Source organism: Chryseobacterium sp. C-71 (assembly GCF_020911865.1).
In the GTDB taxonomy this organism is placed as follows: Bacteria; Bacteroidota; Bacteroidia; order Flavobacteriales; family Weeksellaceae; genus Chryseobacterium.
Genome location: NZ_CP087131.1, coordinates 3575629 through 4037001, shown reverse-complemented (window position 1 = coordinate 4037001; position 461373 = coordinate 3575629). Strand labels below are relative to the sequence as shown.

The following is a 461373-nucleotide window of genomic DNA, read 5'->3' as shown; positions in this document are numbered from 1 at the left end:
ATAATATGATTAACTTCCTAAAAAGTGGATCTTATACAAGTGCAGCTGACGACGCAGCTTTAAAAGATAACTGGTATAATTTTGACCATGTTAATTTTAAAATGGGAAGCTCAACTGAATTGGAAGCAGGCTCTCAAGGTCAGCTGGAAAATTTAGTTGCTATTTTGAAAGCCTATCCAGATGCCAAAGTTAAAATCGGTGGATATACTGACAAAGTGGGTAATGAAGCTGCAAACGTAAAACTTTCAGGAGAAAGAGCGACTTACATCAAAGATTGGTTGGCTAAACAAGGCGTTGGTGCACAAGTTACAGGAGCGGACGGTTACGGAAGTAAATTCGCTACTGTTGACGCAAGTGCTTCTGATGCAGAAAGAGCTGCTGACCGAAAAATGGCTGTAAGATTTACAAAATAATCTTATTTTAAATATTAAATTGAATCCCGAAAGAATATTTTTCGGGATTTTTTATGTGAACTCGGCTTCTATTTCAATTATTTAATTAAATTTGTTAGTCATTTCTAACAATAATGAACTTCGATATGAAAAACGCTTGGCGAAAAGATAAAACATCACACTCATTACCAGAGGTATTTTCCTCAATTTCTATCCCTAAAGGTTCTGGTTTTTGGCGGAAATATTTGGCATTTGCCGGTCCAGGACTAATGGTGGCAGTAGGTTACATGGATCCCGGAAACTGGGCAACAGATATTGCGGGAGGTTCACAATTCGGATACACTTTACTTTCTGTGGTTTTAATTTCGAATATTTTTGCGATGGTTTTGCAACATTTATCTGTAAAGCTGGGTGTGGTTGCAGAAAGAGATTTGGCTCAGGCTTGTAGAGATCACTTTAAACCGACTACTAATTTTATTCTTTGGGTATTTTGTGAAATTGCGATTGCCGCCTGCGATTTGGCAGAAGTCATCGGTTCTGCAATTGCTTTAAATTTACTTTTTGGAATCCCATTGACGTGGGGAATTGTGATTACCACAATTGATGTTTTGATTATTTTAATGCTTCAGGCAAAAGGTTTCCGATGGATAGAAAGTATTGTCGCAGGATTAATGTTTATTATTTTGGTCTGTTTTGGATATGAAATTATTATTTCTAAGCCAGAAATCAATGCTATTTTAGGTGGATTAATTCCTCAAAAAGAAATCATTACCAATCCCGCAATGCTATACATTGGTATTGGAATTTTAGGAGCAACCGTGATGCCGCACAATTTATATCTCCACAGCAGCATCGTTCAAACCAGAGATTATACCCGTGACAAAGAAGGAAAAAAAGAAGCGATAAAATTCGCAACCTTAGACAGTACAGTCTCCTTGTTATTAGCGTTTTTCATTAATGCCGCCATATTAATTTTAGCCGCAGCAACATTTCACACGACAGGAAACGAACATATTGCTGATATTCATGATGCGTACAAGATGCTGACCCCGATTTTGGGAGCATCAATGGCAAGTATTGCTTTTGCGATTGCACTTTTAGCTTCAGGACAAAACTCTACATTAACAGGAACACTTGCCGGACAAATTGTAATGGAAGGTTTCTTAAATATCAGATTAAAACCTTGGCTTAGAAGACTTATTACCCGATTAATCGCCGTGATTCCGGCATTGATTGTAACCATTATTTATGGTGAAAAAGGAACAACAGACCTGCTGGTTTTGAGCCAAGTGATTTTATCAATGCAGCTGAGTTTTGCCGTAGTTCCGCTTGTTATGTTTACCAGTGACAAAGGAAAAATGGGTGATTTCGTCAACAAACCATTTCTAAAAATCTGTGTCTGGATTATTACTGCTGTTATTATTATTTTGAATTTATATCTTTTGTACCAAACGTTTTTCGGGGAATAATTTAACTTATTGGTAAATTACCACATTATCTTTTTTCAATTGATAACCCGTCTTTTTATACGGAGCCAAAATATATTTACCATTCTTCCAGACTTTCCCTTTTCCAAGTCTCGTTAAGATTAAACTTCCTGTATTTTCTTCCGGAAGGAATACTTCTGCCTTCTTCATGTCTCTGCTGAAAATTATAGCAGTCATAGAAGTTGAGCTTCCTTTTGGCTTTACTTCGGTGAGTTTAATTTTCTGTTCAAAAACTCTTACACAATCTTTTTTCACTTGTGAATATGTGTAACCGGCAGAGCCTTTACAACCATGAACATCTTTATCACCTCCAACTTTTTGGGCAAATGCTAAAGAGCTCAATAACATTGCATTGAATAAAATTGATTTTTTCATAATTAATTTAAAGTTTTTAAGTTTATCTAAGATAAAAAAAGCCACTCTTTCGAATGGCTTTGTGTGAAATTTATTTCGTCCAATTGATTTTTGAATGTTTTACATCTTCAGAATTGGTTCCGATCATGATATCAAATTCTCCGGCTTCCCAATCATATTTTAAATCTCCGTTGTAGAATTTAAGATTTTCCGGAGTGATGTCAAAGGTTACTTTTTTAGATTCTCCTTTTTTCAGCATCACTTTTTGGAAACCTTTCAACTCTTTTACGGGTCTTGTGATGGTTCCTACCAAGTCTCTGATGTATAACTGAACCACTTCTGCTCCATCATAATTTCCGGAATTGGTTACTGTAACCGAAGCCTGAACCGTTTGATTTCCTTTTGGATTAGCATTAGAAACCGTCACATCAGAATAGTTGAATTTTGTATAACTCAAACCGTATCCAAACGGATATAACGGCGTATTACACTCATCCATATAATTAGAACGGAATCTCTGATACTCACATTTATCAACTAGTTTCTGATCTAGCGGGCGGCCTGTATTTTTAGCATTATAATAAATAGGAACTTGTCCAAGACTTCTCGGGAATGTCATTGGTAGCTTTCCTGAAGGATTTACTTTTCCAAACAAAACATCTGCGATAGCATTTCCTGCTTCTGAACCCGCAAACCATGTATTCAAAATAGCATCAGGAGCGTCTTTTACATTGGTTAATGCCAAAGGACGACCTGTGAAAAGCACTACTGCGATTGGCTTGCCTGTTTTTTTCAATTCATTTAACAAATCTACCTGAGACTGAGGAATTGTAATTTCAGTTCTTGAAGAAGATTCTCCGCTCATTTCCGCAGATTCTCCAATGGCTAAAACAATTACATCAGCTTTACTTGCAACTTCAACAGCTTCTTTCAATAAAGCTTCCTTTGAACGGTTGTCTCTGTCGGTTTTTTTACCGTGAGCAGCATAAATATCTTCTAATTTAGCATCATAATCAATGTTCGCTCCTTTTGCAGAAAGGAATTTTACGTCTTTCCCATAATTAGCCTGAAGACCCTGCATCAGATTAATTGCATTAGCATGTTTTGAAGCAACGCTCCAGGTTCCGGGCATATTCATAGAATTGTTCACCAACGGGCCGATAACTGCAACTGTTCCTGATTTTTTCAGAGGTAAAACCTGGTTTTCGTTTTTCATTAAAACCATCGACTGAGCAGCTGCACTTCTTGCAATATTACGGTTTTCCATGTTGTAAACCTCTTTTGCAGCTAATTTAACATCTCCGTGTTTGTAGGGGTTATCGAATAATCCTAAATCATATTTCGCTTCAAGAATTCTTTTTGCTGCTAAATCAATTTCAGCCTGTGTTACTTTTCCTTCAGATAAAGATTTTTTTAATGTGGTTAAAAAACCTTCACCAACCATATCCATATCAACTCCTGCTTTCAAGGCCAAAGCCGAAACCTGCTGAAGATCTCCCATTCCGTGATCCACCATTTCGTTGATTCCGGTGTAATCTGTAACCACAAAACCTTTGAATTTCCATTGATCTCTTAAAACCTCTGTTTGAAGCCATCTGTTTCCAGTTGCCGGAACTCCATCAACCTCATTAAAAGAAGCCATTACAGAAGCTACACCCGCATCTACTGCTGCTTTATAAGGTGGGAAATATTCGTTAAACATTCTTACGTGGCTCATGTCAACAGTATTGTAATCTCTACCGGCTTCACCAGCTCCGTACAATGCAAAATGTTTTACACACGCTAAAATATTGGTTCCGTTTGCCAAATCCTTTCCTTGGTAACCATACACCATATTTTTTGCGACTTCACTTCCTAAATACGGATCTTCACCAGAACCTTCAGAAACCCTTCCCCATCTTGGTTCGCGTGAAATGTCTACCATCGGAGAGAACGTCCAGTTGATCCCGTCTGCTGCAGCTTCTCTTGCGGCCACTCTTGCAGATTGCTGAACTAAGTTCATATCCCAAGAAGCGGCTAATCCTAATGGAATCGGGAACGTTGTTTCATATCCATGAATAACATCCATCCCGAAAATCAAAGGAATCTTCAAACGGCTGTTTTCTACCGCAACTTTCTGAACAGCTTTAATTTTTTCAGCACCTTTTATATTGAAAAGTCCACCGACTAGTCCTTGCTCTACTTTTTTTCCAATGTCTGAACTTTTTGCCAGACCTGTAGTAAAATCTCCTGAACTTGGTAAATTCAGCTGTCCGATTTTTTCTTCTAAAGTCATTTTAGCCAAAAGCGCATCAACAAAAGCTTTTTTCTTTGCCTGATACTGCGCCGTCTGATAAGTCTGAACGGGCTTCGTGACTATTTCCTGTGCCGAAAACATCGGCGCAAGTGCCAAAGTGGCGATTACAATTAACTTTCTCATATATCTATCTTCTTAAATTATATTTTTCTTTTTGTTTTAATTTAGCTGATTATTCTTTTTAAATCTGAAATATCTTTAACGCAAAGTTCGCAAAGATTTTCTTTAACTACTAACTGCTTTTAAGGTTCGCAAAGGCGTTCTACTTAACAAAGACCACAAAGGTCTATAATAAAAAAATTAGAAAAGAATTTTGCTTAAATGATTGAATTAAAATCAATTACTTCTCTTTTCTTTTACTCAGCATCCATTCGTACAAAGCTGGATTTGAATAGGTAGAATCCCAGGAATTATGGTTGTCATTTGGGAAAATCGTTAATTCTGCTGATGGATTGATGGGATGAAGTTTTTGATAAAAATTAAAGGCATTTTCAGGTAAAACGACATCATCCATTCCGCCGTGAAAGATCTTCATGTTGAGATTTTTGTACTGATGAATGTTGGCGTACATCACTCGATCAGTCGGTGCACAAACTGAAACAACTGCCGCAAACATTTCGGGATGCTCCATTGCTAATTTTAACGTTCCCCAACCACCCATTGAGAGTCCGGTAAGGTAAATTCTGGAGTCGTCTATTTTGTATTTTGCCTGAATTTCTTTGATTAAGTGATATACCGTCACTGTGTCCCACCAAGTATCTGCCGGACATTGCGGTGCTAAAATTGCAACCGGCTCTTTGATTAAATTTTTATAGGTAAAAGGACTGTGCGCTTTTACTTTTTCCAAATCATTTCCACGTTCACCTGAACCATGCAGAAAAACAACTAAAGGAACTTTTTCTTTTGTGTTTTGAGGATAATAGAGAATGTAGGATATTTTTTCTGTTCGTTTTACGTCTTTGTTAAAAGCCGTCTTGACTTCCTGAGCGTGTAAGCTCAAAGAAAATGGAAGAAGCAAAAGTGGTAAATATTTTAATTTAAAATTCATATTTCTTTAAGTTTTGACTAAAGCCGTTTGATTTCTTTCACCGACATTTATTTAAATTGAACCCTTTCAGGGTTCTGAATTTACTTTTTCTCTTTTCCGTCGGTTTCACCGACGGCTATATAAGTTAAACCCTTCGGGGTTTATATTTAAAGACCGTAACAAAATTGATTTTTTTTTGCTTTGTCAATGTTTTAAATATTACAGGCTGCCAGCTATACTTTTGGCGGTCATTTATCACTAGCCCCGATAGGAGCGGCATCCTTTTTTGTTGCAGACGCAGCGAAGCGGAGACTGCAATAAAAAAGATACAGCGGATAGCGGGATTAAGCTCCTAAAAGGCAATTGGCTCATAGCTGTTGGCTTCTTGCTTTTTGCTGACTGGAAACAACTAAAATTTTATTTTATGTTATATTTTTCTGATTTAAAGTTTAATTTCTTTAATCCCTGCTTGATTTCCGGGGCATTCATGAATAATTTCCATAAAAATCCGGTGCGGTAATTCTCAATCATTGGTGCAATGGTTCCCTGGTCGATAGCCAAATATCGTGGTGTCGTCCAATTGTCATAATGAATCGAAGTTGCATCGTAAGGACCTGCAGAACCTATGAATTCCGGTTTTTGTGTATAAATAAATTTCAGAAAATTCATTGATTCTTTTGGTGTGTACGGAAAACTGCTCAAAGCAGCGGTTGGCGTAATTACCCCATGATCATTTTGTGGAAAATGTGCATTGTAGCCTACTCCACCATCTTTATTTCGTGAATAACTTGCTGTCAATCCCCAATAGTTCTCACCATAGCCTTTCCAGTTTTTTGGGTTTTCTACACAATATTTGTAATCAATAAGTACCTGATTTTTATTTAGGTCGAAGTAATTCTTGATTAATTTATCTGATAAATTCGTAGGATCTAAACCAATATAGGAATAATGCGCCCAAAATAAAGGACCACCATATTCTTCGGCACCGTTGTGCTTGACATACATCGGAAGTCCGTACTTTTCTTTATCTGAAAGGTAAGTTCCGTTTCTCGTCCAGCCTTTGTAGTAGGTTTCTGCATCTATGGAATACGTGGGAGACGAAGCTGCCAGAATGTAGGTAATCAAACATTCATTGTAACCTTGAAGCGGAAAATTCATTTCCCATTGGTAGTTGGGTGACCAATGCCAATATAGAACTTTTTCGCCGCCTTTGGTGTACCAGTTCCATTGAATTCCTTTCCAAAGTTCGTCACATTTTTTTGCCAATGCTTTTTCTTCGGCATTTCCGTTTTTGAAATATTCACGAACCTGAATTATTCCTGTCGTCAAAAAAGCGGTTTCTACTAAATCTCCGCCGTTATCTTTCTTTCCGAAAGGAACTGTTGTTCCTGTTTCTCCATTGATCCAATGCGACCAGGCTCCTTTGTGACGGTCTGCTTTTGCAAGGAAATCCATCATGGTATTTAGCCTTTTTACAGCATCTTTCCGTGAAATGAAGCCTCTTTCTACACCCACTAAAATAGTTGCAAGACCGAATCCTGAACCACCCGTTGTGATGACGTGTTTATCGTTATCAGGATAAATATTGTCTTCGTGGTAACGCTCTCTTCCCAACATAGAATTGGGCTCTGCATAATCCCAGAAGTATTTTAAAGCATCTTTTTGAACTTTATCCATCAACTGCTCATCTGAAATATTGCTGGCAACATTTTTGTTTTGAGAATTGTTCTGAGTGGTTGATAAAGTTGTTGTGCAGGAAATAACTGCTAAGGCAGCAATTCCTGTAAGTGCTAATTTTTTCATTATTAAATTTTATTTTTGAAAACTTTGTCAAAGATTTTAAACTCTGACAAAGCTGAAATTTAATTCTTGATTTATTTTCTATTCTACATTTTTGAACACAAAGCGCGCAAAGTTTTATTTGAAAAAGACCGGTTCAAGTTTCAAAAAGCCGCTCAAGCTCATAAAAGTAAATATTTTAATTTAGAATTACAAATATTGTCAATGCTAAAATCCGTGTTGTGTGGAATGAAATCCTAATTTTATTAAGCCTTGTTTCACATCTGGAGCGTTCATAAAAAGATTCCACAAAAATTGGTTCTTATGATTCTCAATCATCGGCGAAATTGTTCCTTGATCGATTGCTAAATATCTTGGCGTCACCCAATTGTAATGTATTGAATAGGCATCATAAGGTCCGGCAACACCAATGTATTTGCTGTAATTTTCATTATAAAGAAATCTCAACATATTCATACTTTCTGTCGGTGTATAGGGCATGCTTGAAAGTGCTGCTGTCGGTGTAATGATCCCTCTATCATCAGCATTATTAGGTTGGTGAGCGTAATAATCGTCACTTCCGTTGTTTGGATTTCTGGAATAACTTGCCGTAAGCCCCCAACTTTTAGAATTATATCCCTGCCATCCTTTCGGATTCGTTACTGAATACTGATACATAATTTTTGCGTGATTGGTGGTCGCATTTCCATAATTTACATAATCATCAGTAAGACCTCTTGGATCTAGTCCTAAGAAAGAATAGTGTGACCAAAACATTGGCCCAACGCTTCCTCCCGCACCATTATGAGCAACAACAAGAGGATTTCCATAAAGACTTCCTGATGATGCAATGTTTCCGTTGCGTGCCCAGCCTTGTGTATAAACCGGTTTATTTATCGTAAAAGTAGGTGACGCCGCCGCCATTACATAAGTAATTAAAGTTTCATCAAAACCACGAAGTTCATGATTGATTTCGAAGTTATAATTAGGTGACCAATGCCAGTGTAAAACATTTTCGCCATTGGTATACCAGTTCCATTCTATTCCTTTGAAAAGCATATCTGCTTTTTGTGACAGCGCAAGTTCTGCAGAATCGGTTGAGCTTTTGAAGTATTCTCTAACACAAATTAAGCCTTGTGCAAGAAATGCTGTTTCTACTAAATCTCCGCCATCATCCTTTTGACTGAAAGGAATTACTTGTCCGTTATTTCCGTTCATCCAGTGTGGCCATGCTCCGTGAAATCTGTTGGCATTTTGCAGAAAGTTGAGTGATGTCGTTAATCTTGAAACTGCTTCGGCTTTCGTAACATAACCATTTTTAACACCAACCAGAATTGTCATTAATCCAAAACCAGATCCTCCCGCCGAAACGACGTTAGCATCTTGTCCCGGATTATCGGTGTGGTATCTTTCTCTGGCAAGTTTTGAATTGCTTTCGGCATAATCCCAAAAATATTTTAGAGCATCTTTCTGCACCATTTCGAGGAGTTGGGTATCGGTGTAGTTGTTGACTGGTGTAGTTGGAGTTTCGACAATTGGGGGCTGCTCTTGGACACTTTCAGAAGAACAACTGCCACATAAAAATATGGCAGTTGTAATTGTTAATATTGATTTTAAATTCAAAATTATTTTTTATTTGTAAAAAGATCATTCACTTGAGCAGATGTCAAGGCAGCTGTGTACATTCTAAATTGATCTATTCCACCCGTCCAAGAATTTTTCAACCAATCATCTGCTCCTGCAGTAATTTGTGCTGCAGTAAATTCTTGTGGTCCCGCTCCGATTTTTAATCCTGTAATTTTTGAAGGTTCTAAACTTACATTTCCATGACCTGTCCATTCTGGAACAAAATTGTGAGCAACACCGTCTTTATACAATGTCATTTTAGAAGTTGTAGCATCATAAGAAAAAACTAAATGATGCCAATTACCATCGTAAAACCCAGTGACTGCGTTAGCACCAACCCACTCAAACCATTTTTCTCCTGCAGAATCTTTAACAAAAAACTTAACAACTGGACTTGCAGAACTACCTTCTGTCAACAAAAACATGGATCCTGCAGACCAATGATAATCTGCCGGAGATGGTAAACTGAAAATATGATCTGTTGCTAAGTTTCCTTTTTTTGCCCATACCGATATGCTAAAGCTTTTAGCATTTTGAGCAAAATCATTTCCACTTGAATATTTAACATATTTATATTTAGCTCCTTGTAAAGCTTTACCTTTTATTCCATCAATTGAAGATAAAGGATTATCAGAAGGAAATTTTGCACGTATGCTATCAACAGCATTCATCAATGGATTATTTGTAGTACCATCAAATGCTGCATAAAATTTTAATGTTCCACCTGGAGCATTAGCATCTTTAGGAAAATCATCACCTAGCTCTGGTCTCTCTAAATCTTGACAAGAAAACATTAACATTCCTATCGAGAATACACCTAAGATTTTAATTATATTTTTCATTTCAGTTAAATTAATAATTTGGGTTTTGAACTAAAATTCCCTGAGCTTTATCAATTGCCTGCTGAGGAATAGGAAAATGTTTGTTTTTATCTGCATAACCTTGTGTTGCTAAAACGGTTATAGCATCGCCCCATCTTACTAAGTCATAAAACCTTTCAAATTCCATTGCAAACTCAATTCTTCTTTCATGTTTGATTGCGGTTCTTAAAGTACCTTGGTTAGATGCTGAGGTTGCTCCAAGATTTGCTCTTCCTCTAATCATATTAATATATGTTACAGCCTTTCCTGTTTGACCAAGTTCATTCGCTGCTTCAGCAGCAATCAAAATCACATCAGAATAACGTAAAATCTTGATATCTTCCCAATGATTTTTGTTTTGGGCATATTGAATTCTTTCGGCTGGTAAAGTATATGCTTTACCATTCCAATACTGTTGAGCGATTGTAGGAACAGACGGCAATGTAAGTCCTGGCGAATTATAAATATCAGGTCCACCAGAAACTAAAATAGTAGTATTTTTTCTAATGTCACCAGCTTCATAAGCAGCAACTAATCCTGTTGAAGGAACATTGAATCCCCAACCTAAATCCCAAGTTCCACTTCCTCTAACACCTTGAGATTCATAAAAATTATTGGTGTATTTTGTTGGAAAATCATAAGCTTTTTGAATTTCAAAAATAGATTCTTTAGAATTATTACCAGCCTTTGTAAATTCTGCGTCATAAGAGTTATTTAACATATAAGCTCCTGAATTTATAACCAACTCAGAATATTCTAATGCCTTTGACCAATTACCTTGGTATAAATAAATTTTAGCTAGTAAAGTGTTTGCCATACCTTTGGTAACTCTACCTAGATAAGCACTAGTCCATTGCACTGGTAATGATGCTTCAGCTTCTGTAAGATCTTTGATGATTTGAGCGTCAACTTGGGCAATCGTACTTTTAGGTGCTATTTCATCTTGAGGGATGTCAATTGTTTTTAGATTAATTGGAATCTCACCAAAGTCTCTTCTAAGCTCAAAGTAACAAAAAGCTCTTATTGCTTTTGCCTCAGCAATATTTGTAAGAGTACCTGCAGAAGTATCACCAGAAGCAATAGCAGTATTTATTAATTCGTTACAATCAAAAATTATCTTATAGTGTCCATTCCAATCACTTAAAATATTTCCATTTGTAGCAACATATCCAAAGTTATTAAAAACATTTCCATCTGTTGCTCCATCAGTAACTGTACTCCCTTTTTCATTGTCATCTGCTCTTATACAGTGCGTCCAAACATAAGAAAAATCACTTACGCCACCTTCAGTTCTTAAACTAGCATACAAACCAAAAGCAAGAGATTCAAAACCACCAATTGGGACTTCTTCACCAACTGGCCTTCCTAAAGGTCTTTCATCTAACCATTCATCGCCACAGCTATTAAACGATAGCGCAGCTGCAGAAAGAAAACCTGCTAATAATATTTTTTTATAATTTAATTTCATTTTTTTAATTTTAAAAATTCGCATTAATACCAAAACTAACTATTCGCGGATTTGGATAACCACTCGTATTAACACCAAATTGCGTTGCACTACCTCCAAACTCAGGTGTAAAACCATTTACATTATCCCAAGTTTTAAGATTCTGTACGTTAAAGTATACTTTTAAGCCTTGTAGTTTATAACGAGAAACTAATTCTTTATCAAAATTATAACCTATTTGAACATTTCTGATTCTAAAAAAACTTCCATCCTCAATCATGTAGGTAGAGTTCTCTCTGTTGTAAGCAGATCCGGAATAACTTCTAGGTTCCCAATTTGATGTACCTGCACCAGTCCATCTATCTAATCTCTCTTCTCTGTAATTAAATGGCGCAAATGAATTACCATTGCCCCAATCTCTGAAAACTTCATTTCCATATACACCATAAAAATCAGCATTTAGAAAAAATCCTTTATAATCAGCACCTAAACTAAATCCATATGTAAAATCTGGTGTAGGATCACCAATCATGGTACGATCATCTGGAGTTATTTTTCCATCACCATTCACATCTTGATATTTAAAGTCACCTGGTGCAACATCCCCTATCGTTGATGCAGGAGAGCCTAAGATATCAGCATATGATTGATACAAACCATCTACAACATAACCATAAAAAGCTCCAACTGGTAATCCTGCTTTATAGATTGCTGGTCCATAAAAAGCTTGATATCCGTCTTCAAATGTGTTAAGCACTTTTGTTTCTGTAGTGGCTAAATTTCCATTTATATAGTAGCTGAAATTTTCTCCTAGATTGTCTTTCCATCCTGCTGTAAATTCAAATCCTTTAGCTTCTATTGATCCAGAATTCATGAAGAAGTTTGGATTTCCCGGTACATAATTAAGTAAATTGTCCGTTCTTTTATTATAATAAGCAGCTTCTAATGATAATTTTTTGTTAAGAAACATTGATTCAAATCCAAATTCATAAGATTTTAAATGTTCCCATGTTAAATCCGTTGCCTCCTCATATTGTTTAACAAATGCTGGATAAAGATTGCCATTAAATACTCCAGTACCTCCTTCTACATATACAGGATAACCAAAATAACTATATGGTGTAAACTGGTTTCCTAAATCTCCGTATGATCCTTTTATTTTCAAATAATCAACCACACCATTATCTTTCATAAAATTCTCTCTGGTAACCTCCCAAGCAGCACCTACAGACCAAAACCAATCAAATCTATTTCCTGGAGCTAACATTGATGAACCATCATTACGTAAAGAAGCATTTAACATATATTTGTTGTTATAACTGTATAGCATACGACCAAAATAAGATACTTGTCTTTGGCTGTATTGGCTTGTATTGACCTCTTTCGTTATTGGATCTACGTAATCAGAATTTAAATACCAAAATCTAGAATTATTCGGCATTTGACCTAAAGGGTTCGACAAACTACTTTTAGCATTGCCCGACATACTAGAATATTCACGATTGATTGTTTCAAATCCAGCCATCAAAGTTAGGTCATGATCTCCAAATCTATTTTTATAAGTCAACAATTGGTTTTGTTGGAATGAAATATCACGATTTTCAAATTGGTTAACTGTTGACAGAAGTCTTCCAGAATACGGAGAAACTGTGTTAGATTCTGGTATATAAATATTAAATACAGGTTCATATCCTCTACCCGTTCCGTTTCTGTAAGTCAAAAAGTAATTTGATCTAAATGTAAAGTGTTTAGCGAAATCAAATTCAAAATAAGCATTTGGGTTAAATTGAAAATCTTTATTTAATTGTGTATATCTGTGTCCCTCGACTAAAGCTAAAGGATTACCAATTTGTGCAGCACCAATTTGTTGTGGTAATGAATTATACAATCCGTAAAATTCACCCGAAATTAAATTAGTAGGTGACACTACAGGTGTTGCATTTAAAGAAGAACCAAAACTTCTAAGTTGTGGTAATTTACCATACGACCCCGTAAAACCAAATCCAGCACGCAGACCATTTGTTATCTTCAGATCATCATTGAATTTCATGGTTAACCTCTCGTAATTTTCATATTTTATTGATCCTTCTTCTTGTTGGTAACCAAAAGAAAAACTCACTCTATTTTTGTCACTTCCGTTTGAGATTGTCACATTGTGCTGTTGGATAATTCCTCCTTTCTGACGGATTACATCTACCCAGTTTGTGTCAGCATTGAAAATATTAAACTGGTTGTATGGAGCTAAACCTTGATTTGCTAAATCCTCATTATAAAGAGTTTTAAAACCTGCTGCATTAGTAACATTTGGTCTGTTATCTAATGATTTAATACCTATTGATGATGTTAGATTTACTGAAGTTCTACCTGTTTTCCCCCTCTTGGTGGTTACAATAATAGCACCATTTGCACCTCTACTACCAAAGATTGCCAGTGAAGATGGATCTTTTAAAATTTCCATAGATTCAATGTCAGCTGGATTTAAAAAATCTATGTTATTAGCAAATACACCATCAACGATATAAACTGGATTTACACCGTTAATTGTTACTGTACCTCTAATTCTAACATCTGCTTGTGAACCAGGTTGTCCTGAATTAACAACTGAAAGACCCGCAACTTTACCTTGCAACGAGTTCAATGGATTTGATGCGGGCTTGTCCGCAACTTCACCTCCTTCAACTCTTGATATAGATCCTGTAAGATCTCTTTTCTTCGCAGTTCCATATCCAATCATAACAACCTCCTCGATTTTTTGCTCTTTCGGAAGAGTGTCTTGAGGAGTAACCTGTCCGTTGACGTTCATACCGAAGTAGAGAACAGCAATCAGACAAGAGTACTTTAAATTAGTTTGTTTCATATAGTTTAATTTTATCTTGTATAAATCAAATGTGTAAAATCGCCTTTTGGTATTATCTTCATTTTGCATAAGATGATTTTTTCAAAAATATAAAAAATATCAAATGATGTTAAATTTAGTTAAAAAATTTATTAATTGATGCTTAAATTATGAAATATGTTAAAATAAATTAAATTTTAATATATTTTATAAAATTATATTTTAATATAAGTGAATATTTCACATTGAAGCAAAGTGATTTTTACTGCAAAAAATAACCAAAAAACGCTTTTAATGTCTCATTTTAATGCAATCTTAAATTTTTGAATTAAAAAATTATCATTTATGTAATATTCATTGTATTTGAAAACTTCGATTAAAATGTGGTAAATTTTTGTTAAACACACAATTGTCTTTACCTTTGGTGCAGTATTTGACAAGGTTAAAAAAAAATTGAAAATGAAAAAATATATTATAGCCATTGCATTGATTTTAGGAACAGGTGTAGTGATCAATACAAGTTTACAGTCTTGCTCTACATTGGCAACTTCAGATTTAGGGTTAGCAGTGATTAAAAGAGTTTTATTAGGCGGCATTAATAAAGGAATGAATATCTATGGCAACAAAGAAGCATTTCTTCAAAATAATCTGGTTGATAAAGCATTGCCAAAGCAACTCCGTGATATTAATACTACTTTAGAAAAAATCGCTCCGGCATTGGTTGCCAAAGAGAGAGAATATATTGCTGATGCGGCAGTTTACACTGTGAATATCTCAAGACCTATTCTTGAAAATGCCGTGAACAGCTTAAATGCTCAGGATGTGACAAGAATTATCCAGGGTGAGAAAGGAACAGCTACTTTAATTTTAAAGGAAAAAACTTCTCAACAGCTCGTTGCGGCAATCGCTCCAAAAGTTGAGCAGGAACTGAATAAATACGGGATTGTAAAAACCATCAATACTGCGTTATCGGGAAGCAATCTTTTAGGAAGTCTGTTGGGCGGCGGAAATAATAACAATAACGTCAATGCGGGCGGATTGAGCATGTTGGCTTCTGAGCAGATTGTGAACGGATTATTCAACATCATTGAAGATCACGAGAAGCAAAATTCTGCTTCGCTTTTAGGACCTCTTGGAAAATAAGTAAATTTTCGCTATATTTATATAAATAAGTAGAAATAATGGACATATTACAAGGAAATCAGCACGCAAATCCTGAAGAATTTTACATATCATTAAAGGAAAAACTAGAAGGTCACCACGATTTTCCTGAAGATTATCTCTTTAAATTTATTATTCCGACTGATGATGCAAAGCTTACAGAAATATATAAGGTTTTTGACGGGATCAAATTTACTTTGGGTAACCGAGAAAGCAAAAATGGTAAGTACACAGCCTGCAATATCAACGCATTTGTTTTGGATGCAGATCAGGTGGTGAGAATTTATAAAGAAGTCGCCAGAATAGAAGGTGTTATCTTATTATAAAACAAGAAAGTCAGCAATCGCTGACTTTTTTATGATAATTGTTAATAGATTTACTGCTCAATAAAAAATTTCACATTCTCCACAGGTCTTCCAAGCATAGCTATAGAACCTTTAATAAGAATCGGTCTTTGTATTAGAGATGGATTTTCTGACAAAATCTGCAGCCATTCATCTTCTGTAAAATCTTTTCCGGCGTATTTTTCTAAATACAATTTTTCTTCTTTTCTGATGATGTGAGAAACATTTTCATTCAGTTTTTTTAAAACCGTTTTCAGTTCCAGAACACTCAGAGGATCTTCTATAATGTTGATGATTTCAAACGGAACTCCGTTTTCGTCCAAATACTCGAGTACGGCATTTGATTTTGAGCAATTTCCGTTATGAAGAACTTTTACCAACATTTTTTTATTTAATTTAAATCTTTCAGGTGTAAAACAAATTTAGAACCAAAAAAGACAAGTAATTGTTATTTAATATGAATTTAAGGTTAAAACAAACCATTCAATTCTGTTTCTATTTTTTCTAAAATCAATCCGAAATCTTCAGGCTTTTCTACGAAATCAAGATCATCAACTTCTATAATGAGTAGTTTCCCTTCAGTATAGTTCGTAATCCATTTTTCATATTTCTGATTTAGTTTAGAAAGATATTCGATGCTGATTGAAGCTTCATATTCTCTTCCTCGCTTGTAAATTTTCTTTACTAAGTTGGGGACATCAGATTTCAGATAAATCAACAAATCCGGAGCTGAAACAAAGGTTTTCATCAAATCAAAAAGAGATGAATAGTTTTTATAATCTCTGTCTGACAAAAGCTTCATGTCATTCAAATTTTCCGCAAAAATATGGGCATCTTCGTAAATCGTACGATCCTGAATGATGTTTTTTCCGCTGTCTCTGATTTCTTTTACCTGACGGAATCTGCTTCCCAAAAAATAAACCTGAAGTGCAAAACTCCACTTGCTCATATCTGCGTAAAAATCTTCCAGATAAGGATTGTGATCTACATCCTCAAACTGCGCGTCCCAGCCATAATGCTTTGCCAACATCGTCGTCAGCGTGGTCTTTCCTGCTCCAATATTTCCTGTAACTGCAATGTGCATATTCCTTCTTCTATTTATTTTTAAACTTTATCTTCTTTAAAAACCCAATTCCTGAATTTCTTCTAAAAGTTTGATCATATCTGGTTGTTCAGACTGCTCTTTCATCAATTCATCCACTGTTTTCTCCGTATCGTTTTTCGGAGTTTCAGGAACTGTTTGTTTTTTAGAATCCTTTTGGTTTTCCAGGTTGTAAAGATAAAGTTTGTTACCTTTGATTTCAAAATAAGCGAGCGAATTTTTTTCCACAATTTGTACATCGGGATCTTCAAATATTTTGACTATTTCTTTTTCCGGAATATATTTAAAAACAGAATTTTGAGCCACAATTAAAACAAACTCATTTTCTCTCCTCAATCTTTTGCCATTTTCAACAGGAGCTTCATAAAGTTTTTCAAATTTTAAATTATAAATTCTGAATTGATTTTTTGTTAAAATATAGACCTTGTTTTCGTACACCAAAAGATCAATGAGATCATCAAAACTTGCATCAAAAGGATATGAATTGATGGTTGTGTCATTTCGGAAATTATATTGTAAAAGCCTTTTTGTGCTTTCATCCAAAAGCCAGATTTGCTGCAGATCTTCTGCGTAAGCATGTTTGATAAAGGTAAATTTCTGTTTGAAATCTATTTTTTGAATTTCATTTAAATTCTGATCCACAAATTTCATTTCCTGAGCATTTTCAGAAAAAAGGGCAATACTTAAAGGATTTTGTACACCCTGAACCCGGAACGGAACCGTGAACATCATTTTTCCGAGCTGCTTCCCTACCGAATCGTATTTTGTAAAACTAAAATCTTTGTTTTTGTAGAGATAAATATTTCCATAATCATCAGCAAATAAATCTCGTACTTCTTTGATTCTGAGTGTATCAAAAGGAAGAACTCTCTGTGCAGAAAATGTACAGAAAACGAAGATGAATAAGGCTGTGAATATTTTCAAAAAAACTTTTTTACCAACGATAGCGCTCCAAAGGAACGCTACCAATTTACATACTTTATTTTATTTAAAAGAAATTGAGAATAATTTAAAATTATTTAATCGCAACTTCATAAATTTTTGACCATTTTTTGCCCGTAACTACCATATTATCACCTTTGAAAGCGATTCCGTTTAATACATTTTCGCTGTCTGCTTCAGTGAATGGTTCTGCCAATTTAGTGAAATCAAACTTACCTACAACTTCGCCGTTAGCAGGATTGATTTTTAAAATAATAGGCTTATGCCAAACGTTGGCATAGATAAATCCTTTGTAAAACTCCAATTCGTTTAATTGGTCGTAAACTGAGCTGTTTCCGGCTACCGAAATGTATCTCACAATCTTTGAAGGGTCACTAGGATTCAGGAAATATAGATTTTTTGTACCGTCTGAAGCAATCAGATTTTTACCGTCATACGTTAATCCCCAACCTTCTACCATCATGTCCGGATAAGGAAATTCTGAAAGCAATTTTAATGTACTTTTATCATAAGATAATCCTTTTTTGTTTTTCCACGTCAGTTGATAGATTTTATCTCCTGCGATGGTACTTCCCTCAGAGAAAATATCTTCTGCCTGCTTGGTTTCTTTGATAGGAAGTGTATCGCCAATTTTATAAGTGATTAATCTTGATGAGCCATACTGCCCTTCACTTTCGTAAATCGTCGTTCCGTCAATTTGGAAACCCTGTACAAAATTTGCCGGATTGTGCGGATATTCTGCAACAACTTCATAGTTTAAACTCTGCTCAGGACTTTTGCTGTACACATTGATTGTAGCATCTTGGTATAAAGTTTCACCACCTTTTGTTTTGATATTAAAAGTAACCGCGTTGTCTCCGAGGGTAAAATATTTAGAATCTACCATTAGGTTTGAAGTTTCTTTGTCTCCAAAACTAATACTGATGGCTTCTGCGTTATCTAAAACTTCTTTTGGAAGATCAAGTTTATCACCAAAATGATACCCTTTTGCCTCCATCGAGTTATTATAATCTACTAATGAATTAAGTATTTTTTCGTCATTTTTACAAGATACAAACAGTAAAAGAGCTGCGAAACCTGTAATTATTTTATTTTTCATTCTAATTTCTAAAAATATTTCTCCAAAAATAGCAAAATTTATTCCTCTTTACTAATTTCGTCGACAGCTTGCCCAAATTGTAATATATATCCGTTGTTGTCAAAGATTGCAAACTCACGCATTCCCCAATCAAAAGTCTCTATTTTATAGCAAATTTTTGTGATGGTATTCAAATCTTTCCAAAGTTCATCTACATCATCAATATTAAAATAAAAAGAACCCGAAAAGCATATATTATTGGCAGTTCCATGCTCATTAGGCAAAGTGAGCATAATCTGCACCTTGTTTTTCATCAAAAAAGCCCAATGCGCTTCGATGTTGGCATCAACGAGCGAAAAACCTAAAATATGAGTGTAAAATCCGATAGATTCCTCCAAATTTTTGGTCCAGATAATGGGCATCAGAGAATGAAATTTCATATTTAAATCATTATATTTTTTTAAAGCAATGTTATCGCCTTAATTCATTTGTATTATCAATCAAAATAATTTTGGCGATTTCGCTATTAATTTTCCAGATATAATTTAAGGCTTTGTCCGATAATTTCGTTCCAGCCTTGGGTAAAACTCTCTTTAGCAAATCCTTCACCTAAATCTTTCAACTTTTCAGTTCCTTCATGAGTTAATGTCACAAAAGTTCCGTTTGCATCAGACTCCAAATTCCAAGTCACAAAAGTTTTTTCATTAGAAAAAGTGGGATAAAACCACGAGTGTTTCAATTTTTGGTTTGAAATAGCTTCAATGATCTCAATCGTATGAAGATATTTTTTTTCTTCACCCGGCTCATAAAAATTAAAAGACTTTCCGACTTCGGCTTCAAAATCTGCAACATCAAAATACCATGATGGCAATTCGTTTTTATCAGTCAATGCTTTCCAAACTCTTTCAATGGGCGCGTTGATTTTCTTTTTGATAATGATTGAATTTTCCATGTGAATGTTTTTTAATGAGTTTTTGTCCAAACTTTTATTTTAACGCAAAGTTCAATTAGATTTTTTCAAATTAAATCAATATAATTTAGCCAAATTCTGAAAACAAACAATGATTTAAGAGTGACTAAATCCTGTAATTTTAGCTTCATCAAAATCCAGCTGCATTTCAATCGTTCTCATCACATGGTCGTCGAATATTTTATCCCGCTTCATGCGGTGAAGTTCGTTTCTCTGCGCCTGAATAACCTGCCTCAAAACATCTTTATTTTCGTTCATTGCACTAGCATAATCTACTGCAGAGCCCATGCATTGTGCTTTGTCAGCAATTAATTTCATTTCATTTTCCAGCTTGTAAATTTGATGTCTCACGAGACTATTGCTTTCAGATAATTCAGAAAAATCTGTAGTCAATTTCTGAAGTGCTGTCTCTTTTAATTTTTTCAGTAAAATTGCTTCCTGTTTTTCTTCCGGCAATTCGCTTCCGGCATCATCAACTTTTAAAAATTTTAAAATTGGAGTCAACATCAAACCTTGCCCTACTAAAGTTATCAAAATTATCACGAAAGTCACGAATAAAATAATATTACGATGCGGGAACGCCTCTCCGTTTGGCAAAAATGCAGGAATAGAAAGGGCTGCAGCTAATGAAACTACTCCCCGCATTGCTGCAAAACTAATGATAAACGGTTCTCGCCAATCGGGTTTTGGATTTTCTGACCTTAATTTTTTAGATAAAAACCACGGAAAATACATAATAGAATAACTGTACAGCAATCTTGTTAAAATAATTGCCCCACCAATGACAATACTATAAAATATTCCTTCTGAAATGGTGTAGTCTTTCATTGCAGCGACTACAATCGGTAATTCAAGACCAATTAAGATGAAGATAATGGTATTCATCAGGAAAATGAGGACACTCCAGACATTGCCGGACTGAATTCTTGAGGTATGACTAAGATAGCAATGCGAATTGTATGACATCAGTAATCCGCCTGCTACAACAGCTAAGACCCCGGAAAAATGAAAATGCTCTGCACCGACATACATGATGTAAGGCACTATCAATGTAATTACTGTATCAATATTTGAGTTGGAAGGAATTAACCTAAGAAAAAATCCGAAAAGGAATCCAAACGCAATTCCAATTGCGATACCGCCCACTGCCATAATGAAGAAATCACCTATCGCATCTCTCCAGATGAACTGTCCGGAAATCACCGCAGCTAAGGCAAATTTAAATACAATTAAACTCGATGCATCATTAATCAAACTTTCACCTTCCAAAATACTGGTGATCTTCTTTGGAATTTTCATGTGCTTCAAAACAGAAGTTGCCGCAACCGCATCTGGAGGAGAGTTGACTCCACCTAACAAAAATCCCATCGCTACAGTCAAGCCAGGAATTATGGAAGATGAAAGATAAGCAACAACCACTGAGGTCAGAAATACCAATCCGAAAGCCATTGAAAAGATTTGTTTTCGCCATTTATGAAAATCTTGCCACGAGGTAAACCATGCGGCTTCAAATAAGATGGGTGGCAGGAAGATCAGAAAAACCAAATCCGGCTCGATTTCTATGTGTGGCATTCCCGGTACAAGACTGATGATCAATCCGGCAATCACCAGAAAAATAGGGTAAGCTACTTTCAGCTTCTGCCCTATCATCACGAGGATCATTACAGACAATAAGACCGCAATGGATATGGTAACGTAAGTGTGGATCATGGTTGATTTGTTTAAAATATTAATATAAACACAAATAATTCTAATTTGCGTTTTAAAGTGATTTATAAAAAAATTATTTCTTTATGTATCTAGCCTTATGATCAAACTGAAGTGATGGTAAATCATATTCTTCAAGAATTTTAATTATTCCTGTTTTATTTGAATTATAAAATTCAATGTCATTAGCTAAATATGTCTTCCCTTTTTCAAAAACGATACTGTAATATGGATCATCTGGATCATCTGGATCATCTGGTTTTGTAAATGAAGCAAATGTTTTAATGTTATATTTATCTGAAAATATTTTACTTAAATAAAACTGCCTTTCCTCGTAGTGAGTATTAGGAGTTCTATAAATTGATATATTAAAACTGAATTCTTTCACATCAAAATTTAGTTTCGTATTAAAGAAAATATGATTTGGATTATTAAAATCTATTTTTTCCGGTTCGTTATCATTGAAATCCCAATGAAAAGTCGTCAAACCTGAAAAAACCTCAGACATTGTATTGATAATCTGTCCATTATCTAAAGATTTATCTAAAAAAATATCTTCCATAATATTTTTCATTAATGAAAACCGTTATTTTTCTCAATCTTTTACTCTAAAGTACAATTTGTTTGATCGGAGTAATTGCAGGCGGAAGATCTTTTTCATCCAACATATCTCTCATATCAATTTCTATTGTACGGCTTATTTGCGTAATCGGAACGTCATTTGGGCTTCCTTCAAAAGGATTTACAGAAGCTTCTCCTACGCTGTCTAAAGTGTGAAAACACCAAGTCACCAAAAGAGAAAACGGAATATTAAACCACAAAGTGTAGTTCTCAAGAGCTGTTCCATCACCCATTTTTGCAAATTCTTTTACCAAACCGAAAGGCACAAAAACGATGAATAAAATCAGAAGATATGTCGTAATGGAAGAGAAGTTCCTCGGATACGGAAAATTCTTGATTCTTTCTGCCTTACCCTGATCATCAGTAAATTTCACCAATTGCTGATTGATTTGTGACCATTGAAAATCATTGATTTCACCATTTGCATAAGCTTCAGAAATCTCTTTACTCTGCAAAGCCATCAGTTGGGTTGCACGGTTTTTTTTGCTTAAAATATATTTCAGCTCGTCTTCTGCAAGATATTTTTTCAGTTCATCTTCAATTTTAAAAGTTCTTTCCTGAATTTCATATTTTTTCGCATATTCTTCAAACTGAGACACATTCATCATTTCCCAGGCTCTCGGTTCTCTCAGTTGAAAACGAAGTGCTGTCAGCCAAGCATAATGACGTTCAAACATTGCTTTTACTTTAACCGGATTTTTACCCGACAATGAATCTCTCAAAATATACCCGAAGCTCCTGCTGTCATTGATAATGGCACCGTAAATCTGTCTGGCTTCCCAAAGACGGCTGTAACTCGCATTATTTTTAAATCCTACAATAAAAGCAACCGCAGTACCCATAATTGCGATTGGCTGCCATGGAAATGAAAGAAAGGTAAAGCCAAAATAATATAAAAGCGTGGGAATTATGGCCAAAATCAGTAAAACATAAATACTTCTTTTAGTCCAAACTATAAATTCGATAGCGCTAAATCTTTTTCCTGAATGCATTTGTTTAGTTTTTGTGTTTAAAGGTATTTAATTTTAGTTTCTTGTGAATGGAATATTGTTGTAAAAACCAATCTGTATTTGTCCGCGGTTTTTATTTTCCTGAATCTGATTCATGTAGCCCGCTTCGATTCTCATGTTTTTGTTGATAACAAATCCTAAAGCACCATAAACACGATTTCTATCGAAAACCGGACTGTCTAAATGCAGAAAAATCTCATTATAAGCAGAAACATACAGAGTTTTTGGAAGCATTTCTTTATTGGTAACAGGAATATTTAAACCTAATAAATAACGGAATCTCATCCTGAAATCATCCTGTAAAAAACGTTCTTCTAAACGGTAACGATGCTGAAGATTGAATCTTCCAAATTTCTGTTTAGTAATATATTGCTGGAAAATCCGGTGCTCGATATTCTCAGTTTTTTCACCTTTAACGTAAGGCTGACTCAGAATAAAACCGTAACCTAATAAAATATTGTTGTTATTTTCTGTTAAATCATACCCAATTCCGGTGCGGATGAGAAGTTGCTCTAAATCACCAATTCCATCAAAATTACGGTATTGAATTTCATTATGGAAATTTAGTTTTTTACTGATTTTATTATTTCCGAAATACATATACCATGCCCCAAGACTATTATCTTGTGCAAAAGAATATGCTGAAATACTTATAAAAAAAAATATCGTCAACTGCCTGATAACCCTCATACTTTACTTCTTTATTATTACTATCTATCAAAATACCAAATTTAATAATTTCAATCAATAATAACAAATAAAAATTTAAGTTTACAAAATTCTCAGGCAGGAGATAAGTTGAGATTAAGAAGGAACTTTTTCTACTAAAATATCTTTCCTTTTTTTGTCAAAATAAGTGCAGGTCATATCGTTCAAATTCATTTTCCAGCCTTCTACTCCATTCTCTGCACAGTCTTTACAAAAAGTCATGTAATCTGTGCCGCCTTGCTGATGAAGTTTCAACTGAATTTTAAAATTTTCAAGATTTAAGTTCTCTGAGATTTGTAAAGCGTCATATTTACTTCCGGTTTTTGCAGAATGATTTTCTGTATCAAAATATTCTGTATTTCCGTCTGAAACGTAAGCCGTGTAGTGAGAAACGCCAAGATTCTTTATTGCCTGAATATATTTAGGAAAATCTGCTCCGCTTTTTACTTTCTGGTGTTCTGCTTTGATTTCTTCAATTGTGAATTTCATTTTGTTGTTTTTTTAAATTTTAATATTAATTGTTTTTATAATGCTTATTTTAACGCAAAGGTGCGCAGAGATTTTTTTAACAGTTGGCTGTTTAAAGTTACACAAAGCCGTTCCACTTATAAAAGTTTATTAAGTTTTCAATTTGAGATATTTTTCAACATTAAGAATTTAAAGATTTTGAGAAATATTAAGTTTAGCGTTGCTTTAAGAATATAGCTAAAAAATCTGTGAAGATCTGTGCGATCCGTGGGACAAAATAAAGCTCCAAAATAATAATTTAACGAAGCAGAAACTTTTTGGTTTCTGTTTTGTTATTATCTTTTCTTAAAATATTATTTATGAAAAATATTCTCATTATCTTTTTTACCTCGTTGATGCTGATGGCGTGTCAAACGAAGGAAGACAAAGTTCAGGATTTTGTCAAAATGTACAACAACTCATCCTCGATGATGATCAACCAAATGATCAAATCAACGAAAGCAAGTTCTACCTCACCGGATTTGGTTAACATCGATGTAACAACGACTTACCAAAGTGGTGACATGGAAAGTGATCTGGTCAGCAAATCTCTTCCCGATTTGATTGCTCAGGCTATTAAAAGTGAAAAAATAGGTAAAGAACTTTTTGAGAGTGGTGTAAAATTTAACCTGAAAGTTCACAGTGCAGATTCAAAAGTGATTATTGATAAAACAATCGACGACAAAAACCTGAAAGAATCGGTTGATTTTAACGCAATTGCTAAAGGAGAAAAACCAAGCACCAATGATTTAAACCAAATTTTAGAGGCATTTAATAAAAACTTACCGATTGTTGATCCGGCAACAGGAACTAAAATTGTAAGTATAAAAGCGGATGCAGAAAAAAATCTTATTTATACCAACGAAGTTCCGGATAGTTATATTCCGATGCTGAAATTAGAAGGTTCTGATAAACTTATGAAAGAAGAAATGATCAAAACGCCTCAGGTTCAGCAGGTTTTCCAACAGACTGCAGTTTTAGGGGTAAATAATCTAAAATATGTCTACACCGATTCTAAAGGAAAAGTGATTAAAGAAATTGTGATTTCAAAAAATGATTTGAAATAAACAGTAAAATTTTTAAATTCAATATAATAATGCCGGTTCATTCCGGCATTATTATTTGTATTCATTCTTACTATTGAAGTTACCTTAACAATGTGAGCGCTTTGGATGGTAAATAAAATCTTTTTTGACCGCAAAAGATCCAAAAGAAATGATTGAGAAAAACTTTATATAGAGAGTTGCAAAAGACAGCAAAATGTAAAACCTCTAACTTATCAATTTATTAGCTTTTGAATAGCTGATAGTCTCGTAAAATCTTTTGTTTCTATTGCGGTTAAAATTTTAATGTATAATTTTTTTGCAGTAAATTGAATTACAAAACTTCAATTCAAAAACTTTCTTACCCAAAGAAATATCAGTAATTTTGTGGCAGATTTTTTTCATGAAAAAGGGGCTTATTTTTTTATTTCTGTGGATATTTGTTTTTGGTTTTTCACAATCAAAACTCACAGTAATTAACGAAGCCAAAGGAACACCTATTGCCAACGCTATCATTTCATGCAATGATAAAATTCTGGGAACAACCGACGATAATGGATTTTTGGAATTTAAATCTAAATGTAAAAATATCCAGATTAAAGCGTCTAATTATTTCAAAGAAAGTGCAATAGTTGAAGATGAAATGACCGTCACGCTCATCAACACTTCATCGAAAACACAATCCATAGAAACCGTTATTTTAGAAGATAAAAGTGATCCAAAAGCTCTTGAAATTTTAAGAAAAGTAAATCAGTTTTTTAAAAGTAATTCTCCACGCAGTTTAGATTCTTACACCTACAAATCTTACGACAAAATCTCTTTAGACATCGATCAGGATAGTATTTCTGTTTATAATGAAATTTTTAATAATAATTTTAACCTTTTCAAAAAACAGAAAACCAAAGATTCTATCAATGATGTTTCGGCTCGGAGAATATTTTCTAAAAGTAAATTATTTCTTTGGGAACGGGCTCAGGAATATTTGTACTCAAAAAAGTACGGTGAAAAAGTTAATATTTTAGACAACCGTATCTCAGGACTGAAGCAACCCATTTATGAACTGATTGCCCTACAGGGAAACAGAGATAAAATCCCGGAACAGATAAAGCCGGAAAACCGTGGTCTGTACAGGTTTTACCTCACTGATTCAATTGAAATTGAAGGCAGAAAAAACTTTGTGCTCCGATTCCGTGAAGTCAGTTATAAGAAATCGGTGAAAAGGAGAAAATTCAGCGGATATTTATATATCGATATTGATACGTATGGCATCAAAAAAATAGAAAGCATCAGTAAAGATAAAAATGAAGGCAACATCACAAGCACTTGGACATTCTTCAACAACAAATGGTTTCTGGCAGAAGAAAGCGTAAAACTGAGAATGAGCCGAATGATGATGAATAGTGGAGAATCAACTGGAAATTCTGAAAATCATTTAAAAAAACACAAAAACAGCTTTGGAACGTATGCCTATCTGAGTTCTAAGTATTTTGATTACGAATCTCCCATTGAGGAAAATCAAAAAGACTTCAAAGGCTACACTTTTACCGTAAAAAATGCTGACGGAAAAACGCTTCAGAAATACAGAACCGAACCTTTATCTGATCGTGAGAAAAACACCTATTTCGTCATCGACAGTTTAGGAAAAAAATATAATGTTGACCGCAAAGCCAGAATTTTAACAGGTTTAATTAACGGACAAATCCGAGCAGGAAGTTTTGATTTTGACATTGGCGAGGTCTTCAATTACAACTTGTACGAAGGTTTCAGATTGGGTCTGAAAGGAAAACTGAATGAGAATTTTAATCCTTATTTCTCCCCAGATTACTATTTTGCGTACGGTTTGAGTGATGAAAAATTCAAATACGGAATCGGGCTCGACATCAAAACGACACTTGATAAAAACTCTTTTTTTAGAATTGAATATTATGATGATGTAAACTCTTCAGGAGAATTTTACCGCAGACTCTGGACGTTCAGAATGCGGATGATGAATTATGGAAACAACATCAACAACGACAAATATTACCGTTACGAAGGTGCATCAGTATCGTATTTAAATGACGTTAGCAACGGTTTGACACTCGCATTTGCTGCAAGAAGAAATACGGAAGAAGCAAAGTTTGATTACAATTTCAGAAACAGCGGAACAACTTTTGAAAACTTTTATACTCTGGTAACACTGAAATATTCTCCGAATTCCACCAATATTATGACGCCGCAGGGAAAATCGCTGATTGACCAGAAATATCCTGAGCTGTATTTTAATTTTGAGCAGAGTTTCAAAGCGTTGGGTGGAGATTTTAATTACACTCGTTTTGATGCTTTGTTTGTACAGAATTTTAAAACCGGTTTGGGAACTACAGGCCTCAGATTATATGGCGGAGTGGTCTTAGGCGAAGCACCCATATGGAAACATTTTACAATGAATGGTCTGGCGTCGCCGAGCCGTGACATTAATTTCAACCTTACTTCCTATTTGGGATTTGCCACGTTGGAAGGTGGGAAATTTTACAATGACCGATTTGTAGCCTATTATTTAACCCATAAGCTTCTTTGGTATTTTAAAAGTATCGGGCAGAATGTTTCGAGTTTAGATTTTGTTTTAAGAGGAACCATCGGTGATATGAAGCATCCCGAATATCATGATTTCAGATTCAGAAAATTAGATCATTTATATCAGGAAGTTGGATTGGAATGGAATAATTTCCTTTCTTCTTACTTCAATTTGGGTATTTTTTACAGAGTCGGATATTATACAACGTACAGTTTTAAACAGAATTTTGCATTTCAGTTTAAACTTAAGTTGTTGGAATTTTAAAATGAGTAATTGGTAATTATTAATAAGTAATCTGATTCCTCGTAATCAATTATAATAAAAAGATACTTTGTTGTCTTCGCTGAGTGAAATCAAAGATTCGACGTAGTCAAACGCCTTTGCGAACTTAAAAACAGCGAGCATTTAAAAAAATCTTTGCGCACTTTGCGTTTAAAAACAAAACTTATGTTAAATTAAATATTCAAGATAAATCAATGAAAAAAATAGAAATTAAAGCAGAACAGTTTTTTGAACTATTAAGACTAAAAGACACCTCGATGTGGGCAATTTTCTCACAAATGATCGATGGTGAAGAAAAAGAAATGATTTTCTTAGACAATGAAGACAAAATTTTATTTAATTATATCTTACCCGACAATCAGGAGCAACTGGAAGAAGACAGAATAAAATTCTCTAAAGAATTTACTGAAAAACAGGCACATCTTAATTGATAAATAAATTACATTAAGAATTCTTAACTTCTACGGCACTTAATTTGCCATAGCTGATTTGATTTACATGATTTTCAACTTAAAATAAAAAGAAAAGAAAATTCATCACCAGCCAATCAAATTTAATCGTTAGAAATTCTTTATGAAAAAATTGTATTTATTGCTGTTATCACTCGGATACATCAGCATTTTCTCACAGTCGAAAATTACCGTTAAAAGTTCAGGAGATCAGTCTGTGATCTCTAATGCTTCAGTGACCTGCAATAACAAATTGCTGGGGAAAACAGATGCTTCCGGAGTTCTCAATTTCAGAACAAAATGTAAAAAAGTAGAAGTTTCTGCGAGAGGTTTTTATGAAGATGATGTCGTGGTTGATAAAGTGATGGAAGTTTTTTTATCAAAGGCTGATTCTAAAACTCAAAATATACAAACGGTAATTCTTGAAGATAAAAGTGATCCGCGAGCTTTGGAGATTCTTAGAAAAATCAATGATAATTACAAGCGGAATTCTCCGCTAAGTCTGGATTCTTATTCATTTAAATCTTACGAAAAAATTTCTTTAGATTTTGATGAAGACAGTATCAATGCTTACAATACATACATCGCCAACCGAATTGATTCGCTGAAAAGTCTTCCACAGCAGCCGATGAAAGCTCAGGAAAAAAAAGATTCTCTAGAGTCTGTGAACCTGATGAAATTGGTTGGGAAAAGCAAAATGTTTTTGTGGGAAAGAGCTTCACAAAGTTTATATTCAAAAAAATACGGCGAGAAAACCAATATTTTAGACAATAAAATAGCAGGTTTAAAAGAACCCATTTATGAATTGATGGCTTTCCGTTCCAACAGAAATGTAATTCCGAAAGAAATAAAAGAAGAAAACAGAAACCTTTATCGTTTTTTCCTGACTGATTCTATTGAGATTGACGGCAGAGAAAATTACGTGATTCGTTTTCGCCAGGTAGATTATAAAGAGGCCGTAAATAAAAGAAAATTTAACGGATACATCTATGTTGACAAAGAAACCTACGCTTTGAAAAAAATCGAAAGCAACAGCAAAATTAAAAGTGAAGGAAGCATCACCAGTATTTGGAAACCTATCGAGAACAAATGGTTTCTGGTGAAAGAAAACTACAAACTCAAAATGGGCTCTACCTCTTTTGATACCGAAGATTCATCAGATAAAAATAAAAGCAAAGAAGAGAAAGAAGCCGACAAAAATGCAAGAAAGAAATTTGGAAGTTATGCCTTTGCAACTGCAGATTATTTTGATTTTAAAACTCCCATTGAAGAAAAACCACAAGATTTTAAAGGCTATACGATTGATGTGAAAAATTCTGACGGAAATCTGATTGATCAATACAGAACTGAAAATCTGACCGATCGTGAAGTAACTACGTATTCAAAAATTGACAGTTTGAGCAGCAAATACAAACTGGACCAAAAAGCCAAAGCCCTTACCGGTTTGCTGAAAGGAAAAATAAGAGTGGGAATGGTAGATTTTGATTTGGCAAGATTAATTGGTTACAATAAATATGAGCATTTCCGTTTTGGAGCGGGTGCAAAACTGAACGAAAAATTCAATAAATACATTTCGCCTGATGCTTATTTTGCTTATGGAATTTATGACAAAGATTTTAAATACGGAGCCGGAGTTGACGTTCGTACAACGTTAGAAAAGAACTCTTTTTTCCGTGTGGAATATTTCAATGATGTAATGGCAGCAGGTCGATTTTCAGAAAATCTATGGAATTTCAGAATGAAAATCATGAACTCCGGCGTAGCACTGAACAACGGAGTTTTCTTCGGACATGAAGGTTTTAAAGTAAGTTATGAGAATGACATCACCAACGGATTAACCGTAAATGTTGCCGCAAAAAGAACGCAGGAAGAATCTAAATTTGCTTACAATTACAAAGGTTTGGGAAGTCAGTTTGATGTTACTTCATCAACGATTACCTTAAAATATTCTCCGAATTCAAAGAATATTATGACGCCAACCGGAAAATATACATACGAGCAAAGTCTTCCCGAAGTGTATTTAAATTACGAGCAAGGATTCAAGAGTTTCGACGGAGATTTTAATTTCAGCAGATTTGATGCACTTTTCGTTCACAATTTTAAAACAAAACTGGGTGTAACTGGTGTAAGAGCGTATGGAGGAATTATCGTTGGCGATGCTCCGATCTGGAAAAATTTCACCATGAATGGTTTGGGGAAAGGCAATGGCGGATTAAATTTTAACCTGACTTCATATCTTGGTTTTGCAACGATGGAAGGTGGAGAATATTACAACGATAAATTTGTGGGAGCTTATCTGACGCACAGACTTCCGTGGTATTTTAAAAGTTTTGGGAAGAATGTTTCAAGTTTCGATTTCATCTACAGAGGGACAATCGGAGATATGAAAAATCCAGAATTTCATCAATTTGAATTCAAAAAACTAGATCATTTGTACAATGAGCTGGGTCTGGAATGGAATAATTTCCTTTCTTCACAATTCAATCTTGGATTTTTCTACAGAGTCGGACATTACAACACACCGAAGTTTAAAGATAATTTTGCCATTCAGTTTAAATTGAAATTATTAGGGTTTTAAAGATGAGTAAGTGGTAATTTAGTACTGAATTATCCAAAAAAATATTTCAAAAAACCTCTCAAGATTTACGTTTTGAGAGGTTTTTTTTTGACTAAATTTTAGTTATTTAAAAATTCATCAATAGTCTTTTTTGCTTCAGAGACATCATGCACACGCAGGATTTTTGCACCTTGATGTAAAGCTTTCAGGTGTAGTTTTTGAGTTTCTTCATTAATGTCTAAAGCAGATTTACCTAATGGCTTATAAATAAATGATTTTCTTGAAATCCCGATCAGCAAAGGAAAACTTCCAAAACCGAAAAATTCCACCTCATCAATCATTTTCATCTGATCTTCCACCGTTTTTCCAAAACCAAAACCCGGATCAAGAATAATATCTTTGATCCCGATTTTTAATAATTCATCGGTTTTCTTTGAAAAATACTGATTGACCGTCAAAGTAATATCGGCGAAAGAAGTTTTTTCATGCATCGTTTGATATGACGGATTGACATGCATTAGAATGTAAGGAAGTTTTGTTTCGGCAACGGCATCAAGCATTTCCACATCAAACTGTCCGCCTGATATATCATTAACGATATCAATTCCTTCATTAAAACAAAATTTCACTGTTTCAGCATAAAAAGTATCGAGTGAAATTAGAGCCTCAGGAAATTCTTTTTTAATTAATGAAATGACGTTTCCAATTCTTTTAATTTCCTCTTCACTGCTCAAAAAATCTGCATTCGGCCGTGTAGACTGTGGACCGATATCAATCATCAATGCTCCATCTTTCAACAACTTTTCAGCCTGTTTCAATGCAGATTTTTCATCATTAAATTTACCTCCGTCCGAAAAAGAATCGGGTGTGAGATTCAGAATTCCCATCAATTGTGGTACATTTAAATCTATTAATCTTCCGTTACAGTTGATTGAATGGAAGTTCTGGGAAGTGTGGAACGGCGAAAGAATTACATTATTTGCAGGCATCCGGATACATCGAATTTATTTCCGCAAAAATAAACTAAAACTTCACAAAATTTAAATGAAATTAACTTTTAGAAATAATAAAATTAAAAACCACAAATCTTAAACTCTCGCTCGGTCATACTCAAAAACTCTATGCCATATTCCCGCTACCTAAAACCTAATTCGTATATTTGGGCTATTAAGAGAATGTATGTTAAAAACTTCAATCCAGTTCGAGAAAATTATCAGCGAATGTCGTGATCTTTTCAGTAAAAAATTACAAGATTACGGTGCAGCTTGGCGAGTTTTGAGACCGAGTTCAATTACCGACCAAATCTACATTAAAGTCAACAGAATCCGCACATTACAGATGACAGATGTGAAAATGATTGACGAAAGTGAAGAAGGAGAATTCATTGCTGTCGTCAATTACTCGATTATTGGTCTGATTCAATTAGAGAAAGGTTTTTCGAATGATTTTAATGAAAATAAAGATGAAATTTTAAGTCTTTATGACCAGTATGCTCATGAAGCTCAAGCTTTAATGGAAAGAAAAAATCACGACTATGGCGAAGCGTGGAGAGACATGAGAATTTCTTCAATTACTGATTTAATTTACCAAAAAGTTTTAAGAACAAAACAAATTGAAGATAATCAAGGCGTTACCATCGTTTCGGAAGGTCTGGATGCGAATTATTTTGATATGCTGAATTACGCAGTGTTTTGTCTGATTAAATTCTCAGAAAAAGAAAACAATATAGAACATCAAATTATATAATATGATTAAAGGTTTATTACGTTTCGTCGTCGCCATCATTTTCATCCTTTCAGGGTTTGTTAAAGCAGTAGATCTGGTAGGATTTTCATTTAAAATGGAAGAATATTTTGAACCATCGGTTTTTGACATGCCGTTTTTTGTAAAATTTGCTTTGCTTTTTTCAATCATTGTGGTGGTTTTAGAATTGTGGTTAGGTTTTATGCTTTTGCTGAAATTTAAACTGAAATTCACGCTTTCTGCACTGATCGCCTTGTGTGTTTTCTTCGGATTTCTGACGTTTTATTCAGCCTACTTCAATGTAGTAACTGATTGTGGATGTTTCGGAGATGCCATTAAATTCACACCTTGGGAAAGCTTTGTGAAAGACATTGTTCTTTTGGTTGGACTTATCATTCTGTTTTTCTTATACAGAAAAGAATGGAACAAAAAAGATGATTACTCAAGTTCATCAAAACCTCAAAACAACAAATTATTTTCAATCGCATTCGGGATTTTTTCAGGAATCATGATTTTCATTATGGCTCAAGGCATTATCAATGAACCAATCATCGATTTCCGTGATTATAAAATTGGGACAGATTTGAAAGCTGAAAAAGTAAAAATCAGCAAAAATCCTTCAGAATACAAAACTTTTTACTCGTTAAAAAATTCGAAAACTGGAGAAGTTTTGAAGGTAAATCAGGATGATTATATCAACCAGACAAAATATTGGGAAGAAGGCTCACCATGGAAAATTGAAGAAGATAAAAATGAGTCTAAACTGATGAAACAAGGATATAAATCTGAGATTGCTAAATTTAAGATTGAAGATCCTACAGGAATTGATTTAACGGATGAAATTATCAATGCTCCGAAAGCCATTTTGGTGTTTTCTTATCATCCGAAAGAAGTTTCAGCCGACTTGCTAAAGAAAGTTGAAGCCAAAGTAAATACTGACAAAACTGCAGTTGTTTATGGAATTTCTACCATTCCGACGACTTTTAAAACCATTAAAAATGCAATGATGGATGGTACTGCAATCAAAACGATAGCAAGAAGCAACCCGTTCGTTTTAACATTGCAAGACGGGAAAATTGTAGACAAACAGCCCGCTAAAAATTATATTGACTAATCAATTGTAACCTTTTAGACATTTTTTTAAATAAAAAAAATTAAAACATATTTAAATGCATAAATCAAATAAATCAATCGCTGGTTATCACTTATTAATGATTCTTTCTTCTGTAGACGGAGAATTTGCACCGGAAGAAGGAATGCTTGTACAACAATATCTGGCAGAGGAATTTCCATTTAAAATCAATTTGGATAACGAATTGGAAGCCATTGCCCTACTTCAGCCAGAAGAATGGAAAGATCATTTTGAATTTCACGGACGTTGTTTCTTAGATGATTCTACGGAAGAAGAACGTAAAAGTTTTATTCAATTTGCAAAAACTTTGATAAAGGCCGATGATGTAGTAACTGACGAAGAGCATACTTTTTATACGCTTCTGAAAAATCTTTGGAATCTGGCATAGACTTTTGAAAAAATACAGCCATGAAAAAAATTTATTTAGGATTATTAGCTATGAGTATTTCTGCAACCTATCAATCTCAAAAATTCCCAGACTTAAAAGCTCCTGTTGCAGAAAAGCAGGAACATATAAGAGAAATTCATTCCGATAAGGTAAACGATCCTTATTACTGGATGATCGATTATTTTAAAAAAGCAAAAGATTCTTCAAAGGTTGTAGATTATCTGAAGGCAGAAAATTCTTACTGGGAAGGGATGATGAAAGATACAGAGCCTTTCAGAGACCAGCTTTTCAAGGAAATGAAGGCTAGAATAAAGGAAAAAGATGAATCTGTTCCTACTTTTAAAAACGGTTATTATTACTACAGCCGTACAGAAACAGGAAAACAATACTTCAAATATTGCAGAAAAAAAGGAAGCCTTACTGCTCCCGAAGAAATTCTTCTGGATGTAGATCAAATGGCAGAAGGTCATGCATATTATTCTGCTTCGGGCTTCAGCATCAGCTCAGATAATACCAAAATGATTTTCGGAGTAGATGATGTTTCCAGAAGACAATACAAATTATTTTTAAAAGATCTTTCGACAGGAAAAACGACTGACCTGGGCATTAAAAATACAACTGGTTCTGCAACCTGGGCAAATGATAACAAAACTATTTTTTACACGTCAAAAAACCCTGAAACACTTCTGACAGAGAAAATTTTCAGACATTCTCTGGGAACAGATGTTTCTAAAGATGTTTTGGTGTATGAAGAAAAAGACAAAACCAATTACATCGGTGTAGGAAAATCTAAGAACGAAAAGTTCATCATGATCTATTCCGGAGCTACAACTTCTTCTGAAACAAGATATATTGATGCCAACAAGCCCAACGAAATTTTCAAAGTTTTTCAACCGAGAATGAAAGATGTTTTGTATGATGTAACTCCTTTGGAAGATCGATTTTTAGTCACAACCAACAAAGATGCTCTCAACTTTAAAGTGGTAGAAACCCCTTTAAACAAAACAGGAGTCGAAAACTGGAAAGATTTTGTTCCGCACAGAAAAGATGTGTTGATGGAAGGAATCAGCGAGTTTAAAAATTATCTGGTTTTCAGTGAAAGGCAAAACGGACTTTCGCAATTGGTGATCTATGATAGAAAATCAGGTAAAAAAGAATTTTTAAAATTCGATGAACCTGCGTATACCGTTTATCCATCGGGGAATCCAGAGTACAATACCGATAATTTCCGTTTTGGTTATACATCACTTGTTACTCCAAGTTCTCAGTTTGAGCAAAATTTAAAAACAGGAAAAAGAATTTTACTGAAAGAACAGGAGATTTTAGGCGGATACAATAAAACTAATTACACTACAGAAAGACTTTTTGCAACAGCAAAAGACGGCACAAAAATTCCGATTTCTATCGTTTATAAAAAAGGTTATAAAAAAGATGGGAACAGCCCGCTTCTACTCTACGCTTACGGATCTTACGGAAATTCTATTGATGCAACATTCAGCAGTACAAGATTAAGCCTTTTAGACAGAGGTTTTGCGTTTGCAATTGCGCACATCCGCGGAGGCCAAGAAATGGGAAGGCAGTGGTATGAAGACGGTAAAATGATGAAAAAGAAAAACACTTTTACAGATTTTATAGATGCCGGAGAATATCTTGTGAAAGAAAAATATACTTCACCAAAACATTTATATGCACAAGGAGGAAGTGCAGGAGGTCTATTGATGGGAGCTATCGCAAATATAAAACCTGACCTTTGGAACGGTATAATTTCCCAGGTTCCGTTTGTAGATGTTGTGAATACAATGATGGATGAAACTATTCCATTGACCACTAATGAATATGATGAATGGGGAAATCCTAATAATAAAGAAGCTTATTTTTATATGAAATCATATTCTCCTTATGAAAACATTGAGAAGAAAAACTATCCGAATATTTTGGTTACGACAGGTTTGCACGATTCTCAGGTACAGTATTTTGAGCCCGCAAAATGGGTCGCAAAATTGAGAGATCTAAAAACTGACAAAAATGTATTATTATTAAAAACAGATATGGCTTACGGTCACGGCGGTGCTTCGGGAAGATTCGATTACCTGAAAGATACTGCTTTGGTGTATGCTTTTATGTTTAAATTAGAAGGAATTAATAAATAATTTTAGATAAACTATGAGACGAAAAATAGTTGCAGGAAACTGGAAAATGAACAAAAACGTAATTGAAGCACAGCAGTTGATGATTCAATTATTAGGTTATAAAAATGAAAATAAAACCAACTGTGAAGTTTGGATTGCTCCCCCATCTTTATATTTAATGATGGCTAAAGACATCTTTGAAAAAGATGAAATCGGAGTTTTTTCTCAAGACATGAGCGAATTCGAAAATGGTGCTTACACAGGTGAACTTTCTGCAGATATGCTGGAATCGATTGATGCAACAGGTTCTTTAATCGGTCACTCTGAAAGAAGACAATATCACGGTGAAAACGACGAAAGCTGCAATAAAAAAGTAAAACTAGCTTTAGATAAAGGTTTAATCCCTGTTTACTGTAATGGTGAAACCCTTGAACAGAGAAAAGCAGGACAACACTTAGATGTTGTAAAAACTCAGACTGAAACGGCTCTTTTCACGCTTTCTGCAGAAGAAATCAAGAAAGTTGTGATCGCATACGAACCGGTTTGGGCAATCGGAACTGGCGAGACTGCAAGTCCGGAACAGGCGCAGGAAATTCACGCTCACATCAGAGGAATTATCGCTGAAAAATACGGTCAGGAAGTTGCTGACGAAGTTTCTATTCTTTATGGTGGTTCTGTAAAACCTGATAATGCAAAAGAAATTTTCTCTCAACCAGATATCGACGGTGGATTAATTGGCGGAGCAGCTTTGAAGCTGGAAGATTTTTCTAAAATTATTGAGGGGTTTAATTAATTTGAAAATTTGTCAATAAGCTAATTTGAAAATAAAAAAAGGGACGTAATTTACAATTACATCCCTTTTTTATATTCTGCCTAATTTTCAAATTAGCTTATTAGCAAATTATACTACAATTTTTCTTTCTTAGCTCTCTGTAAAACCTCATCGACCATTCCGAATTCTTTCGCTTCGGTAGAAGTCATCCAATAATCTCTGTCAGACGCTTTTTCTACCCATTCGTAAGTCTGTCCAGAATGCTCAGAAATGATGTCATACAATTCTTTTTTCAATTTCAACATTTCTCTCAAGTTGATTTCCATATCAGATGCAACACCTTGTGCACCTCCAGACGGCTGGTGAATCATCACTCTTGAATGCTTAAGCGCAGAACGTTTTCCTTTTTCACCTGCAACTAATAAAACAGCTCCCATAGAAGCGGCAATACCTGTACAGATTGTTGCAACGTCTGGCTTGATGATCTGCATTGTGTCATAAATTCCTAAACCTGCATAAACGCTTCCACCAGGAGAGTTGATATAGATCTGAATATCTTTTGCAGAATCTGAACTTTCTAAGAACAAAAGCTGCGCAGTCACAATATTAGCAACCTGGTCGTCAATTCCTGTTCCCAAAAAGATGATTCTATCCATCATCAAACGAGAGAAAACGTCCATTTGTGCAACGTTCAATCTTCTTTCTTCCATGATATAAGGAGTAAGGTTGGTTGGCCCATACATTCCCATATACTGATCGGTTACCAAACCGCTATTTCCTAAGTGTTTTACAGAGAAATCTCTGAATTCTTTTTTAATGTCCATATTTCTATTGGTATATTTTTAAATTTAATTAAGATGTAATTTACAACTTTTATTCCTAAAATTTTATAGGACTTTTTGGCAGTTTAGGTAGCAGATTATTATCTAAAAATAATTTTTTACGATTTAGTTGAATCCTAACATCTAATTTCTGCTATCTTTTTACATAAATTCCTTTAATCGGAGAATAACCTAAAATCTCTGACAGTTGCATAGATGCCTGTTTCAGCAAAGTTATTTTTTTAATTGATTCAAAATATTTAGACTCGTTATCTTTATAATTTTCAAGGCTTTCAGTAGTTTCTTTAATTAAATAATCGATGTATCTGAACTTATGAATCAGAATATCACCTTCCACCTGAGTATTGATTTTGTCACCATAATTAGGCGGAAAAATATTTCTTGAAGCCCAGTTTTCAAGATCATTTAATGGCATAATGGCATCAACAACTTTTGAGGTAATATTTTCATCCATAAATGTGACAAAGAAGTTTCCTTTCCGAAGTTCTTCATTGGCAATTCCTTCTTTAATGCTGTCAATGATGATTTTATTCAGCTCAACTTGAAATTCGTAATTTTCTTCCTCAAAATGATGAAGAATTTCTTCAATCACCGTAATGTCATACTTTTCGTTGGCTTCATTTTCTCTGTGTAATACTACATCACCAAAATTCAACATTAGATTAACCAGATTATTTTCTTGATTTAACAAGTCAAATATAATCGGATCAACCTGTTCAACGCTGTCAGGAACAATTTCCAGTTTTGGCTGAACATTTTCTTTTGGTTGACTTTTAGGCGCCTGATTTTGAGTAATCTGCTTCTGAATATCCAGTTCATTAAACAAACTCTGCTCAGAAAGTCCGAATTTAGTCGAAACTTCTTTCAGATAAACCTCTCTTTTTAAGCCATTTTGGACGAAACCAACAGATTTTACAATATTTCTGATGGCCTCGGCTTTTTTTATCGGATCATTTCCGGCTTCCTTTAAAAGAATTTCAGCTTTGAAATCGATGAAATCCATCGCCTCATTTTCGATGAACTTTTCTACGTATTCCTGCGGATGTTTTCTGGCAAAAGAATCGGGATCATCACCTTCTGGGAAAAGCAAAACACGAATGTTCATACCTTCCGTCAGCAACATATCAATGCTTCGGAAACTCGCTTTAATTCCGGCATTGTCGCCATCAAAAAGAATGGTTACATTTTCGGTAAGCCTTTTAATTAATTTGATTTGTTCGGTCGTCAGAGAAGTTCCTGAGCTCGCCACTACATTTTCAATTCCTGAAAGATGAAGCGAAATCACATCCATATAACCTTCCACCAAAAGACAGATGTTTTTTCTCGAAATCGCCTGTTTACCTTGGTTCAAACCATATAAAACATTTGATTTGTGGTAAATTTCTGTTTCGGGAGAATTGAGATATTTGGCTGTTTTAATATTGCTACGGAGAATTCTCGCTCCAAAACCTAAAACTCTTCCCGAAAAACTGTGAATCGGGAACATCACTCTTTCACGGAAACGGTCAATCCCAGCCGGAGAATTTTCAGGAAAAATTGACAGTCCTGATTTTTCTAATATTTCTTTGGAATAACCCTTATTTAAAGCAAATTCTGTAAATGCGTTTTTCTTTTCCGGAGAATATCCCAGTTGAAACTTTTTGATGATATCATCTTTCAGTTCACGCTCACGGAAGTACGATAAACCAATCGATCTGCCTTCTTCATTTTCCCACAGTATATTTTGGAAATACTCATTGGCAATTTCGTGAATTTTGTATAAAATATCTCTTTCAGACTGCGCATTTTTTGCTTCTTCAGAAAACTCACGCTGGTCTTCTTCAATCTCAATTCCGTATTTTTTGGCTGCATGCCGAAGTGCTTCAGGATACGTGAAATTTTCAATTTCCATCAAAAAAGAAATCGCAGTTCCTCCTTTTCCTGTTGAGAAATCTTTCCAAATCTGCTTGCTTGGAGAAACTACAAAACTTGGCGATTTTTCATCATGAAACGGGCTCAAACCTTTAAAGTTGGATCCCGCTCTCTTCAACTGCACATATTCGCCAACAATCTCCTCTACCCGGATTGTTGAGAATATTTTATCTATCGTCTGCTTGGAAATCATTGCGTAAAAATAAGAATTCCTAAAGTATTTTTAACAAAAAAACAGATTGATACTGTCTCAATCTGCTTAAATAATTTTTTAAAATCATTTGTATAAATAGAAAACTAAAAAAATACGTTAACTACAAAGTAGTATTCACAACACCAAAATCAATGGTAAGTACGGGTTCATAGAAATTGATGGGGCTGTTATCACCACTTCCTAAATATAATTTAATACCATTAGTAATAATTTCTTGGGTGACAATAATGGGTGAAAGCACCAATTCATCCCTGATTGTGGTAAAACCACTCGTTTTTGTCTGTTTAAAAAGTAAGTCTTTAATTTTTGTCCCTCCCGTTACCGTACCTGCTCCCGCATTATAAACAGCATTACCAGTATAAGCAACAAATCTGGAAGCTCCCGCATTCGCAGTGACCTCTTGATATTTTAAAGAAATATTGATGGACATTACGTTTCCTAAAAGCTGTTGCGGAACATTAATTTTAGAATTAGTATTATCCCAAATCACAAAATTATTCGGAGAGCCTGCCAATGGATTATTCTCAAGTATTAAATCTCCAGGACTTATATAACTGCAGTCAAACAATCTTAGTTTAGGCGAATCAGGAACAGTAAATGGTGTTGCACTAAAAGCATAGGTATTAATATCATTCAGCAAGATGTTCATCGGTTTAACAAACGCTAAAAGATTATTAATGGTCGTCGTTGTATTATCAACAGTCGCCCATAGACCGCCGTTCCAATAAAAAAAACCTTTGCCTTTAAGATTAATACCAATCCCTACCTGATTTACAACCGACGCAGCAGATGTTGCATATACCAGATTAGATTCTAATAACGTACCCGATATAGGCATGGAAAAAATTTCATCTCCAGTAAATCTGGGAATTATTAATCCTTCAACTTTCGTTAATGGGGCATTTCCGTCTATTTGGAGAGTTGTAGCTGGAGACACTGTGTTAATTCCAACCTGTGCAAATTGCCAACCGAAGATAAGCAGACCAAAAAGTAAATTTATATTTTTCATGACACTAGTTTTTATGTAGTATAAAATTAATAATACAAAATCAATAAAACCAAAAAGTAAATAATTTATTATTAAATAAATTATGCCTAAATTGTAAAAAACAACATAATTTATCTTAAATAATTATTAAATAAACAATTGTTTAACTATTAAAAAACAAATTCAAACAACATGTAAATAAGAAATTATTTTAATCAATATTATCAATACACTGAATTAGTATTAATAGTTTATATTCAATATATCGATTCTCAAATTTTCAACATCTTTTTATACAAACCTTTAATCAAAATTTCCGTCATATAAATACGTTCAATATAAATTTCAGTAATTTTGTCTTTTCAGAATTAGAGAACTATATTAAAATAGCTTTTTGATAAGAATATAGAATATTTGACATCTTTAAAAATTGCAGAAATAATTCTATGTACCTAAATCTTATCAAGAATGATCAAATCAGAAATCCTGAAATAACTATGGCAAGAACAAAAACTTTTCATGAATTATAGTTGAAAAATTTAAATAAAAAATGAATTTTAATATCACCAAATTAGAAAATTGGCAAGACGTTGTTGAAGAAATCACTCCTCAACTTCAACATCCGATTTTATTATTAAAAGGAAATTTAGGAGCCGGAAAAACTACATTTACTCAGTTTTTACTTAAAAATTTAGGTAGTGAAGACGAGGTGAATTCACCCACCTACTCTATTGTGAACGAATACAATACGTCTAAAGGAAAAGTCTATCATTTTGATCTTTACCGCTTAAAAAACATCGAGGAAGTCTTTGATATTGGCATTGAAGAATATCTTGACAATGCTTATTTATGCATTATCGAGTGGCCGGAAGTTTATGAAGAAGAACTCTACGGACTAAAGTACCATACCATGAGCATCCATAACAACGGTGAGAGCAGAGAAATCAGTTTCGACTAAATATTATGTATCTTTGTTCTAAGAAATCGATTGTATTATTAATTTTCTTTAAGTCATAATTGAATTTAAAATGAGTACCACAAATATTTTTACTCCTTTTTCCGAGGAAGAACTAATGCCAAAGGAGGAAAAGTTGGAAGTTATTAAAAAGGGCAAGCAATTCAGCATAGGAATTCCTAAAGAAACCTGTCTCAACGAAAGACGAACTTGTATAACGCCCGACGCGGTGCAGGTTTTGGTACAGCACGGCCATGAGATCATTGTAGAATCTGGTGCAGGACAAGGTTCTTTTTTTACCGACCTACAGTACTCAGAATCGGGAGCAATTATTACAAAAGATCCGAAAGAAGCGTTCAGTCAGGATTTGATTTTAAAAATCAATCCGCCTACTGATGAAGAAATTGATTATTTTAAACCAAATACTTATCTCGTTTCTGCTCTACAGATCAATCTTAGAGATAAAGACTATTTCCTAAAATTAGCAGAGAAAAAAATCAATGCCATTGCCTTTGAATTTATTGCTGATGAGTACAAACAATTGGCTTTGGTAAGATTAATCGGCGAAATTGCAGGTACAGTTTCTATTTTATATGCTTCGGAATTACTAGCCTTATCAAACGGACTGATGCTTGGTGGAATTACAGGTGTTAGACCCGCAGAAGTTGTTGTTCTAGGCGCAGGAATCGTTGGCGAATTTGCTACAAAAGCTGCCATTGGTTTGGGTGCAAGCGTGAAAGTTTTTGACAATTCGCTTTCAAAACTGAGAAGACTCCACACATTGGTTGACAGCAGAGTTCCCACCTCAATTATTGACCCGAAAGAATTAAGTAAAAGTCTTAGACGTGCCGATGTTGTCATTGGAGCCCTTCCAAGATTGAATATGCAGCCGATTGTCACCGAAGAGATGGTTTGCAAAATGAAAAAGGGCAGCGTCATCATCGATATTGCCATTGATTACGGCAAAGTAGTTGAAACGTCAGAACTGACTACAATGGAAGATCCTTACATCATCAAACATGGTGTTATCCATTGCGGACTTCCGAATCTGACCTCAAAAATGCCAAGAACAACCACGAAGGCAATCTCAAATTTTTTCCTTTCGTATATTCTAAATTACGATGTTGAGGGTGGTTTCGAAAATATGCTGATCCGCAAAAACGAAATGAAGCAAAGTCTGTATATGTATAAGGGCAGACACACCAAGAAGGTAATCTGCGACCGTTTCGGACTTACTTATCATGACATCAATCTTTTAATTTTCTAATGAAAAAAATAAAATTCTTTTTAATCGGTCTTGTTCCCGGATTGGTTATTGTATTTTTTGTTCTTAATAAAAAAGGCGTAAGCTGCAGCGGATATCTACCCAACAGCCGTGTCATCGCCGAAACTTTATCTAAAGATTTTAAATATTCCGAAAGCTTCAAGACAGAAATGGCAGCTTTAAAAGTAGATGAAAAATTCTTAAAAGACAGCATCATCACGGAAGGAAAAGTAGATTTCGACAGAAGTCACGCTCAGAAAAAACCTTGTCCGGATTACCTAATTTCTTATCCGAAAGACAATCCTCATTACGAGGTTTCATTCGAAAAATGTGCTGAAGAAGCTCAGTTATTAAGTTTAAAAAAAATAAAATAATCTACTGAGATGGACGGCAATTACTACATGATTCACGATTATCTGATTTTCGTTGGAGTTTTTGCTATTTTCTTTTTCCTCACAGTAAGTATTTATTTGTTCAGTCAAAATCAAAGTTTCAGAAAGAGAAATACCAAACTTTCAGAAACCAATAAGTTAATTGAACAACGCTTGAATGAAGTTCAATTGGAGCACATCGGTACAAAACTGAATCCACATCTTTTTAAAAATATTTTAAATTCGGTACAGTCGCACGCTTATCAGACCTACATGTCACTCGATAAACTGGCGAATGTTCTGGATTATATTTTATACGAAAGCAACAACAAATTTGTAAGCCCAAAAGAGGAATTCAGCTTTGCTTTAAGCTTAATTGAAATTAATAAAATTAAAATCAATCCGCTTTTTGATTTCAGAATTAAATCTAAAATTGACAAGTCTGATATGATATACGAAGAAAAAGTTTTTGCACCGCTGATTTCTGTAGATTTAATTGAAAACGCCTTTAAACACACAGATTTTCTGGCTCAGGATTCTTTCATCGCCATTCACCTTGAGTTGGAAAACAGAATTTTCACAATGAAAGTCAGCAACAAAGCTTCGTTAAAAAATGTTCTGGAAAAAGAGCACAGTGGTTTTGGAAGTCAGTCTTTGGATCAACGTCTGAAAATGATTTACAACAATTTTTACACGCTTCAAAAAAACTCAAAAAACGGTATCTTCACAGCAGAATTAACAATCAATTTAGGCGAATTTTATGATAAAATGCGTTATTCTTGATGATGAACTGCTTGCTATAAGTTATCTAAAACTTTTGTGCGAACAGATTGACAATGTAGAAGTTGTAAAGGCTTTTAATGATCCTAAAATTTTCCTGAGCGAAATAAATTCCATCGATTGTAACCTCTGTATTTTAGATATTGAAATGCCGGGAATGACCGGACTTCAGGTCGCAGAATTAATCTCAGATTCAAAAAAAATCATCTTTACAACGGCTTACAAAGAATATGCAGCTGAAGCATTTGATTTGAATGTCGTTGACTACGTGCGTAAACCCATAAAAAAAGAAAGACTGATTCAGGCATTTGAAAAAGCGGCAGATCTCTTCAGTCATCTCCCACAAAAAGAATCCATCGAATGGAACAGCAACATCGGAAAATCAACCATATTTACACAGCAGATTGCTTATATTAAAACCTCAGAAATCGACAGTCGCGACAAAGATATTATCCTTAAAGACGGAACAACCATCGTGCTGAAAAATCTGAATTTCAAGTCGCTTTTAGAAATGTTGCCTTCAAAAGATTTTGCGCAGGTCAACAAAAAAGAAATCATCGCTTTATCATCCGTAAAAGTTTTGTCTACCAGTGAAATTATTACAACGATTCTCACTGAAAATGATCATTTTTTAAAATTACAGATCGGCGAAACTTATAAAAATTCGTTTATGGAAAGATTTGGGAAATAAGATTTTTCAGAATTATTATCTTCTTGAAAATACTTTAAAAAAAGCACTTCTACGGCTTGAAACAAATTTCATTACATTATTCTGTGCATTTGTTACATTTCAAGAAAAACACCTTTTAACAATCATTTATTTTTAGAACTTTGCTGCCAGATAAAATGATTATTGATTATGGGGAAATACAAAAATATTATCTTTTATATCAGTACCATCGCATTCTTTTCATGCCTGATGTACTGGTTTTTTATCGAAGGAAAAACATTAGAAATAGGAGAAAATATTGCTCCAAGTAAAGCGACAGGATCTACGATGTGGGAGAATTTCACCGATTCTTTTATGACGAATCTTCATCATCCTCTAGCACTTTTACTCGCACAAATTGTGACCATCATTCTTGTCGCAAAGCTATTTGGATGGATTTGTGTTAAACTAAAACAACCTTCCGTAATCGGTGAAATGATTGCCGGAATCGTGTTGGGACCTTCACTTTTCGGACTTTATTTTCCTGAACTTTCTGCATTTATTTTTCCTACAGAATCTCTTGGAAACTTACAATTTCTGAGTCAGATTGGCTTAATACTTTTCATGTACATTGTTGGGATGGAGCTAGATTTGAGTGTTTTACGTAAAAAAGCACACGATGCAGTAGTAATCAGCCATGCGAGTATCATTTTCCCTTTTGCTTTAGGAGTAGGACTTTCTTATTTTATTTATAAAGAATTTGCTCCTGCGGGAATTCAGTTCAGCTCATTTGCTTTGTTTATTGCCATTGCGATGAGTATCACAGCGTTTCCTGTTTTAGCAAGAATTGTTCAGGAAAGAAACCTTCATAAGACAAAAATAGGAACCGTTGTCATTACCTGTGCTGCTGCAGATGATATTACGGCGTGGTGTATTTTGGCAGCTGTGATTGCTGTTGTAAAAGCGGGATCGTTTTCAGGATCAGTATTCGTTATTTTGATGGCAATTTTATATGTTTTCATCATGATAAAAGCGGTAAGACCATTCTTGATCAGAATCGCTGAATCTCAAAAAGGTAAAGGATTTATCAGCAAACCGTTGGTAGCTGTGTTTTTCTTAATCTTAATTATTTCATCATACGCAACAGAAGTTATCGGTATTCACGCGCTTTTCGGAGCATTTATGGCAGGTGCCATCATGCCGGAAAATGTGAAGTTCAGAAATCTTTTCATTGAAAAAATTGAAGACGTTGCTTTGGTTTTATTGCTTCCATTATTCTTTGTATTTACAGGATTGCGTACTCAGATTGGTTTACTAAATGATCCTCACCTTTGGAAAATCGGTGGCTTCATTATCTTAACTGCCGTTACCGGAAAATTTGTAGGAAGTGCGCTGACTTCAAAATTCCTCAAAATGAGCTGGAAAGACAGTCTCACCATCGGAGCATTGATGAATACGAGAGGGCTTACAGAATTAATTGTGTTAAATATCGGTTATGATCTTGGAGTTTTAGGCCCGGAATTGTTTGCAATGTTAGTCATCATGGCATTATTCACCACTTTCATGACCGGTCCTTGCCTTGATCTTATCAATTATCTTTTTAGAGGAAAAAAATCGACAATGGACGATGAAGAACAGGAAAATGATGATGCAAAATATAAAGTTCTCTTATCTTTTGACACTGCCGAATCCGGAAGTACATTATTAAGATTAGCCGACAATTTCACTCACAAAATGAACGGAAACAAAAGCGTAACCGCAATGAATATCGCTCCGGTAGACGAACTGCACGCTTTTGATATTGAAAATTTCGAGAAAGAACAATTTAAAAAAGTAATCCAAACCTCAGATGAACTTCAGTTGGAAGTTACTACCCTTTTCAAAGCATCAACCGATATTGAAAGTGATCTCACAAGCATTTCAAACAAAGGAAATTACGATTTACTTTTAATCATGCTCGGGAAATCGATGTATGAAGGAAGTTTACTCGGAAGACTTTTAGGCTTTACCACAAAAATCATCAACCCTGAAAAATTACTGAATACTGTAAAAGGAAAAAGCTATATTTTTAACAATTCTCCTTTTGATGATTTCACCTTGCAGATTTTAGATAAAACAAATATTCCGGTGGGAGTCTTAGTTGAAAAAGGATTTACTTCAGCCGAAAAAGTATTTGTCCCGATTTTTAATTTAAGCGATTTTTATCTGCTTGAATATGCGAAAAGACTAATCAACAATAACAATTCGCAGATTATTATTTTGGATGTTGCAGGGCAAATCAGAAGTAATATTGAGGTAAAAGAGCTTATCAGAAGTATCGAACAGGTCGCACCTAATCACATTACTTTATACAACGAGAAAAAAATTGAGAAAGAATTTTTGAATGGACAAGATCTTATGCTGATCAGCAAAAAGAGCTGGCGAGGTCTTATCGACTCAAAAAGTCTTTGGCTGTCTGATATTCCTTCAACGTTGATTATCAGTAATCCTTAATTAATAATTGGTGCATTTTTAAATCTAAATTAAAAAAAATCATTACCTTCGCTTCGTGATTAACAAAAACAGAACATATTATTATAGAATTTTCAGCTCAGATCTGGGATAGAGATTCTTGTAATATAACTTAAAACCTCGTCCTCGGACGGGGTTTTTTATTTTTAAATTGAAATAAAATGAAAATAGGTATCATTGGAGTAGGATTGATTGGAGGCTCAATCGCATTAAAATTAAAAGAAAAAAAAGCAGCCGATTTCATCTACGGAATCGATAACAATACAGATAATCTAAAAGAAGCTTTGGCTTTAAACATCATCGATGAACAGGCAGATTTTGAATATGGAATTAAAAATTCAGATTTGATCATCATTGCGATTCCCGTGGATGCAGCTAGAAAAATTTTGCCAAAAGTTTTAGATATCATTTCAGAATCACAAACCGTGATGGATGTTGGTTCTACGAAAGCAGGAATTGTCAACTCGGTAAAAAATCATCCAAACCGATCAAGATTTGTCGCTTTCCACCCGATGTGGGGAACGGAAAATCATGGACCGAAATCTGCAATTGCAGAGAGTTTTTCGGGAAAAGCCGGAGTGATTTGCGATCGTGGAGATTCTGCTGAAGATGCTTTAAAATTGGTGCAAAATATCGTTGAGAACTTAGACATGCATATGATTTACATGAATGCTGAAGCACATGATCTTCACACTGCTTACATTTCACATATTTCGCACATCACCTCTTATGCGCTTGCCAATACGGTTTTGGAGAAAGAAAAGGAAGAGGAAACTATTTTTCAATTGGCAAGTTCTGGTTTTTCGAGTACTGTTCGTCTCGCAAAGTCTCATCCGGAAATGTGGGTTCCAATCTTTAAACAAAATAAAGAGAATGTCTTGGATGTTTTGAACGAGCATATTTCTCAATTAAAAAAATTCAAATCTGCTTTGGAAAAAGAGAATTATGAATATTTGGGCGAACTCATTGAAAATGCCAATAAAATAAGAGGTATTTTAGATAAGTAAACTTCATAATAATACTTTAAACTTCTTTCGGGAAGTTTTTTCACGTCAAATTTTACAAAAATTTTTAACTTTATTAAAAAATATTTTAACTTTATTAAAATTACTATTACTTTTACAGAAATAAAACTCAATGAAGTTACCCATTATTTGTCCGAGTTGCGATCACACCCTTCAGGTAAGTGAGATGAAATGCCCTGACTGTAAAACTGAAGTCAACGGAAATTATGAGCTTCCGGTACTTCTGAAATTGGCACGAGACGAGCAGGATTTCATTCTCAATTTTTTCCTTTCCAGCGGAAGTATCAAGGAAATGGCAAAACAAGCCGAACTCTCCTATCCGACCATGAGAAACAAAATGGACGATTTGATTGAAAAAATAAAAAGATTAAACGGTTAATAATAAACATCTACAAATGAAAAATATACCTGCAAGAATTGGTTGGGAATTGATAATTCCAATTTTTCTGATTATTTTGTTGCCGATTTCTCTGGATGTGAAAAATGGAAATTGGGAAATAGTTTTAGTGCCCTGTGGAATTTTCGGAACCATTATATTATTGATGCTGACGATTCGATATAATATTGATGCTGAGTTTTTGTATGTGAAAAATTCAATTTTCGGAACTACAAAAATCAAGATAAACGACATTTACAAAATAGAAAAAACCGGAAATATGATTTCTTCCCCTGCTCCCAGCATTATCGGAAGAGTTGAAATTTATTTCAGAAACGAAAGCATCATTATATCTCCTAAAAACTTCAGTGATTTTGAAAATGATTTGCTTAAAATAAATCCCAACATTACTGTAAAAAAATAAAACATGACCTGGAAAACTATTTTTAATCCTTTTTTGAAGTTTGATGAAAAGAAACTTTTAATCGTCGGAATCCTCGCTTTCGGACTTAATATTTTAGGCTCATATTATGCAGACAGTATTAACGACAGCATCTTTCATTATTCAACTCTGACTGATGACGAAGGAATTTTGGATGTTTTAAAAACCAACTGCTTAAGCTATCTTTTAGCAATTGGAGTTATTTTTATTTTGGCTAAAATATTTAACAGCAAAACAAGATTCATTGATATTTTAAATACGGTAATCATTTCACAAATCCCATTGATGATTATGATTCCTGTCAGTGGATTGCCTTTTTACAAAGAAGCTTTAGAAAATCTATCAAAAAATTTTGACAAACCTGAAAATATTCCAATTTTTGATATGACATTGGTTAGCATTTTGGGATTTATATCATTAATTCTTTTGATATACAGCATTGTTCTTTATTACAATGGTTTCAAAACTGCAACTAATATCAAGAAATGGCAACATATTGTAATTTTCGCATTTGTTTCACTTTTAATTACAATCATTAGCCAAATTATACTTTAATATAAATTTAAAAGCATGAAAACCAAACTATTACTCGTGTTGATTTTATTAGCACAGACTTTTTACGCCCAAGAAATCACAGGCTCATGGAAAGGAGAACTTGATCTTGGCGGGATGACTCTCCCATTAATTCTCGACGTTACGAAAGAGAACAACAGCTATGTTTCGACAGCAAAAAGCCCAAAACAGGGTAATCAAATCATTAACGTTGACAAAACTGAATTCATCAATAACGAATTGGTTTTTGAAATGAGAGCATTGAATGCGTCTTATAAAGGACAATTTAAAGCCGACCATTTTGAGGGAACTTTTTCGCAAAATTCAAAATCATTTCCGTTAAGCCTTTATAAAAATGATAGCAAAGAAAAACCTGCACCAAAAGTTTTAATATCAAAAGACATAAAAAAAGCAGGAATTAACACCGCCAAAATTGATGATTTTCTAAACTATATTACCCAAAACAAAGAAGGAATCGGAAGCATCACTCTCTTCAAAGACGGAAAAGAAATCTACCAGAAAAACTTCGGGCAAGACCAATTACCCAATGTAAAATGGGATTCTAATACAGGTTACCAAATAGGCTCAGTCAGTAAACTTTTTACTGCAATTATGCTGATGCAATTGGAGGAAAAAGGAAAGCTAAGCCTTAAGGATAAACTTTCAAAATATTATCCTGATGCCCCTAATGCCAATAAAATTACTTTAGAACATATCATGAATCACACTAGCGGATTGGGAGATTATGTCAGCTCATGGTTATTTGGAAAATCTGTTGGTGACAAAGCAATTCTTGACACAATAAGAAAACACGGAGTTGAGTTTCAACCGGGAGAGAAAGAAAGATACTCAAATTCGGGTTACTATCTATTAAGCAGAATCCTAGAGGATGTTTCTAAGAAACCGTACAATGTTTTATTGAAAGAAAATATCACTAGTAAGGCCAATATGAAAAACACTTTTTCGGTTTTAGATAAGCAAAAAAACATCTTCAAATCGTACGAAAACACCACCGGAAAATGGATGGAGATAGAAGATTTTGATTTCCGTAACTGTATTGGTTTGGGAGACATTACTTCTACAACCCATGATTTGAGCTTATTCATTAATGCTTTATTTGATTATAAATTTATCAAAAAAGAAACATTAGACAGAATGCTTCCGAAAGGTGAAAAACCATTTGGGTTGGGCGTAATGAGAGTGCCATTTTACAATAAAATTTCTTACGGACATGGTGGTGATACTGCCGGAACCCACACACTTGTTTCTTATAGCCCGACTGAAAACTATTCAATCGCAACAGTTATTAACGGTGAAAAATTATCGCACAGACAAATATTTTTAGGAATCGCAAATCTCATTTACGACCAGAAATATGAATATCCAAAATTCACAGAACTAAAAAAAATCTCCGAAAAAGAATTGCAAAAATATGAAGGTAATTATTATTCAAAAGAAACTAAGTTGGACTTTAAAATCTTCATAAAAGAAGAAATCCTTTTTGCCCAGTTGACAGACCAACCATCATTTCCCTTAGAATATGTTGAAGGAAATACATTTAAATATGATAATGCCGGTGTAGAAATTATTTTTTCTCCGGAAAACAAACAACTCAGCCTTATCCAAAACGGAAATACACTTGTTTTTGACAAGAAGTAAAACAACCCTATAAAAAGATGCGGACGTTTTAAGTGAAACGTCCGCATCTTTTACAACTATATCTTTATTTTAGCACTCCGGAACATTCACCGCAATTGCCAAACCGCCTTCAGAAGTTTCCTTGAAACGGTCATTCATTGACAACGCAGTTTCCCACATGGTCTGAATCACCTGATCTAAACTTACCTTTGCTTTTGTAGGATCACTTTCAAGAGCAATATTCGCTGCAGTAATTGCTTTTATTGCACCCATTGTATTTCTTTCAATACAAGGAATCTGCACCAAGCCTTTAATCGGATCACACGTTAATCCTAAATGATGTTCCATTGCAATCTCTGCTGCCATCAATACCTGGCCGACACTTCCACCTGATATTTCGGTTAAACCTGCCGCAGCCATCGCTGATGACACCCCTATCTCCGCCTGACAGCCGCCCATCGCTGCTGAGATGGTGGCATTTTTCTTAAATAAGGTTCCGATTTCTCCTGCAACCAATAAAAATCTCACAATGTCATCGTCACTTGTAAACGGTGTAAACGCCTGCGCATACATTAAAACTGCAGGAATCACTCCACTCGCCCCATTGGTTGGCGCCGTGATGATACGTCCGAAACTTGCGTTCTCTTCATTCACCGCCAATGCAAAACAGGCAATCCATTTATTAATATTGGTGAAGTTTTCTTCGGCATCAACAACCTGCTGAAACCATTCGTCTTTATTTTTGTAAATCTGTTCGCCCAATAATTTCCGGTTCATTCCTGCAGCACGGCGAGTAACATTGAGTCCACCAGGCAAAATACCTTCTTTATTGACGCCTTTATAAATACATTCTTTGATGTTTTCCCAGATATTCAGAGCTTCTTTCCTTGTCTCTTCCTGTGTTCTCCAGCTTTCTTCATTGATTAATATTAGATCTGACATTTTATCAAAACCTAATTTCTCGCAATATTTTACGATATCTGAACCGTGATGACAAGGATATATCGTACGAACACACTGTTTCTCAATCGAATTTTTTTCCTGGCTAGCGATAAATCCACCGCCTACAGAATAAAAATCCTGAACGAGCTCTGTACCGTCTTCAAAAATTGCCTTAAAAATCATTCCGTTGGGATGAAAATCTAAGGATTTAGACATATTCAGAACCAAATGATGCCCGTAAACAAAAGGAATTTCTTTTTCCCCGCCTAAATTGAGAATCTCAGACGTTTTGATATGATGAACTATTTCGTCGATCTTTGAAGTATTGATGGTTTTAAAATCTTCACCATTTAAACCCAACATTCCGGCGATATCAGTACCATGACCGATTCCCGTTTTTGCCAGTGAACCGAAGAATTCTAGAAAAACTTCTTTCACCTCAGCGATTGACCTCTCTCTTTTTATAATTCTGATAAATGCCGAAGCAGCATTCCAAGGTCCCATCGTGTGCGAGCTGGAAGGCCCAATTCCTACTTTTATAATCTCAAAAACCGATATAGATTCCATACGTGATTTTCATTTTCATGAAGAGCAAATATACACGATAAATTCTAAAGAAATGAAATGTCAGAAATGGTTTATCACTAAATCTAAAACAAACAAATCTACCATTTTATAAACGTCTCTTAAACTCTGCACAAACTACGCAGCCCGACTTGAACGGAGCTCTTTTTGCCGTAGCGAAGCGGAGGCAAAAAAGCGGGACTCCTTCGACAAGCTCAAGATAAATTACAGGCGGATAAAACTGCCCTAATAAAAATCACTATAATAAAAACTAAACTACCATTTCAGGCTTTCTTCATGCTGAGACATATCCAATCCTATATTTTCTGACTCCTCAGAAACTCTGAGCGTGATAATTCTGTTGGTTATTTTGTACAATAGTAATGACCCAAAAAATGTGAATACAGAAACCAAAACCAAAGCAATCATGTGATGGATAAAAACTCCGATTCCGCCGTGAAGAAGACTTGCATTTTCACCGTGAGCAAAGATTGCGGTCAAAATCATTCCCATAATTCCTCCTACTCCATGACAGGCAAAAACGTCTAAAGTATCGTCGATTTTCTTTAATGCTTTCCAGTTCATCATGAGATTAGAAACGATCGCAGCCGCAAATCCTATAAAAAGACTTTCTTGGATGGAAACAAAGCCACAAGCAGGAGTAATGGCCACCAAACCTACGACAGCACCGATACAGGCTCCCAAAGCAGAAACTTTCCTTCCGTTGATTCTGTCAAAAAAGATCCATGTCATCATTGCGGAAGCAGAGGCAATCGTTGTCGTTCCGAAAGCAATTGCTGCCGTCGCATTGGCACTTAAAGCCGAGCCTGCGTTAAAACCAAACCAGCCAAACCAAAGCATTCCTGTTCCTAAAATGACATATGGAATATTTGAAGGTTCATGATGCGGATTTTTTCTTCGTCCCAAAACAATCGCACCCGCCAAAGCTGCAAAACCTGCACTCATATGAACCACGGTTCCACCTGCAAAATCTTTAACTCCGAAAAATTTATTTAAAAGCCCTTCAGGATGCCAAACCATGTGACAGAGCGGCGTATAGATGAAAAGACTGAACAAAACCATGAAAACCAGGTACGAAATAAATCGAACTCTCTCCGCAAATGAACCCGTAATCAAAGCAGGTGTAATTACCGCAAATTTCATTTGAAACAATGCAAATAAGATGAAAGGAATCGTAGAAGCCATTGTTTTGTGAGGATAAACGCTCACATGATTGAAAAACGGATAAGTAAAAGGATTTCCGATGATTCCGTAATGTTCGCCTTCGATTTCAAAACCGATAGAATCTCCGAAAGACAGTGAGAAACCGACAACAATCCACAAAATAGAAATAACTCCCAATGCAATAAAGCTCTGCAGCATCGTAGAAATCATATTTTTCTTTCCCACCATTCCGCCGTAGAAAAATGAAAGCCCGGGAGTCATGAGAAGAACAAGTCCGGCAGCAGCTAAAATCCATGCTACATCTGAACCAACAATACTTTCTTCGCCTAAAAAATCTCCGGTGTTCGGAAAATCAACGCTGGGCTTCCAAAATAGTCCGCCAATGGCTACCAAAGAAATTATTATAAATGAAACTTTCCATTTTAAACCAACTTTCATAGAATTTAATTTTTAAAAGGTATTTGAAATAACTTAATTTAAGTTTCAAAAGCTATTTCATTATTTTTTCAATTCAACCCCTACAAAATTAAATATAAATTTTAATAAATCAATATTAAAACAAATTAACCCCAATAAAAATTAGGGTTAATTTTAAATTTAAATGAAAATTTCATTCAACAGCGTTGAAACTTCTTTATATTTGGTTGCGGGAAAAAGATGGGTTCCGCCTTTGATGACATAATTGGGTTTTGAATTTTTAATCGGAAAAACAATATCCCGATCTCCCAAAATCTGAATAACATTTGGGTTTTCTTCAAATTTCCACTCTGAAATTCTTTCGACAGACCATTTCAGATAATATGGATCTCTCACCTGAAAATATTCAATAACTTTCGGGTTTTTCGGATCAAAAAACTTTCTTAATCTCGTATAAAAAACAGAGGTCTGATCATTGAAAAGACGAATCGGTAAATATTTTGGAATTTTTGTAACCTCACCCATTTTTATCAATCGGGATTTTTCTTTATCAGATTTTATACTTCCCATAATGACTACTTTTTCGGCAGGCTTCAATTTATTCAACTCCTGCACCATGATTCCGCCAAATGAATATCCCAATAAGTAGAACGGTTCGGTAGTATCTATTTTCTCAGCCATTCTGTTGACGTAATCTGCAAAACTTTCATCCAACTCAGGAATCATCCAATCAATGAAGACGATTTCATGCTGTTCGGGGAATTTTAGTTTTTCTAAAACCTTAAAATCTGCACCCAAGCCACTTACTACATATATTTTCATTTGTTTTTTTAAATTTTAATTTAAATCAAACTGCCTTCTTTAAACGTAAAGCTCGCTAATTTTTTTTTAATAACTAACTGTTTTTAAGCTTTTTAAAATATTTAAAGCGAAAACCGACAAATTAATCTGCCGGTTATTTTTTAACATCAATTATTATTAAAATATTATACTAGGGGTGTTGCTGCATTTTTGCAGGGTCATCATAATTGACCATCCAATTGATGCCAAACTGATCGGTGAACATTCCAAAATAAGCACCCCAGAAAGTATCCGAAAGAGGCATGGTAACTTGTCCGCCTTGAGATAAACCGTTGAATAATTTATCTGCTTCTTCTTTAGAATCTGCATTGATCGAAACTGAAAAATTGTTTCCCACTTTCAGACTTGAAGCCCATTCTCCGCCAGTGTCGCTTCCCATCAATACTGTTTCTTTAGAAATCGGAAGGGTAACGTGCATAATTTTGTCTTTTTCTTCTTCAGGCATTTCTTTTCCTTCCTGCGGAGGCATTTCACCAAAAGTTCCGATGTATGGAAATTCACCACCGAAGACTGATTTGTAAAATTCAAATGCCTGTCTGCAATTTCCGTTAAATGTAAGATAAACGTTTACTGTTGCCATAATTTTTATTTATTTTTTTTGTGTTTATTGTTTTTGGTTGATAACTGATAGTTGATAGTGAAAATATTTATTCCATTACTTATTAATCATTACCCATTTTAACTATCTATGTTGGTCTATCAAAATCATATTTCCGTCAGGATCTTTCAGGAAAATATGTTCGGGACCGGAAGTTGTTTCGTCGGCTTCTTTTTCTAATGCAATCTGATGTTCTTTCAGATGTCTCTGAATTTCTCTTACATCATCAAAGGCCTCAAGATTTTGAGCGTTCTCGTCCCAACCCGGATTGAAGGTCAGCATATTTCCGTCAAACATTGCCTGGAAAAGTCCAATCAATGTACTTCCGTTTTTCATGATCAAATAATTGCTTTCCATACTTCCGCCCATTTGGGTGAAGCCTAGTTTTTCGTAAAAATCTTTAGACTTTGCTAAATCTTTTACGCTTAAGCTGATGGAGAATGCTCCTAATTTCATATTTTAATTTTGATGTTATTTTATAACGCTATGAGCGCAAAGGTTTTCTAATGCTTTTTGTTTATTTTTTGTTCGCAAAGGCATTTCATTCAGCTAAGGCTTAGCGTTTTTTAAACCTACTTTTTGCTTAAAGCCAATCTATATCCCACTAAAACCAATCCCCAAACCAAGATTCCTAAAACCCAAAACCAGATTGGAGTTGGCAAAACAACCATATTGTAAATTGTAAAAGAAAGGAAAATAACTCCGCAAATAATTGCTGCTGTAGGTTTTCCGTTTTTTGCAATTTTTGTAGAAATAAAACCCGAAACCAAAGCTCCCAAAGCATATCCCACAATGACCATAAACTTTCCTAAGAACGGTAAATTTTCAATATATGATTTGAAAGCTTCCATATCATTAGCCTTCATCCCGGCAGGATAAGGATGCAAAATATGATTGAGCGTTTCTACTCCCCAAACACAAACAGAACCGGCAATAATTCCCGCAATAACTCCTAAAATAGTTCTTAACATGATTATTTGTTTTTTAAATTGGTTTTAAAATCTAAAGTTCCGTCATAGCTTTTCCAGTTTCCGGTAAATTCGATGTTGGGATTTTCTATTTTCTCCGTTTTTTTGTTCCATTGAAATGTATACACAAACTTCCCTGTGAACACCCCGGAATGTTTTCCTTTATTTTCCTCAACCAATTCATAATCACCAAAAACCACTCCTCTTTTCTTACCGTCTTTGTATTTGGTGATGGTTAATTTACCTTCATATTTCGAAGTATTATTGTCAACCACAGAATATCCTGAAACAAAATATTCCTGATCATTTTTTTTATTCTGTTCAGAAATTTCTATTTTAAGTTTAATGGTTTCATTTTCATTGCCAATTGTTCCGGTGTAGGGCTTTGACTGATTCAGCCAAACATTTGAAATATTCGGCATTTGAGCAAAAACAAAATTGGATGCGAGAACGAGAATAAGTAAAAGTTTTTTCATTGTAGTTTTTATTTAAATATCACTTTGGAGATGTCGGTATGATAAAAATTAGCAAACCAAAAATCGGCTTTTTTTCCACTTTCAAAGTTTTCAAACACTCCTTTAAAGGTTGTATTGGAAGATTTATTGACGCTATTCATTTTTTTTGTTGTCTGAATTCTAAACTTACCTTTAAAAACCCCATCATCAATACCGGGCTGAGTTCCGTTTAATTGAAAATCACCGAAAACTAACATGAGATCAGATGAATCTTTTACATTAAATACATAATTAAAAGTGAGTTTCCCTGAACACGTCAAAGTTTTTCCATTCAATGTGTATACTCCTTTTACCAGATAATTTTCCGGTTTTTTGGAATCTTTTACCACTGATAAAAATTTGACATCTATTTTCCCGGCATTCATTTCACCTTCAAAACCCAATTTTTCATTAAGAATTACTCTGCTGAAATCTTCATTTTTTAAGGGAAAATCATTAGACTGAGCATAGAAAGTAAAAAATGGAAACAGTAAAAATAAAATTGTTTTCATGTTAAAATACTAAACTCCAAACTGAGATAAATGGTGATTCAAATGTTTTGCAAACATATTGTTCCACTCATCAGAAGTTAGTTTACCAAAAGAAAAAGATTCTTTCTCATGAAAAGCCGACGCTCCCAATTGTTGTGTTTTTTGGATAAAACCAATTAATCTTTTTTTCTCATCATCGAAATTTCTTCTTCCTGTGATCACAAACTGCGGTGCCGTCGGAGAATCTCTAGGGTAAGCTTTATCGCCAACCACTTTAGACTTCACAAATGTCTTTAAGATAAATTTTGCGATAGTTCCCGGTTTTTTATGCTTTTCCGGTTCATACACCATTTCGTAAGTGATGCAACAATGCGCCAGCATCTGGTCAACCGTCATTCTGCCCCACAAACCGTGTGTATCTTCCACTAAATTATTTATTCTATTGATATAATTCTGAGCGTCTTTCGCATCAAATACGTTTTCCATAGTTTATCAAATTGTATATAAACAAATATAATATTATTTCGGATGATTTTGAAAATTGTTTTTGGCCGTCTATTGTGAATTATTAAATGATTATTTTATCAAATTGCAACAAAAACTCCCCACAAAAATCTGTGAGGAGCTGATTATTTTAAGGTAATTTAGATCTATTTCTGAACTGCTTTTTTCATTGCAGCATCGGGACGCAAGATTCTGTAACGGACTTCCAAATCTTTTGGAACATAAAAAACCAAAGGCAATTTGCTGTTGTATCTCACAATTTCCGGTTGCAGAGAAACAAATTTCTTCGTCTTTTTCTGATCCGGACACCCCATTAAAGTTCCGCCCGTTTCACCGTTGGATTCCACTTCGTAATAGTTATAACCCCAACCTTGTAAATCTTGGGTAGTAACTTTTCCCATTAAAAAATGTTTGTTACAATCTAGTAATTTTTCAACCCCTACAAAAAATTCTACTTTCAAATCGCTTTCATTTTTTGCAACCGGCAATTGAATATAAACCTGCTTAAATCCTTCTTTAGCTTTTGGGAACATATCAATCTGAAGTTTTTCAAATTTTTCTGTTTTCTTTTGAGCTGAAATATTTCCGATAAAAAACATCATTAAAACGGCAGATATAGCTTTTAAAAATTTCATAATTAATGTATTTAAAAATTATCAATTCCTTACAGTCAAAAACTATTCCACAATTTCCACGTTTGTCCCTTTCGTATGGGCATTCATCTGCGGTGCATAATAGTTTTGTATGGTAGTAATTCCGTTTGAGAATTTCCCGGCTGCATTCGCAACATAATCATATTCAAAAACATATTTCCCTTTCGGCATATACTGAATATAGAAATTAGTAGACGCATCTTTTGTCGACTGGTAATATCCTAAATTATTCTTCCATTGATAACCAGAAAGTACATCTAAGGGCTCGAATCCTGCAGCTCGCATATCTTTAATGTGAATAAATTCCATTGCACGATCTGTGTTTAAAATCATTCTCACGGTAACTTTATCCCCTACTTTTAAAGGAGTTTCAGAAGAAATTTTCTGTAATTCTTCCCCATTTACCGTTTTTATTTTTTTGTATAATTCTTTAGTAACCGAAATATAATTCTCAGAAGATTTTATTTTATCTAAATTCTCATAATATTGCCAGAATAATCCACCTTGAACAATTCCTGCGCCAGGTTTTGTAACGGTAACTGTTGCTAAGTTTTTATCTAAATTATCCGTTTTGACTGTAGATTTCACATAACCTGTTGCTTGAGTTTCCGGTTTCAATTCTTTTCCACCCCAAACGATGGTTGCTTTATCGCTTTCTGCAGAAATCCATGATTTTCCTGCATTTAAAATCGTAAAGATCACTTCCGAAGTTCCTCTTGAGCTTCCCCAAGAATTAACTTCCTTCTGTGTAATCAACCAGATTTTCATGTCTTCAATGAATTTCTGATCGTTTGGTTTTAATTTATTGAAAGCCTCCAAAGCTCCTGCATGATTCACCACTTTTGAACTAAACCAGCCCCAATCATCAAGATTCTGTTTCCAATAAACACCTTGAGTTTTGGAGTCTACAGAAGTTTCTTTTAAATAGTTCAATAACTTATCTGAAACATCTTTCAAACTATAATCATTCATCAATAAAGCAGCTCTGTGCAAGCCAAAAAAAGTAAAATCTGTAATTTTTGCCGTCTTTGCTTTTTGTTTTACCAAAGATTTCAAAGTTGCACCATTTCCTTTTAACGGATATTGTTTTTCCCAATAATTTCGGGTATCAAGATAATCAAGCGTCCAATTTGTCCAAATGTTTTTTTCTTTAACATCCGAATATTTATTGATCTCATTATCTACATATTGAACCAACTTCGCCACCAATTCTTTTTGTTCTGAAGACTGATAATCTTTCACATTGTCTTTTAACCAAACATTTATTTTTCCTAAGTTTTTAAGAATATAGAGCGACGTTCCATAAGAACTCGGATAACCTTGATACCAAGAGAAACCACCATCCGGATTTTGCAATTTTTTGAAATCATTCCAATCCTGATTGATTGAATTCTTCATCGTATTTGCATCAAATAATAAAGCGAATTTCGTCATTTGTTCAACTTCATTCCTACTTTCTAAAATCCACGGAGTTTCATCCAATAATAATTGTTTCAGTTCCTGATTTTTTTCAAGATTTGAATTTAGTATTCCTGCATCCTGATATTGTTCGAAGATTGTTTTAATCTTCGGATTTGCTTTAAAAATTTCCGAAGCCAAAACATCAGCAAACCATTTATTAAAAATCACATCCGCAGAATTATTCTGATCATTTTTCAGACTTGGAAGCGCAAACATGATTTCCCATATCGGATTCGTCGTTAATTCCAAAGTATTTGAAACGTTAGAAATCGTTGTCGAAGTGGCATTTTTAAGATTTTCCAGTTCAAAAGTTTTTGTTTCACCTTCTTTCACAAAAATCGGAAGTGCATCTGTTACCAACATTCTGTTTGGCAAAATTGCAATTGCTTTTTGTTCACCATCTGAATATTGACCAGCTTTCGCAACCACTTTTAAAATGATTGATGAAACATTGTTCGGAACTTTTATCTTCCAAGTCAATGCTGAGTTTCCGTTTTCATCTAATGAAAAAGATTGTTCTTTATTATAACCGGAAACTGCAGTCAACGAACTCAAACCAAATTTCTCAGAAATATCTTCGTTTGTGAAAGCATCTAGAATTTGCAGTTGCGCAGAACCGTTTAACTTTTTGCTTGTCAAATTAGAAAGTTTTGACTGTAAATTCAGTTCGTCACCTTCTCTCAAAAATCTTGGATAATTTGGTGTAACTGAAAATTCTTTTTGGGTCACCACTTCTTTTTCCAATGTCGCTGCTCTTGCATCTTTTGTATGAGCCAAGAACATTAATTTCCATTTTGTCAAAGCTTCGGGAGAGGTAAATTCGAAGTTGACGTTTCCTTCGGAATCTGTTTTTAAATCGGGATAGAAAAATGCGGTTTCGTTGAGATTTTGACGGACTGGGACTTCATCTAATCTATTTCTTACTGATTGACCATTAATTTTAATTAAATTTCCATCTTTATCACGTTCTTCTACATCAGAATAAACCGTCGTTTCAGATGCAGTTGCATCTTTGGCTCTTGTTTGTGTTTTGTTATACCCTAAAACTACAACTTCTTCAACTCTATTTTCATGCGCAATCGCTGGAGCTGGAGCAACACTATCATTCACTGAAAGTCCTGCAGCTTCACCTTGCAAAGAATTTAGAAAACTAAAGCGATCAAACCAATTAAATTGTGGAACATCTACATATTTTCCATTAAAATATTGCATTCTTCTCTGATAATTTTTCTGAGATAAATATTCTCTGATATCATAAGAGCTAATAATTGAATACGGCATATAAAGTTTTTCCCAACCAAAAGTATTCACCGCAAACTTATCCAAAGACATATCATACATATTCGCTAAAACCTCTGCATTAACTTTCTCTTTTTCATTTCCTAAAACTTTAATTGACCATTTTTCTTTCGAATTTGGTTCAATTTTATCTCTGAAAGTAATGGTTTCAATTTTTAAAGTTTCTTCTGTGTTTTTGATTTTTAAACTAACTGTTTCAGTCTGAACATCATTAAATGCAACCAACTGAAACTGAATATTCAAACTATTTATATTTTTATCTCTCGGAACTTCAAGTTCATATTCTAAAACTCCATTTTTAAACTGATGAGTTTCAGAAATTGTTTTTCCTAAACCGTTCTGCACAAAAACATTCACCATAGCATTCGGAACTGATGAATAAGCATACATTTTAGCTTTTTCACCTCTCAAAACATCATCTTTCGGACCTAAAACTGAAAGAAAAGTTTTCTGACCATTTTGTAATAATTTTTTATCCCAAACTTTAAAATTTTGTACCGATTTTATCGTGTCTTTACCTTCAATATTGTATAATTCCAGTTTGTAGTCTCCCGAATCAAGCTTTCCAAGATCTAAAGATTCTGTGTTTCGTTTTTCACCATTGAGAATGACAGATGATACTTTCCAGTTTTCTAACTGATCATTTTTATCGTATAAATCATGTGGAAATTTGCTGATAAATTCTTCTTTTGAAAGTTTCGGTAAATTTTGAACTTCATCTTTAAAATTATCTCTGAAAATTCTTTGCGGAGCTTCCAGTTTTGATAATTTCACCTGATATGATTTTTTAAGGTTTTGTTCGTTGTAATTTTTAGTTTCAACTTTCAATTTTACATTTTCACCCGCAAAAATATTATTGAGATTATCCGTTTTGATGTAATGAGAAACCGACGCTACTTTTAAATCTGTATTGGCAGTCTGTGTTTCACCATTAATATCGGTAACCGAAGCATTGATTTGATAATTATCAATCTGAATTCCCTCTAATTTGTCATCTTTTTTCAGGTCTAATTTGATAGTGAATTCACCTTTTTCATTGGTTTTTGCTTCACCAAGAATAGAGTTTTCATTTTCGTAATTATTCGGATACCATGGAAAATATCTCCAGCGAATATTCTGTTTTCTGATTTCATAATTTACATTGGTATTGCTTAGAGCGACACCCGAAAACATCATTGCTTTACCTTTTATCTCAATGATTTCTCCATACTTATATTCATCTTTTACAGGCTCAAAAGTCACTTCAAATTTCGGACGTTTGTATTCTTCAACATTAAAATTTTTATAACCATCCGTTCCACCATCTGTTGAAAGAGTGAAATTTCCGTTCAATTTTCCTTTTGGTAAAATAAAACTTCCGTGATAAGAACCAAACTCATTGGTCGTAAAATTCTGAACAGAAACTTCCTGATTGTTGGCATCTTTTAAAGTAATTTTTTGTTTTAAACCCGAAGCAACGCCCTCAATTTCTTTATCAATTTTTGTATTGATCACCTTAAAATAAACCGTTTGTCCGGGTCTGTAAATTGCTCTGTCTGTGAAAATTTGAGCTTTGGTTCTGGTTTGTTTATTCGGATTGTACTCTTCCCGATTGTTGTAGCCATACATTTGCAAGATTTGGAAATCATTAGTTTTCGGCTGTTGCACTAAAATCGTTCGGTAATATTCTTTATTTTCAGTTGCAGGAAGTTTAAAAATACCTTTATCATCTGTTTTTCCTTCAACTTTATTTAAAGTTTCATTCTGAAGAAATTCATAAAATGAAAGATTTTCATTAAAAACAGGTTTTCCGTTTTCGGAACTGACTAATTTTAATTCATTTAAAAGCAGATTTTTTTCACTTTTATTATGATAAATAATCTTATGATTTGAGACTAAAAAATAAAAATTCTGACCGTCATTTTCATCACTTTTTACGCCGGGAACTTGGTATTCTGCAACATAAATTCCAGAAGGAAGCGGCTTTATTTCTAATGAAGTTTTATGAAACTGATAATCTTTCGGATCATTTAATTGAAAAACTTCTTTTCTCACCAAAATCTTCTTCACTTTCGAAAAAGTATTGTTATAAGAATTCTTTGAATATTGCATAAACGACAACCAATTATCTTTCACTTCATAAATATTCACAGAAAATTCGGTCACATTTTTAAATTCTGCAACCAAATGAATGGGTAAATTTGGCTGAGTCTGCTCTTCATATTTAATACTTAAAAAAGGATTTACAATCTGATTTTCCTTGTTTTTAATATTATCAATAAAAGGAGATTTTGGATATTGACTTTTTATAGAATTGGCAAACTGTATGGCTTCTTTTTCTTTATTTTTTAGAACCAATTCATCTATTATTTCTTCTGCAACCAAAACCTTGTAATCCCCTTCAACATTTGATTTCATTAAACTTTGAAGTTGCTCCAATTTGTCTTTGCATGAATTGAAATTACAGTTTTCAGATAATTTCTGATGCATAAAATACAGTTTTGAATTTCCGCTATTTTGAACAATTAATTCATCAAAAATTGTATTGATAGAATTTCTGTTTTCCGCTAATTCGTTTTTTGTAAATAAACCGTTATCAGACAGAAAACTTACTTTTTTCAGCGAATACCAATCCAGCAAACTTGGGAAATAACTGATATTTTCTGAGTTAGAAAAAACGTCTTTATATTTTACCAAAGCAACTTTCTTCATTGCCTGATTCTGCTGGTCTAATTCTTTGAAATTTTTATTCAAATAATTTTTAAAATCAAGTTTGCTCCAAGTTTCAATTTGCGCAACATCTTGAGAATTTATATTTGTTCTTCCATCAATTTCCCACGAATGATTGTTATAATAATCCATCAAAAAACCGGAAAGCAAAACTTTATAAACCAATTGATCATCACCTTTCAATTGTTTTTCTACAGATTGAAGTTTTATAAAAAATTTAGATTCAGAATCATTCTTTTCATCATCGGTTGTCTGATTCACCAGACTGAATTCTGCTCTCAGAGAACGAATCAATTGAAGTGCATTATTTTCTTTCATAGCTTGTTTTTGAATTTCTAAAACAATCGGAAGATTCGATTTGTACGTTCCTTTTTTTGAATTTTCTTGTATTTTCCCCCATTGTGTATCGTAATATTTCTGAGCAAAAACCCCTGAAAAATTGGATAGAAATAGGATGAGGAACAAAATCTTGGAAAATCTTAGCATAAGTGTTATTTTTGATAAATGAATTTCTTAAAAGTACTGAAAAAATCTGTCATAGACAGCCAACTTTACGTATCCTTAATGGGAACTCTTTTTGCGGTTTTTTTCATGCTTGAGCAAAACACATTCCGTTTTCCGACGGTTTTTCTCATCTTCATAACGTATTTCAGCGGTTATCTGTATACAAAATATCAAAAAACAAAATATTTCTACAGAATATTGATTCTGAATTTCTTTGCCGGACTCATTTCAGCAGCTTTAATTATTTTCAATCATAATGAAATACGGTTATTAAAATGGTTCATCATTGTGGTTTTAGGTTTACTTTACAACAGTTTTTTTCTTGAAACTTATATCCGGAGAATTCCTTTTCTGAAAGTTTTTTATGTGGGTTTAGTTTGGGCATTAATGAATTGCTGGTTAACATTACCCGAATTTGACTTACCCATTTTTTTAATAAGTTTTTTCTTTATCACAGCATTGGTTTTACCTTTCGACATTCGTGATATGAAAAGTGATACTGTACAGACTTTCCCAAAATTAATTGGAGTACAAAACACAAAATATCTTGCTTATTCATTGGTGTTTATAGCATGTATTTTATCTATTTTTTATTTAAAAACTGAATTTTCTGTTAGCTTTTTCTTAACCTTAATCTTTACCTTCATCTTCATTTATTTTTCGGAAAACAAAAGACAAGATGTATATTTTTCTTTTGGGATTGAAACTTGTTCGGCATTACCTTTTTTATTTTCACTAATAATGAAGTATTTTTGACAAATGATTATTAAGAAGCTTTCTTTATACAATTTCAAAAATCATTCAGAAAAAAAGTTTGAGTTTTCGCCCCAAATCAACTGTTTTGTGGGAAATAACGGTGCCGGAAAAACCAATATTCTCGATGCTCTGCACTACCTTTCTGTAGGAAAAAGCTTCCTGGGGAATACCGATACCAACAATATCAAAAAAGACGAAGATTTCTTCACTATTAATGCTGAAATTCAAAATGAGGACAGCGAGGACAGTATTAAAATCTCCCAGCCCAAAGAAGCAAAGAAAGTCATTAAAAAAAATGACAAAAGCTATGATCGAATGGCAGATCACATCGGTTATTTACCTAGTGTGATGATCTCTCCTTATGATTCAAATTTAATTTCTGATTCGGGGGAAAGTCGTAGAAAGTTTCTGGATTCTATGATTTCTCAGACAGATTCGGGATATCTTTTTGATTTGATTCAGTATCAAAAAACGATTCAGCAGCGAAATGCTTTGCTGAAATATTTTGCAAAAAACAGAACTTGGGACAGAGATTCATTGGAAATTTATGATGACCCGATTACAAAATCCGGCACCAAAATATTTGAAAAAAGAAGAGAATTTGTTGCTAAACTCAATCCTATCGTTCAGAATTTTTATCAAATCATTTCCGGTGGAAAAGAAACCGTATCCGTAATTTATGAATCTCATTTAATGGAAGGCTTCGACGCTTCTCAGCCTGACAAAAAATTCCGTGACCTTTTAACAGAAAGTTTAGAACGTGACAGAATGCTTACTTACACTTCAAAAGGAATCCACAAAGATGATTTGCTTTTTGAAATGGACGCTGTTCTCATTAAAAAAATTGGTTCGCAGGGACAACAAAAATCGTTTTTAATTTCTTTAAAACTCGCTCAAATGAGTCTGGTAAAAGAGCTAACCGGAAAAACGCCGATTCTTTTATTGGATGATATTTTTGATAAATTAGATGACACTCGTGTTGCTCAGTTGATAAAACTAGTGAATCAGGAAAGTTTCGGACAGATTTTTATTACAGATACGCATAGAGAACGTACGGAAAGTGTGGTGAAGAAGATTAACGAGGAAAGTATCATTTTTGAAATTTAATTTCCCACAGATGACACAGATTTTCACAGAATTATGAAAAAAATATTTACCCTTTTTTTACTTACTTTTTCGCTAATTTCTTTTGGACAGAAGAAATTTTCGATGAACGAGATTATGAATAGTTATCCTTTTAATAAAACAACTAAAGTTAAAATTATCTCGTACAATACTGATTTTGTGAGTGAATTCCCTACCCCTTTACCACCTATAGGAAAGGGTGGTGATTCTTCAATGATAAAAAAAATAATTGCTGAACAAACTTTTCCCATTAAATTAGAAAACATTTTAGGAAATGAAAATCTGGACGGAATTAAGGAAACCAAAACACTTAATTTAGAAGAAACTTTTGAATTATCAAAACTACTCTATAACACTTGCGGTAAATTCTTAAATGACCGACGCGAAGCTAATAAGTGTTTTTTTCCTAGAAATGCCATACTATTTTTTGACGAAAATGATAGAGTCTTTGAAATTCTCGAAATATGTTTTGATTGTTACAGAATGGAGTTTAATTCAGAAAAATCATTAGAAATAAATGGAATGTGTGATAATTTTTATCTTAAATTAGAAAACTTTTATAATTCTAAAGGATTAATAACAAAACATAAAGGCTTCAATAATGAAACGAAATAAGAAAAGAGAATTCCAATCCTCAGAACTGGTAAAATCTTTTGCCAGAATTTATGGTTTTGAAAATAAATTAGTTGCTTTTGAAATCAAAGATTTTCTTGAAGATTATCTGGATGAAAGTCTTTTTAACGAAATTGAAAGTGTGAATATTGAAGATAAGACAATTCTCATTAAGATTGATTCTCCTATCCTCAGGAATGACTTTCAAATGCGAAAAAGCTTTTATCTAAAAAAGTTTCAGGATAAATTTGGGGAAGAAAAATTTACTGATCTTCAGATTTTGTAGGAATTGTATTTTGCATCATATTAGACGTTTTATGATCAAAAGTAGAACGTAGTGGTATGAAAAACTTCAACGGATTTTTTAAAAAATATTTGAAAATTTCTTTATAAATTTCACTCACTTCACCAAAATTCAGCTTTCGTGATCTAAACGCCAAAAACATAGACAAGCTGAAACTCACCAAAAAGTTGAAGAAACCAATGATGAAAACCGTAAGTAACGCAATCCAAAAAGTGTAAGAATCTACGTTAAAATCTTTTCCGTACAAGCCTAATGCAAAGTTTCCTGCAGCAAAAGTAATGTGACGAATATCGAGATCTAATCCGAAGAACAAACCAATAGGAGCTGTAGTTCCAAGAAATACACCAAACCAGAAATTGGAAACAATTCCTGCCCAGTTTTTTGCGTAATATTTTGAAAGGCTTTTGGCAAATTTTGCCCCAAAAACTCTTTTAATCGACTGATTTTTTGCAATTCTATCCGGAATTTGAAAAAAGATTGAATTATTCCCAATGTTCCCTGAAATAATCCCTGAAATGAAAAGATAAAAACCTGCAATACTCGCATGGAGAATGGCTTTAGAATTAAATGGATCTAAATCTTTCAATAATTTTTCTGATTTTTCAACCGCCAGATTTTGAGAGAAAAACACATCTAACCCATAAATAATTGCCATCGCAACCGGAAAAGCCAATAAAACGTTCCCGACAAAAGCAATAAACTGACTTCTGAATAATTTGGAAACCAAATCAGCAAATTCAGTATTGTTTCTTTTCGAATTTCCCTGTTCAGAAAGAACTTTAGTCATCGTTGCAGCGGTCATTGCGGGCTGTTTTGTTGCCAATGTAAAACCCATAAGGTAAATCATCACAAATCCCATGGCATAATTTAACGAGTATAAAAATGCATGGAAAAAGTCGCTTCCCGGCATGAAACCGTATAACATTTTTAAAACGCACAACGCCCCAACGATGATCCCACCACCACTCGCTTTGTAAAACATTTTCATGTACTGCTTGCGGTTTGAGGTGATGTAATGACTTCCCGTTTCGGCAGTATGATTTGTAATGAGATGAGAAATCATTCTCGTGCTGTCGTTGAAAAGTTCAGAGATGTTATTTTTATGAGATTTATAACTCAAAATATTAAACATCAATTGTTTAGATCTAATAATAACATCTGCGTCATTATCAATCACCAACAATTGTACAATCTCATAAATTCTTTGGGTCTGTTGACGAATTTTTAAAAGTGCCTGATTAATTTTCCCTGAAATACCATACTTCGATGAATTTTTAAATGCGATATTGACAAAATCAAGGCATTGCTCAGTGTAAATTTTAATCTGTTTGTATCTGCTGTCTTTAGAAGTTAGTTGGATGTCCGGATTGATTTTAAACTCTTCAGCCAACGTTTCAAGTTCTTTTTGTAATGCTAAAAAAGGGTTGTCAAAATTTCTGTACTCGGGAGCCATTCTCACGACCTCAACATCCAAAGCCATCCCGGTAACACGCCATGAGAGAATATTCATCGAGAAAATAAGTTCTCTTTTGACTTTCGGTTTTTGAATGAAATCTGAAATTCCTAAAATCTCTAAAAACTCATCCATCTCATTTTCCGGAAGATTATGAAGATATTGGAGATCTTTTTTGGGTCTGAAACTGATATTGTCGACCATGTACCAAACCGTTTTTTCATTTTCTACGGGTGGCAAAACTTTATTTAGAATTCGTTTCTTAAGTTCAGGAAAAAAGGCATTTTCAGATAAAATATTAGCTTCTGTCAGTGATAAATTGAAGGGTCTGCCTTTAAAAATATTATGAATGTAGTGGCTGAAATTTTCAGTCAAGTTAGAATTTGCCTTAAAACAATTCAGAACGTCGGTAAAATCGGCTTTCTTTATACTTTCCAAAAACTCCGCAAGAGGTTCCAGAGAAAGGGTTTCATTCTTAAAAGAAAAATATTTTTTAAGAACAGATTCAAAATTTTTTGTACTAGTACTGAGAAATTTCATTAGTACAAAGATACTATTTCAAACTTACATTTCTCATTTGTCTCATGATCCAATTGTGTTTCTTTCTCAGATAGGCTGAAGGATTTTTGGGATCATATTTTTTAGGGTTGGGCAAAACCGCTGCAATCCAGGCCGCATCTGATGCAGAAAGATCTTTTGAAGATTTCCCGAAGTAATATTGCGAAGCCGCCTCTACCCCAAAAACCCCCTGTCCCATTTCAATAGAATTCAGATATCTTTCCAGAATAATATCTTTAGACCACACTTTTTCGATGATGAAAGTATACATCGCTTCCAGACCTTTCCTGATCCAGCTTCTGCCCTGCCAAAGAAAAACATTTTTTGCTGTTTGCTGAGAAATGGTGCTTCCGCCACGAATTTTTTTACCTTTTTCGTTGTTTTTCATCGCTTTTTCAATCGCTGTATAATCGAAACCATTATGATTAAAAAACTTCTGATCTTCTGATGCGATAACGGCTTTTTTCACATTACTTCCCATTTCGTCATAAGAAATATAGTCTCGGTTCAGCTTTCCGTACTCGAAAAGACCACCGATTTGTGTAATCGTGATGGGTGGATTAAAAAATCTTCCCCAAATGATAAATACAACGTTCAGAATAAGAACGATAAAAATGAATTGCTTTATTTTCTTCCACATAAGCTAAAAAACTATTGCAAAAATATAAAATTCCTGAGACCTATTGCAATTCTTTCATGTAAGTCAGCTGATAATCTGGCAAAAGCTCTGGGTGAAAGATCTTTATATAATCCTTTAAAATAAGATCAGAGCGCACCACTCCGGTTTCAAAAAAATCATTGGCTTTTTGCTTTTCTTTTGCAGTAACGCCATAAATTTTTCCCTTATTAAAAACTTCTAGTTTACCGTAAAAAGGATTGATATTCAACAACTCTTGTTTTGAAATATGGTTTCCGACATTTACCCAATATTGAGTTTGTTTTGATTTCGAATACACTTCTTCAAAGCTCATGGTTAAGGCTTTTTCTTCGGCATTTTCTTTAAGTATATAATCAGCGTTAGCATCAGCAATGTAATTTGCGGTAAAGGTTTTTCCGCCCGGCAAATACCAAATATCACCATACATTTCGTTGGCTAGAACCTTCGGTTGGGATTTTGACCTTAAAGCCAATTTCTTTAAATCATTGTAATTTTTCTCAATCTCTAAATATTTTTTTTCTGCTGATTCATTTTTTCCAAATAGTTTTCCGAAAAGTTTAAGGTAAGCAGTTTTCTCCAATGGTTTCTGTTCCATATATTCATCTAAGAATATAACCTGAATTCCGTTATTTTTTAAGAGTTGATAGGTATTGTCGAAACTTGCGATATAGTTAGTAAAAATTGCATCGGGCTTTAGAGAAATAATTTTTTCAACATCATACTTTTGTTCGTTTCCGACGTTTTGAATTTTCCCTTGAGTAACTAAATCATTAATTTTTGAAGAATAAATATATTCAGGACTGGAGACTCCAATCACCGTGTTTTCCGCTCCAATCTCAGAAATAAAACCTAGCAAACTTGAATTTAGCAGAATGACTTTTTTAAAAGGAAGCTGATTATTTCTAAAATCATATTTAAATTTTCCCGATTCTAAATGCAGATTGCCTTTATCTTCTCTAAAATTCAGTTTTGAAGATAAAGAAACAACATTCGATGATGATATTTTTGTCTCTTGTTTACAGGAGATTACCGATAAAAACGCAATAAAAAGCAAAAATTTTAGTTTCATCTTTCAAAGAAACTAAAAAAGTCTTATATTTGCAAACCTTTAAACAAGGCCTCGTGGCGCAACTGAATAGCGCATCTGATTACGGCTCAGAAGGTTACAGGTTTGAATCCTGTCGAGGTCACAAAACCGACATTTGAAGTTTTTTCACTTCTTTGTCGGTTTTTTTGTTTTCCTATTTCCTTCTTAATCAAGAAAATAGTCTCTGCAAAACTATTGATTTTAGTGGTTTGAAAATATTCTCCGTTGAAGGTTAACTTTTCAGGATATATCAAACCAATTATAGCTCTTTTGTGTAATGAATCTGCATTTTTGTATCTTTCTGAAATATTGGTGACAGCCTTCAAAGCCTCTTCCAGCTTATGTTCTATGTTGTTATCTTTCTTGGTTTCTTTAAGTGCATTGAGTTTGAATATAAGCTCGTCAAGTTCAACCTTATTTTTCCTCTTAACTTCTCTGAAATCGTCTTCATCTAATCTATCTTCCAAATATAAATCTCTAGCTTTTGCAATTTTTTGTTCAATCTTTGAGACCTTTTCGGATATAGATTTTCTCTCATCTTTCAAACCATTAGTAACAATAGAAAAGTTTTTCACTAAAATAGTTTTAAGAAGTTTTTCAAAGGTGGGTACTAATTCGAATTTTGTAAGTTCGTTTTCAAAAAGATTGTTAACAATTTCAGAATTATGACGAAATCCGCAATCTGTTGTACAGTGATAATAGTAATAATGTTTTGATCTGCCCTTTGCACTACTTCCAGTAAGATTTTTGCCACATTTTGGGCATAATAGCAGACCTCTGAGAGGATAGCGGTCTTCATTAATAATTCTACCTCCTGGTAAAAATATGTCTTTATTGCTCTTTCTTCGAAGTACTTTTTGAACTTTCATAAAAAGTTCTCCTGATATCAGAGCTTCGTGTTTACCCTTAATGATTTTTTCTTCTTCATCATCATTAGCACGTAAGATTACATTTCCACAGTAAACAATATTTCGAAGTGCATCTAAAAATGAATTTCTTGTTAATTTTCGACCTTCCCGTTTATTCATTTGTTCTCGAACTTTAGCACTCGGAAGATGACCTTTTGCCACCTGATTGAATGCCCAAACGATATTGGAAGCTTCAGGTTCTTTGATTGCTACATACTTTCGACCATCTTCTGTACATTTGTTGATATAGCCATAAGGAGCAGTACCCATCATTCGCCCTTCTTTGATTGCTCTTCGCATACCATAAGTCACATTAAGAGCTCTTCGGTCATTTTCCACTTCTGGAGTTGAAAGGTAGATTGCTAATAAAAGTTTATTCTCAGGAACCCTTAAATCTAAAGGCTGTTCTATAGCCTGAGGTAAAATGTTTAATTTATTTAGTGTTGAGATCATTTGATAAGCTTCGCTGGTGTTACGACTGAACCTATCCCACTTTGTAAATAAAACGAGTCTTTTTTCTTTTCCAGCCTTGCCTCTCCTAAAACTAAACAAGTACTTTTGCCATTGTGGCCTATCAAAAGTTTTTGCTGAGTGATCCTCGTAGATTATTCTATCAATTGTAATATTCAGTGTTCTACAGTGCTTTCTTATACGTTCTTCTTGATCACGCTGCGAATACCCTTTGTCAGCTTGTTCATCCGTAGAAACTCGGATATATAAATCGGCAATCTGCATAGTTTTTTTGTTTAGTAGAAAAAGGAAATTAAAATCAATCAAGCAATTCAAGATGCTTTAGATTCTAAATATTGGAATAACTAAAATACAAAAATTAATCTGTTGGTGAAAGAAACTCCTTCAAAGTAATTTTTACAATCGTGTGTAAGAAAATTAAAATTTCAGAAGCCTCGTCTTCAGAAACAGTAATTTTTGACTCATTTAATATTCTTAAAGCTTGGTCTAATGAGATTTCCTGAAATTTCATAATCGGTTCAAGTTCAAACTTATTTGAACTGTCTTGATGAGAATGTTTCTTTCTTTTTTGTACGGACATTGTAGACAAGCTTACATGATGGATATATCTATCTATATTTCTTCAATTAATGCTTTGAGCCTAAGAGACCGAACTTCAAGAGTACCAATGCTGAAATGACTCCACCTCCGATGACACCGACTGCGTAAAAGATGTATTTCCCTTTGAGTCCGAAGAATACAAGGGGCTTTTTCAGCCCCTTATAAAGGTAGAATCCCATCCTATGCAAAGAATGCTGTTACAAATTCCGGAACTACAATCAAGAAGATCATAGCTCCTCCATAACCAAGGATTTCTTTGTTGCCGTCCTGGTCACCATTCGTCCATTTATTATACACTCGGAGACCTCCGATAAAACCGACCAATCCTCCTACTGCTTTCAAGATCAGCTTGACCGGATCCCAATAATCAGTGATATCACTTGCTGCATTCGAGATCGCTGTTGCTCCTCCTTGCGCAAATGCGGGGGTTATTGCCATAATTGCCAAGGCTAGGGTTAGAACTTTTTTTGCTGTTACGTTTTTTGTGAAAAAAATTTTCATCATAATTCAAAAAATTTATAAGGAGTTAATAATCAATTGAGTGCTAAATTTGGGGAATAGAAGTCCCAGACAACGGATGAAAATCCGCTGTTAAGTCTAATAATCAGTACGTTAGATTTTGTTTAAGTTTACTAACTGTAATTGGGTTTTCGCAAATCACTTCGTTAGGTTTCTGATTTTCCTTTTCGGCTGATATTTTTTCCGTCTGGTCAAAATCAACTTCGATTGTTTCAGCTTTTCCAGGATGTGATTGGTTTTCGATTTCCGTGGAATCTTTTTTTAGTGCAATGCCCGGTTCATCCAGATCTTGTTCAGATTCAAACAGTTCCCTCAAATACTCAAGATCTTGTCGTTCTTCATTTCCTTCAGTGATATCAGAATGGATTGCATTTTTATTAAAGGACTTGGGAGTGTTGAGATTTTCTACATCTTCAATCCCTACATTTTTAGTAAGATCTTCGTACTGTTCAGAAATTTCGGACAATGAAAATTCCTCCGTCTCTTCTTTATAGATTTCTTTTTCTTTTTTCAGAAACAGATCGTATAAGATATTTCCGGCGTAATACGTCAGATAAACAGCCAAGATGCAAAGCGAGATTTTTATCATTTTTACTGAGGTTATAGAGATTAATACTTAGGTATATTATTTCAAAGGGTGAGCTTCAATGTTTGATTAAACCGAACTCAGGTTAATTAAGAATACTCTGGATGAGTCTAGAATCTATAAAGATTAAAAAAGAATAAATTGGATTAGTTTGGAATCTTAACTAAAATTTCACCTAAAATAAAAAACAAGTTCCGCTGTTTTTTCTCCTTTTCTCAGAAAAGGCAAGATCGTCTTTGTACTCGAAAATTTGCCAAAATTTGTGGGTACAAAGACACATCTTGCTCAAAAAAGCAGCTTTTTTTTCAGAGTTCTGAAAGATAATTTATAGTATTGATAATCAGTAAGTTTTATTCTTTTATTGTTTTTTATTGGGAAAGTGTAGAAGTGAAGCCTTTAAGTATGAAGAAAAATAATAATTGCTTGTAAAGTGAGAATTCACCTATAGTATTTTCTGCTTCCGGAACGACTAAATATACAGCCAGCATTACTGTACTTTCCGGCACAGAGAAATCTATCGGTTGATCAATAGCCATTGCCGTTGTTTTATACTTCCGAAGTTTTCCAATCATTTCGTAAGCATACTCCAAATTACGGCTGAATCGATCCTATTTGATGAATAATATGTTCTTCTCGTCTCCTATCGATTTCTTTTTAACTTCGGAGAATAATTCTTTCCACTCAAGTCGATTAAAATTTTTAGCTGAATAATCTTCCCTTTAAATTCCTTCAAATTCAATATCATTGTATTTACAATATTTTAGTAACCTATCCTCCTGCTCTGGCAGGGAATAACCTTTTCTTTTTTGTTCATCCGTACTTACACGGACATATAAGTAAGCTGATTTCATATGATTGATGTATTTATTTGATTTACAAATTAATAATATAAAATAAGAAACTGTTTACCTTATTCTGACATTGATTTTAATTGTAAATACAGACTCAAATAAATATATTTATAGAATCAAATCAACTTGATTTCAATTACAGATTTCCATAAAAATTTCATATAAAATTGATTTATTTTTGTGTAGATACTATCTCAAATTAACCCTAACTAATATTCATTATGAACACTGCGCAAAAAGTACCTACTTTAAATAAGTTTGCCGAAGAATTAGAAAACTTACTAAAAAAAAGAATTGGAGGGTCAGTAAATTTTAGAGGTATCTACTATCAAATATTATATGCATCTTTTTTAATACTTAACGAACTTAAAGAAACTTCCGAAAAATCAATAACAATGGAGGGTATTGAGGATATTGGCTTAAATACCTCTCAAAATATTCTTAATGGTCAACTATATACTCAGGTTAATCATCTGTAAATAAAATGGACACCGGAAGTTTTTGGAATTTAGGAGTATTACAAAAATTTCGCTGAAACTTTTGAAATTAATCCTAACAGCAAGTTTAAGTTAGTGTATAATATGGAAATTGCTAAAGGAAACCTTCACTCTTTAATGTATAAAAAGGATGTATCTGATTTCTGGCAGAAAAAATTCACCACATTAAAATACGGTAACAATATACTTTAGTGTACCAGTTTAATTTTTTAGTTTATTGAATATATGGAATAAGTCTGTATGGCTAAGATATAGTTTGCCTTTAGCAGGAAATAATTTATTGAAAGAAAAAATCAATAAATATTTATAGTTGGGTACACTAAAGTATATAATCCTCTTAATTCCATTATCCGGAAAGCTATCTGAGGTTTAGTCATATGAGGTTATGTTCCGATAAAGTAAATTTGAGTCCTTAATTTTTAGGAAATAATAGAAATATTTAATGATTGTACAACCTTAGTATCTCTACCAATTCAGGTATAGATCGTATATTCAGCTTCTCAAACAGTCTGTTTTTGTAAGTGCTAACCGTCGATGAGTGGAGATTCAATTGATTGGAAAGTTCTTTGAGGGGAATACCTTCTGCAAGCTTATTTGCAATTTGCAATTCGCGGTCTGAGAGAGATTCAAGAGTTGTTTTTTTGGTTGGGCCATTTAATGATTCTAAAAAAATCGCTTCTTTTACGTCTTCACTAATATATCGGCCAGTGGCAAGTATCGCATTTAAAGCGGTCTCAATTACGGCAGTAGAACTTTGCTTGCTAAGATATCCACCAGCTCCCATCTTTAGATAACGCACTGCGTACAAATCTTCATCTTGAGAAGAAAATATGAGAATTTTTAGTTGAGGTTTGTGAATTTTGATGTAATCTATCGCTTCCTGAACAGAACCATTGGGCATATTGACGTCCATGATTGCTAAGTCCAGTTCTTCTTTCAAAATTACTTTATATAGCGATTTAAAATCTTCTACTTCAGAAATTATAGCGTCAGGTCTGAGTTTTTTGATGGTTTGTATTAAACCCATTCTTACGATCCCATGATCATCTGCTACAATAATTCGCTCGTCTTTTTTTTTATTGTTCATTCTTTAAATTTTTGGTAAAAAGATAGAAACTGTAGTACCTTTATTTTCAGAGGAAATGATTTTTATGTTTCCGTACAGCAAGGATACGAAATTTTTGACAATTTTTAAACTTAACCCAGCTCCTGTTTCACCAGCAGTACCATTGAACACTGGATTGCCATAACTAAATATTCCTTCTAAATACTTTTCACCAATTCCTGTACCGAAGTCGACCACAGAAATTATATCCTCGCTATTGTCTGTAAAGAATTGGAGGTAAATATTTTGCCCCGGTAAAGAATATTTAACTGCATTATTAAAAATTTTGTCTAAAACATATTCAAGCAACAATCGGTCGGTTTGGAGAAATGAATTTGTATCTCCTTTAAAATAAAAGTTAATATTTTTCTTTTTTAATCTGACAGCATAGTTTTCTTCTAAACGTTGAAATAGATCAAGTACCATGATCTTTACAGATTTAACCTCAAAGTTCCCGTATTGCGTTTTTAACCAGGCAGTGCTGTCCTGAGCGGTTTGCAGATTCTTCTGGGCATCTTTTTTTACCTGTGGCAATAACTTAAAAAAATCTTCCTCACTTATGGTCTTTTCTTCCACCGCTTCTATAAGAAACAGAAAATTTCCGAATATTTCTTTTGAATCATGAGACAATATCGAGATTAATCCGTTCTTAAAATTGATTTCTTGTTCAAGTCTTTCTATTTTTAATTGCAGTTCGTTGATTTGGTCATTCATAAATTTATTATCAATATGCAAAGGTATCTAATTATTTCCCCTTCATTCCTATTCCTGACCATTTTTTAATCATATCAGAGAGAGTTTTTTTTAATAAAGGTTTGGTTAAAAAGTCAGACATTCCGGCTTGAAAACATTTTTCTTTTTCTCCGGGAAGACTGCCAGCCGTTAACGCAATAATAGGGATTTCAATATTGCTTTCCATTGATCTTATCTTTCGGGTGGCTTCAATGCCATTAAGTTGGGGCATTTGAATATCCATTAAAATAAGATCAGGACTTTCTTTCTGATATTTTTCTACTGCTTCAGCTCCATCTTTTGCATCGATGATCAAAGCTTGAGGAAGAATTTCCTTTAAATAAGTTTTGGTAAGAAGTAGGTTGATCGCATTATCTTCAGCAATTAAGATTTTTATATCGTGTTTACTACCTTCCGTTGCGACATTTTTTATTTTATCTAATTTTTTACTTTCAGAATTCTTTAAGGTAGACAAAACCTGATACATCTGTTTCATTCGAATCGGTTTTACAAGCCTATTTTCTATTTCCAATTCGTCACATGCATCCTGTAAATTACTATCATCGGATGAACTGTACAAAACAATGTAAGGTGCTGGATGATCAGTTTCCGGAAAAACATTTCTCATTTTTCTGATAGTTTCAATTCCATCCATAATCGGCATATGATAATCCATAATTATCACATCGAATTGTGGCTTGTCCATTATTAAAAGCAAAGCTTTCAGCCCACTATCGCATTCCTCAACTTCGATATTTTTTCTTTCCAACATTCTTTTCAGGATTTTCCGATTGTTTTCATTATCGTCCACAATCAAAACTTTCTTAATATCGGTTAAGCTTAAATCATATTCCTCTTCCTGAGTATCAAATTGAATATCAAAGAAAAAATCACTACCCTTTCCTTGTTCACTTTCTAATTTTATTGTACTTCCGGCAAGTGCCAAGATTTGGTTCGAAATTCTTAATCCTAGACCAGTGCCTCCATATCTTTTAGTAATACCGCCATCTTCCTGAGAAAATGCATCGAAAATTTCTGCCTGTTTATCCTTATCAATTCCGATACCTGTATCGCGAACCCCAAATCGGATGAGTTTTTTTCCTTCTCCTAAGTCATTTAAAACTTTAACATATAATACAATTTCGCCTTCTTCGGTAAATTTTAAAGCATTGCTCAAAAGATTAACCAAAACCCGTTTTAAGCGCATCTCATCAGTCCAGATATATCTAGGAATGGTATCGTCAATATCGATAAGCATTTCTAAGTGCTTTTTATTATTACCGTACGAAACAATATTGAAGGCTTCTGAAACCAGTTCTTCGATCTCTACTTTATCAAGGTTTAACTGAAGTTTTTGCTTCTCTAATTTTGAAAAATCAAGAATATCGTTGATTATGCTGTACAAGGACACTCCGGATTGATTGATAATTTCTAAATACTGCCTTTGTGTTTCGTCGAGATTGGTTTCTAAAGCCAGCTCTGTAAAGCCGATAATACCATTTAACGGAGTTCTAATCTCATGGCTCATATTGGCAACGAACTCCGATTTCAAAACATAAGCTTTTTCTGCTAATTCTTTTGCCGCTAAGATTTCATTCTCCATCTTTATTCTTTCGGTAATATCCACTGCATTAGCCAAATACCATTTTGACGCTTGATTCAGTATCTTATTGACAATCTCTTTCTCTGCTTTATCTAAATTTTTCTCTTTCCTGTCAAATAAATTTAAATGAACGATAAGATTGTCCTCAAGACAAGGGATGAGATAACTTCTATGAAATTTAAATTCCGAGTTTTTAAACTCATAAATCGAAGTCTGATCATCCAAAAGAAAGTGAGGATTCTGAGGATAAATCTGATTAGGGGAAGCATCACTGGAAGCGATTATATAAACTTGCTCTTCCGAGCTAATACTCATGGTACAAAGTTCCATGTTGGTCATCTTAGCAGCTGCGAACACTAAGAAATCAAAAGCATCAGCATATTTTTTTTCGAATGTCTTTAATTTATCAATATCTCGCTGATCCGACGATTGATTATTGCTATCAAAGTGATTCATAGGAAGAGTTTTTTTAGAAAGTATTGTTAAATTGCCGTAAAGCTATAATAAACATTGATTGAGTAAGTCGTATTTTCCTTGCCTACCAAACTTTGTGCACCCGCAGGTGGTATGGTGTATCTTACGTCCAGTTCCCTGTCCAAAACCGGTGTTCCGTTAAAAAGTATTTTTTGGGGAGTTTTGGATAAAGGAGCATTTACAGAACTTCCATCAACGCCAATTTGTAAGATGTTGGAATTGATATTCGTCTGGACACCTCCTTTTTTGAAATAATTTTCGTCTGATTTTACATACAGTTCAAAACTCTCATTATTAGACAATATAATTTGGTTTGGAATTATTTGTGTCTGACCATTGGTGTAATGGGCAGCTGTATTAAAATTGAAGTTTACATTTCGCCCTGAGCTGGGGATGGTGATCTCTGACCTAGGAAGCACCTTTAACTGAACAGCAGTATTTTGAAGGCTGTTAATTGAATTATCTGTACTCCTGGCATTGAGGTTCAATTCAAATGTATAAGTTCCGGCTTCAAAAAAATTGTTCTTAAAATCATCTGCAGATACGTAAAGCTCTGGGATGAAGCTGTTTCTGTTTCCTGCTACAACATTTAAATTACCAGCTGAAAAATTCTGAAAACTGGCTGATAGAGCTTTGGTCGTGAGAGCAGGTCCATTGCTGCCCAATTTAATGCTGGCTATATTTCTGGTCCCCGGAACACCTTTAGAAGATGTGAATTGAACAGTGTTGGAAGCAGCTTTCGCCCAAAAATTAAAATCGACCGTATGCGCAATTTCCGTATTTCCTAAATCCCATACCCGCGTACTTGCACTTCGATAGTCATTCAAAGAAGATATTTCTATGTATTTTGTTAAAGATGATGTGAGCCATCTGATAGATGAAGGAATGACTAAAATCGTTTTAAAATTACGTGGCGTGAAATCATTATAATTTTGACTGATATCCATGGAATAATTCCCGGCTCGGTAGGCATTGGCAGCAAACTGAGCAGCTGGTATTTTAAACGTAAAATTGATATTTCCCTTGTTGAATCCGCCTCCGAAAATAATAGACCCGGGCGGTTCAAACCATCTTAGAGCACTTGTGCTGAACGACTGAAAACCGGGTAAAGAACCTGAAAATCCGGTAGATGGAAGCTGCCCGCCCATACTTTCTAATTGCCACAGAAGAGTAGAGCTGGGTAAAGTAAATGATGATGAAGAGTGAGTGAAAGTTGGTCCGGACGTAGAGGTAAATGTTGGAGCTACTGGCGCTAATCCAAAAAAGGTATAATCCCAGTTTGTTCTATTGGCGTTTGTCATTAACCTTGTAGGTACTGATGTAAATTCTACCCTGTTAAAAATATTATTTTCAGGAACAGACAAATAAATATCCTGAGCTTTCGCGACTGTTGATCCGCAGAACACGGTAAAAATTCCTATTAAAAAAAACCTCATCGTTTTCATATCTCTAAATTTAAAACTTTTTCACCTTAATGGTTGTGTCTTTCTTCTTATATTCAAAAATAACGGTTGCTGAGTAACCTTCTTTTGTCACCTGAATAGTTTGGTTGGGTTGTGTATAGCTGTATTTGTCATTTTCAATATAAAGGTTGTATTTTCCACCTTTCAGGAAAAACTCAAACTCATTTTTTTGGTTAACCACAGCGGTATAGATCACGCCGTCTTCACCTTTTGCATACACCACTATTCCGGTTACATCCGTTTCCAAAACATCGTAGGTTTGTTTAATCTCTGTTAATTTTCCACTTACTCTGATGTTTTTTACCAGCCCCACCTTGCGGTTGATATTTTTATCTATCATAAATACAGGATCCATCATCAATCTTGCACCCGCACTTTCGTTTACCTTCAGCGTGTAAATACCTTCAGGCACATTCTGAAAAACTACTTTTCCGTTTTTATCTGTCAGTGCAACAAAATTGTCCAGTTTCACTATTTCATTTGAAAGAACAGATTCACCCGCTTCCAGAAGTCCATTGAAGTTTTTATCTTCAAATAACTGAAATGTTACTTTATGATTTCCAAGAGCTGTTGCTGCAGTAAAGTATTTTTTAATTCCCACTCTGAACTGGTAATAACTTCCACTGCTTGCATATTCCGCCGTAGATTTATATCCTGAAAGATTAAAATAACCTGTGCTAGACCAAGAAGGCGAAATCTTATATTCCAGATTACCACTTACATTGGTGTTTAAGTTTTTGTAAAGTTCTGAATAGAAAGTTCCGGCTGAAAAAGATCCAATCAGATTATTACCAAGCATCTGGAAATTATAGGCGGCATATACATTGTAGTTGGCGAAATTACGGTCTACATCGTAATAAGAATTTAAATCAAAAACAGTGATTGCGTTCCATTGGGCTGTTCCGTTGAGGGAGAAGGATTTATACCTGTAAGACAATGTTGTTTTCAGACTGTTGAACCAATCGGCTTTATTTTTATCTTTTGAATAAGAATATTCCGCCGACCAATTCAATCCATGAGCACCCAATGTGGTGCTTATGTTCGCCTCCATCCGGTAAGAGAAAAGTTCCTGCGATGTGTAAAAATTGGCTGTTTTTTGCCTCTCTACCTTTGGAGATAATAGGAAATTCCATTTCTTTGAAGAAAACTGGTAACCTGATCCCAAAGATTCTGTACTGTTGAAATAATAACGTAAATTAGCGGTATTCCCAGTTTGGATAGGTGCATTCTGAAAACTCAGGAACTCAGGATCTACCTGCGAATTCTGATATTGTATAAAAGCACGCTGTGAAGCAGAAAATTGGTGACCGATACGTTGATTTGAGAAAAAAGATCCCCTTTTGATCCCTGCATAACTACTGGTGGCAAAGGTATTAACAGATTGTATATCCCATTTGCCCATTTTGCCATCGTAGTTGGCTCCCATTGTAGCTCCTACGTTTTCATCTTTGTTCGAAAGACCTTTTTCGTGGCTCAAACCTGCCTCAGTGCGGATTGTATGTTTATCGTTAATTAAAAATGATGATACTGCATTCGTAACCTGTATATCCACATTAAACCGCGGATCATGGTCGAATAGATAGGATACTTTTCCGTTGAATGATTTAGAATTCCCAAAACCATATTTTGCACCTACCATGGTAGATCCTTGTGTTTGTTGGAAATAAGTGCCAGAAAGGTTGTAATTATTTTCCAGCGCAAGAATTTCAATCTGATTATTATCACCAAATTTGGTAGAAACTTTACCACCTCTCCCGAAAACCGGGTAATCGTAATCGTTACTATTAACATTTCCTACCCGTAATACCGTATTTTTTCTCTCTAATTCCAACCAGGTATCATATAGGTTATAGAGGCCATCTTCATGATAATAATCTGCACCTATATTAAAGCGTGATTTCAAATTTTCAGTCACTCGAAACGCTGTATTTCCTCTTAATTGAAGAAAATTGAATCCCGAACTGTTTTCGTTATAACTAAGTTCCGCAAAATTACTTCCACTCACCGCTTCGTTTCCTCGGGCAATTTGTCTGTTGTTCGATAAAATGACTAAGTGGAGCGTGTTGCTTCCCACGATTTCGTTACTAATCAGGTCTGTGGCGGTTGCATTAATATTAAATTCCGGAAAAAGCGTATTCTGTTTTCTGACCACAATTTTGATCTCAACTGTTTGTTTTTCTAAACCTTCCAGAGATACGGTTTGTTGTTTTGCCATCATTTCCAAACCATCAGGAATGGATTGCAAATCAATCTTAACGGTTCTTTTACTGTAGCCTTGGTTTTCTACAGTCAGCAGAATTGAGGAGTCAGGCGCAGAAGGATTAATGAAATTTTCGTATGCTGCCGTGTAAATTGCGATGTTTTTGTTCTCGTCTTTTTCAACAAAGAACGAGGCACTTTCAGTTCTGGTGATCGTTGTGATGGTGTATGAAACCTGAAATTTGATCTCATTGGATCTCAGTTTCATAAAATCCATATTGGCGATCAGTTTCACAGGAAGATTTTTAGACTGACCGACACCTAAAGTAAAGCCATTTTTGGGATAGAAAAGTAAACCCGGATAATTTTCCGAAGGCATGATATTCTGAATGGTAATTTCCTCAGAACCTTTATTTTCAATGACCAGGAAATTAGTAAAAGTAGAACCCTTTTCAACAGCTATACTTTCATTTTCAAAACGGATTTCGATATCCTTCTTTTCCTGCGCAAAGGCTAGCGAAAAGTGCAGAAGAACAAATGCAAAAAATAAGATTGTTCTTCTTAGGATTGATATCGATATACTTTTTTGTGGTTTCAAGACTTAATTTTAAAATTTAAAGTTTTTTTCGCCTATGCGTAAATCATTGGATCCTGCCATTTTGATAATAGCCACGCCAAGAAAGTTCCCTGAAATATTCTCTGGTAAAGAAAATTGAACTACCTGATTGGTATTGGGAAGCATGGAGATGGCAATTGCGGGTAATTTTATTTCTTTACCACTGTCTGTATTGGTCAGTTCAAACTCAACGGTGGCATCATTGATGGTATTTCCATCGTTATGGATGCTTACTGCGACTTTTCTGTTTGCTGCATTCTCATTACTCGCCTCTGATATATTGGTAATATCCAAACTTTTTGTCTGGTTTCCAGACGGTGTATAAAAGATATGAAGTCCAACCTCAAATAAGGTAATAATACCAATCCCGTTCTGAATACGAGCCTGATCTGCCTGCTGAGGAAGTTGGGTAAAAAATAACATGCTGTTTGTAACAGACTTTGATGCGTTTGCCGGAATCTGCATGGTTACTAAAATCTCCTTTGTACTTTTCGCTGGAACTGTTACAGAGTTTTCTAAGGTGGACACCCAAGAGGCATTGGAAGTTTTTGAACTGCCTGCATCAAGATAAACCTTATTTCCGTCTTCTTCTCTAACCCAATCTTTATAGTTGAGATTAAAAACATAATCTTTTTCCGAACTGTTTTGAAGCGTGACTGTCTGTGTCACTTTTTCTCCCGGATTACCAGTGAAAAACAAGCGTGTAGGCGACATAGAGATACTTTGTGCCAGAAGTGAAGAAGACCCTGTGAGGATAAAGAAAATGAAAAGGTAAATAAACTTGCGCATGGTGTAAATTGTTTAAAAATAAAAGATTCCCAAAACTACTGAAAACGTAACTAAAGGAACCTTTACAAACTAAAAAAATTTATTATAAAGCAGTTGCAGTATAAGTTACTGTCTGTGTATAAGTTCCGGCTGGCTTACCTAAAATTTTATTAGAAGATGATTGCGCTGCAGGGATTGTGTAGTCCAAATTCAAGGTTAATGCACTTCCAAGTGGAGCATTTGCAACTAAAGTTTGGTCAGTTGCAGATAAAACTACAGCGCTTTTTGTTCCGCCCATTGTTCCGGCAGCCGCAGCAGCTTTGATTGTTAAAACATCTACAGGGATTAAGTTGGTTCCATTCATGAAATTAGCACCCCCTGCTTTTACTTTAACGTTAAAGTTCTTCGTTGAAGTAACTTTCAAAGAGTTGGCTTTAGTAATTGTTTGATCAGAGTTATAGTCTGCCGCAGTAACGTAGTTGAAGTCAACCGTATTACCAATTGCAGTACTTCCGGCATCGATAGAGATCACATCGTTCAGGGTAATGTTCACGGTTGTTGTTGCGGTTGTATTTTGAGCCTGAACATTGTTAGTTCCTAATACGATTGCTCCAATAGTTAAGGCTGCGATTGCGAATTGTTTTGTCATGATAGTAATATTTAATTTTTATTTAATTGTTTCTTTTGAACACTACAAATCTACGGCGGCGATAAAAGTTTCTTTGTAGTGGAAAATGGAAGTTCATGTAGTAAAATAACTACACGTATTAGTTAATGGAAAAGCCCTCAACACTTTCTAAGTGTTGAGGGCTTTTCTATAAATTGCTGTTATTTCTATTATAAAGCTATCGTAATATTAAATACACACAAAATCAAAGGCCTCCTGTAGGAAGCCTTCGAAACACCAAATCACAAATATTAATATGAAAAAAAATATTATAAAGCTGTTGCAGTATAAGTTACTGTTTGCGTATAAGTTCCGGCTGGTTTACCTAAAATGTCGGCTGAAGATGATTTCGCTGCAGGAATCGTGTAATCCAAATTCAACGTTAATGCACTTCCTAGTGGAGCATTTGTAACTAAAGTTTGATCAGTCGCAGATAAAACTACAGCGCTTTTTGTTCCGCCCATTGTTCCCGCAGCTGCAGCTGCTTTGATGGTCAAAACATTTACAGGGATTAAGTTAACTCCATTCATGAAATTAGCACCACCTGCTTTTACTTTTACATTAAAGTTCTTCGTTGAGGTAACTTTCAAAGAGTTAGCTTTAGTAATCGTTTGATCAGAGTTATAGTCTGCCGCAGTAACATAGTTGAAGTCAACCGTATTTCCAATTGCAGTACTTCCGGCGTCGATAGAGATCACATCGTTCAGGGTAATGTTTACGGTTGTTGTTGCAGTTGTATTTTGAGCCTGAACATTGTTAGTTCCTAATACGATTGCTCCAATAGTTAAGGCTGCGATTGCAAATTGTTTTGTCATGATAGTAATATTTAATTTTTATTTAATTGTTTCTTTTGAACACTACAAATCTACGGCGGCGATAAAAGTTTCTTTGTAGTTGAAAATGGAAGTTCATGTAGTATAATAACTACACGGTTTATTCATTTGGTTTAAATATATAAGTGTTGTGTTTTTTTGTAAAGCAGTCGCAGTATACGTAACTGTTTGCGTATAATTTTTCTTTAAGTTTTCACAAAAAAAATTATAGGTTGGTAAATTTGCTATCATCGTTTTTTGAGATTTGATAACTTTAAAAAAGATATAAAACGGCTTAAGAAATTTACTGAATGTTTAGTGTGATGTATTAATTAGGTTTAAATTTCCAAAAACATAGATTCTACCTTAGCTGATAGATACTTATTCCCGGATTTTGAATTTTCTCTATATCGCTATCACTACATACAAAATCAAAGGCTTCCTGTAGGAAGCCTTCGAAACACCAAATCACAAAATATTAATATGAAAAAAATTTACTTATAAAGCTGTTGCAGTATAAGTTACTGTCTGTGTATAAGTTCCGGCCGGTTTACCTAAAATATCAGAAGATGATGATTTTGCCGCTGGAATCGTGTAGTCCAAATTCAGTGTTAATGCACTTCCTAGTGGAGCATTTGTAACTAAAGTTTGATCAGTCGCAGATAAAACTACAGCGCTTTTTGTTCCGCCCATTGTTCCCGCAGCTGCAGCTGCTTTGATTGTTAAAACATTTACAGGGATTAAGTTAACTCCATTCATGAAATTAGCACCCCCTGCTTTTACTTTTACATTAAAGTTCTTCGTTGAAGTAACTTTCAAAGAGTTGGCCTTAGTAATCGTTTGATCAGAGTTATAGTCTGCTGCAGTAGCATAGTTAAAGTCAACGGTATTTCCAATTGCAGTACTTCCGGCGTCGATGGAGATCACATCGTTCAGGGTAATGTTTACGGTTGTTGTTGCAGTTGTATTTTGAGCCTGAATATTGTTAGTTCCTAATATGATTGCTCCAATAGTTAAGGCTGCGATTGCAAATTGTTTTGTCATGATCGTAATATTTAATTTTTTTTGTTTAATTGTTATCTTTTGAACACTACAAATCTACGGCGGCGATAAAAGTTTCTTTGTAGTTGAAAATGGAAGTTCGTGTAGTAAAATAACTACACGGTTTATTTCAACGAAAAGCCCTCAACATGTAAATGTTGAGGGCTTTTATAAATAAATTATTCGTTTTAATTACAATGCAGTAGCAGTATAAGTTACTGTTTGCGTATATGTTCCTTTTGGTTTTCCTAGAAGAACCTTTGATGCTTTTTCTGCCGAAATAGAATAAGCAATATTTAAAATTTGTTTTGAACCTAAACTTGCGTTACTTACAATCACCTGATCATTTGTAGATAAAGTTACCTCATTCATAGTTCCCATTAAACTTCCACCTGATATCGCTTTTACCTGTAATACATCTACAGGAATAATATTTGCGCCACTTACAAAATTTGCGCCCTCAGATTTTATTTTTACATCGAAATTTTTGGAGGAATTTATGACTAAACTATTGGGAATCGTTACACTTTTTGAAGAATTATAATCTGTTGTATTCACATAATTAAAATCTACAGCGCCTCCTGAAGCAACACTTCCTTCGTCGATTGAAATAATATCTGCTAAATTAATATTGACTGATGTACCCACATGGTCTGAATGTTGTGCCTGAACCTGATGAGTTCCTACTGCTACCAGAGATAGCATGGCGATGAAGATTTGTTTTTTCATAATAGAATAAATTTAAAGTTGGTGTAAAATAAATGCTGTTATTCTAATTTAATAGTTCTGTGATACTTGGTTAATTCAAATCTAATACCATTATTTGAAATAACCAAATGCTTTGTTGTAATTTTTTCAGCAATAAATATTTCACCATCCGCACCAATTTTAAACAGCAAGAATTTGCTGAAATATCTGGTGTAAATTTTTCATTAGTAGGAAAATAGAACAAGAAAAGGATCGCTTAAGTTTAATATAATATAGCCCAATTAACGAAAGAGGAGATTCATTTAAAATCCTAAGGGTAATTTGTATTTGCTCCTTAAATATAGGATAACTACAAATAATTTTCTAAGAAACTCATCCTACTTAGCAGGATATTTAATTGTAGGAGAATATGTATCAATGCAACTATTTCTGCTTTTTTGGAAACTTTACTTAGAATTGACATTGAAAATTTAATTCCATCAAGAATATAATCTCCTCTTAAAGTCTTCGCTTTATCAGTTCCTTAGTCTAAAAAAAACATTGATCTACTCTGATAATCTTTGAAAGGAATAGCTTCTTTATTATGAACCAGCCATTTGTTGAAGTTTACGAACATCTTTGTTTGTAAGGATCTCATTTCTCTTCCTGTAATAAGCATCTCTGATAACTTGATCACGTTGAGTACGAAAATTAGAAATTAAAATTTTTAAAAGCAAACTTCTTCTTTTCCATTTAGGACACGCTCTCCTACAAATAGGCATTTGGTGTCAGAGGTGCAGTACGCTAAAAAACTTTCGTAATCGCCTTTTGATGCATAATCATTGGCTTTGTTTTTAGAATAAGTTCGTCGTCTTTAGCGATTAGAATTACCATAGTCTTATTATTTATTTATACTAAATCTTTTATCAATTGTAATCCTACTGTTGTTTCATGTACTAATTCTTGCTCCAAAGCAGTATAATTCATGTTTTCTTCAATGAGTTTCTCCCAATTGGAAGTTTGTTCCGTTAATTTGATTAAGCCGGCAGTTCCGGCAGTTCCTCTCAGCTTATGAAGAATTTTCTTTAGCTCTTCGGTATTTTTTTGTTTCACCGCCGATTTTATATTTTCTTTAGCTTGATCAAGCTCCTGTATCACTAAATTTAAAAATATTACTTTAAAATCATCATCGTCTCCCATCTGCTCGTTCAGAAGATTCATATCCAAATATCCTTCATGATGATGTGGTAGAACTTCCGATAATTCCTGAACACCAGTGCCAATATATTTTTTCAGCATTTCTAAAAGATCGTTTTGTCTAAGAGGTTTTGGCAGGAAATCATTCATTCCCGAACTGAGACATTTTTCTTTTTCACCTACAACGTTTCCTGCGGTAATACCAATAATCGGAACGACAGAGTATTCCGGCAACAGACGAATCTGTTTCGTAGCTTCAATCCCGTCCATTACAGGCATTTGTACATCCATTAAAACAATATCAAAAAACTGATCACGGCATTGTTCTAAAGCCTGCAAACCATCCGTTGCTTCTGTCAGTTTTGCATCCTGTATCAATGATTTCATCATTCTGTTATTCAGAACCATGTTAACAGGATTATCATCAACAAGCAAAACGTTGGGAGAAGTCATTAGTGGAAAATGCTTTTCTTTCTGCACCTGTTTAGCGGCAGCCAATTCTTTTTCTGAACTTTTAACTGCACGTCGTAATATCTTGTATAATTCTTCAGATTTAATGGGTTTTAGCAGAAAATAGGAACTTTCTTCCTTTCTGAATGAATTGATAACATCATGCTCTTCTGAAGATGTGTGAAGAATAACGAGAGGCGATGCCTCATTTTGTTCATTAAATAGCTGCTTTATTTTTTCAATTGTTTCTAAACCTGATATGACCGGCATGTGGTAATCTACCAGAATAATATCAAAACGCTCGCCGGCTAAAAGCATCTGAAGAGCTTCCATTCCGTTGGCAGCAAGCTTAGAATCAATATTCTTGTAAGCAAGCATGTGCTGAAGGATAACCCGATTTGCTTCGTTATCGTCAACAATTAGAACCTTATTGATTTTAAGTATTTCATCTTCGCTTTGATCAGAAATTTCAAAAGGAATCTCAATATCAAAATAGAAAACAGAACCTTTCTCAAGTTCACTTACCAAAGTAAGATTACTTCCCATATATTTCAAAATATTATTTGAAATGGTAAGTCCGAGCCCTGTACCGCCATAACGCTTGCTGATAGAACTGTTTTCCTGAGTGAAAGCGTTAAAGATATGCTGCTGTTTTTCTACAGGAATACCAATTCCTGTATCTCTTACTGAGAATCTCAATTTTATATTTTTATCGTCTGCATTCAGTTTTTCAACTTTAAGCTCAATCTCACCTTGTTCTGTAAATTTTACAGCATTCCCAAGAAGGTTGATCAAAATCTGCTTCAATCGTGTTTCATCAAGCCAGATTGTTTTAGGTAGCCCCGGTTCAATATTCAAAAGAAGTTCGATGTTTTTTTTCTGAGACTGATAAAGAACTGCATTGATGACCTGGCTCACCATGTCATAAACATTGGCTTTCTCTATCAAAAGTTCCATTTTTCCTGATTCAATTTTAGAGAAATCAAGGATGTCATTAATAATAGCTAGAAGGTTTTCACCCGATTCATTAATGTAATTGAGATACTGCGTTTGTATCTCATTTAAAGGAGTTTGAAGCAGAAGATCAGAAAATCCGATGACCCCGTTCAGCGGAGTTCGTATTTCATGACTCATATTTGCTAAAAATTCAGACTTAGTTTTGTTGGCAATATCTGCCATCTGTTTTGCATTCTTTAGCTCTTCATTGATTTTTACAGACTCCGTAATATTTTGTGCAGAAACAATAACTCCACCCACCACATTATCTGATAAATACCAAGGGCTTACCACAATATTATAATGTTGTATTCCTTCTTTATGAGGAACTTCTAAAGCCATGTCCCTATTTATGTAAGCCTTACCTCCGAGTGCATCTCTATATATTTTCTTTCTTTCATCGGGTACATTGGGCGAAACGATAAACATATTTTTTCCGATAAGGTCTGTATCATGCATCTGAAATTCATTTTTCCAACTGCTGCTTACTGAAAGATAGTTGAGGTCATTATCTAACATTGCTACTGCAGTAGGAACGTATGTTATAAATGACTGTAACATGGCTTCTTTCGTAGCAAGTTCGATATATATATTTTTGAAGGTATCAATATCCTGAATAATCCCAAATACTCTTGTACAAACCTCATCTTCAAATTCAGGTATTCCCTTCACCCTTACCCATATCATCACTCCATCATTACGTATGAGCTGTAATTCTTCATCATATGGTATCCCTTTTTGTACAGCTGTTTCAAATAATGATTCTACTTTTTTTCTGCTTTCTGTACTGTAAAATCCTAATGCATTTTCAAAATTAGGCTGAAACGTTTTGTCTACTTTATGTATTTCTTTAGTAGACTGTGACCAAAAAACAGTATTTGCCTTAAGATTGACTTCCCAACCTCCTACTTGAGCTACGGCACTTGTCTGTTCTAACATCTTTTTAGTGTACAGCAAATCTTTTTCGAGAGACATCCTTTCTGTAACATTCAATGCTGTACTTACCACATATGGCATTCCTTCTTTATCAGTTTCTACAAGATTATGATACATCCAAACCATTTCTTCTCCTTCCTTAGATTTTAGAATCATGGTGCCGAGATCTTCCTGATTAGTGTTGATTCTTTCAAGATATTCTGCAAGTAAAGGCCAGTTTTTTTCAGGAACTAGATCTTTTAAATTTAATTTTTTTACTTCTTCTGCCGAATATTGAAGTATTTTCCTTCCTTTTTCATTAACTGAAAGTATATTTCCCTGCATATCATGCATACTCATTAATCCGATTGCGTTTTCAAAAAAACTTCTGAAGCGGCGCTCTGAACTTTCAAGTTTTTGCTTTTCTTCGATCTGTTGGGTAATATGGATACCGAAGCAGAAAATCTCAGAATTGTTTTGGTTCTGTTTTAAAGACCACTCTACTATAATCTCTGTGCCATCACTGATTTTTGTGGAAGTAGAAAATGTAGCTTCCTCCTGAATATTAGGAAGTTTTTTTATGAGTCGATGCAATTCACTATTATCTTCACCCAATATCCTTAAAAAGTTCTGATCAGGGGCATTTATTTTAAACTCAAAAATTTTCTTGAAAGCAGGATTAGCATCCTGAAGAATAAAATTATTATCCAGTACACAAATTAAATTATTGGAAATATTGAAAGTCTTCTGAAAATATTCAGCTTGAATATTGTTCCTTTTTCCTGTCAATAAAGTCGTAACAGCGCTTCCTATTTTTTTCAAGGCAATTATTTGCTTATCTGTAAGTGTTTTAGGTTTATAGTCGATAACACATAAAGTTCCCAATGCAAATCCTTCATCATCTATAAGAGGAATTCCTGCATAAAAGCGAATGCCTCCTGCTAATATCAGTGGGTTTTCGAATGATCTTTTGTCTGCTAAGGTATCATAGATTATTACAACATCCCCACTTGCAATTGTATATTGACATAAAGTACTTTTTCTGTCTACAGAATCAAAATCAAGGCCTATACAACTTTGGATCACCTGTGCTTCACTTTCCATCATAGCGATAAGTGCAGCCGGACAATCGGCAATAAGTGCAGCTGTTTCTGCAAAAATATCTAACTGTGGATCTTTCTCCAACTGTAAAAGGTCAAAAAAATTGAGCTTATTAATTCGTCCATATTCATTATCAGGAACGGGGTATTTATCCATAGTGCAGCATCTTCTTTTAGAAATGATATTAGTTTTCTTCGGGCTTGTAAATTCAATTATTTTAACTAATAATCGATTATGTAAATAAAATCCTAAATTACAAATTATTTTACACTTAATTGTAACTCTTTATTTTTAGTAGTATAAAAAGTCTGGAGTTGTTATCTTTGTTAGGACAGAATTTTTACACTCTTTTATCTTTAAGTTATGATCTTTCTTCGGGAGTTTAATTAGCTTTTCATAAATCTTGCAGCTAATCCACTCTTCCTCTTAAATCTTCATTATCAACCAAACGGTTAAAGCCTATAACTTTTTGGTTCAAACGAAACAAAACCATCATTAAAGGTATTGGAACATATTTAAGTTGTTTTCACTAGAAAGAATTAATTATTGTAAAATTTGCTGTAAATCTTCTAGCAAATATTTGGATATTTCTTCAGTTACTGGTAAAAGACAAGCGTTGCCAACTAAAGACCTACTACTATTCCAATGCAGATTATTTTTCATTTTTAAAGCTAAATTTCAATAAAGTCTACAATATCATAAGCTAAAAAAAATTATTTCATAAAAATTAGTTGTCTCTTTTTTTACCCATGAATTCTCTTAATTCAAATTTTATAATCAAGATATTTAGTGGTTACCATTTTAAGCATAAAATGCTTAGCTTTAATAAACAGTCTGAAATTCCCTCAATAGTAATCTTTGATACAGTATAAAATTTCAAAACAAAAAATCCCGAATTAACGGGATTTTAATTTCTTATATCTAAATTTATTTTATCTCTACAGGAACTGAGATCTTGTCCCAATCCATTGTGAATCCATTGCTGTTTACTTTATAAACTAAAGTTTCCTGTGTCGCTTTCAAAGCCTTAGTTTTTACATCAACACGTAAAGCATCTTTAGATTCTTCGTATTTGTAAGCGCCCCATTGTTTTGACTCTTTGTTGAAAATTGCTGTCCAGGTTCCGCTTTTTTTAGGGATTAAGAAAAAGCTGTATTTACCAGCAGGCAATTTTTTACCCTGAACAGTAATGTCCTTATCGGTTTCGAAAGTAGTGGCTTCATTAGCACCCGCACGCCAAGCTTTATCATAAGCTACCAAATCACCCCAGATTGTACGACCCTTAACAGACGGACTGCTGTAGGCAATGGTAATATTTGCATCTTTAATTTTTCCGGTAGCAGTCATTGCAGGACTCGCCGGTTTTTTAGCTTCCTGTGCAAAGGCATTCAATGAAATTGTCATTGTAGCCAAAGCGACCGCAACAGTTTTAATCATTGTTTTCATAATATTTTTTGTTTGTATGTTTATTTTGTTCGCTTACGAATTTACTGCTTTCGTCTTATAAAACAATAACCCGATTGCAGAAAATATAATAACTGCCACTGCACCAATGACGTTAAGCCAAAGGAAAGAAATGATATCGAAATTGTAAATGGCAATCACCGTAATTTCTGATAATATTGCAGAAATAAATACATTTGCCCCGTTGATTTTTTTAAAATAAAATGCTACAAGAAAAATCCCCAATATCGGGCCGTAGAAAAGAGAGCCTAATACATTAACCGCTTCAATTAGAGAACCCATCTGAGTGGCAAACATCGCTACGCCGATGGAGAATATTCCCCACGCCAAAGTATGAAGTCGACTGTATTTCAATTCTGTTGCATCATCGGGAATTTCTTTTTTGAATATCAAATGAACATCTTTTAATGAACAGGCGGCAAGTGAATTGAGCGCTGCGGAAATGGAACCCCAGCTGGCCAGAAAAATGACCGCAAAAAGTAAACCGATCATTCCTACAGGCAAAGTATTTTTTACGAAATACAAGAAAATATAATTCGTGTCGGTTTTCTCTGCATTAAAATTTGATTGATTGATAGCTTCTTCTACCCTTCCGTGTAAATCTTTTACCTGAGTTTGTGTATTTTTAAAATCCTGAATAGTCTGTGTAAGTTGAGGAGATTGAGTTTCTTTCAGCTTTAAAATTTCTTTTGATTCTGCATTAAATTTTGCCTGCAAATCCTGATGTTCTTTTTCAAAAACCGCAGCCTGTTCAGGTTTTGTTTCCTTTAAATGTTGATAAGAGCGTTCGTTGAAATAAATCGGAGCCGGTTTTAAAGAAAAGAAAGCGAAAAGCAAAGCACCAATCAGAAGAATGGCAAACTGCATCGGAATTTTAACTAATCCATTCAACAGCAAGCCCATTTTTGCATTCGTATTGTCTTTCGCCGTAATATATCTCCCAACCTGACTTTGATCCGTTCCAAAGTAAGAAAGTGCCAGAAAAAAACCACCAATCAGTCCGCTCCAGATATTGTATTTATCCTTCCAATCGAATTCTGTGGTGATGACATTGAGTTTTCCTGATTTCCCTGCAAGATAAAGTGCATCTTTAAATCCAATTCCATTCGGCATATTTTGGATAAGCAGATAACCTGCAAAAGCCATTGTTCCCAGAATAATGAGAAACTGTAATTTTTGAGTGTGAGCAATTGCTTTTGCACCTCCAATATAGGTGTAAATCAACAGAATTCCACCTGTTAAAACATTTGTCAAATAAATATTCCAGTTTAAGACACTTGACAAAATGATACTCGGAGCGTAAATACTGATCCCTGTTGATAAACCTCTGGAAAAAAGAAAAAGCATTGAAGTAAGTACCCTTGTTTTTTTATCAAAACGGTTTTCCAGATATTCATAGGCGGTGTACACGTTTAAGCGCTGAAAAATAGGAATGAAAGTTATACAAATTACAATCATCGCCAAAGGCAAACCAAAATAATACTGAACGAAACGCATCCCGTCTGTATAAGCCTGACCCGGCGCCGAAAGAAATGTAATCGCACTTGCCTGAGTAGCCATAATCCCGATCAACACGATGTACCAGGGCATTTTGTTGTCTGCTTTCAGATAAGATTCGTTGCTTTTCTGTCCACGCCCGATGAAAACGCCGTAAATAACCACCGCAACCAGTGTGAAAATCAGGACTGTCCAATCTATCGTGCTCATCTCCAGAATTTAGTAAAAAAATAATAAAATGCGATCTGCACTACTAAAGCAATTGCTAATAGAATGTACCAGGTGTTCCAATTTTTAAGTTGATTGTTCATCAGTTTTTCTGTGCAGATAAAAAGTTTAAAAATAAACGCGCTGCACCAACATTTCCTGCAGGCAACTGTCTGAAAAATGCCAATGGTGTGTAAATAAAATTACCCTTTCCGTATTTCGCATATAAAGTTGACCCCTGCAGAGGCTCTTCACCCGTGTCGTGCATTTCAAAAAGCGGTTCGTATGCAGAATCCCATTTGTCTGGAAAGTATGCTCCTCTCTCCTGTACCCAACCTTTAAAATCATCCGCAGTGATTTTGTTGGGAAAGTTCAATAATTTATGATTCGGATTTAAAAACTTAACCTCAGCATTTTCTTCGGTAACACGTTTATTGGCAATACTGAAACTGTACATTCCCAATTGGTCAATGGTTGTGTCCTGATTGGTGTTGTATTGCATCACCAAATTACCTCCGTTTTTTACATAAGACCATAAAAAAGGCATCCAACGTCCTAGCTTTTTCTCTGTGTTATTGGCACGAACGCCAAATACTATAGCATCATACTGTGATAATTTGTTTTGACTACCATTTCCGGATTCATCTATGTTGCCGTAAAAATCTTCGTCTTTCAGGACATCTACCTGAATATCTGCAATTCGTAGGAAATCAGGAATGAAATCTCCTGCGCCTTGTACATAACCCACCTTTTTAACTTTAGACTGAATATCGCCTTTCATCACTGCGACTGTTGCAGGTGTAAAATATTGTAATGAAGGTAAATGCGGATACTGAATTAATACCTGTTTTTTATTATAAGTGATTCCATCTGCAACAAAATCAGCATCCAATTGCAACTGATTTGATTTTGTGGAGGCCAATTTAGCTTTTGGAATAACATAATCGACGGTAAAATCTTTTCCGTTAATCGATTTTAAATCACCACCGCCTAATCGCTCTCCGTTATACAGCAGATTTACTTTTCCATTGTTGAACTGTTTGTTGGAATTCACCTTAAAATTTAAACTCAAATGTAAATCTTCATTTTCTTTGACTAAATAAAGTGGTTGTGTAAATTTCAGTTCAAGCGCAGGAACAATACGCAAAGCTTCGACCACATCGCCACGAACAGGATCTAATTTTTTGAAAGATAAAGGCAATTTAACCTGAAACTTTTCTGAACCGATTCTTAAGCCAAGCACAACATTCAGTGGTGATTCCACTTCAGGCAAACCGATTAAAGTATCATTGAGTACAGAGAAAGTTGCCGCATTTACAGCTGGTTTTTCCAACCAATAAGGTTCTGTGAGTGCTGCATCTGCCGGAATCTGAATTTGATGCTGAATGGTAATTAAAGAATCTTTTGACAGCTTTCTATTCAGGTTTTCAGACTGATTCAGCCATTTTACATTCTCTAAAACAACAGAATTTTCAGCTCTTGAAATCAGATTTAACCTGAAATTATGACTTTCGCCGGCAACCGCTTCAGCCTGAGTGGTAACCATTTCGCCCATAAATCCGGCACAGCTTAGAATAATATTGTCGAGTGATTTAATTTTATCCTTCTTAAGGTCTGAATCTTTTAGCGTCATTACCTTTTTTCGCAAATCAAGCAAAGCAGGCAAGCTCTGTTCAGGATTATTGAAATTGAAATTCGCAATAATTTTATCTAAAGATTGGTCAATATCAGCGCTTCCTTCTTTTGTCCAGGTTTTATTGATTCCATCAAAAAGTGTTGACTTTGCAGACTCGCCATCAACATGGGAAAAATATTCAGTTTTAATTCCGGCTACAGACTGTGTTCCTGCACCCTGACTTTTATGTAAACTTCTGCTTAATCCAGCCAGTTCACCGTAGCCCATTCCCAATTGCGCATCGTATTGTCCAACCGTCACTTTCAGTTGATTTTCGGATGTTGTATTATTATTCCCAAATCGGAAAGTATTCCACAATATGCGTTTGGGTTGCCATACATTCACATATTTCAGTTGATTTGGAAAAGTTGTTTTATCGCCTGCCAACTTAAAAGCTTTTTCCGCAACCACAGCCGAAGCCGCATGTTGTCCGTGACCTGCCGCAGCAGTAGGAGGAAAACGGCAAATGATAATATCCGGACGGAATTTTCGGATGACCCAAACCACATCCGCAGTAATGCTGTTTTCGTCCCATTGTTTAAAAGTATCAGTCGTATTTTTAGAAAACCCGAAATCAATTGCACGGGTGAAAAACTGTTGAGCCCCATCTAACTTTCTTGCTTCTAAAAGCTCATGCGTTCTGATTAAACCCAATGCAGCTCCCTGTTCTGTGCCTAATAAATTTTGACCACCATCTCCTCTGGTTAAAGATAAGTAGCCCGTTTCTACATTTTGGTCGTTGATTAACCATGAAAGCAATCCTGTATTTTCATCATCGGGATGAGCCGCAAGATATAAAACTTTAGGTAAGTGTTTAAGCGTTTTGAGTTCGCGGTAAATTTCAGATGATTTTGAAGGACGAACCTGTTGGGCCGTACAAAAGAAAAAGATAAAAATACTGATTACTGGTTTGAACATTTGAATTTGCTTTGCGGGCAAATATAAGTAAATCGTTTTTCTTTCAAGCTTCAAAGAAAAGCAAAACGTATTTTGTTGACGATTTAAAAATCGGTTTTACTTTATAACGCATGATGTATTATAAACTTAAATAAGGACACCGTCTGAATGAATATTTCCATTGAACGAAAACGAGATCATTTTTAGTGAATCTTCTATAGTTTTAAAACAATCAAAAAGCAATTAATGTTGAGAGATTTTTATTTAAGCATAATTACTTTCATATGGCTACTTACGTTTTCCAATGATTTACTTTTAAACATCTAAGAGGAAGAAATAAAGTCATCAAAAAAATTATTATGTGCCACCATAAAATCAAAACTGTCAGCAGAAATTCTGCTGACAGTTTTTGGAAAGTAAAAAATTGTAAAATTAGTATCCTTCGTTCTGAACCAGATATCCTGGCGCACTTGACGCTCCATCAATCGCTGACTGCGGAATCGGGAACAATCTTTTTCTAGGATCAGCATTGGTCTTCGAAGCATAAACATCTTCAAAATGACCAAACCTAATCATGTCTGTTCTTCTGCTATATTCCCAATACAGTTCAAAACCTCTTTCACGGTAAAGTAAATCAAGATTAATTGAAGTTAAAGCGGGTGGAGTTACTTGTGGACGAGCGGTTCTAGAAGCTCTTACCAAATTAACGTCAGCTAAGGCCGCACCATTATTTCCTTTTCTTAATTGAGCTTCGGCTCTCATCAGATAAACATCAGCCAACCTTAGCAAAACAATATCAGCCTGACCTTTATTTCTTCCAGTATCTGAAGTACTGCTGAATTGATATTTTGCCACTCTATAACCATCTGAGTAATCTTTATTATTAGGATTTTCAAGATCAATATCAATACTGTGGTTCACATAGCTTGTAAAACCGTCTCTTTGCTCGATCATTGGGTAAATTTTATATTGTCCGTTTTCCATCTTGAAAGGTTGCCCATTAGCTGGATTTCTTAAACCCCACTGAATACCACGCAGAATACCTCTGTTAATTTGGTACGTTGCACCGTTTACCAGAAAATAATGATTGCCATCATTTGCTGGGCTCACTCCCGTAAGATTCTGTAAATTCTGTGGAATCACTAGGTTCTCTTTGTAAAATCTCGCATCAGCTTGCGCAGGATCTGTACTTCCGTAAGCTTGTACCCAAGTGTTATAGAAATATTTAGTTAAAGCAGGACCGTCTGTTCCGTTTGCTTTTGGGAAAGCTGCCAAAGGATACTGACTTCCAGACAATGACCAATATGCCAATCTATTGTGTGATGTCGTTAAATTTGAGCGTTGATCGATGGCAAAAATCAATTCTTTGTTTGAATGGTTATTATCATCGAAAATAGAAAAATACTCCGGAGATAAAACAAATAAACCTGAATTGATTACTTTGTTTGTGTACTCAATTACTTTATCCATATCTGTAGCAGCAAAAGTAGGCGTTCCGTAAGGATTTCTGTACACTCCTGCATTGAGATATAACTGAGCTAAAAACCCATTAACCGAAGCTTGAGAAATTCTTCCCGGACCTTTTGTATTGTCTAATTGATTGACAACTGCAAGAAATTCGCTTTCAATATAACTTACAGCATCCGCTTTTCTTAAAATAATTGATTGCTCACTTGCTGCATCTTTTTTAAAGGCAATTCCCCAATAATCAAGCATCAGCATATTGTAATACGCTCTCAGACCTCTCATTTCGGCCAAAGCCTTAGCGGCCTGAGGATCTGTAGCCGCAAGTGGCTGAAGTCTTTCGATTGCGGTAATCGTTCTTGAAAGCATTAGTGTAAAAGCATTCCAGGTATCTCTAACCACAACATTTGTGGTTGTAGTATTGTGTTGGTGAAGCTCTATATACTTTCCGCCATCGTACCAATCATTTCCGCTTCCTCTCGGAGGTAAAATTGCCTGATCCGAACTTACCAACTGTAACCCATAATTTTTTGTATGTGTGAAAGCATCCGGAAGCGGACCGTAAGCCGGAGCCATTACCGCAGAAATAATATTATCGGTCTGCACATCCAAAGATTCATCTATAATTTCTTCCGAAAGATCTGTACAGCCTACTGCAAACAGAGCGGTAAGACTTGCTATTCCTAGTAAAAATTTATTTTTCATTTTTTTCTTTTTTAAATTTTAATTAAAATCCTACGTTAACTCCAAACACGAAGCTTCTTGCTTTTGGATAGGTAGCGTAATCAATTCCGAATGACTGAATTCCACCCTGAGAAATACCTGTATTGATTTCAGGATCAAAACCTGAATATTTTGTAATCACAAATAAATTTTGCGCAGTAAGAGACAGTCTGATATTTCTTACATGATTACCAATTCCTAAAAATTTCGGGTTTAAATTATATCCTAGTGTTGCATTATTTAATCTAAAGAAATCTCCTTTCTCTAAATATCTTGTTGAAATCACATTGGTATTATTCACACTTTCGTTAGGAAATTGAGTTGCGGCATCGGTTGTATTTTGCGACAGTCCCAAACGACCTCTGGTAAATAAAGTGGAAGCAGTGTTGTTGTAGATCATGTTTCCTGAAACTCCATTAAAATTCAGCCCAAGGTCAAAATTTCTGTATGCCATTTTCACATACAAGTTATAAGTAAAATCTGGCAAAGCGCTTCCTGCTGCTACTCTATCATTATCTGTGATGATTCCGTCACCATCTACATCTCTGAAAATATTGGTACCGTTTTCACTTAATCCTACAAATTCACGTACATAAAAAGTTCCGATAGGCTCATTGTTTAAGTAACCGTTGATGACCGCATTCGTAGTTCCGGGACCTTGAGCTTCACCAGTAGAAATTACTTTATATGGAGAATCTTGCACTTTATTTTTAATAAAAGCGGCGTTGGCTCCAATACTGTAAGTGAAAGATTTGTTTCTATCACTGCTGTAGTCAAGCGCAAATTCCCAACCTGTGTTATGAATCGACATGTTCGGAATGTTTTTCCACATTGTTTCTGCCGGCTCGATTGGATCTTCAGGACTTATTTCTAAAAGAATATTGTTTGAAACTTTTTTAAAAAAATCTACCGTACCTGTCAATCTGTTGTTTAAAATCCCAAAATCAACACCTACATTGGTTTGAGTTGTTACTTCCCATTGAAGGTCAGGATTATTGGCTCTTACCAGATAAATTCCTACCGGATAATTTCCGCTGTCGTCCATTGGGTATGTTGCCATTCCGCTTCCGTCTGATGCAGATTTGTAACTTTTTTTGGTAATTTTATTTGGAATTTCCTGATTTCCGGTTCTACCCCAGCTTCCTCTTAATTTTAAATTACTGATCATATCAACATCCGAAAGAAAACTTTCTTTACTGATATTCCATCCTGCTGCAACAGATGGGAAAACTCCATAACGGTTATTTTCTCCAAATTTTGACGATCCGTCTGCTCTTACGGTAGCCGTTAATAAATATTTATCCTGATAGTCGTAGTTTACTCTTCCAAACCAAGACTGTAATTCGTTTCTGTTAGCAATAGAAGACGAAGTCATCGTCGTTTTGTCACCCGCAGGAATTTGATATTGTGGTTCAATACCATTGTTTGGGAAATTCAAATAATTCCAACCTCTTGCCACTAAGAAAAGCCTTTGGTAAGAATGCCCAGCCATCACATTAAAATCGTGGTTTTGAACTTTAAATTTATAGGTTAGATAATTCTCAACCAGTGTATTGTTATTTGTGAAATAGTTTAGGTTTAAACTTCCGTTTTCTAATGGCACAGCGTGTGGCATATTTTGTACAACTCTGTCTGCACTAGAATAATCTACACCTAAATTTAATTTATAAGTTAAACCTTTAATAATTTCAACTGACGGAGAAACATTGGCTAAAATCCTGTTGTTATTTGTAAAATCTGTGTAAATATCCTGACGTATCAGCGGATTGAAAGCTCCATTATTAAAAACAGTTGTTGGCAAACCATTGGTATATGCGGGATAAGTAGGGTTGAGCGTCAACATTGTGGAAACCATGCTTGTCACACTGGGTCTGTCGTTTTCAGTTTTACTTCCGTTGATGTTGAAATCAATATTTACCCTTCCGTCAAATGCTTTTTGAGAAACATTCACACGACCGGAATATCTTCTCAAAGAACTATTGTACAAAATCCCTTCCTGATCTTCATATCCTAAAGCTGCATAGTAATTAGAATTTTCTGTGGCTCCGGCTGCTGAGAAATTTACGTTTTTTGAAATTGCTGTACGAGTCAATTCGTCCTGCCAGTCTGTACTTCCGCCCATGTCATCAAGCTTTGCACCCATTCCCGTTACCTGCTTTCTGAATTCATCTGCACTGAAAATATTCATTTTATTGGCAAGATTAGAAACCGTCAGTGATGAAGAAAGATTCATTTCCGTTCTTCCTTTTTTTCCTTTTTTTGTGGTAATTACGATGACACCATTTGCTCCTCTCGCACCGTAGATCGCTGATGCAGACGCATCTTTCAGCACATCCATTGATGCAATATCGTCGGGATTGATGAAGTTCATCGGGTTGTTGGCAACTCCTGTATTGCTGTTATCGATTACAAAACCGTCTATAACATATAGAGGCGTAGTTCCAGAACGTAAACTTCCTACTCCACGAATCACAATGTTTTGATTGGCTCCAGGCTCACCGCTCACGTTTGCAACATTTACTCCGGCAACTTTCCCCTGAAGAAGCTGACCAACGTTAGCTACAAGACCTTTATTGAAATCTTCGCTCTTCACAGATCCGATTGCTCCGGTAACATCAGATTTCTTCTGAGAGCCGTAACCAACCATTACCACTTCATCAATGTCTTTCATTTTAGTCTCATCCTTTACAGTATCAGAGATTTTATTTTGCGCAAATGTAAAACCTACACAACTCATCAGAACTGTCGGTACCAAATAAATACGTTTCATTCTTTTTTTGTGCAAAATTAGGTTTGCCAAACGCCAGAATATGTTAATTAAGCTTTAATAAATGAATATTAAAAAGTTAATACAATGTGAATTTTATTGTTGAAAATTAAATTTCTATAAACTTTTACAACCAACTATTTTTTAAGAAACTAAAAATCAAAAAACTATCAGTTAATATTGGGTTTATGATTTATAGCAACACTTTTTGAAACATGATTTGTAAGTAATTTTGCACACTAATTTCATCTTAATTCAAATTATCAACAAATCAAACATTATGAAATTTATTTACACAATTACCAATTTCAATAAAGCAATATTTCCCTCTTTGCTTCTTTTCACAACATTAATTACAGCACAAACCCAAAAACCCCTTAATATTATTTTTATGATTGGTGATGGGATGGGTGTTTCTCAAGTCACTTCAGCATTCTATTTCGGAAATTCAGAACCCAACTTTCAGAAGTTTAACGTTGTCGGTCTTTCTGAAACTTCCTCAACCAGCGATTGGGTTACCGATTCTGCTGCCGGAGCAACTGCTCTATCAACTGGTGAAAAAACTTACAAACGTGCAATTGGGGTAAATAAAGATTCAATTGCATTACCCACTATATTAGAACAACTTCAGAAAAAAAAATACCAAACGGGATTGGTTAGTTTAACGAGCATTACTCATGCAACACCCGCTTCTTATTATGCTCACGTAAAAGACAGAGATCTTCACGAGGATATTGCTCTAGATTTGGTAAAAGCAAACGTAAATTTCTTAGCTGGCGGCGGTTTAAAATTCTTCAATAAAAGAAAAGATGGAAAAAATCTTTTGAATGAATTTAAAAAACTCAATTACAATATAGATACTCTGAAACTTTCAAAACCGATTCAAAATAAAAACAACTTCTACCTCCTAGCGCAGGACGAACTTCCCAATAAAGTTCAGGGAAGAGGCGATTTCCTTCCTGAAGCTACACAGACGGCTTTAGATTATTTATCAAAGAATAATAAACCATTCTTTCTTATGGTGGAAGGTTCGTTTATCGATTGGGGCGGTCATGCAAAAGATGGCGAAATGATGGTGAAAGAAGTTTTAGACTTCGACAAAACAATTGGTGTGGTGATGGAATTCATCAAAAAAAATCCAAATACATTATTAGTTGTTACAGCAGACCACGAAACAGGCGGTGCAAGCATCGGAAAATATTCGGAAAAAGATCCGGTGACAGGGAAGGAAAAAGAAATCGGAAATAAAGTGCAGGTGAATTTCATCGACAATCAACATACAGCGGCTTTGGTTCCTGTGTTTGCGATGGGAAAAAATCAAGAGCTTTTCTCTGGCGTTTACCCAAACAACACCATCTATCACAAGCTTGTTGAAGCATTGAAAAAAAACGGAATTTCTATTAAATAATTTGAATTTTACTACAATCTTATGTGCTTACATTTAAAAAAAATCACAGGCTTTATCACTCTGCTTTTTGTTGCGACTGTTTTTGGTCAAACCACAAAAGTACACTCTCATAATGATTACGAACAAAAAGTTCCTTTTTGGTATGCGTTAGGTTCGGGTTCAAATTCAATTGAGGTAGATGTTTTTCTTGAAAACAACGAGCTTTTTGTCGCCCACGACAAAAAAAATATAACCAAAGAACGGACTTTTGAAAGTTTATATCTGAATTCTATTGATAAAGCTTTAGGAATGAACATGATCACGCAGGAATCTCTACAGATTTTGATTGATATAAAGACAGATGCAAAAATAACCTTGCAACAGATCGTAAAATCGATTGAGAAATATCCTGCATTGACTGCTCAAAAAAAAGTAAGTTTTGTTATTTCAGGAAATCAGCCAAAACCCGAAGAATATGCTTCTTATCCTGAATTCATTGTCTTTGATTATCAAAAATTGGATAATTTAACAGCAGATCAATGGAAGAAAGTTGCCTTGGTAAGTTTAAGCTTTCCGCAGTATTCTAAATGGAACGGTAAAGGTGGATTAACGGAAGAAGATTTGCCGAAAATAACCGAAGTCATCAAAAAAGCGAAATCTTTTGGGAAACCATTCAGATTCTGGGCGATTCCCGACGGGAAAACTTCATGGGAATTTTTCACACACAACGGCGTTGATTTTATTAATACAGATCATCCGAAAGAATGTGTGGAATATGTAAATTCTTTGGAGAAAAGAACTTTTAAGAATAATCTGTTCTCAGAAGTTTATCAGCCTAAATTTTCCTATTTGAGGAAAAATGTTCCTGTGAAAAATATTATTTTGTTGATTGGTGACGGGAACGGTCTTTCAGAAATTTCTTCATCCGTTTTAGCAAATAAAGGTGAACTTACTTTAACACAGCTTAAAAATATTGGATTAATTAAAACTTCTTCCACAGACAATTTCACTACAGATTCTGCAGCAGGAGCAACCGCTTTTGCAACCGGAAAGAAAACAAAAAACAGATTTATCGGAGTAGATTCTGAGGGGCAAAAAACGGCAAACCTTACCGAAATTCTTTCAGAAAAAGGTTTCAGCACCGGAATTATTACGACTGACGAAATTATGGGAGCTACACCTTCTGCATTTTATGCTCATCAAAAAGACCGTGGTATGGAAAAGGAAATTGTTCAGGATTTGCCAAAATCAAAACTCAATTTTTTCGCAGCGGGTGGTAAATCTAAAGTTTCGGGTCTGCATGATTTTAAATTAGCAGAAAGCACGAAGCAGGTTGCAGAAAGTAAAGCAGATCGTCTGGCTTATTATCTTTCTGATAACGGTGTTCCACAAGTTTTGAAAGGTCGAGGCAATCTTTTGGCCGAAACTGTAGAAAGTGGGCTTCAATTTTTAAAAAGCAAGAAAAAACCATTCTTCATCATGATTGAGGCGGCGCAAATTGACAGCGGCGGTCACAGCAATAATGTAGGAACTATCGTCACTGAAGGGATTGATTTTGACAGAGCGATTACAAAAGCAATACAGTTTGCAGATCAAAACCCAGGAACTTTGGTGATCATTACTGCAGATCACGAGACAGGTGGTTTTAGTATTCCTAATGGTGATTTGAAAACGAGCACTATTGAAGGTGATTTTACGACAGACGATCACTCAGCTACATTAATTCCTGTGTTTTCCTACGGTTCAGGCTCAGAAATTTTCACAGGAGTATATGAGAATAATGAGATTTTTCATAAAATATTAAAAGTTTTGAAAGTAAATTAGTATTCTAATTATTTTTCTAAAATATACAGTTTTGAAAAAACATTTTTCTATTCATCTTTTGGTTGCTTTACTGCTTTCGCTAAACGTATTTGCACAACATCAAGCGAGTCAAATAGCATTTTTGGCAGATGTTCATTTTCAGGATCTTTACGGAGACTTTTCAGATAATACATTCAGAGGGGCAGAAAATCCAAAAACCAAAAAGAAAACCTTATTGAGAACAATGGATTCTCAGCTCCATTCGACAAGAATTTTTAATGAAAATTATTTTGCTTTTCTGGCAGCTTTGGATGATGTTGCAAAACGGGGAATTAAAATCGTCGCACTTCCCGGTGATTATACTGATGACGGACAAGCCTACAATTTAAGAGGATTAAAACGGATTTTAAATGAGTATGAGAAAAAGTATGGGATGAGGTTTTTTATTACCACAGGAAATCACGATCCGGTAAGTCCGTTTTTGAAGGATGGTGGTAAATCTGATTTTTTAGGCGAAAATGGAAGCCCTGTTAATATTTTCAGTAATAAAAATTTAGTTCAAAATAATGGTCAGGAAACCTTCATCACCAAAGATATTGCGATGTCTGGCTATCTTGAAATTATGAACGAGCTCAAAGAATTTGGGTTCTCCCCTTCTGAAAAAGATCTGTTTTGGGAAACTCCATTTAATCATAATTCTTACGAAGATTATAGTTTTAAAAAGGCTTTAAAAAATTCAGAATATTCCAACAGAATATATGAAGTCAGTCAGGGATTTTCTGTTCCTGATTTGAGTTATGTGGTAGAACCTGTAAAAGGAATTTGGCTTTTAGCAATTGACGGAAATACCTATTTACCAAAAAATAGTAATGGAAATCCAATAGATCCTAATAATTTTCATGGTGCTTCCGTTGGATACAACAATGTACTTACCAATAAAAAACATTTGATTGATTGGGTGAAAAATATTTCAAAAGAAGCAGAAAAAAACAGCAAAGTTCTCATTGCTTTTACGCATTATCCGATGCTTGATTACAATGACGGAGCTTCTGAAGATATTAAAAATTTATTAGGTAAAAATAAATGGCAGCTTGACAGAGTACCAAGTGATCAGGTTGCTCAGGTTTTTGCCGATGCAGGACTGAAACTTCATTTCGCAGGCCATATGCACATCAACGACACCGGAATCAAAAAGTTTGAAAACGGAAAAATGCTGGTCAATATTCAGGTTCCTTCGTTGGCAGCTTATCTTCCGGGATATAAAATTTTAACAGTGAATTCTCCCACAGATTTTGAAGTGGAAACGGTTTCTATTACTGATGTTCCCCATTTTGATGAGCTATTTCCTTTGTATCAGAAAGAGTTTGATGCTTTAAAAAGTCGGAATACAAAAGATATTTGGAACATTGACATTTTAAAAACAAAGAATTATCACGATTTCACATTATTTCATATAAAAGAACTGGTGCGACTGAGATTTGTTCCTTCAGATTGGCCTAAAGATTTTATTAAGAAAGCTTCCAAACTTTCAGGAGAAGATTTACTTTATTTAAGTATTGACACCGCAAATTCAAATAAAATAAATGCAGAAAAATCTAAAACATGGAATTTTGAAGATGCTTTATTAAATCTTTATCAGTTGCAGTCTGCAGACGAATTAGCAAAAAAAGACATTCCTGAAAAACGTCTTTCACAATTCAAAATTTTGCACGAAAATTTCGAAAAACTGAATACAGAAGATGAATTTCTAAATCAGCTGAAAACATTCTTCAAAATTTTAAATAAACTATCTTCGGGAGATCCCGCAGACCATTTCAAAATTGATTTTAAGAAAAGGAATTTAAAAAAAATTGATGAATAGTATAATAAACAACCTAATCAATTATTTATCCGTAAAGCCAAAAATATTTTTTTTGATGGACAGTTTGGGTGCATTTTTCACTGCATTTTTTCTATTTGCTGTAATGCGAAGTCTAAACGTCTATTTTGGAATGCCTGAAATTGTATTGACTTATCTTTCTGCAATAGCAGGTCTTTTTTGTATATATTCTTTCTCTTGTTTTTTATTTTTAAAAGAAAGGTGGGCACTTTTCATCAGGATTATTGCTGTTGCGAACTTTCTTTATTGTGTCGCAACATTAGGATTATTGATTAAATATTATTCTTTCCTGACAATATTAGGAACCACCTATTTTTTGACCGAAATAATAGTTATTACCTTACTTGGTTTTGTTGAACTTAAAGTGGCGAGATCAAGAATGTAAAACATAAACTACTTTAACAATTTCACAATATTCATCTTATAAATTTTGCCAATAGGAATTTGGTAATTCGAAATAAATATGATGTTTCCTTCAACACTTTTAATCTGCTTTGGAGCAACCGCAAATGATTTATGAACTTGCACAAAATCGTTTTTAGGCAATTGTTCTAAAAAAGTAGAGAATTTTTCACGAATGGTAATGGTTTCGGTCGTGGTTACTATTTTGATGTAGTTTCCTGTTGCTTCGATGTATAAAATATTTTCTGTTTCCAGTTGAATGTGTTTTTTATTGCTTTGGACAAAAATGCGGTTAGAAGCCTCACTTTTTTCATTAGTTACAACCTTTTGATCAACAGAACCAATCGCTTTATTTACAGCTTTTAAAAATCGTTCAAAACCAAAAGGTTTGAGCAAATAATCTGAAATATTGTGTTCGTATCCTTCCAAAGCAAATTCGTTGTAAGCAGTTGTTACAATTACTTTTGGTGGATTTTGCAATGTTTTCAGAAATTCAAAACCTTTCAAAACAGGCATGTTCAAATCTAAAAAAATTAAATCTACTTTGTTTTTGCTCAGATAATCAAATGCTTCCAAAGCATCATAACAGTTTTTCATCAACTGCATATTCGGCAATAAATCGCAATATCCTTTAATGATGTCGTGGGCAATAGGTTCGTCATCGATGATTAAATAGCTTATCATAATTGTTTCAAAATTAGTTGAGCTTTATAAATATTTTCATTTACCGAAAAAGTCAATTCGTGCTGATTGGGGTAAATTAATTCTAATCTTCTTTTCAGATTTTTTAAGCCAATTCCGGATTGATTTTCAGTTTTTTCAAAATTGTTTTCAATCGAAAAAAAGATTTCGTTTTTAGAAGTGGTCAAACTCATTTTTATATATGCATTCTCTCTCAAATTTTCGACCCCGTGTTTGAAAGCGTTTTCTAAAAGGATGATAAATAATAAAGGAACAACTTTTTGATTTTCATCAATATTACAATAAAAATCAACGCTTATCAGTTTATGGTAACGCATTTTGTGGAGTTCAACATAGTTTTTCAAAAAATCAATTTCCTCCTGAATCTTTACTGTTTCTTTTTCGCCTTCATAAATGCTATAACGCATCATATCTGAAAGTTTCAGTATCAATTCTTGTGCTTTTTTGGGATCTTTTGCCACCAAACCATATAAATTATTGAGCGTATTGAAAAAGAAATGCGGACTGACCTGGCTTTTCAAAAGCATCAATTCGGCTTTCATTTTTTCTTTTTTCAGTTTGGTGATAAAAATAATTTCCCGAACTAACCAAACTACACCCAAACAAAAAAGCAAAACGTAGTAGCAAATTACAATGATGGCAACTTTCGGGTGATAATTTCCTAAAAATACGACGGATTTGTTTTCCGTAAAGATTACTTCATAAGCCGTAATCATTACAGGAACAACTGCTATTGCCAATAATGCAATCACAATCCATTTTATATTTCTTTTAAGAGCCGTCATACTGCAATATTACGACTATAAACAAGCCTCTGCAAGCATGTTGACAAACGACAGCCAAAGCGTTTTGAAATGATGAAAATGAGTGATGAAAACACTTTGAACTTATGCAAATACTGTTTATGTATTTACAGAGGTTATTTGTCACAATTGTTTTAGAAACTGAATAAGCATTAATAGGTTTACAAAAATTAATTGAAAAATGAAAAAGAGATTTTTGAGATATGCAAAACATATCATTATCACATTTGTAGTAATAGGAGTTATTGCTGTTTCATTCGGATTGTATCACGGAGCCAGTTTTCGGTATGCGGAAAATCCTGAAATGATGAATTGGGACAAAGACGGTCCTTATGTTTTAACTAAAAATGATAGCATTGTTAGTGTAAATTACATCAGGGGAAATCAGGATGATGGGTTTTATTTAGACCAAAAAGAGTATCCTTTGGATTCAAAAATATCAACCTATTGCTATTTCCCATTAGATTCAACACGATTTGAATTTACCTTAAATAACAAAATCGAAATTCCTAAAAATACCTATAACGACAATTCTAAAATTTTAGCTATTTCTGATATTGAAAGCGGTTTTAAAACTTTTCGTGATTTTTTGATTACCAATAAAGTCGTTGACAATAAGCTAAATTGGACATTTGGAAATGGGCATCTTGTTTTGCTCGGAGATTTTGTAGATAGAGATTTTTCAACTACGCAAGTGCTTTGGTTTATTTACAAACTGGAGCAAGAAGCAAAAGAAAAAGGCGGAAATGTTCATTACATTTTGGGAAACCACGAATTGAAAAATATGCAGGGAAATTTTGAAAATACTTCGCTCAAATATTATCACGTTGCTTCTATTTTAAAAAAGCAACAAACCGAATTGTTTAGTACCAATTCATTTCTTGGAAGATGGATGTCGAGCAAAAATTCAATTGAAAAAATTAACGAAATTCTCTTTGCACATGGCGGAATACATCCAGATTTAGCAGGTTACAAAACAAATTTGGACGAAATCAATCAAATTATTCGTAGCAATTATTATAAACCTTACTATCCGAATCCGCAGAAAAATTTGGAGCAATTGTTAATTTCTTCTCACAAAGGAATTGCTTGGTACAGAGGTTATTTTAAAGATGATTTGACTCAGGAAGAAGTAGAACGAGGATTAAATAAATTCAGTGCAAAATCAATCGTTGTTGGGCATACACTACAATCAAAAGTCAATAGAAAATACAAGGAAAAAGTAATAGGAATTGATGTAAAACACCCAAAAGATTACTCTAAAAGTCTTCCCAACCAAAAATCAGAAGGTCTGTTGATTGAAGGAAATAAATATTACAGAGTTTTGCATAATGGAGAAAAGAAAGAGATATAGAATGAACCTCTTTATATTAAATCACCAAAAAGCCTTATTTAATCTAATTGTGTTTGCATTGCAGTTGTTTTGCTATTGGTATTGATTTATCTTAGACCAAGTTAAACCTTAAAATGAGTTTCCGTTGCATTCATAGCACGCAACGGAAACTAAACTACTACCCATTTTTTTATTTAATGGTTTCTAATTTCTGAATCATTGCTTTTGCCGATTCCGAATTTGGATCTAACGCTAAAGCCTTCTGATATGATTTTAATGCATTTCCTTTATCGCCGTTTATCAAGTAGGCTTCACCAAGACTATCCCAAGTATTAGATTTGTCTGGAAATAATTTTGCGTTTTCCTGAAATACTATTAATCTGCTTTGGAGCAACTGCAAATGATATATGAACTTTATAATATATCATTTACAAAATTTTCCACTTAATGATATTACAATTTTTTTTAAATGGCATTCTAAAAATCAATGCGGTAGCTTATCTCTGAAATATCCATAAACCCAAGTTCCGAAAACAGCACTCAGCAAAGTAATAATAACCGCAAAAGCTCCTGTTCCGATTTGTGCGAATAAAGGACCTGGGCAAGCACCCGTGATTGCCCAGCCAAATCCGAAGATCAAACCTCCGTAAATTTGTCCTTTGTTAAATGTTTTCGGAGCAATTGAAATTTTTTCTCCGTAAATGGTTTTTATTTTAAATTTTTTGATGATCCAAACGGAAATCATGCCAGTAACAATTGCGCTTCCAATCACGCCGTACATATGAAAAGACTGCAAACGAAACATTTCCTGAATTCTGAACCAGCTGATGATCTCAGCTTTCACAAACACGATTCCGAACAAAACACCAACTATTAAATATTTCAAATTGTGATACCATTTGTGCTGAAGATGGCTTTCGTTGGTGCAAATGGTATCTTGGTGACGTATATCTGTTTCTTTTTTCATTATTAAATAAGTTTAAAGTGAAAGAATGATGGGCAAAATCACATTTGCCATTAAAAAACCGCCGATCATAAAGCAGATTGTTGCCACCAAAGACGGCCATTGCAGATTTGACAATCCCATTATTGCGTGTCCGCTTGTACAACCTCCTGCATATCGGGTTCCGAAGCCAACCAAAAATCCGCCGACAACCATCAGAATGAATCCTTTTAACGTCAATAAACTATCAAAATTCATCAGTTGTGTCGGGACAAGATTGCTATAATCTGTGATCCCATAGGTTGCCAATTCTGCTTTAAGGTTTTGATTGACTGTAATTTCTCCTGGATTCATCAGCAAATGAGCGGCAATCATTCCTCCGAAGAAAATTCCGAGGACAAAGAATAAATTCCAGGATTCTTTTTTCCAGTCGTATTTGAAAAAACTCACATTTGCCGGAATACAGGCTGCACAAATATGTCGCAATGACGAACTGATTCCGAAAGATTTATTGCCTAAGATCAACAAAGCCGGAACGGTAAGACCAATCAGAGGACCTGCGATATACCACGGCCAGGGTTCTTTTATGATATCTAACATTAATTTACTTATTTAATTCAAAATTACTTCAAAACTTTACTTTGACAAACGAAATCGCTTTTGGGAACACCAGTTTGTGCGATTGCATTAAATCCACCTTCAATTTCGGTAAAATTTCGGTAACCTCTTGCCAGAAGAATGCTCGCCGCCATCATACTTCTATACCCGCCTGCACAATGAAGATAAAAATGTTCGGTCGGTTCAAGATGATTAATCCACTCATTGATATAAGCTAAAGGCTTATTGTAGGCTTCATCGACGTGTTCCGCTTCATACTCACTTTCTTTTCTTACATCGATAATTTTCACTTCTTTATTTTCAATTTCCTTTTCAAAATCTGTAGCAGAAATTCGATGAACTTTGTCAATTTCTTTTCCGCTGTTTTTCCAGGCTTCAAAACCACCTTTCAGAAAACCCAAAACGTTGTCAAACCCTACTCTGCTGAGTCTTGTGACCGTTTCCTCCTCATTATTTTCATCAGTAACCAATAAAATAGGTTGTTTGACATCAACAATCAAAGCGCCGACCCAAGGTGCAAAATCTCCGTCTAATCCGATATTAATCGATTGAGGAACAAATCCTTTAGCAAAATCATTATTATTTCTGACATCCAGAATCAAAGCACCTGAGTGTTCTGCGGTTTCCTCAAATTCTTCACGAGAAAGAGCGTGAAGACCTTTTGACAAAACCTCATCAAAACTGTCGTAGCCTTTTTTATTCATCGCTACATTCATCCCGAAATAAGCTGGTGGAGGAAGAAGCCCGTCTGTAACAGCTTTTATGAAGCTTTCTTTATCTTTTTGATTCAACGCATAATTGGTTTTCTTTTGATTGCCCAACGTATCAACCGTCTCTTTCTGCATATTTTTTCCGCAGGCAGAACCCGCTCCGTGCGCAGGATAAACGATAATTTCATCGTTCAAAGGCAGAATTTTTTGGTATAAACTTTCATAAAGAAGTCCTGCCAATTCTTCCTGAGTCATATTTGCCGCTTTCTGAGCCAGATCCGGACGACCGACATCGCCAAGAAACAAAGTGTCTCCACTGAAAAGTGCTTTTTCTTTTCCGTTTTCATCGATTAATAAAAAGGAAGAGCTTTCCATCGTATGTCCTGGTGTATGCAAAACTTTTATTTTGATTTTTCCGATTTCAAAGATCTGTCCGTCTTCAGCAATAATGGCTTCAAATTCGGGATTTGCAGTTGGTCCGTACACGATTGGTGCTTTTGTTTTTTTACTTAAATCAACGTGGCCACTCACAAAATCTGCGTGAAAATGGGTTTCAAAAATGTATTTAAGTTTTACATTGTCTTTTTCCAGTCTTTCGATGTAAGGCTGGGTTTCTCTTAAAGGATCAATGATCGCAGCTTCACCATTTGAAACAATGTAATAAGCTCCCTGAGCGAGACATCCTGTATAAATCTGTTCTATTTGCATTTTGATATTTTTTATTTAATTTTAATTTGATACAAATTTCAGGGTTTGAATTCTGTTGTACAGCTACTTTTGTTACATAAGAGTTTTAATTAATTATCTCCTATTTTGAAACACCGAATGATTGCAGCCCGACTTGAACGGAGCTCTTTTTGTGAGGAGGAACGACGAGCAAAAAAGCAGGAGTGGAAGGCGGATAAAGCTGCCCAAAAATTATTGATTGTTAGATATTTAAAAGAAAAGTTCTTTGATAATAATGTAAATTCCCATCACCAGAATAAACCATCCGAATACAGGTTTCAGTTTTTTACCATCAATTTTTTTGGATAATTGCGATCCAATGATAATTCCAACGATGGCAATTGCGGTGATGGTTGCTAATAAATTCCATTCGATTTTGACCTGATTCATTGATGAAAAAAATCCGATCAGAGAATTTAAAGAAATGATGACCAGAGAAGTTCCGATGGCAGTTTTCATTGGCGTTTTCAGAAGATTGACCAAGGCAGGAATGATCATAAATCCACCTCCTGCGCCTACTAAACCGGTGAAAACTCCGACTATTGAACCTTCTCCTGCAGCCAAAAGCGTTTTGTGATTTTCTGAATGATTAGTTTCATTTGTTATTTCAACTTGTTTTTGAATCATTTTATAAGAGGCAATGATCATTAGGCATGGAAAAACCAACAGCAGAAATAGATTCTTGGTGACTATGAGGTTTCCAAGACTGAAAATATCATCAGGAATCAAAGGCAAAAGGTATTTACGGGTAAGGAAAATAGAAATGATTGATGGAACGCCAAAAATAAATGCCGTTTTGAGATCGACTAATCCTTTTTTAAAGTAAGAAACCGAGCCAACCAAACTGCTGATTCCGACAATGAAAAGTGAATATTCTGTTGCCAGAAAAGCGTCAATTCCGAAGAGATAAACCAAAACAGGAACGGTAAGAATACTTCCGCCACCGCCTATTAATCCTAAAGAAATACCTATAAAAATAGATGCTACATATCCGAAAATTTCCATTTTTTAACTTTTATAGAGCAAAAATGGAAATATCTGTGAAGCTGTACAGCTACTTTTGTTACATAGGGAAAATTAAATAGAATCTGAAAGGATAATTTTGTTTCTACCCAGTTTTAGTTTACCGGAATCTTCCAATTGTTTCAGAAGTCTAGACACAACTACTCTAACTGTTCCGAGTTCATTGGCAAGCTGTTCGTGAGTGATTACGATGGTTTTAGATTGGGAGATTTCTGATTTTTTATGAAGCAGATTGAGTAATCTTTCATCCACTTTTTTGAAGGCAATCGCATTGATAATATCAAGCAATTCTTCAAAACGTTTGTGATAAAGCCTAAAAATATAATCCAGCCATTCCGGATATTCTTTGATGAATAAAGTAACTTTATCCATTGGTAAAAACAAGATCTCAGAATCTTCCTCCACCTCGGCCTTTACAATACTTTTCTCATTGTACATCCCACCAAGAAATGACATAATGCAACTTTCACCGGCTTTGATGTAATAAAGTAAGATCTCGCGACCGTCTTCTTCCGTCCGGATGACTTTTAACAATCCTTTCATCACAATAGGAATGGAACGTATGGACGCATTTTCATCCAAAATGATGTCACCTTCGTGGTAAGTTTTCAGGATACCGTTTTGATAAAGCTTATCAGTTAATTCCGGTGAAGAACTGAATTCGGAAGAAATTATATTTGGTTTCATTATGTGAAAATATGCAACGAATTTACATTAATTTGAAAGAATGTGATTGTTTAGACGCCTTGTTTTGAGCTCAAACCTATTAATTAAGTCAGCAATTCTATACACTGAAATATTTTGTCTAATAGCTTTGATTTTGCTGGATATTTATTGTTTTTAAAGAAATTCTATATTACACCCAAGATCTGTAATAAAAAAATCATTATTATTTTTTTATTTTGTGAATATTTGTAAATTTGCGTCAAAGGAAATGGTGCTCTTCCTTACCCAACCGCCTTAAAAAAGCTGATGACGCCTGATTACAACAATGTTAACACATTTAATCAGGTAAATTATGTCTAAAAATCAGCGTTCCAGATTCAGCAGCAGAAAAGCTCAGCTTCATACAAAGATCTTCTTTCGAAAATATCCGAGTCTTCCTTACGTTGTTAAATGGTTTTTAATCAGTTCCATCATTGGGATATGTGTAGGTTCTGCATCGGCAGGTTTTTTAGTGTCGCTGGATTGGGCTACCAATTTCAGAGAGAACCATTTATGGCTCATTGCCTTCTTGCCCATTGGCGGATTGCTGATTGGTCTACTCTACCATTATTTAGGAAAAGATATTGAAGCTGGGAATAATCTCCTGATCGACAGCATTCACAATCCAAAGGAAATCATCCCTTTCAGAATGGCTCCATTTGTTTATTTAGGAACTATTGCCACTCATTTTTTTGGAGGCTCAGCAGGTCGGGAAGGAACAGCATTGCAGATGGCAGGTGCGATTGCAGACCAATTCACAAAACCCTTCAGACTCAATGAATCTGAGCGTAAAATCTTACTTATTTCAGCCATAGCAGCTGGTTTTGGTTCCATCTTCGGAACGCCTCTAGCGGGAGCGTTGTTTGGTCTGGAAGTCTTTTTAATTGGAAAAATAAAATACGATGCGATATTTCCGGCTTTTGCTTCGGCAATTCTGGCCGACCTAGTTACCAACCTCTGGCAGGTAAAACACACCCATTATCATATTGACCTTATTCCAAAAATGGAATTTCTGCCTATCATTTACAGCATATTGGCAGGGATTATATTTGGTTTGTGTGCAGCTACTTTCAGTAAAGTTATTCATCATATCACTGCGATTTTTAAAGCGAAAATCTCTTTTCCTCCGCTCCGTCCATTTGTGGGAGGCATCATCGTTGCCGTTGCTGTTTTTGCGATGGGAACTACAAAATATATCGGTTTGGGGATTCCCACAATTGTTCAGTCTTTTGAGCATCATTTACCACCTTACGATTTTGCGTTGAAGATGGCTTTTACCATTATCACGCTTGCGGCAGGATTTAAGGGCGGAGAAGTAACGCCGTTGTTTTTTATCGGTGCTACTTTGGGAAGTGCTTTATCATTATTTATCCCTCTACCGACAGGACTTCTGGCAGGAATGGGATTTGTGGCGGTATTTGCAGGAGCAACCAATACGCCACTTGCCTGTATGCTGATGGGAATAGAACTTTTCGGTGCTGAAAGCGGGATTTATATGGCGATTGCTTGTGTCGTATCATATTTAATTTCGGGGCATAACAGCATTTATGGAAGACAAGTCATAGGACAGCCTAAACATATTAGATTTATAAATCAAGAAGGCAAAACTATTAATGACAAAGAAAAATAATGGAAAAGAAATGTCTCATTTCAATGATTATTTTGAATCAAGGGCAAAGGTAGAAACTAACGGATTATTGAAAAGACTGTGGCAAATCTCTTATCTTTTTAAAGAAATAATTGGTCGAATAAAATTACACTGGTCTTTGTTAAAATTTTCAATTTTAGATCATTTATTTTTTAAATTAATATTAATATCGTAATATTGCAATATTAAATCATTATGGGAGCTACAAAGACGGATCACTTTACAGATCAACAAAATAAAATAGCAGTGATAGCAAAAGCATTGGGGCACCCTGCCAGAGTTGCTATTATAGAATATCTGCTCAAGGTAAATATGTGTATCACGGGAGACATCGTCAATGAATTACCATTGGCACAACCCACCATATCCCAGCATTTGAAAGAATTGAAAAATGCGGGTTTGATAAAGGGCAGTATTGAAGGAAATTCCGTTTGCTACTGTATCGATGAAAATACTTTCGAGATCCTGAAAGATTACTTTTCAAAGATCATTAATACCGTTACTGATCAGAAATGTTGTTGATGCATTTTTTTACTTTTAAATATCGCAATATTGCATTAGTACAATATATCTTTAGATTTTCAAATCGCTACCATTAAATTAAAAACAATTAAAACAAAATAATATGACACTAGAACAAATAAAAGAGATCTTGCCAACATTGGAGAATGTAGAGTTTCAATTGGAAGACGGCTCTTTTGTTCCTGAGCATTTCCACGTGACGGAAGTAGGACAGATCAATAAAAAATTCATCGATTGTGGCGGAGTGATTCGTGAGGAATCGGTGGTTAATTTCCAGTTATGGAATGCAGACGACTACGAACACAGGTTAAAACCCGGAAAACTGCTCAGTATTATTAAACTTTCTGAAGAAAAATTAGGGATTGAAAATAATGAGATCGAAGTGGAATATCAAAGCAATACTATTGGCAAATATGACTTGGAATTCAATGGGAAAGTTTTTGTTTTGAAAAGTAAGACCACTGCTTGTCTTGCTCAGGATGCTTGCGGAATTCCTTCGGAAAAATTGAAGAAGAATTTGGCGGAATTGCATGTTAATAATGCTAATACGTGTACGCCGGGGGGAGGCTGTTGCTAAATCAATTTCTGTATGGAAGCATTCGACAAAAGATCGCATTGGAAAACATCTATCAGAACAAACCTTTGGAAACAGTAAGCTGGTATCAGCCTGATCCCGAGACCTCTTTAGAATTCATCCATCAGCTAGATCTGGCAAAGTCTGCTAAGATTATTGATGTTGGCGGAGGCGACAGTTTTCTTGTAGATCATCTGCTTGAGTTAGGGTATGAAGATATTACAGTACTTGACATTTCCCATACAGCAATAGAACGGGCAAAAGCAAGACTAGGAAGCAAAGCCCACAAATTGAAGTGGATCACTACAGATATTTTGGATTTCCTACCAACAGAGCAATACGATTTTTGGCACGACAGGGCGGCCTTTCATTTTTTGACCGAAAAAAAAGATGTGGATCATTATATAAAAACTACAACAAATGCGATCTCCAGAAACGGAATGATGGTGATCGGTACCTTTTCGAAGTTGGGACCCAGAAAATGCAGCGATATCGATATTAAACAATATTCAGAACAGACAATGACAGCTCGGTTTGAGAAATATTTTGAAGCAATCGAGTGTTTTTCTGTTGATCATAAAACACCATTTGAAACCATTCAGAATTTTGTATTCTGCAGCTTCAAAAGAAAACACACCATTTCTGATAATGCTAAAGCTTAGTATTACTAACAATAGCAAGACCACTATTTTGATCCGTATGGATCTGCTGCACTCTTACCATTAAAAAGCTGTCCATTTATCAATACTAATAAAAATAATTAAAAATGAACGAGATCATTTCAAAGATCATAGAATCAATTTCTAAAGACTCTATTACCGAGGAAAGAAAAACTGTTTTGCAGCCATTGGCAGATTACATCCAAGGCAAAGCTGAAGAAGATCAGACCAGCAGATTGAACTTTATTTGTACCCACAACAGCCGAAGAAGCCACCTATCACAGATCTGGGCGCAGACCATGGCCTTTCATTTTGGCATTAAAAACGTTTATTGTTATTCCGGCGGAACGGAGGCGACCGCAATGTTCCCAAAAGTGGCTGAAACATTGGAAAATCAAGGATTTCAGATTCAGATGCTGAATAATGATGATAATCCTGTCTATGCGGTAAAGTATGCAGAAAATGAAGCGCCCATCATTTGCTTTTCGAAGGAATACACCAATGAATTTAATCCAAAAAAAGAATTTGGTGCGATTATGACGTGTAATAATGCTGATGAAGGCTGCCCTTTGGTTATCGGAGCTGAAGCAAGATTTCCTGTCAAATATGATGATCCCAAAGCTTCAGACAACACGCCGGAACAAACAAAAGTCTATGCAGAAAGAAGCCTTCAAATCGCCACAGAGATGTTTTATGTTTTCTCACAGGTAAAAAAATAGAATGGAAATAATAAGAATAACTAAGGATCATTTTCCCGAAATAGCTGAAATATACAGACAAGGGCTTGAAACAGGCCATGCCACATTCGAAACCACTGTTCCGACTTGGGAAGATTGGGACAAAGGTAAACTAAAGCACAGCCGATTGGTTGCTATACTTGACAAAATGGTTGTTGGCTGGGCTGCACTCTCGGCAGTGAGTGACCGATGTGTCTATGGTGGTGTGGCAGAAGTAAGCATCTACATTTCCAATAATTATAAAGGGAAAGGCATAGGAAAAAACTTAATGCAAAAACTGATAGAAGAAAGTGAAAGTAACAGCATATGGACGCTGCAAAGCGGGATGTTTCCTGAGAATGAAGCAACGGTGGCTCTTCATCAAAGTTCGGGCTTCAGAATGATAGGTTATCGCGAAAAGATCGGAAAGCTAAGAGATATTTGGCGTGACACGGTCATTATGGAAAGAAGAAGAAGTAAAACCACAGGAATAAATTAAACAGCATGCAACCAAAACTAAAATTTCTCGACAGATACTTAACGCTATGGATATTTCTTGCGATGGCGTTCGGAGTAGGCTTAGGATATATATTTCCAGAAATAACAAACATCACCAATTCACTTTCTGTAGGAGCAACCAACATTCCACTGGCCATTGGATTGATCTTGATGATGTACCCTCCCCTTGCAAAAGTTGATTATTCTTTACTACCGATTGCATTTAAAGATAAAAAAGTCATCAGCATATCATTGTTGTTGAACTGGATCATCGGTCCGATATTGATGTTTGTCCTTGCCATTATTTTCTTAAGAAACGAGCCGGACTATATGATCGGATTGATCCTCATCGGTTTGGCAAGATGTATTGCAATGGTGATCGTGTGGAACGATCTGGCCAAAGGAAACAGAGAATATGCTGCCTTATTAGTCGCTTTAAACAGTATTTTTCAGATATTCACCTACAGTTTTTTTGTCTGGTTATTCATCAATGTTTTACCTGAGAAATTAGGATTGGCCAATTTTAATGTCAGTGTATCAATGAAAGATGTGACGGAGAGCGTTCTCATCTATTTGGGTATTCCGTTTCTGGCTGGTTTCCTGAGTCGCTATTTTTTAGTTAAATCAAAAGGTTTGGATTGGTACAACAGAAAATTTGTACCGACAATTTCACCAATCACGTTGTATGCCTTATTGTTTACAATTGTTCTGATGTTCAGCCTTAAGGGCGAACAAATAGTTGAACTTCCGATGGACGTTGTAAAAGTTGCGATACCACTTGTGGTGTATTTTGTACTGATGTTCTTTGTCAGCTTCTTTATCAATAGATCAATGAAAGTACCTTATGACAAAAATGCATCCATCGCGTTTACAGCCACCGGAAACAATTTTGAACTGGCAATAGCAGTGGCTATTTCTGTTTTTGGTATCAACTCTGCTCAGGCTTTTGTAGGGGTTATCGGCCCCTTGGTAGAAGTTCCGGTGCTGATACTGTTGGTAAGGGCAAGTCTATGGCTGAAGAAAAAGTATTATGTATGATAATAAAGATGGACAGAACAGAAAAACAGGCTTATATAAATGAAACTCTCAAACAAATCATTACAAAAAAAATTAAAAGAATTTAGCATCAAATATTACTAAAATTCTTTCCAAATGTTTCGATATTTCTTCGGTTGTGAGTGCAAGACATGCAAAGTCTACTAAAGGCTCAATCGAAACAAATCATATATAAAAGTGTTTGAAGATATTCCCGTCTTGGTCATAAGACGGGAATAATAGATTTTGAAATTCACGAAACACTTTCCAGATTACAATTCACCAATTCCACCGACTCATTTTGCCCGTTCACCGAAAAACCCATCATTTTCATAAGATTCCTACAGACCTTTACACAAGAATTAGAGCAATAACGCTTTGAAACTTAAAATCTCAATATTATGAAAACAAACATCGGACTTACAGAGCAAAACACAGAAGCTGTTGCAGAACAATTGGCAAAACTTTTAGCTGACGAAACTGTACTTTACATCAAAACCAGAAATGCACACTGGAACGTCACCGGCGACAACTTCCACGCCAACCACATCTTTTTCGAAGAACAGTACAGACAGTTGGACGAGTTGATTGACAGCGTTGCAGAACGTCTACGTAAAATCGGACATTACGCTCCTGCTACAATGAAAATTTATCTCGAATTAACGCATCTTACCGAATATAGCGACAGAACCAATGACGGATTGGGTTATATGAAAGATTTATTAAAAGACCACGAAAGCATCATCGATTTTCTAAGAGGAAACGTGACGCCTTTTGCTGAAAAATACAAAGATTACGGTTCAAGCGACTTCATCACAAGCCTGATAGAAACCCACGAAGAAATGGCCTGGATGATCCGTTCTTACTTCAGATAATTAAGTTGCCACGAATGCACGAATAAAAGACATTTTAATCATAAAAAAATTCGTGCATTCGTGGCATTCAAAACTTTCGTATCAGAATCAAAAAAAATTAAGCAAAAAATTCTTACTGGTTTTGAGAAAAGGAATAATTATATTTGTTTCAACCAAAATAAACTATCCCTATGAAAGCCTTGATTGTTGATGACAACGATATCGCAAGAACTACGCTCGCACACCTGGCAAAGCAAGTTCCGAATCTCACGATTGTCAACGAATATTCCAACGCCATTGAAGCTTACAATCATTTGCAGAACAATCAGGTAGATTTGATATTTTTAGATATCGAAATGCCTGAAATGACCGGAATCGAACTCACCAAAAACCTTTCAGGGAAAGACATTATCATCATTTTCACCTCATCCAACAAAGATTACGCACTCGAAGCTTTCGAACTGAATATCGCAGATTACATCCTGAAACCCGTGATGCCTGCAAGATTTTTACAGGCCGTGAGCAAAGCGCAGTCGATTCTTGATAGCAGAAAGGAAAATGTAGAAGTCACCAAAGATGAGTTCCTTTTTGTGAGAGATTCCAATATCACAAGGCGTTTGAAGCTCGACGATATTTTTTATGCGGAAGCAATGGGCGATTACGTAAAATTTTACACAAAGGAAAAAATGTTCGCCATCCACGGCAAGATGAAAACAGCGGAAGAACGTCTCCCGAAAGACCATTTCATCAGAGTTCATCGCTCTTACATCGTTTCTGTCGGCAAGATAGACACGCTTCAGGACGGCGGAATTATGATCAACGGAAAATTCATTCCCGTTGCAGATGCCTACCGAAAAGCGCTCAACACAAGGATGAATGTTTTCTAATTATTTGTAAGTGATTAGGGCAGCTTAATCCGCCTGTAGTTTATCCTGAGCTTGTCGAAGGACTTCCAATCTTTTTTGCACACGATTTCAGTTTAAATAGAACTTGAGAACAAGCAAAAAAGGATTTCCGCTCAAGTCGGGCTGCGAGAGATTCAACGTTCCAATTCAAATGTAAAAATTCCCCTCCCTTGGAGGGGTGGCGAAAATTCAAAGAATTTTTGACGGGGTGGTTTTACAATTCAAAAGCGGTTTTCAACAATTCAAAATAAGTACAGACACTTATGAAAAAAATATCCTCAGTAATGGGAAACAGACGGTTCAGTTATTTCATCATCCTCACTTTCATTGCGGGTTCTCTCCTGTTGATAGCAGTTCAAATCAATTCGGCTAAAAACACCAAAGAACTCATTAGAAATAACAACCGACTTCTCAACGAACTACGTTCGAGCAATCATTTGCGTGAAATCGACCGTGATATTTTGGGCGTTGAAAGCAGAATCCGAGCTTCTATCGCGACCAACGACACGACTCATCTCGAAGGAATTGACCAAAAAATAAATCAGATAGAAAACTTTCTCGATTCACTATCCAAGGACAATTCAGACGACGTTGAAGAACGGTGGATTCACAGACTGAGCGTTCTTGCAATGGAAAAGAAAACAACGAAGGATAAATTACTGCTCCGTTATCACACGCTTGGAAATATGGATGACCAGACTTCCATTGCCAATCCACGAGCAAGAAAAATTTCCAATGAAATAACAAGCATTACTGCTAAAATCTACGAAAGCCGAAAACTAAATATGATTGACCTCAGCAAAAAGAGCGAGGAAATGGGACAAAAAGCAAGATTATACGATATCTCTTTATTGGTTCTTTTGATTTTAAGCGGTTCAATCGTTGGGTATCACATTCTTCGTCAGTTCAACAGACAACGTTTACTCATTCAGGAATTGGATGTTACGGAGAAAAAAGCTTCAGTTGCCGCACAGACCAAAGAAAATTTCCTTGCCAATATGAGCCACGAAATCAGAACACCTTTAAGTGGAATTTTGGGCTTTACCAACCTTTTGCAGAAAAGATCTTTGGATGAAACGTCAAAAGAATTTGTCTCATCAATCCAACGTTCGGGAGAAAACCTGATGGCGATTATTAATGACATTTTAGACTTATCAAAAATTGAAGCCGGAATGATGCGCATTACAGCAGGAATATTCAGTATCAATGGTTTAATCAACTCTGTAGAGACTCTTTTTCTGGAAAGAGCCAAAGAAAAAGGAATCACAATATCCAGCAAAGTCAATGCTGCCATTCCTGATACTTTAAATGGCGACGCCACGAGACTGACCCAGATTTTGGTCAACCTCATCGGCAATGCGATCAAATTTACGCATCAGGGGAAAATAAATATCGAAGTTTTCACCCAATCCAAAACTCAAAACCAGATTACACTCGGATTTACAATTTCTGATACAGGAATAGGCATCGAAAAGGAAAAACTGGATGAAGTCTTCGAAAGATTCAACCAGGGCGAAGATTCCATTACCCGAAACTTCGGCGGAACAGGTTTGGGCCTGTCGATTGTTAAGAATTTAATCGTTTTGCAAAACGGCAATATCGAAGTCAGCAGCGAACCCGGCAAAGGCACAACCTTCAGTTTTTATATTCCGTATGAGATTTCCGAAGAGCAGATTAAAACAGTACATCCTGTAGATCCTGATTATTTTAAAGATAAATCGAATGCGCCGTTGCGGGTTTTGGTAGTGGATGATAATGCCATCAATCAAAGCCTGATGAAACATCTTCTGTCCCAGTGGAACATTAATTTTGATATCGCAAACAACGGTCTGGAAGCGGTAGAATTTCTCAGAAATAACGACTGTGATTTGGTTTTAATGGACATCCAAATGCCACAGATGGACGGCTACGCAGCAACCCAACAGATCCGTGAAGTTCTTAAGTTAGACACTCCTATCATCGCAATGACTGCACACGCTTTGGCCGGCGAACGGGAAAAATGCCTGAGCCGTGGTATGAATGAATATATTTCAAAACCCATCAACGAGGAAGAATTATTTAAGCTCATCTCCAATTTCGGTCTCACGGAAGCGAATGATCCCGGGAAGAAAGCATCAAAAACTGAAACAGATTTTCAATTTATCAAGTTGAGTTATGTGAAATCGATAAGCGGTGGAGATACTTCCTTCGAAAAAACCGTGACAGAGCAGTTTATCGCAAACGTTCCGCCACACTTGGAAGAATTAGAATCGGCGTACGAAAATCTTGATTTCACAACCGTAAAACTCAGGGCGCACGATCTCAAATCCAGCATTTCCATAATGGGATTACTTCCCCTATTGGAAGAAAATCTGAATCTTCTGGAAAAAACGACAGAGAAAAATCCGCCTACTGAACAGGCTCTCGAAAACCTGAAAGACAGCATTCATTTTGCTTTACAGGAAGCCGGGACATTTTTACAATCACTTTAACTTTAAAAATTTAACACTAATGAATTTATTCTCACCCATAACGCTCCGCAATCTGACTTTGAAAAACAGAATTGTAGTATCGCCAATGCAGCAATACAGCGCAAAAAACGGCGTTCCCGGAAACTGGCATCTGGTTCATTTGGGAAGTCGTGCCGTTGGTGGCGCAGGTTTAATCATTACCGAATGTACAGCAGTTTCGCCCGAAGGTTTAGCCACTTTAAGCGATGTCGGAATCTGGAGTGATGAACAAAAAAATGCCTGGAAAAATATTGTAGATTTCGTACACGAGCAGGATGCAAAAATAGGAATCCAGCTGTGGCATTCTGGTGGAAAGGGCAGCCTGAAACACCCCAATGAAGGTATGAAACCACTCACGAAAGAAGAAGGCGGATGGACGGTAAAATCATCCTCACCCACTGCAATGAATGGTGTGATCCCCAAGGAGTTGACGGTGGATGAGATTCAGGAACTGAAGTTAAAATTTGTTGATGCTGCAATTCGGGCGGTAGATGCAGGATTTGACACCATAGAATTGCACGCCGGTCACGGTTATCTTTTTCATCAGTTTTATTCTGCCGTCATCAACAAAAGACAGGACGAATATGGCGGAAGTCTTGAAAATAGAATCCGTTTTCTGGTAGAAACGGTGGGCGAAGTGAGAAAAGCAATCCCAAACGGAATGCCTTTGCTGGTCAGAATTTCAGCAGTCGATTATCTGGAAGCGCCCGATGCGTGGAAATTGGATGACAGCATCATCCTTTCAAAAATCCTGAAGGAAAACGGTGTCGATTTTATAACTGCATCCGGCGGCGGATTTGCCAATGTGAGCAAAGACAGAGTTTTTTCGGGTTATCAGGTTCCGTTTGCATCCATTATAAAAAAGCAGACTGTCATTGCCACAGGTGCAGTCGGGATGATTACCGAAGCTGTGCAGGCAAACGACATTATTGTGAATGATGAGGCAGATCTGGTGGTGATTGCCAGAGAACACTTGCGGGATCCTTATTTTGCCCTTCATTCAGCAAAGGAATTGGATATCGAAACCGACATTCCGTGGCAATATAAAAGAGCTTTTTAATCCGTTTAAACTTATTTCGGTATGGAAAATCCAGGCGCATCTGTAGTAATTACCCATCATATTTTGAATGGAAAACAACAGGAATATGAAAAATGGTTAGAAGAAATTGTTCCCATCACAAAACATTCGGAAGGTTTTATCGATTTGCAGATTGTACGTCCGATTCCTGATTTGACTTTTGTTTATACCGTTATTATCCGTTTTGATACCATCAATAATTTAAAAAACTGGATAGAATCTGACAGCCGGAAAAAAATGATTGAAAAAGCGAATCCTTATTTCAGAAAAAATGACAGATACCAGATAAAATCCGGTTTGGATTTCCTTTTTAATTCAGAAAATGAAGGCCGAAAAGTTCCAGTCCGCTGGAAGCAGTATCTTGTCACCTGGTCTGCGATTTATCCTCTATCAATATTGATTCCCCTTGTTTCAATTCCGTTTTTGAGATTACTGAAAATCCCTGCAAACCATTATTCCGATGGTCTTATAAACTCCGGAATCATCGTGTTTATGATGGTTTTTGTGGTAATGCCAAATTATACGAAGCTGATCAGGAAATGGCTTTATAAATAATTGAAATTTGAATTTAAATAGAATCCGTCTCAAACAAATTGGGATGGATTTTTTTATTTTAATGCATTTCTTCAAAACAACTCGTTTAGATTAAAACACAACTTGTATTTTCTCTAAACAACCCGTTTAAACCAACACACACTTTGCATTTCTTCAAAATAACCTGTTTAAGATAAAACAACTTTGCATTTTGTTTCCCGCAACTTGTTTGAAACAAAACAACTTTGGCGGAAGTCTCCCACAGTCTGCGGGAAACCAAATCACTTTTACTTTTATTTAAAACTACCCTGTTTGGAACAAAATAACATTGCAGCTTGTTTCCCGCAACTTGTTTGAAACAAAACAACTTTTACTTTTGCATAAAATAATCTGCGGAATATTACAATCTCATTTATCTTATTAAACGACAGTTTCCGCCTCTTCATCGAACACCAATTGATTTTGAATTTTGTTGAATGTAGCTTTACACCATCAAATTAACACATACAAACAATTAAACTTTAAACATTATGGAAATTATTCAAACACCAGAAAATGCATTGTCTCACTCTACAGTTACAGCGATTATCAATGCCCCAATCGAAAAAGTAAACATCGCAGATTGGTTACTTAATCTTCCCGATGCCGAATATCAAAGATGCTCAACACAGCACATAGGAGCCGCTATTTCTACCACTTTTGACGGCGCACCGGTTTCTCTAAATGTTGAAACTATCGGAGATGCGTTGATGGTTCAGCATTATGTTGCGGTAGAACACCGTCCAGATTACTGCAGAATGTTATCAATTTCAGATTCAATTACTCAAAACGGACGTACAAAAGTTCAGGTTTTATGGGAACTGAAAGCCACAAAAATTGATGATAACACGACGTTGTACACCAACGAAATTCACGCAACCGCAACACCTGAAATGTTCGAATACCTGAAAGAACACAACGTAAATCTTGCTGATGCCGCTGCTTCCAGACAAGCCGCTTCTGATGCCCACAACCACGAAGAAACGCCAAACTTTGCAAAAAGCATCGAAAACAAAGCATTGACAGGAAAATACAATCAACCTTTCTAATAAATCAACACATTATATTTTATTAAAATCATTGGAACTTTCCAGTGATTTTTTGTGTTTAGAATTTGTGTTTTATTTTCCGCAGTTTGTTTAAAACAAAGAATCTTGTTAAATTTTAAATTTAAATTTTCTAAGGCTGTCATTTTGAGCGAAACAAAGTGGAGTCGAAAAATCTCAAATATTTGGATTTTAAAAGATTCTTCATTTCATAATGCTTCGCAAAATTCCATTCAGAATGACAAAAATAACTATTCAATAAGATTTAAGTAGCTCGAAAAAATTTTCACTTTGGTTTAAAAATATTCATCATCTACTCCATCATAAAACTCAACGACTCATTTTGCCTATTCATCGAATGAGACCTAAAAAGTCCCTGATTCAGGGCTAATTTTACAGTAGAAATAAAGACAAACTATCATTAATCATAAAAAATAATACGATGAAAACTGAATCACTTAGCTTCAAATACGAATTAGAAAAAAAAGAACCAAGAACCAACGATGGCGGAACGACAAGAGGTGCTTCTGTAAAAGATTTCCCTGCTTCTATTGGTATTGCGGGAGTTTCGATGAGACTGCAACCAGGAAGTATGAGAGAATTACACTGGCACGCCAACGCTGCTGAATGGGCTTACGTGATTTCGGGAACGGTTCGCACAACGATTATCCATCCTGATGGTCACAGCTACACCGATAATTTTGAACCGGGCGATGTTTGGTATTTCCCAAAAGGTTACGGTCACTCGATTCAGGCGACTGGAACGGAAGAATGTCATTTTATTTTGATTTTTGATAACGGTAATTTTTCTGAAGACCACACGTTCAGCGTGACCGATTTTGTTTCAAGCGTACCACCTGAAATCGTTGCTCAGAATTTAAATTTAACTTTAGAAGAAGTAGCGGCCTTGCCTCAGAAAGAAGCCTACTTCGCAGCGGGAATTATTCCTGATGAAATGTCTTTCGTTGCTGAAGCTCGTCCGAATGAATCTGACATCGAATTAACGAGCTTCCACCGTTATCCTTTGCATTCCCAACAGCCGAGAATCGTTCCGGGCGGAGGTTTACAGAGATTGGTAACAAGTAAAGAATTTCCTATCAGCAGCACGATGTCTGGTTCTATTTTGGAATTGCAACCGGGAGCTTTGAGAGAAATGCACTGGCATCCCAATGCGGACGAATGGCAGTATTTTATTTCAGGACAAGCGGAAATGTCAGTTTTCTTAGCGGAATCTACTTGTGTTACAGAACAGTTCAGTGCAGGAGATGTGGGCTACGTTCCAATGGGAGCCGGACATTATATCAAAAATACAGGCGATACCATTTGCAAAATTCTGATTGGATTCAACAGCGGACATTATGAATCTATTGATTTAAGCCAATGGCTTTCAGGAAATCCGAAAGATGTTGTCATTACTAATTTCGGTTTAAAAGAAGGCGAAATTGAAAAATTCCCGACTGAGAAAGTTTTCATTCAGCCTAAGAAATAAGATTAGAATTAAATCTTTCTAAATAATGAATCATTCTGTCATCAAAACAAGCACTGTTGTTTCATCTGATTCGATTAAGATACAAGAGAGATTGGTCATATTCTTAGCTTTGATTGCAGGATATATCGATGCAACAGGGTTGATACAATGGAAAACCTACGTCTCTTTTATGAGTGGAAATACAACTTCATTGGGAGCGGCCATTTCAACGGGTAAATCTGGAATCATTATCACATCAGTTACAGTCATTAGTTGTTTTTTATTGGGAATTTACGCCGGAACCTGCCTTTCATTATGGAAGAGAATTAAGAACCAAATATTAACTTTTTATCTTGTTTCCGGAATTCTCATTTTCTATTCAATTATTGCTTATTTTTATGATATTAATAATTGGACATCCATTGCAATTGTCGGATTTTCAATGGGAATGATGAATACGATTGTGACTTCGGTCGGAAACCAAAAAGTAAATACGGATTTCGTGACAGGAACTCTGAACAGCTTGGCAAGGAACACCGCAATGCTTAGTATGACCAAAGATAAAGATAAAAAAGAAGAGTATAAATCTAATTCGATTCATCTTTTACTCTTGTGGATTGGATTTATAACAGGTGCATTTATCGCTCCTTTCCTGCTCGATTATTTTGGAAAATGGACTTTGATGATTCCTGCTTTATCACTAATAATTTGCGGATTACTGATTTCAAAAATTAACTTTAAAAACTAATATTATGTTACAGAAAAACGATGTTGCTCCAGATTTCACTTTGTATGCAACGCCCGACCAGAAAATTACACTCTCAGAATTCAAAGGAAAGAATGTCATCCTTGCTTTTTATCCCGCCGACTGGAGTCCGGTTTGCAGCGACCAGATGGCTTTGTACAATGAAACTTTAAAGTTCTTTCATAAATATGATGCCGAAATCTTCGGAATTTCTGTAGACAGCAAATGGTGTCATCTGGCATTTGCACAATCAAGAAATTTACATTTTCCTTTACTCGCAGATTTTGAGGCTAAAGGAGAAATTGCTAAAAAATACGGCGTTTACGACGAGGAAGAAGGCGAATGTAAAAGAGCACTTTTCGTCATCAACAAAGATGGTATTATCGAATGGAGTTATCTGTCACCAACGGCTATCAATCCTGGTGCAGACGGAATTTTAGAAGCTTTAGAAACCCTTAACACAAAATAAATTATGTCACTAAAACCAAACGTCAGCCAGGCTGACCACGTACAAGGCAATGCAAACGCCGAACTTGTGATTGTAGAATACGGCGATTATCAATGTCCATACTGCGGCGCCGCTTATCCGGTTCTGAAAGAATTGATGGAAGAATATGGAAGTCAAGTCAAATTTGTTTTCAGAAACTTTCCTTTGTCTGAAATGCACCAATATGCAAGACCAGCGGCCATCGCAGCAGAAGCAGCCAATCAACAAGGGAAATTCTGGGAAATGCACGATGCGATTTATGAAAATCAGAGAGATTTGAATGAAAACTTACTGATGAAGTTGGCAGAACAATTAAAACTGAACATTCCTCAATTTGAAAAGGATTTGGAAAGTACAGAATTAGCTGAAAAAGTAGATGCAGATTTTGAAAGCGGGATTATGAGCGGCGTGAACGGTACGCCTTCTTTCTTTGTGAATGGAAAGAAATTCGATGGCGGTGCGGAAGATTTGTTTGAGCTTTTGAGGGAGAATACTGAGAGTTAAACCACAAATCGAAGATTCGACGGAGTCAAAAGACATAAAAGATTTTTGACACTTAAGTAAGTTTAAGTTTCTTTCATAACGCAAAAAAGAACACTTAAGTTTTCTTTTGAGGTTGAACCTTGTTTTACACTGAATCTGCAGCCCGACTTGAGTGGATCTCTTTTTTGTCATTGCGATTGCTGAATCGTTCAACTGATTGCTTCACGTCATTCGCAATGACAAAAAAAGCGGGAACGGAAGGCGGATAAAGCTGCCCAAAACCTAACAAAGTGGTTCGACGGAGTCAAATAAAATTTAACAAGACTGAACGATTTTAACCTAGGTTAAGATGGATTGGAATTTACAGGACTACATTTGCTAAAGAATTAAGACAACAAAATATAAAATAAATTAATCACAACATTTAAAAATTAAAACAATGAGCACACTAAAATTAAAAGACGGAACAGAGATTTTTTACAAAGACCAAGGCGAAGGACCAGTTTTGATGTTTCACCACGGATGGCCTTTATCATCAGACGACTGGGATGCACAGGTGATTTTTTTCCTGCAAAAAGGTTATAGAGTGGTGACGCACGACAGAAGAGGTCACGGCCGTTCCAGCCAGGATATTTACAATCACACGATTGAGCAATACGCTTCTGATGCAGCGGAATTGGTAGAATTCTTAGATTTGAAGGATGTAGTTCACATCGGTCACTCAACTGGCGGTGGCGAAGTAATCCGTTATGTGAATAAATATGCGAATGGAAGAGCGAAAAAAGCAGTTTTAATCAGTGCTGTTCCGCCAATTATGGTAGCGAGCGACAGCAATCCGGATGGTGTTCCGATGTCGGTTTTTGATGGCATCAGAGACCAGACTTTAAACAACAGACAGCAGTTTTATATTGATTTGACTTTCCCATTTTATGGTTATAACAGAGAAGGCGCAGATGTGAAAGAAGGCGTACAGAGAAACTGGTGGAGACAAGGAATGATGGGTGGAATCGTTGCTCATTATGACGGGATCAAAGCGTTTTCTGAAACTGATTTTACAGAAGATTTGAAAAATGTTGATATTCCGGTTTTGGTTCTTCACGGTGAAGATGACCAGATTGTACCTTACCAAAATGCAGCTTTGAAATCAATCAAATTATTGAAAAACGGAACGATAAAAACGTATCTTGGTTTCCCTCACGGAATGCCGACTACGGAAGCAGCAACGATTAATAAAGACCTTTTAGAGTTTATTGAAGCTTAAAATTTAAGTTGTTTAAGTAAATATTGAAAGAGTGAGCCAATGGTTCACTCTTTATTTTGTTACAAATAAATATCATGATAACTCTTGTTTCAATCTAGCATCAGGCTGAATATGCGGCTCTATTGAGATAAACATTTTTCCCTGAAATAGAATTTTTGGGTAAGCTGTAAATAATCTCAACCGTAAAGCTAGACAATTCATACAGCATATACTTCGTGTTACTCACCGTATTTTCACTGATTATTTTTCCTTTACTCAACACCAGGTCAAATTGAGTCTTATCTGGTAAATTTGTAAAATCGTAGTAAGAAATATCCATCGTATTGTTTTTATGATTAGAGTTTATTGATCGCTTTGGTTTTTACTATACAATTTATTAACCAAAACTTAAAAACAACTAAACAAAAACCAAAATTTGATTTATTTTAAATAAAAACTTGTTAGTTTGGTCTTTACGGTGGGTAGTTTTTAATTTTTCACAAAAATATATATTTGTAAATTCCATCAGAATAAACTATTATTGCCGCAACATTCGCCTGCCGAAAATTTTATTTTGTATGATCAATATCTATCGTAAAACAGCTCTTATTGAAGGCATCTCCTACTTGATTTTACTTTTTATTGCAATGCCATTAAAATATATTTTTAATATTTCTGAAGCTGTGAAATATTTTGGATGGATACATGGAGTATTATTTCTTGTTTTTATGGTTATTCTCGTCGCAACAGCACTAAAGTACAGATGGAGTCTTGTGAGGGTTATTATCTACATAATAGGTTCTGTTTTGCCTTTCGTACCTTTTATATTAGATAAAAAATTAAAAGAAGAATATTCGCAAAGCTGAGTCAGTGGCTAAAATTCAATAACATTTTTAATATCTCGCACAAAAATAAAAGCACAGTTCAAAATACACTTAAGTGCCTCTACTGCAATTTCAAAAAAGAAAACGAGCAAGTTAAAATTTCTTTCATCTCAATATTGAGAAAACCTAAGTCAAAAAAAAAAGTTATTTTTGTGCCATAAAAAATTGTGGTTAATTGTAGAATAGCTAATTTAGCACTACCATATCACATCATATATAAAATACATAACATGAGAAAAATACTTCTACTATTCGCCTGCACGTTTGGAATATCTGCTTTTTCCCAAATTAAGGTGCTGAAAAATGAGACCTTGGTGGAAATTGGTAAAGAAAATTCGGTAGGCTTGTACAAAAAAGAAAACAGGTTCACATTCAATTACCAGGATATTAACACAAGTAATCTTAACACATTCAGATCATTTTCATTTTTAGACGTTAACGGTGACGTTAATGATCTTTACAAATTGATCACTGACGGCTTTATAGATCAACCTTCGGGCAATGTTACGTTGGAACTTCCAAATGACATCATTGAACTTCATTACGAAAAAAACTACGGTCAGCCTACCGTACAGTTTATTCAGTATATCAATAAGAACAAAAAATATGTCGGGAAATCTCAGTTTTTGAATAAAAAACAGATCGACAAAATTTTCGGAATTGGCTCGTCAAAAGCCGCTTTGTACAAAAAATCTGTAGCTAGTAAAGCAAATACAGTTTCTAATGTATCAAGTACAAACACTTACGTACCAGAAAAAGCTGCTGTTGCTAATCCTACTCCGAAAAAGAAATCAAGAAAGTAAATATTTATTTTTTTAATAATACCTGAACTCATTCGTAAAGAATGAGTTTTTTTATTTTATTTTTGTAAAAAGATTAACAATTATGTCTCTTCAAATAATCAATTTAACCAAAAAGTTTGCTGAGCAAACTGCACTCAACAATATTAACATTTCAATTGAAAAAAACGAAATCATAGGTCTTCTTGGCCCAAACGGAGCCGGAAAATCTACACTGATGAAATCTATTGTGGGTGCTTTGAAAATTGATGAAGGTGAAATTATTTTTAACGGAAAAAATATTTCTGAAAACGAAATCGAAAGCAAAAAAAACATCGGTTTCCTTCCGGAAAACAATCCTCTGTATTTGGAAATGTATGTGAAAGAGTATCTGCAATTTGTTGCCAATATTCACAAAATTTCTGAAGCGAGAGTAGATGAGGTCATTGAATTGGTAGGAATTACTCCCGAAAAATCAAAGAAAATCAGCCAGCTATCTAAAGGTTACAAACAGAGAATAGGTTTGGCTCAGGCGATTATTCACCAACCTGATTTATTGATTCTGGATGAACCTACCAACGGTCTTGACCCTAATCAAATCATCGAAATCAGAAACGTAGTAAAAGAAATCGGTAAAGAGAAAACAGTTTTGCTTTCTACACACATTATGCAGGAGGTTGAGGCACTTTGCTCTAGAGTAATTTTGATTCACAAAGGAAATATTCTGCAGGATTGCGCAATTGAAGAATTTAAAGGGAAATTTGACAGTCTGGAGGAGGCTTTTGCGAGTTATACGCAGAATCATGTAGTTGAGGTTGATGATTAAGTAAGAATATTATTTTGTAAACATGAAAACAAGATTTACTTTTAAAGCTTTTATACTGCCCATAGTATTAATTGCAATTTTATGTGCAATCATTTTTATTCTTCCTGATTTCTTTATTTCTCCATATTACAATGATAAAATTTTTGTCAAAATTTTTGTACCTACAATAATGATTTCTTCATTTTTGTTATTACTTTTTCTGGAATTTAAGACAAAATGTACAATTGTAATATTTAATACTAAAGAAATTATTGTCAAGCAATTCTTCGGACTTATAATTAAAAAATATTCACATTCAGAAATTGAAGGCTGGAAATACAGTCATCAAAGTGATAATGGTGGGACTTACGAATTTATTTTTTTATATAACAAAAAAAACAAAGTAATTAATGTATCTCAATCATATCATCGAAATTATTTGAAACTGAAAGATTATATTCAAAATAATTTTAATCATTTAGGTTATGAAAAATTTTCTTACATTAATGAATTTAAAGAAATATTTAAATAAAAAAATTGAGAACGTTTATTGGCTTTAAATTTGATAACCCTTTGGTGAATAATCTTAAATAAAACCAATACAATGATTAAGAAAATTATACTGGGCGCATGTTTACTGCCTGTTTTATCTTTTGCGAATATTAAAGATAATAATGATACCAATCCAAAAGAAAAAATTACCAATAACAGAGATAAAGATTCTCAAGAGAGAATTCCTAAAACGGTTATTATTAAAACTAAAAAGTTTAAAATAAAGATCGACAAACAGCCAAACGGAAATTACCTTTATCAATCTTGGGGCGCTAATACGAAAATCTCAGCCAAACCAAGCATGATTATCTCAGACGGAGAAGTTATCCCCGATGGATCTGGCGGCAATTATTATTTTGAATTTAATAATAATGGAACACTTTATCAGGTTTGGAGAAATTATCTGACAGCTTCCGCCAAAAAAGCGCCTTACACGTTAGTAGTAATCGATGGAAACGGTGAAACTTTAGTAAGACAAGATGCGCAGGTTGTTAAAAATTAATTTAAACAAAAAATCAAATAATAATTCCTAATTTCACGATTAGGAATTTTTTATTTTAAGAAAAACAGAATGAAATTTACAGTCAAAGCAAATTTAATTGATATCATTTCAAGAGAAACGTATCCCGCAGAAATATCTATTTTAAATAAGAAAATTGCATCAATAAAGAGAATTAAAGAAACATTAGACACTTATATTTTACCCGGGTTTATCGATGCACACGTTCATATCGAAAGCAGCATGCTCGTACCTTCAGAATTTGCCCGAATTGCCGTAAAACACGGAACTGTAGGAACAATTTCTGATCCGCACGAAATAGCCAATGTTTTAGGCGTTGCGGGTGTCGATTATATGATTGAAAATGCTCAGCATTTTCCATTTCATTTTTATTTTGGAGCTCCGTCTTGCGTACCGGCGACTCAGTTTGAAACTGCAGGAGCTATAATTGATTCTAATGATATTGACCAGCTATTGAGTAGAAAAGAAATTGTTTACTTAGCTGAAATGATGAATTTCCCGGGCGTTATTTATAATGATGAAGAGGTTTTAAAGAAAATAGCCTTTGCTAAAAAACACGGCAAACCCATCGATGGTCACGCTCCGGGATTAATGGGAGAAGGAATGAAAACCTATTTCGATGCCGGAATAACGACAGATCACGAATGTTTTGGCCATACCGAAGCTCTTGAAAAGCTGAAACACGGGGTGAAAATAATGATCCGAGAAGGAAGTGCTGCCAAAAATTTCGACACGTTAATTCCATTGTTAAAAGATTTTCCGGAGCAGATCATGTTTTGTTGTGATGACAAACATCCCGATAATTTAATTGAATCCCACATCAATGATCATGTAAAACGTGCTTTGAAAGCCGGTCACGACTTATATGATATTCTTCGTGCCGCATCTTATAATGTTGTAAAACACTATAATTTACCCATTGGTTTATTACAGCCTGGCGATAATGCAGATTTTATTGAAATTGATAGTATTGAAAACTTCAATATTTTAAAAACCTACATCAATGGTGAATTGGTTGCAGAGAACGGAAACTCTTTCATTCAATCCGTTGAAGCACCCGTTGCGAATAATTTTAACTGTAATTTAAAACAACCATCCGATTTTAAAATTAAAAGTGAAAGCGATACCATTCGTGTGATTGAAGCTCTTGACGGACAATTAATCACGCATGAAATACAATCAAAAACTTTGGTCATTAATGGTTTTGCAGAATCAAATACCGAAGAAGATATTCTAAAAATTGCTGTAGTCAACCGATATAACGACGCTCCCGTTGCCACAGCTTTTATTAAAAATATTGGTTTAAAAAACGGAGCTATCGCATCCTGTGTTGCACACGATTGCCACAATATCGTTGTCGTTGGTACCAATGACGATGATATTTGTAAAGCCGTGAACGCCATCATCAGAGCAAAAGGCGGAATATCTTTAGCCACAGAAACAGAAGAATTGGTTTTAGAACTACCAATTGCCGGAATTATGACCAATCTTCCGGCCGAAGAAGTTGCGGAATTATATATTAAATTAGATCTAAGTGCAAAAGCGCTTGGAAGCAAATTACGAGCACCCTACATGAGCTTGTCTTTCATGGCACTTTTGGTTATTCCTGAATTAAAACTGAGCGATAAGGGTCTATTTAATGGTAAAAGCTTCGAGTTTACGGATGTTTTTGTGAAAGATAAATAGAATTTTCTTTTCTAATTTTTTATTTTACTAAAGAAATCGTTTTCAACAAAACTGTTTTTGGCCGCTTCATACCCAATGTTGTAAATTTGCTCAAGACGTTCTTTTTTTCTTTCAAAATTCCCGAAAGCAGAAAGATCTTTGGAAGAAATCAGCCAGTCACAGTATTCGAATTTTACCTTTTCAACTCTGTATGAAAATAAATCAAACGAACGTGAAACAATGGATTTAATGGTTTTCAGATCACTGATTTTAATATCATGCGGTGGCGAAACAAATACACCAATCAATTTATCACAGTCAGCTCTGATAATGTCAGCCGGAAAATTATTGAGAACTCCTCCATCGCAATACATTTCTTCACCTAAAATATAAGGTGTTGTAATTCCGGGAATTGAGCAGGAAGCAATCATTGCGTCTATGACTTTGAAATCTTTATCAAATATTTTTTCGGTTCCGGACACCAATTCTGTTGCAACAATTCTTACTTCTTTATCCAGATCACCGATTTTCATATCCTGAAAAATAGGTTTAAGATAATTGGCAAAAATAATCGATGAAACCAGTCCCGGCTGATTAAAGGTAAAATGTTTCCAGTTGAAAAAGTAGATGGATTGAAAGAAATCTAAAATCTCTTCAGGCTTTTTTCCAATTGCGTAAAGACAGCCCACGATTGAACCCGCACTACAACATGAGAGAATGTCTACATCAATATTTTTTTCGCTTAAAAATTTCAAAACTCCGGCATGTGCAATACCTTTAGTACCGCCACCCGATAAAACCAATCCCGTTTTTTCAAAGTTCATTGAATAAATTTATGAAAACAAATGATGATAAAGAATTTTTTTCCATTTAATTGTTGTTGTGTAAATGTTAATATTTCTAAACCGATTATCTAAAATAATACCATTCTATCCCAAAAAGACCTTTATGTTTTTCAAAATCAATCTTATCACCTTTATTAAACTTTCGATAAATTTCAGTATTTACTTTAAACATAGTTGGCTCGACATATTCTTTCAGTGTAATGATGTAAATAAATTTTTGAGTTTTAATATTAAATAAAGACTGTGTATTAATCAACTCATAATCAACACTTTTTAAATTAACCAAATTATTTGAATGTATTTTTGCTGATTTTAACAGCATACTTTTATAATCAGTCTCAGAGAGTTCTTTTTGCAAAAATGGTTTAAAATAAATACTTTTTGGAACTACTTTTAATTCATAAAATGTATATTCAGAATATTCTGTATTGAAAGATCCAAATGAATTCTCCTGTTTATCAATAACCACAAATTCTTTTATAACAGGTTTTGAAAAGTCAAAAGAAAAATTCAAAGCCATAAAAAATGGAATAAAATAATAACATATCAAATTCAAAAATATTTTTTCGCCTGTTGAAGGATTTCTTTTAGAATAATAATAGAAACTATAAACGATGGGTATAATAAACAAGAATATTTTAATATAAAAATTAATTTGATACACCTCAAAAATCTTACTGTACAAAAAGAAATATAAGATTGGTACAACAAAAATAAGATACCAAAAAGAATGTGTTGAATTAAATGCTGTTTTTCTAAAATAATACCTTAAAAGCTGAAGACTGAATACACACAAAACCAGTATTTTGAAATATATAGACGAGATTTTAACAAATAAAAGCAAAGTGCACAAAACAATTTGTGTAAATGGAGAAAAAATGATCTTATAAATAAGCTGTGTGTATTTTTTGTTCAACTTATGTGTTTTATACTTTAAATATATAAAAAACCACAGAAAAAATCTGTGGTTCAAATGAATCTTAATTATTAATGTACTTTTCAAAAATCTTAGAAAAATCTTTTTGATTGTAGCGATCGAAACTATTCGTGTTCCATGCGAAAATATATTCGTTGATAGCCTTTAATTCCTGACTTTTTGAAACGTTTTCCTGCTTTCCGGAAGCAACACTTCCAATCGCTTTCTGTATGCTGTCATTAGAAAAATTCAACAAAGAATGATTGTGGTGAACTTCCTGCTGAATCGCCAAAAGTGCTTTGTATAAGTCTTTCAACTGATCAACCTGACCTTTTGCAACGCTAATCATCAAAGGAACATTTCCGATATTGAATGAAATTTCAACATCCAGATCGATCGTTCCCGCAGTCTGTAAAACCACATTCGAGAAAGGAAATTGATAGTATTCATATCTTCTCAGAATTCTCTTTCTATCAATTGCACTTGCTCCGTCAATATGAATCAAAGCTCTGTTGGTAAAGCAGTATTCGTCTCTTTTAGATTTAATCAAGAAGAAAATTTTCTCCTGATCTTCCGAAAGAATGTAATCGTCAGAATCTACTTTATCATAATCCTGTGAAGGAATAATTTTACCGATATCACCTAATCCTAAAGCTTCAGCAGCTAATTTTTTAAACATAATTTTATTTTAATTTGTAGTTTTATTTAGCTAATAAAATTAAGAAAATAACTGAAATAAAATATAACGTAGGAAAAATTTTAATTATCATACATAATTTGAACACAGAGCACACAGATTTTTTCCTATCTAACCGTTTTTAAGGCTCACAAAGGCGTTGACACTTTACTAAGACCACAAAGATTTTTTGATTAGGGTATATGAATATTCAGATAAAAACAAAAAACCACAGAAAAAATCTGTGGTTTTTGATATTGTTAAACTTTGTCAAAGATTTACATCTCCTAAAAAGCGAAAATTAAATATGAATCACTTCACCATATGCAGCAGCAGCAGCTTCCATAATCGCTTCAGAAACCGTTGGATGCGGGTGAATAGATTTAATGATTTCATGACCTGTAGTTTCTAGTTTTCTTGCTACAACAGCTTCAGCAACCATATCGGTAACGCCTTCACCAATCATGTGGCAACCTAACCATTCTCCATATTTAGCATCAAAAATTACTTTGATGAAACCGTCAGTATTTCCGTTTGCAGTCGCTTTCCCACTTGCAGAAAGAGGGAATTTTCCAACTTTGATTTCATAACCTTTTTCTTTAGCCTGCTTCTCTGTAAGACCAACAGAAGCAACTTCTGGGTGGCAGTACGTACATCCAGGAATATTGCCATAGTCGATTTTCTCAACGTGCAATCCTTTGATTTTTTCTACACAAGTAATTCCTTCAGCAGAAGCAACGTGCGCCAAAGCCTGAGTCGGGATGATATCTCCAATCGCATAGTAACCCGGGACTGAAGTTTCATACCATTCGTTGACCAAAACTCTTCCTTTATCTGTCTGGATACCCACTTCTTCAAGACCGATGTTCTCGATGTTTGCAGCGATTCCGACAGCAGATAATAGAATATCAGCTTCAAGAGTAATATTTCCTTTTGCTGTTTTTACGGTAGCTACTACACCGTTTCCGCTTGTATCTACGCTTTCAACAGATGCGTTGGTCATAATCTCAATACCAGTTTTTTTCAAAGATTTCTCCAAGTGTTTTGAGATTTCTTCATCTTCCACAGGAACGATGTTGGGTAAGAATTCAACAACAGTTACTTTCGTACCCATTGTGTTATAAAAGTCAGCAAACTCTACTCCTATCGCTCCAGAACCTACAACGATCATAGATTTTGGCTGCTCAGGAAGAGATAATGCCTGTCTGTATCCGATTACTTTTTTACCATCTTGTGGCAAGTTTGGCAATTCTCTAGAACGAGCTCCTGTAGCCAAGATAATGTTTGTTCCTGAATATTCAGTCACTTTACCATCTTTATCTGTTACAGAAACTTTTTTACCTTTTTGTACTTTTGCAGTTCCTAAAATCACATCGATTTTGTTCTTTTTCATCAAGAACTCAATTCCTTTGCTCATTTTAGATGCTACACCACGGCTTCTTTGGATTACGTTTGGAAACTCAAAACTCGCTTCCACTTTATTTAAACCATAATCTTCAGCATGATTAATATAATGAAAAACCTGAGCCGATTTTAACAAAGCTTTCGTTGGAATACAACCCCAGTTAAGGCAAATTCCTCCTAAATTTTCTTTCTCGATAATTGCAGTTTTAAAACCCAACTGTGCTGCTCTGATTGCTGTAACATATCCACCAGGACCACTACCGATGACAATAATATCGTAATTCATTAGCTTAAAATTTTTATGCGAATTTAAGGAAAAATATTGGATGCGGAAGAGCAGATCGATTAAAGTATTCCATTATGCAAATAGCTTTAAAGTATAATTTAAATTTCGATATGCACTTCTAATAGGGCTAATATTAAATCACGGTATTTTTTTACGAAATATCAAAAGTGAAAAATTTGTCAATTAACAAAGAAATAATTTTAAAAAAATAACTATTTCAAAATAAATTGATAAATTTATAATGTAAAAACTAAAACCATGAAAACGAAATTCTACTATTTCGCCATTATTCTTATGGCAAATTTTTCTATTTGCTTTGGGCAAACTTATACTTTGAAAGTCGAAGATAAAGAAAAGGCTACTGAAAATTTTCCGAGATACAATTTGTTTTATTTGAGTAAACTGATTGCGGACAATTCTATGTCTGTGGAAGAAAGAGATAAAACTTACTATGCATTAAAAAGCACTATTAATGATGAATCTTTAATTACTAACAGTCAATTAAAGTTTTCAGAATTAAGCGAATTTATTCAAAAATTAAAAAATGACAAAGCTGTACAAGTGAAAATTTGGATTAGCAGCAATCCAAATTTTAAAGTTGATCATAAGGATATTATTTTAGAAACAAGTAAGAAAACCAAACTCACTTTAGAAGTGATGTACAACCTAATTAAAGAAAAGAATACAAATTTAGATTCTTTAGATAAAGAGATAAAAGATTTTGAAAAATCCACTAATGAACTACAAGCAACTCACTCGTATCAAGATCTTGAAAATTATAAAAGCACACATAAGTTTGATGAACAAAAATTAAAACAAATTATAAGTGATTATTATACAAATGTAGATAAAGTAGATAAAGCATATAATATATATATAATTAAAAGTTTAGAAGACCTAAAAAATACACTTCTTCAAAATGAGCAAGATGAAGAGAGAAAACAGATAGTAAAAAATCTTAAATATTTATTTTCTAGTATAGAATTTAATCAACTCCCAGATGATATTAAGAAAAAAATTCTAAGCTCCTATTACATGGATAAAAATGGAAGTTTTTATTTTAAAAACTTAGAAACACTAAAAAAAGAAATTAGAGAAACAATCATTTCTAAACTAATATCAACTTATTCAAATGATTTTGATTTATTAACTAACGATCTTGAAATTTTTGCAAATGAGTTTGTTCAAATCTCATTAGATAAAAATTCCTCAACACTATCTACAAAACTAAAAGAAGACATAAAAAAAGTATCAAGTGTCTCTAACTTTTCAGTTTCAAAAGAACAACAAATCATCATCAACTCCCAAATACAAACCGCACAAGCTCAAACAGGTTCTTCAGGAATCAAAATACCGAGCCAGTCTCAAATGATTGAAGCCATGGCAATTTTCTTGGCAAAAAGAGCAAAACAGGAAGCTGCCATTTGGTTTATGGATCAGATTCGTTTAAAAATGAATAACCCAATGATTTTAGATGTTTTCCCAGAGACTATAAAGGTTATGGAAGGAGCTGAAAATTATAAAGTCCCAACATTTAATGCGACTTGGAAATATGCTATTGCTAAAGATTTCGTAGAAATGCCAAGAAATCTAGTTCAAAGCCCCTGGGTGGAAAAGGTAATCATTAAAGACTCCATAAATCATGCAAGACTAAGACAGTCTGTGGAGTTTGGATATGATTTGAACAGATTAATGACCGAACAATATAATTATAGAGACATCATTAAATATTTTTACATTAATCCACGATTAGAAGTAGAGAAAAATGGAAAGGATAAAGTAAATCAGGAGATTAATAGACTTATTGATAACAGCAGCACTCTTCTCTACATCGTTACCAACGAATTTTTTTCAATTGATAATATCGACGGAAAAGATGTTTACAGACTTTTGTCTTATGAAGAAATTGCAGGCTTAAACGAACAGGAATATCAAACTTTACTCGAGCTTATTGATTTGAAATATGGAGAAAGGCTGAATCAATTTAAGATTATGGAAGCTTTCAAGTCAAAAAAACAAGAATTGAACAAATGGATGGGGAATATTTTAATTTCTCTTTCACAATTCGATAAAATAAGAAACGACTACCAAACTAAGAAAGAAGAAATAAAGGACGATTTGGCTTCTAAAAACTTTTACAATGTGTGGAGCGTTCTCAATCAGCTAACAACGAATTTGTATAGTGATGAATTATTTAAATCTCCAAAAATTGATAATATAAAAATCAAACTCGATTGGATAAAAACTGGAATGTCTGTATATGAGCATTTTCAAAACAATGATTATGTAGGTGCTGCAAATCAGACTTTTGGGTTGATTAATCTCTTGAATAATGAAACGAATATAAATAGCAATTACAAAAATTTCTATTATAACTTTGGTAAAAACAAACAAATTTCAGTTGTATTTGACAAAAATTCATACACATTAAAAAGAATTCATCATATTACTAAAGATAACATTCCCATTTATAACAAAAATTTTATTAGCTTTTCTTTTTTGGATAAGGATAATTTATGCATTAAAATTAATAATTCGCCTCAATTTCCTATTCCGACGAAAGATTTAAACGAGTTTTTAATTATTTCAAATTATACAACAAAAGACAAAAATGTTAGAATGAAACTTTTAGATGAGTTACTGGAAAAAAATGAAAATGGAAACATAAAAACCTTATCAGACTCATTGGGAATTGACCAATCTGAAATGATTAGATTAATTAATTACATATATATCGCGAATAATTCTTTAATGATAGATAAAAAAAATCTTAGTGATATTTTTACAGAATTGAATTTTGATTTCGTGCGAGATGAAAGTTTAAATATATTAAATAACTATGACCATAAATACACAAAACAACTCACCAACCTACTATCCTTTTTCGGCGACGTATTAACCGTAAAAGATGAACATCAATTGGCAGGAATCATCGATTCGTATGCTTTACCGCCCACTTCGTACAAATTGAAAAGAAAAAAACCCAGTTCAATAGACTTAAACGCTTATGTAGGTGCATTTGGTGGTGGGCTGATGTCTTTAAAAAGTACAACAATTGGTTCTCAGCCCGTTTATGGTATAACGGCACCGATTGGTATTGCTTTTACTTGGTCAAGAAATGGCTGGTATGATAATTATAGCTTCACGGTTGACGTTGTGGATTTAGGAAATGTGGTTAATCATTATTTGGTAAAACCTGGTGAAGACTACGCAAGGGACGTTCATTTTTCTGAAGTCTTCAGTTTGGGTACTACGTTTCTGATGGGGATAAAAAATTCACCTTTTGTAATATCGGGAGGATTTAGATTTCAGCCATATAACACTGGAAAAGATGCTAATAATAAAGTATTTGATGCCGGAATTTATCATTTAGGTGTTAAAATAGATATCCCTTTAATTCATTTATCTGGTAAAGATTTTTAAAATAATCCATCTTTAAAAAAGAAGCTACCTCCGTTGAAATAGCTTCTTTTTTTATGTTTTTTTGCTTTTATTTTCAATTAAATAACAATTAGCCTTTATGTATATCTATCTTGAAGCCCTTAAAAGCTTCTTTTCGTTCTGGTATCTCAGATTTAAAGCCCTTAACTGTTCGTTTTTCATTCTTTTTGTTGAAACAGGATGATTCATAATCATTTTTTTTTCTTCTCTGTATCTTTTGTCCAGCTCACTTGCTTTGCTGGTTGCTAATTGGGGTTTTGACGGATGTGGTGGCGCAGGCTTTCTGTCCGTAAGCATTGAACGATAATCCTAATAATAAAACTGTTTATATCAATAATTTTTTCGTGACGTTTAACTTTAGTAATTAAAATTTTAAAATTTCAATTGGTTATAAAGTGAGTCCTACATATTTCATACCACAAAATTTGATATAATTTTTTTGGATTTAAATTGATATTAATTGTATACTTTACTTTTTAGTATGCGCCACTCTCCAGACAATTCCACTGACATCATCTGCAACGAGTAAAGATCCGTCTGCAATTTGCAAAACACCTACAGGCCTTCCGTAAACATCTCCTTTCTCTTTATCTGCAATAAAACCTGCAAGAAATGGCTCATAACTTCCCGCAGCTTTACCATTTTTAAACGGCACAAAAGCTACCTGATAACCAACCAATGAAGACCGGTTCCAAGATCCGTGCTGTCCGATGAAAGCTCCGTTTTTATATTTTTCAGGAAACTGTGAGCCGGTATAAAAAGTTAATCCCAAAGATGCGGTGTGAGCTCCCAATGGAACATCAGGAACAATTGTTTTTACCACCAAATCAGGTTTTTCTCCTTTCCTTCTCGGATCTTCGTGCTTTCCGAAATATGCATAAGGCCATCCGTAAAATGCATCTCTTTTCACACTTGTTAAATAATCTGGAACTAACTCATCACCTAATTCATCTCTTTCATTTACGACAGTCCATAATTCTCCAGTTGTAGGATTCCAGCTCATTCCCACAGGATTTCTAAGTCCTGCTGCAAATATCTTTTCTCCGCTTCCATCAGGATTTACTTCCAAAATATTGGCTCTTCGTACTTCATACTCCATTCCGTTTTCACCGACATTACTTCCCGATCCTACTGAAATATAGATTTTAGAATTGTCTTTATTTGAAATTAAATTTCTCGTCCAGTGATTGTTATAACCTCCCGCAGGAAGATTGACGATTTTCTTACCAGGTTTTGTGATTTTTGTTTCGCCTACTTTATAAGGATAAACCCAAAGTCCATCGGTATTTGCTACATAAAATTGATCTTTAATAATCAACATTCCATAAGGCTGATTTAAATTATCAAGAAAAACCGAAGAAGATTCTGCAATTCCGTCTTTATTGGCATCTCTGTAAAGAATAATTCTGTTGGCTGATTTTCCACCAACTTCAGCATCGCTTTTTCCGCTGATGTCGTTTTTTATCTTTTCTTTGGTTGTACGTTCAGAATTTGAAAGCACCACAAAAATATCTCCATTTGAAGCCTGAATCATGTTACGTGGACTTTTAATATTCTCCGCAAACCTCGTCACGGTAAATCCTTCTGGAGCAATCGGGGTTTTTCCTGAGGGCCATCCGATAACATTACTGAATTTATTTTTAGCACTTTTTTCGTCCGGAGCAGGTAACTGTAAAGTATCTGTTTCTGTTTTCACCACGTCTTTCTGCATATTTTCAGAACTTTTCTTGTCTTTGCAACTTACAACCAGCGCAAATACAATAGGTAGAATAAATTTTTTCATAAATTTTATTGAGTGATTTGATAAATTATTTAAAAAATGATTTCTTTTAATTTTTACCGTTTTACGAACAAAAACTATTCCTTTAAAGCTTCATAACAGCTTTTATAAGGTGAAACGATAAGGCATTTTTAAATTATTTTTAGCAGAACTGCGGTTTACCGTTTAATTTTAAACAAAAAAAGAGAACACAAAATGCATTCTCTTATTCAATTTATATAAAACTAAGATTTTTCTCAGTAGTAAAAATCTTAGATTTAGTAATTTACCTTGTAGTATTCAGTAATTTCCTTTCATTCTGATATCTTATATTCAAAGCTTTCAATTGCTGTTGTTTCATCTTTTTAGTCGCAACCGGATGATTCATAATCATCTTCTTCTCTGAATTATATCTTTTCTGCAATTCTCGGGATTTGCTGTTTGTGAGTTCAGTTTTTGAAGGATGCGGCGGAGCTGGCGGACGTTTTTGTCCATACATGCTCACTGATAATCCAAATAACAACACAGTTGATATCAATAACTTTTTCATAACGCTTTATTTTTGTCGAATGATTTTAAAATAATTCATTCAGATTTAAATTTAACATTACATATATCGTACCACATTACTGTTTATATTATTCAACTTCCACATTTTGCTTTAACGGCAGATTTTTAGAAGAATTTCCTACAAAAATCCTGTATGTTCCTTTTTCTACGATCCAGTTCATTTTTTCGTCTAAAAACTGTAACTCTTTCACAGGAACTTCAATTGAAATTTGTTTTGACTCTCCCGGTTTTAAATATACTTTCTGAAAACCTTTTAACTCAATAATTGGTCTTGAAACTGAAGCAAGCAAATCTTTTACATATAATTGAACCACCTCACTTCCCGCTTTTGAACCTGTATTTTTAACTTGAATTTTAGCAATAAGCGTTTCATTTTCAGAATATTTCGTTTTATTCAATTGTAAATCAGAAATTTCAAATGTCGTATAACTCATTCCAAAACCAAACGGATACAAAGGTTCACCGCTCAAATCGTGGTAATCATTACCTCTTCCCGTCGGATGGTGATTGTACGTCAAAGGCAACTGCCCTTCATCAACCGGAAACGTAATGGGCAATTTCCCCGATGGATTTTCTGCTCCGAAAAGTACTTTTGCGACAGCATTTCCGCCTTCTTCGCCAGGATACCAAACATCCAAAATAGCACCAACTTTATCTTTCCAATTGGTTGTTTTTATCGCAGAACCACCGACTAAAACAACTGTTGTCGGTTTATTTAATTTTGAAATTTCGTGAATAAATTGTTCCTGATTTCCCTGCAAACTCAACGAAGAACGATCTTGAAACTCCCCTTCATGAATTCCGGCTGTAACGATGATGTAATCTGCATTTTGAGCTAGTTTTAAAGCATCATTAAAATCTTTTTGGTAATCATTCAAACCATAATTCCAGATCAATTCGATGTTGGCTTCACCTCTGTTTTCATGAAACTCAACAATAATATCAGATTTTTGACCTTTCACAAAATCTATGTCAACAGTTTTTGTGGAATAACTCAACTTTTCCCAATTGTCGATCAACAATTTCCCATTTAAATATAATCTGAAACCATCATTTCCGCGCAATCCCAATTGATATTTTCCAGAATTTGGAGCTTCCAGTTTTCCCGTCCAGCGAACGCTGTAATTGTCGGGTTGTAATTTTTCAGGATTTGGAGAATATAAAGTCCATTTGAAATTCAACTGTTCGTCTTGTTTTTCAAACGCAGGATTTCCTTCTAAATCTGAATTGGAAAAATAATTTCCTTGTAAACCTTTTTTATTTTCTGAAGATAAAAATTCGGTCGGAACGGTGGTGAAACTCCTCAAATTCCAATCAATTCCTTTTGAATAATTGACTTCAAGATTCTTATTTTTAGTGAAATTTTTAATTCCATCCAAAATACTCACTTTCTTGTTTCCCGGGCCGGAATAACCACCTAATCTTGCATTAACCGCATCTGTTCCAACCACTAAAATCTTTTTAACATTTTCCGAAATCGGAAGCGTTTGATTATTATTCTGAAGCAAAACAAAGGATTCGATGGCTGTTTTTTCTGCTAATGGTTTGTAATTTAATTTCTTTAATTCCGAAATAGCTGCATCGGAAACGTAAGGGTTTTCAAACAAACCCAATTCAAATTTTGCTCTTAAAACTCTCGCGACTGCATCATCAATTCTTTCCTGTGAAATTCTTCCATCCAAAAACGGCGGAATAAATAATTTATAATGATTGTATTCTGTCTGGAAAATCACATCAAGACCTGCATTGATCGCCTGTGCAGAAGCGTCATCGTAATCTTTTGCTGTAAAATGGAGAACATTTGCACCACCCACCGCACTTGCATCACTGATGACGAAACCTTTGAAATTCCATTCATTTTTCAATTTTTCGGTCAATAACCAATGATTTGCCGTTGAAGGTCTCCCATCCAACAAATTATATGAAGTCATCACCGAACGGCTTTTTCCTTGCTGAAAGGCTTTTTGAAAAGGTACTAAATGCGTTTCCTCCAAATATCTTTTACTCCAATGAATTGGATATGAATCTCTTCCACCCTCGCCAACGTTCGCTAAAAAATGCTTTGGAGTCGTTATAATTCCCTGATTTTCAAATGAACTGACAAAATTTACGCCCATCACCGAAGTCAAAAACGGATCTTCACCATACGTTTCCTCAGTCCTTCCCCATCGAATATCGCTCGCCAAATTCACAACCGGCGTCAGAATCTGACGGATTCCTCTCAGTTTAGATTCTTTTGCAATCGCTGTCGAAACTTCTTTCATCAGCTCAGGATTGAAGGTCGCCGACAAACCAATCGCCTGCGGAAAAGCCGTTGCACCTTCCCGCATTAATCCATGCAAGGCCTCATCAAAAGGAATAATCGGGATTCCCAATCGGGATTCTTCCACAAAATATTTCTGAATAGCATTGATCTTTTTGGCTAATCTTTCGGCATCTTCGTTCGCATTATATTTCAATATTTGTCCCGCAACTCCGCCGCCTTGATTTCCTGCGCTCACCTGCAATCCGAAGATTCCATGAGAATATTGACCTTTCGGAACGTTATCCAAATCTCCGGGAATCATGAAACACTGCCAGAATTTTTCTTCAGGTGTCATTCTTTTCAGCAAATCCTGAACTCTGGCTTCGACAGGTTGTTTGGGATCTTTGTATAAAGGTTTTTGAGCAGAAATGAAAACAGAACTCAATAATGAAATTGCTATGATTTTAAAACGAAATTTAAAGCACATAAATAATTTAATTTAATTACTGTTCTTTTGTCTTGAAACAAAAGAACCAAAAATTCAAGACTTGGAACTCTCAGCTAAAAATTAAAATTTAATCCTAAAATTCCCAAAACTTGCGCGAATTCAATATTCGTTCTTCGAATCAATATTGGTGTCGCGCTTCAAACAATGGGAATTTCTTAACGAATTAAGTTTTAATTCTCTTAACGCTTCGATTTCCTAGGTCGTTTTAAAGATTGTTTATAGTTACTGTGTAATTTGAATTACAGTTGAATATTTTAATTGAGCTCTTTCTTTGGGTAAATTAATTTCAATTGAATTTCCTGATTTTTTCCATTGAATTTTTGAGGAAATTCCTAAAACTTTCAGCGATTTTGGTTTAAAATTTTCAGGAATTGCAAAGTTTAAAGTTGATGGAGCTTGATAATTTGTTTTTTCATCCAAGTGAAAAACATTCACCACTTTTCCATCTTTACTTTGTGTATAATAAAAATTACCGTCATGATAAGGTGTCACCGCTCTCGTTGCAAAAACAGCGGACTGATTTTTATCCATCCAACTTGAAATTTCATTTAATGTTTCATAAACAATCGGGTCATAATCTCCGTTGGGTCCAGGAGCGATATTCATCAGGTAATTTCCACCTCTGGAAACGATTTTAACTAACGTTTCAATGATTTTCTGAGACGATTTGTAATTGTCATTCGGAACATAAGAGAACGAGTCACCCATCGTGATACAGCTCTCCCAAGGAATCGAAAGTACGTGCTCTGGAACGGCTTGTTCGGGTGTTACATAATTTTCCCATTTTCCTGGAACGGTGCGATCTACAACGATAATTCCAGGCTGGTTTTTGCGAACCATTGTCCCGATTTCATCCATATCAATGTCCTGTTCGACCTTGATGGTTCTCTGCCATTCCACTTTTGGATCTATGGTGTTGAATGGGCGAACCCAACCTCCGTCTAACCAAAGAATGTCTATTTTACCGTAATTTGAAGTGATTTCATTGAGTTGATTAAAGGTAAACTTTTTGAAATTTTCCCATCTTTCGGGATATTTTTTGGGATCATAATTTACATTTCGATCTTTTGGCGGAAAATATGGCCACCAATAATCATCAGAATGCCAATCGGGTTTTGAAAAATACGCTCCGATTTTGAAGCCTTCTTTTCTAAATGTATTGAAAATCTCTTTCGTTACATCCGCTTTCGGGTTTTTGGAAAAAGGGGTTTTTGAAGAAGTTATATTATAATCAGACTGTTGGGTATCAAACATTGCAAAACCATCATGATGTTTTGTTGTGAACACCACATATTTCATTCCTGCTTTTTTTGCAGCATCTGCCCATTTTTGCGGATTAAATTGAGTCGGATTGAAAGTTTTCTGCAGATTTTCATAGTTTTCTACATATTCATTATACGATTTTCCGTGTTCGGGTTTACGTTGTGTCCATGATTCATCTTCCGGACATAAGCTCCAACTTTCGACAATTCCCCATTGACTGTAGGTTCCCCAATGCATAAACAATCCGAATTTTAAATCCTGCCAGTTTTCAAGATTTTGAACAACAAGCGGATCAGTCGGTTTTTGATAGCCTTCCGAAACATTGTGAGCCTGTGAAAAAAATGTAGATGAGAGTAAAAGTGACGAGAAAAAAAAGGTTTTCGTTTTTTTACTTAACATAAAGTTTTAGTTTTTGCTAATTTAAACTTTAACCACAAAAGTCACAAAAGTTTTTTAGTTACTGGGAATTTTTGAGTTTACAGCTTTGAAAATTTTAGAGCATATGAGTTTTGAAAATCTAAGATTTTCATTCTGGAAAATTAACTTCAATACTTTTTACTTAGCTCTTTTTAAACTAAACACTTTTTAGTCCTCACCTCAATTTCAGAGCCTTCTGCAAGCATGACTGAAATTGGTTTCTGATCATTTAAAAATTCAAAATCTTTTCCGTAAATTTTACTAAAATCAATTTCCAGATGATGACTTTTAACGACATACCAATACCATTGCGGATGACAGACGTCATATTCTGATGTTTTGTTTCCTTTTTTGGTGAAACCCCAATAATGTTCAGTGATAAACTCAAATTCTGATTCATTTTCCATCGGCAAAGCAAAATTTTCGGCAGTAATTTCCATAGAATACCAGTTTTTATCTTTCCATGAATATTTAACTGATATTTCCTTATCATTTTGCCTGAAGCTATTTTTCATCGGCATTGTTTTGTAATTTTCTTTGTAAATGGAATTGGCTACAAAACTCAAAGCAGCCTTCGGAACGATTTCTTTGATAAAAACTACTCCTCTTTTCCAGTTGTTTCCTTCTTTTTTCTTTACATAAAATCTCAAATTGACTTCTTCAAAATTTCGGTGAAAAGGAATCGGAAGTCCTAATAATTTTGTATTTAAAAACATAAATCCGACTAAGCTTACATAACATTTCTCTTGATAAAAATCGAGTTCTGTGCCCTTTGGGAGATATTTAATTAAGATTTCAGGATCAATTTCGTAGTTGATGATGGCTAATTTTTGCCATTCAGCTTTTAGGAATTTCATTGTGTTTGTTTTTGATTGTTTACTCTAGATGCTTCGACAAGCTCAGCATGACATTGCGAATACTAACTATTTTGACGCTCGCTTCGCTCGCGTTTTATCACATTTTCTAATAAATTTCAATATTTTCTGCAGTTGATTTAATTGATTTATTTCTTTCTAAAAGGAAATTTCTCATGTAATTTTTAAGAAAAAATCTGTTGAAAAGTTTTCCGATAATTCCGAAAGGAGATTCAAATTCTAAAATATCGGTCATTATTGTGTTTTTACCTTCTTGTTTAAAAATATGCTGATGTTTAAACGATTTAAATCTTCCTTTCAACATAACATCCGTGAATTTATTTGGCTTTTCCATCTCAGTAATTTTTGAAGTATGAGTTTGGTAAAATCCCAAATGCTTTGCTCTCCAAGTCACGGTTTCTCCCAATTCAATTAATCCTGATGTTTTTCCTGCAATTGCTTTTTCGCCAGTTTTGAAAGTTGATTTTTGGTGTAAATCGATATCTCTTGACAAATCGAAAACTGTGTTAATATCGGCTTTGATGATCGTTGTTAAATAAATCTTTGACATCTTAAAATGTTTGTTTTTTATTAAAGTCCGGCAGAACTTTATCAATTCTTTCTGCAAGTTCGGGTAATTTTATTGTTGGAACTGCGGGAAAAAGATGATGCTCCATGTGATAAAACATGCTGAAAGTTAATTTATTTTTCCAGAATCCACGTTGTGTTCTTGCGATATTCGGGTTTTCGTGTGTATCGTGATGAACGGTCCAGACTGCAAAAAATGCCATTAAAAATTCTCCAAAAAACATGATCAAAATGTGATATATCAAAAAATTAATATTAAAATAAAAAGCAATACATACGAAAACTGAAATTGAAATTAATTCTAAAATCATATTCCGTTTATAATTTTTATTTGCTTTTTTAAATGTGATCCAATGAATTAAAAACATATGTTTTGGACCGTACAAAATCGCTTCGTACCATTTCATTGAAGCAGATTTCCCTTCATAATCTTCTTCTGAAAGACAAAATTTGTGGTGTCTGATGTGATTAAATTTCACCGCATGAATGGATGCCATCATTGACACACTATTAAGATACATTGATAACCAAGTGAGAAATTTCCCTGTTCCCAACGAGTTGTGAAAACCGTTATGAACCTGTCTGAGCGCCGTCAAAAAATAGAATCCTGAAAACGGAAGTGCAGCCCAATAATATCCTTTATAAGCCAAAAACAAGGAAATAAAAAACCAAGGCAAACTGATGTTATTTTCAATCAACATTTCTTTGACGGAAAGTTTTTTAAGGTCTTTCCATTTTACTTTTTTTGTTAATTCAAGGTGATTCATTTTTTAGTTTTAGATAAGGTAATAAATGAATTTTCAAAAAAATTCCATGCTATTGAGATTTTAAAAAGATATTCTTTTAGACTTTCCACCAAAATAAAATATGAGAAATAAATGAACGATTAAATTTTTCATGACAATTAATTTTAAATTTAAGAATTAACTACCTCTTCATTTTGAATTTTATCTTTATTCATCGCATGTTTTCGACCTTTCAGGAAAAGCAGTAAGTTCAAAAGCATCATTACTCCCAAGTAAATTGAAAATCCACCAATCTTTTTGCTTAAAGCAACGACCAATCTTTCAACAGTTTCAATTTGAAAAAACTCAATGATACAAAGAGCAAAACCTATATTTAAAAGGTAAAATCCAATTTTGAATAGTGAATTTGTTGCCATTGCAATGTCTTGTTTCTGATGAAAAATATCGATCATAAATGTTTTTGAATTTTTAAACAAAAACTGAGAAACAAAAATCGTCAACATGATAACAATCGGTAAATAAATCATGTACGCTGAGAAGTTGTAGGTTGCTGTGGTTAAAATAGTTGCTGTCATAATTGTATTATTTTATGGTTAAATTTTTTCTTAAAAAGTAAAGAGCAAAAATGTTTGTAAAATGTAAAAAGCAAAGAATCAAAGTGATATATCCAATTTTGATTGCCGTTACAGCGAAAACTTCTTCCATTGTATTTACCTTATTCCAAGTTGACAAACTGATGGCAATGTATCCGAGATTAATCAGATAATAACATCCCAAAAGAATTCTATTAATCGTCAAACAGAGATTTTTGTCATTAAGCAGATATTCTAAATACGTTTTTCCTGTGTTGTAACATCTTCTTCCGACATCAATCGTGATATACGAACTGATGGCAAGAAAAAACAAATATGAAACAATATTAAACATCTTATAAATATTATACTTTCAGTAATTTTTGAAAATTAATTTGAAATAAAAAAGGATTATGAAGTCCTTTCTATTTCAATAAATTGGTGATCTTTCCGACCAGCCAATGGTCATCACTTTTGATGGCGAGATCCATAATATTATTGATTTTCCCCGTTACGGAACTGAAATCGTCCATTAATTTGATAAATTCTTTAGCTCCTTCAGAATCCTTGTCTTCAATATTTTTAAGTTCTTCTAAAAAAGAAATTACAGGTTCTATTTCTCTTTTTCTGCGCTCTTTTGTAATCTGTTTAAATAGATACCAAACATCTTTCTCAGCTAAAAAATATTCTTTTCTTTCACCTTTTACGAATTCTTTTTTCACAATTCCCCAATCCATCAAAGCCCGAAGATTCATATTCGCATTTCCTCTTGAAATCTCAAGCTGTTCCATCACCTCATCGGTAGAAAGTGCTTTTCCACTTGCCAAAAGTAAAGCATGAACCTGCGTCATGGTACGATTGATTCCCCAATTGGTAGCAAAAGTTCCCCAAGTCTGAATGTATTTTTCTTTAGCTTCTGAAAGTTGCATTTTTTATTTTTTCTGATTTCTATTACAAATGTAATAATAGTTTTTGAATTTTCAGTAATTTTTGAAAGTTTATTTTCAATTTATTCTTTTTTCTCCCTTAATCGAAAAATCTCAGTCCAAATGAACTGAGATTTTCTGATTTTATATTTTATTTAAGGTTCTATTACAGCTTTAATTCCTTCATTCCAAAACTTAGATTCCGGCATGTAATAAAGATAAACATTGCTTGCTTTTCCGGTATATTCTCCTGCAAATTCAACTTTTAAGTCTAAATTAATCGTTTTAGTTTCATTTGCATCAAAATGTTCCCAGTATAAAACCAGATAATTATCGAAGATTTCGTAATAAGAAACCTGTTTTTTCTCAACCATATCTTTCAATAAAGCATTTTGCAAAGTCAATCCTGCAGGAATACCGATTTTTGCAGTAGTCATCGGTAAATCTCCATTGATTTTATTTTTTACCGTCACTGTCATTCTGTTGGTCTCTCCTACTTTTGAAACCTCAGATTTCAGTTTTGTTTCTAAAGTCACTGGAATATTTTCACTTTTCGGAGCTTCTAAAGTATAATATTGATAATCTAATTTGTAGGGTAAACCTCTATCGCATAAGTATTCCACACTTAATTCATTTTCACCTTTCTTAAAAGCTGAAGAGAACATGATGTTTGGAGATACTTTTGCGGTATTGATTTTAATTTCGGGTTTATCTATTCCAAATAACTGTTCGTTTTTTGCGAAAAAATCTGATAATGCCTCTAAAGCCACAGTCGTAGCTTGTGTCGAACCAAATCCGTAATATCCGTTGTAATTAATCAATTCATCTGCAACTTTTACAATTTCCAACTGATTATTTTTTTCATTTTTTTGTAACGCCATCATGTACAAGGAAAGCGTTTCTGCATTGGCTGAAATTCCGCCTGAACCCGTAAATGTTGTCTTTGCCTTTACCTCTTTATTCCTGTATTGCTCATTTAAAATTGAAATTAGATTATCGTAGTCATTACTTTTCCCAAGATTAGAAGACGCATTCGCCATTAAAGCCAACTGATAAGAATCTTTCGTTGCCAAAGCTCTTTTTAAGCTGGTTTCGTAAGTGTCCTGAATTTCATTTTTAAAGCCTAGCTTCGACAAAGCATACAAAACATACATGTTTCTCGACCAGGAATATTCAGAATAAGCCGATTGAGATTCATAATTTCTTCTCACTTCAAAAAGTCCGTTAGAATTTTTCTTTGACAATATAAATGAAGAAAGATTCTGAACCAATTTCGCATCAACATTTACATATTTCTTCAAATCTCTGAATTGCAGTAAAGCGAATGCAGACAAAGCAACGTCAGACTCATTTCCGTTGAAATAGGAGAATCCACCGTCTTTGTTTTTATAAGAAAGCATTTTTTCAAATCCTTTTTTCATGTTTTTTACAACAGTAAACTCAGTTCCTGAATTAATTTTGTTGGTCGCTTTTAAATAATTCAAAATAAAAACGTTCGGATAAACTGTAGAAGAAAGCTGCTCGAAACAACCGTAAGGTTCGCGTTTTAATCTTTCGATATCTTCAAACATTTGTAAAGCAGAGTTTTCGTAAACATAATATGATGCTTCGAAACTTCCGTTTACATATTCAGGAATGTCGATTTTCGTATTTTCAGGTTTGTTATTTACAATCGAAAAGTGATACGGAAAGCCTTTTTCTTCAACTTTCAAGGGTAAGATCATTGTTTCCCTGAATTCATCTGATTTTACAGTAAACTGGATATTTGAACTGATTAATTTATCCGTCTGCATTTTCACAAATAGTCTTCCGGATTCTAATGGTTTTAGCGTAATCAAACTATCTGCTTTCATTAATTTAATATAATTCGGAACAATGACATTCATCGTTAACGTTTTCGTTTCTGAAGAATTATTTTTAATCACCACCGGAATCGTCATTTGGTCAGTTCGTGTTAAATATTGCGGAATCTTTGCATCAATTGAAATTAAGCTTTGTGCTGCATACGTAGTTTCATCTCTTCCAATCAATCCTGACGCAGAAATTCCTTCCGTCATAATTCTAAATGCAGAATTTGCATCAGACTGATAAAATTCTACCTGAGCTTTACCGTTTTTATCGGTTTCTATAATTGGATTCCAATATAAAGTTTCGCGGTAATCATGACGGTATGAAGTGTTTGTTGTTTTATAAATTGGATAGGAAAATTTTCTGTAGCCATCATAACGATAAGATTCATCGTAAATCGTCAGACTATCACGTGGAATATTTTTGACAGCAAAATAAGTTTCGGGGGTAATGTCAAATTTAATATTTGAAATCTTCCCATTTTTTGAATTGATAATAATCACTCCGTTCGAACCTCTGTTTCCATAAATCGAAGTTGCTGCTGCATCTTTTAAAACAGAAACAGAATTGATATCACCCGGATTTAAATTTCTGAATTGAGTAGCATTAGAAATAATACCATCAATGACATATAAAGGATCAGCATGAGTTGCTATTGAAGAAACTCCTCTAATAACAACATCTATTTTACTCGAACCAGGTGAACCGGAAGATGAACTTATTGATAATCCTGCTACTTGACCTTGTAAAGATTGTAAAAAAGATACATTTGGTCTATTTTCAAATATTTCTGAGCTAACAGTTACAGTTGCCGCAACAGATTTCGATTTTGCATGTGTTTTACTATAACCTAAAACGACTACTTCTTCAATACTTTTCTCAGCACTACTCGAATCTGATTTTCTAATTGATGGTAATTTTTTTAAAATATCTTGAACACCTTGAGAAATTGACGGCTTTTTCTCTTTAATCTCCGCATCTTTTATAACTTCTTCAACATTAACATTTTCTAAAGATTGCTTTACCAAAGGATTAATATTCAATTTATAAGAAAGCATTCTAACATTCACTTTCTGTTTTTTTTCTAAAGATTTTGCAATAATTGTATGTTGATAAACTCCATCTAAATCTGAGAAATAAAACAAACCATTTTCTGAAGTAATCTGTTTTTTTATCTTAGAATTTCCTTCAACCAAATATACTTCTGCTTTTACCGGTTTTTTATTCTCATCTTCTACAATACCATAAATCGGGTTGATTTTTTCAGGTAAATATTTATAATTTCCCGCTTTTTCAACATCAGGATTCATTTCAAAATATCGGTAACCATTGGTCAACATCACTAAGTTTAAACTTTTGGTTGCTTTTTCTTCTTTTTTATCAAAATAAAACTGTGGTCTTTCGATTTTCCCTCCCAGTTCAGAATCCAATAAAAGCCAGGAAAGGATATGGTTTTGCTTATCATCTGCATAAGTCCAGAGTTTATCATCGACTACACTCATTGAAAGATTAGCAGGAATTGGTTGATTATTTTCGTCTGTGCTTTCAACATTGACAATTACTTTTTCTCTTGGCAAATAATTTTTCTTTGTAGGAGTAATTTTCACCTTCATCTGCTTATGTTCATTCGCAAATACAATTCTTTCGGATAAAGGAATATTATTTTCAATGACCGTAAATCTAGTAATTCCAATGGGAAGTTCTTTTTCTGAAATCTCTATAAAATTTAATCCCTGTTTTAAATTTAAAGATTTAGAAAACACTTCTTTTTCTCTGAAATTTCCAATGATTAAAACATTTCTCTCAGAAATTGAGTTGATCATTAACTTAACATTCTGATTCTCTTTTTTAGCATTAAAAACAATTCCATCATCTTTTGCGGTGGGAAGTTGATAGATTTTACTGATGTTTTCAGGCTTAAGAACTTTTGCGTAATACGTTTCACCTTTTTTCGGTGTAAGAAGAAAGCTTCCCATTCCAAAATTATAGGCTGAAACTACAGTTAATTTCTGATGATTCTGATTATAAATTTCTAAAACAGCATCTACAGGCTTTTCAAATTCGTCTAAAACTTTAAAAGCAATATTCTGTTCGATTCCGTTGATAAAAGTTCCGCCTTCAGGCATAAATTTTAAATCTAAATTATTCAGAACAATTGGAATATTTCTAGAAATAGATTCAGTGAAACCATCGTAATTGACTTTTATGTTCAATAAAGCATCCGAAGATTTCAATACTTCAGGAAGTTTAAATTTTAGCAAATATTTCCCTTCTTTATCGGTAATCAATGAACCTTCTGTAATTTTTTCACCTTCATGACTCACTGTAAAGAAAGCTTCATAAAAAGGAATCGGAAGATTGCTTAAATTTCTCATTGAGAAATCAGCCAAAACCTCATCTCCTGCTCCATAGCCTTTTTTTGGAAAATCAAGTTTCATTAAAATTCTTGGAGAAACAATCTTTTGGAGCGTAATTTCTTTTTCAAAGACATTTTTTCCGGTTTCATTCTGCATCCAGGCTGTGAAAGCTCTGATTTTGTAGACCCCGCCTTTCATATTTTCCGAGAAACTAAAAGCTCCTTCTGTATGACCGTTTTTTATTGCATATTTGTTTTTTTTCACAACAGCTCCGCTCGGATCAACCAATTCTACATTCACCGTTCTGCTTTGATTGGCGGGAAGATTATTTTCAGCCTGAACAATAAATATTTTGAAAAACATTTCCTCTCCGGGTTTATAAAAAACATGGTTAGTTTGTACATAAGTTTTCTCTTTTTTAAAATCACTGAATTTAGTCTGTCCATTGAAAAACAGACATGAAAACAAGACTAAAACAAAAGCTATATTGAATAAAAATCTGAATTTCATCGTTTAAAATTTAAAAGAAACTGTGCAACCATACGTTTTAAAAGATGGCAAATTAAAAAAATCTAAACCTCGGCTGTTGTCAAAATCATAAAAATTCTGATTAGAATCTACCCCGCTGTTTGCCTGCCAAAGGAAAATATTGTTCACATAAAAGCTTATTCCTAAAGCTCTTCTGAGTTTTCCGATATCGAAATAAGCCGAAAGTGTAATATCATTAATTCTGATGTAATCTGCTTTTTCAACATAATTTTCAGCAACGCCAAGAAAACCATATCTCGTCCAACGATTTTCAGTTACCGGTTGATTCGGATTGTAAAAATCAACCGGAGTTTGGTTGACATTTCCATTATAATTAACGCCTTCAAAAACATATTTTTTTATATTTCTTTCATCTGCTGAAGTTTGGGAACGACCGTAATAATCAAGAACAGCCTGAGTCCCGTTCCATATTTGTCCGCCTTTTTTCCATTCCCAATTGATGTCTAAAGCAAACATTTTATAAGTGATATTGTGAGAAAATTTCATCACAAAATCCGGAGTTGGGTCTGCAATCAATTTCATTCCAGAAGCTTTTACAGGATAACCGTAATCATCTATAACTATTTTTCCTTCTGTATTTCTTTCATAATAACTTCCCATTATTGCTCCCAAAACCTGACCTTCAGACAATGTTTTATAAATATCATTAAAACCCGAAATCATCAGATTATTGTAACCGGAATTTACACGGTCAACAATATCTCTGTATTTAAAAAATGAAGCTCTGCTACTTAAAGAAAAATTTTGGTTAGTGATTATTCTATCGTAATTAAAATTGACTTCATATCCTTTATATGTATGATCTGCAAGATTTTTTAAAACTAAATTCTGCCCTTCAAAAACCGGAAAAATATCATCAGAAATTCTTCGGTTAAAATATTCTGCACTAAGATCTATTTTCCCATTAAGCATAAATTTAAAACCTGTTTTCCATTCTTTGATATTAATATTTGAGAGATTTTTAAATGTTTCTACTTCATTTAATGGAAAATATTGATAAAAATTCTGAGCAGAAAATTGTGTTGTCGCATAAGAGGAATATGATTTTACTATTTCCGGTTCTGCGGCTAACTGCGTGTATGCTCCAAGAAGTTGAAGTTTACTTCCATACTTATTAAATAAATTTTTAAAAGTGAAATATCCATTCGCTTTCGGAAGCCAATAAGCATTTTTTGATGAGGTATTTGAAGTGTAAAAAGAATTTCCAACGTTTACTCCAAATTCTATATCATCATAATCATCGAAATCTAAATTATAATTAAAAATATAATCCTGCGAAGTTCGCTGATAAATATAATTTCGATCTAAACTGTGATTAACAATTACTTTTCTGTCATTGAGAATATGATTTAAACTAAACTTGTTTTTCAAATCACGATCTCTTGTCTCATAAGTCATCAAAATATTTGAATTGTAAAATTCGTTTTTTTGATCTCTTCTATTGTACAATCCGTTGATAAAACCATTGGTTGACGGCTTGTAAACATCTTGATGCATAATATCCTGATTGTCATAAGCCTGGCTGATATTCAGTTTAAAATCATCCCAACTTTTATTTACATCAAAATTAAACTGACGGATATTTTCGTAATAATTGTATTTATTGGCTTGATTGAAAAGAAAATCTGGATTGTCTGCATTCAAACTGTAACTTCTCTGCAAACCATTGCTGAGATAAGCATTCTGCTGATTGGAAAAAGAAACCGGAGTTAGTAAAGAGTATTGATACGCTCTGTTAAAAAGCCCTATTCTATTGGTATTGCTTGCTTTATTTTCTTCATAATTAAATCCTGCATTGACATCAAAATTTAGAATTTTTGTACTGAATTTAGTCTTAAAAGAATCGACAATATCATATTGATCCACAAAATACATCTGATCTTTTTGCTGACCAATAGTAAAAGAAAGTCGAATATTATCATTGTAACCTCCATTCTTGATCATTGTATTCAGATTTAACTGATTGCTGTAACCAACCGTTGTTTTAAAAATATTATTATTGTAAGCTTTTGCCTGAGAAACGGCATTAGATAAATCAACCAATTGTCCGTTCACATCATATTCATAAGGTTGTCCGTTGAAACCTAAAGTTGAAATATCCGGTCCGAAACTGAACATTTCACCTGTATCCGGTCCTTTCCAAACGAGTGAACCATTTTCTGATCTTCCCTGAACATAACGACTTTGTGTCTGTGGAATTCTGTTTCTGTTTTTTATGTCTAAAGAAGTACTGAAACTTCCGTTAAAAACAAGATATTTTCCGGGCTGACTTTTAATTTTATATAAAGAATCTGACTTCAGTTTAAGTTTTCTCACCGCAGAAAACTGACGGTCTGAATTTTTACTTAAAGAATCATAGGAATGTTCTATGCTAAACTGATCATTTAGAGGTTTTTCCAGCAGTTTTTCGTAGTCTTTGGAATTGATATCTTTTACAGTTTCTCTTGAAATTTGTCTTTCTAAAAGATATTTTAACTCATAAACTCCACGAACAACTTCAATATTTTTTCCGTTATTCCAAACTAAGGTATCGTATTCTTTGGCAGCGATAATTGCATAACCTTTTTCATCAGTCAATTCATAGACTCCGCTGTTTTTGTTGAAAATTTTGAGAAAATTTTGAGGCTTTTTCTTTTCATTAAAAAACGTTCCCGAATAATAACGCTGAGAATCCTGCGCAAAGGCAAACTGCACCGCAAATATAGGCAATAACAGATAAACTTTTTTCATCTTCAATAATATTTCTAAAAATAGAGAAAAAAAAGAAATCTCCGAAGAAATTTCTTTTTTTGAAATGTTATTTTTTTGTCGACCTGTATGTTTCCACTAATCTCACAAACTCAGCCCTGTAACCTTCATCATCTTTACCTCTTCCCTTTTTCGCAAGATTTTCTATTTCTTTTAAATCTTTATTTTTGATTAAAGCAGAATTTCTTAAAACCAATCCGAACCAAGCTACAGAAGAAGCAAACTTAAAGTCATCGCTTGAAGATGAAAAAGATTGATTGGTGTTTTTAACCACCTGAACTATTTCAGAACTTGTATCACCATCCGGTTTTTTATATCTGAATTTCACGGTTGCCAACTCGTCATTAAAATTTTCATCATTTGTGTTTTTAGTATATTTTAAATCACTTTCTTTTGGTAAAAATTCAGAATTCACATCATTCGGAATGACTTCGTATAAAGCTGTTACGGTGTGTCCGCTTCCTAATTCTCCTGCATCGATTTTATCGTTGGTGAAATCTTCATTCTTTAATTTTCGGTTTTCATAACCAATCAAACGGTAAGATTTCACGTATTTCGGATTAAACTCAATCTGGATTTTTACATCTTTTGCAATCGCGTACATACTACCGGCAAACTCTTTCCCAAGAAATTTATTAGCTTCCTGAAGATTATCGATATAGGCATAATTTCCGTTGCCTTTATTCGCTAAAGTTTCCATTCGATTGTCTTTGAAATTTCCCATTCCGAAACCTAGACAAGTAAGAAAAACTCCTGATTTTCTTTTTTCTTCTACCAAAGTCTGAAGGTCGCCTGTAGAAGAAGCTCCTACATTGAAATCTCCGTCTGTTGCAATGATGACACGGTTGTTTCCATTTTTGATGAAATTTTCCTGAGCCAATTTATACGCCAGTTCAATTCCCTGTCCGCCTGCTGTACTTCCGCCTGCCTGAAGTTTATCTAAAGCTTCTATAATTTTGTTTTTTTCTTTTGCTGAAGTTGGAGGCAAAACCATTCCGGCGCTTCCGGCATAAACAACAATTCCTACTTTATCAGTTGGTCTTAACTGATCCAAAAGAACTTTAAAAGACGATTTCAACAGCGGTAGTTTATTTGGTTCATCCATCGAACCTGAAACATCAATCAGAAAAACAAAGTTAGAATTCGGAAGTTTATCTGTGGGAATTTCTTTTCCCTGTAAACCGATTTTCAATAATTTAAGCTTAGAATTCCAAGGAGAATCATTGTATTCTGTGTTAATTGAAAACGGTTGGTCATTTTTCGGTTGAGGATAATCATATTTAAAATAATTAATCATTTCCTCAATTCTCACCGTATTTTTATTCACATATTCTCCATTGTTAATCATTCTTCGAATGTTGGAATACGCCGCTTTATCCACATCAATTGAAAACGTAGAAACAGATTGATTTTTTGTTAGCTCAAAAGGATTTTCTACAAAAGCATCGTATTCTTCATTATCCTGCTTCTGAATCTGTTTTGATATAGTAATGCTATCCTGAACTTTTTGTAGTTTTTCAAAAGCTTTTCTTTCTTTTCGGGAAAGTTTTTTGGTGGTAACAATGACTACTCCATTGGCTGCAAGACTTCCATAAAGAGCGGTTAATGCTGCTTCTTTTAAAACTTCTACACTTTCAATAGAATTAGGGTTAATTTCACGAAATTCATCAGCACTTTGCGGAACTCCATTAATCACGTATAATGGTTGGTCGCTTCCGTTTAATGTACTCATACCTCTGATTACAATTTGTTTAGAAGAACCAGGAGTTCCTTGACCTGATGTTATTTGAAGACCAGAAACTGTTCCAACTAAAGCCTGTGAAATATTATTACTCTTTTTAAATTCATTTTTGATATTTGATGTAGATGAGTAATTATTATAACCACTATTTCCAAAATCATTCATTGCAATCGATTGAGATGTGTTTATATTTCCTTTCGCTTTTTTTGAACGCTTGCCTTCCAAACTTTGCGAACTTACCACAGAAACTGCACTTGACGTATAGGATTGCTTTTTCACAGGTCGTAGTCCTACTAAAACTACCTCCTCAATGCTTTGAGCTTTATCATCTTTATCTAAAACACCATCTCCATCTGTTCCTTCGTAAATTATATTTTCTTTTACAATATCTGAACTCTGTGATGGTACTTCATTATGATAAATCGGAGAAATTACAGGCTCAGGAATGATAGATTCATACGCTATCACTTCAGGCTTTTGAATTGTTTTTGGAGAAAGAATTTCCTTCTCAATATTAGATTTTACCGTACTGTCAATTGCTTGGATATCTGAATTAACTTTAGGTAAAACCGTATTTTGTGCAATTGCAGGTTTATTAACTTCAGAAACATCATTTTTATTAATAAAATAAAATGCTCCTAAACCAACGATTAAACTTACGGCAATTCCGTAAGGAAACCAAATTGGGATTACTTTCTTTTTGTCGTCTTTTTTATCTAATTTTTCTTCAACTTTAGCCCAAACTTTATCAAAACCCGGAAAAGTAGCAGGTTCTTCCAAAGATTGAGAAGCCTCATTGAATTTTTTATCTATATTGTGATTGTTTTCCATTGTGTAAAAGTTTAAATGTTGTGATTGACCAAGAGTTCCTGCAATTTTTTTCTCGCAAAATTGAGTTGAGATTTTGAAGTTCCCTCGCTGATGGAAAGCATTGTTGCAATCTCCTTATGAGGATATCCTTCAATCGCAAATAGATTAAAAATCGCTCTGCAACCTTCAGGTAAAAAATTGAGCAGCTTTAGAATATCTTTTTCAAAAGAAATATTATCTGCTGGAGAACCTGTCGATTCTACAAACTCTTCTTCTAAAGACACATCGAGCGCTTTCATACTTCTCAGCTTCTGCAAACACTCATTTACTGCAATTTTTCTTGCCCAGGCTTCGAAAATTTCATGGTTTTGAAGTTGATTAAGCTTCGTAAATATTTTATAGAAAGTATCGGCCAATACTTCTTCGATATCTTCATCATTTTTCAGATAGCGCTTGCAGACTGAATACAGTTTGCCCGCCATTTTCTCGTAAACTTTCCGCTGTGCGTTGCGGTCGTTCCGTTGGCATTCTATCAGTAATTTTTTTTCCATAGTCAGGCTTTATACTCTTATAGATGCAGGAAATTTCTCGCAGGTTGGAAACATGGTAAACTTTTTTTAAAAATAATGAAATCTTACAGATTTTAACTTAATGAAAGCAAATAAGAAGTAGTAATTTAAATGCTTGTTTTAACACAAAGTCCACAAAGTTTTCTTAATTATTATCTGTTTTAAGTTTCACAAAGCCGTTTCACTTATAAAGCTCACTAAGTTTATATGATCAAAGATTTACCAACATTTCCAAATATCACCACGCTGAAACTCTGCAACTCAAAAAACTCTCACACTCAATTTTAACCCTTTTTTAACATTAATTCATGTAACACTCGCTTAACATTGCCGACTATTCAGGTATAATTCTTTACGGTTGCAATATTTCTTAAATAGTTTTAAAGTTCTAAAAACATTGAAACACAACTGTAAAATACACATTCCTTTTCTTATGAAAAATAAAAGATTTGCATCGTTGCTTGTTGTTTTATGTGCAGGAAGTATGATGTTTGCTCAGGATGACCTGATCAATAAGTTGAAAAACAATCAGTCTCAAAATGCTAATTTCCAGTTTACCACTTTAAAAGATGTTGGTGCAACTTCTGTAAAAAACCAAGGTTCGTCAGGAACTTGCTGGAGTTATTCCGGAAATTCTTTTCTGGAATCTGAAATGCAGAGAATGGGTAAAAAACCTGTTGATCTGGCAGAAATTTTCACCGCAAGAAATTCTTATCATGATAAGGCAAAATTATATGTTTTAAACGGCGGAGCAATCAGTTGGGGCGACGGCGGAGAGTTGCATGATGTGGTGAATATGTATAAAAAATATGGTGCTGTTCCGCAGGATGTTTATACAGGATTAAAATCCGGACAGACTTTAAATAATTTCAATGAAATGCAAGGAAAACTGAAACCTGTTTTAGAAGGATTGGTTGCGGCATCTTCAAAAGGAAAACTTCCTGATAATTGGATGGATTCTGTGGATGCAATTCTTGATGAATATCTTGGAAAAGTTCCTGAGAATTTCACTTATGAAGGTAAAAATTATACTCCAAAAACCTTTGCTAAAGAAGTTGTAGGCATTAATCCTGAAGATTATGTAGAATTGTCTTCTTACAAAGATTATCCATACTATCAGAAATTTGTCGTTCCAATTCCTGATAACTGGAGCCACGATTCTGACTGGAATATTCCGATGAATGAAATGACTACCATTATCGATAATGCTGTCGCGAAAGGATATTCTGTAGGTTGGGCAACTGACGTTTCTGAACCATATTTCTCTTACAAAAACGGTGTTGCGTATGTTCCTGATGTAGATTTGGATCAAATTACTCCTGAAGTAAAAAAAGAATTGTTTACTCAGCCTAAAAAAGACAAAACCATCACTGAAGATCTTCGTCAGAAAGCCTTAAATAATCTTTCAACAACAGATGATCACGGAATGCACATCGTAGGTTTGGCAAAAGATCAAACCGGAAAAGAATATTATATGGTGAAAAATTCTTGGGGTGTAACCAACGATTTTGACGGATATCTGTATGTGACAAAACCTTATGTTGAATATAAATCAACAGCGATTTTGGTTCATAAAAATGCAATTCCAAACAACATCAGAAAACAATTGAAACCAAGCAAGAATATTGGTTTGTAGGAAATCATTATTGTCATTCACTTGACAATTTTAGATATTTTTAAACTTGTTAATAGGCCGCTTTGAGATTTTTTCTTGAAGCGGTTTTTTATCATATACAGTAAAATTACTTTGTAAATCTTCTTTTCAACCTTCTAAAAATTTCTGGTAAATCAAATTTAAAACTGCCATATTCAAATTCTTGAATTGTAACTAAACCATCTAAGGTTTTTTCTTCATTTTTCAAGTTTTGTTCAATGTAAATTTGCTTTTGAAAATTACTGAATTTAAGACTTTCAATAGTTGCATTTTTAGATTCAACTATTGAATGAGCTAAAAATAATTGTGACTTTAAATGATAAATATTTGACATCAATTGCTGAACACTTACATCATTATAATCTTTTACAGTAATTTCCAAATTTTGAATATCCGGAAGTGAAAGATAAAAACTTAATAAATCACGTATATTCGATAGTGCTTCTTTTGAATTTTTAGGTTTTATAGAAAAGAAAGTATCCTCATTCTTTGATTCTAATATAGAAGTTATCTCTATCCCATAATCTTCTAAAAACTTTGAAAAATAAATTAAATATTGTTCGCATGCTTGTCTAGTTTCTTGAGGAAAAGAAAATTTATTAATTATTGAATCTACATCAATTAAATTAGGGTTCTCAAAGATATTTTTAACTTCAATATTAATAATAGAAAGAAACCTTTCATATTCTTCATAAATATTTTTATCTAAACTAAAATTAGAAGAAATATAAAAACCTTCATTTAAAAAATTATCATCTTTAAAATCAACTAAAAATCCATATGGAATTAATACTGAACTTAATTTTTTAATAAAGTTTACAATATCATAGGGTTTATTCCATTTTACAAAATCTGGCATGACAGAAAGCAAAATTTCATTTTTCTCTTGCAACCATAACGACGTTTGATAATTATTTGCCCAATTTAAATTCTGAAATTTTTCAAAATTAATTGGTATTGTAAATGCACCAATATTTTCTTTGAAAAAATCTGAAATTTTATATTGGTTTGAAATTTCAAAAATTGTATCAGTAAATGAAATACTAAATTCACTGCCTAAGCCTCCCCAATTATCATCAGCTTCTCCTATTTCAACGTTATCTAAAAAAACAACATAGCCGTACTTTCTATTTTCAGCTTTTTCAAATTTTAAATTCATTATTTTTTTGATTTGCTTTACCAAGATAAACAAAAAACCGCTCCCAAAAAGAAAGCGGTTTTAATTTTATAAAAATTTCAATTAAAATATCGCAGGATATTTCTGAGGATTTGTTTCATTAAATAAGGCATAAATTCTTTCAACCATATCGTCAGAAGATGGCTTAGAGAAATAATCTCCGTCACTTGCATACGCAGGTCTGTGATCGTTTGCAGCAATTGTCAACGGATCAGAATCTAAATATCTAAATGCTTTTTGTTTTTCTAAAATCTGCTGAAGGATAAACGCTGAAGTTCCGCCTTCCACATCTTCGTCGATTACAACCAATCTGTTGGTTCTCTTCACAGACTCAGCAATTTCATGCGTTAGATCGAAAGGAATTAATGACTGAACATCAATAACTTCTGCAGAGATTCCTAGTTTTTCTAATTCTTCTGCTGCTTCCATGACAATTCTCCAAGTCGAACCGTACGTTACCAAAGTAACATCTTTTCCTTCTTTTGTAACCTCAATTTTTCCTACAGGAACAGTGAATTCACCTAAATTATCCGGTTGTTTTTCTTTTAATCGGTAACCGTTCAGACATTCAACAATTACAGCAGGATCGTCGCTTTGAAGCATGGTGTTGTAGAATCCGGCAGCTTTGGTTAAGTTTCTTGGCACTAAAACCAAAATTCCTTTAGAAAGATTCAGAATTCCAGCCATTGGTGAACCTGAATGCCAAACTCCTTCTAATCTGTGGCCTCTGGTTCTGATGATTACAGGAGCTTTCTGACCGCCTTTTGTTCTGTACTGAACTGTCGCCAAATCATCACTCATTCCCTGTAAACAGTACAAGATATAATCTAAATATTGAATTTCTGCGATTGGTCTTAAACCTCTCATTGCCATCCCGATTCCCTGACCAAGAATGGTCGCTTCACGGATTCCGGTATCGGCAACACGAATGTCACCGTATTTTTCCTGCATTCCTTCAAGACCTTGGTTCACGTCACCGATATTTCCGGCATCTTCACCAAAGACCAAAGTTTGAGGATATTTTTCGAATATTTTATCGAAATTATTTCTTACCACTACTCTTCCGTCCACATCCTGAGAAGCTTCTGTGAATACCGGTTTTACTTCTTTTACATTTTCAGCTTTCCATTGAGACCGCGAATATAAGTGTGAAGAATAATTATCTTTTTCAACTTCAAAAACTTCGTTGTATTTGTTCATCAACTGAGTTCTTTCAGCAGAATTGGTTCCTCTTGTTGCCAATAAAGATTTTCTGATCAAATGGAAAACATCTTTCTTCGCTTTAGAAACTAATTTATTATATTGATTAATATACTCTTCAATTTCAGCATGTTTACCTTTTAAATTTTCAACTAAAGGTAAAACTGAAAAAGCCAACTCAGTAAGCGTTTTCTGATAGTTTTCCCAAGCCGTTTTTTGTCCGGCTTTTACTTTTTTCTTCGCTTCCTCATCAATAGCATCCAACTCTTCAACAGTTGCAATGATTTCCTCTTTTCCTTCAATTTCGATTGAATAGTTTAAAATCCATTCTCTGAATTTTAACAATCCGTCAAAATCTGCTTCCCAAGACAAACGGTCTTCGTTTTTATACCTTTCGTGAGATCCTGAAGTAGAGTGACCTTGAGGCTGAGTAACTTCAATTACGTGAACAACCACAGGAACAGATTCTGTTCTTGCAAAATGTTCAGCTTTTGCATAAGCATCCAATAAAGCCGGATAATCCCAAGCTTTCACCTGAATGATTTCACAACCTTGATTTTCGCCTTCTTTTCTTTGAAAACCGCTCAACATTTCAGCAATATCAGCTTTCGCTCTCTGCTTCATGGTAGGAACCGAAATTCCATAACCGTCATCCCAAATCGAAACAATCATTGGAACTTGTAACGCACAAGCAGCGTTTAAAGTTTCCCAAAAATGACCTTCAGCAGTCGATGCATCACCAATGGTTCCGAAAGCGATTTCGTTACCTTCATTTGAGAATTTCTCAGAACCGTCAAATTTTACGGATTTATATATTTTTGAAGCTTGCGCTAAACCTAATAATCTTGGCATCTGTCCGGCAGTCGGAGAAATATCTGAAGAAATATTTTTCTGAGCCATCAAATCTTTCCAGCTTCCGTCTTCGTTTAAACTTCTGGTAGCAAAGTGACCATTCATCTGTCTTCCGGCAGATGCAGGCTCTCTTTCCACACTTGTATCTGCATATAACTGAGCAAAGAAACTTTCAACCGATAAAGCATCTATAGCCAACGCAAAAGTCTGATCTCTGTAATATCCTGAACGGAAATCTCCGTTTCTGAAAACTTTCGCCATTGCCAACTGCGGCAGCTCTTTTCCGTCTCCAAAAATTCCGAACTTCGCTTTTCCGGTAAGAACTTCTCTTCTGCCCAGATAAGACATTTCACGAGAGATTCTTCCTAATTTATAGTCTTCAAGTATCTGATTTTTAAAATCTTGAAAAGAAATCTGCTGAGTTTCAATATAGGTTGTCTGCATAGCCAAATATTAAATATTTTTTAATTCTGAAGTATTTTGCTAATATACACTTTTTATATTAATTTTAATTTTCAAGAATGTTTTTTATAAATTTGATAATGGAAAAAAAATGTGTTTACTTTGAATAAAACTCTGTAATATGGAAAAAAAGTCTACTCATATTCTCAATGCATCGTCTAATCTTTTGGGGTTTTCTATGATCATCATCACCTCATTGAAAATCACTAAAACGAGCCATCATACATTTTTAGATGAGTTTGCAGGCATCGCATGTGTACTTTTTGCGTGCAGTAGTTTATTTTCATTTATGTCAATAAGAACCAAGAAGGAAAGTCTGGGAAACAGATACGAGAGTATTGCGGATTATTTATTTTTAATCGCCTTATTTTGTATTATTCTGTCTGTGATTATTATAACAACAGCAATAATGGATTAAAATTCCAGTTTTTTTGTTGTCTTTAAATTAACATTGGAAATTCGATGAAGAATTTGTAATTAAAATTTTCTTTCAATCACATAATCCAACATCATATGCAAAGATTTTCTAACTTCAGAATCAGGAAATTCGTCAAGAATATCTTTTGCTTTCTGCTGACAATCTTTCATCACTTGAATTGCGTAATCCAAACCGCCGGAACTTTTCACAAAAGCGATCAGTTCTTTCACACGCTTCTGATCGTTGTTATAACGCTTGATCGTATTGAAATAATATTTTCTATCAGTTTCGTTGGCAATTTTTAAAGTATGAATCAAAGGCAAAGTCATTTTTTGCTCTTTAATATCAATTCCAACCGGTTTTCCGATAACGTTTGAACTTAAATAATCGAATAAATCATCCTTGATTTGAAAAGCCATTCCGGTATACGTCCCGAACTGCATCATTTTCTTGGCTAAATTTTCATCAGCATCGTTGGATAAAGCACCGATTTCACAACACGCTGCAATCAAAGTAGCAGTTTTCTGACGGATGATTTCATAATAAACATCTTCAGTAATATCCAATTTTCTGGCTTTTTCCAATTGAAGAAGTTCGCCTTCAGACATTTCTCTGATGGTTCTGGAAATAACAGAAAGCAAATCGTAATCTTTATGGTCTGTAGAAAGTAAAACCGCCTTTGAAAGTAAGAAATCACCAACTAAAACGGCAATTTTATTCTTCCATAAAGCATTAATAGAAAAGAAATTACGTCTTTTAAAACTCTCATCCACAACATCATCATGCACCAAAGTTGCGGTGTGAATCAGCTCAATCATTGAAGCACCACGATAGGTTTTTTCGTTGACGTTGCCAATTAGTTTTGCGCATAGAAAAACAAACATCGGACGCATCTGCTTCCCTTTTGTCGTAACAATAAAACGGGTAACTTTATCGAGTAAAGCGACTTTGCTTTGCATAGATTCATAAAACTTTTGTTCGAAAAGTTTCATTTCCTCATTGATCGGTCGTTTGATTTCTTCTACAATATTGGCCACTATCTGAGAATGCTGGGTGAGTATTTATTAATTCTCACAAAGATAATTTTTTTCAGCCAATTTTAACAGAAATTAAAAGCCTTTAAATTATTCGAGAAAAATATAAACATTAAGAAAATGAAAAGATTAAGAATTATTGTTTTTCTCCATTTAGTATAGAATCTTTCAAACGCTAAGGTTTGCAAATAATTTTAAATTATTTTGAAAATATTTTTCGTTCGCAATGGCGTTTCACTCAGCTAAGACATTGTTTTCATTTGCTGAACAGAGTGCCTTTGCGAACGAAAAAAATAAAAAGCATTTATCAATATTACCTTGCGAACATAGCGTTAAAATTAAGTTTGGCGAAGAACCAAAAATTAAAAACATTCTAAAGTTTAAGTTTATCTTTAGGAATAAAATAAAAAAACGGCTTAGTTTTCTTGATCGGCGAATAGAATTTTTCCCCTGAAATATAAATTCCTTTTTCATCAACGGCAATTCCTTCAATTTGCCCGATGGTCAATGCACTGCCTAAGTAAAGATGTTTTGGATTTTCTTTAAAAAATATTCCCGGTTCAGTTTCATTAAATACATTTAAAAACACTTCAGTTTTCTTGGTATAACCTACAACGTAAAGCTTTTTGTCGTAATAATAAGTATCAGTCACTACAAAACCTGTTTTGTAAGATTCTACTTTCTGGGCAGCTTGATTTTCAAAATTTTCAGAATCAATTGTGTAATGCGTTGTCGATTTTGAAGCCCATTCTTTAGTGAAAATATGGATTTTTCCATTTAAATAAATCATCGATTCCAAATCGTAATCTGTTGAAATATTATTTGATGTGAAATCGTTTTGCTCGGGATAATAAAACGAAATGGTTTTCATTACATCATTCTGCAATTCATTATTTTGAAAAGGAATTTTATATACTTTTAAATCTTTTCGGGTTCCTGCATTGTTTCCGAAGTCTCCAATAAAGAAATTTTGACCGTCATTTGTTAATGCTTCCCAGTCTTTATTTTCTGTATTCGTTTTTAAAACTTTGAGAATTTTTCCTGAGTTTTTATCAATCTCATACAATTCAGCAGGATTTCCGCTGTCGTTGAAAGTGTAGAGTTTTCCAGCAAAGAAATTCAGTCCGGAAGTCTCTTGAATGGAATCGTTTAAAACTGAAACTCTGAATTTTTTAAGCTTAAAAATTCTTGCTTGTTGAGAAAAAGCAGTTTGAAAAGTAAAAATTATCAGGAATAGAAAAACCTTCTTCATACAGCAAAATTACGGATTTTGGTGTAAATGCATTGTTAATTTCTTATTGAACCACTTCGTGGTTCTCCTGTCTTCGTTTATTATTTTCCATGGGTTTCACCCACGGCTATTGATATTGAACCACTTCGTGGTTCTGGTATATGCGATCTGATGTCCGTAGGTTTCACCTACGACTATGCAAATTGAACCACTTCGTGGTTTTGAAATTGTGGAATTGGAAATCTTTGTTTTTGGTGAGGCGTTAAGCGCATCGTAAAATTAGTTCATAGGGTTTTAGCCTATGCTTTGTTAAATCGCCACTTTGTGACTCGTAATTTGTTTAGAAAGAGAAAATTGAAAAGAAATTATTCAGCGTTTTTATTCGCCAACTGTCCGCAAGCGGCATCAATGTCACCGCCACGACTTTTTCTGACCATTACTGTAATTCCAGCTTTTTCAAGTTCACGAACGTACTTTTCTTCGGCAGCAATACTTCTATGGTCAAATTTCCCTTCACCAATCGGATTGTACTGAATTAAATTAACTTTAGAAGGTACCTGTCGGCAATATTTAATTAAAGCTTTGATGTCTTCATCTTTGTCATTAATACCTTTCCAGACACAATACTCAAACGTAATCACAGAGCCTGTTTTTTTGTACCAATGTTGAAGCGCCTCCATAATATCCGTTAAAGGAAATTTATCTGAAAACGGCATAATCTCATTACGGGTTTGTTCAACCGCAGAATGTAATGATAAGGCGAGCTTTACTTTTAACTCGTCATCAGCCAGCATTTTAATCATTTTTGGAATTCCTGATGTAGAAACAGTAATTCTTCTTGGTGACATTCCTAAACCTTCAGGTTGAGTGATTTTTCTGATGGCTTCAACTACATTTTTGTAGTTCATCATCGGCTCACCCATTCCCATAAAAACAATGTTGGTCAGCGGACGGTTATAATATTCTTTACTTTGTCTGTCAATTAAAGCAACCTGATCTACGATCTCTGCCACTTCAAGATTCCTCATTCTTTTGAGTTTTGCTGTAGCACAAAATTCACAGTTTAACGAACAACCTACCTGTGACGAAACACACGCTGTAGTTCTAGTTTCTGTAGGAATAAGAACAGATTCTACCATAAGACCGTCATGAAGCTTCACCCCATTTTTTATCGTTCCGTCTGTAGATTTTTGAAATTGATCTACTGCTGCCGGATTCATGATAAAATCACGGATAAGATGCTCTCTCAGGTCTTTTGAAAGATTCGTCATCTCTTCGAATGAATGAAGATTTTTACTCCAGATCCAGTCATAGACCTGCTTAGCACGAAAAGGTTTTTCACCAATAGTACCAAAGTAATCTTTGAGCTGGTCGAGTGATAGAGTTCTGATATCTTTCATGATTAAAGAGCCAAGGTAAAAGGTAAATGTAAAAAGTTTAAAGAGCCAAATAAAAACGAAAGGAATAAAGGTTTTATGTAATTATATTTTAGTGTTGTTTACAATCGTTGCGAGAATATTTTTTAATTCGTTACTTTCTTTCAACAAATTTTTAAACTCTTCAGAATCATAAGCGTCCAATTTTTCTAAGATTCGTAACCAAAAATTGGCTTCTCTGGCTTCACGTAATGCAATTTTAACTTTATTTCTAAAATCTGCTTTTGAAGATCCTGCTTGGGACTCTTCATAATTTGCACCAATTGAAGTTGCTGATTTTCCTAATTGAAATCTTATTAATTTACTTTCAGAATCATTTGGAAGTTTTCTTAAAAATTTAAGACAATTAACACCAAAGTCAAACGTTCTTAATAGCAAATCATTCTGTTTCATTACACTTCCTTACTTTTTCCTTTTTACTTGGCTCTTTTTACTTTATATTATATAATAAGCATTGCGTCACCGTAAGAATAGAATTTATACTTTTCTCTTACCGCTTCTTCGTATGCCTGCATTAAAAAATCTTTTCCTGCAAACGCTGCAATCATCATCATCAATGTAGATTTTGGCGTGTGGAAATTAGTAATCATCGTATTGGCAACTCCAAAATCGTGAGGCGGGTAAATAAATTTATTTGTCCAGCCATTGAACGCTGAGATTTTTCTGTTTGAAGAAACTGAAGTTTCAATCGCTCTCATCGTAGTTGTTCCTACTGCACATACTCTTCTGTTTTCCTGTACGGCCTTGTTGATGATTTCAGCATTTTTCTCATCGATGATGATTTCTTCAGATTCCATTTTATGCTTAGAAAGATCTTCTACTTCAATCGGGTTGAAAGTTCCTAATCCTACGTGAAGGGTTACTTCAGCAAAATCGATTCCTTTGATTTCCAATCTTTTCATCAAATGTCTTGAGAAATGCAGACCTGCAGTTGGCGCCGCTACAGCTCCTTCTACTTTAGCATAAATCGTCTGGTATCTTTCAGCATCTTCCGGTTCAACATCTCTTTTGATATATTTCGGAAGAGGAGTTTCTCCTAGCTCGTTCAATTTTTTACGAAATTCTTCGTAAGAACCGTCGAATAAAAATCTCAATGTTCTACCTCTAGAGGTTGTATTATCAATTACCTCAGCAACTAAAGATTCATCTTCGGTGAAAAATAATTTGTTACCAATTCTGATTTTTCTTGCAGGATCTACCAAAACATCCCAAACACGGGTTTCTTTATCAAGCTCTCTCAACAAGAAAACTTCGATTTTAGCTCCTGTTTTTTCTTTATTTCCGTAAAGACGTGCCGGGAAAACTTTAGTGTTGTTGAAGATGAATAAATCTTTTTCATCAAAATAATCTACAACGTCTTTAAATGTTTTGTGCTCTATAGTTTGATTTTTTCTATCAAGAACCATCAACCTAGACTCGTCTCTATGTTCAGACGGATGCTCTGCCAATAATTCTTCAGGGAGATCAAAATTAAAATCGGATGTCTTCATTTTTTAAATTACGGTTTAAAAATTATACAAAAATTACGGATGTAATTTTTCGGACTGCAAATATACAACATTCGATACCCCTTTGTCAAGTCTTTATTTCACTATCGGTGCTGGCAGGGATTTTAAAGTACTACATTTTTTTATTTTGTTTAATTATTACAAGAAAAAACAGTATTTTAGACGGAATTAAAATTACACTTATGAGCAAATATTCTTTAGAAGAATTCGTAAAAGAAACCAAAGAAAATCCTCTTGAAAGAGATTATTTCGAATTGGAAAAACCTGCACTTTTAGAAATTAACCTAAACAATCAAGCGGTCTGGACAAAAACTGGGAGTATGGTTGGCTACGTTGGAAATGTCAACTTTGAAAGACAAGGAATGCTTTCCGGCGGATTGGGAAATATGTTGAAAAAAGCAATCAGCGGAGAAGGTGCAAAACTGATGAAAGCAGAGGGAACTGGAAAATTATATGTTGCCGATTCAGGAAAAAAGGTTAGAATCTTATATTTGAACAACGAAACTCTTTTCGTGAACGGAAATGATGTTCTAGCGCACGAACAAAGCGTTAAAAGCGACATCACGATGTTAAAAAGCATTGCCGGAATGATGTCTGGAGGACTTTTCCAAGTAAAACTTTCAGGAACTGGTCACATTGCCATTACTACTCATGGTGAGCCTTTAACATTGATGGTAACACCTGATGCTCCGGTTTTTACTGATCCAAATGCCACGGTTGCATGGTCTGGAAATTTAAGTCCGGAACTTAAAACCAATGTTTCTTTTAAAAGTTTGATTGGAAGAGGCAGTGGTGAAGAATTTCAGATGAAGTTTTCAGGAAATGGATGGGTTTTGATACAGCCATATGAGGAGATTTATGTGGTGGCGAAGTAAAATTACAATGATATATTATTGAAAAATGTCAACCAAGTTCGGTTGACATTTTTTTTAGTCTTCAAAATCTGACCAATGGTTAGGTTCTTTTAAAATTTCAGGTACTTCTACAGTCAAGTTAACTTTTTGAATAGATTCAAAAGAATTAATTCTATTATATTTAGAATTGTATTTATAATCAACACTTCTAACTATATATTTTTGATTCTGATTAAGCAAATTTTTCAAGTGTTTTTCAGCTTCTCGTGTAATTATATGATCTATTCTAAAATCAATATATTCAAACTCTCCAATATCTAAATTTATAACTGCGTCAATTTCTTTCTTTTTCCGTTTTGAATCCTTGAAAACAGCAAAACTATATTTCAAAGAATCAAGTTTTTTAATCTCAAAGACTTCTTTTCCTTTGTAAGGTGTTGTGGGAATATCACTTTCATTTAATCTCCTGGAATGTTTATAAACGAAATTGATTTGTTCTTTAAGTTTATTTACTTTGAAAATATGTTTTAGTTTTTTATCTTCTGAATATAATATGGCAATAGTTTTATTATTATAATTCTCTAAATAAATTTTAGTATCAGATGTTGAATTGTAAAACCAATCGTTAAACCACTCACTTTTTACCGACTTCAAATGAACTGATTTTTCCTTTACAAAATAATCAAAATGATATTCTTGAGATAATACAAGTGTTGATACAAAACATAGTAATATTAAAAAAAAGTTTCTCATTGCAAAAATGTTTAGCTAAAAAATGTATCTTTAAGATTATCGACTTGTTGAAGACTGAAGAGATTTTATATTTAACTTATCTGGTATTGTCAATTTCAAATCGACTTTTTTCATAGTATTAGTATTGGAAACTACATTGTTTTTTCTATAAGTAACATCATACTTGACTGTTCTGTAACAGCATCCATCTTTATTTACTTCCTTTTCTAACATTGTTGATATAGAAACCCTTTCTAGCGAATCAATAAAAATTTCTAAAAAATTAAACTCAGATTTTTCTAAAATAACATCTACACTGATTCTACTTTTTTTTGATTTGTTTTTACTAAACAAATTGACTTTATAGTTTAAATCGTCAACTTTATATATTTCTATATCATCATGATTAGCAGATTTACTATCCACATCATTTTTGTTTATTGTTGAATCATTAGGATATGAGTCACTGTAAACTGCAGTATATTTGCCATCTTTTTCATATATATAAAAATAGTGTAAGAGTTTTTCATCCATATCATTTAGCGATCCAATAAATTTCTGGTTATGTTTACTTACAGAAAGAAACTGTTTTGTTTTAGAATTAAAAAATTTAAAACTTCTATATTTCTCTCTTGAAACACTTATCTTCTCTATCAAATAATCAAAAGATATTTCCTGTGAGAAGCTAAATATTGATATTAAAAAGAATAATACGGAAAGATTTTTTTTCATTTTTGAGAACATTTGCGAAATGCAAATATATCTTTTTTAAATAAAATACTAAATTTATATATATTCTAAAATCTTTTTCCAATCTTCAAATTTTCGTTCAAAAGAAATAGTGTGAAGTGGACTTGTCGAAGGCAACAAATAGATAGGAATTCTAAAATTTTCGCCTAATAATTTCTGCAAATTTTTGTGAGACTTTCCACCGTTGCAAAAGATTGCTTGGATGTTTGGGTATTGCTCTAAAAGTTCAGAGATTTGGTTAGCTTCTTCATTTTTAATCTCAGAATCTAAACTACCTTTCCGTTCGCAAGAATCAATAACATCCCAAAGTGCAACATGATTTTTCTTTAATATAGCAATTCTTTCAGCATAATCTTCCGTAAATTCTTCATTAAATAAGTCAAAAATAATCCTCCAGAATTTATTCTGCGGATGACCATAATATTGTTGCTTTTCTAAAGATTTCACACCTGGGATTGATCCTAAAATTATGATTTTAGAAGTATCATTGATAATTGGTGGAAATGATGAGATGCGGTTTTGCATGATTCAAATATATAAACTTTGGCTGAAGCCAATGGTTTGAAAACAAAAGCGGACTAAAGTCCGCTCTTATTGATTTTTTTATAATCTAATAATTCTTGAAAATGTTTTGACCACCCCGTCAAAAATTCTTTGAATTTTCGCCACCCCTCCAAAGGAGGGGAATTCTCGTGCAATTATAATTACAAAGTTTCTTTCAACCAATCAAAAAATTCTCTCTGCCAAACCAATCCGTTTTGTGGATGAAGAACCCAGTGGTTTTCGTTCGGGAAATAGACTAATTTTGATTTTAAACCTTTCAGTTTTGCTGCCTGAAAAGCTTCCTGACCTTGCTCATACCCTACTCTGAAATCAATTCCACCTTGAAAAATCATGATCGGTTTATTCCATTTGTCAACAAAATTGCTTGGGTTAAATTCTGTATAAGCTTTCGGAAGTGGTTTTTCCCACGGAGAACCTAAATCCCAATTCGCAAACCAAAGTTCTTCGGTTGTTAAATACCAAGATTTCATATCAAATAAACCATCGTGGGCGATGAATGTTTTGAATCTGTTGTTGTGAACTCCAGCTAGCATAAATACGCTGTAACCACCATAACTTGCACCAACTGCCGCTACTCTATCACCGTCTACATAAGGCAAAGTTTTAGCATAGTCCGTGGCAGACAGATAATCTCTTATCGGTTGTCCGCCCCAATCTCTTGAGATTTCTTCGTTCCATTTGGTTCCCCAACCCGGCATTCCTCTTCTGTTTGGTGCGACTACGATGTATCCGTTGGCTGCCATTAAAGCAAAATTCCATCTTGTGCTGAAAAATTGGGTTAAAGCAGATTGCGGACCGCCCTGACAATACACTAAAGTCGGATATTTTTTATTAGGATCGAAGTTGGGCGGATAATGAAACCAAACTCCCATTTCTTTTCCGTCTGTGGTTTTCACCATCTTCAATTCAGATTTTCCTTGTGCTAATTTTGCGTAAGTATCTTTATTGGCTTCAGTAACTTGTTGCAGTTCACCGTTTTTAAGATTTACAGAGAATATTTCTGATGCGTGATTGATATCTGTTTTTGAAACTAAAAGTGAACTTTTTTGATCTGCAAAAATTTCATTTATATCAAAATCACCTTTGGTAATCTGCTGAACTTTTGAAGATTTTGTGTCTAAAGAAAACAACTGTTTTGTCCCTCTGTAAGCTGCTGTAAAATAAATTGCTTTAGAATCTCCACTCCAGAAAACATCGCCGGAAACACTTTCGTCCCAAGCTTTCGTAAGGTTTGATAACTTCCCTGATTTCCAGTCCATCATTTTGATTTCGTTTTTATCAGCTTCGTAGCCATCTCTTTCCATACTTTGCCAAAGCAAAGATTTTCCGTCCGGACTGAATTTAGGATTTACATCGTAGCCTTTATTCGTTTCAGTTAAATTTTTAGTTGTTCCTGATGCTAAATCGTAGGCGAAAATATCGGTGTTTGTACTTGTAGAATATTCTTTTCCGCTTTTAGGTTTTGTAACATACAAAAGCTGCGTAGAATCTGGGCTGAAAACGAAATCTTCAGCTCCGCCGAAAGGTCTTTGTGGAGAATCCCATGTTTTTCCTTCCAATAAATCTTTTGCAGAATCTACGTTTGCAGAAACATCAACCACAAAAACATGATTATATTTTCCTTCATTGAAATAATCCCAATGTCTGTGATTCAAATCTGTATAAACCTGAGCTGTTGTTTTAGGAGTATCTGCGTATTTATCTTTCCCCATTAGTTTTTCAACCAAAACCTGCTTGCTGAAAGCTATTTTCTTTCCGTCCGGAGAAATTACAATGTTATCAACCTCACCGATTGTGTAAAATTCTGTCCAGGTTTTTCCGCTGTCTTTTGAAAGGAAAATTTTGTCGCCTTCCTGAGCGTACAATCCGTTTTTATCCCACTGAATTAATGCTTTTTTACCTAAATCAATTTTAGAAGATTGATTGTTTAAAACATTCAGGAAATAGTTTTCGTTTTTAGTTTTTTCAGTCTTTAAATCAACTTGTCCCACTTTATAAATAAGTGAAGACTGGTCAGGTGAAACCGCCTGAACTCCGACTTTCTTTAAAGTCCAGAGAATTTCGGGAGTCATTACTTGTTGTGCATTCATTATAAACGGAGCTGCCAGAGCGAGCAGACTGTATTTCAATTTCATATAATTATATTTTATCAAACTTAAAAAATCTGATTTAAGATTTGAAAAGTTCTTGTTAAATCTAAGGTTGCCAAAGTTAATATTTAAAATAAAATTGAGCGAGAAAATTATGAGTTTAGTTTAATACAAATTTTTTGCAGCCGTTTAATTCAGTTATGCAGTGGAGTTTTGAACACAGAGGCCACAAAATTTTATTTAAACAAATTGTGTTTTGTTTCACAAACCCGCTAACGCTTATATAAGATTAAAAAAATACGATTGTCGCAATCTGTAATAATTGAAAATGCCTTGCATTTCTTTGTTAAGTTAACGCCTTTGTATAACCTAAAAACGAGTATTATTTAAAAATTCCTTGTTTTACCTTGCGTTAAATTAAGAACTATGATAAACAACGGATATGCAAAAAAAATAATTGATTGGAAATATCACAAAAAAATCGTCAGTTGAAAAACTGACGACTATAATTAATTAAAAACAATTCCTAATTTAATCCTTATCTGCAAACATCGAGTTGGCAATTGAAGTAATGATGGACAGCAAAATACTGAAAATAAAAGCCCACCAAAAACCATCAACATTCATGGAATCTATAAAATAATCTGCCACCAAAATAATTATTGCATTAATAACCAAAGCAAATAAACCTAAAGTAATAATCGTCAACGGAAGCCCAAAAAGGCTTAAAATCGGTTTTAAAATAAGATTTAAAATTCCTAAAACGATGGCAAAAATAACGGCTCCGGTGAAACCGTCGAATTGCACGCCTGAAAGCACTTTTGTAAGCACGAAGGCTACGATTGCTGTAATGAAAAGTCGGATAATAATGTTCATATTTTTTATTTTTAAATTTAATTTTCAGTCTGCCAAAATTTTCATCAAAATTAATCACCCCAACCCTAAAGGGAGTAATTTTGATGAAATTTTTCAAGATATTTTTCCACCCTTTAGGGTTGGGGTAAAGAAAAATGTTTTGAAAAATTTGTTAAAGATTTATTTTTGACAGTCTTGACAAGATTTATTTCAAAAGTCTGCTTTAATTTTACTTGATCTTCATCATCGTGACCAAAGAAGTTGCGACATGGCTTTCTGAGGAATGGTCTTCATTCACCGTATAAATTTCTGTGCGAATTACGCTTATTTTAGCTCCGCCTTTCACGACATACGCTTTTGAAACTAACGCATCGCCAATCGCAGGACGCAGATAGTTTACTTTTAATTCAACCGTTACCACATAACAGTCTTGTTCGTAATGACTGACAGCGGCATAACCCGAAGAAACATCTACCAACGAAGCAATCATTGCTCCGTTGAACATTCCGGCAGTTCTGGTCATCATTTCCATTTTTGGAATTTTAATGGAGACGAAATCGGTTTCTACTTCAAGAAGTTGGGCATTGTAGAATTTCAACGTTTCTGAACGGTTAAAACTGTCGGTCATGAGTTTTCTTTTCTCGGGAGTCATGGAATTGATGGTTGATGGTTGATGGTTGATGGTTGATGGTTGATGGTTGATGGTTGATGGTTGATGGTTGATGGTTGATGGTTGATGGTTGATGGTTGATGGTTATGCAAATTTCTTTAAAATATTTTGAATTCCACTATACTCACTTTTATATCTCAACCTCAATGAATATTTAATTATCTTTAAATCGTTTAAATTTAAAAAAAGTTGAATAGCAAAATGCAAAAGAGTACTTTTCACAATGAAAATTTTGAAATTAACGGAATTCAAATTCCTGAATTTGAACTCAAAAGCGGGAGTTTAATTAGAATTTACATTCCTAATTTCAACAATGAAAATAAACCCTTAGGTTTCGATTTGACCATAGAATTAATCAAACGATTCCAAAATCAAAAAACTAATTTACCTTGGGCAAAAAACCACCAACAAAACTTTTTTTCATCATTTCTCAATCCATTGACAGTCCATAGGTATCTAATCAATACAATGAAAATTGATAAAGTGAATTCAGAAGTGATTATTGACGAACTAAAACTGAATCCAAATGAAAAGTATGAGCATTTAAGTTTTAATAATAAAAAGACTCTTGCTATAAAAGCACATTTTAAAAAAAATGATTCTATTCTTCTAGACTATTACGGTGTTTCTGCAAGTGAAATTGAGATTTTGGAAAAAATCGTGAACACAGAAATAAACAAAGGTAAATCTGCGATTGTTTTTGATAATTTACAATTTGCACATGAAAAGGAACCTTATAAAAATATTAAACCTATAAAAATTACCTTACCGACAAGCGACTAAATTTAATATTGATTGAATTCGAAATAAAATTTTTCGCTTACTGCTTTTCGATATTACTATAAATATAAAGTCAAGATCTTTTTAAAATAGGTTCAATTTCCAAAATCCTTTACCTTTGCAAAATGGAATTAGAATCTATTTATAAAAAACTGCAGATTCAGGATATGAATCAGATGCAGAAATCTACATACAAAACTACGGAAAACAATACCGATGTTGTTTTACTTTCGCCTACCGGTTCAGGGAAAACATTGGCATTTCTGTTTCCGGTTCTAAGAAATCTGCAAAAAGAATCTACAGGAATTCAGGCTTTAATTGTAGTTCCGGCAAGAGAATTAGCTTTGCAGATCGAGCAGGTTTTCAAATCGATGGGAACAGATTTTAAGGTGACGGTGTGCTACGGTGGCCACGATAAAAAGATTGAAATAAACAATCTTAAAGAAGCCCCTGCAGTTTTAATTGGAACTCCAGGAAGGATTGCCTATCACATGAGAAATAAAAATCTTGATGTAAAAACAATCAAAAATCTGGTACTTGATGAATTTGATAAGGCTTTAGAATTAGGTTTTCATGATGATATGGAATACATTATCGAAAATATGTACAACCTTTTTCAAAGAATCCTGACTTCAGCAACTTCTATGGATGAAATTCCGAAATTTACTGGTCTGAAAAATGAAAAAATAGTCGATTTCTTAAAATTAGGCGAAAATAAACCCGACATTCAGTTAAGAAAAGTAATGACGATTTCTGAGGAAAAACTCAATACTTTATTTCATCTGATTTGCAAAATAGGGAATAAAAGAACCTTGATTTTCTGTAATCACAGAGAAACCGTTGACCGTATCGCAGATTTGCTTTTAGATAAAGGAATTGCCAGAGAAACCTTCCACGGTGGTATGGAACAGGATGAAAGAGAGCGTGCTTTGCTGAAATTCAGAAATGATACGGCGAGAGTTTTAATCACAACCGATTTGGCTGCACGAGGTTTAGACGTTCCTGAAGTTGAATCAATTGTTCATTATCAGTTACCGACGACTGAAGATGCTTTTATCCACAGAAACGGCCGTACTGCGAGAATGAACGCCAAAGGTATTGCTTATTTGGTGATGACAGAAGATGAAAAATTCCCTTTTATCAAAAAAGATACGCCTGAAGAATCTGTAAAGGAATTTTCTAAAGTTCCTGCCAATCCGCCATTTCAGACGATTTACATCAGTGCCGGAAAAAAAGATAAAGTGAATAAAGTAGACATCGTTGGATACTTATTGAAAAAAGGAGAATTGCAGAAAGAAGATCTTGGTCTGATTGAAGTGAAAGACACCACTTCTTACGTTGCTGTCTCAAGAACAAAAGTGAGAGATTTGCTTAAAAAACTGAGCTCCGAAAAACTGAAAGGAAAGAAAGTAAAAATGGAGGTAGCTTATTAGTTTAAAGCAAAGGTTGAGGCTTACTGAAAGTTCTTTCACTTTAAACCTCAACCTTTGTTTCAATTTATTTCAATCCACTCGTTTTTGTTGGTAAAGTATAGACTGATTTTGAAGCCGTGATAAATAAAATATTATTTTTTTCACCTCCAAAAGTCACATTCCCCGTCCAGTCTTCAGGAATTTTAATGTGATGTACTTTTTCTCCTTTATTGTTGAAAACTGTCACGCCGTCGCCTGTTAAATATAAATTTCCTTCTTCATCAAGCGTCATTCCGTCTGAGCCCATTTCGCAAAATAATTTCTTTTCAGACAATTTTCCTTCACCTAAAATATCATAGACATACGTTTTTCCGGCATCGATATCTGAAACATAGATTTTCTTCAATTTAATACTTCCAATAATTCCATTGGGTTGTACAAAAGTTTCCAGCTTAGAAATTTTTCCGTTTTTATTTCTGTAATATAAATTTTTCTCAGGAATTTCTACTTTAAAATTTTCCCAGTAATCTCTTTTGTATAAAGGATCTGTGAAATAAATTCCGCCAATTCCATCGAGCCAAAGATCGTTAGGACCATTCATTCTTTTACCCTCAAAACCTTTAGATAAAACCTCAATCGATTTATCTTTACCAATTTTCCAGATTTCTCCTTCGTTGTCTGAACAGGTGATTAAATTATCGTTTTCATCAAAATAAGTTCCATTAGCTCGACCCGTTTTATCTAAAAATAAAGATATTTTATCGGTTTTCCAGTCCCAGACATAAATTTTATCGTTGGGCTGATCTGTGAAATATACATTTCCAATTTTGTCGGTTGCAGGACCTTCTGTAAAGGTAAATTGATCTGAAATTAATTTTGGTTCGGTGTTTTCAAGCATAGCATTATAATTTGTTGATTTACAACTGAGAAATGCCAAAACCAAACCAACAAGACCTGCATTCAATATATTTTTCATTCTTTTAAAATTTAAAGCTGACAATTTACGATTTGTAAAAAGGTCTGACAATTTTTAATTATCAATTATTTAATTTAAACAAAACACCCAGAATGTCCTTTTTGTCCTATTCTGTAAGTATTTAATATTATTTATCAAAACTTATTATCAGGAGCTTTGTATCATCTTTTATTGAGAGAAAATGGAGCATAAAAATAATTTCATAACATTCTAAAAAGTCCTTTTAATTAAATAAAATTCAAAGATGAGTATTCAGCAGGGCAATATAAAAATTCCGGGAAGTGATGGCGAGGCATTCAGAGATTCGGTAGGAACAATGGACGATACCGGAAAACGAAAATGGGTCTTCCCAAGAAAGCCAAAAGGTAAATTTACCAATTACAGAGATTATACAAGTTATGTTTTATTGGCATTATTTTTTGGAATTCCGTTTTTAAAGATTAACAATAATCCGTTTCTTCTCATCAATCTTCTTGACAGAAAATTCTTCATTGTCGGTATGCCTTTTTACCTTCAGGACTTCTTTATTTTAGCTTTGGGAGCAGTAATTTCGGTTATTTTTGTAATGATTTTCACGGTAGTTTTCGGAAGAATATTTTGTGGATGGCTGTGTCCGCAAACTATTTTTATGGAAATGGTTTTCCGTAAAATTGAGTATCTGATTGAAGGCGACCGAAACAAACAAATGAAGCTCGACAGACAAAACTGGGATTCTGAAAAGATCCAAAAAAGGGTTTTAAAATGGTCTGTTTTCTTTATGATTTCACTGGTCATTGCGCATTTCATGTTTATGTATATCATAGGATATGAAAATATGTTCAGAATCATTGCAGAAGGCCCTTTAGAACACCCTTTACATTTCACATCAATGTTGTCATTCTCATTGGCTTTCTATTTCGTTTTTGCATGGCTTCGTGAGCAGGTCTGCACATTGGTTTGTCCGTACGGACGACTTCAGGGTGTATTGATCGATAAACAAACCATCAATGTCTATTACGATACTAAGAGAGGAGAAAACCGGGCAAAATGGAGAAATGGCGAAGACAGAAAGGCCTATTCAAAAGGCGATTGTATCGACTGCGGACAATGTGTGGTGGTTTGCCCTACAGGAATTGACATCCGAAACGGCCAGCAATTAGAATGCATCAATTGTACAGCCTGCATCGACGCTTGTGACGAAGTAATGACAAAAGTAGGTTTACCAACAGGATTGGTGCGTTATGCCACAGAAGCAGAAATTGAAAGTGGAAAAAAAATTGGGATAACTTCCAGGATCGTTGTGACAACAGTTTTTCTGGGATTACTTATTGGTCTTCTAGGATTTTTGATTTACGACCGAGGTTCTATGGAAGCTAAATTTATCAAACCTGCAGGATCAACATTTTTTGTGCGGGACGGAAAAATCATCAACAATTTCACGTATACTTTTCTGAATAAAACCAATGAGAAAAAAGTAGTTTCAATAAAAGTACTTTATCCCGATAATGCCGAAGTTATTTCGTCAGGTTCAAGCAAAATTATTTTAAAAGGCGATGAAATTTTGAAAGGTTCTATCAGCATTTCTTTTCCTGAAAAAGATGTCAAATTTTCTAAACAAAACATTACCATTGCTGTATTAGACGATAAAGGAGAAATTTTAGATACTTTCGAAACGACGTTTGAAGGACCGTTTAAACTTTTATTATAAAGCTTAATTTTTATGATTTTTAACGAATTGAGAAGGGGTAATTCCTGAATTTTTGCGGAACACTCTTGCGAAATAAGAATACTCTTCGTAACCTAATCTGAAAGCGATTTCCACAAGACTTTCATCAAGATAAATAAGCATTCTTTTGGCTTCTAAAATTACTCTTTCAGTAATAATCTCCGAAGCCGTTTTTTGCATGACGGTCTGCGTAATTCTGTTGAGATGTTTCGGAGAAATATTCATCATGGAAGCATAATAAGAAATAGATTTTTGTGAAACGAAAAACTCTTCCAATAAATTTTCAAAATCCTGATAATGTTTAAAAGAAGAAATACCGACAGCAGAAATTTCATTCTCATTTCTAGAAAAACCTCTCACCGAATGAATGTAAATTTGGGTAATCAATGAAAGAATGAAGCTATGTTTCATCACATTTTGAGACAGATGCTCATTTTCAATTGCTTTAAAAAGGTGAATTATTCCCTCCAATTCTTCCGATTGAATCTGAAGTTTTCTCGGAAAGCTCGGAGAATTGAAAAATGGAAAGTTTTTCAGTTTTTGATTCACATAATGCATCTCATAATATGGCTGAGAAAAAAAGAAAATATAGCCATCAGTATCCGCAGAAAGTTCCCAGCTGTGCACTTGCCCCGGAGAAAGAAAAAACAAACTCCCTTCAGAAACATCATATTTTTGAAAATCTATTTCATGAATTCCCAGCCCTCTGGTAAAAATAACAGTGACATAGAAATCATGACGGTGCGGCTTCTCAATATGCTTATGGCTCGAAACCAAGTGATTTTTTAAAGTATTAAAATAAAAATCCGGAGCGTTTTTCTCTGACTGAAAAAGATTGATTTGCAATACCGAGATAGAATTCATCCTGATTTTATTAAGTGTGAAAGAAGACAAAAATACATTTAACCTGAACATTTTACAACGTGTATTTGTACCCGAGCTTAAAAAATATTTATCTTTGAATTTTCAGGATCATCTACAATGAAGACAAATTTACCCGACAAACTGTATTATTCGATAGGAGAAGTTGCTAAAGCATTCGACGTAAACGCTTCATTGATAAGATATTGGGAACAGGAATTCCCAATCATCAAACCCAAAAAAAACAAGAAAGGAAACCGATATTTCACTCCGGAAGACATCAAAAACCTGAAAATCATCTATCACTTGGTGAAAGAAAAAGGTTATACGCTTGACGGAGCGAGAATTGCGCTGACCACCAACTCAAAAATCTCTGAGACAGTTACTTTAATTGACCGACTGGAATTTGTAAAAGCTGAATTGCTGAAGCTGAAAGACTCATTGGTAGAAAAAGATTCTGAATAAAAATATAATTTCGAATGATTAAAATTACAAGCCAAAAGTATTTAATGATGATTGCTGGGATTTTATTATGCCTTATCATCATTAGTTTTATTTTTAAAGTTAATTTGTTTCTGAGAAGTGCACTGATTGGACTTTTTTTAGGTTCTATGGTACAAATAATCACTAAATACAGGACAAAATCTTAAGTTTTCATTTCGTAAATTTAACTTTAGTATCAATTCTGAATTTCTAGAACTATAGAAATGCAAAATAGATTATCAAAAAGTCTTGAACAATTTCCTTTTCAAAAAAAACACAATTTCACAATAAAACAACTGACTACCAAACATTGTTTAAATAAATTTTTATTTGAATTTAGTTTTGAATTAAATAAATTCTTAACTTTATTGTAAGATATTTCACTTTTGAGATATTTCGTCTGACGATGAAATTGCTCCAATTTTCAATATCTCACTAAATAAAACATAAAATAAACGAATGAAAAAAAATTACTACCGGCAGATGGCATTTCTTGGAATGCTCTTACTAACGCTACTTGCCTTTCAAAAATACACCGAGAAAACTGATGAACCTTTTCCTGAAGTTACCTTTATCTCTAAAAGCTTACCCGTAGAATCTTTTTCTGAGTTCGATCCAAATGAATTGGATGAAAATCAATGGCAAAAGCTTGGATTTTCTGATAAGCAAACTGCTACAATTCTAAAATACAAGAAAATTGTTGGAGGAAATTTTCTTTCTAAAGAACAGTTGAAAAAATGTTATGCGATTTCTGAGGAAAAATTCACCCAGCTTGAAGCATTCATTTTACTTCCTGAAACTAATTCTGAAGCCAAAGGAAATTCAAACTTTAAAAGTTTTGAAAAGAAATCTTTAAACATTACAAGGAAATTTAATCCTGATCACCTTTCACAAACTGATTGGGAAAATATAGGATTTTCTGAGAAACAAGCTGCTGCTATTTTGAAATACAAAAGTTACTTGGGCGGAAGTTTCGTGAGCAAAGAAAAGTTTAAAGAATGCTTTATTATCAACGAAGAAAATTATGCTAAGCTTGAGCCGTATTTGATTTTACCTTCAAAAACTCCAGCCAATTTCAATGCTTATGCAGGAAAATCTAATTCATTTAAATCTAAAACTCCGCAAACTTCTTTCGACCCAAATACTTTGGATGTGAACGGTTGGATGGCTCTAGGATTTTCTGAAAAACAGGCGAATGTGATTGTGAATTATCGTGACAGAAATCTTAAAGGCAGTTTTAAAACTTTAGATGATATTAAAAACTGTTTTGTCATTTCAGCAGAAAAGTTTGAAGAATTAAAACCTTACATCAAGCTAAATGCTTCCACAATGGCAAAAAATTCCACCGATAAAAAGCCAGAATTTAAGCAGGAAAAAACAGATTTCTCAAAAACAGATATGAATTCTATTACATTCAAACAGTTATTAGAATTTGGTTTGGATGAAAAAAGTGCAGGCTCGATGATTGGTTTCAGAAAGAAATTGGGTGGATTTATGACTAAAGAACAGATTTTAGAGACGTATAATATTGACAAAGAATTACTTCAAAAGTTACTCAGTATTGCTCCACTCGATAATTCAAAAGTTGAACGTTATACTTTGGTAGATGCTCCTGAAGAATGGTTGAAGAATCATCCCTATTTTAAATATTCTGCTGATAAAATTATTTTTTACAGAATCAGTAATCCCGATGATAAGAAAATTTGGAAATTCTTGAAAACCAAACCGGAATATGAAGCCAGAATGAGGCTTTATTTGAAGTAGGATGATGGAAGATGGATGTTTACCAAACGTAGCAAAAAAGGCTTTTACTACTTGAACAAAGTCTGATTGATGGCTACATAAACTTCCGGCTTCAAACCTCCATCTTCCAGCCTTACTTATTGCAAAACCGTCACAAATTCAGACGAAAGTGAGACAATTCCTTCACTTAAACTTTCCGGATGAGTAGTGAAACCTTTTAATTTTGAAGTTTTTCCTTTTAAAACTAAATCAATTAATTGTTTATCAGAAAGCTTTTTGCCAAAAATATCAAATGAAACTTTAAAGCCGCAGTTTTTAAAATCAGAACATCCGACTGCGGTTTTTCCTTTCATCAGATGGTGCGCTTTGCATTTTGGGCATTTCGTTTCTTCCCAGGACTGTAATTCTTTTTTTACGGCAGGTTCACGTTTTTTCTTTTCTTTAACCTCTTCTTTTTCTTCATGCAAGGTGAAAGCTTTCGCTTTTCCGTCAACGACTTTTTTGGTGAGTTCTCTGATCATTTGAATCAACTCATCTTTGAATTGATTGGCTTCATATTCACCACTCTCGATTTTACGAAGCTTCAATTCCCACTCCCCTGTTAATTCGGGGCTTTTCAATAATTCATCTTCAATCGTATCGATCAGCTGAATTCCTGTCGAAGTCGCAACTAAGTTTTTCTTTTTCCTTTCAATATATTTTCGCTTAAAAAGTGTTTCGATAATATTCGCACGGGTTGAAGGTCTTCCGATACCGTTGTTTTTCAACATTTCACGAAGTTCTTCATCGTCGACCTGTTTTCCGGCAGTTTCCATAGCTCGAAGTAAAGTTGCTTCAGTATAAGCTTTTGGAGGCGAAGTTTTTCCCTGATGAATCATCGGTTCGTGCGGTCCGGTTTCTCCAACTTTAAATTCAGGAATCGTCTGTTCTTCGTCCTTATCTTTTTCTTTATCGGTCGGTTCATCTTTGGCGTCTTTTGCATAAACAGTTCTCCAACCTGGTTCAAGAATTTGTCTTCCACTTGTTTTAAACGGAATCGTTGCTACCTGAGCTTCCACCAAAGTGTTAGAAATTTTACATTCAGGATAAAATACGGCGATAAAACGCTTCGCAATTAAATCATAAATCAGTTTTTCTTCTCTCGTTAAATTCTGAGTCGGCGGAATTTCAGTCGGAATAATCGCATGGTGATCGGTTACTTTCGCATCATCAAAAACTGCTTTCGATTTTGGAATCGGCTGTTCCAGCAAAGGCGAAATTAAATCTTTGTAAATAACCATACTTTGAAGAATTCCTCCAATTTTCGGATATAAACTTTCGGATAAATACGTCGTATCAACACGCGGATAAGTGACGTGCTTTTTCTCGTAAAGACTTTGAATATATTTTAAAGTACTGTCTGCAGAATAACCAAACTTTTTATTGGCTTCCACCTGAAGTCCGGTCAAGTCAAACAGTCTTGGATTTTTTTCTTTTCCTTCTTTAATTTCAAATGAAAGAATTTCAAAGGGATTGACCTTTAAATATTCCAACCCTTTTTCGGCACGGTCTAATGTTTTTAAACGGTCGATTGCCGCATTGAAAATAACGTCACGGTATTTGGTTTTCAGTTCCCAATATTCTTCGGTGGAGAACGCATCAATTTCTTTCTGACGCTGAACGAGCATTGCCAAAGTCGGAGTCTGCACTCTTCCAATGGATAAAACTGCTTTGTTTCCGCCAAATTTCTTGGTAAAAAGTCTTGTAGCATTGATTCCCAACAACCAATCTCCTATCGCTCTTGCATTTCCTGCGAGATATAGATTTTTATAGTCTTCGGCTGGTTTTAATTTCTGAAAACCTTCTTTAATTGCTTCTTCCGTCAAGGATGAAATCCACAAACGCTGTACAGGTTTGTCACATTTTGCTTTCTGCAAAACCCAACGCTGAATGAGTTCTCCCTCCTGCCCCGCATCCCCGCAATTAATGACCTCATCACATTCGGCGACTAATCTTTCGATGACTTTAAACTGATTTTCAACCCCTTGATTCGGAATTAATTTGATTCCGAAATTGTTGGGAATAATCGGCAGCAAAAACAAATTCCATGATTTGTATTGCGGACCGTAATCGTGAGGTTCTTTGAGGGTACAAAGATGTCCGAAAGTCCATGTCACACAGTAGCCGTTTCCTTCCATATAGCCCTGTTTAGGCATGGTTGCGCCCAATACTTTGGCAATATCTCTGGCAACGCTGGGTTTTTCGGCAATACAAAGTTTCATGAATATTCGGAATTATTGAAAGGGGTGCAAAAGTCGGTATTTTTTTTGGAATTTCAATTTAGTTAATACTAAAACTGATAATCAAATTTAGTATTATCATTCTGAAGAAGAAAGAATATCTTCAATGAAAAAAAGATTCTTCACTCCATTTCATTTCGTTCAGAATGACAATTTAATAAGACAAAAACATCCGAATTTCTCCAGACGTTAACAATAGCAGATAACAAAGAATTAATAATAAATTGCTAATCTACACTTCCAAAATATTGAATCGCGCCAACTTCTGACACATGCATCGGTTCTTTATTTGAATCAGCTTCGTCTTTCTGAGAATTCTCCAAAAAAGAATGACTGTACAAAGCATAAGAAGGTTGCTCAGCCAAATCATTTTTCAACATTTGATGGGCTTCCACAATCGGTTTTCCGTATAGTTTTTTGAAACTTCCGATGTTGTATTGTGTAAATTTTCCGTAGTGGACGATAAATTTTAATGATAATTCGATGGTGGTATTCAACATTTCGCTCAGTTCCAGAATTTTCATATTGAAAGCATTTCTCATATTTCGAAGCATCTTTGAAACTTTTTGGTAGGAAGGTTTTTGATCGTATTTATAGAACAAAATCGCATCGCCCTCAATTTCAGAAATATCAAAATACTGATTGTTTACATCAATCAAAATAGAAAGTAGTTGTCTTACAATATATTCGCCGGTATAAAGTTTTGTATTGAACACAAATTCAGTGAATCCACTGAAATCAGGAATCAGAATAATTCCGTCTTGAATGTTTGTATTCTTCATAGTTTTCATGGTTTTAAACCTTTGCTGAAAGAGACGAAGAAGTAAGACTTTTACTTTACGGGATTTTGAAAAATCATGTACATTTTTTAAAACTTTAAAATTATATGAAATGGTAACAGCATTAAATTTCTATAATCAACTCTTTATCATAGCCGTTATACTTTTCTGTAATATAGCCATGCGGATTGCAGATAATTTCTGTTTCACCAATTTTATATCTTGTTGGCGTATGAATATGTCCGTGAACCCAATACATCGGCTGATGTTTTTAATAAAATCCTCCAAGTTGGAAGCATACGCCGAGGTGACCGGATCATTTTTAAAATGTTCAGGAACAGATTGCAGACTTGGTGCATGATGCGTAACAACAATATTTTTCATTCCTTGAGAATTTTCCAGACTTTCTTTGAGCCAATGTCTTGAGAATTGATGAATTTTGAAAGTATCAATACTTCTCATCTTTGAATAGGATGGATCACGAGTGATTTTCTTATAATCATTCATCACATACTGACAGGTCATTCCATAAAATCGAGGGTCACCAAAAATCGAAAAATCTGTCCACAAAGTTGCTCCGTGAAATCTTACATCTTCAATATTTACAAAAGAATCTTCCAGAACTGAGACATTAGAATCTTTTGCAGCTTCTTTTATTTTATTTAAAGTTTTCGGATAAGAACCTTTGTAATATTCATGATTTCCAAGAACGTAAATTACGGGCTTGTCAGGAATTTTAGTTTTAATCCACTCAATTCCCTTTGTTCCTAGATTGACGTCTCCTGCCAATACGACAACATCTGCGTTATCAAAAGATAAATCAGAAGAGCCGAATTCCTGATGCAAATCGCTGATGATTTGAATTTTCATAAACCTAAAATAGTATTTTTCTGCAGAAAAACAATTTTAAAAGTAAACATGATTAAAATCAGCATAACAAAACTAAAACATAACAACATGATTTAAAGAACATTAAACTAAAGAATAAAATTCAAACTAAATAAAGTCTACTTTTTTAGTAGACTAATAAAAATATATGTTTTATATTTGCACCCGTAATCAGGTTTGGAAATGAAAATGAAAACAAAATTCAGATACAATTCAATGAAAATGATCAACATCAATAGTATGATGATGCAATGCTGTATGCCTTTATATGTGAATTTTAGTGGATGACCTTACTTTTATTATGACATATTTTTAAAGGCTTTACCACGTTGTAAAGCCTTTTTTATTTAATAACAATTCAAAAAATGATAGAAATCAAAAACATAACAAAGACTTTTCATCAGAAAAAACAGTCTTTTAAAGCTTTAGATGATGTCAATCTCAGCATTGAGAAAGGCGATATCGTAGGAATCATCGGATTTTCGGGAGCCGGAAAAAGCACATTAATCCGCACCGTCAATCTTTTGGAAAGACCTGATAACGGACAAATCATCATCAACGGAACCGATTTCACCAAATTAAAATCAAGACAACTCGCAAAAGAGCGTAAAAAAATCGGAATGATTTTCCAACATTTCAATCTGCTTTCATCGAGAACAGTTTTTGAAAATATCGCACTTCCTCTGGAATTGGACAATTTAAGTAAAGACAAAATCCGTGAAAAGGTCAGCGAACTTTTAAAAATCGTCGGTTTGGAAGATAAAGCTCATGATTATCCTAAAAGTTTATCTGGTGGACAAAAACAAAGGGTTGCCATTGCGAGAGCTTTAGCCAATGATCCTTATCTCCTACTCTGCGACGAAGCGACAAGCGCGCTCGATCCGGCAACCACGGAATCTATTTTGCAGTTGTTGAGAGACATCAACCACCGTTTGGGGATCACGATTTTATTGATCACTCACGAAATGGAAGTCATCAAAGCGATCTGTAACCACGTTGCCGTAATCGATAAAGGACAATTAGTAACAAAAGGGACTTTGAGCGAAATTATTTCTAACAAAGAAAATCCCATCATAAAACAATTTTTAAACTCAGGTGTTATGACTATACCGCAAGAACTCAACAAAAAACTACAGAAAGAGCCGCAAGCCGGACTTTTTCCTTTGGTTGAAATCGAATTAAACGAAAAAATAAGCGTTGAAGAACTGCTTTCAATCATTTACGATCAATATAAAATTCCATACAAACTTCTGAAAGCTGATGTAGAATATTTGGGAGATTCCAATTTTGGGAAACTTCTCCTGCACCTGAAAGGTGAAAGCGAAGAAAACCAAAAAGCCATCTATTATTTTAATCAGAATAACATTCAAAATACTTTAAAAGGTTATGCTTAGTGACACTGTACTTTCACTTCTTTCAAAAGGAGTCTGGGAAACCGTTTATATGACTTTTGTATCAGGATTTTTCGGTTTCGTGCTTGGTCTTCCTGTTGGAATTCTACTTTTTGTCACCCGAAAAGGGCAGCTTTTAGAAAATACAATTTACAATAGAATCCTGTCGGTTTTGATTAATATTTTCAGGTCGATTCCTTTTATTATTCTGATTGTCTGGATGATTCCTTTCACAAGATCTCTGGTAGGAACTTCCATCGGAATGAATGCAGCATTGGTTCCTTTAAGTATTGGTGCTGCACCGTTTATTGCAAGATTAGTTGAAAACAGTCTTTTGGAAATTCCAAATGGTTTGATTGAAACTGCGAGAGCATTAGGAGCAACACCGTTTCAAATTATCAAAAAAGTACTGTTGCCAGAAGCTTTGCCTTCACTCATTAATAATGCGACGATCACTCTCATCACTTTGGTCGGATATTCCGCAATGGGTGGAGCTGTCGGAGCCGGTGGATTGGGACAAATCGGGTATCAGTACGGATATATTGGCTATGACGCTTTGATTATGAATCTTGTGCTTGGCTTGCTGGTAGCTTTGGTGTTTATCATTCAGTTTTCGGGCGACCGCTTAGCGAAGAGGTTTGATCATCGTTGAGTTGAGTGGGAGTGTTTTAGAGTTTTAGAGTTTTAGAGTTTGTAGCAACGAGAACAGATTTATAAAATTTCAAAAATAGAGAGATATCTAATTTATAATTTCTCATTATTCAATATTACTGAATAAACATCCAGCTCCCATCATCCAACACCCAACTTTTAAAATAAAAAATAATTTACAATGAAAAAAATAAAAATTCTAAGTTTAGCAGCTGGATTGCTCTTATTCGGAGCGTGTAATTCTCCAAAAAAAGATGATCCTAATTTCATTAAAGTCGGGATAACTTCCGGTCCTGAACAAGAGATTGCAGAAACTGCCAAAAAAGTAGCCAAAGAAAAATATAATCTTGAGGTGGAACTGGTTTCATTCAACGATTATGTAGTTCCCAACGAGGCTTTGAATAATGGTGACATCGATGCCAACGCTTTTCAACACGTTCCTTATCTTAACGAACAGTCGAAACAGCGAGGTTATAAATTAGCTGTAATCGGAAACACATTTGTTTATCCGATTGTTGCCTATTCAAAAAAGATAAAAAGCATCTCTGAATTACAAAATGGAAGCACGATTGTGATTCCCAATGACCCAACCAACGGCGGTCGTTCTCTTCTTCTTTTACAGAAAAATGGATTGTTAAAATTAAAAGACGGAATCGGATTATTGCCTAAAGTAACCGACATTACTGAAAACCCAAAGCAGCTGAAGATTCTCGAAATAGAAGCACCTCAACTTCCAAGGGTTCTGGATGATAAAGAAGTCGTAATCGCTATCATTAACAATAATTTTGCAGCACAAGCCGGATTAGACGCCAACAAAAACGGAATTTTTAAAGAAGACAAAGATTCTCCTTATATGAATGTTGTGGTTTCACGAGAAGACAATAAAAATGATGAAAAAGTGAAGAACTTTTTAAAAGCATATCAGTCTAAAGAAGTGGAAGACAAAGCTGAAGAAATTTTTAAAGGTGGTGCTGTAAAAGGATGGTAGTTTTGGTTGTTGGTTGATGGTTTTTAAATTCCCCTTCTCTAAAGGAGTGGATTTTTGCGAAAGCAAAAAGACGAGATAGTTAAACACCTCTAAATTTTAAACTCTGAACTCGCAAAAGATACTATTATTATAACATCGTTTCGGAAAAACCTTTGCCTTCGAAGCGATGTTTTTATTTTAAAATTATTTTTATTTCACTAAATAATTAAAAATTTATCTCGCTGATTAAGCTAATTAAGCAGATTTTATTTTATGCTTTTATTAATCTGCTAAATCTGTATTATCTGCGAGATGAATTTTTCACATTTTAAACTTTTAAATATTTAAAATTAACTCTACAATTAATCACAGTGTATTGGTTAAAAATAACCATTTTTCCAAAAACTTATTTTCTCAATTTGAGATAATAATTATTTTACCTACTTTTGTAAGTAATCAAATAAAAAGTTTTTTATGTTGAAGAAAACTGTACTCTTAAGTTTGTTTACGCTAATATCTGCTTCTGCAATGGCTCAAACCAATACAACGCCTGTTTACTTAGACGAATCTAAACCTGTTGAACAGCGAATTCAGGATGCGCTTTCCAGAATGACACTTGAAGAAAAAGTGGCCATGCTTCATGCACAATCAAAGTTCAGTTCGCCAGGAGTTCCAAGATTGGGAATTCCTGAATTCTGGACAACCGACGGTCCGCATGGAGTTCGCCCAGAAGTAATGTGGGATGAATGGGATCAGGCCGGATGGACCAACGACTCCATTATCGCCTACCCTGCTCTAACAGCTTTATCCGCAACATGGAACAAAAAAATGTCATGGAACTACGGTAAAGCATTAGGTGAAGAAGCAAGATACAGAAAGAAAGACATCCTTTTAGGACCCGGAGTTAACATTTACAGAACACCTTTGAACGGAAGAAACTTCGAATACATGGGTGAAGATCCTTATCTGACTTCCAAAATGGTCGTTCCGTACATTCAGGGAGTGCAGTCTAACGGAGTGGCCACTTCTGTGAAACATTTTGCCTTAAACAATCAGGAAATGTTCCGTCATACGAGCAACGTAATTGTGGATGACAGAGCTTTGTATGAAATTTACCTTCCGCCCTTTAAAGCAGCGGTGACTGAGGGAGATTCTTGGACGATTATGGGCGCTTATGACATGTACAAAAATCAGTACGCGAGCCAGAACAAATATCTTTTAAATGATATTCTTAAAGGAGAATGGAAATACAAAGGCGTGGTGGTTTCTGATTGGGGTGCAGTAAACAATACCGAACAGGCAATTCACAACGGATTAGACGTAGAATTCGGAAGCTGGACAAACGGACTTTCTGCCGGAACAAGAAATGCTTATGATAATTATTATTTAGCAAAACCCTATTTAGATTTAATTAAATCAGGAAAAGTAGGAACTGCAGAGCTTGACGATAAGGTGACAAGACTTTTACGTTTAGCTTATAAAACCACGATGAACACCAAAAAACCTTTTGGAAACATTGCTTCTGACGAACATAAAGCTGTTGCAAAAGAAATCGGTGAAGAAGGAATTGTTTTGTTGAAAAATCAAGGAAACGTACTTCCTATAGACATCAATAAAGCTAAAAAAATTGCCGTTATCGGTGAAAATGCTATCAAGGTAATGACTGTCGGCGGTGGTTCATCTTCTTTAAAAGTAAAATATGAAACTTTACCTTTAGACGGAATCAAAGCTAAATTTGGAAAAAACTCTGATGTACAGTTTGCAAGAGGTTATGTTGGAGATGTTGGAGGTGAATACAATGGTGTAAAGTCTGGTCAGGATTTGAAAGACAGCCGTTCACCAGAAGAATTACTGAATGAAGCGGTTGAACTCGCTAAAAAATCAGATTATGTGATTTTCGTAGGCGGATTAAACAAATCTGACTTTCAGGACAGTGAAGGAAATGACAGAAAAAGTTACGGACTTCCGTATAATCAGGACAACGTGATTTCCGCTTTAGCAAAAGCAAATAAGAATTTCACTGTAGTTTTAGTAAGCGGAAATGCAGTAGCCATGCCGTGGATTAAAGAAGTTCCTTCTATCGTTCAAGGCTGGTACTTAGGTTCTGAAGCCGGAAATTCTATCGCTTCTGTTTTATCGGGTGATGCGAATCCTTCAGGAAAACTTCCATTTACATTTCCTGTAAAGCTGGAGGACAACTCAGCTCATACAATGGGAGAATATCCCGGAAATAAAGAAGAATTGGCAGCCGGAAAAGGTAAAGATCAGAAAAACCCGATCAACATCAAATATAACGAAGGAATTTTCGTGGGTTACCGTTGGCATGACACGAAAAAGATCAAACCATTATTCAGCTTCGGTCATGGTTTAAGCTACACCACTTTTGAGTTCGGAAAAGCAAAAGCAGACAAATCAACGATGAATCAGGACGATAAAATCACGTTCACGGTTACTGTAAAAAACACAGGTAAAAAAGCAGGAGCTGAAGTGGCTCAGCTATACATCACCGACGTAAAATCATCTGTTGAACGTCCTGCAAAGGAGTTGAAAGGTTTTGAAAAAGTATTTTTAAATCCTGGTGAACAAAAAGAAGTGACTTTCACAATCGACAAATCGGCGTTAAGCTATTTTGATGTACAAAAACACGACTGGGTTGCAGAACCCGGAGATTTTGAAGCACAAATCGGAAATTCTTCTGATGCTATTAAAACGAAAGTTAAATTTACCCTACAATAATTTAATCATATTAAGACACTGTCCCATTAAGTGTGTAAATTAAAAAGTTAGGGCTTAGATTTATAATCTGAGCCTATTTTCAAAAATAAGCATAAATTGGTTTAAAATCAATCCCCAATTTTGGATGGGCATGGTCCATTTTTTAGTTGCTTCTTTCAATGCTAAATAAACAGATTTTATAACTGCATCATCTGTAGGGAAAGACATTTTGTTTTTGGTGTATTTTCGGATTTTCCCGTTTAGATTTTCAATTAAATTGGTCGTGTAAATTATTTTTCTAATCTCGATTGGAAACTCAAAAAAGACGGTTAATTCGTCCCAATGAGTTCTCCAGGATTGTATTGCATAGAGATATTTACTTTCCCATTTGGTTGCAAAGTCGTCCAAAGCTGCTTTTGCCGCTTCTTTTGTGGGGGCAGTATAAATGTGTTTCATATCTGCAGAAAATTCTTTCCTATCTTTCCAGACAACATATTTACATGCATTTCTAATTTGGTGAACTACGCAGATTTGGGTTTGAGATTGCGGAAAAACCGAGCGAATGGTCTGGGTAAATCCATTCAGATTATCGGTAGCAGTGATGAGAATATCTTCTACGCCACGAGCTTTTAAATCGGTCAGAACATTCATCCAAAAGCTGGAGCTTTCGTTCTTTCCGAGCCACATCCCGAGAACTTCTTTTTTACCTTCACGATTGAGTCCTACGGCTAAATAAATGGTTTTGTTGATGACCTTGGAGTTTTCACGAACCTTGAAAACAATCCCGTCCATCCAGACAATCAGATATACTTCATCCAATGGTCGGTTCTGCCAGGCAACCACTTCGCTGGCAACAGCATTGGTGATTCGTGAGATGGTGGAAGTCGAAACGTCAAAATCATACATTTCTTTGATTTGCTCTTCAATATCACTTACACTCATCCCTTTAGCATAAAATGAGATGATAATGTTCTCCAAACCATCGATGATATTGTGTCTCTTTGGAACTAATGCTGGTTCAAAACTGCCTTCCCTATCTCTGGGAACTTTTATTTCTGATTCGCCGAATGAGGACTTTATCCTCTTGGTTGCGTGTCCGTTCCGATAGTTTCCATTAATGGTTTTTTCGTGTTTTGAATTATCCAGATGGCTGTCAAGTTCAGCATCCAACATATGTTCTACTGCTTTTTTGTGCAGCTCTTTAAAGAATGAGGTTAAATCTTCCCCGTTCTTAAAGGATTTGTAGAAATCCTTATTGTTTAGTAAATCTTCTTTGTCGATCATAACTATGTAATGGTTAAAAATAATAAAAAGTTATTTCCGTAAAATTTTTTGAGCTATAAGGGCTCAAAATTTTACAGAATAACTTTTTAACTTACACAGTTAGTGAGATACTACCCATATTAACAGCAAATCCCCGTTACTTAGTAAGTGTCGGGGATTTTTATTTTAAAATTTGTTTAGCAGAATTTATCATTTACGAATGAAACTTAACTCCATCCCTTCAATAGTGTATGTAAGGGTAGTTTTTGTTACTTTATATTCGCAACATTGGAACTCATCACCAACTTCATTTACACAAAGCTTTCCATCTTCGATCTTCCATTTTGTCTTTTTAGTACCGTTGTACATTTTAGTAGTCAATACTCCGTTGGCTGCAAATGTTTTTGTTAGTTCATTCTTAACAACTTTTCCATCTATTTTATAGATTTTCCATGTGCCTTCAACACCAGTTCCTTCGTTTTTTTCAATTAAATGAATTAGAGTAATTGTGTTTAAAGATTTTTGTCCAAATAAGGCTGCCGTTCCTAAAACTAATCCGGCTCCAATGATTAAATTAACTGTTACTTTTTTCATGGTTCTTTTTAAAACTTAAACAGTTGTAAATATATTCTAAAATATTTAATGAACAACGAAAATCCTAGCCCCGATTGAAACGGCATCCTTTTGTGCAGCAAAGCGGAACAAAATATATAGTGGAAAGCGGGAAAAGCTCCTAATAAAACTTTAAATTTTATCAGAAGCTTTCCGTCTTTATTTTATTTTGCTGAGATTATTTTACGTCTTATTCATTTTGCATCAAGGCAAAAGAACCTAGAAAATATTACAAATTCTGATCTTCATGCTGCCCTTCATTAATTTCTTCCACCATTTTTGCGTTAAAGGCAGGAAGATCTTCGGGAGTACGGCTTGTAACCAAACCATTGTCTACCACTACTTCACTGTCTTCCCATTGTGCGCCTGCATTTTTAAGGTCGATACTAATGGAATCTACAGAAGTTAGATTTCTGCCTTCAACAGCACCTGCATTAATCAAAATTTGCGGCCCGTGACAGATGGCAGCGACCGGTTTGTGTTGTTTGAAAAAATCCTGAACAAAAGACAAAGCTTTTTCGTTTGTTCTTAACTGATCCGGATTGATAACTCCTCCCGGAAGTACCAAGGCGTCATATTCTGAGGCAGAAACCTCATCTAAAGTTTTGTCGACGTTGTATTCTTGTCCCCAATCTTTTTCTGCCCATGCTTTGATGGTTCCAGCCTTTGGACTTACGATGTGTGCTGTCCAACCCTGTTGTTCTAAATGTTCTTTGGGAGATTTTAATTCGCTTTCTTCAAATCCGTGTGTTGCTAAGATTGCAATTTTCTTTGACATATTATTTTATTTTTTTGGTGTTATATGCTAATGACTAAGAAAATATAATGCCGTGACTTGGTGATGTGGTATTTAAAAAGTGTTAAATTCGTTGTTGGTTGTCAGTTTTTGGTTGTCAGCTTCCTGATTTTCAATCTACTCAAAACTTCCCACACCCCAGTTCCGGTATCCAATAAAAATAATAATCTGCAGTACAATAATTCCGCACAGTTTTAGCAAAAAGCTTTTCTTTGAAACCTTATGTCTGAAAACCAGCATTGCAACGACTGCTCCCACTGTCCCTCCAATAAACGTTAAGGTTAGCAAAGAAAATTCTGATATTCTTCTTCTGTGCTGGGTCGCTTTCCATTTATCAAAGGCAAAGGTTATGAAAGTGATCAGATTGATTATTAAAAGTAGGTAGAACATTACCGCAAATCTAAAACAAAAATAAATATCAGAAAGCAATCGAAATTATAATTTCAACAGTATAAAAGTTTCTACATTTGTTATCCATAAAAATTAAATCAATGACAGTACAGGATTTGGCAGGCAGCTACTCTATTCAGGGGAGTAATCAAGAAGAATCGGATCATATTTCCTATCACGGAATACTGACTCTTTCTCTTGATGAAAACAACCGAATCATTGCTCAATGGATGATCGGTGAACACGAACAAAATGGTACAGGTTTCTTTAAAGATCAGATTTTAGTAATCAACTTTCAGTATGAAGGTCAAGATCAGAAAATCTACAAAGGAACTGCTGTTTACCGTTGTCTATCAAAAGATATTTTGGATGGTTTTTGGTCTGAAAAGCATGGTGATCCGCTTTATCTTGGGAGCGAATATTGTATGAGGATTAATACGAGTGAGTTTTTGAATTGATGGTTTGTATATTCACAATGATTTCATGTCAAATGATAAAAAAAATAATTATATAGTCAAATCCAGTTTCGTATCAACCTCATCCGAGTAAGGCAGCAACCCTCTAATCTTAGCAATAAGATCATCCATATCAAAAGGTTTCGGAACAAAATCTGTAGCCCCCGCATTACCGGCAATACTGCTGCCGTCTACGCTTGCAGAAAGTACAATCACCGGCAGATGCTCAAATTCTTCTGTTGCTCTGATGGCTTTTAGAACCTGATCTCCTGATAAAACAGGCATCCAGAGATCCAATAAAAGCAAATCCGGAAGTTCAGTTTTTATCTCTTTAATCAGATTTGTACTGTTGATTTCAGTGAAAACCTCATACCCTTCAGACTCCAGCAACATTTGCAGAACATCCAATATTCCTTGGTCATCATCACAGACCATTATTTTTTTATTGTTCATTATTTTCATCTTTCATGATTGGTAATGTAAAGCTAAAAGTTGATCCTTTACCTATTTCACTTTCTACCCAAAGCGTTCCTTTGTGATTGGCAATAATTTCGTGAGAAATATAAAGACCAATTCCTAAACCTGGAAATTTTTTCTGTATATCTCTAGCTCTGAAGAATCTCTCAAAAATTTTGGCTTTATCCTGCGGACTGATTCCCATTCCGTAATCAGTGACAGATATTTTCACAAAATCTCCGACTTTATTTAAATAAACTTCAATTTTATCAGAACCCGGAGAATATTTAATCGCATTGGAAATTAAATTATTTATCACCTGCGAAATTTGAAGTTCGTCACCTAAAATTACGGCTTCCGCATTGCCAGACAAGATAATATTATAATCCGGAGTTGCGAAAGACAAATTTTCTACTGTATCCTGAATGGTTTTATTAACATCAAATGGCTCATTGTGTAGTTCTATATTCCCTGACTGTATTTTTGAGGTATCTAAAAGTTCTGTAATCAAATTATTGAGCCTGTCTACATAAGTTCCCACTTTATCAAGTGTTGATATGTATTTATCTGATGAACCTTCAGGTGGCATTCTTTGAAGAAGCTGCACAAGACCTTTAATAGTAGTTAAAGGAGTCTTTAGTTCATGGCTTGCGATAGAAAGAAAATCGTCTTTGCGGCGATCTGTTTCTCTTTTTTCTGTAATATCTTCGATGGCAATCAGAATTCTGTCTTTATACTGACCCTCAAACTCTATTCGATAGGCATTCAGCAGCATAATCTTTTTACCAATATGCGGGAAATCGTGCTCTACTTCAAAATCAATCACAGGATTGTTTGTTGGTAATATTTTTAGTAAAAGTTCTCTAAGCGGATCGATATCCCATTGGTGGTTTCCGAGCTCAAATAATAATACTCCTACCGTATCTTCTGAAGTTACTTTAAAGGTATGTAAAAAATGACTGTTGGCACTTAGAACCTTGTAATTTGCATCTAGAACCAATAAGCTCTCTCTGACTGTCTGGATAATACTTGAAAGAAAAATTTCATTATCAACCAGCTCTTTCGTTCTGTCCATAATTTTTCTTTCTACCGAAGCTTTTTCTTCTCTCAGTTCATGTTCAGCTTTTTTACGGTCGGTAATGTCATTTTGAACTCCTATGAAATGTGTAATTTCATCTTTGTCATTTTTAACCGGGGAGACAAACAATTCATTCCAGAATAATTTACCGTTTTTCCTGTAATTTCTGATTTCAACTCTGCATTCTTTTCCATTTTTTATAGCTTCTCTAAGCTCATTTCTTTCAGGCTGCATTCTGTCTTGTAATTGCAGAAACCGACAGTTGTGACCGATGATTTCGTTATGTCTGTAACCGCTAATCGTTTCAAATGCTTTATTGCAATAGATAATCGGATTGTCTGGTTGCATATTGTCAGTAATGATAATACCCGAATTGGCAGAATTGAGTGCTTTAAGATAAAGATCAAGATGAGTCCCTAAGTTACTCCGATGATCGGGGCGGGCGTTATGTGATGTTTCCAATTCTTAGCTATTTTATTAACACTATTTCCAAAATAAGAAAGTTAAAATATTCATCATTCTTATCTTCAGATAATTTCATAAACCAAATACTATGCCCATAGCATAAAAGATTTTCAAAATTTCAAATTTGCTTTAATTTAAATGATTATTAAATAGAATTATCATTTAATTAAAAAAAATGGATTTAATAGATGAAAAATTGAGTATCGATCATCATTCTAAATTTAACATAAAAAAACAGCTTAAAATAAAGTCTTGGTTATTGGTAATTTAAGATTTACCTTTACTCCAACTGTAATACGGTCAGAATGATTGAGAATACCTTTGGCATAAACATCGTGCCCGAAAATGAGGCAGACCGCCTTGAAGCCCTAAAACGCTACAGAATTACTGATTCTCCTTCAGAAGAAAGTTTCGACGGAATCGCCAGACTGGCGACACAAATATTCAATGTACCTATTTCCCTCCTTTCTTTGGTAGATGCAGAATCTGTATTTTTTAAAGCAAATATAGGAATGGGAAAAGCCAAAGAAGCCAACAGGGGAAAAAGTCTCTGTGCATTGGCAGTTTTGGATAAAGAAGTAACCGTTTTCGAAGATGCATTGAAAGAACCTTGCCTCATGGCAAACCCGAACGTTATAGGAGATTTTGGTTTAAGATTTTATGCAGGCGCTCCGCTGATTACCCATGACGGATTTTTGATAGGAACCCTTTGTGTTATTGATCAGAAAACAAGAGAATTTAGTCTGGCAGACAGAAAGATTCTCGAAGATCTTGCCAAAGTTGCAATGGATCAGATTGAGCTTAGAAGATCATCCTTAGATACAATTGATGAGTTACAAAAATCAAATCTCAGACTCAACAGTATTCAGCTTGATCTGGAATCAGCCGTTGAAGAACTCGCTGCCATCAACGAAGAAATGGAAGCCACCAATGAAGAACTGAACACCGCCAATGAAAACGTAAGCAAATCATATGATCTTACTGTTCAGCTTAATAAGAATCTTCAGACCAGTGAACTTCGTCTGAAATCATTCATCAGTAAAGCACCTGTGGCTTTTGGGATTTTAGCAGGAAGTGAACTTAAAATTGAGGTTGCCAATGATATGATTCTCAAAATTTGGGGTAAAGACCAGAAAATAATCGGTCAACCGTTGGCAGAGGCTTTACCTAAACTGAAAGAACAACCCTATCTGGATATTCTTGCAGATGTTTTCACTTCTGGTAACTCCTATATCGGTGACACAGCACCCGTAAAATTAGAATCTGACGGAGTTTTAAAGGAATGCTATTTTGATTTCATCTATGAACCTTTGAAAGATGAAGATGATAAAACTGTTGCTATCATTGTCATCGCTAATGAAGTGACAGAGCGTATCAATAAAAAATATGAACTAGAAGAACTTAATCAGCAGCTTGAAATTGCTTTGTATGCAGGTCAGCTGGGTTCTTATAATTTAGATTTAATCACTGGAAAAATAAATTCTTCATCTCAATGCAAAGCAAATTATGGTTTGCCTAGTGATTATACATTTGATTTTGATAATCTGATGCAAATTATTCTTCCCGAATATCGAGATAATCTGAAAGAAAAAATAAATCAGTCGATAGAAAATCATTCACCCTTTAATGCAGAATATCTGGTTAGATGGCCAGATGAATCACTACACTGGATCAACGCATCCGGTATTTTAAGCTTTGATGAAACTGGGACTGCCACCAATATGATTGGCGTAACCGTTGATATTACAAAAAGAAAGAATTATGAAGCTCAAAAAGACGACTTCCTTTCTATTGCAAGCCACGAACTCAAAACACCTATTACAAGTTTAAAAGCAAGCATCCAGCTTCTTATGAGACTAAAAGATAAGCCTACTCATGAGATGGTTCCTAAATTAATCGATCAGTCATCAAGGAGTTTAGATAAACTAAGCACTCTTGTAGATGATTTATTAAATATCAAACGGTTGAGTGGTGGTAATCTAGAACTGACAAAAGAAGTATTTACCGTTTCAGAAATGCTCGGAACGTGTTGTGACGACATTAGAATTACCGGAAAACATCATTTAATTGTAAAAGGTGACCTTGATGCAACTATTTTCGCAGACGAGCAGCGAATTGACCAAGTGGTCGTGAATTTTGTAAATAACGCTGTAAAATATGCGCCTCTATCAAAAGAGATTCATCTTATTGTAAATCAACTGGAAGACTGTGTAAAAATAACAGTAAAGGATCATGGCGACGGTATCGACCCCGAAATTCAGCCCTTATTGTTTGACAGATACTACAGAGCCAACCATAAAGGTAAAACCTACTCTGGCCTGGGATTGGGTTTGTATATTTCTGCAGAAATCATCAAGCGTCATGGCGGAGAAATAGGTGTGGATAGTGTTTTGGGAGAAGGAAGCAGCTTTTGGTTTACTTTGCCAATGAATGTTACTGCAAATTAGTTTTAAAAAGTTTATTACACATTTATAACCCTAAAGTAATGAATAATAAAGAAATACTGCAAAAAGCCAATTCGTTGATTACAGAAGGCGATTACGAAGGATTTTTATCATTCTGCACAGAAGATACAAAATGGACTTTCGTAGGTGATCAGATTCTTAACGGTAAAAATAAAGTTCGTGAATATATGAGAAAAGCTTACTCAGAACCTCCAAAATTCATGGTTGACCATCTCATTGCTGAGAACGATTTTGTAACTGCTGTCGGAAAAATAAGCATGAAAAACGGGGACGGAAAAACAGTAGAATATTCTTACTGCGACGTCTGGAGATTTAAAAACAATAAAATGGATGAGCTGACTGCTTTCGTTATTGAAAATTAAAATCTAAAGCCTCTTACAATTTAAGCATAAAAAAAGCTGCCTCTTGCGAAGCAGCTTTTCTTTTACGATATATATCGATTATGCAAGTCTTACGTTAACTGCATTTAATCCTTTTTCGCTTTTTTCTACGTCGAAAACTACTTTATCATTCTCACGAATCATTTTAGTGTTCAATCCTGAAGAATGTACAAAAATGTCTTGTCCTCCTTCTGCTGGAGAAATAAATCCGAAACCTTTTGTTTCGTTAAAAAATTTTACTGTGCCTTGTTGCATTGTATTGGTATTAAAAATTGTTTTATTATTGGGTGTCTAATTCTAAGATTAAACTTTTACTTTTATTATTTCAAGAAACAGCTGAATAGACGGTTGTTCTCTTAATCTGTACTCCTCCATCTATAATCTTGTCTGCGAAGGTAGTGACTTCTGCCGAGATAATCGATGAAAAAAGAATATTTTGTCTTTTTATCGGAAGTTTACTGATCAGTTTTTTAAGCTCATTGCTCTTGTCCTTCAATAAAATTTCGATATCATCTATAATCAGAACTTCTATCTTCGAAAGGCTGATGTGCCTCTGATCATCAAGTTCCATTAATTTTTCAGGAGTCGCAATCAATACATCTAATCTTCTTCTCAAGGAAGATAACTGTGTTCCGTTTGAAATCCCTTCATACACAGAAAGCTGTGATAAAGGCAAATATTTGGTATAAATTTCAAAATTTTTCTCAATCTCTAACACCGTTTCTTTAGTAGGCGTCAGAACCAAAACCCTCGTGTCATTATGATCCGGATTGTTCTTTTTCAGTGCCTGTAGAACCGGCATTGTAAAAGAAGTCATCCTTTCTGTTCCGCGGGGAATTATGCATAAAACATCTTTACCATTTAAGATTTGCGGAATAATTCTAGTCTGCAATTCTGTAGGCTTCGGACATCCTGCTTCTGTAGCGGCACGAACGATGGGATTGATTAAGTTTAAATTCTTAAAACTCATAGTATTTGATTGCCGAGTTGCGGCTCTCCTTTGTTAAAATAACGTTCGGAAACTTTATTAATGGTATTCTTTGGGGAATTATAATTTTTGGGGAACTCAATATAGAAACTGGAATTTCTTTTCGAAGAATATTTTCTGGATAAACTTTATAACTGAGTTACTGTAATATATAACTCTGATGTGCTGTAATTACTTTAAACTTCTTTCATTTTATTTGAAGAACAGTCTTATGGTATTTATTTCACAGTACAAAGATGGGTCAATAATGAGATGCAAAGGTTACATAAATAAATATTAAACTTACATAAATCACACATTACCTATAAATCTTCAAGATTTTTTAGTCTTTTTTGCTTTAAACTTTTGTAGAAAGATGGCGACAGACCGGTAATCTTTTTAAATTGATAAGAAAGATGCGAAACACTGCTGTAATTGAGTTTATAGGCAATTTCGGTAAGGTTTAGTTCGTTATATAACAGCAATTCTTTTACCTTTTCAATCTTATTGATGATGATAAAATGTTGTATCGTATAACCATTCACTTCAGAAAACACATTTGACAGATAAGTGTAATCGTAACCCAGTTTTTCACTTAAATATTCTGAGTAATTTTCTTTTGGCTGTTCATGGGCATTATGAACCATTTCTGTAATTGTATTTTTAATTTTTTCAATTAAAATACTTTTTTTGTCGTCTAAAAGTTCAAGTCCGAGATGCGCTAATTTTATTCTGAAAACTTCCAGCTGCTCATTTGTAATTCCAGCGGGAATATCAACTGTACCAAGGTTGACAACAGCATTCTTTAAGCCCAGCTGCTCGATTTCTTTCTGCACCATCATTTTACATCGCAGACTGACCATATATTTTATGTAAATCCTCATAAACTAGTATCATTCGGTAGTCTGAATAAATTTTTATACAATAAAACGATGACCAAAATGAATAGGTAAGTTACATTAATTAAATAAAATATTGATTGAAAATATTTAAAAATAAATCAAACTTCTTACAGAAAGTATGTCTATCTTTAGTATTAAGTTCTTTGCTTCATGCTCAAGTGAACGACTTTAATTGCAAAGTCATGCGCACAACTTTTCACCAACCTCTTCCGCAGCCAAAAACTTTGGTTCGGGTTCCATCTTCATCGGTGCGGATTGCCTATTTTATTATGGTTCATGATGAGTCTGAACAATTCATCAGAATGTTTAGAAAAATCTATACAAGAGATCAATTTTACCTCATCCATGTCGACAGAAAAGCCAATGAGGAAGTAACAGAAAGGATTCAGGGATTTCTAATTCAATACCCAAACGCTTATATCCTTGAAAGCATGAATATTACTTCGGGCGGTTTTAATATGGTACAAATTGAGCTCAATGCCATGGAATTTCTGTTAAACGTCAGCAATGAATGGGAATATTTCATCAATCTGAGTGGTGAAGATTACCCTTTAAAATCTCAGACAATCATCCGGAAATTTCTGACTGCGCAAAATGGTAAAAATTATCTCTTTTATTATGATCAAAAATTTTACAGACCCGATACATTAAAACGTATTCAAAATCATTTCACAGAATTGGCATTTCGAATCTCATCTTTTATTTACAAAAGGGAATTTATGAAAGACGTTATCCCGTTTATCGGTGGAAAATGGATGATTCTCACGAGAGATACCTGTTCTTTTTTATGTAATAGCGAAAGAGTAATGGCTTTTGAAGATTATTATCTGCACACGTTACTTCCTGCAGAATCTTTCTTTCAAACTGTGCTGATGAATACACCTTTTCATTCTGTGATTGTGAATGATGACAAACGGGCGATCATAGATATTAATGCATTAAACATCACTGATGCTGCTTCAGTTTTTGAAAATTATTTAAAATCAAATAATCATCTTTTTATAAGAAAACTAAATTATAATAATCATCAGGATTTGCTGAAATATATCGATGAAAATTTCCATTCTGAATTGCCGGATATCAATGATGTAGATAAAGAACTTAGAAACAATTTAGGTCAAAATAATTAATCGGTTTTAAAATTAAAAAAATCTCCCCAAATAAATTTGAGGAGAAGTAATATTTAAAGATATTTTAGCTTAAACTAAAGACATCCAATTGCTGTTTTCTGAGTAATCATCCAACGGCTTTAAATCCTGATGATGATTCATTGATGCAAGAAGAGTAACGATTTCCTGTCTTGTCATTTCAACAGAATTATCAACCAATTTTTGGTTAAATCCTGCGTTGCTTAATTCCAAAAGGTCATTCACAGTGATGATTCTTGCCACTACTTTACCAAGATCAATCATTTTTCTCTGAGAAATTGCTGTATTGATAGTAAAATCTAGATTTTGAGTGTATAATTTAGCAGCATTTTCGCTCAACACATTTTGCTGAAGATATTCACCTACATTTTCCAGTTTCTTTTTCTTCATATCTTTTAAAATTCCTTCTGAAATCTGGGTGTACAACATTTCATTAGAACCTTCAAAAATCTGGAACGGACGACTGTCCATAATTCCTCTTCCACCGATGTGGCTCATTCTGTACCCTTTTCCACCTGAAAGCTGTACCAAAATCTGTGCTGCTTCCTGCATCATATCGGTAACCAAAGCTTTCATAGAATTCGCATGAACACCTTCTGATGAAAGGTTGTGATCAATTCCGCTAATTTTAGAACTTTTTGCGCACATTGCAGAACACAACGTGAAAAACGACTCTAATCTTGTCAGCTGATATTGCACCTGATCTAATGCATAAAGATTTGAATTTCCTACAATTCTGGTTCTTGTATGACTTAAAGCTTCATCAAGCATTCTTTTCAGGAAGCCCATTCCCATTCCCGGGAACTGAAATCTGCTTCTGTGAAGAATATCAAGCATCATTTTAAGACCTGTAGATTCAGGAATTAATTTGTTGGCTTGAGGAACTTTGATATCAACTTTATTAAGACCGTAAGGAATCATGTAAAGTCCTGGATTATCATAATATTCCAAAACCTCAATATTTTGTTCAGGTTGATGAGTGTCTGCGATGAAGAAATCAACATCTCTGGATAGATTTCCTTCTGCATTGGCACTTCTTGAGGTAATCAGCCAGTAATTAGCTAAACCTGTAAGACCTTGCCAGTGTTTTGTACCTTTTACTTCATAAGAATCACCTTTCAACTCATTTTGAGTCTTCATATTTAAGGCATCACTTCCAAAGTCCGGCTCTGTGATCATCAAACCACCCATTGCACCATAATCTAAGAAATGCTTAAAAATATTTCCTTTAATCGATTCATTTCCGTATTTAGCTAATGGCTCAAGAAAAAGAGCGATGTTGATCCCAAAAGTTAATGATAATGGTAGAGATTCGTAAGAAGCGGCAGATAAAATCCCCAAACATTCTTTCACTTTCAGTCCGCGACCTCCAAATTCAGTGGGTACAGCAACAGAAAGCGGTTTTAGATTCATGATTTCTTTCCATACACTTGGCGGAAGACCTCTTGAAAGACTTAGCTGGTCGATGTTTTCTCTCTGAAAAAGATCATGGAGTGAAGTTTTAAAATGATCAAGAAATTCAGGGTAATTTTCCCCAGATAACTTGTTTGAAGATTCAGTCATACAAAATAAAAAAATATGTGCCGTATGCCATTGATACAGCGGAATTACTATATGAAGCGGATGGCACAATTTAAATCTAAATCAGTAGCTTCATAAAATCTGCGACCAAGATACAAATTTTTGGTCAGCTATTAAAGCACCAACTTAAAAATTGATGTATTATTAACGTAACATTATGATTATTATACAAATCTCAATCATTAACTGATATTTACCAGGAATATTTAAATGGAATCAGATTAATTAGAATAATTCTTCCTAATGAGTAATAAAATTAAAGATGCTTTTTAAGATTTTTTTCTAAATGACAAATAGCAAATAAATAAAGTTAAATTCACCAATACAGCAAAGGCATTTGATAGAATAATAGGTAATTCATTCTGAATAAATCCGTACCAAACCCAAAGAGAGAGCCCACAGATTAAGACCAAAATCATAACCCAAGATAAATCTTCAACGTTTTTTTCTTTGATAACTTTAATCAACTGAGGAATCATTGCTATTGAAGTGAGAAACCCCGCTACTATCCCTAAAATATTTACATCCATAACCTAAATATACTGAGTTAAACAGTAAGCGGCTATGACCTCAATCACAACCGCTTATTTTATTTTAAATAATTTAGCGATGCCTCTTCCCTCTTTGATGATAATCAACATTTTGAGGTTTCGCCTGATAATTTTTTGAAAGTTTATCATCATGCAAGTGACTAAAAGCATTGTTTGAATGAGGTTCATTTTCAAATTCTAAAGTATCGAAATGCACAACTTTACCATTTCTATACGCTTTACCTTCTGAATTACGATAAATTTGATTTTCCTTGTAGGTAGTTCCGTCTGGTGCAGTAAAAGTTTTTACTTTTTGACTCAGTTTCTTTCTTCTTTGATTAAGGAGAATTGCTGTACCTCCAGCGATCAACGCCAGAGCTATTTTTACTTTATTATTCATGTGATTTGTTTGACATTGATTAAACAAAACGCTTGCCATTAAAACTTACCCAAAGCTTTTCTTTATTTATATCATTTAAAAACTTCTTTGGTCTTAAAATTGAATAATAAAACGCAACATAAAATCACTAAAATAAAACAATATGGCAACTAAAACAGCAACAGTTAAAAAAACTACAGCTCCAAAAAAAACTGTAGCACCAAAAAAACCGACTGCTTCAAAAAGCACAGCATCAAAATCTTCTAAAACACCAGCTAAAAAAGATGCTTCTGCAGATCTCAGAGAATTCTTTGAAGACGCATTGAAAGACATCTATTGGGCAGAAAAAGCCTTGACAAAAGCACTTCCGAAAATGGAGAAAAATGCTACACATCCGGATTTGAAAAATGCAATTTCTTCACATTTAGCCGAAACTAAAGTTCATGTAATGAGATTAGAAGAATGTTTCAAGTCTTTAGGATTGAAGCCTGAAGCCAAAAAATGTGATGCCATGCAAGGATTATTAGATGAAGGAAATGGCATCATGGAAGAAACAAAAGCTGGCGCCATTCGTGATGTAGGAATCATTGCTGCTTCTCAAAAAGTAGAACATTATGAGATTGCAACTTACGGAAGTCTTGCAGCTTATGCGAAAGTTTTAAAAGAGAAAAAATGCCTAAGCAACTTTTTAGCAACTTTAAAAGAAGAAAAAAATTGCGATAAATTGTTGTCAACGATTGCAGACACAGCGCTGAACAGCAAGGCAAAATAGTTTTTCAAAACTAAATTAAGTCAAAAAAGAAATTCCTCAATATAAATTGAGGAATTTTTTATGGTATAATTGTCTATTCCTGAAATAACGATACACAAAAAAGAATCGTTATGAAAGAACCAGTGGAATCGCTTTATGTAAAGCGTACACAGAAAGATTACAGTTTGAGTTTTAAAGTTCAGATTGTAAAAGCAATTGAATCAGGAAAATTGGGAATTACAGAATGTCGTAAGAAATATGCGATACAATCTCGTTCCACGATTGTCAATTGGCTTAGAAAATACGGTAACTTTGATTGGGATAATCAAATACCAAGTTCTATGCAAAAAACTCCTGAACAAAGAATTATGGAATTGGAGGCTGAAGTAAAACTGCTTGAGAAACAAAAAGCCTTACTCGAAAGACAAGCCTACATTGCCGATAAAAAGGCTATCTTTTTCGATATGATGATCAACCTTGCTGAAAGCGAATACCATATCGATATCAGAAAAAACTCCGCATCCGCACAATCAACAACTTCCGCAGAACAGAAAAAGAAACCTTAGTTTTTACCTGTGGATTGTCCGGATTGGATAGACAAGTCTATTATAGAAGTTTGAAACGCAGCACAGTGCGAATGAGCAAAGCTCAACAAGTGGTCGCATTGGTGGAAGAAAAACGTATACTACAACCAAAGATTGGCGGTAAAAAGCTGTATTTTATGTTGAAAGAACCTTTAGGAGCTCTGAATATTGGCAGAGATAAGTTCTTTGGTATTTTACGGGCCAATCATTTACTGATTGTTCCAAAAAGAAGTTATCACGTCACGACCAACTCCCACCACCGCTTTAGAAAGCACAGAAATATGATATTGGACTATCAAATCACTAAACCCAATGAAGTTTGGGTGGCAGATATTACTTACATCGGAAACAGAAAGAATCCGAGTTATTTAAGTTTAATAACAGATGCATATTCCAAGAAAATTGTTGGGCATCACGTTGCGAATAATTTAAATACAGAAAGCAGTTTAATTGCATTGAAGAAAGCTTTAAAAAATAAAAAAGTGAATTTAGAATCGTTAATCCATCATTCTGACCGTGGTCTGCAGTATTGCTCTAATGAATACCAAAGATTATTGGGAAAGCACAACATCAATTGTAGTATGACGCAAAACTCAGACCCCTACGAAAATGCAGTGGCAGAAAGGATTAATGGAATTTTAAAACAAGAATTTGATATTGATAAATACGATATGGAAACAAAATTAAGAAGAAGGGTTGTAAATGAGTCAATTCAAATATACAATGAAGTAAGACCTCATTTTTCAAATCATTATTTAACCCCAAACCAAATGCACGAACAGTCCGTATTGAAAATGAAAACCTATAAAACAAAAAACCAAAGCAAAAACGTTTTTGCTTTGGTTTAATTATTTATTTTTGACCTATAATCTGTATCGATTTTTTAGGACGGGACAAATTATAAAAACATTGAAGCTTTTATATTAATTATTTAAAATAAGCAGATTATTCAGTTCACTTTTGAAGCACCCTAAAATAAATTCCGCATAGTACAATTGCGCATTCAATGCCTGAGTCTTTGGATGAAGCTCTAGTTTTTTTGATACAATAATTTCACCTTTGTAAGCAATTGTATAATGTGCGTAAACACTGTACGTAGAATGTCTTACAGGAGTACAATACCCTGTTGTTGCAATTGACCAATCGCTTTCGAATAATTTCGCAACATTCAGCGCCATCGTGTCTGCTATATTTTCTGATACGCAATCGCTATTTTCAGCCTCCCGCTTGTCTACATTTAAAAGTCTCACTTTTTCCGCTAAAGTAAATACGGTCATTCCACCTTTATAAAACATTGATGCATTGGGCATTTGTGAAAAAGCCAATTGAAGCATTCCGGAAGTTACACTTTCGGCAACGGCAACTGTTTCGCCTGTTGTCATCATATATTCACTGATGTATTCTAATATTTTTTTTTGAAATTCCATAATAGTAAAATTTTAGTTTGATTAAATTTTAGCACCTGCAATCTCATGTTCATGTAAGAAAAATGAAGAACGAAAAACTGCTGCTTTCATAATATATTGTACTGGTTGTAATGAGAAGCTATCTATTTCTATGCCATAGAGTTACGCTCTTTCTCAAGATCCCAAACTCTGTGTTTTGCGATAGCCGAAATAAATTTCTCGTCAGAATCACCTCCTGAAGTATTAATAATTGCAGGGTCTTCATGTTTTTTGGTGCTGATTCTGGTTGCCTTATAAATTTCGTCAGTATCTTTCCCAAAATAGATTGCCTTGCAATGTTTGTACGCTTCGTTGATAAATTCTGTAACAATCGGTTTTCTTTCCGGATGCATCAATTCCTTAGCAGATTTTTCACCTGCACACACATATAAAGCATCAAAAGATACACTTGCTGTACTTGTAATCGAATGTTTTGGTTCAAATTTAGTTCCGTCATCTGCTTTCACCGGCGCAACACTTGGTGCAATAATCTGAACAATCGCTCCTTCACTTTCCAGCTTACTTTTTAAAGATTTTACAGCCTGAGTATTTACTCCGTCTGCCATGATAAAACCAATCACACGACTTTCTATTGTATCTTTCACTGTATTCTTCATGCTTAGAGCTTTCGAACTTTTAGTTTCCGGCTCTCTTTCTTCGCTTTGTAAACTTGCGGCATCGGCATCTGCAGGAATGCTTTGGTTTGGCATATCCAATTTTTTAACTTCTACGCCTACTTTTTCGGCAACATTCGCAGCAAGTTCAGCATCAATAAAAGCTAATTGCCCTACTACTCTTTCTCTGATTTCTAAGATGGTCACTTTTGACAATTCAAATACCAAAGCATTCTGAAGGTGAGTTTTTTCCGGTGCAGACTGACTGTTTAAAAACATTTTTGCCTGAGAATAATGATCAACAAAACTGTCGCTTCTCGCTCTTATTTTATGCCCGTCTACCCTTTCGTTATTTGAAGTAAATCCGCCGTCTCTCATCATTGCCTGAAAAGGACATCCACCACCGATAGAATTAGGTTCATAACTAACTTTTCCTTTTACGATCTGCTGTCTCATATGACCGTCACGCTGATTGTTGTGAACTGTATTGATCGATCTGTTGATCGGAATTTCGTGAAAATTAGGCGATCCTAATCTTGATAACTGTGTATCTGTGTAAGAAAATAATCTTCCTTGTAAAAGCGGATCATTAGAAAAATCGATTCCCGGCACTAAATGCCCTGGGTGAAATGCCACTTGCTCTGTTTCTGCAAAAAAGTTATCCGGATTTCTGTTTAAAGTTAAAGTTCCAACGATTTGTACAGGAACTAATTCTTCAGGAACTAATTTTGTAGGATCCAGAAGATCAAAATCAAAATCGTGCTCATTTTCTTCAGGAATAATCTGTACTCCAAAATCCCATTCAGGAAAAGCACCATTTTCAATAGATTCCCAAAGATCTCTTCTGTGGAAATCCGGGTCTGTACCTGAAATTTTCTGAGCTTCACTCCAAGCGACTGAATGTACCCCTAATTTAGGTTTAAAATGAAATTTAACGAAATGAACAGCACCTTCACTATTGATAAATTTAAATGAATGCACCCCGAAACCCTCCATCATTCTGTAGCTTCTCGGGATGGCACGGTCGCTCATTGCCCACATAATCATATGCATACTTTCAGGCATTAATGATATAAAATCCCAAAATGTATCGTGCGCTGAGGCAGCCTGCGGAATAGCATTATCAGGTTCTGGTTTTACTGCGTGTACCAAGTCCGGAAATTTCATCGCATCCTGAATAAAGAATACTGGAATGTTGTTTCCTACCAAGTCATAATTCCCTTCTTCAGTATAGAATTTTACCGCAAAACCTCTTACGTCTCTTGCTAAATCTGTACTTCCTGCGCTTCCGGCAACCGTAGAAAACCTTACAAAAACAGGTGTTTCTTTATCAACATCATTTAAAAATTTTGCTTTAGTGTATTTGGCTAAACTTTTATTCAGCTTAAAAACCCCGTGAGCACCAGAACCTCTCGCATGAACAATCCTTTCTGGAATTCTCTCGTGATCAAAATGCGTAATTTTTTCTCTTAAAATAAAATCCTCAAGCAAAGTCGCACCTCTTTGATCAGTCTTTAGTGAATCCTGATTGTTGTTAACTTTTAATCCCTGATTGGTTGTCAGTTTCGTATCTTGATTATCTGTTGTGTGATCTTGAAGCTGATCCAGCTTTTCGTTTGTTCTAAAGTCTTTATTGTCCATATTATATAGTTTGATTTTTTAAAAATTCTTCTGTGAAATCCTGCCATTGAATTTTGCTTCCTCCAAAAATTCCTCCGCTTGCTACAAATAAATTCCTCAAAACATCCATAAATCCTACTTTGATTGTATTGGGTTTTTCATTTCTTCCATGAATACTCAATTGCAGAGTTTTATCTTTTTTGGCCAGAATAAAAGTATTGGAAGCTTCACCTGTATAAAAATGCGCTATGCTACCACTCGAATTGTCGGGACAAGAATGGGGTTTCATCTGTAACAAAAAGGCTTTTATTTCTTTCTGTTCTATTGACTGAATTTGATTGACTTTTACCCAATCAAAACCTTTTCCTAGATTATTTTTCGGAGCAGGCATTTTTATTTTTATCAAATCATTCAGCTGAGCAATTGCTGACTTATCATTTTCATTGTGGTAGATACAAAACTCGGTTGGGTTTTTACCTGCATTTACTTTCCAATTATTTATTTGTAATAGCTTTTGTGATAGTTTCCTAAACTTGTCGAAAGCTTCAGTTTCAGAATTACAAAGTAGAAAGGATATTGCATTGTTTTCAGAGCCATTATTGTTGATAGGTATCAAATGCTGAACATCTATTTTGTATTTCATATTTTTAAAAATGCGTGAATGATTAAAATAATTTTGTAAACTGTCTTATTCCAGTTAACAACGTAACAAAGCATCATTATTACGCTGAGAAAACTTTTCCTGGAATTTCAGTTATGAAATGAACCGCTAAAATCTCAGTTATTTAGCAGAATCTTTCTTCAAAGATGCAGTATCAGATTTTGGAGCCGCAACCAATGTATCTATAGGAGCAGACATCGGAATCTTGCTTACAGTATCAGAATTCGTGATTGAATCTGAATTGGTCGCAGTGTTTTGCGATTCTTTTTTGCAACTCATCAGAGTAAAACTCGTGACAAGCAGTGAGAAAAATATCGTTTTCATATTTTGGTATTTGGTGTATTTCAAATGTATAAACTAATCTTACGCTTGTTTTATGATTTGAATCACAATTTATTATTCATATAAATATTAAATTATAATTAAATTTTTCAAAACCATAATATTTTAATAACAATTGCAACACTTAATTTTATACATTAATAATGCCAATATGAAATTTTTATGTTTTATTTCGGATAATCTATTCTTTAGGCACAAAATTTGGAAATAACATTTAAACAAATGATAAGAAAGAAAGTAAACTAAACCAAATTCACATCATATTAATAAATGAAATCTCTAAACGTATTGTTTAGGGATTTTTGTTTGATGAAATATTTAAATCATGAATTTATTCGCAATTCAGATAAACACTAAAACCATTATCATGGAAACAAAGGTTTTACAAAAGAAAATTTTATAAAAACTGAATTAGCATTATCCGTTGGAATACTTATCCGTGAGGGGAGCAATCTGATTATTGAACAGAAAAATGAAGAGGAAGTTATACGGTCATTCAAATTCCTATTAAAAGACATAATGAAAGCATCTTTATTGCCGTGCAAAAGACGGTTGACGGCAGAATAATTTTTAACTAAAAAAATCCCCATTTCTATTTAAAAAATGGGGATTAATTTATACAATCTATATTATTGGATTTTTGTCTTTAATAAGATAAGTTTCATACAAGTCTTTTCGCCTGTCGTTCAGAATCTGAACCGAACCGTGATAATGAAGATCTTTTAACAGATTTAAATCTACATCCACAATCAATGTCATCTCTGTATTTGGCGTCGCCTCACCTTTCACCGCATTGGATGGAAAAGCAAAATCTGAAGGCGTAAATACAGCAGCCTGACCAAACTGAATATCCATATTGTTAACACCCGGCAAATTCCCGACACAGCCTGCAATCGCTACATAACATTCGTTTTCAATAGCTCTTGCCGCAGCACAATGACGCACTCTCATATACGCATTCTGAGTGTCGGTAAGATAAGGAACAAATAGAATTTTCATTCCCTGATCGGCTAATAGTCTTGGCAATTCCGGAAATTCAACGTCGTAACAGATCACCAAACCAATTTTACCACAATCGGTATCGAAAACTTTGATTTCGCTGCCGCCTTTCATTCCATAATATTTCCTTTCGTTTGGCGTAATATGAATTTTTCTATATTCATCAATCCGCCCGTCACGATGCAAAAGGTAACTTACATTATATAAATCATTATTTTCAAAAACTGGCATACTTCCGGAAATAATATTGACATTGTAGCTGATCGCCAATTGAGAAATTTTAGTTTTAATCTGATCCGTAATTTTTGCCAACTCAATCATACTGTCACGCTCCGAAAGATTATTGAAGGGCGCAAGCAAAGGTGTGTTAAACAACTCCGGGAAAAGCACAAAATCTGACTTGTAATCTCCCATCACATTTACAAAAAACTCCACCTGCTCATAAAATGCATTGATATCTTTGAAATGCCGCATCTGCCACTGCACCAAACCTAATCGAATGGTACTATCCTGCATTGTATTTGGTTTCTTGCTGTAATAAATATTATTCCATTGAAGCAAAACAGCATTTTCTCTGGAAGCCTCATCTTCAGGTAAATATTTTTTCAGAACTCTGATCGGTAAAAAATTATTGGAAAGCTGAAAAGAAAGCACAGGATCATAAATTTCTTTATCCCTTACCCTTCTGATGTATTCTCTTGGGGAAATCTCGTGACTGTATTTATGATAATCCGGAATTCTTCCACCGAGAATAATTGATTTTAAATTTAATTGTTCACACAATTCTTTTCTTGCATCATAAAGCCTTCTTCCCAATCGCAATTCACGATAAACGGGATCTACGAAAATTTCAATTCCGTACAATACATTTCCGGTTGAAGAATGGGTATTAAAAGTATAGTTTCCTGTAATATCACTGTAAGTATGCTCATCATCGAATTCTTCATAATTAACCACGATAGAAAGTGCAACAGCAGCAATTTTCCCGTCAACAGTGATACAAATCTGGCCGGCTTCAAAAATTTTAGTGAGTTTTAAAATGCTTTTCTTAGACCAAACGTATTCGGACATTTTCGGATAAGCCCGCCGCATTGCCGAAACCAATTCATCATAATCATCAATATTCAGTGTACGAGTATCTATCTGCATAAATTTATTTTTACTAAAGTTAAGGAAATTTGCGAGAACAGAGGGCGGAAGACTGCTTAATAAAAGTTAAAGTATCTGAGGAAATTGAGAATTTTTAAAATAAATTTCACAAAATTCTAATAAAGTCTAAGTAATTTAAAAATAGAAATATGAATTTTACAACTTCAGCATATTACATTATAAACATTTGAATAATAACCATTTACAACATATAAAATCCGTATCTATTTATAAATTACTACGTAAATATTTATAAATGCACCCAACATCACCTTGCAATAGATTGTAAAACTTTATACTTTAGCACTATAATAATTAACAGACAAGATACAAAGCAACTAACATTATCTTATCAAAATTGAACATTCATCATTATCACATTAAAATATATTGTTTCATCACTTAGTTTCTATTAGTAGTATGCCCAGATTTCACAATCTGGGCATCTACTTTTATATTCGTTAAAAAACTTTTACTCTTTATTCACCAACTTCTAATTCCTTGACTCTTTTTTTGATAAAATCAACGGGTCTTATTCCGTTTATTTCAAGAAAAATATTAGAGAAACTTTGCCTATTGCTGAATCCAGAAGCTGAAGCAACATGCTCGATCGAGTATTTCCTCCATTCTTTATCATGATAAATTTTTTGCGTAGCATAATTGATTCTAAGAACATTAATGTAAACGCTAAAATTACTTCCCTTATATTCATTAATAACTTGTGAAAGATAAGAAGTATTGGTTTTAAAGTGTTCTGCTAGTTTTTTCAGTGTTAATCCACGTTCAAGGAAACCTTCATTAGCTTCAAAAGCACTGATATCTTTCAATAATTTTTCTACAATATTCTGATCGAGTTTTACGTTTTTACTTTCATCGAATTTTAACGGTTCATTGACAGCAATAGTATCAGACAATTTTTCATCTTCTATTTTCACCAATAACTCTTCATACTTTTGCTGTATTTGTTTTTGTTTTCTGTCTCTGTAAAACATCATAAAACCAAGCAACATGATAACAATACCGCAAATAACCAGTAATCCAATACCTAAAGTGTTTGTCTTTTCGAGATTTTCTTTTACCTCTAATAATTGTTTCGTATCGTAATCTTTGTAAATACGAGTGGATAGATACTTGAAATCTGAAGATATAATACTGTCTACTTTCAGAAGCTGATTGGTGTAATACAATTCATTTTCAGAATTGTTTTGCTTTTTATAGTAATTAATAAGCTCTTCGTAATTACTCCGTAATTCAGGAAGTATGAATTGATGTTTATTAAATATAGAATCTACCTTTTTATAATTTTCAACACCTAATTCTTTATCACCAAGATTAGTATAACTTTTTCCTTTATAAAAGTAAACATAAGATGCCCAAGTGAAATCATTTACTTTCAGAAGACCTGGAAGCGATTGATTAAATTCTAAGATAGCTTCTTTATATTTTTTTTTTGAAAATTTTAATACACCTAAACTTTTCTTAAAGTAGCTGTTTTCAAGGCTAAAGTCTTTAGTTTTAGGAGATGACTCTTCAGCGAGTTTAAGAAGCTTTTGCACCTCATCAAATTTCCCTAGAGCCTGATAGCATATAATTGCCTGGTGAAGTGAATTGAGATACCCTTTTTTATTATTATAAATTAGGTTTTCATGAAAATCACCTTTAGCATTGGTTTCAAAGTAAGCAATACACTCCTTAAAAATCTGCAAAGCCTCGTCATAGTAACCCAAATAACTTTTTACAACACCGATGTGATAAAGATTCGAATATTTTAAAAAACCATTTTTAGAATCCTTAAGATACTCGTAAGCAGTAAGATATTGATTGAGTGCTAACTGAAACTTTCTGTGGTTGAAATAATATATAGAACCTTTACTTAAGTACGAATCGCCAATGAGATCTGAATTTTGTGATTGCTTCGCAGCTGCTATAGCACTGTCTGCATACTTTAGTTTATTTTCTTTAGAAAAATAAATTGCATCCTTATATCCTTGAAAAAGCTCAGAAAAATTATTATCTATCTTTGATTGATTAATTGACTGATTAATATAAGCAAAAGCCTGCTCATCATTCTCATCATAATTCCAGTATTTTTTCCTTAGATCAGAATGAAAATCCTGTGCAAACAAAAAAGACAGGATCAAGCAGAAAAATAAAGAAAAATTTTTTTTTACCATTACATCTTTATCTGTGTAAAACATAACCAAAAGTAAGGAAAATCATCTACTATCACAACCTATTAGATAAAATAATATCGCACGACAAAAATACCTATAACAAAATGGTTTTCAAAGCATTAAACATCTTTATTCACGTAAATATTTATAAATTGTTACAGTGTACTGGTAAATTTAACCCCTATTGTTTAGGTTTGCTATATATTCGTCAATATATTTGTAGTAGAAATTAAAACTACATTAAAAAGATTACGTCATGATAAAAAAAATATTTTTTCTAAGTTTTTTATCCTTAGCAGTTTTATCAGCAGTATCTTGTCGTACAGACGAAGACATACAGGATGAAAGTTATCTTGATAGCAAAGTCATTAATAGTATGAAGCTTTCTGAGAAAGCAAGATTTTCTGACAGTACAACTCTAATGATGAAAGAAGATTCCATTCTTGTGATAATGCCGAATGACCCTCCAAGAAGCGGCACTCACTTTAAAGGTATCGATTCTTTAATCATCATTAATCCTAGATGACGGATTTGCTAGTGTATTTTAAATGCTCGCACCAAACTTTTGTATATATCGAAAAAAGCAAAACTAAGTATAGTTTTGCTTTTTTTCATTAAGCACAAGTTGATATGTGTAATAAATAGAATTATTTTTATATAATGATGACAAATTTCAAAGTTATTTGGATCTTTTACAAAAAATTGCTCCTTCCTGCAGTTTTGTTTTCATTATTTCTCAATTTTGTAGCAGGTATGAGCTATAAAAGTTTTGGATTATGTTTTTTATTAATTTTTCCTTTGATGCATTTTTTTATTTATGAAATGAGACTGAAAAATGAATATCATTTTTATGCAAACTTCGGGTTTTCACAAACTTTTTTATGGGCAATTACGCTGTCTTTTGGATTCATCATCAAAACAATATCAGTATTTTTATGAGTATACTTCATATTGACAGCATCACAAAATCATTCGGTGAAAAAAAAATTTTACAAGATGTTTACTTGTCTTGTGAAACTGGTAAAATAGCAAGCATCTTAGGCAGAAACGGATGTGGTAAATCAACATTATTTCAGATTATTTTCGGGAAAGTGAAAAGTGACACCCAATACATTAAATTTAATGATATTATTCTTAAAAACCAGTTTGACAGAAAAAATAGAATTGCCTATTTGCCACAATATTCTTTTTTACCTAAAAATGTAAAAATTGAAAATTTAATTAAGCTATTCTGTAATGAAGAGAATTTTCAAAAACTTATAGATTCAATTCTAATTAAACCTATCATTAATACAACACCCAACAAAATATCAGGCGGCGAGCTCAGACTTTTAGAAGTTTTACTCATTATATATTCGTCAGCAGAATTTATTTTACTTGACGAGCCATTTCATAGTCTTTCTCCGAAAATTGTTTCAATAGTAAAAGATTTGATTAAAGAACAGTCACAGTTCAAAGGTTTTATCATTTCTGATCATTTATACCAAGATGTTTTAGACATTTCTGACGAGGTATATTTGTTATCTGATTCTTATTTGAAACCCATAAAAGATTTAACAGAATTGAAAAGGTTTAGAGCCTGTTTAAAAATTAAATTAGAAAAAGTTATATGGCGTTTATCTTTATAAAATAAACGTATAAAAAATTGATTGTCAGTTGTTTATGTGTTTTATTTTTCGTAACTTGTTGGTAACTAATCAATTAAGCTACATTGAAACACTACTCTACAAACATTTCTGACAATCAGTGGCAATTTATAAAAAAGACTTTGAACCTCAATAATAGAAAACGAAAATATGATTTAAGAATCATTTGGAACGCCATTATGTATTTAGTGAAAACCGGATGTCAATGGCGGATGTTGCCTGGTGATTTTCCCAAATGGGAGTTGGTTTATTATTATTACAGCAAATGGGCAAATGCAGAGGATTTTGATCTGCTTCTTTCGAAATTACGAGAAACAGTCAGATTAAAACTAAATCAAAATAGAGAACCAAGTCTAGGCATAATGGATAGTCAAAGTGTAAGATGGGGAAACAATCGTTCATTAAATGGTTTTGATGGGAACAAAAAAGTAAAAGGCATTAAAAGACATGTGGTGGTTGACAAAAACGGATTTTTATTAGCAATAATGGTTACTGTAGCCAATATTCATGACAGTAAAGCTGTAGATTTTCTCATGAGAACTTTGGCGTATTTCTTAAGTCCGGTGAAGATTATTCTTGCGGACGGCGGTTATAGAGGAGAAATCACAGAACAGGTGAAAAATAAATTTGGTTATTTGATCAATGTGGTCATGAGAAGTGATGAAAAGAAATGGGAGTTTAAACCCATTTCTAAAAGATGGATTATTGAACGGACTTTTTCCTGGTTTGATAACGACCGAAGATTGTGCAGGAATTATGAACTGCTAATGGAAAATTCAGAAAATATGGTCAAATTATCTGCCATAAAAAATTTATTGTATAAAATTTAAACAGGCTCTTAATTATCTTCCGAAAAATATTTAATTTATATCTTTGAGCTATAAATATTCTTTATAATGACTTTTATAAACAAAGCAATTTATCTATCGGTATTCAGCATATTTTCTTTTTCGTTGATTTTTGCACAAAACAAAGTTCCTTTTGGTGTGGTAAAAGCTGAGGAAGGTTATGCGATGGTACGTGTACACAAAGAAGATTACCGTAAAATCGTCGACAAAATCAGAATGAAAAGAGGTGATGTTTTTGTTTATGTAAAACCAGCTCCCGGCGAAACAGAATGGATTTGGATAAAATATCCTGAAAAAGCAGAAATAGAAAAACCTTTCGTACGATACGACAGCCTTACTAAAGAAGGCATGGTCAACAAGAACCGTATTGCCTTTATTGATCAGCTTCCACAATACACGCCATCAAAATCTAAGAACGGAAAATCATTGATTTTCACCGACAACAGCAATCCTAAAATCCCTACAGCACAAAGAAGTAAAGTGGTGATTGACATTTATCCTTCTAATGCAGGTTTCCGTAAACAGGTAAAAGATGCTGACGGAAATATTGCAACCATCGACAAAGTAAAACCGTGGGGAATCGATAAAGAATTGCCTGAGGGAATGACCGAAATAAAATCGATCAGAGTGCAGCAACCCGGAAGAGGTTCTGTGTTTGTACGAGAAGCAATTAAAAATATGTTTCAGCCAACCATGGATTTTGAGAACATTGGGGTAACATCAATCGATAATGACCATATTTTTCTATATATGATCAATGGTTCGGGAGCGAATAGGTACACCACACTATGGACCATCAAAGAAGGAAAAGTAATCAGCCAGATTATTTTTAAAAATCCCGAATAGTTAAGTATTTATCATTATTTTTACACCCGAAAAGTATTAAGCTTTTGGTCTTATACTATTTGCTTATAGTTTTCAGGAAATTGGTTCTGCCTAACCGCAGATGAAAAGGGAATCGTGTGAAAATCACGAACTGTCGCGCAACTGTAAAGTAACAGAAGTCTTTATTAAAATCCACTGTGCAAAAGGCATGGGAAGGAAATAAAGATGTTACAAGTCAGGAGACCTGCCTATTTCTTTAGACAAAAAACTTTCGCGATTTGAAGTTTGTTGATCTTATGGTTTATCTCAGGAATTTCTTGTTCCTGATCTTTCTGTTTGTTTCAATATATTTCATTTTCGCTTTAATTTAATAATGAAATATGACTACAGAAGAAAGAATTGAAGCTTCCGAGACCCGAATCTTTAAAGCGGTTTTTCCAAATACCACCAATCATTACGACACCCTTTTCGGAGGTACTGCAATGCAGCTGATGGATGAAGTTGCCTTTATTACCGCTACCCGTTTTGCAAGAAAAAGAGTGGTAACAGTAAGCAGTGATAAAATTGATTTTAAAAAACCAATTCCTGCCGGGACGATTGTTGAATTAATCGGGAAAGTAATTTATGTCGGAAAAACCAGTATGAAAGTGAATGTCGAAATCTATACTGAGCAAATGTATTCTTATGAAAGGGAAAAAGCTATTGTAGGTGATTTTACTTTTGTGGCCATTGATGAATTTAAGAAACCAATTCAAATATTATAAATTCAGAGCGGTTTCGGCGGGCCTTTGGCCCGCCGAAACTATTTTCAAAGCGAATATTTTCATTGTTATAAATCATCAACTAAAATCTCCAATCTTATATCAATAGGAATTGTCGTGATAATCAAAATATTATTTTCTTCATCACGGATTTCTACATCGGCATCAGAAAAACTTCCGTCAGGATTTTTTTTCTTTACCCTTACATCTTTTGCACTCAAAAATTTCTTAGGAACTGAGAGTGTGTAGTTATTCTCACTTTGATGATAGTTTAGCTCTTCTCTGCTGTAATCTTTTATCTGCATAATTTTTTTAAGCTATATAACAATCTGTACACCAAAGTTTTTAAGATTAATTTAAACTTATCTCAAAACCTTTTCAGTTTCAAGATTTTTAATCATTAAAAACTGAAAAGCCTCACCCATTTCATCAGAAGCTCTGCTGATGGCATTTTCGAGCATATTTCTTACTTGTTTTTCGGTTATTGCTGCTTCAGTCCAGCTTTTTCCGGAAGTATGAGAATTGAGAATAAAAGGCATAATTCTATCGATAGCACAAGCGAAAATTGCATCTGGAGTTTGTTCTTCTTCAAATTCCAGCCAAAGGTTGAAAAATTCTGAACGAATGGGTTCATCTAAAATTCCAAAAATATTTTGAGCAGACAATTTTTCTCTTTCAAATTTACCCACCATTGCAGCTTCATCAAAAAGGAAAGTATCACCCGCTTCAATTTCTACCAAATCGTGAATTGAAAGCATTCTGATGACTCTCAATAAATCTATATCTGCTCTGTTTTTAGCATAAGGAAATAGAATTTGAGCTAAAATGATAATTTGCCAGGAATGTTCAGCAGTATTTTCTCTTCTTGAATCGTCTGCGTTGTAATTTCTTCTTTGTACATTTTTTAAAGCATCAATTGCCAAAATAAAATCAATTTCTTTCTGTATTTTCATCTTTCGTTTCTTTATAATAAACTTCTCTTGGGTATCTCGTAGTTTTTGTGAACCATTTGTAATCTATAAACTCACTTTTCTTTGTGATAACTGTTTCCCGATCTCTGGTGTCTTCTTCAAATTCATATATTTTTAAAGGATCTCTTTCCAGAATAACATTATATTCTTTGGTAATATATAAACAACATCCTGATTTTAAATACACAATCAATCTTTTTCTTTCAGAATCTACGGTAAACATTGCTGAATTATCTTTTACCAAAGTTGTCATTCCTTCATTCATTAAAAACTGTTTTTGATTGGAATCAAAAATATAAGTATCATATATCAAGTTTCCTGAAAATCTGTTGATCAAAGCTAGATCTTCTAAACCGTCTAAATTAAAATCTTCAAAAATTAAAGATTGCGGCTCTTCATCAAATTCAACCTTTTTTAAATTTAATGAATCTGATTCAATGGTAAAAGTAAAATTTTCTGAAGTTAAGGTTGGAAATTTTTCAGATGTTTTCCTATCCATTTAAAGTGATTGTTGATTTCCCAAAACATTCTTTTTCATTACATGTGGCTATATCAATGCTCACATGATAATTTTTAGAGATTTCATTTAATTCAAAATGATTCTGAGCCCAACATAAAGTTCCAAATAGACTTAACAGGTAGAAAAATTTGTACTTCATGATTTTTAGCTGTTTTTTAAGCATCAACTTAACATAATATATGACAAAAATATAAAATTTCGGTTCCAAAATATCTTTTTTCATAAAATTAATTCAGAACACAAAATCATTTTAAAATTTATACATCTGAAAACCAATACTTTAAATTAATTTTAAAAATAATTTCACTACTTTGTATTGCATATTACCATTTTAATTACATATCTTTGTAATGTAGAATTAGAGAAGGTTTAACTAGCTAGAAACTGAAAACTGATTTTATATAACTCAATAACAAAAACTTACTAAAGATGAATACTGAAAATACCAAAGCGCAAATGCGAAAAGGGATTCTGGAATTCTGTATTTTGAGTCTTATCAACAATCGCGAAATGTATGTTTCTGATTTAATAGATGAACTGAAAAAAGGAAAACTGGATGTCGTGGAAGGAACCCTCTACCCTCTTTTAACAAGATTGAAAAACGGTGAATTTCTTTCTTACAGATGGGAAGAATCTACAGGAGGCCCGCCAAGAAAATACTACCAAATAACAGAAAAAGGCAAAACTTTTTTAGCTGAATTGCAAAATACCTGGAAAGAACTGACAGATTCTGTGAACCAAATCACTCAAAAAATTTAAAAAAACAAAGCTATGAACAAGACACTCTCAATAGGACTCGCAGGTTTTTCTTTTACAATAGAAGAACACGCATATATAAAGCTCAGCGATTATCTTAACGCTCTTAGAAGCTCACTAGAGGCTTCGGAAGCAGACGAGGTAATGCACGATATAGAAATCAGAATGGTAGAAATCTTCAGAGATACTTTAGGAAAACGTGAAGTAATCAACGATGCTGATGTAGAAAAGGTAATTGCTCAAATTGGTTCTCCTGAAAAAATCGAAGAACAGGAAGAAGCTTATTATTCTGAGAAAAATACAAACTCAAATAAAAATAACTTCTCAGGAACTACACAAACTGACAAAAGACAACTGTTCCGTGATCCTGAAAGACAAAAGATTGCCGGAGTTTGCGCAGGTTTAGCCGCTTATTCAGGAATGGATATTACTTGGATGAGATTAATCTGGGTGGGTGCATTTATCTTTCTTTGGGTAGCACCGGGATCATCTTTCTTAGTAGTTATTTTATATTTCATTCTTTGGGCTGTTTTACCGCAAGCAGAGACCGCATCAGATTTTTTGAAAATGAAGGGAAAGCCTTTAAATTTTGACAACCTGAAAGAAGAATCGAGCAAAATTGTACAGTTTGCGAATGAAACTACTACCAGAGCCGGAGAAATTTACATTGAAAACAAACCTCATATCAATAATGCAGGAAGCGGTGTTTGGAATATTCTAAAATATTTAATAGGTGCATTATTTGTCTTTTTTGCATTTGGAAGCATCATTGGAGTATTTGTCTTATTTGGTCTTTTCGGAATAGATTCAGACTTTCCTGGCGCTAACGAGATGAAGTTCTATTTTGATGACGATGGGTTGTACACTGTATTTACTGCATTAATCATTATAGCATCATTGATTCCTGCAATACTATTCAGTTTGCTAAGTATCAAAATTTTCTCTCCAAAAACTAAATTGAGAAATATCGGCTGGGTAATCGGAGTTCTTTTTCTTGCGGTTATAGCATTAGGTACTTATTTTGGAGTGAGCATGGCAAAAAGAGAAATGTTTCTGAAAGGACAAAAGGAAGACACCGAAGAGGTAGCCATCAATACTTTATCTGATACCATTTATGTGGATATGAAAAGTGTAACAATCCCGCAAAACTTTACTGCATACGACGATGATCTTTTTTCTGATAAAATCTCTGTTTACGAGAAAGACTGGGTACATGTAGATGTTACAAGAAAAGCAGATATCAAAACCCCTTATTTAATTATTAAAAAGGAGGCGAAAGGATACAATATTCCGCTTAATGCAAATGTTCCTGTAGAAATTGTTGGTAACAAAGTGATTCTTCCAAATTATATTAAATATCCTTACGATCACCGTTTCAGAGATTACAGTATTGATTATGAATTGGTAATTCCTCAGAATGCAGTAGTTATTCCTTTAAAGAAAGACGGGATCAATTTTGACGGAGATACAGACGGAAACGGAATCAACGATAATGAAGAGGAAGATGACAACGGTGACGATGAAAATGGCAATATTTCAATTGAGAAAAATAAAATCTCTATCAACGGTTCTACCATAGAATACAGCGATAGCGACAGAGACAGCGTAATCATCAACGGCAAGAAGTATCAAAAAGATGAAGCCAAAAAGATTATGGATACAATGAAGATGAACATTGATAAAATAAAAGATGTGGACATCAAAATAAAAGACGGAAAAAAAGAATATTCTATCAAAACCAAATAATTAAACTTGAGAGAGTGGCGGAAGGTGTGGATGTAGAGCAACCGTTTGAAACCCACACCCTTCTACTCTCAAATAAATAGCAAAAATTTTCATTAATAAGTGGTTTATATGCTAAAATAGTCTTATATTCGTAAAAAATTTAACCAATACAAAAACATCAAATCATGGTACAATTAGTTTTAGAAATTGCAGTAAAAATCGCAGATTTAATCAGCAGATTATTTTAAGAGCCATAATATTTCAATATATTTGTAGAGTATAACCATTATTGGTTATACTTTTTTGTTTTAAATTTAAATTCATGAAAAAGCTATTAGGCAAATTGATATTAAAAATATTGGGTTGGAAAGTCGTTATTCAAGGCGATGTCAACAGCCTGAACCGTTGTATTCTGGTTGTAGCACCACACACTCACAACATGGAATACATATTAGGAAATCTTGCTTACTGGACATTAGAAAAGCCACTAAAAATCATCATTAAAGATGCTCATACAAAAGCCTGGTATGGTTCTCTTGTACGAGGTTTGGGAGGTATCGGTATCGACAGAAGCCAAAAAAACGACTTAATCAACTTTGTTGCAAATGAATTTAAAAAAGATGATTTCAGTTTAGTAATCACACCGGAAGGCACCAGAAGTTGGGTTCCGAAATGGAGAAAAGGCTTTTATCACATGGCTCTGGCAGCAAAAGTTCCTATCGTTTTAGCGGCAGGAGATTTCAAAAGAAATATTGTTTACTTAGGTTACACTATTCCCTATGAAAGATTAAAAACTGCATCTTTTATCGAAATAATGGAAGAAATTCAAAATTACTATATCAAAAACGACATCGGGCCGAAAATACCAGCCAATTGGAATCCGAACATTGTAGGCAACGATGCAGAAGTTAGAAGTTAGAAGTTAGAAGTTAGAAGTTAGAAGTTAGAAGTTAGAAGTTAGAAGTTAGAAGTTAGAAGTTAGAAGTTAGAAGTTAGAAGCGAAATTACTCATTACCGATTACTCATATAAAATATGGATACAGAAGGCAAAACAAAAGAAGAAATTTTAGAATTCATCAACAATTGGGGCGAGGAAACTTTTGCAAAGACCCTTGATATACAATTTATTGACATCGATCTTGAGAACGAAACGCTTACCGCAACAATGCCAGTTTCACCAAAAATCCATCAGCCTTTCGGAATTATGCATGGTGGCGCAAGTTGTGTTTTAGCAGAAACGATGGGCTCTAGTCTTTCTAATATTTTCATTGATGGGAGCAAGTATTTCGGAGTGGGAACAAATATCAATTCCAATCATTTACGAAGCAAAAAAGATGGTATCGTAACTGCGGTTGCAAGATTTATACGAAAAGGAAAGACTATGCATGTTTCTGAAATTGAAATACGTGACGAAAAAGGTCAGTTGATTAATCATACAACCATGACGAATAACATCATTAACAGATAATATTTAAAGTAAAAATACTGAAGGCTCAAATTATTTGAGTCTTTTTTTATATACTTGCTGCAACCTTTTGAATTTTTTTCATCTTATAATTGTAACCAAAAAATTATTTATTATGAAAAATTATCTACTTCTATTCTTTTGTTCGGTTTTCTTTATCTTAAACTCTTGTAACGATAATGAAGAAAATACTGATTATAAAACTTCCATAAACGTACAGCAGATCGGGAAAGGTGATTTGGTTGGAAATAATATTCCGCAGCAAAATACGGTCATTACAAATTCTGCACAATGGAATACTCTCCTTAGTAATTTAGATGCCTCTAATAATATTTCAGGTGGTTTTACAGAAACCAATATCGATTTTAATCAGTTTATGATTATCGCGACTTTTAATCAAGTTTTCCCAAATGGCGGACATTCCATTGATATTATTACCGTGGATGAGAACCCGCAAAGCATCGTGGTAGATATTGAAAAACTTCTGACAGGAAACGCAACATCTGTTGTTACGCAACCCTACCATATTGTGAAAATACCAAAAAGTACAAAACCTGTTTTATTTCAATAAACCAACTGCAACCTTTTGAGTTTTTTACATCTTACAATAAAATAATAACCATGAGAAATTTAATTCTACCATTTTTATTGATTTTGACTTTAATGTTTTCTTGTAGAAGTGAGAGTGAGGAGGTGCTTGAACAAAAAAATCCATCTTACGATGTTTATGTAGCAGGAACAGAATATAATAAGGCCTGTTATTGGAAAAACACTATCAAAACAGAACTTTCCAACGGTGACAATATAAATACTAGACAAATAATTGTTGAAAATAATAATATTTATATTACGGGAGCTTTATCAAATAATACAGTAAATAATGGAATACAATATTTTTGGAAAAACAACATGAGAACTGAGGTTAAGCAGTATTTGAATATTCCAAATAATGCTCAATATAATATTGAAAGATTTACAGTTAGTAACGAAGATATTTATTTTGCCGGTTATGTTGAAAATCCAACAACAACAAGTACTTTGGATAAATTTGAACTTTGTTTTTGGGAAAATGGAGTGAAAACTGTTCTCTATAAAAGTCAATATGTTCCCACAGCTCGGAGTATTTTTGTAGATGGCTCAGATGTTTATGTTTCTGCACACAAAGTTGATGGAATAGGATACTTCAAGAATACAACATTCAGCTTGGTAACGGCATACTACATGCACAATTTTGCTAAGAACAGTAACGGTATATATCTCTTATTTCATAAGGACAATAAATATTATTCGAAAAATCTAAATACAAATGCTGAAACCTTAATTGGTGACTACATCCATCCTATAGCGATCTGGGGTAAAATAATTTCACATAATGCTAATAATGATCTATATACCATAGAAAGTTCTTATGGAGATTCATATTTTAAAAATAATTCACAAATTTCTCCTACTTTTTCTCCGTTACCATATATCCAAGACATGTTTATCTTAGACAATAATGTCTACATGATAAAATATAATCCAAATCTTTACCCTAACCCCAGCAACCCTAATTCAACTTATAATGGAAAAGTATTTATTAATGGCGTAGAATCGCAAAACATAATGAGTATAAATGATCAAGGGTCTTTCAATTCCATCTTTGTTATCCAGAACTAATAAAATGAATAAACAAAACTGGCAAAAAATCTACCTCGACCATTCCCCAAAACTCTTGGGGATTTGTCGTAGATATATCGCAGACCTACAGACTGCGGAAGATCTTTTGCAAGACAGTTTTATTATCGCTATGCAAAAAAGCCATCAGCTGAAAGATGAAAAGGCTTTGTTTGGCTGGCTCAAAACAATTGTTGTGAATAATGCTTTACAGTACTTAAGAAGTAGCTCCAAAGAAATTTTCGTCTCTACAGAAATATCAGAAATCCCGGAACCCTTGATCGAAATGAATAACTCTGCCACAGAAAAAAATCGCGTTTTAGCATATGATTTCACAAGAGAAGAACTGTTGAAGTCAATCGACAATCTGCCATTACATCACCGTTCTGTTTTTAATCTGTATTTTATTGAAAAAAATTCTCATGCAGAAATTTCAAAACTGTTAGGAATTACCGTAAATACTTCAAAATCACATTTATTAAGAGCAAAAAAATCAGTTCAAAATTATTTATTAAATAATTTCGTCAATGAAAACACGCCCAAAAATAAAAAGAAAATCACCCAGCTATTGGTTTTCATAGGTTTTGGAGGATTGGCTTTGGCGCAAACTTTTCAAACTAAATTTTCAGACTTTAGCATTTCTCCGAAAAAAGAATTCATTGTCCCTGAAGATGCTATCACAAGCAGTTTTTCATCATCTGTTTCCAATAAAAATATTCAGAAGAAAATAATCATTGCGGCGACTCTTTTTATCGTACTTTTCCTTTCAGTTTATATTAATAAAAATAACAGCTCACTATTCCGAAAATTTTCTACTGAAGAATCTTCAAATAATTTGGCAAAAGAAAACATTCAGAAAAATGACATTTCTTTTCAAGCACAACCTGAAATTAATGAGGAAACACAGGCTGATCTTAAAAAATTGGATGAAGTTAAATTAAATCAAGAAGTAGAAATTCAAAAACCTACTGCACTCGAAAATAAATCAAAAGAAAAAGCAATCAAAAAACAGGATTCAATTGAAAATACTCCAAAAAAAGTTATTATTGTAAAAAAAATCATTCAAAGAGATACTATTTTCATTGAAAGAGAAAACTAACTTTCCATATGTTTTACCAAAAATTTTTCTTCATTTTTACCCTATTATTTTTGCAATTTATTCAGGCACAAAAAACAAAAGTAGACACCGTCTATGTGTATGAAAAAGTAATAGTGTATGACACAATTTATTTTGAAAAAGCTGTTAAAAGCAAATTTCAAGACATCAGTTTAACCTTACCTATATTAAACGAATTTTCAATTAAAAAAAGAATTTTCAAAGTTGAAGAAGAAAAAGAAATTAAAAAAAACAGTTTCTTGGCTACATTTCAATACGGTATAGAAGCTGGAATCGGCTTAAAAAAATCAACTTGGGCAAAAGAACTCAGCAGCGACAAACAACAATTCGGGGAAAATTTAGGAATATGGATTTCAAAAAGTGTAAGTCAAAATTTATATCTGATGCTATCCGCCAATGTCTATCACTGGAACTCGACTTTTGATTTCGACGCAAACAAAGAAGACACTTATCTGAATGGCTTTTACTTTACGCAAGACAGCCAGCCACTGCTTTTTCAAAGATTCAATAACAAACATTTTGAATACACCGCACAGCTAAAAGTTTTGTACGAATGGAAAAAATTCAGACCTTGTATTGGATTTGCTTTAAATAAAAACAGCTACAAAATGCAATTTTTAGTTCCTGAAAACAAGGTTTTAAATAAACTTGATGACTTTAAAAGCAGCAATTTCAATTTAGGATTTTCATTCGGGCTTCAATATCGAATTTTACCAAAAATATTGATAACTGCCGATTATCAGCAATATTCATTAGAGAATTTATCTTTAAAAAACAGTTCATTTGATTTTGACATTTTTAAGACTAGCAATACCTTTGCTGAACGAAAACTTACTCTTGGAATTTCTTATGTCATTTCCAAATAGATGTTTTCATAAAGCATTCAATTTATGATTTACTTCCAATTTCCCTTTAACGAAAAACTCTACTCCACAGACGAAAGTTCTGATAAAGAAGCTGTTATTTTTAAATCTTTTGATCAAACTGAAAGCGTTAATTTTAATGGAAATTGTGTTCAAGTTAACACTATTTCAGAAAGATTCTCTAATCAATCATTAGCTAATGACGAAACTGAATTTTCAGCGGAAACCCATGATGAATATTTAGAAAAACTTCAGAAAGTTATTGATGTCATCAAAGAAAGCCAACTTCCAAAATTGGTAATTTCAAGAAGAAAAATTTTCAAAGACTTTAGTAAAATCAATTTAGAGGAAAGTTTCGATAACTTATGTAAAGCTTATCCAAACGCTTTTCGATATATTTTTATTAAAGACGACAAAGCCTGGATAGGTGCTTTTTCGGAGGTTTTAGGAAAATTCAATAAATCTACTCACGAGTTTGAAACGATGAGTTTAGCGGGCACGATTCCGGTATCTGAAAGCTGGACGGATAAGGAAATTGAGGAACAGAAACCCGTATCGTCTTACATCAGAAATGTCTTAGAAAAATTCAATACAGAATCTAAAATTCAGGAATCTGAAACGTATGATCATATTTCAGGAAATATTAAACATTTAAAGACTGATTTTAAATTGATAATAAATCCAGAAGATCTTGATTTAATCATTGAAGAACTTCATCCGACGCCGGCAGTCTGCGGTATTCCTAAAGACTTTTGCAAGGAAAAAATTCAGGAGTTTGAAAAGTTTCCGAGAGAATTGTATGCTGGATTTATAAGAATTGAAACAGATGATTTTATCCACTATTTTGTGAATTTACGTTGTGCTAAATTATACAGCGATTCAGTACACCTTTTCGTTGGCGGCGGAATTACTGCCCAAAGTAAACCGGAAAAAGAATGGAGAGAAACGGAATTGAAATCTGAAGCTGTTTTGAAAAACCTTTCTTTTTCAAATTAACCGGATGACTTACTCAATTCATGCGGATAAACTTCTAAAGTTATGCGGGTGACTTTACTGAGTCAGAAGCATTAGTTTAGAACACTTTCAAATCAATTATTTTAAAACAAAAAAATCCTCTCTCAAAAACTGAAAGAGGATTATATTTTTATATCAGAAAATAATTATTTCTTTACTCCGATTTTACTCCAGGTATTCATAATGAAGAGTACGAAAAGTCCGATTACACCACAGATAATTGAAATTACATATTTCATATTGTCTTCCGAGGAAATCTCTGAATGCCAATCTATTGCATAAATATTAATAGCGATAATTATAATAAATACGATTAAAAATACTTTATAAAACTTCTGCATGATAATTAAAAATTAATGTTTGCTTGTATGAGTTGAGCAAAATTTGCTGTAAATAATTTGATTGAAATTGCCAAAAGGATAATCCCGAAAACTTTCTGTAGAATCGACAAAGTCGCCTCTCCCATTCTCTTCTCTAGCCAAGGAGCTGATTTCAGCACCAAATATACGAAAATTGTATTGAGAATAATCCCCAAAATGATATTGATATCATGAAATTCCGCACGTAATGACAATGTTGTCGTAAGAGTTCCAGCTCCTGCAACCAAAGGAAACGCAATAGGAACAATAGACGCAGCTTTTGCTTCTGTCGTTTTATTGATTTCGATACCTAAAATCATTTCTAAAGCAATCACAAAAATTACAACTGCACCTGCAATCGCAAATGAGTTCACATCTACACCAATAAATTTCAAAAGCTTATTTCCTACAAAAAGAAACACAATCATGATTAATCCGGCAGTGACTGACGCTCTTCTCGCTTCAATTTGTCCGAATTTTTGCTTTAAACTAACGATAATAGGAATAGATCCGATGATGTCAATTACCGCAAAAAGCACCATAAAACAAGTTACCGTTTCTTTGATAGAAAAATCCTCAAAAATCTCCATTATTCAATAATTATTAATTTCGCAAAATTATGAATAAAAAATGATTATTTACTAATCTGAGAATACAAATTGATAATATCTTTCAAAAGTTCAGAAATTCCCTCTTGAGATTTTACTGGTGTATATTTCTCTATCTGAATTCTCTGAGAAAGATTTCGGTATTCTTCTGCTACTGCACTTCCTTTATAATTTTCTAAAAACTGTCTGAAATCATCTTTAGAACTTTGGAAGTATTGGTTTCTGACTTCAGAATCCAACTCATCGACCGTCTTGAAAAATTCATCAAAACTCAGACTATCTTTAAGATTTTCAAGATATGTAAAATAATCGCCTACATCCGTTTTCAGACTTTCTCTGATTTCTCTTTCAGTTTCTGCAACAGAACCCAAAGGTTTTTTAGAAGCTGTTTTTTCTTTAATTATAATACGTTTTTTTTGCCAATTTTTAAACAACAAATACGCAATAAACAAGCCTAAAAGAATTCCTGCATTGATCAAAAGAATACTCCAATTGAAACGGCTTTTCTCTTTTACTTTAAATGTTGTCGTCTTTAATACCGGACTATTGACGGTTTCCAGCAATGTATTGGTATATTCGTTTACTTTTTCAACCGTTGTGCGGGCTTCTAAAACCTCATCGTGCGAAAAGGCAGTAAGATTTAAGGTTTCCTTACCGAGATTCACATATTCTTTTTCTGCAGGATTAAAGAAAGCAAACTCCTCAGTCCTAATATTAAGCTGACCCGATTTATTGGGAATTAAAACGTAATTGGCTAAAATATATCCTTTCATTCCCTCAATTCCGGCAACGACTTTAGAAGTGATTTTTGGAGCAAAGACTTCGTAATCGGGAGAGTTTTCAATTTTAGGCAAATGCATATCGGCCAAGTTACCTTCTCCCGAAACTTTCAGAATGACATTAACCGGTTTTTTAGCCTCAATTTTTTCTTTCGATTCGTGGTACACATCGACTTTGAAATTCCCGACTGCATCTTTAAAACATTCCGGTGAACCTTCAGGAAGTTTCTTAACATTCAGTTTTACTTTATTCGAAACAATTTTATTTTTGCTCGAATAAGAATTCACCGAAGCTGAAACAGATGGCACCTCAACATAACCTGATTCATTAGGAAATACAATAAACATTGCCAAAACCTGCGAAGGCATATTGCTGTATCCCGATGGATCGATGTCAGATTTATGAAAATTAATGGGATGTACATTGATGTCTTCCTGATCAGGAAGATTGATGTGTCTTACTTTTCTGAGGTTGTCTATATTTTTAGAATACACCCTCAAAACTGCTACTGTCGGCTGATTTTGATATACATCTCTATCTTCAATTTCCATATTGAGATAGACGTCATTATCAGTGTTTTTTGCAATTGGCTTTTTTTCAATATCACGAATGAAAATATCGAAAGGCTCGGTTTTATAGATTTTATTATTGATAGTTACCAACACAGAACCTATTCTTATTTTCCCTCTCTGTTTGGGTTCTAAGGCTATTCTGGTAACATATTGTTCAACAGCAACATTAGATTCCGGATCTCTAACCATTTGGTTAAACGACCCGTTTCCAATCATATTAAATTTAGACAAATCTGGTAACCTAAGCTGACTTTGTTGCACCAAATTATCTCCGTTCAGTTCTAAGGTGATTGTTAGATTTACAATATCTTTACCGTTGTAGTCGGTTTTGTCCGGTTTCATATTGAGTTCTACCTGTCCGTAAGCAATTACGGAAACAAACGTCAACAATATGTAAATCAATTTTTGTTTCATCACCAATCTTTCTCATTGCTTTGAGGCAACGAATAAGAATTCTTATTTAAAATTCTTTTGGCGGTTTCTTTTTCTTTCTCGCCAACTTTATCCAGTATTGCGTTTTGAAGATCTTTAGGCATTTTGCCCTGATTATTTTTATTGGGATCGGGTTGGTTTCCTTCTGGGTTGTTCCCTTCATTTTTCTGACCTTCTCCTTTATCCTTAGAATCGCCTTTTTGATCTTTATCTTTTTGCTGATCTTCGCCTCCGCCGCCTTTGCCGGATTTGTCGTCTTTATTTTTCTTCTGCTGATTTTCTTTTTCCTTTAATTTGGCAATTTCAAAATTCTTTCTCGTTGCTTCATTGTAAGGATCTTGTTTCAGCGATTGTTTGTAAAAATCAGCTGCCTTCTCAGGCTGATTCATCTGCATATACGTATTTCCCAAGTTGTGCAAAGCTGCCGCTTTATCAGGAATCGTTTGTGAAAGGCGTTGTGCTTTTTCAAACTCACCTTTCGCCTCTTCATACTTTTTACTTTTATATAAAGCATTACCCAAATTGTAATGCGCTGTAAAATCTTTTTCATTTGATTTCACAGCTTCCATATACCTTGAAGATGCACCATCATAATCTTTACCGTCGAATTTCTGATTGCCCTCATAGACCAAAGTCTTATAGCTTTTCTGTCCAAACAATGCGCCTGAGCAACTGAAAACAATCATAAACGACAAAAATAAAATTTTAGTATTCATCCCTTGCAAAATTATTCCTTTATATGTTAAGAAACAGTCTATTAATTGTTAAAATTGGGTTAAAGTATTCACCAGATTAAGATTTTAATAAAAGCAAATCAAACATTAAAATCTCTTTTAGGATTAAATAGAAAAATCATCAGAAAGAAGAAAATAGAAACCGCCAAAAAGTACTGATAATAATGTGTTGCGTTCTGAGATTTTACTAAAGTCGCTGTAGAAGATGCTTTTTTATTTAAAGCTTCAACAATTTTATCAGGAGCTTCATCAATATTATTGCCGTCAATGTATGTTCCACCAGTGGATTCTGCCATTTTCTGAAGTGCTTCGGTCTGTCTTTTAGAAATAACGGTTTGTCCGTTCATATCACTTTTATATCCCATCAACTGACCAAATTCGTATTCAGGAACAGGCGCGCCTTCATCTGAACCAATTCCCACAGAAGTCACAATAATCCCTTCTTTGTTAGCTAGTTTTATGGCAGCATTGTCATTTCCTTCATTATCTTCACCATCACTCAGAAGAATGACTTTTCGCGAACCTTTACTTATATTTATAAACTTATCAACCGCAGTTTGCATCGCTTTTAAAAAGTCTGTTCCCTGTATTTTAATTGAATTGGTTTCAACGCCGCTAATATAAGTTTCTGCGGAATTATAATCCGTTGTGAGCGGCATAATAGAAGTTGCCTGACCCGCAAAAATAATGACTCCTACTTTATCATTCTTCAGTTTCTTCATTGTCTGAATCATCAGATTTTTACCCTCCGTCAGACGGCTGGGCGAAATATCCTCCGCATTCATCGAATTTGAAACATCCAGCATAAAAACAACATTATTGAATTTTTGGTTGGTCGTCACCTCTTCAGAACCACTCAGCAAATCGATGATTGAAAAAATCAAAAACAAAGTTGCCAAAAAGTACAACACGGGGAATATTTTAGTAAAACCAGACTTTTTTTCAAATAAAGCTTCATGAAAACGGCTGTCTGCAAAAACTTCTCTTCTCTTGTTTTTCCATTTTAAATATCTGATCAGAAAAAAAGCTAATACCGGTAAAAGCAACAGCAATAATAAGAACCAATAATTTCCTAAATACAATTCCATCAGCTTAAAAATTTATATAATACCCATCTCAATAATGCATCAAAAAACAGCATTCCCAAAGCAACCCAAAGGAAAATTGTAAAATATTCCTGATAGTTATAAAGCTTTGAAACTTTTACATCAGTTTTCTCAAGCTGGTTGATTTCGCTATAAACTTCTTCCAAACTGCTGTTTGATGTAGCACGGAAATATTTTCCGCCTGTTGCCTCAGCAATTTCCCTTAAAACTGGCTCATCAATCTGCACCTGAGTTTCGGTAAAAACCAAGTCACCAAAAATATCAACTTCAGTCGGCATCAAAGCAACACCGTTGGTTCCTACACCAATTGAATACACCTTAATATCATTACTTCTCGCCAATTCTGCAGCGATTTGTGGTGCGATGGCATTTTGCACATTATTCACCCCATCCGTCATCAGAATAATGATTTTACTCTTTGCTTTGCTTGTGCGAAGATGGTTTACCGCAACTGAAAGTCCTTCACCAATGGCAGTTCCGGGGTAAAGCTCGGCTGTGTTCAGGTTTTTCAATTCGTCAATGACAACTTGATGATCAGAAGTCACTGGAACTTTGGTAAAAGCTTCAGAAGCATAGGTTACGACTCCAATTCTATCATTCGGGCGTTTTTCAACAAACTGAATTGCAATTTCTTTCAATGCAGTCAGTCGGTCTGGTGAAAGATCTTTAGACAACATACTCAGAGAAACGTCGACAGCAAACATAATATCTACCCCTTTGGTATCGTCTCTGTCCTGAGAAATGGTAAACGTTCTCGGTCTCGCCATCGCAATGAAAAGACACGATAAAATAATGTACTTTGAAATTTTAAGCAAAAACAAAACAGGTAAAATTCCACTGCTTGAGTTCATATTCTGAACGGTAGGAACTTTGATTCCTTTCAGTTTTTTTCTGCTGATGTCTCTAATCAGTAATGGAATAAACAAAAGGAAAAGAAATAAAAACCACGGACTGTAAAACTCGAAATTAAACATCTTTTCTCAGGTTTTCAAATTCTATATCCTTTGATGATCTCTTCACAAAGTCTTTAATTTCGTTAAAATCTTTTTCCATCATCTGCTGATCCGGAAAGGTTTTGGCAAACTTCACCAAATCACCTCTGAAGAAGACATCTTCGATAATCCTTTCATTGTCCTGCGAAATGGTATTATTTTCTTTCATCAACTGAACCAAATCGTCTGTCAGCAAAACATCTGCAGGAATTCTATATTGTTTGGCTAAAAATTTCCTTGAAATATCGATTAGTTCCACATAAAACGAACGGTAATTTCCGTCTTCGATATATTTTTTCTTTTTTAATGAATCCAATTCTTTCAAAGTCTGATTGGTTGCCACAACCGGAGAGTCTTTGGATTTTCTGCCGTATTTCACAATCATAAAAATGGCAATTATTAAAGCAATCAAAGCCAAGGCTGCCAAAATATACCATTTATAAAGCTGCCAATAATCTGTAACTTCCAGCTTGACTTCCTTATTGTTCATAATATCATTGATCGGATCGCCTTTTTGGGCAGTATTGACCACTTCAATTTCGTAAGGAATTGTTTTCAACACCCTTTCACCTACTTTAAATTCAAGTTCAGGGATTGTATAGGTTCCTTCTTCAAAAACTGAAAATTCAATATTTCTCTGGTAAGAATTGGGTTGAATTCCGATGCTGTCTTTAATTTCTTCAAAATGAAAAGGGAGCAACTTGTCTTTTGGTGCAGCTTTTACTTCCTGATTATTGAGGTTATCAATTTTCACGGTAAATCGGTTGACTTCGCCGAGAGCCAATGTTTTCTTCTCAAGATTCGAGGAAAGTATCTGTGAAAAAGCATTTGCACAGATGAAAAATGATAAGAGTAATACTAATTTTTTCAATTTTAAAATAGTCAATTTCGGCTGATGCCTAATTTATTTTTAATTTAAATTTATTTCTTCTGAAAGTAATGATACAATAATTTTGAGTAATCATCGCCGGTACTGATATTCATAAAGCTTGCCGAACTGTTGGCAAAATCTTCTTCCAACGCTCTAATTTTTTGTTTCTGAGCTTCCGCAAATGTATATCTCCATCGTGCATTTGACGTATTAACCCAAACTTGTTTCCCGGTTTCTACATCGCTGAAAAGAGTATATCCAACATCAGGAATTTCGTTATCTTTCTCATCGAAAATTCTCATTCCCAAAAGCTGATGTTTTTTTGAAGCGACACGAAGCATTTTAGAATCATAGGCATCTCCAAAATCTGAAAGTAAAAACACGAGCGATTTCCTTTTGAAAATTCCCATCATGTATTCTAAAGATTTATCGATTTTAGAAACCGCAGGAACATAATCTGCCGTCAGAATATTACTAATAATCGACAAAATATGTTTTCTTCCTTTTTGTGGCGGAATCACTTTATAGACTTTATCTGCAAATAAAATCAATCCCACTTTATCATTATTTCCGGCAGCTGAAAATCCTAAACTTGCTGCAATTTCTGCGACATATTCTCTTTTCAGCTGGGTTTTTGTTCCGTAATCCATTGAAGCAGAAATATCAACTAAAATCATCATGGTCAGTTCACGCTCCTCTTCCATTACTTTCACAAACGGTTCACGGAAACGTGCTGTTTTATTCCAATCAATTCTACGGATTTCATCACCAAACTGATAAGGACGAACTTCAGAAAAAGTCATTCCCTGTCCTTTAAAAGCACTGTGATATTGCCCCATCAAGGAAGCTTCCGTCTTCTTTCGAGTACGGATTTCTATTTGCTTTACTTTTTTTATGATGTCTTTTATCTGCATAATCAATTTGAAAATGTGCTAATTTGAAATTTGAAAATGTAAAAAATCCTTAAGATAATTTTAAAATTGACACATTTTCAAATTTTCAAATTCAATTAAGGAGCTTGTATTTTAGCCAAAATTCTATTCACAATTTCTTCAGACGTAATTTCTTCTGCTTCCGCTTCAAAAGTCAACCCGATTCTGTGTCTTAAAACATCTTTTGCCAATTCTTTTACATCTTCAGGAATTACAAATGCTCTTCCTTTCAAAAACGCATAAGCTCTAGATGCAATAGCCAAGTTAATCGATGCTCTTGGTGAAGCTCCGAAACTGATGTAGTTTTTCAATTCAGAAAGTCCATATCTGTCAGGAAAACGGGTTGCAAAAACCATATCTAAAATGTATTTTTCAATTTTTTCATCCAAATAAATTTGATTGACAATAGATTTTGCTTCAACAATATTTTGTAATGAAATTACAGGTTTTACATCGTACTGATGGGATGTTGAAACCATTCTCATAACTTTTCTTTCGTCCTCAAATTCAGGATAATCAATCGTACATTTCAGCATAAAACGGTCGCTTTGCGCTTCCGGCAAAAGATAAGTTCCTTCTTGATCGATCGGGTTTTGCGTTGCCAAAACTAAAAATGGTTTTGGAAGATGCATCGTTTCGTCACCAATCGTTACTTGTTTTTCCTGCATCACCTCCAGAAGTGCCGATTGTACTTTAGCAGGAGCTCTATTGATCTCATCAGCAAGCACGAAGTTTGCAAAAACGGGACCTCTTTTTATAGAAAAATCGTTTTCTTTAATATTATAAATCATCGTTCCCACAACATCTGCAGGAAGCAAATCTGGCGTAAACTGAATTCTCGAAAAATCACCATGAACAGCTTCTGCCAAGGTTTTTATCGCCAATGTTTTTGCCAACCCGGGAACTCCTTCAAGCAAAACGTGGCCGTTACCTAAAAGCCCAACCAAAAGTCGGTCTATCATGTATTCTTGTCCGATAATTACTTTGTTGATTTCCTGCCTCAAAAGTGAAAAGAAATAATTCTGTTCTCTTACTTTTTCTGTGAGCTGACGAATGTCTTCTGCTTGATATGAATCTGACATAGTTTAAATTAAAATAAGTGGTAAATTTCTGATAAATACTTGCATTAATCAACACAATGAATGCCATTTTTGAGTTAAAATTTGTTAAATATTTTATAGCTAATTAGTTAATCAATATGATATATTGATTTTTTTTGCGATTATGAAAAATTGATCCTGTTTATCAGTTGACAAACAGGATCAATTTATAAAAAACATAAGTTATTTTTTATAGTTTCGTGATAGTTAAAGTGAATACATTTTCCGGAACATCTACAGTTTCTTCGTAAGATCCTATATTGATATAATAAACTGTACCCGCTGTAGTAGTCAAATTAGCAGATTCCGTACCGCCACCGCCGTTATTATCTAATGTGCCAACACATATTAAACTTCCACAACTACCTCTATAAACTCCCATTTGAGGATCAAAACCACCGCTACTTGCGGGCATAGTTACTTTAATATTAAACACACCACCATCTCCTGTGAATTTAAACCAAGTACCGTCATTCATCGCATCAGGACAAGTAGTTATAAATCCAGTATTATTAGTAGCTGATGCAGCGTCAGCTTGCGTGTAAACATAAGGGAAAACAGTAGCTACTAAGGCACCCGAACAAACATCATTAGCTGGTGGTGGCGGAATAGTTTTAAAGACAACATCCGTACAACCAGAAGATTCTAAGCCACCTGAAACAGAAGTAACCCTCAAATAATAATTTGTATTTTGAACAAGAGGAGTAGATGGAGTGAAACTATTAGTGAGTACGACCTGTTGATTAACAACATCTGTAGCTCCCGCACTAGTCCCTATTGAAACTTTATAAGAATCTGCTCCAGGTACCGAAAGCCATTTAATAAGAGGAGATAAAATAACCATCTGCTGATTATTTGCAGGATAGGTAATAAATGGGCAAGCAGGAGTTGTATTAGGAGTTAGTCCTGAAAATGTAACTGCTGATTTATAACCAGCTCTGAAACCCGCTGGTGGAGATGCAGGGTCAATCACTGCAAGATCTCTTGTGTAATAAAGTGTAGAAGATGGAAGATGCTGATAAACACGGAAAACTTCGTTGAAATTATTAATATCAATACTTTGCGAGTTTTCTTTTGTAGCAATTATTAAATTATCTGTATTGTTATAAGCAAATGGGGTTGTAAAGGTAACCACAACCTGACCATTATTATTAGTTACCGTTCCTGTGAATACTTGAGTAAGCTGCGTAACAGGAACCCAGTCTGTATTGGAAGTGAAAGCGGTTTTTGAGCTAAGACCAAGATATACAGTCCAATCTGAAGAATCCGATATAGTTACTGAAGGATCTACATAAAATATTAGACCCGTGATATTCCCTGCAGAATTAGCATTTATTTCTTGTTTAGGATATATCTGCTGAACGTAAGAGTACGAAAAAAAACTACTTACAGGCGCTACTCCTACATCTGTGCTTCCAATATTTAAATTTATTTGGGCATTAGACATCAAAGTTGCCAGCAATAAAAATAAAAGTAATTTCTTTCTCATCTTTAATAGATCAATAGTTAATAATGTGCGAATTTAATAAATTATTTTGATTATTCGCAATTGATTAAGATAATTTAATTATAAATATTTATTTTTTTTAATATATTTTTGATACATTTGCACACAAATCTACAAATACTAATGGTATGTATAAAAAGCTATTTTTTTTAAGCGTTTTAATCACAGGATTTTTTAATTCACAAACTACAAGAACGAATATCGTTTCCGAAGCAGTTTATTACGATGGTTATGCAGCTTTAGTATCTCAACCTGTGCCTACAGGTCTCATTCGGTTAACGAATGCGAGGTATGCGAGAAAAATGACAGATGCTGAGTTGGATGGCTTTAAAGCAAAGATTGCTATGAGAGTAACCATTGGAGCTTTGTGTGACAATTATGACCGATTGGGAAGTGTTTTTTTAGCCATGATTCCAAAAAACCAACCTACCTATACCATAAACGATGCAAATGTGAAAAGGATTGAGGTAGCTAGATACATTACTCCTTTTATGAATAAAAATGTTTCGCCTTTAGAAGTTCCTTACACCTATAATTTAAGTAATTTGTATAATGTGTTTCATGATGCAGCATTGCGAAGCACTTACGACATGTATATGGAACTTGATGTTTTCGGTGTTCCTTATGCAGCACAAACTGAAATTGCAGGATGCTCAGGAAGGAATGATGTTTTTACAGGAACACTTACTTTTTTCTCTACGAATGCAGGCGCAACTCCAACAAGTTACAATAACCTCACCCCAATATTAAATTATAGTAAATTAAATAATTACAATAGTACAGATGTTCCAGGGCAAACTGTGAGAATTACAACGTTCAATCTACCCAATGCAATTACGGATGCTCAGTTTTTCGTAATATCTACACCTCATGGTGCAAATGCTGGTGGTGAAGAATATGTGAGAAGAGACAACTTCACCTATATAGATGATATACAAATGCTTACCTATAAACCTGGAGGAACTTCTTGCGAACCATTTAGGGTTTACAATACACAAGGAAACGGAATCTATGGCACCACGCCTAGTTCAACTGCTGACTGGACTGCCTGGAATAACTGGTGTCCCGGTGATGCTGTTCCTATCAGAAGTTTTACAATGACTAGTATGACCGCAGGAAACCACACCCTTAAACATACAATACCAGCAGCTGTTTTCAACCAGCAACAAGGAGATGTTTTTCTATCTGTTTACATGCAAAGTAAAAATAGTGCTATGATGGATGTAAAAGACATCAAATCAATAGATGTTAGCATTTACCCTAATCCTACTTCTGATTTCGTTAACATAAAATCAAAAATAGATGTAGCTTCAATGACTCTTTTCAGTATGGATGGAAGAAAACTAACAGAAAATTTTAAAGAAAACAAAATAAATATTTCTTCATACAACACTGGAGTGTATATTTTAAATATTGTTTTGAAAGATGGTACAACTTTCAAACATAAAATCATCAAAAAATAAAATTATTTTATTCGATTAGATTTAAAAAGCTAAAAACCTCCTCTTGGATATTCTCCATAGGAGGTTTTTTTAATGCGTTTTTATTTAAAAATTCAATTTATCTTTAAAATTAAAAAATTTTAACTTTTATACCCCATTCAAAAAATTGTCATTTTCAGTTTATTAAACTATTTTTGGTGATTAAATTTTTGAAATATGAATTATCATTTTCAAGCTCACAGACAGGTTAGAAAAAACCTTTTGGATATCTTGCGGGATACTTCTCACGAAGACCTTTTATTAATCCCCGATGGTTTTAATAACAATCTGTATTGGAATATTGCCCACACTGTTGCTACACAGCAATTGCTGCATTATTACCTAAGCGGAAACCCGTTCAGAATTGATAATTATTGGATCGAAACCTACAAAAAAGGAACGATGCCCAATCTGAATGTACAGAAATCTGAAGTGGAAGATTTGGAATTTCTTTTAACCGAAACTTCAAAAATTTTAATGAAAGATTATGACAGCGATTTCTTTTCAGATTACACACCCTACACCACAAGTTTTGGCATGGATTTGAAGAGTATCCAAGATGCTATCATTTTCAACAACATGCATGAAAGCCTGCATTATGGGTATGCAATGGCGATAAAGAGAGCAATTTTAGGAGAAAAGTTTTAGAAGAGCCAAGGAAAAAGAATCAAGGCAAAAGTAAAAGCCAAGTAAAATAAGTTTGAATAACTAAGTTATTCATTAAAAAATAAAATAAAAATTTTGGAAGATTTTCAACATAAGAACTCAAAACCTGAATTCAGAAATACAGAACCTAATAAAAAAGACGATTTTATATTCGGATTACGCCCTGTATTGGAAGCTATTGAAGCAGGAAAAACAATTGATAAAATCTTTGTGCAGAATGCTTTGCAGGGAGAAATTTATGCCGAACTGAAAGCGGTTTTAGCAAAATATAAAATTCGTCCAAACTATGTTCCGGTTGAGAAACTGAACCGTTTTACAAGGAAAAACCACCAGGGTGTCGTGGCATTTATTTCGGATGTACCTTTTCACAAAATTGAAAACATCATTCCTGAATTGTTTGAAGAAGGAAAAGTACCTTTTATATTAATTTTAGACCGATTGACTGATGTCAGAAACTTTGGAGCTATCTGTAGAACCGCAGAATGTGTAGGAATTCACGCCGTTGTCATTCCAGAAAAAGGTGGAGCGCCAATCAATTCTGATGCGATAAAAACTTCTGCGGGAGCGATGTACAATATCAAGATTTGCAAAGAAAATAATTTAGCTCACGTTGTAGATTATCTTCAACAAAGCGGTGTATCTGTATTTTCGGCAACTGAAAAAGCACAAAAACTGATTTACGATGTCAATTTTACAGAACCTTGCGCTATTGTGATGGGGAATGAAGAAACAGGAATTTCAAAAGAAGTGCTTCACCATTCTGACGAAAAAATAAAACTTCCTATTGAGGGAAAAACGCAGTCACTGAACGTTTCTGTAGCTTGTGGAGCCATTCTTTACGAAGCAATGAGACAAAAATTGGTGAAAATTAATTAAAATTTATAAAAAAGAAAATTCTTTCCCTAAGCCTTAAAGAGAGGGAATTTCTCAAAATTAGAATAGTATTTATGAAAAATATAGCAGCACTAGCATTGATCTCTTTAGCCATCATTTCTTGTAAAAAAGAGACGGCAACCATCACTAAAATTGATCCTAAAACCGGAAAAACAATCACCGTTGAAGTTCCGGCAGATTCTGTAGCTGAAGTAAAAGCAAACCCTGCAATCAAAGATTCTTTGGGAGTTTTTACTCAGACTTTTAAATTGGAAAAAGGAAAAACTTACCCTTTGACTACTTACCAAAGAGATGTAAAGACGATGACTGATCCACAAGGAAAAACCTTGAATGGAACCAGCGAATCGACTGACGAAATGAGCTTTACGGTAAACGATGTGAAAGGTGGAATTTACGACATCACGATTAATTTGATCGGCAAAAGAAGTTCTCAGAGTGCTGACGGAAAAACGATTGTAGTTGATACAAAACTGCCCATCCCGAAAGAAGATAATCTAAAAATGATTTGGAATGTGAACCGAGCTTTGACCGGAAACAAACTGAACATGAAGATGGATAGCAAAGGAAATGTGATTTCTATCACTGGTTTTGATGCGATCTACACCAAAATTTCCAATGCATTGGGCACGCTAATCAAAGATGCTAATCAAAAAGCGAGCGCTGTGGCAGGTTTGAAACAGACCTTTAACGAGAAAGTTTTAAAAGATCAATTTGCTAAAAATCTTTCCATAATTCCTAAAAAAGGAGTGAAGATTGGTGAAAAATGGTCAACAAGCGAAAGTGCAGACGAAACCGGAAAATATAAAGTAGTTTCTAACTATACATTGAAAAGTGTAGGAAATGGAATTGCGGAAATTTCAATCACTGGCGGACTTCCAAAAAAAGAAGAAAAAAGAGCTCAGGGCGAAATGACTCACACAATGAGCAGCGAACTGGCACAAAACGGAACCATTAAATTTGATCAAAATACCGGTTGGATTACCAACCAAAATATTAATGTAAAAACGACTCAGATAGAAACAATCTCAGACGGAAAGCAGTCTCAGAGCATGAAAAGTGTTTCAAACTCTTCGGTAATGGTGAATCCTGCAGCAAAATAAAGTATGAAAGTTTTGAGGTTGAGCTTAAATTTTAATACTAAACCTTAAACTTTTAAACCTTAAAAAATAAATACTACATATGAAATTCCTTTTTGAGTTAATACTCGGTACTATTATTATTTTTTTTGTCTGGAATATTTTAAAAAGAATTTTCTTTAAATCTTTTTATAAATACACTGGCTTTAAACCTAATAATGTTCCGAATCAGGAAACCAAAAACTCAAACACGAATATTGAAAAGAAGGTAAAATGGGACGCAGAAACTGTAGACTATGAAGAAGTGAAAGATAAAAACAGTGCAAATCATTAATAACTCTTTGTGAACTTTGCTGAGTGGAACGCCTTTGCGAGCTTAAATCTATGCGGATAGTAGTCAAAAAAAATCTTTGCGGACTTTGACTTTGCGTTAGAAACAAAACGAATCTAAATGAATGATTCTTGAAAAAGCAGAACTTCTCAATTAAATATCAACTCAATAACCAAAATGGCGAAAAATAAAAACTTAATTTATATTGCGATTTCCATCGTCGCATTCTTAGTTTTAGCATTTTTATATTCTACTCCTGTGTTTACGGGGAAGCAGCTTTTCCAGCATGATATCGTTCAGTATCGAGGCGGAGCCAAAGAACTCATCGATTACAGAGACACTTACGATAAAGAAACGTATTGGAGTGACTCGATGTTTGGCGGTATGCCCACCTACCAGATGGGAAGCCGTTTTGAAGGTGATATTATTAAAAAATTAGACAGTTATCTGAATATTCTTCCGAGACCTGTCAACTACTTATTCCTTTTATTTTCAGGATTTTTCCTTTTAGGGATGGTCGCTGTAAGAAATTGGAAATATGCGCTTTTGGGAGCTACATTTTTCGGGCTTTCCACCTATTTCTACATCATCATTGCTGCCGGACATAACGGAAAAGTGAATACCATTGAATATTTTGCGCCGCTTTTAGCCGGAATTTTATTGGTGTATATTAGAAAAAAATACGTTCTCGGATTTATTGTCACTACCCTGTTCTTCGGATTGCAGGTCGCCGCCAATCACCCGCAGATGACGTACTATCTGTTTTTAGGACTTGGATTTTTATTTTTATCTGAATTAATCAGAGCCATCCAAAAGAAAACTCCGATGAAGCATTTCTTGATCTCATCAGGAATTATTGCCGGTGCTTTAGCGATTGGCGTTGGGATGAACTCTCAGCGAATCATGGCTAACTCTGAGTACATCAAAGAAACCGTAAGAGGAAAACAGATTTTAAATACAGAAACCCACACCGCCGGAAATTCCGGAATGGATAAAGAAAGTATACTGATGTGGAGTTACGGTAAATTGGAAACTTTAAATCTATTCATTCCAAGATTGATGGGAGGCGGAAGCCAGGAGCCTGAAGGAAAAGAAATGATGGAAAACGTACAGCAGTTGGTACAGGATAACGTCACTTCACAAGCCGAATATGACAGAATTTCTAAAGGTTTTGGCAGCATCACCTATTGGGGCGATCAACCTGGAACTTCGGGACCAGCGTATCAAGGAGCAATTGTTTGTTTCCTTGCACTATTAGGATTCTTTTTTGCCTGGAAAAAATACCGCTACTGGATTCTCGGAGCGACTATTCTGACCATTTTATTGGCTTGGGGAAGCAACTTCATGCCGCTTTCAGATTTCTTCATTGAATATGTTCCTTTTTACAGCAAATTCAGAGCACCGTCGTCTATTTTGGTTGTGGTGGAATTATTATTCCCACTGATTGCCATCATTGGATTGTACAGATTTTACAAAGATTCAACTTTAGAGGAAGCTTACAAAAAGAAAATTCTAACCTATGTAAGCGGAGGAGTTTTAGGTTTAACTTTATTATTGATTGTTTTTGGGAAGGCTTTGTTAGGTTTCCATACAGATAACGAGAAAACATATTTACCACCTTTCCTGTTAGATTATTTAACGGAAGAAAGATTCAAATTATTCAGAATTGATGCGATTAAAGCATTACTTTATGTTGGAATTACCGCAGCTGTTTTATTCTTTAGTCTAAAACAAAAACTGAATCAGAACGTAGCATTACTCATCATCGGTGCAGTAAGTTTGTTTGATTTATGGACAGTAAACAAACGTTATCTGAATGACGAAAATTACGTTGATAAAATCTTTGCTGAAAATCCTTTTCAAACTGAAGGTTCAGATTATTTAGCCGAAAAAGTAGGTGACAATCCAAATTTACAGTCTATTATGGCAAGTATTCCTGTCAATAAAACTTTGGAAACGATTGCTGAAAAAGACAAAAAACATTACCGAGTTTACAATCAGGTTTTGGGTGTAACAAGTGAAACGAACACGTCTTATTTTAAATCTTCCATAGGTGGTTATCACGCAGTGAGACTGAGACGTTATGATGATTTAATGAATGAATACATTTCGAATGTAGACAGCGTAAAAACACCTAAAATCCTGAATTTACTGAATACAAAATACATGGTTTTCGGAAATCCGCAGGAGCCACAAGTTGTTCCGAATCCTAATGCCAACGGAAATGCATGGTTTGTTGCTGATGTAAAATTTGTAAATACTCCGGACGAAGAAATAAAATCACTTGGAAATATTGATTCTAAAAAAACTGCAGTTATCAACGTTGAAGACAAAGCTTATTTGAACGGAAAGCAGGTTCAGGCAGATTCTACAGCTTCCATTAATTTAACAAAATACGAAGCCAACGAACTGGAGTTTAAATCTCAATCGAAAACTCCACAGTTAGCTGTATTTTCAGAGATTTATTATCCTCATGGCTGGAAAATGTTTGTAGATGAAAAAGAAGTTCCGTACATAAAGGCAGATTATTTATTGCGTGCAGTACACGTTCCAGCGGGAGAACACAGCATCAGAATGGTTTTTGAACCTGAAGTTATCGCCACAGGAAAATGGATTTCAATGTTATGTTTCGGATTGTTTGTTGCTTTGAGCGCTTTTGGAATTTTCTGGCTGAATAAAAGCAAAAAGAAAGAAGTTTTGATTGAAGAAAAGATTTAACATTCTGTCATTCTGAATGGAGCAAAGCGAAGTGAAGAATCTCAAAAATATCTTAAGAACATGAAAACTTTAGGAACTCATAATTACTACGTTTATATTTTAACTAATAAAATAAAAACGGTATTGTATACAGGAGTAACTAATGACTTAAAAATTAGATTATACTGGCATCAAAATCCTGAAGCAATTGATAAACATTTTACCACTAAATACAAATGCTTTTGTTTAATCTACTTCGAGCAATTCAGTGACATTGAAACTGCGATCAAAAGAGAGAAACAAATAAAAGGTTGGACAAGAATTAAAAAAAACAACCTGATAAAAGAATTTAATCCTACTTGGAAATTTTTGAATGATGAAATTTAATGAGATTCTTCATTACGCTTTGCTTCATTCAGAATGACAACAACACTTTTTTAAACCCATGCCGGAAAAAAAAATCCTTATCATCACCTATTACTGGCCGCCGGCAGGTGGACCGGGAGTTCAGCGATGGTTGAAGTTTGCAAAATATTTACCGGAATTTGGTTGGAAACCAATCATCTTCACTCCGGAAAATCCGAGTTATCCTTTGATTGATGAAAGTTTAATGAAAGATGTTCCTAAAGATTTAGAAATTATAAAAACTAAAATCTGGGAACCTTATCAGTTGGCTGAAAAGCTTAATAAAAGCAATAAAAAATTCAAGGCCGGACAGTTTGATGTGGGAAATAACCAAAGCTGGAAATCTAAACTTTCAATTTGGGTTCGTGGAAATTTTTTCATTCCCGATGCAAGAGTTTTTTGGGTAAATCCTTCTGTGAAATTTCTTGAGCAATACTTAAAAATAAATAATATTGATGTAGTAGTAACTTCTGGGCCACCACATTCTTTGCATCTGATCGGTTTAAATTTAAAAAAGAAATTCCCAAACGTCAAATGGATTGCAGATTTCCGTGATCCCTGGACAGAGATTTCTTATTATAAACATTTAAAACTAACGAATAAATCAGATAAAAAGCACCGTCAGCTTGAAAGTGAAGTTTTCCAAAATGCAGACATTACCTTAGCCACAAGCTACACTGATGCTGAAAATTTCAGAAAAAACAGAGCTAATGCAGTGTGTATTACAAACGGTTTTGATGAAAGCGACTCATCAAACTCTCAAACTCTCAAACCTTCAAACTCCCCAACAAAATTCACGCTCAGCTATATAGGCGTTCTTGAACAATTGAGAAACCCTGAAAACCTTTGGAAAGCACTTGATGATTTAGTGAAAACAAATAATGATTTTGCAAAGAATTTCAAATTGAAATTTGTAGGAAGAATTGATGATAAGATTTTGAATTCTATAGAAAATTCAAGTTTAAAAAATTACATTGAAAATTTGGGTTATCTGTCGCATGAAAAAGCGATTGACGAAATGTCAAATTCTTCTATACTGTTAATTACCAACTTCCCCAATGAATCTTCGAAAGGAATTATCCCAGGGAAAATATTTGAATATTTGGCAACTGGGAAACAGATTATTTCTTTCGGTCCGCATGATGCTGATGTATCAAAAATTTTAGATGAAACCGATGCAGGAAAGCATTTCGGTTATCAGGATTCTGAAACGATTAAGCAATTTATTTTAGAGAAATTTGAACTTTGGAAAGCTGGAAATCTTTTAGAAAATACTAGAAATATTAAACAGTTTTCCAGAAAGAATTTAACAAAAACTTTAGCTGAGATTTTGTAAACTACCTCGTCTTCAACTTCGTTGAATCCACCCCTTCAAAGAAGGGGAATGTTATATCGTCCACTCATCGTTGATGACAGCAACAACATAATATTTCCCATCATATTCCTCAAATACAAATCGAAGTGCATTCCAATCCATACCTCCATACTTTTCTGAACCGGGAATAAAATTTTCTGTGAAATTGGTATTTGGATACATTTCTTTTAAATTATTCAGAGAATTACCTCCACCACGAAATTGGTTAAATGAATATTCAGATTTGGTAAAGTCTTTTTTAAACACCCAATCTTTAAGATATTTTTCTAATGTGGATTTATAAATTTCACCAGAACCATCCCTTGATCCCCATGTAAAAACCGTTTTTGTAGGAAGATATTTCTCAAAATCGGTTTTTGTAAAATGTTTGTCTTCATTTTTATTGATGAATGCGTACATCGAAAACCGAACTCCTTTTTTAGGATGGATGTAGTTTGCGAAAATATCATAATATCCAACTTTCAAAGCCTGAATAAGCTCATCGTTAGTTTTTTTCAAGGCAACTTCAGTTGATAATGCATCTTGTTTGGTATCGGTTCTTTCATTTGACCTTTTAAGATTATCTGTAGCAACTGCTGGATTTTTATCCTGTTTTTTTTCACATGATAGCGCTAATAAAAGTGCAAATATGGCAAAAGCTTTTTTCATTCTAAAATTTTCACAAAAAGTCCAAAACCAATGCCACGATTGAGTTAGGGAATAAAGAGTATTTTGTTGAGTTTTTGAGTTTCAATTTTAAACTTTAGTCTTTTAGCATTATCTCACGGTCTTTTGCTTTACCTATTTTTGTAAATTTGCTATATGGAAATTGTAGATATTCTGATTATCGGAGCCGGACCCATCGGTTTAAATTGCGCCTTGGAAGCCAAGAAAAACAACCTCAGTTATTTGATTATAGAAAAAGGAACCATTGTCAATTCGTTGTACAAATATCCTTTGTATATGAGATTTTTCTCGACTGCCGAAAAATTGGAAATCGCTGAAATTCCTTTTATCTCGGCAGCTCCGAAACCGGGAAGACAGGATGCTTTAGAATATTATCAAGGAATTGCGAGACAGAAAAATCTGAATATCAATTTGTATGAAAAGGTTTTAAATGTCTTTAAAAAAGAAGAAATATTTGAAATTGAAACTTCAAAATCAAAATATCTGGCAAAAAACGTCATCATTTCTACTGGTTTCTACGACATCCCAAATTTGATGAATATTCCCGGAGAACATTTAGAAAAAGTAAAACATTATTACACAGAACCTTATCCTTACGCTAAACAAAAAATCGTAGTCGTTGGCTCAAGTAATTCTTCTGTTGATGCTGCTTTAGAAACATATAGAAAAGGTGCTGAAGTGACGATGATTATCCGTCATTCTGAGATTTCTAAGAACGTAAAATATTGGGTAAAACCTGATATTGAAAACAGAATTGCTGAAGGAAAAATTACCGCACATTTTAATTCTGAATTAGTAGAAATTAAAGAAAATTCTGTGATTTTTAAAGATGAAAATGGCGAAATTCAGGAAATTGAAAATGATTTTGTGCTTGCAATGACCGGTTATCTTCCAGATTTTGATTTTCTGAAAAATTCAGGAATTGATCTTCAGGGAGAATGTTTAAATCCTGTTTATGATTCTAAAACGATGGAAACCAATATTCCAAACTTGTATTTGGCAGGCGTGGTTTGCGGCGGAAAAGACACGCATCTTTGGTTTATTGAAAACTCCAGGATTCATGCGGAGATGATTGTAGAAAACATTCTTTTTAATCAGAAATAAACTCATCTCAAAATATCTTACTTTTGATCATTCTATATCCAATATGAAAAAACTTGTCATCTTCACATTCATATCTACATTATGTTCGGTTCATACTTTTGCTCAGGCAGACAGCATTCAAACGTATGTCACCAAAGCACTAAAGATTATGAAAAATAAATCGGTTAATAAATCTAAACTCAACTGGGAAGATATATTTAATAAGACCTTAGCAGAAACTTCAAAAGCTAAAACTATTAAAGAAACTTATCCGAGTATTAAGAATGCTCTAAATTCTTTAAATGACTCTCACTCAAATTTTTATTCTGAAAAAATGGTAAGAGCATATACTTTAGGGTACAAAGCAACAGGACAAGAATTCCCGGTTATCAAAAGCGAATTGCTAGAAAACCAATACGCTTACATCAATTTGCCAGATATTGGCTCATTCAATAAAGGCGATTGGAATATGTATATCAACACTTTTTACGAAAAAGTGAATGACTTACAAAAACGCAATCCAAAAGGATGGATTATTGATCTGAGAGGAAATTTTGGAGGAATGCTTTATCCGATGTATGCCGCAATAGCACCTTTTTTGGACAGCAAAAATGTGGTGGGCACAAAAGATGCTGAGGGAGCGATTGAATATTACAATTATAAAAACGGTAAATTTTATGAAGGCACTACGGCAACTCAATTATTTCAACTGACCCAGAAAGAGCCAAAAGCTGTAAAAAAGCACATTGCTATCCTTGTGAATAAAGTTACCGGAAGTTCTGCTGAATTTATCACCGCAGCATTTGTAGGCCAAAAAAATATAAAGATAATCGGCACAAAAACTCAGGGTTTAACATCCGGAAATCAGGAATACAAATTATCAGACGGTTCTTTTCTTGTGCTGACTATCGGGAATATTGTCGACAGAACAGGAAAGGAATATGCTAAAATTGGTGAAGGAATTTCTCCTGATATCACAATCGAAAAATCATCCGACGAAGGTAAAACCGATGAAGCTTATTTGAGAAAAGCTTTCGAATTTATTGATGGTAAAAAGAAAGATTAAAAATCAACCTTCACACCCAAAACAAAATTCCTTTTCGCAGCAGGATTGTAATAACGGTTTCCGAAAGCGTTGATATCAAATCCTAAAACGTAATCGGTATTGTACAAATTCTGAATTTGCAGAAATAAATTTAGTCTTGTCTTTTCAAATTGTAAAGGATATATGAACTGAATATTTCCGATCAAATTGGAATCTGGCCAAACCGTATTTGCATCATTCAAAGGCATTTTTGAAGTATAGAAATGCGAGTAATCGACTGAAAGTTTATTAAAGAAAGTAAAATTCAATAAACTGTTAATGGTCGTTTTTGGAACTCCGGTTAAATCATTCCCCGAAAAATCATTTTCTCCCTGCTGATAATTTTGAAATTTAAAATCGTAGAAACTTCCTGAAAACCTAAATTTAAAATTGCTTAGAAAATCATTTTTTAGATTGAAATTTTTAGATTCTAAAAGTAATTCTATTCCTTTTTGAACGGTTGCACCTGAATTCACAAAAAATTCCTGTCCACGCTCATTTTGTCTTCTGACGATGGCATCTTTCATTCGGAAATCAAAATAATTGGCTTCTGCGAACAATATATTGCCGAACTGTTTTCTCACACCTATTTCTTTATTCCAACCATATTCGGGAACAAGATTGAGATTAAATTCCTGATTAGATGAGCGGATTTCTTCGTTGGTCGGAGCAGAATTCCCTTTACCAATCTTTCCTCTTACTGAAAAACCTTTTCCAATAAGATAGGTCAGTCCAAAATTGGGAAGCAACTGATCTTTAAATTTTGTTTTCCCATTTTCAGACGTTGGATACAGCTTTTCCCATTCGTAAGCATTTGAATTTAAACTTAATGAAATATCTGAAAATAGTTTTTCATTAAAATTCAATTTCTGGGAAACGAAAAAGAATCCCGAATTGTTTTTAAGCTTATCAAAATTCTGCGGATCACCTTCTACTCCTCTATTATTATCAAAATTTTTAATGAAAATATTGTTTGTTCCGCCTTCAAAACCCAATCTCCATTCTGCAGAAACTTTTTCCCAGTTTTGCTGATAATTCAGATGAGTTCTTAATGCAAAATTACTTTCAAAACGGTTTTCAAAATTGGTAATAAACGGATTTTCAAAATCTACATAAGATCCCTGAGCCAAAACAAAATGTGATAGATTTGGAATAATTTTAAAGTCATGAGAAATTCCTGCTAAAACCATTTTATTACGGATTCCCGCATCTTGTTCTTTTGCTCCAGGAACAGTTGCCGTCTTTGGTCTGGCCTGTTTTCTATTAAGCTGCATTTGCTCTAAAGTCAATCCGCCTGGAGTCTGATAATCCATATCTGAAAGAAGAATCATGGCTTTCAGTTCAGCATTTTTTGAATACTTAAAATTGTCTTTGATGAAAATCTGTTTTCTTTCAACTGCAGACTGTTCTCGGTAAGAATCTGTGCGATAATAATTTTGGAAAATTTGAAAAAAGTGCTTCCCAAATTGTTTTGAAAAATTTACGCTTTCATTAAAAGTTCCATAACTTCCAACAGAAAGATTGGCCGTAGTCTTTTCTGAATTCTGCGTCTGCAACAAAACCGTTCCACCAGTTGCTGCTCCAAAATCACCACTTTCAGGACCTTTAAAGATTTCCATTCTGTTGATCAATTCGGGTGAAACGAGATTAAAATAAGTATTTCCCGATGCATCAGACAAAATAAAATCATCCAGATAGACTTTAACATTTCTGACTCCAAATGGTGAACGCAAACTGCTTCCACGCAACGAAATCCTGTAACTTCCTGGTGAACGTTCTTCCATTCTTGCTCCCGCAATCTGATTGATAGATTCGAGCAGTCTTTCTGGTGTATTTTGATTTAATAAATTTTCTGAAACTACAGAAACTGATTTTGTAGAAGTTATAAAGGAAGTCGGTTTTTTGTACGCATCAATTCGTACTTCAGAAATCAAGGTCGCTGAATCTCGTTTCTGAGAAAAGACTAATGAACCGCAAAAAGTGAGTGCTAAAAAATAAAATTTGGCCATGAAAGATTTTGTACAATTTCATTAGCAAATATTGTACAGTTTTTTTGATGTTTACAAGCCAGATGCTGAATAATTGTTTTAAATTGAAAAATCACCCCATTTCTGAGATGATTTAAGATAAAATTAATTTGAAGTATATAGTGAGTGTTTTGATACTGAAATTTGATATCCCAAAGATAAAATCAATATTCAGATTGCAAAACAGGAAAAACACCCTAATTTTTATCGCTGAAAAAAGTCAGAATAAAAAAAGCCCTGCATCATTCGACGCAGGGCTTTCAGCTTATATTTTATCTTACAAAGGTTTTACCAATTCTAAGAACCATTCTTTTACTTCACCTTCCAAATGTGGAGCTAGTTTTTCTTCACAAGTTCTGTGGTAATCATTCAGCCAATTGATTTCTTCAACAGACAAAATTTCTTTTGCAATCGTGTCTTTGAAGAACGGACAGAACGTCAATGTTTCAAACTCATAGAAAGTTCCAGAAGTTGTAGTTTCAGATTCTTTTACGGCAATCAGGTTCTCATGACGGATTCCGTATTCACCTTCTACATAATATCCAGGCTCGTTTGAACAAACCATCCCTACAAGCAATTCCTGAGGATTCAAATCTTTTCTGATGTTTTGCGGACCTTCATGTACATTCATAAAACTTCCCACACCGTGACCTGTTCCGTGATTAAAATCTTTACCATTCATCCATAAAGGAAGTCTTGCAATGGCATCCAACTGTACGCCTCTCGTCCCTTTAGGGAATTTCACCATTGAAAGACGGATTAATCCCTGTAAAACCAAAGTTGAATTTGTTTTAAACTCTTCAGAAGCCGTACCCCAAGCAAAAGTTCTCGTAATATCAGTGGTTCCTTCTAAATACTGACCTCCTGAATCTACTAAAATAGTTGCATCATTCGTTACATCTTTGCTACCTTCTTTTTTTGCAGAGTAGTGCATGATGGCACCATTATCTTTATACCCAACGATACTTCCAAAGCTTTCTCCCACGAAATTTTCTCCTTCTGCACGGAAGCCTTTCAGTTTTTGTCCGATAGAATATTCGTTCATCGTCTCTTTTCCGGCATTGTGCGTCAGCCAATAAAGAAATTTCACCATCGCAACACCATCTCTTACCATTACTTTTCTGAAACCTTCCAATTCAGTTTCATTTTTCTGAGCTTTCATCAGATTTCCAGGAACAGCAGCTTTTACAAATTCATTTCCGATTTTTAAAGCCTCAAAAATCGATTGATTGCTGTTGGGTGAAACTAAAACTTTTTCGTTTTTGATAGTTCTCAGGTGATTGTAGAATTCTTCATAAGGCATCATCTTCACCCAAGCTTCGTCCATTTGCTTTCTTGCTTCAACTTCCATCTTTTCAAGGCCTGTGAACAAGATTGCGTCATTTTTCGTAATAATAATGTATCCTAAAAATACAGGATTACTTTCTACGTCGCTTCCTCTCAAATTCAATGTCCATGCAACATCATCAAGGCTCGAAATCACGTGAACAGTCACTTCCAGGCTTTCCATCTTTTGGCGGATCGCTGCAATTTTATCAACCACAGATTTCCCAGCTCTTTCGACAGGGTGTGTATAAATAGGATTTTTTGAAGCTTCCCCTCTCTCTTTCCAAACATTCTTTAGTAAAGCATTGTCAACTAGTGTAATGTTTTTGGCATTCAGTTTTTCAAAAAGCAGTTCCCAGTTAGCATGAGAAGTCGCCAAAGCATTCACAGCCACTTTACCGCTTACAGGAATTTCAGAAATAATCCAGTCGATATAGTTTGGAGTTCCCTCCATTCCGTCTTTGAAAAGGTCAATTCCTGAGCCCGCCAATTCAATCGGAGCCTGTGTAAAATATCTTCCATCCGTCCAAAGTCCGGCCTTATCTTTCGTCACTACTACAAAACCTGCAGAGCCTAAAAATCCCGACAGCCAGGCTCTTTCCTGCCACTCTTCCGGCAGATATTCGCTCATATGCGGGTCGGCAGAATATATGATAAATGCATCAACATTGTTTTTTTGCATCTCCTCACGGAGCGCAGCTACTTTTTCCTTTGAAGTCATTTTTTATAAATTTTAAAAACCGAAAGTTACAAAAAAATCAAGCGCGCTACTCCGATTTACGGATGTTTTCAGCAGGTACTCTTGTTTTTTTAGGAGCTTAATCCGGCTATCCGCTCATACTCCTCACGCCTGCGCTTTTTCGTCTGCGACAAAAGCCCGCCGCCTGCTGCGGTGTAACCGCTACTATCCGGGCTAGGCCGAAGTCTTTGTACGAGTGCCAGTTACCCTCATTACAAATAGTTTTAGATACCATAAACTTAAATCATTAGCAATTTCATAAAATTTTGGAAAGGTTCTTGCTATTCATTAAAAATGAAAACACAGAATTACCAAAATCACAGGAAATTTTACCCGCCTCACCACTTCATTTTGCTTCCATTACTGATGGTTTTAGAGGCTTACGGAATTTATAAAATTTGGGACGACTCAGAAAACCAACTGATATGGATTTTATTTTCGGTCATCATTTTTCTGATTTTCTATTTGGCATTCATGACCAGACAGCATTATGCACTCGGACTTCAAAACAGAATCGTACGATTGGAGTTCAGACAAAGATATTTTGAGATTTTCAATAAAAGGTCAGATCAAGTTTGTGAAAAACTCAGTTTTGGACAAATTGCCGCTCTGAGATTTGCTTATGATGAAGAGTTTAAAGAACTTTTATACAAAGCCTTAAACGAAAATATTTCAGGAGACGAGATCAAAAAGTCAATCAAAAATTGGCGTCCCGATAACGAAAGAATTTAATTATATAATCACTAAAAATAAACTATTATGAGAAAGTTATCTTTATACAGTATGAGTCTTTTTGCCATACTCTTATTGACAAGTTGTGAAGCAGTAGAAACAATCTTCAAAGCCGGAATGTGGTGGGGAATAATTGTAGTTGTTGGCATCGTAGCCTTATTATTATGGCTGTTTTCTAGGGGTAAAAACTCTTAACCAAATTATTTTATGAATCAATCAGACCAAGAGATTATTTCTCACCTGAAGCCGTCAAAGATTGTTAAAATTATGAAGGATCCGGTAGCTTCTGCAAAGGCAGTGAATCTTATTTACACTTCCGATGCAGAGACAGCCGGTATCATCCGCAGAAAAAGAGGTAAGAAATATCTTTATTTCAAAGACGGCGAGAAAATCAAAGACAAAGAAGAGATCAAACGAATCAACGGTTTGGTCATTCCTCCGGCATGGGAAAATGTGTGGATATGTGCCATCGATAACGGCCACCTTCAGGCAACAGGTCTGGACGCAAGAAAAAGAAAACAATACAGATATCATTCGCTTTGGAGTGCATTGAGAAATCACACAAAATTCTACAGAATGCTTCAGTTTGGCTATGCCTTACCTGAAATCCGTCTGCAGTTAGAAAAAGATTTAGCCTTAAGAAATTTTGAAAAAAGAAAAATCCTTGCATTAATTGTAAGCTTAATGCAGCGCACGAACATTAGAATTGGGAATAGCATTTACGAAAAACTTTACGGTTCTTTTGGGCTGACAACTCTGAAAGGAAAACACGTAAAAGTGGAAGGACAGAAAATCAATTTTGCCTTCAAAGGTAAAAAAGGAGTGATGCATGATGTCAATCTGAAAAGTAAAAGACTCGCAAAACTAATTACAAAATGCAAAGAAATTCCGGGAAAAGAACTCTTTCAATATTACGACAGCGAAGGAAACCGCCATCACATTGATTCTGGAATGGTGAATGATTATATTAAAGAATTAAGTGGAGAAGATTTTACAGCAAAAGATTTCAGAACCTGGTCAGGTACAGTCAACGCTTTAATTGCGTTCAAAGAAATCGGATATGCCGAAAACAATACTCAATACAAAAAGAAAGTAAAAGCTGCATTAGATATTGTCGCCGAACATCTCGGAAATACAAGCACCGTTTGCAGAAAATATTACGTTCATCCTTTAGTCATCAATCTTTACGAAAACAATTCTATCAAAAAATACCTTGATGCTTTAGAAGTCATTGAAGAAAACGACGGAAAAGCAGGACTGACACACGAGGAAAAATTAGTTTTAAAAATTTTGGAAAACGAAAAAATGTAGTTTGACATTTCAATTAAAATCCAGGGACTGTAATAGGTGAATAAATTTCTCCTTCTTTCATTTCCATGATCTCTCCATTTTCATTAAAAGAAACACCCAGTGCTCTTGACAAAAATCCGGAGAATTTTGCAACACATTTTTGATAAGGTGACTTGATCTTAAAAGGTTGATGCCCCTTTTGTACCGTCGTAGTTCCACCATTCGTTTTCATGATCTGGTAGGTTCCTTTTATTAAACTTTTGCAGTTTTTCTGATTGATACTAATCTGAAAATTCTTAGCGTCTACAAAATACAAAACATCGGATTTCATTTTGTCTTTATCTAAAAACAGCTCCGTTTCTTTATAATTTTTTAGGTCGAAATACCATTTTGAACCTTTTAAATTACTATTCAACAATTCATCTTCAGGAATTTTATATTCTTCAATTTGAGGAGCTAAAGGATATTCTTTTACAACTTTCTTTTTGTGTTGTGCAAAAACGGTTTGAGACAACAACAAAAAAATCAAAAATATTTTTTCCATATTCAAAAGTTTAGTATTTATCAAATATAATCATTCTAAAATGCAAATAGTCTCTATCGATTTTTTGTACAAATTAATTGTTGTAAATTTGTAAAAAGCAAAAATTAAACAATACAACGTAATATGTCAAAAGCAATTTCGCAAGTACCATTTGCAGTAAACGAACCGGTAAATTCTTACGAACCGGGTTCTCCGGAAGTAAAATCTCTGATCGCTCAATACAAAAAAATGTGGGCACAAAAGATCGAGATTCCAATGGTTATCAATGGTAAAGAAGTAAAAACTGACGATAAAGTTCAGCTTCAGTCTCCTCAGGATCACGCTCATGATTTCGGATTCTACCACAGAGGAACAATGCAACATGTAGATGATGCCATCAACGCTGCTTTAGCTGCTAAAAAACAATGGAATGAGTTGGGTTGGGAACACCGCGCAGCTATTTTCTTAAAAGCTGCTGATCTTTTGGCAGGTCCTTACAGAGATGTAATCAACGCTGCTACAATGATCGGACAGAGTAAAAATGTTCATCAGGCAGAAATTGATGCGGCTTGTGAGTTTATCGATTTCTTGAGATTCAACGTAGAATTCATGACAGAAATGTATTCTGAGCAGCCGGTTTCTGACGCTGGAATCTGGAATCGTGTAGAGTACAGACCTTTAGAAGGATTCGTTTTTGCAGTAACACCTTTCAACTTTACCGCAATTTCCGGAAACTTGCCGGCTTGTATGGCAATGCTTGGAAACGTTGTGGTTTGGAAACCTTCAGACAAACAAATATATTCCGCAAAAGTAATTATGGATGTTCTTACTGAAGCGGGTCTTCCTGCAGGGGTCATCAACATGATTTTCACAGACGGAAAAGAAACTGCTGAGAAAGTTTTGGCACACAGAGATTTTGCAGGACTTCACTTTACAGGTTCAACAAAAGTTTTCCAGGGAATGTGGAAAATGATTGGTGACAATATTCACAACTACAGAACATATCCAAGAATCGTTGGAGAAACAGGTGGAAAAGATTTCGTAATCGCTCATCCTTCTGCTAACGTAGAAGCAGTTGCAACAGGTTTAGTAAGAGGTTCATTTGAATATCAAGGACAGAAATGTTCTGCTGCTTCAAGAGCTTATATTCCAAGATCTCTTTGGGCAGACGTGAAAAAAGTAATGGAAACTCAGATTGCATCCATTAAAATTGGTTCACCTGAAGATCCTTCTAACTTTGTGAATGCCGTGATCGACAAAAACTCTTTCGAAAAATGTAAAGGCTATATCGACAGAGCTGAAGCATCAAGCAATGCCAACGTAATTATCGGTGGAAAATGTGACGATTCTAAAGGATGGTTCGTTAGTCCTACCGTAATTGAAACTACTGACCCTCAATACGAAAGTATGGTAGAAGAAATTTTCGGGCCGATCTTATCTGTATACGTTTACGAAGATAAAGATTGGACAGAAACCCTTAAAATTGTAGATTCATCTTCCCCTTATTCATTAACAGGTTCTGTATTTTCACAAGACAGATATGCAACTGACGAAGCTTTCAAAGCGTTAGAAAATGCTTCTGGAAACTTCTACATCAACGATAAACCAACAGGTGCAGTTGTAGGACAGCAGCCTTTCGGTGGAGGAAGAGCTTCAGGAACTAACGATAAAGCAGGTTCTAAAATGAACTTACTAAGATGGACATCTGTGAGAAGTATCAAGGAAACTTTCGTTTCTCCTAAAGATTATAAATACCCGTATTTGGGATAACTATCAATTATAAATAATGGGTAATGAATAATTGCTCACAAAAATACAAAATGGCCTCGGAGTTAATTTCGAGGTTTTTTTGTTTAAAATTTAACAGTATTTTAATATTTTTATCATTTAATTAGTAATAAAGCGATACTTTTCGGAATAATTATTGAATACTTCCTATCACACCATTTAAAATTATATTATGAAAAAGTTAGTTTTATTAACCTTAGGGATAGGATTTTTTGCAGCGAGCTGCGGAACTAAAGAAAAGCAAATGTCATCTAGTAGCACAGATTCTACAGCAATAGACGCAGCGCAAGCCGCACCAGTTGTAGCAGATACAATGACAACAGTTCCGATGGATACTATGAAAGTAGATACCGTAGCCGCTCCTGCACCCAAATAAAAAGTCTAATGTAAAAATGGAAATCCACAGATGAAAGTTCTGTGGATTTTTTTATATTTGAATAACAAACATTAAAAAATTTACTATGAAAAAACTATGGATAGGAACAGTTCTAGGATTGTTGGTTTTCGGAAGCTGTGCCGATAAAAAAGAAAACAGAGAAGAATTTAAAGCTGAGCATAACAAAGATGCCATGCGAAATGATTTGGGAGATTCGGCAGTGGCCAACTCTGAAAAAAACGCTCCAGACACTACAAATCTCGCACAAGATACTCTTAAAAAACCAACAGATTACGAAAGCAAAGAATCACGCCCAAACACAAAAGCAGGCGGTTCAAGATAAAATACAATCCACAGAATTTTCTGTGGATTTTTTGTTTTCAGACAATTTCACCCAAATAATCTTTAATGATTTTAACTTAATTTTATGAATTGAATTATTGATAATTTTAAAGACTTGTATTAACATAATTATTACATTTGTATTCAATAAAATATTTCATGAAAAAAACAGCAATATTATCACTTCTTTTCTTTGCCGTGATTGCATTCGGACAAGGAATTAAATTTGAAGAAGGAAATTTTAAAAGCCTTTTAGCAAAAGCAAAAAAAGAAAACAAACTGATTTTCATTGACGCTTATGCAGTTTGGTGCGGACCGTGTAAACTGATGGTGAAAAACATTTTCCCTTTAAAGCCTGTTGGTGATTATTACAATGCCAATTTCATCAATGCTAAAATTGACATGGAGAAGGGTGAGGGTATAGATTTAGCAAAAAAATACAATGTAAAAGCTTTCCCAACTTATCTTTTCATCAATGGTGACGGTGAAGAAGTTCACAGGACTTTAGGATATGTTGAGGAGAAAGACTTTATCCAGTTTGCAATGGATGCAGGAGATCCAAACAAAAGACTGACTGCTCTAAAACAAAAATTCGAAAAAGGAGAAAAAGATCCTGAATTCTTAAAAAATCTTGCAGGTCTTACTATTTATAATGATTCAGACTTTGCAGGAAGAGTTCTGGACCGTTATTTCAGTGCAAAAACCACTTTAGATAAGGACGATGTTCAGATGATTCTTGCAGGAACTCAAAGTACCGAAAGTCCTTTGTATAAGATTTTCCAGAATAAAAAAGAAGAAATCATTAAAGTTTTCCCGGCTGACCGTTACGAAATGTTTGACAAAAACATTAAGCTAAATACGATCATGAAAAAAACGTACAGCGCCGATACAAAAAAATGGAATGACGATTATTTCTACACTGAAACTCAGAAATTCTTAACAAAAGAAGAATCTGAAAAGCTTTTAAAAAGAGCAAAATCAAACAGAGCTTTAAAAGACAAAGATTTCGCAACGTATGAGAAAATGACTTTAGATCTTTATAAGGATTATTCTGCTGCAAATTCAGAAGAATTAAATTCAATTGCATGGAATTTCTTTGAAAACGTCAACACAAAATCTTCTCTTGAAACTGCAGTAAAATGGGCTCAGGAATCTGTAAAGAAAAAAGAAGAATACGCAAATACAGATACTCTTGCCAATCTTTATAACAAAATCGGGGACAAGAAAAACGCTAAACTTTGGGCTGAAAAGTCTATCGCCTTAGGAAAAGCAGAAGGTCAAGATACTGCTGATACAGAAAAAATATTGAAGAGTTTATAAGCTTTAATTTAAAAACATAAAAAATTCCGCTGAAATAAATTTCAGCGGAATTTTTATTTATTGACTATGTTATAAGTTTCGCGAGTTCGAGTAGCGAAGCGTATCGAGAACTTCTTGTTATACTTAATGAAAATTTCCCGATACGGTTTTCTTCAAAAACCTACTCGAAATGACGTAGCCTTTTTAAGTTTTCTGTAATATTTATTTAGTATTGAAATAATACACTTCCCCAAGTAAACCCACTTCCAAAAGCTGAAAGAAGTACTAAATCTCCTCTTTTAACTTTCCCAAGTTCTATCGCTTCACTCAAAGCAATCGGGATAGAAGCGGCGGTTGTATTTCCGTATTTTTGGATGTTGTTGTGAATTTTTTCGTCCGGTAAACCAAATTTTTGCTGTACAAACTGAGCAATTCTCAGATTCGCCTGATGCGGAATAAACATATCTAAATCTTTAATCGTTTTTCCAGCTTTATCTAAAGCTTCCTGCATCGTTTCAGGGAACCTTGTTACTGCATGTTTGAAAACGAAATTTCCATTCATGATCGGGTAAACTTCTTTGTCGGTTACATTTTCAGGTTCTTTTCTCATTCTGTCACTCCAACCGTATTTTGAACCTGGGAATTGGGTGCATAATTCATCGGCGTACTTTCCTTCAGAATGCATATTCATGGCTAAAATATCACCTGCATTTTCGTCTTCAGTTGCCGAAAGTACAATTGCTCCTGCCCCATCCCCGAAAATTACAGAAACTCCTCTTCCTTCATCCGAAAAATCAAGTCCGAAAGAATGAACTTCTGCGCCTACAACCAGAATATTTTTATAAGTACCAGATTTAATAAAAGCATTGGCAACACTCATCGCATATACAAAACCTGAACACTGATTTCTAACATCTAAAGCTCCGATTGTATCGCAACCCAACATATCCTGAAGCAACACGCCACAACCAGGAAAATAATAATCCGGTGAAAGCGTTGCAAAAACAATATAATCAATATCTTTTGCCGTTATGCCAGCATGTTGAAGTGCTTTTTCAGAAGCTTTAAAACCAAGAAATGCTGTAGTTTCCTGCGCATCATTTCTGTTGATTCTGTGTCTGCGCTCTTTGATGCCCGTTCGCTCAGTAATCCATTCATCATTGGTGGTCATTAATTTGGCTAAATCATCATTGGTTACAACGTGATCCGGAACATGAAATCCGATTCCTTTTATTGTACTTTTAATCATATAGTTTGTTTAATTTTGGTAAAGATAAAACTTTATTTTACACATAGGTTTTTTTAAAATTTATAGTATTTTTACTTTATGCCTATCAATACAATTTACAGAGATTCGGGATGCGAATGGATAGACGTAGAAGCACCTACGGACGAAGATATGAAGTACCTTCATGAAAGATATGAGATCAACAATCTCCTTTTGGAAGACACTTTAGACCCCAATCACTTACCCAAATATGAAGAAGACGGAAACGTGAAATTCTTCCTCCTTCGGGAAAGCACCGAACTCGAACGGAAAAACCTCAACACCATTAGCGATATCAGTACCAAAATCGGGATTTTCCTTTTAGAAAAAACCATTATCACGGTACACAGAATGAAGGCAAAAAGTATTGCTGAAACCAAGAAAGAACTTACCGAAAGTTCTGATCATGTACATCCTCATAAAATTGCTCTGATGATTTCGTTGGTCATTATGAAAACCTTTGACGATGAAGCCATCAGCCTTTTTGAGACGATGGATAATATTGAAAACGAAATTTTTCTTAAAAATACAAACCATACCAATCAAATCCGAAGACTTTATAAACTAAAGCGTAAATCAGGACTGAATTCGAGGGTTTTGACCATCTCCAATGATGCCATTGATAAGTTTAAATTATTGAAACTGGAAGATTCTGAAGTCGTCGATTTAAAAGACAAACAGAAGGATGTTGTTGCCGATTTTGATCACTTGAATATTCAGATTACCAACCTAATTTCGATGTTTCTGGCATTGTCTGATCAGAAAGCCAATCAGGTGATGAAAGTTTTGGCAATTTACTCGGTGTACTTTTTACCGATCACTTTTATTGCAGGATTATACGGAATGAACTTCGACAATATGCCTGAACTCCATACCAAGCACGGATATTTTTATACTTTGGGCTTAATGGGGGTGATTGTGATTTGTACATTTATTTATGCGAGGAGGAAACAGTGGTAGTATTTCAGCATAGATGTAGAATGATATGAATAAAATATCTCTCGCAGATTGAGCTGATTTAGCAGATTAAATATGGGAAAAAAATCTGCGTTGTCTGCAAAATCTATGAGAGCCAAAAAATATAAATCATTTGGTCAAACGCAGAGACTCAAGATAAATTTTAAAACTTAAAACTCTAGGGCGCAAGGATTTTATCAAAGATAAAATTGATTGAAAACATTTTGTTACACTGAACTTTGCCGAAGTGTCTTGCGTCTTAAAAAATGTTATTAAAATTAAATAAAAACATTGGACCTTTACGTTTGACCAAAAAAACACCAAACCAAAATCATGAAACCCGAAATCCTTCAAAAAATCCTTGAGGACGACGTACTTTCTCAGGAATCAAAAGAGAAGCTTAGCGCTTTACACCAAAACATTTCCAGCAAAGAATTTTCTGACATTCTCGATGCTGAAGGCAATCAGTATATTGAGTTTGTGCAGGAAGGCGGTGGCGTTTGGGGAAGTGCATTGGTCGGTTATCTCTATGCATTGGAAATCTTCGGAATCCGTTTTCTGAAAGTGGCAGGAACGAGTGCCGGAGCCATCAACACGATGCTTATCGCAGCTTGTAAAACAAAAGAAGAAGCGAAGGGTGAAGTCATTAAAGACATTCTATTCAATTGGGATTTTTCTGATTTTATGGATGGGAAACCGTATGTGAGAACTACCATTCATGCCATGCTCAACAATAAAAATTTCCTTAAAATCAATTTGATTATCATTGCTGTAGTCATGTTGATTCTTGTTGCGCTGCCGTTTATTATTTCGTCTGAAACAATTCTTAATGCTAAACTTTTATTTTTAGTCCCATTGATTCCTATTATCATTGGGTTTTTCTGTTTTAAAAAGTTTTATAGTGATTTCAGGAAAAGCAACAGCGGACTGAATCCCGGAAATGTTTTCCTCAAACAAATGACCGATGTAATGAACGGATTCGGAATTAAAACCGTTGCCGAACTCAACCAAAAATTCATTCAGAAAGAAGCTCAAATGAATCTCAATTACCGCTACGGAAACGGAATGGAATTTTACACCAATGCGCTCAACGGAATTGAGGAAATCAAGATGAATAATCTCGAACACATCGACGAAACCCGTTACCGAATATTCTTCGAGAGTGCCGAGAACAATGATTATTACAAGAACAATCCGTTTTATCAGCTTCAGACCGAATATATCGTCATTACCACAGATATCAACGCAAAAATAAAAGTCGAATTACCTACAATGGCGAATCTTTATTGGTCTGAGGAAGAACTGAAACACATCAGTCCAGCTGAGTTTGTACGGGCTTCGATGTCTGTTCCTTTCTTTTTTGAGCCGATGCAAAAGCTCATCAACAAAGACGATGATTCTGTAAAATATGCCTGGAAATTCTGGATGAACACCGAAAAAGAAGATATTTATCCTGTCGGAATTTTTATCGATGGCGGTACACTTTCTAATTTCCCGATCGATCTTTTTCACATGAATGATATTTTTTATCCGAGACTTCCTCTGTTTGGTGTACAACTGACCAGCGATTCTGAAATTTTAGGCGAAAAAGGAAAAACAAGTGAACAAATCCTGAAAACTCCCCTTTCCTACGCCGGAAATATCATCGGAACTTTAAAAGGGTTCAATGACAAAACATTTCTGACCAAATACTCTTTTTACAATCTTTACAGCATCAAAACTGTCAACTGTGGAACGAGTAGCTGGCTCAATTTCTTTATGAAAAGAGAAGAAAAAGAACAACTCTTTAACGCTGGATTTTCTGCGGCATTAGATTTTCTCAATCAATTTGATTGGGCAAAATATAAGTGCGAAAGAATGATGGTTGCCATGAAAGAGAAAAAGATTTTGAAGGAAGAGGATACGAAGACGGTGGGGTGAGTTGGGTTGGTGTTTGAGTGTTTGAGTGTTTGCTAATAAAAGTAGATTTTTTGACCGTTCATTGTCAATTTTTACTATTTTTAATTTTTACTTATTTATATGAAATATATCTGCGAGTGCTGCAGCGAAGAAAAAGAAGAATGGCCAGCAATAGCTTACAAATCACCCTATCCCTATATAAACCTTTCTGATGAAGAATTGGAAAATTCTGAAATTACATCAGACATTTGTATTATCAGGTATTCGGACGAAACCTGCTATTTTATAAGAGTAGTTCTCGTACAAGAAGTGCATGAAAGTTGTCAGGATTTGGAATATGGAGTTTGGGTTTCTTTGAGTGAGAAAAGTTTTAATGAATATGTTGAAAATTACGATAATAAAGATTTTGAAGGAGGATGTTTTGGTTGGCTCGCAATATATCTGCCTGATTATGAATTTGATAATCCAATTCCAACTGATGTTTTTATCAATAATAAAATAGGCAGACCTTCTATTTATCCGCATGAAAGCCATGAGCATCCTTTTGTTCATGATTTTTATAAAGGAATTTCAAAGGAAGAGGCTGAAAGAAGAATTAATGTAGTTTTGAGGAAATAAAATAGCCGAGATTCTTCCTTCGTCAGAATGACAAACAATGATATATTTACTATCTACAACTAATCAACACAGAACATGACCACAAAAATAGACATCAGAGAATCTCTAAACCTACTCAACTCAGAAACAACCACTGAAACAGAAATATTTCAAAACCAAACCCTGCGTCCCATTTTAAAATTGCAGAATGATCTTTATCTGTCACTGTTTACAAACTACGCATTACGACAAAAAGCAGATTTCTCTACGTTATCGGCTTTTAAAAAGCAAATGTTTATCGAACAAAGCCTGCAAAAAGATGCTGTGCTGAAAAACACTTTTATTGGGATGACCATAGGGATGTTTACTATGGAGGAACTGGAGCTGTATCAATCTGACAGCAAAGTTTTCAATAAAAGAATCATAACGATGCTGATCGAGAGATTGAAAAGTCAGATGAAATAATTGCAAAAGTTTAACAAATTAGTTTTTAACGGTTTGTTTGTCATTCCGGAGGAATCTAAACTGCTTTATTTTCAGTGTGTTGAGATTCCTCCGGAATGACAAAATGACTATTCATTTCAGCGTTATGACTAAAAACGGACATTCATAAAAAATTGAAGTTGAAAATAAAATTTTAGAGATTCTTCCTTCGTCAGAATGACAAACAGTAACCTACCCTCTCCTCCACATCGGATTATGCCTCAGAATCTCCTCATTCACAGCACAATCTTCAGCATGAGCCCCTTTCAAAAAACCAATGCTCATCAGAAACTCATTCACAATTTCTCCGCCTGTGAATTTGAATGTTTTTTTGAATAATTTCATCCATTCTTGTAAATCTTTCGGATGATTATGTTCCAGCCATTTTTCAAAAGATCCGAATTCTTTTTGAAGTTCAATAATGGTTTTGGCATTTTCTATGGCAGCGTTGACTTTCAGTTTATTTCTGATAATTCCAGGATCGCTTAATAATCTTTTGCGGTCTTCTTCGGTGTAAGCGGCAATTTTTTCAATATTAAAATTGTCATATGCTTTTCTGAAACTTTCTTCCTTTTTCAAGATTGTTTCCCAGCTCAGACCTGCCTGATTGATTTCCATGACGAGTCTTCCGAACAATTCGTTGTCATCATGAATCGGGAAGCCATAATGGTTGTCGTGATATTTTTTGTGCAATTCTTTTCTGCTTTCTGGCTGCATTCTTTCGATTACTGAACAATAACTCATGAGAATAGGTTTTCTGTTTTTGTTAAAAATTTATCTAAAGCTTCTTTCATATCAATTCCGGTGCGATCTGCCAAAACAATGAGCCACCAGATATTTTCGCCTAATTTATGTTCCAATTCTTCAGCAGAATTCTTTTTTGACCACGTTTTTTCATGAGACATCACATTTCTGCCAACCAACCCTGCATCTGTAAGATATGCCAAAGCATCTTGCTCAAGTGTCCACTCAGTTCCGTTTTGCTGAATTTCTAACTTGTGGTATTTTTCTCTGATTGCTAGTGAGCGTTCAATAATTTTGTCTAAATTATTGTATTCCATCATTTATATTTTACAATTAACAAAGATAAGATGTACTATTGACAACTGTTAGTCAGTAGCAAAAAAAATTAAGTAAGAAATTAAATCTGAAAAAATCCAATACAAATAAAAACCGTAGTTTTGTGAAGATGTCAAATGTAAAACTCCATATAAAAATATACAAAGCGATTGTAGTGATGCTTGTTGTGGCGTTTTCATTATCTCCGTGCTCACTAAAGAGAGATGTGTTGGGGATTTTCAACATTCAGCATACAAGTTCTCTCAACAAAGTAAAAACAACCGCATTATCATTTTCAAGTTGTCAGAGTATCAGTTCTTCTGCAAAGGTTTCATTTTTAAAAGCTGATTTTAAATTTAAAAACCATCTATTTTCTGACATTTTACAATCAGTAAATGGCTATTCTGAAAATAAAACTGTCGTTCTCAAAAACTATTCTGGAAACACATCCGGAAACAGTCCACCAAAATATATTTTATTTAAACAGTTGAAGTTATATATGATTTAGATTTCGTTCAAAAATTCATTTTTAGTATCAATTTTTAAATAAATTTTAATGAAAAACAATACAACAAATCAGTCCTTTGATGTGGCTGGTTTATATGCTTTACCAATCCGTCTTGTCATTGGGTGGACCTACTTTTCAGCTTTTTGGCGCAGACTTATCCTCGAAAACAAACTGATACCTGATGAAGCGGGATATATCGGTGAAAAATTCAATCACTTTTTGCCCAATGCTTTGGGAATAAAACCCATTATCGAGTATTTGATAACTCATCCCGATGCGCTGCAAACCTCTATGATTAGTTTTACCATTATCGAAGGGATTGTAGGACTATTCATAATTCTTGGGTTATTCACAAGATTAATGGCTTTAGGAGTTTTCGGTTTAGCAATGGGCATATTATTGGGTTCAGGTTGGATCGGTACGACTTGCTTAGACGAATGGCAAATAGGGGTTTTGGGAATAGCGTGTGGATTTACTCTTTTTCTCACAGGAAGCGGATCTTATTCTTTAGACCAATATTTTAACAATAAACAATACGGTTTTACACAGAAAAAATGGTTTAAATGGTTAGGTTCCGGTCAATTTTCCATGTTAAATTATAAGTATTTTGTCTTATTGGGATCACTTGTTATTTTTGGACTTACCTTATTTACCAATCAATATTTTCATGGTGGTGTCTTTGGAACTTTGCACAATAAATCGGTAAAACCAAAGATTGAAATATCTAATATTAAGATGAATCATTCACAGATTAAATTTGAAATTTACAGAACGGAAGGTGCAGATGTCTATGGCTCTTTTCTTATAGGAATTGATTTTCTCAACGAAAAAGGGAAAGTTATCCAATCATTGAATGGAAAAGAACTTTCAAAATTCTCAAAAGAAAATATTCATAATCATTATGTGGCAAAAGTAAAACCCGGAAAGCACAGTTTGATTATTCCCTTAGGTGCAAAAGCAGATTTAAGTTTAGATATAAAAGAAGCTTTAATTCAAAATGAAAAGATTTCTATTATCAAATTAACTGATATCAGTGGCGCAGAGTGGATATCAAAAATCGAATAACATAAGTTTTACATTTCCTCATGCTCAAACTTTTTCTGAATATGAGGAAATTTAGCTTTATCAACTCTCATTATTTTGTAAATTTTATATCAATAAAAATCACCAAAATCATATCACGTGGAAAAACTCAATTCTTTTACTTTTAGTTTTAACATTCAACAGTTTCTGAACTTTCGCAAAGACTCAGGAAATTTCTGACGGTGAAACTGTAGATGTCAACGGTCTGAAGGTTAGTTTTCAACATTACCAACATTCTTCCTGTCATTGGAAGTTACTATTTTGATGCCGGCGACACGATTAATGACAATGCTATTTTCCTTGTGCCTGCCAGATAAGAAACCTTATGTAAGTGTGAGGAGTTTGAGATAAAATATATCTAATTTCAAAAAAACTGTATAATTTGATTTGAAAATGATTTTAAATATTGTTTTTAATGAATGTCAGTTTTTATTTGAATACATATTACACAAAGAAAAGCTACAGAAATTCTGTAGCTTTTTTCTTGATTGGTCGATAGAATTTTCGACTTCATCCAATATTTTATTTAAGACTAAACTTGAGTTTCTTTATCTTTTAACATCCAAGGCACGATAAAATAAAAACCAATGGCTATCATGGTCGCCAAGATTCCGGTGCCTATCCAGAGAATATTAAACCCGAATTTTTCGGCAATTAAAGTTCCTAAATAAGGCGTAACGATAAATGCAATCGAAAAGGAAATTCCATTCAATCCCATGTACGCGCCTTTATTATTTTTGCCTGAACGTAAAGCTGTAATGGTTGACATGAAAGGCAACGCCCAAATTTCACCCGCAGACAAGAGGCTCATTGAAATCACCAAAGTGATAATGCTATGATCGAAGCCAAGCATTGCGTACGAAAGTCCGCAAATAAATGTTCCTAAAAACATGGTACGAGCCAAAGTAAAATACTTTTCGGCAATCTGAACCAATCCCATTTCAAGTAAAACCACCAAAAATCCGCTGTATCCTAAAATATATCCAATACTTTGCTGACTTAAATGCGCAGTATCTTTGTAAAATATGGTCAATGTACTGAATAACTGAAAGAAACAGATTGAAAATAACATACAAAAGAAACAGTAAATCAAGAATTTACCGTCACTATATGGCGAGTTTTCTTTCTTAATTTCTATAACTTCTTGTACCTTTTTTGCTTTTATTTTTGCCAGTCTATTTCTTTTGTAGAAAAACCAAATATAGATTAAACCCGCCAATAAAGCTGCTAAAGCATTACTGTAAAACAAAAAATCATAAGAAATTGCTGACAAAATTCCACCTAAAGCAGGACCAATCGAAAATCCTAAATTGACCGCCATTCGGTTTAGCGAAAATGCTCTCGTAATATTTTCAGGCTTTGCATATTTTGTAATTGCTACAGAGTTCGCCGGGCGAAATGAATCACTTACAATACTTTGCAGTAAAATAATTAAAGCAACACCTGCCTCCGTTTTAAAAAGCGGAATTAAGCAAAACAAAGGTACACTCAATAATAAACTAAGATATTGAACTTTGTACTCTCCGATTCTATCGGTAATAAATCCGCCTAACCAAGAACCGATTACCGAACCGATTCCGAAAAAGCTTAAAACAATTCCGGTATTTTCTATACTGAATTTCAGATGCGCAGTCATGTATACTCCCAAAAACGGAAGTACCATAGAGCCGGAACGGTTGATCAGCATTACCAATGCCAGCATCCAGCTTTCTTTTGAAAGTCCTTTGTAAGAACTTGTATATATATGTAAAAGTTTCACAATTTCTGATTTATTGATTAATAACGTCACTTCGAGTAGATTTTTGAAGAAAATCGTATCGAGAAGTTCATTGATAGTTCTCGATACATTTTTCTTCATTTCATTTCGAAAAACACTCGAAATGACGAAAAAAAACAGGACTTAAAAAATTAAGCCCTGTTTTATTTATAGTGATATAAATAAATTTTTACTCCGGCTTATAGGAGTCTTTTAAAGTTACTGTTCTGTTGAATACAAAATTTGTATCCGTAGAATCCTGATCTTTCGTAAAATATCCAATTCTCTGGAACTGTAGCGGTTCGCCCACAGCAACATCTTTCAAACTTGGCTCAGCAAATCCCTGAATGGTAGAAACAGAATCCGGATTGATGAAATTTAAGAAATCTACATCTTTCTCAGCATCAGGCTGTTCTACAGTGAATAAGTTATCGTAAATTCTGACATCTACAGGAATAGCATGTGATGCAGAAACCCAATGAAGTGTTCCTTTTACTTTTCTTAAACTCTCTTCAGTTCCGCTTCCTGACTTCGATTTTTCGTCGTAAGTAGCGTAGATTGTTGTGATTTCTCCGTTTTCATCCTTATCCACTCTTTCAGCTTTGATGATATACGCCGATTTTAAACGGACTTCGCCACCCAATTTTAATCTGAAGAATTTTTTATTAGCTTCTTCCTGAAAATCTTCACGCTCAATATATAATTCTCTTGAGAATGGAACTTCTCTTGTTCCTGCATTTTCCTGCTCAGGATTGTTCTCAGTCTCTAACCATTCTTCTTGTCCTTCAGGATAATTCTCAATGACCAATTTTACCGGATCAACGACTGCCATGACACGTTTTGCAACTTTATTCAGGTCTTCACGCACGCAGAAATCCAATAATTGAATGGAAATTAAATTTTCTCTCTTGGCAACACCTACCTTCTCAATAAAGTTCCTGATAGAAGTTGGTGTATACCCTTTTCTTCTCATTCCGGAAATCGTAGGCATTCTAGGATCATCCCAACCATTCACTACATTTTCAGCGACTAGCCTTTGTAGTTTTCGTTTGGAAGTAATCATATAAGAAACATTCATCCTCGCAAATTCTCTTTGCTTATTTTTAACCTTACCTTCTTCGTACACCTGGTCTAAATACCAGTTGTAAAGCGGTCTGTGGTTTTCAAACTCTAAAGAGCACAATGAATGCGAAACTTGTTCGATATAATCAGATTCACCATGAGCCCAGTCATACATCGGATAAATTTTCCAATCTGTACCGGTTCTATGGTGTGGCTTGTTTAAAATCCTATACATAACAGGGTCACGCATATTCATATTTGGCGAAACCATATCGATTTTTGCACGCAGTGACATTGAACCACTTTCAAATTCACCGTTTTTCATCTTTTCGAATAACTCTAAAGATTCTTCCACAGGACGATTTCTGAAAGGTGATTCTACACCTGGTTCTGCAGGATTTTTTCTCTGCTCGGTAATCGTTTGCGATGGTTGCTCGTCTACATAAGCTTTACCTTCTTTAATCAATTGAACTGCCCAATCGTAAAGCTGCTGGAAGTAATCTGATGCATACAACACTTTATCCCATTTGAAACCTAACCATTCAACATCTTTCATGATAGAATCTACAAATTCCTGCTCTTCTTTTTCAGGGTTTGTATCGTCGAAACGAAGGTTTACAGGAGCATTATATTTTTCGCCCAAACCAAAGTTGATGCAGATCGCTTTTGTGTGACCTACATGCAGATAACCATTGGGTTCCGGCGGAAAACGGAAACGGATCTGATCATTTCTCATACCGTTTGCCAAATCATCTTCTATAATTTGCTCAATAAAATTGAGTGATTTTTTTTCTTCTTCCATTAGAGTAAACTTACGTTGCTGCATAACTTACACAGCAATTTGCAAATTTAAGAAAATTTAAGGGTTAAAAAAAACGATATTTTTAACAATGAATTCACACACAATTGAAAATTTATTCCGAACTTTATTCAACCAAAATTACACTTCCAAAACTATTAATAATGGCTGTCTATATTCTCAGCAACCGCAAAATTGTTCGGCACAAACGCGAAAAGACTGATTCTTTCTCCAACGACGAATATTCAATCCCAAATTTCAGGATTGCGAGATGTAATTTTGAAAATTTCACAGAGCCAACTTCTCAGACAAAAAAGAAAAAAGATTATTCCAATAGAAAAATTTTAGACTATCAATTGTTTTCCGAACCTGAAAAACAAGGATATGAAGAAGTTTTGGAGGTTTTATTAAACGAAAAAGGTTTAAAAAACTCAAAATTAACGGCAAATAATCTCGGCGGAACTCAGAGAATGTTTTATGAATTATACAAAAACATGTCTTCCACAAAGGTGAGGAGCGATGTTTTGATATTTATTCATGGGTACGCATATACATTTGATGATGAACTGAAAGCCATAATTGATCTCAAAAAACTCTTTATCGATAATCACGAATCTCCGATTGAACATATTTTGTTTGTGAGTTGGCCGGCTTCAAGCAGTTTGGTTCCAATGACCTACTTTGATGACAAAGCTGCAAGCATCAATTCCGGAACCTCATTGGTGAGAATGTTTTATTTCTACACTCAATTTTTAAAAGATATTTTCTCCAATAAGGATCTGAAACCATGCAATCAACACATTCACCTGATGACGCATTCTATGGGGAACAGAGTGCTTCAAAGTATGTTGTACAGTTTAAAAAAAGAAAATGTGCTAAGAGTGATTGACCAAGTTTTATTGTTAAATGCTGATGTTTCTTATAAAGTATTTGATGATGAGGAAAATTCTTTTAACAAGCTTCCCTTATTGGCAAACCGGGTTTCTATTTACTTAAACAGAAAAGATGCCATTCTGGGAATTTCTCAGTTTACAAAAAACATTCTTACCCCAAGATTAGGAAAAAACGGACCTTCAAATATTGAACATTTTAAAGATATTGTATCGATTGTCGACTGTACTTTTATTGAAAACGATTTGAAAAACTCTTTCAAATTTGAGTTTGGAAACCATTGGGGATACCTTTCAAGTTCACAAGCTCAGGATGATATTTTTCAAACATTGAATGGAGTTGACAGAAATTTAATTACTAACAGAATAAAAAATAATGAATATACTTTTACCCTTATTTCAGAATAAAATTACAATGCATTGAATAGTAATTTTATTCACAATCATTAAAAATGGTACGACCTTTGTCCTACCCAAGTTCCTTCAGATAAACCAAAACTATATATACTATTATGAAAAGAGTCAAAAAAAAGTTTTCTTATATTTTAGACTATATAAAGAAAGCAATGTTCATTAGAAAAGACGTGATTTAATCACACAGAATTAATTTTAAACGGAAATTATTGATTTAAAAAACTACTTTACTTAAAAAAAATAATCGATCTCCTTTTAATTCCAAATGACTTTCAAAATTGTTTGTGAAAAGACCTCCTGTTCCTAAACCTTGAGGCATAGGATTGTTTTTTGTAAATGTATATTGTGCAATTGCATTTAGACCTAAATTACTTTCCAGCGCAGAAGTAATCCACCAGCCAATATTATTTTGTTCGGCTAAAGATATCCATTCGTCAGAACCAGAAATTCCGCCAACCAAAGATGGTTTCAAGATAATATATTGAGGTTGTATAGCTTCTAAAAGTTTTCTCTTTTCAGTAAAATTAATCACTCCTATCAACTCTTCGTCTAAAGCAATTGGTGTTGGAGTTTGCGCGCACAATTCTGCCATGTCATTCCAATTTCCTGCTCTTATAGGCTGCTCTATTGAATGAATATACAAATCTGCCAATTGTTGCAATACGATTTTAGCTTCATCTTTAGAAAATCCGCCGTTGGCATCAACACGCAGTTCCAATTTTTCTTTTGAGAATTTTTGTCTTAATTTTTGAAGAATTTCATGTTCAGATTTCCAGTCGACTCCGATTTTTAATTTAATACAATCAAAACTCTGTGCTAATTTTTCCTGAATCTGCTCTTCCATGTAACCAAAATCGCCCATCCAGATCAACCCGTTGATCATCATTGAGCTTTTACCTTCTGTAAATTCACTTGGAAAATAGAGTTTTCCGCCATGTTTTAAATTCAACAAAGCTTGTTCGTACCCAAACCAAATGGAAGGAAATTCTTTTAATTCTTCTTTTAAAAATTCAAAGTCCTGATCAATATTTTCACACAACCATTTTAATTTTTCTTCATAATCCGGTCGGTCATCAAAACTCAGTCCTCTGAAAATAGCACACTCTCCTACTCCTTTTTTTCCGTCATCAGAAATTTCAAGAATAAAAGTTTCCTTTTCATACAAAACGCCGCGAGATGTTCCACTCGGGCGTTTGAATTTTAATAAATATCTAAAATATTCTGCTTTCATTTATTTTACGCTGTCGATTCGCATAAACTCTTCGGCTTTCTCTACCATATCGATACTACCCGCAAAGAATGGTATTCTCTGGTGAAGTTCGGTAGGTTCAACCTCCATAATTCTTCTGAAACCGTCTGTTGCCTTTCCACCAGCTTGTTCAGCCAAGAATGCCATCGGATTACACTCATATAACAATCTCAGCTTTCCGTTAGGCGACTGACCGTAAGATGGGTAAATGTAAATTCCACCTTTCAGCATATTTCTATGAAAATCTGCTACCAACGAACCGATATATCTTGAAGTGTAAGGACGGTCACCTTCTTCCATCTGACAATATTTCAGGTAATTTTTAACTCCCTGGGGGAATTTAATATAATTTCCTTCATTGATGGAGTAAATTTTACCAGTTCTTGGGAAAGTCATATTAGGATGAGAAAGATAATATGTTCCCAAAGAAGGATCTAATGTAAATCCGTTCACGCCGTTTCCTGTTGTGTAAACAATCATCGTAGACGAACCGTAAATTACATATCCTGCAGCAATCTGATTAATCCCTTTTTGTAAGAAATCTTCCAACTGCACAGGTGTACCAGGCTCGGTAACTCTTCTGTAAATTGAAAAAATAGTTCCTACAGAAACATTAACGTCTATATTTGAAGAACCATCCAAAGGATCGATCAATACTACATATTTACTTAAATGACCATTTTCTCCACATTTGATGTCGATAAAATCGTCATTCTCTTCAGAAGCAATTCCGCAGACAACTTCTCTTTGAGAAAGTGCCGTGATAAAGATATCATTTGCAATCACATCAAGCTTTTGCTGCTCTTCACCCTGAATATTCTGATTTCCTGCAGCGCCTGTAATATCTACAATCCCTGCCTTATTAACTTCTCTGTTTACGACCTTGGATGCCAGCCTTATAGCACTTAGAAGACGTGAAAATTCACCAGTGGAATACTGAAAATCTTCCTGTTTATCAATTAAAAATTCTCCTAAAGTCTGTAACGGTTGATCTGACATTTTTATGTTTTTTACTTTACCGTCAAATTTCGTAAAATTTATCACACTAAAAAACATTTTCTCATAAAAGACTTTAAACACTATTAATCAACATCTTAAACCTAAATTTCACTTAAATAATTAGGAAACAGACTGTCAGCGTTACTCCCAAAATACACACCTAAGAAAGCAATATTTCATCTCTTTTACGGTAATTTTAATTAAATCTTAATTCAACCTGCCGATGCACTATTTCATATCTCATCGTAAATGTCTAATTTTGACCTCCGAAAAAAACGTGAATGATTTATATCTAACAATTTTATTCTTAACAATTTAATGAAAATTTTCAAGTTTGGTGGCGCATCTGTGAAAGACGCTGAAAGTGTAAAAAATGTATCAATGGTTCTTAGCAGCCAGGGTTTTGAAAAATGTCTATTGGTAATTTCAGCGATGGGTAAAACCACGAATGAGCTGGAAAAGGTGGTAGAAATGTATTTCAAAAAAGACAACTATCAAACTGAAATTGAGAATATAAAACAGAAACACATCGAAATAGCCAAGGGGCTTTTCTCAGACGACCATGCAGCTTTTGAAGAAATAAACTTGTTTTTTGACGACATTGTTTCATTTTTAAGAAGAAATAAATCTCCTAACTATAATTTTGTGTACGATCAGGTTGTAAGCTGTGGAGAAATGATATCTACCAAAATTGTAAGCGAATATCTTAATGATATACAGTTTACCAACCAATGGCTTGATGCAAGAGACTTTATAAAAACAGACGACTCTTACAGAGATGGTAATGTGAATTGGCAAAAAACTGAAGAATTCATATCGAATTTAAATTCTAACATTTGCTATGTAACTCAAGGTTTCATTGGTTCTGATGACAATAATTTCACTGTAACTTTGGGAAGAGAAGGCTCAGATTATTCTGCTGCAATTTTCGCATATTGTCTTGATGCAACAGCGATGACGATTTGGAAAGACGTTCCTGGAGTAATGACGGGTGATCCAAGAATTTTTAAAGACGTTACGCTTTTATCTAATATATCTTATGAAGAGGCAATAGAAATGGCCTATTTTGGCGCAAGCGTTATTCACCCGAAAACTTTACAACCACTTCAGCAAAAAAATATTCCTTTCTATGTGAAATCTTTTGTAGACCCTACAAAAGAAGGAACCAAAGTAGGTGCTTCTGACAAAAATCAAAGTGAAGAGTCTTATATTTTAAAAAGTGATCAAACTTTGCTTAAAATTTCAACAAGAGATTTCTCATTCATTGCAGAAGACCACATGAGCTTGATTTTCAACAATTTAGCTAAACATAAAATCAAAGTCTCTTTGATGCAGAATTCTGCAATTTCATTGGCGTTATGCCTTGAAGATAAATTCCTTAAAATTGAGGAGCTGAATAATGAACTTCAGAAAATTTTCAAAACCGAAGTTATAAAAAATGTATCTTTATTTACGGTAAGAAATGCAAAAATGGAGAACATCAACAAATTTTACCAAGAAAAAAGTGTATTATTGGAACAGATTTCAAAAAACACACTTCAAATGGTAACATTGTAAAACTAATTCCGACTAAACCACAGATGAGCTTAATATCGAAAACTGATTTAATCAAAGCTTCCGGCTTGCATAAAATAGGATTTCTCAAGAATCCTGTTGCGTCTGCTGTCATGAGCATTGCAAAAATAAATGAAGTCAACAGACTTTATGACAAGCTGAAAGACAAAGAAGGTAAAGATTTTTTCGATTCTTTCGTGAGAGAAAGGAATTTAAGCTATGTTGCGTTTGAGGAAGATTTAGCAAAAATACCAAAAACAGGACCGTTCATATTGGTTTCTAATCATCCGCTGGGTGCAATCGACGGAATTTTGATGTGTAAAATTCTTTCAGAAGTACGTCCGGATTTCAAAGTGATGGGAAATTTTCTTTTAGAAAAAATAAAACCCATGGAACCGTTTGTGATTGCTGTAAATCCTTTTGAAGGAAGAAAAGAAGTCAGAAACAGTGCAACCGGAATGCGTGAAACATTGAAACATCTTGAAAATGGTGGCTGCGTAGGAATTTTCCCTGCCGGAGAAGTTTCAAACAAGAATAATCCTTATGGTGAGATTCTGGACAGAGAGTGGGAAAAACCAGCTTTGAAGCTTATAAAGATGGCAAAAGTTCCTGTTGTCCCAATGTATTTTCATGCGAAGAACAGCACTTTATTTTATCAGGTAGCCAAAATCCACCCTAACTTACAGACCATTATGCTTCCTGCGGAAATGATGAATGACCGTGAGAAACCCATCAGAATCAGAATAGGAAAACCTATCACTGTAAAGACAATGGATGAGATGGAAAATATTGAGGAATTGGGAGAGTTTCTGAAGCGTAAGGTTTATATGATGAAATCTTACTACGAAAAAAGGAAATCTCTGGCACAGGTGATCAACCTTAAAAATTTATCACTGAAATTCCAGCTTTTACGAGAAGAAAACATCGTTCAGAATATTATCGACGAAACTCCGAAAGAAGATTTAATTAAAGATATTTCTAAACTTCGCGGAACCGACAAAATGCTCTTCAGCAACGGTAATTACGAAATTTATTTTACAGCATACGAAGAAATCCCTTCTGTGATGAGGGAAATCGGGAGACAGAGAGAACTGACTTTCCGTGCGGTGGGTGAAGGAAGTAATTTACCGTTTGATCTTGATGAATATGATAAACATTACCATCACTTATTTTTGTGGGATAACGCTGCAGAAAAACTTGCAGGCGCTTACAGAATGGCTTTGGGTAAAGATGTAATGAAAAAATTCGGAATTAAAGGCTTTTACACGAGTTCTTTATTTGAATTTGAACAAGATATTCATCCGTTTTTCAAAAAGGTTATTGAAATGGGACGTGCTTATATCTGCGAAGAATATCAGCAAAAACCACTTCCTTTATTCCTTTTATGGCGTGGGATTGTTCACGTTTGTTTGAGAAATCCGGATCATAAATTCCTAATGGGAGGCGTAAGTATTTCTAATAAATTTTCTGAGTTTTCTAAATCTTTAATGATAGAGTTTATGCGATCAAATTACTACGATTCCGCTGTCGCTCAATACATTACTCCAAGAAATGATTTTAAAGTAAAACTGAGAGATCGTGATAAACATCTTTTCTTAGATGAAATGGAATCTGATTTGAATAAATTAGATAAAATCATCGATGATCTGGAACCAGAACTGAGAATGCCTGTTTTAATTAAGAAATACATTAAGCAAAATGCCAAGGTAATTGCTTTTAATGTTGACCCAAATTTTAATGATGCGATTGACGGATTGATGTATATCAGAATCAGCGATCTTCCTGAAAGTACGATTAAGCCTGTTTTAGAGGAGATGAGCGAGCAAATAAGAAAAGAGCAGGAAAATAATCAGACTGAAAATCAGTAGGTTTTAATAGAATAATAAAAAAGTTTGATTAATATTTGCTTCATATACCAAAACTTCCTACTTTTGCATCACTTTAAAACAACGAAGTAAATCAATGGTTTCTTAGCTCAGTTGGTAGAGCAATGGATTGAAAATCCATGTGTCCCTGGTTCGATTCCTGGAGAAACCACTTAAACCGCCTTTCATCAGGCGGTTTTCTTTTCAAAATTGTTTAAAAGTAATTTGCAGAATTTAATATTTATTATTACTTTTGCATCACTTCAAAACGAATTACAAACCAAAATGGTTTCTTAGCTCAGTTGGTAGAGCAATGGATTGAAAATCCATGTGTCCCTGGTTCGATTCCTGGAGAAACCACAAAATTAAACAAATTCTAACATCCCTTCAAATTGAACGATTTGAAGGGATATTTTTTTGATGCAATATCAAAAAAAATACAAATTATCGGCTCAGTATTGAAACCTCAGTATCAAAATCTGGGGGAAGATAAAAAGTGACAACTTTGTTGTATGTTCAGCGAACAAGAATTACTAAAGTTTTTACTTCTACCATACTTAGTGGAATATTTCGATATTGTAAAATGTGAAGAAAAAGAAAGTTTGCCTTACCTGTATTTTAAAGAAAAAAGCACAATACCTAAAGAGTTCTCGTCTCATCAACTTCAATCGAAAGGATTTTATGAAACCATTACAGTGGATGATTTTCCGCTTCGGGGAAAACCTGTAAAACCTCTATATCAAACGCAGAAGATGGACGGATATTAATTCTGGAAACATTGTTCATCGGGACTGGAAACTCATCGCTAAAGGCACTCGCATGACACAGGATTTTGCAGAGTTCTAAAAAAAATCAGCCGACACTAAAGCACTTCCCTTATAAACCATTGGTGAAATGTATGGTATTAACGGCAAAAAATTCCGAAGGCAGTACAAAAAATCACTCAGTGAGTTTAAAGACCGGAAGCAGAAATCTCATGCAGAAAATTGGATTATTTATCCCGAAAACGTTCTCACCGCCTATCCTTAGACGAAGTGGCATTGTCTCAAGGAGAACTCTATATGGTGCTTACCTCCAAGACTGCACGAGGCAGAAAAGGAAGTATTATTGACATCATCAAAGGAACAAAAAGCCGGGAAGTAGCCGACAGACTTTTTAAAATCAGCAGAAAAATAAGACAGAAAGTAAAAGAAATCACTTTAGATATGGCGGGTTCTATGAAGCTTATCGCAAAACAATGCCTTCCCAATGCGATGCAGGTTGTCGATAGATTCTATGTCCAGAAACTCGCTATAGAAGCTGTTCAGGAGCTCAGAATTCAATATCGATGGGAAGCAATTGATTTAGAAAATGAAATTTTAAAACAATCCAAAGACAAAAAAGTAAAACCTGAAATTCAGATATTTGAAAACGGCGATACCCGAAAACAACTCTTGTCAAGAAGCCGATATTTACTTTACAAAAGCAGGGAAAAATGGACAAAAAATCAAAGTACACGAGCAAAAATCTTGTTTAGAGAATATCCTGACTTAGAAAAAAATTCCCATTCATCAGATGATTTAAGAAAAATATACAATCAAAACAACTCCAGATCGGTTGCTATGCTAAAGCTTGCTCATTGGTTTAAGAATGTTGAAGAGTCGGGTTTTAAATCATTTTCTACACTAAGGAACACCATTATAAATCATTACAACGATATTCTCAATTATTTTGAAGCAAGAAGTACAATGCCGCTGCTGAATCTTTCAATGCCAAAATAAAAAACTTTAGATTACAACTTAAATGTGTAAAAGACAGAGCGTTTTTCCTCTTTAGATTATACAAACTTTTTGCCTAGTCCCCAAGTTTTTGGAATTGATCAGTATTGAGTCCTGAATCATTACCAATACACGAAACAAAAAAAGCTTTAAAACGTATGTTTTAAAGCTTTTTGGACTACTTTGATATTGTAGTTGCGATCCGGACGGGACTCGAACCCGCGACCTCCGCCGTGACAGGGCGGCATTCTAACCAGCTGAACTACCGGATCAATTTTCTTTTAAAAGTAAATTGAATAAAAACTTTTTGCGATCCGGACGGGACTCGAACCCGCGACCTCCGCCGTGACAGGGCGGCATTCTAACCAGCTGAACTACCGGATCTCTTACTATAACTAAGCTTGTACCCTCTGTTATTGTGGTTGCAAAAATACAACTTTAATGCGAATCTGCAAGTATTTTTATAAAAAAAATGCTTCCCGACACGGAAAGCATTCATTATCAAAGCGATTTTTTTTATAAGTGTGCGCTCAATTTCTCAGCGATGATCTCTTTTGGAGTTACACCAACCAATTTATCAACTACTTCACCATTCTTAAAAATAAGAACTGTAGGGATATTTCTGATTCCGTACTGCATAGAAATTTCCTGATTGTTATCTACATCTACTTTTCCTACCACAGCTTTTCCTTCAAAATCTGCTGCTACTTCTTCGATGATTGGTCCCAAAGTTCTGCACGGTCCGCACCATACTGCCCAAAAGTCTACCAATACTGGTTTATCAGATTTCAAAACTGTTTCCTGGAACGAGCTGTCCGTAATTTCTAAAGCCATTTTTTTATTTTTAATTATTAATATTCTATTTAAATTCTGAGATCAAAATTACCACTTTTAAGCGAATAGCTTATCTATGCTCAACATTTGTATTTTCTATGATTAAATCTTTCGAAATTTCTGCTAAAGCATCCACAAAAGTATCAATATCTTCTTTTGTTGTCATGTGACTGAATGAAACACGTAAAGGTGTGCAATCATCCATTTCGTCTTCAGAAAGCACCATCATCATTACCATTGATGGTTTTGAAGCACCAGACGAGCATGCGCTGCCCTGAGAAACAGCAATCCCCTTCATATCCAACTGCAAACCGATTAAAGGGTTTTTATAAGGTAATAAAAGGCTTACCACCGTATACAAACTATTTTCAGCTTCAGAGCTTCTCCCATTAAATTTAATTCCCGGAATCGCTTCAGAAACTCTATCGATAGTGTATTTTTTAATATTCTGCATGTGCTGTGTATATGCATCCATGTTGTTAAGTGAAAGCTCTAACGCTTTTCCTAAACCTGCAATACCACTCACATTTTCTGTACCTGCTCTCAAACTTCTTTCCTGAGGACCGCCAGTGATAATTCCTTTTAATCCGCTCGATTTTCTTATGAAAGCAAAACCAATTCCTTTCGGACCGTGAAATTTATGTGCACTGCAAGAAGCAAAATCAACAGGAATATCAGACAAATCTAAATTCATATGAGCCATTGTCTGCACCGTATCAGAATGAAATAATGCATTATTTGCTTTACACAATTCCGCAATTTTTTTGATATCTACAATGTTTCCGATTTCGTTATTAGCATGCATCAAACTTACCAAAGTTTTTTTATCAGAAGCTTTTAGCAATTCTTCCAGTTTATTTAAATCAATATCTCCCTTTTCATTCGGACGAATGTAAGCAACCTCAACACCTTTCCTATTTTTCATATCTAAAATACTCTCAGAAACACATTTATGCTCCAAAGGCGAACTGATAATTCTCTCAACTCCCAAATGTGAAACACTTGATTTGATGATCATATTGTTGGATTCTGTTCCGCAAGACGTAAAAATAATCTCTGCCGGACTCACGTGAAGATATTCTGCAACCTGCCTCCTTACATTTTCGATTAAAATCTTAGCATCTTGTCCGAAACTATGTGTTGAAGACGGATTCCCAAAATTCATCTTCATGGTTTCTACCATGGCATCGATAACTTCTTCTGAAAGCGGCGTTGTGGCAGCGTTATCTAAATATATTTTATTCATTTTTATTTTGAATATTTTAATTCTACTGAATTGAACTGATAATTTGAAGGAACAGAGAATATAAACCAAGGATTCGACATTACCTGAATTTCCATACCTCCCGATTGATATTCCGGAACTTCTACGTATAAAATATTTTTCTTCACAGAAATACTTTTAATCGTTGAAACCTTGTGATCTCCAGAATTGAAAGTTCCTAAATTGTACAAAACAACTTTTTGATCTTTAGGAAAAACAGGAATTTGCATGACTGGCTCCATACCTGAAGCAGCGAAATTTTCTGTTATCTCTTTTTCGAGTTGCTGTTGATCTTTGATGATTGTAAAACTAGCCTGCTCTGCTCCACCTTGAGTTTCGGAAGCGAGAATTTCTCCTTTAGTTTGCATACCGTCAGATTTTTGTGCAGTTGTGCTTGTACAACTCATGATGAATGCAAAACATACAATTAGCAACTTATTCATTTTATTTTTATTAATCTTTCAAAATTAGTGAAAAAATTGGTAATGTCCTTCATTCGCCCATTTCAGCATTGGCTTGTCACCCGAGGTATCTCCAAAAGCTATGATTTTATCGTATTTATCATCAGAAATTTCTTTTTTTATTCTTTCTAATTTCTCTTTTCCGTTGCAGTTTTTACCAATAAAATTACCTGTGAAAACACCATTTTTAAATTCTGCTTTTGTAGAAACAAGATTCATCTGCAATTTTTCAGCAAATGGTTTAGCCCATATATCCAGGGAAGCTGTTACCATAAGACTTTCAGTATTTTCTCTGTCTATATTTCCAATGAAATCCAAGGCATTTTCTCTTACAATTTTCGGATAATTTTCTTCAAAAAACTGTTTAGACTTTTCTTCAATTTTGGTCTGAAGCTGGCCTTTTAAAATAGAACCGATAAAGCTTTTCTTTACCTTTTCAGTCTCCGCCAATTTTAATTTTAATAAAATAAAAAGCGGAATATGTTTTACAAACTGTACCCGAAATTTTGATGGATTATAAAATTTAAGATACATAAACATCGTATCCTTATAAGTCAATGTGCCGTCAAAATCAAAACAATACAATTTTTTCATACTTAATTAAAGCTTTAATTTCTTAAAAATAAATTCTGGAATATTTCTGATGATTAACATAATAACGCCCCAAATCGGTAAAACGTATACTATATTTTTTTGTTTTTTGAATGCTTTATAAATACACTCTGCAGCTTTTTTTGGAGTTACCGTCAATTTCGGATTCAAAGGTAAACCTTCTGTCATTTTGGTTGCCATAAATCCCGGTTTTACGGTCATTACATGTACTTTTTTTTCAAAAAGATAATTTCTCAAACCACTTAAATAAGCTGTGAATGCTGCTTTTGCGCTCCCATAGATAAAATTACTCTGTCTTCCTCTGTCACCCGCAACCGATGATAGTCCGATGATAGTTCCCGATCTTCTGCTTTCGAATTTCTGAGCAAAATAATTCATTACCGGAACTAATTTTGAGTAATTGATATCTATAATTCTCTCTGTATTTTTGTTGTCATAAAGACCTTCTTCTGTGCCTTCTCCCAAATAACCCGTTGCACAAAACAGCACACTGGAGTTGATTTGGTCAAACTCAGAATAATTGATTGTTTTCGTTAAATCTAATTCTATAATTTCAGACTGTTGCAAAAATTTAACGTCAATATGTCTTGCAAATCGCTCCGTGGTTTCTCTATTTGAGGTAAAAAGATAAATTCTTTCAAACTTTTCGCCTTCCTGCAAAGCCTTTTCTACAAATGCCTGCGCTACTTCCGATGTACTTCCCAGAACTATCATTCTACTTATTATTTAAAATTCTTTTGTGCTGTAAAGACACAAATTTTGAACTGTTGACATTTTTCAGATAAGCTGTAAGTGAAGATCTGCTCATGCTGTCTTTTGTTAAATAAATTCTTCCGCCAAACTCCTGAACGATCTGATCTAACTGATCAACCAGCTTTTTCAGTTTTGAATTCACTTTAAAATCCAGAGCCAAAGTATACCCTTCGGTCGGGAATGAATTGTATGCTTCAGGATTATTTTCACCAAAAAGCTTTAAAACTGCCAAGAAAGATCCGTTTCCACTATTGGCGATGGTTTCAAGGATTTTTTTCATCCCTTCTTTTCCGGTTTCTTTTGGGATCACCATTTGATATTGAATAAATCCTGATTTTCCATAGATTTTATTCCAGTCGGTTACGGCATCCAAAGGATAGAAAAATGTTTCGTAGTCAGTAAAATTCTTCACCTCTTTTTTAGATTGCTTTTTATAATAAAGAAAATTAAAAATCTTCACCGTCAAAGCATTCAAAACAAAATTCGGGAAATAAAAAGGTACTGTCGGAGAGAATTTCTTTTTTAAAACTAAAGGATTTTTAGCATCATTTCCTGTCAGTTCATGTCTGAAAGCATGTTCGCCTCGCATCAAAATACTTCTTCCTATATTTTTTCCTTTTTGAAGACAGTCGATCCAGGCAACTGTGTATGTCCAGCTTTCACTTTCTTCAAAAAGTCTGAATATTTCATCTAAATTTTCAGCTTTGATGCTTTCCTGACGAATATAAGCGGTTTCAATATTTTTAAGCTTAAATTTTGCTGAAAGAATAATTCCGGTGAGTCCCATTCCGCCGATGGTTGCCCAAAATTTATCTGAATTTTCTTCTCGTGAACAGATGATAATATCACCGTTCTCTGTCATTAATTTAAATTCGGTAACATATTCTGAAAAACAACCTTCGGCATGATGATTTTTACCATGAACGTCTGATGCAATTGCCCCACCTATAGAAATAAATTTCGTTCCTGGAGTTACATATAAAAAATAACCCTGCGGTACAGAAATTTCTAAAACCTCGGAAAGTAAAACTCCGGATTCGCATTCGATAATTCCGTTGAGACGGTCGAAGCTGATAAATTTATTAAGTTTTTTGGTAGAGAAAATGTTTTCGCCCAAAGAAGCGTCGCCGTAGCATCTGCCGTTTCCTCTTGCAATAACTTCATTGTGATTGAGTACAAATTCTTTTATTTTTTTGAAGCTGTCTTCAGACCTCATTTCTTTTTCCACGATTGGAAAATTGCCCCAATTTGTAACTTTTTGTGTGAAATTTGGTTTCATCTGTGATTAATTATTTTTGTTAGTTCAGATGCAATCACCATAGAATTTTCATTATTGTTTATACTATTTAGTCTGCTCAATTCCATTATTTAAAATAAATTAGAATTAAAAATGCGGCAACCCATAATAATAATGTAACCTGAATATATCGATCTCTGTAAACAATTTTTGTGGGAGATTCGGTTCTGTTGTACACCAACGTTTGCTGTAAATATCTTAAAAAAGCGAAAACAACAAAAATCACCGTGTAAAATACGGCTTTATGTAATTTAAGCTGAATTTCCGGAGATAATGTAAACATCAGATAACAGACAATTGCCAATGTCACTGAAATAGAAAGTGCAATGTCTGCAAACTGTACATTGTAACCATCAAGCGCTTTTCTTGTTTTGCCTGAAACCTGAGCATTAATCAGTTCGCCACGTCTTTTTCCGATGGCTAAAACCAATGCTAGCACAAAAGTCAATAAAGTTGCCCACTGAGAAATAAAGATTCCTGTAATATATCCGCCTGCCTGAACTCTAAGAACAAATCCTGTGGCAATGATGAATATATCGATAATGGGAACGTGTTTCAGCTTAAAGGTATAGGCAAGATTCATCACAAAATAAATCCCAATAATGGCTGCAAACTTCCACAGGCTTTCATTGAAACTAAATTGTGCAAAGAAGATCAGAGCGATATCTAAACCGATTAAACCTGCAAGAATACTCAGTGCTTTTCTTTTTGAGATAGCACCGCTTGCCAAAGGTCTTCTTCTTTTTTCCGGGTGTTGGCGATCTGCTTCGATATCATTGTAGTCATTCAGAATATAAACAACACTTGCCGCCAGAGAGAAAATGACGAATGCAAAGATACTTTTTGTAAGCAGGTCTATATTTTGAATACTTCCCGAAAAAAACAAAGGCACAAAAACAAATAGATTTTTCACCCATTGCTCTACACGAAGTAGTTTTAGATATTTTTTCATTTATGTAATTTCGTTTGCAAAAATAGTGATTTTAAACCAAAAAAAATGCCGTTTAAAAATACAAAAAAAACCGCCAAGGCGGTCTTTTATGATAATATTTATATGTTAACGATTACTGCCCTTGCTGAGCGTCATTAATCATTTTTTCATTTGCTGTAATAGCAAACTCTACTCTTCTGTTTTTAGCTCTACCAGCATCTGTATCATTTGATGCTACAGGCATAGCTTCACCTTCACCTAAAGCAAAAAGTCTGCTTGAAGAAATTCCTTTTGACATTAAGTAAGATCTCACGGAATTAGCTCTTCTTTCAGAAAGCTTTTGATTATAATCATCAGCACCTTTGCTGTCTGTGTGACCATAAATGTTGATGTTTGTGTCAGGATTATTTACTAACACCTGAGTTAACTTATCTAAGTTTGTTTTTGCTAATGATGTAAGATCAGAAGAATCAAACGCAAAAGTAACAATGCTTTCATTCATCGTGATTTTAATACCATCACCTACTCTTTCTACTTCTGCACCAGGTAAAGTTTCTTTAATGTCTTTAGCCTGTTTATCCATTTTGTTACCGATAACGTTACCTGCAACACCACCGATAATACCTCCTAGAACAGCACCTAATGCTGCATTTTTACCTTTACCTACATTGTTCCCAAGAACACCACCAATTACAGCTCCGGAAGCAACACCTACTGCGGTACCTCTTTGCTGATGATTAGAATTCTGTACAGCCTCACAGCTTGTAAGCAATAATGCTGATGATAAGAAAAATGCTCCTATATATGTTTTATTAAATTTCATTATGTTTATTTTAAATAGTTAAATTATTTCATTCCAGCTCTTTCAAAGTTGTAAACAACTCTTACTGTACTTCCATCAAATGGTACATTTTGCTCTAATGAAAACTGATCTGTTGTCATATTGATTACATCAAGTGTGTAACCTACAGTATTTTGTTTAGCTTTTGTTCCGTCCTGAATTTTTTTGAATAAAAATGTGTTTCCGTCTTTTACTTCAAATTTAATTGGCTGAGTCAATGCAGGGCAGTTACCGCCACCGTTTAATGTATATGCTCCTGTATAATTATTTGGAATGAATCTCCAGTGACTCCCAACGAAACATTGTGCATCTGCGCCTTCATCAAAAGGCTTGATTTTATATTGCTTGTCGTACTCGATGCTTACAATTTGGAAATCTCCTTTCATTTTAAGAAATTCTGATCTGTTGCTCTGTGCGTCTGCACCTTTTTTAACCGTGGAACAAGACACAGCAAAAAGTGATGTTCCCAAAATTCCCGCAAGTAATAACTTTTTCATATGTTTTTTTTTATATCAGATAAAACCGAAAAGCGATTTTATCGATTTGTTTATTATTCATAAAGTTAGTATAAAAAACCGTGCCAAAGCAAATTCTTAAAAAAAATAAAAGCCCGAAGAAATCGGGCTTTTGATATGATCTTCAAATAAGTATTTGATTATTATTTTCTTACCGCTTTTTTAGCTTTTGCAGGTTTTTTCACTGAAGATGATTTTCCGTTATAGAAATTAGTAAAAGCATATTCTGCTGCTTTTTTCACATCAATCACACCACCAGCCTGAGATTTTTGCCCAAACTCGTTTTCTGTGCTTATGTTACTTGTTTTAACTAAAGCCTCGATGATCTGCGCAGGTTTTAGGTTTGGCATATAAGCCAATAATACAGCCGCAGCACCAGCAACCACAGGAGAAGCCATTGAAGTTCCTTGCTGATAACTGTATTCATTATTTGGAACTGTAGAATAGATCTCTTCACCCGGAGCAAATACATTGACCATATTTTTATTATAATTTGAGAAACCTGCTCTCAACTCATTGTTTCTATTGGTACTTGCACCCACAACTAAAACATTATCTACAAAAGGAGCTGCGTCAGTCACATTTTTAAAGTTGGTAGGATATGCTAACTGCTCAGCAACATCTTCGTTTTCATTCCCAGCAGCTTTCACCAAGAGAACTCCTTTATCATCAGCATATTTAAATGCATCCCAAACCACATTTTTACCCGGAGAAACCGGTTTACCAAAGCTCATATTCAAAACTTTAGCACCATTATCAACTGCATATCTGATGGCATTGGCAACGTCTTTATCTCTCTCATCCCCATTAGGAACTGTTCTTACAACCATGATTTTAGCTACTTTTGAAGCTACACCATATTGCACTTCTTTACCTTGTGGCAAACCTGCAATAATCCCTGATACGTGAGTTCCGTGTTCGGCGTCCAGACCTTGATAGTGGTTATTTCCGTAATTTTTTTCAGAGTAGTCATCGTAGTTATCACCTACAATTTCTGCTCTCGGATCAAATGAAAGATCATACTGCTGAGCCATAGGACCAAAGTGATCCATTGCACCTTTAACCTCCTCTTTTAACATTTTCTCTACTTCTGCAGGAGATTTTCCTGCAAATTCAGGACTCTGTGCTAAGTTATTTAGAACTTGAAGACCAATTGCCTGTTTTTGCTCAGTGGGTTTTATAGATGCGAGGTTTTCTTTCGTCAATGGTTTTCCGTTCAGCATTTTAACCATTTCCGGAATTGCATCGTTAACCATGCTTGCTTGTTGGAATGATTGTCTTGCATCAACACTTTTTTTAGTAAAAAGTTCTTTCGACTTCATATACATAGCAAACTCTTCTGGCATCTTTGCTTGATTTGCTTTGTTTTTTGTAGAATCATCGCCTTCGAAGACCGGCTTGTATTTAGCAACAACTCTCGTTACTTCCATATTATCAACCCCAATATCTCCGTTTTTGCCTCCGATGAAATTCCAACCGTGAACGTCGTCAATATATCCGTTTCCGTCATCATCTTTACCGTTATTCGGAACTTCATTTGGGTTTGACCAAATATTTTTCACTAATCCAGGATGATCAACCTGAACACCGCTGTCTAAGACACCTACAACAACTGTTTTAGGTTTAAGACCTTTAGATTCAAGATATTTATAAGCGTTTTCGGTATTTACACCATATACTTTTGAAGTGGCAAAATCTTTATGATACCAAGTCATTAAATCTTTATCTTCTTTTGGATCAACAGCCATAGCTTTTGCTCCTTGTGCATTTGCGAAACTAAAACCTGCTAAAAAGACAGCAGCCAATACTATTTTCTTCATTTTACTAGAATTATTTAATATTTTTAAGATAAGTCACAGATTCTGGCCCTTTATTACATATAAGATCTAAAATTGATAAATCTTTTAAAAAACCATATTTATCTGTGAAAGTTTGATAATATTCTTCCATCTCAAATTCTGTTTCAACTTTCGTAGAAAATTTTTCACGAAAATTAATCTCAGACGGATTTTTGATATATTCTTCATTCAAAGATTGTGCCTTTTCTGTCTTTAGTATTTTCTGGATAATGTCAATACTTTTTAAATTAAAATCTAGCAAGAATTTTTCTTTCTTCTCATAAAGAACTTCAAATTTGTCTTCATAATATTCAAAGTAAGCCGAACCTTGGTAAACATTTTTGATCGATTTCCAATGAATCTTCAACCAATCTTCTCTGTAAGAAATTTCAGTATCCTTCATTTCTCTTTTTCCTGTATGATTGATGGGAATAACAAGGGATAGCTTACCGTTTGCCCCATAGATATTGGTTCTGTTTCTGTACGTCTGTTTTGGAAAGCTTTCGTACTGCTCAAAGGTCACTTCATTTTCAGGATCTAAAAAAACTGAAAACCATGAGATAGGCGGTAGATAAAATACCGGTAATAATACGTTCTTCATTATCATTATATATAAAAATGAAGTACTTTTTCAAATACTTCATTTTATTTTAGTTTACAAATTTAGTTATAATTCGTCTTCTGTTTTTTTCTTTCCGAAAAGTTTTACAATATACTCCCATCCAAAGAAAAGTACAAGAATCAGAGCGGCAATCCACCAGTATGAAGTTTTGTTAGCTTCACCAGTATTGGTTGCTTTAAACATTCTGTCCCAACGAACTCTCATTCCGTCAGCTTGGTAAGAAGACTGTGAATCTTTGAAAGCTCCTTCCACACTCATCCATGTAAACATTGGTTTCCCAACGATATTCTCTTCCGGAACAAAACCAAAGAACCTTGCATCTAATGACGCGTCTCTGTTATCCCCAACCATCATGTAGTAGTCTTGTTGAATCGTATACTGATTAGTTTCTTTTCCGTTAATAAAAATTTTACCGTTTTTATTTTCTAAAGTATTGTGCTCGTAGTTTTTGATGATCCACTGATATTCCGGTAAAGTTTTGTCATTGATGGCTACAACATCACCTTTTTTAGGAATCTTAAGAGGACCATATTGATCCTGGTTCCATCCGCTGTTGATTGGGAAGATTGAATTGGTGGTATCAATTTTCATTTTGGTCTCATCACGATAAGCAACTGCAGATTCACCTTTTGGCTGAATGTGTTCCTGCATATCAATCACTTGCGGAAGTTTCTTAATTTCACCAGCCATCTTTTTAGTCAGACCCTGAAAATAATATACAAATCCACCTTGTTGGTTTTGACCTTCCTGAACAGGTAAAAATCCGAAAATTTTATACAAACCTGGAATATCAAGCTGACTTCCTGTATTGACAATATATCTGTGCTGAACTTCCTGATCGCCAAGAAATATCTCAGGTTTACCATTGATAAACATTTTGCCGTCACGCATTTCAAAAGTATCACCTGCAACAGCGACACATCTTTTCACATAAGGATCGGCACGGTCAAGCGAAACGTGTACAGAATCTCTTGGATAATTAAAAACTACAATATCCGTTTTCTGAGGTTTGCTGAATTGGAAAATTCTTTCGTAAGGCAATTTCACAGCTTCCACATAAGATTTTGGATCGTCTTTCGGGTTACCTTTTTCGCCTGTATCGAGAATAGTTCCTTGTAAGAATGGGATTGCTAAAGGACGCATCGGCAATCTGTAACCGTAGCTCCATTTATTTACAAATAGAAAATCTCCTACCAAAAGTGTACGCTCCATTGAACCCGTTGGAATCCCAAAAGGCTGGGTGAAAAACACGTGAATAATGGTAGCAAATACCACTGCAAAAGTGATAGATCCTATAAATGTATCTTTTTTCTTAGATGCTTTCTCCTCATCTGTAAGGTATAAATCATTTTCGTCTTCCAGCTCTACATCTTTAGAATAATTGACAGTCGCCATGTAGATAAAAGGCAAAATAATCGTCAGAACCTGATGCTGAACAAGATTTTTTCCAAATTTTTTCATTAAATAAATATGGAAAACAGACATCATAATCGGTCCCACGATTGGCAAATAAGATAAAATCGCCCACCATTTCGGATGTTTTGTTTCTTTTAATATAATGAAATAATTGTAGAAAGGTACAAATGCCAATAAAGGACTATACCCCATTTTCTTGAACAGCTTCCAAGTGGAAATCCCCATCAATACTGATAAAATGAGAACATAAACTGTGTACGTTAAAAAATAATTCATAAATTTTTGTGCCTAATCTGTAATATAAGTAATGATAATGTGTAAGATAATTAATGATTACACAAATCTCTATAATTAGTTTGTAAAATTGCGATTTTGTTACAAAATTAAAGTCCCAAAACGTCTTTCATAGTGAAATTTCCTTTTTTATCTTTAATCCATTCTGCAGCAACGACAGCGCCTAACGCAAAACCGTTTCTGTTGAATGCGGTGTGTTTTATTTCAATTTCATCCACTTCGCTTCTGTAGAACACACTGTGCGTACCCGGAACCTCATCTTCACGGATGGCAAAAATTCCCAATTGCTTATCCTGAGTTTCTTCAAGCTTCCACGCATCATATTTTGAATTATTTTTAAAAATTCCTTCAGCTAAAGAAATTGCAGTTCCGCTTGGTGCATCTAATTTGTGAATGTGATGAATTTCTTCCAACTGGCAAGAATATTCGTCGACGCTTTTCATTAAATCTGCCAACTTCTCGTTTAAAGCAAAAAATAAATTCACCCCTAAACTGAAATTAGAACCATACAAAAATGCGGTTCCGTTTTCTATGGCTAAATTTTCTATCTCAGATTTTCTTTCCAGCCAGCCTGTTGTTCCGCAGATTACAGGAACTTTATTTTCCAGACAAGCTTTAATGTTATCAAAAGCTACTTCAGGTAAAGAAAATTCAATAACAACATCAGGATTATTTAAATTTTCAGCAGTTGGAGTTTCTTTTAAGCGGGCGACAACTTCATGTCCTCTTTTTGTGGCAATTTCGTCAATGATTTTGCCCATTTTCCCATATCCAACTAGTGCTATTTTCATATCTAAAAAGTTTTAAAACTTGAAATTTAAACTCAATCCTGTTTTTGGCGGATTGTTTCCGAACTCATCATAAATAATTGCCGGAGTAAACGTCAAATCCGGATCTTTACGACCTTCATACAAATGCGCATCCACAACAGCGTCAACGATGTTTAAAATATAAATAAGTCCGGTAATCGCAATGGCATAATCTCTCTGTCTCTTTGATCTGTCCTGAGCATTCGCCAAAGCAATTTTATCTAACCTTGGATTACTGTCAACAAATTCATTGGGAGTTCCGTTGAGCTTTGCGATGTAATATTCTCTGTATTCTAAATATCGGTTTTGATTCCAGATTGCGATTCCTGCTCCTACACCAACTGCTCCCCAAACGACGGGGATTTTCCAGTATTTTTTATTGTAAAACTGTCCCAATCCCGGCAAAACTGCAGAATACAAACCTGCTTTTGTAGGATTAAGTTTTTTAACGATTACTTTCGCCGGAGCATTTGCTTTTTCTATGCTTTCAACAACCGATGTTTTGGGAGTTTCTTTTACAGAAACACTGTCCATTGGAACAGTTTCCAGACGGATTGTATCGTTTCGGGTAACCTGTGAAAAAGTAATCACAGATAAACATAAAAAAAGTGTGAAAAAGATTTTTTTCATCTATTTAATATGAGATAAAATATATTCCAGCTCATCTTCATTTTTAAAATCTAAAACAATTTTCCCTTTCTTACCGGTTCCGACTGTTTTGATTTCAACTTTTACCTCAAGAATATCTGCAATTGTTTTTTGTGCTCTCTTATAATTATTAGAAAGTTCCACTTTTGCTTTTTTAGCGGCCGGAGATTTTGGATTTTTAAAAGCGATTGCTGCCTGCTCAGTTTGACGAACATTCAGTTTTTCTTTGATAATTAATTCAAATAACGCCTGCTGATGCTCTTCATTTTCAAGACTGATGATCGCTCTACCATGTCCCGCAGAGATTTCACCGCTTCTGATGGCGTTTTGAATATCCGGATTTAGTCTTAACAATCTAATCGAGTTGGTAATCGTACTTCTGTCTTTTCCTACTCTTTGGCTTAGATTTTCCTGAGTCATCCCGATTTCTTCCATCAACCTTTGGTAGGTCAAAGCAATTTCGATTGAATCAAGATCTTCACGCTGAATATTTTCAACAAGAGCCATTTCTAAAAGCTCCTGATCATTCACCAAACGAATATAGGCTGGAACAGATGTTAAGCCCGCAATTTTACTCGCTCTGAAACGTCTTTCTCCTGATATGATTTCAAACTTTTCACCGTCTTTTCTTAAAGTAATCGGCTGAATTACTCCAAGATTTTTGATAGACTGTGCAAGCTCATTTAATGCTTTTTCGTCAAAATAAGTTCTTGGCTGCGTGGGATTAGGATAAATATCTTCAATGGAAACTTCCATGATATTTCCTACAAAGTTTTCTGCTCCTTCATCCGTTGCAGAATTTACCGTAGCCTTTGATTCAGCACTCAAAATAGCACCCAAACCACGTCCCATCGCTCTTTTCTTGTCTTTCATATTTTGCATATGGCTATTTGCTTTTGCACTTCGACCAGCTCAGTGTTACAGCTTTTAACTTTTATTTAATTCTTTACTAAATTTTCGTTTTTCAACAGAACCTCTTCTGCTAACTGAAGATATTGAATCGCTCCTTTGCTTTCTGCATCGTAGTTTAAGATACTTTCACCGAAACTTGGTGCTTCGCTCAATCTCACATTTCTGCTGATGATGGTTTCAAAAACCATTTCCGGGAAGTGAGCGTGTACTTCTTCTACGACCTGATTTGACAATCTTAAACGGCTGTCATACATCGTCAAAAGCAATCCTTCGATATCTAAATCTTTATTATGAATTTTCTGAACGTTCTTAATGGTATTCAAAAGTTTACCCAAACCTTCCAAAGCAAAGTACTCACATTGAATCGGGATAATTACAGAATCTGCCGCTGTCAATGCGTTGACCGTAATCAAACCTAAACTTGGTGCACAATCGATGATGATATAATCGTAATCATCTCTTACCGTTGCTAAAGCTTTTTTCAGCATGTACTCACGGTTATCTTTGTCTACCAATTCAATTTCTGCGGCAACCAAATCGATATGAGAAGGTACAATATCTAAATTGGGAGTCGTCGTTCTCTGGATACAGTTTCTCGTCTCAACACTGTGTTCCAAAAGGTTATATGTAGAATACTGAACCTCTTCTACCCCAAGACCAGAAGTCGCATTAGCCTGCGGATCTGCATCGATGATTAATATTTTCTTTTCTAATACCCCTAATGCTGCGGCTAAATTAACAGCGGTTGTAGTTTTTCCTACACCCCCTTTTTGATTAGCGATACCTATGATTTTTGCCATTGCTTGAACTTTAAGTTTCAAAAATACACTTTTTTCTCTGCTTTCAAGGAACGACTAAAACGAAAGTTGAGTTAAAATATTGTTAATAAGGATTTTAGACATAAAAAAAATTATCCACAAAAAATAGTATTTTGTGGATAAGTGAAAAGATTTGTTTTGAATAATCTTAATTATCGAACTTCATGGAAATGGGAAACTTAAAGTAGCTTCTTACCGCTTCCCCTTTTTTATTTTTACCCGGAATCCATTTTCCTTTTACAGCTTTGATGCTTCTTATTGCTTCTGCATTGAAAGATGCATCTTTTCCGTTGGTTTTGATATCTGAAATAGTTCCGTTTGTCTCTACAATGAATGTAACCACAGTGGCTACGCTGTTTTGCTCTTCAAATGCTGAAGTATCAAATTTATTTATTACTTTATTTCTAAAAGAATCTATACCACCTTCAAAATCCGCCGGTACAGCAGCAACTTCGATATCCATTGGATCTTTCGGAACTTCAACTTTTGGTGGTTGCACGTGATTAATCACTGGTCCTGTTCCGATTGTTGGAGTTGTAGGCACATAAACATCCGGTGGTGCAACTACCCCATCCGGATTATTTTTCACACCTGCTACTGCGCCATCAATCTTTTCTACAACTTGCTCGTTAGTAGGATTTGCTGTCGGCTCAGGAATTCTGTCATCGAAAGTTTTTACCGGAGCTGAAGCAGGTTGCGTTGGAGCAACTGGTGGCTTTACAGTTGGATCATCAGGGATTATCATCGGCGGAAGATCAGAAATTCCAGTATCTGAAATAATTTCGGTAGTTTTAAACGCCGAAATAATCATGGGCGTAATAGACATTGCCGCCAGAAGACTCACCCCTATAAAAAGTGATTTCGTTAAAATTCTGTCTGATTCATTTCTTAAAACATAAGCACCGTATTGTTTGTTACGGTTTTCAAATAGGATTTCATTCAATCGAAATTCCTGATTTTCTAGTAGGTGTTTCATCACGATAAAAATTAAAATTGTTAATATATTGCGATTATTAGTTTTCTATATTCTTTGAATTAATTATTGAAACAATATCAAAATATTTGCCAAAAATTTATCAAAACAGAATCATTTTGTTAAAATGTGTGATGAATTATAAAATTAACTATTTATTGAATAGGATTTTGAGGAAGCATATATTCGGAACTTATTGATGATGAATTGTATAAGTCATGATACATTGAATTTCTTGACATTCGAGTTTTTTCAAAAAGAAATTTTATCTACCTCTACTTTAAAGGGAGGAAAATTTCTTACACATCCGTACAAAAAAATTATCTTGAATAACGAAACATTGAAATTATGACTAAAATCCTAGCCCCGATGGGAACGGCATCCTTTTTTGTTTTTTTTTGTGAGGGAAATTAGCATTGGGAAAAACAAAAAAGATATAGCACTTCGACTTCGCTCAGTGTAAATTACCAGCGGGAAAAAGCTTCAAAAGAAAGGAAGATGGAAGATAGGGCTGGAAATTTACAAGATTAAGAATATTTTTTTATTATTCATGCTTCTTTAATGAAACAGAAAAGAGACTATCGGTTGACAGTCTCTTTTGATTTTATATGAAAATTATTTTCTTCTTAGAATAATTCTTTTCTGATAATGTTCTGGCTTCTTTCTGGCCCTACAGAAACTAAGTAAACATTGATTCCTAAATACTTTTCGATAAACTCGATATATTTCTGAGCAGTATCCGGAAGTTCGTCGTAGCTTCTTACTTTGGTAAGATCTTCTTTCCAACCCGGTAAATCTTGGTAGATTGGCTCGTAGTTGTATAATTTTTCTGTTGAAGAAGTGAAATAATCGATGATTTTTCCATCTTCAGTTTTGTAATGGGTAACGATTTTCAGGTTTTCAATTCCTGTAAGAACGTCTAGTTTCGTAATCACTAAATTATTGATTCCGTTGATCATACAAGCGTGCTTCAAAGAAACTAGGTCTAACCAACCTGTTCTTCTTGGTCTACCTGTAGTCGCTCCGAACTCACCACCGATCTGTCTGATGCTTTCTCCTAGCTCATTGTCCAATTCAGAAGGGAAAGGTCCGTTTCCGACTCTTGTACAATATGCTTTCGCAACACCGATCAGATTTTTCAATGAAGTTGGCGGAACACCTGCTCCTGTACAAACTCCTCCAGTTGACGGAGAAGATGAAGTAACGTAAGGATATGTTCCGAAGTCGATATCAAGCATCAAAGCCTGAGCTCCTTCGAACAATACGTTTTTACCGTCTCTGATCGCTTCATTAAGCTCCAATTCAGTATCAACGATTCTTTCCTGAAGCTGTTTTCCGATTTCTAAATATTCGTTGTAGATTTCTTCAACATCTAAAGTCGGTTTTCCGTAATATTTTTCGAAAAGTGAGTTTTTAACTTTTAAGTTTTTCTCAATTTTATCTCTTAAAATCTCAGGATTCAAAAGATCTACCATTCTGATACCGATTCTTGCAATTTTATCTTCATAGCAAGGTCCGATTCCTTTTTTGGTGGTTCCGATCTGAGTTCCTCCGTGCTCTTCCTCACGGTAAGTATCCAAAAGAATGTGGTAAGGCATGATAACATGCGCTCTTCTGCTGATAAAAATGTGGTCTGTTCTCAAGCCTTTGCTTTCAATCTGACCCACCTCTTTAATGAAAGACTTAGGATTTACCACTACTCCATTGGCAATGATACATTTCCCTTTACACTGCAAAACTCCTGAAGGAAGAAGGTGCAAAACAAATTTCTCCTCACCCACATAAACCGTGTGACCAGCGTTGTCTCCGCCTTGGAAACGTACAACGTAATCAGATTTTGCCGATAAAACATCAGTGATCTTTCCTTTACCTTCATCTCCATACTGAAGACCTACAACTACGTAAGTTGACATATTTTACTTTTATTTTAGATTCGTACAAAATTACTTTTAAAAAATTGGGTGGGCAAATTTGAGGGGAATTTTATTTTTGGGTGGTGTTGAAAATATGGATTAAAATAAAACTCTTTTTCAAAGATATAGATATTCATTACATTTGAAATAATATTTTAATATGCAAAATAATATTAAAGAAAAAATCATATCTGACATCATAGACTTTGAAGAAAAAAAATCTATCTATACTCCTATAGAGGCGGAAAATGCATTAATCAATATCTTAAAACCTCTTTTAAGTTCTCAAGGTTATGAAATACTGCATAACGATCAAAGAAGAGATTATAATGGTGTTGACTTTGTTGGAATTAGAGGCGATGAAAAACTTGGAATAGAATATAAACATTATAAAAGCTTAGTAGGATCGAAGGAAGTTCGATCTCTTATTGGTAGTGCAATTATTAGCAGTTTTGATAAGGTCATACTATTATCAAGTTCATCATTTACAAAAAATGCTTTTGAAATTGCTGAACAAATTGACCCAGTTGCAATAGAATTAATGGATATCAATTCTTTAAAAAGTTGGGTATCTAAAATTGAAGCTAATTATGATGAGTCAGAAGTCATTAAAATAATTACTACCGCAAGTAAAAAAATAATTGAATTAATAAGTAAAAATCCTAGAACGCTTGATGAAATAGAATGGAGAGACTTGGAAAGAGTAATGGCAGAAATTTTTGAGGGAATAGGCTTCAAAACAAAGTTAACTCCATCTTCAAAAGACGGTGGTAAGGATATTATTTTGGAGTGTCAATCAATAATAAATAACAAATCTTTTATTGTTGAAATTAAACATTGGAGATCAAAACAGAAAGTAGGAGAAAAAATGATAAAAGATTTTCTTAAAATCATCACTAAAGAAAAGCGAGATGCTGGGTTGTTCTTATCTACGTATGGCTACACCGAAAATGCAATTGAAAGCATTACAGAAATTGAAAGACAAAAAATAAGATTTGGACAAGAAGATAAAATAATTTCATTATGTAAAACTTACATTAAAAAGAAATCTGGTATATGGGAAGATAATAACGAATTATCAGAAATTTTATTTTTCGAAACTATATAATTTCCACATTCATCTTAAATATAATACCAATAATTGGTATCTTTGATTTAAAATTAAAACAATGGCAAAAAACACATCTATACTATTAGGCGATTATTTTGACAATTTTATCAGTCAACAGATTAAATCCGGGAAATTTTCTTCCGCCAGTGAAGTGGTGAGAACAGCTTTAAGAATGTTTGAGCATGAAGAATCTAAAAAGGCTGAATTAATTAGCGAATTAAAAAAAGGTGAAAAATCTGGATTTGTAGAAGATTTCGATCGTGTAAAATTCTTAAAAAATCTTCATCAAAAACATTCAGCTGAATAAAATGAAATATAGAATCAGCAAAGAAGCATTAATTGATTTAGAAAAAATTTGGTTGTACACATTTGAAATTTGGTCAAAAAAACAAGCAGATTATTATTTTGATTTGATTATGAATGAAATTGAATACTTATCTAAAAATCCAAAATCAGTTAAAGATTACAGTAAAATCAGAAAAGGATATTTCAGATCAAGAGTAAAATCACATTTTATATTTTATAGAATTAACATTAAAAATGAAGAAATTGAAATAATCAGGATTCTTCATCAGCAAATGGATATATCATCAAGATTGGATGAATAAAAAGTGTATTAATCTGCTTGATAATCTTTTAAATTTTTAACTCATAAAACCACCCCGTCAAAAATTTCTTTGAAATTTTCGCCACCCCTCCAGAGGAGGGGAATTTTTAATGGGTAAATATTTTAGCAATTTCTTTTGAGAAACAAGTTTTGTAAACCTGACAGACCTCACAAAAAACTTTCATCAAAAATCCGTAACTTTGCCGCCTACTAAAAATTTTATGGAAAGTATTCAAGTTCACGACAAAACTTTTGTTCCTTATTTAGAGGACGCCGAAATTCAGGAGATCGTAAAAGCTACCGCTCTGAAGATTTATGAAGATTATAAGGATGAAGTTCCTGTTTTCATTGGTGTTTTGAACGGAGTGATCATGTTTTTCTCAGACCTTTTGAAGCATTATCCGGGTGAATGTGAGATTGCATTTATCCAGATGAGTTCTTACGCAGGAACAGAATCTACGGGGATTGTTTACCACAAAATGGAATTAACGAAAGACGTAAAAGACCGTCACATTATCTTGGTAGAAGATATTGTGGACACAGGAAATACCGTGGAAAGTTTATTTAAATATTTCAACGAAACACAACGTCCGAAGTCTGTAAAAATCGCTTCATTCTTGTTGAAACCTGAAGTTTATAAGAAAGATTTCAAGCTAGATTACATCGGGAAAGAAATTCCAAACAAATTTGTTTTGGGTTACGGTCTTGACTACGATGAATTAGGAAGAAACCTTCCGAATTTGTATCAGTTGGAAGAAGGAACGATCAACCATTAAACAGCTTTTAGCTATTTGCTGATTGCTTTTAGCTAAAAAATTAAAGAGAAATAAATTTAATAATAACTAAATATAGCTAAAGGTAAAAAGCCAACCGCCAATTGCCAAAAGCACTTCAACATTATGATAAACATTGTTCTGTTCGGCCCTCCAGGAAGTGGAAAAGGGACTCAAGCTCAAAATCTGATCGAGAAATTTAATTTAAAACAAATCTCAACAGGTGATCTTTTCAGATTCAACATGAAAAATGATACCGAACTTGGAAAACTGGCAAAATCTTACATTGATAAAGGCGAATTGGTTCCGGATCAGGTAACGATTGATATGCTGATTGACGAACTAAGAAAGCCGACTGATGCTGCAGGATTTATTTTTGACGGATATCCAAGAACAGCTGTACAAACAGAAGCTTTAGAAAAAATCGTAAAAGATGAGTTGAATGACGACATCGATGTTTGTCTTTCACTGATCGTTGAAGATTCAATTTTAGTAGAAAGATTGCTTAAAAGAGGTGAAACAAGCGGAAGAACCGATGACAGCAATGTAGAAATTATAGAAAATAGAATTAAAGAATACTACGCAAAAACAGCAGAAGTTGCTGAGCTTTACAAACAACAAGGAAAATATGTAGAGATCAACGGCGTTGGCGAAATCAATGAGATTTCTGAAAAGCTTTTTGCTGAAGTAGAAAAAATAAAATAGTTTAAAGTTGTGAGTGATGAGTTATTAATTCATACGATTCATTCTCATAATTCATAACTCATAACTCAAATTGTAAGAAATGTCAAATTTTGTAGATTACGTAAAGATTCATTGTAAAAGCGGTCATGGTGGCGCAGGTTCTGCCCATCTTCGCCGTGAAAAATATATTCCCAAAGGTGGTCCTGATGGTGGAGACGGTGGTCGTGGCGGTCACGTCATCATGAAAGGGAATTCACAGGAATGGACTTTACTTCCACTTCGTTACACGCGTCATGTGAAAGCAGAACGTGGACAAAACGGAGCGAAAAACCAGTTAACCGGAGCATACGGAGAAGATACTTACATCGAAGTTCCCATAGGAACGATTGCCAAAAATGAAGATGGCGAAATTGTAGGTGAAATCTTAGAGCACGGTCAGGAAATCATCCTTATGGAAGGTGGAAAAGGTGGAAAAGGAAATGAACATTTCAAATCATCAACCCACCAGACTCCTCGTTACGCACAACCTGGAATGGACGGACAGGAAGGTTACATCGTTTTCGAACTTAAAATCTTAGCTGATGTTGGTTTGGTAGGTTTCCCAAATGCAGGAAAATCTACGCTTTTAGCTTCCGTTTCGGCGGCAAGACCTAAAATTGCTAACTATGCGTTTACTACTTTAACTCCTAATTTAGGAATTGTAGAATACAGAAATTACAAGTCTTTTGTAATGGCAGATATTCCGGGAATTATTGAAGGAGCTGCGGAAGGAAAAGGTTTAGGACATAGATTTCTTAGACATATTGAAAGAAATTCAATTTTATTGTTTTTGATTCCTGCAGATTCTGAACATCATTTTCAGGAATTTAAAATTCTGGAGAACGAATTGAAAGAATATAATCCTGAATTATTAGATAAAGATTTCGTTATTTCAGTTTCAAAAGCAGACCTTTTGGACGATGAACTGAAAAAAGAAATTTCAGCAGAATTTCCGGAACATAGAAAACCATTATTCTTCTCAGGTGTTACCGGAGAAGGCCTGATGGAATTGAAAGATGCCATCTGGAAACAGCTACACGGATAAAATTTAATTCAAAATATATAAAAGGATAAGCATTATTGTTTATCCTTTTTTGTTAATATAAATATTCACTCTTTGGAACACTTATTGAGAGACTCCACACAAATTTAAAAACAATGAAATATTTATTAAGTCTATTTGCTGCAGTATTATTATTCTCATGCAGCACTCAAAAAAGTCAGTCAAAATATTCAACGATAGAATATGAAGCCGGAGCGTGTTTCGGATTTTGCCCGATTTACAAAATGACGATTCAGGCTGACCGAACTGCAGTTCTGGAGGCAGAACATTTTAATTTTTCTAAAGGTACTTCAAAAGACGAATTTTCAAAACCAAGAGAAGGAACCTTCACCACAACCATCAAAGAGGCTGATTATAATAAATTGGTAACTTCATTAAATGATCTGGATGTAAAAAGTCTTCAGGATAAATATGGCAGCCGTAATGTGAGCGATATGCCAACTTCTTATTTAAGAATTAAACTAGCAGACGGAACCTCAAAAAACACAGAAGATTATGGTAAAAGAGGTTCTGAAAAACTCATGAAAGTCTACCAGATTTTTGAGGATTTAAAGCAAAGTCAGCAGTGGACGAAAGTAAAATAACAGCTTTCAATTAATTTAGTCTATCTTTGCAGTATATTTCGCGGCATTCTCAGCCAGTAAAGTAATTTTTTACTCAAAATTCTGTTAAAAGTTTTTAGCAGATCTGCTAAAAATGATGAAGTATACTGCTTCACCCGCACTATTTTAATACACAATACAATTTTGTTATTTACAGACTTAAACATTATCAAGCCCATCTTAGATGCGCTTCAAAAGCAAGGTTATGAAAAACCTACCCCTATTCAGGAACAAGCAATTCCTTCAATTTTAGAACACAGAGATGTACTGGGAACTGCACAGACAGGAACCGGAAAAACAGCAGCATTTGCTATCCCTATCTTACAAAACCTTACCGAAAGAAAAGGTCCTAAGAACAATCATATTAAAGCATTAATTCTTACTCCAACCAGAGAATTAGCGATACAGATCGAGGAAAGCTTCGATGCATACGGAAAAAATTTACCTTTAAGAAAATTAGTAGTTTTCGGTGGTGTAAAACAAGGAAGTCAGGAAACAGCTTTGAGAAGAGGTGTTGACATTTTGGTGGCGACTCCAGGAAGACTACTAGATTTTATCGCTCAGGGAATTATCAGTTTGAAAAATCTTGAAATCTTTGTATTAGACGAAGCCGACAGAATGTTGGATATGGGTTTTGTACACGATGTGAAAAGAATCATTAAACTTTTACCTCAAAAAAGACAAACACTATTCTTCTCAGCAACCATGCCTACAGAAATTCAGAAATTGGCAGATTCTATTTTGAATACTCCGATTAAAGTTTCTGTAACTCCGATTTCTTCTACAGCTGAAACAATCAAACAAGCGGTTTATTTTGTTGATAAAGACAATAAATTAGAATTGTTGACGCATATTCTGCAAAACGACATCCAAGGATCTGTTTTGGTATTCTCCAGAACGAAACATGGAGCTGATAAAATTGCAAGAAAATTACAGTCTGCAAATATCTCTGCCGAAGCAATACACGGAAACAAATCTCAAAATGCAAGACAGAATGCTTTAAATAATTTTAAAGGAGGAAGAACGCGTGTTTTGGTAGCAACAGACATCGCCGCAAGAGGAATTGATATTGACGAACTGAAATATGTTGTAAACTACGAACTTTCAGATGTTGCAGAAACTTACGTTCACAGAATTGGTAGAACAGGCCGTGCAGGTTCTGAAGGATCATCAATCTCTTTCGTAGATGGTTTAGATTTATTAAACCTAAAGGATACTGAGAAATTGATTGGTATGAAAATTCCGGTTGAGAAAAATCATCCTTTTCATACCGATAATCTAGTAGTTGAGAAAAGAGATTCTAACAACAAGCCTTTTACACCAAGACCAAGACCGGCTGGTGGTGGTCAGCAACAAAAATCGGATCACAGTAAAAAGCCGAAAAATAAGAGTAATTTTTCTAGAAAGAAATAAAATTAAAGCCTTCCACATTGGAAGGCTTTATTTTTTCGGATTTAGTTTAAATAAATTATTTAAACATATTTCTCGCATTCTCACTCGTAATTCTGTCAATCTCAGCAAAATCTTTATTATAAATATCCACCAATTTTCCGGCAACCAAATCAAGATAAGAACTTTCATTTCTTTTTCCTCTAAATGGAACTGGTGCCAAATAAGGAGAATCTGTTTCCAAAACGATTTTATCTAAAGGAATTTCTTTTAAAAACTGATCGATCTTTCCGTTTTTGAAAGTCACTACTCCTCCGATTCCTAATATGAAATTTAAATCTATGGCGTGTTTTGCCTGTTCAAGATTTCCGGAAAAGCAATGAAAAATCCCTCTTAATTTTGGGTGTCTTTTTCTTTCTAAAACTTCAAAAGTTTCATCAAAACTTTCTCTGGTATGAATCACAATTGGCAGATCTTTTTCAATCGCCCAATCAATTTGTTGTTCAAAAGCTTTTATCTGAACGTCCAAAGTGGATTTATCCCAATACAAATCAATCCCGATTTCTCCGATTGCCGGAAAACTTCTTTCATCCAAATATTTCTTTACAATTTCCAATTCACTTTCCCAAGATTCAGGTTTTACGTAACACGGATGCAATCCCATCATTGAAAAAATCTGATTCGGATAATCACTTTCCAGTTGAAGCATTTTTTCATGACATTCTGAATCGATGGCAGGAAGATAAAACTCAGTAATTCCTTTATCTAAAGCTCTCTGAATAGCCTCTTTTCTGTCTTCATCAAACTCTTCCGAATATAAATGGGTATGTGTATCAATCATTATTTTTAAAATTTTAATAGATCTTCGTAAGGATTTTCTAAATTCAGCAACATTCCGAAGGCAGGTTCAGTTTTGAATCCTTTTTTCTTTAATTCTATTATTTTTTGTTTAAAATCGTCTCCTTGTTCCTGTAATATTTTGTGTTCTGCAATCATGTGCAGATATGCGTTTTGTTGAGTTGCTGGTTTGTTTTGTCCAAAAATTTCAATGGGAAACTCTTCCAGCATAAAATTGATAACGATACATTTTTCGTCATTTAAAATAATGTTTTCAACGGTCGCCCTATTCTCAACAGTAACTAATTTGCTGAACATTATTTCATCTAAAAAAACTTCTTCAAATCTTAGATCAACCTCGCAAATAATATCTAAATCGCTTCCATCAATGTCAATTCCAATTGGAATCGTTCCCGCTAAAATCGGAGAAAAATTAGAAAGCTTTTCAAACACTTTGTACTTTGTAAGAACTTCAAAAGCTCTTTTCTGTCTTTCATTTCCGTCTTTCAGATAATCAATTTTCGTAAAGTCAATCACTCGAATCAGAATATTTTGTGTTTGGTTTTCTTTCTCTGGTTTTCAATCCTTTGATTCAGCTTTTCCCGAAATTCTATAAACTTCGGATCTTTTTCATCATCAGATCTGTGTTCTAAAGCTTTATTAATTTTAAAATTTTCTTTAATAAAATCTTTGGTTTCGTCTGAAAAATAAGCATTTCCAAATTTCTCAAAAACATAATTGACCGCCTGAGAATTGGGGTGAATCATATCATCTTTGTAAAAACGGTAATCTCGAAGATCATCCATCAAAATCTCGTAAACAGGAAGATAATGACAATTTTCGATTTCTGAAATCACTTCATGAATGCCCGTAATCAATTTTGATTTGCTCAACTGATTTTCTATCATTCCGTCTTTTGTATGACGAACAGGCGAAACGGTAAACAAAATCTGAAGATCATCTTTGCAAATATCTTTTAAATTCAGAATGGTGTCGTAAATAGAATCTGTAAGTTCCTGACGTGTCAGCAACCTTTTTTCAAAAAACTTCTGTGGAATTTTATGACAGTTCGCAACCAGCTTTTTTTTAGGTTCAAATTCATAGATGAATGAAGTTCCATATGTGATAATTACCCAATTTGAATCCTGAAGAAACTGATTTCCAACAACAATTTTTGAATTGATTTTCTCTAAAGTCTGATGGATAAACCTCGTATCAAAACTTGAATGATGATCTAATGAAATAAATTCATCATTAAAAACAATTAACTCTTCTTCATGGTAAAACTCAGAATCATGAAGCCTTTTAATCGAATTATTAATTGAAAAAGGATTAAACAACGTTCCAAATGGATTGTTCACGGATTGTAACTGACCTTGCTGAAACAAGTCAAACATTTCAGAAGCAAAACACGATCCTATCGAAAATATTTTATCTTCAATTTCAATCTTTTTATAAGATTCTGTAAGGTTTACTTCAGTCCGGAATTTCATTTTAATCAATTTGAAAATTTGATAATATGCCAATTTGAAAATTATTATTGATTCTGTTTTTCATTTTCAAATTATCAAATTGACTCATTTTCAAATTAGCTCTCTCTTCTTAAAAGGTAGTTTGCCAATTCAGCAAACGGTTTTTTCTTGTCTTCTGCAATGTCGATTTTCGCAAGATAACTTTGACCGATTTCGTTATGTTTTTCGATCAGACGTAATGCTTTCTCGTCTACTTTTGTTCTTCTGAAAATCTTCTCAACACCGTAGACTTTATCGATATTATCGGTCTTTTTAGAATACCAGTAATCTAATTCTTTTTTCTCTTCTTCTGTACCGTGTTCTTTGGCTAAAAGATAAAGAACGGTTTTTTTATTTTCGTAAATATCACCTGCGTGTTTCTTACCAAACTGTGCCTGATCACCGAAAACATCCAGATAATCATCCATAATCTGGAAGGCAATTCCGATGTGTTTTCCGAAGTTGAAAATGGCTTTTGCATCTTTGAACTGAGCTTTCGCAATCAACGCACCAATCTCAAATGACGACGCACTTAAAACTCCTGTTTTATAGGTAATCATTCTGATATAGTCATCAAAAGTTACATTTCCCTGAGTTTCGAAATTGATATCATATTGCTGACCTTCGCATAAAAGCAAACCTGTATGGGTGAAAATTCTGATACATGCTTTGAAAATTTCAGGCTCAAGATCTTCGAAGAACTTATACGCTTTCAACATCAATCCGTCTCCTGAAAGAATACCGACGTTGATTCCGTGTAAAGTATGGATGGTTGGTTTATTTCTTCTTAGTGGTGCTTCATCCATAATATCATCATGAATCAAGGTGAAATTATGGAAAAACTCAATCGCCAATGCGGGCTTTATTGCCTGTTTCATATCACCTCCGAACAAATCACAAGCCATCAATACCATAATCGGGCGAAGGCGCTTACCACCGTGCGAGATGATATAATTCATCGGTTCGTACAATTCTGCGGGTTTATCTTTGAAAGTATATTTAGTAATGGCATCAGCAACAATCTGTTGGTAGGTGTCTAAGAATTCCATAAAAGATTTTAATTTGAACAAAAATACGATTTTTCGAGGGGTTTCAAAACAAAAAACTTCACCTGCTAAGACAAAGTTTTGTGATATGTGAATAATTTAAAAAAAGATGAAATATAGGTTCCTATTTAATCCAAATATCTCCTTTTTCTATCGGATTATTATGTTTTTTCATCCAATCAAAAAAAGTATTATTAATGCTTTCTACAATATCTTTATCTGTGCTTTCTTTTCCATTATATGATACACTTATTCCCATCTGCGAATTTTTTAGCTGCATTATGTTTTGACGGTATTGTGCTGAAGGATCTTTGATTATATCCATTTTAAAATTTAGTTCTTGTTCCTTATTACCTAATGGAAAACCTTTTGGAGATGTAATTTTCTCAGAAAATTTTTCTAAGGATTGGATTTGAAACCTGTAATCTCCGTCTTCAGAATAAATTTCCATAATTAAACCTGGTAAGCCATAAAATATATATGGTCCATCTTGAAATGGAAGATCTGAAGAATACCATGCAAGCCACCTTCTGCCTCCTACACTAATTTGCGCACTATTGCATTGATACCCTAATATTTCTTTTTTTTCTCGAGACAAGACCCATTTAGTGTCAAAATTATAATCTGATTTGTAAGTTTGGTATAAAATAATTTGGTATTTAGCAAATTCATTTTTTTTGAGATTTTTAAATATCGACTTATTAAATGAATCAATTCCATAATTTTTAGAATGGAAAATAGATTTTTTTTCTGTTCCGTTTAATTTTAAAATATAAGTTTCTTTTATTTTATTTATAGAAGTACTGTCTGGTTTATAAGTAATTTCATAAGAGGCTTTTATTCCCTGTGAAAAAAAGAAATCCGATAATAAAAACAATAACAAACTGAAGAAAGTGACAATTATTTTTCCCATTCAAATTTTATTTCTAACCCTGTTCTCTTTTGCTCTGTAATAGTATTATATGGATTCTTTTTTAGATCAGCTTCTAATTCAGGTGAAAGACCATACTTCAGTTTTGGATAGTTTGTATATTGAAGAAACTCACCTTTAAAATCATTAAATGGATTTGTTAAAGTTTCATTAGTTTTATCAATATTTTTCATCACCCATTTGTAATTTCCAGAGCTATCATATGCCTCATAAATCATTCCAGGCAAATTATTAAATTTCCATGGTCCCGTTTTTACAATAGCAGTACTATCAAACCAAATTACATATTCTCTCCCACGAAAGCTCCCAATTGCTTTTGTAAGTTTCACCTTATTGATTTCTTTGAATTCTTTTAAAATTTCCCAATCAATTTTCGGTATTTTATCTTTTAAAACATAGTTTTTTTCATTAATATTATCACTTATTAATCCCTCACCCTTTTCAGAATAATACAGCAAATAATCATACTTTTCTTTTGAAGTAAAAGATACTCCACTTGCACCCACAGAAGGCTCATCCTCCTCAATTCCATATTTTACAGAAAACATTTTCTCTCCTTTATAATTCGCATACAAAGTTGCTGGAAAATCAAAAGGTTTATAAATATTTACTGTAAATATATAATCTACTTTTACAGTTTGAGAATGCAAACATAATGATAGTAAATAGCCAAAGAATAAAAAGTATTTTTTCATATTTAAAATTATAAAGTGGTAAAGACAAAACTAAATATATTTTTTTCAAAAGCCATGATTGAAAACTCAATCATGGCTAGAATTTATTTAATTAACATTCGATGGACTTATCCCAATTGCGAGTTGCCCGGCAATACTAGCAGCCCTACCTTGACAAGCTTCTTCAGAAGACTCGTAGCTAGTCAATTGTCTAACTACACTTTGGCTTCCATCAGCATTATTTCTGTATATTGTAATAGTACAAAAACCACCCACTATTTCTGTTTTTGAACTAAAACTCACGTCAACTTTTTTAATGTTTTCTTGAGAAGCACTCACTAAACCAGCAGCTCCAAATGCTGCTACTAATAATAATTTTTTCATTCTAATTTGAATTTTGAAATTTATAAATATTTTCTTGACACTAAAAGCATTTCGCGAAAACTTTTGCCAAAAAATGAAGAATTAAAAATAATTCCACAATTCCAAATGGAATAATAAATCATTTTATTTTGAATATGCATATCCGCTATTTATCATAGTTCTTAATTAACTCAAGGTTAGACAAGGAATTTTTAAATATTGCCCGTTTTTAAGTTACACAAAGGCGTTAACTTAACAAAAAAATACAAACCATTTTTAATTATAAGAGATTGCGGACAATCGTAATTTTGAATAATATTTTATCAATTTTTTTTACATTTGTATCACCAAACACAAATCATGAGCAAAAAAATTGGATTAAAAGTCAAAAAACTAAGGGAGGAAAATGGTATTTCACAAGAAGATTTAGCATACAACTTAGAAGTTTCACAAAGTTATCTTAGTAAAATTGAGAACGGATTGATTAAAAGAATAGACTTTTATTTCATACAAAATATTTCAAAATACTTTAAAATAGATCTACAATATTTCTCGAATGAAGAGCCTGTTGATCAGATAGGGATTTGAACTTGTAAAACTTAACAGGAACCTAAAATTAAATTTGAGTTCTGCGTAAAATTGATGGAAAATTACAATAACTAATTTATCATATCACAAAACTTTGCCTGTTGAGACAAAGTTTTGTGATATGATAAATTCTTTTAATTAAGTCAAATACGTTACCGCAAGATAAGTAATTGCAGCAACAATCGCTGAGATTGGAATGGTTAAAACCCAAGCCCAAAGTAAGCTTACTGTAATTCCCCAACGTACAGCAGAAACTCTTTTAGTTAATCCCACTCCGATGATCGAACCGGTAATCGTATGTGTCGTAGAAACCGGAATACCAAAGTGATCGGTAATGAAAAGCGTGATTGCACCAGCAGTTTCAGCACTTACACCTTCTAACGGAGTTACTTTTGTAATTTTTGTCCCCATTGTTTTGATGATCTTCCAACCTCCACTCATTGTACCTAAAGCAATGGCAACAAAGGAAACTAAAGGAACCCACATATAATGATCTGCAAAATAATTAAAACGTTCAGCAGATTCTATATTTAAATAAACAGGATCCTGAAGCATATTTACGTGATAGTAAATCAATGCTGCCCCTATAATTCCCATTACTTTCTGAGCATCATTCAGACCGTGTCCTAAACTGAACAAAGCTGAAGAAACCAACTGTAATCTCTTGAAAGATTTATCAGCTTTATGCGGATTTGATTTTTTATAAAGATGTACAATAATCAGAGTAATGATAATTGAAATGACCATCCCGATAACCGGAGCAAGGAAAATAAACAGGAAAATAGGAATTACTTTGCTGAATTTCACAACATCCTGACTTGCTACTTTAGTAATGGTCTGTTTTAAAGTATCAAATATTCCTAAATCTGGAGTGGCAGCTACAACTTCACGGTAATCCATCAAAAAAGCGTGCATCAATGCTGCTCCTAGGAAACCACCAATCAGGGTGTGAGATGATGATGAAGGAATCCCGAACCACCAGGTCAAAAGATTCCAAGCAATAGCAGCGATCAATCCTGAAAAGATAACTTCCAATGTAATAAAGTTCTCATTGACGGTTTTTGCAATCGTGTTACCGATTTTAAACTCACCAATGATGTAAGCTGCGATAAAGAAAGCCGCAAAATTCCAAACTGCTGCCCAAAGTACCGCCTGAAACGGAGTTAAAACTTTAGTTGAAACAATTGTCGCAATAGAGTTGGCAGCGTCATGAAAACCATTAATATAATCGAAGATTAAAGCCAAAGCAATAATAACCGTAAGTAAAATAGGAAAATCCATTTTTTGTTATGTATTGTTTTTTTTAAGCGTATTTAATCATGATGTTCTCAATCGTATTGGCAACATCTTCTGCTTTATCTGTGACGATCTCAAGATAGTTAAGAACTGATGATATTTTAATGATATTGATGGCATCATTCGTTTCGAAAAGCTCTACCATAGAGTTTGAAAGAAGATCATCAGCAATATTCTCGATAGAATTTACTTTGATACAAGCTTCTTTTACCTGCTCCATATTTTTGAAACCTTTCAGGTTCTTCATGGCATTTTGAATTTCAAGACAAGCCTTGTGAATCAACAATGAGAAGTCTGCATAAGCCTTCATCATCGGAGACTTGTACAAGAAAATATATTTTGTAGAAGCGTAGATATAATCTGCAATATCATCAAGACCTGTGGCCAAAGTGTGAATATCTTCACGGTCGAAAGGTGTGATGAAGTTTTTCCCCAATTCAATAAAGATCTCGTGAGTAAGCTCATCATTTTTGTGCTCATAGTCACTCATCAATTTCAACATTCCATCATCGTTCAGATCAAAATCTTTTACTCCGTGGTTGAAATCATTAGACATTGCAACTAAATTTTCTGTTACTTTTTCGAAAAGCACAAAGAAGATTTTGTCTTTTGGCTGAAATGCGTGGAAAATATTACCAATTGCCATTTGTAAATTGTATTTAATTTATTCGTGTGCAAATTTCCTAAAAAAGCACCTTAACAAAAAGCATCCAGCATTAATTTTTGTTAATATTGGGTTAATATTTGTTCACATCAAAGGCTAACAATAAAACAACTCCCACATCACACTCATAATCAATCATTTAAACTTAAATTTTACAACATTTTTAATTTAAAAAAACAAAAAAAGCCGACAAAATTGCCGGCTCAAATTATATTTTAAGTGTAAGATTAGTTCGCTTCTTCAGCTCTCATATCTTTTCCTTTAAATTTCATGGATTGAATATTTCCTAAAAGCTCATTGCTATAAGATTTTTCAACTTCAAAGAAAGAGAATTTTTCAAGAATTTCGATGTTTCCAATCTCAGCTCTTTTATTTCCTTTGCTTGATGTAGCTTTATTGATGATTTCCAATACATCTAGTTTTTTCAACTGGTCTTTTTTACCAAGGTTGAAGAAAAATCTAGTCATATTTTCGTCTCTCTGTCTTGGCTTACCACCACGATCTCCTCTTCTTTCACCTCTGTCGCTACGCTCGTTACGATCTCCTCTATCACGATCTCTTCCTCTGTCACGGTCTCTACCGCCTCTGCTGTCTCTGTCTCTTCCACCTCTGTCATCATCTCTGTTGTTAAACTTCTGATCCACAAGATCCTGCTTGTCTTTATAGTACAAAGCAAAGTCTTTCAACTGGAACTGTAGCAACTGAACAACCAATTCTTCTTTAGTGAAATTACTTAAATCAGGAACAAGACTTTGATCAAATTCAAAGATATTTTCGTGCTCTGTCATTAGTTTTTCAAAAACTCCTTTTACCTGAGCCGAAATAACCTCGTCACCTGTAGGAATTTTCTTCTCAACGATGTCAATTTTCGTCGTAGATTTTATCTGCTTCAGCTTTCTGCTTTCTTCAGGTTTGATCAAGGACATAGAAATACCGTCTTTTCCTGCTCTACCTGTTCTTCCGCTTCTGTGTACAAAAACTTCAGGATCATCCGGTAAAGAGAAATGCACAACGTGCGTCAATGAATCAACATCTAATCCTCTTGCAGCAACATCTGTTGCAACCAAGATATCAATGTTTTTCAGTCTGAATTTCTTCATTACCGTATCTCTCTGCGCTTGAGAAAGATCACCATGAAGAGCATCAGCCGCATATCCGTTTTGCATTAAAAAGTCTGCAACTTCCTGAGTTTCCATTCTTGTTCTACAGAAAATAATAGAATACTGATTCGGGTTTGCATCAATTAATCTTTTCAGAGCTTCTTTTTTGTTACGGTAACCCACAACATAATATTCATGCTTGATGTTCTTCTTAACTTCGTTAATAGAACCCACAGAAATACGGTGAGGAGTTGTAAGGTAACTTTTAGAAATTCTTTCAACCTCTTTGCTCATCGTTGCCGAGAACAAGAAAGTTTGTTTTGTTTCAGGAGTTTCTTTCAAAATTGTTTCCAATTCGTCTTTGAAACCCATAGATAGCATCTCATCTGCTTCATCCAAAACCAACCAGTGGATTTCGGAGAAATCAAGAGCTTTTCTGTTGATCAAGTCGATCACCCTTCCCGGAGTACCCACAATAATTTGTGGTTTATCTCTCAAAGAACGCATTTGATCCGTAATACTGCTTCCACCATAAACTGCTGTAGTTTTGATGTTTTTCATGTACTTCGAATAGTTGTTAATGTCTTTTGAAATCTGTAGACATAGTTCTCGTGTCGGGCAAAGCACCAAAAATTGGATTTTGCGACTCGTATCGTCAATCATGTCCAAAATCGGAAGCGAAAACGCTGCTGTTTTGCCTGTCCCTGTCTGCGCAAGTGCGATTAGATCGCGAATATCTGATTGAATAAAAGGGATAGTCTGTTTTTGGATTTCTGTCGGGCTTTCGTAACCCAGTTCGCCAATGGCCTTAAGGATATCAGGACTTAAATTGGTCTCCGTAAATAAATTCATTAATTAATATAAAATTTTTGCAAAGATACAACTAATTATTGGATAATGCTTTATATAATATTAACGAATTGATAATTTTAATTTAGAAAACTCTAAGTATTTTTGAATTTATGCAAAAAAAGGACAAAAATTTTATTTTAAATTTAAAAAACCCTCAAATTCCTTTTATTTTATCGATTTATTTGAATTTTTCATTCATACTTATGAATTATTTAAATAAAAGATAAAACTGCGAGTCTGATTAGATTTCTTTAATTTTGATTAAAATAATAAAAAAATGACGCCTACACTTTCAAAAAAAATATTTGATTATCTAAAACAGCTCGAAGAAAACAACAATCGAGAGTGGTTTAACGACAATAAAAACCTTTTTACCCAAGCTCAAGAGGAATTTGAATTTTTTGTAGAAAAACTCATTCAGGAAGTCGGAAAATCTGATGAAAAAGTAGCGAAACTCAATGCTAAAAAATCATTGCTCAGAATTTACAGAGACATTCGTTTTTCTAAAGATAAAACACCTTACAAAAATTATTTCGGAGCATCATTAGGAATGGGAAAAAGCAATGAAAAGTCTGGTCACTACCTTCACATTCAACCGGGAAAATCATTTATCGCCAGCGGAATTTACTTGCCTGAAGCTCCTGTTTTAAAAGAAATCAGAAAAGAAATATCAATCTTTAAAGATGAATTTTTAAAAGCAATTGATCACAAAGATTTCAAAAAATATTATGGTGAATTAGATCGTGAGCATGAGTTGAAAAAGATACCTCAAGGTTTTGAAAAAGAAGACCCGATGGCCGAATACCTGAGACTTAAAAGTTTTATCGGAGTTTACAACCTCACCAATAAAGATGCGATGGATAAAAATGCGGTACAAAAACTAACTGACATTATGAATTCTGCAAAACCTTTTAATGATTTTTTAAATGCGCCTTTTTCAAATGCTCCTGAGTAATCCACAGCTTTCAAACAACATAAACAACTCATAAACAAAGCTTTACATTTACAATATTTTAACATCGTTTTAACATTTTTCACTATCTTTGTCGGTCGTCATAAAAAAGAAAGCAATGTCTTTATATCAGCAACTCGCAGAAAAACTACAGTACATCAGTCCAGGTTTTTATAAACAGAGATATTTTAAAAGTTTACATCAATTAACTAAAGAAAATTTTTCGAAGCGTAATGTAGAACCCGAATTGATCTGGATTAAGGAATTTCTGCCTAAAAGTGCAGTCATTTTAGATATTGGCGCCAACGTGGGAACGTTTCTCTATCAATTAGAAAAAACACTTTCGCATTCCAATATTTACGCTTTTGAGCCTAATAAAAAATTGAATTCGAGACTAAAAAGATTATTTCCGGCGATGCATGTTTTGCCTTTGGCACTTTCTGATGAAAACACGACCGCTGAATTTAAAGTTCCCATCATTAACGGAAAGATGGTCGCTTCAAGAGGTACTCTCAATACTTCTTACAAAGAAAAAGGTGAAGAGAAAAGCTATACTGAACAGGTAAAAGTAATCAAACTAGACGACTGGGCAGCGATTGAGAATTTCAACAAAATCGATTTCATCAAAATTGATGTCGAAGGAAACGAAATGAAAACACTGCACGGCGGAAAAAATATCATCAAAAAATTCAAACCCACTCTGATGGTTGAGATGGAACAAAGACATCACGACCAACCCATCTGGAATGAAATTTCAGAAGTAGAAAGCTGGGGTTTTGATGCCAATTATTTAAACAGAAAAAATTTCCAAATCGAAAGACTGACCGAAGAAATCCTTATTAAAAATACTGCCGACGAAAAAAATAAGACCGACTACATCAACAATATAATTTTTATTCCAAAAAACTATTAAAAAAAATTTATGAGTGTAGTTGCAAGGCAGGGATTTAAGTATTCTGTGATTGGATACATTGCGACACTGATCGGGATGTTCTCCATTTTTATTTTTACGAATGATCTCTTTTTTTACGGAACATTAAGATTCATTATGTCTGCTGCAGAAATGTTGGTTCCATTTGTTGTTTTAGGAATTTCCTATTCTAATGTGAAGTTTTTTGGGAAAGCCCAGGAAGATGGTAAAAATCAAAATATGCTGTCTCTTTCTCTAGCATTGGTGTGTATTAACTTTTTACTATTCCTTTTTATCTTTTTTCTGATTCCTTTTTTCTATCCTGAATTTACAAAAATGAAAATCTGGGAAAGTAAGAAATACATTCTCCCACTTGTTTTGACGCTTTCGTTATGCGCGGTATTTAACCGATATATTTCCAATTATAAGAGAATTGTTGTTTCCAATATTTTTGATAATCTTTTACCAAAATTAGCGAATTTGGGATCGTTCTGCCTGTTCTTTTACTTTCAGTTTTCAGAGCAGATTGCCTTGGCATTTTTCTTCGGAATGTTTGCTTTAATGCTTTCTGGGTACATTTATTACACTAATAAACTTGAAAAAGTACAACTCGATTTCAGCAGAGATTACTTTAGAAAAGACAATTTCTACAAGGAATTTGCCACATACAGTTTTTTTGGATTTTTAGGAACTTTCGGAAATCACATGGCAATCAATAATTATATGATTGGCGAATTTATCGGAGATGAAGAGATTGCTGTTTACAGTATTTTACTGGCTCTTATTTCTTTAATATCCATTCCGCAATTAGGATTGTTTAATATTTCTGCGCCTATTATCAGAAAAAATTTGGCCGATGGAGATATGGAAGAGCTCGATAGATTTCACAAAAAAACTTCCTTAACCATCTACTTTTTGGGAGCTATTTTGTTTGGCTGCATTATGGTTGGATTTCCTTATCTGACGCATTTTATGCCTAAAAAAGGAGAATTACTAAGAATGTACGAACCCGTAATTTGGATTTGGGGATCTGCCGTTTTAATGGATTTAGCAACTGGTTTTAACGGAAATATTATCTCGCTTTCAAAATATTACAAATTCAATATTATCGTCATGCTTTTATTGGCGGGTTTAACGATAAGTTTAAACTGGTATTTCATCAATCATACCGACCTTTCGTTAATTGGTATTGCCCTATCTACTGCAATTTCAGTAACCATTTATAATGTGATTAAAGTCGTATTCAATTATTTCATGTTTAAAGTCTCGCCTTTTTCGATTGAGATGATTTTCGTATCGATTATCTGTACTCTGGCGATTACGGTAGCGATTGTATTGCCTGTTTTTGACAATAATTTCATCAATCTTGTTTATAAACCTGCGGTCGTTTTAATTCTGATTTTTATTGGAAATCATTTCACCAAAATCTTCCCCATCGAGGATTATCTGAATATGAAATTCATTAAAAGTGTCTTGAAATTCAAATAGAAACCAAGTGATTCAGAACTTCTTCTACATCTTTCTGAATTTTTTCACGGCTGAAATCTTTCTGAAAATCAAATGTTGAATTTTTTAGTTTTTGAAATTGCTCAATCACATTTTCTTCTTCAGGAATGATAAACTCAAGTTTTGAAGAATAGTTAGCAGGAAAAACAGCGAACTTCCCATATTTGATGGCATCTCCTAAATTCCCGGTCATCTTTGTCTTTCCGTAAATCTCTTTATTGCTGAAAAATTCCGTTTCCTCCTGAATCGGACACCAGAGAACATCTGCTTTATTCATCCATTGATCAAAGAGTTCGGCAGAAACCCTTTCTGGAAAATATTTTATTTTAATATTTTCAGGAATAATCTTTGACAAGTTTTGTAATTTTTTCAACTCTTCACCTTGAGCTTTTCCCAAAAAAACAAAAGTTATATTTTCTTTAATCTCAGAATTTTGAATCGTTTCAAAAACACGCTGATAATCTCTTCTTTTCTGAGAAACTCCACCCGGAATAACGATTGTTAGAATTTCACTTTTTATTTTTTCAAATGATTTGGTATAAAAAAGAGGCAGGAATTTAAGCTTATCAGAAGACAACTCCTGATCGAGAACCAAATGATGATGAGCTTTTCCGTAAGTTTTATTTGCGTAAAAAAGACCTTCTTTCCACCATAATTTTAGACGATAAATCAAATCATTTTTGAAAACGTTTTTAAGTAAATTAGCCTTTGAAATCTTTGAGAAATTCAGATTATGAACAATAACCGAAGTATTGTATTTCTGATTTATCGCTAAAAAAGTATTGAAATAACGGTGAACCGTTCCGATAATAACCAAATCATATTTTTTCGTCGACAACTGATCCAAAATCATTGAAGAATCTGAAACATGAACGGATTCGTCACTTTCTTTGATTTGATTTTTAATCTTCTCTGAGAAATAATAATCCACAGAAAATCCTTTAGAATCATACATCAGATCCATGAAATCCTGCGCAATTTCTGCGTGGGTGTCGATTTCTATGTAGGCTATTTTTTTCATTAAGTATAAATACTTTATCAATCATCTTTGTCATTCCGGAGGAATCTAAACATAACTTTTGTCTTAAAAGTCTCTCAAAAAGAAGAACTTTAAATTAATATACTTTTAAATATAAATTTGAACATCAATTGTTTAAATTTTAAGTTTAGATTCCTGCGGAATGACAAACCTTATATCTTTTGAATATTAAAATAATAAAACATTAGATTTTCAGCCATTTCCTTTTCAATTCTTTCCAGCGCTGGTCATTAATTATTTTCTGTTCATCTTTCGAAATTTTCAACTCCAGATTTTGAGATTTGCATTTTTCGTAAGCATTGATAATTTGGAACAGAAATGACGGCGACTTTATTTTTACGGCTTCTTTTGCAGCCGCAACATACGTTAGAAATCGGTTTAAACCTAAAAAATAAAAATATCTTCCGTAATAATCTGCAGGTTTTATCGTATAATCTGCTCCTTTTGCCTTGATTAATCTCACTTGTAATTCAGGCAAAACAATTTCTTCCCAGCCTAAATTTTTAAGCAAAATAGAATCGATATTATCCCAACCTAAAGTTTCCCTTAAACCTCCGATTTCTTCAAAACATTCTTTTCGGTAAGCTTTCATTGGACCGCGAACATGGTGTTTATTCGAGTTGCCTTCATACACCCAATCTCCATTTTTTTCAACATACAATAAACCGCCAACTAAACCGTATTTTGAATGATTGACAAATGCGTTCTCCACTTCAAAGAGATAGTTATCATTTAAAATAATATCGGCATCAAACTTACAGATGATATCAAAATCATCGATATTATGAGTTTTCAAACCATTTTTAAAAGCATTCACCACTTTTGAACCCGGCTGATGAGCAGACTTCGCCAAATCAATGGTCGCAAAACGAGAATCTGCAGCTGTGTATTTTCTGATTACTTCAGAAGTTTTATCCGTAGAACCATCGTTCACGATAACCACTTTAAAATCTTTAAAACTTTGCTGCTGTAAAGAATCTAAGGTGAACGGAAGATTTTCCTGTTCGTTGTGTGCGGGAATGATGATTAAAAATTTCAAATCTATTTTTGAATTATTGAGTTATTAAATTGATTAAGAAATAATTAAAAATTACTCATTACCAATTATTTATTACCCATTATTTATTGTGCGGTTTCAACATATTTCTTGGATCAAGAATTTCGTCTAACTGTTCTTGAGAAAGTAAATGTTTTTCCAATACCAAATTGTATACACTTTGTCCTGTTGCAAGAGCTTCTTTTGCAATCTGTGTAGACTGTTTGTAGCCAATATATGGATTAAGCGCAGTCACAATTCCGATGCTGTGTTTGACCATATTGAGACAAACTTCCTTGTTTGCAGTAATTCCCACCACACATTTTTCACGAAGCGTATCGAGTGCTTACAAAGAAAATGAATATTTTCCATGATGGCGTGCGAAAGAACAGGTTCCATTACGTTTAACTGCAACTGTCCTGCTTCTGCGGCAAAAGTTACCGTTAAATCATTTCCAATTACTTTAAAACAAACCTGATTGACCACTTCTGGGATGACTGGGTTTACTTTTCCTGGCATGATGGATGATCCAGGCTGCATTGGTGGCAGATTGATTTCAGATAAACCAGCTCTTGGTCCTGAAGACAATAATCTTAAATCATTACAGATTTTTGAAAGTTTTAAAGCCAAACGTTTCATCGCCGAAGAATAAATGACGTAAGAACCAGTATCAGGAGTTGCTTCAACCAAATCTGGTGCTGAAACCACGGGATAACCTGTAATCTCTGCTAAATTTTTAGCACAAAGCGTTGCATACCCTATCGGAGCATTGATTCCTGTCCCAATTGCGGTTGCGCCCATGTTGACCTCAACAAATAAATTAGCGTTGTTATTTAATTTAGAAATATCTTCTTCCAAAGTGGCTGCAAACGCTTCAAACTCCTGCCCCATTGTCATGGGAACGGCATCCTGAAGTTGCGTGCGACCCATTTTAATCACATCTTGAAATTCCACGCCTTTTGCACGGAAAGCTTCAACAATTTTCTTCAGTTTTTCAACTAAAGTTTCATTCATCTGCAACAATCCCATTTTGATTGCGGTGGGATAAGCATCATTGGTTGATTGTGAAAGGTTGATATGGTCGTTTGGAGAACAAAATTCGTATTCACCTTTATTTTTTCCTAATTTTTCTAAAACTCTGTTGGAAATCACTTCATTCGCATTCATATTGATAGAAGTTCCTGCACCTCCCTGAATCATGTCAACAGGAAACTCAGTATGGAATAATCCACCAATCAATTCGTCACAGGTTTCAGCAATTTTAAAATATAAATCCTGATCGAGTAAACCTAACTCGTAATTGGTTTTAGCTGCCGCTTTTTTGACGAAAGCCAAACCTTTTATAAATTCATGATAAGAAGAAAGAAGCTGACCCGATATTTTGAAATTATCAATCGCTCTCTGCGTCTGAACTCCGTAATAGGCGTTAACCGGGACATTCAGTTCACCTAACAAATCACTTTCTTGTCTGAAATTTTCCATTAAAATATTTTTAACAGTTTAAATTAATTTAAATGATAAAAAACACACCGTTGAAGATGCGCTTTTTTAATTTATTTTGTTGGATATTTTTGATTCAAAGACTGTAAAATAGCCCATGTTTCGGCGTCTAAAACACCGCTATAATTTTGTGGTCTGAAGTGATATTGTAAAGCTTCTATGGTTTTTTTTGTAACATCATCCCATTTTCCGTTTGGCAACAGATCATAACCAAATTTTTGTAAAGCAGTCTGAACTAAAAAAACAAATGACGGCTCATTATACTTTGTTTCAATATCTGTTTGAGCTACCAATAATAGGTTTTGTTTTGCCATTTCATCATACCACATCCCGATCTGATATTCATCGTACAGTTTTTTCCAAGGAAAAAGCGGCCCCGGATCTTGCTTTCTTGTAGGAGCAATATCTGAATGCGCCAAAACATTGGTTGCCGGAATATTATATCTCGTCACAATATCTTTTGCCAATGCAGCAACTTTTTTAATCTGATCATCACTGAATGGTTCAAAAATTTTCGCTCCAGTTGCATCCGCTTTATAACCCAAGTTCACGATTTCTATCCCAATTGAAGTATCATTAAGGTTTTTATCGGTACGCCAAGCGCTTACCCCAGCGTGATAAGAACGTTTGTTCTCATCAACTAATTGATAAATTTCATTGTCTCCTAAATTATTCACTAAATAATGTGCGCTTACAGATTGCTTTGTAAGAACCTCAATCGATTTATCATCAGGTAAAACCGTGTAATGTAAAATCAGATATTTTTGTCTGAAATTCTGCGCAATTGCAGGAAAATGAGTTTTTACAACTTTATATCCCGCAGGTTTTGCAGAGACGATAGAACCGTAACTTGTAGTGTTATCATTTTTAGTAATATCTGCAATATTTGTTCTGAAAAATTCAACACCATGTTCGGTTGCAACTTCGGGTTTATTTTTTTCTAAATTTTGAGAGTTGACCGCCGTTTTTGGTTGTGTCACGGCCGTTCTCGGCTTGTAAGTACTTTTCTTTACATTTTTTTGCGAAGTACAAGAAAAAACAAGAGTACTTAAGCCGATGATATATAATGTTTTACGCATTAGTTTAGATTTTTAACCGATTATTCCTTCAAAAATACACAATTTTTTTCTGAAAATTATTTGGTAAATAAAGAAATCTATTCTATATTTGCACTCGCAATAACGGAATAGAAGTCATTCAAAAACGTTATTTAGGAGAGTTGCCTGAGAGGCCGAAAGGACATGTTTGCTAAACATGCGTACTGGTAACGGTACCAAGGGTTCGAATCCCTTACTCTCCGCAGCAAAGACCAATTCGGGGCGTAGCGTAGTCCGGTCATCGCGCCTGGTTTGGGACCAGGAGGTCGCAGGTTCGAATCCTGCCGCCCCGACTGTTTTAGTAATTTTCTCAAAATTACAAATGGGTGCGTAGCTCAGCTGGATAGAGCATCTGCCTTCTAAGCAGACGGTCTCAGGTTCGAATCCTGACGCGCTCACTAAAAAAGAGAAATCAATATTTGGTTTCTCTTTTTTAGTTTCCATACAAATCCTTTCATTAAAAACTTATCTGAAATCTTCGGGATAAAACATCTATTTATATCCAAATATCCAAAACTTTCTTAGCACAAAAAGCTTTCAAAAGTAAATCATTATTCTAAAAAACAATCTTTTAATTCACTTATTGTAATCAAAATTTATTTTAAAAAAATAAGCATCGAAAGGCATAATTTCTAATAAATTTTCAAAAAAAATCAATTTTTAATTAAAAATTTAAACTTCATTCACCTAAATTGTAAATTAAATTTATAATTTTGTAACATGGAAAAACAAGATTTACTTATACTTAAGCATTTATCTAAGGGTGTGAAAATCGCTGAGATGGCTGAGCTATTGAAATCAAAACCAGAAACGGCAATGAGTACAAGCTCTATTGAAAAAAGACTGAATACTATCAGGAAACAGTACAAGGCGAAAACATTGTTTCATCTCGCTGTTATTCTAAAAAACGAAAATATAATTTAATCATACAAAAAGAATAAATCAAGCCATCGAGGAAGAAGTTAACGTAAGTTCGGGGAAGAAATATCTGTTACTGAGAGGTGATTGTATATAATTTTTTATAAATTCGTCTCCAATTTACAAACTGTTTTATCTCGAATGAAAATCAAACCAAATTTCAACGCATTGCTCACGTATTTACCCGCAAAAGACGGCGTAAAAACAACGCCGGTTTCCTCAGGTTACAGATCGTCCATCAAATTTCCTTTTGATTTAGAATTATATATTGGAGTGCAAACATTTGCCGGAGATGATCTAGTGTTTCCGGGAGATACAGTCACTGCAGAAATCGCTCTATTAAAAAGCGATTATGTTACGGGGAAGATTTATGAGGGATTAGATTTTGATTTTTTTGAAGGAGAAAATGTAATTGGGCATGGCGTTGTAACCAAAGTTATCTAATAATTTCAGAAGTTATATTTTATTCTAATCCTTTTTTATAGGTTGCTAAAGCTCTTTCTCTTGCAGATTTATGCTCTACCATTGGCAGAATGTCATAATTTCTCGGAAGCCATTGATTTATATATTTTGAATTTTTATCAAACTTTTGCGTTTGTGCATCAGGACTGAATACTCTAAAATATGGAGCTGCATCACAACCGCAACCTGCTGCCCACTGCCAATTCCCGTTATTGGAAGACAACTCATAATCTAAAAGTTTTTCTGCAAAATAGGCCTCACCCCAACGCCAGTCGACCAGCAAATGCTTGGTAAGAAAACTTGCAGTAATCATTCTTACTCTGTTGTGCATAAACCCTGTTTCGTTGAGCTGTCTCATTCCTGCATCGACAATTGGATAACCGGTTTTTCCTTCGCACCACAATTTAAATTCTTTTTCATCATTTCGCCATTCAATATTTTCATATTTTTTCTTGAAGCAACCTTTTACCACATACGGAAAGTGAAACAATATCTGCATAAAAAATTCTCTCCAGATCAATTCATTAAGCCATATTTCGTTGTGTTTCACCGCAAACTCTACACATTTTCTCACGGAAATTGTACCGAAGCGAAGCGCAATTCCCAAGCGAGTCGTATGATCTAAAGCAGGAAAATCTCTGTTTTTGTCATAAGAATCAATGATTTTTTTCTCTAAAGCAGGCTTTTTAAATTCAAAATCAGTTTTTTCAAATCCTATTTCTTTTAAACTGATGATATTTTCATGACTTATTGGAAGAAAGTTTTTAAAATCTCCATCAAATTTCTCAATTTTAGTAGCGTTGAAACTTTCTTTCCATTTTTTTGAATAAGGGGTGAAAACCGTGTAAGGTGTATTGTCACTTTTAAGAACATCATCTTTTTCAAAAATAACCTGATCTTTAAAATCAGAAAACTGAATATTATTTTTATTTAAAAAATCGGCTACTTCATCATCTCTTTTGATAGCCTGAGGTTCATAATCTCTGTTGCAGAAAACTGTATCAATCTCAAAATCTTCAGCAAGTTGTTTGAAAACTTCTAAAGGATTCCCGTAAAAAGTTTTTAGAGTGGTTTTATAATCTTTTAATTCATCATTAATTCCCGTCAATGCCTGATGAATATAATCTACCCTTCTGTCTGATTTATCGCTTAATTGATCGAGAATTTCTCTATCAAAGATAAATATCGGCAAAACTTTCAAATCAGATTTTAAGGAATAAAATAATGCGACATTATCTTCAAGTCTTAAATCTCTTCGGAACCAAAAAACATTAATTTTACTCATTTTACATTACAATAATTTAATTTACAATTATTAAGAATTCGCTGGATTCAGTTTGCTGAACTTTCAATTCTGAATGCAAAAATACAAATCTTAAACCATGAATTTAACTTAAGATATACAATCTATAATCCAAGCGACTTGCATTGAGGACAGTATATTTTAGTAAAATTAAATGGCTGAAAATCAACACATTTAAATTTTACTATGTGAAGAATTTAAAATATTTTTATAATAATCCTCTTAAATTAGGAATAAGACATGGATTTATCCTAATTTTGATTAATAATCCGTAAAATAAATATGTACAGCGGTATATTACTACAAAGATATTTATGATGAATATAAGAATTAAAGGTTCCGGCAGCTATACTCCTGAAAACGTGATGAGAAATGCCGATTTTACTGATCACGTGTTTTTGAATGAAGATGGTTTAGCCATCAAATTTCCTGAGTCTATTATTGGAAAATTTAAAGATATTACCGGGATTGAAGAGCGCAGGTATGCCGACTCTCAACATGTAACATCAGATCTGGCTTATTTCGCAGCCGAAAAAGCAATAGAAGATGCTGGTATTGACAGAGAAACGATTGATTATATCATTGTAGCACACAATTACGGAGACATTGAGAAAGGAAAAATTCAATCTGATACGGTTCCGAGTATTGCAACCCGTGTGAAAAATAAATTACGCATAAAAAACCCAAGCTGTGTTGCTTATGACTTATTGTTTGGCTGTCCGGGTTGGAACGAAGCGATGATTCACGCAAGCTCGTTTGTAAAAGCAGGTATTGCAAAACGTTGTCTGGTAATTGGTGCAGAAACTTTATCTAGAGTAACCGATCCTTACGATCGTGATTCTATGATTTACGCTGACGGTGCAGGTGCCGTTATTGTAGAAGCTACAGATGAAAATAACGGAATATTATCTCACGAAAGTGCTACTTATTCTTATGACGAAGCCAATTTTTTGTTTTTCGGAACTTCATATAAGCAAGATGACGAGTCTGACATCCGATATATAAAAATGAAAGGCAGAAAGATCTATGAATTTGCTTTAACGAAGGTTCCTTTGGCCATGAAATCTTGTCTTGAAAAGGCAGGAATTGACATAAAAGATTTAAAAAAGATCCTTATTCATCAGGCAAACGAAAAAATGGACGAAGCAATTATCGAAAGGTTCTACAGTCTGTATGATTTGGCAGTGCCTTCAGATATTATGCCGATGTCTATTCACAAATTTGGGAACAGCAGTGTGGCAACAATTCCTACATTGTATGATCTGATTATGAAAGGTGAGATGGATGAGCATTCTTTCAGTGAAGGCGACATCATTCTTTTTGCATCTGTTGGTGCAGGGATGAACATTAATGCATTTACTTACAGAGTTTAATTCAACTCCTTTTAATTAAAATAAATCATTCATTATCAAAACTTTTGGTAATGAATTTTTTTTATGCAAAAACACTCCTCTTCTTACTTCTAAGATAAATACTTCCGGTAACCATCACGAACAGAACTCCCACAATAAATCCACCAATCACATCTGTAAACCAATGTGCTCCCAAATATATCCTAGAAACCGCTCCTAAAACAATCATTGCCAGACAAACCAAGCTGATAATGATTTTTAAGGATAATTTCAAAATATTAGAGAACAAAGCAATGACAATAAGAGTTCCAAAAAAGGCTGTATAAAACAAAACATGGCCGCTGGGGAAGCTCTGATGATGCGTTTCTTCTACAATTCTCACAAAATCTGTAGTTGGTCTCGGACGATCTATCAATATTTTTAAAACATAACTTACGCCACCAGACATTAAACAAGAAAATGTAAAAAGTGCTTCTTTTTTATAACTAAACAGTAAGAATATCAACGCAAACGCTGGCACTATTGCTGCTGCTACGTAAACCGTTCCGAGCCAGCTAAAGCCTTTCATCAAAATATCTAAAATCTCACTCTGATCTTCCTGAAGTTCCTGAGAAACCAAAAGATCCCAAGATTTTGGAGAAGAATCTACAACATAAAAGCTTAAAAGGAGAAATACAATGATAAAAAATAGAGTAAAACACAAAAAGAGCTTCTTCTTTTTATCATTGAAAAATCTCAAGAAACTGCTTTGAGTGCTATCATTTTTACTTTCCATACTTTTGCTGAATTTGAATTGAAATGAGAATTTTGAATTGCAAATTTGATGCAAATCTTTAGAAACTAATATATCTTGAGACTCAATATCAATTTAATGATAAGATTTAGTGTTTTTTAGATTATTAAAAAGAGAAAATTAAAGTATATTTAAAATCTTAAAATGAAAAACCCAATTGCTAAAATTATAGGTTCAGGTATTCTTGCTAGTTTTTTAGCCGGAACTATTTTCATGATCGGATTTTTGATCTTCATTGATATGAAAACTCCAAATCATTATGAAGACGGCACACCTAAAATGAATTGTTTTGGAGGATTGCAATATGGCATTGCGATAGGAATTCAAATTCTCGTGATTTTTGCAAATTTACTTGCTTTTTTAAATCTGTTTAAATCAGTCAGAGAAAATAAATATTTATCATTTCTTGCATTCTTCGGCATTCATTTTTTGTACCTGATTCTTATCATCGTAAGTCTTTCCGAATTTTCAGGTGAAGAGCTTTTAATTATTATTCCTTGGGTTAACTGGCTGGTTTGGGGATATTATTATTTTAAATTCAGAAATATGATATCTATCAAATTTTAAGATTCTAAATTTTTTTACAGTTCTACATTTCTATATGAACAATACATTTTGTGACAATAATCAAATCGAAGTAGTTTCTACTTTTTCTGAGCTTGTAAATACCAATTTTCAGGGAAATGTGAATGCGATTTGTTTGGAAAGAAATTTAGTAGGTGATTTTAAAGAAATCGTTTCTAAGCTTCAACTAAAAGACAATATTACAGAAGTTTACCGTGAAGATCTTTTAGCATTACAATTGACAGAGAATGGTTCTATAGCAAGAGAAATCATTTTAAATGATTTACAGTCACTAACTGATTTTGGAGCATTGCCTTCACTCAATTTATTGAAAAACTATGAGCGTGATGATGAGTTTGATTTCATTTCTACAGACGTCTATTCTTTTCATGTAGATCGTTCTCCTATTGGTACCAGCACATTTTTATGTACTTATTATGGAGCTTCAAGTGATATTTTACCCAATGATCAGGCTAAACAAAAAATCCTGATTCCTGAAATTCGGGAAAAGCTTAAAGAATTACACAATGGCTCGGATGCGGATTTTGAAGCCTTTTTGAAAGATAACTATTTTGATTTGCATTATCAACCCACACCTGATGCTCAGCCAACAAATTTAGGATTGGGTCATCTGTGGAGATTGTCAGTTGATCATCCTGAGCAGCAAGTTTTACCATGTATTCATCGGGCACCTGTAGAAAATGATGGTGAATATCGGTTGCTTTTGATCTGTTAGGTTTTTTGTATTCTACTTTCCGATACAGTATCTATAGAAGTGTTTATTAATGGTGGTTTACATAGATCGAGGTGTACAAAAGTGGTACAAGATTAAGATGCTGCAACATCTTTTTTTTCTACTTTTCCGCACGAATCTCGTCGCATTAAATACTTACAAATCAATGTCTTATATTTTTTACACATAAATTTAAAAATACATTTGTACTACTTTAGTACACCTCTAACCCTATAAAATACTGTAAATTAAACAATTAACAATTCCCGACTGCATTGGTGATAATTGATAGATTTCGCCTGTACACCTCAAATTCTATCCACTTTTAGGACGAAGTTGAGATTAGAATTCTAAGAAGAATAGCCGAAATTTTGTACTAAAATTTCTTAATCTATTATGAATTATCAAAAATGAAAGAAGTTAAATTAAAGAACAAATTCACTTATATATTTATTTCTGTGCTTTCTATCTTCATTTTATTATTCCTTGGTTTTAAATCGGTTTTTCCTATGATTTTAGTATATCATCAATAGAATTAAAATTTTGTTCCTTCGGTTTTAAAACATCAACACTTCTTCTAATACACCGACAACTTAAATCATTTTTTAAAATGAGAATAAGCAGTTTAAAATGTACCTAGAGTTTGTACAGGATGAAGCAATCTCTCTACAAAACCTGCCTAAATTCAGATGCATTTGCAGTCTTCTTTAAAGTAATATACTAATCAGTTTTTTAAGAATAAATAACATAATAGTATTATTTGTGTGATTATTTACCGATAAATAACCTTATTGTGTTACATAACTTTATTTTTTGATTAAGTATTTTTTACAAATAAGAACAAAGAACTAGATTCGAGATAATCTCAATTAAAATACTCTAGCAGTATATATACTTTTTTGAACTGGCTTTTCAAAGGCATTTTTTCAGACATATCATTTTACTATTACTAGGCATAAAACAAAAACACTTTAAAAACTTATTTTTTTAAAGTGTTTTTTGCTGCTTTGATATTGTAGATGCAATGCGTACGGGACTTGCTATTTTTTCAAAAAAGCCTATCCATAAGCTTTATATTGTTCTCTTGTTTAGAAGGTCACCGAATAGGTCGCTTTTTTAAACAATCTAGAGATCGTCGTTTTTACTGGTGAAAATATAGCTCATTTTTAATTATATCCAAATATTCAATTCATTTTTTTAACACACAAGATGCAATTAACAGATAATCAATTCGATTTATTTGCCCCACTCCCCTTGACATAATGATGTAATTTTGACATCTTGCACTTTATTAAGACAAAAATAAAATTACTGAATATATTCATCAGATTAAAACAACAAAAGGTGCTTAATTAAATCTGAAAACACCTAGCTGATTTGAACTAAAAATGGGTGATTAAATACTGAAATTAAATTATGCCAATATATCTTTTACAAAATCAACTGCAATTTCTATTCTATCTTTTTCATCATTTTCTATTAGAAAATATGTGTTATTTTTTTCGCTGAGATCATATTTCTCAATAATTTCAATATCTATAATGAAGTCATCTATCGGATTGATTGTCCAGCCTGAACTGCTACATTTTATTCTAATCTTTTTATCAACTCGTATATAACTCAAACCAGTAAACCTTCCCCAATAAAGAGTTACTTTTTCATTCCCTCTAAACATCAACTTTAATGCTGTCAAATAAGGATTCAAATGATAAGAATGTAATGGTTGTTTACCCGAATTACCTAGATTATTTATATCAAAACCATCATCCTTCCATGTAAAAACATTTAGATCTCGATATGGATTATCCGTAATTCCTTGGTACTTCACAAAATAATAATGCCAGTCTTTCTCTTCCTCTATAAAAGCATCAATCAAACTTTGCAATTTTTCTGTAGTGTCATTTCCTTTTGAATTATAAAATTCAGTTAGAAATTTATCTAATACACTTGAGACTTGAATTCTTTCCTCTTTATCTCCTGTTGTCAAGATTCTATTCCAGAAACCATTACTTCCAAAAAACCAGATCTCTCCTAATGAGGAGTAATCGTGTGTCATCACAGAATAGTCACCAATTGATAGAAAGGAACGAATTATTAATGAATCTGGAATATTACCATTCCAAATTTTTAAGAAGGCATCCATTTTTTCGACAATATCAGGAGAGTTTAATTTAAAATTGGAAAGATTACCTTGTAGCTCAAGATGTTCTTCCAATGTGTGGATATGTGCTTTTAGATCTGAATTTTTTACAATGAAGGTTGCTTTTACTTTTTCGTTTGCAATATTCTCTCTAGTAAATCCACTAAATTCTTTTTCAGAAAGAATAGTATAGACAGATTGATTATTTGTGGAGCTAAGTTCTTCTACAAAAGCATCTATAAATTTGCAGTATTCTGAAACATTCGGTAAACGTAGATTCGTAGTGTACTCAATACGTTTGGATTGATTTGTCTGTCTTACGGTAAGCAACAGATTTCGGACTATACGTATAAAGTCTTTCAACTGATTGTTAACCGACTGAATTTTCATTTTATGACATATTTTCAATACTGCATAGAAAATAGTTTTGTCCTTGACATCAAAACCAATATTTGTGATTGATCTTAAAAAATAATCATTGGTGGCTTCATCAAATGTTGATAAATCTTTAAAAAGCTCATCAAAAAATGATTCAACATCATTTAAAGAGGAAAGAAAATCTAGAGAATCGAAGAGGAAATCAATATTTTCTTTTTTACTGAAAACATTATTTAAAAATTCAAAATCATTCTTTGCATCTGCACTCAACGCATCGGGATTTTCTCTAAAAAAAAGAAACTCTGCCACAAAATTGATAAATCTATAAATTGAGGTGTCGATTTTGTTGACTGTCTTACTTCTATAATTCCAAAACAAATCCATCCAGATAGAATCTATCTTAAAAGCAAAGTATTGCTGATAGCTTACCGATGTGTTTCCATACTCTCTTGTAAGGTTTTCGTAATCAGTCTGTTTGGACGCCAATAGTCCAGCAAACTGAGCTTTGAAATTTTCGAAAGGAGTCAAGGGCTTTCCCCGTGAATTCATCTTAATATATAGTTCATCCGTTAGTTTGAATTCGTTAGACTTTATATCAATGAAATCAAATGTTATTTTATCGTTCTCAGTAAGATTCTCCCATGCAAAGGTTGTGGTACTGAATTCCTCCTGCAAAGTATCTAACATATTGAGCATTGCTTTAACTGTCGGATCGTCACTCCAAGAAGCCATAAACCATGGCGCATCAGTTATACTTTGGCTTAAAGTACAATTGTCACCAATCTTTAGAGACTTGTTTATAAGAGCATAACAAAAACGTTTCGAAGATACTCTGGTTTCATAAGTAAACTTTGATAAATACTTCTTAACCTCTTGATCCAATTCATCATCAATTCTTGGAGCAAACAACCAATGTGTAAGCCATAGTGTAGTTAGTCTCTGTTGGCCATCCAATGGAACAAATACTTCCTCGGTAGCTCCAACTTTTTCAGTATATCCATAAATAAAATCTAGATTCAATTTATTTTCATCTTCTAAAAGCGTTTGTTTTATTTTATTTACAAAACCTTTACGAAGTTCAACCTCGCTTTCACGCCCTTGAGCGTAATCCCGCTGGATTTGAGGAATCATAACTTTGTAGGTTTCCAATAAATATTTTAGGGTGTATGACATAGGTTAATTTTCAATAATAGCATTAATAAATTTATCATATACTTGGCGAATGCTTCCAAAATAATCCTTTCTGTCTTCAACAGTCCAGTAAGCATTGTTAACCGGATAAGATGTATAAGCTTTGAGAAAAGCATTTCTTGTACAAAAAGGAATATAATGTCCTTTCACTTCTATTTCTTTGATGATCTCTCGCTTTACGTCAAATACAGAATTATTTAACTTGCTGTTTGTCACAGCATCCACCAAACAAAGATTATTAATAGAATGTCTGCTTTGCTCACTTGCACCGGAAATTTTGTTTACTTCATTATAAACATCCGTTACAATAGATTCAAAATCCTCTCTGTCTATATCATCGGCACTAAGCAACTCATTCATTCTGTCCAATAGCGTGCTAAAATCATAATTAGTCATCCTCTGCAAAGACTTAATATGATCACTAAGCCAAGTTTGTTGGTTAGCTCTGTTAGTAATTTGTTCTGAATTCTGTGCATGTATATGCTCTAAACTCCATTTTTCCTTCTTCTTTGTTGTTTTATAAAGATTAAAAGGAAAACGCGCTTTTTCTTTATCGCTCAGCAATGACGCATAGACATTATGAAAAAGTAGAATTTTTTGAATTTCTTGCCGGTCGTGACTCTGCTGATCCTCGTTTTCGTAATTTAAATCTTCCAATTTAACCTTATATTTATTTCCATCAGAATCTTTACGTATTTTATCAATCAAAAGTATTTTTCCAATTTCACTTTCCAAATATTCAATAAATTTACTTTTACCAAGCTTAGATGATTCATTAATGAGGTTATCTATTATATTGTAATTCCTGCTGGCTATCAAAAACCCGATGTAATGAAAAAGAGTTCTGCTTCTATACCACTCTTTAAAATATTCAAAATAGCTATTTACCTGATTCCAAATAATTTCAACAGCTTTAATCCTATGAATTTCTTCATTCTCTAACATATCTTGCAAGTATTCCGATAAAATAAGGAAGGTTGCGTGTTTCAGTGGTCTGGTAGCAAAATATTTTTTTTCTTGTTGAATCTTATCTGCAATAAGATCAAAAATGAATTCAATATGCGTGGGTTTACGATTATTACTGTTGCTCAAAAAATACCAAAATTCTTCATTTTGTAATGTATATTCAATATTATCCCACTCAGTAGCAATTTCAAATAAACGCATTTTCGTGAATTTGATCTCGTCTGAATCATACTTGTCACTTTGAAGTAGCAAGGCCTTTATAAGTTCAGCATCCGTCAAAGGGATTTTGCCGATATTTAACCGAATGAATACTTCAATCGGATTGGTTTCATGTGGGACTTCGTAACGTATAAAGCGAATATTTCGGTTGCTCTTGCTTACATCATCCATTAAAATTGGAACAAGCTTACCTTTTGCTCCTCGATGTTTTTCATCTTTAAACCACATATCAATTGCTTGGTAAGCTTTACAGATGTGATAAAAATCAATATTGCTTTCATCAATATTTGCAACAAATTTTTTGCTGCTCAAAAATTGTTCACAATTTTTACGAGTTTCATAATTCAATGTAAATAGTGATTGATGATAATTATCCTCTTTTATCTTATCCTCTAAATAAACTAACAAAAGATATAGGGTTGTGAGCCGTTGTTGTCCATCTAGTACATCATATCCACTGATATCATTCTTTTTTAAAACTATTGGTTGGAGACAATAGAATTCTCCTTTATTTGAAGTCTTTTCAAAATTCCAGAGATCATCAAGCAGTTCATTAACTTCTTGCTCCTCCCATCTATAGCCCCTTTGATAGTGGGGAATATGAAAAGTCTGATTAAAAAAATCTATTAGCGGTGTGGTTTTACTCATTTTTAAATTGTTATCAGTTTACTCGTTGTAGCACCTATCTTCATGGTTTAAGGACAAATTTAGTTATATATTTCAGCTTATTGCAATTCCTGAAATAGATTGATGATTTGGTTGTTATTTATCATTATATGTTTACAAGGTTCGATCATTTGAGAGAATATCAAATAAGGTCGAACTTCAAAAATATTAAAATAAATATTTCGTTGATTACGGATTTCCGTAATGCGAATAATAAGTTTAGATTTTTCTAATTAAATACTCTTCGGTCAATAAATGAAAAAGATCTGTAAATTTTAAAAATTTATCTTTTCCTGTGAACTTCTGATACTTTAAGTAAATCCAGATCTTTATTTTGACTTAATATTAGGTCGGAAGAATGTTCATATTCAGCACTTTTAATAGAATTTACCTTCGTTACAGTATTATATAAAACATTGTTCTCAGTAGCTCGTTCCTTGACATAGTCTTGATGTTGACTAATTTTCATTTGTTCATCTTTTTCAATTTTATATTGAACTACTAAATTTTCTCTAACTGCTGGAAGTTCTTCCAGCTTTTTATCCAGTTCTGCAATTTTATTTTCAGTGGTTTTGGTTTGATATTCAATTTGAGTAACATCTATTCCTTTCTGAGCTAAATTTTCAATAACTTCTTGTACTTGAACTTTATGTAGGTCGATTGTTTTTCGATAAGATGGCAGTTGGGTTGCCCAATATTCAGCATTTCCATCGCCATTTTTTGAATAGCCTTCAATTCTATTATATGAATGCTCAGCTTTGGTTACTAATTCTTGAACTTTCAAAACATCTTCGTATTTTCTCAATACAAAAGCACTATCTGCGAGATGCTTGTTTCTCTCACTTTCAATCCTTTTTTTCAATAATTCGATTTCAATGTTGGCTCTGGTTTCCGGATTGGTAATGATGGAGGTTTTTAACTCCTGCGTGCTAATATCAGATATGTCCAAAACATCGGCTCCTTTTTTCATCGCTTCTAGGTATCTTGCCTGTTTGGATTGCAGTTTTTGAAGCATAAACACATCGATACTATCATTGGTCAGCATAAAATTGATTCTCACATTTTCGTTTATATTTCCTTGTCTCCACGCTCGTCCTTCCACCTGTCGCAAAGAAGTAAAATTATAGGGTAATGTAAGCATATATACATCCGTAGTATTTTCCTGAAGGTTCATTCCTTCCTGAATGGCTTCGCTTCCGATAACCACTTTTATTTTTCCTTCATTAAAATCATTTTGAATAGAAATTCTTTGATTTTTATTGGTCGTTCCAGTAATAATTCCGATTTCTTCAGGTTTATAACCTACTTCATTAATAAGATATTCTTTTAATTTCGGAAATTGAGCAACCGCCAATTCAGAATAAATAATTTGTCCGGATTCCGGAATGTCTTTTTTATTTTGATGAATTAAATCCATCGTCCGTTTCAGCTTGGAAGAATTTTCTACGAATTCTTTTACTGAAGGTTCTTCTCCATCATAATATGGTGATAGGTTCGGCGAAATTGCAATAAGTCGGGCATTGAGAATATGAGTAAGAATTGCTCCCTTTTCAGTTTCGCTGAAATTTTCATTGAGCAAGTCATATTGTTCTCTTGTCAGATCATTCTGCTCAATTTTATACTCTTTGTTGATCTTGTTGGGACGAATCAATTCGGGATTGTCTTCTTCTCCTTTTATATCAATGAATTCCGAAAGTAATTGCTGAAACAAAGAATTATTTTTAAACCTCCGAACATTTGCTTTAAATTTAACATCGCCTTTTGCATCAATTTCCATATCATTGTCCGCTTCCATAAAGGTCTCGAAGAATGTATTCACATTAAAATATCCTGATTCTTCTAATCTTTTATTTGCTATTAAAGAAAGAATGGAATAATATTCCAAAGGCTTGTTGGTAAAAGGCGTTGCGGAAAGCAAGGTTACATTTCTTCCGTCATTTTTGTCTTGAATGTACTGAGCTGCCATCCAGGTATTGATTCCCAATTTGGAAGTCTGTTGGTTTTGACTTCTGAAATCGGAAGCAAATCTTCGGTCTTCAATTTTTACTTTTCCTACAATATGATTGGCATTGTGAACTTCGTCGAAGGTCAAATGGTCGAATCCAAAATCTTCCCAATCATAGATTTTACCACGCTTCATTTTTCCCTCGATCTCCTTTTCTTTCTGAAGTTCAATTTGGAGGTCTCTTTCTGTATTGGTAACGCCTTTCATTTCGCTTGTAGAAATGTAGTTGAATTTTGAAGAAAGTTCTTCGGTTATTTCTGATGAAAACCCGATATTATTAAAGCCCTCATAAGTAACGATGGTAATTTCTCCGTCTTTGTTGTTAAATTTTGAAAGGTCATAATCTTTCCCCAAGTTCCCTAAAACATTGACTTTAGCATTGGGAATGGTTTCAAATATCGTTTCCACCCATTGTTTCAAAATACTATCATTCGGAACTACGATGATTGGTCTTTTCGCATTTCCTCGCTCCATTGCTTCGTGCATAGATAGGATTCCTGATAATGTTTTACCAAAACCCACTTCGTGCGCTAAGAGCCCTACTCCTTTTGTGATCTGTCTTCCGATTCCTGCTTTCTGAACTTCGGTCAAACGCAATTCCTGACCTTTGAAATGCAGATAGATTCTTGAAAATAATGGGAATTTAGAATAATCCGGAACGTGAATGTTATTGTAATTGCGGTTAAAATCTTTTACGAAACGAGTTCTAATATCTTCGGAAAGTTCTTCCCTAACAAACTTGTAGAACAAATCATTCGCAGCAGCTTTTCGTCTTTCTCTGACTAACGCATTTCTCTCTTTATCGCTTCCTGTAACCGTTTCGTTATCTACAAAGCTCCGCACTTCCCAAGCTGAAGAACCCGCAAAGGCTTCACTTGACAAAGTGCCTACAAAATCTTTGAATCTTTCGGCAAGATTGTAATCTACGATGACTGGTTCGGTACGTTTTGTAATATGATTATATTGGTCTTTTTCTGTTTGACCTAGCTCAAATTTATGTACGAACTCGTGGTTCGGACTGATATAAATCTCATCCAGCGATTTCGCTTTTGGTAGGACATTTTCTAATAATGCTTTTTGTTTTTCGTATTGGTTTTCTGTTCCTCCGAATGCATTTGTATCAGAAAAATCCCGCTCCAATTGTTCCAGTTTCGCGTAAACATTTCCTTCGGTGTAATAAAAATCGTGAACCCAGTTTCCATCAATGAAGTTGGCAAATTGATAATGCTTTTCGCGATTATTTAATGTACCGTCATAATTGCTATCTCTAAACGCTTCAATTTGTTCCTTGCTAATATCAGAACTGTTTTGTAATGAAGTATTGACAATTTTATCTTGCTTGGAGAATTGATATTTTAAAACACCTTTTTTGAGTTCGGGTTTTGACTGAATTTTATACTCGTTCTGATTTTTTGTATTGTGAATAGAAATAATCCTATCACTTTTTTCACTAAGTTCCTTTAATTTTTCCTCCGAAAATGATGCTGGTTTTGTGATCAGATCTTCTTGCAGCTTTTCATACTTGCTTATTTCAGTCGTAATTGTTGGAGATTTAAACTTGATGTTATTGAGTTTAGAAAGTACCAGTTCAATTTTTTCTTGAGTTTCTGTTACATTTACTTCATTTTCATTGTGGTTTTCAATCCTCGCAGAATCGTCGATTATTGCATTTCCTTTGGGTAAAGAAACTGTATGTTCATCCTCTAAAACCAAATCTTCAAACAGATTTCCGATCCGTTGGGTTTCTTTCTTATTTTCAAACTGTTCAATCTTAAATAAAGCTTCATCTAAATTTCCGTGAATATATTTTTCTAATCGACCGAAACGGTTGGTTTTTTCTCGGGTTTCACCCAAAATTCTTGCTGGGTTATTATCGAAATAGTTAGAAATATCAGTAGAGATATTTTGAGTGTTTTTTCTTAGAATGATAATGTCGGTTCCGATTTGTGTTCCTGCAAAAGCGCCATTGGGTAAACGGAAACCTTCCAAAACACTAACATTTTGTAAATTCTTTTGTCGGTTGAGCCAACCTGATGGTAGAACCATCGCCAAAACGCCGTTGGGTTTCAAAGAATCTAATGACCGTTTAACAAAATAATCTTCATACTTTGAAATTTGCGGTTCTTCGCCCAATCCCTTGTAAAATCCTCGATGTTCGCCATAGGGCGGATTTCCAATTACCAAATCGTATTGCTGAGAAAAGTCCTTTTTGTTTCCTTTCTCATCAATGAATTCAGTTTCAAACGAACGAAGATTGATGTCAGCTTCGGGATGCAGAATCTTGGCAATTTTTGCGGTGGAGTCGTTGATTTCAAATGCTGTAATTTTAGAATTTACAGGTAATTCGTGAGTAGCATAGATGAAATTTCCAGTTCCGACGCTGGGTTCTAAAACGGAAATTTCTTTTTGGGTTTTGAAATGGTCTTTGATTAAATTGCGAACCGCATCGACAATATTATCCTGCGTGTAGTATTCATCTAAAATCCCTCTGCCTTCTTTTGCGGTTCCGCCACTTTGGAATTGATTGCAGATTTCTTTTAAATCATTCGTGACTTTCAGATTTTCTTTGAGAATAATCTTGTGATTCTCGGAAACAAAACAAGCTGCAGAAACTACTTCCGCAACTTGTTCATTGGACAGTTTTTGTCCTTTATATTTTGAAATAAGAGCATCTAACTCTACATTATTTGTTGACTCCTCACTTATCTCGGAAAGTCCTCCATCGGTTCTTCTTCTATCGGATACAGTTCTCCCGGGTACGATTCCGCCCACGGAACGTCCTTGAGTCTCTCCAACATTATTCTGTTGTGAGTTGTCAGAGGATCCTCTTCCTCGGTCTCGTTTTCCCAAATTGCTCCGCTCTGTGCCTGCAAGTCCATTTCCAGCATTGTTGCTGCCCACTGCTTGTCCGCTTTCGTAACTTCCGTTTTGCTCGGATTGGATCTTAGGGCTAAGTTCTCCAGAGTTGTGTTCAGGTGTTCCGTTTCCCACTTGCTGAGAATCGGACGTTCTTCCGGATTCAATTGCATTGCTTTCATTTTCAGAAATTTTTGGTTCAACTAAATTAGTATTTTTATCTTGACGATTGAGTTTATTGTCTAAATATTCGCTTAAGTCTTGATTCCTGTTTTCAGAGATTTCATACAATGGACGAACGTCTTTGATATTTTTGCCACTAAATTCTGTAAGAATTTTCCTGGTTATTGCATTTCCCGTTCTGTCCCCGGTAAGACAAAGAAACATTTTACCATCATAATTCTGATATCTATTGAGGAACTTTTTGCTATTTGAAACGGAATTAAGCGTAATCAATGTTCTATTATTGACTTGCTTATTCAATTGAATAAGCTCCAAGAATGAAAGCGTATCCTTACTGTTTGTGAAAACAATAAGTTCCTTTTTATTTCCTTCAACTACAGAAATGTCATCATTTATCTCATTAAAAAAATCTTCATCTTTCACTTTTTTCTGTTTTTTATGAAGTGGTTAAATTCAAAAATTTCTTTGGCTTCACTGTCCCAGTTCTTTCTTGATATTAATTGAAGCGTCACGAATATGTCCGTCTTTTTATTGTAAGAATCAATCCTTTCAAGCCTACCTTGGTAGTCCTTTTCCACGTGTTTGTAAATAGAGTACGGTAAAATAGTATCCGTTGGATAAATGTAAAACCGGGTGTACATCCAAGGTGAGTTGACTTCAAATCGTTTGTATTTTTTCTTAAACAAAACCGTATCACTCATATTTTTTCTGTTTCTGTAATTGGGGATTTTTTCCTGAGAAAACAATGTCCCTCCTTTTTTCTCTTCAACCGAAAGCGGCTTTTGTTTCTTTAGGATGTCTGACAGAATAATTTTGCCGGGATTTTCATTTTCAATGGTATAGCACAATGAATCTTTAATGAAATAAATCTGTTGGGTTATTTCGGGAGCATCAGCATCCGGAATCCTTTCTATAATAGAATCTCCCGAATAATTAAGGCTTGACAAATGAAAACTTTGGATTTTATCCAGATTTTTGGAAACATCAAAATATACATTGGAGACAACATCGATTCCTCCTTTTTCGGATTTGATTTCTTTGTGGCAGGAATTGCTTACAAAAAGAAAAAATAAGCTGGGTAGTATTAAAAGTTTTTTCATAGATATAGGGTTTAAAAAAGCGGCAGCCTAATTAATTTGACTTACCGCTGGGAAATAAATGATTGGTTGTCAGTGATCTATCGTTTAATACTTTGTTCTTTCACGTTATTTTTTTCGTGCTTGTTGTCTTGTTCCAAACCTTCTAAAGGCTTGTTGGTATTGATTCTGTTCATATCCTGATCATACAGACTTAGATTTTTATACTGAGGATTCAGCACCGCTTTGCCTTCTATGACTTTATCATCCAATTCAAATTTTACCTTGACAATATTTCCTTTTTCCAAAGATTTTATGGTACTTTCCTTCCATTCAGGCTTATCGAATATCAGATTGGATTTTTCTACGATCTGAGCCGTATCAACACCATAATTTTTGTAAAAATTCTGGAAGTTATAATTTCCATTTTCAGTTTTTGGTTCATTGAAGTTGAACTGTACAAATGCAGGCTCCTTCTGTTCGGTTTTGGGGTTTTGAAATTCAATTTTTACGGCACGGCCTTCCAACAAGTTGACTGCCTCTTTAGCGGTAAATGTATTTTCTCTGTTTACCGGAAAATTGTGATGAATACTTTCATCTTTCTCATTCTTCAGAATTGCATGATAAGAATTGAGAAATACGCCGCCGCGATCGTCTTTGTAGTACAACTTGAAAAGTTTGTGCGTACAAAGACACATCTTGCTAAAAAGAATCTCCATTTTTTTTTGGAGTTCTGAAATAGAATTTTAGAGGGATTTATAATATTGATAATCAATAAAATCCATAATTATCAATTTAGTTTTGCTACAAAAAGAAAAAAATGAAAATGTTGGAATAAAAGATTTTAACCCGTATTATTTTTATGCAGGTCGGGAGCAAACCTGTACTTATTTTATGTAGGTTATAGAAGGATCTGCATCTATTTTATGCAGGTTCAAAAAAGACAAATTTTGTATTTTGTTCACAAAGGCTTACGCTATATTCTTTTTACTCAGGTTTATAAACCGACTTAAATATTTTTCCTAGGGATTAGATTACAACTGTGCTTATTTTATACAGGTTACTGAATGAACTTATATTTGTTTATACCGGTAGGATAATAAATCTATCGTTTCTTTAAGCAGATAAAAATGAATATCTCTTTTATAATAGTCTGATTTGATGAAAAACACGAACATATGTAGGAAACCCTTTATCTTATGCTTTTTTATTCCTATTTGATGACAAGTATAATGATAAAAATATTGCAAATAAATATCCCTTGGTTAAGGAGAAGTATGATAAATTGGATGAAAAGAGAAAGTTTGAAATTGATTTTAATTATCTCCTATCATTTAAGTAATTGTAAAACTGATGATATATTATTCTACCGAGAATTATTATCAGTATTTCTTGACCACCAAAAATCCTCCAGTTTCCAAGTATGATTTCTAAGTTCGTGGACTAAATCCTTTAATTCGTCAGAGTAATCAGTTTGTCCAAGCTTCATTTCAATTTCAGTCTGTATTGTCCAAAGAGACCTGCTCAAATAATTGATATGCTTTTTTAGCTCATTCATTCTATCATAGGAAATCTCAGAATCATTGCCGAAATTAAAATCCTCCGAATTAGAACAATTATTTGATAAATAATATTCGTCATCATTATCATCACTCTTTATGAAGCCCAGCCTGAGCGCCACTTTTTCGGAAGCTGTAAAATGATCTTTATCCATTTCAGCTTCGTTAATCGTTATTCTCTGTTCTTCTCTCATTAAAAACAAATGAGGAATAATGGTTTGCTTTAAGGAATTTGTCAAATGTCCCATTCCCCGATATTCCGGTAGTACAAACCAATGTAAATCTCTTACCATATCGTATACAATGGCTACAAAAACGTTCTCTGCATTTTTTATCAGATAAAAATTGTCAGGTCCATCAGAAGAAGTTACACTATCTGTCAATTTGGGTATATCATCCCATATTTTGGCAAAATCCACATTTGAACTTAGAGGTCTACGATAAATAAGACTAGATATTTGGTTATTTTCATTTAATCCTTCAAGCAAAGATTGTAGTGATTCATTTGTCATTTTTTACTTATTGGTTTAGCTAAAAGACCTACCACTCTATTTCATATATTTTATCATCATCACTTAATTCCAGATCTTCTATGTTACAATTATACTTTTTTGCCTCCGACTGAAGAAAATTTAGTAGGTCATTATACTCTTCTGAAGAATATATAGAAACTTTCATTAAATCTGGTAATTTTCTAAAGGAATTCTTACCGCCGTTCATTTCAAAAAATGACGCATTAATATGTCTCATAAACAGATACAAATATTCGTTCCCTGCATTTACAGCACCATTGAGATAAGGTAAGAGCTTTTTGGTTCCGGCAGAATCATAATTTTCCATCGCCAATTCTATCCAGTATTCGAGATGTAGGAACGTGGCAATATCTGCTTTATTACTATCGACCATTCTCATATTGTATCTTAGTGCAACAATTGAAAAAACAATATGCGGCCAGGAAATTTTGAACCCGACATAAGGAATTTCTTCGATGGAATAATGGCTATGATCTTTTGTTAACCTGCTTCCGTAGGATGCTTTTCGTATCTCATACGAAAAACTGCTGATCAATTTGTTTTTGTCTTCGTAGCCTTTGATATGGTAGAAAGATTCGTTATTCCAGAATTTGGAAATAATTTCATAAAGGTATTCCAAATCATCACGGTTTCCCCATATCTCAATTCCTAATCCTTTTTTTGTCGGTACAGCATAAATCATTTACGATACTTTTGTTTTGAACAAATTTAATCAAGAAAATCTTTCTTTAAAAGTTTATTATTAGTTTTAGTGTTTAAATGTGAACCCGTAACCTCTTGTCAAAACCTAACTGTCAAAAGCTCGAAGATGTTTTTGAAATGAGATTGAAACGTAAGTAATAAATACTCGTCCAGCATTCACATAGCTTAAAGTATACTGAATCCTGTCCTACATTTGCAAGAGTAAATAGCAAAACGTCAGTTAGATGCGATTAGTCAGAAGGAATTTTACATTTAGGATGCGAAAAGTCAAGATAGCAAATATGCTTATCTAAATATTAGCAATACTTTCATAATACATAATACAAATATAAACAGATTTGTTTATATTTGTATTATGAAATCGCTGTTAAAATATAAAGGAATACATCCTGGAATCGTACTTGAGAGAGAACTTGAAAAGCGCTCGCTCAAAAAGCGTCCTTTCGCTATATCCATCGGTGAATCTGCACAGGCAATCAATAATATAACCAAAGGAAAAAGAAAGATTCCTGTTCCGCTGGCATTGAAGATCGAAAAGGAACTCGATCTGGAGGAAGGAAGCATCGTTGTCCTGCAAAGCTATTATGACATCAAGTTTGAAAAGGATAAAATGCAAGAAACACCGAATCTTTCAATCCTTCGCAGATCTCTGTTCTGGGATACTGATATCAATAAAATCGATTGGAACAGACAGCACAAGGCGGTTATAAACCGCATCTTTGAACGCGGCAATGATGATGAGAAAAATGAAACCATCCGTTTCTATGGAAAAAGAAAAGTCGAAAACGCATTAAAGTCAATGACTACACAACCAATGAGACTTCAAAGAAAATCACAATAATCAATATGTATTACAATACAGTAAACGATCTTCTGAAAAACAGCCTGCAAATTGTAATGGCATCCGAAACCTTTAAAGATTTCAGGCTTGTAGGGGGAACCTCTTTGAGCCTTCAATTGGGTCATCGTATGTCCATCGACATAGACCTGTTCAGTGATGCAGTTTACGGAAGTGTTGATTTTAAAGCAATAGACAACTTTCTCAGATTGGCATTTACCTATGTGGATAATTTCAGTGATCTTGAACCAGCAATGGGAAAATCGTATCTAATCGGCACTGATAAATATAATGCGGTAAAACTTGATATATATTATACCGACAGCTTCATAAGGCCTGCAATAATAGATGATGAAATAAGGTTAGCAACGATTGAAGAGATCATCGCAATGAAAATAGATGTTGTCCAGAGAGGTGGTCGTAAAAAAGACTTTTGGGATCTGCACGAATGCCTTCCTACTTTTGGGATTGGAAAAATGCTGGAGCTTCACGAAGAACGATACCAATATGGCCACGAAAAAGATTTAATTTTAAAAAATTTGATCGACTTTACATATGCAGACGATGATTTTGACCCGATCTGCCTTCAGGGGAAATATTGGGAGTTTATCAAAGAAGATATTGAAGAGGCAGTCAAAAATTATCAGAAATCATAATTTTTCATTGAAATTACAGAACCACTCATTCAAATCATTAAACCCGCTATAAAATAAAGAGCAGTCTTCCACATTATCGTAATTATTTTGAATGATTTCTTTTGTAACTTTCCCATTAGCATCATTATCAAGGAAAAGAGAAACTTTATGGTAATCCTTTAGTCTGTCCTTCACTTTAAAAAGCATCGCGGTGGAATTAAGTATCAAATAATCTGAAATTGAATTTTCCGCTTTGTCAATATTCCTATAAGATAAATAATCGAAAAAGCCTTCAAAGATTAAAACTTCATTTTTAGGATTCAGTTCATTTTTAATCCAAGTGACCTCCTTCTGACCCAAACAGATTTTAGCATATTTACTTCTGATTTCATAACCACCCGAATCATTTAGAAAGCCGATTCCAAAGAATTTTTTATCATTCAGTTCATAATTAATTTCTTTCACTAAATGTCTTTGTTCATAAACTTTCCTGGTTTTTAAATATTGAATTAGTGCGGGATGTTTGACATCACTTACCTGAATAATATAATAATTTTTTTCTTGTCCAGTATCTTGAACATTTTTGTCATTCACCATTGCGTAGTCGAATCTTGAAAGATATTTCAAAGCATCGGATACGGAACATTTGTTTATTATCTGAACAATTGAAATTACATCATAGCTCTTCCCTGTCCCGAAATCAAACGCTTTGTTTTTGATGTAGTCAACCGACAAGCTGGGAATTTTTTCTTCTCTGTCCAAAGCAAAATAGAAAGCCGTTTTCTGGTTTTGCTTCACAGGAAAAAGATTGAAAGATTCCAGTAGCAATCTGATACTAACTTTTTCTTTTATTTTTTCGCAATTCATTTTTTTTCTTTTAAAGCAATTTTTTCTTCATTATACTTTTAGATAAAAAAAAGACTTTTTATTCTTTTAAATATCCTTTTAATGTTGAGCCGGATCACCTTATAGAAGGGATTTTGCAAATGTTTTCGAATGAGCGCAATTCCGAAGGAGAGACGACTGCAAGTCCGAAAATTAAATGAGTGCAAGTCCGAAAAACCTCTTGTTTTGGAATGAGCGCAAATCCGAATTGAATCTTCGCCATTCAATCATTATTAAAAAAGACCATACATTACAAAGTTTTTCAATTTCAAAAGAGCGCAATTCCGAAAACTCAGTCATAAAATTTCGCATTTTAACTATCCTTTAACTTCAGCGACCGCAATTCCGAATAAGGGATGAGTGCAATTCCGAAATGCAGATGAGTGCAATTCCGACTTCAGATAATAACAGGATAACCGTTTGGAAGCAGTGTGCCCATTTTCGTTTTCATATATAACATAATGATGATGTCCTGCATTTCATTCAAAAATACTTTCGCTTGGTATTCCGTAGATTTTATTCCCTTTAATCTGCTTATTCTTATAAATTCCGTGAAAGCTCTTTCGATAAGTTCCCGGGTTTGCGTAATATGTCTGTACTGATAAGAAAACTGCGTCATTTCCTGCTCCTGCAGGCCGTATCTTTTTCTAAAATATCTTAATCTTCGGGTAACTTCAAGCTGCTCCCTATTATTTGATGACAGATCTATATCTGCAATCTTTCTTGTCTGATAAGGAGCTATAAATATCGAATCACCTTTATACCTGTAATTGAACGACAGATTATTGTGCCGGTTCAGGCTCACTCTGGCAGGTTTTAGAAACTTGAAACAAAAATCATTGGCCGTTTTATACTTAACTCCGAATTTCCTGTTTAATGTAGATAGCTTTACGGCTGTCCCGTTTTCCGGGATCTTCGATACCAGATGTCCACCATCCCTTTGTTCTTGACTTTTTTCGTCTCAAGGGTCAGGAGCACGGCATCGCCAACAGATGAAGGATCCTGTTGAATTCCGTCAAATTGGTTCTTGCTATCAAAGGATAGTTGTGTTGATGATAAATCAGACGATACATAAAACATTTTCAGCCCCTTCTCACCCTGTACCCGTAGCAACCATCCTGCGGATTGCAAGCCTGAAGCACTCACGGAATAAATTTGAGATGGTGATTTAAAAATCGTTATTCCTTCTTTCCCATTATATTTTATCAACTCATCTTCAGCACCATTCTTCCTGAGAATCATCACATCGTTTTTGACCTCAACCATCCTCCTGACATGAAAGAAAGACTGAACTATATTCATATCCCTATCATAAAAATCCAATCTATTGAATGATTTATCATTGTGGTGAATATATACTTGGTCTAAATGCTTTAAATATCCCGCACTTCTCACATCAAAGAAGGTCGATACTTTTTGACTTGATAAGTTTCTGTATTTCGCATTCTTCCCCAGCAGGTAAACCATTTCATTTTCCCTTACAAACTGCCATTGCCGGGCTCCCGCTTCTGTAAATAATTGTTTTGAATTATTCACAGAAGCGACTTTCATCTCTGCAGGCCTGCTCTCGTAAACCGATTGCCAGGCAATCCATTTACCATAATCTGACATACTTAGGAGCCTGATCTCTTCTTCCGTTTCTACCAATTCCTCGAAATACCGCATACTCTCCTGTGCTTTGAAGACAGAATGTGCAATCAGGAACATAATGACCATGATAACTATTTTCCTAAAAATCTCCATGAAGTTCTTTATAATTCATTAGTTGACCATAGTTAATATCCTTCATTTTGCGGATTTAGCTTCGGATTAAGAAGCAGTTCCTTGGCGGGAAGCGGCCATTGGACGTGAAAAGTCTTCCAATTGGGCTTTACAGTAGTCAATTGATTCAGCAATCCCCATCTTTTAAGATCAAAAAAACGGATTCCCTGTTCCGAAAACAGCTCTTTTCTTTTCTCGATCCGAAGTTCATCCATTGCAGCTGATGCAGTCAAACTAACCGGAAGTGCACTTAGTCCGGCGCGCAGCCTTGTCTTATTGATCAATGGTATCGCTTCTGATACTTTGCCCTGCAGTATGAGTACTTCGGCAAGCAAAAACTGAGCTTCCTCCAGACGCATGATCACGGAGTATTCATTGGGATTGCTGGCTGCAAGATTTCTGTATTTTGAAATTTTATAATTCGTCTGTGTCTGGAACGGGACTGCAGTGATGTACTGTTGCTTCCTCAGATCATTATTTGAGAACTGGCTCACCAGATTCGGGTTAACCATAAAGGATAAGGGTGCCGCCGTAAAATTATACAGGATAGCTTCTTTGGTTGCCTCATTGGTGTTTCCTGGCTTCAGCTGCCAGATGATATGGCTTCCTGCCTGAAATACTTTAGTGATGTCATTTTGAAAAGAATAGTTCGAGGCCTGAACAATAGTCTGTAAAAGCACTTCTGCCTCATTGTTTTTATTCAAAAGCATTTTAATTTTTGCAAGGACAAGATAAGCAGCGTATTTATTCGGATAGATCTTTTCCGCATTTCGATAGCTTGTCGGAATCAGGTTGACTGCTTCTGACATATCCGTTTCAATCCTGGTCATGAACTCATTTTTAGGCATCCTCGATAGCTGGCTGTTGACGGTGTAGTCAGTGGAATCGGTATACGGAATTTCCCCATAGATCTGGTGCAGATAAAAATACAGCAAGGAACGTACGAAAAGTGCTTCACCCGTAATTCTGTCCTTTACCGCCGGGGACAGTGATTTTGAATTACGGACACCCTCTATGATGCTGTTGGAAGCGTAGATCTGCTGATACGCATTCGTCCAGACATTGGTGACCACGGAATTGTTTGAAAGCTGGGCATTATAAAAAATATCCGACACCCCGTTGATCCCCGGAGTGTACACGGTGCTGATATCATCGGTATATAGACCTCCCAAAAGCCCGAACCCTTCAACCCCACCGGACAATAAAGAATTACTCCAAAGACTGGCATAAAGCCCTGCCAAAGCAGCTTCGGCAGTCTGTTCATCTTCAAAGACGAGTTCGGTCGGTAATTGGTTGTTAGGAAAATCAGTCTCTATCCATTTCTCACAGGAGGCCGGAGCCAATACCAGGCTTAAAGATAAAGTGAGTATAATTTGTTTGATGTATGTTTTCATTTCTTTCGATTTTATATGAATTAAAAGGTCAGTTGAAATCCTAATGAATAAGTCTTTAACGGCGGAAGAAATCCGGTCACCACAAACTCAGGATCCAACCCGAAATATTTGGTAATGGTCAGCAGGTTCTGTCCCTGCACGTAGATCATCGCCTCCCTGATCCCGAACTTCTGCACAGGGATGCTGTAATTGAGCTGTACATTTTTCAGCCTTATGAATGACGCATCGCCGACCGCTGCCGTCGAATTCTGAAACAAAGAATGCAGGGTATTTTTCTGTGCAATCGTCCCCGAAGTGTATTGCATATAAGTTCCTGTAGGATTGTATGGCGACCAGGCATCTAATACTTCCACAGGTTGGTTGTTCATATTCCCGGGAATCAACATCTGGCGGTTGTAATTCCAGTTTCTCTGTTTCACAAACTGAAAAAGAAAGGAAGCAGACCACTGTTTGAATCGCAGATTATTGGACCAGCCTCCGAAATATTCAACCCCTATTTTCTCGATCACCTGATTATCGTCAGGAGAGGTCAGTCGTCCGTCCCCGTTAAAATCCTTGAAACGGTACAGACCTGTTGCCGGATCCACCCCTTCAAACTGATAGACCTTCACCAAAGACATCGGATAACCTATCATATATTGGTTGCTGTAGGTAGAGCCTGCAAGATTCGGAAATTCCAACAGCTTATTTCTTGGAACAGAAAAATTAAATGAAGTCTCGTATTTCAGTTGTGAACTTTTAAGCACCTGCGCTGAAAAATCAAATTCCCATCCTGTATTCTGGACCTTTGCCGGAAGATTGGATTGAATCGACGCAAAACCTGCGGTGGCCGGCAATGGAATGCCGACTAGCTGATTGGACGAACTGTTGTTATAATAGGCGACTGTCATATTAATACGGCTGTTTAAAAAGGACAATTCAATCGCTGCCTCTTTCTTCACCGTCTTTTCCCAGCTGAAGTTGGGATTGTACAGCCTTGACGGTGACAATCCTGTGATCCCATTGTAAATATTTGTAGTGATGCTGTACGTATTAAGATACTGGTAATCCCCTATTTTATCATTTCCGGTCGTTCCCATACTTCCCCTCAATTTGGCAAAACTCAGCCAGCTCAGTTCTTTCATAAAGGATTCCTCAGAGAAGATCCATGCGGCACCTACCGCTCCAAAATTCCCGAAACGGTTGTCAGGTCCGAAACGGCTTGAACCATCCCTCCTACCCGTAAGATTAAGGATATACCTTTTCTTAAACTGATAATTGAACCTTGCAAAAGCAGCGGTATAAAAGTACTGGCTGTTCACCTGATCAGATACGATCTTGGTTTTAGCAGCTCCTATGTTCCGGATAAGTGCATTGCTTTCAAAACCTATTCCCTGTATCGAACCCTGCCGGGCTTCAGACTGCTGAAGCGTGGTTCCCACCAATACATCAAAACGATGATCATTCCAAGAATACTCTGCGGTGATCTGCGGTTCCAGGAGATAGGAAAAGTTGGTCTGATTATTTTTTGATGAGATGGAATTCGCACTAGTCAAGCCACCCGAAGTATTATACATCGTGTGAGGCTTCAGGCTGATCTCTTCAAAGTTCTGATAGGTAATCCCACCATTGAACTTCAATGACATAAAAGGAAACAGGCGATATGAAATATTGGTTCCGCTGTTGATAAAGGAAGTCGAGTTCAGATATTCACTGTTGAACAATGCCACAGGATTGGAGAAGGTATTATTCTGCCAATTGATATTCCCTGACTCATCGTACAGTGCCGGAGCATTAGGGCTCAGGGTCAGACTCCTTTTAGTCAGATCGTCGTTCTGAACATTGTTATTCTGGAAAGAAAATGAGTTGCTCATGTTTACCTCCAGGCGTTTATCAGGACTTCTTAATGTAAAATTCCCAGTAATGTTATTCGTCCTGTATCTGAAATCAGCAGGAAAAACCGTGGTCTGCTCCTGATGACCATAGCTGATCAGATATGAGGAATTATCAGAACCACCGCTTAATGACAGCTGAACCACAGATGCATCAGCAGTCCTGCCGATGAGTTCCTTCTGCCAATCCGTATACCGATTCTGATCCCACGTATTCAGGTCATACGCATTGGCAGGGATTGTTGCAATCCCGTCATTCTGAAAAGCCTGCCTTCTCATCTGAAGATACTGCGACGTATCCATCATTTCCATACGATTGGCCACCGTACTTAATGAATAGGACGAGTTCAGCTTCAGATCAGTCCTGCCCTTTTTTCCCTTTTTAGTCGTCACAATAATGACCCCATTGGCTCCCCTACTACCGTAAATTGCAGTAGCATCAGCATCTTTCAATACCTCAAAACTTTCTATATCATTCGGATTGATCGCATTTAAAGGATTGATGGATGAATTTGGTAAGATCGTCACTGAATACAACGATGGCGTTTCAGATCCCAAAGGAATCCCGTCAATAATATACAAAGGCTCATTCCCTTCGCGACGGATACTGTTCTTCCCTCTTATCTGAATATCAAATCCACCTCCCGGTGTTCCTGAATTCTGAGTGATCGAAACCCCGCTCATCCTCCCCTGCGCTGAAGCAAGGACATTCGTGACAGGCTGGTTCTCAATATCCTTCGCAGAGACCTTAGCAATGCTCCCCGTTCTCTCTTTATCCCGAACCTTATAATATCCTGCATTGAGAACGACCTCCTCTATTGATTTCACATTTTCATTCTTTCTCTCAGTTCCATTCCCAATCCCATCAACATTCTCATTCTCTTTACCCAATGACACATCAACAGTTACTCTATCTCCTAAAGAAACTTTTCGTTCAGGATAATCAGGTTGCTTAAAGACAAGGACAGGATTCTCTCCTGATACCTGAACCCTATAAATACCTGAACTATTAGTAGTAGCAACCGAATCACTACCCTCCTGAAATATACTTACCCCTGAAATCGGTTTATTATTAGTATTATCTGTAACAGTGCCTGTAATCACACGCATCTGCCCTATTGCTACGCCGGAGGCGAGCAATGTGAAGCTAAAAGCCAATTGGATATGACTCAGGCTGCAAAAGTTTTTTTTCATACTTTTGAATAGATTTAATTCGTTAAATTTTAGGCTCTCTTCTACACTGCGTAAATTCCACAATACTCATAGTGTTAAGAGGGCTATTTTTTTTCTATGGTTAGTTCTTATTTGACTATCTCTTTCTTAAAAATCAATCTTGTTTTTAGCATTAACCTAATTAATGTATTTCGATAATGCTTGGGAGGAAGCCTCAGTAGATACATAGCAAATCCTCCTGCCCCAGCACATCTTAAAAAATTAATATGAATGAAAATTGTGTCCTATAAAAGCTTTAAAAGCCGCAATGAGTTGTACACCCCATTGTATCTTGCAGTCTGATACTATATTTTAAGGAAGCGGCTTAGGGTGCAGAATATGAGAATGCTGGAATAAAAACAGCGTGAAACTCTACATATCCATTCTGAGGTACTGGTATACCTTGTATACAGATAAGAGAGCTCACGCCGCGGTCGTGAGCTATTGTACTTATCCTCTCGTATACTTTAAATTACCAGTTTTCAGAATGAGATTCTAAGCAATAGCTTCTAAATTTCTTTGAAGTATCGCAAAGTTACACTTCAGTAACTTATTTTACAAATATAATAATAATTTTGATTTGTGACATATTTGTCAATGATAATTTTGACAAATATGTCACTTTTATTCAATGAAATATATTGATGATAAATATTTTATTGCAATCGCTGATTACATAAAACTAGTAATTGAGGAGAAAGATATTGATATCGCTGATTTAGCCGCCGCCGCTAATGTTGATCGGAAACAAGTCTATAGACTAATAAACAAGGAGAATATTCCTAAACTCTCAACATTGATAAGAATATCTTTAGCTGCCGGCATTGAACCACAAATTCTTTTCGCTCTAAAATTTGATTTTGCCATTTATATGAAGGAAAATAATATTCTTAAGGCAGAACCTAAAAAGAAGAAAAAATCCTGACGAGAGTTGGGATTTTTTTGTATTTACGGAAAACCGTAATCATCTGATATAAAAACATAGCTATTTTTACTTTTATTAACCAAAGAAGATTTTATGGGTGATGACTAAGTAAAAGAGCAACAGATGCAGCTAGAGTCAATTTGAACTAGAGGTGGGAACTCGACCCCTGGTCAAAAAAATTTGACATAACCAAAGAAGTGTTGAAAGAAGTAGTAAATGCTGTTGGAACGTCTGCTGCTAAATTTAAAAAGTATCTCGAAAATAATTTAGGTTTTCAATATTGCATCTCTTAAATGCTTATCTACTAAAAAAATTACAATTAAAAACAATCATGAAAATAGAAGAATTACAAACATATGAACAAGTAATAAATTACTTAGATAAGAGAAAACGAAGTTATCATTTACTGTTTGGAAATGGTTTTAGCATGGCCTACGATCCAAAAATATTCTCTTATAATGCGCTAAGCACATTTATTGAAAATACAGATGATGAATTTTTAAAAAAATTATTTAAGGTTGCAAATACAAAAAACTTCGAACTGATAATGCAACAACTTGATAATTTTGTTGAAATTGCAAAAGTTTTTGAAATAGATAACTCATTTATAAGTAAAATACTAGAAGCAAATTCAACATTAAAAAATAGTTTAATTGAGGCCGTAAAGGAATTACATCCCGAACATGTTTTTATTGTAGCTGAGGAGAGGAGTAAATCTTGCCACTCTTTTTTAGATAATTTTTTATCAAAGGGAGGGAAAATATACTCAACAAATTATGATTTACTAATGTATTGGGTATTGATGAGGAATGCGTCAAAAATAGCTATTGATGGTTTTGGAAGAGAACTTTTAAATCCAGAAGAAACTAAAGCAGGACAAGAGCCCGAATGGTCAGATCTGATATGGGGAGAAAATAAAAACAGGCAAAATATTTTCTATTTACACGGAACATTACCAATTTTCGATACAGGAACTGAAATTGTAAAAGAAGAATATGACTCAAGACATTACCTATTACAAAAAATAAGTGACCGTATGGAATCAAAATCATATCCAATATTTGTCACGGCAGGCAATGCACAAGAAAAATTAAATCAAATTTCGCATAATAAATATCTAGCTTTTTGTTACGATGACTTTTCAAACATTGAGGGTTCATTGATTGTTTTCGGTTTCAATTTTGGTGAATACGACACACATATAATCGACGCAATCAATAAAGCTGCAAATCAAGGAATGCCAGCTGCAAATATTCTTAGAAGTGTTTATATAGGTGTTTATTCAGATGAAAGTTTAGAATATCTTGAATCTATAAAAGATAAGTTCCGTTGCAAAATAAATTATTTTAATGCTAAAACAGTAAGTATATGGGATTAAATAATGCGCAGGAGATCATAGTAAAAATAAACAATTTATTCTTCCACAATTATTACAAATAGATCAATTTCTTAACATCTTTTAAAAATTCAAGTCAAAAAGCATAAAATAATCACATTCGATATTTTCAGCATCTATATTATATTGATTTGCTGATGCGTAGCACACTTGTAATTCTTCATTTTTTAAAGCAGACATGGCTACACCTACAGTAGAAATTTTATTGTTAAGGGGTGATACAATTAAGTTGAATCCAGCAAACTTTTTTATGATTTTATCTAAAGATTTAAAAGTATTTTCATAAGAAATGCATGAGAATTCAAACTCTTCTACAATTAAATGTTCATACTTCTTCTTTATAAAATTATATTTATTATCAGCTATTTCACTTAATTCATTAGTAATAGAGTCAGATTTAGATGGTTTTCCTAATATTATGTGATATGGTTCAAAAGAATCAATAATATTTTCGGTTCTTTCTTCTTCAAAACCTGCTAAAATAATCAATACTGTTTTTTTTGATGGAGACAATAGTCCTGAATAACCAACAATTGAACGGATATCTCTTACTCCTCTCGTCATCCAAGCATTTTTTGAATTGTTGGCATAAGATTTATTTGGTGTGTATATTATTTTCACATCAAAATTAGCAAACGTTGGAAGTGAGAGAACTTTGATAAGTATCAGTAGTATCTCACGAGTGAAAGTGGAAATGTCAATTACAGTTTTTAGCTTTGCTTTATTATTAAGTAGAGAAACATTTTTTAAAGTAGAGTAAAAAATGTCAAAAGTATCCAAAGGAGCATTTTTAGGATAAATAATTTTTTCTATATCATTAAAATGTTCCTCAATTAAACTTAAGTGTTCGTTCGATATCCGATATGTGTCACTCATGTGAAAGACAATAGCTTTCGCAACTAACGATTGACTTAGAGATAGCGCAACTTTTTTAGACCTACTTTCAAAACCTGATGAACAAATAAATAAGTCAATTTCATTTAAATGTTCAATAAGATTATTTTCAATTATTTTCATAAGTCATCAAAAAGGTTTAGTTGTTGAACACTTGCTTGAGAATCTTCAATTTGCTTATTAGCAATTTTCTCAAATTTTTTAGGATCTGTGAGACTAATCTTTAAAATATCACTATTCATAAATTTATAACCTTTAAACCCGTTGGGATCAAGCCTAAAGTAAGGCGCCAGAGTTCGGCTTAAAATGTAAAGCTTACACCGTCCCGTTCCTTCTTTATTACCGATTGAACTCCGATGTATGTAACCATAATGTTCAGCCAAATCAATAATCTCAGCTAATTCCCTGTCTGGATTATCATATAGTGCAACAGAAAAAACTACACGCTCTTTTTTTTCTGATACAAATATACGATGGAACATCTGACCTAAACCACTGATCATATTAAAAAGTTTATCTGCTTTACTTAATATTTCATTTTCACCTTTAATACCATGAACCTCTTTTACTGACTCAAACTCATCTTCTAAAAATTTTCTAGAATAATTCTGAATTACTTCATTTTGAATATTTACTGGTAAAAATTTCACATCATTTTCCGCACCATTCTTTGAAATGTTTTCAGAGAACATAATTGATGCAGGTTCAAGAAAATGTCTGATGATACCAGACGATATATCAACTAAATTATTAAAACCTGCATAATTTAAAGTAGAACCAGAACGTTTATTCTTCAAAAATTTTAAATATTCAGAAGAGGCATATCTCCTTGCGGCATCACCAGCAGTATGCTTTTTTTCTGAGTCCTCATATTCATTTTTTAACTTATCGTAAATTTCTTTAATCTTTTTTACTTGTTCCTTATCAGGTGGAAAAAAATCTTTAGGACTAATATCTAATTGTAAATATTTTTTCAATCTTCTTGTAACAATATCTTCAATCCTATGATAGTAATTATTGTTCGATGTGGTATAAATTGTTGCAATATTAACTTTTGAATAGTCGTGAGGTGAATCTATAGTTTTATTAGTAATGGTTAAGTAGCTTTTATAATCTAATTGTGTTGAAATTTTAATACTTACAGAGTCGGAAGTTCTATAAGAAACCCAAGTATTTAATATTTTAGTTTGAGTTTCATTCAAATATCCAGCATCATCAGCTAATATAAATATAGCCCGATCTTGAGGCATAAATGATAATTTTTTTAATTCTAATAGAAGAGGATAAAGAAAATCTAAGTAATTACATAATGGCCCATTATAATCTTCCCTACTATCTGGAATCAAAGATCTTTTACAATAATTTTTGCAAATAATTAACATTGAATCCAAAATACTAACAATCTGCTTAATGTATTCAATACCTGTATTAAATTTTTTCTTGTATTTGTCAATTTCAGCTCCAGAAATTTCTACATGCCACAAAAAAGTATTGTTATAAAAATATTCAATCTCGCTAAAACAAGCATTTATCTCATCCTCATATTTTAATAGGCTAACAAAACATTTTGAAGTAACAAAAGTTGTAAGCAGATGTTCATTAATAAAAATATTTGAATTTTGCTTAAACCTTTCTAACTCGACATAGTTAATATCTGTTAGCTTAAATGGAACATACAAAGAAAAATAATCAATTTCTTTTAATGATGAATTTTTACTAAGTTTTTGACAATCTGGCATCATGTATCTAAACATCATACTTTTTCCAGATCCACGTGGTCCATTTAAAAATGCATGACCTATTTTATTTACTTGATAAAAATCAGTAAACACATCGACAAATAGTTCGTGTGCATCTTCAGCTGATATTCCTTCTGGGGTTTTCACATCAAACGGATTTTTCATTTCAAATAGTTTTCTCAGCAATAACTTCTGCGATATATTCTCCATCAATATTACGGCCTGCAGAAGTGATTAAAGATTTTTTACACATTGTAAATATATCTTTAATATTCATTAACGGATATCCATTTTCTTCCATAACAAAAGATATTGGGTCAACCAAATAATCTTCGTATTCATCTAATAAATAAATATCTACAGTAATTTTAGTGTATCGATTGTGAGGAGGAAAAAATCTATTACAATATAACGTTTCTAAAAATGTCTTCAAACATCGATCATAAATTTCATCTAAAAGAAAGTGATCAGTGATTATATCTTTCCTCTTTTTTTCAAATTTTTTATTTAGATTTTTTGAGCTTACACAAAAAGATAATTTAATAACATTACCTTCGAGATAAACTGAATCAATAGCTTCAGAAAACCTATGATAAATTTCACTGTGTTTATCTAAAGGCTCATGATTAAGTTGCTGTTGGTCTTTTAACTCTAAAAGAAATCTAGATGCTCTAGACTTATCTTCTGCTAGCTCATCAGCAAGCCTTAAAATTGAAGCTAACAGTTTTGGACGAATCTTCTTACCGGAAATATAATCGTCAGATTGCAACATACCAATAGGGTCATTTTTACCACCATGCGCTTTAGCAATATCTCCAATAATTCGCCTTTCGTTTACAAATAATAAGCTATTAGGATTTTTATCAAATCTACTCAACAATTCTTTTGCCGCCTGTGCATGCCCATCTCTATCAGAAATTAAGTGACCACTGTCATGTAAATTGATGGCAACCAATAAGATAAACACTTCATATTGTGATATTGAAAAACTGGCATCACTTAATTTAAAATTTGATATAATCTTGGATGCTCTGTCAATAACCATTTTTATATGATCAGTGCCATGATCATTATAATAACCTTCTTTTTCTATTTCTAAAATTTTAGTTTTTATTTCGTTATGTATAGATGAAAAGTTTGGCTTTAATATCTTATAAGTTGCTACATAATCTTTTCCCTCAGGAAAAGAATCGTCATTAGGGTTTAGGTCTGCTAAAAATTCTTCTTCAATATTCATTTGCTGAGCTTAATTTAATAATTTGTTCAAATAGCGCTTTTGCTAGTAAAGGAGGTACAGCGTTACCTATTTGTTGTTGTTGATACGTCAAACTACCCTTAAATTCAAAGTTATCTGGAAAACTTTGAATTCTAGCAGCTTCTCTAACTGACAACCCTCTGTCTTCAAAAGGGTGTATAAGCATGTTTTTTCGATAATTAGCAATAACTATTGAAGGCTCATTAGGATTTAATCGTTTATATATACCACTATGACAATTGTTAGTATTTTTATAATTTGTCATTAGTTCATCTGGAATAGCCTTCCAATTTTGACCAGGTTGGATATATTTATATCGATCGATGACAAATTGTTTGTTTCTTGAGACAAAATTTTGCGTTGCCTTTTTTGAGCTACCTCTCATCAACTTCATATAAGAATTAACGGGGTCAGTTTTATATTCAAGTTCTATATGTGTAGCGCCATTGCTTAAAACTGGTAAATCTGAGATTGCATCAAAAACATTATAGGTTTCGGTTTTTTTCTCCGGAAAAATAAAATCGATTCCTATTCTGTTGCCTACCATAAAAAATCTATTTCTATTTTGCGGAACACCGTAGTCAGAAGCCTTTAAAATTTTCCATTCGGTTTTATATCCTAAGGTAGTAAAAGTCTCTTTTAGCTTTGCAATGACTTTTCCTGATTCAAAGGTGGTTATTCCTTCCACATTTTCAAAAACGAACCATTTCGGATTCATTTCCTTAATTTGCCTTATATATTCATGAAACAAAGAATTGTTAATATTTTCAGTATTTCTAGTTTTGGTATTTGATGTCGAAAATCCTTGACAAGGAGGTCCTCCAAAAATTATAAACGGCTCTTTATAACTTTTATCTATAACTACTTTCCTAATATCCTCGTTAATAACTTCAGTATCTGGATGATTAGTTTTAAATGTCTCGACGGCATGTTTGTCATACTCAATTGCAATCTTAACTTCAATACCAGCCATGACTGCTCCAACACTCATGCCACCAGCACCACTGAAAAGATCAATTGCCGTTAGGGCATTATTATTCATTGGAATTTATAATATGATTATTAAGTCCTTAATTTCTGGTAGATAACAAATTTTGTTTTTCAATCTAAACCTTTTTAAAAATTAATTTAAAAGAAGCAAATATAATATATTATAAAACATTTTTAAGATCTCATCGATAATATTTTTAGATATCTCCATAAAAAATTTCCTGTATTACCTCCTCCAAATCCCCAGTTTCCGAAATACTGTTGAAAGCTTGGAATATTATGGTATATGTATCTTCCAGTCCAGATATAAAGTCCCAAAAATCATTCTGTACCCATCCCTCGTTATGGGGCTCCAACGGCCATCCCCTTCCTATGGTTCTAGTCCAAAAGTCTGCTTCTCCATAAGGGTTGTAAGGGAAGACGATTCTCGCTACAGAGTTTCCGTTTGGATACTTTGAATAAAAATAGGAGTACCAATTAAGGACTTGTACAAAGCAACGGGCATAACCTCCAACATTAGCCTGGACAGTTTTTGTATCAAAAAAATAATCCACACCATTTTTCTTAAGCCAGATATCTACCCCGAAGCCCTTCGGCGCAGGTATGTAGTCATTGATAGGATTTATCAGGAAATTCTGGCAGGACTCCTTAATCCTGTCGTGACAATATTGTGCGTTGTAAGTTATGTTTTTATTGTTCCTGCCTTCGATAAGCATCTGCACCGTATTTTGCAGCATCGCGGGCATATTTGCAGGAGCCTGTAAATTTGAATTTACTACTTCAAAACCATTCGATGAAGCTATTGCTTTAGCCAATGGCTCCCATAATGTCGTACCTAATGAAGTTTCCATTCCTCCAACTACTGAGCGTATTTTTCTTTCAGTAGGTATGATAAGATCTAGAATTTGAAAATTTGGAACAACGTTTCGTCTATTCCTAATATAATTCGATATTGAGCGAACAACGGTTTCGCGCACAATAGTATAGACTTCTTCTCTTGTCGGCATGCTTATTAGATAATTTGCTATAAATATAGCAAATTATCTTTTGTATAAGGCATTAAGGAATTTTATAATGGAATAGCCTACTTCCTTTCCTAGGTTTACCGGCACTGCGTTCCCAATCTGCTTATACTGCTGTGCTAAAGACCCGGCAAATTCCCATTCGTCGGGGAAAGTCTGAACCCTTGCATACTCCCTTACTGTAAAAGGCCTAGTCTCGTCAGGATGGCAACGTTCGGTCTGTTTCTGGGCAGGGCTGCAAGTCAAGGTAAGGCTAGGCTCGTCCCATCCGATCCTCCTTGCAATACCTGTCTTGCCTCCGCCTAGAAAAAAGCTACCACCCATGTATTCTTTTTGCAGATCCAATGGCAAGTCGCGCCAATAGCCTTTTGGAGGGACTAGGTCAAGTATCTCAGCTTTTCTCTTTGGGTATTTAGCACCTCCTGAAACAGGGACATCCGAATCATATAGTTCCCCTTTCTTTAATGCATCCTTTAGGGTGTAGATTTTATTGTATGGGTTTGGGTACTGGTAATCTAAATCAATATCCTTTCTTATTCCTACTAATATAAGCCTTTCCCTTTTCTGTGGCACATTGAAATTGATTGCTTTCAAAACCTGAACGGGCACAACATTATAGCCAATTTCGTCCAATATGGAAATCATCCCTTCCAGTGTCTTGCCATTGTCGTGGTTAAGCAGACCACGCACATTTTCCCCAATGCAGATTGGAGGGTTTACTTCCTTAACTGCCCTTGCAAAATCGTAAAACAATGTTCCCCTAGCATCTGCAAGACCTAATTTCTTACCTGCGTAACTGAAGGCCTGGCATGGGAAGCCACCTGTAACGACATCTACCTTACCATGGTATTCCGTAAAGCCGAAATCCTTGATATCGCCTTCCAAAACATTCCAGTTAGGACGGTTGTTACGCAAAGTCTGGCACGCAAACTTATCAATTTCATTCAAAGCGACACATTTTAAGCCCGCCTTTTCCATTCCTACCGCAAGACCGCCTGCCCCAGCAAAAAGCTCCAATACCTTATAATCATTGTCAGGACTAGTAAAATTGCCCTCGACACTCCCATTTTCATTTAAAAATCCTTCGAACATCTTCTCGACATCAGCCCTCTTGTAAAACCTGTAGTTGCTTAAAGGTTCCCTGATAGCCACCAGCTTTCCTTCCCTGTCCCACCTCCTCAAGGTCTCCTTGTTTTTGCCAAGCAGTTCCGCCGTCTCCGCCAAAGATAAAAATTCATTTGTAACCATATTATAAAACCTTATACATTGGTTACAAATATAGAAGTTTTCAAAAAAACTGCAAAGAAAAAAAATACTATATTTAAAAAAAACTTTTAAACATGTATGAACTATTTGATAACCAAGGGAGAAAAATCGAGCACCATGACCTTCAGGACAAATCGCATTGGTGCGAGGACGGCGAAAAGATCGAGGAAGCGTTCGTAAGGCTACACGGCACACAGCTTAATTTGGCAATAAACCCAGCAAAAGAACATGACCCCTATGCTCCAGACTTGATCAATACTGTAACAGGAAAGCTAGGAGACCTGAAGTTTCAGGCGACACCTTTTTTCAGGGCACAGAAATTATTTGGCATAGACCCAACTTATGTAGTGGTGTTCAATGAGAAGGACAAATTAAGGTATCAGGAGAAGTATCCCGAAATAACAATCTACTATTGGGTAAATTGGATTGCAGTAAGATACAAGACGGATTGGAGCGAGATTAAGGCTCAGCCTTTGAACGGGGTCTGGAAAAGCGGGTTTCCTGAATTCAACAATTACCTCTCCTCTCGCCCGCTCCATTCTTACCAGCAAAGAGTCGACGATACTAAAGGAAATGCCAAGGGCAGCTATGTATGCGACATTAGGGACGAAGTGTTCGAAAAATTAATATAATTATTAGGAAGAACTTTCAATAAAAGACCTCACTGTGAAAATACAAGCGTGCAGGTCTTTCTTTACTTGGTGCTCCCAAAACCTCAAAACGGTATAGCCCATCTCTTGTAAGACAGCAGTATTTTCAAGGTCCCTTTCCATGTTCCGTTCGATTTTTTTTATCCAGTAGTCAGCATTTGACTTGATACGGAGCTTTTTCTCTTCCCACTTGTAGCCATGCCAAAAGTCTCCGTCAATGAACACGACAAGCTTATATTTACGAAAAACTATATCTGGTTTTCCTGGAAGCTTCGAAACATTAATACGGTAGCGGATGCCAGCCGCCCACAATGCTTTCCTAAAAATAATTTCCGGCTGGGTGTCCTTGCCCCTGATTTTAGACATCAGCTTTGAGCGCTCAGGGGTGGTATCGAAAATATATTTTGCCATAATCGAAAATTTGGTCTCGATTATAATTGCAAAAATGATGTCAAAAATTTGGTTCAAATAATACTGGACGAAAGCCTCTTACTGGAAGACAATACTGAAGTTGCTCAATGATGTTCTCACGCCCTTAAAATTGCTGCACACACATTAGTCGGATCATCCTTTATCTCACGAAGCAATCAATTCGTTGAAAAGCCCATTAAAATATTCTCCCCACTAATTTAATTTATTGGATAATTTTAATAATAAGATAATTACTATGGATATTTCAGTAAAAATACTGATTATTAGTTGGCCACGCATAGGTAGCTTTGCTATTTATGGAAATCCGTAAAGTATGCACAATTGTATTTTGTACATTTGAGATTCGTATGGCATTTCACAGCAAAATTTAGTAAATGATAAAAAACTTAACAAATATTTGGAAAGACCCAGTTTGGAGCAAGGTTATTTCCGTAGGGATTATATTTGTAATCACTTTGGCATATAATAAAATTGAATCCTACACTCAAAATATTTCCTTTGCAGAAGCATTCATTAAATTTTGGAATTATCCTATTAAACTCTGGATATTAATATTAGTCATAATAACTATTTTACTAATCTGCTGGGTATACTTCACTATAAAACGAAATAGAAAATTCAGGTATGACGATGATACAATTACATTGGATTCTTATTTATACCTAAAGATTAGGGATGAATTACTTACTGATGATATGATTATGAATGTGAAACAGAATATATTATCAAGCAATTCTTTTTATGGTGAGAGCCTATTCAATATACTGGATTTAACTGATGAAAATAGAAAGTCCTACTTTGAGTTCCTAAATCCAGTTTTAGAAGATAAAAAAGCACAGCTAATCCAAACAATAGAAAAACTGCATTCTGTTACGGCAAATACGGTCAGTGGTGTCCTTGGAACTCCAGGATACCTATCAATTCCAAGAGAATGGGCTCATAATGACCGTGAGAGATTTGATGATGCTTGGAAAAAGATATCCTCTGTTGAAAATGAACTTGCCCAAAAATATGACGACTTTATTAAAACTGGGAAAAGAATACTAAAGGTTTAGGCTAAAATCCAGACAAAAGAGGATGCCTTAAAAAATTAGGCATTTTTAGTACAGCCCAAATTTAAAACTGCTTAAAAAAATTAAACCGTAGCCAATTAAAACATTATGTCACATTGCAATAATATCCGTCACTTTTCATATACAGTGTATAATCATCTTTCCAGGGTATTTAAATATCGCTTAAGTTTTTCAGAGATAGGCTTGACCGATCTTCTTATACTTAGTTTAGTAGAATACTCAAATGCAAGCGGAGACAATTCCATTGAAATTTATAAATTGCCTTGGACAGTGGAAAGTGTGTATGGTAATGACATTGACCTATTTATTCAAAATGATGCAGGAACATATAACTGGTATGCACTGCAAGCAAAAGTAATGGCGTTCAATGGTGCTTTTAAAGACCTTAAATTCAATAGAAAAGAAGCTTTTCAGCAATGGGACAAACTCTTATTGCATGAAAAAAAGTTTGGGAGCAAAACATTTTATCTCTTGTACTGTGGCGAATCACTGAGGCCATTGTCAGCCAATCCAACAAGATTAGACTGCATAGGTATTCCAAGTATAAACGAACTCGGCCTTGGAATTGTCGAGACAAATATAATATCTGATATAAGATCCAATACCCTTACAAAATCCCAGCAATTTTATTTTGAATATGTCTTTCCTAATCATATTGATTCAATTAGGAAATTATTTTGTTGTCAATCAGAATTTTCGCCTGGTATCCAATCGTTTAAAAAGGAAGATATAGAAACTTACGGATATCGGCGAATATTTTATGATGATGCAAAGACAAAAGGGGAAGATGAATATTATGACATTAATGAAATACCGGATGGATCAGCTCAATTTAGAATAATTTTAAAAAATAAATGAAAGGGTTTGCAACGTTGATATTATTATAGTTAACCAATTAGATAAATAAAAAAACTAACATGAGCCTTAAAAGCGACATTCAGGATATTTTCAAAAAGAATACAGGTTATGCTGAGCCAGAGCATGCCATAAATCAAGCAGAATCATTAAAATCTTTATCCGTTGATTTATATACTGATTCAAAAAGGTTTGTCTACGAGCTGCTTCAAAATGCCGATGACTCAGTAATTTCAAATATTCCTGTAAGGGTCGGGATAAGACTTTTTAACGACTTCCTAGTGGTTGGACATACCGGTAAGCCTTTTGACAATAGGGACCTAAGGGGGATCTGCGGTGTCAGTGACGGAACCAAAAAAAAATCTGTTGAAAAAACCGGTTATAAGGGAATAGGTTTTAAAGCTGTTTTTGGACAATCAGAAAAAGTGCTGATTTATTCAGATAAGGAGTTTTTCAGATTTGACGCAGGTTATCCTTTTGAGTGGAATACTAAATGGGGAACTGATCAGCATAATTGGGAATTAGAAAATGACCGGCTATTTTCTTTTCCGTGGCAAATTATACCTATATACACAAGCAATGAAAATGTTGATGAAAGAATAATTGACTTCATAAATGAGGGGGAATTTACTGTGGCAACAATTATATTATTATCAAAAGGCAAAGACGATGTAAAAAAAGCATTGGACGAACTATCTGCAAACGTAAATATGTTTTTATTTCTAAAAAACATACAAGAATTGGATTTTAATTTAGGAACATCAAATCTTATTACTCTTCATAGGGAGCAAGACGGAACAGTCGACATTAAGCAAAACGGACATTCTAAATTCTCTTGGATATTGAGAACCATAAGGTTACAAGTTCCGGCTGAAATAAGATCGAAGCTAAAGGAAGAAAAGAATATCCCAGATAAACTTTTGAATGCAACCGATACAGAATTGACGTTTGCCGCAAAAATATATCAGGACAGTATTCAAAAACTTGATATTGATGAAAGGCTTCTTTATTCTTACCTTCCTACTGAAGAAAGAAAATATGCCGTTCCCGTTTTAGTTAATAGCAGCTTTGTAATGAGTGCAAATAGGGAAACATTGCATGAAGATTCAAAATGGAACCAATGGCTATTCAATAATATTCCTGCTGAATTATTGAAATGGGTTTCAGAATTAATAACAGGGCAATATGGACAAAGCGCTTACGAACTGGTACCAACCAAATCCATCATTAGCAATGTTTTAGGCACACAGTATAGCAAAGGGGTAGCAAATGCGCTCGAATCGATACCATTTATTTTATCAAACCAGCAGGAGCTGCTTAGGATCAATCAAGCAATTATTGATTTTACTTTGATTGCAAAAAATACTTTTATTACAGAAAATACTGCACGTGAATACATAATTGATAAAAACAGCAGCAAACGAATACATTCACATCCGTTTCTACCACACACTATATACAGTAATACTTTTAAAAATGTTGGGGTAAGCATTTTTGATTGGGCGGATCTACCTAAATTATTAGAGTCTAATTTATTTTTAAAAAGTCATTATTCCACAAGCAACATTCAGTTAATTCAATTTTTAAAGCAAGAATGTGAAATTGAAAAACAAAAGAACATTACTGAAAACATAATAAGGGATTGGTCATTTATACTAGATCACAAAGGAAAATTACAGCGTCCAAATAATATTTACTTTCCCACGCCTGACGATGAGACTTGGAATGATCCAGATAGTGAGATTTCTTTTCTTCATTCTGACATTCAATCTTTTTTACTGCAAAACCCTGATACAAGAAATTGGTTAGAAAATCTAGGGGTAATAGAGAAAACAGACCTTTCATACCTTAGAAAAACAATAATCGCTAACGCTTCTACTTATGGCACTACAGAAAACACATTCGATACAATATCGACCATCTATAGCCTCTACTTAAAAAGTGATATTGGGAGGGAAGAATTAGGTGCCCTATCTGAATTAAAAATATTGACCACTAAAGAAACCCTATTGCCAGCACACTGCTGTTATTTTTCAGATTCTTTTGAACCGCGACTAAAATTAGAAAATGAAATAAGCGACGACATTTTTATAAGCGAAAAATACCTGTTAGAAAAATCAGATAAAAACGAATGGAAACGCTTCTTTAAAATGATGGGTGTGATGGAGGGGATTGTGCCAGTAATTTATAATGATGAAAGCAGGATTGCATTAGTAAATAATCATGACTTAAAAAACGAGTTTTTCGTTGATGAAGATAAGTATTTTAAGCCATGGCTGACAAGATTTAATGCAGATCAGTACTCAAATTTAATAGTACTAAGCTTCCTCTCACAATCTTCAGATTTCAAATTTGCAAAAATGTTTTGGGACGACGTTATTAAAAACATAAGCTTAGATGACTTGAACACATCTTCTATAGCGTATTGGGGCGATAGGGGAAGAGATGGAAGAACCAAAGGGGATGAAGTCGCAAATTACATTGCTTGGTACATTAAAAATGTAGATTGCTTGCCAAATGTAATGAAAACTGTAAAAAAGGCCAATGAAATTTACCTTAATTCAGAAAATATTATTGAACTCTCAGGTAATTACCTTCCTGTTTTCTCTGGGGAGCAATTATCAACAAATTGGAAAGCTTTTTTCAATTTTAGGACACAACTACAACTAGATGATTATTTGGAAATATTAAGAAAGGTTTCTTCTGATCTTAACATTGATGGCAAGGTGAAAAAAGAGAATATAACACGTATTCAATCTATATACAAAATTTTGTTGGATCAATGCAGGAATTGGAGTGAAGGAGACATTTTAAAAGTTGGAGATTGGGCAGCTGAAGGTTATTTATTAACGACAAAAAATATCTTTCTTGAATGTAGTTCTCTTAAATTTTTCATCGATGGGAATGAATCAATTTTTCAAGATCAATTTTCATTTTTAGCTATCAATTCAGACAACAAAAAGCATCCGGATTTAGAGTTCCTGTTAGAATGCTTAAAAATAAAAATACTAAGAGAAAGTGATTTTGAACTGAGTTATTCTCACAAAGAAAATTGTTCCGATTTGATAACCAAGCTTAAGACTATTATTCCCCACTTTAAAATATGGATTGAAGCCGAATCAATTGATTACAAAATTAATGAATCACTGGAAAGTCTTGAACATAAAATCAATACTCTAAATATTTATCAAGCGGATGAGCTAAAAATTAAATATACCGATATAGATTTTGTCAAGAATGTTAATGTTCATTTTGATAGGCCAGATCTATTTGTCACAAAGCCATGGACTAGCAATAGTGTGTTATTAAGGCTACCTGAAGTTCTATGTAGATATTTTTACCTACTGGGATATGATAAGAAATTAGAATTTTTATTAAGGTCATCCCAGGAAGAGATACATCAGCATTTCAAGCAAGAAAATATCAATATACCTACAGAAATTTTAGGTATGGTTACTACATCAGATATTGACCTTCCTAGCATCCTAGATGGTGATTATTCAACAGAAATAATTAAAATACCTGATAATACCGTGATAACTTCTGAGTTCTATCATTTATCAAGACCTGATTTTGACTTATTAAACTATACTAAAAATATCATAGCAAGAGCAGTAACAAATGTTATTAATTATCTTTCGACCTTTCCTGAATATGATCTGAGCAATAATTACATCATTGCAGAAAGTATTATTGGCGGCATCACGAAAAATGGAAATGAAATAACACTTGTGGCAAGACCATCTGACAAAGATTTTATACTCTTATATTATAGTTCTGAATTTGATGTTTTAGAATATGTTGATGCAGAATTATGGTACGAAGACGGTAATAATGCACCAAGACAAATAACCTTGGGGCAACTACTTAAAAAAACTGGTATTAATAGAATACCAGTTGGAAATACAAATATTTCCAGTTCTAATATTGACAAATTATTAACTACAGCAAGAAGTAACGAATTAGAATTAAGTGCTGTTCCTTTCGTGCCCCAAAAAATTGCTCGGATTATTTCATCATTTGCAAATACTAACGGTGGATCAATAATTTTTGGAGTTAAAGAAATAAGCCCTAATAACAATGAAATAGTTGGTATCAGCAATGATTTTAGAATTGATGAAATAACAAAAAAAGCAATATCCTTACTTCATCCGATTCCCTCTGTACATTATGACTGGGTACGAATTGGAGATAGGTCCATCTATATGATTCAAACTAATAAATCTGATAATGATATTTTGTTTGAAAATAAAAAATATGTAAGAGAGGATTCAGAGTCTCTTGTAGAAGGTACCAAAGAAACATTGCGAACAATATTAAATATTCCAAAATTTAGAAAAACAGTCGCAATTATTATTGGTATTGAAAACTACTATCCAAAAAACAACATATTTCCAGTTAAATATGCAAATTCAGATTCTTTAAAGTTCAAAAAGATGTTACTGGAAGATTTCGGTGTTGAGGAAGAGGAGATTTATATGTTCTTGAATGAGGAAGCTCTTAAAAGTTCAATTGAATACAATCTAAAGTCGTTATTTCATTCATTGGAAAAAGATGACAGACTGATTTTTTATTATGTAGGCCATGGTTTCCATAGCGGTATAACTAATTATTTATCGACTTACGACATGCATATAAGTAATATCCCGGAGACATCTGTTTCACTAAGATCACTATTAATAGATCCTTTACAAAAATCAAAGTGTAAAAATGCATTAATATTTATAGATGCTTGCGCACAAAGTTTTATAGATGAAAACGAGAGAAGTCACATTTCTAACATTGATGAAGAAGAACTAATACTACTTTCTGTTGATCACCCGACTTACATTACATTTCTTTCTTGCCAATCAGGTCAAAGTTCATATTCTAGCGATACTTTAGAAAATGGAATATGGACATATCATCTCGTAAATGCTTTAGGAGGCAACGTTCCAGATGTGATAAAAGGAGATAACTATATAACAGACAGGCTGCTTAGAGATTACCTCTCTACCAGCGTAGCGAAATTTGCAAAAGACGAACTAAGAAAAGATCAAAATCCTAAAGCCATCCTCGATTCTAGTTATGAAAATGTAATTTTAAAATTATAGAATAAATCATTTAAGTAGAATAGTAAATAGAACATTTTCTGAGAGAATTCAGATACTGGATTGAAGAATCTAAAAATGGTTGCATAGTAAATCTGTATCTCGATTATTTTTTCCTTAATATCTATAGATATCTCTAATTCAATTACATACTGACGAGACGATCAGAGAAGTTGCAAAGGAGATCAAAAAAAATAACATTACTGTTAACGAATGTCCTAAGTGCAGAGTGTTGTGGGAATTGGGGAAAACTATTTTAAAAATTTTTGATAAAATCTTAGAACTTGAAACGGAAATTGAGCGGTTCATTTAATAATTTCTAAGTTTAATTAACAATACTTAAAGCTTAACAATTAATTGAAAAATAAACTTCCTAAAATATGCTATTGGTGCGGATGTCCTTTGACAGACCAGCTGGCAAGTAAGGAGCACGTGCCACCATTAGCTTTTTTTCCGACAGGTCACAGAAATAATCTGATGACAGTACCTGCTTGCAAAAAACATAACAACAGTTTTTCGGAACTCGATGATAAATTCCAATTCTTTATCAAAGCCTTCAAGACAAATGCTGTAGCAAAAAAAGATTTGGAAGAAAGAGTTCTACGAGGCTTGAGAAGAAAGGAAAAACAAAGTTTCATACAAGATTTGGAAGAAAATGCTAGATCTGGTACGATATATGGAAAATCACATTTCTTTCTTTCATTAAAGGAAAATGAAGCAGAAATGTTTATTGAAAAAATCATTAGAGGTGTTTATTTCTATCATCATGAAAAACCTGCAAAAGGAATTATTCACAGTGTTTCAAAAAGAATTGTTTACGAAGGTTTCAACACCATTGCTGCAGTTGATTTTTTAAAGGAAGACCTGCATCCGGCACTTGTTAAAGAGGGTGAATATAATAATCCCGAAGTATTCAGATATAAATACTTTGCGGCACAAGGTCTATTCACAATATTTATGGATTTCTATGAGCACGCAGAATTCATTGGAATCGTATATCCTGAAGGTTTTACATTTGATTAAATTTTTAGCAAATGCTTTACAAATGATAAACTATTAATAACCTACAAAATATTTAAATGACTCCATCTGAAAAATTTGCATCAGAATGATGTGAAAAATCATTTCTTCCTTTCTAGAGTTTGGCAAGTCTTTTAGGAATAAGGAACTGTGTGATGTTTTGATAGTTTTCGAAAATACTATCATTAAAAGAAAGATATTTGAGGTATTGTTATCTGATTCATGATATCTGCATATCAATCTTTAAGTTTGATAATCATTACATCATAGCTATTACTATTGTTATATACATAGTATGAAATTATTATATCATCTTCATCAATAAGTTAAAGCTTTATAGTGTTTATTTAAATATTACAAGCTTTTAATTTAATTTTACAATGTTAAAATTTTAATTTTTTGTCAGTAATATTTATTAATACTAAAAAAAATGAACTTTACTTCTAACATCACACTCCTATCGTCTTTTCATATGGAAGTAGGAAAATGCAATCCTCATGAGTTATACAAAATTCTTGAGAATATAAAACCAGACGTCATTTTTGAGGAACTACCTGCCCATGTTTTTCATTCAATCTATTCTGGTCAAAGACCGCCGCAAACGGTTGAGTCAAAAGCTATAAGTGTTTACATTAGAAATTATGACATTAAACATTTCCCTGTGGATACATATGAGTTTGATTTACATGAATTATTTTCGGACTACGATTTTATTGTTGAGCGAAGTGAATCATATCATAAAGTATTTGAAAAGCTTATAAGATCTGTGGCAGATTTTGGATTTAATTTTTTAAATAGTCCTGCATGTACTGAACTGATCTCAGAATTAAAGTCATTAGAACTTAAAGTACTGAAGGAAAATGCTCCAAAAATTCTTTTAGAAAAATATCAACAGGAAACATTTATTCATGATTTACGAGAAACAGAAATTTTAAATAATATTTATAACTACAGTATTAAATACCCTTATAATAATGCAATTTTAATTTGTGGAACTGATCACAAAAAAGGAATTATAAAAAAACTTACTAACTTTAAGAAGGAGATGAAATGGAACATTAGTTGGAGTTTTTATAATTCATAGTAATCAAATCATCAGGATAAAACTAATGTTGTTACTATTTCATTTTATACTATACATCTATATATTGACTATTAAAATATTGATATTCTAAATCTCCACAACCTTTTTTCAAAAACATAGGAAAGCCAAGATCGGCAATGTTTTAGAAATGGGGTTGCTCCAAATTCCGCAAAAATGCATTTCCGACCATAGGGAGGAATTGCATTTTTGCCGCCCGATTTTCATCACGCATTTCCATCGAAAACCCAAACAAAGCAACCTGCAAAGTCAATCGACCTTGCAGGTTACTAAAAAATTACATCAATTTACTTACTCCCTTTTTCCAGAGTTCCAAAACATTTTAAAGACTCCCCTATTTATTCTTAGGATCCTTAAAAGAAAACACAATCCTTCCTGTCGTCTTATCAAATTGGATATAACCCTGATAAGTCTTACCCTTTCTGCTTTCCAGTCCCTTGATATATGCCGTCTCCCCAGCCTTTAACTGATCCATCTGCCATTGACGAAGCTTTACCCCTCTGAAATGTGAAGGAACTTCCCGCTCAGAATGATTCACTCTGCTAAAACCAGAACTTCTAAACTTATTCTCAAACATAAACTCCACCCACTGCCTGTCCGCATTGAACTGAACGGTTGCAGAAAAAAGCTTCCCTTTCTTCGATACCATATTTTCAATAAACAAAGCTTTCCCATCACGAAGCACCTTCTTCTTCTCCAAATCCAATTTCACACCGCAAAGCACATCAGGAATCCTCACAAATTCCATCCGCAAAGAAATCAGCTCATTGGTCAGCCTGTCCAAACTTATCAGTGAAGAAATTATCTCTCCTGTAACTGTATCAGTAAGATCCACCACTCTGCCCATATTCCCCGAATTTAAAAGATTGACCCTATCCTCTTTTGTAAACTTGTGACTTTTAAACTTCTTTCTGAAATCCACTTTCTTAAGAACCCGATGCACCTTCACAATTAATTCTCCATCATCATCGATCCGCAACTGTAAGCGTGCATCAATCTGGCTTACCTCTTCCCCATCATTAAAAAGTATCGGAATCAACATTGGTGTTTTATAGCCTTTCAACAGAGTATCCAACGCACCGATTTCTTCCAACGTTTCCCTGTTAAGACCCAATTCAGCCATCGTGTCCCATGGAACATCCTCAATCTGATAGCGGTATTGAGAACTACTATTAATAGTAAGTGACCCGTTACTAAAACCCTTCTTCAAAAAAGAAGTCTCCTTTTCATTGGTTTTCTTATTTCTGATCGCATTGACCGCTTCAATAGACACTTCAACCGATTTCAGATCCTGTCTTTCTACATCTGATAAACAATTAATATATTCCTGTAAATTGATAGCTGTATCGTGCGCCTCGAATTCCCTTACCTTAAAAAATGAATATTCAGAGGGATCTTTGAGCTGATGATAAAAATCCGAATAGAAGTCCGTAAAAGAATACTCCGAAGAATCGATCCTCATTACGGAATGAATGTTGGTACGGTTCGGAGGAACGTCTATAAGATTTCCGTTGTTTTCGATTCCCTGTACAATTCCGATAGAATTTTTACTGTGACGAAGTACCAATAAAGTACTCACCTCTGAAATTGCTGTATGATTTCCTATTTTGTTCATGATGATTATTTTAGATATTATTTGATACTATTACTTTTTTGATTGCTTATTATTTTATACTCAGATTATTCCATCATCCGCAAATGAAAAATGTGATTCCGATGTCAGGATGACGTGGTCAAGCAGTGACATTTTCAGAATTTTCGCAGCTTCTTTAATCTCTGCGGTCATCTTAATATCAGCGGATGACGGTTTAAGATTTCCCGAAGGATGATTGTGGGAAACGATGATCCCTGAAGCATTGCAAAGAAGAGCCGCCTGCATAATGATTCTGACGTCGACCAAAGTCGAAGAGATGCCGCATTCAGATATTTTCTTAATTCCCAGCACCTTATTCGCCTGATCCAGATACAGCGCAAAGAACGATTCCCTGTAGTCCATTTCTTCCGCATCAAAATGTGCCCTGAAAACATCCGCTGCATCCGCTGATGATGATATAGACCTTTCACAATTTCCCTTTCTTGAGTAGCTCAATTTAATTTCGTTGACTATATTGAATTTCATAATTTCCTGCTCCGAGTACGGCGGAGACCTGTTTTTCCCGCACTTAAATTAAAACCCGTGAATTGCAGCTTGAAGGAAACTTTGACTTTTTCTATTCTTTTACTCGGTCGTATCGTATGATAAATTGATTTATACTAACATCTGACGAAGTGGTTTATATAAGAATCTGATCAATTGATTTATATCAACATCTTATGAGATGATTTATATCAAGAGAATAAATAAGGATCAAAATTTCAATGAACTGCAATTGCATCTTGTGAGGTTTCTGACTTTTTCTATGCGGATAACCATTCAGGCAGGCACAAGGAAAACTGCAATCAATACCTTGAAAACAATAAGAAAGAACATTGATGAAAGCTTGAAATCTTTTTGTGGAGGTTCTGGGATCTCCGATCCCGGATACCCAAAAAGATTTTTTTCCGCAGTGACCACGGAATATATTTGCTATAGAAAATCAGTTAGCCTCAAAAGGAATGATGTTAGCTTGAAATATGATCTACTTGTGTTAGAATAATAAATCAAAAGAATGTTGTGAGAGATACGGTTGAATTACTGTCCACAGGATTGGTCTGAAAAATTTCTGCAAAAAGTTCCGTTTTACATACACTAATTTGAATTTATACTATCAGAAGAAATAGTATTATGTATATAGGATGTGACCTGTAAAATTGTCATAAAGGCTTATCAAAACCCTAAACAACTGTTTGAAAAACAACATTTTATAATAAAAAATAAGACATCCTGTCCTACTTACCAAAAATATGACAAATATCATATTATTCAAAAGACTCGGTATTCTATTTGACAAATATTCATTATAAAAATTAATAAACCTTTTATTATGGCAGTTAACAGAAGTGAACATTTAGCGAATGTATTAGAGACTCATCGAATGAGTCATATCAGTAGTTTAGTTAATAAATATAAAGACAAACGGGGTGAGATAAAAGAAGCTTTAGAAGCAAAATACAATTCTGATATCTACAGTCCTCTCAATTCCGGATCCTTTGGAAAACATACGGCAATCAATACTAAGTTTGACCTTGATATTGTTGTTCCATTCAAGAGATACAGCTTTTCTACAATTGAAGATATGTACAATGGCATGCATGATTTCTTGTATGAAAAATACCATAAAACAGGTATTGCAGTAGTGCGAAAACAAAAGGTTTCAATCGGCGTATTGTTCAATGCAGATAAAGACGGTGATCAAATAGGCATTGACGTTGTACCAGGCAGAGAGATTAGCGAAAATTCTTATGTAGACATTAGGGATCTTAACATATATTTCAATGAAGATAAGTGGGGTTTTAGCAAAGGCACTTATATGAAGACAAATATTCAATCACAAATTGATACTATTAAGTCAAGAGATGATGAAAGAAAAATAATCAGGTTGCTTAAAATCTGGAAAAATACGAATAGCGAGTCCTATAAATCATTTTTATTAGAGCTTTTGACATTAAAAGCGTTTGATAAATCAATCATCACCGGAAATCTTTGGGAGAAACTTGAAGGTGTATTGACGTACATTAAGGACAATGTTACAAAGGAGGACTTCACCTTAAAGGATCCGGGAAATCAAAGCAATGATCTGATTAAAAATTTTGAGCAGTGGGAACGTCAGAATCTATCTGATAAAATGAAAAATATAATTGACAGGATCACTGACAATTCTGAAAACATTAAAACATATTTTCCTGTTAATAAAGATTTTGAAAAATCAGAATCATATGGACTGAAAGGATCTTCCGGTCTATCAATTCCAAAAAATGACCAACGTTTTGGATAGGGCAAGATTCGAAAAAATCAGGTCAACCATATTAGAAATTCCCTTCGTAAGTAATATTAATAATATAGAACTTGGGGATTTTTTGATTACGGGTAACATTAAGATTGCATTTCCTGAATTAGAAGCCCCTCTATTGTTCGATTTTGTAATAACACCAGAGTATCCATTAAAGACACATGATTCGGAATCAATTACTTTTTTCAACCTTGAATTGATTCAATACAGTCACGTAATGCAGAATGGCAACATTTGTATTCACACGGCACACAGTGAAAATGTTGAAGAAAAAATCTGGATCGACTTCCATTCTCTCAAAGATTGGATTCAAAAATATTTCATCAATAAAGAGAAGGATCTAAAATATGAGCATCTCGTAGTAAATGATCTGTCATTAAATGGAAGCAGATACTCATTTACATTTACAGAAACAGATAAGGAGTTTGTAGATGGAGAGATTGGAATTGTAAAACTATCATTATTAAATGACGGTAAGTACAAAGATGAGCACATCAGAAATTTTTACGTTAAATATTTTGAATCAGTTTTAAAAGTAAATAAGAACTGCTCCTGGAATGAATTTTACCTAAGTCAACCTACAGATTTAGAAGGGATTTATCTTTTTAGGGATAGTCCTCCAGCAACTTATAACCGATTTGCAAAAACAATTTGGACAGAACTTGATCTTCCTCAGCAAATCATTATAATGCTCTATAACTTCCAACAGAAATGTCAACAGAAACATTATGGAAAAGTGATTCCCCTCTTTAAAGTAATAAATTTTAGGGTTTACTATCCTATAAATCCCCGATTAGCACTAATTATCAATTATGATAAAAACCCAAAAGAAAAATATATTTTAGAAAAACTTGATGAAAAAAAAATAAACGAACTAAATTCATTTATGTTTACAAACTCTGATCGTTTTATTTTTTCCCAAACAACTAAATTGCTGGAATATTACAAAACGTGTTTATAAATTAATTTTTTAACAAATGAAAATTTATGCAAGAGCTATTTCAGAACTATAAGACTTTATTAGAAGAGAGATTAGACACAAAGCCTTTATTGTCAATTGGCGAAGACTCTATAAGATATGATTTTTTTATAAGTCTAATGGATACCTATAAATTTAGGGCTTCTCAAATTCATATTGAAGTTCCTATTAATCACCAATGTTTCATCCCAGCAAAAGAAAAAATATCTTTTAGAAATGAAAAGCCTTTGATCGATCTAGTTGTTGACGAAAAGGATTTTAAACTATCTGTTGAATTCGGACTTTTTCGCCAAAACAGTAATGAAAATGGAACTATAAACAAAACAGCGCGTCTTGTAAAACTTTTAAATGATATGGTGAGAGTATCTCTAGAATCTCACTTTAATAACACAAATGGATTATTTATTTGTGTTGCAGACAGCAAAATGCTTGGTCATCAAATCAGAAGCGGAATCGTAGACAGATTTCCAGCAGACTATCTAATAACAAATGATATTATCGATTATCAACTTCAACAAAGAACTAATAAATTTGATAAAAGATTTCTCAATGTTTTCCAACCGCTTAATAGAAGTTTTGAAAGTAGATTGGTCTATAATGAAACTCTTACTGCAAATCATATAGAAAAAGAAACAAAGCTTTTAGTTTGGGATGTACGTTTAAAATAGAATTTACTAATCTTTATACTTTAACACTAAAAATAGTTTATTTACGATTTGACAGACCATTAACGAACAAATTACTAATTTTTTAAAATTTACACACTAATAAACAAAAAGCATCATGTTAAATAATTACAGGATTTTCGCCACCACAAATCCAATAATGAGTGCCAGAACAAATGCAATAATGATCTTGACATAATCAGTTTTTTTATTTTGAACCTCCAGATTCAACCTGACATTTTCCTGTTTCAATGTTTCCAGATTGATCTGCAAAGACGAAGTCTTTTCATTGATGGCAGACTGTACATTCTTTTCGTGCAGAACAGCGATCTCTTTTTTATAGCTCTCCATTTCTGCCTGTCGCTGTTTTTGCTGCTCCTGAAAATTCTTCTGCAGATCTTCCAACTGTTTCCCTGATGTTATCTGAAGTTTCTGAAACTCTTCATTCCTTACCTTAAGCTGATCTGAAAAGGTCTTGTTATGCGCCTCGCTTTGTTCCTTGTATGTTTTCTGGGCTTCTGCAAATTCCTCATTTTTTTTCTTCAGCTGTTTTTCCAAAGTTTCTACCTGCTCCGAAAACTGCTTGGTGACATCCTTTTTGACCTCATCTATGAGAAGAGCCCTTGAATTGGATCTTTCATGGGATAATTTTTCAGCAATGGCATGTAATCCAGCCCCATAATCGTGTGGCAAATGAAAACGCTTGTCAGCCAGCTTATCCAATAAGGTCTCATCAACCGTATGACCTATGGCAGTCACAGTAACCATGTTCATCTTAATGAATAACTCTGATAAGGTTATATCATTGAAGGTTTCCATACTCTGACGGTCTCCTCCTCCCCTTACCAAAGCAACGATATCATAATCCAAAGCAGAAACTTCGTTCAGTATCGAAATGATAGCAGTAGACGACGTGATGTTGCAGCTGTGATCGGAAATATGAAAATATTTTCGGGAAACATCCAATCCTTCAAAAAAGTCCTTTTGCACGATCGCATTGTTTCCATAAATGTTAGCGACCCTTACCTTTTCATCTTTCAGCATCTTATCCCTGATAAGAGTTTCAAGGTCTTTTGACCCTGTCTCGAGTTTTTTCTGGATCAGTGCGTACCTTTCCAGTTCCTCTTCAGATATCGATCTTTCTTCCTGCTGAACGATCTCGTCCACAACAAAACGTAATTCAATCGAAGAATTCTTAATGCTTTTCTCAATAAAGCCTCTGAGCGTATACATCTCATTATTGGTAATCTTGCTCCTGAGTAATGAAGAAATACGAATGCCGATCGAAGTATGATCACCTTCTGAGAACAGTAGATCATAATAATAGTTTCCATAGGATTTACCGCCACCATACGCATACCTTCCTTTAAGATAGATGAGATTGACCGTAGCATTGAGCTTCAGGGCATTGCTGAAAATCCCAATGACTGAGGCTGGTGAATAGATCGGATATGTTACATCTTGATCGTCCATGTGATTGACTGTCTTTTTAAAAAAGCATTCCAAAGATATTGTTAATTGAACTAAAATAAAACAGCGTTCTTAATAATATCTTGGCGAAGTAAGTGTTGAAATAAAATATGTATATATACCAATCCTTAAAAAAAGAATATACAATATAACTTCACATATTTTATTGCAGCAATTAAGATATTAGTTTGCTATAGAACAAAATATCCCCATATTTTAGATGATGAGTTACAAAAAAAAAATAATTCATCAGAGAATAAAATGCACGTACTTGGAAATTTAACAATATTAGCATTTTAGTAAACAAACACAAATATTTAAAAATTATTTGCCTTAATATTTTGTTTTTTTGCATTCACTGTGGAAGAGAATCCCATTGAAGGACGAACACCGCAAGTGCAGTTATTGCTGTTTTTTCATAATTAAATATTATGACAGAACTAACTTTAATGGTTCACGGCACTCAATAAACAAGCTTAAGAAAAACCCTTAAACTAGTTTAAGGGTTTATACAAATTGGATTGTTTACTTAATTTGAGTTATAAAGCTGCATTTAAAACCTTTTCCTCTGAATAAACAAGACCTTCATAACAAGCATTATAAATATCTTTCAACTCTTCAACGGTTGGTTTTCTAGGGTTGAATCCTGTACAAGGGTCTAAAAATGCATTGTTTGCCATAAAGTCCAGATTTTTATCCCAGTCTTCACGAGAGATCCCGAATTCTTTTATTGCAGATTGGTTGTTCACTTCTGATCTCAAAGTTTCAATAGCCTGAGCCAATTCTTCAGTGGTTTCTTTACCGATCACTTTTGCCAGATCCGGAAAACGACTGCTTTCTTTTTCATTAAATCGAATCACATTCGGTAAGAAAATCGCATTACAAGCACCGTGAGGAACGCCAAACAAAGCTCCTACCTGGTGAGATAATGAATGTACAATTCCCAACCACGCATTGTTGAAAGCAAGACCTCCCATAAATGAAGCATCATGCATATTCTGACGGGCTGTGATATTATTTGGATTTTTTACCGCTTCTTTCAGATTATCAAAAACGATTTTTAAACCACCTTTGGAAAGTGCATCTGCAAAATTATTGTCGATGTTTGAAACATAAGCTTCGACGCAATGTGTCAAAGCATCCAATCCTGTGTTTGATGTAACGTGAGCCGGCATCGATGCACAGATCTCGCCGTCGATAATTGCCACATCAGGAGTCAATTCATAAGAAACGATTGGATATTTTACACCTTTTTCACGGTCTGTGATTACGGCAAGACCTGTAGTTTCAGTTCCTGTTCCGCTGGTTGATGGGATGGCAATGAATTTCGCTTTTTTTCTTAAAGTCGGAACACTGAAAGGTTTGATCATCACTTCGAAATCAGCATCCGGATATTCGTAGAAAACCCACATCATTTTTGCCGCATCGATTGCTGAACAGCCACCGATCCCTACGATCCAGTCAGGCTGAAATTCCTTCATCAATTCTGCACCTTTGAAACAAGTTTCTGATGACGGATCTTCTTCTACTCCTTCATAGATCTTGGTTTCTATTCCCGCTTCATTCAGGTAAGCGACTGCTTTATCCAAAGTCCCGCTTTTTTTCATCGAGCTTCCTCCAGTCACCAAAACTGCTTTTTTACCTTTGATATTTTTTAATTCTTCAAGACTTCCCGCTCCGTGGAATACTTCTCCTGCAACAAATAACTTGCTCATTCTGTATTATATTTTACGTTAAAATTATAGTACAAAGGTAGGTCAGGTAGAAAGCGAAGTGTTATACAATTGGGTTTATCTGTTATAAATTTGAGCCAGTTCCTCCTGAAGTTCCGTCGGAGTTTCTTTTAGTTTCGTTTTTACGAATTTATTGAGTGCAGAAGGCGAACTGAATCCCAGTTCCATCGATATCTGCTTATGAGAAAGGTCAGAAAACAACAACAGTCTTTTGATTTCCTGTAGAATACGGTTGTGAATTGCATTGATAGCAGTCTCGTCACAATGCTTCTTCGTAATATTGTTCAGTTTTTTGGTAGTGATTGCTAGTTTAGATGCGTAATACTGAACGGTACGCTCATTTTTGTAACGCTCATTCAGCATTTTTTTGAAACGAATGTATAGCGTTTTATCTGTTTCGTGCTGTAAAACAGGATGCTGACCGTGAACCAACTCAATCAATCCCAAGAGGAAGATCTTGATATAAAAACGCGCCTGCTCTTTTCGGACAAGACTTGGGTTAAGATATACGTTCTCAATATCAATCGCGAGCTTTTTTGACTGTTCAAATTCTGAAGGTGATAAAAAGACACAATTGAGATGAGTAGCAAGATCAACATTATAGGAAAGAAGTTCGTTTTTAAGAATGTCAGAACAGAATAGTACTTCCTCAAACAAAATGATCTTTCCCGAAACGTCGGAAGATGTACTTGTAACAGAAGAAATCTGTTCAGGAAAAATAATTGATATTTTGCCTGAACTAAGTTTAAATTTTTGGTCCTCGATCTGAATTTCTATTTCTCCTGATTCTAACATCAGAATGCAAAAGTGATCTTTTTTATGAGGCAAAAGGTAATTCTCGAGACCTGACAAGCTCAGGTCAAATGCGCGAAAAGAAAGATTTTGATCTTCCGGTTTTTGAATATTCTTTTTTATTTCTAAACGTTTCAAATTGTAATTTTTCTAAGTGACCATTGATTGATCAAGTTAACTTTTCCCAACTATATTCTTCCGTATTTTACTTAAAAATTCTGATGTGATCCCTAAGTAGGAAGCGATCTGCGTGTTTGGCAGTCTATTAATTAAGGGAAATCCCTTTGAAAATTAACATATCTTTCCTCGGCAGCATCAGTGATACTTTGCAATATACGATCCTGAAAATTAATAAATTTCCTTTCGTTGATCATTTTAAATTTCCTGTCAAATTTATGATAATTGATATAAAAAAAGCAGATCATAGATTTCCATTATTCTGAAAGGCACTGAGGCTTGCAATTTTATTATCGTTCATATTATAAACGATCTCAACGGAAAAACTTGACATTTCATATAGGACAAACTTTAATCCATCCTTATGGGTTTCATTGATGATCCGTCCTTCCTTCACAACCATTTCATATTGAGATTGATTGGTCATATTTTTAAAATCGTAGTACGAAATAGGCATATTGCTTAATTTTTATTAAAATGTTGTAGTTCAGTAGTGATTGGCTTCATTAGTTATTTTGATCCTTGAAAGAAAAATTTAAAGTTGTGGTACTTAAACAAATTTATCATCCACGTATCAGCCGAAATGTAAGATTAATTCTTTCTTTCATAGGTATCATCGATTTGGCGATCCGGTGTTCCCAGTTCTCCTGAAGGTCTCCTTTCATGATGAGTAGTGAGCCATTGGGAAGTGGCAGGCTGTATTTGCTTTGATGATGGTCTTTTTTTCTGAAATCAAAATTCCTGGTTTGCCCGAGACTGACGGACGCAATCACGGGACGCTTTCCATACCTGCTTTCCTTATCCCGGTGCCAGGCAACTGAGTCATTGTTGTCTCTGTACAGATTGAGCAGTACACCGTTGAACCGATAACCGAACTCTTTTTCAATTCTTTCTTTTAGAGATAACAAGTCTGGAGTCCAGGCGTTAATACTTGATGTATTGCTATCAGCCGATTCGTACGACTGCTTGTCATCACCATACCATGCAGTCAGTCGCGGTGTTACAACTGTCTTATCATACATTTTCTGGGTGCGCTGTTCCCACGGAGCTGTTTGAAGCAGATGGTGTTTTAACTGATCTGCCTCTTCACTGCTCAGGAAATTTTCTTTATACTCCAAAAGATCTTTTGGAAACTCGTAAAACTCCTCTGCATCAAATAAACTCAACTGGTTCATGCAATTTCTTTTAACAATTATTTTTAAACCATTCCATTTCTACAGGACATTTATTTTTCATCATTTCTGTTTTTAACTTCCCTCAGTGAAATTTTTTATGAATTGAATTTTAAAATTCCGTTCTCAAGATTACTGATACTGCGTTTAGCCTCATCGACCAGATACTTTAGATTTGCATGACCAGGCATATAATAGGGTTTATAATCCTGTGGTAATATTCCTCTAACATAACGCCATATCTGAACGATATTTGTTAAAGGAATATCATACGGGTTATAGAATGTGTTATCTGCAGCTACCGTAAGCGTATCTTTATTTCTTTTCACAAAGGTTTTGAACGTATAGCCTTCAGACGTGATGAACATATATTCCTTCCCCTTTTTAAGATCATCCAGCTGTTCAACATATTCACCGATCACACAGGTTCCGTCTGCAAATGGCGGCATTGAATCACCATCAGCCATAAAACCCCTGAATATGCCATGACCCAGAAATGGCAACTGAATCCTGGGAAGACTTTCAATATATTCCGGATCACTGAATCCGTTCAGATAGCCCATTGAAGCTTTCTGGGGGACAATTTCAATATACTTGTTTCCTTCGGTGTCTACTACTACCGGCAGCAATATCTTATTCCCCGGGAGGTTGACCATTTTGTCCAAAGGATACTTTCTTATATCAACCGTAACCAGCAGATCAATGCTGATATTGTAATACTTGGAGATCCTTATCAATACTTCAATAGGAGGTTCTGCATTCCCATACTCATATGAAACATATCTCGATCTGGTAAGGATGAGTTCATCTGCCAGCTTATGCTGGGTCAGATTTTTTTGACCTCTCAAAAACACGATGTTATCTGCAAAAATTGACATTGTCATAATTTATGACAACAAATATACACATTTTGTTTAAAAACGTGACTAAGTTTGCAGTATGGAAAGAGCAATTGCACATATGGATCTGGACACATTTTTTGTCTCCTGTGAGCGGCTGAAAAACTCTGTGTTGGAGAAACAGCCCGTGATCATTGGAGGCGGTGACCGTGGTGTGGTGGCATCATGCTCGTATGAGGCGAGAGAATTCGGTGTCCGCTCGGCGATGCCCATCAGGATGGCTTTGAGGTTGTGCCCTGAGGCTAGGGTGATCAAAGGTGATATGGAATATTATTCCAATATGTCACATCTGGTGACCGAGGTCATTCAGGAAAAAGTACCGGTGCTTGAAAAGGCCAGCATCGATGAATTTTATCTGGATCTTTCCGGAATGGACAAGTTCTTTGGCTGTTATCAGTGGACAAACGAAGTTGCCGATGCTGTGATGAAAAATACAGGTCTGCCAATCAGTTTTGCCCTTTCCACCAATAAGACAGTGTCCAAAATCGGGACGGGTGAATCCAAACCCATTGGAAAACTGGAGGTCAGGGCTTTGGATGTCCAACCTTTTTTAAATCCGTTGTCTATCAAAAAGATCCCCATGGTCGGGCCAGAGACCTTTCAGCTGTTTTCAAGGTTAGGTGTCAAAACCATTAAGACCCTTTCTGAGATGCCGGTCGATGTATTGCAGGAGCTTGTCGGAAAGAACGGCACTACCCTTTGGAAAAAAGCCCACGGCATCGATGAAACCCCCGTCGTTCCCTACTCCGAAAGAAAGTCGATCTCTACGGAGAACACTTTTTCCCAGGACACCATTGATATTCAGAATATCAGGAGTGTTTTATCAGGAATGGTTGAAAAACTTTGTTATCAGCTGAGACATGAAAAATGGCTGACCTCAACGGTTTCAGTTAAGATCAGGTATTCAAATTTTGATACGGAGACCAAACAGTGCAGAATTCCCTATACATCGGCTGATCATACTTTACTCAGGTATGTCCTGGAACTATTCAACAAAGTCTATACACGAAGAATGAGGATACGGTTGATCGGTGTAAGGTTTACCGGTTTGGTTCACGGCTGTCATCAAATGGATCTTTTCGAAGATACGGAAGAACTCATTTCATTATATGAGACAATGGATAAGATCAAAAACCGATTCGGTACCTCAAGTGTTGGCAGAGCATCAGGCTTGTTATTTTAATTTTTTATTATGTTTCTCAATTGCCATTCATATCACAGTCTGCGTTATGGGACCATCTCTGTCGAAGACCTGGTCCAGAAAGCTGTTGATCATAGACTCAAGGTCTTGGCATTGACTGACATCAATACGGTTACCGGTATCTATCAATTTTATAAGCTTTGTCAGAGTGCAGGGATCAAACCAATCCTTGGGGTTGATGTTAGAGTTGAAAATCAATATTATATTTGCCTGGCCAAAAATCCTGAAGGTATCGCAGAGATCAACAGGCTTCTGACCAATTATAATTGTGAGGGAATTGAGATTCCTAAAGCTAATCCTGAACTTGAAAATACTTTTGTGATCTATCCTTTAAAGAATATTCCTGAAAAACTGCTTGAACATGAATTTATCGGAATAAGACACGATGAGTTAAATCTGTTATATGCTCCTGAGCTAAAGTCCTTGACCCATAAAATGGTTATCCTGCATCCAATAACCTTCAAAACTGATGAAGAATATGAACTTCATAAAGTTTTAAGGGCAATAGCTGGAAATACTTTATTCAGCAAACTGACAGAAGATGATTACTGTAAAAGCAATGAGAAATTTATTGGTAAAAGAGAACTATTAAGGAAGTATTCCCAATATCCGGAGATCATTGAAAACACCAGATATATCGTCGATGAATGCAGTTTTGATTTTGATTTTAAAACTCCCAAAAACAAAAAATATTTTACAGAAAGCAAAGAGAGTGATTTTGAATTGCTGAAACAATTGGCTTTTGATGGACTGCATACCAAGTATTCTGTTGATGATATACAAGCCAAAGCAAGGGTAGAGAAAGAACTGGCGGTGATTGACCAGTTGAATTTCTGTGGTTACTTTTTAATTACATGGGATATCATCCAGTACAGCAAACGGATGGGATTTATGCACGTCGGAAGAGGAAGCGGTGCCAACTCCATTGTCAGCTATTGCATCGGAATTACTGACATCTGTCCCTTGGAATTGGATCTCTACTTTGAAAGGTTTCTGAATCTTAACCGAAAAACCCCACCTGACTTTGATATTGACTGGAGCTGGAAGAACAGAGATACCATATTGGAATATATCTTTAAAAAATATGGAAAAGACCATGTGGCTTTTTGTGGAACCAATGTGGAGTTTAAAAGCAGGTCAAGGTTCAGGGAACTGGGCAAAGTATTCGGACTGCCAAAGGAAGAATTAGATCAGCTCTCCAAAAGACCGAAAGATCAGCATGATCAGAATTCCATTGTTGAGGAGATCTACAAGTATGAAAAGTTACTGATCGGTTTCCCTAATCAAAGAAGCATGCATTCCTGTGGGATCCTGATCTCTGAAGAGCCTATCACCAATTATTCTGCTTTGGAATTTCCGCCCAAGGAGTTCCCCATTGTACAATTCGATATGCATACGGCAGAGGAAATTGGTCTGGAAAAGTTTGACATCCTTTCACAAAGAGGATTGGGAACCATCAAGGACACCGTTAATTTGATCGAAGAAAAAAGAGGGATCATTGTAGATATTGAGGATACAAGGATCTCAAAAAATGAGGCCAAGTGCAATGAGTATCTGAGTATCGGAAAGACGATTGGCTGTTTCTATATTGAATCGCCTGCGATGCGGGGTTTATTGAGAAGATTGAAATGCGATAACTACAAAGTACTGGTCGCCGGCTCATCCATTATACGCCCAGGAGTAGCACAGAGCGGCATGATGCGGGAATATATATTCCGGCATAACCATCCTGACCAGTTTGAATATTTTCACGAGGTCTTTGAGAAAGAACTTGGTGAGACCTATGGCATTATGGTATACCAGGAAGATGTCATCAAGATCGCTTTGCATTTTGGCGGTGTTTCTGCGGAAAATGGGGATGTCTTGCGCAGAGCGATGAGCGGTAAAGGCCGTTCTTTATCTGCATTACAGAAATTAAAAGATGACTTCTTTGAGTCTTGCAGTAAAAAAGGGCATCCTGAACAATTATCTCAGGAAGTCTATCGGCAGATCGAATCGTTTGCGGGATATTCATTCTGCAAGGCACACTCTGCTTCCTATGCAGTGGAAAGTTATCAGAGTCTCTATCTCAAAGTCTACTACCCTATTGAATTTATGGTCTCAGCCATCAATAATGGTGGTGGATTTTACAGAACAGAAGTATATGTTCACGAGGCAAAAATGGCAGGAGCGACCATTCATAATCCCTGTGTCAACCTTAGTGAATTTCAGACGACAGTCTATGGAACAGATGTGTACTTAGGCTTTATGCACATTGAAAAACTGGAAGCAACGATTAAGCAGGTCATTCCCGAAGAAAGAAAGAACAACGGGGACTACAGGTCACTTGAAGACTTTGTCAAAAGGGTATCCATCGGTATAGAAACATTGCAGACCCTTATTTTCATCGGTGCTTTCAGATGTACAGGAAAACAAAAACATGAATTGCTGATCGAAGCCAGATTCTTGTTGTCTAAAGGACAATATAGAACGAAGGTCATTTCTTTATTCGCTGAGCCACAAAAAGATTATCAACTGCCGGTTATTGAAAGGAATCAATTTGAAGATGCTTTCGATGAAATTGAGATCCTGGGTTTTCCCGTTTCCTTTTCTATATTTGATCTTCTTAAAACAAAGTACAGAGGCCATGTCATGGTACAGGATCTTTTGAAGTATCATAAGAAGCAGGTAAAGATGCTGGCCTATCTGATCTCGAGAAAACATGTGCCCATTAAAAATAAAAATCATCCCGGAAAGAGAGATGATATGTACTTCGGAACCTGGATCGATGCCGAAGGGGAATATTTTGATACCGCCCATTTTCCTGACAGCCTGAGAAAGTTCCCCTTTAAAGAAGGCGGTATCTATCTGTTATTGGGGACTGTAGAGATTGACTATCACTTTCCCACCATCACTATCACAAAAATGGCCAAGATGCCACTGATTGCTGATCCACGTTATTCTATGGATCAGGAAAAGTCCCAGGAAATTGAAAGAAGTCTCCGAGAAGATGTGAGTATGACCTTAAGGAAACCTTATCCACAAGAACAGGAGATCGGACTGCCGAGAAGCAAGATGAAGTAATCCACGAGACAAATAGTATATATTTATATGTTTATTTATCGCTTTTTTATGATTGATCAGTTGATCTTTTGACCTGGATCAACATCACTGAAATAGATGCCAGTAAAAATAAGGTACCGGCCATTGTGATAGCATTTGAAGGATCGCTTCCCAGAAAATTTTTATAGATAAAACCAAATGAAACTGTCTGAATCAACATCGGGATAACGATCATCATATTGATCACTCCCATATAAACACCTCTTTTTTCCGCAGGAATGGATGGCGAAACCATTGAATATGGCAGTCCCATCATAGCGGCCCATCCAATTCCAAAAAGGATCATCGGCAGCAATATTAAATATTCATTGTGGATGAATGGTAAAATCAGTAAAGAAATGCCTGTTGCCCAAAGACAAAAAACGTAGACATTTTTTGAGGAATATTTTAGTGCAAAAGGAATGAGCATCAATGCTGATATCATGGTGATGAAATTATAGAAACCATTCATCAATCCGGTTTGTCCGACTGCTGTCTCTACCAGATTCAGTATGTTCTTAGCCCAGGACATATCACTCTGTGATACTGAAAGTCCATTTTTTGAAAGTTCAATGAAATGATTGGCCTGTTGCTCATCACTTTCAGAAACATGATACAGGGTCTGCTTGATCATCGGGGTTACAAACTGCCAGTAACAGAAAAGCGCATACCACTGAAACAGATAGACCAGTGCCAACTGCCAAAGTATTTTGGGCATTTTGATGATCGCAGTAAAAATATCCACAAACGGAGTGAAGACCGTATCATTTTCTTTTTCTGCTTTTAGCTTGATCAGTTCTTCTTCAGTCGGAGGAATTTCCGGGGTCTTATACACCGACCATACCACGGATGCAATCGAACAGAAAGAGCCTAAGAAAAACGAATAATAGACCCATGCAGGTATGCCTCCGGGTTCTGAACTTCCTCCAAAGTATTTTTGAAAAGCAAACAGAGAGAGATTGGCCAGCGTAATTCCACCACCGACAAACAGACTCTGCATCTGAAAACCATAGGTTTGCTGCTCCTCGGGAAGTTTATCCCCGATAAAAGCCCGGTAAGGTTCCATGGCTGTATTGTTCGCAGCATCCAGAATCCACAATAGACCTACTGCCATCCAGATCGAAGAACTGAACGGAAATACAAACAAAGCTAAGCTGCAGAATACAGCACCCAACAGAAAGAATGGTTTCCGCCTTCCCCATTTCACGCTCCAGGTCTTATCACTGATGGCTCCGATGAGTGGTTGAATGAGCAATCCTGTTACAGGACCTGCCAGATTAAGGATAGGAAGCTGATCTGCGTGAGCTCCCAAAAAGGAATACAAAGGATTGACAGCGGTCTGCTGAAGACCAAAACTGTATTGAATACCAAAGAAGCCGACATTCATATTCCAGATCTGCCAGAAACTAAGCTTAGGTATTATTTTTTTATTCATAATTTACGGCTTTACAATTTGATAATCTTTTCCAAGCACGATATCTGCCTTTTCCTTCAATTGACGAATGATGTTATGCTCAATACCCAAAACCTTTTCAATGAATTCACTCTGCTCATCACGGTTTCTCTGGATTCTGTTTTCATAGGTATCCTTGTAATTCCGGTCTATGAATATACTGAAATCAAACTCATCAATGCTCAATATATAGGTTCCCTCAATAATAAGAACCTGGATGTCATCAAGGTCGAGAATTTCCTGTGATACAGAGTTGTTCTGATAATGAACCAAAGGCTTTTTGATAGAAGAACTCCCCTTTTTAAAATCTTTGATGTTTTCTTCGATCAATTCCAACTGAACTTCATGCATTCCGATATTGTCAAAACTCTTTTGACGGTTCTCATGATTGGTTTTCGGTGGAAACTTAAAATAGTCATCCATTTGAATCACAAAACTCCCGATCCCATGTTCTTCCAATACTTTTTTCAAAGCGAAGGCAGTAACCGACTTTCCACTGCCACTCTCCCCGCATATTCCGACTGCCCATTTTTTAGTGTGAATATTATTTTGTCCTAAGATCTTATAGATATTTTCTGCGGTCTCCAAATGTCTCTTCTCCAAATTAATTATATCTCCAATCATGTTCTAATCTGTTTTTAAATAATAGTTTTTTTGTAATGATCAATTTTCATCTTTATATTTTCATCAAAAGATAACCAGATGCTGAAAAGCACAATTGATCTGTGCCGGAAGGGATCAACTGATCCGTCGAATAATATTCTCTGAAACTTGAACCTTTCTCCGTCAGAAGTTTTTCATACTGGTTGACAATCTTTTCAGGAATTTCACCATATCCTCTTTTCTTCAATCCGACACATAGCCATCCGAGATAGATGGGCCATGAACCTCCGTTATGGAATTGATAGGGCTCATTTTTGAAGTCATAACTGTAATTGTTTTCAAGTAAATTCCAGTCAGCATCCTTTGGAAAGATGATCGGATAAAAAACAGGAAGCATCCAGTGTTGAAACTCTTTATTCAAGTCTTCTAAAAAATGAGTGAAACCATCCAGCTCTACATCAAATCCTAAAAAGATCGCTAAAGCATTTCCAGCAAGATCGAAGCGTTCATCGTACCCGTTGGCATTCAAGGATGCCCACAAGTAGGGTTTTTCTCTGGCTTTCTGATAGGCTGTTGGATGATATTTACTTCCATCAAAACTGTTCTTCCTGAAATTATTTTCGATCAGTTTTTTTTTGGTTTCAGCAAGAGATTTCAGATTTTCATCTTCATACAACTCCGCTGCATTTTTCAAAGCCCAATACCCGAGAACGTTGTCATACAGAACATAACCCGACGTCACATATTCGTCTGCCCAGTTGCCGCCTAACGGACTGTACAATAAACCCCGCTGGTTAAATTCCCAGGTCTTTAAACAAGAAAATGCTTTGTATATTTTCTCTTTTAAAGCATCTTTTAATACTTCACCTTTAGAATATGTTATGTATTCACAAGCTCCGATGATCCACCAGATTGTTGCATCTGTTCTCCCGACAAGCGTCCCGTAACTTGCTTTATCTCCATAAACATTTGAAGGAATCTGTCCGTTCTCCGCCTGATGACCTGCTAGGGTTTTGATCGATCTTTCCAGACCATCAACGATCATTTGGTTTTTGATAAAAATGCCCGTAATTCCCGTCATCATAGAATCTCTCGACCAGACTCTCGCATAATTGTCTTTCTTTTCAGAAGATGCAAGAATTCCTTGTTCTGAGATCGCCCGTTCTATAACCTGCAAGGCTTTTTGTGTAAACATCTACTATTTTTTTTGAAATGATAATAATTTAAATAAAGCTTTTTGTAATACATTTAGAAATCAAACTTTACACTTGCGCCCATAGTTCTTCCCGGCAGCGTTCTCGCTCTTACAATTCCGTTCGTTCCTTGTAAAGTTCCTTCTTCTGCCTCTGTAATGGCCAATGCATTGAATACGTTGTTGGCATTGACATTCAGCGTTAAATTTTTCAATAATCTGTAAGAAATGTATGGATTTACAGTCACATAGCCCGGCATGACCAGCTTATTACTGTCCTGTGTAAATGCTTTTGTAGACCCCACTGCAAAGAAACCAAAGCTTAATTTTTCAATATTCACATTGGGGTTGAAAGAATACATGAATTTCGGCGTTCTTCTCGGCATATTTCCTATGATGGTCTGGTCAATCGCATTTTTAATTTCAGCATGCGTGTAAGTCAATCCTGCTTTGATGTCAAAGTGTTTATTGAGTTTAAAGAATCCGTCCAGCTCTACACCAAATGATTCATATTTATTTTCTGTTCTGAGCTGCGTGGTCGCTTCATAATTTGCTTCAATCGTTCTTGCCTGAAACAAGGTTGTATTGAGATAATAATTTGGTCCTCTAAGTTTATATCCTACTTCAATCTGATTTAATTTATTAACTTTTACAGCGTCTAAAGCAGGGTCATCATTGTTGGTATAGTTGTAACCTGCGAATAGAATTCGGTCGGCAGAAGCACTTCCACCCTGGCTTACTCTCGCAAATAATGCATTACGTGAATTTAAGGCATAGTTAGCTCCAAATGAATACCCGAAAATGCCGTATTGATAATCAACAGGTACAGTTCCACTCACCACTTCTACTGCATATTCCGGTGTTTCAAAAGTGCCGTTTTGGTTGATATCAATAACTCTCCTTGTGTTTTGTGTTCCTGAAAAACTTCCTGAGACATTCCCAAAATCATATCTTGCACCAAGATCCAAAGTTAATTTTTCAATAGGATTGATTTCGACCTGCGCATGTGGTGCGATCACCGAATATTTGGTGTCATAATTTCTATTAACTCCGCCAAAAGCCGGAACACCGTAGTTCAGAAGTCCGTTGTCTGTGATTTTAGTTCCTGTATTGCTGATAATATCTACTAAACGTGCATTGTTATCAGAAACTTCCATCAGATACGTATTCCAGTTCCATGAAATGTTGATGTTTTGAGAACTGTTGTAAACACCTGCGTTCATTTTCACTGTATTCCATTTTTTGCTGATATTGACATCGCTGAAGAAATTATTGAGATTGTTTAGTTTGGTATTGAACAGAACTGTTTTCATGTATTTTGCATTGCTGTCAACTTCTGTATTGGTTCCCGCATACACCGCACTTCCATAATCAGTAACAGATTCTAGGATTTCAGACTTGCTTCCTACGGAAGCAGGAAAAGGCGCTAAAAACTGACCGTCATTGGCAGCGTATCTTGCTTTTGCATCCAGTTTCCATCCGGATCCTAAATCGTAGTTAAACTCGGCTCCAACGGTTTTAGAAACTGAATGCATTCCATCACGGATATCACTTTTCAGGATCTGCCCGTTTGCCCCAAGCGTAACATCATTTTTAAAATTGGAAGACTGCAAAGCAGCTGTTAGGATGTCAAAGTTATTTAAAGAGCTGTAATCAGGATTTGAATCTGAACCTGAAACGGCGATAGGCATCGGCATATAAGCCGCTGTCCGGTCGTCCAGGTATTTACCATACAATCTGATACTACCCTTCTCTAATTTCTTTAATAAAGACAAACGGAACTGCCCTCCGTTATTAGAGGTATATCCTGTTTTTCTGGGACCATCTCCGCCTCTGTAGAATCCGCCTACACCGATATAAAAATCTTTACCCAATGGTGTTCCATAGTCTATATCTGTTCTGAAATTCTGATAATTCAATCCTATTTGCTGCGTGATGCTTCCGCCTTCTTGCTCACCTGTTTTTGTAATAAAGTTGATGATCCCTGCCGGTGAGTTGGAAGCAAAAACAGATGCAGACCCCCCTCGTAATGCTTCAACACGGGATACGAAAGAATCAAATCTTGTGAACTGATCCTGCGTTCCAAACGCAATGTCACCAAACTGCATAACCGGAAGACCATCTTCCTGAATTAATAAATATCTTGAACCTCCTGCAGATACAGGAACACCTCTTACTGTTATATTTGAATTACCCTCACCGCCTGAAGATTCCGCACGAATTCCCGGAATCGTTCTGAAGATCTCAGCGGTAGTGCGCGGGGCTGAATTGATAATATCAGCAGATTTCAAAGTAGAAATGGATGTACTGGTCTTAATAGAATTTTTAGGGTTTGAGTTACCTGTAATAACCACCTCATCGATCACCTTGTCTTTGGGGGATATTGTATCCGTTACCGTGTTTTGAGAGAACATAAATGCCGCTATGTTCATGGTTCCGAAAACCAGCAATTTCTTTACTACTTTTGATTCCATAATATTTCTGAGTTTTTTGTTATGTCTCAAAAGTATTTTTTTTAGGGTATCAAAAATTGATTTTGAACACACTGTTAACCCTGTATTAATTTCAAACGATTGCGCAAACGGTTGCGGTTGATAACTTAAAAATAAATTAACTTTTTATTAAGAAATTACAATCGTTTATTTAACAAATATTAACAAAATAATAATCGAAAATTATTCTTAATTTCTCCTAATAATTGACACGAGAAATCAAAATGAAAAGAACTACAATAAAAGACCTCGCAGAAATGCTTAATATAAGCACTTCTACAGTCTCCAGAGCATTGAAGGATCATCCTGACATCAGTAGTTCTGTTAAGCTCAAGGTCAGGGAAGCTGCCGAAACATTTAATTACGTCCCCAACGATTTTGCCATCAACTTTAGAAACAAGTCATCTAAAGTTATTGGTCTTATTGTTCCGGAAATATCGATGTTCTTCCTTCCGTCAATTATAAACGGGATTTCTTCCATTCTTAATAAGGAAGGCTATCGGTTTTTCACACTATCATCCGGTGATTCCTATGAAACAGAAAAGGAACATATCGAGACCTGCATCAACTCAAGAGTAGACGGCATTCTGATCTCCCTGACGAAAGAGACCAAGGACTGTAAACATCTGCGTAAATTAGTAGACATGGAAATTCCGGTTGTCATCTTTGATAAAACGGTTCCACAGGATATTTTTGAATCTGTTGTATTTGACAATGTGAAAAATTCCGAACTGTCAGCAGATAGATTGATCGATCATGGCTGTCAAAATATCCTGGCGATCTTCGGTGATGAAAATCTGGAAATTACCCAAAGCCGATTGAATTCTTTTGAAACCAGGATAAGACAATCTCCAGCAATAGATCTGACAATCATTTTCTGTAAATCCGCCGATCAGGTCAAAGAAAAATTGGACCTGCTTTTAGATGACCGTTCATTTGATGGTTTCTTTGCCATGAGTGATGAAACACTAATGGGATTGCACAGTTCACTGATCAAACGAAATCTCAATAATACCAACAAAAAGGTGGTGGCAATAAGTGAAGGAACACTTCCAAAATTTCTCGATGAAACTTACGAATATCAGATCAACGATGGTCACCAGATGGGAAGTTTCGCTGCAAAAAGGTTAATGGAAAAACTGATGAATGATAGATCCAAAGTTTCAGAAAATTCTAACCAAAGTCACTACCTATAATCTACTTTACAAATAATGGATGGTCACAAAAAACCCAGCCGAGGCTGGGTAAAACTAATAACCATGAAAACTCAAATTAAACATGAGAATCGCTTCACAATGAAGCAATAAACAGACCAACTCAACCAAAATATTACAATTAAGGTTATATTATGTCTAATTATCCCCTTGTGATTTCACTAGCATCTTCTACTAAAAATATTTTCTCTCAGGTTCATACAACAATATAGCTGACAATACGCTTACAATTAAAGATTGAATAGTTTTCGGCAAAGCCTAATGACACCGTTACTTCCTTTTACAAAACCTATTCTGTACATTTCATTTTCGTTATCAAGAATACCTTTTTGGTTGCAATCTATAAAAGCACTAAAGGTGCGTACTTTGAAAGATCCCGTTTGTTCTTCCTTTAACCGTCATCTTATATTCTTTCCCTCTTTCAATATTTCCAATTTCCACTTCCGGTAATTGAGATACCATAAGCCCAATACCAGTATTCCAAAATGCTGTTTTCCGTTGCAGGATTACCCGGAACTGTAGTATCAGTAGTGATTGTCTGTGCAGATAACACTCCTGATGAGACCAAGCCATTTTTTTAAAAGATAAATTCTTATCAGTTAATCCTTTACTTTTTTCAAATACATCCAATTTAGAAAGAATGATACTTTCTGTATTCTCAGATATTGGATTAATTGCTTTTAGATGATCGCCTGATTGATTCTGAAGATTTTGCTCGTCAAATGACTTTAACCTTTCATTCTCTAGCTTTAAAAATCACATTTGAGTTTTAGTATTTTTATATATCAAATAAAAACTTCCGTTTATAATTATAATAATGTTTAGCATAACATATTGAATTATTTTTTTGTTCACTAAATTATTTTAGAAAAAGTTTTTGAAGACAGTACATGCAATTTTATTGGTCGTACAAATAAAATTAATTCGATCAAGACGGCATTCATCTTTAGTAAACTGAGTAAGCCTATAATAATTTTTTGTAGCCATTACAATGACTACTTTTTAAGAACTTTCTTCATTTGCATATTCTTCTCAACTAAAATAATAGCGATGCTATTTTATTTTAAAAAGAATGACACTTTATTTTTCCAATTCATGATCTTTGCGATTCGATTATGTAGGCAATTTGATATTAGAATAGAACTTGCAAGCGTTAGTATTAAATATCCAATGATCTGTACTAACATAAACTAGATTGTTTTAAGATAAAGTTCCTGTAGTTCTTCTGCTGTAAATGCTTTGGAATGTACATTATGCACCAGCTGACCGTGCTTCATAATACCAATATTGGTCGCTACACTCACTGCATTAAAAATATCGTGGGTTGCCATAAAGACCGTTCTGCCTTCTTTCCCGAACTGGCGGACAATTTCTGTAAATTCTGCCGTAGCAATGGGATCCAGTCCGCTGGTCGGCTCATCCAGCAACAGCACTTTTGCATCCTTGGCCAACGCGATGGCAATTCCGACCTTTTGGCGCATCCCTTTGGAATATCCTCCAAGATCTTTGTGATGCGCACTCTCCTGAAGTCCTGTTCGTATCAAGAAGGATGACAGTTCATCTTTACTGTAATTGAAACCTGCAATCTTCGAAAAGAAATCCAGATTTTCTATCCCGCTGAGTTTGGGATAGAGCAATACTGTTTCCGGGATGTACGCCAAATGTTTTTTGATCTCCTGAGGATTTTCGTTCACAGAGATCCCGTTGATAAAAGCATCTCCGGAAGTTGCTTTGATAAGTCCCAGCAGAATATTGATCGTGGTACTTTTTCCCGCTCCGTTTTGGCCCAGCAAAGCGAATATTTCCCCTTTTCCCACTTCAAGATCAAGTGATCTTAGCGCTGTGAAATCATTGTATTTTTTATGTAGATTAATTGTCTTTAGCATAGTTTTCTAAATTTAAATTGTGAAAGAATGGTGAGTGAAATGATAAGAATGAGATAAGGTAAAAAGATCTTTAAAAAATCAATACTCAGATGATTCGTAAAAGATTTTGTGGTTTGTAAATTCCAGTTGACAGCATCCGCATTTTGACCGGAAAATATCAACGGATAAAATGACAGTCGTTTTTCCTCGTGAAATTTCTGCAAAGCCCTACCATACTCCAATTGATTATTAATGCCGGTTTCCGCCAATTGAGCTTCGGTAAGTTGAGTATGGACATTTGGTAGAAAATACCCCAAAATTTCCGCAGTTTTATTTCGCTTCTGCATTTTCTCTGTATACTGCTTGGAGGACGATGAAGCTTCCAGGTCTCCCATATGTTGCATGGCGTAATACCAGGTCCACGTAAATTCATCATTTTCCTCTACTTTAAAACCTTTAAATTGAGGATATGCAGTGTAGAACTTTTCCATGGTTGGTAGTTTTTCCTCGTCCCATTTGTTATGATAACCTTCTCTCTGCTGCATCACGGCTTTTAAAGATTCCTGAACGGGATAATATTTTTGGATCAGGATGTTGCTTCCCATTGGAATAATGAAATTCATCCCTACCCAAACAATCAATAAGATCAATGCATTTTGAGCTGATGATCTCCTGAATGAGATGATCCAGCGACAAAGAACAAACCAAAACAAGATATACAACCAACCTGAAAGAATGAAAACTATCAATGGTAAATTTAGAGGGATTGAAATCCAAACGATTGCTATTGCTATCAATACCAGATAGATCGTACTGACAGCCAAAAACCGAATCAGCAGTTTCGCGTCCACTAATTTTCCCAAATGACTGCTTTGGACAGACAGCAATTTCCATCTGCCACTCTCCTCTTCTTCAGAGATCAAATTGTAACAGAATGCAACAATAATGAGCGGAAATAGAAAGACCAATACGAAACTGAAATCAAAATTACCGACTGCTGCATTTGCGGGATTATAAAAATCAGCATTATAGCGCTGTTCTTCCAGATTTCTGATTGTAACGCCCTGAATTGATGGCTTGATATCACGCATCCCGATGTTAAGCGCCGCTAATTTTGGTGTTTCGTTGATCAGATTAAATTTGATGTAATATAAGATCAATCCCAGATCGTCTTTGTGATATTTTACATTTTTATCAATACTTTCTTTCTGATACTGCTCAGTTTTCGAGATGATCTCCTGATTTTTGTCCAGGAACTTCTTTCCCGTGTAGATGGCCATCATACCAGCTAAAAATAAAAAAAGAAGTGCTATGGTGTAAGCTTTATTTCGATAAAACTGTTTGTATAAATAATTTTTCATTTAAATTAATTTTAAGTTTCGACCAGATATTTCAATCATTAAAACACATATTGTCAACCAAAAAATAAGGGCTGCAGCCGGCATCCATTGTTGCTGAATACTTTTAGAAAATGAAGTAAAACGGTATTCGAAATCCGGAAATTTCTTCCAGTTATCACCTTCGATGATGGCTGGCGGACCACCTTTCTCAGGCTTTATATTGCTGATCTTTTCAATCTGAAGGTCATTAAGCTTCTGTGCCATTTTGTAACGGTAGTCCTCTGCCTGCTTCTGAAATTGGGTATATGAATAATAATCTGTTCCGGCTGCGATCATCGAGAAATTCCGGATGGCAACCATCGGATCAACAAACGCACTGATATCAGAAAACCGTTGCTGATCACGATAGGTTTTTTCCAATTCTTTTTGATGGGAGATGTAGATCTGCGAACTTATGCGCTCACCTTCCTTCATCACAAAACCACTGTAATTGAAAGGCAATTCATTTGTCGAGCCTACTTTGTAACGAGCCAAAAGAGAATCTTTGATATTTTTAAAATGAGGATCATCTGGATTATGACTGTCTCCGGCCTTCAGAATATCTTTTTCCAAGACGGTCTCAAACGCGATCCTGGAAGGTATTGGATACAGATTTTGTGCAGCAAACTGAATTCCTTTCGGTAAAAAAATAACTAATACCAGCCAAAAACCTATTAGACCTACCAATGCAGATGACGCTGTTCTACTGTTTGCAGAAATGAAAATAGTCAAACTGGAAATAAAAAAATAATACACCATATATGCTGGGAGAATAGTCAGAAGTCTAAATACAACATCAGTCCAAACAACGGCTTCTGAAACGACCGCAACAAAAAAGACAACAGGTAGTACCGGTACTAAGAACAATAATGAGAATTGCCAAAGTCCCAATACCTTACCCCAGATAATTTCTCTTCCAGATGCGCCCTGGGTACTAAGAATCTTAAGTGTTGCATCTTCCCTCTCCTTTGCTACAAGCCCAAAACCTAAAAATAAAATGATCAGCGGTACGAGACACTGAAGGATAAATGCACTGCTAAACGTGCCGAAACGTACCAAGGTTCCAGAGCTTCCCGCCTCCGAAAGATTGGCAGAATTTTGTTTATGGGCTTCAAGAAATATGACATTTCCTAAATAATCATCCAATCCATTATCAAAAATACTCAGCGGATGTCCCAGTCTGAAAACAAGATAGCCGTAATGTGCCATTCTATGCGGATGTTTTGCAGGTCTGTGTTCCCACTGTTCCCGCACTTCTTTCCTATATTTTCCAATCTGAGCACTTGTGTCATTATATTTAATGAAACCAACTCCGATACTCAAGAAGCAAAACAGAAGTATGGTTGCGGTGATCAGCAGGTTTTGTTGTCCTTTCATCAGGTCCTGCCGGGTTTTGCTGATGATGAGTTGTAAAGTGGATCTTGCCATCGTTTAAAATTTATAAGTAGCCGTTATTAAATAATTTCTTGGAGCGCCGGGAAATAACCTCAAATAATTTTGGGCGCCTATCCAATAGGAGGTGTTGGTTATGTTATTCACGTTGATTGAGAATTGAACTTTTGATCTAAAAGGTGAGTAATATAAAGCGACGTCCACGGTTGCATAGGAAGGAAGCTCAAAACTTCTGGTGAACCAAGGGACTTTTGAACTTTGATACAACATTCCCAATCCAACTCCGAAATTCTTCAGAGCTTTGATATTGGAAAAATTATATCTTGTCCAGATATTGACGGAGTTTTTGGAAGTATTTTCTTTCCGTTTCCCGTTCAGGTCAGCATTAGAATCATTTAAGACCTTAGCATCAATGTAGCTGTATCCACCGTAGATATGCCATTGTGGTACAATGTATCCTGTGAATTCAGCTTCGAAACCTCGGCTTCGGTCCGCGCCACGCTGTATCAGTTCGTCCGGCTCTGCGGGATTGTTGGCATTGATCAGAATATTCCTTTGATTGATCTCATACAAAGCCAGATTCACCGCGATCCTTCCAAATAATTGTGCCTTCATTCCAAATTCCTTCAGGTCAGAAGTTAAAGGCTTGAATCTTGCAGCCGAATTCGAACCGCTAAAACTTCCCGTATTTGGCATCAGTGTCACCGTATTAGACTGCGGCTGATAGCCTGTAAGATAGGTTCCGTAAATATTGATCTCATCTGTGATGCTGTAGGTGATCCCTAATCTGTAAAGTAATTTAGCATTATCAAAAGATGTTTCATTGGACTTTTTGAAGTTGGTAATATCCTGAAACCATTCCTGCCGAACTCCAGATAGTATTTTGAATCTTTTCCAAGTCAAAAGATGCTGAATATACGCTGCATGCGTGGTTGTAAGTGCAGACGGTAAGGCGGTCATCACATTCATATGATAAAAATCAACACCCTGATGATTCTGTGCTCCCGGCGTCAGGTCAAATGGTGAAACATTGAGTTTTGGCATCAGTGATCCATTGTAATTGACCAGTTGATAATTGTCTGCCTTAGTAGAATCATATGAAGAGGCGACAGAACCATCCTTCAATAGGAAACCTCTTGCGGCATTCTGTTGTCCGCCATCCCTTTTTTCCCAGATCTGTGTATCATAACCTATCAAGGTCTGGTGCTCGACTTTTCCTGTCTTAAAATCAAAATTGAAGTAGGCATTTACATTGTCAACTTCCCAACTTTGCCTTCTTTGGATAAACTGCATCATTGCCAGACTGGGAATTGGTTGATTGTCAATGTCGGGAGCGAAAGCATTAGTTGTACGATGCTCTTGCAGATCTTCACGCCAAAACTGTTTCATGTAGGAAGCATTGAAACTTATGTTTTTGTTGAAATGATGCGCAAAAGAACCCATGATGATCAGTTCTTTTGTTTTAAAATAATCAGCGGGAGCACCCAGATTTAAGCTTTTCGGAGTACTTTTCAAATCGGTCTTTCCAGCCACAGCTCCAAAAATGGGCTGGCCACGGTCAAGATTTCCGTGAAGGTTATTGAAGATCAATTCTACATTTAAGGATGTTTTTTCGTTCGGAACGTAACTTATGGATGGAGAAATTAAAATGCCATTATTATTTACATTGTCCCGAAATGAACCTGCATCTTGATAAGCGCCGTTGAAGCGGTATAATAAAGTTTTATTCTTATTAAGAGGACCTGTAAGATCCGCTGTCGCACGGTAGGTATCAAAACTTCCGCCAGAAAAACTGACCTCATGAAGAGAATTGAGCAATGGCTTTTTGGTCACCATATTGATCGTGCCTCCGGGATCTACGCTGGACATCGTAATACTTGCGGGACCTTTGAAGACCTCAACCCTTTCGATATTAGAGGTCATTGGCTGGAGAAAATAGAATTGTCTCGTCCGCAATCCGTTGACGATCTGTCCCTCTTCATTTTGACTGATACCGCGGATGTTGTACTGATTATAATAGCTGGAAGGAGAAACACCGCTTACATTTTTCATCACATCACCAAGCTGGAAAGCCTGCCGGTCATTCATCAATTCTTTGGTGACCGTATTCAAAGTTAATGGGAGATCTTTGTTTTTGATCGCTATTTTGGTGGCGACGAATGAATAATCGGAAGTATATCCTTTGGATTTTCGACCGATGATCTCTACTGTTTGTATGGTCGCAGAAACCGAATCGATTTTAGATTTCTGCGCATTAAAAAAAGGAGATATGAAGATAAAAGCGGCAGCAGGTAGCCTTATTTTTTTTGTGGAAATAAAATAAATTATTCCCAAATTAATGCAATTTTTGGTTGTCATTGAATAAATGAATGAGACTGACATCGTTATTATGTCAACTATTAGTAAAAGGAGCTATTGTAGTGATTTAATACAAAAAGTCCACAGATATTGTCTTACAGATCAGAAAACCTGCATGGGTTGGTTGGAGTAAATACAGAATATTATACTGCAGAATTAAGACAATGATGGCGGTGCTCTGGAACTGAAATAGTCGAGCAAACAACGATAACTAATCGCCTTCGTATGAGGGATCTCTTGATTAATAAGATTGTTTATAGGAAATTCGAGCGAGAAAGAATCTGTTATCATAATGTGATTCATCTGCATGTGAAGCGCACACTGACATTCGTCATCCTGAGAAATAGACGAGTGTTTTTCGGTCTTAGAATTTTTTGATTTTGCAGAAATGTTTTTGCTGTGTTGGGTATGTTCTATGTATGTACCCAAACCACTGACATTATAAAAAAACATCAGCAATAAAGAGAAAACAAAAAAGTTTCTGAAAGTTTTTTGCATATCGAAGGGTACAAAAATACAATATATTTTTAGTTTTATTTTAAAAACAGTCAAATAAAAAAAGATTAAAACTAGTTTAAGCGATAAAAAATTACAATGCTCTTATGCTTTGTTTTTTTATATTATTGATTGACAGTTTGCAATAATGATAAGAATATATATTGCTTGATTCGATTGTTTGAAAAGAAAAGCTGGTTTGCAATTTTTGTTCACGTCTCATAAATTAAAAACAGGACATGCTACATACATATCCGAGTCTTTTAACAATTAACGGATTACAACTATTATTGGAACCGTTATAACCTACAAAGAAAATGAACTGTGCCCAACGACAAAGTTCATTTAAAACCCTATTCTTTTATCAAGTCTTCGATTTGTTTCATGAATTTCTCAGAACTATAATCTGCAAAACCTTCGTGATGAAGTCTAATGTTGCCGTTCTTATCAAGTACAACTATTTTGGGCAATGCTCCATTGTAGATTACAACGGGAACAGGATCCGTTGCTTTGAAAAATGGAATCGAAAAATTTTCATTTTTTAGATCCATTTAATAATTCTGCTGTGGCTTTGCCTATTCCGGTTGAACCAACTACAATTAATGTTTGTTTCATTTTTATCTTTTTTAAGATGTTAATTTCGTATTAAGCTCCGTAAGTAAATTCATAATTTTTCACAATTGCAGGGTTAAGACTGTTCCCCACATGACATAAATTCTTTGCTGAATTTTCCATCCACTCCTTTTGTTCTGCTGTATAGTCTTCTTTATCAAAGAACAGCTTAACATTGATTGTTCCTACTTTTCCTCCTTCTGCGGACATTTCATAAGATAACTCGCTTCTTGAGCCGTTTACTTCGAAATCTTTTTTTCTGGCATAAAAATCAACGGTTGCTAACATACAGCTTGCATAAGAACTCATAAGAAGATCAACAGGACTGAATTTCATATCTACTTTGATTGGATCCGTATCCGCTGCTGTTTTTGTGTTTGAACTATATCTACCTTTATAGGTAGTTTCTATTAATTTGGACATCTTTTTAAATTTTACTATTAATACTTAATTTGGAATGCAAATGCGGACACCATTTACGCTACATCTGCTCCCATGTCTATTGGTGAACGCATAACATTCAGTTGTAAATCAATCTTTTCTAATTTTCAGATCACTAAAAGATTTATTCTTTATTTTGTTCCGTAAAAGCATTCGTAATTTTTATGATTGAAGGATTAAGGCTGTTTTCTACGTGACATAAGTTTTTTGCCGCATGCTCGATGATTTCTTTGAAGTATATTCCTTGTCAAAGAATAAATTCAAACGGATTGTTCCTACTTGTCCGCCTTCTTGTTCTATTATTTGTGACAGGTTATTTCAATTTGTGAGAGTGAATACGAAATGAATTTTATGTTGGAATTAGATGCTACATCCATCAATTCCACACATATTGTCTCCTGATTCCTTTGACAGATCAACAATGCTTTCCTGGTAGGTCTGTGAAAGCGCTTTTGCAAAAATTCCCACAGGTTGTGCTCCTGAAACGGCATATTTACCATCAAGAATATAATATGGCACACCTGTTATTCCTAGATTTTGTGCCTCCATGATATCCTGTTTTACTTCATAGTTGTAATCATCTTCAGCTAATACTTTTCGCGTCTGGGATTGGTCTAAGCCGAGTTCCTCAGCAAGGGAGACTAAAAATTCAACATCCGCAATATTTTTTCCGTCAACAAAGTGAGCTTTAAACAAAGCCTCCTCCATCTCATCGGCTTTACCATTTTCTTTCGCCAAATGCAATAATTTATGAGCTGGAAAAGTATCAGCAGCAATGACCTGATCGTAATTAAAAGTGACACCGGCATTTTTTCCCATTTCTTTTAATTGATTCAAAAACTGATCAAGGTGAGCCTTAGAAAAACCTTTACGATTCATCATATACTCGCTGATACTCAAAGTTCCGGAGCTTTCTTTTAAAGTAGGATCCAACTGGAAGCTTTTCCACTCTACTTCCACTTGATCTTTAAACGAAGAATCTGCTAATGCTTGCTCAAAATTCTTCTTTGCGATGTAGCAGAAAGGACACATGATGTCCGACCATACCTGTATTTTCATTGTCTTGTTATTTTTAAAGTTATTTAAAGATTGTTATTCACGATTTCTGCAAGTTGCTCAGATGAAAGTACACCGGAATGTCTCCATTTCATTTGGCCTTTTTTAAACAGCATCGTCGTAGGTACACCTCTAATCTCGAATATTTCAGCTAGGCCCGGGTTCTGATCAATATCGACCCGTTCGTAATGGATCGCCTCGCTATAATTTTCTATGGTTTGATCGAGGTGCGGCTTCATGGCAATACATGGACCACACCAAGAGGCGTGAAAATTGATCATTGTTAATTGATCAGATTCTATTTTGTTAGCTAAATTCATTTTTTTGATATTTTAAAATGGAGAACAACAGCAACATTTCGATTAGGAACACCGCTGTTGTAATACATTAAATTAGACCACAGCATTTAAGCTCTTATTGATACTAATCTTTACGGGTTCTGCAATGGTTCTGTATCCCGGAGATACCTTACGTACATGTTCTGCAATAGCAGCATACTCCTCTTCGGTTCCACTACCACTAACTTCAAAATTGAATTGAAGTTCTTCAAATCCAACCGAAACATTCGGATCAACTTCCAAAAACCCGCGTAGATCAAGATTCCCTACAATGGTAAGGTTAACACTGTCAAGCTTGATTCCTTTACTGGTAGCCCCTGCGACAAAACCAACCATCATACATCCTGCTAAACCTCCTAAAATATAATCCTGAGGATTCGGGTGCAGGTTGTCTCCCAACAATTCTGCAGGCTCCCCGATCTGGTATTTGAATTGTTTTTCAACGAAAGCGCTTCCTATCTTTTTACTGTGCGTGGTGATTTCAGTATTCACACCACCTTTCCAGGTTGCGGTTACCCCTAATGCAGCAATTGCTTCAGCAGGTTTGTTAGTAATCACTTCTATATAATTTCCTAATGCTTCTAAATTTACATTGTTTAACATAACCGATTGTTTTTAAATTTTGTACTACAAAGGTACTGGCTAGAAAGCTTCAAGAAAATGGACAAAACTGAAAACAAATAGCACTTATTGATTCGAATTCGTTTAAGTGGATGACAAGAATGTTTTTTTGCAGAAGAAAATGCAACCTTTTTAGAAATGAATAACTAAGTCTTAACAAAAGATAAATCTTGATCGTTTAGAGATACCTGATAATACTTGTTCATCTATAACAACACGTGATCGTCCAGATCGAAATAATCAAAGATCTAAAGTTAGATAGATAAAGAACAAGGGTAAATCAAATTACTTCAGCGCTATATCTGAAATTCCATAAGTGCCCTAATTTCAGCTGATCAGAAATCAATTCACAGTTGATTAAACTTTACATGTTCATATCTTTTTTCATACATCGAAGCTTGGAGAATAAGACCTGACCTGAGCTGAATCAAAATTTCATTTTGAAACTGTACCTCTTTCTCTAACAACTGGTGCCAAAACTCAGGACGATTCGAAAAATTTTCATAATAGTCCAAGGTGTCAATAATTCCAATAAGAAGTGGAACTAAAGGAGTAGAGAACTTCAAATCAGAAGTCATACCAGCAAATGCATCTAAGATCAAGAGTTCGATTGGCTCCGGTTCTTCATAGTTGTCCGCATACACGTCTGCATCAGCGTTACTTTTTTCGATCGCCTCTAAGTAAATTTGAAGATGGCCAGTACGGATATCGGAGATTAACTGTCGTTTATTTATATTGATATGGAGGTATTGATTCAGCGTCCCTTTAAAGTTCGGCAATTGACTATAAAAGCCCAACAGGGCTATAACTAAACTTTTTCTTTGCTCCAAGGAAGAAGGTACCAGTCCTTCGATCAAGTTCCGGGTATGCTGGCTGATGTGTTTTACAATATCCATATCGCAATAGAATCTCCTGTCTGCTAACTATTGAAAGGATTTTCGGAAAGATGTGGGTGATTGACCAGTATATTTTTTGAAGTATCGGATAAAATAAGATGAATCTTCAAAACCTATTTTATCCGCGATCTGATTGACATTGAATTCAGAATGAAGCAAGAGTCTTTTTGCTTCCAATACAATCCTTTCATGGATCATTTCGGATGGTTTTTTATTGAGCAGTTGCAGCGTAAGATTTGACAAGGTTCTCAGGGAAACAAAAAGCATTTCGGCATATTGAGATGCAGGAATTCCTTTGGTATAGTTTTCTTCTATCAGATTTACAAAATGGATCAACTGGGTACGTTTCTCATCCACAATAAAAGGCGAAAGTCCCTTATTGAGTTGTTCAAGTTCATATTTGCGGCGTTGAACCTGAATCAAAAATGCTTTCAGATATAGCCTCAGCAATTCTTCCTGACCGTATTTATCATGCTCTTTAAGCTCAGTCTGCATCTGGACAATATACTCATCCAATTTGTACTCATTTCCGCTTCCTACACAGCAAGAAGGAATCTGATAGGGATTATTGAACATGCTGCACTTGAGGAAAAAATCAACATCGTTTTCCTTTTGAACCAAAAAATCTTCGGAAAAATTGATAACAAACCCTTCATAATCCGTATTATGATCAAAAGCATGAACCTGGTTTTTAGCAATAAAGAAGATCGTGTTTTCCGATACATCGTATTCATTGAAATCAACAAAATGCTTTCCAGTAACTGACTTGAACCAGATAACTTGATAGAAACTGTGGATATGTGGTTTGGCCATATCTTCCCGATGTTCTTGTATCAAATCTGATAAAGACCGGATCTCAAACTGCATTTTATCTGGAAAATCAGCATATAAATGATATTCGTTAATAGCTTCCTTTTCCTTCTTTTTCATATAATTACCTTCAGTTTATATTTAATGTATGCGTTGAACAAAGATAAGAGTATTTCCATATTTCACTCACAGCAGCTATAAAATTTGATAGGTTACTTTATAAATTTTCCCTTGATGGGACTGATTAAATAGCATTCGGACTACTTTTCATTGCTATCGAATTATCGACAAAAATTTATATTTCAGTTCTTGGAGCGATTTTAATAGTGGTGGCATTGGGAAATAAGGGAAAATGCCGTGGAAACAGCTGTTCACCAAATTTAAGTAAAAGAATAATCAACAAATAAGGCCGCAGACTAATTTAAAAGACACTTTTATAAAATGTGAGTATAAATCGAATTCCAATCAAGGTAATTATTCTCTTGGAACTAAATTTTCACAAAGAGTCCAAGATTGCTGCAATCGAATTTACTCCGAGATTAGCTGGTCAATTTGACCCTCCGTTCCAATCTTAGACTGTATATTGATCTTTCTTATAGTACCTTTGATTAATTAATGTCAATCCATTTTATTCTTTCAAAAGCTGATTGATTTCTTCATAGAAAGAATCTTTGCTGTAGTCTGCCATTCCTTCGTGTTTCATTCTTATCTTTCCTGTCTTGTCCAAAACTACACTTGTAGGTAATGAGCCACTAAAGTATTCCTTTGGGATATTTCCATTTGGAAATAAAAACGGCACTGTGAATTTTTCTTTTTCAAGGAACATTTTTCCAGCATCCAGATCTTCATCCAGATTTACAGTGAGGAAAACGAGCTCATCTCTGCTTCTGTATTTTTCAAAAAACTTCTGAATTGAAGGAAATTCAGCTCTGCAAGGAGGACACCAAGACGCCCAGAAATTAATAAAGACCACTTTACCCTTCAGTCCAGAAACATTGATGATCTTTCCGTTTTCATCTTTTACAGTAAAGCTTTCAGAGATGGATGGATTCATTTCCTCTAAGGGTTTTCCAACACTTTTTTTCTCAATTTTTGAATTCAGTAGACCTGTAGAAATGATTTGTCGCATCAGCCAGGCTTTCGCATCCGGACTGACCAAGAGGAGAATAAATATTCCCACGAAAAGTACAGTACTCCAGTTTTTTTTGAGCCATATTTTGAATTTTTCCATTTTTATATAGTAATGCTTATTGCAAAATTTGTTTTCTTACTTCTGCTTCCTCCACAAATCCCAGATTTTCCCAGATCACAATTTTGTTTTTGTATAATTTTAAAACAGGAAGTGCAGAAACATTCAGTTCTTTACATAGTTGAGTTTTTTCATCAGCATTGATTCTTACGACTTTTACTTTGTCTGACAATTCAGATCCTATTTTTTTGAGGTATGGCTCCATTTTTCTGCAGGGGGCGCACCATTCTGCATAGAAATCTACCAGAACAAGAGTTTCACTATCCAATAATTCATTGTATTGCGCAAGACTCATTCCTGCAGTGTTGGACTTTTTTATCTCCGGGAGATCTGCGTTTCTCCATTTCATCATTCCACCTTCCATTACATAGACTTTCTTAAAACCCATTTCCTGCAATTTTGTACTAGCAGCAGTGCTTCTCGGTCCGCTCATACAATAAACATACACCGGTTTGTTCTTGTCCAAAGCTTTAGATTTCTCTTCGAAATCATCTGCTTTCCAATCGATATTCATTGCGTTGATAAGATGTCCGTTCAGGAATTCATCTGGAGTTCTTACATCGACGAGCTGAGCATCTTTAGCAGTTTCTATTTTTTTGTAGAACTCTTTAGCCGGTAGACTTTTTTGTTCAGTTTTATTCTGTGCTATGAGAACTCCTGGTACAACAAGTACCAGAAATACTGTGATCAATTTTTTATACATTTTCTACTATTTTACTTCATTATCATTTAAAAATATCATCAATTTGTAGTCTTGAATTGGGTCACGCAACATTTTACAACTCCTTATACAAAATGATTCCCTGCATCCAATCACTTTTTTCTTCCAACGAACCTTATTACCGAGCCTACTCCATTGTGATAAAATCCTTCACTTAGTTCAATTTCCAGTTCAGATAATTCAATAATTTCATAGTTTGGAAAGTCTGATCTGATCTCTTCTATTGAAAATAAACTTTCAATATCTTTTGGTCCACCTACTTTATCGTCTGCCGTAACATAATCGATATGTTTTTTACTAAATGCTTCAAAGATGATGGTTCCATTTTTTTTCAGTAATCTGTCAAATGTTTGATGGTAAAGCGATTTGATAGTTGGAGGAAAATGTGCGTAGATCAAAGCGATTGCATCAAATTGTTCATTTTCAAAATCAAATGTTTCCAATTCACCAACTTTGTAATTGATTGTCACATCATTTTTGTTAGCAAGTTTAACCGCTTTGTTTTTACCTTCAACACTAATGTCGAACGCAGAAACATTCCAACCTCTTTTGGCGGCAAAAACGGCATTTCGTCCTTCCCCTTCTGCAGGGAAAAGAATGGAACCAACCGTTAGTTTTGACAATTGTTCTTTTAAATAATTATTGGGTTCTTCACCATAAGCAAACTCTTCCTTGCTATATCGGTCATCCCATCTCGAAGTCCACAGATCGTTTACTTTATGATCTTCCATATTAATGTTTTTTATTTTGTTTCAATTTAGTGATTTCAGATATTACAATTAGAAGTTGCACCGTTTGCAGCCTGCCACTCTCTCATTCCGCCAGAAAAATTTTTCACTCTTTCAAAACCATTCTTTCTTAGAAGTGAATATGCGATCGCTGCCCTGTCACCGCTCTGGCAATGAATGATCACCGTTTTATCTTTAGAAATTTTGTCAAGATGGTCTTCCATTGTACCGACAAAAACATTGTCTGCGTTTTGTATGTGAGCTTCTTCATACTCTGTTTTGTTTCTTACATCCACAATCTGTACATCATCTCGATCTATATAGGTTTTAAACTCATTAATATCAATGATATCAGAAGTCAGCAAATCTAAACCAAAATCATTTACATCTTCAATATATCCCATCATTTGATCCATACCAATTCGCATTAGTTTTCTTGTAAGATCATCTATCTTGTCTTGTTCGGCAATCAGAATAAATGGTTGAGAGTAATCTAAAATCCAACCCATCCACGTTGAAAAAGAATTATTACCCTGAATATTGATACTTTTAGGAATAAAACCGTTTGCAAAATCCACTTTATCTCTTGTATCAATGACGGTCACATCTTCAGAATATGCTTTGAGAAATTCTTCTCTGGAAAGTTTCTTTTGTTTTGGAACTTCTGTCAATAAAGGCCTGTCCTCTTTATTGAGTTTTTTCATCATTGCAAAATACTTTGGCGGTTCAGGTTGCCCTTCCAATAAGTAGTCAATGAAACCATCTTCATCATCTTTATATTGAAATGCCCAATTACGGATCTTTTCATAGCCAATGGTAGAACTTGGAACTGCTCCAAGAGATTTCCCGCACGCAGAACCGGCACCGTGTCCAGGCCAAACCTGAATATATGAAGGAAGCCTGCTGAAATCCTGTACCGACTGATACATTTCTTTCGCTCCCTTTTCCTGAGTTCCTTCAATTCCGGCTGCTTTTTCCAAAAGATCCGGTCTTCCGACATCGCCTACAAAAACAAAATCTCCGGTGAATATAATAACCGGCTCATCTGTAGCCGGATGATCGGTCAGCAAAAAACTGATGCTTTCAGGTGTATGTCCGGGTGTATGAATTACTTTTAAAGTCAGGTTTCCAACTTTTATTTCATCGCCGTTCCTTAAACCGATATGTGGAAACTGATATTGCCAATCATCACCGCCTTCATCAGAAAGATAAAGATCAGCACCAGTCACTGCGGCAAGCTCACGTGAGCCGGACAGAAAATCTGCGTGAATATGGGTTTCTGTGATATGTGTTATTTTAAGATTATTTTCTTTTGCTATCTGAAGGTAGGTATCAATATCTCTTTTTGCATCGATAACAATCGCTTCTCCTTTTGCCTGACAACCGATCAGGTAACTTGCCTGCGCTAGGCTCTTATCGTAAATATGTTGAAAAAACATAACTTTTATTTTTATTAAACTTAATTTTATATGTTAAGCGAAAGTGCAGAATAAACTCTTTAAAAGCTTCTCTCGATAGAAAACCTGCCGATCTACTTCTAATGTGGTAGTTTTTCTCTGTAATATCCGTAGACCCAAGTTCCAAAAATGGCACTTATTAATGTAACGATCACAACCAATGATCCTGTTCCGATCTGCGCGAACAACGGTCCGGGACAAGCGCCGGTAATTGCCCAACCAAAACCAAAGATAATACCGCCATAAATTTGTCCTTTATTGAATTTTTTCGGTGCAATGGTAATAGTTTCTCCATCGAGGGTTTTGATATTGAATTTCTTGATCAGCCAAATTGAGATCATTCCTGTAACTATTGCACTTCCGATAATGCCAAACATATGAAATGACTGAAGGCGGAACATTTCCTGAATTCTGAACCAGCTGATCACTTCAGACTTGACGAAAACAATTCCGAATAAAATTCCTACTACAAGGTATTTTATTTGGTAAGACCAGTGATCTTTCGCCGGGTTTCCTGTAACGTTTACACCATCCTTACGCAATGTGTTTTTTTCTTTTTTCATAATAATTAAAAATTTAAAGTGAAAGAATAATTGGTAAAATCACATTTGCCATCAGAAACCCTCCAGCCATAAAACAAATCGTCGCAACTAACGATGGCCACTGAAGATTGGACAATCCCATAATGGCATGACCACTTGTACAGCCGCCTGCATAGCGGGTTCCGAAACCCACCAAAAAACCACCGCCAATCATAATGATGAAGCCTTTTAGAGTTAAAAGATTCGCAAAATTCATCAACTGAACAGGAACGAGATTGCTGTAATTGGTGATTCCGTAGCCGCTCAATTCAGATTTAAGATTTGGATTTACGATAATTTCTCCCGGATTCATCAGAAATTGAGAGGCAACCAATCCGCCTAATAAAATTCCGAAGACAAAAAACAAGTTCCATACTTCTTTCTTCCAGTCGTATTTGAAGAAGTTGATATTGGCAGGCACACATGCTGCACAGATATGCCGCAAAGACGAGCTGATTCCGAAAGATTTGTTACCTAAGATCAGTAAAATTGGAACAGTGAGACCTACCAAAGGACCCGCAATATACCAAGGCCAGGGTTCTCTTATAATTTCTATCATTAATTATTTTTTTAATTTATTTTGAAACTTTTTTTTGAAAGTATGTATTGACGATTCTTAACCAATTCTTTATGAAGTACAAATTTCGATCTTCTCATTCTTTTCTACAGCTACTTTTGTTACATAAGAATTTTATCTTCTGTTTTATTAATTTAAAACAAAACTTCTTTAATGATAATGTAAATTCCCATTATGAGAATGAAATATCCAAAGACAGGTTTCAGCTTTTTGCCGTCAATTTTTTTAGATAATTCAGTACCTATGAGAATTCCTATTATAGAAATTGCTGAAATAGTCCCTAAAAAATTCCAATTGATACCAACACTGTTCATTGATGAAAAAAATCCAATCAAAGAATTGAATGAAACAATTACCAATGAAGTTCCGATGGCGACTTTTATCGGCGTTTTCAACAAATTGACCAATGCCGGGATGATCAAAAATCCGCCGCCTGCCCCAAGTAAACCTGTAATGATTCCCACAGCTGAGCCTTGTCCTGCTGCCAGAACTGTCTTGTTTTTGGATGTGATATTTTTCTCGTTCGAATCCCCTTTTTTTTGAATCATTTTATAGGAGGCGATAATCATTAAAGCTGCAAAAATTAATAATAAAAGCAGATTCTTGGTTAGCAGAAAACCGCCCACAGCAAATACTTGATCAGGAATCAGAGGCAAGAGAAAATTTCTTGTGATGAAAATAGAAATAACTGATGGGATTCCAAAAACCAACGCTGTTCTTATGTTGACCAAACCATTTTTAAAATAAGAAAAGGAGCCTACCAAACTACTGATTCCTACAATAAAAAGCGAATATTCTGTCGCAAGAAAAACATCAATCCCAAAAAGATAAACCAAAACCGGAACAGTAAGAATACTTCCTCCGCCACCCAGCAATCCTAGCGAAATCCCGATAAAAACAGATGCTATATATCCAAATATTTCCATTCTTTAACTTTAATAACGCAAAAGTGGAAATATTAGAATTGCTGCACCGCTACTTTTGTTACATAAGGAAAGTTACTAGGAATCCGAAAGAACAATTTTATTTCTTCCTAGTTTTAATTTACCGGCATCTTCGAGTTGTTTAAGAAGTCTTGAAACCACTACTCTGGCTGTACCAAGCTCATTGGCGAGTTGCTCGTGAGTCGTGACAATGGTTTTAGATTGAGAAATTTCAGACTTTTTCTCAAGCAGTTGTAGTAATCTTTCATCCACTTTTTTGAAAGCGATGGCATTGATGATGTCAAGTAATTCTTCAAAACGCTTGTGATACAGACGGAAAATATAATCTACCCATTCCGGATAGTCCTTCATAAAAAGAGATGCTTTTTCTACAGGCAAAAACAAGATCTCGGATTCCTCTTCAATTTCTGCTTTCAGGATGCTTTTCTCATCGTGGATCCCGCCAAGGAAAGACATAATACAGCTTTCACCGGCCTTGATGAAGTACAGTAGAATTTCCCTACCATCTTCCTCAGTCCGGATGACCTTCATCATTCCTTTCATCACGATGGGTATTGCACGGATTGATGCATTTTCGTCTAAAATAATATCGCCTTGCTGATACTTTTTGATAAAGCCGTTTTGATATAATTTTTCCACCAAATCACTTGATGATTTAAATTCCGAAGCCAATACCGATTTTTCCATAATTATTAAATTGTAAACTTAAGCCAAATTCTCTTTAATTTTTCCAAGAAAACTGTTTAGAATTCAGATTCTAGCTCTGCAGATTCATAAAAATCTACTATTTCCTTTAATCCTATTCTCTGGAAATCTCCGACCACATTATTACATTCATTCATTAATTCATTTTTTGAATGTGAAGAAGAAACTCCCACCACGACCATTCCTGCGGATGTCGCTGCGTAAATACCCGCGAACGAATCTTCAAATACAATACAATTTACCGGCTCGACGCCTAACTTATCGGCAGCCTTTAAATAGCATTCAGGCGATGGTTTACCGTCAACAACATCGTTGGCTGTAATCATCACATCAAAATACAGATCTAAGTTCTTTTGTGTGATGACTCTGGTTAGTTTTTCCAGATCCGAGCTTGTTACCAATCCTAATTTTATTTTTGATTCTTTTAAATGCGGTAACAATGTAGCAATTCCCGGAATTTCAGGAAAAGACATCTGATCTTCAAATGCTTTAAATTCTTTTAAAAGATTCTCTTTCTTGACCTCGCCAATATCTCTGAATTGTGCTTCAAATAATTTTTTCACTGTCATTCCGCGGATCTGTTTTTCAAAGCCTTCGAAGTAAACATTATATTTCTTGGCAGCGGTTCTCCAAAAATTTTCATATTGCGGTTCTGTATTGATCAAAACCCCATCCATATCAAAAATGATCGCCTTGAGATCTAATTTATTGTTTGTCATATTTTATCAATTAATTACATATTTTCCAAAATTGATCATTTTGAATATCTACTAAAATTTATATATCCACTTCTGGTAAAACGTGTATTTAAGTCAAAAATAGAATTCACGGATTGATTATGATATACCAAAACCGCTTATTTAAATATCATTTTGATAAGTATCATCTTTTCTACACTCCTTCGATCCTATTTTATTATTATAATGAATTTTCAAAAGGCCTTCTTTTCTTAATATCAAAATAGTTGAGAATCTTCTAATATTAAAATTTATTTCTCGCTGTTTGGCTGTATCTTTCATCATTGAATATCCGTAACTATTTAACTGATAAAAATTTCCGCATTACTTTCAAAACATTAACCTTTGTTGGTAAATGTCCATTAAATAAAACAAATCTTCACAATACATCTTTTAATAAATGAAAAAAGCCACGATTATCTTTACGCTCATTTTTACACTCGCAATACAATCTTGCGTTAAAAAAGACGATAAACAAATTGAAAATACAGCAAGGGTTGATGCAACCTTAACTGATTCGCTTACAAAACAAAATGATAGCTTACAACGTGATTCTTCTCAAAAAAATATTACTGAAAATAATGATCTGCTTTTTGCTATCGAAGGACTGTATCAATCTAAAGACAATGCCAGTTGTAAAATGGATCTGAAATTATATTATTCGGAAGGAAAATTAAAATATGATTTAACAACGGATAATCAGACACGTACAGACTTCGCTACTTTAACATTGGATGAGAAAAAAGAGCGCTATTTTGTTACGCTAAAAAATATAAAATGGAGTAAAAATATTGGTGTGGTAGATCCAGAGGGAAATGCCATTGACAAGAATCTTTCTCTTCCTGACGAGATTCAGGGATCATTGGATAAAAATGGAATTATGATTCAAAACTATGGCAACGCAATGAATGATTATGAAAAGTTTGCTGAATGTGGATTGAAATATATCAGCTTGATCAAAGTCGTAAAATAACCAAAATATTAAAAGACAAAACCTACTCAATTAAAGTAGGTTTTGTCTCTTGTATTCATCAATTTTATGCTGTACGACTAAAGAGATAGAATCAGTTTTTCTCCGTCTTCGGGAATGATCAATTTATCTTGTCCGATCTTCAATTCTGAAGCTTTCTTTTTCAGAATGGCTCTGGTCGTAAAGCAATGATCCAATGCATCCATGTGAACTGCTATTACTTTTGCTTTTCCACTGGCAGCTATCAAAGCCATCGTCTGCACTTCATTCATAATGATCGGTGTATCACTAAAGTCTTTCATCAGCGCTCCTCCAGAATTAACAATAATATAATCGGGTTTGAATTTTTCAATATCTTTTTTAATATCTTCATTCCAGATCGTATCTCCTACAATGTAAACCGTAGGCTGGTTCTTAGCTTGTAAAACAAATCCTGATGTTTTACCCATCATTTCTAACACCTTACCGGAACCATGTTTTCCTTCCACACGGTTTATAGTGATGCCGTTCCATACTTTTTGACCCTCTACAACAGTAGCATTGATAAAGCCTTCTTTTTTGAAAAATTCTTTATCGGCAGGTTGCATGATCAATTCTACAGATTTATTTAGGGTGCTGCTTGCTGGCTTGTCAAAATGATCTTCGTGAGTATGGGTAACAATAACAAGATCAATGTCCTTCACAATTTCTTCCACAGGCATTGTCAGCTCAACCGTAGGATTTTTTTGAATACCCGCCCATGAATCAATTGCCCCTTTCTGAGACAGCATAGGATCTACCAATATTTTTTTTCCTGCGTAGTCAATGACCAGGGTCGCATTTCTAACTAACTGGACAGTGGGTTTTGTATCAGATTTTGTCTGTCCGAATGAAAAGACAGATGACAGTGTAAGTGCAAATGCTACAATTACTTTTTTCATAATATTCTTTTTTTATATTTTATTAATAATCTCAATTCTTTCAGCGACGATTTTACAGAAATGATTACACTGCAAAGGTCTTAATAAGAACATATCATTACAGTATCTAAATGATGCGATTTACCGCCATTTTGATAACCTGATTATATTCCCAAATTTCACCGCTTTTAATTATGTTGAATGAATGAGATTCGAGATGATGCTTTTTTAATCTCTTTGAATCAATTTAACTTTTATATGTAAATATTCTCCTAATAAATATTAGGCATATTGTAAGCATCTGCTATCAATGCAGCAGAATGTAAAATACCTTCTGGCGAATATCCCAAATTAGCGATCATCAGTTCATCAGCTCCCGATATCTTTTGAAACTCATTAAGTCCGGCGACGACCTGATCGGCAGTTCCCTGAATCATTTTTTGATTCCAGCTGTCCAACACATAGCTTTCATATTCAGAATAGTTGTAATTTTTTAATTCTTCAGGTGAAGGGATGACGTACGATTCACCTTTCATCATCCGAAGCATACTATGCGAAAAAGAATGCGTCTGGATTCTTGCTTCTTCTTCACTGTCCGCCGCAAATACTGAAAATGATGCGATAGTATAAGGTTGATCCAGAATTTCTGAAGGTCTGAAATTCTTCCTGTACAAATCAAAAGCAATTGACAGATTCTCCGGAGCCAGCTGTGCCGCAAATGCAAAAGGCAAACCTAATTTACCCGCCAACTGAGCTGAGTATCCCGATGATCCCAAAAGCCATACAGATGGTGCGTCAAAAGATCTTTCAATACCGTTTTCTCTATCCTGTCCGGGTCCCGGAACAGCAAAAACTTTTTCTTTGTACTTATTTCCTGCCGGAAAATCGTCTTCAAGAAAATGCAGTAATTCCTCTAACTGCTCAGGAAAATCTTCCACACCTATATGACCACGGCGAAGTGCCGACGCTGTAAGCCCATTGGTTCCGGGAGCACGTCCAATTCCAAGATCTATACGTCCGGGAGCCATCGCCTGAAGCATCCCGAATTGTTCAGCAACGACCAATGGAGGAAAGTTAGGTAACATCATCCCGCCAGATCCCAACCGTATATTCTGAGTTTCTCCGATAAGTCTGGATAGCAATATAGCGGGCGACGAAGTAGAAACGGCTGGCATTCCATGATGCTCTGCTACCCAATAACGACCGAATCCACGCTGGTCTGCATATTTTGCCAACTTAATACTCGTTTCTATGGCTTCTATAGCAGAATGACCTTTTCCTGTAGTAGACACGTCGAGAATTGATAGGGGTACAGGTGCATTTCCTTGTTTTAACAGTGGAGAAAAAGCAGTTTTTTTATTTTTATCAGCTGTTGTATTTTTCATAACCTCTTGATTTTAAATTATAGTGCAAAATTACCCCGGTTCTTAAACTAGTTAGATATCAAAAAACAGATAAGAAATACCATTTTGATAAACCGACAGAGAAATGATTTTTCCGGAAATCTCTTCCTTGATTGAGTCACACTTTATGCTTCATATTGTTCTCTGCTGTTTGGATTGACCTGCGTGTATAATTAAAAATATCCTCAGCAAAATAATTGTCAAGGATATTCTTCTATTGTTAGAAAATGTTTTCTACTGATTAAGAAACAGCATTTAAAAACTCGTCCGTAGTTTTTATTTCGCCGTAGAAAAATTCCAATGCTGCTAAAAAAGCGTGATGTACATCATCGGCCTTTACCGTCTTTCCGTTGATTTCCAAATCTTTTGATGCGCAGGCATCACCGATAACAGTACACTTATAACCAAAGTCAAATGCTGCTCTTGTAGTCGCATCAACACACATATGGGTCATCATTCCTGTGATAATTACTTCTGTCACGCCGTTTTCTTTCAAATATTCACCTAGCCCAGTTTCTCTAAAACTGTTTGGATAATACTTTTGAAAGATTTGCTCTCCATCTAAGGGTTTTACATTTTCGTGGATTTCAGCTCCAGGCGTTCCCTCTACAAAAATCGGCAATGCTTCGGGATCAGCCGATAGATGCTGAATGTGTGCAATAGGCAACTTTTTTGCACGAAAATGCTCAAGAACTTTACCAGCATTCAGGCTTGCCTCAACAGGATTGACCAATGTGAGATTTCCGTTTTCAAAATATTCATTCTGGATATCGATGATAATTAATGCTTGTTTGCTCATAATTAGATATTTATTATAACGCAAAATTACCACCTGATTGAATGTGTGTCTATATCAAATTATTACGAAAAAATGTCATTTTGATAAGGGAAATTATGGTGTATCGGAAAGTGAAATATCCGGTTTAAGTCGCATTTCATTCTAATCATAACTATTTCGTTGTATCTTTGATTCTTTAAAGTTATTATGAAAACAATCAATTTTCACAAAACAGAATGCGGTGTAGATTTTTTCATCAATATTCTGAATCAGGACACCATCAACTATCTGCAGACCGATGTCCACAATACTGACTATTTTGAGGTTGTTTTTTTTTCGAAAGCTGAGGGTACAGTACATATTAATGATACCAAAATTAATATTCACGATAACTCAATCGTATTTATCTCAGCTTTTCAAAAGAGAGCCTGGAAAATTAAGCAAGATGGACTTGAGTTCAAAACTTTAATATTCAGGGAAGACTTTCTCAATGAATTCTTTGCTGATAAATTTTTCACTCACAAAATGCTGTTTTTTTATCAGCTCAACCATGAGTTACTTCTCAATGTGAGTGATTCTGAAATGAAAAGGTTCAATGAATTTCTGGTAGAAATCAAAACTGAACTTGTGCACACAAAAAAAGACAGCGTTCACATTATCAGATCGATCCTGTACTACCTTTTACAAACCATAAATCGACGGTATGCCTCTGCTAACGATCTAATGATTGAGAAGGACGATAAAAATTATGCAGTACAATATAAATCTCTTCTTGAGAAACACATCTGTCAGAAAAAAAATATTGAAGATTACACCGTTTTATTAAATATCAGCAGGATTACCCTTAATAAGGCAGTCAAGGAACAATATAATGTGACTGCTACAGAACTTCTAAAACAGCGTTTATTGGCGGAAATAAAAGATCGATTGGTTTACTCTAATAAAACAGTTTCGGAAATATCTTTTGATTTGAACTACGCTGAACCGGGGCATATGATGAGATTTTTTAAAATGCAGACAGGAATGACTACCTCCGAATATCTGGAAAGTCTAAGCACGGTGTAAACTTATTACAAACAGATTTATAACAATTCTTAAGCTGCGTATTTAACCAATTGGGAAGCATTGATAAAGGACATAAATTGTCTCTTCGAGTTACAAGATTCCATTCAATTCATGCTGAAATTTGACTATAGCATATTTTAGCTTACCTTTGCAACTGTACATTACACATAATCAGGTACATACCAAAAGGTAAGAAATACGTTATATCAATGAATTTAAGCGATATCAATATTTGTGACGAAAACTGTCCTGTCCGAAAATCTCTTCAACTTTTAAGCGGAAAATGGACTTTATTGATTTTATACCAGATCAATGATCAGAAAGTAAGGTACGGGGAATTAAAGCGTAAAATCCCGGGAATCAGTGAAAAAATGCTCATTCAGGAATTGAATAGATTGATAGAGTACGAACTGGTTCAAAAAAAATCTTTTCCTCAAATTCCGCCGAAAGTAGAATATACATTGTCTGAAAAAGGCTTAAGCACATTACCCATTATTGAGCAGTTAGCCACATTTGGACTTAATCATCTTGTTTAATTTTTAATATAACAAGAAATCAAAAATAAATCGACTTCAACTGATAATATTCATACTTACTATATGACCAAAGAGTAGTAATTTTATCATCGCAGAATCTAATGAGACTTCTACTATCTTTATTTATTGTTTTCACCATTGCTGTACGGCCGATCATGCCGGTCTACAGCTATGTAGTCAACTATGATTATATCGTTGAGAACTTATGTGAAAATAGAGATAAACCCGAATTATCATGTAACGGAAAGTGCTTTTTAGCAAAAGAACTTTCAAAAACTGAAAAACAGTCCACACAAACATTCGCAAAAGTGATTAGTTTAGATATTTTTGTTCCCAATGATATTTTTTCATTCGATAGTGGAACAGAATACATTGATTCTGTACAATACATTACAGAATATATTAATTTGTATCATTCAAGATACATTTTCACCATTTTTCATCCTCCGCTCTTCAGTTAAATTATTGCATTACTTGTATTTTGATTTTTTTCAAAATACTATTCAACAAAATTTAACAAATCTTACCTAATGAAATCAACAGTAATTTTGATAGCAGTGCTGTCATTATCCCTTACGTCTTGTAAAAAAGAAGAAGAATTTAAAATTAACCACAAAAAATCGATGACCGCTGGCGTCGACATAAAAAATGTGAAGGTGGTCAATGAAGAGGATCCCATCTGTAAAATGAAAACAGCTCAATATCTAAAAGATACTGCAGTTTACAAAAATAAAATCTACGGATTCTGTTCATCTGGCTGTAAAGAAACATTCAAAAAAACTCCAGAGAAATATGCAGCCAAATAATCGTTCAGAAAAGAGGAACTCAGCAATTCGAAAATTTGTTGTTCCTACGTTGGTCTTTGCAGGTCTGTTTGCAGTTATTTCTTTTGGAACCGGATACTTCAAAAAAGAATTGTACTCGGTCATGAAAGTTCCCGATTTTGAACTGACCGACCAAAACAATAAAAAAACTTCAAACAAAGATATGCTGGGCAAGGTGTATCTGGTAGAGTTTTTCTACAGTACCTGCCCTACGATATGCCCGATTATGAATAGCAATTTGAAGCACATAATGGAGGAAATTGACAGTCCTGATCTTGGAGTGATCTCTATCAGCATCGATCCTGAAAATGACACCCCTGAGATTTTGAAGGCTCACGAAAGTAAAATTGGCATCAAATCTCCCAACTGGCATCTTTTAACAGGCGACAGAGACTATATCGGAAAAATTGCCGATCAGTTCAATATTTATGTCGGTGATAAAGATGACGATTCTGAAAGCCTGAACCACAGTGGTATGATCGCATTGGTAGATCAGGAGGGTAACATAAGATGCCGTTTCGGTAAAAACAATGTTCCTATCCTCTATTATTCAGGATTGAATTATGAAGATCCTGAAGGACTCAATACGGATCTTAAAGGAAAATACCATCCCGACCGAGAACTTTTGATTGAAGATATTAGAAAGCTTCTAAAATAATTTCAAATTCTATTTGAATATTATTTTCAGCTATTAACAGTCACTTTTTGAATTAAGATTCTGAAATATTTAGTTTCCATATTAATCATTTTCACGATGACAATGCGACCTGTATTGCCACTGATTAACTATGCAGTAAACTATGATTATATTGTAGAAAACCTTTGTGAAAAAAAAGCAAAACCTGAACTGATGTGTAATGGTAAATGCTTTGTATCCAAAGAATTGACCAAAACAAATCAGGAACAGACGACTCAAAATGGTCATAAAATCTCTGTTCCTTCGATTGATGCTTTTTTGGTTGCCGAAGATTTCAAATTTACCCACTCGGACATCGATAGTGTTCATCAAGAATCTATCAGTACTTTCTGTACGGATCCTTATCATTCCGAATACCATTCAAAGATATTTCGCCCACCTTCAGTTTAATTGACTCTCATTCTTAAGAAAAGAGAACTTTTAAGCAATTAGATTAAACCCAGTAGCAACATTATTAATGTCTGCCATTATCATCCGTGCGCAAAACCTCCGCAAGACGGTATAATTCCGATTGAAATCACAAAGAAACTTAATCAACCAAAACAATTTAATGAAATCCATTTCAAATACTCTACTAAAAAAAAGTTTTATAAAAAGCTTTCCCCTACTCTGTTTTATGATAATATCTAATTGTTTTAAAGCTCAGAATCAATCAAGTGCCGTTGTATCAAGTGTTCCCATCAATACAGAAGTTTTAGGGAGCAACCGCGGTCTGGCTTTTCAAATGATCATTGATAAAAAAATTAAAAGCGTTCCCAAACTCGGTTTTTTCAGTGTTACTTCTTTGGTAGGAGAATGGGGTGAAGATAAAGTGAATGATTATATGACGCAAGCCAGTCTTACTTATGAGATTGTAAAAGGTCTGAAATTAGCCGCCGGTTTTCACGTGACGCCGGTAAAAGGGATGCGTCCGATTGCCGGACTGATTTACAGCAAAGCCACCCCCGATTGGTTATTCGTCGCAAATTCCCGAATAGATTTCTCCAGAGACACCAATATAGAAGGAATGTTCTTAGTTGAATACAAGCCGAAAATCAATAATAACTGGCGTTTGTACACGCGAATTCAAGCCTTATATGAATATAGCAGCATTATCGATATGCAGACCCGAAGCTATCTGATGGCTCGTGCAGGTGTAAGCTACAAAGAAATAACTTTTGGTTTAGGAACCAATATCGATTATTACGGACCGGAAAAATTCAATGAAAACAGCTATGGCATTTTCATAGGTTTTCTTCTGTTTTAATTTAATTGCTGAGAACTGAATCAATATAACTTAACAATCATAGTCAATTTTAAATTATTGGTATCAGTACACGAAATTTCAAGATCAACAAAATCCAACAAATCAAATAATTTAATTCGTAATGTATAAATTAAATATAAAAAACAGGAGCTTACCATCACATCAACACTTTGTTAAATTCCTTTTTTTGATTTCTATTTTCACTGTCACTTCCTCTTTTGCGCAAACCAATTATACGCTGCAAGGTATGGTAACAGATGTGGACGGCGGTGGATTACCAGGCGTCACCGTAGCGCAGAAAGGCACTCCCAATAGCTTAAAAACAGATCGGTATGGTCATTTTACCTTCGAAACAAACTTTAGTGAAGTCACTTTAGAATTCTCACATTTCGGTTTTGACCGAAAGGAAGAAAAATACACGAAAAATAATGCAGGTTCCGTGATGGTCATTCCAATGACTCCAGCAGTGTCATTACTGGAAGAAGTCGTCGTCACAGGATATCAGACGCTTAACAGAAGCTCCTCCACTGCTGCAATAACAAAAATTTCTCAAAAAACCTTAAACGAAAACCTCAATACCAATTTGGCAAGTGCTCTGGAAGGACGTGTTGCAGGTTTGATGTTTCAAAAAAATCCGGCAGGAATTGGCGGAGACAAACCTATTCTAAGAGGAATCGGAACCTTTTCTTCCCTTCAGGTTGGCTACAGCCCGCTGTTGGTCATTGATGGTTTACCCACTGAGTTGACATTGGATGAGATCAACCCTTATGATATTGAAAGCATAGATGTACTTAAAGATGCAGCTGCAGCCTCTATTTATGGTTCAAGAGCTGCAAATGGGATTATTGTTTTAACAACCAAAAAAGGAAGCGGGAATTTAAAAGTGACTTTCAATTCTGATCTATTTCTTGCTGAAAGACCCAATTTGAGGGATATGAATTATGCCTCTACAAGTGAGTTGATTGATTTTGAACAGGATGTTTATAATAGAGAGCGATCGAAATTTGCCAATGTTGCCACGATGTTCAATAGTTATGGAGATATCGGAAACAGCAGTATCAAGTATTACAGCCCTCTTTATCAGCTTAACAGAGATCTGGAAGAGGGTAAAATTAACAATTCTGATTACAATAAAACGCTTAGCCAATGGAGAAAAAATGACTACAATAAAGATTATCGGGACAATGTTTGGCAAAACGAATTAAGACAACGTTATAATATTGCATTTTCGGCTGGAAACAACAAGTACAATACGTATGTATCATTGAATTATGATCAGGCAAACAGGCGTATTGTGAACAACGATAGCCGTGCATTAAATCTTTATGCAAAGAGCAGTTTTCAGGTCAGTAACTGGCTAAATGCGACCATTGGTTTAAACGGAACTTACAGTAATGAAGATGTTACGGATGGCAGTTACGGAAATTATGATATTCAAAAAAGGTACGAACGTATTACTGATGAGAATGGAAATCGAGTAATATCACCATTTGTGGGTATCAGTGACGGTTTTACCTCCGGAGGGATTATCAATCCGGGAGTGGCTGAAAAAATAAATGGACTAAGTGGTTTTAAACCTGTCACTTTTAATATTTTAGACGAGCTTCAACAAGGTATTACAAAACAAAACTCGCTAAGTTTGAGAGCCTTTGCCAACCTAAAAGCCAAGATCTGGAGAGGTTTAAGTTTCAGCACACAATTTCAGTACGAAACAAGAAGAAACGATAACGAGCAGTATTATGATATTAATTCTTATAAGATGCGTTATGCGATCAATTCTTTAACCGGATATAATCCCACAACAAATGCCTACACCTACGTAGAAGGTTTTTCAACAGGAGGACGATACAGGCAATTGAGCAGTGAGGTAAACAATTATTCTTTTAGAAACCAACTGGATTTCAGTCAGAATCTTGATGGAGGCAAGCATTCTATTACAGCTTTATTAGGTACCGAAATGCGTGAAACTTTCGTCCCCAGAACAGTTGAACAGTTACGATACGGTTATGATCCTGTTACCCTCACTTCTTCAGTAATCAATAGTCTTGCATTGAGCCAGACCGGCGTTCCGAGTTACATTTATGGAAATAACAGAACCTTATCAGCCGGATCAAGAGTGCAGACAGAAATTTTGCATCGTTATTTTTCGGTATTTAGCAGTGTCGGTTATACTATTTTATCAAAATACAATGTGACAGGAAGTTACCGAGTAGACAGAGCCGATCTCTTTGGAGTAGATCCCAGGTACAAAAACCGTCCGTTGTGGTCTGTAGGTTTAGGATGGAATGTGAGCAACGAAAGTTTCATGAAAGAAATCCAATGGGTAAACGGACTTAAACTGAGAGCTACTTATGGCATCAACGGAAATGTAGACCAGACCACAACACCCTACATTACAGCGAGAAGAAGAAATGATAACTTGTACCAATCCGTACAGTATATCGATATTATAGCTCAGCCCAATCCTTTATTACGGTGGGAAAAATCAGAAACGAGGAATTTGGGATTGGATTACAGCCTGTTTCAAAATAAATTAAGAGGAAGCGTAGACGTTTATCGTAAATACAGTACCGATCTATTAGCGACCACAGATCTGGATCCTACGGTTGGCGCACTCACCAGAAGAATTAATGCCGGAGCATTGCTCAACAAAGGCGTTGAATTCAGCATAGGTTCTGATTGGTTGAATAAAGGAGAATTTCGAATAGGTTCTACCCTGGTTGTAGGTTTTAACAATACAACGGTTAGAAAAATAACAAGAGCACAATCCAATGCGTCGGTGTATGTGAGTTCTCCGCTAGACTTCTTTTTGGAAAATGAGACCTACAATAGTTTGTACGCTTATCAGTATGGAGGAACTATCAATGGATATCCTTATGTTTTAGATGAAAATGGAAATCCATCCATTACTTTTGATGCCAATGGAAACCCGGTTTCAACTGCAATAAAAACAGTTACAAATTCTGCCGCCTTGGTCAATATGGGAAGTTTGACACCCACCTATGCAGGTTCTATGTCACAAAGATTTTCATATAAAGGATTCGATTTGAATTTCCTATTTGTGTTCTCAGGAGGAAATGTGATGCGTAAGGAAACTCTTGATATGAGTTCAGATGCAGTCAATCTTTCGGGTATTGCTGATCGGTATACAGATGCCAACCAAAATGGCAATGTACGATTGTTTGTAGATTTTGATGAAAGTGTGAGAAATTATGCAGGAACGATCAGCAGTCAATGGCGAAATTCAACTGCCAATGTGGTAGACGGCGATTACATCAAGCTTAGAAACATTTCATTAAGTTATAATCTGCCGAAATCTTTTACTGATGAAAGTAAAGTTGTGTCGGCTAAATTTACTTTACAGGTCAATAATCTCTGGTACTGGAGTGCCGCAGGAAATCGGATTGATCCGGAAGTATATTCGGTCAACAGCGGTACACGAAATCTGCCATTGCCAAAAACATTCCTATTCGGTTTTAATCTTACACTTTAAAAAAAATGAAATATATAACAATTATATTGCTGTCGCTAATGATGTTAACTGCAGCATCTTGCGAAGATTACACAGATATTACTCCAAAAGGAGCATTGGTCATAGAGACGGCAGACCAGTTTCACGAAATGGTATCACTTCCAAACAGAGGGTATCCCATCAACAATTTTCAATACCTGTCAGACGATCAATGGATGAGAGAAGCCAATGTTATAGGAAAAACGCCCAACATCGATATTCTCAATTTTACCTTTGATGAAAGTGTAGATAGAATTTCACTGATGAAAACTTCCAGCTTTTACAATCAGGCATATTCGTACATCAACCGATGGAATACCATTATTTCATTAGTCGATGACAGCAAAGGAGATGAAGGCACGAAACAACTAGCAAAAGCAGAAGCCAAAATTTACAGAGCGTACGATCACTTTTTGCTGGTCAACACTTATGCAAAAGCCTATGATCCGCAGACTGCTGCTAATGATGGTGGAATTTGTATTATGGATAAATTCGATCTGGAAGCTCAGCCATCAAAGTCAACGGTAGCACAAGTTTATGAATTTATACAGAAAGATATAGAAGAGGCGCTACCCTACATTCAGGTAAAACCACTTGATGTATACCATCCGTCATTGGCATTTGCCTATGCATTCAAAGCTAAAGTTCATTTGTTCAAACGTGAAATTGCCGAAGCTCAGGCAGCATCTGAAAAATCGTTAAGCTACAACAATCAGATATTTGATCTTGTAGCTTACAGCACACAAGGCGGACCGAACGTAATTGCTGTTCCTGCGGCCAACAATATTGAAGTATTGAGTTATATGTATATGACGGGCTACAATGAAATGAATTTTGCTCAAAGTAGTATCATCAGTCCTGAACTGCGTACTCTATTTGGGAACAATGATGCGCGTTTTAATTTGTTTTTCAATTCTACAAGTACTACCAATCTCGACCAAGGTTCCAATACAGCCTATTGGGCAACTCAATACACGAAATTTTTCTATCCGACTGTCGGAATGAAAACCACTGAGGTTTATCTGATGCTTGCCGAATGCTATGCCAGACAAAACAGGTTCAATGACGCTGTAGCTATTTTAAATACTTTACGAGCAAAAAGAATCTTATCAGGTAATGTAAATTTCACAGTTCCGTCCACCAGAACCGCAATGATGCAATTAGTCATTAACGAACGCAGAAAAGAATTGCTTCTTGGTTTTAATCGATTTTTTGACCTTAAAAGACTGAATAATGAAGCCGATTATGCAAAAACGATTACACGATTATTTCCATTGGTGAACCAAACCGTTCCTCAAAAAACGTACACATTACAGCCTGATTCAAGATTGTACATTATCCCTTTTCCGCTGTCTGCACTGACAAAAAATCCAAAGCTAACCCTTAATACAAACGAAACAGTTCCATTTTAATTGTAATGAAGAAATTACTGACAGTAATAATCATGTTGTTTATCAGTCAACATGGTTTTGCTCAAACCCAGCCAGAAAAAAAAGCAGATAGCACCACTACGCCACACAAAGGTTTACAGCCCTATGATAAAATCATTAAAAAAAGTGCTGTAAGTAAATCAGGTTTATTTACAGTGGATGAGGTGGATAATAAATATTATTTTCAGATTCCGGACAGTTTACTGAACAGATATATGATCGTGGTTACCCGATATCTTTCAACTCCTGAAGGAATGGGAATTTTTGGTGGCGAAAAAGCCAATGAGCAGACAATCTATTTTGAAAAAGGAGGTAATAACACCGTTTATTTAAGATCGTTGCAGTACAAGCAAGATGTCCGAGATCCGGAGTCCATGTTAGCAAAAGCATTAGCAGGCAGTAATGAAAATCCGATCGTAACAGCTTTTCCTATCAAAACAATAAACCCTTTGACAGGAGACATTGTCATTGAAGTTACAGATGCCTTCAAAAAAGACAATACGATGTTCTCGCTCGAGAACAAGCAGAAGACGGAAAGAAAACTAACATCTCTTGCTGACGATAAATCTTTTATCGAAAATATTGAACCGTATCCGATCAACATCGAAATTAAAACCACAAAAACATACACTAATTCCAACGCAAGCAGCGGAAGCATCACTTTACGACTGAATACATCGATTGTTCTGCTTCCAAAAACACCAATGCGCAAACGTTTTTCCGATGAAAGAGTGGGATTTTTTGCCAATAAATACATTTTGTTTGATGATGAGCAGCAGCGTGCCCAGACAAAGTACATAATTCAGCGTTATCGTTTGGAACCAAACGATAAAGACATAAAGAAATATCTAAGCGGTCAGTTGGTCGAGCCTAAAAAACAGATCGTCTACTACATCGATCCTGCCACTCCAAAAAAGTGGAGACCCTATTTAATTGCCGGCATCAATGACTGGGAGAAAGCCTTTGAGGCTGCGGGTTTTAAAAATGCCATTGTAGGTAAAGAATGGCCTGAAGATGATAAATCGATGAGCCTGGAAGATGCAAGATATTCTGTGGTCCGATATTATGCATCAGAAACGCCTAATTCTTACGGACCTCGGGTAAGCGATCCCAGAAGCGGCGAAATTATAGAAAGTCATGTAGGATGGTATCATAATGTGATGAAATTAGTTCAAAAATGGTATATGATCCAGGTTGGACCTTTAGATCCAAAAGCCAGAAAAATGCATTTGGATGATGAGGTAATGGGACAGCTGATCCGTTTTGTTTCTTCTCATGAAATTGGCCATACCATTGGTTTGCGTCACAATATGGGAGCCAGCAGCGCTACTCCGGTTGAAAAACTCAGGGATAAAAAATGGGTCGAGGCCAATGGCCACACCGTTTCTATTATGGATTATGCCCGACTTAACTATGTGGCACAGCCGGAAGATCATATCAGTCCGGAAGGAATTTATCCACGTATTGGAATCTATGACCAATGGGCTGTAAATTGGGGTTATCGTTATTTCCCAAAAGCGAATAATGAGTTTGAGGAAGAAGATATCCTCAGTAAAATGACTACTGATAGTTTAACCGCCAATCCTAAACTATGGTTTGGAGGCGAAGGAAAAGACGAAGATCCGCGGAGCCAGAGAGAAGATTTGGGCGATGATGCCGTATTGGCAAGTGATTACGGAATTAAGAATTTAAAACGTGTCGTTCCCAACCTGATTCATTGGACGTATGAACCCCATGATGCGTATGATAATTTATCTCAAATGCATAAAGCGGTAGTAAAACAGTATGGTTTGTATCTATATCACGTGCTGAAATACATTGGGAGCAACTACATCACCAAAAGAACGGCAGATGAAAAAGGTTCGGTCTACCAACCTGTTCCCAAAGTAAAGGTAAAAGCTGCGATAGACTATATCGGCAGACAATTGTTCACCGCCCCACTTTGGATGTATCCGCAAGAAATTGGCGAGTTAATTCCTTTGAAAACGGAAGAAGAAATTTCAGATCAGCAAAATCAGATGTTAAATATACTTTTGAGTTCTGGGATGCTCTATAATATCAGTCTGAAAGCCATGCAGTTTGAAGGAGCTTACACGGTTACGGAATTTTTAAATGATGTACAAAAAACAGTTTGGGTAGACTTTAGTGGAAACGAAAAACTCGATTTTTACAGAAGAGGTTTACAGCGTAGTTACATTGAAAAATTAAGCAGACTTCTTTTACCTAAAGATGTACAAGAAGGTAAAGCATTAACCACCGCACAACGCAGTGATGTTGCATTATACGGAAAACAACATATTGTAAAATTAAGAATTGCAATCACAAAGCTAATGGAGGGAACAACAGGAATCAACAAAGAACATTTTGAAAATTCACTGCTTGAAATCGATCGAATAACATACAAACTGAATAAAAATAATTAAAGATTAATGAATCTCAGGCACTCTATTTTTTTATAATTAAAATAAAATCTCAGTTAATTAATGGACAATATCATACAAAAATATAATATCAACATTGAAAACAGCTTTAGGTTTCTTGAGAAAAAGGAACTGGAGGAATTTATGGATTTCAATGCTGATGCGCACAGTCATAATTTTTATATACTCAGCTTTTTGTACGACGGGACAATCGATCATTATTCTGACTTCGATCACAAATCGGTCTCCGCTCCGGCAATTTTGATGCTTGATATTGATCAAGTGCATACGCATCCTGAGATCGGTTCCTGCAAAATGATATCAATTGCATTTTCAACAGATTTTATCTCGAGTGAAACGGATTATTTTTTGGAAAAAGTGACTTACCTGTTTTCCAGATCATTCCTCCCAATTTCTACTACACAACTTAAAGAATTGGATGAAATCATAAAGATGGAGTCAAAAGAAATTAAGAAAGAATTTCCTAATGAGGAACTTATCAAAGCTTTATTAAATGTTTTGATCATTCGATGCTTAGCGATCTCAGATAGTAATGTATCAGCAAATGACGATGATTATGGAATTTATCGTGATTTCAAAAAATTGCTTAATAGTAATTACCACAAGCAACATCAGGTCAACTTCTATGCGAACGAACTCAATGTTACAACAGCAACGCTTAATCAGATTATTAAAAAATCCACATTTAAAACGTCTAAACAACTTATTGATCAGCATCTGTTGCTTGAAGCTAAAAGACTTTTGTATTGGTCAAAAATCTCGGTAAAAGAAATTGCTTATGCACTTGGTTTTGAAACGGATAGTTATTTTAATCATTTCTTTAAAAAACATACCGGCAAAACTCCGAAAGGATTTCAAAGAAAACAATCTGTTGAATAACAGAAAACTGCTGAACAAGTTATTTTGTTCAGCAGTTTCATTTTTTCAATATTTACTTTTTAGGTAAAAATTCCATTGTATTGTAGCGATCATAGACCATGCCCAATGCTAAATCGTCTGCTACATCTTTGCCATGAATAATTTCAATAGCCTGAAGAGCAACGTCTATTCCTGAAGTGACACCTGCACCTGTCAAAAATTTACCATCGACCACAAAACGTGTTGTTTCCTGAACTTTAATTTTAGGATGCGACCTCAACTCATCGAGTGACCAATGGTGAGTGGTAGCTGAGCGACCATCCAAAAGGCCGGTATTTGCCAAAATCAATCCCCCGGTGCAGACAGACATTGTCATAATTGTCTTTTCATTCTGTTTTACAATCCAGTTCATCATTTTCTGGTCTTCTGAAACCTTGTGTACAATCTCCGGTGAAGTTCCCGGAATAATCAAAATATCTGCTTGTGGAGCGTCGTTTATACTGTATTTAGATAGCATATTAAAGGTACCGCCATCCATCAGCGTACTCTTATCTGCCGAGGCCGAGACTGTATAAATATTGTAATTGCCATTCCAGTTATTGGCTTTAATAAAGACATCCATTGGTCCGCCCGTATCTACGATCTCGACACCGTCGTAAACCAATACCGCGATGTTGGTCTTTCGGTCTTTTGGGAAATTAAAATTTTCTTTTGATTTGTTTTGTGCTTTCACATTGAGTGATAATAGAAAAAATAGTGAAAACAGTGAAATTTGCATGAGCCTCATCTGATTTTTTTAAAGGTTAAAATTAAATTTTAGGCGAGATAGATTATGCCGGCTAAGCTATCTTTTCGCCATTGCAAATTTAATTCTGCAATCCTTTTCAAAAATTACACTTTTGATTCTTTTAATTATACTTTTTGATTCTGGTGTATATAAATAATTATCTTCTGATTTGTTCGAAACCAAAGAAGATGTGGATGCCATCATGGAAAAATCTGAGATCGGTAATGTTGGAAATCTGGCATTTTTGAAGATCTAAAAATAGTCCCTATTCGTTCGCCAAATAAGCTTCGAAAATAACCAGAGGTATTTAGAGTACAAGCCATTTAAGCTACATTCCATTTCGAAAGTTTCGAGATGGAATTTTTTCTTAGCTTGTACCTTACGGATTTCCCCTTAAGTTATACATGCATTCTAGTAAAACGGGAGTCTTGTCTCTTGTTGAAAAATTGCGAATGCACTTCATGTTGAGAATTTTCTCAGCAGAAATAGCTTCAAAGGGAGAATGGGAAAATTCTTTTTCGATCTAACAAAATGTACAAATTACCTCACTTTAGATTTCTATTTTAATATATAAAGAAATTATAAATGGTTTTAGTCCATAGTTAATACAAAGTTTTAACTGTATTTCAAATTTCTACGACCAGGACGATTCTGAAGACTTAGTTTGTTATAGTATTAAAGTTGCCTCTAAACTACTCTCAGCTTTTAATACATTTCCAACAGGGCACATTTCTTTGGCTTTCAATGCAAGATTTCGAAATTCTTCTTCCGTGATACCAGCGATTTTTGCTTGTAGTGATAAGTTGGAATTCGTGATCACATTGTTGCTGATGATTAGTGAAACACTCGTTTCAAGTTGGTCGGCAGAAAATCCGTTTTCTCCCAAAATATAACTCAACGTCATTGTAAAACACGATGCGTGAGCAGCAGCCAGCAACTCCTCCGGGTTGGTAAAAGTGCCATCATTTTCCACATAAGATGGTCTGAATGCTGAGTTGCCCAATTTTGAGTTTTCGGTTGCGAATTGTCCGTTTCCTTGTTTAAAACTTCCTTGCCAAACGGCTTTGATAGTTGATTGCATATTTTTATTAAATTGTTAAGAATTTTAAAAATTGACTTAAATAGTTTTTTTTATTTTATTAGCGAATTGCTTGTTCTTTAATATCAGTTCGGTCGAAATGAGCACGCTTTTCAATAATTTTACCATCTTCAATAGTCAGCCACATCATGAGCGAAAAACGAATATCATTTCCTTTTGGCTCAAGTCCCATGATTGCATTTTTATTATGCTTTCCTTCGTGCAACATGTAGACTGCTACTTTGTTGCCTTCTGCAATAAGATCTAAAATTCGGAAAGAAAACTCCCCAAAAGCATCAAAATTTTTCTTCTCTGATGCTACAAATCCTTCAGCTCCTTGGATTGGATGATCGACCTGAACGTAGAAAGTAAAATCCTTATGCAAATATTTACTTGCAGCGTCGTAATCTTCGTTATTTACAGCAGCATAAAAGTCACGTGCCAATTGCTTGTTTTGTTCTATAAAATTTTCCACTACAAAATTATTTTTTCTCCATCTTCGGGAATGATTATACTATTGCTGATTGATTTTTGATCAACAAATTCTTTGAGTTCTTTTCTTGATAGTGTGTTATGGTAAACACCTTCCATATGTATTACCACAATTTTTGATTTTGGTGCAGCCTGGTGAGTGCGATAGATATCTTCTTTATTCATAATCAACTGATCACCAATAATGAATCGATTATCACCACCGTTTACGATAATTACTTCCGGTTTATATGCATTTATTGTTTTATCAACTTCCCCGTACCAAACGGTGTCTGCTGCAATATAAAGTGTTTCTTCAGTTGGATGTTGTAAAACCATTCCACACACTTGCCCGGCAAGCTTAAGAATGAACCCTTTGCCGTGTTGAGCTTTAGTTCTGCTCAATTTGACACCTTCAAAGTTTGAATCTTCACCTAGAATCTCAAGATTGGTAAATCCTAATTTACTGATTGCTTTTTTGTCGTTTTCATCCTGAACAAAAATTTTAATATTCTTTGGCAATGCATTTTCTGCAGCTTTATCCCAATGATCAAAATGAAGATGTGTTAGAAAAACAAAATCAATATCTTTTATGATTTCTTCAACAGAAATAGGAAGGTCGTAAAGCGGGTTTCTTTTCCAATTCCAGTCCTTCGCGGGTATTGGTCCGGAAGCTAATTCACCCTTATTAGAAAACATAGGATCAACCAACATTTTTTTTCCAGCATAATCGATAACCATCGTAGCGTTTCTTATCAATTGTATGTTCATAATGTTGTAATTTTATTATGATGCAAATTTACGCCATGGCAAAATTTCATATTCTACCAATTGTTAGTGATTAAGTACCAATTTGATAACTAACCTGAGATTCCTTATATTTTATGAAGAAAAAGGGCACATTTCATTTGTCAATAATAATTTTTTCAAGATCAGACCAAGCACCACCATTGAAAACATTTTTAAATCCTTTTTCCTTTAAAATATTCTCCGCTTTCACACTTCTTAAACCATGAGAACAAGTGGTGATATAGGTTCTATTGGAGTCAAGCTCATTATATCTTTCGCGAATAGTTCCTAATGAGATATTTGTAGAACCTTCAATATGTCCCATGTCATACTCCTTTTTGGTTCTCACATCTAATATTATGGCTCCATTTTGTATTTTTTCGGCAAGACCGTCGTCTAGTTTTGCAAATCTATAGGTACGGTAAGAAATGTAAGTGAAGAGAATTACACCTACGATAATATAAATCGTTTTCATAATTTACTTAAAATTTTGTGGTCAATATAAAACGTTCCGAATGGTATAAAGCAAGATAAAATAACTTTCCAAGTAGTGGTTTTAAATTTCCAATTCTGTTCCACACCAACGCTTATTGTATTAAAGAGAAACAGTAAAAATATCGAGCCGTGAATAGGTCCTAATGCCTTGCTTAAACTGGGATTGTCAAAATAATATTTCATCGGTACCGCAACGAATACGAGTACCAGTAATGAAACACCTTCCAGAAAACCAATAATGCGTAGTCTTCCGATTTTTGTCTTTAATAAATTGATCATTTTATCTAAAATAAGGTCTGTTTGCGAAGGGTGAAAAAGGCCAAGGAATGGCGATGAAAATGATGATAAGTGAAACCGAAAACCAAAACAAGATTGTTTTGAATTTTTCTCTATCCGTTGTTCTTCTCTTTGATAATGCAGAACCAACAGTAATCATTACAATTGCAGTGAGCATTAAAATAATATGCAGTAAGCCAAAAAATGCAAGGTCTAAATTGGTAATGGCTTCATCAAAATTGTTCCAAAAATATTTGATGATAGGACTTTGCGTATAAATTACAATCGCAAAGATAAGCTGAATGTGAGCAATAGTTGCAGTCCAATGCCGAACGTAATTATCAGTTTTGGAAAATGGTGCATTGGAAAAATATCCTTTGTAAGCCCGATAAATGGAGTAAACTAAGCTTGCTAAAACAAGCCAACGTATGGTGGAGTGGTAAAATGTCAGTGTTTCGAACATCGCAATTTTTTATTTAACGATGCAAAGATATTTAAAACATACTAATTAGTATGTTTTTACTTGATATTATTTTATTTTAAATTATTAAGATAGATTTTTAACTCATTTAAGTAAGAATGATAGCAGTCAATACTGTTATAAACTTTGCCGAAATTTCTAATACCCCAATATCCGGACATAATAAAATAGGCGACTTGGATCGGATTGATGTCTTCTCGTACGGTTCCATTTTCTTGCGCTGTCGAGATACTATTTTGGAGTGCTTGCTGCCATTCTAAAGTAAGTTCAGCAAGTGCTTTCCCAAATTCTACATTCCAAGGAGTCATTTCTTGGGTCAAATTTCCGGCCGGACATCCAAATTCCAGTTTTAAAAATGGATTTTCAAGTAGCAATGCTTTCGTCATATCGTAAATTTCCAAGATCGGGTCTTCAGCATCTTGAAGTGGTTTCACAAAATCATTCTGCATCGTTGGTTTTAAAATTTCATTGATTATTGCCAGACCCATTTCATCTTTTGTTTTAAAGTGATAATAAAATGCACCTTTCGTGACATTGGTCGTCGCAATAATTTCATCAATACTTGTGGTCTGATACCCTTTTGTGTAAATGATTTCAAATGCTTTTTCAAGAATAATATGGCGTGTTGTGGATGCTTTTGACATAAAAATACTAATTGGTATGAAAAGCAAAGTAAGTTAATTTAACCAGAGCGTGCAAGTTGTAGAAGTAACTGGTAGGTGTGTGAAATTAAATTTTTAGTTTCGATGGATCATTCAAGATTCCACTGAGGAACATCAATACTATTAAAAATGAATAAGATAATTTAAATTTAGGTCAAACAAAATTTGCAATAAAAAAAGACGGTATAGTTTTTAAAACTAACCGTCCTTTTTTTTCATCGTTTTTTGGGAACTATTGTCCCCAAAATTCGTCTTCAGCAACTTGGTTTTCTGAAAACAACCAAACCTGAACAATTTTCTCATTGACAACTTCAAACAAGTCAACGCCATTCATATCAACTTTTCTGTCGCCAATCGTACCAGTAAAATGTACTGGAAATGAAACTAAATCGCCGTTAGCCATCAAAGCTCCGGTAGGATTTATAACCAATGTGCCTTGTGTTTCGCCCATCATATCACCGAGCATTTTGCCAATCTCTTCAAGGCCTTTTTTAGTACCAGCAAATTTATGGTTTCCTGGTTGGTGCCATTTCGCGTCTGGACTGAAATGTGAAAATGCGGTAGGGATATCTCCCTGGGAAAGTGCTAGCGAATAAGCTGTTACTACTTCTATTGCTGTCATAATATCTGGTTTTAAAATACAATTACTAATCTACACATTTTAATTTCCAAAAAAATCATCATCTAGAGACTGGTCATCTGAGAATGTCCAAACGTGAACAATCTTTCCATCTTTGACTTGAAATAAGTCCATTCCGCCCAAATCCATCACTTTTGTTTCTTTTTTGGCCGTAAACCAAACCGGAACGGATATCAAATCTCCGCTTTGCAGCATTGGTCCTGCTGGTTTCACAACCATATTTCCTGATGTGTCATTCATAATGCTTTCAAGCATTTGAAAAATCTCGCCCAGGTTATTTTTTAAACCGGAAAATTTATTGTCTCCTGGCTGATACCATTTCGTTTCAGGTGTGAAATTTGAAAATGCCTTTTCTAAATCACCTATTGCCAATGCATCAAAATATGCTGCTACAACTTGTTTTGCTTCCATACAATTTAATTTATTTAATAAAAAAATCTTTATTATCGCTTGCCCACTGTGATAACGAAGTCATTTCAACAGGAAGCTTTTCCAAAATACCGTTCATTTCAGGGTTGAATTTTGAAGGGAACTCTTTTGAATTCTGAAGGTTTTCATAATAAGCAGCAACACTTGACGCTCCTGCTTCTCCAACCATTGGTTTCATTATTTCACCAAACTCTTGTGGCTTCTGCGGATAATAACTAATAGTTTCTCCTACCCCGTCAGAAAACTCTGAAGCTAATTCATTACCTTTTAAGTTTTGTAAACCGCTGATTTTGAAATTATCGGCTTTTAAACTCTCATTGTAGATAGCTTCAACTACAAATGCACTTACATCTCTCGAAGCAATCCATCCGATTGGCATTGCCTCCGGTGTAGGATAAGCCAGTTTTTTCTCGTTGCTGATAAAAGGTGCGCAGAACGGACCCATCATATTTTCCATATAGATAGTTGGTTCGATGATCACATAATCTACTCCACTATTTTTTAAATATTCCTGAACATCCAATTTAACATCATCGACAGGCGACCCAACTTTCTGAGACTCCAACCAGCCGCTTGTATTCCAAACTATTTTTTTTACGCCATTTGTTTTTGCCGCATCAATCACATTTTTTGCATATTGCAGACCATCAAAAGGATTGGGTAACGAAACAGGAATTAAAAACGCGATGGCATCTACACCTTTTGTAATTTCATTTATTTTTTCAACATCGCTTAAATTTGCCACAACCGGTGTTGCACCTGCTTTGGCTAGTTTTTCAAAACTTTTTTCAGAGCTTGTTGCAGCAATTACCTCTGCACCTTTTTTCTTTGCTTCTTCAATTACATTAAACTGTTGTGAGCCTGTAGCTCCAAATACTAAAATATTCATATTCAGATTGTTTTATAACATTAATACTTTTACAAAGCTATGCACACACCCACCTTTAAACAAGTACCCACCTAAAAGTAAACCACTTACCAAAAGGTTAAAATTATTGAATATCAGTATGAAAAATTTTAATAAATCTTTCAAATACTGTCTTGACAATTCTATAAACTCTGATTTTGATTACATTTTTAACCTTTTTATTCAAAATCGACAGGATTATTAGACTTCAGTTTAGAAGGGATTTGTGACTAATATCACAGATATATCAAACAAAGTAATTTTATATTTGCGAAAAATGTAAAATACTTTAATAGATTATACAAACAAAAGCTACTATTAAAGTAAATTTTTTTTTGAATAGATGGGGTTGTTATTTAACGTCATTAAAATACACTTTCCACAACGACCACTAAAATCACATTAATTCACACTTGTTATAAATTACCGTATTATCTATGAAAAATAAAGAACATGTTAGAAAAATGCTTGAATATGTTGGGAACGATTTTTTTGAGGAACTGGAAGAGTATTCGATACATTCCAACATAGCAGCACGACAAGAAATCATCGCTGAAGGAGAAAAAATCGCCTATATCCCTATCTTATTAAAAGGTTCGGTTAAAGTTTACTCGCTGTATGATGACAGAGAACTTTTATATTATTATATCAAGCCTTTTGAAACATGCACAATGACCTTCTCATCTATTTTCACAGATGCGAAGAGTCGTATATACGCTTGCGCCGAACAGTCTTCAGAAGTACTATTGCTGCCAACTGCTAAAGTCCTGCAATGGCTTTCAGATTACCCTGCTCTTAATCAATTTTTCTTCAAAGAATATGATAAACGATACTCTGATATTATGAGAATGGTCACTCAGGCAGTTTTTCATAAGTTGGACAAACGGATTATCGATTTACTTGATACAAAAATTGAGGAAAACGGTGGTGATCCGGTGAAGATATCACATAAGGAAATTGCAAATATTCTTGGCACTGCCAGAGAAGTTGTCAGTAGAATATTGAAAAAGTTTGAGAATGAAGGTGTCATAACCCAATCAAATCAATGCATTGGATTTGTAAAAGAAAAATAAATAGAAATTATCTATATCGTGAATATTGATATAAAAAGAGCGCAGTGACAAATATCACCGCGTTTTTTTTTTGACTAGAAGTAAGTTTGCCACCTAGAAATAATTTTAAAGATATGACAAAAACACTGATATTGGTGTCGATGATCTCTTCGCTCCTGTGTTACTCTCAGGAAGATTTGCTGAAAGATATCGATACAATCTCAACAACAGAAACTTCCCATCCTCCGGCATTTAAGGCATTGCAAATTGTCACTGGCCAGTCAACCAAGCTTACTGCAAAAAATGAATGGTATGTAGTTATCGCACACCGCTTTGGAGATGTGAGTACCGGATTCAAAAACTTTTTTGGTTTGGATGATGCTTCCACAAAACTCGGCGTTATTTATGGATTGACCGATGCGGTCTCGTTAAGTTTATCCCGAGAAACCAACATGAAAACTTTTGAGTTTGGAGCAAAATACAAACTGCTAAAACAAAATGACAATGTACCGGTAGATCTTGTCGGATACAATGTTATGGCACTAAATACGGATCTGGATACTGAGACTTATCCCTATTTAAAGTTTGGCAACAGGCTTTCTTATCTAACGCAAGCACTTATATCCAGGAGATTCAATGAGAATTTTTCCTTACAACTGACGCCGTCTTATGTCCATAAAAATCTGTACGATCCATCAATAGAAAACCAAAATCAATTCTTAACAGGATTAGGCGGACGGTACAAAATTTCAAAAAGGGTATCCATCAACGCAGAGTATTTCGTGAATTTTGACAGTCACAGTTTCTATAAAAACCCTTTGTCTCTGGGTATGGATATAGAAACAGGCGGACATGTTTTTCAGCTGTTATTCAGTAATTCTCAACTGAATTCGGATATTGGTTATCTGACTAATGCAACTGGAAAGTGGGAAAAAGGACAGATTTTCTTTGGTTTTAACCTTTATAGAGTATTTTAAAATGAGAAAAACTATTTATTTAACAGGATTCCTTCTTTTTGCTATAGCTTGTGAAAGCAATACATACGAGGAAATCTCAGACAATACACCAATTGCAGATTTGGTAAGATATGAAACTAACGTGAAGCCCATTATTGAAAACAGCTGCATAAGCTGCCACTCTTCTTCCAGTTTTAAACCATTAAGTAATTATAACGAAGTAAAAGATAATATTGACATTATTATCAACAGGATTCAAAGGCCCAACGGCGATCCATTAAGAATGCCACAGGGTGGCTCAATGTCATCGAATCAGATTAATCTTATCGTCAAGTGGAAAAATGACGGTCTAATTGAAAAATAAATGATATGAAAAATCTAACTCTAATCATGATCTTCTTCTTGTGCAGCAATCAGATCATAGCTCAAAAATACAGTTCTAAAATTGGCAAAGTAAGTTTTGAAGCGTCGTTGCCTATGGTCGAAGACGTTTTTGCACAAGATAGCAACAATACAGTGATCCTAAATGCTGACACCGGAGATTTAGCCTCACTGTCATTAGTGAAAAACTTTAAATTCAAAGTAAAATTGATGGAAGAACATTTCAATGAAAACTATGCAGAAACAACAAAATATCCGAAAACAACCTTCAAAGGTAAGATCTTGAATTTTGATAAAACAAAACTAAGTGAAAACCCACAAAAATTTACCCTTCAAGGCGTATTGAATTTTCACGGTGTCGATAGAAATATTTCTTCAACAGCAATGATCTCATCTCAGGACGGAAAGATATATATGAAGGGTGCTTTTATTGCCAAAACAGGAGATTTCAAAGTCACTATACCTAAAATGGTTATGAAAAAGGTGGCTGAAAATGTGAATGTAGAATACAATTATATACTTATCAAATAATGAGAAAATTAATTTTGTTTGTATTGTTCACTTGTAGTTTTTCTTTCATATCTGCCCAGGAAAGAGGAAAATCAGTATTTGATGTTGCAAGAAGCGGGACGGTTTCAGAAATAAAAGAATTAATGATACAAAATCCTGATATCATCAACCAAATCAATGAAAACGGATTTTCTCCTTTGATTTTAGCTTGTTACAGAGGGAACACAGAGGTCGCGAACTTTTTGATAGATAATGTGAAAGACCTCAATTACAAAAGCCAGGAAGGAACTGCTTTAGCCGGACTTTCTATCCGCTACAACAAAGCTCTGGTAGAACATCTGCTGAATAAAAATGCAGACCCAAATATTTCTGATAGTACCTGTACAACGCCTTTATTTTGGGCAGTAAAATCGGGAAATAAGGAATTGGTCGAACTGCTGCTAAAATACAAAGCAGATAAAAAACTCAAAGATTCAATGGGACTATCCCCTTTCGAATATGCATTAAAAACGGATAACAAAGAAATTATTAACCTTTTAAAAAATTAGTTTATGAAAAAAATATTACTAACTGCAAGCTTAGCTTTAGCAACAATTGCTCAGGCACAATTCAGTTCAGGCATCGTCAATTTAGGAACAACGGGAATGACCGTAAAATTAGACACCACACCTTCCTTAGTCACACTTACACTTACAGGTGCCGACAATTCTTACTTAGGAATTGGCTTCGGAAATGCTGGTATGGCATCCGGCTCAGACGGTTTTATCTATAACTCGACTGCCAACAGAGATTATTCCTTCAACGGAATTGGTGCCTTTCCGTCTGCAGACTCTTCACAAGATTGGACTGAGGTAAGCAATACCACGTCTTCCGGCATAAGAACTGTGATTGCAACAAGGTCTTTGTCTGGAGGAACAGGTGATATAATGATCACAAATACTGCTGGAGTAAAAAATATTTTCTTTGCCAGAGGTGGCTCTACAACAATCTCGCAACATAGTGGTACCAATAGAGGATACGCATCCCTAAATATGACAGCTACATTAGGAACACAAGATATTGATTTAGAAAGTGCCAAAATTATTTTTTATCCAAATCCTGCAAAAGATATAGTTACTTTCAAAAATCCTGAAAAAATACAGTCTGTTGAAATTTATGAATCGACAGGAAGAAAGTTAAAATCTATTAAATTAAAAGGGAATAGAATAAATATCTCAGAATTAAAAAATGGTGTTTATTATATAGAAATAAACTTAAATAACAAAACTCAGTTTATAGAAAAGCTAATAAAAAATTAGGCTATATTTACGATCTAAAATACCATCAGGCTTTAACTAATTTTTCAGTTAAAGCCTGATTTGGCTATAGACAGTCATTGATTGTTTCAAAGTTGATCACATGCTGGTATCTGTACCAAGCATTCAAGAATCTGGTGCTTTTCAGAAGCATTGATTCAAAGCTGAACATTCTTTTGGATATTATTTCATTAAAGAAAAAATATTAAGAACTGCAAAAATGACCCGAACTTTCACTAAAGATATCAATGTCAGAATCATGACAACTGGTTATAAGTTTGAAGGTGGCCTTCAGGACGAAATTAATTTCGCAATGACCTTATTTATTAGAATCTTTAAACATAATTACAGATTTTTTGATTGATTTCTATCTATCAAATTATTGTTTAAATGTCGTTTAACACCTTCAAAATGTTATCTATATCAGCTAATAAATGGTTTGAATAGAGTCCTGTCAAGTCACTTAATGAGACAACTATATATTAGTTGTCTCTTTTTTTATAGACATAATAAATTATTTATCAAACTGTTACAGCCTGATATTGTATGGTTTGAATTTTTTCACTTGAAATCTCAGATATGTCTAAAATATACAGACTAAAAGTGCTACTTCAGAGATTTCATCGACATTGAGGCTTGGTTTGAAATCCCATTAAGGTTCTAATATTTTTTCTCCTTTGGTTTATTATAACTTTTTGATACTAAATATAGTAATTCTAGTATAATTTTAGCTTCCTTTTCATTTACCTGAACTCCGTTCTTGGCCAGAATAATAATTGCTTGTTCTACTGAAACATTCCTATCAATGAAATTCATTTTTCTTATTGTTTTTTCGATGAGTTTTTGCTGATAATATTTTTGAAAATGCTGGATTTAAATCTAAAGAAAGATTTCCTGTTTTATAATCAATATCAATCGGAGGAAAAAGATTCACAAGATATTTTTTATCCTGGATATCAAACTCGGAAAATTTTTGAAAAACTTCAACTAATACTTTATCCTCTATTTTATTCTTTCTATCAATCGCACTTAATTTAAGAACAATATTACGTTCTTCCTTTCTAAGATTTTTAGTATTGATTTGATTTTCTTTTTTTAATTCATTATAGTCATCAATCTTCAAGATTCCAGCTATAAATAATTTCCTCCCTCGAGAAAGAGTCAATGACTCTTCTTTTATTTTTCTCTCTATTAATTTTTGAGACTATAAATAACTTGCTTTCTGAGTTTTTATATTCTGATCTTCTAAAACATTCTTAAATAATTCAATTGAACTATTTGATAGGACTAATTCTTGAAGCCTATTTTGATAGCAATCATTAAGAAAAATAACATTGATCCTTATCCCGCAGCCATGATGACAAAAATAATAGGGATATTGTTTTGATCTGCCTTTTACAAAACATCCAGTCAGTTTTTGATTACAAATAGGACATATAAAGAATCCTCTCAGAAAAAATACACCTCTTAAGTCTTCTTTTCTACCTGTAGTTTTTATTTTTGTACTAATTAGAGATTGAACCTGATAAAATAGTGATTCCGATATCAGGGGTTCGTGTAAATCCTTTATCATTTGCTCTTCATTAGAATTAAGTTTGATTAGACTACTTTGTAATTTAGACGGGAGAAATTTGACATTTTATTACATATAGTTAAATTTTAAATGTATTTACAGGTAATAAATACATGATTGCAAAGAAAAAATGAACGATCTTAGTCTATAAAACTAACCTATAAACTCAAACCTTTTATTTATGGAAATCAACAAACTTTTCATTTTCTCAAAAGACACTGATGCTTTTAGTTCCCAAAGAGGTTATAATTATCAGACCTTAAAAACATTGGAAGTCTGGATTTCTAATTACATTAACAATATCAAGGAAGATATCTATTGTGAATATGAAGAAGATATTTTTCAAAAAGATACTGTAAATAAGGACGTAAAATTTAGGCAGATTAAACTGTATTCCAAAAAATTTTCGTTCAGTACAGAAGAAATAAAGAAATGCCTTGCGCATTTTTTTATGCTCCATGTAAAATCTGATTATAGTGACTTTACCAAGGAATTCATTTTTGAGACCAACAGCGGCATTGCTCAAAAGCGTCAAGAAAATGATGCTGAGATGTTGAAAGAATGGTTTGAATATCAGGATAGTTTAGATGAAGAAAAGCTAATTAATTATGCCAATAAAGTCAAGCAAATCATAAGTGAATATGTTAATGAATATACTGGTAATGAAAAAAACAAAACAGAAATTGAAGAGGCCAAATCCATATTTAATGGTTTGGATGACAATTTCTGGAATAGCTTTGTAAAAATGATCCAATGGAAATTCTTAAGTATCAGTCCAGAACAAGAGTTTTCGGATACGAGAGAGAGAATAATAAATCTTATACAAAAGATGCCATTCAAATTTGACGACGATGAACCAAGTCAGATTCTGGGTGTTTTGCTGGATAATGTATTTTCTAAAGTCAATGAACCCGATGGAGAAAAGAGGAAGCTAACAAATGATGAGCTTGAGAAGCTTATGCTTGATATTGGCAGTGAAGAAGATAAGTGGTACGCTTCAAGACTAGAATATTATAAGCATATAGGAGAAATTAATGTTTTTCGTTTAGGTGAATTTTATGAGATACTTGACCTAGTTAACTATTGTCGCAGAAAAAAATACCTACATCAACATAAAGACATTTGGAATCCATTCCTAATTTTCTACGCACGAAACCACAGGCTTCATCAATTATTCCGGAGAAAGGCAATTTACGAGATTGTCTTTCTTAATAATGAATTTTATGAGGTCGATTATGAAAATTTAGGTAATAGAGTACGTCCAGACGGAAGTTTGATAGGATTTGAAGATGATATACGTTACTTTTTTAGTGATTTTGATTTTTTTAATAATGCCGATGAAATGGAGACTGCGGACATCTTAATGAAGATCATCCTTACCGTTATCGAAAATAAAAATATAGATATCCCCATTGAAGAGCTTAAGAAATGGTATATTAAAAATTACAAAAAAATAAGCCAACACCTTCTTTATGAACAAAATCCAAACGAGAGATGTAAACTTTTAGAGATGAAAGGCACAATCTTAATGGTAATCAATAGACTTAGAGCTAAAAATAGCAGATCATTTTTGCCTTACTATGAAGAAATTATTGATCTTGTAAGACAAGCACCTCTATACAATCTTTCGCAATTTTCGGATAGAATTGATAAATATATAAAAATACAAATTTCAAGTGATCCATCTGATGAACTGGGTATCACTGCTGCTCTAGACGAATTTTCAAATAAATTAGATCCTATTGTGGCAGAACGAGATGGTAAGATCAAAGTAGCACAAAAGCAGGTTAAAAGAGGTGTAGATTATTTAAAAACCAGATTACCTTTTAATATGTTAAAAGCTCTTGAGCAGTTTCACTTGGCGAAGGATAATTATCAGCAAGAAGATACTATGGAAGGTTTTATTCTTGCACTTCTTAATATCGCTCAATTGTATAACTCTATTGGGATGCATTTTGCTGCAAAATATTATGCTTTGGGAGCATTTCGTGTTAGTATGAACAATCAACTTGTCAAACGAGTTGAATCCAGCTTTGGTATTCTTTTTCATTCAGATTTTAAACAAGGATCCTGGCTTAATGCCATGATGATGTACAGTAAATATATGAGTCTCCGATTCGACTCAAATTATGATGTTGAGAAGGCAGAAATGGAAAAAACTACCACAAGAAATTTATGTTTTATGTTGCATGTAATGTTGTCTCATTCTTATCAATTTACTTACTTCATTCAAAGTTATTTTAACTTCTTGAATCATTTAAATGATCAAACCGGTATACAATTCGGAGATGACGTCGTGAAACCCTCTATGGAAATCATCAAAACAAAAATTAAATCTGACGCGGAAAGAAATAGTGCTTTAAAAAATCTTGTCGATGATTTACCATTAAATGATATTGGACAACAAAGAAATATATCTTTTTTTGCATTAGGGAGTAAATGGACCGTAAGCTTTAATAATACGTACCAGATGATTTCTATCGCAGAAGAGTATATCGCCAATATACAGATTGTACTGGCTGAAATTGCATTATCGGGAATCGATTTTCACTTACTTAAGACGGAAATAATAATAACTTTAGAATTAGGGACTTTAGTTACACAACCTCAGCAAATAGCATCAAATGAATTCATTAAATGGAAAGTGACTGTAGTACATTTTGATGACCGCGACTCTGCAAAAATTACACGACATTCAGCAATGAACATGGGAACCTTAATGTTTATGCTTTCAAACATAAGCCTTCTTAAATCCGAAGAGTTTACAGAACTTTATTTAAATTTCTTTAAAAAAGCAAAACTAGACACTAAACAGCAATCAGTAAATCTTTATCAAAGAATCCATCGAGACGTATATACTGAAGAAGATTTTAATACTTTGACAATAGGACACTTCCAGAATGAAACATTTGACATTAATCTTCCAAAAGAAAATGAAATAATGATTTATGATGATTCATTAAGTTCTAAATATGATCATGATTCAGCGATTACAGCAATAACAAACAGATTTGACAATATAAACAAATGCATGTATTTAACTTTAGAAGAGTTAAAGAAAGATCCTTCCTTTCCTGAATTTATTAAAAACTTTAGAAATGAAGGATGGAAAGACTGGCAAATACTAAGTAGTATGTTAAACTTTATGCTAAACAAAAAAATAGACCATTTTGAGCAGGAAAACAGCAACAGTCAGGAGGAGTTTTTTAAGTTCAGGAAAGAAATGCATGAAAAATATTTGAACTTGGATGAAAAAGAGTGTTACCTAAATTTTCCTTTGGAGGTTTTTCAAAGTGAAGAATTTAAGAGTTACTTTGATATATCATATTTATCAATATTAGGACTACATGGGCTTCAATCTAATCTTGAAACTCCAAACTTTAGGGCTATAAGAGAATTTATGGACACACGCTTTAATATGGCCAATGATGATTATCAAGAGAATAATCTTCTTAAAGATATATAAAACATAAACAAAGAAATATACATGGAATTTAAATTATCGAACCAACTTACTATACAAAATAGTTTTAATATTATTTTAGCAAGACTAAACAATTGTTTATCTTTTTCATAAACTCAAAAAAATATATCTTTATCAAAGTCTCATAATACAACTTTTAGTGTTTAACGTTTTAATCGTAAAACACTAAAAGTCGTCTTAGTCTTACTTATTTTTATTAAATATCTCAGATATTGTACCAACATATTTAAGTATCATCGTTTCCGGTAGAAAGTGATCAAAAACTATTTTTGTGAAGAAACCATGTCCAACAAAAATTTCATTTCCGTCAATTTCTAACTTAATACCTTTATTGTCATTTGAAAATATTTCACGTTTGTTATGTACAAATTTTTGGAGATATTTTTGAAGTTCTTTTGGAGTTGACCAAGATGCACGTACACCTAAATCATTAGAAAATTCAATAAAATTATTGTAATTTATTCCTATAAATACTTTAATTCTACCTAATACTATATCCATAATGACATTTTCTGGAAAGGGCTTTAGAAAAATGGGTTCGCAAATTAATATACCTCGACTAGCCATAAGATCCAGAAAAGGAAAAGGATCACAAAGCTGCTCCATTGCAAATTGTCCATATACTCGCGAATCATCCTTATATACACCAATTTGCACGATTGCACCGACGCAGGTGTACGCCCAATCCTGAGACTTAAGTTGCCCCAGTAATCCAAGAAGTTCCATATGGTAAGTATCTATTTGAAAATTATTTTCAACAATATGTATGTCAGTATCTTTATATTTGGGATCTGGACCGCTGTTCTCCTTTACAATCTTAGCAGCTCGTTCTGTTTTACCCTTTTGTGATACCATT

General features: G+C 34.5%; 420 protein-coding genes, 8 tRNA genes, 4 pseudogenes and 2 riboswitches (2 of these 434 cut by a window edge). Of the genes and pseudogenes, 178 read left to right on the top strand and 254 right to left on the bottom strand.

The genetic code is table 11. The features are described from left to right. Positions 1–413 carry the end of an OmpA family protein gene (locus tag LNP04_RS18685; RefSeq protein WP_229984392.1) on the top strand. It extends 916 nt beyond the left edge of the window, so only the last 413 of its 1329 coding nucleotides appear in the window; its start codon lies beyond the left edge, outside the window; the stop codon is at positions 411–413. A 113-nt stretch (positions 414–526) separates the two neighbouring features. Beyond that, positions 527–1861: an Nramp family divalent metal transporter gene (locus tag LNP04_RS18680; protein WP_229984391.1), complete on the top strand. Its 1335-nt coding sequence runs from the start codon at positions 527–529 to the stop codon at positions 1859–1861. Positions 1862–1867: 6 nt separating this feature from the next. Here LNP04_RS18680 and LNP04_RS18675 read toward each other — a convergent pair whose 3' ends face one another. The 8 genes from LNP04_RS18675 to LNP04_RS18640 form a co-directional block, all read right to left on the bottom strand. Continuing rightward, a complete protein-coding gene (locus tag LNP04_RS18675) occupies positions 1868–2254 on the bottom strand; it encodes a hypothetical protein (RefSeq protein WP_229984390.1) in 387 nt (128 codons plus the stop codon). Positions 2255–2324: 70 nt separating this feature from the next. Further along, positions 2325–4652: a beta-glucosidase BglX gene (gene bglX / locus LNP04_RS18670; protein ID WP_229984389.1), complete on the bottom strand. Its 2328-nt coding sequence runs from the start codon at positions 4650–4652 to the stop codon at positions 2325–2327. A gap of 217 nt (positions 4653–4869) precedes the next feature. After that, positions 4870–5577 carry a prolyl oligopeptidase family serine peptidase gene (locus LNP04_RS18665; protein ID WP_229984388.1) on the bottom strand — a complete coding sequence of 236 codons (708 nt, stop codon included), beginning with the start codon at positions 5575–5577 and terminating at the stop codon, positions 4870–4872. A 396-nt stretch (positions 5578–5973) separates the two neighbouring features. Continuing rightward, positions 5974–7359, bottom strand: a complete 1386-nt coding sequence (locus LNP04_RS18660; RefSeq protein WP_229984387.1) for a glucoamylase family protein — start codon at positions 7357–7359, stop codon at positions 5974–5976. Positions 7360–7563: 204 nt separating this feature from the next. Next, on the bottom strand, positions 7564–8958 hold the full coding sequence (locus tag LNP04_RS18655) for a glucoamylase family protein (RefSeq protein WP_229984386.1): 1395 nt from the start codon (positions 8956–8958) through the stop codon (positions 7564–7566). Between the two features lie 2 nt (positions 8959–8960). After that, the gene (locus LNP04_RS18650; protein WP_229984385.1) at positions 8961–9803 is read right to left on the bottom strand and encodes a LamG domain-containing protein; all 843 of its coding nucleotides are present in this window, start codon (positions 9801–9803) and stop codon (positions 8961–8963) included. Between the two features lie 10 nt (positions 9804–9813). Further along, the gene (locus tag LNP04_RS18645; RefSeq protein WP_229984384.1) at positions 9814–11289 is read right to left on the bottom strand and encodes a RagB/SusD family nutrient uptake outer membrane protein; all 1476 of its coding nucleotides are present in this window, start codon (positions 11287–11289) and stop codon (positions 9814–9816) included. A 10-nt stretch (positions 11290–11299) separates the two neighbouring features. After that, positions 11300–14194, bottom strand: a complete 2895-nt coding sequence (locus LNP04_RS18640; RefSeq protein WP_229984383.1) for a SusC/RagA family TonB-linked outer membrane protein — start codon at positions 14192–14194, stop codon at positions 11300–11302. Positions 14195–14563: 369 nt separating this feature from the next. On the opposite strand from LNP04_RS18640, the gene LNP04_RS18635 reads away from it, so the two are divergent. Together LNP04_RS18635 and LNP04_RS18630 are read left to right on the top strand one after the other, a co-directional pair. Continuing rightward, the gene (locus LNP04_RS18635; protein WP_229984382.1) at positions 14564–15247 is read left to right on the top strand and encodes a DUF4197 family protein; all 684 of its coding nucleotides are present in this window, start codon (positions 14564–14566) and stop codon (positions 15245–15247) included. 38 nt (positions 15248–15285) lie between these two features. Further along, on the top strand, positions 15286–15591 hold the full coding sequence (locus LNP04_RS18630; RefSeq protein WP_129534254.1) for a DUF493 family protein: 306 nt from the start codon (positions 15286–15288) through the stop codon (positions 15589–15591). A gap of 50 nt (positions 15592–15641) precedes the next feature. Here the strand turns inward: LNP04_RS18630 and LNP04_RS18625 are convergent, their stop codons facing one another. The 11 genes from LNP04_RS18625 to LNP04_RS18575 form a co-directional block, all read right to left on the bottom strand. Then, positions 15642–15992 carry an ArsC/Spx/MgsR family protein gene (locus LNP04_RS18625; RefSeq protein WP_229984381.1) on the bottom strand — a complete coding sequence of 117 codons (351 nt, stop codon included), beginning with the start codon at positions 15990–15992 and terminating at the stop codon, positions 15642–15644. 86 nt (positions 15993–16078) lie between these two features. Continuing rightward, complete coding sequence (locus tag LNP04_RS18620) at positions 16079–16693, bottom strand: deoxynucleoside kinase (RefSeq protein ID WP_229984379.1); 615 nt, start codon at positions 16691–16693, stop codon at positions 16079–16081. Positions 16694–16729: 36 nt separating this feature from the next. Further along, positions 16730–17635: a hypothetical protein gene (locus LNP04_RS18615; protein ID WP_229984378.1), complete on the bottom strand. Its 906-nt coding sequence runs from the start codon at positions 17633–17635 to the stop codon at positions 16730–16732. Positions 17636–17726: 91 nt separating this feature from the next. After that, a complete protein-coding gene (locus LNP04_RS18610; RefSeq protein ID WP_229984376.1) occupies positions 17727–18752 on the bottom strand; it encodes a glutaminyl-peptide cyclotransferase in 1026 nt (341 codons plus the stop codon). Positions 18753–18790: 38 nt separating this feature from the next. Continuing rightward, on the bottom strand, positions 18791–19171 hold the full coding sequence (locus LNP04_RS18605; protein ID WP_229984375.1) for a VOC family protein: 381 nt from the start codon (positions 19169–19171) through the stop codon (positions 18791–18793). Positions 19172–19257: 86 nt separating this feature from the next. Then, complete coding sequence (locus LNP04_RS18600) at positions 19258–19683, bottom strand: SRPBCC domain-containing protein (RefSeq protein ID WP_229984374.1); 426 nt, start codon at positions 19681–19683, stop codon at positions 19258–19260. 114 nt (positions 19684–19797) lie between these two features. Then, positions 19798–21411: a Na+/H+ antiporter gene (locus LNP04_RS18595; RefSeq protein ID WP_229984373.1), complete on the bottom strand. Its 1614-nt coding sequence runs from the start codon at positions 21409–21411 to the stop codon at positions 19798–19800. A gap of 73 nt (positions 21412–21484) precedes the next feature. After that, entirely contained in the window at positions 21485–21970 is a 486-nt protein-coding gene (locus tag LNP04_RS18590) for a hypothetical protein (protein ID WP_229984372.1), read from the bottom strand. Between the two features lie 46 nt (positions 21971–22016). After that, entirely contained in the window at positions 22017–23021 is a 1005-nt protein-coding gene (locus LNP04_RS18585) for a bestrophin family protein (protein ID WP_229984371.1), read from the bottom strand. 33 nt (positions 23022–23054) lie between these two features. Continuing rightward, positions 23055–23729: a DUF2490 domain-containing protein gene (locus LNP04_RS18580; protein WP_229984370.1), complete on the bottom strand. Its 675-nt coding sequence runs from the start codon at positions 23727–23729 to the stop codon at positions 23055–23057. A gap of 114 nt (positions 23730–23843) precedes the next feature. Then, positions 23844–24236 carry a DUF1398 domain-containing protein gene (locus tag LNP04_RS18575; protein WP_229984369.1) on the bottom strand — a complete coding sequence of 131 codons (393 nt, stop codon included), beginning with the start codon at positions 24234–24236 and terminating at the stop codon, positions 23844–23846. Between the two features lie 338 nt (positions 24237–24574). Here LNP04_RS18575 and LNP04_RS18570 point away from each other — a divergent pair, with 338 nt between their 5' ends. The 4 genes from LNP04_RS18570 (at position 24575) to LNP04_RS18555 (ending at position 31160) form a co-directional block, all read left to right on the top strand. After that, positions 24575–25321, top strand: coding sequence for a hypothetical protein (locus LNP04_RS18570; RefSeq protein ID WP_229984368.1), 747 nt, complete (start codon positions 24575–24577; stop codon positions 25319–25321). Between the two features lie 379 nt (positions 25322–25700). Next, on the top strand, positions 25701–28115 hold the full coding sequence (locus LNP04_RS18565; RefSeq protein WP_229984367.1) for a hypothetical protein: 2415 nt from the start codon (positions 25701–25703) through the stop codon (positions 28113–28115). Between the two features lie 212 nt (positions 28116–28327). Beyond that, positions 28328–28564, top strand: coding sequence for a hypothetical protein (locus LNP04_RS18560; protein ID WP_229984366.1), 237 nt, complete (start codon positions 28328–28330; stop codon positions 28562–28564). Between the two features lie 142 nt (positions 28565–28706). Further along, entirely contained in the window at positions 28707–31160 is a 2454-nt protein-coding gene (locus tag LNP04_RS18555) for a DUF5686 family protein (protein ID WP_229984365.1), read from the top strand. Positions 31161–31258: 98 nt separating this feature from the next. On the opposite strand, the gene folP is transcribed toward LNP04_RS18555, so the two are convergent. Then, a complete protein-coding gene (gene folP / locus LNP04_RS18550; protein ID WP_407928614.1) occupies positions 31259–32128 on the bottom strand; it encodes a dihydropteroate synthase in 870 nt (289 codons plus the stop codon). Between the two features lie 190 nt (positions 32129–32318). On the opposite strand from folP, the gene LNP04_RS18545 reads away from it, so the two are divergent. Genes LNP04_RS18545 through tpiA form a run of 5 tightly spaced genes read left to right on the top strand, consistent with a single transcriptional unit; the run spans position 32319 to position 37324 of the window. Continuing rightward, a complete protein-coding gene (locus LNP04_RS18545) occupies positions 32319–32885 on the top strand; it encodes a DUF1599 domain-containing protein (RefSeq protein ID WP_229984364.1) in 567 nt (188 codons plus the stop codon). 1 nt (position 32886) lies between these two features. Further along, positions 32887–33996 (top strand): BT_3928 family protein, encoded by a 1110-nt coding sequence (locus LNP04_RS18540; protein ID WP_229984363.1) that lies wholly within the window; start codon positions 32887–32889, stop codon positions 33994–33996. Positions 33997–34051: 55 nt separating this feature from the next. Then, complete coding sequence (locus LNP04_RS18535) at positions 34052–34402, top strand: TerB family tellurite resistance protein (protein WP_162087024.1); 351 nt, start codon at positions 34052–34054, stop codon at positions 34400–34402. A gap of 20 nt (positions 34403–34422) precedes the next feature. Continuing rightward, positions 34423–36552, top strand: a complete 2130-nt coding sequence (locus LNP04_RS18530; protein WP_229984362.1) for a S9 family peptidase — start codon at positions 34423–34425, stop codon at positions 36550–36552. A gap of 13 nt (positions 36553–36565) precedes the next feature. Next, positions 36566–37324: a triose-phosphate isomerase gene (gene tpiA, locus LNP04_RS18525; protein ID WP_229984361.1), complete on the top strand. Its 759-nt coding sequence runs from the start codon at positions 36566–36568 to the stop codon at positions 37322–37324. A gap of 113 nt (positions 37325–37437) precedes the next feature. Here tpiA and clpP read toward each other — a convergent pair whose 3' ends face one another. From clpP to LNP04_RS18510, 3 genes are all read right to left on the bottom strand, one after another. After that, positions 37438–38127, bottom strand: coding sequence for an ATP-dependent Clp endopeptidase proteolytic subunit ClpP (gene clpP, locus LNP04_RS18520; RefSeq protein WP_229984359.1), 690 nt, complete (start codon positions 38125–38127; stop codon positions 37438–37440). Positions 38128–38278: 151 nt separating this feature from the next. Then, positions 38279–40249 carry a DNA primase gene (dnaG, locus tag LNP04_RS18515; RefSeq protein WP_229984357.1) on the bottom strand — a complete coding sequence of 657 codons (1971 nt, stop codon included), beginning with the start codon at positions 40247–40249 and terminating at the stop codon, positions 38279–38281. Positions 40250–40370: 121 nt separating this feature from the next. Beyond that, positions 40371–41279 carry a hypothetical protein gene (locus tag LNP04_RS18510; protein ID WP_229984356.1) on the bottom strand — a complete coding sequence of 303 codons (909 nt, stop codon included), beginning with the start codon at positions 41277–41279 and terminating at the stop codon, positions 40371–40373. 529 nt (positions 41280–41808) lie between these two features. Here LNP04_RS18510 and tsaE point away from each other — a divergent pair. From tsaE to LNP04_RS18455, 11 genes are all read left to right on the top strand, one after another. Beyond that, positions 41809–42216: a tRNA (adenosine(37)-N6)-threonylcarbamoyltransferase complex ATPase subunit type 1 TsaE gene (tsaE, locus tag LNP04_RS18505; RefSeq protein WP_229984355.1), complete on the top strand. Its 408-nt coding sequence runs from the start codon at positions 41809–41811 to the stop codon at positions 42214–42216. 70 nt (positions 42217–42286) lie between these two features. Next, the gene (locus LNP04_RS18500) at positions 42287–43480 is read left to right on the top strand and encodes an alanine dehydrogenase (protein WP_229984354.1); all 1194 of its coding nucleotides are present in this window, start codon (positions 42287–42289) and stop codon (positions 43478–43480) included. Continuing rightward, positions 43480–43851, top strand: coding sequence for a hypothetical protein (locus LNP04_RS18495; protein WP_229984352.1), 372 nt, complete (start codon positions 43480–43482; stop codon positions 43849–43851). Before LNP04_RS18500 ends, LNP04_RS18495 begins: the two co-directional genes overlap by 1 nt. Positions 43852–43860: 9 nt before the next feature. Further along, on the top strand, positions 43861–44631 hold the full coding sequence (locus LNP04_RS18490; RefSeq protein ID WP_229984350.1) for a histidine kinase: 771 nt from the start codon (positions 43861–43863) through the stop codon (positions 44629–44631). After that, a complete protein-coding gene (locus LNP04_RS18485) occupies positions 44609–45319 on the top strand; it encodes a LytTR family DNA-binding domain-containing protein (protein WP_229984349.1) in 711 nt (236 codons plus the stop codon). The genes LNP04_RS18490 and LNP04_RS18485 overlap by 23 nt, the downstream gene beginning before the upstream one ends. 168 nt (positions 45320–45487) lie before the next feature. Then, complete coding sequence (locus LNP04_RS18480; protein ID WP_229984347.1) at positions 45488–47770, top strand: cation:proton antiporter; 2283 nt, start codon at positions 45488–45490, stop codon at positions 47768–47770. Between the two features lie 179 nt (positions 47771–47949). Further along, complete coding sequence (locus tag LNP04_RS18475) at positions 47950–48795, top strand: prephenate dehydrogenase (protein ID WP_229984346.1); 846 nt, start codon at positions 47950–47952, stop codon at positions 48793–48795. Between the two features lie 130 nt (positions 48796–48925). Further along, positions 48926–49192, top strand: coding sequence for a DUF2089 family protein (locus LNP04_RS18470; RefSeq protein ID WP_229984345.1), 267 nt, complete (start codon positions 48926–48928; stop codon positions 49190–49192). A gap of 16 nt (positions 49193–49208) precedes the next feature. After that, the gene (locus LNP04_RS18465; RefSeq protein ID WP_229984344.1) at positions 49209–49613 is read left to right on the top strand and encodes a PH domain-containing protein; all 405 of its coding nucleotides are present in this window, start codon (positions 49209–49211) and stop codon (positions 49611–49613) included. Between the two features lie 3 nt (positions 49614–49616). After that, complete coding sequence (locus LNP04_RS18460) at positions 49617–50186, top strand: Yip1 family protein (protein ID WP_229984343.1); 570 nt, start codon at positions 49617–49619, stop codon at positions 50184–50186. Between the two features lie 15 nt (positions 50187–50201). Beyond that, the gene (locus tag LNP04_RS18455) at positions 50202–51842 is read left to right on the top strand and encodes a serine hydrolase (protein ID WP_229984342.1); all 1641 of its coding nucleotides are present in this window, start codon (positions 50202–50204) and stop codon (positions 51840–51842) included. Between the two features lie 69 nt (positions 51843–51911). Here LNP04_RS18455 and LNP04_RS18450 read toward each other — a convergent pair whose 3' ends face one another. The 11 genes from LNP04_RS18450 to LNP04_RS18400 all read right to left on the bottom strand — a co-directional run bounded on the left by LNP04_RS18450 (position 51912) and on the right by LNP04_RS18400 (position 65453). After that, positions 51912–53330 carry an L-serine ammonia-lyase gene (locus LNP04_RS18450; RefSeq protein WP_229984341.1) on the bottom strand — a complete coding sequence of 473 codons (1419 nt, stop codon included), beginning with the start codon at positions 53328–53330 and terminating at the stop codon, positions 51912–51914. A gap of 273 nt (positions 53331–53603) precedes the next feature. Further along, a complete protein-coding gene (locus LNP04_RS18445; protein WP_229984340.1) occupies positions 53604–54950 on the bottom strand; it encodes an ammonium transporter in 1347 nt (448 codons plus the stop codon). A gap of 159 nt (positions 54951–55109) precedes the next feature. Continuing rightward, the gene (locus LNP04_RS18440; protein ID WP_229984339.1) at positions 55110–55751 is read right to left on the bottom strand and encodes an alpha/beta hydrolase; all 642 of its coding nucleotides are present in this window, start codon (positions 55749–55751) and stop codon (positions 55110–55112) included. A gap of 169 nt (positions 55752–55920) precedes the next feature. Continuing rightward, the gene (locus LNP04_RS18435; RefSeq protein ID WP_229984338.1) at positions 55921–56370 is read right to left on the bottom strand and encodes a VOC family protein; all 450 of its coding nucleotides are present in this window, start codon (positions 56368–56370) and stop codon (positions 55921–55923) included. Between the two features lie 102 nt (positions 56371–56472). After that, positions 56473–56844, bottom strand: coding sequence for a VOC family protein (locus tag LNP04_RS18430; protein ID WP_229984337.1), 372 nt, complete (start codon positions 56842–56844; stop codon positions 56473–56475). A 116-nt stretch (positions 56845–56960) separates the two neighbouring features. Then, positions 56961–57359: a hypothetical protein gene (locus tag LNP04_RS18425; RefSeq protein WP_229984336.1), complete on the bottom strand. Its 399-nt coding sequence runs from the start codon at positions 57357–57359 to the stop codon at positions 56961–56963. A 2-nt stretch (positions 57360–57361) separates the two neighbouring features. Beyond that, a complete protein-coding gene (locus LNP04_RS18420; RefSeq protein ID WP_229984335.1) occupies positions 57362–57832 on the bottom strand; it encodes a hypothetical protein in 471 nt (156 codons plus the stop codon). A gap of 8 nt (positions 57833–57840) precedes the next feature. After that, the gene (locus LNP04_RS18415; RefSeq protein ID WP_229984334.1) at positions 57841–58362 is read right to left on the bottom strand and encodes a hypothetical protein; all 522 of its coding nucleotides are present in this window, start codon (positions 58360–58362) and stop codon (positions 57841–57843) included. 9 nt (positions 58363–58371) lie between these two features. Further along, positions 58372–58827 (bottom strand): DUF1569 domain-containing protein, encoded by a 456-nt coding sequence (locus LNP04_RS18410; RefSeq protein WP_229984333.1) that lies wholly within the window; start codon positions 58825–58827, stop codon positions 58372–58374. Between the two features lie 164 nt (positions 58828–58991). After that, positions 58992–59480, bottom strand: coding sequence for a serine protease inhibitor ecotin (gene eco, locus LNP04_RS18405; RefSeq protein ID WP_229984332.1), 489 nt, complete (start codon positions 59478–59480; stop codon positions 58992–58994). A 42-nt stretch (positions 59481–59522) separates the two neighbouring features. Next, a complete protein-coding gene (locus tag LNP04_RS18400; RefSeq protein ID WP_229984331.1) occupies positions 59523–65453 on the bottom strand; it encodes an alpha-2-macroglobulin in 5931 nt (1976 codons plus the stop codon). An 18-nt stretch (positions 65454–65471) separates the two neighbouring features. Between LNP04_RS18400 and LNP04_RS18395 the strand changes: the two genes are divergently transcribed. The 4 genes from LNP04_RS18395 to LNP04_RS18380 are packed head-to-tail and all read left to right on the top strand — an operon-like array spanning position 65472 to position 68250. Beyond that, a complete protein-coding gene (locus tag LNP04_RS18395) occupies positions 65472–66227 on the top strand; it encodes a hypothetical protein (RefSeq protein WP_229984330.1) in 756 nt (251 codons plus the stop codon). Between the two features lie 3 nt (positions 66228–66230). Next, on the top strand, positions 66231–67334 hold the full coding sequence (gene recF / locus LNP04_RS18390) for a DNA replication/repair protein RecF (protein WP_229984329.1): 1104 nt from the start codon (positions 66231–66233) through the stop codon (positions 67332–67334). Between the two features lie 33 nt (positions 67335–67367). Further along, complete coding sequence (locus LNP04_RS18385; protein ID WP_229984328.1) at positions 67368–67967, top strand: hypothetical protein; 600 nt, start codon at positions 67368–67370, stop codon at positions 67965–67967. After that, entirely contained in the window at positions 67954–68250 is a 297-nt protein-coding gene (locus LNP04_RS18380) for a hypothetical protein (RefSeq protein WP_229984327.1), read from the top strand. Before LNP04_RS18385 ends, LNP04_RS18380 begins: the two co-directional genes overlap by 14 nt. Here LNP04_RS18380 and LNP04_RS18375 read toward each other — a convergent pair. From LNP04_RS18375 to LNP04_RS18365, 3 genes are read right to left on the bottom strand one after another with little or no spacing between them, the layout of a single operon-like run. Beyond that, positions 68228–70261: a site-specific recombinase gene (locus LNP04_RS18375; protein ID WP_229984326.1), complete on the bottom strand. Its 2034-nt coding sequence runs from the start codon at positions 70259–70261 to the stop codon at positions 68228–68230. The two genes, LNP04_RS18380 and LNP04_RS18375, sit on opposite strands and share 23 nt — an antisense overlap. Before the next feature lie 13 nt (positions 70262–70274). Continuing rightward, a complete protein-coding gene (gene mtgA / locus LNP04_RS18370) occupies positions 70275–70919 on the bottom strand; it encodes a monofunctional biosynthetic peptidoglycan transglycosylase (RefSeq protein ID WP_229984325.1) in 645 nt (214 codons plus the stop codon). Positions 70920–70959: 40 nt separating this feature from the next. Beyond that, positions 70960–72006: an ABC transporter substrate-binding protein gene (locus LNP04_RS18365; protein ID WP_229984324.1), complete on the bottom strand. Its 1047-nt coding sequence runs from the start codon at positions 72004–72006 to the stop codon at positions 70960–70962. Positions 72007–72053: 47 nt separating this feature from the next. Here LNP04_RS18365 and LNP04_RS18360 point away from each other — a divergent pair. Next, positions 72054–72127 (top strand) — tRNA-Arg (locus LNP04_RS18360). On the opposite strand, the gene LNP04_RS18355 is transcribed toward LNP04_RS18360, so the two are convergent. The 7 genes and pseudogenes from LNP04_RS18355 to LNP04_RS18325 form a co-directional block, all read right to left on the bottom strand. After that, positions 72093–73667: a recombinase family protein gene (locus LNP04_RS18355; protein WP_229984323.1), complete on the bottom strand. Its 1575-nt coding sequence runs from the start codon at positions 73665–73667 to the stop codon at positions 72093–72095. The genes LNP04_RS18360 and LNP04_RS18355 overlap by 35 nt on opposite strands. 94 nt (positions 73668–73761) lie before the next feature. Beyond that, complete coding sequence (locus tag LNP04_RS18350) at positions 73762–73983, bottom strand: hypothetical protein (RefSeq protein WP_229984322.1); 222 nt, start codon at positions 73981–73983, stop codon at positions 73762–73764. Between the two features lie 55 nt (positions 73984–74038). Beyond that, positions 74039–74182: pseudogene (locus tag LNP04_RS18345) on the bottom strand (DUF4133 domain-containing protein); the annotation flags it as partial. Position 74183: 1 nt separating this feature from the next. Next, positions 74184–74504, bottom strand: a complete 321-nt coding sequence (locus LNP04_RS18340) for a DUF4134 domain-containing protein (RefSeq protein ID WP_229986320.1) — start codon at positions 74502–74504, stop codon at positions 74184–74186. A gap of 103 nt (positions 74505–74607) precedes the next feature. Then, complete coding sequence (locus tag LNP04_RS18335) at positions 74608–75111, bottom strand: hypothetical protein (protein WP_229984321.1); 504 nt, start codon at positions 75109–75111, stop codon at positions 74608–74610. A 365-nt stretch (positions 75112–75476) separates the two neighbouring features. Further along, complete coding sequence (locus tag LNP04_RS18330; RefSeq protein WP_229984320.1) at positions 75477–75644, bottom strand: hypothetical protein; 168 nt, start codon at positions 75642–75644, stop codon at positions 75477–75479. A 183-nt stretch (positions 75645–75827) separates the two neighbouring features. Then, positions 75828–75959: a recombinase family protein gene (locus LNP04_RS18325; protein WP_229984319.1), complete on the bottom strand. Its 132-nt coding sequence runs from the start codon at positions 75957–75959 to the stop codon at positions 75828–75830. Between the two features lie 221 nt (positions 75960–76180). On the opposite strand from LNP04_RS18325, the gene LNP04_RS18320 reads away from it, so the two are divergent. Continuing rightward, positions 76181–76438, top strand: a complete 258-nt coding sequence (locus tag LNP04_RS18320) for a hypothetical protein (protein ID WP_229984318.1) — start codon at positions 76181–76183, stop codon at positions 76436–76438. 457 nt (positions 76439–76895) lie between these two features. On the opposite strand, the gene LNP04_RS18315 is transcribed toward LNP04_RS18320, so the two are convergent. The 16 genes from LNP04_RS18315 to LNP04_RS18240 form a co-directional block, all read right to left on the bottom strand. Next, entirely contained in the window at positions 76896–77543 is a 648-nt protein-coding gene (locus LNP04_RS18315; protein ID WP_229984317.1) for a response regulator transcription factor, read from the bottom strand. Positions 77544–77546: 3 nt separating this feature from the next. Next, complete coding sequence (locus LNP04_RS18310) at positions 77547–78275, bottom strand: sensor histidine kinase KdpD (RefSeq protein WP_229984316.1); 729 nt, start codon at positions 78273–78275, stop codon at positions 77547–77549. Between the two features lie 31 nt (positions 78276–78306). Next, positions 78307–80352, bottom strand: coding sequence for a response regulator (locus LNP04_RS18305; RefSeq protein WP_229984315.1), 2046 nt, complete (start codon positions 80350–80352; stop codon positions 78307–78309). A gap of 26 nt (positions 80353–80378) precedes the next feature. Then, positions 80379–81806: a hypothetical protein gene (locus LNP04_RS18300; protein WP_229984314.1), complete on the bottom strand. Its 1428-nt coding sequence runs from the start codon at positions 81804–81806 to the stop codon at positions 80379–80381. A 19-nt stretch (positions 81807–81825) separates the two neighbouring features. Beyond that, positions 81826–84630: a hypothetical protein gene (locus tag LNP04_RS18295; protein ID WP_229984313.1), complete on the bottom strand. Its 2805-nt coding sequence runs from the start codon at positions 84628–84630 to the stop codon at positions 81826–81828. 9 nt (positions 84631–84639) lie between these two features. Continuing rightward, positions 84640–85437: an Fn3-like domain-containing protein gene (locus tag LNP04_RS18290; RefSeq protein WP_229984312.1), complete on the bottom strand. Its 798-nt coding sequence runs from the start codon at positions 85435–85437 to the stop codon at positions 84640–84642. Between the two features lie 82 nt (positions 85438–85519). After that, positions 85520–86065 carry a peptidoglycan-binding protein LysM gene (locus LNP04_RS18285; RefSeq protein ID WP_229984311.1) on the bottom strand — a complete coding sequence of 182 codons (546 nt, stop codon included), beginning with the start codon at positions 86063–86065 and terminating at the stop codon, positions 85520–85522. Positions 86066–86352: 287 nt separating this feature from the next. Beyond that, positions 86353–86898: a peptidoglycan-binding protein LysM gene (locus tag LNP04_RS18280; protein ID WP_229984310.1), complete on the bottom strand. Its 546-nt coding sequence runs from the start codon at positions 86896–86898 to the stop codon at positions 86353–86355. A 495-nt stretch (positions 86899–87393) separates the two neighbouring features. Further along, entirely contained in the window at positions 87394–87939 is a 546-nt protein-coding gene (locus LNP04_RS18275; RefSeq protein ID WP_229984309.1) for a peptidoglycan-binding protein LysM, read from the bottom strand. 189 nt (positions 87940–88128) lie between these two features. Next, the gene (locus LNP04_RS18270; RefSeq protein WP_229984308.1) at positions 88129–88665 is read right to left on the bottom strand and encodes a peptidoglycan-binding protein LysM; all 537 of its coding nucleotides are present in this window, start codon (positions 88663–88665) and stop codon (positions 88129–88131) included. A gap of 867 nt (positions 88666–89532) precedes the next feature. Continuing rightward, positions 89533–93438, bottom strand: coding sequence for a response regulator (locus LNP04_RS18265; protein WP_229984307.1), 3906 nt, complete (start codon positions 93436–93438; stop codon positions 89533–89535). A 771-nt stretch (positions 93439–94209) separates the two neighbouring features. After that, positions 94210–94728 (bottom strand): DUF2911 domain-containing protein, encoded by a 519-nt coding sequence (locus LNP04_RS18260; protein WP_229984306.1) that lies wholly within the window; start codon positions 94726–94728, stop codon positions 94210–94212. A gap of 33 nt (positions 94729–94761) precedes the next feature. Continuing rightward, positions 94762–96453, bottom strand: coding sequence for a sodium:solute symporter (locus LNP04_RS18255; RefSeq protein WP_229984305.1), 1692 nt, complete (start codon positions 96451–96453; stop codon positions 94762–94764). Positions 96454–96553: 100 nt separating this feature from the next. Continuing rightward, positions 96554–99043 carry a PIG-L family deacetylase gene (locus LNP04_RS18250; protein ID WP_229984304.1) on the bottom strand — a complete coding sequence of 830 codons (2490 nt, stop codon included), beginning with the start codon at positions 99041–99043 and terminating at the stop codon, positions 96554–96556. Positions 99044–99454: 411 nt separating this feature from the next. After that, positions 99455–101191: a RagB/SusD family nutrient uptake outer membrane protein gene (locus tag LNP04_RS18245; RefSeq protein ID WP_229984303.1), complete on the bottom strand. Its 1737-nt coding sequence runs from the start codon at positions 101189–101191 to the stop codon at positions 99455–99457. A 22-nt stretch (positions 101192–101213) separates the two neighbouring features. Next, complete coding sequence (locus tag LNP04_RS18240; protein WP_229984302.1) at positions 101214–103979, bottom strand: SusC/RagA family TonB-linked outer membrane protein; 2766 nt, start codon at positions 103977–103979, stop codon at positions 101214–101216. A gap of 277 nt (positions 103980–104256) precedes the next feature. On the opposite strand from LNP04_RS18240, the gene LNP04_RS18235 reads away from it, so the two are divergent. From LNP04_RS18235 to LNP04_RS18220, 4 genes are read left to right on the top strand one after another with little or no spacing between them, the layout of a single operon-like run. Continuing rightward, positions 104257–105384 (top strand): alkaline phosphatase, encoded by a 1128-nt coding sequence (locus LNP04_RS18235; RefSeq protein ID WP_229984301.1) that lies wholly within the window; start codon positions 104257–104259, stop codon positions 105382–105384. A gap of 21 nt (positions 105385–105405) precedes the next feature. Next, a complete protein-coding gene (locus LNP04_RS18230) occupies positions 105406–107187 on the top strand; it encodes an alkaline phosphatase (protein WP_229984300.1) in 1782 nt (593 codons plus the stop codon). A gap of 31 nt (positions 107188–107218) precedes the next feature. After that, positions 107219–109027: a metallophosphoesterase gene (locus LNP04_RS18225; RefSeq protein ID WP_229984299.1), complete on the top strand. Its 1809-nt coding sequence runs from the start codon at positions 107219–107221 to the stop codon at positions 109025–109027. Continuing rightward, on the top strand, positions 109020–109430 hold the full coding sequence (locus LNP04_RS18220) for a hypothetical protein (protein ID WP_229984298.1): 411 nt from the start codon (positions 109020–109022) through the stop codon (positions 109428–109430). The genes LNP04_RS18225 and LNP04_RS18220 overlap by 8 nt, the downstream gene beginning before the upstream one ends. An 8-nt stretch (positions 109431–109438) precedes the next feature. On the opposite strand, the gene LNP04_RS18215 is transcribed toward LNP04_RS18220, so the two are convergent. Both LNP04_RS18215 and LNP04_RS18210 read right to left on the bottom strand, forming a co-directional pair. Next, complete coding sequence (locus LNP04_RS18215; RefSeq protein ID WP_229984297.1) at positions 109439–110131, bottom strand: LytTR family DNA-binding domain-containing protein; 693 nt, start codon at positions 110129–110131, stop codon at positions 109439–109441. Beyond that, a complete protein-coding gene (locus tag LNP04_RS18210) occupies positions 110128–110934 on the bottom strand; it encodes a sensor histidine kinase (protein ID WP_229984296.1) in 807 nt (268 codons plus the stop codon). The genes LNP04_RS18215 and LNP04_RS18210 overlap by 4 nt, the downstream gene beginning before the upstream one ends. A gap of 199 nt (positions 110935–111133) precedes the next feature. Here LNP04_RS18210 and LNP04_RS18205 point away from each other — a divergent pair, with 199 nt between their 5' ends. Next, positions 111134–112306: a metallophosphoesterase gene (locus LNP04_RS18205; protein ID WP_229984295.1), complete on the top strand. Its 1173-nt coding sequence runs from the start codon at positions 111134–111136 to the stop codon at positions 112304–112306. 169 nt (positions 112307–112475) lie between these two features. Here LNP04_RS18205 and LNP04_RS18200 read toward each other — a convergent pair whose 3' ends face one another. The 6 genes from LNP04_RS18200 to LNP04_RS18175 all read right to left on the bottom strand — a co-directional run bounded on the left by LNP04_RS18200 (position 112476) and on the right by LNP04_RS18175 (position 116992). Further along, positions 112476–112685 carry a tetratricopeptide repeat protein gene (locus tag LNP04_RS18200; RefSeq protein ID WP_229984294.1) on the bottom strand — a complete coding sequence of 70 codons (210 nt, stop codon included), beginning with the start codon at positions 112683–112685 and terminating at the stop codon, positions 112476–112478. Positions 112686–112769: 84 nt separating this feature from the next. Further along, positions 112770–113252, bottom strand: coding sequence for a DUF6691 family protein (locus LNP04_RS18195; protein WP_229984293.1), 483 nt, complete (start codon positions 113250–113252; stop codon positions 112770–112772). A 12-nt stretch (positions 113253–113264) separates the two neighbouring features. Then, a complete protein-coding gene (locus tag LNP04_RS18190; RefSeq protein WP_229984292.1) occupies positions 113265–113828 on the bottom strand; it encodes a YeeE/YedE family protein in 564 nt (187 codons plus the stop codon). Positions 113829–113851: 23 nt separating this feature from the next. Beyond that, positions 113852–115264 carry a rhodanese-like domain-containing protein gene (locus LNP04_RS18185; RefSeq protein WP_229984291.1) on the bottom strand — a complete coding sequence of 471 codons (1413 nt, stop codon included), beginning with the start codon at positions 115262–115264 and terminating at the stop codon, positions 113852–113854. Between the two features lie 228 nt (positions 115265–115492). Next, on the bottom strand, positions 115493–116287 hold the full coding sequence (locus LNP04_RS18180) for a sulfite exporter TauE/SafE family protein (protein WP_229984290.1): 795 nt from the start codon (positions 116285–116287) through the stop codon (positions 115493–115495). 72 nt (positions 116288–116359) lie between these two features. Further along, positions 116360–116992 (bottom strand): Crp/Fnr family transcriptional regulator, encoded by a 633-nt coding sequence (locus LNP04_RS18175; protein ID WP_229984289.1) that lies wholly within the window; start codon positions 116990–116992, stop codon positions 116360–116362. Positions 116993–117226: 234 nt separating this feature from the next. Then, positions 117227–117294, top strand: a riboswitch (Fluoride riboswitch). A gap of 29 nt (positions 117295–117323) precedes the next feature. Between LNP04_RS18175 and LNP04_RS18170 the strand changes: the two genes are divergently transcribed. The 18 genes from LNP04_RS18170 to LNP04_RS18085 all read left to right on the top strand — a co-directional run bounded on the left by LNP04_RS18170 (position 117324) and on the right by LNP04_RS18085 (position 134051). Continuing rightward, a complete protein-coding gene (locus LNP04_RS18170; protein ID WP_229984288.1) occupies positions 117324–118640 on the top strand; it encodes a voltage-gated chloride channel family protein in 1317 nt (438 codons plus the stop codon). 213 nt (positions 118641–118853) lie between these two features. Next, on the top strand, positions 118854–119180 hold the full coding sequence (locus tag LNP04_RS18165) for a helix-turn-helix transcriptional regulator (protein WP_229984287.1): 327 nt from the start codon (positions 118854–118856) through the stop codon (positions 119178–119180). Between the two features lie 103 nt (positions 119181–119283). Next, a complete protein-coding gene (locus LNP04_RS18160) occupies positions 119284–119757 on the top strand; it encodes a DUF6428 family protein (RefSeq protein ID WP_229984286.1) in 474 nt (157 codons plus the stop codon). A gap of 38 nt (positions 119758–119795) precedes the next feature. After that, positions 119796–120416: a class I SAM-dependent methyltransferase gene (locus tag LNP04_RS18155; RefSeq protein ID WP_324292099.1), complete on the top strand. Its 621-nt coding sequence runs from the start codon at positions 119796–119798 to the stop codon at positions 120414–120416. 104 nt (positions 120417–120520) lie between these two features. Continuing rightward, positions 120521–121132 carry a low molecular weight phosphatase family protein gene (locus tag LNP04_RS18150; protein ID WP_229984285.1) on the top strand — a complete coding sequence of 204 codons (612 nt, stop codon included), beginning with the start codon at positions 120521–120523 and terminating at the stop codon, positions 121130–121132. A gap of 1 nt (position 121133) precedes the next feature. Continuing rightward, entirely contained in the window at positions 121134–121628 is a 495-nt protein-coding gene (locus LNP04_RS18145; RefSeq protein ID WP_229984284.1) for a GNAT family N-acetyltransferase, read from the top strand. Between the two features lie 5 nt (positions 121629–121633). After that, positions 121634–122665: an ACR3 family arsenite efflux transporter gene (gene arsB, locus LNP04_RS18140; protein WP_229984283.1), complete on the top strand. Its 1032-nt coding sequence runs from the start codon at positions 121634–121636 to the stop codon at positions 122663–122665. A 398-nt stretch (positions 122666–123063) separates the two neighbouring features. Then, the gene (locus LNP04_RS18135) at positions 123064–123537 is read left to right on the top strand and encodes a Dps family protein (protein ID WP_229984282.1); all 474 of its coding nucleotides are present in this window, start codon (positions 123064–123066) and stop codon (positions 123535–123537) included. Between the two features lie 170 nt (positions 123538–123707). Beyond that, positions 123708–124403, top strand: coding sequence for a LytTR family DNA-binding domain-containing protein (locus LNP04_RS18130; RefSeq protein ID WP_229984281.1), 696 nt, complete (start codon positions 123708–123710; stop codon positions 124401–124403). Between the two features lie 281 nt (positions 124404–124684). Further along, complete coding sequence (locus LNP04_RS18125; RefSeq protein ID WP_229984280.1) at positions 124685–126892, top strand: ATP-binding protein; 2208 nt, start codon at positions 124685–124687, stop codon at positions 126890–126892. A 19-nt stretch (positions 126893–126911) separates the two neighbouring features. Further along, positions 126912–127970, top strand: coding sequence for an NADH:flavin oxidoreductase/NADH oxidase (locus LNP04_RS18120; protein ID WP_229984279.1), 1059 nt, complete (start codon positions 126912–126914; stop codon positions 127968–127970). Between the two features lie 21 nt (positions 127971–127991). Continuing rightward, the gene (locus LNP04_RS18115; protein ID WP_229984278.1) at positions 127992–128543 is read left to right on the top strand and encodes an antibiotic biosynthesis monooxygenase; all 552 of its coding nucleotides are present in this window, start codon (positions 127992–127994) and stop codon (positions 128541–128543) included. A gap of 509 nt (positions 128544–129052) precedes the next feature. Beyond that, the gene (locus tag LNP04_RS18110; RefSeq protein ID WP_229984277.1) at positions 129053–129610 is read left to right on the top strand and encodes a hypothetical protein; all 558 of its coding nucleotides are present in this window, start codon (positions 129053–129055) and stop codon (positions 129608–129610) included. 439 nt (positions 129611–130049) lie between these two features. Continuing rightward, positions 130050–131096: a cupin domain-containing protein gene (locus LNP04_RS18105; RefSeq protein WP_229984276.1), complete on the top strand. Its 1047-nt coding sequence runs from the start codon at positions 130050–130052 to the stop codon at positions 131094–131096. Positions 131097–131121: 25 nt separating this feature from the next. Then, entirely contained in the window at positions 131122–131823 is a 702-nt protein-coding gene (locus LNP04_RS18100; RefSeq protein ID WP_229984275.1) for a YoaK family protein, read from the top strand. A 4-nt stretch (positions 131824–131827) separates the two neighbouring features. After that, positions 131828–132289, top strand: coding sequence for a redoxin domain-containing protein (locus LNP04_RS18095; protein WP_229984274.1), 462 nt, complete (start codon positions 131828–131830; stop codon positions 132287–132289). 3 nt (positions 132290–132292) lie between these two features. Beyond that, the gene (locus LNP04_RS18090; RefSeq protein ID WP_229984273.1) at positions 132293–132811 is read left to right on the top strand and encodes a DsbA family protein; all 519 of its coding nucleotides are present in this window, start codon (positions 132293–132295) and stop codon (positions 132809–132811) included. Positions 132812–133229: 418 nt separating this feature from the next. After that, positions 133230–134051 (top strand): alpha/beta fold hydrolase, encoded by an 822-nt coding sequence (locus LNP04_RS18085; protein ID WP_229984272.1) that lies wholly within the window; start codon positions 133230–133232, stop codon positions 134049–134051. Between the two features lie 100 nt (positions 134052–134151). On the opposite strand, the gene LNP04_RS18080 is transcribed toward LNP04_RS18085, so the two are convergent. Beyond that, on the bottom strand, positions 134152–134370 hold the full coding sequence (locus LNP04_RS18080; RefSeq protein WP_229984271.1) for a hypothetical protein: 219 nt from the start codon (positions 134368–134370) through the stop codon (positions 134152–134154). 238 nt (positions 134371–134608) lie between these two features. Here LNP04_RS18080 and LNP04_RS18075 point away from each other — a divergent pair, with 238 nt between their 5' ends. The 6 genes from LNP04_RS18075 to ade all read left to right on the top strand — a co-directional run bounded on the left by LNP04_RS18075 (position 134609) and on the right by ade (position 139256). Next, entirely contained in the window at positions 134609–134896 is a 288-nt protein-coding gene (locus tag LNP04_RS18075; RefSeq protein ID WP_229984270.1) for a DUF3817 domain-containing protein, read from the top strand. 248 nt (positions 134897–135144) lie between these two features. Continuing rightward, positions 135145–135717: a hypothetical protein gene (locus tag LNP04_RS18070; RefSeq protein ID WP_229984269.1), complete on the top strand. Its 573-nt coding sequence runs from the start codon at positions 135145–135147 to the stop codon at positions 135715–135717. Positions 135718–135799: 82 nt separating this feature from the next. Further along, positions 135800–136519 (top strand): ABC transporter ATP-binding protein, encoded by a 720-nt coding sequence (locus LNP04_RS18065; RefSeq protein WP_229984268.1) that lies wholly within the window; start codon positions 135800–135802, stop codon positions 136517–136519. A gap of 22 nt (positions 136520–136541) precedes the next feature. Then, on the top strand, positions 136542–137030 hold the full coding sequence (locus tag LNP04_RS18060; RefSeq protein ID WP_229984267.1) for a hypothetical protein: 489 nt from the start codon (positions 136542–136544) through the stop codon (positions 137028–137030). Positions 137031–137102: 72 nt separating this feature from the next. Beyond that, entirely contained in the window at positions 137103–137552 is a 450-nt protein-coding gene (locus tag LNP04_RS18055) for a hypothetical protein (RefSeq protein WP_229984266.1), read from the top strand. A gap of 69 nt (positions 137553–137621) precedes the next feature. Then, complete coding sequence (gene ade / locus LNP04_RS18050; protein ID WP_229984265.1) at positions 137622–139256, top strand: adenine deaminase; 1635 nt, start codon at positions 137622–137624, stop codon at positions 139254–139256. 11 nt (positions 139257–139267) lie between these two features. On the opposite strand, the gene LNP04_RS18045 is transcribed toward ade, so the two are convergent. The 4 genes from LNP04_RS18045 to lpdA all read right to left on the bottom strand — a co-directional run bounded on the left by LNP04_RS18045 (position 139268) and on the right by lpdA (position 143362). Continuing rightward, complete coding sequence (locus LNP04_RS18045) at positions 139268–140059, bottom strand: patatin-like phospholipase family protein (RefSeq protein ID WP_229984264.1); 792 nt, start codon at positions 140057–140059, stop codon at positions 139268–139270. A gap of 85 nt (positions 140060–140144) precedes the next feature. After that, positions 140145–140600, bottom strand: coding sequence for a hypothetical protein (locus tag LNP04_RS18040; protein ID WP_229984263.1), 456 nt, complete (start codon positions 140598–140600; stop codon positions 140145–140147). 460 nt (positions 140601–141060) lie between these two features. After that, a complete protein-coding gene (locus tag LNP04_RS18035) occupies positions 141061–141675 on the bottom strand; it encodes a PH domain-containing protein (protein ID WP_229984262.1) in 615 nt (204 codons plus the stop codon). Between the two features lie 298 nt (positions 141676–141973). Continuing rightward, positions 141974–143362: a dihydrolipoyl dehydrogenase gene (gene lpdA / locus LNP04_RS18030; RefSeq protein ID WP_229984261.1), complete on the bottom strand. Its 1389-nt coding sequence runs from the start codon at positions 143360–143362 to the stop codon at positions 141974–141976. A gap of 258 nt (positions 143363–143620) precedes the next feature. Between lpdA and LNP04_RS18025 the strand changes: the two genes are divergently transcribed. Continuing rightward, positions 143621–146785 carry a hypothetical protein gene (locus LNP04_RS18025; protein ID WP_229984260.1) on the top strand — a complete coding sequence of 1055 codons (3165 nt, stop codon included), beginning with the start codon at positions 143621–143623 and terminating at the stop codon, positions 146783–146785. A 105-nt stretch (positions 146786–146890) separates the two neighbouring features. Here the strand turns inward: LNP04_RS18025 and LNP04_RS18020 are convergent, their stop codons facing one another. The 15 genes from LNP04_RS18020 to LNP04_RS17950 form a co-directional block, all read right to left on the bottom strand. Next, complete coding sequence (locus tag LNP04_RS18020) at positions 146891–147100, bottom strand: hypothetical protein (RefSeq protein WP_229984259.1); 210 nt, start codon at positions 147098–147100, stop codon at positions 146891–146893. A gap of 172 nt (positions 147101–147272) precedes the next feature. Beyond that, positions 147273–148586, bottom strand: coding sequence for a sorbosone dehydrogenase family protein (locus LNP04_RS18015; protein WP_229984258.1), 1314 nt, complete (start codon positions 148584–148586; stop codon positions 147273–147275). Between the two features lie 262 nt (positions 148587–148848). Continuing rightward, positions 148849–149112 carry a hypothetical protein gene (locus LNP04_RS18010; RefSeq protein WP_229984257.1) on the bottom strand — a complete coding sequence of 88 codons (264 nt, stop codon included), beginning with the start codon at positions 149110–149112 and terminating at the stop codon, positions 148849–148851. 88 nt (positions 149113–149200) lie between these two features. Continuing rightward, positions 149201–151864, bottom strand: a complete 2664-nt coding sequence (locus LNP04_RS18005; RefSeq protein WP_229984256.1) for a beta-glucosidase — start codon at positions 151862–151864, stop codon at positions 149201–149203. Between the two features lie 243 nt (positions 151865–152107). After that, entirely contained in the window at positions 152108–153547 is a 1440-nt protein-coding gene (locus tag LNP04_RS18000; RefSeq protein ID WP_229984255.1) for an alpha-L-fucosidase, read from the bottom strand. 170 nt (positions 153548–153717) lie between these two features. Further along, a complete protein-coding gene (locus LNP04_RS17995) occupies positions 153718–154422 on the bottom strand; it encodes a YqjF family protein (protein WP_229984254.1) in 705 nt (234 codons plus the stop codon). 106 nt (positions 154423–154528) lie between these two features. Further along, positions 154529–154990: an SRPBCC family protein gene (locus LNP04_RS17990; protein ID WP_229984253.1), complete on the bottom strand. Its 462-nt coding sequence runs from the start codon at positions 154988–154990 to the stop codon at positions 154529–154531. A 1-nt stretch (position 154991) separates the two neighbouring features. Further along, complete coding sequence (locus LNP04_RS17985) at positions 154992–155774, bottom strand: fatty acid desaturase (protein ID WP_229984252.1); 783 nt, start codon at positions 155772–155774, stop codon at positions 154992–154994. Positions 155775–155923: 149 nt separating this feature from the next. Continuing rightward, on the bottom strand, positions 155924–156328 hold the full coding sequence (locus LNP04_RS17980) for a hypothetical protein (RefSeq protein WP_229984251.1): 405 nt from the start codon (positions 156326–156328) through the stop codon (positions 155924–155926). Positions 156329–156335: 7 nt separating this feature from the next. After that, on the bottom strand, positions 156336–156680 hold the full coding sequence (locus LNP04_RS17975; protein ID WP_229984250.1) for a hypothetical protein: 345 nt from the start codon (positions 156678–156680) through the stop codon (positions 156336–156338). Positions 156681–156750: 70 nt separating this feature from the next. Next, the gene (locus LNP04_RS17970) at positions 156751–157254 is read right to left on the bottom strand and encodes a GbsR/MarR family transcriptional regulator (protein WP_229984249.1); all 504 of its coding nucleotides are present in this window, start codon (positions 157252–157254) and stop codon (positions 156751–156753) included. 152 nt (positions 157255–157406) lie between these two features. Further along, positions 157407–161966: a TonB-dependent receptor plug domain-containing protein gene (locus LNP04_RS17965; RefSeq protein WP_229984248.1), complete on the bottom strand. Its 4560-nt coding sequence runs from the start codon at positions 161964–161966 to the stop codon at positions 157407–157409. A gap of 3 nt (positions 161967–161969) precedes the next feature. After that, the gene (locus LNP04_RS17960) at positions 161970–164735 is read right to left on the bottom strand and encodes a hypothetical protein (protein WP_229984247.1); all 2766 of its coding nucleotides are present in this window, start codon (positions 164733–164735) and stop codon (positions 161970–161972) included. Between the two features lie 67 nt (positions 164736–164802). After that, a complete protein-coding gene (locus LNP04_RS17955; RefSeq protein WP_229984246.1) occupies positions 164803–167325 on the bottom strand; it encodes a VWA domain-containing protein in 2523 nt (840 codons plus the stop codon). 11 nt (positions 167326–167336) lie between these two features. After that, positions 167337–167855 carry an RNA polymerase sigma factor gene (locus tag LNP04_RS17950; RefSeq protein ID WP_229984245.1) on the bottom strand — a complete coding sequence of 173 codons (519 nt, stop codon included), beginning with the start codon at positions 167853–167855 and terminating at the stop codon, positions 167337–167339. Positions 167856–168306: 451 nt separating this feature from the next. Between LNP04_RS17950 and LNP04_RS17945 the strand changes: the two genes are divergently transcribed. Beyond that, on the top strand, positions 168307–169509 hold the full coding sequence (locus LNP04_RS17945) for an aminopeptidase C (protein WP_229984244.1): 1203 nt from the start codon (positions 168307–168309) through the stop codon (positions 169507–169509). Positions 169510–169615: 106 nt separating this feature from the next. On the opposite strand, the gene LNP04_RS17940 is transcribed toward LNP04_RS17945, so the two are convergent. Together LNP04_RS17940 and LNP04_RS17935 are read right to left on the bottom strand one after the other, a co-directional pair. Continuing rightward, positions 169616–170686: a hypothetical protein gene (locus tag LNP04_RS17940; protein WP_229984243.1), complete on the bottom strand. Its 1071-nt coding sequence runs from the start codon at positions 170684–170686 to the stop codon at positions 169616–169618. Positions 170687–170767: 81 nt separating this feature from the next. Continuing rightward, positions 170768–173200 (bottom strand): transketolase C-terminal domain-containing protein, encoded by a 2433-nt coding sequence (locus LNP04_RS17935; RefSeq protein ID WP_229984242.1) that lies wholly within the window; start codon positions 173198–173200, stop codon positions 170768–170770. Between the two features lie 139 nt (positions 173201–173339). Here LNP04_RS17935 and LNP04_RS17930 point away from each other — a divergent pair, with 139 nt between their 5' ends. Further along, on the top strand, positions 173340–173636 hold the full coding sequence (locus tag LNP04_RS17930) for a hypothetical protein (RefSeq protein ID WP_047445974.1): 297 nt from the start codon (positions 173340–173342) through the stop codon (positions 173634–173636). A gap of 59 nt (positions 173637–173695) precedes the next feature. Here LNP04_RS17930 and LNP04_RS17925 read toward each other — a convergent pair whose 3' ends face one another. From LNP04_RS17925 to queA, 5 genes are all read right to left on the bottom strand, one after another. Next, the gene (locus LNP04_RS17925; RefSeq protein ID WP_229984241.1) at positions 173696–174673 is read right to left on the bottom strand and encodes a polyprenyl synthetase family protein; all 978 of its coding nucleotides are present in this window, start codon (positions 174671–174673) and stop codon (positions 173696–173698) included. 370 nt (positions 174674–175043) lie between these two features. Beyond that, the gene (locus LNP04_RS17920) at positions 175044–175922 is read right to left on the bottom strand and encodes a hypothetical protein (protein WP_229984240.1); all 879 of its coding nucleotides are present in this window, start codon (positions 175920–175922) and stop codon (positions 175044–175046) included. Between the two features lie 344 nt (positions 175923–176266). After that, positions 176267–177301 (bottom strand): 23S rRNA (adenine(2503)-C(2))-methyltransferase RlmN, encoded by a 1035-nt coding sequence (gene rlmN / locus LNP04_RS17915; protein ID WP_229984239.1) that lies wholly within the window; start codon positions 177299–177301, stop codon positions 176267–176269. Positions 177302–177382: 81 nt separating this feature from the next. Further along, positions 177383–177730 carry a four helix bundle protein gene (locus tag LNP04_RS17910; RefSeq protein WP_229984238.1) on the bottom strand — a complete coding sequence of 116 codons (348 nt, stop codon included), beginning with the start codon at positions 177728–177730 and terminating at the stop codon, positions 177383–177385. 47 nt (positions 177731–177777) lie between these two features. After that, positions 177778–178827, bottom strand: coding sequence for a tRNA preQ1(34) S-adenosylmethionine ribosyltransferase-isomerase QueA (gene queA, locus LNP04_RS17905; RefSeq protein WP_229984237.1), 1050 nt, complete (start codon positions 178825–178827; stop codon positions 177778–177780). 200 nt (positions 178828–179027) lie between these two features. Here queA and LNP04_RS17900 point away from each other — a divergent pair, with 200 nt between their 5' ends. Next, entirely contained in the window at positions 179028–179720 is a 693-nt protein-coding gene (locus LNP04_RS17900; RefSeq protein WP_229984236.1) for an AIM24 family protein, read from the top strand. Between the two features lie 54 nt (positions 179721–179774). On the opposite strand, the gene LNP04_RS17895 is transcribed toward LNP04_RS17900, so the two are convergent. The 6 genes from LNP04_RS17895 to LNP04_RS17870 all read right to left on the bottom strand — a co-directional run bounded on the left by LNP04_RS17895 (position 179775) and on the right by LNP04_RS17870 (position 185318). Then, complete coding sequence (locus tag LNP04_RS17895) at positions 179775–180452, bottom strand: hypothetical protein (RefSeq protein WP_229984235.1); 678 nt, start codon at positions 180450–180452, stop codon at positions 179775–179777. A 36-nt stretch (positions 180453–180488) separates the two neighbouring features. Next, a complete protein-coding gene (locus tag LNP04_RS17890; RefSeq protein WP_229984234.1) occupies positions 180489–181163 on the bottom strand; it encodes a hypothetical protein in 675 nt (224 codons plus the stop codon). A 54-nt stretch (positions 181164–181217) separates the two neighbouring features. Beyond that, positions 181218–181706, bottom strand: coding sequence for a DNA-deoxyinosine glycosylase (locus LNP04_RS17885; protein WP_229984233.1), 489 nt, complete (start codon positions 181704–181706; stop codon positions 181218–181220). 179 nt (positions 181707–181885) lie between these two features. Beyond that, the gene (locus LNP04_RS17880; RefSeq protein ID WP_229984232.1) at positions 181886–183880 is read right to left on the bottom strand and encodes a S9 family peptidase; all 1995 of its coding nucleotides are present in this window, start codon (positions 183878–183880) and stop codon (positions 181886–181888) included. A gap of 486 nt (positions 183881–184366) precedes the next feature. Further along, positions 184367–184711 (bottom strand): phage holin family protein, encoded by a 345-nt coding sequence (locus tag LNP04_RS17875; RefSeq protein WP_229984231.1) that lies wholly within the window; start codon positions 184709–184711, stop codon positions 184367–184369. 208 nt (positions 184712–184919) lie between these two features. Continuing rightward, complete coding sequence (locus LNP04_RS17870) at positions 184920–185318, bottom strand: PaaI family thioesterase (RefSeq protein ID WP_229984230.1); 399 nt, start codon at positions 185316–185318, stop codon at positions 184920–184922. A gap of 243 nt (positions 185319–185561) precedes the next feature. On the opposite strand from LNP04_RS17870, the gene LNP04_RS17865 reads away from it, so the two are divergent. Further along, the gene (locus LNP04_RS17865) at positions 185562–186143 is read left to right on the top strand and encodes a hypothetical protein (protein WP_229984229.1); all 582 of its coding nucleotides are present in this window, start codon (positions 185562–185564) and stop codon (positions 186141–186143) included. Between the two features lie 122 nt (positions 186144–186265). Beyond that, positions 186266–187573, top strand: coding sequence for a DEAD/DEAH box helicase (locus tag LNP04_RS17860; RefSeq protein ID WP_229984228.1), 1308 nt, complete (start codon positions 186266–186268; stop codon positions 187571–187573). 64 nt (positions 187574–187637) lie between these two features. Here the strand turns inward: LNP04_RS17860 and LNP04_RS17855 are convergent, their stop codons facing one another. Continuing rightward, positions 187638–188528, bottom strand: a complete 891-nt coding sequence (locus LNP04_RS17855) for an SMP-30/gluconolactonase/LRE family protein (RefSeq protein ID WP_229984227.1) — start codon at positions 188526–188528, stop codon at positions 187638–187640. A gap of 244 nt (positions 188529–188772) precedes the next feature. Here LNP04_RS17855 and ccoG point away from each other — a divergent pair, with 244 nt between their 5' ends. Next, positions 188773–190215, top strand: coding sequence for a cytochrome c oxidase accessory protein CcoG (gene ccoG / locus LNP04_RS17850; protein WP_229984226.1), 1443 nt, complete (start codon positions 188773–188775; stop codon positions 190213–190215). A gap of 3 nt (positions 190216–190218) precedes the next feature. Here the strand turns inward: ccoG and LNP04_RS17845 are convergent, their stop codons facing one another. Beyond that, complete coding sequence (locus LNP04_RS17845; RefSeq protein ID WP_229984225.1) at positions 190219–191097, bottom strand: helix-turn-helix transcriptional regulator; 879 nt, start codon at positions 191095–191097, stop codon at positions 190219–190221. 117 nt (positions 191098–191214) lie between these two features. Between LNP04_RS17845 and LNP04_RS17840 the strand changes: the two genes are divergently transcribed. Both LNP04_RS17840 and LNP04_RS17835 read left to right on the top strand, forming a co-directional pair. Then, a complete protein-coding gene (locus tag LNP04_RS17840) occupies positions 191215–191559 on the top strand; it encodes a MerR family transcriptional regulator (protein ID WP_034757421.1) in 345 nt (114 codons plus the stop codon). Positions 191560–192036: 477 nt separating this feature from the next. After that, complete coding sequence (locus tag LNP04_RS17835) at positions 192037–193341, top strand: helix-hairpin-helix domain-containing protein (protein ID WP_229984224.1); 1305 nt, start codon at positions 192037–192039, stop codon at positions 193339–193341. Between the two features lie 116 nt (positions 193342–193457). Here the strand turns inward: LNP04_RS17835 and LNP04_RS17830 are convergent, their stop codons facing one another. From LNP04_RS17830 to LNP04_RS17820, 3 genes are all read right to left on the bottom strand, one after another. Further along, on the bottom strand, positions 193458–195581 hold the full coding sequence (locus LNP04_RS17830; protein WP_229984223.1) for a type IA DNA topoisomerase: 2124 nt from the start codon (positions 195579–195581) through the stop codon (positions 193458–193460). Between the two features lie 245 nt (positions 195582–195826). Further along, positions 195827–196381, bottom strand: coding sequence for a DUF2652 domain-containing protein (locus LNP04_RS17825; protein ID WP_229984222.1), 555 nt, complete (start codon positions 196379–196381; stop codon positions 195827–195829). A gap of 135 nt (positions 196382–196516) precedes the next feature. Beyond that, entirely contained in the window at positions 196517–197248 is a 732-nt protein-coding gene (locus LNP04_RS17820) for a metallophosphoesterase (protein WP_229984221.1), read from the bottom strand. A gap of 383 nt (positions 197249–197631) precedes the next feature. Between LNP04_RS17820 and LNP04_RS17815 the strand changes: the two genes are divergently transcribed. From LNP04_RS17815 to LNP04_RS17800, 4 genes are all read left to right on the top strand, one after another. Then, positions 197632–198660: a methionine ABC transporter ATP-binding protein gene (locus LNP04_RS17815; RefSeq protein ID WP_229984220.1), complete on the top strand. Its 1029-nt coding sequence runs from the start codon at positions 197632–197634 to the stop codon at positions 198658–198660. Further along, on the top strand, positions 198653–199309 hold the full coding sequence (metI, locus tag LNP04_RS17810; RefSeq protein ID WP_229984219.1) for a methionine ABC transporter permease MetI: 657 nt from the start codon (positions 198653–198655) through the stop codon (positions 199307–199309). The genes LNP04_RS17815 and metI overlap by 8 nt, the downstream gene beginning before the upstream one ends. A 180-nt stretch (positions 199310–199489) precedes the next feature. Then, a complete protein-coding gene (gene metQ / locus LNP04_RS17805; RefSeq protein WP_229984218.1) occupies positions 199490–200296 on the top strand; it encodes a methionine ABC transporter substrate-binding lipoprotein MetQ in 807 nt (268 codons plus the stop codon). Between the two features lie 453 nt (positions 200297–200749). Next, the gene (locus tag LNP04_RS17800) at positions 200750–203011 is read left to right on the top strand and encodes a glycoside hydrolase family 3 C-terminal domain-containing protein (RefSeq protein ID WP_229984217.1); all 2262 of its coding nucleotides are present in this window, start codon (positions 200750–200752) and stop codon (positions 203009–203011) included. Positions 203012–203071: 60 nt separating this feature from the next. On the opposite strand, the gene LNP04_RS17795 is transcribed toward LNP04_RS17800, so the two are convergent. The 4 genes from LNP04_RS17795 to LNP04_RS17780 form a co-directional block, all read right to left on the bottom strand. Next, a complete protein-coding gene (locus LNP04_RS17795; protein ID WP_229982814.1) occupies positions 203072–204274 on the bottom strand; it encodes an IS256 family transposase in 1203 nt (400 codons plus the stop codon). 189 nt (positions 204275–204463) lie between these two features. Then, positions 204464–204847 carry a hypothetical protein gene (locus LNP04_RS17790; protein ID WP_229984216.1) on the bottom strand — a complete coding sequence of 128 codons (384 nt, stop codon included), beginning with the start codon at positions 204845–204847 and terminating at the stop codon, positions 204464–204466. A gap of 247 nt (positions 204848–205094) precedes the next feature. Then, entirely contained in the window at positions 205095–205643 is a 549-nt protein-coding gene (locus LNP04_RS17785; RefSeq protein WP_229984215.1) for a type 1 glutamine amidotransferase domain-containing protein, read from the bottom strand. A 135-nt stretch (positions 205644–205778) separates the two neighbouring features. Further along, positions 205779–206051: a DUF1294 domain-containing protein gene (locus LNP04_RS17780; protein ID WP_229984214.1), complete on the bottom strand. Its 273-nt coding sequence runs from the start codon at positions 206049–206051 to the stop codon at positions 205779–205781. A gap of 101 nt (positions 206052–206152) precedes the next feature. Between LNP04_RS17780 and LNP04_RS17775 the strand changes: the two genes are divergently transcribed. Then, the gene (locus LNP04_RS17775) at positions 206153–206509 is read left to right on the top strand and encodes a hypothetical protein (RefSeq protein WP_229984213.1); all 357 of its coding nucleotides are present in this window, start codon (positions 206153–206155) and stop codon (positions 206507–206509) included. A gap of 48 nt (positions 206510–206557) precedes the next feature. On the opposite strand, the gene LNP04_RS17770 is transcribed toward LNP04_RS17775, so the two are convergent. After that, on the bottom strand, positions 206558–206959 hold the full coding sequence (locus tag LNP04_RS17770; RefSeq protein ID WP_229984212.1) for a response regulator: 402 nt from the start codon (positions 206957–206959) through the stop codon (positions 206558–206560). Continuing rightward, on the bottom strand, positions 206949–208502 hold the full coding sequence (locus LNP04_RS17765; RefSeq protein ID WP_229984211.1) for a PAS domain-containing sensor histidine kinase: 1554 nt from the start codon (positions 208500–208502) through the stop codon (positions 206949–206951). The genes LNP04_RS17770 and LNP04_RS17765 overlap by 11 nt, the downstream gene beginning before the upstream one ends. Positions 208503–208810: 308 nt before the next feature. Between LNP04_RS17765 and LNP04_RS17760 the strand changes: the two genes are divergently transcribed. Further along, entirely contained in the window at positions 208811–210952 is a 2142-nt protein-coding gene (locus tag LNP04_RS17760) for an ATP-binding protein (protein WP_229984210.1), read from the top strand. A gap of 38 nt (positions 210953–210990) precedes the next feature. Beyond that, entirely contained in the window at positions 210991–211332 is a 342-nt protein-coding gene (locus LNP04_RS17755; protein ID WP_229984209.1) for a nuclear transport factor 2 family protein, read from the top strand. A 78-nt stretch (positions 211333–211410) separates the two neighbouring features. Here LNP04_RS17755 and LNP04_RS17750 read toward each other — a convergent pair whose 3' ends face one another. The 3 genes from LNP04_RS17750 to LNP04_RS17740 form a co-directional block, all read right to left on the bottom strand. Continuing rightward, positions 211411–211605 carry a cold-shock protein gene (locus tag LNP04_RS17750; protein ID WP_047445827.1) on the bottom strand — a complete coding sequence of 65 codons (195 nt, stop codon included), beginning with the start codon at positions 211603–211605 and terminating at the stop codon, positions 211411–211413. A 70-nt stretch (positions 211606–211675) separates the two neighbouring features. Then, on the bottom strand, positions 211676–212320 hold the full coding sequence (locus LNP04_RS17745; RefSeq protein WP_229984208.1) for a DEAD/DEAH box helicase: 645 nt from the start codon (positions 212318–212320) through the stop codon (positions 211676–211678). Between the two features lie 320 nt (positions 212321–212640). Continuing rightward, positions 212641–213201, bottom strand: a complete 561-nt coding sequence (locus tag LNP04_RS17740; protein WP_229984207.1) for an AraC family transcriptional regulator — start codon at positions 213199–213201, stop codon at positions 212641–212643. A 200-nt stretch (positions 213202–213401) separates the two neighbouring features. Here LNP04_RS17740 and LNP04_RS17735 point away from each other — a divergent pair, with 200 nt between their 5' ends. Next, positions 213402–214349 carry a beta-1,6-N-acetylglucosaminyltransferase gene (locus LNP04_RS17735; protein WP_229984206.1) on the top strand — a complete coding sequence of 316 codons (948 nt, stop codon included), beginning with the start codon at positions 213402–213404 and terminating at the stop codon, positions 214347–214349. Positions 214350–214418: 69 nt separating this feature from the next. Here the strand turns inward: LNP04_RS17735 and LNP04_RS17730 are convergent, their stop codons facing one another. From LNP04_RS17730 to LNP04_RS17720, 3 genes are all read right to left on the bottom strand, one after another. Further along, entirely contained in the window at positions 214419–215930 is a 1512-nt protein-coding gene (locus LNP04_RS17730) for an acyl-CoA dehydrogenase family protein (RefSeq protein WP_229984205.1), read from the bottom strand. A 287-nt stretch (positions 215931–216217) separates the two neighbouring features. Further along, a complete protein-coding gene (locus LNP04_RS17725; protein WP_229984204.1) occupies positions 216218–216478 on the bottom strand; it encodes a SemiSWEET transporter in 261 nt (86 codons plus the stop codon). A gap of 73 nt (positions 216479–216551) precedes the next feature. Continuing rightward, positions 216552–216878, bottom strand: coding sequence for a hypothetical protein (locus LNP04_RS17720; protein ID WP_229984203.1), 327 nt, complete (start codon positions 216876–216878; stop codon positions 216552–216554). A gap of 142 nt (positions 216879–217020) precedes the next feature. Between LNP04_RS17720 and LNP04_RS17715 the strand changes: the two genes are divergently transcribed. The 3 genes from LNP04_RS17715 (at position 217021) to LNP04_RS17705 (ending at position 219040) form a co-directional block, all read left to right on the top strand. Next, the gene (locus LNP04_RS17715; RefSeq protein ID WP_129534479.1) at positions 217021–217629 is read left to right on the top strand and encodes a ferritin-like domain-containing protein; all 609 of its coding nucleotides are present in this window, start codon (positions 217021–217023) and stop codon (positions 217627–217629) included. A 110-nt stretch (positions 217630–217739) separates the two neighbouring features. Then, a complete protein-coding gene (locus LNP04_RS17710; protein WP_229983440.1) occupies positions 217740–218174 on the top strand; it encodes a hypothetical protein in 435 nt (144 codons plus the stop codon). 14 nt (positions 218175–218188) lie between these two features. After that, the gene (locus LNP04_RS17705; protein WP_324292096.1) at positions 218189–219040 is read left to right on the top strand and encodes an IS3 family transposase; all 852 of its coding nucleotides are present in this window, start codon (positions 218189–218191) and stop codon (positions 219038–219040) included. 75 nt (positions 219041–219115) lie between these two features. On the opposite strand, the gene LNP04_RS17700 is transcribed toward LNP04_RS17705, so the two are convergent. From LNP04_RS17700 to LNP04_RS17675, 6 genes are all read right to left on the bottom strand, one after another. Further along, on the bottom strand, positions 219116–219619 hold the full coding sequence (locus LNP04_RS17700) for a CinA family protein (RefSeq protein ID WP_229984202.1): 504 nt from the start codon (positions 219617–219619) through the stop codon (positions 219116–219118). A 128-nt stretch (positions 219620–219747) separates the two neighbouring features. Continuing rightward, complete coding sequence (locus LNP04_RS17695) at positions 219748–221892, bottom strand: catalase (protein WP_229984201.1); 2145 nt, start codon at positions 221890–221892, stop codon at positions 219748–219750. 1 nt (position 221893) lies between these two features. Continuing rightward, positions 221894–222514 carry a hypothetical protein gene (locus tag LNP04_RS17690; protein ID WP_229984200.1) on the bottom strand — a complete coding sequence of 207 codons (621 nt, stop codon included), beginning with the start codon at positions 222512–222514 and terminating at the stop codon, positions 221894–221896. A gap of 138 nt (positions 222515–222652) precedes the next feature. Beyond that, positions 222653–222856 (bottom strand): hypothetical protein, encoded by a 204-nt coding sequence (locus LNP04_RS17685; protein WP_229984199.1) that lies wholly within the window; start codon positions 222854–222856, stop codon positions 222653–222655. Positions 222857–223498: 642 nt separating this feature from the next. Then, positions 223499–225022 carry a carbon-nitrogen hydrolase family protein gene (locus LNP04_RS17680; protein WP_229984198.1) on the bottom strand — a complete coding sequence of 508 codons (1524 nt, stop codon included), beginning with the start codon at positions 225020–225022 and terminating at the stop codon, positions 223499–223501. 479 nt (positions 225023–225501) lie between these two features. Then, positions 225502–227220 (bottom strand): helix-turn-helix domain-containing protein, encoded by a 1719-nt coding sequence (locus LNP04_RS17675; protein ID WP_229984197.1) that lies wholly within the window; start codon positions 227218–227220, stop codon positions 225502–225504. Positions 227221–227452: 232 nt separating this feature from the next. Here LNP04_RS17675 and LNP04_RS17670 point away from each other — a divergent pair, with 232 nt between their 5' ends. From LNP04_RS17670 to LNP04_RS17650, 5 genes are all read left to right on the top strand, one after another. Next, entirely contained in the window at positions 227453–227722 is a 270-nt protein-coding gene (locus tag LNP04_RS17670; RefSeq protein WP_229984196.1) for a hypothetical protein, read from the top strand. A gap of 409 nt (positions 227723–228131) precedes the next feature. After that, positions 228132–228824: an ATP-binding cassette domain-containing protein gene (locus LNP04_RS17665; RefSeq protein WP_229984195.1), complete on the top strand. Its 693-nt coding sequence runs from the start codon at positions 228132–228134 to the stop codon at positions 228822–228824. A gap of 83 nt (positions 228825–228907) precedes the next feature. After that, on the top strand, positions 228908–229672 hold the full coding sequence (locus LNP04_RS17660) for an IS5 family transposase (protein ID WP_229983946.1): 765 nt from the start codon (positions 228908–228910) through the stop codon (positions 229670–229672). Between the two features lie 66 nt (positions 229673–229738). Continuing rightward, entirely contained in the window at positions 229739–230536 is a 798-nt protein-coding gene (locus LNP04_RS17655) for a hypothetical protein (protein ID WP_229984194.1), read from the top strand. Positions 230537–230600: 64 nt separating this feature from the next. Further along, positions 230601–230782: riboswitch (cobalamin riboswitch) on the top strand. Between the two features lie 113 nt (positions 230783–230895). Next, positions 230896–231279, top strand: coding sequence for an acyl-CoA thioesterase (locus LNP04_RS17650; protein WP_129534490.1), 384 nt, complete (start codon positions 230896–230898; stop codon positions 231277–231279). A 65-nt stretch (positions 231280–231344) separates the two neighbouring features. Here the strand turns inward: LNP04_RS17650 and LNP04_RS17645 are convergent, their stop codons facing one another. From LNP04_RS17645 to LNP04_RS17635, 3 genes are read right to left on the bottom strand one after another with little or no spacing between them, the layout of a single operon-like run. Then, the gene (locus LNP04_RS17645) at positions 231345–231581 is read right to left on the bottom strand and encodes a hypothetical protein (RefSeq protein WP_229984193.1); all 237 of its coding nucleotides are present in this window, start codon (positions 231579–231581) and stop codon (positions 231345–231347) included. Between the two features lie 57 nt (positions 231582–231638). Beyond that, positions 231639–232229, bottom strand: coding sequence for an HD family hydrolase (locus LNP04_RS17640; RefSeq protein ID WP_229984192.1), 591 nt, complete (start codon positions 232227–232229; stop codon positions 231639–231641). After that, complete coding sequence (locus LNP04_RS17635) at positions 232207–232746, bottom strand: XAC2610-related protein (protein WP_229984191.1); 540 nt, start codon at positions 232744–232746, stop codon at positions 232207–232209. Before LNP04_RS17635 ends, LNP04_RS17640 begins: the two co-directional genes overlap by 23 nt. 450 nt (positions 232747–233196) lie before the next feature. Here LNP04_RS17635 and LNP04_RS17630 point away from each other — a divergent pair, with 450 nt between their 5' ends. The 9 genes from LNP04_RS17630 (at position 233197) to LNP04_RS17590 (ending at position 241345) form a co-directional block, all read left to right on the top strand. After that, the gene (locus LNP04_RS17630) at positions 233197–233526 is read left to right on the top strand and encodes a PadR family transcriptional regulator (protein ID WP_047442550.1); all 330 of its coding nucleotides are present in this window, start codon (positions 233197–233199) and stop codon (positions 233524–233526) included. 12 nt (positions 233527–233538) lie between these two features. Beyond that, positions 233539–235269 (top strand): PspC domain-containing protein, encoded by a 1731-nt coding sequence (locus LNP04_RS17625; protein WP_229984190.1) that lies wholly within the window; start codon positions 233539–233541, stop codon positions 235267–235269. Between the two features lie 301 nt (positions 235270–235570). Then, the gene (locus tag LNP04_RS17620) at positions 235571–236167 is read left to right on the top strand and encodes a 1-acyl-sn-glycerol-3-phosphate acyltransferase (RefSeq protein ID WP_229984189.1); all 597 of its coding nucleotides are present in this window, start codon (positions 235571–235573) and stop codon (positions 236165–236167) included. 114 nt (positions 236168–236281) lie between these two features. Continuing rightward, positions 236282–236716 carry a PaaI family thioesterase gene (locus tag LNP04_RS17615; RefSeq protein ID WP_229984188.1) on the top strand — a complete coding sequence of 145 codons (435 nt, stop codon included), beginning with the start codon at positions 236282–236284 and terminating at the stop codon, positions 236714–236716. Between the two features lie 112 nt (positions 236717–236828). Next, entirely contained in the window at positions 236829–237284 is a 456-nt protein-coding gene (locus tag LNP04_RS17610) for a protease complex subunit PrcB family protein (RefSeq protein WP_229984187.1), read from the top strand. Between the two features lie 50 nt (positions 237285–237334). Continuing rightward, positions 237335–238372, top strand: a complete 1038-nt coding sequence (locus tag LNP04_RS17605; protein ID WP_229984186.1) for a hypothetical protein — start codon at positions 237335–237337, stop codon at positions 238370–238372. A gap of 4 nt (positions 238373–238376) precedes the next feature. Further along, the gene (locus LNP04_RS17600; RefSeq protein WP_229984185.1) at positions 238377–239468 is read left to right on the top strand and encodes an RNA polymerase sigma factor; all 1092 of its coding nucleotides are present in this window, start codon (positions 238377–238379) and stop codon (positions 239466–239468) included. 8 nt (positions 239469–239476) lie between these two features. After that, positions 239477–240352 carry an outer membrane beta-barrel protein gene (locus tag LNP04_RS17595; protein ID WP_229984184.1) on the top strand — a complete coding sequence of 292 codons (876 nt, stop codon included), beginning with the start codon at positions 239477–239479 and terminating at the stop codon, positions 240350–240352. A gap of 24 nt (positions 240353–240376) precedes the next feature. Beyond that, a complete protein-coding gene (locus LNP04_RS17590) occupies positions 240377–241345 on the top strand; it encodes a chorismate-binding protein (protein WP_229984183.1) in 969 nt (322 codons plus the stop codon). Positions 241346–241509: 164 nt separating this feature from the next. Here LNP04_RS17590 and LNP04_RS17585 read toward each other — a convergent pair whose 3' ends face one another. From LNP04_RS17585 to LNP04_RS17540, 10 genes are all read right to left on the bottom strand, one after another. Continuing rightward, positions 241510–241704 (bottom strand): hypothetical protein, encoded by a 195-nt coding sequence (locus LNP04_RS17585; RefSeq protein WP_229984182.1) that lies wholly within the window; start codon positions 241702–241704, stop codon positions 241510–241512. 5 nt (positions 241705–241709) lie between these two features. Beyond that, the gene (locus LNP04_RS17580) at positions 241710–242312 is read right to left on the bottom strand and encodes a MarC family protein (protein ID WP_229984181.1); all 603 of its coding nucleotides are present in this window, start codon (positions 242310–242312) and stop codon (positions 241710–241712) included. 44 nt (positions 242313–242356) lie between these two features. Further along, positions 242357–244084 carry a BatD family protein gene (locus LNP04_RS17575; protein WP_229984180.1) on the bottom strand — a complete coding sequence of 576 codons (1728 nt, stop codon included), beginning with the start codon at positions 244082–244084 and terminating at the stop codon, positions 242357–242359. Positions 244085–244095: 11 nt separating this feature from the next. Beyond that, positions 244096–244830, bottom strand: coding sequence for a tetratricopeptide repeat protein (locus LNP04_RS17570; RefSeq protein ID WP_229984179.1), 735 nt, complete (start codon positions 244828–244830; stop codon positions 244096–244098). Positions 244831–244928: 98 nt separating this feature from the next. After that, positions 244929–245936 carry a VWA domain-containing protein gene (locus tag LNP04_RS17565; protein ID WP_229984178.1) on the bottom strand — a complete coding sequence of 336 codons (1008 nt, stop codon included), beginning with the start codon at positions 245934–245936 and terminating at the stop codon, positions 244929–244931. Further along, positions 245936–246928, bottom strand: a complete 993-nt coding sequence (locus tag LNP04_RS17560; RefSeq protein WP_229984177.1) for a VWA domain-containing protein — start codon at positions 246926–246928, stop codon at positions 245936–245938. The genes LNP04_RS17565 and LNP04_RS17560 overlap by 1 nt, the downstream gene beginning before the upstream one ends. Continuing rightward, a complete protein-coding gene (locus LNP04_RS17555; RefSeq protein ID WP_229984176.1) occupies positions 246921–247817 on the bottom strand; it encodes a BatD family protein in 897 nt (298 codons plus the stop codon). Before LNP04_RS17555 ends, LNP04_RS17560 begins: the two co-directional genes overlap by 8 nt. 50 nt (positions 247818–247867) lie before the next feature. After that, positions 247868–248731, bottom strand: a complete 864-nt coding sequence (locus LNP04_RS17550) for a DUF58 domain-containing protein (RefSeq protein ID WP_229984175.1) — start codon at positions 248729–248731, stop codon at positions 247868–247870. 95 nt (positions 248732–248826) lie between these two features. Then, positions 248827–249831, bottom strand: coding sequence for a MoxR family ATPase (locus tag LNP04_RS17545; protein ID WP_229984174.1), 1005 nt, complete (start codon positions 249829–249831; stop codon positions 248827–248829). A gap of 208 nt (positions 249832–250039) precedes the next feature. Further along, a complete protein-coding gene (locus LNP04_RS17540; protein ID WP_229984173.1) occupies positions 250040–251338 on the bottom strand; it encodes a hypothetical protein in 1299 nt (432 codons plus the stop codon). A gap of 146 nt (positions 251339–251484) precedes the next feature. Between LNP04_RS17540 and LNP04_RS17535 the strand changes: the two genes are divergently transcribed. From LNP04_RS17535 to LNP04_RS17500, 8 genes are all read left to right on the top strand, one after another. Then, complete coding sequence (locus LNP04_RS17535; protein ID WP_229984172.1) at positions 251485–252819, top strand: peptide-N-glycosidase F-related protein; 1335 nt, start codon at positions 251485–251487, stop codon at positions 252817–252819. Between the two features lie 195 nt (positions 252820–253014). Next, the gene (locus LNP04_RS17530) at positions 253015–253485 is read left to right on the top strand and encodes a DinB family protein (protein ID WP_229984171.1); all 471 of its coding nucleotides are present in this window, start codon (positions 253015–253017) and stop codon (positions 253483–253485) included. A 93-nt stretch (positions 253486–253578) separates the two neighbouring features. After that, positions 253579–254379 carry a 23S rRNA (guanosine(2251)-2'-O)-methyltransferase RlmB gene (gene rlmB, locus LNP04_RS17525; RefSeq protein ID WP_229984170.1) on the top strand — a complete coding sequence of 267 codons (801 nt, stop codon included), beginning with the start codon at positions 253579–253581 and terminating at the stop codon, positions 254377–254379. 71 nt (positions 254380–254450) lie between these two features. Then, a complete protein-coding gene (locus LNP04_RS17520; RefSeq protein WP_229984169.1) occupies positions 254451–255497 on the top strand; it encodes a DUF6263 family protein in 1047 nt (348 codons plus the stop codon). 79 nt (positions 255498–255576) lie between these two features. Further along, complete coding sequence (locus LNP04_RS17515) at positions 255577–255807, top strand: hypothetical protein (RefSeq protein WP_229984168.1); 231 nt, start codon at positions 255577–255579, stop codon at positions 255805–255807. A 174-nt stretch (positions 255808–255981) separates the two neighbouring features. Then, positions 255982–258522, top strand: coding sequence for a YfhO family protein (locus LNP04_RS17510; RefSeq protein ID WP_229984167.1), 2541 nt, complete (start codon positions 255982–255984; stop codon positions 258520–258522). Between the two features lie 60 nt (positions 258523–258582). Continuing rightward, positions 258583–258888 (top strand): GIY-YIG nuclease family protein, encoded by a 306-nt coding sequence (locus LNP04_RS17505; RefSeq protein WP_229984166.1) that lies wholly within the window; start codon positions 258583–258585, stop codon positions 258886–258888. 58 nt (positions 258889–258946) lie between these two features. Then, the gene (locus LNP04_RS17500; RefSeq protein ID WP_229984165.1) at positions 258947–260242 is read left to right on the top strand and encodes a glycosyl transferase family 1; all 1296 of its coding nucleotides are present in this window, start codon (positions 258947–258949) and stop codon (positions 260240–260242) included. Positions 260243–260293: 51 nt separating this feature from the next. Here LNP04_RS17500 and LNP04_RS17495 read toward each other — a convergent pair whose 3' ends face one another. Continuing rightward, positions 260294–260929 carry a hypothetical protein gene (locus LNP04_RS17495; RefSeq protein WP_229984164.1) on the bottom strand — a complete coding sequence of 212 codons (636 nt, stop codon included), beginning with the start codon at positions 260927–260929 and terminating at the stop codon, positions 260294–260296. Between the two features lie 153 nt (positions 260930–261082). Here LNP04_RS17495 and LNP04_RS17490 point away from each other — a divergent pair, with 153 nt between their 5' ends. Then, positions 261083–262051 (top strand): YpdA family putative bacillithiol disulfide reductase, encoded by a 969-nt coding sequence (locus LNP04_RS17490; RefSeq protein WP_229984163.1) that lies wholly within the window; start codon positions 261083–261085, stop codon positions 262049–262051. A gap of 43 nt (positions 262052–262094) precedes the next feature. Beyond that, positions 262095–263096: a S41 family peptidase gene (locus tag LNP04_RS17485; RefSeq protein WP_229984162.1), complete on the top strand. Its 1002-nt coding sequence runs from the start codon at positions 262095–262097 to the stop codon at positions 263094–263096. On the opposite strand, the gene LNP04_RS17480 is transcribed toward LNP04_RS17485, so the two are convergent. Beyond that, positions 263093–265123 (bottom strand): TonB-dependent receptor, encoded by a 2031-nt coding sequence (locus LNP04_RS17480; protein WP_229984161.1) that lies wholly within the window; start codon positions 265121–265123, stop codon positions 263093–263095. The genes LNP04_RS17485 and LNP04_RS17480 overlap by 4 nt on opposite strands. Positions 265124–265418: 295 nt before the next feature. Further along, positions 265419–267188 carry an aminopeptidase P family protein gene (locus LNP04_RS17475; RefSeq protein ID WP_229984160.1) on the bottom strand — a complete coding sequence of 590 codons (1770 nt, stop codon included), beginning with the start codon at positions 267186–267188 and terminating at the stop codon, positions 265419–265421. A 312-nt stretch (positions 267189–267500) separates the two neighbouring features. On the opposite strand from LNP04_RS17475, the gene LNP04_RS17470 reads away from it, so the two are divergent. Beyond that, positions 267501–267938, top strand: a complete 438-nt coding sequence (locus LNP04_RS17470) for a DUF6526 family protein (protein ID WP_229984159.1) — start codon at positions 267501–267503, stop codon at positions 267936–267938. A 207-nt stretch (positions 267939–268145) separates the two neighbouring features. Further along, positions 268146–269249 carry a DNA topoisomerase IB gene (locus LNP04_RS17465; RefSeq protein ID WP_129534516.1) on the top strand — a complete coding sequence of 368 codons (1104 nt, stop codon included), beginning with the start codon at positions 268146–268148 and terminating at the stop codon, positions 269247–269249. Between the two features lie 13 nt (positions 269250–269262). Here the strand turns inward: LNP04_RS17465 and LNP04_RS17460 are convergent, their stop codons facing one another. After that, positions 269263–269772, bottom strand: a complete 510-nt coding sequence (locus LNP04_RS17460; protein ID WP_229984158.1) for a hypothetical protein — start codon at positions 269770–269772, stop codon at positions 269263–269265. Between the two features lie 123 nt (positions 269773–269895). On the opposite strand from LNP04_RS17460, the gene pruA reads away from it, so the two are divergent. The 4 genes from pruA (at position 269896) to LNP04_RS17445 (ending at position 273577) form a co-directional block, all read left to right on the top strand. Then, complete coding sequence (pruA, locus tag LNP04_RS17455) at positions 269896–271521, top strand: L-glutamate gamma-semialdehyde dehydrogenase (RefSeq protein ID WP_229984157.1); 1626 nt, start codon at positions 269896–269898, stop codon at positions 271519–271521. A gap of 262 nt (positions 271522–271783) precedes the next feature. Then, positions 271784–271915 carry a hypothetical protein gene (locus tag LNP04_RS19510; protein WP_262907436.1) on the top strand — a complete coding sequence of 44 codons (132 nt, stop codon included), beginning with the start codon at positions 271784–271786 and terminating at the stop codon, positions 271913–271915. A gap of 85 nt (positions 271916–272000) precedes the next feature. Beyond that, entirely contained in the window at positions 272001–272258 is a 258-nt protein-coding gene (locus tag LNP04_RS17450) for a hypothetical protein (protein ID WP_229984156.1), read from the top strand. A 158-nt stretch (positions 272259–272416) separates the two neighbouring features. After that, positions 272417–273577, top strand: a complete 1161-nt coding sequence (locus tag LNP04_RS17445) for a thioredoxin family protein (RefSeq protein ID WP_229984155.1) — start codon at positions 272417–272419, stop codon at positions 273575–273577. 205 nt (positions 273578–273782) lie between these two features. Here LNP04_RS17445 and LNP04_RS17440 read toward each other — a convergent pair whose 3' ends face one another. Then, entirely contained in the window at positions 273783–274805 is a 1023-nt protein-coding gene (locus LNP04_RS17440; RefSeq protein ID WP_229984154.1) for a 3-oxoacyl-ACP synthase III family protein, read from the bottom strand. 78 nt (positions 274806–274883) lie between these two features. Here LNP04_RS17440 and LNP04_RS17435 point away from each other — a divergent pair, with 78 nt between their 5' ends. The 4 genes from LNP04_RS17435 (at position 274884) to LNP04_RS17420 (ending at position 278741) form a co-directional block, all read left to right on the top strand. Further along, positions 274884–275783, top strand: a complete 900-nt coding sequence (locus tag LNP04_RS17435) for a CorA family divalent cation transporter (protein ID WP_229984153.1) — start codon at positions 274884–274886, stop codon at positions 275781–275783. A 330-nt stretch (positions 275784–276113) separates the two neighbouring features. Next, positions 276114–277700: a patatin-like phospholipase family protein gene (locus LNP04_RS17430; RefSeq protein ID WP_229984152.1), complete on the top strand. Its 1587-nt coding sequence runs from the start codon at positions 276114–276116 to the stop codon at positions 277698–277700. Positions 277701–277799: 99 nt separating this feature from the next. After that, the gene (locus LNP04_RS17425) at positions 277800–278297 is read left to right on the top strand and encodes a DUF2199 domain-containing protein (protein WP_229984151.1); all 498 of its coding nucleotides are present in this window, start codon (positions 277800–277802) and stop codon (positions 278295–278297) included. Positions 278298–278372: 75 nt separating this feature from the next. Further along, positions 278373–278741, top strand: coding sequence for a glyoxalase (locus tag LNP04_RS17420; protein ID WP_229984150.1), 369 nt, complete (start codon positions 278373–278375; stop codon positions 278739–278741). Positions 278742–278951: 210 nt separating this feature from the next. On the opposite strand, the gene LNP04_RS17415 is transcribed toward LNP04_RS17420, so the two are convergent. Both LNP04_RS17415 and LNP04_RS17410 read right to left on the bottom strand, forming a co-directional pair. Then, complete coding sequence (locus LNP04_RS17415; RefSeq protein WP_229984149.1) at positions 278952–279503, bottom strand: DNA-3-methyladenine glycosylase I; 552 nt, start codon at positions 279501–279503, stop codon at positions 278952–278954. Then, positions 279500–279820, bottom strand: coding sequence for a MazG-like protein (locus LNP04_RS17410; RefSeq protein ID WP_229984148.1), 321 nt, complete (start codon positions 279818–279820; stop codon positions 279500–279502). Before LNP04_RS17410 ends, LNP04_RS17415 begins: the two co-directional genes overlap by 4 nt. 122 nt (positions 279821–279942) lie before the next feature. Between LNP04_RS17410 and LNP04_RS17405 the strand changes: the two genes are divergently transcribed. Both LNP04_RS17405 and LNP04_RS17400 read left to right on the top strand, forming a co-directional pair. Then, entirely contained in the window at positions 279943–280326 is a 384-nt protein-coding gene (locus LNP04_RS17405; RefSeq protein WP_229984147.1) for a hypothetical protein, read from the top strand. A 48-nt stretch (positions 280327–280374) separates the two neighbouring features. Beyond that, positions 280375–281391, top strand: a complete 1017-nt coding sequence (locus LNP04_RS17400) for a TQO small subunit DoxD (RefSeq protein ID WP_229984146.1) — start codon at positions 280375–280377, stop codon at positions 281389–281391. 550 nt (positions 281392–281941) lie between these two features. On the opposite strand, the gene LNP04_RS17395 is transcribed toward LNP04_RS17400, so the two are convergent. Further along, positions 281942–283111 (bottom strand): MFS transporter, encoded by a 1170-nt coding sequence (locus LNP04_RS17395; protein WP_229986319.1) that lies wholly within the window; start codon positions 283109–283111, stop codon positions 281942–281944. Between the two features lie 244 nt (positions 283112–283355). Further along, positions 283356–285029 carry a glutamine--tRNA ligase/YqeY domain fusion protein gene (locus LNP04_RS17390; protein WP_229984145.1) on the bottom strand — a complete coding sequence of 558 codons (1674 nt, stop codon included), beginning with the start codon at positions 285027–285029 and terminating at the stop codon, positions 283356–283358. A 161-nt stretch (positions 285030–285190) separates the two neighbouring features. On the opposite strand from LNP04_RS17390, the gene LNP04_RS17385 reads away from it, so the two are divergent. Next, on the top strand, positions 285191–286324 hold the full coding sequence (locus LNP04_RS17385; protein ID WP_229984144.1) for an alpha/beta hydrolase: 1134 nt from the start codon (positions 285191–285193) through the stop codon (positions 286322–286324). A gap of 220 nt (positions 286325–286544) precedes the next feature. On the opposite strand, the gene LNP04_RS17380 is transcribed toward LNP04_RS17385, so the two are convergent. Beyond that, positions 286545–287561 carry an o-succinylbenzoate synthase gene (locus LNP04_RS17380; protein WP_229984143.1) on the bottom strand — a complete coding sequence of 339 codons (1017 nt, stop codon included), beginning with the start codon at positions 287559–287561 and terminating at the stop codon, positions 286545–286547. After that, a complete protein-coding gene (gene fbp, locus LNP04_RS17375) occupies positions 287562–288578 on the bottom strand; it encodes a class 1 fructose-bisphosphatase (RefSeq protein WP_047442521.1) in 1017 nt (338 codons plus the stop codon). A gap of 318 nt (positions 288579–288896) precedes the next feature. On the opposite strand from fbp, the gene LNP04_RS17370 reads away from it, so the two are divergent. The 6 genes and pseudogenes from LNP04_RS17370 (at position 288897) to LNP04_RS17345 (ending at position 293834) form a co-directional block, all read left to right on the top strand. Beyond that, positions 288897–290135 (top strand): aspartate kinase, encoded by a 1239-nt coding sequence (locus LNP04_RS17370; RefSeq protein WP_229984142.1) that lies wholly within the window; start codon positions 288897–288899, stop codon positions 290133–290135. 23 nt (positions 290136–290158) lie between these two features. Then, complete coding sequence (locus LNP04_RS17365) at positions 290159–292000, top strand: lysophospholipid acyltransferase family protein (protein ID WP_229984141.1); 1842 nt, start codon at positions 290159–290161, stop codon at positions 291998–292000. A gap of 96 nt (positions 292001–292096) precedes the next feature. Next, positions 292097–292169, top strand: a tRNA-Phe gene (locus tag LNP04_RS17360). Between the two features lie 115 nt (positions 292170–292284). Next, positions 292285–292357 (top strand) — tRNA-Phe (locus LNP04_RS17355). A 152-nt stretch (positions 292358–292509) separates the two neighbouring features. Next, positions 292510–292764, top strand: coding sequence for a hypothetical protein (locus LNP04_RS17350; protein ID WP_229984140.1), 255 nt, complete (start codon positions 292510–292512; stop codon positions 292762–292764). Between the two features lie 127 nt (positions 292765–292891). Further along, a pseudogene (locus tag LNP04_RS17345) lies at positions 292892–293834 on the top strand (transposase). 118 nt (positions 293835–293952) lie between these two features. Here the strand turns inward: LNP04_RS17345 and LNP04_RS17340 are convergent. The 20 genes from LNP04_RS17340 to LNP04_RS17245 all read right to left on the bottom strand — a co-directional run bounded on the left by LNP04_RS17340 (position 293953) and on the right by LNP04_RS17245 (position 311505). Beyond that, positions 293953–294026: transfer RNA gene (locus LNP04_RS17340), tRNA-Asp, on the bottom strand. A 38-nt stretch (positions 294027–294064) separates the two neighbouring features. Then, positions 294065–294138 (bottom strand) — tRNA-Asp (locus LNP04_RS17335). A gap of 132 nt (positions 294139–294270) precedes the next feature. Next, positions 294271–294588, bottom strand: coding sequence for a thioredoxin (gene trxA / locus LNP04_RS17330; protein WP_047445614.1), 318 nt, complete (start codon positions 294586–294588; stop codon positions 294271–294273). A gap of 70 nt (positions 294589–294658) precedes the next feature. Continuing rightward, on the bottom strand, positions 294659–295834 hold the full coding sequence (locus LNP04_RS17325; RefSeq protein WP_229984138.1) for a cysteine desulfurase family protein: 1176 nt from the start codon (positions 295832–295834) through the stop codon (positions 294659–294661). A 2-nt stretch (positions 295835–295836) separates the two neighbouring features. Beyond that, on the bottom strand, positions 295837–296295 hold the full coding sequence (locus LNP04_RS17320) for a hypothetical protein (protein WP_229984137.1): 459 nt from the start codon (positions 296293–296295) through the stop codon (positions 295837–295839). Positions 296296–296319: 24 nt separating this feature from the next. Beyond that, complete coding sequence (locus LNP04_RS17315; RefSeq protein WP_229984136.1) at positions 296320–296907, bottom strand: HAD family hydrolase; 588 nt, start codon at positions 296905–296907, stop codon at positions 296320–296322. A 6-nt stretch (positions 296908–296913) separates the two neighbouring features. Next, positions 296914–297639, bottom strand: a complete 726-nt coding sequence (locus LNP04_RS17310; protein WP_229984135.1) for an SDR family NAD(P)-dependent oxidoreductase — start codon at positions 297637–297639, stop codon at positions 296914–296916. Between the two features lies 1 nt (position 297640). Next, positions 297641–298957, bottom strand: coding sequence for an FAD-binding oxidoreductase (locus LNP04_RS17305; RefSeq protein WP_229984134.1), 1317 nt, complete (start codon positions 298955–298957; stop codon positions 297641–297643). 85 nt (positions 298958–299042) lie between these two features. Beyond that, a complete protein-coding gene (locus tag LNP04_RS17300; RefSeq protein ID WP_229984133.1) occupies positions 299043–299927 on the bottom strand; it encodes a decaprenyl-phosphate phosphoribosyltransferase in 885 nt (294 codons plus the stop codon). A gap of 112 nt (positions 299928–300039) precedes the next feature. Continuing rightward, a complete protein-coding gene (locus LNP04_RS17295; RefSeq protein ID WP_229984132.1) occupies positions 300040–300729 on the bottom strand; it encodes an OmpA family protein in 690 nt (229 codons plus the stop codon). A gap of 23 nt (positions 300730–300752) precedes the next feature. Then, positions 300753–301244: a lipocalin family protein gene (locus LNP04_RS17290; RefSeq protein ID WP_229984131.1), complete on the bottom strand. Its 492-nt coding sequence runs from the start codon at positions 301242–301244 to the stop codon at positions 300753–300755. A gap of 161 nt (positions 301245–301405) precedes the next feature. Continuing rightward, complete coding sequence (locus LNP04_RS17285; RefSeq protein WP_229984130.1) at positions 301406–303082, bottom strand: S8 family serine peptidase; 1677 nt, start codon at positions 303080–303082, stop codon at positions 301406–301408. A 10-nt stretch (positions 303083–303092) separates the two neighbouring features. Beyond that, the gene (locus LNP04_RS17280; protein ID WP_229984129.1) at positions 303093–303701 is read right to left on the bottom strand and encodes a WbqC family protein; all 609 of its coding nucleotides are present in this window, start codon (positions 303699–303701) and stop codon (positions 303093–303095) included. A 66-nt stretch (positions 303702–303767) separates the two neighbouring features. Next, positions 303768–305414 carry a signal peptidase I gene (gene lepB / locus LNP04_RS17275; RefSeq protein ID WP_229984128.1) on the bottom strand — a complete coding sequence of 549 codons (1647 nt, stop codon included), beginning with the start codon at positions 305412–305414 and terminating at the stop codon, positions 303768–303770. Between the two features lie 107 nt (positions 305415–305521). Beyond that, positions 305522–306223, bottom strand: a complete 702-nt coding sequence (dapB, locus tag LNP04_RS17270; RefSeq protein WP_229984127.1) for a 4-hydroxy-tetrahydrodipicolinate reductase — start codon at positions 306221–306223, stop codon at positions 305522–305524. A 12-nt stretch (positions 306224–306235) separates the two neighbouring features. Next, entirely contained in the window at positions 306236–306871 is a 636-nt protein-coding gene (locus tag LNP04_RS17265; RefSeq protein ID WP_229984126.1) for a DUF5683 domain-containing protein, read from the bottom strand. Then, positions 306872–307762 (bottom strand): ParB/RepB/Spo0J family partition protein, encoded by an 891-nt coding sequence (locus LNP04_RS17260; RefSeq protein WP_129536435.1) that lies wholly within the window; start codon positions 307760–307762, stop codon positions 306872–306874. Positions 307763–307827: 65 nt separating this feature from the next. Beyond that, entirely contained in the window at positions 307828–308601 is a 774-nt protein-coding gene (locus LNP04_RS17255) for a ParA family protein (RefSeq protein WP_129536434.1), read from the bottom strand. A gap of 166 nt (positions 308602–308767) precedes the next feature. Further along, the gene (locus LNP04_RS17250; protein ID WP_229984125.1) at positions 308768–309595 is read right to left on the bottom strand and encodes an energy transducer TonB; all 828 of its coding nucleotides are present in this window, start codon (positions 309593–309595) and stop codon (positions 308768–308770) included. Positions 309596–310218: 623 nt separating this feature from the next. Then, positions 310219–311505, bottom strand: a complete 1287-nt coding sequence (locus LNP04_RS17245; protein WP_229984124.1) for an adenylosuccinate synthase — start codon at positions 311503–311505, stop codon at positions 310219–310221. Between the two features lie 160 nt (positions 311506–311665). On the opposite strand from LNP04_RS17245, the gene LNP04_RS17240 reads away from it, so the two are divergent. From LNP04_RS17240 to LNP04_RS17205, 8 genes are all read left to right on the top strand, one after another. Continuing rightward, positions 311666–312613: a restriction endonuclease gene (locus tag LNP04_RS17240; RefSeq protein WP_229984123.1), complete on the top strand. Its 948-nt coding sequence runs from the start codon at positions 311666–311668 to the stop codon at positions 312611–312613. Positions 312614–312674: 61 nt separating this feature from the next. After that, a complete protein-coding gene (locus LNP04_RS17235) occupies positions 312675–312923 on the top strand; it encodes a type II toxin-antitoxin system ParD family antitoxin (RefSeq protein ID WP_229984122.1) in 249 nt (82 codons plus the stop codon). 1 nt (position 312924) lies between these two features. After that, positions 312925–313224, top strand: a complete 300-nt coding sequence (locus LNP04_RS17230; protein WP_229984121.1) for a type II toxin-antitoxin system RelE/ParE family toxin — start codon at positions 312925–312927, stop codon at positions 313222–313224. 220 nt (positions 313225–313444) lie between these two features. Further along, the gene (gene hpt / locus LNP04_RS17225) at positions 313445–313999 is read left to right on the top strand and encodes a hypoxanthine phosphoribosyltransferase (protein WP_229984120.1); all 555 of its coding nucleotides are present in this window, start codon (positions 313445–313447) and stop codon (positions 313997–313999) included. Between the two features lie 123 nt (positions 314000–314122). Continuing rightward, positions 314123–314701: an adenylate kinase gene (locus tag LNP04_RS17220; RefSeq protein ID WP_229984119.1), complete on the top strand. Its 579-nt coding sequence runs from the start codon at positions 314123–314125 to the stop codon at positions 314699–314701. Between the two features lie 79 nt (positions 314702–314780). Further along, on the top strand, positions 314781–315764 hold the full coding sequence (gene obgE / locus LNP04_RS17215) for a GTPase ObgE (protein WP_229984118.1): 984 nt from the start codon (positions 314781–314783) through the stop codon (positions 315762–315764). A 113-nt stretch (positions 315765–315877) separates the two neighbouring features. Further along, positions 315878–316366 (top strand): DUF6438 domain-containing protein, encoded by a 489-nt coding sequence (locus tag LNP04_RS17210; protein WP_229984117.1) that lies wholly within the window; start codon positions 315878–315880, stop codon positions 316364–316366. 162 nt (positions 316367–316528) lie between these two features. Beyond that, on the top strand, positions 316529–317797 hold the full coding sequence (locus tag LNP04_RS17205; RefSeq protein WP_229984116.1) for a DEAD/DEAH box helicase: 1269 nt from the start codon (positions 316529–316531) through the stop codon (positions 317795–317797). Positions 317798–317852: 55 nt separating this feature from the next. On the opposite strand, the gene LNP04_RS17200 is transcribed toward LNP04_RS17205, so the two are convergent. From LNP04_RS17200 to LNP04_RS17170, 7 genes are all read right to left on the bottom strand, one after another. Continuing rightward, on the bottom strand, positions 317853–318614 hold the full coding sequence (locus tag LNP04_RS17200; RefSeq protein ID WP_229984115.1) for a TatD family hydrolase: 762 nt from the start codon (positions 318612–318614) through the stop codon (positions 317853–317855). A 5-nt stretch (positions 318615–318619) separates the two neighbouring features. Beyond that, a complete protein-coding gene (locus LNP04_RS17195; RefSeq protein ID WP_229984114.1) occupies positions 318620–319147 on the bottom strand; it encodes a DUF4269 domain-containing protein in 528 nt (175 codons plus the stop codon). Between the two features lie 5 nt (positions 319148–319152). Then, positions 319153–320103, bottom strand: a complete 951-nt coding sequence (locus LNP04_RS17190; protein ID WP_229984113.1) for a GSCFA domain-containing protein — start codon at positions 320101–320103, stop codon at positions 319153–319155. Between the two features lie 95 nt (positions 320104–320198). Then, positions 320199–321170: a polyprenyl synthetase family protein gene (locus LNP04_RS17185; protein WP_229984112.1), complete on the bottom strand. Its 972-nt coding sequence runs from the start codon at positions 321168–321170 to the stop codon at positions 320199–320201. 121 nt (positions 321171–321291) lie between these two features. Next, a complete protein-coding gene (locus LNP04_RS17180; RefSeq protein ID WP_229984111.1) occupies positions 321292–322080 on the bottom strand; it encodes a GLPGLI family protein in 789 nt (262 codons plus the stop codon). Next, positions 322068–322793, bottom strand: coding sequence for a GLPGLI family protein (locus LNP04_RS17175; RefSeq protein ID WP_229984110.1), 726 nt, complete (start codon positions 322791–322793; stop codon positions 322068–322070). Before LNP04_RS17175 ends, LNP04_RS17180 begins: the two co-directional genes overlap by 13 nt. Before the next feature lie 87 nt (positions 322794–322880). Next, positions 322881–323156, bottom strand: coding sequence for a hypothetical protein (locus LNP04_RS17170; protein WP_229984109.1), 276 nt, complete (start codon positions 323154–323156; stop codon positions 322881–322883). A gap of 339 nt (positions 323157–323495) precedes the next feature. On the opposite strand from LNP04_RS17170, the gene LNP04_RS17165 reads away from it, so the two are divergent. After that, positions 323496–323723 (top strand): helix-turn-helix domain-containing protein, encoded by a 228-nt coding sequence (locus tag LNP04_RS17165; protein WP_229984108.1) that lies wholly within the window; start codon positions 323496–323498, stop codon positions 323721–323723. A 138-nt stretch (positions 323724–323861) separates the two neighbouring features. Here the strand turns inward: LNP04_RS17165 and LNP04_RS17160 are convergent, their stop codons facing one another. The 3 genes from LNP04_RS17160 to LNP04_RS17150 all read right to left on the bottom strand — a co-directional run bounded on the left by LNP04_RS17160 (position 323862) and on the right by LNP04_RS17150 (position 327635). Next, positions 323862–325004, bottom strand: a complete 1143-nt coding sequence (locus LNP04_RS17160) for an inorganic phosphate transporter (RefSeq protein ID WP_229984107.1) — start codon at positions 325002–325004, stop codon at positions 323862–323864. Between the two features lie 22 nt (positions 325005–325026). Further along, a complete protein-coding gene (locus tag LNP04_RS17155) occupies positions 325027–325665 on the bottom strand; it encodes a DUF47 domain-containing protein (protein ID WP_047442483.1) in 639 nt (212 codons plus the stop codon). Positions 325666–325910: 245 nt separating this feature from the next. Then, positions 325911–327635, bottom strand: a complete 1725-nt coding sequence (locus LNP04_RS17150) for a DEAD/DEAH box helicase (RefSeq protein WP_229984106.1) — start codon at positions 327633–327635, stop codon at positions 325911–325913. A 277-nt stretch (positions 327636–327912) separates the two neighbouring features. Here LNP04_RS17150 and LNP04_RS17145 point away from each other — a divergent pair, with 277 nt between their 5' ends. From LNP04_RS17145 to LNP04_RS17135, 3 genes are all read left to right on the top strand, one after another. Beyond that, positions 327913–328590 (top strand): DUF2461 domain-containing protein, encoded by a 678-nt coding sequence (locus tag LNP04_RS17145; protein ID WP_229984105.1) that lies wholly within the window; start codon positions 327913–327915, stop codon positions 328588–328590. A 115-nt stretch (positions 328591–328705) separates the two neighbouring features. Then, positions 328706–329500 (top strand): FkbM family methyltransferase, encoded by a 795-nt coding sequence (locus LNP04_RS17140; RefSeq protein WP_229984104.1) that lies wholly within the window; start codon positions 328706–328708, stop codon positions 329498–329500. 9 nt (positions 329501–329509) lie between these two features. Continuing rightward, positions 329510–330985, top strand: coding sequence for a lipopolysaccharide biosynthesis protein (locus LNP04_RS17135; RefSeq protein ID WP_229984103.1), 1476 nt, complete (start codon positions 329510–329512; stop codon positions 330983–330985). On the opposite strand, the gene LNP04_RS17130 is transcribed toward LNP04_RS17135, so the two are convergent. From LNP04_RS17130 to LNP04_RS17115, 4 genes and pseudogenes are all read right to left on the bottom strand, one after another. Further along, positions 330978–332024, bottom strand: coding sequence for a hypothetical protein (locus LNP04_RS17130; RefSeq protein WP_229984102.1), 1047 nt, complete (start codon positions 332022–332024; stop codon positions 330978–330980). The genes LNP04_RS17135 and LNP04_RS17130 overlap by 8 nt on opposite strands. 202 nt (positions 332025–332226) lie before the next feature. After that, entirely contained in the window at positions 332227–333081 is an 855-nt protein-coding gene (locus tag LNP04_RS17125; protein ID WP_229984101.1) for a glycosyltransferase family 2 protein, read from the bottom strand. Positions 333082–333160: 79 nt separating this feature from the next. Further along, positions 333161–334560 (bottom strand): annotated as a pseudogene (aspA, locus tag LNP04_RS17120) (aspartate ammonia-lyase). Positions 334561–334631: 71 nt separating this feature from the next. Further along, positions 334632–335657, bottom strand: coding sequence for an N-acetylmuramoyl-L-alanine amidase (locus LNP04_RS17115; protein ID WP_229984100.1), 1026 nt, complete (start codon positions 335655–335657; stop codon positions 334632–334634). Positions 335658–335791: 134 nt separating this feature from the next. On the opposite strand from LNP04_RS17115, the gene LNP04_RS17110 reads away from it, so the two are divergent. The 5 genes from LNP04_RS17110 to LNP04_RS17090 all read left to right on the top strand — a co-directional run bounded on the left by LNP04_RS17110 (position 335792) and on the right by LNP04_RS17090 (position 337037). Further along, positions 335792–335878: transfer RNA gene (locus tag LNP04_RS17110), tRNA-Ser, on the top strand. Positions 335879–335893: 15 nt separating this feature from the next. Then, positions 335894–335968 (top strand) — tRNA-Pro (locus LNP04_RS17105). A gap of 31 nt (positions 335969–335999) precedes the next feature. Further along, positions 336000–336073 (top strand) — tRNA-Arg (locus tag LNP04_RS17100). Between the two features lie 322 nt (positions 336074–336395). Beyond that, positions 336396–336599, top strand: a complete 204-nt coding sequence (locus LNP04_RS17095; RefSeq protein ID WP_229984099.1) for a hypothetical protein — start codon at positions 336396–336398, stop codon at positions 336597–336599. A gap of 135 nt (positions 336600–336734) precedes the next feature. Beyond that, positions 336735–337037: a hypothetical protein gene (locus LNP04_RS17090; protein ID WP_229984098.1), complete on the top strand. Its 303-nt coding sequence runs from the start codon at positions 336735–336737 to the stop codon at positions 337035–337037. Between the two features lie 19 nt (positions 337038–337056). On the opposite strand, the gene LNP04_RS17085 is transcribed toward LNP04_RS17090, so the two are convergent. Continuing rightward, a complete protein-coding gene (locus tag LNP04_RS17085) occupies positions 337057–338340 on the bottom strand; it encodes a deoxyribodipyrimidine photo-lyase (RefSeq protein ID WP_229984097.1) in 1284 nt (427 codons plus the stop codon). Positions 338341–338675: 335 nt separating this feature from the next. On the opposite strand from LNP04_RS17085, the gene LNP04_RS17080 reads away from it, so the two are divergent. Then, a complete protein-coding gene (locus LNP04_RS17080) occupies positions 338676–339731 on the top strand; it encodes a 3-oxoacyl-ACP synthase III family protein (RefSeq protein ID WP_229986318.1) in 1056 nt (351 codons plus the stop codon). A gap of 61 nt (positions 339732–339792) precedes the next feature. Here LNP04_RS17080 and LNP04_RS17075 read toward each other — a convergent pair whose 3' ends face one another. After that, positions 339793–340485, bottom strand: coding sequence for a phosphatase PAP2 family protein (locus LNP04_RS17075; protein ID WP_229984096.1), 693 nt, complete (start codon positions 340483–340485; stop codon positions 339793–339795). Positions 340486–340647: 162 nt separating this feature from the next. Here LNP04_RS17075 and LNP04_RS17070 point away from each other — a divergent pair, with 162 nt between their 5' ends. After that, positions 340648–341070 carry a hypothetical protein gene (locus tag LNP04_RS17070; RefSeq protein ID WP_229984095.1) on the top strand — a complete coding sequence of 141 codons (423 nt, stop codon included), beginning with the start codon at positions 340648–340650 and terminating at the stop codon, positions 341068–341070. A 34-nt stretch (positions 341071–341104) separates the two neighbouring features. Beyond that, entirely contained in the window at positions 341105–341803 is a 699-nt protein-coding gene (locus LNP04_RS17065) for a DUF1826 domain-containing protein (protein WP_229984094.1), read from the top strand. A 1411-nt stretch (positions 341804–343214) separates the two neighbouring features. Here the strand turns inward: LNP04_RS17065 and LNP04_RS17060 are convergent. The 7 genes from LNP04_RS17060 to LNP04_RS17030 form a co-directional block, all read right to left on the bottom strand. Further along, positions 343215–345491, bottom strand: a complete 2277-nt coding sequence (locus LNP04_RS17060; protein ID WP_229984093.1) for a DUF262 domain-containing protein — start codon at positions 345489–345491, stop codon at positions 343215–343217. A 3-nt stretch (positions 345492–345494) separates the two neighbouring features. Then, entirely contained in the window at positions 345495–347342 is a 1848-nt protein-coding gene (locus tag LNP04_RS17055; protein WP_229984092.1) for a DUF262 domain-containing protein, read from the bottom strand. A 301-nt stretch (positions 347343–347643) separates the two neighbouring features. Next, the gene (locus tag LNP04_RS17050; RefSeq protein ID WP_229984091.1) at positions 347644–352827 is read right to left on the bottom strand and encodes an Eco57I restriction-modification methylase domain-containing protein; all 5184 of its coding nucleotides are present in this window, start codon (positions 352825–352827) and stop codon (positions 347644–347646) included. Further along, entirely contained in the window at positions 352824–353504 is a 681-nt protein-coding gene (locus LNP04_RS17045; protein WP_229984090.1) for a hypothetical protein, read from the bottom strand. The genes LNP04_RS17050 and LNP04_RS17045 overlap by 4 nt, the downstream gene beginning before the upstream one ends. A 77-nt stretch (positions 353505–353581) precedes the next feature. Further along, positions 353582–354199, bottom strand: a complete 618-nt coding sequence (locus LNP04_RS17040; RefSeq protein ID WP_229984089.1) for a hypothetical protein — start codon at positions 354197–354199, stop codon at positions 353582–353584. A gap of 647 nt (positions 354200–354846) precedes the next feature. Next, complete coding sequence (locus LNP04_RS17035; protein WP_229984088.1) at positions 354847–355551, bottom strand: GNAT family N-acetyltransferase; 705 nt, start codon at positions 355549–355551, stop codon at positions 354847–354849. Positions 355552–355579: 28 nt separating this feature from the next. Beyond that, positions 355580–356254: a DUF6904 family protein gene (locus LNP04_RS17030; protein ID WP_229984087.1), complete on the bottom strand. Its 675-nt coding sequence runs from the start codon at positions 356252–356254 to the stop codon at positions 355580–355582. Positions 356255–356629: 375 nt separating this feature from the next. Here LNP04_RS17030 and LNP04_RS17025 point away from each other — a divergent pair, with 375 nt between their 5' ends. Both LNP04_RS17025 and LNP04_RS17020 read left to right on the top strand, forming a co-directional pair. Further along, entirely contained in the window at positions 356630–357115 is a 486-nt protein-coding gene (locus tag LNP04_RS17025) for a DUF6922 domain-containing protein (protein ID WP_229984086.1), read from the top strand. Positions 357116–357120: 5 nt separating this feature from the next. Then, positions 357121–357768 (top strand): nucleotidyl transferase AbiEii/AbiGii toxin family protein, encoded by a 648-nt coding sequence (locus LNP04_RS17020; protein WP_229984085.1) that lies wholly within the window; start codon positions 357121–357123, stop codon positions 357766–357768. Here LNP04_RS17020 and LNP04_RS17015 read toward each other — a convergent pair. The 5 genes from LNP04_RS17015 to LNP04_RS16995 form a co-directional block, all read right to left on the bottom strand. Then, positions 357763–358614, bottom strand: coding sequence for a toprim domain-containing protein (locus LNP04_RS17015; RefSeq protein ID WP_229984084.1), 852 nt, complete (start codon positions 358612–358614; stop codon positions 357763–357765). The two genes, LNP04_RS17020 and LNP04_RS17015, sit on opposite strands and share 6 nt — an antisense overlap. A gap of 415 nt (positions 358615–359029) precedes the next feature. Next, a complete protein-coding gene (locus LNP04_RS17010) occupies positions 359030–359437 on the bottom strand; it encodes a hypothetical protein (RefSeq protein WP_229984083.1) in 408 nt (135 codons plus the stop codon). An 83-nt stretch (positions 359438–359520) separates the two neighbouring features. After that, complete coding sequence (locus LNP04_RS17005) at positions 359521–360375, bottom strand: hypothetical protein (RefSeq protein ID WP_229984082.1); 855 nt, start codon at positions 360373–360375, stop codon at positions 359521–359523. A 32-nt stretch (positions 360376–360407) separates the two neighbouring features. Continuing rightward, positions 360408–361532, bottom strand: a complete 1125-nt coding sequence (locus LNP04_RS17000; protein WP_229984081.1) for a RagB/SusD family nutrient uptake outer membrane protein — start codon at positions 361530–361532, stop codon at positions 360408–360410. Between the two features lie 275 nt (positions 361533–361807). Continuing rightward, positions 361808–364852, bottom strand: coding sequence for a SusC/RagA family TonB-linked outer membrane protein (locus tag LNP04_RS16995; RefSeq protein ID WP_229984080.1), 3045 nt, complete (start codon positions 364850–364852; stop codon positions 361808–361810). Positions 364853–365501: 649 nt separating this feature from the next. On the opposite strand from LNP04_RS16995, the gene LNP04_RS16990 reads away from it, so the two are divergent. The 3 genes from LNP04_RS16990 to LNP04_RS16985 all read left to right on the top strand — a co-directional run bounded on the left by LNP04_RS16990 (position 365502) and on the right by LNP04_RS16985 (position 367173). Continuing rightward, a complete protein-coding gene (locus LNP04_RS16990) occupies positions 365502–365795 on the top strand; it encodes a helix-turn-helix domain-containing protein (RefSeq protein WP_229984079.1) in 294 nt (97 codons plus the stop codon). Between the two features lie 197 nt (positions 365796–365992). Further along, on the top strand, positions 365993–366088 hold the full coding sequence (locus LNP04_RS19615; RefSeq protein ID WP_407928610.1) for a hypothetical protein: 96 nt from the start codon (positions 365993–365995) through the stop codon (positions 366086–366088). Between the two features lie 38 nt (positions 366089–366126). Continuing rightward, positions 366127–367173: a DUF4917 family protein gene (locus tag LNP04_RS16985; RefSeq protein WP_229984078.1), complete on the top strand. Its 1047-nt coding sequence runs from the start codon at positions 366127–366129 to the stop codon at positions 367171–367173. Between the two features lie 81 nt (positions 367174–367254). Here LNP04_RS16985 and LNP04_RS16980 read toward each other — a convergent pair whose 3' ends face one another. The 6 genes from LNP04_RS16980 to dcm all read right to left on the bottom strand — a co-directional run bounded on the left by LNP04_RS16980 (position 367255) and on the right by dcm (position 374339). After that, positions 367255–368208: a hypothetical protein gene (locus LNP04_RS16980; RefSeq protein WP_229984077.1), complete on the bottom strand. Its 954-nt coding sequence runs from the start codon at positions 368206–368208 to the stop codon at positions 367255–367257. Further along, on the bottom strand, positions 368205–369989 hold the full coding sequence (locus LNP04_RS16975) for a hypothetical protein (protein ID WP_229984076.1): 1785 nt from the start codon (positions 369987–369989) through the stop codon (positions 368205–368207). The genes LNP04_RS16980 and LNP04_RS16975 overlap by 4 nt, the downstream gene beginning before the upstream one ends. A gap of 1 nt (position 369990) precedes the next feature. After that, on the bottom strand, positions 369991–371061 hold the full coding sequence (locus tag LNP04_RS16970) for a hypothetical protein (protein ID WP_229984075.1): 1071 nt from the start codon (positions 371059–371061) through the stop codon (positions 369991–369993). Next, positions 371051–372121 carry a DNA cytosine methyltransferase gene (locus tag LNP04_RS16965; protein ID WP_229984074.1) on the bottom strand — a complete coding sequence of 357 codons (1071 nt, stop codon included), beginning with the start codon at positions 372119–372121 and terminating at the stop codon, positions 371051–371053. The genes LNP04_RS16970 and LNP04_RS16965 overlap by 11 nt, the downstream gene beginning before the upstream one ends. Positions 372122–372266: 145 nt before the next feature. Then, on the bottom strand, positions 372267–373076 hold the full coding sequence (locus LNP04_RS16960) for a TdeIII family type II restriction endonuclease (protein ID WP_229984073.1): 810 nt from the start codon (positions 373074–373076) through the stop codon (positions 372267–372269). A 33-nt stretch (positions 373077–373109) separates the two neighbouring features. Beyond that, the gene (gene dcm, locus LNP04_RS16955; RefSeq protein WP_229984072.1) at positions 373110–374339 is read right to left on the bottom strand and encodes a DNA (cytosine-5-)-methyltransferase; all 1230 of its coding nucleotides are present in this window, start codon (positions 374337–374339) and stop codon (positions 373110–373112) included. Between the two features lie 92 nt (positions 374340–374431). Between dcm and LNP04_RS16950 the strand changes: the two genes are divergently transcribed. Further along, positions 374432–374989 carry a hypothetical protein gene (locus LNP04_RS16950; protein WP_229984071.1) on the top strand — a complete coding sequence of 186 codons (558 nt, stop codon included), beginning with the start codon at positions 374432–374434 and terminating at the stop codon, positions 374987–374989. A gap of 3 nt (positions 374990–374992) precedes the next feature. Here the strand turns inward: LNP04_RS16950 and LNP04_RS16945 are convergent, their stop codons facing one another. Further along, positions 374993–375418, bottom strand: a complete 426-nt coding sequence (locus tag LNP04_RS16945) for a very short patch repair endonuclease (protein WP_229984070.1) — start codon at positions 375416–375418, stop codon at positions 374993–374995. A gap of 395 nt (positions 375419–375813) precedes the next feature. Here LNP04_RS16945 and LNP04_RS16940 point away from each other — a divergent pair, with 395 nt between their 5' ends. The 5 genes from LNP04_RS16940 to LNP04_RS16920 all read left to right on the top strand — a co-directional run bounded on the left by LNP04_RS16940 (position 375814) and on the right by LNP04_RS16920 (position 384561). After that, on the top strand, positions 375814–376494 hold the full coding sequence (locus LNP04_RS16940; RefSeq protein ID WP_229984069.1) for a hypothetical protein: 681 nt from the start codon (positions 375814–375816) through the stop codon (positions 376492–376494). Between the two features lie 105 nt (positions 376495–376599). Beyond that, the gene (locus LNP04_RS16935) at positions 376600–377370 is read left to right on the top strand and encodes a hypothetical protein (protein WP_229984068.1); all 771 of its coding nucleotides are present in this window, start codon (positions 376600–376602) and stop codon (positions 377368–377370) included. A gap of 59 nt (positions 377371–377429) precedes the next feature. After that, the gene (locus LNP04_RS16930; RefSeq protein WP_229984067.1) at positions 377430–382460 is read left to right on the top strand and encodes a sacsin N-terminal ATP-binding-like domain-containing protein; all 5031 of its coding nucleotides are present in this window, start codon (positions 377430–377432) and stop codon (positions 382458–382460) included. Between the two features lie 354 nt (positions 382461–382814). After that, positions 382815–383480 carry an HNH endonuclease gene (locus LNP04_RS16925; RefSeq protein ID WP_229984066.1) on the top strand — a complete coding sequence of 222 codons (666 nt, stop codon included), beginning with the start codon at positions 382815–382817 and terminating at the stop codon, positions 383478–383480. 469 nt (positions 383481–383949) lie between these two features. Then, complete coding sequence (locus LNP04_RS16920; RefSeq protein ID WP_229984065.1) at positions 383950–384561, top strand: hypothetical protein; 612 nt, start codon at positions 383950–383952, stop codon at positions 384559–384561. Positions 384562–384913: 352 nt separating this feature from the next. Here LNP04_RS16920 and LNP04_RS16915 read toward each other — a convergent pair whose 3' ends face one another. Both LNP04_RS16915 and LNP04_RS16910 read right to left on the bottom strand, forming a co-directional pair. Then, complete coding sequence (locus LNP04_RS16915; RefSeq protein ID WP_229984064.1) at positions 384914–386194, bottom strand: DUF3945 domain-containing protein; 1281 nt, start codon at positions 386192–386194, stop codon at positions 384914–384916. 60 nt (positions 386195–386254) lie between these two features. Further along, positions 386255–386698, bottom strand: a complete 444-nt coding sequence (locus tag LNP04_RS16910) for a JAB domain-containing protein (protein ID WP_229984063.1) — start codon at positions 386696–386698, stop codon at positions 386255–386257. Positions 386699–387542: 844 nt separating this feature from the next. On the opposite strand from LNP04_RS16910, the gene LNP04_RS16905 reads away from it, so the two are divergent. From LNP04_RS16905 to LNP04_RS16895, 3 genes are read left to right on the top strand one after another with little or no spacing between them, the layout of a single operon-like run. Beyond that, positions 387543–388493 carry a nucleotidyltransferase gene (locus LNP04_RS16905; RefSeq protein WP_229984062.1) on the top strand — a complete coding sequence of 317 codons (951 nt, stop codon included), beginning with the start codon at positions 387543–387545 and terminating at the stop codon, positions 388491–388493. Then, complete coding sequence (locus tag LNP04_RS16900) at positions 388474–389469, top strand: DUF4238 domain-containing protein (RefSeq protein WP_229984061.1); 996 nt, start codon at positions 388474–388476, stop codon at positions 389467–389469. Before LNP04_RS16905 ends, LNP04_RS16900 begins: the two co-directional genes overlap by 20 nt. A 26-nt stretch (positions 389470–389495) precedes the next feature. Then, entirely contained in the window at positions 389496–390155 is a 660-nt protein-coding gene (locus LNP04_RS16895) for a hypothetical protein (protein ID WP_229984060.1), read from the top strand. Positions 390156–390281: 126 nt separating this feature from the next. Here the strand turns inward: LNP04_RS16895 and LNP04_RS16890 are convergent, their stop codons facing one another. From LNP04_RS16890 to LNP04_RS16860, 7 genes and pseudogenes are all read right to left on the bottom strand, one after another. Further along, on the bottom strand, positions 390282–391385 hold the full coding sequence (locus LNP04_RS16890; protein WP_229984059.1) for an exodeoxyribonuclease VII large subunit: 1104 nt from the start codon (positions 391383–391385) through the stop codon (positions 390282–390284). 776 nt (positions 391386–392161) lie between these two features. Then, positions 392162–393337 carry an iron-containing alcohol dehydrogenase gene (locus LNP04_RS16885; RefSeq protein WP_229984058.1) on the bottom strand — a complete coding sequence of 392 codons (1176 nt, stop codon included), beginning with the start codon at positions 393335–393337 and terminating at the stop codon, positions 392162–392164. 75 nt (positions 393338–393412) lie between these two features. Continuing rightward, positions 393413–394150: a helix-turn-helix domain-containing protein gene (locus tag LNP04_RS16880; RefSeq protein ID WP_229984057.1), complete on the bottom strand. Its 738-nt coding sequence runs from the start codon at positions 394148–394150 to the stop codon at positions 393413–393415. 418 nt (positions 394151–394568) lie between these two features. Further along, complete coding sequence (locus tag LNP04_RS16875) at positions 394569–394781, bottom strand: hypothetical protein (protein WP_056015164.1); 213 nt, start codon at positions 394779–394781, stop codon at positions 394569–394571. A 106-nt stretch (positions 394782–394887) separates the two neighbouring features. Then, positions 394888–395499, bottom strand: a complete 612-nt coding sequence (locus tag LNP04_RS16870; protein WP_229984056.1) for an alpha-ketoglutarate-dependent dioxygenase AlkB — start codon at positions 395497–395499, stop codon at positions 394888–394890. A gap of 95 nt (positions 395500–395594) precedes the next feature. Beyond that, on the bottom strand, positions 395595–396152 hold the full coding sequence (locus LNP04_RS16865) for a S24 family peptidase (protein WP_229986317.1): 558 nt from the start codon (positions 396150–396152) through the stop codon (positions 395595–395597). Between the two features lie 90 nt (positions 396153–396242). Continuing rightward, a pseudogene (locus tag LNP04_RS16860) lies at positions 396243–396374 on the bottom strand (helix-turn-helix domain-containing protein); the annotation flags it as partial. A 61-nt stretch (positions 396375–396435) separates the two neighbouring features. Here LNP04_RS16860 and dinB point away from each other — a divergent pair. Continuing rightward, positions 396436–397578, top strand: coding sequence for a DNA polymerase IV (gene dinB, locus LNP04_RS16855; protein WP_229984055.1), 1143 nt, complete (start codon positions 396436–396438; stop codon positions 397576–397578). A gap of 9 nt (positions 397579–397587) precedes the next feature. Beyond that, complete coding sequence (locus LNP04_RS16850; RefSeq protein WP_229984054.1) at positions 397588–400659, top strand: DNA polymerase III subunit alpha; 3072 nt, start codon at positions 397588–397590, stop codon at positions 400657–400659. A gap of 46 nt (positions 400660–400705) precedes the next feature. On the opposite strand, the gene LNP04_RS16845 is transcribed toward LNP04_RS16850, so the two are convergent. The 4 genes from LNP04_RS16845 to LNP04_RS16830 are packed head-to-tail and all read right to left on the bottom strand — an operon-like array spanning position 400706 to position 406399. Further along, positions 400706–402112 (bottom strand): MFS transporter, encoded by a 1407-nt coding sequence (locus tag LNP04_RS16845; RefSeq protein WP_229984053.1) that lies wholly within the window; start codon positions 402110–402112, stop codon positions 400706–400708. A gap of 3 nt (positions 402113–402115) precedes the next feature. After that, positions 402116–402754 carry a uridine kinase gene (locus LNP04_RS16840; RefSeq protein ID WP_229984052.1) on the bottom strand — a complete coding sequence of 213 codons (639 nt, stop codon included), beginning with the start codon at positions 402752–402754 and terminating at the stop codon, positions 402116–402118. A 52-nt stretch (positions 402755–402806) separates the two neighbouring features. Continuing rightward, complete coding sequence (locus LNP04_RS16835) at positions 402807–403928, bottom strand: glycoside hydrolase 100 family protein (RefSeq protein ID WP_229984051.1); 1122 nt, start codon at positions 403926–403928, stop codon at positions 402807–402809. 53 nt (positions 403929–403981) lie between these two features. After that, the gene (locus LNP04_RS16830) at positions 403982–406399 is read right to left on the bottom strand and encodes a TonB-dependent receptor (protein ID WP_229984050.1); all 2418 of its coding nucleotides are present in this window, start codon (positions 406397–406399) and stop codon (positions 403982–403984) included. 242 nt (positions 406400–406641) lie between these two features. Here LNP04_RS16830 and LNP04_RS16825 point away from each other — a divergent pair, with 242 nt between their 5' ends. Next, on the top strand, positions 406642–407613 hold the full coding sequence (locus LNP04_RS16825; protein WP_229984049.1) for a LacI family DNA-binding transcriptional regulator: 972 nt from the start codon (positions 406642–406644) through the stop codon (positions 407611–407613). A 439-nt stretch (positions 407614–408052) separates the two neighbouring features. Here LNP04_RS16825 and LNP04_RS16820 read toward each other — a convergent pair whose 3' ends face one another. The 22 genes from LNP04_RS16820 to LNP04_RS16715 all read right to left on the bottom strand — a co-directional run bounded on the left by LNP04_RS16820 (position 408053) and on the right by LNP04_RS16715 (position 427575). Next, positions 408053–408199 carry a hypothetical protein gene (locus tag LNP04_RS16820; RefSeq protein WP_229984048.1) on the bottom strand — a complete coding sequence of 49 codons (147 nt, stop codon included), beginning with the start codon at positions 408197–408199 and terminating at the stop codon, positions 408053–408055. A 622-nt stretch (positions 408200–408821) separates the two neighbouring features. After that, positions 408822–409517 carry an ABC transporter ATP-binding protein gene (locus LNP04_RS16815; protein ID WP_229984047.1) on the bottom strand — a complete coding sequence of 232 codons (696 nt, stop codon included), beginning with the start codon at positions 409515–409517 and terminating at the stop codon, positions 408822–408824. Continuing rightward, on the bottom strand, positions 409511–410857 hold the full coding sequence (locus tag LNP04_RS16810) for a DUF3526 domain-containing protein (RefSeq protein ID WP_229984046.1): 1347 nt from the start codon (positions 410855–410857) through the stop codon (positions 409511–409513). The genes LNP04_RS16815 and LNP04_RS16810 overlap by 7 nt, the downstream gene beginning before the upstream one ends. After that, on the bottom strand, positions 410858–412303 hold the full coding sequence (locus LNP04_RS16805; RefSeq protein WP_229984045.1) for a DUF3526 domain-containing protein: 1446 nt from the start codon (positions 412301–412303) through the stop codon (positions 410858–410860). Positions 412304–412306: 3 nt separating this feature from the next. Beyond that, the gene (locus LNP04_RS16800) at positions 412307–414601 is read right to left on the bottom strand and encodes a TonB-dependent siderophore receptor (RefSeq protein WP_229984044.1); all 2295 of its coding nucleotides are present in this window, start codon (positions 414599–414601) and stop codon (positions 412307–412309) included. A 180-nt stretch (positions 414602–414781) separates the two neighbouring features. Continuing rightward, the gene (locus tag LNP04_RS16795) at positions 414782–415123 is read right to left on the bottom strand and encodes a hypothetical protein (protein WP_229984043.1); all 342 of its coding nucleotides are present in this window, start codon (positions 415121–415123) and stop codon (positions 414782–414784) included. A 350-nt stretch (positions 415124–415473) separates the two neighbouring features. Continuing rightward, positions 415474–415671: a hypothetical protein gene (locus LNP04_RS16790; RefSeq protein WP_229984042.1), complete on the bottom strand. Its 198-nt coding sequence runs from the start codon at positions 415669–415671 to the stop codon at positions 415474–415476. A gap of 94 nt (positions 415672–415765) precedes the next feature. Then, positions 415766–416155, bottom strand: a complete 390-nt coding sequence (locus LNP04_RS16785) for an OsmC family protein (RefSeq protein ID WP_229984041.1) — start codon at positions 416153–416155, stop codon at positions 415766–415768. A gap of 378 nt (positions 416156–416533) precedes the next feature. Beyond that, positions 416534–417232: a DsbA family oxidoreductase gene (locus LNP04_RS16780; RefSeq protein WP_229984040.1), complete on the bottom strand. Its 699-nt coding sequence runs from the start codon at positions 417230–417232 to the stop codon at positions 416534–416536. Positions 417233–417255: 23 nt separating this feature from the next. Further along, on the bottom strand, positions 417256–417549 hold the full coding sequence (locus LNP04_RS16775) for a co-chaperone YbbN (protein ID WP_229984039.1): 294 nt from the start codon (positions 417547–417549) through the stop codon (positions 417256–417258). Between the two features lie 72 nt (positions 417550–417621). After that, positions 417622–418170 (bottom strand): OsmC family protein, encoded by a 549-nt coding sequence (locus LNP04_RS16770; RefSeq protein ID WP_229984038.1) that lies wholly within the window; start codon positions 418168–418170, stop codon positions 417622–417624. Positions 418171–418535: 365 nt separating this feature from the next. Further along, entirely contained in the window at positions 418536–419084 is a 549-nt protein-coding gene (locus LNP04_RS16765; protein ID WP_229984037.1) for a hypothetical protein, read from the bottom strand. Between the two features lie 27 nt (positions 419085–419111). After that, complete coding sequence (locus tag LNP04_RS16760) at positions 419112–420014, bottom strand: AraC family transcriptional regulator (RefSeq protein ID WP_229984036.1); 903 nt, start codon at positions 420012–420014, stop codon at positions 419112–419114. Between the two features lie 508 nt (positions 420015–420522). Beyond that, positions 420523–421125: a TlpA disulfide reductase family protein gene (locus LNP04_RS16755; protein ID WP_229984035.1), complete on the bottom strand. Its 603-nt coding sequence runs from the start codon at positions 421123–421125 to the stop codon at positions 420523–420525. A 16-nt stretch (positions 421126–421141) separates the two neighbouring features. Then, positions 421142–421846: a rhodanese-like domain-containing protein gene (locus LNP04_RS16750; RefSeq protein WP_229984034.1), complete on the bottom strand. Its 705-nt coding sequence runs from the start codon at positions 421844–421846 to the stop codon at positions 421142–421144. Positions 421847–421956: 110 nt separating this feature from the next. Next, positions 421957–422595 (bottom strand): bifunctional 2-polyprenyl-6-hydroxyphenol methylase/3-demethylubiquinol 3-O-methyltransferase UbiG, encoded by a 639-nt coding sequence (locus tag LNP04_RS16745; protein ID WP_229984033.1) that lies wholly within the window; start codon positions 422593–422595, stop codon positions 421957–421959. A gap of 35 nt (positions 422596–422630) precedes the next feature. After that, positions 422631–424031, bottom strand: coding sequence for a rhodanese-like domain-containing protein (locus tag LNP04_RS16740; RefSeq protein WP_229984032.1), 1401 nt, complete (start codon positions 424029–424031; stop codon positions 422631–422633). A gap of 98 nt (positions 424032–424129) precedes the next feature. Then, positions 424130–424612, bottom strand: a complete 483-nt coding sequence (locus tag LNP04_RS16735; protein ID WP_229984031.1) for a DUF6691 family protein — start codon at positions 424610–424612, stop codon at positions 424130–424132. Positions 424613–424625: 13 nt separating this feature from the next. Further along, complete coding sequence (locus LNP04_RS16730; RefSeq protein ID WP_229984030.1) at positions 424626–425189, bottom strand: YeeE/YedE family protein; 564 nt, start codon at positions 425187–425189, stop codon at positions 424626–424628. A gap of 152 nt (positions 425190–425341) precedes the next feature. Further along, complete coding sequence (locus LNP04_RS16725; RefSeq protein ID WP_229984029.1) at positions 425342–426133, bottom strand: sulfite exporter TauE/SafE family protein; 792 nt, start codon at positions 426131–426133, stop codon at positions 425342–425344. A 75-nt stretch (positions 426134–426208) separates the two neighbouring features. Further along, positions 426209–426838, bottom strand: coding sequence for a Crp/Fnr family transcriptional regulator (locus LNP04_RS16720; RefSeq protein WP_229984028.1), 630 nt, complete (start codon positions 426836–426838; stop codon positions 426209–426211). Between the two features lie 56 nt (positions 426839–426894). After that, entirely contained in the window at positions 426895–427575 is a 681-nt protein-coding gene (locus LNP04_RS16715) for an HAD family phosphatase (protein ID WP_229984027.1), read from the bottom strand. 418 nt (positions 427576–427993) lie between these two features. Here LNP04_RS16715 and LNP04_RS16710 point away from each other — a divergent pair, with 418 nt between their 5' ends. Next, positions 427994–428566, top strand: coding sequence for a hypothetical protein (locus LNP04_RS16710; protein WP_229984026.1), 573 nt, complete (start codon positions 427994–427996; stop codon positions 428564–428566). Between the two features lie 77 nt (positions 428567–428643). On the opposite strand, the gene LNP04_RS16705 is transcribed toward LNP04_RS16710, so the two are convergent. The 3 genes from LNP04_RS16705 to LNP04_RS16695 all read right to left on the bottom strand — a co-directional run bounded on the left by LNP04_RS16705 (position 428644) and on the right by LNP04_RS16695 (position 431664). Next, positions 428644–429483, bottom strand: a complete 840-nt coding sequence (locus tag LNP04_RS16705; RefSeq protein WP_229984025.1) for an MBL fold metallo-hydrolase — start codon at positions 429481–429483, stop codon at positions 428644–428646. A 251-nt stretch (positions 429484–429734) separates the two neighbouring features. Next, on the bottom strand, positions 429735–430847 hold the full coding sequence (locus tag LNP04_RS16700) for an LLM class flavin-dependent oxidoreductase (protein ID WP_229984024.1): 1113 nt from the start codon (positions 430845–430847) through the stop codon (positions 429735–429737). Positions 430848–431106: 259 nt separating this feature from the next. Next, positions 431107–431664, bottom strand: a complete 558-nt coding sequence (locus LNP04_RS16695) for a cysteine hydrolase family protein (RefSeq protein WP_229984023.1) — start codon at positions 431662–431664, stop codon at positions 431107–431109. Positions 431665–431850: 186 nt separating this feature from the next. On the opposite strand from LNP04_RS16695, the gene LNP04_RS16690 reads away from it, so the two are divergent. The 11 genes from LNP04_RS16690 (at position 431851) to LNP04_RS16640 (ending at position 444272) form a co-directional block, all read left to right on the top strand. Then, entirely contained in the window at positions 431851–432708 is an 858-nt protein-coding gene (locus LNP04_RS16690) for an AraC family transcriptional regulator (RefSeq protein WP_229984022.1), read from the top strand. Between the two features lie 209 nt (positions 432709–432917). Next, complete coding sequence (locus LNP04_RS16685; protein ID WP_056015184.1) at positions 432918–433244, top strand: helix-turn-helix domain-containing protein; 327 nt, start codon at positions 432918–432920, stop codon at positions 433242–433244. Positions 433245–433399: 155 nt separating this feature from the next. Further along, positions 433400–433705 (top strand): hypothetical protein, encoded by a 306-nt coding sequence (locus LNP04_RS16680; protein WP_407928664.1) that lies wholly within the window; start codon positions 433400–433402, stop codon positions 433703–433705. 69 nt (positions 433706–433774) lie between these two features. Further along, complete coding sequence (locus LNP04_RS16675) at positions 433775–434050, top strand: YHS domain-containing protein (protein WP_056015186.1); 276 nt, start codon at positions 433775–433777, stop codon at positions 434048–434050. After that, positions 434037–434726, top strand: a complete 690-nt coding sequence (locus LNP04_RS16670; RefSeq protein WP_056015187.1) for an SCO family protein — start codon at positions 434037–434039, stop codon at positions 434724–434726. The genes LNP04_RS16675 and LNP04_RS16670 overlap by 14 nt, the downstream gene beginning before the upstream one ends. A 96-nt stretch (positions 434727–434822) precedes the next feature. After that, positions 434823–435155 (top strand): hypothetical protein, encoded by a 333-nt coding sequence (locus LNP04_RS16665; protein WP_229984020.1) that lies wholly within the window; start codon positions 434823–434825, stop codon positions 435153–435155. Between the two features lie 226 nt (positions 435156–435381). Continuing rightward, positions 435382–436011, top strand: a complete 630-nt coding sequence (locus LNP04_RS16660; RefSeq protein ID WP_229984019.1) for a hypothetical protein — start codon at positions 435382–435384, stop codon at positions 436009–436011. Positions 436012–436198: 187 nt separating this feature from the next. Then, on the top strand, positions 436199–439504 hold the full coding sequence (locus LNP04_RS16655) for a SusC/RagA family TonB-linked outer membrane protein (protein WP_229984018.1): 3306 nt from the start codon (positions 436199–436201) through the stop codon (positions 439502–439504). Positions 439505–439509: 5 nt separating this feature from the next. Beyond that, on the top strand, positions 439510–440934 hold the full coding sequence (locus LNP04_RS16650; protein WP_229984017.1) for a RagB/SusD family nutrient uptake outer membrane protein: 1425 nt from the start codon (positions 439510–439512) through the stop codon (positions 440932–440934). 5 nt (positions 440935–440939) lie between these two features. Beyond that, positions 440940–443375, top strand: coding sequence for a zinc-dependent metalloprotease (locus LNP04_RS16645; RefSeq protein WP_229984016.1), 2436 nt, complete (start codon positions 440940–440942; stop codon positions 443373–443375). Between the two features lie 60 nt (positions 443376–443435). Beyond that, positions 443436–444272, top strand: a complete 837-nt coding sequence (locus LNP04_RS16640; protein ID WP_229984015.1) for an AraC family transcriptional regulator — start codon at positions 443436–443438, stop codon at positions 444270–444272. A 52-nt stretch (positions 444273–444324) separates the two neighbouring features. Here the strand turns inward: LNP04_RS16640 and LNP04_RS16635 are convergent, their stop codons facing one another. The 11 genes from LNP04_RS16635 to LNP04_RS16585 form a co-directional block, all read right to left on the bottom strand. Continuing rightward, positions 444325–445029 (bottom strand): DJ-1/PfpI family protein, encoded by a 705-nt coding sequence (locus tag LNP04_RS16635; RefSeq protein WP_229984014.1) that lies wholly within the window; start codon positions 445027–445029, stop codon positions 444325–444327. Between the two features lie 676 nt (positions 445030–445705). Further along, the gene (locus LNP04_RS16630; protein ID WP_229984013.1) at positions 445706–446119 is read right to left on the bottom strand and encodes an OsmC family peroxiredoxin; all 414 of its coding nucleotides are present in this window, start codon (positions 446117–446119) and stop codon (positions 445706–445708) included. 58 nt (positions 446120–446177) lie between these two features. Continuing rightward, positions 446178–446561 (bottom strand): ester cyclase, encoded by a 384-nt coding sequence (locus LNP04_RS16625; protein WP_229984012.1) that lies wholly within the window; start codon positions 446559–446561, stop codon positions 446178–446180. 29 nt (positions 446562–446590) lie between these two features. Next, the gene (locus tag LNP04_RS16620) at positions 446591–447358 is read right to left on the bottom strand and encodes an MBL fold metallo-hydrolase (protein WP_229984011.1); all 768 of its coding nucleotides are present in this window, start codon (positions 447356–447358) and stop codon (positions 446591–446593) included. Between the two features lie 133 nt (positions 447359–447491). Beyond that, positions 447492–447851 (bottom strand): rhodanese-like domain-containing protein, encoded by a 360-nt coding sequence (locus LNP04_RS16615; RefSeq protein ID WP_123885136.1) that lies wholly within the window; start codon positions 447849–447851, stop codon positions 447492–447494. Next, on the bottom strand, positions 447848–448150 hold the full coding sequence (locus LNP04_RS16610) for a DUF3817 domain-containing protein (RefSeq protein ID WP_056015197.1): 303 nt from the start codon (positions 448148–448150) through the stop codon (positions 447848–447850). The genes LNP04_RS16615 and LNP04_RS16610 overlap by 4 nt, the downstream gene beginning before the upstream one ends. A 1-nt stretch (position 448151) precedes the next feature. After that, the gene (locus LNP04_RS16605; protein ID WP_229984010.1) at positions 448152–448610 is read right to left on the bottom strand and encodes a hypothetical protein; all 459 of its coding nucleotides are present in this window, start codon (positions 448608–448610) and stop codon (positions 448152–448154) included. Positions 448611–448681: 71 nt separating this feature from the next. Beyond that, positions 448682–449272 carry a TetR/AcrR family transcriptional regulator gene (locus tag LNP04_RS16600; RefSeq protein ID WP_229984009.1) on the bottom strand — a complete coding sequence of 197 codons (591 nt, stop codon included), beginning with the start codon at positions 449270–449272 and terminating at the stop codon, positions 448682–448684. A 250-nt stretch (positions 449273–449522) separates the two neighbouring features. Further along, positions 449523–449912 carry a nuclear transport factor 2 family protein gene (locus LNP04_RS16595; RefSeq protein ID WP_056015200.1) on the bottom strand — a complete coding sequence of 130 codons (390 nt, stop codon included), beginning with the start codon at positions 449910–449912 and terminating at the stop codon, positions 449523–449525. Positions 449913–449951: 39 nt separating this feature from the next. Continuing rightward, positions 449952–450341, bottom strand: a complete 390-nt coding sequence (locus LNP04_RS16590; protein ID WP_229984008.1) for a nuclear transport factor 2 family protein — start codon at positions 450339–450341, stop codon at positions 449952–449954. 10 nt (positions 450342–450351) lie between these two features. Further along, positions 450352–451248, bottom strand: a complete 897-nt coding sequence (locus tag LNP04_RS16585) for an SDR family oxidoreductase (RefSeq protein ID WP_229984007.1) — start codon at positions 451246–451248, stop codon at positions 450352–450354. Positions 451249–451703: 455 nt separating this feature from the next. Here LNP04_RS16585 and LNP04_RS16580 point away from each other — a divergent pair, with 455 nt between their 5' ends. The 6 genes from LNP04_RS16580 to LNP04_RS16555 all read left to right on the top strand — a co-directional run bounded on the left by LNP04_RS16580 (position 451704) and on the right by LNP04_RS16555 (position 455463). Next, complete coding sequence (locus tag LNP04_RS16580; protein ID WP_229984006.1) at positions 451704–452339, top strand: Crp/Fnr family transcriptional regulator; 636 nt, start codon at positions 451704–451706, stop codon at positions 452337–452339. 113 nt (positions 452340–452452) lie between these two features. Next, positions 452453–453295, top strand: a complete 843-nt coding sequence (locus tag LNP04_RS16575; protein ID WP_229984005.1) for a DUF5777 family beta-barrel protein — start codon at positions 452453–452455, stop codon at positions 453293–453295. A 1-nt stretch (position 453296) separates the two neighbouring features. Continuing rightward, positions 453297–453638, top strand: a complete 342-nt coding sequence (locus LNP04_RS16570) for a hypothetical protein (protein ID WP_228378094.1) — start codon at positions 453297–453299, stop codon at positions 453636–453638. Between the two features lie 5 nt (positions 453639–453643). Further along, the gene (locus LNP04_RS16565) at positions 453644–454186 is read left to right on the top strand and encodes a YceI family protein (RefSeq protein WP_229984004.1); all 543 of its coding nucleotides are present in this window, start codon (positions 453644–453646) and stop codon (positions 454184–454186) included. Continuing rightward, complete coding sequence (locus LNP04_RS16560; RefSeq protein WP_229984003.1) at positions 454186–454713, top strand: ankyrin repeat domain-containing protein; 528 nt, start codon at positions 454186–454188, stop codon at positions 454711–454713. The genes LNP04_RS16565 and LNP04_RS16560 overlap by 1 nt, the downstream gene beginning before the upstream one ends. A 3-nt stretch (positions 454714–454716) precedes the next feature. Then, positions 454717–455463 carry a T9SS type A sorting domain-containing protein gene (locus LNP04_RS16555; protein ID WP_229984002.1) on the top strand — a complete coding sequence of 249 codons (747 nt, stop codon included), beginning with the start codon at positions 454717–454719 and terminating at the stop codon, positions 455461–455463. 799 nt (positions 455464–456262) lie between these two features. On the opposite strand, the gene LNP04_RS16550 is transcribed toward LNP04_RS16555, so the two are convergent. Continuing rightward, a complete protein-coding gene (locus LNP04_RS16550) occupies positions 456263–456625 on the bottom strand; it encodes a hypothetical protein (RefSeq protein ID WP_229984001.1) in 363 nt (120 codons plus the stop codon). Positions 456626–457214: 589 nt separating this feature from the next. Here LNP04_RS16550 and LNP04_RS16545 point away from each other — a divergent pair. Beyond that, positions 457215–460499: a hypothetical protein gene (locus LNP04_RS16545; RefSeq protein WP_229984000.1), complete on the top strand. Its 3285-nt coding sequence runs from the start codon at positions 457215–457217 to the stop codon at positions 460497–460499. Positions 460500–460700: 201 nt separating this feature from the next. On the opposite strand, the gene LNP04_RS16540 is transcribed toward LNP04_RS16545, so the two are convergent. Further along, a protein-coding gene (locus LNP04_RS16540; RefSeq protein ID WP_229983999.1) for a hypothetical protein crosses the window boundary here: on the bottom strand, positions 460701–461373 show its final stretch. It continues 683 nt past the right edge of the window; only the last 673 of its 1356 coding nucleotides appear in the window; its start codon lies off the right edge, out of view; the stop codon is at positions 460701–460703.

Excerpts from the sequence above, each read along its gene's own strand:
- LNP04_RS18675 (WP_229984390.1), bottom strand. The coding sequence starts at position 2,254 with ATGAAAAAATCAATTTTATTCAATGCAATGTTATTGAGCTCTTTAGCA.
- LNP04_RS18165 (WP_229984287.1), top strand. The coding sequence starts at position 118,854 with ATGGGAGCTACAAAGACGGATCACTTTACAGATCAACAAAATAAAATA.
- LNP04_RS17410 (WP_229984148.1), bottom strand. The coding sequence starts at position 279,820 with ATGGAATACAATAATTTAGACAAAATTATTGAACGCTCACTAGCAATC.
- LNP04_RS17980 (WP_229984251.1), bottom strand. The coding sequence starts at position 156,328 with ATGACAGCAACTATTTTAACCACAGCAACCTACAACTTCTCAGCGTAC.
- LNP04_RS16965 (WP_229984074.1), bottom strand. The coding sequence starts at position 372,121 with ATGAATAATAATGCCCTAACGGCAATTGATCTTTTCAGTGGTGCTGGT.
- LNP04_RS16830 (WP_229984050.1), bottom strand. The coding sequence starts at position 406,399 with ATGGAATCAAAAGTAGTAAAGAAATTGCTGGTTTTCGGAACCATGAAC.
- LNP04_RS17135 (WP_229984103.1), top strand. The coding sequence starts at position 329,510 with ATGAGTGTAGTTGCAAGGCAGGGATTTAAGTATTCTGTGATTGGATAC.
- queA (WP_229984237.1), bottom strand. The coding sequence starts at position 178,827 with ATGAAGACATCCGATTTTAATTTTGATCTCCCTGAAGAATTATTGGCA.
- LNP04_RS17450 (WP_229984156.1), top strand. The coding sequence starts at position 272,001 with ATGAAAAAACTATGGATAGGAACAGTTCTAGGATTGTTGGTTTTCGGA.
- LNP04_RS17920 (WP_229984240.1), bottom strand. The coding sequence starts at position 175,922 with ATGAAGAAGGTTTTTCTATTCCTGATAATTTTTACTTTTCAAACTGCT.
- LNP04_RS17885 (WP_229984233.1), bottom strand. The coding sequence starts at position 181,706 with ATGCAAAACCGCATCTCATCATTTCCACCAATTATCAATGATACTTCT.
- LNP04_RS17415 (WP_229984149.1), bottom strand. The coding sequence starts at position 279,503 with ATGAGTTATTGTTCAGTAATCGAAAGAATGCAGCCAGAAAGCAGAAAA.
- LNP04_RS18495 (WP_229984352.1), top strand. The coding sequence starts at position 43,480 with ATGAAAAAAATAAAATTCTTTTTAATCGGTCTTGTTCCCGGATTGGTT.
- clpP (WP_229984359.1), bottom strand. The coding sequence starts at position 38,127 with ATGGACATTAAAAAAGAATTCAGAGATTTCTCTGTAAAACACTTAGGA.
- LNP04_RS18400 (WP_229984331.1), bottom strand. The coding sequence starts at position 65,453 with ATGCTAAGATTTTCCAAGATTTTGTTCCTCATCCTATTTCTATCCAAT.
- LNP04_RS18095 (WP_229984274.1), top strand. The coding sequence starts at position 131,828 with ATGTTACAGAAAAACGATGTTGCTCCAGATTTCACTTTGTATGCAACG.
- LNP04_RS18290 (WP_229984312.1), bottom strand. The coding sequence starts at position 85,437 with ATGCGCAAGTTTATTTACCTTTTCATTTTCTTTATCCTCACAGGGTCT.
- LNP04_RS18340 (WP_229986320.1), bottom strand. The coding sequence starts at position 74,504 with ATGAAAATTTTTTTCACAAAAAACGTAACAGCAAAAAAAGTTCTAACC.
- LNP04_RS18020 (WP_229984259.1), bottom strand. The coding sequence starts at position 147,100 with ATGCTTACGGACAGAAAGCCTGCGCCACCACATCCGTCAAAACCCCAA.
- LNP04_RS18430 (WP_229984337.1), bottom strand. The coding sequence starts at position 56,844 with ATGAAATTAGGAGCATTCTCCATCAGCTTAAGCGTAAAAGATTTAGCA.
- LNP04_RS17170 (WP_229984109.1), bottom strand. The coding sequence starts at position 323,156 with ATGAAAAAATTATTATTAGTAGCAGCATTTGGAGCTGCTGGTTTAGTG.
- LNP04_RS17515 (WP_229984168.1), top strand. The coding sequence starts at position 255,577 with ATGAAATTCCTTTTTGAGTTAATACTCGGTACTATTATTATTTTTTTT.
- fbp (WP_047442521.1), bottom strand. The coding sequence starts at position 288,578 with ATGTCAGATCAACCGTTACAGACTTTAGGAGAATTTTTAATTGATAAA.
- LNP04_RS17210 (WP_229984117.1), top strand. The coding sequence starts at position 315,878 with ATGAAATATTTATTAAGTCTATTTGCTGCAGTATTATTATTCTCATGC.
- LNP04_RS19510 (WP_262907436.1), top strand. The coding sequence starts at position 271,784 with ATGTCATCTAGTAGCACAGATTCTACAGCAATAGACGCAGCGCAAGCC.
- LNP04_RS18145 (WP_229984284.1), top strand. The coding sequence starts at position 121,134 with ATGGAAATAATAAGAATAACTAAGGATCATTTTCCCGAAATAGCTGAA.
- LNP04_RS18315 (WP_229984317.1), bottom strand. The coding sequence starts at position 77,543 with ATGAACAATAAAAAAAAAGACGAGCGAATTATTGTAGCAGATGATCAT.
- LNP04_RS17030 (WP_229984087.1), bottom strand. The coding sequence starts at position 356,254 with ATGATTTATGCTGTACCGACAAAAAAAGGATTAGGAATTGAGATATGG.
- LNP04_RS17305 (WP_229984134.1), bottom strand. The coding sequence starts at position 298,957 with ATGAAACCAAATTTCACACAAAAAGTTACAAATTGGGGCAATTTTCCA.
- LNP04_RS17840 (WP_034757421.1), top strand. The coding sequence starts at position 191,215 with ATGAAGACAAATTTACCCGACAAACTGTATTATTCGATAGGAGAAGTT.
- recF (WP_229984329.1), top strand. The coding sequence starts at position 66,231 with ATGATTATTAAGAAGCTTTCTTTATACAATTTCAAAAATCATTCAGAA.
- LNP04_RS17690 (WP_229984200.1), bottom strand. The coding sequence starts at position 222,514 with ATGAAATACAAAATAGATGTTCAGCATTTGATACCTATCAACAATAAT.
- LNP04_RS16580 (WP_229984006.1), top strand. The coding sequence starts at position 451,704 with ATGAAAAATAAAGAACATGTTAGAAAAATGCTTGAATATGTTGGGAAC.
- LNP04_RS17930 (WP_047445974.1), top strand. The coding sequence starts at position 173,340 with ATGGAAAAAAAGTCTACTCATATTCTCAATGCATCGTCTAATCTTTTG.
- LNP04_RS18545 (WP_229984364.1), top strand. The coding sequence starts at position 32,319 with ATGTTAAAAACTTCAATCCAGTTCGAGAAAATTATCAGCGAATGTCGT.
- LNP04_RS18410 (WP_229984333.1), bottom strand. The coding sequence starts at position 58,827 with ATGGAAAACGTATTTGATGCGAAAGACGCTCAGAATTATATCAATAGA.
- LNP04_RS18395 (WP_229984330.1), top strand. The coding sequence starts at position 65,472 with ATGAATTTCTTAAAAGTACTGAAAAAATCTGTCATAGACAGCCAACTT.
- LNP04_RS18245 (WP_229984303.1), bottom strand. The coding sequence starts at position 101,191 with ATGAAAAATAAATTTTTACTAGGAATAGCAAGTCTTACCGCTCTGTTT.
- LNP04_RS18475 (WP_229984346.1), top strand. The coding sequence starts at position 47,950 with ATGAAAATAGGTATCATTGGAGTAGGATTGATTGGAGGCTCAATCGCA.
- LNP04_RS17500 (WP_229984165.1), top strand. The coding sequence starts at position 258,947 with ATGCCGGAAAAAAAAATCCTTATCATCACCTATTACTGGCCGCCGGCA.
- LNP04_RS16845 (WP_229984053.1), bottom strand. The coding sequence starts at position 402,112 with ATGAATAAAAAAATAATACCTAAGCTTAGTTTCTGGCAGATCTGGAAT.
- LNP04_RS17015 (WP_229984084.1), bottom strand. The coding sequence starts at position 358,614 with ATGAATTGCGAAAAAATAAAAGAAAAAGTTAGTATCAGATTGCTACTG.
- LNP04_RS18035 (WP_229984262.1), bottom strand. The coding sequence starts at position 141,675 with ATGTTTAAAAAATTAGCTGCTGAAGCTTTAGGATTAGGTGATATCGGT.
- LNP04_RS17640 (WP_229984192.1), bottom strand. The coding sequence starts at position 232,229 with ATGAAAATACAGAAAGAAATTGATTTTATTTTGGCAATTGATGCTTTA.
- LNP04_RS17060 (WP_229984093.1), bottom strand. The coding sequence starts at position 345,491 with ATGTCATACACCCTAAAATATTTATTGGAAACCTACAAAGTTATGATT.
- LNP04_RS17080 (WP_229986318.1), top strand. The coding sequence starts at position 338,676 with ATGAATATAAGAATTAAAGGTTCCGGCAGCTATACTCCTGAAAACGTG.
- LNP04_RS16650 (WP_229984017.1), top strand. The coding sequence starts at position 439,510 with ATGAAATATATAACAATTATATTGCTGTCGCTAATGATGTTAACTGCA.
- LNP04_RS17505 (WP_229984166.1), top strand. The coding sequence starts at position 258,583 with ATGAAAACTTTAGGAACTCATAATTACTACGTTTATATTTTAACTAAT.
- lepB (WP_229984128.1), bottom strand. The coding sequence starts at position 305,414 with ATGAATTATTTTTTAACGTACACAGTTTATGTTCTCATTTTATCAGTA.
- LNP04_RS17560 (WP_229984177.1), bottom strand. The coding sequence starts at position 246,928 with ATGTTTAATTTCGAGTTTTACAGTCCGTGGTTTTTATTTCTTTTCCTT.
- LNP04_RS18460 (WP_229984343.1), top strand. The coding sequence starts at position 49,617 with ATGACCTGGAAAACTATTTTTAATCCTTTTTTGAAGTTTGATGAAAAG.
- LNP04_RS18440 (WP_229984339.1), bottom strand. The coding sequence starts at position 55,751 with ATGAAAATATATGTAGTAAGTGGCTTGGGTGCAGATTTTAAGGTTTTA.
- LNP04_RS16670 (WP_056015187.1), top strand. The coding sequence starts at position 434,037 with ATGCAGCCAAATAATCGTTCAGAAAAGAGGAACTCAGCAATTCGAAAA.
- LNP04_RS18135 (WP_229984282.1), top strand. The coding sequence starts at position 123,064 with ATGAAAACAAACATCGGACTTACAGAGCAAAACACAGAAGCTGTTGCA.
- LNP04_RS17285 (WP_229984130.1), bottom strand. The coding sequence starts at position 303,082 with ATGAAGAAAATAGTATTGGCTGCTGTCTTTTTAGCAGGTTTTAGTTTC.
- LNP04_RS18100 (WP_229984275.1), top strand. The coding sequence starts at position 131,122 with ATGAATCATTCTGTCATCAAAACAAGCACTGTTGTTTCATCTGATTCG.
- LNP04_RS18275 (WP_229984309.1), bottom strand. The coding sequence starts at position 87,939 with ATGACAAAACAATTTGCAATCGCAGCCTTAACTATTGGAGCAATCATA.
- obgE (WP_229984118.1), top strand. The coding sequence starts at position 314,781 with ATGTCAAATTTTGTAGATTACGTAAAGATTCATTGTAAAAGCGGTCAT.
- LNP04_RS16770 (WP_229984038.1), bottom strand. The coding sequence starts at position 418,170 with ATGTTAAACAATGTAAATTTAGAAGCATTAGGAAATTATATAGAAGTG.
- LNP04_RS18000 (WP_229984255.1), bottom strand. The coding sequence starts at position 153,547 with ATGTTAAGTAAAAAAACGAAAACCTTTTTTTTCTCGTCACTTTTACTC.
- LNP04_RS17670 (WP_229984196.1), top strand. The coding sequence starts at position 227,453 with ATGATAAAAAAAATATTTTTTCTAAGTTTTTTATCCTTAGCAGTTTTA.
- LNP04_RS17970 (WP_229984249.1), bottom strand. The coding sequence starts at position 157,254 with ATGCAACTTTCAGAAGCTAAAGAAAAATACATTCAGACTTGGGGAACT.
- LNP04_RS17545 (WP_229984174.1), bottom strand. The coding sequence starts at position 249,831 with ATGTCAGATTCATATCAAGCAGAAGACATTCGTCAGCTCACAGAAAAA.
- LNP04_RS17570 (WP_229984179.1), bottom strand. The coding sequence starts at position 244,830 with ATGAATACTAAAATTTTATTTTTGTCGTTTATGATTGTTTTCAGTTGC.
- LNP04_RS17795 (WP_229982814.1), bottom strand. The coding sequence starts at position 204,274 with ATGATCGACAAAGAAGATTTACTAAACAATAAGGATTTCTACAAATCC.
- LNP04_RS17755 (WP_229984209.1), top strand. The coding sequence starts at position 210,991 with ATGAATAATAAAGAAATACTGCAAAAAGCCAATTCGTTGATTACAGAA.
- LNP04_RS17365 (WP_229984141.1), top strand. The coding sequence starts at position 290,159 with ATGAGCTTAATATCGAAAACTGATTTAATCAAAGCTTCCGGCTTGCAT.
- bglX (WP_229984389.1), bottom strand. The coding sequence starts at position 4,652 with ATGAGAAAGTTAATTGTAATCGCCACTTTGGCACTTGCGCCGATGTTT.
- LNP04_RS18530 (WP_229984362.1), top strand. The coding sequence starts at position 34,423 with ATGAAAAAAATTTATTTAGGATTATTAGCTATGAGTATTTCTGCAACC.
- LNP04_RS17600 (WP_229984185.1), top strand. The coding sequence starts at position 238,377 with ATGAATAAACAAAACTGGCAAAAAATCTACCTCGACCATTCCCCAAAA.
- LNP04_RS17145 (WP_229984105.1), top strand. The coding sequence starts at position 327,913 with ATGACGCCTACACTTTCAAAAAAAATATTTGATTATCTAAAACAGCTC.
- LNP04_RS17400 (WP_229984146.1), top strand. The coding sequence starts at position 280,375 with ATGAAAAACAATACAACAAATCAGTCCTTTGATGTGGCTGGTTTATAT.
- LNP04_RS17650 (WP_129534490.1), top strand. The coding sequence starts at position 230,896 with ATGACTACAGAAGAAAGAATTGAAGCTTCCGAGACCCGAATCTTTAAA.
- LNP04_RS17955 (WP_229984246.1), bottom strand. The coding sequence starts at position 167,325 with ATGGAAAACAATCACAATATAGATAAAAAATTCAATGAGGCTTCTCAA.
- LNP04_RS18470 (WP_229984345.1), top strand. The coding sequence starts at position 48,926 with ATGAAGTTACCCATTATTTGTCCGAGTTGCGATCACACCCTTCAGGTA.
- LNP04_RS18630 (WP_129534254.1), top strand. The coding sequence starts at position 15,286 with ATGGACATATTACAAGGAAATCAGCACGCAAATCCTGAAGAATTTTAC.
- LNP04_RS17530 (WP_229984171.1), top strand. The coding sequence starts at position 253,015 with ATGAATTATCATTTTCAAGCTCACAGACAGGTTAGAAAAAACCTTTTG.
- LNP04_RS16990 (WP_229984079.1), top strand. The coding sequence starts at position 365,502 with ATGAAATATATTGATGATAAATATTTTATTGCAATCGCTGATTACATA.
- LNP04_RS18535 (WP_162087024.1), top strand. The coding sequence starts at position 34,052 with ATGCATAAATCAAATAAATCAATCGCTGGTTATCACTTATTAATGATT.
- LNP04_RS17200 (WP_229984115.1), bottom strand. The coding sequence starts at position 318,614 with ATGATTGATACACATACCCATTTATATTCGGAAGAGTTTGATGAAGAC.
- LNP04_RS18335 (WP_229984321.1), bottom strand. The coding sequence starts at position 75,111 with ATGATAAAAATCTCGCTTTGCATCTTGGCTGTTTATCTGACGTATTAC.
- LNP04_RS18570 (WP_229984368.1), top strand. The coding sequence starts at position 24,575 with ATGAAAAATATTCTCATTATCTTTTTTACCTCGTTGATGCTGATGGCG.
- LNP04_RS17350 (WP_229984140.1), top strand. The coding sequence starts at position 292,510 with ATGTTCAGCGAACAAGAATTACTAAAGTTTTTACTTCTACCATACTTA.
- LNP04_RS17385 (WP_229984144.1), top strand. The coding sequence starts at position 285,191 with ATGGCTGTCTATATTCTCAGCAACCGCAAAATTGTTCGGCACAAACGC.
- LNP04_RS18230 (WP_229984300.1), top strand. The coding sequence starts at position 105,406 with ATGTGCTTACATTTAAAAAAAATCACAGGCTTTATCACTCTGCTTTTT.
- LNP04_RS17800 (WP_229984217.1), top strand. The coding sequence starts at position 200,750 with ATGTTGAAGAAAACTGTACTCTTAAGTTTGTTTACGCTAATATCTGCT.
- LNP04_RS17130 (WP_229984102.1), bottom strand. The coding sequence starts at position 332,024 with ATGAAAAAAATAGCCTACATAGAAATCGACACCCACGCAGAAATTGCG.
- LNP04_RS17675 (WP_229984197.1), bottom strand. The coding sequence starts at position 227,220 with ATGTTTTACACAGATAAAGATGTAATGGTAAAAAAAAATTTTTCTTTA.
- LNP04_RS17160 (WP_229984107.1), bottom strand. The coding sequence starts at position 325,004 with ATGGATTTTCCTATTTTACTTACGGTTATTATTGCTTTGGCTTTAATC.
- LNP04_RS17020 (WP_229984085.1), top strand. The coding sequence starts at position 357,121 with ATGTATTACAATACAGTAAACGATCTTCTGAAAAACAGCCTGCAAATT.
- LNP04_RS17005 (WP_229984082.1), bottom strand. The coding sequence starts at position 360,375 with ATGGAGATTTTTAGGAAAATAGTTATCATGGTCATTATGTTCCTGATT.
- LNP04_RS17115 (WP_229984100.1), bottom strand. The coding sequence starts at position 335,657 with ATGCGTAAAACATTATATATCATCGGCTTAAGTACTCTTGTTTTTTCT.
- LNP04_RS16805 (WP_229984045.1), bottom strand. The coding sequence starts at position 412,303 with ATGGCAAGATCCACTTTACAACTCATCATCAGCAAAACCCGGCAGGAC.
- LNP04_RS16750 (WP_229984034.1), bottom strand. The coding sequence starts at position 421,846 with ATGTATAAAAAATTGATCACAGTATTTCTGGTACTTGTTGTACCAGGA.
- LNP04_RS16905 (WP_229984062.1), top strand. The coding sequence starts at position 387,543 with ATGGCAGTTAACAGAAGTGAACATTTAGCGAATGTATTAGAGACTCAT.
- lpdA (WP_229984261.1), bottom strand. The coding sequence starts at position 143,362 with ATGAATTACGATATTATTGTCATCGGTAGTGGTCCTGGTGGATATGTT.
- LNP04_RS17040 (WP_229984089.1), bottom strand. The coding sequence starts at position 354,199 with ATGGAGATTCTTTTTAGCAAGATGTGTCTTTGTACGCACAAACTTTTC.
- dcm (WP_229984072.1), bottom strand. The coding sequence starts at position 374,339 with ATGGTTACAAATGAATTTTTATCTTTGGCGGAGACGGCGGAACTGCTT.
- LNP04_RS17960 (WP_229984247.1), bottom strand. The coding sequence starts at position 164,735 with ATGAAAAAAGTTTATCTGTTATTGCCTATATTTGCGGTGCAGTTTGCC.
- LNP04_RS16590 (WP_229984008.1), bottom strand. The coding sequence starts at position 450,341 with ATGGAAGCAAAACAAGTTGTAGCAGCATATTTTGATGCATTGGCAATA.
- LNP04_RS17720 (WP_229984203.1), bottom strand. The coding sequence starts at position 216,878 with ATGAATAATAAAGTAAAAATAGCTCTGGCGTTGATCGCTGGAGGTACA.
- LNP04_RS17250 (WP_229984125.1), bottom strand. The coding sequence starts at position 309,595 with ATGAAACACCTACTAGAAAATCAGGAATTTCGATTGAATGAAATCCTA.
- LNP04_RS16710 (WP_229984026.1), top strand. The coding sequence starts at position 427,994 with ATGAAAAAAGCCACGATTATCTTTACGCTCATTTTTACACTCGCAATA.
- LNP04_RS17185 (WP_229984112.1), bottom strand. The coding sequence starts at position 321,170 with ATGGAATTCTTAGACACCTACCAACAGATTGTTGCTGATGCCATTACT.
- LNP04_RS17605 (WP_229984186.1), top strand. The coding sequence starts at position 237,335 with ATGAGAAATTTAATTCTACCATTTTTATTGATTTTGACTTTAATGTTT.
- LNP04_RS17965 (WP_229984248.1), bottom strand. The coding sequence starts at position 161,966 with ATGAAATTCAGATTTTTATTCAATATAGCTTTTGTTTTAGTCTTGTTT.
- LNP04_RS18160 (WP_229984286.1), top strand. The coding sequence starts at position 119,284 with ATGACACTAGAACAAATAAAAGAGATCTTGCCAACATTGGAGAATGTA.
- LNP04_RS17900 (WP_229984236.1), top strand. The coding sequence starts at position 179,028 with ATGAGCAAATATTCTTTAGAAGAATTCGTAAAAGAAACCAAAGAAAAT.
- LNP04_RS16910 (WP_229984063.1), bottom strand. The coding sequence starts at position 386,698 with ATGAAATTCAATATAGTCAACGAAATTAAATTGAGCTACTCAAGAAAG.
- LNP04_RS17735 (WP_229984206.1), top strand. The coding sequence starts at position 213,402 with ATGCGCACAACTTTTCACCAACCTCTTCCGCAGCCAAAAACTTTGGTT.
- LNP04_RS18415 (WP_229984334.1), bottom strand. The coding sequence starts at position 58,362 with ATGAAAACAATTTTATTTTTACTGTTTCCATTTTTTACTTTCTATGCT.
- trxA (WP_047445614.1), bottom strand. The coding sequence starts at position 294,588 with ATGGCTTTAGAAATTACGGACAGCTCGTTCCAGGAAACAGTTTTGAAA.
- LNP04_RS17995 (WP_229984254.1), bottom strand. The coding sequence starts at position 154,422 with ATGAAATTCCTAAAAGCTGAATGGCAAAAATTAGCCATCATCAACTAC.
- LNP04_RS17310 (WP_229984135.1), bottom strand. The coding sequence starts at position 297,639 with ATGATAGTTCTGGGAAGTACATCGGAAGTAGCGCAGGCATTTGTAGAA.
- LNP04_RS17550 (WP_229984175.1), bottom strand. The coding sequence starts at position 248,731 with ATGCAGATAAAAGACATCATAAAAAAAGTAAAGCAAATAGAAATCCGT.
- LNP04_RS18455 (WP_229984342.1), top strand. The coding sequence starts at position 50,202 with ATGAAAACCAAACTATTACTCGTGTTGATTTTATTAGCACAGACTTTT.
- LNP04_RS18600 (WP_229984374.1), bottom strand. The coding sequence starts at position 19,683 with ATGGAAAATTCAATCATTATCAAAAAGAAAATCAACGCGCCCATTGAA.
- LNP04_RS17615 (WP_229984188.1), top strand. The coding sequence starts at position 236,282 with ATGGATACAGAAGGCAAAACAAAAGAAGAAATTTTAGAATTCATCAAC.
- LNP04_RS18240 (WP_229984302.1), bottom strand. The coding sequence starts at position 103,979 with ATGAAACGTATTTATTTGGTACCGACAGTTCTGATGAGTTGTGTAGGT.
- LNP04_RS17945 (WP_229984244.1), top strand. The coding sequence starts at position 168,307 with ATGAAAAATAAAAGATTTGCATCGTTGCTTGTTGTTTTATGTGCAGGA.
- LNP04_RS16730 (WP_229984030.1), bottom strand. The coding sequence starts at position 425,189 with ATGATAGAAATTATAAGAGAACCCTGGCCTTGGTATATTGCGGGTCCT.
- LNP04_RS16975 (WP_229984076.1), bottom strand. The coding sequence starts at position 369,989 with ATGAAAAATCCGTTTGATGTGAAAACCCCAGAAGGAATATCAGCTGAA.
- LNP04_RS17625 (WP_229984190.1), top strand. The coding sequence starts at position 233,539 with ATGAACAAGACACTCTCAATAGGACTCGCAGGTTTTTCTTTTACAATA.
- LNP04_RS18420 (WP_229984335.1), bottom strand. The coding sequence starts at position 57,832 with ATGAAAAAACTTTTACTTATTCTCGTTCTCGCATCCAATTTTGTTTTT.
- LNP04_RS17780 (WP_229984214.1), bottom strand. The coding sequence starts at position 206,051 with ATGTTCTACCTACTTTTAATAATCAATCTGATCACTTTCATAACCTTT.
- LNP04_RS17790 (WP_229984216.1), bottom strand. The coding sequence starts at position 204,847 with ATGAAAAAAGTAACAGTTAATTTAATCATTGGAGCCGGATTAGTTTTA.
- LNP04_RS16630 (WP_229984013.1), bottom strand. The coding sequence starts at position 446,119 with ATGCAATCAACTATCAAAGCCGTTTGGCAAGGAAGTTTTAAACAAGGA.
- hpt (WP_229984120.1), top strand. The coding sequence starts at position 313,445 with ATGGAAAGTATTCAAGTTCACGACAAAACTTTTGTTCCTTATTTAGAG.
- LNP04_RS17540 (WP_229984173.1), bottom strand. The coding sequence starts at position 251,338 with ATGAGAAAGAAATTACTTTTATTTTTATTGCTGGCAACTTTGATGTCT.
- LNP04_RS18260 (WP_229984306.1), bottom strand. The coding sequence starts at position 94,728 with ATGAAAACAATGATTAAAACTGTTGCGGTCGCTTTGGCTACAATGACA.
- LNP04_RS18560 (WP_229984366.1), top strand. The coding sequence starts at position 28,328 with ATGAAAAAAATAGAAATTAAAGCAGAACAGTTTTTTGAACTATTAAGA.
- LNP04_RS17890 (WP_229984234.1), bottom strand. The coding sequence starts at position 181,163 with ATGAAAAAAAATCTTTCCGTATTATTCTTTTTAATATCAATATTTAGC.
- LNP04_RS17775 (WP_229984213.1), top strand. The coding sequence starts at position 206,153 with ATGACAGTACAGGATTTGGCAGGCAGCTACTCTATTCAGGGGAGTAAT.
- LNP04_RS18205 (WP_229984295.1), top strand. The coding sequence starts at position 111,134 with ATGAAAAAGAGATTTTTGAGATATGCAAAACATATCATTATCACATTT.
- LNP04_RS18300 (WP_229984314.1), bottom strand. The coding sequence starts at position 81,806 with ATGAGGTTTTTTTTAATAGGAATTTTTACCGTGTTCTGCGGATCAACA.
- LNP04_RS17025 (WP_229984086.1), top strand. The coding sequence starts at position 356,630 with ATGAAATCGCTGTTAAAATATAAAGGAATACATCCTGGAATCGTACTT.
- LNP04_RS18175 (WP_229984289.1), bottom strand. The coding sequence starts at position 116,992 with ATGAAACCAAATATAATTTCTTCCGAATTCAGTTCTTCACCGGAATTA.
- LNP04_RS16585 (WP_229984007.1), bottom strand. The coding sequence starts at position 451,248 with ATGAATATTTTAGTATTTGGAGCTACAGGCTCACAACAGTTTAATGTA.
- LNP04_RS16785 (WP_229984041.1), bottom strand. The coding sequence starts at position 416,155 with ATGTCCAAATTAATAGAAACTACCTATAAAGGTAGATATAGTTCAAAC.
- LNP04_RS16665 (WP_229984020.1), top strand. The coding sequence starts at position 434,823 with ATGACAATGCGACCTGTATTGCCACTGATTAACTATGCAGTAAACTAT.
- LNP04_RS17760 (WP_229984210.1), top strand. The coding sequence starts at position 208,811 with ATGATTGAGAATACCTTTGGCATAAACATCGTGCCCGAAAATGAGGCA.
- LNP04_RS17590 (WP_229984183.1), top strand. The coding sequence starts at position 240,377 with ATGATTTACTTCCAATTTCCCTTTAACGAAAAACTCTACTCCACAGAC.
- LNP04_RS17710 (WP_229983440.1), top strand. The coding sequence starts at position 217,740 with ATGAAAGAACCAGTGGAATCGCTTTATGTAAAGCGTACACAGAAAGAT.
- LNP04_RS18350 (WP_229984322.1), bottom strand. The coding sequence starts at position 73,983 with ATGTCCGTACAAAAAAGAAAGAAACATTCTCATCAAGACAGTTCAAAT.
- LNP04_RS17460 (WP_229984158.1), bottom strand. The coding sequence starts at position 269,772 with ATGGAAAAAATATTTTTGATTTTTTTGTTGTTGTCTCAAACCGTTTTT.
- LNP04_RS16675 (WP_056015186.1), top strand. The coding sequence starts at position 433,775 with ATGAAATCAACAGTAATTTTGATAGCAGTGCTGTCATTATCCCTTACG.
- LNP04_RS17280 (WP_229984129.1), bottom strand. The coding sequence starts at position 303,701 with ATGAAGAACGTATTATTACCGGTATTTTATCTACCGCCTATCTCATGG.
- LNP04_RS17470 (WP_229984159.1), top strand. The coding sequence starts at position 267,501 with ATGAAAACACAGAATTACCAAAATCACAGGAAATTTTACCCGCCTCAC.
- LNP04_RS17695 (WP_229984201.1), bottom strand. The coding sequence starts at position 221,892 with ATGGACAATAAAGACTTTAGAACAAACGAAAAGCTGGATCAGCTTCAA.
- LNP04_RS18015 (WP_229984258.1), bottom strand. The coding sequence starts at position 148,586 with ATGAAAAAATTTATTCTACCTATTGTATTTGCGCTGGTTGTAAGTTGC.
- LNP04_RS18330 (WP_229984320.1), bottom strand. The coding sequence starts at position 75,644 with ATGGCTATTGATCAACCGATAGATTTCTCTGTGCCGGAAAGTACAGTA.
- LNP04_RS18680 (WP_229984391.1), top strand. The coding sequence starts at position 527 with ATGAACTTCGATATGAAAAACGCTTGGCGAAAAGATAAAACATCACAC.
- LNP04_RS17985 (WP_229984252.1), bottom strand. The coding sequence starts at position 155,774 with ATGAATCACCTTGAATTAACAAAAAAAGTAAAATGGAAAGACCTTAAA.
- LNP04_RS16930 (WP_229984067.1), top strand. The coding sequence starts at position 377,430 with ATGAGCCTTAAAAGCGACATTCAGGATATTTTCAAAAAGAATACAGGT.
- LNP04_RS17510 (WP_229984167.1), top strand. The coding sequence starts at position 255,982 with ATGGCGAAAAATAAAAACTTAATTTATATTGCGATTTCCATCGTCGCA.
- LNP04_RS17990 (WP_229984253.1), bottom strand. The coding sequence starts at position 154,990 with ATGTCAAAGATTTATTTAACAACGATCATCAAAGCCGATATTAACACA.
- LNP04_RS17240 (WP_229984123.1), top strand. The coding sequence starts at position 311,666 with ATGCAAAATAATATTAAAGAAAAAATCATATCTGACATCATAGACTTT.
- LNP04_RS17880 (WP_229984232.1), bottom strand. The coding sequence starts at position 183,880 with ATGAAATTGAAATACAGTCTGCTCGCTCTGGCAGCTCCGTTTATAATG.
- LNP04_RS18590 (WP_229984372.1), bottom strand. The coding sequence starts at position 21,970 with ATGGAAGATATTTTTTTAGATAAATCTTTAGATAATGGACAGATTATC.
- LNP04_RS17070 (WP_229984095.1), top strand. The coding sequence starts at position 340,648 with ATGAAAAACCCAATTGCTAAAATTATAGGTTCAGGTATTCTTGCTAGT.
- LNP04_RS17630 (WP_047442550.1), top strand. The coding sequence starts at position 233,197 with ATGAATACTGAAAATACCAAAGCGCAAATGCGAAAAGGGATTCTGGAA.
- LNP04_RS17300 (WP_229984133.1), bottom strand. The coding sequence starts at position 299,927 with ATGAAAAAATATCTAAAACTACTTCGTGTAGAGCAATGGGTGAAAAAT.
- LNP04_RS17895 (WP_229984235.1), bottom strand. The coding sequence starts at position 180,452 with ATGAGAAACTTTTTTTTAATATTACTATGTTTTGTATCAACACTTGTA.
- LNP04_RS17520 (WP_229984169.1), top strand. The coding sequence starts at position 254,451 with ATGAAAAATATAGCAGCACTAGCATTGATCTCTTTAGCCATCATTTCT.
- LNP04_RS17740 (WP_229984207.1), bottom strand. The coding sequence starts at position 213,201 with ATGAGGATTTACATAAAATATATGGTCAGTCTGCGATGTAAAATGATG.
- LNP04_RS17830 (WP_229984223.1), bottom strand. The coding sequence starts at position 195,581 with ATGAAACTTTGTATTGCCGAAAAACCCAGCGTTGCCAGAGATATTGCC.
- LNP04_RS18190 (WP_229984292.1), bottom strand. The coding sequence starts at position 113,828 with ATGTTAGATATCATAAAAGAACCCTGGCCGTGGTATATCGCAGGTCCT.
- LNP04_RS16645 (WP_229984016.1), top strand. The coding sequence starts at position 440,940 with ATGAAGAAATTACTGACAGTAATAATCATGTTGTTTATCAGTCAACAT.
- LNP04_RS16840 (WP_229984052.1), bottom strand. The coding sequence starts at position 402,754 with ATGATTGGAGATATAATTAATTTGGAGAAGAGACATTTGGAGACCGCA.
- dapB (WP_229984127.1), bottom strand. The coding sequence starts at position 306,223 with ATGAAAATAGCACTAGTTGGATATGGGAAAATGGGCAAAATCATTGAC.
- LNP04_RS18355 (WP_229984323.1), bottom strand. The coding sequence starts at position 73,667 with ATGCAGATTGCCGATTTATATATCCGAGTTTCTACGGATGAACAAGCT.
- LNP04_RS18565 (WP_229984367.1), top strand. The coding sequence starts at position 25,701 with ATGAAAAAGGGGCTTATTTTTTTATTTCTGTGGATATTTGTTTTTGGT.
- LNP04_RS18265 (WP_229984307.1), bottom strand. The coding sequence starts at position 93,438 with ATGGATAAATACCCCGTTCCTGATAATGAATATGGACGAATTAATAAG.
- LNP04_RS17870 (WP_229984230.1), bottom strand. The coding sequence starts at position 185,318 with ATGACCGACAGTTTTAACCGTTCAGAAACGTTGAAATTCTACAATGCC.
- LNP04_RS18090 (WP_229984273.1), top strand. The coding sequence starts at position 132,293 with ATGTCACTAAAACCAAACGTCAGCCAGGCTGACCACGTACAAGGCAAT.
- LNP04_RS17155 (WP_047442483.1), bottom strand. The coding sequence starts at position 325,665 with ATGGCAATTGGTAATATTTTCCACGCATTTCAGCCAAAAGACAAAATC.
- LNP04_RS17045 (WP_229984090.1), bottom strand. The coding sequence starts at position 353,504 with ATGAAAAAACTTTTAATACTACCCAGCTTATTTTTTCTTTTTGTAAGC.
- LNP04_RS16620 (WP_229984011.1), bottom strand. The coding sequence starts at position 447,358 with ATGAACATACAATTGATAAGAAACGCTACGATGGTTATCGATTATGCT.
- LNP04_RS16755 (WP_229984035.1), bottom strand. The coding sequence starts at position 421,125 with ATGGAAAAATTCAAAATATGGCTCAAAAAAAACTGGAGTACTGTACTT.
- LNP04_RS16545 (WP_229984000.1), top strand. The coding sequence starts at position 457,215 with ATGGAAATCAACAAACTTTTCATTTTCTCAAAAGACACTGATGCTTTT.
- LNP04_RS18115 (WP_229984278.1), top strand. The coding sequence starts at position 127,992 with ATGGAAAATCCAGGCGCATCTGTAGTAATTACCCATCATATTTTGAAT.
- LNP04_RS16765 (WP_229984037.1), bottom strand. The coding sequence starts at position 419,084 with ATGGATATTGTAAAACACATCAGCCAGCATACCCGGAACTTGATCGAA.
- LNP04_RS17265 (WP_229984126.1), bottom strand. The coding sequence starts at position 306,871 with ATGAAAAAAATCTTTTTCACACTTTTTTTATGTTTATCTGTGATTACT.
- LNP04_RS17620 (WP_229984189.1), top strand. The coding sequence starts at position 235,571 with ATGAAAAAGCTATTAGGCAAATTGATATTAAAAATATTGGGTTGGAAA.
- tpiA (WP_229984361.1), top strand. The coding sequence starts at position 36,566 with ATGAGACGAAAAATAGTTGCAGGAAACTGGAAAATGAACAAAAACGTA.
- LNP04_RS16560 (WP_229984003.1), top strand. The coding sequence starts at position 454,186 with ATGAGAAAATTAATTTTGTTTGTATTGTTCACTTGTAGTTTTTCTTTC.
- LNP04_RS17535 (WP_229984172.1), top strand. The coding sequence starts at position 251,485 with ATGTATAAAAAGCTATTTTTTTTAAGCGTTTTAATCACAGGATTTTTT.
- LNP04_RS17940 (WP_229984243.1), bottom strand. The coding sequence starts at position 170,686 with ATGAATTTAAAATTTGAAAAAGCTGAAAATAGAAAGTACGGCTATGTT.
- eco (WP_229984332.1), bottom strand. The coding sequence starts at position 59,480 with ATGAAATTTTTAAAAGCTATATCTGCCGTTTTAATGATGTTTTTTATC.
- LNP04_RS16615 (WP_123885136.1), bottom strand. The coding sequence starts at position 447,851 with ATGAAAACGATTTATATTATCGTAGGTGTAATTCTCTTCACTTACATT.
- LNP04_RS16960 (WP_229984073.1), bottom strand. The coding sequence starts at position 373,076 with ATGCCGACAAGAGAAGAAGTCTATACTATTGTGCGCGAAACCGTTGTT.
- rlmN (WP_229984239.1), bottom strand. The coding sequence starts at position 177,301 with ATGAAAGATATCAGAACTCTATCACTCGACCAGCTCAAAGATTACTTT.
- LNP04_RS18065 (WP_229984268.1), top strand. The coding sequence starts at position 135,800 with ATGTCTCTTCAAATAATCAATTTAACCAAAAAGTTTGCTGAGCAAACT.
- LNP04_RS18620 (WP_229984379.1), bottom strand. The coding sequence starts at position 16,693 with ATGCACATTGCAGTTACAGGAAATATTGGAGCAGGAAAGACCACGCTG.
- LNP04_RS16695 (WP_229984023.1), bottom strand. The coding sequence starts at position 431,664 with ATGAGCAAACAAGCATTAATTATCATCGATATCCAGAATGAATATTTT.
- LNP04_RS17465 (WP_129534516.1), top strand. The coding sequence starts at position 268,146 with ATGAATCAATCAGACCAAGAGATTATTTCTCACCTGAAGCCGTCAAAG.
- LNP04_RS17580 (WP_229984181.1), bottom strand. The coding sequence starts at position 242,312 with ATGGAGATTTTTGAGGATTTTTCTATCAAAGAAACGGTAACTTGTTTT.
- LNP04_RS16635 (WP_229984014.1), bottom strand. The coding sequence starts at position 445,029 with ATGCAAATTTCACTGTTTTCACTATTTTTTCTATTATCACTCAATGTG.
- LNP04_RS18185 (WP_229984291.1), bottom strand. The coding sequence starts at position 115,264 with ATGCAAATAGAACAGATTTATACAGGATGTCTCGCTCAGGGAGCTTAT.
- LNP04_RS17260 (WP_129536435.1), bottom strand. The coding sequence starts at position 307,762 with ATGAAAGACAAGAAAAGAGCGATGGGACGTGGTTTGGGTGCTATTTTG.
- LNP04_RS16945 (WP_229984070.1), bottom strand. The coding sequence starts at position 375,418 with ATGGCAAAATATATTTTCGATACCACCCCTGAGCGCTCAAAGCTGATG.
- LNP04_RS17380 (WP_229984143.1), bottom strand. The coding sequence starts at position 287,561 with ATGAAAGCAGAATATTTTAGATATTTATTAAAATTCAAACGCCCGAGT.
- LNP04_RS17875 (WP_229984231.1), bottom strand. The coding sequence starts at position 184,711 with ATGAACATTATTATCCGACTTTTCATTACAGCAATCGTAGCCTTCGTG.
- LNP04_RS16565 (WP_229984004.1), top strand. The coding sequence starts at position 453,644 with ATGAAAAATCTAACTCTAATCATGATCTTCTTCTTGTGCAGCAATCAG.
- dinB (WP_229984055.1), top strand. The coding sequence starts at position 396,436 with ATGGAAAGAGCAATTGCACATATGGATCTGGACACATTTTTTGTCTCC.
- LNP04_RS16690 (WP_229984022.1), top strand. The coding sequence starts at position 431,851 with ATGAAAACAATCAATTTTCACAAAACAGAATGCGGTGTAGATTTTTTC.
- LNP04_RS16920 (WP_229984065.1), top strand. The coding sequence starts at position 383,950 with ATGGAAGTAGGAAAATGCAATCCTCATGAGTTATACAAAATTCTTGAG.
- LNP04_RS18310 (WP_229984316.1), bottom strand. The coding sequence starts at position 78,275 with ATGAATGACCAAATCAACGAACTGCAATTAAAAATAGAAAGACTTGAA.
- LNP04_RS17610 (WP_229984187.1), top strand. The coding sequence starts at position 236,829 with ATGAAAAATTATCTACTTCTATTCTTTTGTTCGGTTTTCTTTATCTTA.
- LNP04_RS18010 (WP_229984257.1), bottom strand. The coding sequence starts at position 149,112 with ATGAAAAAGTTATTGATATCAACTGTGTTGTTATTTGGATTATCAGTG.
- LNP04_RS18005 (WP_229984256.1), bottom strand. The coding sequence starts at position 151,864 with ATGTGCTTTAAATTTCGTTTTAAAATCATAGCAATTTCATTATTGAGT.
- LNP04_RS18660 (WP_229984387.1), bottom strand. The coding sequence starts at position 7,359 with ATGAAAAAATTAGCACTTACAGGAATTGCTGCCTTAGCAGTTATTTCC.
- LNP04_RS18585 (WP_229984371.1), bottom strand. The coding sequence starts at position 23,021 with ATGCATTCAGGAAAAAGATTTAGCGCTATCGAATTTATAGTTTGGACT.
- LNP04_RS18235 (WP_229984301.1), top strand. The coding sequence starts at position 104,257 with ATGAAATTTATTTACACAATTACCAATTTCAATAAAGCAATATTTCCC.
- LNP04_RS18385 (WP_229984328.1), top strand. The coding sequence starts at position 67,368 with ATGAAAAAAATATTTACCCTTTTTTTACTTACTTTTTCGCTAATTTCT.
- LNP04_RS17165 (WP_229984108.1), top strand. The coding sequence starts at position 323,496 with ATGAGCAAAAAAATTGGATTAAAAGTCAAAAAACTAAGGGAGGAAAAT.
- LNP04_RS17685 (WP_229984199.1), bottom strand. The coding sequence starts at position 222,856 with ATGAAAACGATATTTTTCTCACTGCTTGTCACGAGTTTTACTCTGATG.
- LNP04_RS17860 (WP_229984228.1), top strand. The coding sequence starts at position 186,266 with ATGGAATTAGAATCTATTTATAAAAAACTGCAGATTCAGGATATGAAT.
- LNP04_RS18625 (WP_229984381.1), bottom strand. The coding sequence starts at position 15,992 with ATGTTGGTAAAAGTTCTTCATAACGGAAATTGCTCAAAATCAAATGCC.
- LNP04_RS18500 (WP_229984354.1), top strand. The coding sequence starts at position 42,287 with ATGAGTACCACAAATATTTTTACTCCTTTTTCCGAGGAAGAACTAATG.
- LNP04_RS17190 (WP_229984113.1), bottom strand. The coding sequence starts at position 320,103 with ATGAAATTCCGGACTGAAGTAAACCTTACAGAATCTTATAAAAAGATT.
- LNP04_RS17645 (WP_229984193.1), bottom strand. The coding sequence starts at position 231,581 with ATGCAGATAAAAGATTACAGCAGAGAAGAGCTAAACTATCATCAAAGT.
- LNP04_RS18320 (WP_229984318.1), top strand. The coding sequence starts at position 76,181 with ATGAACACTGCGCAAAAAGTACCTACTTTAAATAAGTTTGCCGAAGAA.
- LNP04_RS17180 (WP_229984111.1), bottom strand. The coding sequence starts at position 322,080 with ATGGGAAAAATAATTGTCACTTTCTTCAGTTTGTTATTGTTTTTATTA.
- LNP04_RS16595 (WP_056015200.1), bottom strand. The coding sequence starts at position 449,912 with ATGACAGCAATAGAAGTAGTAACAGCTTATTCGCTAGCACTTTCCCAG.
- LNP04_RS18045 (WP_229984264.1), bottom strand. The coding sequence starts at position 140,059 with ATGAACTTTGAAAAAACGGGATTGGTTTTATCGGGTGGCGGTACTAAA.
- LNP04_RS18085 (WP_229984272.1), top strand. The coding sequence starts at position 133,230 with ATGAGCACACTAAAATTAAAAGACGGAACAGAGATTTTTTACAAAGAC.
- LNP04_RS17975 (WP_229984250.1), bottom strand. The coding sequence starts at position 156,680 with ATGTTTAATATTGTTTCATATTTGTTTTTTCTTGCCATCAGTTCGTAT.
- LNP04_RS18425 (WP_229984336.1), bottom strand. The coding sequence starts at position 57,359 with ATGTTAAGAACTATTTTAGGAGTTATTGCGGGAATTATTGCCGGTTCT.
- LNP04_RS16735 (WP_229984031.1), bottom strand. The coding sequence starts at position 424,612 with ATGAAAAAAGAAAAAAACACATTGCGTAAGGATGGTGTAAACGTTACA.
- LNP04_RS18325 (WP_229984319.1), bottom strand. The coding sequence starts at position 75,959 with ATGAAATCAGCTTACTTATATGTCCGTGTAAGTACGGATGAACAAAAA.
- LNP04_RS17230 (WP_229984121.1), top strand. The coding sequence starts at position 312,925 with ATGAAATATAGAATCAGCAAAGAAGCATTAATTGATTTAGAAAAAATT.
- LNP04_RS16715 (WP_229984027.1), bottom strand. The coding sequence starts at position 427,575 with ATGACAAACAATAAATTAGATCTCAAGGCGATCATTTTTGATATGGAT.
- LNP04_RS16780 (WP_229984040.1), bottom strand. The coding sequence starts at position 417,232 with ATGAAAATACAGGTATGGTCGGACATCATGTGTCCTTTCTGCTACATC.
- LNP04_RS16740 (WP_229984032.1), bottom strand. The coding sequence starts at position 424,031 with ATGTTTTTTCAACATATTTACGATAAGAGCCTAGCGCAGGCAAGTTAC.
- LNP04_RS17750 (WP_047445827.1), bottom strand. The coding sequence starts at position 211,605 with ATGCAACAAGGCACAGTAAAATTTTTTAACGAAACAAAAGGTTTCGGA.
- LNP04_RS18270 (WP_229984308.1), bottom strand. The coding sequence starts at position 88,665 with ATGAAAAAACAAATCTTCATCGCCATGCTATCTCTGGTAGCAGTAGGA.
- ccoG (WP_229984226.1), top strand. The coding sequence starts at position 188,773 with ATGAGTATTCAGCAGGGCAATATAAAAATTCCGGGAAGTGATGGCGAG.
- LNP04_RS18180 (WP_229984290.1), bottom strand. The coding sequence starts at position 116,287 with ATGGAAATTTTCGGATATGTAGCATCTATTTTTATAGGTATTTCTTTA.
- LNP04_RS18575 (WP_229984369.1), bottom strand. The coding sequence starts at position 24,236 with ATGAAATTCACAATTGAAGAAATCAAAGCAGAACACCAGAAAGTAAAA.
- LNP04_RS16610 (WP_056015197.1), bottom strand. The coding sequence starts at position 448,150 with ATGATCAATTTATTAAAGACAAAAATCGGAAGACTACGCATTATTGGT.
- tsaE (WP_229984355.1), top strand. The coding sequence starts at position 41,809 with ATGAATTTTAATATCACCAAATTAGAAAATTGGCAAGACGTTGTTGAA.
- LNP04_RS17865 (WP_229984229.1), top strand. The coding sequence starts at position 185,562 with ATGCAAAAGAGTACTTTTCACAATGAAAATTTTGAAATTAACGGAATT.
- LNP04_RS17845 (WP_229984225.1), bottom strand. The coding sequence starts at position 191,097 with ATGAATTCTATCTCGGTATTGCAAATCAATCTTTTTCAGTCAGAGAAA.
- LNP04_RS17495 (WP_229984164.1), bottom strand. The coding sequence starts at position 260,929 with ATGAAAAAAGCTTTTGCCATATTTGCACTTTTATTAGCGCTATCATGT.
- LNP04_RS16850 (WP_229984054.1), top strand. The coding sequence starts at position 397,588 with ATGTTTCTCAATTGCCATTCATATCACAGTCTGCGTTATGGGACCATC.
- LNP04_RS17090 (WP_229984098.1), top strand. The coding sequence starts at position 336,735 with ATGAAAATCAAACCAAATTTCAACGCATTGCTCACGTATTTACCCGCA.
- LNP04_RS16700 (WP_229984024.1), bottom strand. The coding sequence starts at position 430,847 with ATGAAAAATACAACAGCTGATAAAAATAAAAAAACTGCTTTTTCTCCA.
- LNP04_RS16900 (WP_229984061.1), top strand. The coding sequence starts at position 388,474 with ATGACCAACGTTTTGGATAGGGCAAGATTCGAAAAAATCAGGTCAACC.
- LNP04_RS18380 (WP_229984327.1), top strand. The coding sequence starts at position 67,954 with ATGAAACGAAATAAGAAAAGAGAATTCCAATCCTCAGAACTGGTAAAA.
- LNP04_RS17475 (WP_229984160.1), bottom strand. The coding sequence starts at position 267,188 with ATGACTTCAAAGGAAAAAGTAGCTGCGCTCCGTGAGGAGATGCAAAAA.
- LNP04_RS18110 (WP_229984277.1), top strand. The coding sequence starts at position 129,053 with ATGGAAATTATTCAAACACCAGAAAATGCATTGTCTCACTCTACAGTT.
- LNP04_RS18435 (WP_229984338.1), bottom strand. The coding sequence starts at position 56,370 with ATGGCAACAGTAAACGTTTATCTTACATTTAACGGAAATTGCAGACAG.
- LNP04_RS17490 (WP_229984163.1), top strand. The coding sequence starts at position 261,083 with ATGGAAATTGTAGATATTCTGATTATCGGAGCCGGACCCATCGGTTTA.
- LNP04_RS18650 (WP_229984385.1), bottom strand. The coding sequence starts at position 9,803 with ATGAAAAATATAATTAAAATCTTAGGTGTATTCTCGATAGGAATGTTA.
- LNP04_RS16865 (WP_229986317.1), bottom strand. The coding sequence starts at position 396,152 with ATGGTCAACCTCCCGGGGAATAAGATATTGCTGCCGGTAGTAGTAGAC.
- LNP04_RS16935 (WP_229984068.1), top strand. The coding sequence starts at position 376,600 with ATGTCACATTGCAATAATATCCGTCACTTTTCATATACAGTGTATAAT.
- LNP04_RS18130 (WP_229984281.1), top strand. The coding sequence starts at position 123,708 with ATGAAAGCCTTGATTGTTGATGACAACGATATCGCAAGAACTACGCTC.
- LNP04_RS17595 (WP_229984184.1), top strand. The coding sequence starts at position 239,477 with ATGTTTTACCAAAAATTTTTCTTCATTTTTACCCTATTATTTTTGCAA.
- LNP04_RS17395 (WP_229986319.1), bottom strand. The coding sequence starts at position 283,111 with ATGCTGGCATTGGTAATGCTGATCAACCGTTCCGGCTCTATGGTACTT.
- LNP04_RS17255 (WP_129536434.1), bottom strand. The coding sequence starts at position 308,601 with ATGGCAAAAATCATAGGTATCGCTAATCAAAAAGGGGGTGTAGGAAAA.
- LNP04_RS17655 (WP_229984194.1), top strand. The coding sequence starts at position 229,739 with ATGACTTTTATAAACAAAGCAATTTATCTATCGGTATTCAGCATATTT.
- LNP04_RS17430 (WP_229984152.1), top strand. The coding sequence starts at position 276,114 with ATGAAACCCGAAATCCTTCAAAAAATCCTTGAGGACGACGTACTTTCT.
- LNP04_RS16870 (WP_229984056.1), bottom strand. The coding sequence starts at position 395,499 with ATGAACCAGTTGAGTTTATTTGATGCAGAGGAGTTTTACGAGTTTCCA.
- LNP04_RS17235 (WP_229984122.1), top strand. The coding sequence starts at position 312,675 with ATGGCAAAAAACACATCTATACTATTAGGCGATTATTTTGACAATTTT.
- LNP04_RS16940 (WP_229984069.1), top strand. The coding sequence starts at position 375,814 with ATGATAAAAAACTTAACAAATATTTGGAAAGACCCAGTTTGGAGCAAG.
- LNP04_RS16685 (WP_056015184.1), top strand. The coding sequence starts at position 432,918 with ATGAATTTAAGCGATATCAATATTTGTGACGAAAACTGTCCTGTCCGA.
- LNP04_RS17835 (WP_229984224.1), top strand. The coding sequence starts at position 192,037 with ATGAAAAAAAATTACTACCGGCAGATGGCATTTCTTGGAATGCTCTTA.
- LNP04_RS17370 (WP_229984142.1), top strand. The coding sequence starts at position 288,897 with ATGAAAATTTTCAAGTTTGGTGGCGCATCTGTGAAAGACGCTGAAAGT.
- LNP04_RS18640 (WP_229984383.1), bottom strand. The coding sequence starts at position 14,194 with ATGCAAAATGAAGATAATACCAAAAGGCGATTTTACACATTTGATTTA.
- LNP04_RS17785 (WP_229984215.1), bottom strand. The coding sequence starts at position 205,643 with ATGTCAAAGAAAATTGCAATCTTAGCAACACACGGATTTGAAGAAAGC.
- LNP04_RS17725 (WP_229984204.1), bottom strand. The coding sequence starts at position 216,478 with ATGGATGTAAATATTTTAGGGATAGTAGCGGGGTTTCTCACTTCAATA.
- LNP04_RS17825 (WP_229984222.1), bottom strand. The coding sequence starts at position 196,381 with ATGAAGAATACAAACATTCAAGACGGAATTATTCTGATTCCTGATTTC.
- LNP04_RS18215 (WP_229984297.1), bottom strand. The coding sequence starts at position 110,131 with ATGATAAGCTATTTAATCATCGATGACGAACCTATTGCCCACGACATC.
- LNP04_RS18210 (WP_229984296.1), bottom strand. The coding sequence starts at position 110,934 with ATGACGGCTCTTAAAAGAAATATAAAATGGATTGTGATTGCATTATTG.
- LNP04_RS16875 (WP_056015164.1), bottom strand. The coding sequence starts at position 394,781 with ATGCCTATTTCGTACTACGATTTTAAAAATATGACCAATCAATCTCAA.
- LNP04_RS17220 (WP_229984119.1), top strand. The coding sequence starts at position 314,123 with ATGATAAACATTGTTCTGTTCGGCCCTCCAGGAAGTGGAAAAGGGACT.
- LNP04_RS17910 (WP_229984238.1), bottom strand. The coding sequence starts at position 177,730 with ATGAAACAGAATGATTTGCTATTAAGAACGTTTGACTTTGGTGTTAAT.
- LNP04_RS17085 (WP_229984097.1), bottom strand. The coding sequence starts at position 338,340 with ATGAGTAAAATTAATGTTTTTTGGTTCCGAAGAGATTTAAGACTTGAA.
- LNP04_RS17320 (WP_229984137.1), bottom strand. The coding sequence starts at position 296,295 with ATGAATAAGTTGCTAATTGTATGTTTTGCATTCATCATGAGTTGTACA.
- LNP04_RS18605 (WP_229984375.1), bottom strand. The coding sequence starts at position 19,171 with ATGAAATTTCATTCTCTGATGCCCATTATCTGGACCAAAAATTTGGAG.
- LNP04_RS17635 (WP_229984191.1), bottom strand. The coding sequence starts at position 232,746 with ATGGATAGGAAAACATCTGAAAAATTTCCAACCTTAACTTCAGAAAAT.
- LNP04_RS17935 (WP_229984242.1), bottom strand. The coding sequence starts at position 173,200 with ATGCAGACAACCTATATTGAAACTCAGCAGATTTCTTTTCAAGATTTT.
- LNP04_RS18125 (WP_229984280.1), top strand. The coding sequence starts at position 124,685 with ATGAAAAAAATATCCTCAGTAATGGGAAACAGACGGTTCAGTTATTTC.
- LNP04_RS16915 (WP_229984064.1), bottom strand. The coding sequence starts at position 386,194 with ATGAACAAAATAGGAAATCATACAGCAATTTCAGAGGTGAGTACTTTA.
- LNP04_RS18580 (WP_229984370.1), bottom strand. The coding sequence starts at position 23,729 with ATGAGGGTTATCAGGCAGTTGACGATATTTTTTTTTATAAGTATTTCA.
- LNP04_RS17150 (WP_229984106.1), bottom strand. The coding sequence starts at position 327,635 with ATGAATTTATTTACGGAGACCAATTTAAGTCCTGATATCCTTAAGGCC.
- LNP04_RS16720 (WP_229984028.1), bottom strand. The coding sequence starts at position 426,838 with ATGGAAAAATCGGTATTGGCTTCGGAATTTAAATCATCAAGTGATTTG.
- LNP04_RS16790 (WP_229984042.1), bottom strand. The coding sequence starts at position 415,671 with ATGGATCTAAAAAATGAAAATTTTTCGATTCCATTTTTCAAAGCAACG.
- LNP04_RS16725 (WP_229984029.1), bottom strand. The coding sequence starts at position 426,133 with ATGGAAATATTTGGATATATAGCATCTGTTTTTATCGGGATTTCGCTA.
- LNP04_RS18195 (WP_229984293.1), bottom strand. The coding sequence starts at position 113,252 with ATGAAAAAAGAAACAGATATACGTCACCAAGATACCATTTGCACCAAC.
- LNP04_RS16835 (WP_229984051.1), bottom strand. The coding sequence starts at position 403,928 with ATGTTTACACAAAAAGCCTTGCAGGTTATAGAACGGGCGATCTCAGAA.
- LNP04_RS18285 (WP_229984311.1), bottom strand. The coding sequence starts at position 86,065 with ATGACAAAACAATTCGCAATCGCAGCCTTAACTATTGGAGCAATCGTA.
- LNP04_RS17140 (WP_229984104.1), top strand. The coding sequence starts at position 328,706 with ATGTCTTTATATCAGCAACTCGCAGAAAAACTACAGTACATCAGTCCA.
- LNP04_RS17325 (WP_229984138.1), bottom strand. The coding sequence starts at position 295,834 with ATGAATAAAATATATTTAGATAACGCTGCCACAACGCCGCTTTCAGAA.
- LNP04_RS16815 (WP_229984047.1), bottom strand. The coding sequence starts at position 409,517 with ATGCTAAAGACAATTAATCTACATAAAAAATACAATGATTTCACAGCG.
- LNP04_RS18250 (WP_229984304.1), bottom strand. The coding sequence starts at position 99,043 with ATGTTCAAACCAGTAATCAGTATTTTTATCTTTTTCTTTTGTACGGCC.
- LNP04_RS16745 (WP_229984033.1), bottom strand. The coding sequence starts at position 422,595 with ATGGAAGATCATAAAGTAAACGATCTGTGGACTTCGAGATGGGATGAC.
- LNP04_RS18485 (WP_229984349.1), top strand. The coding sequence starts at position 44,609 with ATGATAAAATGCGTTATTCTTGATGATGAACTGCTTGCTATAAGTTAT.
- LNP04_RS17565 (WP_229984178.1), bottom strand. The coding sequence starts at position 245,936 with ATGGAATTGTATTTAGGAAATTATTGGTTCTTATTATTGCTGTTGCTT.
- LNP04_RS17820 (WP_229984221.1), bottom strand. The coding sequence starts at position 197,248 with ATGAAAATTCAAATCATCAGCGATTTGCATCAGGAATTCGGCTCTTCT.
- LNP04_RS17485 (WP_229984162.1), top strand. The coding sequence starts at position 262,095 with ATGAAAAAACTTGTCATCTTCACATTCATATCTACATTATGTTCGGTT.
- LNP04_RS16995 (WP_229984080.1), bottom strand. The coding sequence starts at position 364,852 with ATGAAAAAAAACTTTTGCAGCCTGAGTCATATCCAATTGGCTTTTAGC.
- LNP04_RS16880 (WP_229984057.1), bottom strand. The coding sequence starts at position 394,150 with ATGTTAGAATCAGGAGAAATAGAAATTCAGATCGAGGACCAAAAATTT.
- LNP04_RS17035 (WP_229984088.1), bottom strand. The coding sequence starts at position 355,551 with ATGACAAATGAATCACTACAATCTTTGCTTGAAGGATTAAATGAAAAT.
- LNP04_RS16605 (WP_229984010.1), bottom strand. The coding sequence starts at position 448,610 with ATGTTCGAAACACTGACATTTTACCACTCCACCATACGTTGGCTTGTT.
- LNP04_RS18040 (WP_229984263.1), bottom strand. The coding sequence starts at position 140,600 with ATGGCTTTGAATTTTTCTTTTGACTTTTCAAAACCTGTTATAAAAGAA.
- LNP04_RS17420 (WP_229984150.1), top strand. The coding sequence starts at position 278,373 with ATGACCACAAAAATAGACATCAGAGAATCTCTAAACCTACTCAACTCA.
- LNP04_RS18465 (WP_229984344.1), top strand. The coding sequence starts at position 49,209 with ATGAAAAATATACCTGCAAGAATTGGTTGGGAATTGATAATTCCAATT.
- LNP04_RS18255 (WP_229984305.1), bottom strand. The coding sequence starts at position 96,453 with ATGAGCACGATAGATTGGACAGTCCTGATTTTCACACTGGTTGCGGTG.
- LNP04_RS17055 (WP_229984092.1), bottom strand. The coding sequence starts at position 347,342 with ATGAGTAAAACCACACCGCTAATAGATTTTTTTAATCAGACTTTTCAT.
- LNP04_RS17315 (WP_229984136.1), bottom strand. The coding sequence starts at position 296,907 with ATGAAAAAATTGTATTGTTTTGATTTTGACGGCACATTGACTTATAAG.
- LNP04_RS17295 (WP_229984132.1), bottom strand. The coding sequence starts at position 300,729 with ATGAAATTTAATAAAACATATATAGGAGCATTTTTCTTATCATCAGCA.
- LNP04_RS18665 (WP_229984388.1), bottom strand. The coding sequence starts at position 5,577 with ATGAATTTTAAATTAAAATATTTACCACTTTTGCTTCTTCCATTTTCT.
- LNP04_RS16890 (WP_229984059.1), bottom strand. The coding sequence starts at position 391,385 with ATGTATACGCTCAGAGGCTTTATTGAGAAAAGCATTAAGAATTCTTCG.
- LNP04_RS18080 (WP_229984271.1), bottom strand. The coding sequence starts at position 134,370 with ATGGATATTTCTTACTACGATTTTACAAATTTACCAGATAAGACTCAA.
- LNP04_RS17440 (WP_229984154.1), bottom strand. The coding sequence starts at position 274,805 with ATGATTAAAAGTACAATAAAAGGAATCGGATTTCATGTTCCGGATCAC.
- LNP04_RS16760 (WP_229984036.1), bottom strand. The coding sequence starts at position 420,014 with ATGAAAAAGAAGGAAAAGGAAGCTATTAACGAATATCATTTATATGCT.
- LNP04_RS17290 (WP_229984131.1), bottom strand. The coding sequence starts at position 301,244 with ATGAAAAAGTTATTACTTGCGGGAATTTTGGGAACATCACTTTTTGCT.
- LNP04_RS18635 (WP_229984382.1), top strand. The coding sequence starts at position 14,564 with ATGAAAAAATATATTATAGCCATTGCATTGATTTTAGGAACAGGTGTA.
- metQ (WP_229984218.1), top strand. The coding sequence starts at position 199,490 with ATGAAAAAAATAAAAATTCTAAGTTTAGCAGCTGGATTGCTCTTATTC.
- LNP04_RS17095 (WP_229984099.1), top strand. The coding sequence starts at position 336,396 with ATGGAAAAACAAGATTTACTTATACTTAAGCATTTATCTAAGGGTGTG.
- LNP04_RS18610 (WP_229984376.1), bottom strand. The coding sequence starts at position 18,752 with ATGAAAAATAAAATAATTACAGGTTTCGCAGCTCTTTTACTGTTTGTA.
- LNP04_RS18510 (WP_229984356.1), bottom strand. The coding sequence starts at position 41,279 with ATGAAAAATATAAATTTACTTTTTGGTCTGCTTATCTTCGGTTGGCAA.
- LNP04_RS17245 (WP_229984124.1), bottom strand. The coding sequence starts at position 311,505 with ATGTCAACTTACGTAGTTGTAGGTCTTCAGTATGGAGATGAAGGTAAA.
- ade (WP_229984265.1), top strand. The coding sequence starts at position 137,622 with ATGAAATTTACAGTCAAAGCAAATTTAATTGATATCATTTCAAGAGAA.
- LNP04_RS16885 (WP_229984058.1), bottom strand. The coding sequence starts at position 393,337 with ATGAGCAAGTTATTTGTTGCAGGAGAAGTATTCCACGGAGCGGGAAGT.
- LNP04_RS16680 (WP_407928664.1), top strand. The coding sequence starts at position 433,400 with ATGCCGGTCTACAGCTATGTAGTCAACTATGATTATATCGTTGAGAAC.
- LNP04_RS18070 (WP_229984269.1), top strand. The coding sequence starts at position 135,145 with ATGAGAAAAATACTTCTACTATTCGCCTGCACGTTTGGAATATCTGCT.
- LNP04_RS17480 (WP_229984161.1), bottom strand. The coding sequence starts at position 265,123 with ATGGCCAAATTTTATTTTTTAGCACTCACTTTTTGCGGTTCATTAGTC.
- LNP04_RS18150 (WP_229984285.1), top strand. The coding sequence starts at position 120,521 with ATGAACGAGATCATTTCAAAGATCATAGAATCAATTTCTAAAGACTCT.
- LNP04_RS16970 (WP_229984075.1), bottom strand. The coding sequence starts at position 371,061 with ATGAATATTGAAGAAGAATTTTTAGCAGACCTAAACCCTAATGACGAT.
- LNP04_RS18480 (WP_229984347.1), top strand. The coding sequence starts at position 45,488 with ATGGGGAAATACAAAAATATTATCTTTTATATCAGTACCATCGCATTC.
- LNP04_RS16795 (WP_229984043.1), bottom strand. The coding sequence starts at position 415,123 with ATGCAAAAAACTTTCAGAAACTTTTTTGTTTTCTCTTTATTGCTGATG.
- LNP04_RS18540 (WP_229984363.1), top strand. The coding sequence starts at position 32,887 with ATGATTAAAGGTTTATTACGTTTCGTCGTCGCCATCATTTTCATCCTT.
- LNP04_RS17065 (WP_229984094.1), top strand. The coding sequence starts at position 341,105 with ATGAACAATACATTTTGTGACAATAATCAAATCGAAGTAGTTTCTACT.
- LNP04_RS17585 (WP_229984182.1), bottom strand. The coding sequence starts at position 241,704 with ATGCAGAAGTTTTATAAAGTATTTTTAATCGTATTTATTATAATTATC.
- LNP04_RS17745 (WP_229984208.1), bottom strand. The coding sequence starts at position 212,320 with ATGAGTTTTAAGAATTTAAACTTAATCAATCCCATCGTTCGTGCCGCT.
- LNP04_RS17425 (WP_229984151.1), top strand. The coding sequence starts at position 277,800 with ATGAAATATATCTGCGAGTGCTGCAGCGAAGAAAAAGAAGAATGGCCA.
- LNP04_RS17715 (WP_129534479.1), top strand. The coding sequence starts at position 217,021 with ATGGCAACTAAAACAGCAACAGTTAAAAAAACTACAGCTCCAAAAAAA.
- LNP04_RS18305 (WP_229984315.1), bottom strand. The coding sequence starts at position 80,352 with ATGAATCACTTTGATAGCAATAATCAATCGTCGGATCAGCGAGATATT.
- LNP04_RS18055 (WP_229984266.1), top strand. The coding sequence starts at position 137,103 with ATGATTAAGAAAATTATACTGGGCGCATGTTTACTGCCTGTTTTATCT.
- LNP04_RS16985 (WP_229984078.1), top strand. The coding sequence starts at position 366,127 with ATGAAAATAGAAGAATTACAAACATATGAACAAGTAATAAATTACTTA.
- LNP04_RS18375 (WP_229984326.1), bottom strand. The coding sequence starts at position 70,261 with ATGAAATTTCTCAGTACTAGTACAAAAAATTTTGAATCTGTTCTTAAA.
- LNP04_RS16825 (WP_229984049.1), top strand. The coding sequence starts at position 406,642 with ATGAAAAGAACTACAATAAAAGACCTCGCAGAAATGCTTAATATAAGC.
- LNP04_RS17815 (WP_229984220.1), top strand. The coding sequence starts at position 197,632 with ATGATAGAAATCAAAAACATAACAAAGACTTTTCATCAGAAAAAACAG.
- LNP04_RS16575 (WP_229984005.1), top strand. The coding sequence starts at position 452,453 with ATGACAAAAACACTGATATTGGTGTCGATGATCTCTTCGCTCCTGTGT.
- LNP04_RS17665 (WP_229984195.1), top strand. The coding sequence starts at position 228,132 with ATGAGTATACTTCATATTGACAGCATCACAAAATCATTCGGTGAAAAA.
- LNP04_RS16810 (WP_229984046.1), bottom strand. The coding sequence starts at position 410,857 with ATGAAAAATTATTTATACAAACAGTTTTATCGAAATAAAGCTTACACC.
- LNP04_RS17855 (WP_229984227.1), bottom strand. The coding sequence starts at position 188,528 with ATGAAAAATATATTGAATGCAGGTCTTGTTGGTTTGGTTTTGGCATTT.
- LNP04_RS17680 (WP_229984198.1), bottom strand. The coding sequence starts at position 225,022 with ATGCAGATAGATACTCGTACACTGAATATTGATGATTATGATGAATTG.
- LNP04_RS16980 (WP_229984077.1), bottom strand. The coding sequence starts at position 368,208 with ATGAAAATAATTGAAAATAATCTTATTGAACATTTAAATGAAATTGAC.
- pruA (WP_229984157.1), top strand. The coding sequence starts at position 269,896 with ATGTCAAAAGCAATTTCGCAAGTACCATTTGCAGTAAACGAACCGGTA.
- LNP04_RS17445 (WP_229984155.1), top strand. The coding sequence starts at position 272,417 with ATGAAAAAAACAGCAATATTATCACTTCTTTTCTTTGCCGTGATTGCA.
- LNP04_RS17700 (WP_229984202.1), bottom strand. The coding sequence starts at position 219,619 with ATGGAATTTCAAAAAAAAATATTAGAATACATCAGTGAATATATGATG.
- LNP04_RS16570 (WP_228378094.1), top strand. The coding sequence starts at position 453,297 with ATGAGAAAAACTATTTATTTAACAGGATTCCTTCTTTTTGCTATAGCT.
- LNP04_RS17175 (WP_229984110.1), bottom strand. The coding sequence starts at position 322,793 with ATGAAAAAATACTTTTTATTCTTTGGCTATTTACTATCATTATGTTTG.
- LNP04_RS16895 (WP_229984060.1), top strand. The coding sequence starts at position 389,496 with ATGCAAGAGCTATTTCAGAACTATAAGACTTTATTAGAAGAGAGATTA.
- folP (WP_407928614.1), bottom strand. The coding sequence starts at position 32,128 with ATGCCTGCAAATAATGTAATTCTTTCGCCGTTCCACACTTCCCAGAAC.
- LNP04_RS17390 (WP_229984145.1), bottom strand. The coding sequence starts at position 285,029 with ATGGAAGAAGAAAAAAAATCACTCAATTTTATTGAGCAAATTATAGAA.
- LNP04_RS18170 (WP_229984288.1), top strand. The coding sequence starts at position 117,324 with ATGTCTAAAAATCAGCGTTCCAGATTCAGCAGCAGAAAAGCTCAGCTT.
- LNP04_RS17435 (WP_229984153.1), top strand. The coding sequence starts at position 274,884 with ATGCCTATCAATACAATTTACAGAGATTCGGGATGCGAATGGATAGAC.
- LNP04_RS16775 (WP_229984039.1), bottom strand. The coding sequence starts at position 417,549 with ATGAATTTAGCTAACAAAATAGAATCTGATCAATTAACAATGATCAAT.
- LNP04_RS18105 (WP_229984276.1), top strand. The coding sequence starts at position 130,050 with ATGAAAACTGAATCACTTAGCTTCAAATACGAATTAGAAAAAAAAGAA.
- LNP04_RS16660 (WP_229984019.1), top strand. The coding sequence starts at position 435,382 with ATGATAATATCTAATTGTTTTAAAGCTCAGAATCAATCAAGTGCCGTT.
- LNP04_RS16705 (WP_229984025.1), bottom strand. The coding sequence starts at position 429,483 with ATGAAAAAAGTAATTGTAGCATTTGCACTTACACTGTCATCTGTCTTT.
- LNP04_RS18220 (WP_229984298.1), top strand. The coding sequence starts at position 109,020 with ATGAATAGTATAATAAACAACCTAATCAATTATTTATCCGTAAAGCCA.
- LNP04_RS18075 (WP_229984270.1), top strand. The coding sequence starts at position 134,609 with ATGATCAATATCTATCGTAAAACAGCTCTTATTGAAGGCATCTCCTAC.
- metI (WP_229984219.1), top strand. The coding sequence starts at position 198,653 with ATGCTTAGTGACACTGTACTTTCACTTCTTTCAAAAGGAGTCTGGGAA.
- LNP04_RS18450 (WP_229984341.1), bottom strand. The coding sequence starts at position 53,330 with ATGGAATCTATATCGGTTTTTGAGATTATAAAAGTAGGAATTGGGCCT.
- LNP04_RS18060 (WP_229984267.1), top strand. The coding sequence starts at position 136,542 with ATGAAAACAAGATTTACTTTTAAAGCTTTTATACTGCCCATAGTATTA.
- LNP04_RS16640 (WP_229984015.1), top strand. The coding sequence starts at position 443,436 with ATGGACAATATCATACAAAAATATAATATCAACATTGAAAACAGCTTT.
- LNP04_RS18025 (WP_229984260.1), top strand. The coding sequence starts at position 143,621 with ATGAAAACGAAATTCTACTATTTCGCCATTATTCTTATGGCAAATTTT.
- LNP04_RS17950 (WP_229984245.1), bottom strand. The coding sequence starts at position 167,855 with ATGGAAAAAAAATTACTGATAGAATGCCAACGGAACGACCGCAACGCA.
- arsB (WP_229984283.1), top strand. The coding sequence starts at position 121,634 with ATGCAACCAAAACTAAAATTTCTCGACAGATACTTAACGCTATGGATA.
- LNP04_RS17075 (WP_229984096.1), bottom strand. The coding sequence starts at position 340,485 with ATGGAAAGTAAAAATGATAGCACTCAAAGCAGTTTCTTGAGATTTTTC.
- LNP04_RS18595 (WP_229984373.1), bottom strand. The coding sequence starts at position 21,411 with ATGATCCACACTTACGTTACCATATCCATTGCGGTCTTATTGTCTGTA.
- LNP04_RS18490 (WP_229984350.1), top strand. The coding sequence starts at position 43,861 with ATGGACGGCAATTACTACATGATTCACGATTATCTGATTTTCGTTGGA.
- LNP04_RS18365 (WP_229984324.1), bottom strand. The coding sequence starts at position 72,006 with ATGAAACTAAAATTTTTGCTTTTTATTGCGTTTTTATCGGTAATCTCC.
- LNP04_RS16555 (WP_229984002.1), top strand. The coding sequence starts at position 454,717 with ATGAAAAAAATATTACTAACTGCAAGCTTAGCTTTAGCAACAATTGCT.
- LNP04_RS18280 (WP_229984310.1), bottom strand. The coding sequence starts at position 86,898 with ATGACAAAACAATTTGCAATCGCAGCCTTAACTATTGGAGCAATCGTA.
- LNP04_RS17770 (WP_229984212.1), bottom strand. The coding sequence starts at position 206,959 with ATGAACAATAAAAAAATAATGGTCTGTGATGATGACCAAGGAATATTG.
- LNP04_RS18445 (WP_229984340.1), bottom strand. The coding sequence starts at position 54,950 with ATGAAAGTTGGTTTAAAATGGAAAGTTTCATTTATAATAATTTCTTTG.
- LNP04_RS18555 (WP_229984365.1), top strand. The coding sequence starts at position 28,707 with ATGAAAAAATTGTATTTATTGCTGTTATCACTCGGATACATCAGCATT.
- LNP04_RS18120 (WP_229984279.1), top strand. The coding sequence starts at position 126,912 with ATGAATTTATTCTCACCCATAACGCTCCGCAATCTGACTTTGAAAAAC.
- dnaG (WP_229984357.1), bottom strand. The coding sequence starts at position 40,249 with ATGATTTCCAAGCAGACGATAGATAAAATATTCTCAACAATCCGGGTA.
- LNP04_RS16600 (WP_229984009.1), bottom strand. The coding sequence starts at position 449,272 with ATGTCAAAAGCATCCACAACACGCCATATTATTCTTGAAAAAGCATTT.
- mtgA (WP_229984325.1), bottom strand. The coding sequence starts at position 70,919 with ATGTGGAAGAAAATAAAGCAATTCATTTTTATCGTTCTTATTCTGAAC.
- LNP04_RS16950 (WP_229984071.1), top strand. The coding sequence starts at position 374,432 with ATGTATGAACTATTTGATAACCAAGGGAGAAAAATCGAGCACCATGAC.
- LNP04_RS18645 (WP_229984384.1), bottom strand. The coding sequence starts at position 11,289 with ATGAAATTAAATTATAAAAAAATATTATTAGCAGGTTTTCTTTCTGCA.
- LNP04_RS17730 (WP_229984205.1), bottom strand. The coding sequence starts at position 215,930 with ATGACTGAATCTTCAAACAAGTTATCTGGGGAAAATTACCCTGAATTT.